The following is a 461373-nucleotide window of genomic DNA, read 5'->3' on the forward strand; positions in this document are numbered from 1 at the left end:
CCCCGGGGGCTCGCCACCCACGACCCCGCCAGTGCTGCACACGACACCGGCCGACCCGCTCAGGGCCCGGCCGTACAGCCGCCCGCCGCTGCATCGGTGCAGCCCACCGACGTCGAGCCGGTCGACCACTCCGGGGCGCGCCGGCCCGTCTCCACCACCTGGGACGACGGCTCCCCGATCCCCGAGCCTCCGCCCGAGGATGACTGGGGTGCCGATCCCTACGCCGAGGACGCCGGGTATGTCACTGCCGATGAACCGAGCGGTCCTGCTGCGCACCACGTGACGCCGGCCGCCGTCGCCCAGGAGACCGCGACCTCACCCGAGCCGCAGCCGGCCCAGGCCGGCGTCGATCCCGCCGCCCCCACCGAGTTCCAGGCGGTCTCCCCGGCATCCCCGGCCGCCTCCGCGTCCCCAGCGCCGACCGCCGCTCCCATGGCGTCGCAGGCATTCCCCGCTGCCGCGAACCCCTCCGATCCCGACGACGGCTGGGGGCCCGTCGCCATCCCCGGCGGGGGCTCGGCCCCGGCCCCGGTCTCCGCGCCCGCCGGCGGCGGCACCGACCCGGACGACGGCTGGGGCCCGGTCGCCGTCCCCGGCGGCGGAACCGTGCCCGCCCAGTCGGCATCCGCCTCCGCGCCCTCCTCAGGCGCAGGCTCAGGATTGCCTGCGTCCCCCGCGTCCACCGGCCCCCAGGCCGCTCCGGCCCCCACCTCGGCCCCAGCTGCCTCCGCCTCACCGGCCCAGTCCCGCTCCGCCCCCGCCGCGCAGGCGCCCAATGAGGCGCCCCTGGCCACCGTCCACCGTCTGCGCGCCCTGCCGGAGATTCCCGGCGGGGCCGCGTCCGCTCCGGCGGCCTCCCAGTCCTTCCAGCAGACGCCCTCCTCCCCGTCCCCGCAGGCGCCCGGAGCTGGCAGCGCACCACGCGCCCCCGGCGCCCCGGAGACCACCGCCGGATCCCCCGGCCTGGCCCCCGTCACCTGGGAGGGGACGGCGTCGAGCCCCTTCAGCCCGGGCCCGCCCCCCGAGGAACTCAGCGCCTCGAGCGCACCACCCGAGGACGAGTCCACCTGGGCGCCGTCGGGCATCGCCGGCTCGCGGCTGGCCGCCGCTATGGCCGCGGCCCGCGCCGCCGCCCAGGAGGCCGACACCGACTCCCTGGCCGACGACACCCCCAGCGAGGACGATCCTGACGCCGAGGACGCCGGCGTCGTCGGGCTCGAGGTCGTCAAACGAATCCTCGGCGCCCAGGTCATCGAAGAGGTCACCGTGACCCAGGAAGGACGCTGACATGCCCGCCGTCTACGAAGGCGCCGTCCAGGACCTCATCGACGAGTTCGGCGAGCTGCCTGGCATCGGCCCCAAGTCCGCCCAGCGCATGGCCTTCCACGTGCTCGCCGCCGACGCGGCCGCCGTCGAGCGCCTCATCGAGGCCCTGCGCGCCGTCAAGGCCAAGGTCCGCTTCTGCGAGACCTGCGGCAACATCGCCGAGGCCCCCCAGTGCGCCATCTGCCGCGACCCCCGCCGCGACCAGCGCGTCATCTGCGTCGTCGAGGAGCCCAAGGACGTCGTCGCTATCGAACGCACCCGCGAGTACCGGGGGCTCTACCACGTGCTCGGCGGCGCCATCGACCCCATCAACGGCGTTGGCCCCGACGACCTGCGCGTGCGCGAGCTCTTCAGCCGCCTGGGGGACGGTGAGGTCGAGGAGGTCATCCTGGCCACCGACCCCGACGTCGTCGGCGAGGCGACCGCCGCCTACCTCACCCGCATGCTGCGCACCATGGCCGTGCCCGTCTCCCGGCTCGCCTCCGGCCTGCCCGTGGGCGCCGACCTGGAGTACGCCGACGAGGTCACCCTCGGGCGGGCCTTCGAGGGCCGACGCCGCGTCGAGGACTGACCGGCCCGGTCAGGGGAGGGGCAGGCCCACCACACTTCGACCGAAACTTCAGAAACGACGCGGCTCCGGGGCGATTGTGAAGATTCTGTCGAAGTGTGGGCCGGCGATGGGGTGTAAGTCGCGGGGTGTGGGGCGGCGCTGCGGTCCGCGGACTGGGCGCTGGGGACCGCGTGATGTGTCGGCAACACGGCACGCCGTATGCTTGCCCCAGCCACGTCGTCGTGGGCGCCGCACGGCGACGGCTCCGCCCCCGGAAGCCCCTGCCAGGACGCCCGCACCGGCGCGGAGCACCTGATGCTAGACACGCACTGATTCCAGGACCCGAGGAGCGCCTTATGGCACTGGTCGTCCAGAAGTACGGCGGCTCGTCCGTCAGCGACGTCGACGCGATGCGACGCGTCGCCCGGCGCATCGTCGCCACCCGCGAGGCCGGTAACACGGTCGTCGTTGTCGTCTCCGCGATGGGGGACACGACCGACGAGCTCCTCGACCAGGCCGCCGCCCTGACCACGGATGCCCCCGCCCGCGAGATGGACATCCTGCTGTCCGCCGGTGAGCGCATCTCCGTGGCCCTGCTCGCCATGGCCGTCTCCGAGCTCGGCGTCCCGGCGCGCGCCTACACCGGCGCCCAGGCCGGGGTCCTCACCGACTCCAAGTACGGCAAGGCCTCCATCGTCGGCGTGCTGCCCGAGCGCGTGGCCCGCTCCATCCAGACCGGCTCGGTCGCCATCGTCGCCGGCTTCCAGGGCATCAACGAGGTCGAGGACACCACCACCCTGGGGCGTGGCGGTTCCGACACGACCGCCGTCGCCCTGGCCGCGGCCCTCAACGCCGACGTCTGCGAGATCTACACCGACGTCGACGGCCTGTTCACCGCCGACCCCCGCATCGTCCCCACCGCCAAGCGCATCGAGTCCCTCTCCAGTGAGGAGACCCTGGAGCTGGCCGCCCATGGCGCCAAGATCCTCCACCTGCGTGCCGTGGAGTACGCCCGCCGCTTCGGGGTGCCGCTGCACGTGCGCTCCTCCTTCTCCGACAAGACCGGGACCTGGATTTACGACGGCCGCCGCGAGGGCGCCTTCGTGCCCTCGGTCGTGGCCGCCCAGCTCGACGACGTCGTCGCCGCCGACACTGACAGCTCGCCCAGCGCTCCCAGTGCCCCGAGCGCCTCAAGCCCGGCCGCCCCGCAGTCCGCCGATGAGGCCCGGGGAGCCGCCCCGGCCGCCCCGGCCTCGCCCTCAGACCCCGCCGGGCTCGACGAGGGGCCCTCGGCCTCCGTCGTCGACACCGCGCACCGCAATGCCATCGCCGCGCGGGCCCAGGCCCGCCCCCGCCCGTCTGCCAAGGAGGACCACGTGGAAGCCCCCGTCATCTCCGGAATCGCCCACGACCGCAGCCAGGACAAGATCACGCTCGTGGGCGTGCCCGATGTCCCCGGCGCCGCCGCCCGCATCTTCGCGATCGTGGCCGGCACCGACGCCAACATCGACATGATCGTCCAGGACGTCTCCGCCGAGGGGACCGGCCTGACCAACATCTCCTTCACCTGCCCCGACGGCGACTCCGCCGCCGCCCGCGAGGCCCTCGAGGCCGCCCGCGAGGAGCTGGGCTTCCGGAGCCTGCACTTCAACCCCGACATCGGCATCCTGTCCCTGGTGGGGGCCGGCATGCGCTCCAACCCGGGGGTCTCGGCGCGCCTGTTCGGCTCGCTGAGCGAGGCCGGGGTCAACATCCACATGATCTCCACCTCCGAGATCCGCATCTCGGTGGTGGTCGACGACGCCGTACTCGACGAGGCCGTGCGCGCCGTCCACTCCGCCTTCGGCCTCGACGCCCAGGCCGCCGAGGCGGTCGTCTACGGAGGGACCGGACGATGAGCAATCCCGTGAACACCTACACCGGAGTGGCCGACGGCGTCAGCGTCGCCGTCGTAGGGGCCACCGGCCAGGTCGGCCGCGTCATGCGCGCCATGCTGGCCGAGCGCGACTTCCCCGCCCGCTCGGTGCGCTTCTTCTCCTCGGCCCGCAGCGCCGGGACCGTCGTGGACTTCCGCGGCGCCCAGGTCGAGGTCGAGGACGTCGCCACCGCGGACCTGAGCGGCATCGACGTCGCCATCTTCTCCGCCGGGGGCGCGGCCTCGCGCGAGCACGCCCCCCGCTTCGCCGCCGCCGGGGCCGTCGTCGTCGACAACTCCTCGGCCTGGCGTAAGGACCCCGAGGTGCCGCTCGTGGTCAGTGAGGTCAACCCGCACGCGCTGCGCGAGCGCCCCAAGGGCATCATCGCCAACCCCAACTGCACCACCATGGCGGCCATGCCCGCCCTCAAGGTGCTGCACGAGGAGGCCGGGCTCATCCGCCTCATCGTCTCCACCTACCAGGCCGTCTCCGGCTCGGGTCGGGCCGGGGTGGCCGAGCTGGCCGGGCAGGTGCGCGCCGTCGTGAACGAGGACATGGAGGGCCTGGCCCTGGACGGGCGGGCCGTCGAGTTCCCCGCGCCGGAGGTCTACGTCGACACCATCGCCTTCAACGCCGTGGCCTGGGCCGGGAACGATGCCGGTGACGGCTCCGGTGAGACCGACGAGGAGCAGAAGCTGCGCAACGAGTCCCGCAAGATCCTGGGGATCCCGGACCTGCTGGTCTCCGGCACCTGCGTGCGCATCCCGGTGTTCTCCGGCCACGGGCTCAGCGTCAACGCCGAGTTCGAGCGCGAGATCAGCGTCGAGCGCGCTCGCGAGCTGCTGGAGGCGGCGCCCGGCGTCACCTACGAGGACGTGCCCAGCCCCCTGAAGGGCGCCGGCCGCGACGGCACCTTCGTGGGGCGCCTGCGCGCCGACCAGGCCTTCGCACCGGGCCACGGCCTGCAGTTCTTCGCCGTCGGGGACAACCTGCGCAAGGGCGCGGCCCTCAACGCCGTCGAGTTGGCTGAGCTGGTCGCCGCCGAGCTGCGGGACTGACTGGGTTATTCCTTTTCCGCCGAGCCGGGCACTTTTCGCGTGAGGCGACCGTTCTTCGGTCGGGCCGCGCGAGAAGTGCCCGGCTCGCTTACTGCTCGGTGGACGACGGCGTCGCCGCGCTCCGGAAGATGCTGAAGAAGTGAGCCGTCACTGCGGTGGCGACGATCGGTACGGGGACGACTGTGACGGAGTAGCGCACAGCGCCCTTAAGGCCGTCCCAGACGAAGAAGCCGATGAGCACGGAGACGAGGCAGGTGAGGGGAACGATCGGAGAGATCGCGGCGAGCAGGGTGATGACGGCGCCGCAGAGGAAGTAGACAGCTGCGTCGAGGAGGAATCCCGCGCGAAGGGAGGTGAATGCCGCGGGTTGTGACACGAGCGGCAGGGAGATCGCGATCCCGAGCAGAAGGCCGAGAACGGACGTGGTGGCCAGGGATGTTGTGGGGGCCTCGCGGTGAATGAGGCGCCGGTACCAGCCTCCTTGAACCAGGCATGTGGCGGCGGCGGTGCCGAACATGATCCCGGACAGTGCCCACAGAGTTGGTGCGGCTTGGGAGAGGTGGATGTCGGCGTCCTCGACGGTCTCAGGCAGGCCTGCTGCTGCGGTGGCGATGACAGCGAAGACGGCGCCGGATAGTCCTTGAGCGCGGCACGACCCCCGTGAGAGGACCCCGAGGAGCGCGGCTGATATGGCGATGACCGTCAGCATGAGCCCGATCGTGTCAGTGTCGTGCTGACCCGCGTCCCGGGCATCCAGCAGGCTGAGGACGATAGCCGTGGATGCGAGGGGCGCCGCCGGCGTGCGCAGCTGCTGAAAAGAGATCTCATTCTTCATGGGTGTCCTTGTGCTGTGGTGAGATCTGGGATTCTGTGGGTTGGCTCAACGTGATTGGTCGTGGCTTCTTGTAGTGATACATGGTGAGAAGCCCGGCTGTGGTGGAGATGGCGAGAAGAGGGATGGGGAGAATATCGGCCAGGTAGATCCTTGCCGCCTCCTCGTTGTCGAAGGTGTAGTAGCGGACAAGGGTGATGACCAGATAGATCGGGGGAATGAAGGGTGATAGTCCGGCAAATGCAGTCATTACGAAACCGCAGAGGAATGTGATGACAGACATGCTGGTCTGTCCGGGGGTCGCCCATAAGCGAGGGGGTGAGGTGCTCACGAGTGGTGCGGACGCCAGGAGGCTGGCAAGTATTGCGACTGCCATTCTCCCGAGGAACTGGTCCGTGATGCTGAGAGTTGAGTGATGCTTGCTCGTGCGGCTGATGGTGGTGCATGTTGCTGCGGCCGATCCGCACATGATTCCAGCCAGGAGCCACAGGATTGGAGAGATCTCCGAGAGAGCGCTCCGTCCTTGTTCACTGTCTGCTGGCATGATCTCACCCATGAGGGCGGCGACAGTGAATACTGCACTTGTAGCCCCTTGTGCTTGCGGGGAATTGTAGGTGGCCACTCCTGCGGAGACTATCCAGAAAACAATTGCGGATAATGTGTTGAATGAGTCGATTGAAAATGAGGTGGAGTCGGGGTCGAGGCTATGCAGTTCCGTGAGTGCGATGATGGCGAAGGCGCTAAGGGCAACTGCTATCGGCGCCTGCAGTGGCCGGAACGGTTTGATCTCATTCATGTGGCGATGCTGCTCTTCTCAAGGGGTGGGAGGTGCCCGGCGTGTTGTCGGGGTGCTGCGGCGCCGTGGCTCGATCTGGGTGGTGCGTCGTCGGGAAGTGTAGTGAAGAAAATTGTCCGTGTCGGCGGTTGGAGTCCGCCGAATAGTGAATGTGGTGATGTCAGGCCGGTTGCCTGTGCCGGCGCACGAGGGGGCTGGGCCCGGTGGTGTGGCGGCAGACGTCGCAGGGCCGGTGGGTATCTCCTGCCCATGGGACCACTTGCCCCGAGTGGGGACGTTCGACGTCGTCGGGGACATTTCTGTGCGGTCGGGGGCGTTCGACGCCGTCGGGGACCGGAATCCTGTCCCCGGACGCGCAGGATGTCCCCCTTCGGGGCCGCGTGCACCCGGCTGCGTGGAATGTCCCCGTCCGTAAGGGGTAGAAGGATGGACGGTGCCGGCAGAAGTGTGGGCGTCAGCGTTAGGTGATGGGTGCACTTCCCATGCGAGGTGGGTCTTTCCCGTGGGGTGGTTGTGGTCAGGGTCTTCGTTCTGATGTGGCGACCGGTGAGCCTGTTTCGGCTCAGGCTCGGAGGTCGCCGCGGGGACCTCCTCCGGCTCGGGTGGGTGCGCACCAGCTGGGCGGCATGCCAGACCTCGTCGAGCCGTGAGGGCGTCACCGTCAGACTGAACCGTGAGAGGAGAACTGGCCTACCTGGCTCGGATGCTGCGAGACGGACGGCGACGGCCCGAGGGGTGGGGCGTGTCCTCACCGATCCGAGGCGTGTACCTCCAGAAGGCGGTCGATGCGCTCGCTCAGCTCGCTGACCTGCGCCTGCAAGGCTGCCACCTGCGCCTGCGTGGCAGCCTCCTGCTCGGCGTTCTCCTCCTCGACCAGTGAGACGATCCACGAGGCCAGGGTCGCCGTGACGACGCCGGCCAGTGCCACCCCACCGATCATGAGCAGCGTCGCGATGAAACGCCCCTGCGTGGAGACCGGGACGGAGTCGCCGTAGCCGACGGTGCTGAACGTCGTCAGCGCCCACCACAGAGCCTGGCCGAAGGACCGGATCGAGGTGCCCGGCTCATGACGCTCCGCCTCCCGCACGGCCAGTGCCGAGGTGAAGATGAGCAGGGCGGCGCTGCCGACCGCGTACAGGGAGATGCGCCCCCGCAGCGCGGTGCCGGCGCTGCGTTGCATGATGCTCACGAGCGTCACCAGACGCAGGAGCCTGAGCGGCCGCAGGATTGGCAGAACGATGATCGCCAGGTCGGGCAGGTGGCGGAGAAACCAGCGGCCCCGACTTGGCGCCAGTACCAGGCGGACAAGATAGTCGACGCCGAACAGTGCCCACACGGCGCCGATCACCAGCTCGGCCGTCTCCTTGGCCGTGCCTTGCGCGTTGGTGAGTATCTCCCAGGCGTAGACGCCCAGGAAGATGACGGCGGCGCCGGTCAGTGGCCACTCCGTGGCTCGTTCCCACGCCCGCAGCCGAGTACCCGGGATGATTTCTGACGGCATGGACCGATGGTAGACGGCGCTGGGGACAGAACTGTGTTGCCCTCACCGGTGGGGACGGTCGACGCTGTTGGGGACATTTCTGTGCGGCTGGGGGCGTTCGACGCCGTCGGGGACCGAAGTCCTGTCCCTGGACGCGCAGGATGTCCCCGTCTGGAACGGCGCGCACCTGGCCGCGCGGAATGTCCCCGGCCGCACTGTGCAGGGCTGGGTCAGGTGGTGGAGCCGCGACTCGTGGGAGGGGTGTCGTCTGTCTGGGGCTGGTCGTGGTCAGGGTCTTCGTTCTGATGTGGTGGCTGGTGAGGTGGATTCGGCTCGGCCTCCGAGGGCGGTGCGTCGGCCGTCTCCTCCTGCTCGATTGAGGTTCGCACCAGCTGTGCGGCCCGCCAGACCTCGTCGAGCTGGGCCTCGACCCGGGTGCGGGCGTCGTCGAGCCGGGAGGGTCTCACCGTCAGACTGAGTCGCGGGATGACGACCGGTCGCCCCGGGTCGGCACCACCGGTGGGTGGGGCGTAGACGGCTTGGACCTTCACGCGCCCCCAGTGTGCCGGGACCTCCTGAACCCCGAGCTCGTCGCGGCTGGAAGGCAGGGTGAGGCTGGGGGATTCCTGGCTCACGACTGACATGGCTCGCGGGGTCATGCGCACCGCGATCGAGCGGCGGCGTACGGCGGCATACACCAGTGCCACGAAGAGCACCATGAGCAGAAGGGACACGCCCCAGGTGGCCTCTTCGACCAGCTCTTGGGTGGATTCGCTGTAGATCAGGGGATGTGGGACGGCTATCACGAGGAACGGGGAAGCCACTAGCAGCGTGCCCGCGAGTATCGCCCACGCCATCCCCATGCCACGCCTGTTCGGGCTCTGGGAGATATGAAGGAACTGTGCCGACGCGATATCGCGATGGGTCACCGTCGCGTCCTTGGCGAGCCACCGGTCAGTGCCGATGAAGCAGAAGGTCGCCCCGAAGCTGAAGCCGGTCAGCACGAAGCTGTAGATGAGCGTTGCCATGACTGCCTGAGCCACGGCGTCGCCCGCTGCGCTGCTGCCGTCCGGATAGGCCATGGCTTCATCCAGGGAAGCCAGGGCGTAGGCGGCGATGAAGAAGGCGGCCGGGTAGAGGGCAGCGATGCCGATGGTGGCTAGGTATCCCAGACATCCGAGTGCGTAGGTTCCGGTGGTGGGGCGAGTGCGGATGTAGATCGCCATGGGCGCCCTCCTGAAACTGTCGGCAGGTTGGTTGTGTCTGGCGAGTCAAGTCTGGGGGTGGTAGGCGCCTCCCGCCCATGGGGACTGTTCACCTCGGGTGGCATTCGACGCCGTCGGGGACGTTTCGGTGCGGTCGGGGGCGTTCGACGCCGTCGGGGACCGGAATCCTGTCCCCGGACGCGCAGGGTGTCCCCGCCCGGAGCGGTGTGCACCCTGCCGCGTGGAATGTCCCCGGCCGCAGGAGGCTCGAGGTCGAGTGGTGCCGGCAAGAGTGTGGACGGTGGTGACCGGAGGGGGCTGCGGTGCGCCCCGGCCGCGTGGAATGTCCTCGGCCAGGAGAGGCGGCGATGCTGATACCAGGAATAGGTTGGGCCCCGGCCGTGTTGGCCGCAGTGGAACCCATCTGTCTCCACAGTCTTGAAAGGAACACTCATGGCCACCAAGAACATCACCGGCCCCGAGTTCAAGGACACCATCCACGGCGAGGGCATCACCATCGTCGACTTCTGGGCCTCCTGGTGCGGCCCGTGCATGCGCTTCGCCCCCATCTACGAGAAGGCTTCCGAGGCCAACCCGGACATCACCTTCGCCAAGGTCGACACCGAGGCCGAGCAGGAGCTGGCCGGGGCCCTGGGCATCTCCTCGATCCCCACGCTCATGGTCTTCCGCGACAACGTGCTGGTCTACCGCGAGGCCGGCGCCCTGCCCGCCCCCGCGCTGGACTCCCTCATCACGCAGGTGCGCGAGCTCGACATGGACGAGCTCAAGGCCAAGATCGCCGAGGAGGAGGCTACCTCCGGCGCTCAGGCCTGATCCGTCAGGTACCGCGGGGCCGCCTCTCGGCCCCTGCAGCCGTCCGACGTCGCCCGGGAACCCGCCGTTTCCGGGCGACGTCGTCGTCTGTTGCCCGGCTCGCCCACCCAAGGGCAGAACATTACGTTTTGATATCCTATGATGGCCCGCGTGAAGTTGGAGTCCCACGTCAGCCACGCTGTCAGAGCCCGATGGGCAGTCCCCGTCGGTGCCTCGGGCCGCGATGCGCTGGTGCGCCACCTCGTCTACGCCTTCCTGCGTTCTGACCCCGAGGGTGCCACGGACTGGATCGACTCGACGGTCCCCACCGACCCCGACGAGCTGCGCACCATGCTCGACTTCCTCCTCACCGCCCGCCCCCCGGCCCCCTTGCCCGAGGACATCGCCGCCGACCTCGACACCCTCCTGGAGGCCGAGGCCGCCGAGCGCGGCATGGTCGACGCCACCGAGATTCCGCCCCTGGCCATCACCGACCACGTGCCCGGCCTGCTGGGCCGCAACGTGGCCTTCTGGCGCGGCGACCTCACCCGGCTGCGCGCCGGCGCCGTCCTCAACGCTGCGAACTCCGGGATGCTCGGCTGCTTCGCTCCCGGGCACCGCTGCATCGACAACATCATCCACGCCGTCGCCGGCCCGGCCCTGCGCGCCGAGTGCGCCCGCTACATGACCTGGGCGGAGACCTTCGACCCCACCCGCCGCCAGGGCGGGGAGCCCGCCGGCCGAGCCGTCTTCACCGGCGGCTACCACCTGCCGGCCCAGCACGTCATCCACTCGGTGGGACCCGTCATCGAGGACGGGCGCAAGCCGACCCTGCGCGACCGGCGCCTGCTGTCCTCGTGCTACACGAGCGTCCTCAACGTCGCGCACGCCGCGGGGCTGGGCAGCGTCGGCCTGTGCTCGCTGTCCACGGGCGTCTTCGGCTACCCCAAGCGGCAGGCCGCCCTGGTGACCTTGGAGACGATCGGTCGCTGGCTGGCGGCCCACCCCGACTCCCGGATGCGCATCGTCATCAGCCTCAACGCCGACGTCGACGTCGCCGCCTACGAAGCCGCCCTCGCCCCGCCGCCCTGGAGGCCGTGAGAGGTTACGAGAGGCCTGAGCCCTCAATGCGCCCGAGGCGGCGTACTGCACGAGGGTCGGGTGCCACTGGCCGACAGGTGGGTGTACTCCACGCGGTGCGGGGGTTCGTGCAGTACGGACAACCTCCGGCCAGTACGTCCCAGACTTCGTGCAGTGCGTGCGGCTCTGGGCGCCGACTTTGGACCAGATCCACTGAGGGCGGTCAGTTCGCCTGGGCCCGGGCCGCGGCGCGGGCGGCCGCCGGGGCCGCGGTCGCAATCGTCTCCAGCTCCGCCTCGCCGTGCGCGGCCGACACGAACCAGGCCTCGAAGACCGACGGCGGCAGGCCCACCCCCGCCTCGAGGAAGGCGTGGAAGAAGGGCCCGTAGCGCCAGGTCTCCTGAGCGCGGGCGGCTTCATAGTCGCTCACGCCCTGCTCGGCGGCCCGCTGCCCGAACATGAAGGAGAACAGCGAGCCCGCCCGCTGCACGCGGTGGGGCACGCCCTGCTCGGTCAGGGCTGCCGAGACCACCTCGCTGATGGCCTGGGCGCGGGCGGCAACCGAGGCGTAGACGGCGTCGTCGGCTAGCTGGAGGGTGGCCAGGCCGGCCACCGTGGCCAGCGGATTCCCCGAGAGCGTGCCCGCCTGGTAGACGGGGCCGTCCGGCGCCAGCAGGTCCATGACCTCCGCGCGCCCGCCGACGGCGGCCAGCGGCATCCCGCCGCCCACGACCTTCCCGAAGGTCACCAGGTCCGGCACCCAGGCGGCGCGCTCGCGCCAGTCGGCGCCCGGCCAGGAGGGGGCTGCGACGTCGGCGGGCTCAGTGGCCAGGCCCGGCAGGTCCGAGGTCCAGCCGTCGACGGCCTCCAGGCCCCACCAGCCGGCCGGGCCCACGCGGAAGCCGGTGAGGACCTCATCGAGGATCATGAGCGCGCCGTGCTCGGCGGTCACCCGGCGGATCGCGGCGTTGAAGCCGGGCGCCGGCGGCACGATTCCCATGTTGGCCGGGGCGCCCTCGGTGATGACTGCGGCGATCTCGGTGCCCCGCTCGGCGAAGCAGGCCTCCAGGGCGGCGACGTCGTTATAGGGCAGGACGATCGTCTGCGCGGCCACCGCCGCGGGCACGCCGGCGCTGCCCGGCAGGCCGCCGGTCGCCAGGCCCGAGCCGGCCGCCGCGAGCAGGCCGTCGCTGTGCCCGTGGTAGCAGCCCGCGAACTTCACCACCAGGTCGCGGCCCGTGGCACCGCGAGCCAGGCGCACGGCCGTCATCGTCGCCTCGGTGCCGGTGGACACGAAGCGCACCTTCTGCGCGGCCGGCACCCGGCGGCGCACCTCCTCGGCCAGGAGCGTCTCCGTGGCGGTGGGGGCGCCGAAGGACAGGCCCCGGGCGGCGGCCGCTTGGACCGCGGCGACGACCTCCGGGTGGGCATGCCCCAGCAGCGCCGGACCCCACGAGCCCACCAGGTCCACGTAGCTGCGGCCCTCGACGTCGGTGACGTGGGCGCCGCTCGCCGAGGCGATGAACCGCGGCGTGCCGCCTACCGAGCCGAAGGCGCGCACGGGGGAGTCGACGCCCCCGGGGATGACGGCGCGAGCCGCCTCGAACAGGGCGGTGTTGGTCGAAGCGGTGGCGCTGGAGGGCCGGCCTGCGGGCTGCGATTGCTGAGTCACGGTGATCCTGTCGATGAACTGGTCAGGGCCGGTTCGGGCCGGTGAGCCGTACCGGGCGGGACTGCCTGACAAACTACCGGATCAGCGCGCCGCTCGAGCCGTGTCGAAAAACGGGTACCCAGGCATCGTGGACGCACCGTAGGTCCCGGGGGCTGGCGTCGCAGGTACAGTCTGCGGTTGATCGTTCGACCTACCGCAGGGCCGGGTTCTCGGCGATCTCTCGAGCCCAGTAGGTCAGGACCATGTCCGCCCCCGCGCGCACGATCCCCAGCACCGACTCGGCGATGACGCGCTCGCGGTCGATCCACCCGCGCTGTGCGGCCGCCTCCACCATTGCGTACTCGCCGCTGACCTGGTAAGCGGCCACCGGCACCGGGGAGGCGGCGGCGACGTCGGCGAGCACATCCAGGTAGGGGCCGGCCGGCTTGACCATAACGATGTCCGCCCCCTCGGCGACGTCGAGCATCACCTCGCGCATGCCCTCGCGGCGGTTGGCGGGATCCTGCTGGTAGGCGCGCCGGTCCCCGGTGAGCGTGGAGCCCACGGCCTCCCGGAACGGCCCGAAATAGGCCGAGGCGTACTTCGCCGAGTAGGCCAGGATCGCGACGTCGTCGTGGCCGGTGGCGTCCAGGGCGGCGCGGATCGCGGCGACCTGCCCGTCCATCATCCCCGACGGCGAGACCATGTGGGCCCCGGCCTCCGCCTGGGAGACGGCCATGGCCTGGTAGGTGGCCAGGGTGGCGTCGTTGTCGACCTCGCCGGCGCGTGGGCCGTCGGGGCGGATGAGGCCGCAGTGGCCGTGGCTGGTGAACTCATCCAGGCAGGTGTCCGCGCACACGACGACCTCGTCCCCGACCTCCGCGCGCACGGCCGCGATCCCGCGGTTGAGGATGCCGTCCTCGGCCCAGGCCGCCGTGCCGGCCTCGTCCCGGGTGGCGGGAACGCCGAACAGGTCGATGGCGCCGATGCCGGCCTTGGCACAGGCGGCGGCCTCGCGACGCAGCGAATCCAGCGTGTGCTGGACGACCCCCGGCATCGCCTCCACGGGGCGGGGGTCGTCAATGTCCTCGCGCACGAACACCGGCAGGATGAGGGCGGATGGGTCCACGACGTGCTCGCGCGCCAGGCGTCGCATCGCGGGGGTGGTGCGCAGGCGCCGGGGGCGGACCGTGGGGGCCTGCGGGTCGGGGACGGAGCGGCGCGACAGGAAGTCGGCGGCCGGTCGGAGGGCGTCGGTCATGAGGTGCTCCTAAGTGGGGGAGTGGTGGATAGCGTTGGGTCCAACGTCGTGACGTCGATAGTGGCTTGGAGGACCCCCTCGGGCGTGGGGGAGGGGGCGACGGCAGCGACTGTCAGACCGAGCTTGCGGGTGGCCGCCGCCGTGGTGGCGCCAATGGCCACCAACCCAGTTCCCTGCGGCGGTGGGCCGAGCAATTCCAGGACGGCCCGCGTTGTGGATGGGGCGGTGAGCACGACCGCGTCCACACCTCCGGCGGCCCAGGTGCGATCCAGGTCCGGGGGCAGGTCGTGGGCTTCTGCTGTGACGGTCGTGTAGGCGGCCACCTGCTCCACCTCCCAGCCCGCTCGACGCAGGCCCTCCGCCAGTGCCGGGTCGGCCAGAGCCGAGGCCGGCAGCAGCACCCGCCGTGCCGCCTCCGGAGCGCCGTGAGGGGAATCGGGAGCATCGCTGAAGGCGCGGGCTCTCCCGTCGGAGTCATGAGAGCCGGCGGCATTGGGGAAGCCATGGGGGCCTATGCCTGAACCCGGGTCCGGGTCTCGGGTGGGGGATGGGGTGGCTTCTGGGCCGCCGGCGAGCGCGGGCTCCTTCAGGAGGGCGGCGGCCGAGCCTCGGGCCACCAAGTTGGGGGCGGTCCCGGTGAGCTCGGTCCAGGCGCGCGCGGTTGCCGGCCCGACGACCGCCACCCGCAGCGATGGGGTGATCGGGGTGTGGGGAGGCACGGAGCCGTTGTGGGGGCCGGAAGTGCCGGGTTCCTGATGGAGGGCCTGGTCTCCGGTCGCCAAGCCTGCTTCGGCGAGCAGGTACGGCGCCAGTGCCTCCACGGTTCGGGCCGAGGTGAGCACTAGCCAGGTCGCCTCGCCCGCCAAGATCCTGCGCGCAGTCGCCTCCAGCGCCGTCGCCTCACCCGGAACCGTCCGCGTCACGGCCGCGCGCAGCACCCGAGCCCCGGCCCGCTCCAGCGCCGAGGCGATACGGTCGCGCTCCTTGAGGCGCGGCAGCAGAACCGCCCGCCCCGACAGCGGCGCCCCGCTGCCCTCCCAGGGGCGGCCTCGCTGGCTCCCGGCCGAGTCAGTGCGTGAGGTGGACTGCGCCATGGCCTCAGTCCCGCCGGGGCTTGTTGGCGTGCAGGTCGACGATCTGGTCGGCGCCGTCCTCCAGCAGGACCTCGGCCGCCCTGACCCCCAGCGCCTCGGCCGCCCGAACCGCCGCCGTGTCCCCGGGGGCCCCCGGCCCGCCGGAGGCCTCGGGCAGCTCAGTGCTCAGCTCGCAGCCGACCTCCTGACCGCCATCGAGTGAGGTGATCACCGCTCGCAGCACGAGCACCCGCGGCGAGCGGCGCGAGACCGCCGAACCGCGCGGCACCACCGGTCCGGCGGCCTCCGTCTTCCCGCACCCATCGGCCCGATCCGTGGCGCCGACTGGCCGCGGGCCGCCGCTCGCCGACCCGGCATCCTGCCCAGTCCCGGCTCCCTGGCTGGTCCTGGTCTCGGCGGTGTCATTGTCGCGGAAGCCCTTGTTCCAGCCGGTTCCGTGCTCGGCGTGCTCCTCCCATGGCTCCCGGCTGTCTTCCCGCAGGTACGCCCAGGCCCCCACCGGCGCCGCGCACCCCGCCCCGAGCCGGGCCATGAGCGCCCGCTCGGCCGTCACCGCCAGGCGCGTGGGCTCGTCGTCGAGCGCCGCCACCGCCCGGGCCAGTTCCGCGCAGTCCTCGCCGGCACGCGCCTCCACGGCCAGAGCCCCCTGAGCCGGCGCGGGCAGCATCGTCTCCAGGTCCAGGACCTCGCTTGCGCAGTGCTCCAGCCCCAGGCGCCGCAGCCCCGACAGGGCCAGGATCACCGCGTCCAGGTCACCGGCGGTATCGGCCCGGCTCGGCGCCACCGGCTCATCGGTCCCGACGCCGACCACCTCCAGGCCCCGCACCCGCGCCAGGCGCGTGGGCACGTTACCGCGCAGGTCCACCACCTCCAGGTCGGGGCGGGCGGCCAGCAGCTGGGCGGCCCGGCGCGGCGAGCCGGTGCCCACGCGGGCCCCCTCGGGCAGGTCGGCCAGGGTCAGGCTGTCGCGGGCGCACAGGGCGTCGCGCGGGTCCTCGCGCGCTGGCACGCAGATGACCTTCAGCCCCTCGACCGGCTGCGTGGGCAGGTCCTTGAAGGAGTGGACCACCAGGTCCACCTCGCCATCCAGGAGTGCGTGGCGCAGCCGGGCCGCGAAGACCCCCACCCCGCCGAGCTGTCGCAGGGGAGTGCGGTCGCCGTCGCCGTCCGTGCGCACGGTGACCAGGTCGATGCTCAGGCCGCCGGAGCCCTCGCTGGCCTCGCCGGCCGCGGTGGCCGCACCGCCCCCACCGGCCGCCATCAGCGCGTCAGCGACCTGCCCGGACTGGGTCAGCGCCAGGCGCGAGCCGCGCGTGCCCAGGCGAAGCCGCCGGGAGTCAGTCCCCGTCGTGGTCATGCATCCCCTCCTCGTGCGCGGTTCTCAGTCGTCGCGTTCGTACCGTAGGGCTCGCCTTCGTACCTTGGGGGTACGAACTCGCGACCTAATTGTACTGATCGGGAGGGTTGGTTGAGGGGGTGTGATCTGAGTCTTTGAGGTGAGGAGAGCGCCTTGGGCTGGTTGAGTGGAGGTGTTGCAGTTCCCCATCAGCCAGACACGAAAGGTGCTCTCCTCATGTCCCACGCTAACGCAGCCCTGACCCCGCGTGCTCGTTTGAGGGTCGCCCGTCTGGTGGTTGAGGAGGGCTGGCCCGTCAGCGAGGTTGCTGCCCGGTTCCAGTGCTCATGGCCCACCGTCAAGCGCTGGGCCGACAGGTACAGGGCCGGCCAGCCCATGACCGACCGCTCCAGCCGCCCACGCTCGTGCCCTCACCGCACACCCAAGGCAGTGGTCAAACGGATCGTCTCGCTGCGCATGCGCCTGCGTGAGGGCCCCGTCCAGCTCGCTGCCCGCACCGGGGTCGCGGCCTCGACCGTCCACCGCATCCTGCGAGCCGCCCACCTCAACCGCCTGTCGTACACCGACCGGGCCACCGGTCAGGTCGTGCGCCGCTACGAGCACCCCTACCCCGGATCTCTTGTCCACGTCGACGTCAAGAAGATCGGCAACATCCCCGACGGTGGTGGATGGCGCTACGTCGGTGCGCGCCAGGGCGCGCGCAACCGCGCCTCCACCCCCGGCAAGGCCCGTAGCCAGGCCAGCCGCAGACCGGTGATGGGCTACGCCTGCGTGCACTCGGTGATTGATGACTACTCCCGCGTGGTCTACAGCGAGATCCACGACGATGAGAAGGCCGATACCGCCGTCGGAGTGCTCCAGCGCGCGGTGTCATGGTTCAGCGCCCGAGGAGTCAAGGTGGAGCGAGTCCTGTCCGACAACGGTTCTGCCTACCGTTCCCACGCCTGGCAAGCCGCCTGTCAGCAGCTGAGCATCAAGGCCAAGCACACCCGCCCCTACCGCCCCCAGACCAACGGCAAGATCGAACGCTTCCACCGCACCCTGGCCGACGGCTGGGCCTACGCCCGCCACTACACCTCCGAGACCCAACGCCGCCAGGCCCTACCCGCATGGCTGCACCTCTACAATCACCACCGACCCCACACCGCCACCCAAGGCCACCCACCCATCACCCGCCTAACCAACCTCCCCGATCAGTACACCTAATATACGAACGCGCCGCCCGCCTCCGTCCCGGCGCGGCGCTTCATACGCCATGGGAACCCACCAGGCGCCCGGCCGCGGTGCGTGCGTGCTCGACGACGGCCGCGATCCCGGTCCCCGCCACCCACGCTCCGGTGACCTCCAGTCCTGTCACCGGTGCCAGCTGCTCCTCCAGGAGCCTCGTGCGCTCCCGGTAGGCGGGCGTCACCGGCGGCAGCGTCCCGTCCCAGCGCACCAGCATGTGGTCGATGACCGCCTCCGGCTCGATCCGCACCCCGGTCAGGGCCGCCACGTCATCGAGCGCCACCTGCAGATCCACCTGCGGGCGCGGCTGCCCGGGCCGACCGTAGGACAGGCGCAGCGCGTGGACGTCCGGGCCGTGCAGCGCCCGCAGCTCGGCGCCGACCCACGGCCACTTGGCACTCAGGTGCGACAGCGCCTTGGCCCGCACCGGGCAGGCCGTCGGGCTGGCAGACCCCCCACCGGGATCCGTCCCATGAGAGACCGGCATAGAGGCCACGACGCCGGCCGACGACGCCGCGGCAGCGGGCTCAGCAACGCCGGTGGGCGCCACGAGCAGCCCCGAGCCCACCGGCTCGCCACTGAGCTCCGGCGCCCGCGCCACCAGCGTGAAGCGGGCGATCGGCGCCCCCACCGGCACGGTCAGCTCCGTCGCGCTCGCAGGCAGCCCGGGAATCCCCCGCAGCAGCCGCAGCGCGGCCCCCGCCGAGCAGGCCACGACGACGCGGTCGGTGGCCACGACCTCCTGCGCGCCATCGGGCACCGGCTCGTCCGACGGCGTCGGCCCCCGGCGCGTCGGGGCGATCCCCACCCGCCAGGCGGTCGGCGCCTGTCCGTCCGCGCAGTCCTGGCCTCCGCCGGGCCGCAGCCACTGGGCGCCGGTACGGGTGCGCACGTTCCCGCCGCCTGCCTCAATGGCCTCGCGCAGCGCGTCGGTGAGCCGGAACAGCCCGCCCTCGACGGCCGCGTCCACGCTCCGACCACCCGCCCCGTCCTTCCGGGCCCGACGCCGCTCCAGCACCGCTGCCACCGCGGCACTGAGCGACCCCAGCTCCGCCGTCGCCCGCCGCAGCCCGGGCATGACGACGTCGGCCGCCAGGTCCGCCGGGTCGGCCGAGTGGATGCCTGCGACGATGGGCCGCACGAGGCGCTCCAGGACGCCGGCCCCCATCCGCGCGGTCACGAAGGAGGCCAGGTCGTCCGGATCCTCAGGACTGGTGCCCACCGCACCGGGAAGGTCGGCGTCCTGCGCGGCCCGGCGCGCGGCCTCCTGCCCGATGATGGCGACGACGTCAGCCGCCAGCGGGTCCGCCGGGATCCCCAGGTAGGCGTGGTCAGGAAACCGGTGCAGCCCCCACTGGGACGGCCCGGCGCCGGCGCCCGGCGCGAGGGGCGGCAGGAAGAGCCGGGGCCGGCCGTGCGGGGCGGCGGTGCGCAGCCCCAGCTCGGCGAGCATCGAGGTGGCCGCCTGGCCGCGCACGACGAAGCCCTCGGCGCCCAAGTCCATGCGCGCCCCGCCGATGCTCCCGGCCGCGACGAGCCCGCCGGTGTAGCCGCGCGCCTCAATGAGCAGCGGCCGCAGCCCGGCGCGCACCAGATCCCAGGCGGCCGTCAGGCCCGCGATTCCGCCGCCGATGACGAGCGCGTCCCACCGCCGCTCCTCGACGGTCTCCCCGCTCATGCCTCCCACCCGGCCAGGGCCACGGACTCCCAGGCGGCCGAGCCGTGCACCCGCGCCACGATCCGGGTGAGGACATTCGCGTCGGTGGCCGGCGGCACCCCGTGCCCCAGGTTGACCACGTGCCCCGGCGCCGCGCGCCCGGCGGCCAGCACCGCGTCGAGCTCTTCAGCCAGGATCGGCCACGGCGCCGCCAGCAGCGCCGGGTCGAGGTTGCCCTGGACCGGGCAGGCCCCCGCCTGCGGGTCGGCCTCGGCCAGTGTCTCAATGGCCTCACCCAGCTCGATGCGTTCGTCCACGCCGACGGCGTCGGCCCCCGCCTGCCGCATGAGCGCCAGCAGCCGGGCGGTCCCGGTCCCGAAGTGGATGAGCGGCGCCGCCTTACCGGTGGTGGGGGAGACGGCCTGACGGGCGACATCCAGCGCGAGCGCCGAGTAGGGGGCCACGCGCTCGCGGTAGGCGCGCGGGGACAGCGAGCCCGCCCAGGAGTCGAAGAGCTGGGCCGCGGCCGCCCCGGCACGCACCTGGGTGGCGATGAACTCGCCGGTCAGGCGCGCGCACCACGTCATGAGCCGGTCCCAGGAGTCGGGGTCGGCGCGCATGAGTCTGCGCGCCGCCAGGTGGTCGCGACTGGGCCGGCCCTCCACGAGGTAGGCCGCCAGCGTGAAGGGTGCCCCGCCGAAGGCGAGCACTGGCGTCCACCCCGCCGACCCGGCACTGTGCCCCAGCCCGGTCCGCGCCCGCTCGCTCAGCCCCTCGCGCACGCCCGCCGCCTGCGGGCTGCCCAGCTCGACGACGACGCGCCGCACCGCCTCCTCGATCGCCCCGACCCCCTCGACGTCGGGGCCGTCACCGAAGCGGCGGGCCACCAGCTCGCTCACCTCGCGGCCGCTGCGCACCGGGGCGTCGAGGACCGGCCCGACGCCCTCCTCGATCCGCACCCCGACGCCCGCCAGGCGCAGCGGCACCATGATGTCGGAGAAGAAGACGGCGGCGTCGACGCCGTGGCGCCGCACCGGCTGCAGCGTCACCTCCGCCGCCAGCGCAGGATCCAGGCAGGCATCCAGCATCGGCACGCCGGCGCGCGCCCGCAGCGCCCGGTACTCCGGCAGCGACCGTCCCGCCTGGCGCATGAACCACACCGGTGTGCGCGCGGGCCTCCGCCCCGCCAGCGCCTCCAGGAGCGCCGGCGACGGAGCCGGTCCCGTCGTGGTCCCGGCAGGCCCCGCCGCCTCGGCAGCGTGCGCCGCCAGCTCGGAAGTCATTGAATCATTGTGTGAACTGCCGGTGACGAAATCGCCGTTATCGGGCGAAGAATGCTGACGCCGCGTGCTTTCCCTGCGATAAGGGAACTGAATGCGAGACATATCCGACTGCCTCCTGTCAGCAGTGGTCAGAGGGGGTTTATTGCGCGTAATGGTGCGGCGTTCCAGACGTCCGTCGGGTCCTGACAAGGTGTCAGAAATATGGTGATGACGCATTGTCATGATGTCGGGTGTGTGTCGCCACGCCGCTATTGTGCCCGCTCCCCACGGTGATGTTTCAATAGCCCACGTTGTGACTACTCATCTTCTCTCCGCAGACCATCGACTGCCGGGCCTCGACGTCGTTGCCCGGCTCGGTGCGGTCGCCCCGGGGCTGGGGCCGGACCTCCTGGAAGCGGTCCCCGCGCTACGCGGGGTCCTGGTGCTGTCCACCTGCAACCGCCTGACCCTGCTCATCGATGCCGACTCCTGGGCGGACACCGGCTGCCCGGCGGCCCTGCACCCGGACCTCTCTCCGGCGGACGCGAGTCAGTCGGCCGCGGCGTCGGACCTGGGGGAGACCATCACCGCCTTCCTGGCCGAGCGCGCCGGGCTCCCCCCGAGCGGACTCCTGCTGACCCACCTGGTTGGGGCGGCCGCCCGCCGGGAGATGCTCGCCATCGCTGCGGGCCTGAGCTCGATGGTGGTCGGCGAGGCCCAGATCGTCGGCCAGGTCCGCCGCGCCGCCGAGACCGCCGCCGCCGAGGGCACGCTCAGCCCCGAGCTCGTGCGGGTCGTCGAGCGCGCCTCGGCCACCGCCCGCCGGGTGGCCCACGAGACCGAGCTGTCCGGTCAGGGGCGCAGCGTCGTCGCCGTCGGCGTGGATCAGGCATCCGGCCACCTGCCGCCGCTGGAGGACTGCCGCGCCCTCATCGTCGGCACCGGCTCCTACGCTGGCGCCACCGTCGCCGACCTGCGAGCCCGAGGCCTGACCGACATCGCCGTCTACTCCGCCTCCAACCGCGCCGAGGCATTCGCCGCCGGCCACGGCCTGCATGCCGTCCCCACCGGCGCCCTGAGCCAGGCCATGAGCCGCGCCGACCTCGTGGTCACCTGCCGCGGCACTGGCGGGCCGATCCTCACCGCCGACGTCGTAGCCCCCGTCGCCGCAGAACGCGCCGGCTCGGCCGGGGGAGCCGGCCGCCCGCTCGTCATCCTCGACCTGGCCCTGACCCGCGATGTCGATGAGGCCGTCGGTGCCCTGCCCGGCGTCGTCCACCTCGACCTGGCCCGCGTGCGCGACGCCGTGCCCGACGCCGAGGCCCAGCAGGTGACCGCCGCCCGCGCCATCGTCGAGTCCGAGGCCGCCGACTTCGAGCGCACCCTGGCCGGTCGGGCCATGGACCCCCTCATCACCGCCCTGCGCGCCCAGGTGGGCCGCGTCGTCGCCGAGGAGACCGCCCGCCTGCGCCCCCAGCCAGCCCGCCGGCTCGCCCTGGCCGTCCCGGCCGTCGACGGGCGCGCCGGAACCGGCGTCAGCGGAGTCAACAGTGCCGACGCCGCCGCAGGGGCCTGCCCCCACCATCACCTCGCTGCCGAGCCCGGCTTCGAGGCCGCCAGCGAGATCGACGGCGAGCCCATGGTGCCCCTGGCGCAGGCCGAGCGGGCCCTGCACCACCTGGCCGCCCGCCTCCTCCACCAGCCCACCGTCATGGCCCGCCGCGCCGGCCAGGAGGGCCGCGAGGAGGCCTACCGTCAGGCCCTCGAGCTCGTCTGGGGCCTGGAAAGCACAGGAGAGAACCATGACTGACACCGCCGCGCCCGTGCCCGGGCCCACCCAGGAGGTTCCCGCGCGCCTGGACGCACGCCCGGCTGCCCGTCCGGACACCCTCCCGGGCGCCGACCTCGCCGGAGCCCCAGCCACTGTCCCGGCCCTCGACCCGCTGGCTCCCTACGACGCCATCCTCCTGCAGTCCTACGGCGGGCCCCGCCGCCCCGAGGACGTCCTGCCTTTCATGCGCAACGCCACCGCCGGTCGCGGCGTGCCCGACTCTCGCCTCGTGGAGGTTTCCGGCCACTACCAGAGCGTCGGCGGCGCCTCCCCGATCAACGCGCGCAACGCCGAGCTGCGCGACGCCCTCCAGGCCCGCCTGGCCGAGCGCGGCTCGACGCTGCCGATCGTCGTCGGCAACCGCAACTGGCACCCCTTCGTCAGTCAGGCCCTGCGCGAGCTGGCCGACGCCGGGGCCCGCCGCGTCCTGGCCCTGCCCACCGCGGCCTTCGGCTCCTACTCCGGGTGCCGCCAGTACCGTGAGGACCTGGCCGGTGCCGTCTCCCTGCTCGCCGACGGCGCGGACGGCTCCACCGGTGAGGGATTCGAGGCCGACGCCGCCGCCCGGGTCGGCGGGGACGGGGGCGGTCCGGTGGAGCTCACCGTGGACAAGACGCGTCCCTACTACAACACCCCCGGCCTGCTGCAGGCCAACATTGACTCCATCGTCGAGGCCTACGGGGCGCTGGCCGAGCAGGGAGTGGCGGCCGCGGACGCGCGCCTCGTGCTCGTCACCCACTCCATCCCCCTGGGTATGGAGGCCGGCTCCGCCCCGGGGGCGGGGCCCGAGAGCGCACCCGGGGCCTCCGGCGCTTCTGACGCGCACGGTCCGACTGAGACCGGGCGGCGAGAGCCGGGTGTGGCCGCCGACCTGTCCACGGAGGTGTCCTACGTCGCCCAGCACGAGGCGCTCGCCGCCGTGCTCGTGCCCGAGGTCGCCCGCCGCCTCGGCCTGGAGACGGTCGAGGCCGACCTCGTCTACTGCTCGCGCTCCGGCCCGCCGCAGGCCCGCTGGCTCGAACCGGACGTCAACGACCACCTTGAGGCCCTGGCCTCCGGGCACCTGACCGACGGCCAGCCCGTGGAGCGACCCGGGGGCGTCGTCGTGGCCCCCTTCGGCTTCATCTCCGACCACATGGAGGTCGTCTTCGACCTCGACACCGAGGCCGCTCAGACCGCCCGCGACCTGGGGATGCCGTATGCGCGCGCCGCCACCGTCGGCACCCACCCGGCCTTCGTCGACTCCCTCGTCGACATCCTCTTCGAGCGGGCCGCCGCCGCCCGCGGCGAGGACGTCCGGCCCGACTCGACCACCGGCGTCGGCCCCTTCCACACGGTCTGCCCGGACTCCTGCTGCCGGAACGGGGCCAGCCACCCCGGCCGGCCTACTCACCGCGGGACCGACGGCGCCGACCCCCGATAGTCCCCATCCCAGTAGCTCCGATAAGAACCAGGAGAAGAGAATGAGCACCGACACCCACGGCCAGCACGGACATCCCGGCGGTCACCCCGGTGAGGGGGGCCTGCACCGCTTCGAGGACGAGGAGCGCCGCCCCCACCGCGATCCGCGCGACGCCACCGACGTCGACCTGGAGGCCATCAACAACCAGTACCACTACACGCTCTACTCGGTCTTCCGCCTGACCCGCCCGCTGCCCGCCTCCCAGCCCGAGCGCGAGCAGCTCCTGGGGGAGAGCGCCAACTTCGTCGAGGCCGGCGGCGTGACGACGCGCGGCTGGTACGACGTCGGGGGCCTGCGCGCCGACGCCGACCTGCTCGTGTGGTGGCTCGACGACGACCCCGAGATCCTGCAGGACGCCTACCACCGCCTGCGCGGCAGTGCGCTGGGCCGCTACCTGGAGCCGGTGTGGTCCTGCATGGGGTTGCACACGCCCGCCGAGTTCAACCCCCGCCACGTGCCGGCCTGCCTGGCCGGGGTGGCGCCGCGCGACTGGGTCATGGTCTACCCCTTCGTGCGCTCCTACGAGTGGTACCTGCTCGAGCCCGAGGAGCGCTCGCGCATGATGGCCCAGCACGGGCGCCACGGCTTCTCCAAGTACCCCGATGTCAAGGGCTCGACCCTGTCCACCTTCGGCCTGAGCGACTACGAGTGGATCCTCGGCTTCGAGGCCGACAGCCTCGACCGGCTCGAGGGGGTCCTGCACCACCAGCGCTACACGGAGGCGCGCATGCACGTGCGCGTGGACACGCCCTTCTACACCGGGCGCCGCGTCAGCCCACAGGAGTGGGCTCAGCGCCAGCCCTGGGCCTGAACGGGCCGGGGACATTCGACGCCGTCGGGGACGTCCTGCGCGTTGGGGGACAGCATTCCTGTCCCCCAACGCGCAAACAGTCCCCGTCGTAGCAACGGGGTCGACGAAGGTCGAGACATGTTCGTGATCTTCGCGGTACTGTCGACGGGTTGGTTTCCGCCGGGTTGATTCCGGCCGACAGTCAGGAGCCCCCGTGGCACATGCCGAGAACCGCCCCGTGAGTCGAGCCGGGGCTCGCCGTCGAGCCGCCGCACTGGGCTGCCTGCTGCTCGCCGGCTCGCTGGCCCTGACCGGCTGCTCCTCCAAGGACTCCAAACCCGACGCCAAGGCGCCCGCCAGCAGGGTCGGCTCTACGGGGAAGCCGACGTCGGCCCCCTCGGCTTCCGCTACGGCGTCGGGCACTGCCGGCACCGTCACCGCGGCCTCCCTGTCCGACGCCCAGCTCGGGTACACCGTCACCGCGATCCCCGCCGGCCTCGACGTCAAGCGGGTCGCGATCCTCCAGGACTTCGTGGCCTACGACCAGATGTCCTGGAAGCTGTGGGTCGGCGGCGGGCAGGACACCAGCAAGGTCCCCACCGTCACCACCGGCAACCTCCAGCAGCAGCTCATCAACGACGCCGCTACCTTGCAGAACACGGGGCAGAAGGCCAAGACCCCGGTCAAGGTCGCGATCTCCGAGGTCGCCATGAGCGCCGACGGCCAGAGCGCCACCGTCTCCTACTGCGTGGACATGACGCAGGTGACCTACGTCGACGCACAGGGCAAGGACGTCACCGAACCATCCAACAAGGTGCGCATCCCGGCGAAGAACACCATGGTGTCCGGTAGTAACGGGCACTGGCTCGCCTCCGAGGAGGAGGAGACCGGCGAGCCGAACACCTGCAAGGTCGGCTGAGTGGATCGCCAGAGAAGCTCGTCTGGGCAGGTAAGCCTTGGTTTCGGGTGAGGCATGGCTTGCCTGTGAATCATAAGTAACACCCACAGGGGTTGGCGATGTAGTAAAGTGATGGCCATGAACGCAGACACCATGACAACACCGTCCATCAACCTCTCCTTCACCGCTTCCGCCGCCCTGAGCGACAACCTCCAGCGCGTCCTGACCGACCTCATCGCCCTCGAGCTGGTCGGCAAGCAGATCCACTGGAACATCGTCGGCCCGAACTTCCGCGACGTCCACCTCAACCTCGACGAGGTCGTCGACATCGCCCGCGAGGGCTCCGACGAGGTCGCCGAGCGCATGCGCGCCATCAACGCCGTCCCCGACGGCCGCCCGGCCACCGTCTCCCCCGCCACCACCGTGCCGGCCGCCCCCGAGGGCGAGATCCTCACCAGCGAGGGCGTCGCCTACATCGTCTCCGCCATCGAGGCCGTCGTCGCCACCCTGCGCGGCGTGGACGAGGACGTCGACTCCGAGGACCCCACCTCCTCCGGCATCGTCGAGGACCTCATCGGCAAGCTCGAGCAGCAGGCCTGGTTCCTCTCCGCCGAGGTCCGCAAGCCCGTCCGCTGAGCCTGAGGCTCGCGCTGGCGCGCTGACTCCATCACGTGGGGCCCACCTCCTTGAGAGGTGGGCCCCACGTTCGTGTCTGCGGGCCGGACTGCCGACTCCGGGGTGTCATTCGCTGGGGCGGTCCCAGCTCTCATGTCCGCCAGTCGCCCAGCGCCCCCTCCAGGCAGCCCAGCGCCGCGTCAACCAGGCTGTGGCGCTGGTCGTCGGGGCAGCCGGCGTGCACCCAGCGCAGGCAGGCGTCGTCGAGGAATCCCAGGTAACCCCACAGGGCGAAGTCGTCGCGGTGACCCCGGTTGCCGCCGACCACCTTGGCCAGGGCCACCACTGCCGCCTCGCGCGCCGCCTGGCGCACCTGGGTCGCCTCACCCGGCTCGCGACCGGCCAGGATCTGATAGGCCATCCAGCCGGGGGAGCGCTCCGCGATGAAGTCCAGGTAGGTCAGGATCGAGGTGCGCACTCGGTCGCGTGCCGAGGAGTTCGGGGGCAGGGCGTCGTCGGCCCTCCGGGTGCGCTCGGCCAACTCGTCAGCGGCACGCCGGAGCACCTCAGCGTAAAGGCCGGCTTTCCCGGCGAAGTACTTGTGCACCAGCGCCTCGGAGGCATGAGCCTCCGCGGCGACCTCGACCAGCGAGACCTCCTCGTACGGGCGGCTCGCAAAGGCCCGCCTCGCCGCGGACAGGATCAGTTCGCGGCGCTCGGCAGGATCCATGCGCAGGCGGGGGCGCCTGTCGGTACGGGATGGCACCTTGACATGCTAACGGGCGCGGCGCACCCTGGGGCACATGATTAGTGAGTCGCCTGGAATAAGCCGTCCCGCAACCCCCGCCTGGATCGACCACGCCATCTGGTGGCAGGTCTACCCCCTCGGCGCCACCGGCGCCCCCATCCGCCCCGAACCGGGAACGCCGTTGACTGAGCCCGGCGCCCCCGCGCGCTTGGACCGCCTGGAGCCCTGGCTCGACTACGCCGTCGAGCTCGGCGCCAACGGCCTGTCGCTCGGGCCGATCTTCGCCTCCTCCACTCACGGCTACGACACCACCGACCACCTGCACATCGACCCCCGCCTGGGTGACGACGCCGCCTTCGATCGTCTCGCCGAGGCCTGCCGCACCCGGGGCCTGGCCCTCATGCTCGACGGCGTCCTCGGGCACGTCGGCACTGAGCACCCCCTCTTCCGGGCCGCCCGCGCCGGGGGAGAGGAGCGCAGCCTCTTCCGCTTCGATGACGCCACCAGTGGGGGCAGCGCCGTCGGGAACGATGCCGGGCAGGCCGGCCCCGGCTACGCCACCTTCGAGGGGCACGAGTCCCTGGCCGCCCTCAATCACGACTCCGCCGAGGTGCGCGACCTGGCCGTGCGGGTGCTCACCCACTGGCTCGACCGCGGTGCGAGCGCCTGGCGCCTGGACGCCGCCTACGCCGTCGACCCCGCCTTCTGGGCGAGCGTCCTGCCCGCCGTGCGCGAGCGCCACCCCGACGCCTGGTTCATGGGCGAGGTCATCCACGGCGACTACGCCGGCTTCGTGGAGGCCTCCACCGTGGACACCGTCACCCAGTACGAGCTGTGGAAGGCCACCTGGAGCTCGCTGGCCGACGTCAACTTCTACGAGCTCGACTGGTGCCTCAAGCGCCACAACGAGCTGCTGGACCGGTTCGTCCCGGCCACCTTCGTCGGCAACCACGATGTCACCCGCATCGCCAGCAAGGTCGGGGCCGGCGGGGCGGCGCTCGCCGTAGTCCTGCTCATGACCGTGGGTGGCGTGCCCAGCGTCTACTACGGGGACGAGCAGGCCTTCCGTGGGGTGAAGACCGAGACCCTCGGCGGCGACGACGAGGTCCGCCCCGCCCTGCCGGCCACGCCATCCGGGCTCGCGCCGCAGGGGGCTTGGATGCTGCGGCTCCATCAGGACCTCATCGGGCTGCGGCGCCGCCACCCCTGGCTCGTGCGCGCCTGCACCGAGGTCACCGAGCTGGACAACCCGCGACTGTCCTACGACGCCGTCGGCCAGGAGGGCCAGCGGCTGCACGTGAGTCTGGCCCTGGAGCCGGCACCCCGTGCCGAGGTGCGTGCGCCAGGAGAGGAGCCGCTCGTCGTCGAGCCGCCCGCGGAGTGAGGGGGCGCGCGCTGGCGGGGGTGGCCGTGCCGGCGTCCTAGCCAGTCGAGGTGCAGACAGCCCCTCGCACTGACGGGGACATTCGACGCCGTCGGGGACACTTTGCTGCCGACGGGTGCCATCGACGCGTACGGGGACAGGAATCCCGTCCCGTACGCGCAGGTTGTCCCCGGCCGGAAGAGACGGCACCCCGCCTCGCAGAATGTCCACGGCCGCGGGGCCAACAGCAACGCGGATCACCTTGACCCTCACGTAGCGTGAGGGATGAGGCTGCCCCACATGAGTACCTTCAACGCATTCGAGATGAGCCCTGTGCCCGCGCCCAGCGAGGACGCCCAACCGCCCGAGCCCTTCCACGGCATCTACGGTATGCCGATGTTCGTCACCGTCCCGACGTCGGACCTGGACGCCTCGGTCGACTTCTGGACCGAGGCGCTGGGCTTCTTCACTCTGTTCAGCATTCCCGGCCAGCTGGTGCACCTGCGCCGCTGGGCCTTCCAGGACGTCCTCCTGGTGCCGACGCCGCAGGCGCCCGCCCCTGCCGACGGCCCCTCGATGAGCGTCAGCTTCTCCTGCGTCCTGTCCCAGATCGACGAGATCGCCGCGGCCTGCGAGCAGCGCCGGCCGGGCAGCGTCACCGGACCGCGCATCACCCCGTGGAACTCCCGAGAGGTCGAGGTCGTCACCCCCGAGGGTGTGCGCGTCATCCTCACCGCCGCCAGGCCCTTGGATCCGAACAGCGCGCAGGCCGAGGGCCTCCGGCGCATCGGCATCGAGGCTCCCGAGGCCTGACCGCAACTGCCGTACCCCTCGTACGGCCGGGGGCATACCGTCACGGCCGGGGGCATTCGACGCCGTCGGGGACAGCAATCCTGTTCCCGTACGCGCACACTGTCCCCGGCCGGAAGAGACGGCACCCCGCCGCGCGGAATGTCCTCGTCGGCGTCCCCGGATGTCCCGGATATCCCCGTCGGCGTACCCGGCCGAGCGAAGGCAGCCGGTCTCAGGGCGCCGGGTGGAAACGTGCGCCCGACGTCGGGTCGGCCAGCCAGGCCAGGGCCGCCTCAATGCGTCCGGGGGTCGAGCTCAGCAGCGGCTCGGGCAGTGCATCCGGCGCGAACCAGCCCACCTGTGTGGACTCGTCGTCGGCCACGTGGGCGCGATCCGCGCTGCCGGGCCTCGCCCGCCCCACGAAGTTGATGTCCATGAACACGCAGTTGTCCCCGTTGGGGAAGGCGAAGGGTTCGCCCGCGGTTACGCCCGTGAGCGCCAGCACCTCCACGTCCACGCCGGTCTCCTCCAGGCACTCGCGCCGGATCGCCACCGCGGGCTGCTCGCCGGGCTCGGGGATGCCGGAGACCACCGCCCAGCGCCCGTTGTCGGCGCGCCGCCCAAGCAGGAGCCGGCCGGCCTCGTCGACGACGACGATGCTCACCCCCGGTAGCCACAGCATGTCGTGCCCGATCTTCTGTCGCAGGGAGACGATGAACTCCGGAGTCGCCATGCCGCGAGCCTAGACGATCACCCGCTGAGCGGGTGGAGTGGGAGGCGACCGCGAGGGCTGGCGGCTGCCAAGTGCCGGCACTCGCCTAACACTTCGACCGAATCTTCAAAACAGACCCGGAGCCGCGTCGTTTATGAAGATTCGGTCGAAGTGTGGGGAGAGAGAGGTGGTGTGTGGGTAGGGGGTGTGCAGGGGCGAGGGGTGCGTGGAGGGCGGCGGGCGCACCCCGTGCAGGCACGCCCCGCACCCCGCCTATAAGAGCATGGCGACGATGACCCTCGTGAGGGCCGCCATGACCCACGCCGTGACGAACATGTAGGTGTAGGCAATGGCCGGCCACTTCCAGGTGCCGGTCTCCCGGCGCATTGCCGCAGCCGTGGCCATGCACTGCAGGGCGTAAACGAAGAACACCAGGATCGCCGCGATCGTGGCCGGGTTGAACAGCTGGTCGCCGGCCTTGTTGGTGAGCGTGTCCTTCTGGTACGTCATGGTGGCCAGGTGCGCGCTGGGTTCCTCGGGGTCCTCGGCGGCGGCGATCTGGCCGAGGGTGGCCACGAAGGTCTCGCGCGCCGCCAGCGAGGACAGGATCGCCACGTTGACGCGCCACTCGAAGCCCAGGGGCTCGAAGACCGGCTGCACCGTCTTGCCGATGGCGGCCGCCCATGAGTTGTCCATCGTGTAGGAGGTCTTCTGCGCATCCAGCAGCTTGCCGAGCTCCTCGGGGTCGGTGATGACCTGTCCGTCATCGTCCTTGATGGTCGACGACGCCGGGTCCTCCACCGCCGCGGACACGGCCGCGCACTCGGCGCTGGCGGAGCAGTGGGCGTTGAACTGCTCGTCGGAGCGCATCGGCACGTTGAGCAGCACCCACAGGATGAGCGTGGTCAGGGCGATGACGGTCCCGGCCTTCTTCACGAAGCCCTTGCAGGCGTCCCACACCATGATGAGGACGGTGCGCGGCCGCGGCAGCCGGTAGGGCGGCATCTCCATGTAGAAGGGCAGCAGCACCCCGCCGCGGTCAGTGAGGCGCTTGACCACCCAGGCGGCCGTCATCGCTGAGACCGCCCCCAGCAGGTAGAGGGCGAACATGACGGTGCCGCGCGCGCTCAGCGGCCCGATCTTCGCGTCGGAGGGCACCATGATGGAGGTGAGCAGGACGTAGACGGGCAACCGCGCCGAGCAGGTCATGAGCGGGGCGGCCAGCATCGTGGCCACCCGGTCCTTGGCGCTGGGCAGCGTGCGAGTCGCCATGATCCCGGGGATCGCACAGGCGAAGGACGACAGCAGGGCCACGAAGGCCCGCCCCTCCAGTCCGGCCCGGCTCATGATCCGGTCCATGAGGAAGGCGGCACGCGACATGTACCCCACGCCTTCGAGGAAGGCGATGATGAGGAACATGATGATGATCTGGGGGACGAAGGTGAGCACCGAGCCCACACCCCCGATAAGACCGTCCCCCAGGAGCCCGGCCAGCAGCGGGTGGGACTCGTCGAGCCAGCCGTGCACCAGCTGCCCCAGGGCCCCGAAGCCTCCTTCGACGGCGTCCTGGAAGGGGGCCGCCCAGGTGAAGATCGCCTGGAAGAAGACGTACATGATGGCGAAGAACACCAGGGACCCCAGGACGGGGTTGAGCAGGACCTTATCGACGGCGGTCGTGATGCGGTCCTGCTGAGGCGCCTGGTAGTCGGCGGCCTCCAGGATGGAGTCGGCCCAGGAGGCCACCTCGGTGGGCTCCGTCGGTGCGGGCAGCGGCGGGCGCTGCCAGGAGGGGATGTCGGTGAGGTGCTCGCGCAGCTCGGGGATTCCGATGCCGCGGTTGCCGACCACCCGCACGGCCGGGATCCCCAGGGCCTGCCCGAGGGCCGCCACGTCCAGGCGCCCGGCGCGCCGCGTGAGCTCGTCGGTCATGGTGACCACCAGGCAGGTGGGAAGCTCCAGGGCGAGGGCCTCGGCGACGAAGTTCAGCCCTCGCCGGAGCGTCGTGGCGTCGACGACGACCACGAGGGCGTCGGGCACGGTGATGCTCTGTGAGGCGTCGGTGAGGACGTCACGCACCACCTGCTCGTCGGGGCTGATCGGGTTCAGGGAGTAGGCGCCCGGCAGGTCCTCGATGGTCAGGCTGGTCTCGCCGATCCGGCAGGTCCCCAGCGACCGTGCCACGGTGACGCCGGGGTAGTTGCCGGTCTTGGCGTGCAGACCGGTCAGGGCGTTGTAGATGGAGGTCTTGCCTGCGTTGGGGGCCCCGGCCAGAGCGACCCTCAGGGCGCCGGCCACCAGGGTCTTGGAGCTGGAGGACCCGCAGTGACAGTCGGGAGCGCCGGGGACCTCGGAGGCTGCGCAGTGGTCACTCATGGGTGCTGCTCCTCACGCTCGGTGGTGCCGGCCCGTTGCCCGGTGAGGGGCTCGACGACGTCGGCCTCGGTGAGGACCTCGACGTGAACCATGTGGGCCTCATGGCGGCGCAGGCACAGCTCGTAGTCGGCGACGCGGTAGACCACCGGGTCGCCCAGCGGAGCGCGGCGCAGCGACGTCACGATCCGGCCGGGCACGAAGCCCAGGTTGCTCAGCCGCTTGGCGATGGGATCGTCGGCCGTGTCCTCCTGTAGCCCGATGACCCGGGCATTGGTCCCCAGACGCAGATCGGACAAGGATGTGTGCGTCGACGGCGGGGCGGCTCCGGTGCCGGCCGGCGTCGTTGTGCTGTGATGTGAGACTGCAGTCGCCATGTTGCTCTCGGAGCTCCTCGGATCCTAAGTCTGTGATTGGTCATGATGCGGGAGTACACATCGACCATGACATTCTAAGGTGAGGCTTAACTATCGTCACGACTTTGGGACGGCACCGACACAGATCAGGGGTGGGCCCACGTCTCGCAACGCGTCGAGCCGGGCACTTCTCGCACAGCCGGGCGGAAAACTGGCGGGACTGTGCGAGAAGCGCCCGGCTCGGTGGCGGGCTGCTCGGGGGTGGGTCTACTCGTCGATCCGGCGGACCTCGACCAGCCAGGGGCAGCGGCGCCGCAGCAGGTGCTCGAAGCGCGCGTGCATCGTGATCTCCGCGGCCGGGCAGTGGTCGCAGGCGCCCTCCATGGCGATCTCGACGACGCCGTCGTGCACCGAGTGCACCACGAGCGCGCCCCCGTGGCTGTTGACGAAGGTCCCCAGGGAACCGTCGGCGATCTGCCGGGCGGCGGCCTCCAGCGCGTCGTCGGGACCGGAGGCGTGGGCGGTGGCGGCGCCCTTCCACGACTTCGGGGCGCCCAGGGCGTCTACCAGCGCGGATCGCACGCGGGCCCCCTCCGTGCGCCAGTCGTGGCCGGTGCCCAGAAGGGTGAGCACCCCGCCGCCGTCGACCCTCACTGAGCGCAGGGTTCCGTCATCCAGGAGCTGCTGGAGAAGCGCCGGGGCGTGGGCGACCTCCCCGGAGAAGGCCAGCAGGCCGTCGGGAATGACCCACCGCAGCACGTCCGGGTCCGGCGTGGTTGTCGGGTGCGTGGGAACGACGGGCACGGCTGCCTCACTCCTCCTGATGTCCGGGGTGCCCCCGCCGTCGCGGGGGCACCGTCCTGGTCACTGCTTCGTTGTGCTCCAGCTACATGAACGCTGCCACGAGTGCGCGGCTGAGGGCCGCCATGACCCAGGCCATGACGAACATGTAGGTGAAGGCGATGATCGGCCACTTCCAGGTGCCGGTCTCGCGGCGCATCGCACCGGCCGTGGCCATGCACTGCAGGGCGTAGACGAAGAACACGAGGATCGCGATGACGGTGGCCGGGTTGAACAGCTGGTCGCCGGCCTTGTTGGTCAGGGTGTCCTTCTGGTAGGTCATCGTGGCCAGGTGGGCGCCGGGGTCCTCGGGGTCCTCGGCGGCGGCGATCTGGCCGAGGGTGGCCACGAAGGTCTCACGGGCCGCCAGTGAGGACAGGGTGGCGACGTTGATGCGCCAGTCGAAGCCCAGGGGCTCGAAGACCGGCTGGACCGCCTTGCCCCCCTTGGCCGCCCAGGAGTTGTCCATCGTGTAGGAGGTCTTCTGGGCATCCAGCAGCTTGCCGAGCTCCTCGGCGTCGGTGATGACCTGCCCGTCATCGCCCTTGACGGTGGACGACTCTGGCTTCTCCACGGCCGCCGCGATGGCGGCGCACTGCTTGTCGGAGGCGCAGAAGGCCTCGAACTGGGCGTCCGAGCGCATGGGGACGTTGAGCAGCACCCACAGGATGACGGTGGTCATGGTGATGATCGTGCCGGCCTTCTTCAAGAAGCCCTTGCAGGCGTCCCACACCATGATGAGGACGGTGCGCAGGCGGGGCATGCGGTAGGGCGGCATCTCCATGTAGAAGGGCAGCAGCACCCCGCCGCGGTCGGTGAGCTGCTTGACCACCCAGGCGGCCGCCATCGCGGAGACCGCGCCCAACAGGTAGAGGGCGAACATGACCACGCCGCGTGTCCCGAAGGGGCCGACCTTGGCGTCGCCGTCGACCGTCAAGGAGATCATGATGACGTAGACGGGCAGACGGGCCGAGCAGGTCATGAGGGGGGCGGCCAGCATTGTGGCCACCCGGTCCTTCGTGGAGGGCAGTGTGCGAGTCGCCATGATCCCGGGGATAGCGCAGGCCAGTGAGGACAGTAGCGCCACGAAGGCCCGCCCCTCCAGCCCGGCGATACTCATGACCTTGTCCATGAGGAAGGCGGCGCGCGACATGTACCCCACGCCCTCCAGGACGGCGATGATGAGGAACATGATGATGATCTGGGGGATGAAGGTGAGCACCGATCCCACGCCCCCGATGAGGCCGTCGCCCAGGAGTCCGGCGATGAGCGGATGGGACTCGTCGAGCCAGCCGTGCACCAGCTGCCCCAGGTACCCGAAGCCTCCTTCGACGGCGTCCTGGAAGGGAGCCGCCCAGGTGAAGATCGCCTGGAAGAAGAGGAACATGATCGTGAAGAACACGATGGTGCCGGGGACGGGGCGCAGCAGGACCTTGTCGACCGCGGAGGTGATCTGGTCGTTCTGGGGCGCCTGGTAGTCCGCCGCGGCCAGCACCGAGTCGGCCCAGGAGGTGATCTCGTCGGGGTCGGTGGGCGGCGGCAGCGGGGTGCGCTGCCAGTTCTCGACCTGGGCGAGCTGGGCGCGCAGGTCGGGCATGCCGACGCCGCGGTGCCCGATGACTCGCACGGCCGGGATCCCCAGGGCCTGCCCGAGGGCCGCAACGTTGAGCCGGCCCGTGCGGCGGCTGAGCTCGTCGGTCATGGTGACCACCAGGCAGGTGGGCAGCCCCAGGGCGAGGGCCTCAGCGATGAAGTTCATGCCGCGCTGCAGGGTCGTGGCGTCGACGACGATGACCAGGGCGTCCGGGGCGCTGACCGTGGTCGAGGTCCCGGTGAGGACGTCGTGGACGATCTGCTCGTCGGGGCTGATCGGGTCCAGGGAGTAGGCGCCCGGCAGGTCCTCGATGGTCAGGGTCTTGCCGCCGACCTTGCAGGTTCCCATCGATCGCTGGACGGTGACGCCGGGGTAGTTGCCGGTCTTGGCGTGCAGGCCGGTCAGGGCGTTGTAGATGGAGGTCTTGCCGGCGTTGGGGGCGCCGGCCAGGGCAATGCGGGGAGCGCCGGCCACCAGGGTCTTGGAGCTTCCTGAGCCGCAGTGGCAGTCGGCGCCGTCATAGGGCTGCTCGCAGTGCTGCGACTGCCCGGTGGCGTGCCGCGTGGTGTCGTGGGTGCTCACAGAGTCTCTCCCGTGTTCGGTGCTTCGGGGTCGTCGGCCGCGTGCCGTCCGGCAGGCCGGGGTTGGAGGATGATGCGGTTCTCGGCCTCCACAGTGGTGACATGGATGAGCCTGGCCTCCTGGCGGCGCAGGCACAGCTCATAGTCGGAGACGCGGTAGACCACCGGGTCCCCCATCGGGGCACGGCGCAGCGGCGTGGCGATCCGGCCGGGGACGAAGCCCAGGTTGCGCAGGCGCTTGACCAGGACGCCGCCGACGCCGTCGTCGGCCAGGCCGGTGATACGTCCGCTGGTGCCGGGGCTCAGGTCCGATAGTGCGAAGGTGGCTGCACCCGGTTCGGGAAGGTATGAGGTGCCTTCGGTGGCACGGTGTCGTGGAACAGCAAAATCCATGGTGTCCTCAGATCGACATGAAGAGGGCTTCGTCGATATGAGTCTAAGGCAATGCTTCTCAACCTCGCAGCAGGTCAGGAGGCCTTCTGCTGTGTTGAGACGCATCTGCGCGGAGAGGTGGTGGGAAGGGGATCCGATTCCTTAGTGAAACCTGGGAGTGGAAACTAAGGTTGCCCTGAGCTGAGTGGGGCTCGGCGGCGGGGTCATCCCATAAAAAATATGCTGAGACCACTTCCTGCCTCCGAAGATAGATATTCTTGCGGAAGCAGGAAGTGGTTGGTCGATAAGATGTCGGGATGGTTGGTTGGGGATATTTCTACCTGAAGTCGAGAGCTGTTTCCCTGCGCTCTGCGGCCTCGGGAATCATTGAGTGGGGTCGAGGTTTCCGGTGAGGTGAGGGCGGGTCAGTGGGCGGAAGGGTCGGGCATGTTCTGGGCGCCCAGGTAGTACACGTAGCCGAGCGGCACCACAAAGAAGAAGAAGGCGGCGCGGACCAGCCAGGCATTGACGTTCCATTTGTTGGCCAGGCCTCCGCAGACGCCGAGCCAGATCTTGTCAGCGGAACGGGCGGGCCAATCGAAACCAGTAGAATTCTGTGCTGTCATGGCGCATATTCTGCAATGCCTGATGCGCCGATGTCACGCCGGGGTCACGGCCTGAATAAATGAGTGTCCAACAGGGGGTGACCGGGTGGTGAATATGTCTGGCGTGGGGCTTGCGCGCACTGAGGGGGCAAGATGCGGGAGGATTTCCTCCCACTTCCATGGGATGAACCTTGGAAAATACTTGATATCCAATAAGAGTGACGTGAATCTCTCCATGAGTCTCTCTTATTTGGTTCGATATCTCTTGTGAAAATAAGGGAGGTGTGACGACGGGCCTGTGTCAGGAGAGCTTCTACTCCCCGGACACAGGCCCGTCGTCACACCTCGGTGCTGAGCGTTCAGCGGGGCCGGTTCATGGCCACGGCTCGGGCACGCTCGGCCCAGGAGTCGTCGAGCGGCTCGGGCTCCCAAGTGGCGCCGGCGTGCTCGGCGGCGCGGGCCAGCAGCCAGTCGGCCACGGTCGGGTTCTTGGGCAGCAGGGAGCCGTGCAGGTAGGTGCCGATGACGTGGTGGACGCGCCCACCCTCGGTGGAGTCCTTGCCGTTGTTGCCGTCGCCCATCTTCACAGTGCCGAAGGGGCGCGCGCCCGGCCCCAGGGTGGTCAGGCCGGAGTGGTTCTCATAGCCGACGACCGCGCCGAACTCCTCGGTGTCCAGGGTGATGTTGCCGATGAGGCGGGTATCGCCGGCCACCGTATGGGCGTCCATGAGGCCGATACCGGGGATCTCCTGGCCCTTGGCGGTGGTGAAGCCGTGCCCGAAGAGCTGGTAGAGGCCGCAGATCGCCAGCATCGGGACGCCGTCGGCCGCCCACGCCTTGAGGGTGGGGCCGACCTTGACCAGGTCCTCCTTGATGCGGTCCTGACCGGAGTCCTGGCCGCCGCCGCCCACGAGGATGTCGACGTCGCCCGGCAGCTCGTCGCCCGGGTCGTAGGAGAGCAGCTCGACGTCGTAGCCCTGCCACTGGGCGCGCCGCGCCAGCACGAGCGTGTTGCCCCAGTCGCCGTAGATGTTCATGTCCCGCGGGTAGAGCTGGAGCAGGCGCAGGTGCCCGCGGGCGGGGCCGTCAGTGGTGTGCTCGTAGCGCGCGGTCATGACATGACCTCCTCAACGTCCGTCATCTCGCCCAGGATCGATCGCAGGGCCAGCATCGCGGTATAGGTGGTGAAGATCCGCATGGGGCGGTCGGTGTCGGCGGCCACCCGGCGCATGAGGGCCACGGCCCGGCGCAGGTCGGGCTCGACCTCGGCGACCTCGACCTCGTCGTAGCGCAGTCGCAGGGCCATGTCCCAGGCCCGCACCCCGGTGACGACGGCGACCCCGCCGGCGCGCAGGGCCGAGAAGTCCACGTCCCACAGCCAGGACATGTCCCGGCCGTCGGCGTACTCGTCGTTGATGGCCACGACCACCACCTCGCCGTCCTGAGCCTGGGAGGCCGCCGAGAGCAGCCCCATGCGGAAGCCGGCCGGGTTCTTGACCAAGGAGAGCTGGACGGGGCGGCCGTCCAGGGTGAGGACCTCGCCGCGGCCGAAGGCGGCCTGCACGGTGCCCAGGGTGGTCAGCAGTCCGGGCAGGTCGGCGTCCTCGCCCAGCACCTCCAGCACCACCCCGAGGGCGGCGCAGGCGTTGAGCAGATTGTGGACGCCGGGGATGGCGAAGCTGACCTCGTGGGAGACCCCGTCCACGCGCACGGTGGCGCGCTGGCCGTCAATGGCCTCCAGGGTGACGCGCGGGCCGGGGGCCTGGCCGGCCTGACGGGGGCTGACCAGACCGGTGCGCAGGTCGTCGTCGGACAGGAACAGGGAGCGCAGGTCCTCCCCGGCGCCGAAGGAGACGACGCGGGCGCTGACGCCCTCCAGGAAGGCGGGGGCGGCCAGGCGCGGGTCGTCGCCGTTGAGGACGACGACGTCACTGGTGGCCTGGGCGATCGAGTGCAGCAGGGAGGCGGTGTAGTCGATCTCGCCGAAGCGGTCGAGCTGGTCGCGCATGACGTTGAGCAGGAGGCAGGCGCGTGGGCGGACCCGGGCCACGAAGTGCACGGCGTGGGCCTCGTCGAGCTCGAGGACGGCGATGTCGGCGTCCAGGTTGCCGGCGGCGTCGACCTCGGTGAGCAGGGAGGCGAGTACGCCGCGCACGAAGTTCGAGCCGGTCCGGTTGGTGAAGACCTTCAGGCCCTGCTCGCGCAGGAGCTGGACGACCATCTTGGTGGTCGTGGTCTTGCCGTTGGTGCCCGAGACGACGATGACGCCGCGGGGCAGGCGGCCGAGGGTGCGCTCCAGGAAACCGGGGTCGGTGCGCTCCATGACCAGGCCGGGGAAGGCGGTGCCGCCGCTGCCGCCGCCGCGCACGCGGGCGGCCAGGCGCGCTGTGCGGCCGAGGGCGACCGTAAGACGAGAACGCATGGAACTCCTGCTGGCTGAAGAGGGGCGCGCCGACGAAGTGATCGGGGCGCGGGTGCCCGTATGGGGGCTGTTGGTACCCAATTGGGCACCAACTGGGCGTCAGTCTAGGGCAGCGGGGCCGGTCACGGATGCGTCACGATGCTCACGTGGCAGGCCCGGTTCGCGGGGGACGGAAGTGCTCGCCGGGGCGGCTCACTGGGGGACGACGACGTGCAGGGCGCCGTCCTCGACCTCGGCTCGCAGGGTGCGGGTGGAGCCGGCCGTGTCGCCGTCGAGCTCGAAGGGGACGGGACGGTCGGCCTCGATGAGGACCTTCCGGGCGCGGGTGAGCGTGAAGCCCTCCATCTCCTGGCCGGTGAGGATCTGCGCCCCCAGGCGGGCCCAGTCCACGACCTTGCCGGGGCTGGCCAGGAGCAGGTCGACCAGACCGTCGGAGGGGGTGGCCCGCGGGAAGAGCGTCATGCCGCCGGTGATGGTGCCGACGTTACCCATGAGGGCCATGACCATCCGACGGTGCACCGGGGGAGCATCGTCGAGGGTGATGGTGGCGGTGAAGGGGTCGGGGACCGCGTTCTGGACGGCGGCCACCGCGTAGGCGCCCGAGCGGATGACCTTCTTCAGGCCCAGGTCGGTGGACTCCATGATCTGGGCGTCCAGGCCCATACCGGCCATGACGACGAAGCGCTCCTGGCCGTCGTCGAAGGCGCAGGTGACCATGTCGATGGCCTGGAGGCGGCCGTGCAGGGCCAGGCGGATGGCGGCGTCGGTGTCCAGGGGGATGGACAGGTTGCGGGCCAGGAGGTTGCCGGTGCCGGCGGGGATGAGGGCCATGGGCATCTCGGTGCCGGCCAGCTCAGAGGAGACGGCGCGCACGGTGCCGTCTCCGCCGGCCACCATGACTAGGTCGACGCCGGCCTCCAGGGCGCGGTGGGCCATGGAGCGGCCGGGGTCGTCGGGGGTGGTCTCCAGCCAGACGGTGGGCAGCCAGCCGGCGGCGCGCACCTCGGCGGCGACCCGACGGCGCAGAAGCGAGAGGTCGTCGAACTTGGTGGGGTTGTAGATGACGGCGGCGCGCTTCTCGCTGCTGGCGCGTGACAGACGGCGATTGACCCAGCTGGTGAGGATCGCGTCGATGCCGCCGACCCGCAGGGCCAGGTTCGCGAAGGCGGCGCCCAGGAGGAAGCCGCCGACGAGGTCGCTGAGCGCGGCCAGGCCCATGTACCACTGGCTGACAGCGGTCACGGCGACGGCCGCGTAGCCCAGGACGGTGCCGGCGGCGACCATGGTGCTGCGGTGGTGGGCGCGCGCGAGAGTCACCAGGACCCAGGAGGCCAGGGTCATCGCCGTGATGTGCGCGTTGGGGTAGGAGTACTCGAAGGCCGCGATGGAGTCGGCGAAGGTGGAGCCCGGGGCGGGGCGGGCCAGGTACAGAGCGATGAGGTACTGCGTGGGGATGCCGGCGGCGGCGATGGCCAGTGAGACGCTCAGGCGGCGCATGCGGGCCGTGTAGGCGTAGGCGACCCCGGCCACGATGAGCCCGAGGATGAGGAAGGGGTGGGTGAGGGTTGCAAAGGCCTCGGCCAGCTGGCCGGCGGCCGACCTCAGCTGGGCGTCGGGGGTCGGCAGGAGGGCATCGATGGCCGGAGAGCGGCGCGTGGCGTCGGGGGCAAGTGGTCCCGGGGCGCTCAGGTAGGTCCATATGAGGAAGGCCAAGGCGAAGCCGATGCACAAGACGGCCTCGACGTACTTCAGGCGTCGTGGGGCTCGGGGGGAGGAGGTGGCGGTGGGGGCAGCGGAGTCGCATGGAGGCTCGGTCACGCGCGCTCGTCCTTTCCCCGGGTGAATTTCCGGGAGCCAGCCTAGCCGGTGCGGCTGTGGGCGGCATATGTCCCGGCTGTGGGTGGCGAAGAGGGCGGGCGGCGTGAGTGCGTCGGCGTCGAGTAACCCGGCCGTCTGGAGCGCCGCGGCTACGCGTTGTGGCCTTGGGTGTCTGAGCGGCCTGTGAGTGCCTGGTGGCCCTCGCACCCCAGGCCGCGGGCGCGGTGGGCCTCGAGCGCCTGGGCGCCAAGGCGCTCACTTCCCAGGACCTCTCCGACGATGCGGACGGCCTCGTCGCCGTCGATCGGTTCGGGCAGGTAGGCCTCGTCCAGTGCGGGAAAGTCCTCCGCCAGCTCAGTGCGGGCACCTTGGCCCAGGGAGGGGATGTCACCCCGGGCCCGGGAGAGCACCCCATTGATGACCCCGTTCAGCGCGAGCCGCCGTCGGCCGGCGATGCCGTGCTCCGCCAGGAAGGCCAGGTAGGGCTCCTCCTGCCGGTACTGGACCGCGAGCGACAGTGTGTGGAGGGCGTCTTGGAGCTCATCGATTCGTTGGGACTGCTCCTCAACCCGGCGATGCAGTTCCTCGAGCTCGGTGCTGGGATCCGGCATACGTGGCCTCCTTCCCGGTGGTTTCCTCACCTCGGGGTAGAGCGTGCGGCCGGTGGCCTCGTCCCGGGCTCCTACTGCACGAGGGTCGGGAGGTACTGGCCGTGGGTTGTGCGTACTGCACGAACCTCCGACCCCCATGCAGTACACCCGAGGTTCGTGCAGTGCGGGCGGTCGGGCGTGACTGTGAAGCGAGCGGCCGCGCGATCGAACACCCGCGACGTGGGCAGGCTCGACGGTTGGGCAAAGGCCCGCGAGTGAACTCGCAGGCCTTCTCATCGTCTCGCCGTCGGGGTGCTTAGGCCTTCGGCCTGTCGACCCCTACGCGTCAGAAGCCTCATGAGCAAGCTCATGGGTCTTCTCATCGTCGGGGTGGCGGGATTTGAACCCACGACCTCTTCGTCCCGAACGAAGCGCGCTACCAAACTGCGCCACACCCCGTGTGCAGCAGGCGACAGCATAGCCTCCACCCACCGTGGGGAGGAAATCGGATCGGCTGAGTCCTCCGTCACGTCGGCGTTCGCTCCCCGTGGGAACCCGGTTGGCCCGAGGTGACCACCGTGCCAGGCTGCTTATGGCCGGCCACCTGCTGGCCCGCGCCTCGGAGCGCCCTGAGCGGCCTGGGCCCCTCGTCGTCGGACCCCAACAGGCCCGAAAGGCGCAAGAACTGACAAGACCCGAGAACACCTGCCGAGCACCCTCTGCAGACAAGGAGCTCCCATGCGCATTGAGGCCGTCGTCGGTGACATCACCACCGAGAAGGTCGACGCCATCGTCAACGCCGCCAACAGCACCCTCCTGGGTGGAAGAGGAGTCGACGGCGCCATCCACCGTGCCGCCGGCCCCCGCCTGCTCGATGCCTGCCAGAAGGTGCGCGACACCGAGCTGCCCGACGGCCTGCCGGTCGGCCGCGCCGTGGCCACCCCCGGCTTCGACCTGCCGGCCGCCTGGGTCATCCACACCGTGGGCCCCAACCTTCACGCCGGTGAGGACGACCCCGCCCTGCTGCGCGCCTGCTTCGACAGCTCCCTGGAGCTCGCCATCCAGCTCGGCTGCACCGGCATCGCCCTGCCGGCCGTCTCCGCGGGAGTCTACGGCTGGCCGATCGCCCGGGTCGCCGAGATCGCCGTGGCGGCGGCCCGCGCCGTCGATCAGGTCTCCCACAGCGATCCCGACGCCGTCGGCAGCCTGGAACTCATCCGCTTCGTCCTGTCCTCGAAAGGCAACCACGAGGCCTTCGCCCGCGAGCTCGCGCGCACCGAGCACTGAGGCGCCGACCTGCCCGGGTCTTGCCTCTGCCATCTCCTCTTTCCCCTCTCACCTCTTCCCTCTCCTCCGCCGAACCGACGGGGACATTCCATCGCGGCCGGGGACCACCCAGGACGGCCAGGGACACCTGACGCGGCGGGGGACCGGAATCCTGTCCCCGGACGCGCGCACTGTCCCCGCCCGGAGGCGACGGCACCCGTCCGCGCGGACCGTCCTCCTACACTCGTCTGAATGACCAGCGACGCTCATCACGGACACCCCTCCACCACTCCGGGCGGCCCCAGCAGCGCCACCGGACCTATCAGCCCGGCCGGCCGCGACCCCCTGCCCTTGGCGGGGCGTACGGTCCTGGTCACGGGAGTCAGCCGCCGCATCGGTATCGGTCACGCCATCGCCTGCCGCGCCGCCGACTACGGGGCGAGCATCGTCGCCCACCACTACCGCCCGCATGACGCCTCCCAGCCCTGGGGCGCCGACGACATCGACGCCGTCATGGACTCCATCCGCACCCACCTGGTCGGACCCGCCCGGCTCATCGACATCCCCGCCGACCTGGCCGTCCCCGGGGAACCGGCCCGCATCGTCGAGCAGGCCGCGGCCGCCGCCGGTCACCTCGACGCCCTCGTGTGCAACCAGGCCATGAGCAGTCCCGACGGGTCGCTCAGCGAGATGACCGAGGCCGTCCTGGACGCCCACTGGGCGGTTGACGCCCGCGCCTCCATCCTCCTGGCGCAGGCCTTCGCCGCCCAGGAGGGCTTCGCCGCCTCCGCCCCCGCCGGTTCCGTGCGCCGCCGCGGGGCCATCGTCTTCCTCACCTCGGGTCAGGGCCTGGGCCCTCTGCCCGGGGAGATCGCCTACGCCGCCGCCAAGGCCGCCATCGCCGGCCTCACCCCGACGATCTCCGAGGAGCTCATCGACGCCGGCATCACTGTCAACACGGTCAACCCCGGCCCCGTCGACACCGGCTATGTCACCGAGGCGGACCGCGAGGCGACCGCCGTCATGTTCCCCCAGGGGCGCTGGGGCGAGCCCGACGACGCCGCCCGCCTCATCGCCTGGCTGCTCACTGATGAGGCCCGCTGGATCACCGGGCAGGTCATCAATTCCGAGGGCGGTTTCGCCCGCTGGCGCCGCTGACTGCCGCGCCCAGGCGCCGGCGTACCTGTGCGCTCTGCATGCCCCGTCCCGCTGCGCCCCGTGACCCCCACACACTTCGACTGAAACTTCATAGAAGACGCGGCTCAGCGTCGATTGTGAAGATTCTGTCGAAGTGTTAGCGGGGCACTGGTCGAAGTGTTGCGTGGGAAGGGTGCTGGGGGGGGAGGTGCGGCTTGGTCGAAGTGTTGCGAGGTGCGCCGTCTCAGGCCGGCAGCAGGCGCAGCAGCGTGGCCTCGGGTCGGCAGGCCAGGCGCACGGGCGTGTAGGGGCTGGTGCCGAGCCCGGCGGAGACGTGCAGGTACATGTGGTCGGCGGCCCGGGGGTCCCCGAGCCGACCCGGCCACTGCGACAGTCCCGAGGCGCGCCCCGGGTCGAGGTCGCAGTTGGTCACCAGTGCCCCCATCCCGGGCACGCACAGCTGCCCGCCGTGGGTGTGCCCGGCCAGCACCAGGTCGACGTCGTCGGCCGACATCGCCTCCAGGACCCGCCGGTAGGGGGCGTGCGTGAGCCCCAGCCGCAGAGCCCGGCCCTCGTGGTCACGGATCGCAGGCAGGGAGGTGGCTGACTCCGCCGAGTCGGCGGCCTCGGGGACGGGCAGGACGTCGCGGTTGGCGTGCGGGTCGTCGACGCCGACCAGCTCGATGCGCCGCCCGCGCACGGTCAGCGAGCCACGCCGGTTGGTCAGGTCCATCCAGCCGCCGGAGGCCTGCAGGTCACGGACCTCCTCCCAGGGCAGGGCCTCGATGTCCTCGTCGCGCACGCGGCTGGAGGCCTTGCGCGGGTCCCGGTGCAGGTAGCGCGTCGGCAGGCGGAAGATGGTGGAGCGGTAGTCGTGGTCGCCCATGACGAAGGCCCCGGGCAGCCCCGTCAGTGGTTCGAGTGCCCGCCGCAGCGGCTCCAGCCCGGATGCCAGGGAGAGGTTGTCGCCGGTGTTGACGACGACGTCGGGCTGCAGCTGCGCCAGCCGGCGCACCCAGGCGACCCGCGCCTCGGTGTGGCCCGTCAGGTGAAGGTCGGCCAGGTGCAGCACCGTGAGGGGCTCCTCGTCGGCGGCGAGCACCGGCACGTCGATGCGCCGCAGCACGGGGCACCTGGCCTCAATGAGGCTGTAGGCCAGCGTGGCCGCCCCCAGGGCAGCGGTGGTGCCGATGACGGTCAGGGCCGCGCGGCCGGCAGGGCAGGGCGTCATGGGGAGTCGGATCCTGTTCTGTGCAGTTGTCGTTCTCGCGGGCAGAGTCGCTCACCCGTGGGAGGGAATGGGCAGGGCAGGATCGTTCGCCACGGCCTGGGTCATGTAGTCACGCCACATCGGCACGGCCAGGTCACTACCGTAAATCTTCGGGAAGTACACCCCTCCGATCGTCCTGCCAACAAGGCTCCTGCCGCTCTCCGTGGCGTCACCGATCCAGACCGCGGTGGACAGCTGCGGGGTGAATCCCACGAACCAGGTGTTCTCAGCCTCCTCCGTGGTTCCGGTCTTGCCCGCGATCGGTCGGCCGAAGACGGCGTCCTTAGCGGTACCTCCTGGTTCGGATGTGGCCCGGAGCGTTTTTGCGGTCTCGTCCGCGGCACCCTGGTCCATGACCTGGGTGCAGTCAGCGCTGGGTACGGCCATCGAGGTGCCGCTGGCGTCCAGGATCTGGTCGATGGCGATGGGCTTGCAGTACTTGCCGCCGGAGGCGAAGGTCGCGTAGGCGTTGGCCATGCTGAGCGGTGGGACGGGTGCGCTTCCCAGGGCGATGGAGGGGTCAGGATCCAACTGGCTCCCGTCCGCCTTGGTGATGCCCATGGAGGCGGCGAGCTTCGTGACCTCACAGACATCGAGGTCCCTGAGCATCTCGGTGAAGCCCGTGTTGATGGACTGCTTCGTGGCTTCTCTGACGGTCATCATGCCGGCGTTGGTTCCGGCGACGTTGTTGACGGGCCAGGGACTGGCCGCACGCTCGGGATCGCAGGAAACTGTGAACGTATTGGGCCCGTAGTTCTTCGGCGCGGACGCGTTCAGCATCTGGTAGGGCGTGTGGCCGGTTTTGAGCCATTCGGCCAGGATGATTGCCTTGAAGGTCGACCCCGGCTGGAAGCCGACGTTTCCGCCGGGGAGCTCGATTCCACCGTGCTTGGCGTCCGCTGCGAAGACGAGCTGGGAGTCCTCGTAATTGGTGTTCTGAGCCAGCGCCTGGATTCGTCCTGTGCCGGGCTCGATCGAGACGATGGTGGAGTTGGCTCCGTCGGAGCCCCCGATCGGAGTTCTGGCCTGAATGACGGAGTCGGCGGCACTCTGACGCTCGAGGTTCAAGGTGGTGGTGATCTTCAGGCCACCGCGCGTCAGGAGCTGACGGCGGGCGGCGACATTGGGTCCGAAGTTCTCCGAGCCGAGGATCTCATTGACCACATAGGTGCAGAAGTAGGCGTAGCTGCCCGCGGCCCCACAACCCGCGGGCGAGTCCTGAATATCGAGCTTGATCTCGGAGTTGACGGCCTCGTCGTACTGCTGCTTGGTAATGAACTTCTCTTCCAGCATCTTGGCCAGCACCCAGTCCCGACGGTTCTTGGCCAGTTCCGGCTGGGACTTGGGGTCGTAGGCGCTGGGTGCGTTGGTGGTTCCGGCCAGCAGGGCGGCCTCGGCCACCGTCAGATCCTTGGCGTGCTTATTGAAGTAGTGCAGCGAGGAGGCCTCCACCCCGTAGGTGGAGGGACTGAAGGCGGCGATGTTGAGGTAGCCCTCGAGGATCTGCTGCTTGGAGTACTTCTGCTCCAAGCTGAGGGCGAACTTCATCTCCCGCAGCTTGCGGGCCACGGTGCTCTCGGTGGCGTCCCGGATGAGCTTGTGGTCGTCGTTCTTCAGGCCGGTCTCGATGAGGGTGTTGCGCACGTACTGCTGGGTCAGCGTGGAGGCGCCCTGACGCGAGCCGCCGGCGTTGTTGGACACCAGGGCTCGCACCATGCCGGTGGGGTCGACGCCCTGGTGCTGGTAGAAGCGCTGGTCCTCGACGGCGACGATCGCGTTCTGCATGTTGACCGAGATCGAGCTCAGGGGCACCACGATGCGGTTCTCCGCGTAGAACTTGGTGATCTCGGAGCCGTCGGACGCCAGGAGGGTGGAGATCTGGCTGGGCGGCTGAACGTTGAAGTCGCTGGGGAGCTCCTCGAAGAGTTCGGCGGATGCCTTGGTCAGCGCTGCCGTGGCGCCCACGAAGGGAGCGGCGAAGCCCGCGGACAGGACCCCGCCGACGCACGAGAGAGTCAGGAAGACCACGAGCATCGAGACGACCTGGGGTGGTGTCAGGGAGCGCCCGCGCGCAGAGGTTTTCGCCATGGCGTCAGCCTACGTGGAATCGCTTGGAGGTTGCAGTGGCGTAGACCCTCTTCGGGCTGGGAAGACCCTTGGAGACCGGTTCGGTGCTCTCCGTCCGGCGGGGTTGCGGGGGATTCGACGACGCGGCGCGCGCTCGGAGACAGGGTGGTCCGGTCACATAGCGAGACGGCTCCGACGTACAGATAATTCTTAGAAATTCTCCAGGTGAGAGTCACGGCGACATCACGATCTCTTGGGGAGGGGTGAGGTTCGGAGGTGGCCTGCCGCCCGTGAGAACTGGAATCCCCAGCCGTGGGAAAGGCTCGGGGCGCAGCGTTCTCTATGTCCGGCAATCGGCTCGCTATCAGAGAACTCTCCTTGTTGGCGCTGATCCTCGGTGTGCTGTCGGGGATCTGCGGGCATCGCATTGCCCGGGTCACGGGGGGAGGATTTGGTGAGAGACACTCGATTGCCATACGGTAACGACTGTGACGTGACCGACAACGGCGTCGGCCGTTGAATGGATCGGGAGTGAGCATGTTTCAAGACGACCAGACCTGGGCGGCCCAAGCGGCCTGCGCCACCGTCGAGCCGGACCAGCTCTTCGGCAAGGGTGCTGAGCAGCGCGACGCACGATCACTGTGCTTCTCATGTCCGGTTCGTATGGAGTGCCTGGCCGAGGCGCTCAACTCCGAGTCCAGCTTCGGCGTCTGGGGCGGACTGACCGAGCGGGAGAGGCGGGCGCTGCTGCGGCGCTTCCCCGAGGTCGACGACTGGGGCCTGTGGCTCGAGCGTGAGGATGACGAGCTCGTCGCCGAGATCCACGCCCGTCGCGCCCCACGCATCCTGGCCCGGGTGCGCTGCGCCTCCTGAGGGCCCTGCGTTGCCGGCTTCCGGCGCCTGGCGGCGGGCTCTAGGCTGGGCCCTATGACTGCATCATCTGAGCCCGTATCCGCTGCGCCCACTACCTGGGAGTACGTCACCGTCCCCCTCATCACTCACGCCACCAAGCAGATCCTCGACCAGTGGGGTGCTGATGGCTGGGAGCTCGTCCAGGTCGTGCCCGGCCCCTCCGGCACGGATAACCTCATCGCCTACCTCAAGCGCCCCCGGTCCTGACGGACCATCCGGCGAGACCGGCGCGAACGACGCCGCGCCTGCGGTCCGGTACCTTCCGGCTGCAGGCGCGGCGTCGTCTATGCGGTTGATGCGGGTGTCAGCGCCCGGCGGCTTCTCCGGTGCGCTGCGCTGAGGGCTCGCGACCCGAGACGGGACCTCAGCGGGCGCGACGGCGCAGGCGGTCGACGTCGAGCAGCGTGACGGCCCGGCCCTCCAGGCGGATCCAGCCGCGGGAGACGAACTCGGCCAGCGACTTGTTGACCGTCTCGCGCGAGGCGCCCACCAGCTGGGCGAGCTCCTCCTGGGTGAGGTCGTGGGGGACGTGGACGCCGTCGTCGGTGGGCGAGCCGAAGCGGTCGGCCAGGTCCAGCAGGGCCTTGGCCACGCGGCCGGGCACGTCGGAGAAGACCAGGTCCGCCAGCGCGGTGTTCGTGCGGCGCAGGCGCTGGGCCAGGGCGCGCAGCATGTCCTTGGCCAGCTGCGGGTGGGACTCCACGAAGGTCATGAGCTGGTTGTGGTCCAGCGTCAGCAGTTCGGTGGGGGCCACGGCGGTGGCGGTGGTGGAGCGCGGGCCCGGGTCGAACAGGGTCAGCTCGCCGACGATCTCGCCGGGGCCGAGCACCGCGAGCAGGTTCTCGCGGCCGTCGGCGCTGGCGTGGCCGAGCTTCACCTTCCCGGAGAGGAGAATGTAGAGGCGGTCGCCTGAGTCGCCCTCGTTGAAGAGGGTCTCGCCACGGCGCAGAGTCGTCTGCGTCATCATGGCGCGCAGTTCCTCCTGCTCCTCCGGGCTCAGGCCCTCGAAGAGCGGGATCCTGGAGATAATGCTGTCTTCCACGGAGATCCTCCTGGTGGTTAGGGGGCTGGCATCCCGCATGCGGGAGCCCTCGGGTCTATCCTGCCACGGCTTGTGACCTGTGGCACGCCGTCGAGCATTGTAGCCCCCGTGTGTTGCAGGTCAAAGGGGAGTGAGCAACATCGGGTGCGTCGTGCGACACGGTCCCAGCCGTGAGCTTGCGGGCCGGCGGCGGGATCGACTGCAATGGCGGTTTGCGGAGGAAGACCCGCTCAGAGGCGGACCGGGGCTCGCAGGAGGACCCCTCCGGTGTGGGCGGCACTGATGGTGTCGGTGGTGCTGACGCCGCCGCCGATGAGATCGCGGAGAGAGGACACAGTGCGTAGGGCAGCGAGTAGCGAGACCGCTGGGGCCGAGGCGGCGGGGGAGGTCGGGACCGGACCCGAGGTTGCTGAGGCGGCGTTGACGACTGAGCCGGCCGGGCGCGCGGGCGCCGTCGACGACGAGCTCATGAGGCTCTACCCCGACGCCGCCTGCGCCCTGGACCACGACGGCCCCTTCCAGCTGCTCGTGGCCACCGTCCTGTCGGCCCAGACCACTGATGCGCGCGTCAACACCGTCACCCCCGAGCTCTTCGAGCGCTACCCCGACGCCGCCGCCCTGGGAGCCGCCCGGCGCGAGGACCTCGAGGCGATCCTGCGGCCCCTGGGCTTCCAGCGCGCCAAGGCCGGCCACCTGCTCGGCATCGGACAGGCCCTCACCGAGCGCTTCGAGGGGCGGGTGCCGCACAGCCGCGAGGAGCTCGTGGCCCTGCCGGGCGTGGGGCGCAAGACCGCCAACGTCGTGCTCGGCAACGCCTTCGGCCAGCCGGCCATCACCGTGGACACCCACGTGGGCAGGCTCTCGCGCCGTCTGGGGTGGACGACGTCGAAGGACCCGCTGCGCGTGGAGAAGGACATCGCGGCCCTGTGGGAGCCGTGGCGCTGGACCGATGGCTGTCACCGGCTCATCGAGCACGGGCGCCAGGTGTGCTCGGCCCGCTCGCCCCGCTGCGGCCAGTGCACGCTGCTCGAGGCCGGGCTGTGCCCGCAGGTGGGGGTCTGAGCCCGGTCTGAGGGCCGGCAGGAGGCCGGCGCCGAGACAGCGCTGAGTTGACGCTGAGCCGACGTCGGGCCGGGCGGATGCCGTGTCGCCCCACTGCGGTTCTGTAGGGCTACGCGAAGAATGCCTGGCTCGAGGATGCCAGACGTCGGGCGGAGGCATCCGGGGCCGGTGTCGGGCTAGCCCCACCCCCGATTCGCCAGATGGCCGGATGGGCTGGGAGAGACGGCGCCGTCAGGCTGGAGGCATGACTGCTCACTCGCCCCTGGCCCCCTCCGACCCGACCGCCGCCCTCGCCTCATCCCTGCCGTCCACTACTCCGCCCGCCGGGCCGGGCTCGACGTCGCCCATCGCCATCCGGCTGCGCGGCCTGACCCGTGTCTACGAGGTCCCCGGACGCCAGGATGCCCGGGTCACTGCCCTGGATCACGTCGACGCCGACCTGCCCGAGGGCAGCTTCACCGCCGTCGTCGGGGCCTCCGGGTCGGGCAAGTCCACGCTGCTGCACTGCATGGCCGGTCTCGATGAACCCACCAGCGGACAGGTAACCATGCTCGGCGCCCTCACCTCCGGGATGCGGGCCGCCGAGAGGGCCCGGTTCCGTGCCCGCCACGTCGGCTTCGTCTTCCAGGAGTACAACCTCATCGCCTCGCTGAGCGCCGCCGACAACATCTCCATGCCCTCGCGCCTGGCCGGGCGGCCCCTGAACGGCGCCCAGACCCGGGAGGCCCTCGACGCCGTCGGGCTCGCTCACCGCGCCGGCCTCAAGCCACACCAGCTCTCCGGCGGGGAGCGCCAGCGCGTGGCCATCGCCCGTGTCATGGCCAGCCGGCCCCGGATCGTCTTCGCCGACGAGCCCACCGGCGCCCTCGACCTGGACTCCGCCGCCCTCGTCCTGGACTGGCTGCGCCGGCTCGCCGAGCAGGGCACCACCGTGGTCATGGTGACCCACGACGTCGAGGCCGCTGCCGGAGCAGACGCGGTCGCCGTCATGAGTCAGGGGCACCTGGTGCAGTGGACCGACTGCCGTGACGCCCGCCAGATCGCCGAGCTCGTCCACTCGGCGCGAGCCACGCGTGCCGCCTGACCGGGACAGGAGCAGGAGAGGATCGGAGAAGATCATGGTCACACTCATCTGGAACGACCTGCGCCACCACGCCCGCCAGTGGCTGTGGTCGCTGCTCGTCGCCACCGTCGGCGGCGCCATCATCGGCGTCATCATCACCACCTGGTACAGCGCCCTGAGCTGGGCCCAGGCCCAGGGCTCGGCCGAGCTCGTGAACGCCTCCCACATCATCAGCTCCAGCCTTGTCTCCTACGTGGGGCTGGCCACCGCCGTCATCCTGTCCACGACCCTGGGCCTGACCGTCTCGGCCCAGCAGCGCTCCCACGCTCTGTGGAAGGTCCTGGGCATCCCCGGCAGCCGCATCCGCCGCATCATCCTGGCGCAGGTCGGGGTGATCGGGCTGCTCGGAGGCGTCATTGGGGCGGTGGCCAGCCTGCCGTTGGTCCGCGTCTACCTGCTCACCTGGCGGGAGTTCGATGTGTTTCCTCAGAATCTGCCCATCATCATGCCGGGCTTCGGGGTGCCGTTGACCATCGCCGTGACGACGCTGTTCTGCATCCTGGGCGCGATGGGGCCGGCCCGACGGGCGGCGTCGGTCCCCGAGATGCAGGCGCTGCGGGAGGCCACGGCCCCGCAGACCCGGACCCGGTGGTGGCAGTGGGTGGTCGTCGGCATCATGCTCCTGGGGCTGGTCATGACCCCCTTCGAGAGCTCTCTACCCATGAGTGACGCGGAGAGGGCGGAGATGGCCACGTCCGGTATGAACCTCAACGACCCGGGGGAGCGCGCGATGGCCGGCGCCTCCATGGGGCTCCTCGCCGCGATCGCGGGCCTGTGCGTGCCCAACTGGACGCTGCGGCCGCTGCTGACCTGGTGGACCGCCCTCATCCCGGGCCGCAGCCCCGCCTGGTTCGCCGCCCGCGCCAACGCCCGCCACCGCGCCTCCCTGTCGATGACGACGATCGTCCCCTTCGCCATCGCCGTGGCCCTGACCGGCACCGTCTACGCCACCGTCGGGGCCGGCCAGGCCACCGGCGCGCAGGGCTCGGTCAACGGCTTCCTCTCCGTCGGGGTTCCAACCTTCTTCATTTCCGGCGTCGGCGGGATCGCCAATATCGCCATGGTGGGGCGGGCCCGACGCCAGGAGGGCGCGCTGCTGGGGGTCATCGGGGCGCGCACCGGCACCGTCCTGGCCTCCACCGCGCTGGAGGGGGTCATCTATGCCGTCACCGGCATCATCTTCGGGCTGGCGGCCACCGCCGTCAGCGCCGTCTACGCCGCGCTGTACTCCGGGGGTGGGACGGCGGTCCTGGTCGCCTCGGTCCCGGTGGGGCTGCTGGCCCTCGTCAGCGGGATCTCGCTGGCGCTCGCGGTGGCGACCACCTGGCTGCCCGCCCAGCTCGACCGACGCTCCATCATGGACAACCTGCGTCAGCCGGTGTGAGCCGGCGTCGTACCGCAACCGCCGAGCCGGGTGGCGGGTGGCGGCGTCGGGCTGACCGCACCGCACCCGTCGAGCTGGGCACTTCTTGTGCAGACCTACGGAAGAACGGCGGGGCTGCGCGATAAGTGCTCGGCTCGCGGCCTCAGGCGGGGGCGGGTGGTGCGACGTCGGCCAGGAAGGGCAGCAGGGCCCGGACGAACCCGGCAGGGGTCTCCTCCTGGGGGAAGTGGCCGGAGCGGTGGATTGTCACCTGACGCAGATTGCCAGCCACGCGGTGGGTGTCGCGGGCGTAGGCCTGGGCGGGCTGGACCGGGTCGAGCTCGCCCTGCACCGACAGGACGGGCACTGTCACCGGCTTGTCCAGGGCCGCCGTCTCCGCCCGGGACAGCACGAGGTTGCGCAGCGGCTCCAGGGCGCTGTGGGCGGCGCCGGGTCGGGACAGGAGCTCGGCGTAGTAGGGGGCCTCCTCGGCCAGTGCCTCGCGCGTGTGCGGCCCGGCCCAGGAGCGCAGCAGGCCCTCCAGGGCACTGCGGCTGCGCAGGCGGCGCTCGGCCAGGCCCGGGATCCGCAGACTCACGTACTGCAGCGCCGGCCCCGACAGGGCCCGGGCCCGCAGCGAGCGCAGCGCGAGCGGGTGGGGGGCGCCGACCGGGACGATCGCCGTCGTCAGGTCCGGGGCCAGGCTCGGCAGCGCCCAGGCGACCTGGCCGCCGAGCCCCGCACCGACGACCACGGCCCGCTCGTGCCCCAGGGAGCGGACCACGGCGGCCAGGTCCTGGGCGAGCGTCACCAGGTCGTATCCCGATGGCGGCCGATCCGATCCGCCGAAGCCACGCAGATCGAGGGCCGCCACGCGGTGCCCGGCCTGCGCCAGGGCGGGGATGACGTGACGCCAGGTCCACCAGCACTCGGGGAAGCCGTGCACCAGGAGGGTGAGGGGGCCGGCTCCGGCCGGGGACTCGGGGCCCGCCAGCGCGACATGGAAACGAGTGCCGCGGGCGGTGAGGTTGCGGTGGGTCCAGGGGCCGGGGCGATTGACGTCAACAGGCACGTCCGCAGCCTACTGGTCGGCGCCCCGTACCGGCGACGGGGCCGTCCGGCACCGTCCACGTCGTCCTGCACCGCCTGAGGGGCAGCAGGTCCCACTCGTGGGCCGTCCGCCGGGGACATTCTGCACGGCTGGGTGCGTGTTGTTCCGGGCGGGGACAGGGGGCGCGTTCGGGGACTGGAATTCGGTCCCCGGCGGCGTCGATTGTCCCCGGCGGTACTGGAATGTCCCCGCGGGTGCAGGTGTGTCCCCGTCGGCGCAGAATGTCCCTATATCCCTGTCCACGGCAGGAAGGAGAAGGCATGACTGCCCAGCGCCACCATGACTCGGCTGATGGTTCTGCCAACGACCTCGCCGAGGGGATCCGCACTGATTCGTGCGGCTGTGCGCATGCGGATGTCGGGGCCTCAGGCCCGGCTACTGACCCGGCCCCCGAGGAGGGGGCGGCCGCTGGGGCCGGCGGCGCTCAAGGGGAGGAGGAGTCGGCGCCCGTCTCCCCCGGACGCCTGGAGGCCTTCAGCGACGGGGTTATCGCCATCGCGATCACCCTGCTGAGCCTGGAGATCAAGCTGCCCGACGGCGGCGGGAGCCTCCTGCACTCCCTGGCCTCCCTGTGGCCCAGCTACGTGGGCTTCGTCCTCAGCTTCCTCCTGGTGGGGCAGGTCTGGCTCAACCATCATGCCATCTTCGTGCGGGTGCGCAGCGTCGACCAGTGGATGCTCATCTGCAACCTCTTCCTCCTGCTCGACGTCGCCTTCCTGCCCTTCGCCACCTCGATCCTCACCCGGTCCCTGGAGTCCGGCCACGACGAGCGCACTGGCGCCGTCTTTTACGGGATGGTCATGGTGGTCGGTGGGTTGTTCTTCAACGCCCTGTGGCGGGCCTCCATCCGGGACCGCGGCCGCCTGCGAGCAGGGGTCTCCGAGGCGGAGGTGCGCTCCATGACCCGGCGCTTCGCGATGGGGCCGTGGCTCTACTCACTGGCCGCGCTGCTGGGGTTGGTCAGCGCCTGGCTGAGCGTGGTCACCTACGTGGCTCTCATCGTCTTCTACATGGTCGGCCACCGGCCGCGGCGGGTCAGCCCAGCAGGAGGCTGAGGGCGACGTACACGCCGGTGCCGCCAATGAGTGACAGCCCGATGGAGCGCCGCCACAGGTGCAGGCCCGCCGTCGCCCCGATCCCGCCGGCGGCCGGCAGCCAGCTCGACGGCGACAGGCTCACCCCACCCAGCGTGTAGGCCACCAGGACGATCATGACCCCCAGTGGCATTGCCCGGGACAGGAAGGCCAGCAGCGCACTGTCCTGATGCCCGCGCAGCAGCGCGAAGGGCACGATCCGGCACACGAAGGTGATGACGGCGACGACCACGACGGCGACCGCGATCTGCGAGTTGGTCAGCATCAGCTATCCCTCCGCCCGGGCTCCGGCGCGCTCGCCCCGGGGCGGTGGCCGCGCCAGGCGTACAGCCCCACCAGGCCGACGGCGAGGATCACCAGCGCGGTCAGCAGCGCCGCCGAACCGCCGATCGCCAGGCCGACCCCGCCGGCCACCAGCCCCACGCACAGCACCCCGATGTCGGGGTGATTGCGCCAGTTCTCGATGGCCAGGACCACGAACAGGGACGTGAGCACGAAGCCGAGCAGCTCGATGCGCTCACCCACCGCGGAGGCCAGGGCGGTACCGGCCAGTGCCCCGACGGTCGTGCCCGACACCCAGGAGGCGTGGCTGATCGCCTCCACACCCACCAGGTAGCGCCCGCTCATGGCCCGCCGGTCGCGCGCCGCCAGCAGCGCGTAGACCTCGTCGGTGATTGCGTGGACGGCGTAGAGGCGCGTGAGCGCCCTGCCCCGCACCCGCTCCAGGGGGAAGCCCAGACCGTAGAAGACGTGCCGGCCCGAGACGAAACCGGTGGACAGGGCGATGGCCGCCAGCGGCTCGCCGCCACCGGCCAGCGGCACCAGCAGCATCTGCATGGTCCCGGAGTAGATGACCAGGCTCCACACCGGCGCCCACCACCAGGCCAGGCCCTCGGCGACCAGCAGCATCCCGGCCGCCAGCCCCAGCGTCACGTATCCGACGACGATGGGCACCGCGTCCCGGGCCGCATCGGCGAGGGTCTGCATCCGCCTAGCCGACGGCGCGCCTGCCTCGTCGGCTCCGGAAGGCGTCGGGGTGGTGCCGGGCTCAGTCACGCGGGCCGCGGCCCTCGTCCTGCGTGCGCTGCCCCGCACGACGCGCCAGGTGACCGACGACGGCGACCGTGATCGTGAGCACGCCCATGAGGATGAAGCGGCCCGAGAGGCCGTCGTCCATGACGTAGGTGGACAGGGCCTTACCCAGGTCGGAGTGGGCCTGGAGCCGATCGACCGTGGGCCCCAGGATCGACTTGGTGAGCCCCGGCATGAGGATGAAGGGCAGGCCGATGACCGTGCTGAGGGCGCCGACGACGAAGGCCCCCAGCGAGGAGCGCGAGATCATGAACAGGGCGGCGGCGCAGGCCGCGGTCCCGCCCAGAATCTCCAGCGCACCCATCGGGGAGGCCGCCGAGGGCCAGGCCGAGGGGTTGCCGCCGGTCAGGGTGGCGGCGCCGTCGTGCACGAGGAACCAGGCCAGAGGGAACAGGACGATGGCGACGAGCACCCCGGCCCAGTGGGTCTCGACTCGCGAGCTCGGGGCGCTCAGTGCGCTGGCGCCCTTGAGGAGGATCGCGTCGTCATCCTCCCCGGCACCGGTCATGGCCATGGCGGCCTGCCGGGCACGCGAGCGGCCGCGCTCCTCCGGATCGTCACTCTGCCCGGCGTCGGCGCTCGCGGACAGCCCCCGGGCGGCGGGGGCGGCTGCGAACCAGTCGGGTGTCTGCTGCGGGGAGGGGGCCGACGGCGAGGCTGCCGGCGTCGGGCGGTAGTCCGGGGCGCTGGTGGCGGTGGCGGCAGGCTGGGTGGAGGGGGTCGCCTGGGTTGAGGGGGCTCGCTCGGGCTGCGGCGCCGCCTGCGCCGGGGCGGGGGTCGGTGTGCTGGCAGGCGCCTGGGGGCGGTCACCGGAGTGCTCGATGTACGGGGACGAGGCGGCCCGGGGCGCTGCGCCCATCCCTTCCGTCGAGGCGGTGGGGGCCGGGGTGCCGGAGGAGAAGGCGGGGTGGGCGGAGGGCGCCGACCCGGTGGAACGTGCCGAGGGGGCGCTGGCGGCGGAGCCAGTCCGGGCCAGCTGAGCCGCGGGGGTCGCCGGCCAGGACGGGGCCGAGGGGCGGTTGTCCGCCGCAGCGTTCACCGGCGCTGCCGCCTCCGGCTCGGCCGGTGACGTCGATGCGGGCACTGATGGCGCCGAGGTCGCCGACGGCGCCGACGCCGGCTCCTGCGGCTCGGCCTCGGGCCGGCTCAGTGAGGAGGGCTCCGGCGAGTCCGCTGACGGGGCGGCCGGTGTCGTCACGGTCGTCGACTGCGCGGAGGGGGCCGCGAAGGCCGCCGAGACGGCGGGGGCCTCGATGGGCGCGAAGCCGTCATCGGTGTCATCGACGTCCTCAACGGCGGCTGCGTCGGCTGCAGCGGTCGTGTCGGCGGGCGTCTGGGAGCCGGAGGTCGGCGGGACCGGCCTCCAGGGCTGCGCGGTGGGGGCTGTCGAGAAGGGCGCCGATGCGGGTGCGGAGGCAGTGGCCGGCTGTGCGGCCTCCTCGGCAACGTTCTCGGCAACGTTCTCGGCAGGTTTCTCGGCACTGTCCTCGGACGCCTCGTCGGTACCGGACACCTGCTCGGCCTCGCCAGCCTTGCTGACCTCGCCGGCCTCGCCGGGTCCAGCGTCGACCTCGCCGTTGAAGCCATCGATGTCGTCGACGTCGGTGTTGTCAGTGTCGTCCACGCTGACGGCGGCATCCGTGGTGCCGGTTGCGGTGGAGGGGGTCGGCGGGGTGGCCTCCGCGGTCCCGTTCGAGGCTCGGGCCGCCCCTGTGGCCACTGAGACGGGTACGGCCCTCACGGCCGGGGAGCCAGACACGGGGGTGGGGATCGCCGGAGTCTCGGGGGTGCGGTCGTCGTCCACGTCCGGGCCGTCGAGGTCATCGTCCTCGGCGGAGTCCTTGACGCTCTCGCCGTCATCAAGGTCGTCGACGTCGTCGAACGCCTCGAAGTTCTCAACCTCGATGCGGCCCTCCGGCACTGTGGCGGTTTCGGCGGTCTCGGTCACGGAGGCGGGTCCCTGCGCGACCGCGGCCTCTGTGGTCGCAGACGCGGTAGCGGCTGCTGTGGTCGGTCGGTCGGCCGGCCGGCTGAGGGTCTCGGCACTGACCGTCGGGGCCGGCGCCCCGGCCTCGTCATCGACGTCGTCCACCGGGGCGGGCGACGACGTCTCCGGGGCGGTGACAGCCGAGCCGGCGGAGACTGTGGAACCGGTGAGGACTGCGGCGGGCTCAGGAGCCGTGGGCGTCGTGGCCTGTGCGGCGCCGGCCTCAACTGTCTCAGTAAGGGCCTGTGAAGTACCGGCGACCGCGGGGGCCGCCTGTTCATCGTCCACCTCGCCGGGCTCCGACGACGGCGGAATCGACGGCGGCATCCCGGTGGCCTCAGCGGTCCTGGCCGTCGCCGGCGCGCCGGCCTCGTCGCCGCGCGTCACGGTCTCGGACGGCGTTGGAGCTTCCTGAGCGCCCGCGGCAGCGGTCTTGGTGGTCTCAGCGGACTCAGCGGCCGCGGCGGCTTGGTTCCCGGCCACGGGGAAGGACGCCTGCTCGCGGAGGTTGAGGGTGTCGCCCCCGTCGTCAGTGGCCTCGGCCCCCTTCTCACCGGCCCCGTCGTAGGCTGCGTCATCGACCGTATCGGCAGTATCGGCATCGTCGGTGCCGGTAGCGGCATCGGCGCCGGCCGCAGCGACATCTCCGTCCTGCGCGGCCGTTGCCTGAGGCGCCGGGGAGGAGGGCTGGGAGACCCGGTTGGCCTTGCCGATGAAGCTCGCGAGGGAGGACGGGGCGGCGTCGTCGGAGGCGAGGGGCGCCTGCGGTGCGGTGCGGTCTGTGTTGTCGGTGCTCACGAGGTCTCCTTACGCATGCACACGGTAGTAGGAGGGGGATGCCGGATGGGGCCGGTCATCTCCAGGACACGAATTCGGGCATGGGCCCCTCAGACGCCGGAACGCAGCCTGGCCAGCGCGTTGGCACGGCCCTGCCGGCGAGCCACATGTGCTCCCCAGCCGATCGCCATGAGCTCGATGCCGATGGCGGCGAGCACGACGGCGTTTGGGCCGTGCGGCAGGAGCCTGGAGACCAGGTGGCCGCCAGGGATCATACCGTTACTGAGCGCGGGCACCGCCGCAAGCACGAGAACCGGTCCGATGACGCGCGCACCGAGGGTGGAGCGGGCCGTCGAGGCGCCGGCCGCGGCCAGGGCCAGCAGGGAGACGAGGACGGCTGCGACCAGCAGCGGCCCGGTTTGGACACCGGGGGCGACTGCCCGCAGGTAGGTGCGGGGCAGCAGGAAGGCCGCCAGCGCCAGCCCGGCGATGACCCAGGGCAGGGACAGGAGGTGGTCGCGGCGGCGCGAGGGCGGCGGCGTCGGAGTGGAACCCACGGTCCGGTCGGCCTCGGTGAGGCGGAAGGCGGCGTGCCCCTGGGCCTGGCCGGCGCGGCGGGCCAGGCGCATCCCCCAGGAACCGCCCAGCCACAGGCCCGCCAGGGCGAGCATGAAACCGGTGCTGACGAGCCGCTGCAGCCAGGGCTCAGTCAAGGAGGCCGCGTGAATGGGGGCCAGGAAGACCATCGATTGGGCAGTCAGCGCGGTCAGCCCGGTGATGAGCGCGCCCAGCGAGGAGCGGCTGGCGAACAGCACGGCGGCGGCCGCGGACAGCAGCAGGAGGGCCCCGAGCAGCAGGCCGGTGCGCAGGATCGAGGTCTGGTCGGCGGCCAGGCCCAGCAGGACCGAGGCACCCAGGGAGAAGAGGACTCCGACGACAGCGGTGAGCACGTAGTCGGGTCGGCGACTGCGCGGTGGCTGACCCGATGCGCCAGGGGTCGCGGGCGGCGGGCCGGAGCCCGGGGCGTCATGGGAGGGGGAGTCACTCACCTGATCGAGTCTAGGGGGTGCGCCCGCCTCGTGCTGGTTTCCTCGGGATACGGGGCCTGGGGGCGCCTGAGGGCGTCTGTGGCCGGCGGTGGTTGCGGTGTGCCACAGTGGGGGCGTGGTGCGAATGTCTGTGGGGATCAGTTCGTCGGAGCCCAGGGGACCCAGGAGGCCCGGGAGGCCCGTGGCGCGGGGCGTGACGGGCCGACCCGGTATGCCGGCCGAGGGGTTGAGTATCGGTGGGGTCGGCGCAGGTGGGCGGGCCGAGGCGTCCACCGACGGCGCCCCCTCGCCCGAGGATCCCGCGCTGGAGGCGCTCAGGGCCGTGGCCGCCGACGAGCGGGTGCGCGCCGCCGAGGCCGCGGTGCGTGAGGCCTGCTCCGAGCTGCGCTGGAACGAGGCCCTGCGGCGCCGGTGGCGCGAGGCCCGCGCCGAGGCCGCGATCCGGGGCGCCATCGCCTCGGGGGGCGTCGAGGGCGCGGTGGTCTCCGCCGAGGTATTGCGCGAGCAGGTGGCCGCCGGCTCCCTCACCCAGGCCGCCACCGGAGACCCGGGCCTGGACGCCGTGGCCGGGCTGTGGCGCGCCGGGACCCGTCTGGTGGGTTGGATGCCGGACCTGGTGGGGCGGGGGCGGCCGGTGGCGCCCTCGGCGCGCTCGGCGCTGGCGGCGCTGCACCGCGACGTCGTCGGCCCCCTGGCGGCCGGCGGCCGGGTGGGCCTGGGGGAGGTCGGAGTGCCGCGCGCCCGGCAGGTGCGTGCCCGCGAGGGCGGTCCTGGGGTCGCGCCGCAGGGCGAGGAGCTGGTGGCGAGGCTGGCGGGGCTGGTCGATCTCATCGAGGCGCCGCAGGCGCCGGCGCTGGTGCGGGCGGCCATCGTGCACGCCGAGATGCTGGCGGCCCGCCCCTTCACCGCCGGGAACGCCGCGGTGGGGCGCCTGCTTGTGCGTCACCTCCTGGTGCGTGACGGGCTCGAGCCGACCGGCACGGCCGTCACCGACCTCTACCCCGGTCGGGTTCCGGCGGCCTACGCCGAGGCCGCCGGGGCCTACGCCTCAGGCACCATGGACGGGGTGGTGGCCTGGGTGGTGTGGCAGGCCGAGGCGGTGCTCGCGGGCGTTCAGGAGGCCCAGCGCCTGTGCCGGGCGGTGCAGGCCGGCACCTGGCGGGCCGGGTGAGTCCAGGCCGGGTGAGCCGGGGTGACCCCCGCTTGAGCCCGGCCGGAGGACTCAGAGGCCGCGGGCGCCGCGCGGGCGGTGTCGGGCCGTGAGCCAGGCGGCGGTGCCCCCGACGGCCAGCACACCGGCCACGTGGGCGATGACCGAGGCCCGGGTCGACAGGCTCGGCGGCTCCCAGCGCGGCCGCAGCCGCACCGGGCGGGCGAAGTCGCGCACCGGCCAGTCCCGCTCCTGCGCCAGGCGCCGCAGGTCCCTGTCGGGGTTGACGGCGACCGGATGGCCGACGGCGCTGAGCATCGGCTCATCGGAGATGGAGTCGGAGTAGGCCCAGCACCGGGCCGGGTCGATGCCGTGGGCGGCGGCGTCCTCGCGCAGCGCCACCACCTTCTCCGAGTGCAGCATGGAGCGGGAGATGCGCCCGGTGAACAGGCCGTCCTCGCCGACCTCCATGTGGGTGGCCACGGCCCGGTCGGCCCCGACGAGGCGGGCGATGGGGGTGACCATCTCGGAGATGGAGGCCGAGACCACCACGACGTCGTGCCCGGCCCGGCGGTGGCCCTCAATGAGGTCGAGGGCCTCGGCGTAGACGGCCGGCTCGATCGCCGTGGTCAGGGCGCCCTCGACGACCTCCATCAGGTCCCGGCGGCTGATACCGGCCGACATGAGGGCCAGGTGCTCCATGAGGCTGCTGGAGCGCTGGGTGCCGGCGCCCACCAGGAGGTAGGGGATCTGGGCGATGAGCCCGTAGGCCAGGGCGCGGGAGGAGATGAGGCCGCTGCGCCGCATCGGGGTGCCCAACGCCCAGGTCGACGACGTCGCCAGGATCGTCTTGTCCAGGTCGAAGTAGGCCGCCGCACGGTGCCCGGTGGGGGACGGACCGGCAGGGGAGCGCGCCGGCGCAGCCGGTGGGGCGGTCGGTGCCGTCACCGGTGACGTCGCCGGCAGTCGGGAGGGGGCGCTTGCGCGGTCCTGCGCGCTCATGGGCCCATCTCATCACGAGGGGAGCTCCGGTGTCAGGCGTGTGAGCCCCTCGGTTGCCTGCGTCGTCGCTGGGGCTGCCGCGCTGGGCGGCCCCGGGCCACGGTGAGGCGCGGTGGGGCGCGGCGGGCGCGGGGCCACAGGCGCGCTTTTGCGCCCCTCCTCCACAGGGCCGACGACGTCGCTGGGCGCAGCCGCGGGCGGGCCCGCACCCTGGTGGAGAGCCGCCGGCGGCGGCGCCGCAGTACCGCCGTACCACTCGTGCGGGGTACCGGCCGGGGAGCCGGGAGACGGCTGTGGCAACGGTCGTGGCAACGGCCGGCCGTGGGCAGGACCGGGGAGACAGTGAGGGAACCGAAAGGAGAGGGCGATGCCGGTGGAGATGCCTGTGAGGCAGACGCCTGATCCAGCGGGGCACCGCAGAGGACAGCCGGGCCAGTGGGAGCAGTCGGAGGAGACGCTGACCATCCCGGCAGTGGCGGCGTCCGGGGGCTCGGCGGCTCCAGAGCCGGAGGAGAAGGACCCGACGTCGGAGGCCACGGAAGGATCCAGGGCGAGGCAGGCGGCCCGGGTCAGACCGGCGACGGGGCGCAGGCCGGTGTGGGACGGCCGAGACGTCTCCTTCCCTCCCCTGAGGCCCTCCGCCGGCCGGCCTGTGCATCCCGGTGATAAGACACAGACGGGGGAGAGGAGAAGGAGCCCGGGGGCGGCGCGCTCGGGGTGCCCCGCCCAGGTCCTGGCCGTCACCGGCGCCCGCGGGGGCCTGGGGGCCAGCGTCCTGTTGCTGCACTTGGCATGGGCGCTGGGCCGCGCGGGCAGACGGGTGGCGATGATGGACCTCGACCCCACCGGCGGCCTGGACCTCCTGTGCGGGCAGAGCGTCCTGACCGGGCTGCGCTGGGCGGACCTGCCGGCCGAGGAGTCGGCCTTCCGGCCCGGTCGCCTCGTCGGAGCCCTGCCCGCGTGGCACGCCATGCCGGTCCTCACCGGGGATGTGCGCGGAGGCCCCCTGCCGTGTGCGGAGGCGGTCCTGGAGGCGATGCGGGCCGAGCACGACGTCGTGCTGGTGGACCTGCCCCGCGGGGCTCCCCCGCCGCCGGGCGCCGGGGTCCTCATCGTCACCGGGCTCGACCTGCGCTCGGCCGTCGCCGCCGAGAGCATCGCCTTGCGGCTGCGGGGCCCGGCGCCCGGCGGTTGCGAGGTCGCTGTCGCCGATGCTGAAACCGCCGCGGCCGCCGACGCCGCTGCTGGGGTGCCGGTCTGGCTCGTGGCGCGCCAGGTGGGCGAGGACGTCCTCGCCGAGGACCTCGAGCTCATCACCGGCTGCCCGGTCCTGGGGCAGGTCCCCACCGACCGGGTCCTGGCCAAGCGGCTGGCCCTCGGAGAGGACCCGGTGCGGGCCCGCTCAGCCTTCCGGCGCGCCGCGAGCGCCCTGGCCCGCGAGCTGCTGCCCCGGCTCGCCGACGCCGCAGCACCGGAGACCCGCACAACGAACCAGTTGGCGAATCAGTCGGCGAGCCGGCCAACGAGCCAGTCAGTGAATCAGTCAGGCGATCAGTCCAGGAGGCAGTCATGGTCCCGGTGAGTCCCGGTCAGCCGGGTGCCCTCGGCGGGGGCGGGGCAGACGGCCCCGAGCTCGCCCGCGTCCGCAGCGCCCTGGCCCGCGGCGTGGGCCTGGAGGAGGCCCTCAACGATGCCGCCGCCCCCGCCACCGGACAGGTGGGGATGGCGCGCCTGGGCCAGAGGGTGCGCGCCGACGTCGACGGCGCCGGGCCGATCCTCCAGCCCCTCATCGAGACCGAGGGCGTCACCGACGTCCTCGTCAGCGACGGGCGCACCTGGATCGACCGGGGACACGGCCTCGAACCGGTCCCCGCAGCCGCCATGGATGAGCCCGAGGTGCGGGCCCTGGCCGTGCGCATGGCCGCCTCCGCGCACAAGCGCCTCGACGACGCCTGCCCCGTCGTCGATGCCACCCTGCCCGACGGCACCCGACTCAACGCGATGCTGCCGCCCCTGAGTGCCGACGGCACTCTCATCAGTCTGCGCACCAAGCGCCGCCGCGGCTTCACCCTGGACGAGCTCACCGCCGCCGGCACGATCGCCCCCGGCCTGGACGAGGTCCTGGCCGCCCTCGTGACCGGCCGCGCCAGCTGTCTGGTCACCGGCGCCACCGGCACCGGCAAGACCACCCTCCTGGCCGCCCTGCTCTCACTCGTCCCGGCCACCGAGCGCATCGTGTGCATCGAGGAGGCCAGCGAGCTGCGCCCCCGCCACCCCCACGTCGTCCACCTCCAGGAGCGCGGCGCCAACGTCCAGGGCGTCGGGGCGGTCGCCATGACCTCCCTGGTGCGTACCGCCCTGCGCATGCGGCCCGACCGGATCGTGCTGGGAGAGTGCCGCGGCCCCGAGGTGCGCGATGTCCTCACCGCCCTCAACACCGGCCACGAGGGCGGCTGGGCCACCCTCCACGCCAACTCTCCCGCCGACGTCCCCGCCCGCCTGACCGCCCTGGGGGCCCTCGCGGGACTCGACGAGGCGGCTGTCGCCGCCCAGGCGGCCAGCGCCCTCGACGCCGTCGTCCACCTGCGCCGGCAGGCCGGCACCACCGGGGCACGCCGGTACGTCGCCTCCATCGGAGTGCTGCGGCGCGGGACGAGCCCGGCCGGAGCGGTTCTCCTCTGCGAGGAGGCCCTGCACGTGACGGGCGACGGCCGACTCAGACCCGGCCCGGCCGTATCAGCGTTGCGGGAGCGGATCGGCCCGCAGGCCCTGGCCCGCACCGGCCTTGACGGACTGCCCGGGGCGGGGGAGAGGAGACCGGTATGACGGGCGTGACCAGCTGGGTGGGTATGGCCTGTGTGACGGGCACGGCCGCGATCCCACCCCCGGCAGCCCGCCTGGCCGGGCTGGTGGGTGGGACGGCGGGAGGCCCGGTGCCGGGCGCCTGGATCGCGGCGGTCCTGGTCGCCCTGGCCGCCGCCGTGCTCCTGCTGCCGGCCCGACGCGACCTGCCCCGCGGCTGGACCACGGGCGTCCCCGAGGCCCAGGTGCGCCCGACGATGCGGCAGGCGGCGCTCGACGCGCTGCGCTCCCGACGCACCGGGGCACCAGAACCGGATCTCGGCCTGCTGCTCACCGAGGTCGCCAGCCTCCTGCGCGCCGGCGCGACGCCGCAGCGGGCCTGGACGCGCGCCTGCGGGCGTGCCGGTCTCGCCGAGGGCGCCGAGCCCGACGAGGACGGCGTCCCACCCGTGCTGCGCGCGCTCGCGGACCTTCAGCACGACTCGTGGCTGCCCCGATGGAGCAAGGGGCGCCTGCGCTGGCACCCGCCCCCGCGCGGCCGGCGGGCCCGGCAGAGGCGGGCCACCGCCGCCGGGGTGCCGGGCGCCGTCGCCTCCTGCCGCCTGTCGACCGCCCTGGGGGCGCCCCTGGCCGACATCCTCCAGACCGTGGCCGGCGGGGTGGCCGAGTCCGGTCGCGCCGAGGCCTCCCGCCGGGCCGCCCTGGCCGGCCCCCGCAGCACCGCCCGGCTCCTGGCCTGCCTGCCCGTGGTCGGCCTGGGGCTGGGGATGCTCGTGGGCGCCGATCCTGCCTCCCTCCTGCTCGACGGCGGTCTTGGCAGCGCCGTGGGGGCGCTGGGCATCGGGCTCATGGTCGTGGGGCACCTGGTGACCAGGCGCCTCATCCGCGCCGCGACGGCGGAGGGTGACGTCGTTGACGAGGCCCTGGTCCTGGACCTGGCCTCCGCCGCCCTGAGCGCCGGGGCCTCAGTACCCGGGGTACTGACCGCCTTAGGTGAGGCCCTGGAAGAGGAGGGGGCCAGCGTCGTGGGGCGGGCCCTGCTGCTGGGCGCCCCGTGGGAGGAGGCCTGGCAGGCTCCCGAGGACGAGCAGTGGAGGGCACGGCGATCCCGCCTGGAGTCCTGCCTGCGCCCCGGCTGGGAGGACGGGGCCTCACCTGCCGCCCTCCTGGCGGCGACGGCGGCGAGCCTGCGCGCAGGGAGGCACGCCCGCGACGAGGAGGCCGCCGAGCGCCTCGCGGTGCGCCTGGTCCTGCCGCTGGGCGCCTGCCACCTGCCAGCCTTCGTCATCCTGGGGATCGCGCCGGTCGTCGCCTCGGTCGGCATGAGCATGCTCAGCGGGTGAAGGCACCCCGTCCGAGGCAGGCTCAAGCGGGTACTCCTGCCCTCTTGGGTGCGCGGGCCCCGGCGGCCTGGCACGATGGGGGCATGGCACTGTCGAAGAAGCTGCTGAGCCGCGACGAAGTCGTGGTGCGGCACATGCACACCCACATCAAGGTCCTCCTGTGGCGGTTCGTCGTCGAGATCCTCCTGCTCGTGGTCGGCGTCGTCGCCTCGGTCATGGCCCCCACCACCTGGCAGCCCTGGGGCATCCTGGCAATCTGGGTGGCGATCCTCGTCGTGAGCGTCCCCCTGCTGCTCCTGCCCTGGCTGCAGTGGTACATGCGCACCTACACCATCACCACCAAGCGCATCATCACCCGCTCCGGCATCGTCAGCCGCGTCGGCCACGACCTGCCCCTGACCCGGATCTCCGACATCCAGCTGGACAAGGACGTCGCCGACCGTTTCTTCGGCTGCGGCACGCTGGCCCTGCAGACCTCCGCCGATGACCCGCTCCTGCTGCACGACGTCCCCCACGTGGAGACGGTCCAGGTGGAGATCTCCAACCTGATCTTCAACGACACCCAGGGCGCCATCGACGCCGACCCCCGCAGCTGAGCGGCACCGAGGCGCAGATACGGGGCGTAGATACGCAAACAAGACGGCGGCCGCCGGTCTCCCAGTGAGGGAGCCGGCGGCCGCCGTCTGAATCGTGGTGATCGGGTCAGTCGAGGGTCTCGACGACGCCGACCGCCTGGGCCACACCGGTCAGGGTGGCGGCGATGCGCACGGCCTCCCAGACCTGCTCGGTGCTCAGGCCCTCGCCGCGCACCGTGGCCTCGTGGGCGGTCACGCACTTCTCGCAGCCGTTGATGGTGGACACGGCCAGGCTCCACAGCTCGAAGTCGACCTTCTCCACGCCACCGGAGGTGCCGATGATGTTCATGCGCAGGCCCATGCGCTCGTTCTCGTAGGCCGAGCCCAGGAAGTGGCGCGTGCGGTAGGCGACGTTGTTCATCGCCATGATGGAGGCGGCGCCCAGGGCGGCGCTGATGGCCTCCTCGGACAGGTGGGTGCGGGCGTCCTCCATGACCTGGACCAGCACGGACTCGTTGCGGGTCGCGGCGGCCGCGGCCACGAAGGTGCCCCACTGCTGCTGCTCGGTCAGCGAGGAGGAGCGGGACAGGGTGGACAGGTTCAGGGAGAGGTCCTTGGCCCACTCGGGCAGGGCGGAGCGCAGGTTGTCGATGCTCATGGGTTCTCGTTTCGTCGTCGTTCAGGTGGTGAGGTCAGGGGACGGGGTGGTGGCCCGTCAGCCCATCTGGCCCAGGGCGTCGATGGTGGCGGCGCCGGCCTGCCAGTTGCAGGCGCACAGCTCGTCGGACTGGAGGGCGTCGAGCTGGCGCAGGACCTCCTCGGTGTTGCGGCCCACGGAGTCGGCGGTCACGGAGACCGACTGGATGACGTTGTGGGGGTCGATGATGAAGGTGGCGCGGTCGGCCTCACCGGTGGCGCGCTTGATGCCCAGGGCCTCGGTGAGCTCGCGGTTGAGGTCGCTGGCCATGGGGAAGGGCAGGTCCTGGAGCTTGTCGTGGCTGCGGCGCCAGGCGTAGTGGGTGTACTCGTTGTCCACCGAGACGCCCACGACCTCGCAGTCGCGGTCCTTGAAGTCCTGGTAGAGGTCGCCGAAGGCGGCGATCTCGGTGGGGCACACGAAGGTGAAGTCCTTGGGCCAGAAGAAGACGACGCGCCAGGTGCCGGCGGGGACCTGGGAGGAGACGGTGGTGAAGTAGTCCTCGGGCTTGCTGGCCTCAACCTCCTTGAGGTTGCCGGGGACGACGGCGGTGAGCTCGTAGGCGGGGAACTGGTCTCCGATGGAGAGAACGGCCATGGGTGCCTCCTGAATGATGCGAATCGCGGTGCGAGTTGGTGCGAGTTGGTGCGGGTCTGCGCTGGCCTGCACCGGCCCGGGTGGGGCCGGTGCGGGGCGGCTCCGTCGGTCCTACCGTAAGGCGCCAGCCTCATAGGCGCAACTAAACCGTATCTTATTTTTAAGAAGGTTTACCTTATCTGGTGACGTCGTGGTGACATGCTGCGGTGACCCGGCCGGAGCCCGGCTGCTCCGCCCGCTCGGTTGGAATGAGTCGCCGTCCCGCGGTGTTGCCCCACTGTCGCCGCACCCTCGCGCAACCAGGTCAGGAGAAGCCATGAGTCCTCGTCTCAGCCGGATCAGCGTCCTCGAGCAGGTTCCTCTCTTCGAAGGAGGAGACGTTCGCCAGACCCTGGGGGACCTCGTCCGCCTGGGGCGCGGCCTGGAGGAGTCCGGCTACCACCGCCTCTGGCTGGCCGAGCACCACAGCACCGGCTCCTTCCTGTCCTCGGCGCCCGACCTGCTCATGATGCACATCCTGGACGCCACCGACCGTATCCGGGTGGGCTCGGGCGGCGTCATGGCCATGCACTACGGCTCGCTCCAGATGGCCGAGCGCTTCGCCACCCTGGCCACCCTCCACCCCGGCCGCGTCGATATGGGCCTGGGTCGCGCCCCCGGTGGGGACATGCGTGCGGCCGCCGCCCTCAACCAGGGTCGCGTCATCGACCCCGACGCCATCAACGCCCTCATCGAGGAGACGGTCGCCCTCCTGCGCGACGAGCTTCCCGCCACCCACCCCTACGCCTCTGTCGAGGTCCGTCCCCTCCCGGACCAGATGCCGGAGGTCTGGCTCCTGGGCTCCTCGGGCCAGTCGGCCGCCTGGGCCGGCGTCCACGACCTCAACTACGCCTACGCCCAGTTCTTCACCGGTCGTCAGCAGGTCGAGATCATGAACCACTACCGCGCCCACCTCCCCGAGGGTCCCGGGCGCGGATCCATCCACGGTGGCCAGACCCTCTCCGCCCTGTGCGTCAGCGCCGCCGCCACCCGCGAGGAGGCCCGCGAGCAGGCCCTCGTGGCCGCCGACGCCCGATTCAGCCTGCGTACCGGCCGCCCCATGCGCTTCCGCGACCCGGCCACCCTCGACGCCGCCTACCGCGCCGAGGTCGAGCGCTACCTCGAGCGCGACACCGCCATCATTGTGGGCACCTACGACGAGGTCGCCCAGGCCCTGTCCTCCTTCGCCGAGAACCACGGTACCGAGGAGGTCATGCTCATCAGCTACATCGACGACGTCGAGATCAAGAACCGCCAGTACGCCGAGCTCGCCGCCCGCCTCCTGTGAGCCGGCGGGGAGCCCTGGGCACCCCGGCGCCCTCCCGCGCGGCGGGGCGCCAAAGATGAGCGGCACCCCGCGTTACGGTCGGTTCCATGAGCCCTGCGAGCGCCCGGTCCGCTTCTGAGTCCTCCTCCTTCCCGCCTCCGGCGGCCACGCCCGAGCAGGCGGCGAGCCTGCGGGCGGACCTGGCCGACTCCGGCTGGGGCGTGGAGGCGGTGGCCGCCCTCCTGGGCGAGGTCGCCGACGCCGCTCTGCGCCGCGAGATCCGCCTGCCCGCCCTGCGAGCCGTGCGCGCCGCCCTGGCTGCCGGGTCCGCCCCCTCGCCCGTGGCCGTCCTGACCGCCCTGTTCATGCTCGGTGAGCCGGTCCCCGCCACCGCCCTCGGTGCCGCCCTGCCCCGCACGACAGCGGCGGGCGCCGCCGCCGTCGGCCTGGTCAATGGGCCCGACGAGTCCGGGTGCGTCCGTGCCCTGGTCGACCTGCGCCCCCACGAGGCCGTCGACGACGCAGGCGAGGTCCGCTGGTGGGTGGCCTCCGACCTGGGCGAGCTCGTCACCGGCCGGGCCCTGGCCCCCGATCACGTCCTGGGCGTCGGCGGCGCCGGCCTCACCCTGGCGGGCCTGACTCCGCGCACGCGGGTGGGCACCGCCCTGGACCTGGGCTGCGGCTGCGGCATCCAGACCCTCTACCTGCTGCGTCACGCCGAGCACGTGGTGGCCACCGACATCTCCGCACGCGCCCTGGCCTTCACCGCCTTCAACGCGGCCCTGGCCGGCGTGAGCATCACCGGCGCCCCGGGCGCTCTCGACGTCGCCCCCGGCTCCGACCTCGACTCAGAGGCCGACGCCGCCTCCGAATCCGGCTCCGGTACCGGCACCGGCCGCCTGGAGCTCCTGCGCGGCTCCCTCCTGGAGCCGGTGGCCGGTCGCCGCTTCGACCTCATCGCCTCCAACCCGCCCTTCGTCCTCACCCCGCCCGCGGTGCGCGAGGCCGGCCTGCCCCTCATGGAGTACCGCGACGCCGGCGGCCCCATCCTGCCGGGGCTCGTCGCCGGACTCGCCGAGCACCTCGAGCCCGGCGCCACCGCCGTCATGCTCGGCAACTGGGAGCACCGTGGCACCGGCTCGTGGCGCGACACAGTGGCCGCCTGGCTCCCCGAGGGGCTCGACGCCTGGATCCTTGAGCGCGAGCTCCAGGACCCGGTGGAGTACGCCACCATGTGGCTGCGCGACGGCGGCCTGACCCCCGAGCGCGACCCTGAGGCCTTCGATGCCGCCCTGGAGGCGTGGATCGACGACTTCGAGGCCCGCGACGTGCGGGGCGTCGGCTTCGGCTACCTCATCGTCCACCGTCCCCGCCGCCCCCGCGAGCCCTGGCGCCTCCTGGAGGAGGTGACCACCTCCGGTCAGGGGGTCCTGGGCCCCCACGTTGCCGAGGTGCTGGAGGTGCGCGAGCGCCTCGCCGGCCTCGACGACGCCGCCGTCGCCGACCTCCGCCCGCTCCTGGCCCCCGACGTCACCGAGGAGCGTCACCTCATTCCGGGTGCCGCCGAGCCCACGGTCATCCTGCTGCGTCAGGGCGGAGGGCTGGGACGCACCCTGCAGGCCTCCACGGCGGTGGCCGCCCTGGCCGGGGTGGCCGACGGCGAGCTGAGCGTCGGGCAGGTCGCCTCCGCGGTCGCCGCCCTCAGTGAGCTGAACGCTGCCGATGCGGCCGCACTGCGCGCGGAGATGGTCGAGGCGACCCGTCATCTCCTGACCACGGGATTCCTGCACCCAGGAAAGTGACAATGGGCTGAATGGGGCTGTGAGGGAAACGGATGACGGCGAACGTCCGGTGGGTATGAATCCGTTCTGAGATATTCGCCGGTTTGTTGTTGTCTTTCCTCTATTGTCGTGACGCCTCCGTCATCAATGAGATACAACTGAAACCCGCGCTGTTCCGCGTCATTTCAAGGGAAAGTGTCTGCGGTGTGCAATGATGCGCGATTGTTGCCCCGTGAGCCGATTCTGAGGTGTTGAGGAAGAGGTCGGATGACCTACATTCCTCGGCAGTCATAGTTGTCGTGCGCTCCCCGCGCACCCATCCCTCATGATCGGAATCCATCGGCATGTCCCAGTCATCACGTCGCCCGCAGTGCGGGCGTGAAGGACTACTGCGCAGATTCTGTGCGGTGGTCGGTTCTCTTGCGGTCGTCCTGGTGACCATGGTGTCGCTGCCGTGGACGGCGCCTCCCGCGGATGCCTCCACCGGTGACCTCACCATTCCCCTGGGGGACACCTCGGTGCAGATCTCCTATGTGCGCACCATTGACACTGTTGATCGTGTGTACGACACGGTGAACGGGTACGGCTACAACTCCTACCCGTGGGAGTGGGCCTACTCGCGTGCCTGCACCCGCTACTCGCCGGGGTCCAATAACTACTGGACTGACTATGTTCGCGGCAGCTCCGGTCAGTACGCGGCGGTCGGCTATGGGCGCAAGGTGGATGAGGGTGCCTGCCCCACCTCCTACCAAGGTGAGCCGGGGGATGTGCAGACCTCGCTGGGTTTCCAGCCCTCCAACACCACGAGCGTCAAGGCCGGAAACGTCTTTCTCGTGGGACGGATGCGCCACGTCAACAGCCCGATCTACTCCGACAACAGCTCCGTGACCAACCCCTCCCAGGGTAAGGGCACCACCTACTACGGCAGTTTCAACATCAACACCGCTCAGACGATTCAGGCCGACTTCCCGTGGAGTGAGTTCGACACGATCAACACGTGCACCGGCAAGCTCGACTCGAACGGCAAGCTCATCATCGGCGACTACGGCACTGAAAATCAGACGGTCAGGACGCAGTACGCCTACGACCAGTACGGGAGAGTCGGCTACTACGACGGGTCCACCTACACCTACATGTACCAGAACGGCTCCCTGGTCTGGTTCAACGGTGTCATGACCCAGGACTTCACCGACAAGATCGGACACAGCTGCGCCGACGACATCCTCGACATCAAGTCTGACCGCTCCGACACCGCTTGGACGGACCCCAACACCGGCATCAAGTACAAGCTCAAGCTGTGGGGATTCGTCAACAACGGAAACAACCAGGAGTGCCGACCTGACCTGGAGAAGGCAGAGACCTCCAACCTGGAGGAGCGCTTCATCACCCGTGAGCGGGCCGTCTCCTACGGCTGCCTCTACGGCTCCATCGAGCAGGAGCGCCCGGTGACCTTCGCCAAGGACGTCAAGGCGGACTCATCGGTTCAAGGATCGTTGACGATCCCCACCTTCAACTACATCAACGCCTCACCGGAAGGAACCTTCGGCGCAAGGACCTGGGGGACCCCCAAGTCCCTGACCCCCTCCTGGAACGCTGAGGACGTCGACCCCAAGAGCTACACCCTGCTGGCTCCCAACGACGCCGCCACGGTTCAGGAGGCGGGCACCACTCCGCAGGCCTCCGTTGACCGCAGGACCGGTGACGTCTGGTCCACCGGCTGGTTCCTGCGCGACGTCAGCTGCACGGTGGGGAACGGCAGTGCCCCGCTGCTGCGCCGTGACGGAACCACCCGCCTGGACAAGTCCGACTCCGTGAACCTCGAGCAGCGCACCATCCGCCTCGATGAGACCCAGCTGGCCGAGCGCCAGGAAGAGGTCGCCGTCAAGTGCGTCTGGCACAACGAGTACGTCGTCGGCCGTGGGCGCGTCACCCTCGTCAACATTGTCGACGGCGGCAGCGCCAGGCCCGAGCAATGGACCCTGACCGCCAAGCCCGCCACCGATGGGCTCTTCGGGCAGAAGACCATCACCGGCGCCAGCGGCACGCCCGCCGTCAGCAAGGTCTACACCGCCGGCGGCACCTACGGCCTGTCCGCGGGCAACGGCCCCGAGGGCTACTCGCAGAACGGCCCCTGGGTCTGCACCAACGACGACGGCAGTAACGTGCCCGTCAGCGCGGACAACAAGTTCGTGCTGGGGGAGGGCAAGAACGTCACCTGCGTCGTGCACCAGAAGCCTCAGCAGACCCCCGTCAGCGCGGTCAAGAGCGTTGAGGGCGCCTCCGACGCCGCCACGGCCGGCTCCTACTCCCTGAGCTACACCTGCACCCCGGGTCCCGACGGCAAGGGCTCCTCCACCGGCAAGATCACCGTGGACGCCCAGGGCAATGCCGCGAACCTGCCCGCCCAGCGCGTGGGTGCCACCTGCACCGTCACCGAGGATGCTCGTGACGCCAGGGGACTCAAGCAGCCCGGAACCGCCGCCGGCGGAAGCGTCAGCTGGAAGGACCCGGCCGCCTTCAAGGTGGTCACCAACCCGGGCAACCAGGAGAGGGAACTCGCCTCCACCGCCGTGGCCCCGACCAACGGCAACGCAGGCGGTGTCACCTTCACCGTGCCCGACTCCACGCAGGGAGCCGTGCGGGTCAAGGTCGTCAACTCCGTCGTCCCGCACGCCGGTATCGACAAGACCTTCAGCAAGGTCACCAAGAGCACCGAGAAGGTCAACGGTCGCACCACCTTCGACCAGACCTACACCATCACGGTGACCAACCCCTCCGCCAGGGCGGGCCTCACCTACGACCTCAACGACGCCTGGCAGGTCCCCACCGGGGTCACCGTCCACAAGGTCAGCATCTCAGGTGGCGCCATCAACGGCACCGAGACGCCTCAGGCCGGAGTGCCCTACGTCAAGACCGGCATCTCCCTGCCCGCGGGCCAGAAGCACACCTACACGGTGGTGCTCAACGTCTCCGGTCCCGACGCCGGACTGCCCGGCATCCAGGGAACCTGCACCCCGGGCGCCGTCGGTCAGGGCAAGGCCATCTACAACAAGGCCTCAGTGACCACCAAGGGCGACGGGCAGCCCAAGGAGGCCGCGGCCTGCGGCACCCTGCCCGCCAACCCCCAGTTCAAGGCCTCCAAGAGCCCGCTCGACGTGGTCCGCAACAGTGATGGCACCTTCACCTCCAGCTACACGGTGACGGTCACCAACACCTCCCTGGTCGCCAGCCCGGTGGCCGCCGACCTCACCGACACCCCGCAGATGCCCACCGGCACCCGCCTGAGCCGGATCAAGGTCCTGGAGAAGGGAGTCGACGCCCAGGGCGTCACCCTGCCCGCCATTAACCCTGCCAACGGAACCCTCAACGGCTCGATCACCCTCATCAAGGGCGGAACCGGCGAGCGCCTCGCTGCCGCTCCCCGGGCCGGGGCCGACGGAGGCAGCCGCACCTTCACGATGCAGATGACCTTCACGGTCCGTGAGAACACCCCGGGCTTCAATGAGGCCGACTTCCAGTGCGGTCACCAGCGCGCCGACGGCAAGCCCTCCGGCCTGGTCAACACCATCGCCATGGAAGGTGACACCGACGGTGACGGGAACAACCACGGTTGCCTCTCCACCGACGGCAAGCTGAAGTTCTCCAAGGAGGTCACCACCCAGCCCGGCAACGGCTCGACCTTCGACGTCGTCTACACCGTGAGCGTGGTCAACGAGGGATCGCTGTCGGTGTCCACCGGACCCATCAACGACAAGCCCTCCTTCGCCCCCGGGCTCAACCCGACCCTGGTCAAGGTGCAGCGCGAGATGGGACCGACCCGGACGGTCAACGCCCAGGCCGACGGCTCCTACCGCCTGTCCGACAACGAGACCCTCTACTCGGGCCTGACGATCCGCTACACCGTCACCTTCACGGTGAAGATCGACCCGTCGGTCACCGGATACCGCGATGAGCTGCTGTCCTGCACCACGGACAAGGGGCGCCTCGTTCCCGGCCATGGCCTCTACAACAAGGTCGTGCCTCAGACGGGCAAGGACTCCGACACCCGGCCCGACCACGACGTGGCCTGCGCCAACGTCTCGCCCAATGCCGGCAAGCGCATCCTGTCGATCGTCAAGACCGGCAGCCAGGGCCCCCTGGACGACGCGGCCTTCGACATCTACCCGATGGACCCCTCCACCCCGGGTGCCAAGCCCCTCACCAACGGTGTGACCTTCACCGGTGGCAAGGGAACCGGAACCTTCACCACCACGGGACTGGCCATCAACCGCGAGTACTGGCTGGTGGAGACCAAGGCTCCCGCCGGGCACCAGCTCATGGCCAAGCCGGCCCGCTTCAAGGTGACCGACACGGGCATCGAGCTCATCACCGCCACTCCCGGCGGCTCGGCCCTGACGGTCTCGCGCAGCGGTGCCAGCAAGTCCGACGACACCATCACCGTCCGAGACCTCCAGATCGGCACCCTGCCGCTGTCCGGTGGACGCGGAATCGGCATGAACATCGCCGTCGGAATCGCGGCCATCACCGGCGCCGGCCTGCTGGCGCTGCGGCAACGAAAGACTTCCTCGTTCGGGCGCTCCGCCTGATCGCGAGAAGAACCCACGACTCCGCTCCGTCGCGCGCGGGTCACCCCTTCTATCCCTCATTCATCCCAACAACACAGGAGAGAACAGCAATGCACTCCCTCAACACGCGCCGGGGCCTCGGCCTCGCCGCTGCGATGACGCTCGCCGCCGGCGCGCTCGTCGCCCCGACCGGCGCGGCGGCACCCGCTGACCCGAACGGCTCCACCATCGACCCCGACGCGGCCACCACGCTGACCGTCCACAAGTGCGAGCAGACCGACACCAACGGCGTCAAGGAGGGGACCGGTAACGAGGACCCCCAGGCCGAGTGCAAGCCCGTCTCCGACGTCGAGTTCACCATCACCAAGCTGAACGTGGACCTGACGACCTACGACGGCTGGAAGACCCTCGCGGACCTCAAGGGTGACGTGGTCAAGGCCGGTGCCCTCAAGAGCACCACCGTCCAGAAGATCACCACCGGTGCCAACGGTCTGGCCTCCTTCACCGACGCCCAGACCGAGGTCGGTGCCTACCTCGTCAGCGAGACGCGCACCCCCGACAAGGTCATCCCGGCCGAGGACTTCGTCGTCACCCTGCCGATGACCAACCCGCAGGACACCGCCAAGTGGAACTACAACGTCCACGTCTACCCCAAGAACACCCTCTCCGGTGTGGACAAGCAGGTGACGGACAAGCCGGCCCCCGGCTCCGGGCGCGACATCACCTATACCATCACCACCTCCATCCCGAAGGTGGACTACCCCGGCGGTGCGCGCATCAAGCGCTACGAGGTCGTTGACCGCCTTGACAAGCGCATCAAGAAGGACGCTCTGACCCCGGTCGTCAAGATCGTCGGTCAGAACGAGGTGACCCTGGCGGACACCACCGACTACACCCTCATCACTGCCGAGGGTAAGGACCACAACTGGGCCACCATCCAGCTCACCGAGGAGGGTCGCCGCAAGGCCTCCGAGGCGCGCTACAACGGCAACGGCGAGACCAAGCTCCAGGTGACCCTGACCGCCAAGTTCGACGCCGCCGTCAACCTCGAGGGTGACCTGTCCAACACCGCGGGCCTCATCCCCAACGACAGCCCCAACTTCACCTGGGACCCGAACAACCCCGGCACCACCACGGACATCCCCGGCATTCCCACCACCCCCGTGCTCTCCAAGTACGGCAAGGTGGTTCTCACCAAGACCGGTACGGACCAGCTGGCCGACAAGACCAAGTACAACGGCGCCCAGTTCCAGGTCTACGAGTGCACCAAGACCGCCAGCGGTGCCACGCTGCGTGACTCCGACCCCAGCACCCAGACCGTCGACCCGCTGACCATCGGTGGAGAGAAGACCTTCACCACCGCCGGCCAGGGCACCGTGGAGATCAACTACCTGCGCGCCAACGACTACGTCAACGGCGCGAAGAAGGACCAGCTGACCGACGAGGACTACTACTGCCTCGTGGAGACCAAGGCCCCCGAGGGCTACAGCCTCCAGGCCGACCCGCTCCCCTTCCGGGTCCTGGCTGAGAAGGCCGAGAAGAAGGCTGCGACCGAGGTCACCGTCACCGACATCCCGAAGAACGCGGGCTTCCGCCTGCCGCTGACCGGTGCCAACGGCGTCATCTTCCTGACCGTTGCCGGCGCCCTGCTGGTGGCCGGTGGCGCGGTGGTCGCCTACGCCAACAAGCGCCGTCACGTTGCCAAGCACTGACAGCCGCTGGCAGCCACTGAGGTGACCGGCCCCAGCCGGCCGTCATCACGCTGACTGCTTCCTTGTGGGGGAGGCGGGAGAACCCGTCTCCCCCACACGGGCGTCGCAGGGATCCTCCCTGCCAATCGTTAAAGCCACAACTGATCCCCACCCGTCTTTCGCAGCGAGCTCCGCAGACAACCCGACGCAGGAAGGCACGGTTCTCCGTGACAGCGCTACTCCCATCACTTCGCGACCGCATCTCCCAGTCCCGCACCAGCCAGGCCCAGAGGGAGCCCGACTCCGCGGCCCCGCAGCCCGGCCCGGACGGCCCCGCCTCCCCGGCGACCGACCCGAAGAAGGCGGCCCGCCGCAAGATCCTGCGTGAGCGCTTTCTGACCTGGCTGCCGCTGGTCCTGGTCCTGGTCGGCGTCGCTGTCCTCCTGTACCCGGTCATGGCGACCCAGCACAACAATGACGAGCAGCAGCGTCTGGCCAAGATGTACACCGCCACCGTGAACTCGGCCGGACCGGAGACCATCGCCAAGGAGCGCGTCTCCGCCGAGACCTACAACAACAACCTGGAGAGCGCGCCGATCCTCGACCCCTGGCTCGAGTCGCAGCGCCCCGACACCCCCCAGTACCAGGCCTACCTCCACGAGATGGACATCGACCCGGTCATGGCCCGGATCGTCATCCCCTCCATCCACGTGAGCCTGCCCATCTATCACGGCACCGACAGCCGCACCCTGACGGAAGGCGTCGGGCACCTGTTCGGCACGAGCCTGCCGATCGGCGGCCCCTCCACCCACGCAGTCCTCACCGGCCACACCGGGCTGTCCACCGCGACCATGTTCGACAACCTCAACCAGCTCAAGAAGGGCGACGTCTTCTACGTCTCCTCCCTGGGGCAGACCCTCAAGTACGAGGTCAACGACATCACCGTCGTCAAGCCCGAGGAGACCGACTCCCTGCGCAAGGTTCCCGGACGCGACCTGGTCACCCTCATCACCTGCACGCCCTACGGCGTCAACTCCCACCGCCTCCTGGTCACCGGCGAGCGCGTCCCCATGGACCCCACGGCCGCCGCGGCCGAAGAGGCCAAGGCCCTGCCCGCCCCCATGCAGACCTGGATGAAGGCCATCATCGTGGCCGTCGTCATCATCCTGGCCGTCGTCGTCGGAATCCTCGTGCGCCTGTGGTGGACGCGTCGTCGCCGCTCCCGGGGTGCCGGCCGGCAGGCCGTCGAAGGCTCAGCCGCCCGCGAGGCAGGCCGCAGTGACGACCGCAGTGATGCCCTCAGCGAGGGCCGCGGTGATGATGCGGCCGACGACGTCGGCGCGCCGGAGCGCTGGCCCGGACGCCCCCTGCAGGACGTCGTCGGCGCCGCCGGGGCCGCCGGGGCCGATACGCAGTTCACCGACGAGACCAGTGAGCTTGAGATCATCAGCCCATCGGGTGCCGCGGAGGCCGGCGTCCCCGAAGCCGCTGAGGCCCGCGACGCCGCTCCCGTCGAGCAGCCGGCCCCCAGGACGGCCTCCCCCTACGGGCCGATCACCCAGGCCGCAGACGGCCAGGGGGAGGACCCCTTCAGCGACCTGAAGGCACGTGAGTCGTGAGCAGTCCCGCACAGGAATCGCTGCTGACTTCCTATTGGTTGGTGCGTTCAAGAACCTACGATCGGCCGGTGGCCTCCTTCCAGTCGCAGACCTCCCGCTCCCTGGGACAGCTGCGCCTGCGCGGGGGTCTGCTGGCGCTGTCCTGCCTGGCGGCGACGCTGGGCCTGTGGGGGCTGTTCGTGTTCACCCACACCGGCCAGACCCTCGACGCCATGGCCCTGGAGGGCTCGGAGATCGGCTCGCACTACGTGAGCGCCCACGCCCGCAGGCTCCTGTCGGTGGTGTCCATGCCGGCGGCCGTCGTCCTGGTGGTGACGATCCTCGTCATCGGTCTGCTGCGGCGCAGCCACCGGCGCGCGGTGTGGGCCGTCGTCGCCGTGGTCGGGGCCAACCTGACCACCCAGATCCTCAAGTACCAGTTCCTGTGGCGGCCCGACTTCAACATCACCGAGCGTTGGGACAACGCCAACACCCTCCCCTCGGGGCACACCACCATGGCGGCCTCGGCCGCGGTCGCCCTCATCCTGCTGTCCGGGCGGCGCTGGCGGCCGCTGGCGGCCTGGGCCGGGGGACTGTTCACCATCGCCATGGGCTACTCCACCCTCGTGTGCCAGTGGCACCGCCCCTCCGACGTCCTGGCCGGGATCTTCGTGCCCGTGGCCTGGGGCGCCCTCGCCGTGGCCGGTGGGGCCTGGCGCGCCCCCTGGTCCCTGCGCGAGGGGACCGGGGAGGAGAGCTCCGGTGAGGTGCCCGGGCTGACCACCGTGGGGACGATCCCGGTGACGGCAGCCGGGCCGCGCCTGTGGCACCAGCTCGTCGGCAACGTTCTCATGGCGGCCGCCGGCATCGTGTGCACCCTGGGGGCGCTCGGCCTGGGGGCCTGGGTGTGGTGGCACCTGGACGGCCCGGAGACGCGCTGGCAGCTCTTCGGCGCTTACGCCACCGGGTCGGTGGCCGTCGTCGGCGTCACCTGCCTGGCCATGTCCGCGCTCGTCTCGCTGACCGACTGGGGCCGCACCCGCCGCAAGCACAAGGCCCGCCACCGCGACTGACGCCTACCCGGCGCCGTCGGCGACGAGCCCACTGAGGGGGGTTCGCCGCTCACTCCACGAGGGTGGGGTGCTACTGAACGAGGGTTGGGGGTACTGGAGGTAGGTGGGGCCTTCGTGCAGTACGCACAACCCTTGGTCAGTGGATCCCGACCCTCGTGCAGTGTCCTGCCCCTACTCCTCGACGACGGCGGCCGGGAGCCTGACGCTGAAGGTGGTGCCGTGGTCCTCGGGCGCGGTGGAGGAGTCGACGTCGATGCTCCCGCCGTGGGACTGGACGATGGCCAGAGCGATCGACATGCCCAGACCCGTGGAGCCGGTGCGCCGCTCACGTGAGGAGTCCCCCCGGGCGAAGCGCTCAAAGAGGCGGTCGCGCACCTCGGGGGCGATCCCCGGGCCGTCGTCGTGGATGCGCACGATGAGCGTGTCCCCCTCGCGGGCCAGCGTCGTGGTCACGTGGCTGCCGGCCGGCGTGTGCACCCGGGCGTTGGCCAGGAGGTTGACGACGACCTGGCGCAGGCGGGCCTCATCGCCGATGACCAGCGGAGGCTCGGGCAGGAAGTCCTCGGCCTCCTCCGGCGTGGCGTCGGCCGGCGGCTCCAGGACGGCCAGATCCAGCTGCCACTCGTGGTCGGGGCCGGCCGCGCGGGCGTCGGCCACCGTGTCCACCAGGAGGCCGACCAGGTCCACCTCCTCTCGGCGCAGCTCGCGCCCGGCGTCCAGGCGGGCCAGCAGCAGCAGGTCCTCGACGAGCGCCGTCATTCGCACCGACTCGGAGTGCACGCGCTCCAGGGCGTAGGTGGCCTCCTCCGGCAGGTCGGCGTCGGCCCCCTCTCGGCGGATGAGCTCGGTGTAGCCGCGGATCGAGGCCAGCGGCGTGCGCAGCTCGTGAGAGGCGTCGGCCACGAACTGGCGCACCTGCGTCTCCGAGCGCTGGCGCGCGGTCAGGGCGGACTCCACGTGCCCCAGCAGCGTGTTAAGGGCGCCGCCGACCTGACCGACCTCCGCTGAGGAGTCCAGGTCCGCCTGGTCCACGCGGTCCTCGATGCTCACCTCGCCGCGCTCCAGCGGCTGGGAGGCCACGCGGTGCGCGGTGCGGGCGACCCGCTCCAGGGGCGCCAGCGAGGAACGCACCATGGTCCGCCCGGCCAGGGCCACCACGAGGGCGCCCACCAGGGCCACCGCCAGCTCGATGAGCAGCTGGGTGCGGATGAGCCCCTTGTCCCCCTCCAGGGAGAGCCCGGTGATGACCGTGCTGCCCGAGGCCTCGTCGCGCGTGGCCACCACCCGGTAGCTGCCCAGGTGGTGCAGGTCCACGGTGATGGGGTGGTCCTCCGTGGCCTGGGACAGCAGCAGCCGGCAGTCCTCCTTGGAGATGGACGCGTAGTGGCCGTTCTTGTCGATATAGGCGGCTGTCTCACTGGCCTCGTTGTCGGAGGACGAGGTCTGGGCGGTGATGAGCGTCAGCGTGCCGGTCGACTGCCCGGCGGCGTCCAGGCCGGGAGGGACTCCGTGCTTGCCGGGGCCTCCGTCGGCCCCGTCGTCGCCACCGGCCGCGTCGGGCTGGTCGCCCTGGTTCTTCGTGTCCTCCTGGGCCGCCTCATCGGAGGCCTTCCTGGCCTCCTGGGTCAGGTCGTGGCGCTTGTCGGCGGCGCGCTGGGCGGCCGCCATCAGCTGGCTGTCCGTGCGTGCCATCAGCGTGTGGCGCAGGCTGACGGTGGAGAAGGCGCTCATGACCGCCGCCATGACCAGGACCAGCCCGAGCACCCCGACCACCAGCCGGGTGCGCAGACTACGAGGAGGTGTGAGCAGTGAGCCGGGCCGCCATGAGCGCAGGCTCATCCGCCGCCCGGTCCGTTCCGGCTGCTGGGACATCCGCGGGCGCTCAGCTGCGCTCATCGGTGCCGGCGGCCGGCTTGAGGACGTATCCGACGCCGCGCATCGTGTGGATCATGGGCTCGCGGCCCTTGTCGATCTTGCGGCGCAGGTAGGAGATGTAGAGCTCGACGATATTGGCCTGCCCGCCGAAGTCGTAGTTCCACACCCGGTCCAGGATCTGCGGCTTGGACAGGACCCGGCGGGGGTTGCGCATGAGGTAGCGCAGCAGCTCGAACTCGGTGGCGGTCAGCTGGATCTCGTCCTCGCCCCGCCAGACCTCGTGGGAGTCCTCGTCCATGCGCAGGTCCCCGACCTCCAGGATGGAGGCCGGCTTCTCCTCGCTGGCCCCGGAGCGGCGCAGCAGGGCGCGCAGCCGGGCCACGACCTCCTCCAGGGAGAAGGGCTTGGTGACGTAGTCGTCGCCGCCTGCGGTCAGCCCGGCCACGCGGTCCTCGACGGCGTCCTTGGCCGTCAGGAACAGGACTGGCACGTTCGGGCGGTGGCCGCGCACTCGGCGCATGACCTCCAGGCCGTCGAAGTCGGGCAGCATGATGTCCAGGACGATGACGTCGGGATCGATCTCCTGGGCGGAGCGCACGGCTGCAATTCCGGTTCCGGCAGTGGTGACCTCCCATCCCTCGTAACGCAGGGCGGAGGCGAGCAGGTCGGCGAGCATCTGCTCGTCGTCGACGACCAGGACGCGTAAGGGGGAGCCGTCGGCACGGGTGAGGTTCTCGGTGAGGGCGTTAGTCACGTCATCTATTCAACAGGAAGGCGCTGTGCTCGACCACAGCGCGACCTGTGTCTCGACTGTGTTACCGATCTGAGACCGAACGGAGACACAGTGGCGCGAACGCTGTGACATGCTTAAGCGGGTATGCGTCTTGGTTGTTGATCTCCACATTCGCGTGCACCGGAACGTTACTTCGTAACGTAGCCCCCGAGAGAGCGGCCAAGTGTATCTCTGTCGTCGCTCATCCAGCGCGTCGCCGTCGGTGAACCGACGTCGACCTCATTTCCCTCATACATCCCTCAGACAGCAACAGCAGGAGAGACATGGAATACGTCGATGGCAACGAGCGCCGCTTCGGTGCCGAGGACCTGTTCTTCTCAACGACGGATACCAAGGGTGTCATTCGCCGGACCAACCGGGTCTTTGATTCGCTGTCCCGTTACAGTTCCGAGGAGCTCGTCGGCTCTCCGCACAACATCATCCGGCACGATGACATGCCCGCCGGCGCCTTCAAGCTCATGTGGGACGAGCTCGGACAGGGCCGCTCCTCCTGCGTCTACGTGGTCAACCGGGCCAAGGATGGGCTGGACTACTGGGTCTTCGCCACGATCGCTCCGCTGGCCGACGGCTACCTGTCCGTGCGCGTGCGCCCGACCAACCACGCCATGTTCACTCCCGTCAAGGAGATCTACGCCCGCGTGCGGGCTGCCGAGCGCGCCTACGCCGAGGAGGGCCACGGACGCCGGGAGGTCGCCGAGCACGGGGCAGCGCTGCTGACCGAGGAGCTGGCGAAGCTTCAGTACCACGACCTGCACAACTTCGCCCGGGCCGCCCTGCCGCGCGAGCTGGCCCTGCTGGTCGTCGAGGGCGTGCGGGTGCCGCCGCGCGCCGAGTCGGACAACCCCATGTCCGCCGTCCTGCAGGCCGTCGCCGCCATCGAGCGGGACACCGACGAGCTCATCTACCAGCTCGGCGAGTACCAGGAGCTCATCAACGGCCTGGGCTCCTGGGCCGGAGGGGTGCGCTCGGTCATTGACCGGGCCGACCGTGTGGGCTCCCTCATGGAGGAGGTGACCAGTCCCGACGCCGAGTCCTCGGTGCCCACCGTCTCCGAGCGCGTCAAGGAGCGCGGGGCTCAGGCCGTTGAGGTGCTGGGTCAGCTCAACTCCTCCCTCGTGGCGCTCTATGAAGCGGCCTCCGAGGTGCGCTTCCGCAGCTCGATGATGCGTCTGCACACCCTCATGGCCGGCATCTTCGCCGCCGCCGTCCTGGACGGCCAGGAGGGGGAGTCCGGCGACGCCATCGGCGACCTCGCCGAGGCGATGCTCTCCGATCTGGAGGAGCTCGTGCCCTCCTGCCAGGAGGCGGCGAACCTGGCCGAGCGTCTGGAGGGCGACCTTCGTTCCGTGGTCAGCAACCTCGACCGCGTCAAGCGGCCCTTCCAGCGCTGGATCCGCGCTCTTCAGGACGAGGGGACCCAGGCGCTCGTCGAGGGTGTCGACGCCGAGGCGGTCCTGAGTGAGGCCGTCGCCGTGGGCGAGCAGGGCTTCCCGGAGACGGCCTCGCTGGCCGAGCTGGCTGCCAAGGCCCGCGGTGTCGTTGTGACTTTGGACGAACCCGTCATCCGTCAGCGGGTGGCAACGGTTCGCGAGACCTTGAGCCACCTGGGGGAGTAATTGTCGATAATCTACAAGATAGGTCCCACCTTATTGGTGACAATGTCATAAATTGTCTTCCGCGGGCACGTACGTTTCATTACCTTCTTCCCGGCACTGTGTGAGGAACTGAAGGAATAGTCCTCCGGCGAGGTGCTCCCGCGAATTATTCACCCTGAAGGAAAGCACCATGGAGTCGCAGGTCGGTTACGAGCGTTTGTTCGATCCGCAGGACATTTTCTTTTCCACCACGGATCTCAAAGGCGTTATCCAGAACACGAACCGGACGTTCGATACGCTGTCGCGTTACTCGCGTGAGCGTCTCATCGGGGCTCCGCACAACATCATTCGTCACCTGGACATGCCGGCGGGTCTGTTCCGCCTCATCTGGGACGATCTACAGACCCGGCGCCCGGCCTGCGGCTACATCACCAACCGTGCCGTGGACGGCCTGGACTACCGGGTCTTCGCCACCATCGTGCCGTTGCGCCAGGGGTACCTGTCGGTGCGGATCAAGCCGATGGACGGGGCGACCAGGGATCGGGTCGAGGAGACCTACCGCCGGGTGCGCGCCAAGGAGCGCGACCTTCAGGCCCGGGGCGCCTCACGTCACCAGCTCGGCGAGTTCGGCGGCCGTGAGCTGGCCGCGGAGCTGGCGGCCCTGGGCTTCCCCTCTCTGCATGACATGACCTTGGTGACCCTGCCGCGTGAGGTGGCCGCCCTGGTCACCGCCGGGGTGCGCGTCCCGGCGGCAGCCCCCGAGGGGCTGGGGGCCGTGGCCCGGATCCTCAACGCGGTGGCCGCCATGGAGAAGGACACCGACGCCCTGGTCTACGAGCTCGATGAGTACCTGCGGCTCATCACCACCATGGAGGCCACCCACGACTCGGCCCGGGCGGTGGAGGCGCGGGTGGGGCGCATCGGCCAGCTGGTCTCCCACGACGTCGGCGACAGCGCCCAGACCAAGGTGCTCATGCTCAGCGAGCGCATCGCCGAGCTCACCGGCGTCGCGGGCGCCGAGCTGAACGCACTGCCATCGCGGCTCAAGGTCCTGCACCAGTCGGTCACCGAGCTGCGCTTCTCCGTGGCTCTCATGCGCCTGCTCACCCTCATGGTGGGACGCTTCGCCCAGTCCATCCTCGATGGCACTGAGGTGGACGCCGTGCACTCCCTGACGGACCTGTGCGAGGCGCTGGAGTCCGGCTTCCGCGGTCTGGGGCCGGTGCTGCAGGCCGTGAGCACCCAGGTCGCCCAGCTCAACGACGCCCTGCGCACCGTGACCTCCAGCCTGGACCGCGCGGCCCGGCGCCTGGGGCAGTGGGTGGACCTGCGCGGCGGCGGGGCCGGCTCCTCGGGCTCGCCGATCATCGACGAGGTCGCCCAGCTCACCTCCCGAGGCTTCCCCGAGGTCCGCTCCCTGGCCGAGCTGGCCGCCGAGTGCCGCGGGCTGCACCTGCCCTACGACGAGAACGTCGCCGCTCAGCGCCTGGCGGCTGTGCGCAGCGCCTTGGCCGAGCTCATCTGAGACGAAAGTCGTTCTTCCGGACACGGCCTGGTTGGAAAAGGTGGGTGGTGCGTTACAGTCGGCTGGGAGCCGGCACGCGCCGACTCCCCACCGTCCCCCTTCGTCGGAGCCTCGGATCGCCCGGATCGTCACGATCCCGCGGTGATCTCTGGGGCCCGGCGACAACCGCCCGCAGACCCGCCAGCCGCGGCCAGCCGCGCACCACCCGTGAGGAAGGCTTTACGTGTCCACCAAGCTCGTCATCGTGGAGTCCCCCAACAAGGTGCGCTCCATCGCCGGCTACCTGGGTCCGGAGTTCGACGTCGAGGCCTCCGTGGGGCACATCCGCGACCTGCCGCAGCCCTCCGAGCTGCCCGCCACCATGAAGAAGGGCCCCTACGGGAAGTTCGCGGTCGACGTCGAGGACGCCTTCACGCCCTACTACGTCGTCAACCCAGACAAGAAGAAGACGGTCGCCCAGCTCAAGAAGGCCCTCAAGGAGGCCGACGAGCTCTACCTGGCCACCGATGACGACCGCGAGGGCGAGGCCATCGCCTGGCACCTCCAGCAGGTCCTCAAGCCCAAGGTGCCGGTACGCCGCATGGTCTTCACCGAGATCACCCGCGAGGCCGTCACCCGGGCCCTGGACAACACCCGCGAGCTGGACATCCACCTCGTCGACGCCCAGGAGACCCGCCGCATCCTGGACCGCCTCGTGGGCTACGAGGTCAGCCCGGTCCTGTGGCGCAAGGTCCGCGCCGGCCTGTCCGCCGGGCGCGTGCAGTCAGTGGCCACTCGCCTCGTCGTCGAGCGCGAGCGTGAGCGCATGGCCTTCCGCTCCGCCTCCTACTGGGGGGTGGAGGCCACCTTCTCCACCGTCCTGTCCCCCGTGGACGTCACCGCCCGCCAGGAAGACTCCTTCACCGCCCGGCTCGTCACCCTCGACGGGCGGCGCGTGGCCACCGGCCGCGACTTCAACGACGACGGTCAGCTGCGCCCCGCCGCGCTCAAGGCCTCCGCCGTCCACCTCCACCAGGTGGGGGCCACCGCCGTGGCCGAGGCCATCGGCCGGGGAGAGCCGCGCGTGGTCGGCGTGGAGGACAAGCCCTACAAGCGCCGCCCGGCCGCCCCCTTCACCACCTCCACCCTCCAGCAGGAGGCCTCCCGCAAGCTGCGCATGAACCCGCGCGAGACCATGCGCGTGGCGCAGGGCCTCTACGAGAACGGCTTTATCACCTACATGCGTACCGACTCCACGGTCCTGTCCGGTCAGGCCGTGGCCGCGGCCCGCTCGCAGGTGGCCGAGCTCTACGGGGCCGAGTACGTCCCCGAGCGCCCCCGCGTCTACGCCTCCAAGTCCAAGGGCGCCCAGGAGGCCCACGAGGCGATCCGCCCCGCCGGTGACCACTTCCGTACCCCGGCCCAGGTCTCCGGTAAGCTCAGCGGCGCCCAGTTCCGCCTCTACGAGCTCATCTGGAAGCGGACCGTGGCCTCCCAGATGGCAGACGCCGTCGGCTCGACCGCCACCGTCACCGTCGAGGTGCCGCTGACGCCGGTGGCCGGCGAGTCGCGCGACTCCGGCCCCACCTTCTCCACGGCCGGCCTGACGGCGTCGGGCACCGTCATCACCTTCCGGGGCTTCCTGGCCGCCTATGAGGAGGGGCGCGACGCCGAGCGCTACCAGGACGACGCCGGCGCCGCCGCCAAGGACTCCAAGGACGTGCGCCTGCCCGCGATGATCTCCGGTCAGGAGCTGGCCGCCCTGGACGCCGAGGCCTCCGGTCACGAGACCACGCCGCCGCCGCGCTACACCGAGGCTTCCCTGGTCAAGGCCCTTGAGGAGCGGGAGATCGGCCGTCCCTCAACCTACGCGGCCACCATGTCCACCATCTCCGACCGCGGCTATGTTGACCACCGCGGGCAGGCTCTGGTGCCGACCTGGCTCGCCTTCGCCGTCACTCGGCTGCTGGAGGAGAACTTCGCCGAGCTCGTCGACTACGACTTCACCGCCTCCATGGAGCGCGACCTGGACCGGATCGCCGCCGGCGAGGAGGACCGGGTCGCCTGGCTGCGGCGCTTCTACAACGGGCAGGGCGGCGCCGGCGCCGAGCAGGCCGCCCAGGACGCCTCGGGTGAGCTCGAGGCCGCGGCCGCCGCGCTGCGCGCCCAGGGGCTCAAGGGCCTGGTGGATAACCTCGGCGAGATCGACGCCCGCGCCGTCAACTCCATTGAGATCGGCGAGGGCATCACCCTGAGGGTTGGCCGCTACGGCCCCTACCTGGAGGACGCCGAGGGCAAGCGCGCCAACGTGCCGGCCGACCTCGCCCCCGACGAGCTGACCGTGGACAAGGCCCGTGAGCTCTTCACCCGCGCCGCCGACGACGGCCGCGAGCTCGGCGTCGACCCGGTCAGCGGACACGTCATCATCGCCAAGGACGGCCGCTACGGCCCCTACGTCACCGAGGTCCTGCCCGAGCCCGAGGAGACGGCCGAGGCGGAGGCGACCAAGACTGCGAAGACGGCAAAATCGGCGAAGGCGAAGAAGACCGCGAAGGCTGCCAAGCCCAAGCCTCGCACCGCCAGCCTCCTGCGCTCCATGGACCTGTCCACCGTGACGCTTGAGCAGGCCCTGGACCTGCTGAGCCTGCCTCGCGTCGTCGGGCAGGACCCGGAGTCGGGGGAGGACATCACCGCCCAGAACGGCCGCTACGGCCCCTACCTCAAGAAGGGCACGGACTCGCGCTCCCTGGAGACCGAGGAGCAGATCTTCACCGTCACCCTGGAGCAGGCCCTGGAGATCTTCGCCCAGCCCAAGCGGCGTCGAGGACAGGCGGCCGCCCGCGGGCCGCTGCGCGAGCTGGGGCAGGACCCGGCCACTGAGAAGCCGGTGGTCATCAAGGACGGTCGCTTCGGCCCCTACATCACCGACGGGCAGACCAACGTCACCGTGCCCCGCAGCGAGGACCCGGCCACCATCAGCGCCGAGCGGGCCTTCGAGCTGCTGGCGGACAAGCGCGCCAAGGGCCCGGCCAAGAAGCGCACCACCAAGAAGACCACCGCCAAGAAGGCCACGACGAAGAAGGCCACCACCAAGAAGGCTGCCGCCAAGAAGACCACCGCCAAGACGACGTCGAGCAAAGCGGCCGCCTCGAAGGAGGACTGAGGGGGCGCGGTGGTGCGGGCCTGCGGCGGCGCTGTGGACGTGCGGCGTCGGTGCGGGCTCTGGCACTGCTGCCGCCGTCGCCGGCCACTGCCGCCGGCCGCCGTCGCGGGTCGCTGCTGCTGGCCGCCGTCGTAAGCCTTGGCCGGGGACATTCCACGCGGATGGGTGCGCACCGTGCCGCACGGGGACAGTCCGCGCGTCCGGGGACCGGATTCCTGTCTCCGACGGCGTCGAGTGCCACCGCCTGCGAGCAAAGGTCCCCGACGGCGTCGATTGTCCCCGTACGCGAGAAAGAGTCCCCGTCCGCGCAATCCCAGTGCCCCCGTGAGCATCATCGTGGCCCGTGTCGCAGTTCTGCGACAGCACTGCGACGAGGAGGGGACAATCGGCCGGTATTGTATTCCGTGTACAACTCCCCACATGATTCCTGAGAGGACCTCATCATGCGTCTGCCCAAGATCGTTCTCGCCGGTACCGCCGCCCTGGCCCTGTCCCTGAGCCTGGGGGCCTGCTCCATGTCCGTCAACGGCTCCGGCTCCGGGGACTCCGGCTCGCCGACCGCCCAGTCCGAGCAGAAGGACACTCAGGGCGCCGACTCCAAGGGCTCGGCCAAGACCGATGCCAAGGGGGCCGCCACGGCTGACTCCCAGTCCTCCTCCGGCGGCTCGGCCCAGACCACGGCCGCCCCCGGCACGAAGGATGACGACAAGGATGACGACAAGGACGGCGACGACGCCCCCATCACGGACCCCACCTGGAAGGACATCCAGAGCACCGGTCAGCGCACCGAGGTCTCCGGTGCATACACCGTCCAGGGAGCTGGGACGACCGTCAACCTGGTCGGTGACCTCGACGCGCTGACGGTCCAGGGCTCCGACGTCAAGATTTCCGCGGAGGACGTCGACACCCTCACCGTTCAGGGCTCCAACGTCACCGTCTACGCCCGCGACATCGACCACCTCAACATTCAGGGCTCGAACGTCACCGTCCACTGGCTGGGCGACGACCCGACGATCCAGGACGGTGGTGCCAACAACACCACCGGGAAGCTCTCCCAGTGAGCCTGTCGTGACCCAGCCCGCCGCACCGGCTCCATCCGCCACTGTCCTGCTCGTCGACGACGAGGCCCCCATCCGCCGCTCCCTGGGCCCTTACCTGGAGCGCGGCGGGTACCGGGTCCTGCTCGCCTCGGACGGGGCGGAGGCCATGGATATCCTGGCCTCCTACCAGGTGGACATCATCGTCTCCGACGTCCTCATGCCCAGGATGGATGGGCGCGAGCTGGTGCGGCGGGTCAGGGCCGGTGGGGCCTGGACCCCCATCATCCTGCTGACCCAGGTGGACGCCTCCTACGAGCGGGTCTCAGCCCTCGACGACGGTGCCGACGACTACCTGTCCAAGCCCTTCGACCCCGCCGAGCTCGCCTCCCGGATCCGCGCGGTGCTGCGCCGCACCCGTGGCGTGGCCCAGCCGCTGACCTCCGCCTCCCAGCTCGTGGCCGGTGAGCTGCTCCTGGAACGGACCTCGCGGCGGGTGACCCTGTCGGGGCGCGAGGTGACGCTCACTCCGAAGGCCACGATGCTCCTGGACTACCTCATGAGCCATCCCGGTGAGCTCCACACCCGGGACGCCCTGCTGGCCTCCCTGTGGGGCATCGACTTCGCCACCTCCACGCGCGCCGTCGACCACCGCATCCGCGAGATCCGCCAGGCCCTGGGCGACGACGCCGCTCACCCCACCTACATCGAGACGGTCCCCTCCGTCGGCTATCGCTTCCGGGCCGAGGTCCGGGCATGAGCCGCTCGTCGATCCCGCCGCAGCTGCCGCCCTCGGTTCCGCCGCGTCCGGCGCCCGCGCAGGACGGCCGTACCCGCTACATGGAGCCGGCAGTGGACATGGGCGGGCCGCGCACCGTGCCGGTCACCAGGCCCGGGGTGCCGGCTGCGCAGCTGGACAGCCCCCCGATGGCGGGCGACCCGGGGAGCCGTCCGCAGTCGGCCGACCTCCATCCGCCGCAGGCCGACCCGCAGCGGCCGACGGCAGAGCCCCAGAGCGTCGAGGCCTTGGCCGGGGCTGCCGCCGAAGCCGCCCCAACACCTCTGGACCCCGCCACGCAGAAGCCCCGGCGGTCCGGCTGGATCGGATGGGCGCTGGCGGTGGTGGTCGTGGTCGTCGCGGCGGCCGTCTCCTATGTGGCCTTCGGGTTGGCTCCGGTGGTGATCTCCACGGCGGTGCCGCTGGTGGTGGCGGAGGTCGGGATCGTTGTGCTGCTGCTTGCCCTGGCCGCGACCGTGATCCGTCGCAGGCTGCGCCTGGCGGTGCAGAAAGGTCGAGGCCAGGCTCAGGAGGAGGCGTGGTCCCGTCACCAGCAGTTCCTGCGCCGGCTGGACCACGAGCTGAAGAACCCGCTGACGGCGGTGCGGGCCGCCGTCGCCGACCTGCCGCAGGCCCCGCCCCACGAGCTGCAGGCCCGGGTCGACGTCGTCGACGCCCAGGCCCGCCGCATGGGGCGCTTGGTGACGGACCTGCGCAAGCTGGCCGACCTGGAGACCGCCGCGCTCTCATTGGAGGACGTCGATATCGCCGAGACCGTCCACGACGCCGCCCAGGCGGTCGGTGAGGAGGGGGCGGCGCGTGGCGGCGGACCCAGAATCCGCCTGGACCTGCCGCAGGTGCCGTGGCCGCTGTCGCATGTGCGCGGCGACGGCGACCTGCTGTACTCGGCCGTCTACAACGTCATCTCCAACGCCTCGAAGTACACCTCGCCCGGCGGGACCGTGGAGGTGCGCGGTCGGGAGGAGTCCGGAACCGTCACCATCGAGGTGGCAGACACCGGAATCGGGGTGCCGCAGGCCGACCTGCCGGCTGTGTGGAGCGAGCTGGCCCGGGCCGGCAACGCCCGGGGTCTGCCGGGTTCGGGGCTGGGGCTGGCGCTGGTGTCCACGATCGTGCGCCGCCACGGCGGCAGCGTGCGCATGGCCTCCCGCGAGGGCGTGGGGACCCGGGTATGGCTGAGCCTGCCCGTCGCAGGTCCAGCGGATACGCCGTGACCGCATGGTGCGCCGGCGGTCGCGGCTGAAGACCCGTTACCTTGTTGGTGGTCCCGGGTCGTCCGGGGCTGGGCCAGCTGCTGTGGGCATGATGTCTTGCCCCTGTCCTTAGATGATCCGGGGGGTGTTGTCACCCGCAGCAGCCGGGCACTGGTGACCGCTGATAAGGGGAACGACCCATCGAGTGTGAGGTCTTTCGTAACGTGGGTGCGGAACCGGTCGTCCACCGGCTGGCCCCACACCCATGCAGCGAGAGGCGGCACGAAGATGAATACCGAGGACATCGAGGTCTTCATCGGCATCGACGTCGGTAAGAGCGAGCACTGGGCTACGGCCCTGAGCCGGGAAGGGCGGAAGGTCTTCGACAAGGCCCTGCCCAACGACGAGGAGCGCCTGCGTGCTCTCTACAAGAAGCTGGCCGATCACGGACACCTGCTGGTGGTAGTAGACCAGCCCGCCACCATCGGGGCCCTGGCCGTGGCAGTGGCTCAGGACATGGGCATCACCGTGGGCTATCTGCCCGGACTGTCGATGCGGCGCATCGCCGACCTGACACCGGGCAGCGCCAAGACCGACGCCAAGGACGCGGCCGTCATCGCCGGCGCGGCCAGGAGCATGCCCCACACCCTGAGAGCCATCAACGCCTCGGACGAGGACGCGGCCGCCTTGTCGATGCTCACGGGATTCGACCTGGACCTGGCCCGCCAGGTCAACCAGAGCGCTAACCGGATCCGGGGCCTGTACACCCAGATCCACCCCACCCTCGAGCAGGTGCTGGGGCCCTGGCTGGAGCACGACGCCGTCCTGGAGGTCATCGCCGCCTGGCCCACCCCAGCCGACCTGAAGCGAGCGGGCAAGGCAAGGATCGACGCCAGGCTCAAGAAGCACGGGTGCAGGCGGCACGCCACCTGGGCCGGCCAGATCGTCTCGGCCTTGGAGCACCAGAGCGTGGTGGTCGCCGGCACCGACGCCGCCGCAGTGGTGCTTCCTCACCTGGCCAGGCAGCTCATCTCCCTGCACGCTCAGCGGGCCGATGTCGCCGCCCAGGTCGAGGCCCTAGTGGAGGCCCACCCTCTTTATGAGGTCCTGATCTCCATGCCCGGGATCGGGGTCAGGACCGCCGCCGTCTTCCTGGCCGAGACCCTGGGCAAGACCTTCGACACCGGCGCCCAGCTGGCCTCCTACGCCGGGCTCGCTCCCGTCACACGCCGCTCCGGCTCATCGATCCGTGGCGAGCACGTCTCCCACGGCGGCAACAAGAGGCTCAAGCGCGCCATGTTCCTGTCCGCCTTCGCCTCCCTGCGCTCCGACCCCGTCTCCCGGGCCTACTACCAGCGCAAACGAGACCAAGGCAAACCGCCTTGGGCCAGGCCGTCCTCGCCCTGGCCCACCGCCGCATCCTGACCCTGCACGCCATGATCCGAGATGGAGCCCTCTACGACCCACAACCAGCCACGAAACTACCCGCCGCCGCTTGACACACCACATAGGGGCACCCCCCCGTCACCCCGCCGCACCCCTGTCGCAGTCCTGCGACAGGGCGGGAACCGGGCGGCGACAACGATTCAGTAACGTTCAGGTCATGACGAAAGCACTCATCTCCCTGCCCTCCCTCGCCCTCATCACCACCCTCGCGCTGAGTGGCTGCTCCCTGTCCATCGGAGGCGGCTCGTCCTCGCAGGCTCAGGGTCAGCAGGCCCAGGCCAGTCAGGCCGGCTCGGACTCCGCCGGCTCCGCGGGGAGCGCCCAGGGCGCCGCCTCCGCCTCGGCGTCGGGAACGGCCGCCTCCACGGGCCAGGCCGTCGCCGGCTACGAACCCGGACAGATCCCCCCGATCCCCATGATCTCCCTGCCCGATCTCAGCCTGCTCACCCAGTCCACGGGCGCCTTCACCCCGGACCTCACCCGCTCCATCACCTCCCAGCCCGGCATCACAGTCAGGCCCGCCCGCTGCGATGCGAGCGGATCGCTCGTCTCCGGCTCCACGGTCCTGGGCGGGGACGGTTCGCTGACCACGAGTTCAGGAGCCACAGCGGTCACCAACAATGGGGACGGCTCGGGCACCTACAGCGACGGCAAGGTCTCCATCACCAACAACGGGGACGGTTCAGGCACCTACTCCGACGGCAAGGTCGCCATCACGATCAACGGTGACGGCTCGGGCACCTACAGCGACGACCACCTCTCCGTCACCGTCAATGGTGACGGCTCGGGCACCTACAGCGACTCCGCCACGGGGGAGGCCATCACCCTCGATGGCAAGGGCTCGGGCACCTACAGCCGCGGCGGGGTCTCGATCACCAACAACGGTGACGGCTCGGGTAGCTACAGCGACGGCACGATCTCGATCACCAACCTCGGTGACGGCAGCGCCATCGTCAACGACGCCACGGTCTCGGCCAAGCCCGTCCCCAAGGCCGGCAAGGTCGGCACCTTCCCCTCCATCGACGCAGCCAAGCCCGTGCAGTCCTGCGGCACCGTCATCACCCTGGAGGACAGCGTCCTGTTCGACTTCGGCTCATCGGAGCTGCGCGACCAGGCCTCGACCACGCTCACCAACCTGGCCACCGTCATCAAGGACTCCAAGGCCCCCAAGGTTCAGGTCCAGGGCCACACCGACTCCGTCTCCGACGACGCCTTCAACCAGAAGCTCTCCGAGCAGCGGGCACAGGCCGTCTCAAACGCCCTGAAGTCCGACGGCGTGGCCGCCGACCTGGAAGCCGTCGGCTACGGCGAGACCAAGCCGGTGGCCCCCAACGAGAACCCCGACGGCTCCGACAACCCCGCCGGTCGCCGCCTCAACCGCCGCGTCGAGGTCTTCGTCCCGGCCTTCTGAACCGCCGCCCGGCCATCGGACCGCACGTGCATGATGCCCACCCGACCGCCCTCACCACATCTGAATACCGGAGAAGAACCATGTCCCCGACCACTCGTCCCCTCCGTCCCCGCCGCGCAGCCGCTGTCGTCCTCGTGGCCCTGTCCCTGACCGGCATCAGCGCCTGCTCCATCTCCGTTGGCGGAGGCTCGACCGACCAGGGAACCGCCGCAGCGGCGGGCCAGGAGGACTCGGCCCCGGAGCAGTCGGCTGCGTCGTCGCCGTCAACGGCTGCGACGACCGCCTCTCAGGCGCCCCGATCGCAGACCGCTGCGCCCAGTACCCCGGAACAGGCCTCGCCTGCCGCCGTCGGCTCCAGCGCTCCCGAGGCAGGCGCCCGGCCTGCGAGTGGTGAGCGCCCCGGCGCTCGGGCGACCATCACCGACAGCGACTGGCTGAGCGACCTGGAGTTCGTGGAGAAGACGGTCTCGGCGAGCCCGACCATGCTCCTGGACAAGTCCGGCGACGACATCCGTATCGAGGGGGAGGTGAACAGTCTCAGTGTCACCGCCAACAACACGAAGGTCTTCGCCGACTACGTCAGCCTGTTGACCATCTCCGGCAACAACGTCACCGTCTACGTCAAGGACGTCGACCGCGTCGTCATCAAGGGAACCAACGCGGAGGTGGTCTGGGCCGGCAACAGCCCGAAGGTGGAGGACTTCGGCCACAACACTGAGACCCACCAGCAGGGACACGGGGACTGAGTCCCGCCTCGCCGCGCCTTCCCCGTCCGGTTGCCATCGCGGCAGTCGACGGCGCGCAGCGGCGACGTCTGAAGGGCGCGGCGACCCGACCTGTTCCTGAATTCCGGCGACTGGGCCTGCTTCTGGGCCCAGTCGCCGGGGTCGTCTCTGCTCCGAGGCGCCCGTGAGAGCCGATGTCCCACACCGTATGCGGTGGAACAGCACTTGACTCCCCCGTGCACATACTGTCTATAGTGTGTATGTACAGAAGGAGTTGCCATGCCGCTCTCGGTCGTCCTGTCCAACACGGCAGGAGTTCCCATCTACGAGCAGATCGCCCAGCAGGTCAGGGACGCGATCCTGACCGGCCAGGTGGAGGCCGACGAGATGCTGCCCTCGATCCGGGCTCTGGCCCGTGACCTGCGCGTCAGCGTCATCACCACCACCCGCGCCTACTCCGACCTCGTCGCCGAAGGCTTCCTGGCCAACGTTCCCGGCAAGGGCTACTTCGTCCTGCCCCGGGACTCCGAGCTGGTGCGCGAGCAGGTGCTGCGGGAGGTCGAGGAGCACCTCGACCGCGCCGTGGAGCGCGCGCGCCTGGCCCAGCTCAGCGACGAGGAGCTCCACACCATGCTGCAGACCATCATCGCCACCTCCGCCACCCCCGCCACCTCCAAGGAGAAGCAGTGAACCCCGTCGAGATCTCCCACCTGACCAAGCACTACCCGGACTTCAGCCTCAACGACGTCACCTTCTCCGTCCCCGCCGGCTACGTGACGGGCTTCGTCGGGGCCAACGGCTCGGGGAAGACCACCACCATCAAGGCCGCCTTGGGAATGATCCACCCGGATTCCGGCTCGGCCACCACTGTGGGACACGAGCGCATCGGCGTCGTCTTCGACGCCCCGCCCTACAACCCCGAGTGGCGCCTGAAGGACCTGGGCCGCGGCATCGGGCACTTCTTCCCCACCTGGTCCCAGGAGCGCTACGACGCCGAGCTCCAGGCTGCGGGCCTGGCCCCCACCAAGAAGGTCAAGGAGCTCAGCCGAGGCATGGGCATGCGCCTGCAGATGGCGGTGGCCCTGGCCCACGATCCCGAGCTGCTCATCCTCGATGAGCCCACCGGCGGGCTGGACCCCTTGGCCCGCAGCGAGATGGTGGACATGCTCGCCCAGTTCATGGTGGAGGAGGGCCGCACCATCCTGTTCTCCACCCACATCACCTCCGACCTCGATCGGCTGGCCGACTACCTGGTCATCCTCAGTCGGGGCAGGGTCGTGGCCAACGGCACCGCTGAGGAGATCCTCGGCTCCTTCCGGCTTGTGCGCGGCACCCCCGAGCACCTGACCGACGCCGTGCGCGAGGCCGGCCTCGGTCTGCGCAGCACGTCGCTGGGCTGGGAGGCCATGATGCCGGCCGACGCCGCTGAGGCGCTGGCCGACCGCGTTGTCGTCGAGACCCCCACCATTGAGGACCTTGCCGTGCACATCGCCAAGGAGGCGGGCCGTGAATGACCTCATGACCGCAGATCGACGCGAGCACCCCGTCGAGGCGGCCGCAGCGGCCGAGGTGCCGGACAATGCGGCGATGAGGGGCGCCGCGGGCCGACCCGGACGGGTCGGTCGGGTGCTCTCACTGGTGCGGTTGCACTTCCTGAGCCTGCGGGGGCCTCTGCCCTCCCTCCTCGGCCTTCTCCTCATTGTCGGCGCCGCCGGCATCGTCTCCGGAAGTATCGCCCTGGTCAGTGGGTTCCTTGCGGGGACCGCCCTGGTCGGGGGCCTCTCGGGAGTGATGGCCGAGCGCTCCGGTATCAACCGTCTGCTGGCCTCCCTGCCCGTCTCCCGGGCCGACGTCGTCAACTCCTACTGGGTGGCTGCGGTGCTGCATCTCCTGGCCGCCTCGGCCCTTTATGCGGCCATAGGCCTGCCTCTGGGCGTACGTCCGGGGAAGCTGCTCGTTCTTCCCCTCATCCTCATCACGGGGCAGGCGCTGGGAATTCCCGTGTTCCTTCACTTCGGGCCTGGACGCGGTCTGCTCGTCTGGGCGGTTTCGATCCTTGTCGTTTCGATTCTTGCCATCGGGGCTCTGGGCCTGCTGGTATCCAGCTTCGGGCCGATCCGGGATCTCGCTGCGGGGACGGCGGGAGGCGGCCTGCTCCTGGCCCTGGGGGCCGGTGTCCTCCTCGGCCTGTGGGTGCTGAGCCACCGCCTCTACCTCAAGCAGGACCAGTGAGCGCCGCGATGATGGGGACGACGACGGGGGCGGCACCCGATAGCAGCCGGGGCATCGGAGCGACCGCGGCGACTGGGGCGGCAGGCCCTGAGGGCAGCGGCGAGATGGCGCTTGCCGGGGTGCGGGCGGTGCTGCGACTCGACCTCATCGTGCTGCGCCGTCGTGGTCCGCTGCTCCTCCTGCCTCTGGCACTGGCGCTGTTCATCACCATGGACGCCCTGGCCGGCCGTTTGCAGACGACGGTGATGGCGGGGGTCGCCCTGGGACTGTGCGCCCAGTACGCCCAGGGGGCCGTCGAGTCCGCTCACCACATGGAGCGCCTCTACGGGGCGCTGCCGCTGCGGCGCGGCGAGCTGGTCGGTGCCCGCTGGGTCGAGGGGGTCGCCCTGGCGCTCCTCTCCGGCCTGGTCTGCGTACCGGTGGCCGCTCTCACCGGTGACTGGGGCGGCCTCATGGCCGGCCTGCTCGTCATCTGCCTGTCCGCGGCCCTCGGGCTGCCCCTGTTCCTGTGCCTGGCCCCCGAGCGGGCCCTGTGGGTGTGGGGGCTGTGCCTCGGGGCGGGAGTCGGGGCCCTCTACGGCGGTACTCCACTGCTGGCAGGACCCGCGGCCGAGGTGCTGGGTGAGCCGGTGCCCGCCGTCCTGGCCGCCCTGGCATGCCCCGCCCTCCTGGGCGCCTCCCTGGTGGTGGCCCTCCGCTGGTACGGGCGTCAGGACCACTGAGGCCCGGCCGAGGAAGAAGCAAGAAGAAGTGAGGAGATCGACCATGTCCGAGTCCATCGTGTCTGCTGCGCGGGCCGCAGTCACCCTGCCCGCTGCCGCCGAGTCCCACGGCACTCAGGCTCCCACTGCTCCTGCGGTGGTGCGGGGGCCGGGCGCCCTGACCCGGTGGGAGACGGTGCGCGCCGTCATGCGCCTGGAGCTGGTTGCCTGGAATCAGGTGTACCTGACGACGATGATCGGGCTGATCCTCATCGCGCAGGCCGGTCTCGTCGCGCATCGCTGGCTGGGGGTGGTGCTCCCGCTTCCGCTGGTGCTCGTCCTGGCGATCTTCCCGCCCTTCCTCCTCCTGACCTTGTGCGGGGTGGTGTGCCTGACCCTGTGGGATCCTTCGCGCTCCTCAGGGGCCCTGCGGCTCTACGGTGCGCTGCCCGTGACCCGCGCCGAGGTGCTTGCCGGCCACTACCTGCTCAGCCTGGCCTACGGGGGTGCCTCAGTCCTCCTAGCCGTCATCCATCTCCTCGGGGCCCTCGGCGCCGCCGATCCCCTGGTCTGGGCAATCGCGCTGGCGTGGGTGGTGGCAGTGCTGGGGATCTGCGCAGTGATGTTCCCGGTGCTCGCCAGGTATCGCAGCCCCCTCACGGGGATCGTGGTCATGATGCTGGTGATCGCAGTCCTGGGCCTGCTCGGCGGGTTCGTCAAGGGCTCCGAGGCGGTATCTCTGACCGCCGTCTCCCAGTCCGGGATGCTCCTGACCCTGACAGCCCTGCTCCTTGTGCTCGTCCCAGTGGGGCTGGGCGTCTCTTGGATGATCTGCCGCCGCATCTACACCCGTCAGGACCACTGAGGCCCGGCCGAGGAAGAAGCAAGAAGAACTGAGGAGATCGACCATGTCCGAGTCAGTGCCCATGCCCGAGTCCATCGTGTCTGCTGCGCGGGCCGCAGCCACCCTGCCCGCTGCCGCCGAGTCCCACGGCACTCAGGCTCCCACTGCTCCTGCGGTGGTGCGGGGGCCGGGCGCCCTGACCCGGTGGGAGACGGTGCGCGCCGTCATGCGCCTGGAGCTGCTCATCGCGTGGAGACGACGGGACACCGCAGCGCTGCTGGGGCTGTACGCACTCGGTGCCCTGGGGGCGGCCGTGCCCGGGCTGAGGGGCTGGCTGGGACTCTTCTCCCCGGAGAATCTGGTGTACTACCTTCCAGCCGCGGTGCTGATGGTGGTTCTGGATCTATGGCGGCCCTCCCGTGAGGCCCGGATGCGTCAGCTCTACGCGGCGCTGCCCGTCACGCGTGTCGATGTCCTGGCTGCCCGCTATCTCCTGCTCGCGGCTGGCTGGGTGACGCTGTTCGTCGGTGGAACCGCAGTGCTCCTGGCCGTGGGTGGGTTATCGAACGACGCCGTGGGCCGGCACCTGACGTATCTGTTCTTCTTCGGGGTGATCGCCGCGGTGGAGCCGCTCCTGCTCGCCGCATATGGCGGGACCACCTCCCTGCCCGTGCTCGCCATATGGGGCCTCGCCATCGGCTTCTGCATCGAGATGCCCGTGGTCTTCGGGGTGCAGATCGCATTGGAGTCCATGCCCCAGCAGGTGGTGCTGGCCGGCGGGCTCGGGATCATTGCCGTGCTCTGCGCAGTGGGACTGGGCGCCTCCTGGCGGATCTGCTGCCGTATCTACCTCCGGCAGGACCACTGAGAGCATCGCCTGAGAGCACGAGTGGCGGTGGCCGGTGACGACGCCATTTCACGCACCAGGGCGCCGCCTCACCCCGTGCGCCCGCCGCCGATCGGCCGGCGCTCCCGGGGCCGTCCCCACGGACCGTTACCCTGGAACCGTGACCACCGCCGCCCCTCCCGCTGCTTCCGGCGCCCCCGTCCAGCCCACGCCCGGCCCCGGTCTGTTCATCTCCTTCGAAGGAGGCGACGGCGTCGGCAAGACGACGCAGATCCGCATCCTCGCCGACCTTCTGATCGCGGCGGACGTGGACCACGTCCTCACCCGCGAACCGGGCGGCACGGAACTCGGCATCGAGATCCGCCGCCTCCTCCTGCACGGTGGGCACGTCGCCCCGCGCGCCGAGGCCCTCCTGTACGCCGCCGACCGCGCCCACCACATCGCCACCCGCGTGCGGCCCGCCCTCGAGCGCGGCGCCGTCGTCCTGGCCGACCGCTACCTCGACTCCTCCGTCGCCTACCAGGGTGCGGCCCGCTCGCTCGGCCCCCAGGAGGTCCGCGACCTCTCCCTGTGGGCCACCGAGGGCCTCCTGCCGGACCTGACCGTCCTGCTCGACGGCGACCCCGACCTGGCCGAACGACGCACCATCGGCCGCGGCGCCAAGGACCGCCTTGAGCAGGAGGGGGACGCCTTCCGTGTGGCCCTGCGCGAGCAGTTCCTCACCCTGGCCCAGGCCGAGCCCGAGCGCTTCGTCGTCGTCGACGCCGACCGGCCCGTCGACCAGGTGGCCGACGACGTCATCGAGGCCGTTGTCGCCGCCGTGCGCCGCCACGGCGCGCAGCTCACCCACGGCGGGGCCCACCAGGGCGTGCTCCTGGGGCTGGAGGCCTTCGTGGAGGCCGCCGCCCGCCGCAGCGCCGCAGGGTCGGATCAGGAGCCGCGCTCATGAGCGTGTGGGAGGACGTCGTCGGCCAGGAAAGCGCCGTGGCCGCCTTCACCGCCGCAGCCCAGGCCGCCCGAGAAGCAGCTGAGCAGCGAGAGGCACAGGCCGCTGCCGGTCTTGCCCCCGAGGGGGCGCGAGACGGGGGAGCAGGTTCCGCGGCGGCCGGGCTCGCCATGACCCACGCCTGGCTCGTGACCGGACCGCCCGGGTCGGGCCGCTCCAATGCCGCCCGCGCCTTCGCCGCCGCCCTGCAGTGCACCGGCCCCGTACCCGGCTGCGGGCAGTGCAAGCCCTGCCGTGACGTCATGGCCGGCTCCCACCCCGACGTCGTGCGCCTGGCCACCGAGAAGCTCATCATCACCATGGAGGAGGTCAAGACCCTCATCGGTGAGGCCCAGCGACGCCCCTGGACCGGGCGCTGGCGCGTCATCCTCGTCGAGGACGCCGACCGCATGGCCGAGCGCACCACCAACGTCCTGCTCAAGTCCATTGAGGAGCCTCCGCCCCAGACCGTCTGGCTGCTGTGCACCCCCAGCGCCGACGACGTCCTGCCCACCATCCGCTCCCGCTGCCGCCTGGTGACGCTGCGGATCCCGCCGGCCGACGCCGTCGCCGAGCTCCTCGTGCGCCGCGACGGAGCCGACCCCGAGCTGGCCGCCCGGGCCGCCCGGGCCAGCCAGTCGCATATCGGACTCGCCCGCCACCTGGCCACCGATGCCGACGCTTGGGACCGGCGCCGCCGCCTCCTGCTGGCCCCCGTCTCCCTGCGCAGCGTCGGCGACGCCGTCCTGGCCGCCGCCTCCCTGGTGGAGGCCGCTGAGTCCGAGGCCAAGGAGGCCACCGCCGAGCGCGACGCCCGCGAGAAGGCCGAGCTCACCCGCGCCCTCGGCCTGGAGAGCGACGGGAAGATCCCGGCGGCCCTGCGCGCCCAGATCCGCCAGCTCGAGGAGGACCAGAAGCGCCGCGCCAAGCGCGCCCGCACCGACGTGCTGGACCGGGCCATGATCGACCTGCTGTCCTTCTACCGCGACGTCCTGACCACCCAGATGGGCAGCGACGTCGAGCGCGTCAACCTTGACCTGTCCGACGCCGTCGACCAGGCCGCCCGCACGACGAGCCCCGAGCAGTCCCTGGCCCGTATCGCGGCCATCGAGGAGTGCCGCAGCCGCCTGCGCTCCAACGCCGCCCCCCTGCTGGCCGTCGAGGCGCTCATGGTGCAGCTGCGCCCCCAGGCCGAAGGACGGTGAGCGCCATGCCCCATCCGGCCTGGGGCGGGGCATGAGGTCGCCGTAGCACCCGAGCCGCCGTCGACGCGCCTGTCAAAACCAGGACGGCCACGGCCCGGTGTGGAAGAGTCGTGACATGACCGTTATACAGCCAGGGGGCGAGGACGGCGGCCACGCCGCTGGGTTCGAGCCGATCATCCGCAGGTCGAGCCCGCAGGAGCGAGTCATCGCCTGGGGGCTGACCGCCGTCGGCCTCCTGGGTCTGGCCATCGGGCTGGCGATCATGGCCTCCGGGCAGTACCGGGGAATGCTCGCCTGCTTCGCGGCGGCAGCACTGTGTCTCCTCATGGGCTACTTGACCCTGCGGCCGCGAACCGTCTTCGACCGGAGTGGCATCCACAGCAGGACGCTGCTGCGCTCCTACGACCTCGCCTGGCCCGGCTCCCGGGACGACTTCGACATCGCCCGACAACCCCGATCCGCTCTGCGTGTCCGCGAGGCAGGCCCGAGCGTGCAGGCGACAGTGCGCGGTGAGGCGGGCACGGTGGTACTGGGAGGAATGAGTACTCGAGCACTCACCGAGCCCAGGGCCCGCTACCTCATGGAGGAGGAGCTCGATCGGCTCTGGGCGTGGGCCGCCTCCTGGGCGCTGGTGCCCGCCGAGAACCCGGAAGGCACTGGGACTCGCGGCCGAGAGGGCAACGGCTCGTCTCATCCCTGAGAGGGAGCGTGCACCGGCTGGTCGGTTCATATGATGGTGCTCATGGAAACGAGAATGAAGCATCCTCCCCAGAATCGACCTGCTCGGTCCTTGTCCACGGGTGTGAGCGACGCACGAGGTTCCGGTGGCCTTCGACGCCGTCGGGTGTCTGCCGGGGCGCTGGCGGCTGTGGCGGGCGTGTGCCTGGGGGTGGGGGCCGGTGTGGTCCCCGCTGCTGCGGTGCCCGCTGTGGGGTCGGCTCCGGCTGCGTCGTCCAAGGCGGCGGTGCCCAAGGGGCTGGAGTCCTTCTACGGTCAGAAGGTTGAGTGGTACGACTGTGTGGCCACTGCCGGAGTGGAGAAGTCTGCTGACAAGACGGGTTTTCAGTGCGCCAAGGTCAAGGTGCCGCTGGACTACTCCAAGCCCGACGGGCAGACCATTGAGATCGCGATGAAGAAGCACTCGGCCACCGGCTCGGTGCGCCAGGGCACCCTCTTCATGAACCCCGGCGGCCCCGGCGGATCCGGGGTGGACGACGTCGGCGGGATGGTGACCTCGACCTTCGCCGGCGTGCAGAAGTCCTACGACATCATCGGATTCGACCCCCGCGGCGTCGGCTCCTCCACCGCCGTGAACTGCACCTCCGACACCGAGCTGGAGGCGAAGACGGAAGACGCTCCGGTCAATGCCGGAGAGGCCGCCACGACGTTCGAGCAGCGGGCTGCCGTCATCTCCGCACAGTTCAAGCAGTTCGAGGCCAGCTGTGCGGCGGGCACCAAGCCTGCCGAGCTGCTCGACCATGTGGACACCGTCTCGGTGGCCCGAGATCTCGACGTGCTGCGGGCGCTGTCCGGGGACCAGAAGCTCAACTACGCGGGCTTCTCCTACGGCACCTACCTGGGGGCTCACTACGCCGAGCTCTTCCCCGCCAACACCGGCCGCATGGTCCTCGACGGCGCCCTCGACCCCAGCCTGAGCCTCAGCGAGCACATTAGGGGGCAGGCCCGAGGCTTCGAGCGGGCGCTGCGCAACTATGTCACCTGGTGCCAGTCGGGGCAGAACTGCCCCTTCTCCGGTGACGCCGACGCGGGCGTCAAGCAGATCGGGGACATCTTCAACTCGGCCGACCAGTCACCCGTGCCCTCCTCGGACGCGAACCGTCCGGTGACGGGTGCCGACATGAAGCAGGTCGTGTCGGTCATGCTCTATTCTACGGAAACCTCCTGGAGCGTCCTGAATGAGGCATTCGGGCAGGTCGTGAACCAGAATGACGCCTCGGCCTTCAGGTCTATCGCGGACCAGCTTGACGCTCAGCCCCCGGTCAACACCGGTGCGAACATCGCCATCAACTGCCGGGACTACCAGGTCGAGGGCGACATGGCCACCTGGAAGGCGCAGAGTGAGGCGCTGCAGAAGATCTCACCTCGCTTCGCGTCCACTTTCGATGGAGCCGAACTGGGATGCCAGGCCTGGGGGCACACCGGCACCCAGCCGTCCAAGAAGCTCCACGCCAAGGGAGCCGCGCCGATCCTCGTGATCGGGACGACCGGTGACCCGGCCACTCCGTACGAGGACGCCGTGTCCCTGGCCGATCAGCTGGACTCCGGCCAGCTCCTCACCTGGGAGGGCAACGGGCACACGGCTTACGCCAGCTCCGGGCGTGGCCCCTGTGTCATCAAGGCGGTCGACACCTACTTGCTCACCGGCACCATGCCCAAGAAGGGGCTGACGTGCCACGGCACGGAGTGAGCACGCGAGGAAACGCCACCCTCCCGCCGGCTGTCCGCTGAGGATCGTCAGGGAGCGTTGCGGGTACGCATCACCGTGGTTGGGGCGCCGGCGACAGGCGCCCCAACCACGGCTCTTTTCTTCTCTCGGATGCCTGCCCATGACGCGGACACGTCCGTTTACTGTTTGTAATATAACGGTTATGAAAAATAGCGTGATTGAGTTCTCCGGTCCGCGACGAGTCGCCCCGGGGCGCCGTCGGGTGTCTGCTGGGGTGCTGGCGGCTGTGGCGGGCGTGTGCCTGGGGGTGGGGGCCGGTGTGGTTCCTGCTGCTGCGGTGCCCGCGGTGGGGTCGGCTGCGGCTGTGGCTGCGTCGTCCAAGGCGGCGGTGCCCCAGGGGCTGGAGTCCTTCTACGGTCAGAAGGTCGAGTGGTACGACTGCGTGGCCACCGGAGGGATGGAGAAATCGGCCGAGAAGACCGGTTTTCGGTGCGCCAAGGTCAAGGTGCCGCTGGACTACTCCAAGCCCGACGGGCAGACCATTGAGATCGCGATGAAGAAGCACCTGGCCACCGGCTCGACGCGCCAAGGCACCCTCTTCGTCAACCCCGGCGGCCCCGGCTACTCCGGGGTGGAGATGGTGGAGAATAACGAGACCGAGTTCTCTCCCACCCTCAACCAGGCCTACGACATCATCGGCTTCGACCCCCGCGGCGTCGGCGCCTCCACCCCCATCACCTGCGGTGACGGCGCGGGCCAGCAGCCCGCCAACGCCGCCCAGGGGAGCATGGGCGTCAACGACTCCCAGCCAGGATCCCTCGTCGCCGACGTCGCCGGGGACGACCCCACCCCCTTCCGGGACGCTGAGAATCCTGCCGCCGACGGCGGAGCGGAGGCCAACGTCGGCTTTCCGGCCCTGATCGAGGAGATCACCAAGGACTTCAAGCAGGAGGAGGCCAACTGCGCCGCCCACACCAAGCCGGCCGGGCTGCTCGACCATGTGGACACCGTCTCGGTGGCTCGGGATCTTGATGTCCTGCGGGCGCTGTCCGGGGACCAGAAGCTCAACTTCCTGGGCTTCTCCTACGGCACCTACCTGGGGGCCACCTATGCCGAGCTGTTCCCCGCCAACACCGGGCGGCTGGTCCTCGACGGCGCCGTCGACCCCTCCCTGTCACTGGGGGACCGGGCCTCCGGGCAGGCCCAGGGCTTCGAGACCGCACTGCGCACCTACGTCCAGCAGTGCCAGTCCGGCCAGGCCGTCCAGGAGGGCCAGAGCTGCCCCCTGACCGGTGACGCCGACGCCGGAGTCCAGCAGGTTCGCACCCTCATCTCCTCGGCTGACCAGACGCCGCTGAAGACCTCAGACCCGAACGTCACCGTGGACGGCAGCACGATCCGCAGCGTCGTTCGCCGATTCCTGTACACCTCCGAGTACTGGTCCTTCCTCACCTACGCTCTCGACCAGGCCATCACCCAGAAGGACGGCTCCTACATCCAGGTGCTCTACGGCAAGGTGACGGCCGGAGGCAGCGCCCCGACCTTCTACGCCGTCAACTGCCTGGACATCCCCGTCCAGGGCGACATGACCAGCTGGGAGAAGGAGTACCAGCAGATCCTTCAGAGCTCGCCCACCTTCGGCGCCTCCCTGGGCAACCAGGATGCGCGCTGCCAGGCCTGGGGGCACAACGGGACCCGCAAGCCCGCACCCATCCACGCCAAGGGGGCCGCCCCCATCCTGGTTGTGGGCACCACCGGTGACCCGGCCACGCCCTATGCCTGGTCCCAGGCCCTGGCCGATCAGCTCGAGTCCGGCCGGCTCCTGACCTGGGAGGGCAACGGGCACACCGCCTACGGGCGCGCGGGGGCTTGCGTCCAGAAGGCCATCGACACCTACCTCATCAGCGGGACCGTGCCCAAGGAGGGGCTGACCTGCAAGAACGGACAGTGAAGCCGGACCGTCCCCGCCCCGGGGGCCTTGACGGGAACTTCTCCCCACTCCGTCTCCAGGAGGAGGCCCCCGGCGGCACGGCAGCATATGGTTCACGTCGTGACTACTGCGACCTCGCCTCGGCCTCGTATCAAGCCTCTGCTCGTGGCGCTCTCCGCGCTTCTGGTGTGCGGGGGCCTGACCGCCTGCCAGGACGACACCGATATCAAGGCAACGCCGGCAACGGCGTCGGCCTCGGCAGCGATTCCGGCCGGACTGGAGAGCTTCTACAACCAGAAGGTCTCCTGGTATGCCTGTGACAAGAAGGGGATGGGCGAGGCGAAGTCGGGGAAGGACACCGGCTTCACCTGCGCCAAGGTCAAGGTGCCGCTGGACTACGACAACCCGGGCGGCGAGACGATCGAGATCGCGGTGAAGAAGCGGGCCGCTAGCGAGGACTCCGTCGGCTCGCTGTTCGTCAACCCGGGTGGGCCGGGAGGGTCGGGCATCGAGCTGGTTGAGAGCGCTGGTTCCTACTTCTCCAAGAGCCTCACCGGCTCCTACGACGTCGTCGGCTTCGACCCGCGTGGCGTGGGCGCCTCCACGGCGGTCGACTGCCTGACCGACGCCGAGCTCGACGCCGAACGAGCCGGGGCGAACGACCCGGCGACCCCCTCGGCCGCCGCCACCCAGGAGCGGGCGCAGAAGATGGGGGAGGCCTGCGCGTCGAAGACCAGCCCCGCGGGGCTCCTGGACCACATCGACACCATCAGTGCCGCCAAGGACCTCGACATCCTGCGGGCGGTTGACGGCCAGCAGGCGCTGACCTACCTGGGCTTCTCCTACGGCACCTACCTGGGGGCCACCTATGCCGAGCTGTTCCCCGCCAACACCGGGCGGCTGGTCCTCGACGGCGCCGTCGACCCCTCACTGAGCGCCGCGGACCTGGCCTTGGGGCAGGCCAAGGGCTTCGAGGCCTCGCTGCGGGCCTACGTGCAGAACTGCCAGAGCTCCAAGCTGGGCTGCCCCCTGAGTGGGGACGTCGACTCCGGAGTCTCCCAGGTCCGCGAGTTCCTCGAGTCCACGAAGGCGGCGCCGCTGCCGACCTCCGACGACAAGCGGCCGCTGACCTACGACCTGGCCGTCTACGGGGTGCTGGGCTCGATGTACCAGACCCAGCTGTGGCCCTCCCTCACCCTGGCGCTGTCCCAGGCGATGGGCAAGGTGGGCAGTCCGGACGGAAGCGCGCTGCTGGCCATCGCCGACGCCGTCTCCTCCCGCCAGAGTGACGGCAGCTACTCCGGTAACGGTGCTGAGGCCCTCATGGCGGTCAACTGCCTGGACTACCCGGTCCAGGGGGACAACTCCTCCTGGGAGGAGGAGGCCAAGGCCGTCAACGAGGCCTCGCCCACCTTCGGCTCCCAGCTGCTCTACCCCGACGCCTACTGCCAGGGCTGGGGCCACACCTCGAACCGTAAGCGCGAGAAGATCACGGCCTCCGGTGCTGCGCCGATCCTCGTGGTGGGCACCACCGGTGACCCGGCCACGCCCTACGCCTGGTCCGAGGCATTGGCCGATCAGCTCGAGTCCGGTCAGCTCATGACCTGGAAGGGCAACGGGCACACCGCCTATGGGCGCTCCAACGACTGTGTCAAGAAGGCCGTGGACACCTACCTGCTCAACGGGACGATGCCGGCCAAGGGACTCACCTGCTGACCACTGCCGGGCAGGCCGGTCTGACCGGTTTCTGCAGGCCATGAGATCGGCCCCGGACGACATTCACGTCGTCCGGGGCCGATTCCTCAGCGGGCAGTGGGGGCCTGGAGGGCCCGGTGCCGCCGGGCTTCCGGGTCGCTCGCCTCACTGGCTCAGTTCACCGGCGATGGACCGTCCCATCCAGCCGGCCAGGTCGTCTCCCGCCAGTCCCTGTGAGAGCAGGAACTGGACCTTGGCGTAGGCGGCCTCCAGGGTCATGTCGCGGCTGCCGACGGCTCCGCTGCGGGCCAGTGCGTCCCCGGCCTCGTAGTGCCCCAGGAGGACCTCGGACTCGTGGCACTGGGAGGTGACGATGACGGGCGTTCCGGCATCGATCACCCGCTCGACGACGTCGGTCAGCCCTGGCTCCTGGGACGGCACGTTGCCAACCCCGAAGGCCCGCAGGATCACGGCCTCGGGCAGCGGTGTCAGCAGCGCCTCCAGGCGGGCCGCGGTGATGCCCGGGACCAGGTCGACCACGACGACGTCGTGACGGGCGTAGGGGGCGGCGTCCTTCCAGCCGATGCCCGACGACGCGCTCTGCGCCCACTGCCACGGGGCGCCAGTGGTGGCCAGAGGAGCCGCATTGGGGGACTCGAAACCGGTGAAGGCCCACGAGGAGGACTTCGTCACCCGGTTCCCGGCCAGGAGCCGATGTCCGAAGAACAGCGCCACCCCGCTCAGGCGTCCGGAGGTGGCGGCCTTGAGCGCCCCGGTGACGTTCGCGGCGGCGTCGGTTCCCAGCTCTCCGAGGGGGAGCTGGGAACCGGTGACGACGACCGGAACGCTCAGATCCGTCAGCGCATAGGACAGGGCGGCACTGGTGTAGGCCATGGTGTCGGTCCCGTGCAGGATGACGAAGGCGGTCTGCGGGTCGGCCGCGGCGTGGGCGCGCAGGTCGTCCACGATCGCCTGCCAGGACAGCGGGGTGGCGTTCGAGGAGTCGATGAGCGGGGCCAGCGAGGTCACGGACACCGAGCGTGCCAGGGGCGTGCCCGCCAGCAGCGAGTCGAGCCACGCCTCCAGATCCGCACCGGGAACGAGGCCGTGAGGGGAGTCCACCATCCCGATGGTGCCCCCGGTGTAGGTGATGTGAACGTGCATGGGCTCAGCCTCCTGCCGCTTAGCCATCGTGCGACGGGGTGGATGCGGCTTCGTCCACCTCGTCGGCGAGGACCTCGTCGAGCAGGTCGCCCCGGATGCGTCCCCGCACCGCGTACCAGCCTGCCACCATCATGACGGCGACGATGGCGAACAGGGCCAGGGTCCAGCGTCCCGCCGGGTCGGCCACGTTCGAGACGACGACGATGGTGAAGAAGGCCAGGGCCGCGTAGTTGGACCAGGGGGCCCAGGGCATCCGGTAGGCCGGGCGCACCTCCTTGCCCTCCTGCACCCGCCGCAGGAAGGCGAGGTGGGTGACGAGGATGGCGCCCCAGGTCCCGGCGATACCGATGCCGGCCAGGTTCATGACGATGTCGAAGGCGTCACCGGGCAGGTAGGCGTTGAGGACGACGCCGAGCAGCCCCAGGGCGGAGGTGATGATGATGCCCCCGGCAGGAACCTGGTGCTTGTTGAGCCCGGCCGCTACCCGAGGAGCCTCGCCGGCCACCGCCATGGAGCGCAGGGTGCGTCCGGTGGCGTACAGGCCGGCGTTGAGGGAGGACAGTGCGGCGGTGAGAACCACGACCTGGATGATGTCACCGGCATAGGGCACACCGATGCCGGAGAAGAAGGTGACGAAGGGCGACTCGGTCTTGGAGTAGGACGTGTAGGGCAGGACCAGAGCCAGCAGCATGACCGAGCCGACGTAGAAGACGAAGATACGCAGAATCATCGAGTTGATCGCCTTGGGCAGGATTTTCTCTGCGTCCTTCGCCTCACCGGCCGCCACGCCCACCATCTCCGTGCCACCGAAGGCGAAGACCACACCGAGGGTCAGGGCGAAGACGATTGGGAATCCCTCGGGGAAGAAACCACCGTTTCCGAGGATGTTGTGAGCCCCGGCGGTGATCGCACCTCCGTGGGGGTCCGTTCCGGTGTGAAGCCCGAGAACAATGGCGACGATGGCCACCACCATGAAGGACACGATGGCGGCGACCTTGATGAGAGCGAACCAGAACTCCGCCTCACCGAACATCTTGACGTTCAGCATGTTGAGGATGAAGACCAGGACGAGTGCGATGAGCGCGAAGACCCACTGCGGGACAACCTTCAGAGCCGTCCAGTAGTGGAGGTAGAGGGCCACGGCCGTGATGTCGGCCATGACGGTGACCGACCAGTCCAGGAAGAAGAACCAGCCGGTGATGTAGGCGCCCTTCTCACCGAGGAACTCACGGGCGTAGGAGACGAATGCTCCGGAGGAGGGTCTGCGGATGGCGAGCTCGCCCAGAGCGCGCACCATGAGGAAGGCGAAGATTCCGCAGACGGCATAGGCGAACATCAGTCCCGCCCCTCCGTCCTTGAGTCGCCCGCCGGCACCCATGAAAAGACCCGTGCCGATGGAGCCGCCAATGGCGATCATCTGCAGGTGACGGTTCTTCAGTGACTTGTTGTACCCGGCGTCGCCGCGGTCCCGGATCTGGTCGTGCTGGGAAGCTCGGGAGGGTGAAGGTGAAGCACCCGGCTGTGGTGATGGAGAGGTGGGGGAGTGGCTGGACGGAGACTCGCTCATGGGGATCCTTACGGAGAGGGAGACCTGTTGAATGACGTGCGGAGAATACCGGGCTCGGGTGGTGCGGGTGATGCGGGGCGGCTGTTGAGGTCAGCCGCGCTTCTGTGCGGGATGGGCCACGACGTCGTCATGATCCAGCGCTGAGTCGGGGAATCCGGGGAGGTTTGGGGGCTAGGAGGGGTCTTTGTCCTCGACGGTGGTGCCGGTGCGGCGAGGTGAGAGGTTGATTGTGTCGAGGAACACGGCTCTCCCTGCGGTACTGGATTGCGGTGGCGGCCGCGGGGCCGGTATGTTCGGCTCTGCTGCTTGTGCCAGCGCCGCCTTAGCTCAGTCGGCAGAGCGATTCACTCGTAATGAATAGGTCGTGGGTTCGATTCCCACAGGCGGCTCGATCGGCTCCGGGAGGTAATGCCTCCCGGGGCTTTTGGGTTCCCAGTGCCCTGCCCGCAGCCGCTCGGTGTGCCGTCCGGCACATTCGGTGGCCGCAGTGGTCCTTCCTGGCCCGTGTTTTGGGGATGACCGCATGGCCGAAATCCTTCGCCGTCGAGCGGCAAGGGGAGTGTCGCTGCTTGAATGAGGAGGATTCTCCTGGGGTGACGTGATGTTCCTCAGGGCAAGAGTCGTGGCGCTACGGGCATTGTCTTCCGGCTGAGAGAATCCCCCACCGCTATCTGAGAGTCATCTGGGAGATTGGCTGCCTCGGATTGACTGGTCGTTGGATACCTCTATGCGGCTGGAGGGGGTGGGGTGTCGTGCCTGGATTGTTCCGCCGAGTCTCGTGGGGATCTCCAAACAGGACCTCAGTGCTTTCACAGTTTTCGTCTCAGTCATCAAGACCTCCGGGGTGGTATGGCTTCGCACATCACTGTGTGATTGGAGGGTGGGGCGGTTGGTAATGAGGGCGACGAATAGCCGTGTTGCATTGAGAGCAACTATTGTTTAATCTAACGTTGTCCGCAGCGGGATACATCCTTCGGGCCCGCTCCCTCCACTCAGAATGAGGAATCATGGCACAGAAGACTCAAGTCATCCTCGTCGACGATGTCGACGGGTCCGAGGCCAATCAGACCGTCACCTTCGCCCTTGATGGCGTCTCCTACGAGATCGACCTGAACGACGAGCATGCAGCCGCTCTTCGTGAGTCCCTTGAGGAATGGATTGGAAAGGCTCGTCGCACCGGCGGCCGCCGTAGTTCCGGTCGTCGTCGTTCCAGCGGTCCCTCTGACACTCAGAAGATTCGCGAGTGGGCCCGTGAGCAGGGCCTTGAGGTTTCTGACCGCGGCCGCGTCTCCGCTGAGGTGCGCAAGGCCTACTACGAGGTCAACCCCGGCAACTGAGGGAACGTGGGGCGCCCGGCTCACATGCGGCCGGCACCCCGCATCGAGTCATTCTCGAGCTGACTGCCACCTCGCACCACGACTCTGGTTGTGCGCTCAGGCGCATTACCAGGGTCGTTGTGTTTTCAATACGTGAATTCGCTCCGTGAGCGGGCGGTATCACTGCGAGTAGTGCCTTCGAGTCGATGCGCCGGTACCCCACCGTGGAGGCTCCCTCCTGGGCCTCTTGGGCCTCGCGCCATGCCCGTGATCCTGGCAGGATAGGGCCATGGCTTACACCCTCGTACTGCTCCGCCACGGCGAGAGCGAATGGAACGCGAAGAACCTCTTCACCGGCTGGGTCGATGTCCCGCTGTCAGACAAGGGCCGCGCCGAGGCCGTCCACGGTGGTGAGCTGCTCAAGGAGGCCGGCGTCCTCCCTGAGAAGCTCTTCACCTCGATGCTGCGCCGCGCCATCATGACCGCCAACCTGTCCCTGGACGCCGCGGACCGCCACTGGATCCCGGTGGAGCGCAACTGGCGCCTCAACGAGCGCCACTACGGCGCCTTGCAGGGCAAGAACAAGAAGGAGATCCGGGACGAGTACGGGGAGGAGCAGTTCATGCAGTGGCGCCGCTCCTACGACGTGCCGCCGCCGCCCATCGAGGCAGGCTCAGAGTTCTCCCAGGACGCCGACCCCCGCTACGCTGGTGAGCCCATCCCGGCCACCGAGTGCCTCAAGGACGTCCTCGAGCGCCTCCTGCCCTACTGGGAGGGCACTATCGTCCCCGAGATCAAGACCGGCAAGACCGTCATGATCGCCGCCCACGGCAACTCGCTGCGCGCCATCGTCAAGCACCTCGACGACATCTCCGACGACGACATCGCCGGCGTCAACATCCCCACCGGGATCCCGCTGGTCTACGAGCTCGACGAGGAGACCCTCAAGCCCCTCAAGAAGGGCGGCCGCTACCTCGACCCCGAGGCCGAGGCCAAGATCGCGGCGGTGGCCAACCAGGGCAAGTGAGCCCCGGCGGCCTACCGCACCCTCAATGACGCGGGCGGCGTCGAACCTCAAGGAAGGTTCGACGCCGCCCGCGTCATTGGCTCTGGGCGCTCAGTGGAGCGCGTCGGCGTCCTCGGCGTCATGCGTCTCCGGCATAGAGGCGCCCGAGACGAGGTAGGCCACGCGGCTGGCCACCGACGTGGAGTGGTCTCCGAAGCGCTCCAGGAAGCGGCCCATGAGGACGGCGTCGATGACCTGCTGGCGGCTCAGGTCGTGAGCCGGGTCCAGGATCATCTGGAAGGAGCGACGGTGCAGGGCATCGAGCTCGGCGTCGTTGGTCTGAATGATGGAGGCCAGCTCCAGGTCCCGCGTCGAGATGAGGCGGGCGACGTCCTTGCCGGCGCGCACCGCCAGGTCCGCCATCTCCAGGATGAGCCCCAGGACCGGCTCGGGCAGCGGCGGCTCGGGGTAGCGGCCGCGAGCGATGGCCGCCACATGGCGGGCCAGGTCGCCCTGGCGCTCCAGGGTCTGGGCCATGCGCAGCGCGGACAGGACATTGCGCAAGTCCCCGGCCACCGGCTGCTGACGGGCCAGGAGCATGACGCACAGGTCGTCGATGTCGCGCTGGAGGTCGTTGATGCGCTCGTCGGCGTCGATCACCTGCTCGGCGATGACGATGTCCCCCTGGCGCAGGGACTCCGCGGCCCGCTCGATCGCGGTGGCGACCTGGTTGGCCATGGACTCGAGGTCGGAGCCCAGCTGCTTGAGCTCCTGGTTGAAGATGGCGCGCATGAGGCTGCTCCTGTTCGGGGCGAGGACCGATGGTTCGGGCCGGTCGGTGAGGTGGCTCGGTGGTGCTGCTCGACGATCCCGCCGAGGCCGCCGCCAAGGATGTTGTCCCCAAGCACAGCAGCCCCGCGACTCCGCCGCAAGCGGCACGCCCACAGGCGGGGCCGGCCGGTGGGGGCTCTGAGGTCTCAACTACCCTTAAGGCGTGGGTCTGACCGTCACCGTTCTCCTCCTTGCCGCCGCCGGACTCCTGTTCCTGGGGGTGGGGATCGGTGTCGCGCTGTCCCGGCGTGAGCGCAGGGCGGCCACGAGCGCCGCCGACCTGGCTGGCCTGGCCGGGACCGATACGGCCGTCCCGGTGCTGGCGGCGCTGCGCTCGACTGTCGTCGTCCTCGATGACGACGACGAGGTCCTGCGGGCCTCGGCATCGGCCTACACCTTCAACATTGTGCGCGACGACGCCGTCATCGAGCCGACCGTGGTGGCGATGGTGGGGCGCGTGCGCGCTTCGGGCCAGGCACAGGACGCGGCCGTCACCGTCGCCCGGGGGAGGGTGCCCGGTGCGGGCCAGTTCCACCTGCAGGTGCGCGTGGCTGGCATTGGCCAGGGGCGCGTCCTCATCCTCATTGAGGACCACACCGCCGCGCGTCGGGTGGAGGCCATGCGCCGCGACTTCGTCGCCAACGTCTCCCACGAGCTCAAGACCCCGGTCGGCGCGATCCAGCTGCTGGCCGAGACCGTCGAGGCCGGCGCCGACGACCCCGACTTCGTGCGCGACTACTCCGGGCGCATGCGCAAGGAGGCCCGCCGCCTGGGCGTCCTGGTCCAGGAGATCATCGAGCTCACCCGCCTCCAGGAGGGCGACGCTCTGGCCGAGCCCGAGGTCGTCGACATCGACGACGTCGTCGCCGAGGCCGTGGACCGGGTGCGCGTCGAGGCCGACGGCCGCCAGATCGCCCTCGTGGCCGGCGGCACCAAGGGGCTGCGGGTGCGCGGCGACGCCGCCCTCATCACCACCGCCGTGCGCAACCTGCTGGACAACGCCATCCGCTACTCCGAGCCGCGCACCCGGGTCTCGGTGGGCGTCTCGCTGGACGCGGAGGACCCCGACATCGTGCGCATCGCCGTGGTCGACCAGGGCATCGGCATCCCCAAGGAGGAGCAGGAGCGCGTCTTCGAGCGCTTCTACCGCGTGGACAAGGCCCGCTCGCGCGCTACCGGGGGCACCGGCCTGGGCCTGAGCATCGTCAAGCACGTGGCCGCGGACCATGGCGGCACCGTCGAGCTGTGGTCCGCCCCGGGGCGCGGCTCCACCTTCACCCTCGTGCTGCCGCGCCTGGGCGAGGGCGAACCGGTGGAGGGTGAGTCGGTCGGGGACGGTTCGGCCCAGGACGAGCCCTCCGACGCCGCCGTGGAGCACACCCCCGGGAGCGGGTCATGAGCCCGGCGGAGCGCTCCGCGGGGGCGGGCGCAGGGCCGGCGGGGGCGTCTGCGTCCTCCGGCGCACTGGCCGCGGCGTCGACGACGCCGGTGGGCGGCCCGACCCGAATCCTCCTGGTCGAGGACGAGGAGAACTTCCGAGACCCGCTCGCCTACGGGCTGCGGCGCGACGGCTTCGAGGTGATCGAGGCCGAGGACGGCCAGCGCGCCGTCGAGATCTTCGAGGCCTCCCGGCGCCCCGGCGGGGTTGGCCCCATCGATCTGGTCCTGCTGGACCTCATGCTGCCCCGCCTGGACGGGACCGAGGTGTGCACCCGGATCCGACGCTCATCCTCCGTGCCGGTCATCATGCTCACCGCCAAGGACACCGAGCTGGACAAGATCGTCGGCCTGGAGATCGGGGCCGACGACTACGTCACCAAGCCCTACTCCTACCGGGAGCTCCTGGCGCGCCTCAAGGCGGTCCTGCGCCGTAGCCGCGCCGCTGCCCCGGAACCCGAGCCGGTGCTGTCCGCCGGCGGGGTGCGGATGGACGTCGAGCGCCACGAGGTCAGGGTCGACGGCGAGGTGGTCGCCATGCCGCTGCGGGAGTTCGAGCTCCTGGAGCTGTTTCTGCGTCACCCCGGCCGCGTGCTCACCCGCAGCCAGATCCTGGAGCGCCTGTGGGGGCCTGATTACGAGGGCGACACGAAAACTCTGGACGTCCATGTCAAACGGCTCCGGGGTCGGATTGAGGCCGACGCCTCCAAACCGGTTCTCATCACCACGGTCAGGGGTCTCGGCTATCGCCTGGACGGGGATTCCGAGCACTGATTCTCCATTGCGGATGGCACCGCAGTTCTTGCCCGGTCCCGGGGCGGGCCCGCCGTGACCTCTGTGAGATACGTCCCCGATCTTTGCGCGGAATGACCTGATAAACTAGAGGTCCGCAATCCAGTCTGGAGAGTCATCCTTATGACCTATGAAGTCGGTGAGACTGTCGTCTACCCGCACCACGGGGCCGCCCGGATCATTGACATCCGGCAGCGCAAGGTACGCGGTGAGGAGAAGACGTATCTGCAGCTCGAGGTGGCCCAGGGTGACCTGACCATCCTGGTTCCCGCCGAAAGCGTTGAGCTCATCGGCGTCCGTGACGTGGTCGATGAGACCGGTTTGGAAAAGGTCTTCGAGGTGCTGCGGGCGCCGCTGACCGAGGAGCCCACGAACTGGTCTCGCCGTTTCAAGGCCAACCAGGAGAAGATCGCCTCCGGGGACGTCATCAAGGTCGCCGAGGTCGTGCGGGACCTCTCCCGTCGTGACACGGACCGCGGCCTGTCCGCCGGCGAGAAGCGCATGCTCGCCAAGGCCCGCCAGATTCTTGTCTCCGAGCTGGCCCTGGCTCAGAAGACCCCTGAGGAGGAGGCCGAGTCCCGCCTGGACGAGGTCCTCGCCTCCTAGCGCAGCGCTCGTGCTCAGGTCGTCGGGGACGCGGTAGCGTCCTGCCCGTGAGTACCAGCCCTTCATCCCAAGCATCCGCCCCGTCCGAGTCCGCTCCGGGTGGGGCGGTCGCCGTTCTCACCGCGGCGGGCTCCGGCTCCCGCCTGGGCGCCGGGGTCCCCAAGGCCCTCGTCCCGGTGGGCGGCGTCAGCCTCCTGCGACGGGCGGCGGCCGGGCTCATCGCCTCGGGCGCCGTCAGTCACGTCGTCGTCACCGCCCCCGCTGAGGAGGTCGACCGGTTCCGCGCCGAGCTCGCGGGCCTACCGGACGGATCGGTTGGGGCCTCGGCGGGCCGATGCGGCGGGATCGAGGTTGTTGCCGGTTCGCCCCGCTCCAGGCAGGCCTCTGTGGCCCTTGGGCTCGCAGCGGCCCTGGCCGCCGTGCCGCAGGCCGACGTCGTCATCGTCCACGACGCCGCGCGGGCGCTGACGCCGCCGGAGGTGACGCAGCGGGTGGTCGCGGCCGTACGGGCCGGACACGAGGCCGTGGTCCCGGCGCTGCCCGTGACCGATACCGTCAAGGAGGTCGAGGCTCGCCCGGCGGGGGAGCCCGAGCCCGTCGTCGGCACCCCCCGACGCGACCGGCTCCGGGCGGTCCAGACCCCCCAGGGATTCTCGACCCCCGTGCTCGTCGCCGCCCACCGCGCCGGCGCCGAGCGGGCCGGGGACGAGGCGCTCGCCGCCTCCGACGACGCCGGCCTCGTTGAGGCCTGCGGCGGCAGCGTCGTCGTCGTTGCCGGTGACGAGCGCGCGATGAAGGTGACCACGCCGATGGATCTGGCCCTGGCCGAGCTGCTCCTGGAGCGGCAGTCCGCTCAGGGGGAGCGCCCTGCCGGGACCGGTGGGGAGAACTGACGATCAGGTCTGTTTCCCTTTCGGTACCGCCGCCGGCCCCGATGGCTCTATCGTCTCTTCCATGAGCACGACAGTGACTGCTCCGACGCAGGCCGGCTCCCGCACCCGGCTCCTGTCCTGGCCCGTCATCGCCTGGGGCCTGTGGGACTGGGGGTCGGCGGCCTTCAACGCGGTCATCACCACCTTCGTCTTCACCGTCTACCTGGTCAGCGACTCCTTCGGGGCCAAGGCGGACAACGAGTCAGCGCTGTCCCTCGGCTGGCCATCGCCGGCCTATTCATCGCCCTGCTGGCGCCGGTGACCGGGCAGCGCTCGGATCGGGGCGGGCGGACCGTCTTCTGGCTCGGCGGCTACACCGCGGTGGTGGTGGCGGTCTCGGCGGCCCTGTTCCTGGTGCGGCCTGAGCCCGGCTACCTGTGGCTCGGCATCGTCCTGCTGGGGATCGGCAACATCTTCTTCGAGTTGGCCTCGGTCAACTACAACGCCATCCTCAACCACCTGGCCTCCAAGGACCGCATCGGTGCCGTCAGCGGCCTGGGGTGGGGGATGGGCTACCTCGGCGGCATCGTCCTGCTGCTCATCCTCTACGTCGCCCTCGTGGGGCCGAGCCCCCTGGTCTCCTTCCCTACTGGCAGCGACATGGGGGTGCGCGTCGCCATGCTGGTGTCGGCGGCCTGGTTCGGCCTGTCCGCCCTCCCCGTTCTTATCAACCGCTCCCGCAGGCTCGGGCGCTCCCGCGCCGAGGACGTCGCGGAGGTCAGTGAGGGGATGACGACTGCCGAACCGGGACGCGACCGGGCCGCCATGGAGGCAGAGCCGGTGGAGGCCGTCTCCCACCAGGGCAGGCGCAAGGAGTCGATCCTGACCTCCTACAAGCTGCTGTGGCGCACCCTGCTCTACCTGCACAACTTCCAGCCGCGCCTGCTGTGGTTCCTGCTGGCCGCCGCCGTCTTCAGGGACGGGCTGGCCGGGGTCTTCACCTACGGTGGCATCATCGCCCAGAACACCTTCGGCTTCTCATCGGGCGACGTCATCATCTTCGCCATCGTGGCCAACATCGTGGCCGGCATCGCCACCATCTGGGCCGGGCGGCTCGATGACCGCTTCGGGCCGCGCAACGTCATCATGGCCAGCCTCATCATCCTGGTGGTGGCCGGGCTGCTGGTGTTCTTCCTGCACTCCGCCGGGACCGTGGCCTTCTGGGTGCTGGGCCTGCTGCTGTCGGCCTGCGTGGGACCGGCCCAGTCGGCCGCCCGATCCTTCCTGGCCCGGCTCATCCCCGAGGGACAGGAGGGCGAGATCTTCGGGCTCTACGCGACCACCGGGCGGGCGGTGTCCTTCATGGCGCCCGCGATGTACGGCATCTTCATCTACCTGGGGACGCGCATTGTCGGACCGGGGGCGAACTACTGGGGGATCCTCGGGATCGTCGCCGTGCTGGCCACGGGTCTGCTCCTCATGCTGCGTGTGGGCAACCCCGTCGCCGAGCAGGAGTCGGCCGCGTAGACCACGTAGGCCGCGTAGACCGCCGTCGCGGTCGTGCCCTATGCCTCGCGATCGAGGGGTAAGGGTACGATCTCGCGACCTAAGGTACGACCGAGCGGCGCTTCATCACGACGAGGCCTGGCGGGCCTCGCGCTCGGCGCGCATGCGCTCAAGATCCTCCGGTGTCAGCGGCCCCTGGGTGGTCCCGGGGGCCCCGTCCTGACGGATCCAGCTCACGACGAGCCCCTCCTTGGCGCCGAAGCGGGCCAAGTGGATTCCAGTGACCTGCTCGAGGCGCTCGAGGTGCGCATCGTCGGCGGCCAGGTCGAGCTGGAGGAAGCCGTCGCGGCAGGAGAGCTCGACGACGCCGGTGACTTCCCCCTCGCGGTCAAAGGACAGCGAGCCGGTCTGGGCGGCCTCATCCCAAGCGGTGGTGATCTTGCGGCCCATGTGAGAAGCCAGCTGCTTGCCGTAGCGGGAGGGGCGGTCCGTGCTCACCCGAGCAGTGGAGCGACGGGAGAAGACGGGCTGTGCTGAGCCGGCGGAGTTAGTCATGCCTTTATCCTGACGCGCTTGGTCGGCCGCGGTCCCCACGAGTTCTCTGAGAGCGCGAGAGCGGGACGGGAAGCAGACGGGGCATACCCGACGGGGCCGAGAAAGGACTCGGCCCGCGGTTCGGAAGTCCGAACCGCGGGCCCAAGCCTCGCGAGGTCCCACCTGCGACCCGGGGTCCCATGCACCCGAGGAGGCGGTTCCTCCTTCGCCGGAACGATGATGCCAGGCTCCCTATGACCCGACTCCATCTCAGAGGAGCGACCTGTCATCGGGCTCCCCAACCCTCGAGACCGTCCCTGTCCGGCGGTGACTACTATGTAACGCCCTTACCCTGTGAGGACGAGGGACAGATCCCTGGGAAAAATCTGGGAAATTCGCGGGCGGGTGGTTTCGGTGACTCAAGCCTTCCCCTGAGAGGGGGTTGGGACTCAGTTTCGCTCAGGAGACGGGGGAGAACCGCACCGCGGTGCCTGAGGCAGTCACCATGAGCATGCCGTTGTCCGTCCCCAGCGTCTCGTAGTCGAGGTCGACGCCGACGACGCCTTCAGCGCCGAGCTCCTGGGCGCGCTGCACCATTTCCGCCAGGGCCGTCTCCCGGGCCTGAATCAGCTCTTCCTCGTAGGACTGGGAACGGCCTCCCACGAAGTTTCGGAACCCTGCGGCCATGTCCTTGAGGAAGTTGACTCCTGCGACGGTCTCGCCGCACACGACTCGCAGGTACTGGGTGACGGGGTATCCCTCGACGGTGGGGGTGGTGGTGACGATCATGAGCTGCTCCTTCACGGGGTGGCGGGCGATGGTGGTGGTCAGGACGATAGTGTCCTGGAGGGGCCAGCGGGATCGTCCGGTGGTTGGATATGAGCCAGCCTCAGGCGGCGGCTGTAGCGCTCGCTGATCCGATCGTGGGGGACGGGCTCGCCGTCGAGACTCCACGCCAGGAGGTGCTCCAGGCTGAATCGAGGGGCGCAGCGCGAGCACGAGACGGGTGAGGCCGGACGGCGCATGCGGTCTACCTCGTGGCCCGCCGGGCACCTGCCCACCCAGCGTCCCCGGAGCCGCGGAGCCTGAGCGTCAATGAGCCTGCGGCCCGTCGCCCCCAACCGGGTCGCCTCGGCGGCCCAGACGGCGTCGTGCCCGTGGCGGGGGCCGACGCGGGCGTGGGCGATCTCGTGCAGGATCGTCTCGCGGACCTGGGCCTCGTCGTACAGGCTCATGAGGTGGCGGCTGAGCGTGATCCGACGTCGAGCATGATCCGTCTGGCCGGCCCGCCGGCGCGCCCGGTCGAAGGCCAGGTCCCAGTCGCCGACGTCGGCCTCCTTCATGAGGGAGCGCGCCAGGCTCAGGACATCGGGCAGATTCACGGCCCCACGGTATGCGACGGCGGACTCACCCGGCCGACGGCGGCGCTGTGGGGCGCATCGCCTCCCGCCAGATCCTGATCGGATACTCGCCGCGGGAGGCCCGGGCCGCTTCGGGCCGTGCGTCGGCCCGTGATGTGACACGATGGCGCCGATGTCCCACCATCCCTCCGGCCGACGTCCGCGGCCCCAACGAAGCACCGCAGGAACCGGCTCGCCCCAGCCCGCACGAGCTCCGCGCAGCGCCCGCCCAGCCGCGCAGCGCGGCACTGACCGCGCCCGGCGGGAGGATGCGAGTCAACGCCCCAGGAAGGCGAAGGGGAGTCGAGGTGGCCGTGGGCGCCTCGGGCTCCTGCGCGCCGGTGCCGGACGGGGGCGGGGGCGCAGCGGTTCCCTTCAGTCCTTCCTGAAAAGCCCGATCGGCGTCGTCCTGGCCGCCTTCCTGGTCACGCTCCTGGTGGGACTCATCGTGCTGCGTGCCACCGGCTCCTCGCTCGGCGGCCTCGCGCTGGGGTGGGACAAGGCCACTGATACCGGCACACCTTCTGCGCCCGCGCCCCTGGTGCCCGACGCCAGCGGCTTCAACGCCGCCCGCATCATCGATGACGAGGTCTTCTACGACTCCCAGGCCATGACACGCGAGGAGATCGCCGCCTTTCTTACCCGCGTCAACGCCGGCTGCCAGCCGGGCAGCGACGGCACCGAGTGCCTGGCCGGCGCCACCTTCTCCGTGCCGGCCCGCCAGGCCAGCACCTTCTGTCCCGGAGGTATCGAGGCCGCCTCCGGCGCCAGCGCGGCCGATGTCATCTGGGAGGTCTCCCAGGCCTGCGACATCAACCCCCAGGTGCTCCTGGTCCTCATTCACAAGGAGCAGGGGCTGCTCACCGCCTCCGGTGCGAGCCTGAGCGCACGCGACTACGAGGCCGCTGCCGGCTACGCCTGTCCCGACCACGGGGCCTGCGACCCCCAGTGGGCCGGCTTCCCCTCCCAGCTCTACGGGGCGGCCTCCCAGTTCCATCGCTATCGTCTCGACCCGAGCAGCTACGACGTTGTGGCCCAGCGGCCCACACGGATCGCCTACTCGCCCGACGGGCAGTGCGGCAGCGGTGAGGTGACGGTGGCCAACCAGGCGACAGCGGGCCTGTACAACTACACGCCCTTCCAACCCAATGAGGCCGCCGCCCACGGCGGGGACCAGTGCACCTCGTGGGGCAACTGGAACTTCTACGGCTACTTCAAGACCCTCTTCGGCGCTCCGACGTCGGCCTGAGGGCGCCCACGCGCAGGGGCGGATTCCGCAGTATTTCAAGGGATGCGAGGGAGGCTGCCAGTGCGCCCGGAAAGCCGTGACCATATCGTCATCAAGCGTCATCATTTAGATGCGCGATTTCCAGGCTTCTCTCAGACAGCATCGGCAGAGTCATAGTCACCGCTGAACGGTGGCGACCGTGAGGTACTGGGGAGTACCACTGACCGGCCACCACTGAGTCTGGGCCACAGCCAAGGGAATGTGCTCGGGCGTTTCGGTGAAGGAGGACCCGCTGCCGAATGGGAACCGGTAAGCGACCTCGTTGCGAAGGGCCCGACCCGGTGGTGAACCGGGGCGGGCCTTCGCAGTGCCTGGGCGTAGGACCATCCGGTCCGCGCCCAGGCGTTTTTGCGGGGACCAGTCGGCGGGCATGACATGATGCGAGCATGACGCTGCCGCCGGTACTGGCGACCACCTGGGTCGTCATCGAGTACCTCATCAAGATCGCTGCGCTGGGCACGGTTCCGGAGAACCGCCGCCCGTCGTCGTCGACCGCCTGGCTGCTGCTCATCTTCCTGCTGCCCCTCGTGGGACTCCCGCTCTACCTGCTCATCGGCAGCCCGTGGGTCCACGGCACGCGTCGCCGCCAGCAGCACACCGTCAACGAGATCACCCTCGACTACACCCGCTCCATGCCCGACCTGCCCAAGGGTGCCCGGCCCTCGACCTACCTGGCCGGGGCGCTGCGCATGAACCGCCGGCTCACCGGCCTGCCCTGCGTCAGCGGCGAAGTGGTGGCCGTCCACGCCGATCCCCGCAGCACCTACGAGGCCATGGCCCGAGCCATTGACTCCGCCACTGACCACGTCCACGTCGAGTTCTACATCATGAGCTGGGACGAGGTCACCGACGTCTTCTTCGCCGCCCTGGAGCGCGCGGTGGCCCGCGGTGTCACGGTGCGCCTCCTCCTGGACCACCTGGGCAGCCGCAAGTACCCCGGCTGGAAGCAGTTCTGCCAGCGCATGACCGACGCCGGCATCCACTGGCGCCTCATGATGCCGCTGCTGCCGCTCAAGCGCCGCTGGCGCCGCCCGGACCTGCGCAACCACCGCAAGATCCTGGTCATCGACGGTGAGAGAGGCTTCATCGGGAGTCACAACGTCATCGACCCCTCCTACCGGACCCGGCGCAATGTGCGGGCCGGGCGCCGCTGGGAGGACCTGTCGGTGGAGGTCACCGGAGAGATCGTCCTGGAGGCCCAGGCCATCTTCGCCATGGACTGGTTCTTCGAGGCCGGTGAGCAGCTCGAGGCCTTCGACCTGGCGCTGGGGACGCCGGCTGAGACCCTGCCGGAGATGGCGGGACTGCCGGGAATCCCGGTGGGCACGCCGGCCCCCAGGCCCGGGCGTCCGGGCGCCGTCGTCAACGCCATGCAGCTCGTTCCCTCCGGGCCGGGATACCCCACCGAGCCGAACCTGCGGATGTTCCTGGCCCTCATCCACGGGGCCAAGCGGCACGTGTCCATCACCAGCCCCTACTTCATCCCCGACGAGGCGCTGCTGGCGGCGATGACGTCGGCCGCCTACCGGGGGGTGGAGGTCGAGCTGTTCGTGGGCAAGGAGTCCGACCAGTTCATCGTCAGTCACGCCCAGCGCTCCTACTACTCGGCGCTCCTGGCGGCGGGGGTGCGGATCTACCTCTACCCCTCGCCGATCGTCCTGCACTCGAAGTACATGACGGTCGACGACGAGGTGGGGGTCATCGGCTCGTCCAACATGGACTTCCGCTCCTTCGCCCTCAACTACGAGGTCATGCTGCTGGCCTTCGGAGGGGATCTCGACGACCTGCTCCGCAACAACGACGCCGCCTACCGGGCCGCCTGCACCGAGCTGACTCCCGAGCTGTGGGCCACCGAGCCCTGGTACAACCGCTACGTGGACAACGTCTGCCGCCTCATGTCCGCCGTGCTGTAGCGGGGGCGAGGCTGGGTGCTTCGACGAGCAAAGCGCCGGGACAAAATGTGCAGGCGGTCATATCATGGTGCCTGAGAAGCCTTGGCATGGCGACCGGCTGTCGGGAAGGGGATGCGCCGTGGATATCCCGCAGTGGATGTGGGGCATGTTGCTCATGTGGGTCAGCATCGCGTTTGGAACGGGGGTCCGTCTGTACCGAACCAGACGCTCCTGGATGCGCAAGTACCGGGAGGACCAGCCTCGGCGCTGAACGATCCGGGCTGCCAGTGCGTTGTCTCATGGCGTCTGGGGGTTTCGAATGTCGTGACGTCTCGAGACGCCGGTTGGGTGGGTTTACCAAACGGGAGAGGTGCTGTCTGCCCTGTTGGAAGGGGCTATTTTGGCTGCTCGCAGTCGCCCTGGTGGCGCCTGGCGTTGTCTGGACGCAATGCACGAGGTTGGGGTGCTACTGGGGGAGGGTTGGGGGTACTCCGGGTATGTGGGGACTTCGTGCAGTACGGACAACCCTCGACTAGTGGATCCCCACCCTCGTGCGGTATGGAGCTCACAAGATAGAATTGCATGCTCGATCTGCTTATATGAGCAGATCGGAGATGGTGAGAGCTCCTTTGAAGTGGCGGCCTTATATAAAAGGCGTGATAGGTCGGCCCAGGTGGGACTCAGGCCTCAGTGAATTTGCTTTTCAGGGCGGTGTCCTAGGGGTGTTTTCGATGGCGCAACAAGCAGTCGTTTCGTCCGAGGAGGTGATTTTGTGGGTATCCCTGCGTGGGTGTGGGCGCTAGCAGTTGGCTGGAGTGGAGTTCTGGTGGGGACGGGGGCTCGTCTGTATCGGACCAGGCACTCTTGGATGCGCAAGTACCGAGACGAGCAGACCCAGCGCTGAACGATCCGGGCTGTCCGCATGGACGTCGTCGGCCCCCGCACCGGGAGAGGGTGCGGGGGCCGACTGTGTGGAACCGGAGAAAGGGTCTGATGGGACGCGTGAGCCGGTGGCTCAGGCGTCGCGGCGGGTGAAGACGACCGCGGCGATCGCCAGCGGGACGATGGCCCAGGCGGCGAAGACGGCGACGGCCTGCCAGTGCTGGAGGAAGGCGGCGGTATCGGCCTGTCCCCACTGGTGAGCCAGGCTGAAGGGGTCGGAGACGGCGGTGGACAGGGTGTCCGGCAGGAGTCCCAGGACCTTGTTCGCCCACTTCCAGTGGCCGGCCATCATCTGGAATGGAAGGGGGACGACGAACAGCACCGAGACCACTACGGTGATGGCGCCCGCCGTCGAGCGAGTGAGGTGGCCGACCCCCTGGGCCATGAGTGCGATGATCGCGAAGGACAAGCCGGTGCCCCAGAACAGCCCCAGGTAGTGGGTATCAGTGAGAGAACCGGCGTGGCCCTTCATGAACGGGTAGGAGGCGGCGTAGGCCAGCGCCACGCTGAGGACCCCGAGGACGAAGGAGAAGGCCGATCCGACGAGCGCCTTCGCCGCGAACAGATGCCCGCGGCGAGGAACGGCCATCATCGAGGAGCGGATCTGTCCCGAGGCGTACTCGCCGGTCATCATCAGGGCCCCTAGGACGGCGACGACGATCATGCCCAGTACCGAGCCCGCGGCGATCATGGTCTTGGCCTGGTCGGCCCGATCGGGGGAGCCGGCGTAGCCGATGGCCAGGCCCGCGCCGAACAGGACCGTGATGACGATCGTGATGGCCGACGTGACCCAGGTGGAGGTCAGGGTGCGCAGCTTGATCCACTCGGCTCGCACCGCGCCGGCGAAGGACTGCCGACCAGCCACGCGGGGGCGACTGGGGCGGCCAGCGGTCTCCAGGGCCCGATGCCGCCTGGTGTGGGATGGCCGAGAGACGGGGGTGGTCTTCTGGAGGGCCTCGAAACGGTGGACGCCCATGGCTGGGCCGGCTGCGGCGTCGATAGTGGTGGTCATAGTGCGTCAGTCCTCGGGATGCTCGTGGCCTTCGTTCTTCCTGAACTGATTCCAGGTTAGGAGGGCGGGGCTCCGGTGTGATCGTCCCGGTGGCTGAACGCAGTAGGGGCGGTCTCCTCCCCCTGAGGGAGGAGGGGTCCTCTGCGGGGACGATGAGTCGTTGCCTGGACCGAGAGATGACCGCTGGCCGTGGGACGAGGGGCTGGGGGCCGCTGGCCTGAGCGCAGAGGTGAAGGTGGGGTGGTGGGGTGTCTAGAGTTCGGCGGCTTTGTTGAGGATGGCGGCTTCGTCTTGGCCTCTTGTGCTTTCGTGTGTGGGTGTCCAGGTGCCGTTGTTGCAGGTGAAGGTCAGCCAGGGGTCGGCGACGTCGGATGTGGTGTTCAGTGCCCAGTTGTTGAGTTGGAGTGTGGTCAGTCCTGCGGCTTGGCAGTCGGCGACGGTGTGGATGACGGGTGCTGCTGCCTCGGGTGTGAGGCCTTTGTTCTCGTCGGTGACTAGGCCGGTGACGGACAGGGTGGTGCCGTCGAGGTCGATGGTGCCTGCGGGGCTGGCCTGTTTGGTGGCGGTGATGAGCTGGTCAAAGGGTGGGTTGCTGAACTGGCCGTCAGTTTTGGGGGTGGAGGTGACCTTCCAGCCGTTCATGGTGAAGGTCTTGGAGGATTTCTTGACGTTTGGTTGGGTCAGGTTGGTGGGGGTTGTGGTGACTTCTCCGTAGTCGATTGTCGGTCCCTGATACTCGTCGATGTTGCCGGTGAAGGTCTTCGCTTCTCCGACGGGGGTGAGTGCGCGCTTGACGTCGGTCCGGATTGCCTCGGGGTCTTGTTGACAGGAGACGTCGACGTCGATGGTGCTGCCCTTGGCGTTCCAGGACACCGAGATGATGAACTCGCCTGAGTAGTCGGGCTCCTCCTGGAGTGTCTTCTGCCGAGTTGACGCCAGCAGGTTGGCGGCCGCCTCCGCACTGGTGTTGTCCTTGAGGCGCACGTCCAGTCGGACGTCGTTGCCGCCGAGGTCGGCTGAGGCCTCAGTGGTCTTGGCGGAGATGACGTCAGGACTGCTGGAGAGGTGCTTGGAGGCTGTACTGGCAACGTGCCGGACTTGGAAGCCATCCGGGCCGATGTCAGGGTGCAGGTTGACATAGAGTAAGCAACCGTAACCACCAATGATCAAAACAAGTACGACCAGTACGAACCGGACCAGCCACCACTCAAACGATCTGCCAGACAGCGCTACTCTCCAGCCGGTAGAGGCTCCGCTGCTCGAGTCGACGGTTGGGGCTTCTTCTGACCCTGCGTCTCCTCTGTGCTCAGGCGTGGTCTGCTCGTCCGGCATCGGCTGCTCCCTTATTGACTGACTGGAAGCATTCTTCCCGATCGGTCGCAACGGTGGGGGCTTTCAGTCCGACAGTGCGGCGGTGAGGGCGGGGCCCGGCTCGATGAATGAGGTCATGACACTGATGCCGTGCGATGAGAGGCGACAGCCGAGAGGCAAGGCGCCGGTGCCGGGTCAGATGCCGCTGACGAGCTTGGTGATGCGCTGGAGGCTCACCTTGCGGCTCGTGCCCAGAGTCTGGGCGAACAGACTCACCCGCAGCTCCTCCACCATCCAGCGCGCCTCCTCCAGGAGGGCCTCGCGCTGCGGGTCGGCCGGCAGCGAGGCCGCCTTGGCGCGGGCCTTGTCCACCACCTCCTGGGCCTGGGAGACCTGGAAGGCCAGGGCCGCGTCCTGCGAGGCGGCCGACGGCGAGGAGGCCGCCTTCTCCACCCGCATCACCAGGGCCCGCAGGTAGCGCTTCAGATGCGCCAGGTGCTCCGGCGGGGTGGCGGTGATGAATCCGTCCGGAACCAGGGCGGCCGCGTGCTCGCGCACCTCCTGCAGCGTGTTCAGCAGCGTCAGGGAGGTGTGCTCACCCACCACGCGCTCCACCTCCCGAGCCGCCTTGAGCGCCGCGGCCGCATACCGGGCCACCCGGTAGACCTCATCCTCGAGCTCACTGCGCATGACACCGACCAGCGCCTCGAAGACCTCCCGCCTGCGCACCTCCGCCAGCGCGCAGCCGGAGGCCGACGCCGCCCAGCGCCCGGCCACGATCCGTGCCGCGGCCGCCTGCACGTCCTCCACGAGGGCTTCTGTGCTCCGGTAGGGACTGGCCGCCAGGATGAGTGACTCCTGGGCACTCCACCGGCTCGTCACCCGGGCCGTCGGCAAGGCCGTGCGAGCCAGGGCCAGCGCCGTCACCCCGGAGCCATGAGCACCCAGCTGGGCGGCGGCGTCGGGCAGGATCCTCAAGTCCGCGCTCCTGGCCCCGTTCGCCACCAGAGCGGGGTAGCCGCGCACCACCAGGCCGGCCCGGCCCGCCGACTCCACCGAGGCCGGGATCGTCGAGGCATCCGGGTCACCCAGGCCTGGCACGCCCCGAGGCCAGTCGGTCAGGCCCCGGCGCTCCTCCAGGCCGGCTCCAGCAGCGGCACCTGCGCCTCCTGCGGTTCCAGCGGCGACGCCCGGCTGCTGGGCGGCTGCAGGCCGCCCGCCCTTCTTCTTACGGCCCTCGCGGCCGGACTTCCCGCCCTGCGCGCCCTGGCGCTCCTGGGCCTCGGCCATCGCCTGGGCCAGTGCGCCGCGCACCACCGAGCGCACGGCGGCCTCCGTCTTGCCCGACAGCCGCTGCTGGAGCGCAACCAGGTCCCGGCCACGACCAATGACCCGGCCCCGCGCATCCAGGGCCGCGAAGCCCATCGCCAGGTGATCCGGCAGCCGCTCGGCGGCCTCGGCCCAGTCCTCCTCCGTGATCTCCACGCCCTTGAGGCGGAGCACCACCCGGCTGAAGGCCTCCTCGAAAGGCACCTCGGGGCAGCTCGCACCCGGCGGCGTCGGGAACTCCTGGGCGATCTGCGCCCACACCTGGGCGCCCACGTCCGGGGCCGGCACCAGCTGGCGGCGCACCCGCTTGGGCAGCGCCCGGATCGTGGCCACGCACAGCTCAGCCCGCATCCCCGGCACCAGCCAGTCGAAGCCCTCCGGGGCCAGGCGCCCCAGCACCTCCACCGGCACCTGGACACTGACCCCGTCCTCGGGGTGGCCCGGCTCGAACACGTAGTCCAGGCCCAGGGTCAGGTCCCCCTGCACCCACGTGTCCGGGAGGCCGCTCGCGTCGCCCCCGCCGGGCAGCAGCAGCTCCCGGGTGAAGTCCAGCAGGTCCGGGGTGGTGCGCCGCTGCTCCTTCCACCAGGCGTCGAAGGCCGCCGCGGAGGTCACCTCCTCGGGGATCCGGTCGTCGTAGAAGTCGAACAGGGCGGCGTCGTCGGCCAGCAGGCCGTGCTCGCGCCGACGCCGCTCCACGTCCTGCAGTTCCTCGATGAGCTCCCGGTTGCGCTCCACGAAGCCGTGGCGGGCGTGCCAGCCGCCCTCCACCAGGCCCGAGCGGATGAACATCTCCCGGGCGACCTGGCGGGCCGAGTCCGTCCCCACGCTCGCCAGCGTCGCCGGCCGGTCCGCCACCAGTGTCATCCCGTAGAGCAGCACCTTCTCGTGAACCATGGCCGCGCCCTGGCGGGTCGACCAGTAGGGCTCACCGAAGACGTGGCGGGTCAGGCCCGCCCGGTCCGCCACCTGCTCGATCCACCGCGAGTCCACCTTGGCCACCGTGCGTGCGAAGAGCCGGGAGGTCTCCACCAGCTCGGCGGTCATCACCCAGTCGTAGGTCTTGCGGCGCAGGCCCGAGCCCGGCCAGATCGTGAAACGGGTCCCGCGCGCGCCGGCGTACTCCCGACGACGCTCATCCCAGTTCCCCACATTGGACAGCAGTCCCACCAGCAGCGAGCGGTGGATCGCATCGGCGTCGGGCGTGTCCGCGCTGCGCCCCAGGGCCACGACGGCGGCCGCCACGCCCCCGTTGGCGATCTGGGCGGCGTGGCTGCCCGGCTCCAGGGCCTCGGTGGCCGCCCGGATCGAACGGGCCGTCGGCAGCTCCACCGGGGCCGCGTCCAGGCCCAGGGGGCGTGCCAGTTGGCGCAGCTGGGCGTGGACGTCCTGCCACTCGCGCACCCGCAGGTAGTGCAGGAACTCGGCCCGGCACATGCGCCGGAAGGCCGAGCCGGACAGCTCGCGGCTCTGCGTGCGCAGGTAGCGCCACAGGTTCAGGTAGGTCAGGAAGTCACTCGTCGGGTCCGCGAAGCGCCGGTGCAGGGCGTCGGAGGCCTCCTGCTTGTCCGCCGGGCGCTCGCGCACGTCCTGGATGGACAGGGCCGCCACGATGACCATGACCTCCCCGACGCAGCCCAGCTCACCGGCCTCCAGGAGCATGCGCCCCAGGCGCGGGTCGATGGGCAGTCGCGCCAGGCGCCGCCCGATCTCCGTCAGGCGCGGCCCGCGCCGGCCCCGGTCGGGGGCGTCGTCGGAGCGGGTCGAGGCGGCCCCGGCCGGCTCGATGGCGCCGATCTCCGTGAGCAGCTGCAGGCCGGAGCGGACCTGGCGGGAGTCGGGGGCGTCCAGGAAGGGGAAGTCCTCCACCGCCCCCAGCCCCAGGGCCGCCATCTGCAGGATGACGCTGGCAAGTGAGGTGCGCAGGATCTCCGGCTCGGTGTACTCCGGGCGCGCCTCGAAGTCGGCCTGCGAGTAAAGGCGGATGGCGATGCCGTCGGCCACGCGCCCGCAGCGGCCCGCCCGCTGGTTGGCGCTGGCCCGGCTGACCGGCTCGATCGGCAGGCGCTGAACCTTGGTGCGGTTGGAGTAGCGGGAGATGCGCGCCAGGCCCGGGTCGATGACGTAACGGATTCCGGGAACCGTCAGGGAGGTCTCGGCCACGTTCGTGGCCAGGACGATGCGGCGCACCTGGTGGGCCTCGAAGACCCGGTGCTGCTTGGCGGCGCTCAGGCGCGAGTACAGGGGGACGACCTCGATGGCCCCCGGCGTGCGCGGGCGGCCGTCGGGCGTGTAGCGCGCCCCCAGGTGGTCGATGAGGGCCGCCTCGGTGTCGCGGATATCGCGCTCGCCGGCCAGGAAGATGAGGATGTCGCCGCTGGGCTCCCCCAGGAGCTCGTCGACGGCGTCGAGGATCCCGGTCACCTGATCCTTGGGCTCCCCGGACTCGGTGGTCGTTGAGCCGGCCCGACCCCGGCCCTTGCCGCGAGCCCCCTGGTTGCGGGGCGTGAGCGCGGCGGGGCCGGCGCCGGAGCGGATGGCCTCGCGGCGGGCCCGGGCCGCGGCGCGCACCGCCGGGTCGGGCGAGGTCAGGGCCTCCAGCTCGGCCTCGCTCAGCTCGCCGGGTCCCGCCGGGCCGGGCTGAGGGGTGGCGTCCGCGCCGCTGGCCGGCTCACTACCGGCGTCGTCGGAGGCGAGCGGGGCGTCGTCGGGAGCCAGCGGGCGGTAGCGCACCTCAACGGGGTAGGTGCGTCCGGAGACCTCGATGATCGGGGCGGGAACGGTGAAGGGCTGCCCGCGGTCGCCGATCTGCTCGCGGCCGAAGTGCTCGGCGAAGCGCTCGGAGTCGATGGTGGCCGAGGTGATGATGACCTTGAGGTCGGGGCGCTGGGGCAGCAGACGTGCCAGGTAGCCCAGGATGAAGTCGATGTTGAGGCTGCGCTCGTGGGCCTCGTCCACGATGATCGTGTCGTAGCGGCGCAGCTGGGGGTCGGACTGGATCTCCGCCAGCAGGATGCCGTCAGTCATGAGCTTGACCAGGGTGTTTTCGCCGACCTCCTCGGTGAAACGCACCTGGTAGCCGACGACGCCGTTGCGCCCGATCGGGGTCCCCAGCTCTGAGGCGATGCGCTCGGCCACGCTGCGCGCGGCAATGCGCCGCGGCTGGGTATGGCCGATCATCCCGGTCACGCCCCGGCCCAGCTCCAGGCAGATCTTGGGCAGCTGGGTGGTCTTACCGCTGCCGGTCTCACCGGCGACGATGACGACCTGGTGCTCGCCGATGGCGGCGGCGATCTCCTCGCGGCGAGCGGAGACCGGCAGCTCCTCGGGGTAGACGATCGCCGGGACGGCGGCGGCACGGGCGGCGAGCTGCTCGGGGGAGTAGCCCTTCCAGGCGTTGCGGCGCCTGCCCTCGGTGCGGCCCGAGCGTCGGCCCCGACGCCTGCCGCCACCGCGCGGGGCGTGCTGCCTCTGCTGGTCCGATGCGCCGCCTCGTGCGGGGCCGGCGGCGTCCCCGGCCGGCCCGTCAGCGGGCGCCTGGGTGCTCTCGGTGCTGCGCGCGCCGAGGTCGCTGTCCTGCTGGCCGCGGTGGCCACCGGCGTCATCGTCGCCCTGGTTCTGCGTGAGGTGCTCGCCCTGTTCCATAGGTGGCCCATTGTCCCCCATGCGCGCCCCTCCTCCCGATCACCCCGCGACAGGACCTCCGGTCAAAGGCCGAGCCGGTGGGGACCCTGCGTGAAATACTCACCGACATGACGGATACTCCCCAGTGGCCGGGCCACTCCGCGGGGCCCTTCCCGCACGGTGCTGGCGGGCCTCAGCCTCCCTACGGACCTCAAGCCACTCAGGCCATCCCGGCCCCCGACGGCGTTCAGGGCGGGGTGGGTTGGCAGAATCCGCCTGGGGTGGGCGGCCTTCCCGGCCAGTCGGTCATGCAGCAGCCGGCCCAGGCTCCCTACCTCCCGGCAGGGGCGCCGGCGTCGTACCAGGCAGGTCCGGTCTACCCGGGCGCCCCCGACGGCGGGGCACCCAAGCGCAGGCGGCGCACCGCCGTCATCGTGGCGGTCGTGGTCGTGCTGGTCCTCGCGGTTGCCGGAGGGGGAGCGGCCTACTGGTGGCTGCATGGCCGAGGCGGGGCTCGGGCTGACCTGACGAAGCCGACATCGGGCTGGACCAAGGCCTGGGCCAAGGGCTACGAGGAGGTATGGGCTCTCGATGCCCCCAAGAACGAGCCCGGCCGTGAGGGGCGTGTGTCGGTCGAGCACGTCGGCGACTATGTCATCCGGGCGGTCTCCGAAGACAGCCAAGTGCATGTCGAGGTGTTCTCACTGACGAGCAAGACCCCCAAGCTCCTGTGGGAGGAGGACTTCGAGTCAGAGGCCGAGTCGTACTCCCTCGACGTATGGAACGGAAAGCTGGTCGAGGCAGGCAAGCTCGTCGACCTCGGCTCCCAGAAGCATGAGGATGCCCCCTGGGAGGCGGGGGCCTCGGTCGCCATCAACGCAGACAAGGCGATCTCCTGCGAAGGCGCAACCTGCACCATGTGGTCCTCCTCGAAGCAGCGCCTCTGGAAGAAGAAGCTCCCCTTCGACGACCCCGGCTCCGCGAACGCCACCATCTCGCCCCGCTTCGACCACTACGCGATAGCGAGCATCTTCTGGGGGAGGGAGACGCAGTACCTGCATGTCGACCTCAACACCGGTCAGGCCTCCCCGATTGAGGGCGCCTCGAGGGCCACCTCGCCCACTGCCTTGCAGAACGGCTGGATGCTCTTCGACCTCCAGCCCCCATCCTCGGGGCGGCCCGATACCGTGACCCTCATCAACCCCGATGGCTCGGTCAAGGAGACCTTTGATGTAGGCGTTCCTGAGGACTTCACCGACTACCCGTGGTCGCCCCAGGACTTCACCCTCGACCAGGCGCGCGCCTGGCTCAAGAACGGCGACACCTCCTGGGCGCCGTCGACCTACTCGATCAACAAGGATGACAAGGAGTGCACGTCCATCACGGTGGCGGGCAAGAGAATCGACCTCGGTGAGGACAACTCACTGTCCGTGAAGTTCCCCGGCGGAGGCTGTCAGGGCGTGCCCATCCAGGGTGTCCACCACTCCGGAGACGGGGAGATCGGCGTCTTCTTCGAGCACAAGAGCGAGGCTGAAACAGATCTGCACCTCGTCGACATGTCCACCGGTGAGAGCCCCATACCGCTTCCGCTGGGGAACTGGGCCGGCTACCGTCCCGAAGGCGACCTCCTCATCGCCTTCGAGGAGAACGGTGCCGTCAAGGCCTACCGTCCGTCCTGATCCGCCCCGGCCCTCCTCGCGCGTGCCGACGGCGATGCCGCCGCCTGGTGCAAGGAGCCGGGCGACTGTTCAGCGCAGGCGGCGCTGCGCCCACTCCACGCTCAAGCGGGCGACCTCCTCCTGGGCCTGCTCCAGGGTCTCGGCGTGGACATGGACCATCTGGCTGGAATCGGGCAGAAGCGGGAAACCCTCGGCGGTGGCCTCAGCGGTGTCGGGCAGCTCGTTGGACAGCACCCCGTGCACCATGAGCACCGGCCAGGGCAGGTCCGCCAGGGTGTGCTGCGGATCCTGCATGGAGAAGTCCGCCAGCGTCTCCTTGGACAGGACATTCCACTCGCGGGAGTTGGGGTTGTCATCCACCAGGCGCGTCAGCCCGTGCTGGGCGAGCTCATCGAGCTGTTCGGGGGAGAAGATCTCCTCCCACAGGATCGACTGCGGCCCCACGATGGCGCCCACGAGCACCGCCGTGCGCACATGCTCGGGCCTCGCCAGGAGCGCCGCCGTCGCCCCGAAACCGTTGGCGTGGATCATCTGCCGGGTGAAGCCCAGGCCGGCCAGCCAGCTGGAGGCCGCCCGCAGGTCCTCGGCCTCGCCCGCCAGCGTGATGACGTCGTCGTCGGACTCGCCCAGACCCGAGAAGTCCAGATTGAGCGTGGCCAGACCCGCCTCGCGGTAGCGGGCACCGATCCAGTCCAGGCGCCCGCCCTGGCCGTGACGGTCGGTGAGGAAGTCGTGCGCCAGCAGGACCACGCCCTCAGGTCGCGCCTGTGGGGGCTGGGTGTCCTCCGACGTCGTAGAAACCTCCAGATCGATAGGGGCGGCTCCGGCCGGCAGCTGGAGGGTGCCGGCCAGGGTGATACCGCGTGGGGTATCGATGCGGACGTCGTTCATGGGGTCAACCTAAGACAGAAAATAGGGGTGAGCATGGGGGATGCATCGGTAGTTCTTCCGATTGCGCTTCGAGCGTGACGGAGGCGTCGAGACCTTCGGTCGCTCACTGGGCTGTAGATATCTACGAACCGTGAGGATTCTCCAGCAACTCACGACCCCGGACCGGGGACCAAGGGCCGAGGAGGGTGACAAGGGTGCCAGGCCGGGTGTGCACCCGGAGTCGCCAGGGATGCGCATCCGGCCTCAGCGCCGCCGTCGGGCGGGATGGAGGCAGGGACGGGCGGGGCTGCCGAGCTACGCGGGAAGCGGCACCGCGCGGACCGTCTCGACGGCGCGGCGCACCAGGGCCTCATCGGTGCGCTGGGGCTCGTCGGGGGTCAGTCCCTCGCGGGGGCAGCGCATGTGGACCTCACGTACGCCGGTGGACTCCACCAGGTCGACCAGGCCATCGGGGCGCACGGCCCCGGCGGCGACCACGGTCGGCCCGCCACTGGCCACCAGCCCGGCGATCACCGAGGCGCCGTCGGCCGCGGTCTGGGCCGCCCCACTGGTCAGGACGTAGCGCACGCCGAGTCCCTCCAGGTCCCCGTAGGCCTCGACGGTGTCGCGGCACTGATCGAAGGCCCGGTGGAAGGTGACGGGGGCGCCATTGGCCATGTCGACCAGCAGGCGCACGAGGCCGCGATCAATGGTGCCGTCCTCGGTCAGGGCGCCGACGACGAAGCCCAGGTCCACCGCCGGCGGCAGCGTCGTGCGTCCCCCGCCCGTGGCCTGGGGGCGGGTGAACTCGGCCATCTCCAGGGCCAGGGTGGCGATGCGCCGCACGTCGGCGATCATCGCCCGGCCCTCATCGGCGTTGTAGACGAAGGACCCGCCCCGGGGACGGATGAGGATCCGCAGGCCGAAGGGGGCGGCGGCCTCGGGCTTCTCCGCCCAGTGGGCGCCGGCCTGAGCTCGGCGCTGCTCGACCTGCTCGGCAGCGGCGAAGATGGCGGCCTCGATGGTGCCGATCGAGGGCGTGGTGCCGGCGGCGGTGAGGTTCGCGCCCAGCTCGGCCCGGTCAGCCCCGACCCGGGCGGAGATCCTCACACCCTCGACGTCCTCAACGCAGGTCTCCAGGACGACGTGGCTGGGGTGACGCCAGGCAGGGACGGGGGCGGTGATCGTGTGCTGGCGCAGCGACGGTGCTGAGCCGGTGAGCCTCATTGCATTCATGGGGCTGAGTCTGACATGTCCGCACGATGATGGAAACCGACTTGACCTGGGAGTTCTTCACATGTCCTCCAGATCCTCGTAGGACTTGGGATCCTCAATGGGCTCCAGGTGCGCCGAGATGCGCAGGCTGGTGTCGGCCTCGATGAGCTCGTCGATGACCTGCTCAGTGAAGTCGTGCCCCTTCTTGACGCTCCAGACCGCCGGAACCAGTACGTGCAGCTCCATGAAGCGTCGGTTGCCGGCCTCGCGCACCCGCACCGCGTGGAAGTCGATCATGCCCACCTGGCGGTGGCGGGCCAGGACCTCCTCCACGCGCTGGAGCACCTCAGCGGACGGGGCGATGTCCATGAGACCGCCCACCGAGTCGCGAATGAGCGTGAAGCCGGTCCACATGATGTTGAGCCCGGCCCCCAGGGCGACGACGGCGTCGAGCACGGCCGAGCCGAAGACGGCCACCAGCGCCACCCCGACCAGGACCGCGGCGGAGGTGACGACGTCGGTGGCCAGGTGCTTGGCGTCGGCCACCAGGGTCATGGAGCGCTCGCGGCGCCCGGCCCGGTAGAGCACCCACGCCACCGCGCCGTTGAGGAGCGAGGCGATGACCGACACCGCCAGGCCCATCCCCAGCTGCTCGGGCATCTGCGGGTGGATGAGGCGCTCGATGGCGGAGATGATGATGACGGCGGCGGCCACGAAGATCATGACGCCCTCGACGACGGCCGAGAAGTACTCGGCCTTGGAATGCCCGAACTGGTGGTCGGCGTCGGCCGGCTTGGCCGCGATCTTCAGCACGATGAGGGCGACGACGGCGGCGATGAGGTTGACCACGGACTCGGCGGCATCGGAGAGCAGACCCACGGAGCCGGTCAGCCAGGCCGCGGCCCCCTTGAGCGCGATCGTGGCCAGTGCGACACCGATGGACAGCCACGCGTAGCGGCTCAGGTCCTTGGGAGGTGAGTAGCGGGAGGACACGCCCCGATCATGGCGCGGGCCGCAGCGCCCTGACCACCTGAGGTTTCGCATCGCCGCAACGCGCGTTCCGCGGCGGCCGGGTGTCCGCCCCGCGCTTCGCCGTGGGCTAAGGTGCCCGGTAGCGGCGGGCTGCCGGTCCGACACCGGGATCGACGGCAGGACGCCACCATGACAGGAGCGAAAGGCGGGCAACCGGGGTGCTGGACCTCTCTTCCCTCACGCTTCACATGCCGGCGTCCCTGACCGACACCTTCCGGTTGCTGGACCTGTGCGGGGTCATGCTCAACGGGATCCTGGGCGGGCTCATCGCCCGACGCAAGAACTTCGACCTGGTGGGCTTCGTCGTCCTGGCCATGCTCACGGCCACTGCCGGCGGCATCCTGCGCGACGTCATGATCCAGGCCGGCCCGCCCTTCGCCCTGACCGACCCCTACTACCTCTACACGGCCTGCCTGGGGGCGACAGTGGCCTGGTTCGTGCCGCTGACCTCGCGGCCCACCCGGCGCCTGCTCGTGGTGGCCGACGCCGTCATCCTGGGCTGCTGGGCCGCCACCGGGGCCTCGAAGGCCCTCACCTACGGGCTCGGCGTCATGCCGGCGCTCCTGCTGGGCTGCCTCACCGCCATTGGCGGCTCCATGATCCGCGACGTCGCGGTGGGGGAGACCCCGGCCGTCTTCGGGGGCAACAAGCTCTACGCGATCCCGGCGCTCATCGCCGCCGGCACCCAGGTCGTGGCCGTCAAGGCGGGGGTGGCCGACGCTCACGCCATGCTCGTGTCCACCGTGGTCGGTGCGGGCCTGTGCGTGCTCGCCTACTGGCGCTCCTGGCAGCTGCCGGTCATCTCCGACCGGGAACGGCGCCGGGCCGGGCGGCGCGCGGCGAACGGCGCGCTCGTGGGCTGGCGCCGGGGGCTCATGATGGGACCGCTCAAGGCCCCCTCCTGGCGCGGCCGCGGCGGGCAGACGGCGCAGGAGGGCACCTCCTCCCAGCAGCCCGAGCAGAGCTAGGGGCGGACTGCGGGGTTAGCCGGGCCGTTAGCCGGGCTCAGGAACTCTCGCCGACCGGGCGCACGCTGGCCTGACCGGCGTCGACGGGCTGGGACTGGGCGCCGCCCTTGCTCGAGGGCGCCCCGAAGAGCCGCTCCTTGACGGCGTCGGCGACCTTCTCGGTGACGGCCTCGCCCTGGGTGCGCACGGCCTGCTTGACGTGGCTGGAGGCGGCGTCGACCCGGGTGCGCACGAAGGGCTGCTCGGCGACCTTGGAGGCCGCGGTCTTGATGCGCTCGTACTGGGCGCGCCCCGCGCGGGTCCCGAGCACGTATCCCGCGCCGAGTCCGAGGATGAAGGGGATCTTGCCGGCCATATCGTCTCCTGAGCTTGAGGGAAGCACTGCTGGATGCGCCATCACCATACCGGCCGGGGGCCGGGGCGACTGACGTGAAGGGGGCGCGGGGGCCGCGTGATCGCCCACAGCGTCACGTGCGGGGCGGCCGCGGGTGCCTGGGCGGCCCTCACCCTGGAATCACATGGTTTTCTCCGAGGAGTTGCCGGTGGAGGGGATCGAGCCCGCCGCGGGGTTCTGGACGCTGGTGCCGTGGGCGCTCGGCTGGGAGGCGATCAGGCCGTCCGGCGTGACGGTGGTGATGTAGGAGCGGCCGCCCAGGATGACGCCGAGCGTCACCAGCAGCCCGGTGCCCATGAGGGTGGCCACCTGCAGCAGGTTGAGGTCGGCCAGGATCGCGTGGCGGCGCAGCGAGGCGGCCGTCGAGGTAGCGGAGCTGGTGGGGCCGTTCGGGCCGGTGGGCTCTGCCGGGCCGGTGGAGTCTGTGGAGAAGGGGGACATGTGGTTCCTCCTGTTCGCTGGGGATGGGAACGGGGGCTTCTGCCCCGGTGAACCCAGGTAACCGCCGGGGCCTGTCGTCCGTGTAGGGCGGGCCTGTGCCGTCCCTGTGAACCGGGCAGGCTGCGGGCCGATCCGCATGCTGGCGGGGATCGACGTCGGTGGAGGGGACTGCGTGAGACATGCCGCATGGGGACACCGGCCGAGAATCGCCCCGTTGTCGGTGGTGGTCGCCGTGAGGCCGTCAGCGGCGCGGGGCGGCCTCCAGCAGCTCGCGGGGCAGGAGGCGGGCCAGCTCGTAGCCGTCGGCGCCCACGACGACGGGCACGTCGGCCTCGGCCAGGGTCCGGGCCTCCGGCCCGATGCCCATGGGGTGGGCGGTCAGCCCTCCGGCGAGCACCTGCTGGGTGGCGGTCAGACGGCGGATGGCGACGGCGGCGATCCGGTCGGCGTGGTGGCGGGCGGCCTCGCCGTAGATGTGTGGGTCGTGCTGGCCGTCGTCGCCGAAGAGGATCCAGGTGATCTGGGGCAGGTCGATCATGAGCCGGCGCAGCTCGGTGCGCTTGTGCTCGATGCCCGAGCGGAACCAGCCGGTATTGGTCGGCCCCCAGTCGGTCATGAGCGCGGGCCCCGAGGGGAAGCCGTGGCGGGAGAAGAAGGAGCGCAGCGTGGGGACCACGTTCCAGGCGCCGGTGGACAGGTACATCATCGGGGTGCCCGGGTGGGCGGCCTGGATGCGCGAGTAGAGTTCGGCCATCCCGGGGACGGGCTCGCGCGCCGAGGAGTACTTGACGAGCTGGTTCCAGGCGGCCACGAGCACGCGGGGGACGTGCGTGACCATGGCGGTGTCGTCGATGTCGGAGATGATGCCCAAACGCGGGCCCTCGGGGATGATGAGGACCTTGGCGGCGACCGCGTGCGCCCCCATCGCTTCGATCCTGGCCTCGTGCCATCCGGGCTCCAGGCCGTGGTCGCGCACGACGACGTCGATGTAGCCGCTGCGGTCGGCCCGGGTGCGCACGCTGGCCCGGCCCACGTGGACCGTCACCGGCAGGAAGGCTACCGGCACCTCGATGAATAGGCGCCAGCCGCGCTGGGCATCGCTCAGCCCGGTCATGGCGAAGCTGCGGGCCTGGGCGGCGCTGACGGGAAGGGCGTCGGGCAGGGAGCGGAACAGGGGCCCCTCGGCGGGGGCGTCCTGGGGCCGCATCACCATGCGGGCCAGGACCCGCGCCATGGGGGTGGGCCGGGAGGGCTGAGTGGGCTGGGAGGAGGCCCCGCGGGAGGCTGAGGCGGGGCGCCGGCGGGCTCCGGCCGCGCTGCGCAGGGGCACAGTGTCCTGGTGCTGCTCCTGGTGCCGCGGCGCCGTCGGGCCGGGCTGAGCCGGGGCGCTGGTGCCGTAGCCGTCGTAGGGAATGACGCGGGGGCGCCAGCCCTGACGCTTGAGGACCGGGACGGTGTCGCGATGGAACCGGTCCTCGACGGCGCGGGCGATGTCGGAGAGGGGCACCCCTGGATCCTAGACGACTCAGTGGTTCCAATCGTTGCGTTCGTCGGGTGGATCGCGCGTTCGTAGGGTAGGTCGCGAGGTCGTGCCCCTAACCCTCGACAGCGCGACCTACGGTACGACCGCGAGCGCCTGGCAGCGGCTCTCAGCGCCTCTCAGTGGTGCAGGGCCTTGAGCCGCCGGCCGCTCGCCCACCACAGAACGGCCCCGCAGCCCAGGGCCCACCAGGTGTAGCTCGAGCCGACGGCCTTGGCCCAGGCGGGCCAGTTCTGTTCCACGTGGTTCTGCTCGGGGAACCACCACTGCATCGCCAGGACGAAGACGAGGAACCCGGCGGCGCCGGCCACACCGAGCGCGGTCGAGCGCCAGCGCCAGGCCGCCGCCGCGACCGACATGAGCACGGGCAGGCACCACACCCAGTGGTGCGACCAGGAGATGGGGGAGATGAGCAGGCCGAGCACCATGACCACGCTGATCTGGAGGGACAGGACCAGGCCGTCGTCCTGGCCGGTACCCCCAGCCGCTCGGCCGGCTCCCCGCAGCCGGTCCAGCCGGCGGCACAGGAACCAGGCCGCCACGACGGCGAGCAGGGAGCACACCGCCCAGGTGAGGTTCCAGGCGGCCTCCGGCAGCCCTCGGGCGATCGCGCCCTTGAGGTTCTGATTGCCCGAGTAGTCGGCGAAACCGGCGCGCCCCGGATCCCACATGGCCGAGGTGAAGAACTCCCAGGACTCGGCGGGGGCCGCCAGGGCAGCTAGAAGTGTCAGTCCGACGGCGCTGCCCGCCATAGTGGCCGCCGCCCGCCACTCCCGGCGCGCCAGGAGCACCAGGATCGCGACCGCCGGCGTCAGCTTGATCGCGGCGGCCAGGCCGCTGAGAACTCCGCGCCAGCGCGAGCGCTCAGGAACCAGGAACAGGTCCACGGCCACCAGCGCCATGAGAATGGCGTTGACCTGCGCGTACTCCATGGTCTTGGGGAAGGGCTCCAGGGCGATGACCCCGATGAGCGCCAGCCACGGCGCCAGGCCGCGCGCCATCCGGGGCGCGACAGCCAGCCGCCTGAGAACCGCGTAGGCGGTCACGGCTGCGCACAGCGGCGTGGCCACGATCAGCAGCACGGTGGCCTGCTGGTACGACATCCAGGTCAGGGGCGAGATCACCCAGGCCGCCAGGGGCGTGTAGGTGAAGGGCCACAGGTGCTGGCCCGGATTGGCGTACCAGCTGTAGAGGTCCCCGCCGTCGAGCCACTGACGGACAGCCTCGTAGTAGACGAAGGAATCCAGCTTGAACAGCCACTGGCCGCGCTCATCCACCAGGGACCAGTAGGCGGGCACCAGCAGGGCCAGCCATCCCAAAGCGGCGACGACGGGCGATGAGACGACGGCGCGCGCGGCCGCCACCAGCCGCGGGGGTCGGGCGGCAGGCATCCCGCTCCCACGTCCGGGGTGCCCCGCGGGGCCAGTGCCCGACTGGGAGGGAAGGGGGGCGTGTTGTGGATTTCCTGCGATCGGCATCGTACTGAGTGTAGAAGAGTCACCAAGAACGCTGGGAACTGAGCCGCCCGCCGAGGATGCTCAGTGACCGCCCAGAGAGCCGCTGGTCCGCGCTCGCCTGAGCGCGGGCAGCCCCAGGACACCAACCACGACGGCGCCCCAGGCAAAGGCGGCCACCGCCAGGTACCCGGCGCGCGAGCCACCGGCGTCGGTGGCCTGCCCCGCCAGCAGGGACCCGATCGAGACCCCGATGTTGAGGGCAGTGCTCACCCAGGCCAGGCCCTCGGTCAGCTGGGAGGGGGCCACCGTCACCTGCACGATGTTGTTGCCGCTGGTCAGGGTGGGGGCGATGGCCAGCCCTGTCAGGAGCGCCAGGACGGACAGCACCACCAGGCTCGGTGCGAAACCGAAGGTCGAGGCCCCCACCGCGAGCCCCACCAGCCCGGCCATGAGCTGCTTCCACAGCGGCCAGCCCCACGTGCGCGAGCCGTAGAGGAGGGCCGCGCCGAAGGAGCCCACGCCCCACACCGCCAGGACCAGGCCCGAGGCCGACTTGTGCCCGGCCTCGGTGGCGAAGGCGACCGCGGCGACGTCGTTGGCCCCGAACAGGGCCCCCAGGATGAGGAAGACGATGGCGATGGACACCATCGCGCCGTAGCGCATTACCGGTGGGTGTGCCACGGCCTGATCTGACTGCTCGGTGGCCTCAGCGGTGCGTCGCGGCTGAGTCGGGTGCGGCGTGGGCTCGGTGGCGCGCTGGCCGAGGAACCACAGTCCCCCGAACAGCTGCATCACCACGCAGCACACCCAGCCCGAGGTCACCGGCAGGAACGGCGTCGTGCACAGGCCCGTGGCCAGCACCGGCCCGAGAATGAAGGCCACCTCGTCCAGGGCCGCCTCCAGAGAAAAGGCCGCGTGAACCTCCTCGGGGCGGGTGAGCATCGCCGTCCAGCGCGCCCGCACCAGTGAGCCCATGGAACCGGCCAGGCCGCCGGCCAGGGCCGACAGGGCGGCCAGGATCCCCAGGTGCGCGTGCACGGCGGCGGCGCCGGCCAGCCCCACCAGGCTCAAGGACGACACGAGCACCGCGGGCAGCATGACCCGCGACTGGCCGTAGCGGTCGACGCAGCGGGCCAGGATCGGCGCCCCGATGGCCATGGCCACGAAGTTCGCAGCGCTGACCAGGCCCGCGGCCGTGTAGGAGCCGTAGAGCTCCTCGACCGCCAGGATCGTGGAGATTCCCACCATGGACATGGGGAAACGGGCGATGAGCCCGGCACTCGTGAAGGAGCGGGCGCCGGGGTGAATGAGGATCGTTCGGTAGGAGGTGGCCATATCGGACGTCGTGCGTTGTTGGAAGGTGGGGCTCAGAGGAGGTTAAGAGGAAATAGGACGGGTCGGAGCCCCGGCGGGCGGGGCTCCGACCTCGGGTGAAACGGATCAGTTGCTGTGGTGGGTGGTGGGGGTCACGCTCTCGCGGCTGAGGATGAAGCCCTGACCGGTGACCTGGCTCCAGCACTGCATGCCGGAGTCTGCCGACTCACAGGCGAAGGTGGAGTTCTTGGCGGCGGAGCCGTAGCTGAGGCTGACGCCCTTGGTGGAGAAGGTGGACCCGCAACTCTGGCTGGACTTCCCATCCGTGCCGATCGTGACCGTCAGCGGCTTCGAGGACGGGCAGGAAGCGGTCGAGGCGTGCTCGTTGATGACGCAGGTGAGGTTGTTGTCTTTCAGGGTGCAGCTGATGTTGCCGCTGGGGGCGTCGAAGGCCGACAGCTCCTGAGCGTTGGCGGGCGCCGGTGCCTTGAGCGTGGGTGTCGCCGAGGCACTCGGGGTGGCCGATGCCGAGGGGGAGGCCGACTGGGTGGCCGGGGAGGAGCCGTCTTGAGCCGCGGCCTGACCGGAGTCGGCCGTGGCCTCGGTGCCCGAGTCGGCGGCCGAGCCCTTGTCACTGCCCCCGGAGAGGTACCAGGTCGCCAGGAAGACCAGGACGGTGGCCACCAGGAGCGCCAGGATGAGCAGGATGCGGTTGGAAGTCAGGAAGGAGGAGGGGGGCTCGGAGTCGTCGTCCTCAGTGCCGACGCCGAAGACGCCGTCGTCGCCGGCCACTGCGGGGGCCTGCTGTACGGCGGCCGGAATGACCGGGCTCTGCGCCTGAGAGACATTCGCGGACTGCTGGAAGGTCTGCTGCAGGGCGGGCTGAACCGGCCGGGCCGGTGACTGGGAGGCCATCGCCTGGGCGGGGTGGGACGTGGGCACCGAGACGGTCGGGTCGCCTGCGGCCTGGAAGTTGTCGACCTGCGTGTTCGCGCCGGCCGCGTTGAAGGCGCTCGGTGCGCTCGCGGCGCTCCTCGAGCTGGTGGCGGAGACCGCAGAGGCGCCGGAGACCGCGCTGCCGGGCTGGAGTGAACGAGGCAGGGTCACCTGCGTGGGGGCCTCGGAGGACCTGGCCGACGGAGCGCTGTGCTGGGCGCCGGGGGGCGAGACCACCGCCAGCTGCGGCGATGACTGCGCCGACTGCGCCGACGGCGCTGACTGGGGCTGGCTGTTGCGAGAGGCCAGGGCTGCGTCGACCGCAGGGTCACCCAGGGTTCCCAGCCACTCCAGGAGGGCGGGATAGGTGCGTGGGTTGGCGGCGATGTAGGGGCGCAGGCCGGGGTAGTTCTGCGCCAGCTGGTGGAGGGTCTCCAACTCTGCATTGGGATCCTGCGCTCGCGCGACAAGCTCGTCCTTGGCCTGAGACATGCTGGGTCCTTCGAGGGTCGGGAAAACGACGTCGGTCCAGGTCGTGACCGGCACCTGGGGCCGTCGCGGGTCGGGTGTCGGGCCGCCCGTGATACCGAGTCAGGGAACGCAGTACCACCTCGGCGGCATAGGGGTCGGTCAGCCGGCCACGTTGGAAGACTACCTGAGGACATCGTGAATCCGACTGCCTGACGGGTCACGGCCGCAGCTCGTCAGTGTCCGACGACGGCGGATCGTCGCCGATGGCGGCGGTGAGGCAGGCCCGTTCGGCGGGTGCAGCGGGAACCGGCGCCGCCGGCCTCCGACAGGGTGTGGGCTCCCACATGGTGGAATCGGGGCGGTGGCACGGTGGTTCCGGACGGGGTGCTGGGGTTTACTAGGGGAGTGCACGCGACGCAAGTGAAAGGGAGACGATGACCGAGCACGTTCGTGCTGATGCCGATGCCATCGTGATCCGCGGTGAGGACGGCATCAGGGCCTCGGAGGTCGTTGTCGGTGCGGCCACTGACGTGGGGCGTCTGCGGACGATCAACGAGGACGGCTACCTCGCCATCGCTCCGGCCTTCGTCGTCGTCGACGGCATGGGCGGGCACGCCGCCGGCCGTATGGCCACGCAGGTGGCCCTTGACTCCCTGTACTCACTGGCCGGGGCGACCATCACCGACGTCGACACGGTGGTTCGCGCGGTGGTGGCCGCGCAGGAGGCGATCATCGCCATCCCGTCCCACGCCGCCTACCTGCCCGGCGCGACGATCGCCGGCGTCATCCTGACCTGGATTCCGGACGAGCAGGGGGTCACGCGTCCGACCTGGGTCATCTTCAACATCGGGGACGCCCGGGTCTACTTGCTGCGCGGTGACATGCTCTCCCAGGTCACCCGCGACCACTCCCGGGTCCAGATTCTCATCGAGACCGGTGAGCTCACCCCCGAGCAGGCGCGCCGCGACTCCCGCCGCAACATCGTCACCCGGGCGCTGGGCGGTGGCATCGCCGACTCCGGCGTCCCGGACCTCTACAGCGTTCCGGTGGCCGCCGGGGATCGGCTCCTCATCTGCTCCGACGGACTCAGTGACGAGCTCGACGACGAGGCCATCGCCACCGTGCTGGCGGCCGGGTACACGGCGCAGCGCACGGCCGAGCTCCTCGTGGCCGCCTCCCTGGAGGGCGGAGGGCATGACAACACCACCGCTGTCGTCGTCGACGCCCTCCAGGTGCCGGATCTTCCGCCGACGGCGCACACGTCCCGCCCCGGTGGCGCGAGCAGTCAGGGGGCGCAGTGACGATCTCCCCGGTTCCCTCCCCATCCCTGCCACGCGAGCGGGTTCCGCTGCCCGAGGGGCTGACGCGCCTGTCGGATGGTGCTCTGCGGGTCGACGGCGTTGACGGGACCGCCGTCATCAACCCGGCTGCCGGCTCGCAGGCCGGCGGAGTCTCCGTGGAGACGGGCCTGCGGGTCCTGCAGGCCCTGGGCGGCACCTACCTGCCGACGGTGGGGCCGGCGGCCCCCGCGACCCCGGCTGCCCTGAGCGCGCCCTCCCCCCAGGAAGCCGCGCCCTCGCGGGCCGCAGCGCTGCGGCGCTCGGACCTGCGGTCCATGGCTCCGGAGCCCAGCGGGATCGTCCCGGCCGAGCCCAGTGACGAGACCACGCTGCTCAGACCGATCACCCCGATCTCCGGCTCGCCTCAGGAGGCGGCCCCGGAGCTGGAGCTGGCGCCGCAGCCGGGGTCGGAGCAAGTGCAGGAGCCGGCGCCCCTGGAGGTGCCTTCTCCCGCCGCGGCCGATTCTTCTGCCGAGGTCGCTTCCTCCGACCCGGCCCCTCCGTCCGCCGAGGCTGCGTCTCCTGCCGAGGTCGCTTCCTCCGACCCGGCCCCTCCCTCCGCCGAGACTGTGTCTTCTGCCGAATCCGACAGCTCCACGGACTCGGCTCCCGAGCTGCTGGAGACGGGCGTCTGGGAGGACCCCGACGACCCCATCGAGCCGCCGCAGGAGCTCTCGCAGACCACCGAGGCCGCTGCGGAGGGCCTGGAGACCGGCGACGTGAGCCCGTTCCCGGACTACCCCGAGCCGGAGCCCGGCTCGGGGCGTCGGCGCCGCGGCGCCCACCGGGCCCCGACCGCTCCCTCGGCGAGCTCGGGCGGCAGCCCGACGGCCAACACCCCCACGGCGCCGGACAACTCCAAGAGCAAGCAGCCCCAGCCCGTCCGCGAGCCCCAGCCCTTGGAGGCCCTGCCCAACACGGAGGTCGTCTCCGCCTCCGAGGCGGCGCTGATCGCGGCGCCCCCCGTGCGGGCCTCGATCTGTCCCCAGGGGCACCCCAATCCTCCCGAGCTCCGGGAGTGCCTGATCTGCGCCCAGCCCCTGACGGGAGTCTTCTCCTACGTGCGCCGGCCGGCTCTGGCCACGCTGACCCTGTCGACCGGCGCCGCCATCGAGGTCGCCGGCGACGTCGTCATCGGACGGGCCCCCCAGGTGCAGGCCGGGGGCGATCCGCACATCGTGGCCCTGGTCCCGGTGGCCAGCCCGCAGCACATGGTCTCGCGCTCCCACCTCATGCTCACGACCTCGGGGTGGAGCGTCCTGGCTCAGGACCTGGGCTCGTCCAACGGCACGGTCCTGGCCCGCCCCGGTGCGACGCCGGTCCTGCTGGGATCGGGAATGCCGACGCCGGTCTTCATGGGGGACCTCATGGATGTCGGCGACGGGGTGACGCTCCGTATCGATCCGCCGTCGTGGCTGAGGCTCCGCAGTGGCTGAGGTCACTGTCCGAGTGGTCGTGCTTGGCCGGTGCGGTTGCGGCTTCTCAGCGAGACTGGACCCGGGTGCCGATCATGAGCCGGGACCGTGGAAGGAGAATTCATGAGCGACCTGACGTGGACGGAGATGCCGGAGGTCGATCCTGAGCAGCCCGACGAGCTCGTCCTGGACTTCTCCGGAGAGATTCACCGGGTCGCTCCGGCCGACACCTTCGTCATCGGCCGAGGCGGAGACCTCGATATTGACGACAACCCCTACCTCCACCGCCGTTTCCTGGTCTTCGCCCACTCCGAGAACCTCTGGTGGATCGCCAATGAGGGCTCGCGGTTGTCGGCCACCCTGACTGACGGCGAGGGGTTGGTCCAGTCCCGGCTGGCCCCGGGGGCCCGCATGCCCCTGGTCTTCCCGCGGGTCATCCTCACCTTCTCCGCAGGACCCACCACCTACGAGATCAACCTCATCACCTCCGGGGAGGACCGTTTCTCCGGGATCGACGGCGTGCGTCAGTCCTCCGGACAGACCACCATCGGGGTGACTCCGATGACCCGCTCCCAGCTGCTGCTCGTTCTGGCGCTGTCCGAGCCGGTGCTCAAACGGGCCGGGACCGGGGCCGCCGAGATCCCCTCCTCCGCGGCGGCCGCCGCGCGCCTGGGCTGGCCGCTGACCAAGTTCAACCGCAAGCTCGACAACGTCTGCGAGAAGCTCGACCGGGTGGGGGTGCGTGGGCTGCGCGGCGGCCGGGTGGCCGGAGCCGCCTCCAACCGGCGTACCGCCCTGGTGGAGCACGCGGTGTCCACCCTCATGGTCACCGCCGAGGACCTCTACATGCTTGACGAGGAGCGGGCCGCCAACCAGGCCCCCGCCGACCAGACGGCCGAGCGTTCGGTGAGCACTGCTCCGGTGGCTCAGAGCTCGCCGTCGGCGCCGAGGCGATGACGTGACACGAGGAGCGATGAGTCACCACAGTGACGCGGACTCGCCTCGGGTGCAGGCGGACGTGACCGAGGAGGAGGTCTCCGATCGGGCACTCCTCGATGAGGTCCTGGCGGACGATCCCGAGGAGGACGACCTCCTGCAGGAGAACTCCTTCGAGGATGACATCCCCCGCCCTGCCAGACGACGTCGCGCTCGACGGTGGGTGGCGGTCCTGGTGGTGCTCGTCGTCATCCTGAGCGCCGGGGCCGTCGGGGCGGAGTACCTCGTGCGCGGGCAGGTCGACTCCGCCGTGCGCTCGGCCCTGCCGGGGCTCAGCCCGGACGCCCGGATCGCCACGAAGGGAATCGTTCTGAGTCAGGTCGTCGGCGGCTCACTGGACAGTCTGAGCGTGGACTCCCCGAGCCTGACGATCACCTCCAAGGGGCAGAGCAATGCCTCGGTCACGCTCAGCGACGTCGACGTCGATCTGAGTCACATCAGCCTGCACAAGCCCTATCAGACCGACACGGTGGCGGCCTCGGGCACCGTCAGCTGGCAGCAGGTGGCCACGCTCGCCGCCGCATCGCACCCCAAGCTCAAGGGCATCACCCTTCAAGCCAAGCGCACCGGGACGAGCGCCCAGGATCCGGGGGTCATCCAGGCCTCGATGTCCGTGCTCGGTCTGAGTGGTCAGGCCGAGATCACCCCGTCGCTGGGTGCCGACGGCAGCCTGATCCTGACCATCACCTCCACCCGGATGAGCGGGAACACCCTCGGCGTCGACGTCGGCACGGGGCAGGACAGCATGCTCAGCTATGTCGGGCTGGACTCCCCGCAGATCACGATCCCCGCGAACTCCCTGCCGCCGGGGCTGCGCCCGACCAGCGCCATCGTCACCAATGACGGGCTCCGGCTGAGCCTGGCCGGAAGCCGGGTGAACCTCGGCCAGCTCTGATCCCGGGGCGACCACCCCATGACGACTCGTCTCACATTTCCTTCAAAGTGGCGCGGATCCAGTGAAAAGTGGAGACTCTCCGGCGCTGTGGGGAGGACTTCCCCGTCGCTCGCGCCACAGGTGGCCCCGGCTCGTATAGCCTGCCAATGCGTCGCCTATCCAGGCGCGAGCACGTGGCGCGAGGAATCAAGCCAGAACTGAGCGAGGAGAACCATGAGCATGCAGCCCGAGCACCGCGCCCAACCCGGCAGTCAGCCGGGTGGCTGGGGCAGTGGCCAGCAGTACGGTCAGCCTGCCGGGCAGCCGGCGGCCCGAGCGGCCAGCCGGCCCGACGGCTCCTCCGCGGGGCAGGGGACGGCGGCCTCGGCGCAGCAGCCGCCCTCGGTCCCACCTCAGGTCGACCCGCAGACCGCTGGGGCCGGCTCCGTGCCGACCACGTCGCCGACCACGTCATCCAGGATGACGGTTCCCGGCTACCCCTCCGGACCGGCGGCGCCGGCCGAGGAGAAGGTCGACACCGGCCCCCTGCCCTCCCGTGAGACGCTGCGCCGCGAGGCCCGGGCCGCCTCCAGCCGTCGAGGCGCCGGGGACGCCGACGTGGAGCGCGCCGGCGAGCTGCTCAAGTCCGTGGCCAACATCTTCTCCCAGCGCGTCGTCGGTCAGGAGCAGCTGCGCAGGGCCCTGGTGACCGCCCTCATGTCCAGTGGTCACATCCTGCTGGAGTCCGTGCCGGGCCTGGCCAAGACCACCGCCGCCCAGACGCTGGCCTCGGCGGTCTCCGGCTCCTTCCGGCGCATCCAGTGCACGCCCGACCTCATGCCCAACGACATCGTGGGCACCCAGATCCTCAACTCCTCCACCGGCGAGATGACCACCCAGCTGGGGCCGGTCCACGCCAACATCGTCCTGCTCGACGAGATCAACCGCTCCAGCGCCAAGACCCAGTCGGCCATGCTCGAGGCCATGCAGGAGCGCCAGACCTCCATCGGCGGCGTCGTCTACCCCCTGCCCCACCCCTTCATGGTCCTGGCCACCCAGAACCCCATCGAGGAGGAGGGCACCTACGTCCTGCCTGAGGCGCAGATGGACCGCTTCCTCATGAAGGAGGTGCTCACCTACCCGCGGCCCTCGGAGGAGGCCGACGTCCTGGACCGCATCTCCAACGGGACCTTCGACCAGCCCGTGACCGGTCGGCCCATCTCCACCGACGACGTCGAGTGGCTGCAGCGGGCCGCCGAGCGGGTCTATGTCGATCCCGTCATCAAGCAGTACATCGTCGCCCTCATCAACACCTCCCGTGGCGGGGGGCCGCGGCCCGTGCCCGGCCTGGACCGGCAGGTGCGCGTGGGGGCCTCCCCCCGTGGAGGCATCGCACTCATGAAGGTGGCCCAGGCGGTCGCCCTCCAGGAGGGGCGCACCTACGTCATCCCCGACGACGTCCGCCTGCTGCGTCACGGGGTGCTGCGCCACCGGCTGGTGCTCACCTATGACGCCCTGGCCGACGGAGTCGCGCCCGAGGCGATCATCGACGCCATCTTCGCGGCCGTCCCCACGCCCTGAGCCCGGTGGGGACCAGCACAGCGATGAGCACGGAGGTACACGGCGCTCCCGGGGCGCCCGAGTCCGATTCCGGCGAGGGCCGGCGCGGTTCGCGGATCGAGCGTCTGCGCGCGGCTCTGAGCCTGCCGACCCTGCGCCGCGCCACGGGGCTGCTCGACGGGCGCCACAAGTCGGTGTTCGTCGGACGCGGGCAGGACTTCGACGACATGTCCTTCTACCGGCCCGGCGACGACATCTCCGACATCGACTGGAAGTCCTCGGCCCGCCTGGGGCAGCCGGTCATCAAGCGCTACCAGCGCGAGTCCATGATGCCCATGGTGTTGGCCGTGGACACGGGCCGGACCATGGCGGCGATGACCCCCTCGGGTGAGGACAAGCGCGACCTGGCCCTGGGAGTGGCGGAGGTCTTCGCCTACCTGGCCCGGATGCGGGGGGACTCGGTGGCGCTCGTGGCCGGTGACGCCGGTCGGATGATCTCGCGTCCGGCCCGTTCCGGGGCCAAGCACGTGGAGACCCTGCTGGCGCTGCTGGCGCGCACCTTCGAGGACCTCGACGCTCCCGTCGAGGGGGCGCCCGGCGTCTTCGAGCTGGCCCCCGGGGCCCCTCCCTCCAGCCTGCCTCGCCTCATGGAGCGTGTGAGCACCTGGCACCGCCGCCGCAGCCTGGTCATCCTCATCACCGACACCGCTCACCCCGGCCCCGACGCCGCGACCTGGCTGCGGCGCCTGTCGATCCAGCACGAGATGATCGTCGTCCAGATCGAGGACGACGACCCGCTGCGCCCGGACGGCGGCCGCGGGCGGGACATCGACCTCCCCTTCGAGATCCCCGCCTTCCTGCGCGCGGACTCCTACCTGGCCGCTCAGGCGGCCGTGGTGCGCGAGCAGTGGCGCACCAGCGTCGAGCAGGTGCTCGACGCCCGGCACCTGGAGTACGGTGTCGTCTCCTCCGAGGAGACGCTCATCGACTCCATCGCCGAGCTCCTCCAGCGCGAGCGCGCCGCCGTGGCCAGAGGGAGGCGGTGACCCATGCAGATCATGCCCCCGGTCCTCATGCCGATTTGGATGGTCATCGTCATGGTCGTCGGCCTCCTGCTGGTGACCGCCTGGCTGCTGCGGACCTTCCTGGTGACCCGCCGCGACATCTCCCAGGAGGTCGGAGACATCCCCATGGCTCCCCGTGAGCGCCGCCAGTGGGGTGAGCGTCTCAGCGAGATCTCCCAGCGCTGGGACGCCGGTGATCTGGACCTGCGCGAGCTGCACCTGGAGCTGGCCGCGCTGCTGCGCGGCTTCGCCGAGGCCCGCAGCGGGGAGGAGATCACCACCGCCACGGTCTCGGAGATCCTCGACATGGCCGCGACCGCCGGGCCGAGCTCGGTGGAGGAGCGCCGGCGCAGCGTGCGCGCGGCGGGCCGTCCCCTGGATATCAACCCGCTGGGGCACGTCGGAGAGCTGCTGGCCGTGTGGGAGCAGCCCTCCTTCGACCGTGAGCCGCAGGCCGCCGCGCAGGAGGCCCTGACCCACGCCAGGGAGGTGGTCACCCGATGGTGATGCTCTGGTTGTTCATTGTTCTTGTCGTCATCGCCGTCGCGGCGATCATCGCGGTGTTCATCATCGACCGCCGCTCCGGCCTGGGCCCCTCCACCGGGGCGCCCAAGCGCTCCAGGCTGTCCTGGAGCCGGCGGGGGAGCGAGCAGGTCGTCGAACTGCCCCGCCGTCTGGCCAACTCGGCGAGCCTGTTCCAGCTGCCGGCGGTGCGCAAGCGCATCCGGGCTCAGCGCTGGCTCCACGCGCTCCTGGCGGTCCTGCTGGTCTCGGGCCTGGTGAGCGCCGCCGCCATCGCCGGTCGGCCCGTGCGTGTCACCGAGCGCTCCGACGCCCTGGCCAACCGTGACATCGTCCTATGCCTGGACGTGTCGACGTCGATGGTCAGGATCGACTCCTCGGTCCTGACGACCTTCTCCGAGATCCTGGAGGACTTCGACGGCGAGCGGGTGGGGATCGTGGCCTGGAACTCGGCCGCGCAGACCATCGTGCCGCTCACGGACGACTACGAGCTGCTGCGTGACCAGCTCAGCGAGCTGGGCGACGTGCTGGACATCGACCCGGAGAACGTCACCTACAAGCAGCAGCTCGCCTACCAGGAGGCCTTCGGCGGCACGGTGAACTCCAGCATCAACGGCTCCTCCCTGGCCGGCGACGGGCTCGCCTCCTGCGCCCAGGCCTTCGACAACCAGGGGCTGGAGCGCTCCCGCTCCATCATCCTGGCCACCGACAACCAGGTCATCGACCCCGACAACGAGCAGATCTATCCCCTGCCCGACGCCGCCAAGCTCCTGGCCGAGCGCAAGATCCGCCTGTTCTCCATCTACGGTGCCGACGAGGACCAGCCTTACCAGAACCTGCTCGACAAGACTCCTGAGGAGTCCCGCGAGGAGCTCAAGACCGTCACCGAGGAGCAGGGCAAGGGGCGCTTCTACGACGTCGAGGACTCCGGCACCGGGGGCCAGATCGTCAAGGAGCTGGAGAAGACCGAGGTCTCCGCGCTCGGGGGCCGCAAGCAGACCCGTCGCACCGACGTCCCCCAGCGGCTCGTCATCACGCTCTCACTGGTGCTTCTGGGCTACCTGGGACTGACTACCTGGAGGCGAGCATGAAGCCGGTTCCGATCATCGGGGACTTCGCGTTCATCCCGGTCACCTGGTGGATCCTCGTCCTCCTCGTGGCGGCCGCCCTGACGGGGCTGCTCATCGTGGCCCGACGCCGCCTGGTCCGTGACGATGCCGAGCCGGCCGCCCGCCGGGCCTGGTGGAGGCGCCTGGCCATCGTCGTCGTCATTGTGCTGGCGCTGGCGGGGCCGGCGATCCGCGGCAGCGAGACCATCAGCGTCTCCAACGTGGAGATCTACATGGTGGTGGACCGCACTGGATCCATGGCCGCGGAGGACTACCAGGGCAAGGGGCCCGACGGCGTCGACCAGTCGGCCTCCACCAGGCTCGACGGCGTGCGCGCCGACATGCGGGCCGTCCGCGAGGCCTTCCCGGACTCGCGCTTCTCCATCATCGCCCTGGACAACACGGCGGCCCGGGAGCTGCCGCTGACTCACGACACCAACGCCGTCGACGCCTGGATCGGCTCCTTCAAGCAGGAGGTCACGGGCCACTCCGTCGGCTCCTCGCTGGAGGTGGCGCTTCCGGTGCTGGGGCAGACGCTGACGCAGGCCCGCCAGTCCGACCCCAAGGACATCCGCCTCGTCTACATCTTCTCCGACGGCGAGGCCACCGACGAGGGCCGCGGCACTCAGACGGCCGACAATGCCGGCATCTCCTGGCAGTCCCTGGCCGGTCTCATCGACGGCGGCGCAGTGCTGGGCTACGGCTCGACCGAGGGCGGCAAGATGCGCAGCTACGACGGTTCGCCGTCCACCGGCGAGCACACCCAGTCCGACTACATCACCGACGGCCAGGGCGGGCAGCCCGGGGTGTCGAAGATCGACGCCGAGGAGCTCCAGAAGGTGGCCAAGGACCTGGGGCTGCCCTACTACCACCGCACCGGCGGCTCGGGGGATGACCCGACGAGCAAGTTCACCAACCTCGACATCGAGGCCGTCACCTCCGACGGACGGGCCAAGACCAACGCCCGGGTGTACCTGACCTGGCCACTGGGACTCATCGCCTTCGGTCTGCTGCTGTGGGAGATCCTCGACCTCATGCGAGCCGACCGTCGCCTGCGTCTTCTCATGGGAAGGGGACGATGATGACGACAGAACACACCCCCGGCGAGGTCCCCGGGCAGGTCGGCGACGGGACGCAGCCCGGAGCCGCCCAGGCCGCCCAGGCGGCGCAGGGCGCGGTCAGTGGCGCCCCGGAGCAGGTGCCCGACTACCTGCAGGAGGCGGACCCGAATGACGGGGCCTCCTCACCGGACCCCTCGGCCCCCGAGGACCCCCGGCGGCGCGAGGCCCGCCTCAAGCGGCGTCGTCGGCTCCTGATGATCGGTGGGGTGCCCGCGGCTCTGGTCACCATCATCTCCCTGTGGCTCGGCTCGATCTTCCTCATCTCCCTGACCGGAAACCGCGCCGCGGCAGCCGGCCACTACGACACGGCCCTGTCGCGCTACCGCACGGTTGCCGCGATCAATCCGTGGCTGGAGCAGTGGCGCGTCCACTTCAACCTGGGCACCGGTCAGCTCGCCGCGAAGGACCCGACCTCCGCGGTGACGACCCTCAAACAGGCTCTCAGCGAGGCACCCAAGGCCAAGGTCGACCCGGAGAGCAAGGTGAAGGAGGCCGGCTCCCCGGAGTGCATGGTGCGCACCAACCTGTACGTCGCCCACCTCACCCTGGCGACCCAGGCCCAGGAGAGCGGAAGCTCCGCGGCGGTCACTGAGCACATCGAGGCGGCCAAGAAGGCGGCCGATACCTGCGAGGTGCCGCCCCCGCCCGAGCAGAACCCCTCCCCGAGCCCGAACCCCTCGGCCACGCCCAGCAGCGACCCGAGCTCGACCCCCTCCTCTCAGCCGAGCAGTGACCCGAGTTCGACCCCGTCGGCCACGCCCAGCAGCGACCCGAGCTCGAGTGCCTCCTCGCAGCCCAGCAGCGATCCGAGCGCGAGCCCGTCGTCGTCGAGCTCGCCGGGTGAGACCTCCTCCAGCACCCCGAGCGCCAAGCCGACCCCGACCCCGGTCGATGACCGGGCCAAGCGCCTGCGGGACCGCAACAACGGCAGCCCGGGAACCACTGCGGAGCCCGGCGGCGGCGAAGGAGGGGGAAAGCCCTGGTGAGCGACTCCGATACGGGGCGGGCCTCCCGCCTCGTCGTGGCGGCCGCGGTCCTGGACAACCTGGAGCATCCGACCACCCTGCTGTGCGCGGCCCGCTCCTACCCGCCTGAGCACGCCGGTCAGTTCGAGCTGCCCGGTGGCAAGGTCGAACCCGCCGAGAGGCCCGAGCAGGCCCTGGCCCGCGAGCTGGACGAGGAGATCGGTCTGAGCGCCCGCCTGGGGCCCGAGCTCGTCGTCCCCCGACAGCTGGCGGTTGCGGCGCCACCGAACAGCGGTCCCGGCGACGACGCCCCGGCCTGGCCGGCCATGCACGGCTTCAGGATGCGGGTGTGGCTGGCCGAGCCCGCCCACCCCGGGGAGCGGGGCAGGGCCGGAGGCGACCACCAACGCCTGGAGTGGGTACGCCTGGATCCGCCCGACCAGCTGCGCCGGCTGCCGTGGCTGGAGGCGGACCTGCCGATCATCGACGCGCTCGTGGGCGCCCTGGGGCGCTGATGGACACCGGGGCGACGGCGGGGCGCAGACGGACGGCCCTCCCCGGGGCCGCGGGCCCGAGGACACCAACTGCCCCACGGTGCCGGCCTGTCCCAGTTTCTGACACTTCTATCGTCCGCGTCATCTCCTAAGTTAGGGTTGCCTCATGCCGAAGATCCTGGGTTCCTCACTGGCCGAGCATCGAGAGCGCACGCGCACCGCCCTGTTCCAGGCGCTGTCCGAGCTCATGAGCCAGCGCAGCTTCGACAAGATCACCCTGTCCGACGTCGCCAACCACGCGGGCGTGGGGCGCACGGCCGTCTACAACCATTTCGCGGACAAGGAGGACCTCCTCCTGGCCTTCATGGAGCACGAGGCCGGCCGCTACGCCGAGGAGCTCTCCCGGGCGCTGGCCGGCACCCAGGACCCGATCGACCGCCTGCGCATCTATGTGCGCCAGCAGGCCCTCATCGCCCGGCACTTCCACTTCCCGACCTCGGGGCCCCTGTCCGGGGCGGTCTCGCGCGGGACCGCCGGCCGCCTCAAGGCCCACGGGGCGCTCGTGGCCCAGATGCTCTCCTCGATCCTCACCGACGCCATGGACCAGGGGCTCATCCCCGCCCAGGAGCCCGAGCAGGTCATCCCCCTCATCCACGCCACCGTCATGGGTGGGCGCCCGACCCCCACGGATCCGGAGCAGCGCCGGGCCTACCTGGAGAGCCTGGACGCCTTCGTGCTGCGGGCGGTGGGGGCGCGCCAGCCCGCCCACGAGGTTCCGAGCATCCCTCAGCCCCACGCCACCGAGCCCCTGGAGGGCGCCGAGGCCCCCGGTTCGCTTCGTCACAGCGCGGTCGGCTGACAGCGTGAGCCACGGCCTGCCGTGCACACAGGCGGGCCTGGCAGACTTCCGCTCGTGAACCTGAGCTGGACTGACACCTGGAACGACCTGCTGGCCCGCGCCTCGAGCGTCGTCGGCCTGGATCCCGGCGTGCTGTGGCCGGCGCTGGCGATCCTTCTCATCGTCCTGGCCTGGGCACCGGCCCGCCGCTGGGGACGCACCCTGGTGACGATCGTCCACGAGGCCGGGCACGCCGCCGTCGGCCTCATGGTGGGACGGCGCTTCCTCGGATTCGTGGTGAGTCGGGACCTGTCCGGGCACGCCGTCACCGCCGGCAAGCCCACCGGCCCCGGCCGGGTGGCCACCTCCTGGGCCGGCTACCCAGCCCCCGCCGTCCTGGGCGCCGTTGTCGTGCTCCTGGCCCTCAAGGGCTGGGCGAGCACGGTCCTGCTGCTGGGGCTGGTCCTCCTGGCGGTCCTGCTGGTCATGTCCCGCTCCGTGCGCACGGTCCTGCTGGTCCTGCTCGTGGCCGCCTTGACCGGGGCCCTGTGGTGGTGGGGCGGGCAGTGGCGCGACGGCGTCGTCGCCGGGACCGGGCTGGCCCTGCTGGTAGGGGCCTGGGACTCCCTGCGCGACGTCGCCGCCTCACGCGACCCGAGCCAGGACCACCGCACCCTGGCCCACCTGACCCGGGTGCCCGCTGGGGTGTGGCTGGCCAGCTGGTTCCTCGTGGACGCGGCGGCCACCGGCGTCGTCGTGCTGGCCCTGCGCGATCTCCTGTGAGGTGAGGGCGGGGGCGGGCTCGAGTCCGAGCTCGCCGCCCACATGGCCTACGCTTCCTCCTGGCGACGCGGGGCCCACAGTGCCCTCCCGCCGTCCCCGCCCGACGTCGCACATCGCGAGCCCACAGGCGCCGTCGCGGCCCCGGGCTCATCCCGCTCCCGGGCACTCCGGGATTCCCTCTAGGAGAACACATGATGCTCACCCGCAGGACGTTCGCCCTGACCTCTCTGGGGCTGGCCGCCGCGGCCACCCTCGCCGCCTGCTCGTCGAAGTCGAAGGACGAGGCCACCGAGGAGGGCAAGATGGCGCTCATCGTCCCCGACGCGGGCGAGGCCGCCGCGGAGGCGCTGTCCAAGGCGGTGGAGGCATTCACCAAGGAGACCAAGGTGGAGGTGGACATCAAGCCCGTCTCTGACGTCTCCCAGGAGCTGGCCCGCGGGATCACGGCCGAGCCGAGCATCGACGTCGTCGTCCTCAACCCGGCCCAGCTGTCCAGCTACGCCGGTGCCCTGCACTCCTGGGACAAGGGGGCGGCCGCCGTCAAGGACGCGAACCCCGCGCTGCTGACCAGCGCCACCCGGCAGGACAAGATCGCCGCGGCGCCCCGGGACGTCTCCACGCTCGCCCTGTACGTCAACACCTCGCTGTGGTCGGCCGCGGGCCTGAGCGAGTCGGACTACCCGACCACCTGGGAGCAGCTGGACCAGGTGGCCGCCAAGCTCACCTCCGGTGGCGTCGTCGGCCTGACCCTGGATGCCTCCTACGCGCGCGTGGGCGCCTTCCTCATCCAGGGCGGTGGGGGACTGACCAGCGCCGACGGCACGAAGGCGACGGCCTCCTCCGAGGGCTCGGTGGCGGGCCTGACCCAGGTCAAGACGCTCCTGTCCTCCGGGTCGGCCGGCTGGGGCGCCGACCTGCCCGCCGGGTCCGCCGCCGACGCCTTCGGCCAGGGGCAGGCCGCCATGGTGATCGAGACCGAGGCCCTGGCCAAGACTCTGGCGGACACCTACTCGGGTATCTCCTACAAGGTGGTCGAGCTGCCGGCCGGCAGCGGCGGCAAGGGGACCCTGCAGTTCCCCACCTTCTACGGAGTCGTGGAGGCCTCCAAGCACAAGGCCGACGCCATCAAGCTCGTGGAGTACCTCACCGCCGCCGAGCGGCAGGTGGCCCTGGCCGGCGCGGCGGGCACGGTTCCCGCCGGCAAGTCCGCCGGTGAGACCTGGAAGGGCAAGCATGCCGACCAGGCGGCCTTCCTGGCCGGCGTCGAGTACTCCCAGCCCGTGCCCTCCGCCTCGGGCACCTCGGACGTCATCGCCACCTTCGACAACGAGCTGCCCGGGCTGGCCGGAGGTGACCCGGCCGCCATTCTGGGCAGCGCCCAGGTGAACCTGCAGGCCGTCCTGTCCTGACTCCTGGCGGGGCCACTCCGCGCGGTCGGGGACTTTCTCTTCCGGGTGGGGACATGTCACGCGTGCGGGGACGGGAATCCTGTCCCCGAGGGCGTCGAATGCCCCCGGCCGCGCAACAACGAGGGCCCGAACCGTGACGGTCCGGGCCCTCGGGCTGGAGCGGGTGACGGGAATCGAACCCGCGCTGTCAGCTTGGGAAGCTGAAGTTCTACCATTGAACTACACCCGCGTGGCACCAGTAGACGTGCGTCCCAGGTGCGTGCGGAAGTCTAACCCAGACTCCGGCCGTCTACGCAAATCGACCTGCGGCGGGGCATCGCGAACCACGTCGGCCACGCCTTCGCCCACTACACTCGCCAACGGATTCCCTGACGTCTTCATAGGTGTGGTGAGCGCATGACTGATCCCTTCAACCCTCACGAGGCCACTGATCCGACTGGGCTCACTGCGAGTCCCCGCCCGGACGTGCCAGCGCTGCCCGCGGGGTCCGCCCCCACGGACTACCCGTCAGGCGGGTACCCGCCCTATGGCGGCCCTTACGACTCCGGAGCCCAACCGGGGTATGACCCGCAGGGGGCCTACGCACCTCCTCCCGGTTACGGCATGCCTCCTGGGTACAGTGCGCCTCCCGGCTATGGCCCCGTTCCCGCTTACGGTCCTCCCGGCTACCCGAGCAAGTCCAAGGTGGCCGCAGGCATCCTGGCGCTGTTCCTCGGCACCTTCGGGATCCACAACTTCTACCTGGGCTACACGGGCAAGGCGCTCTTCCAGCTCCTGGGCACGCTCTTGAGCTGCGGGTTCCTGGCGCTTCCGATTGCCATCTGGGCCTTCATCGAGGGCATCCTCATTCTGGTGGCCCGCCCCGGCGAGGCGCCGTGGGGCGTTGACGCCTCCGGCATGCCGCTGAGCAGCTGAGGCGCGCTCCGGTCCTCCCGGATCCCCCAGGGCCGGAATCCGTGTGACGCCTCCGGGAGGACCTGGCACAATCGGGCCCGTGCTGCTCTCAGACCGCGATATCCGCACCGAGCTCGACGCCGGACGGGTCGTCCTCGACCCCTACGACCCCGAGATGATTCAGCCGGCCTCCATCGATGTGCGCCTGGACCGCTGGTTCCGTCTCTTCGACAACCACCGCTACCCGGTCATCGACCCGGCCGCCGACCAGGAGGGGCTGACCCACCTCGTCGACGTCGGGGCCGACGAGCCCTTCGTCCTGCACCCCGGGGAGTTCGTCCTGGGCGCCACCTACGAGCGCATCACCCTGCCCGACGACGTCGCCGCCCGCCTGGAGGGCAAGTCGAGCCTGGGGCGCCTGGGGCTGCTGACCCACTCCACCGCCGGATTCATCGACCCGGGCTTCACGGGGCACGTCACCCTGGAGCTGTCCAACACCGCCACCATGCCCATCAAGCTCTGGCCGGGGATGAAGGTGGGGCAGCTGTGCTTCTTCCGCCTGTCCAGCCCCGCCCAGGCCCCCTACGGCTCGGGCGCCACCGGCTCGCGCTACCAGGGCCAGCGCGGACCGACGGCCTCCCGCTCCCACCAGTCCTTCCACCGCACCCGCATCCCCGACACCCCGGCGGCCCCCGCCGACGGCGCCGCTCCCATCTCCCAGGAGAAGCACCTATGAGCGACTCGACCGACTTCGCCGTCTCCCTGCCCACCGACACCGGCACCTTCACCGCCGCCTCCATGCTGCCGGTTGGGCTGCTGGACACCAACCACGTCCTGCTTCTGGCCGACGACGTCGCCCCCGACGAGGTTGAGGCCCTGGCCCTGTCACAGGACATCCAGTCCGGCTGGGTGGGGGTCTCCAGCCTCCAGCTCTTCCCCGGGGTCTCCCTGCTGGGGCCCTGGAAGGTCGACGCCGAGATGCGCGGCCTCCTGGGGGCGCCGGAGTGGACCACGCAGCTGATGATCCTGGACTGCCCCCGCATCCGTGCTGGCGCCCTGCCGGCTGAGCTTGCCGGCCTGGACCCGCTCTCCGACGCCTTCCCCCACGCCCAGCCCACGGGGGCCGAGCTGGTGGCCCTCACCCGACTGCGCGCCATCGCCCGACGCCTGGCCGGGGCCCTGCGGCTCATTCCCGGAGGGGACAACGAGGACCCGGTGCTGGTCGAGCCCAGCCCGGAGGTCTCGGCCTCCCTGACCGTCTACGCCCCGGTGTGGCTCGGCCCGGAGGACCTGGTGGCCGTCCTGCAGCCCGTGGCCCCCGAAGTGAGCGCCGCGCTGGAGGCCGTTCAGCCCCGCGGCGCCGTCGGGCTGGACGCCATCGACCCCGAGCAGCTGGAGAGTCTCGTCGAGCGCATCGGCCCGGACGTCTTCGAGAAGGCTTGGCGCGGCTCGGAGAAGGTCCGCCAGGACACGATGCGCCAGGAGATCGTCGCCGCTGCCACCGGCAACGTCATCGAGGAGGTGCGTGACGGCTACGCGGTCGTCACCCCGGTCGACCCCGAGCACGAGGGCTGGGGGCGCATCGAGGTGCGTGCCGGCGCCACCGACGGGCTGCCGCTGGCCGTGCGCGGCGAGCCGTGGGCGCGCGGGGCGGTCCTGTCCTACGACCTGCGCTGGATCCCCCAGGACCAGGCTGACGCCTACGCCGAAGTGGTCTCCCGCTCCCGGCGCCGCGAGCGTCAGACCGCCCGGGACCTGGTGGAGGAGCTCGCCACCGTCCTGGTGACCGCCGTCTCCGGGGTGGCCGTGGACGACGACGGATTCCTCGTCTCCCTGGGTGAGGAATCCGCGGAGGCCTAAGTCTCGGACCGAGGCCTCTCGGCACCGGGTGTGGTGCGCGCCGTGAGACGCTCGACGCCGGCCCGAGCCCTTGCCGCGTCCCAGTGCCAGCCGGCGAAGCGGCGAGCCTCAACGAGCGAGCGGGCCCAGGCCACCGGCTCCTCGCCCCGCTGAGCCCCCACCGCCAGGTAGTGGCGCAGCAGGCCGGCAGCGGCCAGCGCATCGTCGAGCGCGTTGTGGTGGCGGCCTATCTCCACCCCGGCCACCTCGCAGCAGGTGGTCAGCCGGCGCGATGGCGTCGTCATGAAATGGCGCGCCCACTCCATCGTGCACACCCGCGGCACCCGCGCGCCCCGGTCGAGCAGCCCCCGCGTCCCCAGCGCCTGGGTGAGGAATCCGACGTCGAAGCGGGCGTTGTGGGCCACGACCGCCCGCCCGGCCAGGTCGGCCACCAGCAGGTCGGCGACCTCATCGAAGCCGGGCGCCCCGATGAGCTCCTCGGCGACAAGACCGTGGATGTGGGTGGGGCCCACGTCCACGCCCGCGCCGGGGTCGATGAGCGTGGACCAGCTGCGCTCGACGCGCCCGGCGGCGTCGGTCAGTACGAGCGCGACCTCCAGGATCGAGTCTGTCGTGGGGGACAGGCCGGTGGTCTCCAGGTCGACGACGGCGTAGCCGACCCCGGCGGCCTCGGCCAGCTCCGTGGGTGTGGGAGTGGCGGCCGCCTGGCCGAGGGCCATGGGGGAGCGGGGGCGCAGCGGGCCGCGGTCGGCGGGTGGGCGGTGGTAGAAGGGCATTGCCCCGATCCTCTCGCGAGCCAGCAGGTTTCGCCCAGTCACGGCGCGCCGGGTCGCCGGCTGGGGTGGTCCGGGCCGGCGCTCGCGGCTGTGCCCTACGGTTCGCAGACGGAAGCGGGGGTCGGCCCCCGGGCGTAAGGTACGGTCGCGAGTGCGCTCGGCCGGCCGTGTCGAGCGCCGATCCAGGTGAGGAGGAGCGATGACCACCCCGGACACCCCTCAGGTGCCGGCCCCTGCCCTGCCGGCGCTTGCCGCCTTCCCCTTCCCGACCGCCCTCGTCGTGACCGGCAGGTCCACCTCCGGCGACGGCGTGCTCCTCGAGGCCGGGGACGTCGATGAGGTCTTCCCCTTCGCCTCGGTGACCAAGCCGATCGTCGCCTGGGCGGCCCTGGTCGCCGTCGACCGGGGACTGCTGGATCTGGAGGCCCCCGCCGGTTCGCCCGCGCCCGACGGTGCGACCATCGAGAACCTGCTGTCCCACTCCTCGGGGATCGCGGCCGACTCCGACGAGCGGCTGGCGGCCCCGGGCACGCGCCGCATCTACTCCAACCGCGGCATCGAGATCCTGGGGGAGCGGCTTGAGGAGGCCACCGGCACGCCCCTGGAGACCTGGGTGGAGACCACCGTGCTCGAGCCCCTGGGGATGGCCAGCGTCCTCATCCCCGGATCCCCCGCCCACTCCGGGGAGGGCAGCGCCCGCGACCTGTCCCTGTTCGCCCGCGAGCTGGCCGCGCCCAGGCTCGTCTCGCCAGCGCTCGCGCAGCGAGCCCGCACGCCGGTCCTGCCCGGCCTCGACGGCGTCCTACCCGGGTACGGGCGACAGACCCCCAACCCCTTCGGGCTGGGGGTGGAGGTGCGCGGAGCCAAGTCCCCGCACTGGACCGGGGCCGGCAACAGTGAGCAGACCTTCGGGCACTTCGGCCAGTCGGGCTCCTTCATCTGGGTGGATCCGGTCGCCGAGCGCCAGGCCGTCTTCCTGGGGGCCGAGCCCTTCGGGGCGGTTCACCGGCGGACCTGGTCCGAACTCGGCGACCAGATCCTGGCCTTGTAGGCCCTGCCGTTTGTGGTGGGCAGGCGCGCCGGCGACGGCGGCCTGCCGATCATCACTCGGCCTTGACGTTGAGGATGACGCCGATAGTGCTGTCGTCGATCTGCGGCATCTCCTGCTTCTGGTCGAGAGCCTTGAAGGTGATCTTCAGTGCGTTGACGTTCGCGGCCTTGACCTCGAAGGCGTGGGCGTCGTTGAAGGGGACGTCGACTGTCTCGATCTCCTTGCCGTCGGCGAAGATCGCGACCCTCACAATGAGGTCGGAGCTCCGGGAGTCATTGGCCTGGCCGGCGGTGAAGGTGACCTTCTGGAACTTGTTGGCCAGACGCAGCTCGATCTCGTCGTCGTTCTGCCAGTCGAGCTTGGTGCCGATGCCCATGGTGTTGGTGATGGAGGCGACGTCGTAGCGCTTCTCCTGCCAGCCACTCGTCACCGGCGGCTCCTGGAAGTCGGAGAGCCTGAGCTCGCGGCCCTTGCTGTTCTCGGGGGTGAGCCCGTTGGTGGTGGCCTCAGCCGAGGCGGAGGGGTCCTCCGAGGCGGTGGCTGACTCCATATCGGTGGCACTGGCAGTGGCCGATGCCGATGCCGACGGAGTAGGAGCGGGTGCGGAGGACGGGGCGGCGGCGCTCGTCTCTGTGGCAGGGGATGCGTCCTGGGAGGCGAAGGGCAGGCTGCCGCAGGCGGCCAGGGACAGGGCGGTGATGGGAAGAAGGGCGGCGGCGATTCGACGCGCGGGGGAGAGTTTCGAGTAGTTCATGGCGCGAGAATAGCGGTGCTGAGATATGGGCTTCGGTGTGATTCTGAAAACCGATATGGGAAGAAGATAGGAACTGCAGGTTTCGACCATATGGGCGAATAGTATTGATGAGTGTGTGACGCTGCGAAATCCCGATGGAATTGGAGATCTGGGGTGGATTGTTCTGCTTCGCAGAGGCCTGCTTCCCGAGTATATTCCTTGGGTTGGGAGGTGTCCGCTGGGCCTTTGGCCTTATTTGTCTGGATTGTCCGGCTGGGCTTTCCGGTTGGTGAGCGTATGGTCAGTTCTGTTTGATGGGGAGAGCGGCGTTCTCAAGATTGAGGCGGAGGTGAGGGGGTCGAGAGCCGGTCGCTCTTTCCGTCCTTGGAAATCTCAGTTCTGACGGTGGGTCGGATGGTTCTGAATTACGATTCAGTCTGGTGCTGAAATTGAGCGTGTGGAACCGATTCCCCAGTCGGAGTTCGGCCTCGACGCCGTCACTGCCCCTTAAATGCGCCACGATCCTTTTCTTGCTGATGGTGGCTACGTTATAGAGGCTGCCTTTCAGGGGGTGAGGGCGAACAGGTCACCTCGACTGAGCCGTGGCCCTCGGCCTCAGTCGAGTTCGACGATGACGGGGACGTGGTCGGAGGCGCCCTTGCCCTTGCGCTCGTCGCGGTCGATGGCGGCGCCGGTGACGCGGCCCGCCAGGGCCGGCGAGGCGTAGACGAAGTCAATGCGCATGCCCTCGTTCCTCGGGAAGCGCAGCTTCTGATAGTCCCAGTACGTGTAGTTGGTGACCCGCTCGCGCGTGACCTCACTCATGCCCGCCTCGGCGAAGGCCGCAAAGGCCTCGCGCTCCGGCTCCGAGACGTGGGTGGCGCCCTCGAAGACGCTCATGTCCCACACGTCCTCGTCGCGAGGCGCCACGTTCCAGTCGCCCACCAGCGCCAGCGGCAGGTCGGGGTCGGCCTCAAGCCAGTCGGCGACGTCGTCCCGCAGCACCCGCAGCCAGTCGAGCTTGTACGTGTAGTGCGGGTGGGTGAGCTCGCGGCCGTTGGGCACGTACAGGCTCCACAGGCGCACCGGCGCCGCATCCGCGGCCGCGCCCACCGTCGCCCCCAGCGCCCGGGCCTCGACGACCGGCTCAGCCTCGGGCTTGGCCGCCCAGGCGGGCTGGCCTGGGAAGGAAGTGGCGACGTCGTCGAGGCCCACGCGTGAGGCGATCGCCACCCCGTTCCACTGGTTGAGCCCGTGGATGGCCAGCTCGTAGCCCGCGGCTTCGAAGGGTTCGACCGGGAACTGGTCGGGGCGGCACTTGATCTCCTGCATCGCCAGGGCGTCGATGTCCTCACGCTCCAGGAAGGCCAGGACGCGGTCGATGCGGGTGCGGATGGAGTTGACGTTCCAGGTGGCCAGGCGCATGGCAGCAGACTAACCGGTGCCCGACTCCCATCAAGCACTCACCAATCGCTCGTAGTCTGCGGCCATGGGAACAGCACTTGTCACCGGGGCCACGAGCGGCCTCGGCCTGGAGATCGCCTGGCAGCTCGCCCAGGCCCGTCATGACCTCGTCCTCGTGGCGCGCACCCCCGAGCGACTGCGGCAGGTGGCCGAGGAGATGCGCCAGTTTGCAGGTGTCCAGGTGGAGACCCTGCAGGCCGATCTGTCCAAGCGCGACGAGCTCGAGCTCGTCGCCGAGCGCCTGTGGGAGACGAGCAAGCCCATCGGGCTCCTGGTCAACAACGCCGGCTTCGGGCTGGGGCAGCGCTTCGTCGGGGGAGACCGGGCCCGCGAGGAGGATGCCCTCAACGTCATGGTCCGAGCGGTCATGGTGGCCTCCCACGCGGCGGCCGGCGCCATGGTGGAGCGCGGCCGCGGCGCCATTCTCAACGTCTCCTCCATGACCGCGCACACCGCCATGGGCACCTATGCCGCCCACAAGGCCTGGGTGCTGCGCTTCACCGAGGGGCTGGCCGCCGAGCTCGCTGGCACCGGGGTGAGTGCCACGGCGCTGTGCCCGGGGCTGGTGCACACCGGTTTCCACGCCGCGGCCGGCATCGACGAGACCCAGTGGAAGGCGCCGCTGTGGCTGGACGCCGAGCGAGTGGCCATCGACGGCCTGGCGGCGGTGCGGCGCGGCCAGGTCATCTGCACCCCGAGCCTGCGCTACCGCAGCGCCAACGCCGTGCTGCGGTTGGCGCCCCGCTGGTTCGTGCGCCGGGTGGTCGGGCCGGAACGCTCCGGCCAAGGGCGCGACTGAGGCCGTCAGGGCTCGCCGGTGGCGCAAAGTGTCACAGATGACGACTATTCGGGGGCAATCACTGTTGCTGCCAACCTTCCCAAGGTGCTGACCAGCGCAGATACGGCAAGGTAGGCGGGAACTGCCTCCTAAAAGTCGCCAATCGTGACAGATCCGGGCGCGCGCACCGGCTTGCGGCCCGATCCCACCGCGGAATCGCCCAGGGCTGAGCGTTCCCGCTAGCCAGGGGCGCCGTGACCTGCAACGATCGCACCATGGCTTCCATTACCTTCCACGGAGACCCCGTCAGCACCGTCGGCGAGCTGCCCGCTGTGGGCTCGGCCGCGCCCGCCTTCGACCTCGTGGGCGCCGACCTCGCCCCGGTCACCAGCCAGTCCCTGGCCGGCCGCCGCGTGGTCCTCAACATCTTCCCCTCGGTGGACACCGGGGTGTGCGCCGCCTCCGTGCGCCAGTTCAACAAGCTGGCCTCCGAGCTGGACAACACGACCGTGGTCTGCGTCTCCGCCGACCTGCCCTTCGCCGGCGCTCGCTTCTGCGGCGCCGAGGGCCTCACCGACGTGGTCACCGGCTCGACCTTCCGCTCCACCTTCGGTGCCGACTACGGCGTCACCCTGGCCGACGGCCCGCTGGCCGGCCTGCTGTCGCGCGCTGTCGTGGTCCTCGACGAGTCCGGCAAGGTTATCTACACCGAGCAGGTCCCCGAGGTCGGCCAGGAGCCCGACTACGACGCCGCCGTGGCCGCCCTGTCCTGACCCCTCCCTTCCGCTGAGCCGCCAGGAGCCCGCCCCGTCCGCACCACGCGGGCGAGGGCGGGCTCCTGTCCGCAGCGGGTGTCTACCCGGCGCGCAGCCCCCGAGTCCCACTACCATCGGAACCGTGAGCACTAACGACTCCCACATCACCCGCCTGGCCGAGCTCGTCAACGAGCTGTCCGTCGTCCGCGGCAAGGTCACCCTCGCCTCCGGCCTCGAGTCCGACTTCTACGTGGACATGCGCCGCGCCACCCTCCACCACGAGGCCGCCCCCCTCATCGGCCACGTCATGCTCGACATGCTCGAGGAGGCGGGCCTGGGCACCGACGAGATCGACGCGGTCGGCGGCCTGACCATGGGGGCCGACCCCGTGGCCGCCGCCATGCTGCACGCCGCGGCCTCGCGCGGCCTGGACCTGGACGCCTTCGTCGTGCGCAAGGCTGCCAAGGACCACGGCATGCGCCGCCGCATCGAGGGGCCCGACGTCGCCGGGCGCTCCGTGGTGGTCCTGGAGGACACCTCAACCACCGGCGGCTCGCCCCTGGAGGCCGTCGAGGCCCTGCGCGAGGCGGGCGCCGACGTGCGGGCTGTGGCCGTCATCGTGGACCGGGCCACCGGCGCGCGCGAGCGCATCGAGGCCGCCGGCCTGCCCTACTACGCAGCGCTCGGTCTGGCCGACCTCGGCCTGGAGTGAGCACCCGACGGCGCCCGCAGACGGTCGGGGCGGAGCCGGCGGCTCCCGCCGACCTGCCTGAGGGGGAGTACCTGCCCGCGGCGCCCCCAGCAGATTCTGTGGCGGGCCCGGAGGAGGACCGGCCGGCCGATGTCCGCCAGGTCGGCGTCGGCCCCTGGCCTGGCGGCCCCGAGGCCTGGCCCACCGACCCCCGCTACGACCGAGAGCTGCTCGCCGCCGGTGACCGGCGCAATGTCGTCGACCGCTACCGCTACTGGACCATTGCGGCCATCCGCGCCGACCTGGCCGCCCGCGCCCACCTGCTGCACATCGCCATCGAGAACGTCAGCCAGGATCTCAACATCGGCTCCATCGTGCGCAGTGCCAACGCCTTCAACGTGGCCGGCGTCCACATCATCGGCCGACGCCGCTGGAACAAGCGCGGCGCCATGGTCACCAACCGCTACCTGGACGTGCGCCACCACCCCGAACCCGGTGAGCTGCTCGCCTGGGCACAGGCCGAGGGCTACGAGGTCATCGGCATCGACAACGGCCCCGGGGCCCAGCCCCTGGAGTCCGCCGACCTGCCCGAGCGCTGCCTCATGGTCTTCGGCTCCGAGGGGGAGGGCATCAGCCCCGAGCTGAGCGCCGGCTGCTCCCGGCTGCTGCGCATCGGCCAGTACGGCTCCACCCGCTCCATCAACGTGGCGGCCGCCGCGGCCGTGGCCATGCATACCTGGATCCTCCAGCACGCTGGGCCGGCGCCTGACTGACCCGGGGCCGTCGCGGCCCGCTGCGTCGGCCCGCCCCGTGGGAGGCGGGGCCAAACCGCCCCTGAACAGAGGGCATGCTGCCGGACTGCTGCCTGACCGGCGCCCGACCTGGGACCATGATCCGGTTCACCTGGCCTCCAATTCGTGGAACAATCGGCCCCGCACCACTGACTCATACAGACATCAGGAGGCACCCAGTGGCCATTGCAACCCCGGAGTCCTACGCCGACATGCTTGACCGCGCGAAGGCCGGCAAGTACGCCATCCCCGCGATCAACGTCACCTCGTCCCAGACTCTGTCCGCGGCCCTCAAGGGCTTCGCCGACGCCGAGTCCGACGGCATCGTCCAGATCTCCAACGGTGGTGCCGCCTACTGGTCCGGTTCCTCGCGCCTCGACCGCGTCAAGGGCTCGATCGCCTTCGCCGCCTACGCCCGCGCCGTGGGTGACCTCTACCCCGTCACCATTGGTCTGCACACCGACCACTGCCCCAAGAAGCTCCTGGCCGACTGGATCCACCCGCTCCTGGAGATCGAGGCCGAGCAGGTCAAGAACGGTGAGCTGCCGATGTTCAACTCCCACATGTGGGACGGCTCCGCCGAGGCTCTCGACGACAACATCGAGATCGCCGTCGACATGCTCAAGCGCGCCAAGGCCGCCAACGTCGTCCTCGAGATCGAGATCGGTGCCGTGGGTGGCGAGGAAGACGGCATCAAGGGTGAGGAGAACGCCAACCTCTACACCACCGCCGACGACGCCTGGAAGGCCATCGAGGCCCTCGGCCTGGGTGAGAACGGCCGCTACATCACCGCTCTGACCTTCGGCAACGTGCACGGCTCCTACAAGCCCGGCCACGTCAAGCTCCGCCCGGAGATCCTCGGCGAGATCCAGGAGGACGTGGCCAAGCGCCTCGGCGACCGCCTCTCCTCTAAGGTCGGCGACAAGAGCTCGCCCTTCGACCTGGTCATGCACGGCGGCTCCGGCTCCACCGACGAGGAGATCGCCACCGCGGTGCGCAACGGCGTCATCAAGATGAACGTCGACACCGACACCCAGTACGCCTTCACCCGCCCGGTCGCCGGCTGGATGTACACCAACTACGAGGGTGTCCTCAAGGTCGACGGCGAGGTCGGCAACAAGAAGCAGTACGACCCGCGCGCCTGGGGCAAGGCCGCCGAGGAGGGCATGGCCGCCCGCGTCGTCGAGGCCTGCGAGCGCCTCGGCTCCGTCGGCTCCGCCCGCAAGTGAGCCCTCACCCCGCCCAGGGGTGAACGGCGACTGATCGCCGTACGTGGCCCCGGCACCCATGGGTGTCGGGGCCACGTCGTGCTCGCGCAGGGAGCGGTGAGAAGGTTCTCGACGACGAACTGACCGATCGTTGCATAGTTGCAGAGGGTGTCGGCGAAGGAAGCGCCTATCGCAGTGAAGGGTGGAATACTTGTTATGCCAAGGAAAACAGGGTGTCGCACAAACGTTCCCAAACCGAGACCCAGGCCACTGATTGCAAACCTTGCAGCAATGCGGGCGGAAATGTGCCATGATAGGTCGTCGCCGTTGAACCGACGGCTCCGCCGCCGGCGACACGGCAGTCGCGCCTTGCGGACGCCTCTGTCCGCGCCTGTCCTATGCGTCCAAAGGAGGACCCCAATGCGACTCATCTCCCGCCGCTCCATGCTCGGTGGAACTGCTGCGATCGCCGTCGCCGCGACCCTGGCGGCCTGCTCGAAGGGCTCGTCGGGCTCCGACGGCGCCGGAGGCGTCTACTTCCTCAACTTCAAGCCCGAGTCGGAGCAGGCCTTCAAGGACATCGCGGCCGCCTACACCAAGAAGACCGGTGTGAACGTCAAGGTCGTCACCGCCGCTTCCGGCACCTACGAGCAGACCCTGAAGTCCGAGGTCGCCAAGTCCAACCCGCCCACGCTGTTCAACCTCAACGGCCCCGTGGGCTACGGCAACTGGAAGGACTACGCCTCCGACCTGTCCGACGCCGACTTCACCAAGCAGCTGACGGATGAGTCCGTGGCCCTCAAGGGCGACGAGGGCAAGATCGTGGGCGTCCCGCTGGCCATCGAGGGCTACGGCATCATCTACAACGCCGCCATCCTCAAGAAGTACTTCGGTATGGAGGGCGCCAAGGCCACTTCCGTCGACCAGATCAAGGGCTTCGACAAGCTCAAGGAGGTCGTCGAGGACATGCAGGCCAAGAAGGCCGACCTCGGTATCGAGGGCGTCTTCGCCGCGACCTCGCTGTCCCCCGGTGAGGACTGGCGCTGGCAGACCCACCTGGCCAACTACCCCGTCTACTACGAGTACCGCGACGCCAAGGTCGACGACCTCGACGAGGTCAAGCTGACCTACTCGGACAACTACAAGAAGATCTTCGACCTCTACCTCAACAACTCCACGATCAAGCCCACAGAGGCCAGCGCCAAGACGGTCACCGACTCCATGGCCGACTTCGCCCTGGGCAAGGCCGCCATGGTCCAGAACGGCAACTGGGGCTGGTCGCAGATCTCCGAGGTCTCCGGTAACACGGTCAAGGCCGAGGACGTCCACTTCATGCCGATCTACGTCGGCGTCTCCGGCGAGGACAAGTCCAACATCGCCATCGGCACCGAGAACTACCTGACGATCAACTCCCAGGCCGCCGAGGGCGACCAGAAGGCCACCAAGGACTTCCTCACCTGGCTGTTCACCGATGCCGAGGGTTCCAAGATGGCCGCCGAGAAGCTCAGCATCATCGCGCCCTACAAGGCATACGCCGAGCTGGCCCCCTCCGACCCGCTGGGCAAGGAGGTCTCCGCGGCCATCAACAACAAGGACCTCACGCCCGTCAAGTGGGTCTTCCCGACCTTCCCGAGCCAGGATTTCAAGGACCAGCTCGGCCAGCACCTGGCGCAGTACGCCTCCGGCAGTGAGGACTGGGCGAAGGTCAAGGACTTCTTCGTGACCACCTGGGCCTCGGAGAAGAAGGCGTCCAAGGAGGGCTGACATCTAGGAGTCGCTCGAGCCCACCGCCGAGGGTGCTGCTCCAGCGGGCATCGCGACGGCGACTCATCTCCCCATCCCCTCTCCTACCGGGGCGGCACGTTCGAGCCGTTCGTCTCGCGCGCTGCCGCCCCGGTGGGAGCTCTCTGGTACCCGCCCACTTGGCGGGTGCCGGTCGCACCTCGAGGCAGATATGACCAAGGCACTGAAAAAGTTCTTCCCAGTTTTTGCGGGGCCAACCCTGTTGGCCTTCATGATCGCGTTCATCGTCCCCTTCTTCATGGGGCTCTATCTCTCCTTCACCAAGTTCAGCACCCTCACCAATGCGCGGTTCGTGGGTACTGACAACTACGCCAGGGCCCTGGGGGAGCGCAGCGACTTCCCGCAGGCTCTCCTCTTCACCGCTGTCGTCTCGATCATCTCGATCATCACGGTGAACCTGGGGGCCTTCGCCCTGGCCTACTTCCTGACCCGCAAGCTGCGCGGTACCAACTTCTTCCGTGCCGTCTTCTTCATGCCCAACCTCATCGGCGGCATCGTCTTGGGCTACACCTGGCAGGTGATGCTCAATGCGCTCCTGCAGCGCTGGGGCCAGACGATCGTCAACGACTGGCGACTGGGCCTGGCCGGACTGGTCATGCTCGTCAACTGGCAGCTCATGGGCTACATGATGGTCATCTACATCGCCGGTCTGCAGAATGTGCCGCCCGAGCTCATCGAGGCCTCGCAGATCGACGGTGCCAGCAGGTGGCAGACGCTGCGCAACGTGACGCTGCCGATGATTATGCCCTCGATCACCATCTGCCTGTTCCTCACTCTGGCCAACACCTTCAAGATGTACGACCAGAACCTCGCGCTGACCAACGGTGCGCCCGCTAAGCAGACTCAGATGGCCGCGCTCAGCATCGTCAACACGATGTACAAGAAGATCGGCCAGGAGGGCGTCGCCCAGGCCGAGGCCGTCATCTTCTTCCTCATCGTCGCCGCCATCGCGCTCATCCAGCTGAGCGCCACTCGTTCCAAGGAGGTCGACGCGTGAGCACCGCCGTCAAGACTCAGTCCCCCGCTTCCGCCGCCCCTACCGGTCAGAAGGTCGCTCCGCAGACGACGGGGCAGAAGACACTCGTGGGGCTGCTGGCCGTCCTGGCCTTCGTGTGGGTCATTCCGCTGGCCTTCATCGTCATCAACTCCTTCAAGGGCAAGTTCTACATCTCCGACAGCCCCTTCGCCCTGCCGACGGCGAAGACCTTCGCCGGCCTGGACAACTACGCCACCGGCCTGGCCCTGTCGGGCTTCGCCAGCGCCATGGGCTGGTCGCTGTTCATCACTGTGGGCTCCGTCGTCGTCATCGTGTTCCTCACGGCGATGACCGCCTACTACATCACCCGCATCAAGACGTGGTGGACCTCCATGATCTACTACGCCTTCGCCTTCTCCATGATCGCTCCCTTCCAGATGGTCATGTTCCCCACCGTCAAGGTGGCCGACCAGCTCGGCCTGGCAACGCCCTGGGGCATGATCGTCCTCTACCTCGGTTTCGGTGGGGGGCTGTCGGTGTTCCTGTTCGCCGGTTTCATCAAGTCGATCCCCATGGAGATCGAGGAGGCCGCCTACATGGACGGCTGCTCGCCCCTGCAGACCTACTTCAAGGTGGTCATGCCGCTGCTCAAGCCGACGGCGGTCACGGTGGCGATCCTCAACGCCATGTGGGTGTGGAACGACTTCCTCCTGCCCAACCTCGTCATCGGCCAGGACGAGCGCTACAAGACGGTTCCGATCGTCATCCAGTCCCTCGTCGGCTCCAACGGCAACCGGGACATGGGTGCCCAGATGGCCATGCTCGTCTTCGCCATCGTCCCGATCGTCGCCTTCTACCTCTTCGGTCAGAAGCACATCATCGAGGGTGTGGCCGCGGGGGCGGTCAAGGGCTGATACGCCTACTTGCGTCCTGATACGGGCGGTTCTCCAGGCCCCGCGTCCGGCCTGAAGAACCGCCCGTATCATGTCCACCTGTTACTGCCCGAGTCCCCACGAAGGAGCCCCTGTGGCGCTGTTCCCCGGCCCTGACAGCCCGGCCTACCGGGCCTGGTCCGCAGCGGCGGATGTCGTCATCCTCAACGTCCTCACCCTGGCGGGCTGCCTGCCGGTGGTGACGGCGGGAGCCTCCCTGGCGGCCTGCGCCCGGGTCGCCGGTGAGATGGTGGCCGACGACGATCCGGCAGTCATGAGCACTTGGTGGCGCTCCTTCCGTCTCAATCTGCGCCAGTCCCTGGCCTGGTGGCTGCCAGTACTCGTCCTGGTGGCGCTGAGCGCCTGGGAGTACCTGATCCTGTCCGACTCCTCCCTGGGGGAACAGAACGGTGGTATGAGCGGTTCATTGTCCGGGCTGGTGCTGGCCGGGGCAGTGCTCCTGGCCGCGATCCTCGTGTGGCTGCTGCCGCTGGCCGCCTTCTTCGACGCCCCGGTCCACCGCCACCTGTCCAATGCGCTTCGTCTCGCGGTGGGGCGTCTTGGAGTCACCGTGCTCGCTCTGGTGATCGTGGCGGCGCCTGCGATCGTCCTCTGGGGGCTGGCGGCCTCGCGGGCCGCGGTCGCCTGGTTCATGGTTCTGATCGGGCCGGCTTTCCAGGCCTACCTCATCGCCCTGCTGCAGCGCTCCACCATGGTGGCGCTCCGCGGTGCTTCGACGTCGGAGTCCTGAATGATGCGAGCGCGCTCTCGGTGAGTGCGGCGTCATCACGCAGCGTCATGGCCCCGGAATCGACTGATTCCGGGGCCATGCGTCTGGGGCAGCTCGTCAGAACCGCGGGCCGGGCTGGCCCGGCTGGTTGTTGTAGGACTGCTGGTAGGGCTGGGCGGCTGGGTCGGCGTGGCCGGGCTGGAAGGGCTGCTGGCCCGGCTGTCCCTGCTGGTAGAGCTGCGGTGTCGGTTGGCCCGGCTGGTAGGGCTCGGCATAGCCGGGCTGGTAGGGCTGGGCCTGCTGGTAGGGCTGGGCCTGCTGGTAGGGCTGAGTAGCGGGGTCGGTGTAGCCGGGCTGGTAGGGCTGGGCCTGCTGGTAGGGCTGAGTAGCGGGGTCGGTGTAGCCGGGCTGGTAGGGCTGCGGCGTTGGTTGGCCCGGCTGGTAGGGCTCGGCATAGCCGGGCTGGTAGGGCTGCTGGCCCGGCTGGCCGAGGGGTGCCTGGTTGGGGTCGTAGAACTGAGCAGCAGCAGCGTAGGCAACGAGCTGGGACTGCCTCTTCTTCCTCTGGTTCATGACAAGCACGCCCACAACGCCGCCCACGATGGCCACGGCAAGCGAACCGATCAGGCTCCAGATCCACACGGGAGTGGAGCTGCTGTCCTCCTCTGCCGCTGCGCTCTTGGCGGGCTTGTCCTTCCCCTTGACCTCATGCTTGTCGTTGTCCTTGAAGGCGACCTTGGTGCCCTCGACCGTGCCGCCGTCGGCCTCGGTGACTTTACCCGGGAACGTCACCGACTGAGAGATCTCGGTGACGTCCTCGTCGCTGATGCTGTCGAAATTCAGCGTCTGAACGATGTACTCGTCGCCCTCGTGCTTGATGTTCTTCGAGGACGTGGAGATGGAGCCGCCGGTCCCCTCCATCGTGCATGTGCGGGTGCCGTCCTTCTCCACGAACTTCACCTTGAGATCTTCATAGGGCGAATCCTTGACAGTGGATGAGTTCTTGTTGCACGTGCTCTTGCTGAGCACCGGGATGGTGCCGCTCTCCGACATCGTGAGCTTCACGGAGTACGTGTTGTCCTCTCTGATGACCACATCGCTGGAAATGTGGAGGTTCGTGTCGTCATCAGCCGTGGGGAGGGAGGATGCCGGAGTACCGATCAGGGCCAGGACGGTGAATACGGTCAGGGCGACGAGGCCCGCCAGCGCAGGGCGCTGCGTGGAGCTGCGGTGGACGGTGACATGAGGCATGTCCCCACCGTATCGCCTCCTGTTTCTGTTGGTGGGGGACACTGGTGGGGACCTCTCCACCCGGCTCCGGTAGGCTAGAGGACGGTGTGTCCACCGGCACGCCGTCACTGAAGTCAGGGAGCAGCCATGCCAGCCGTTGTCGTCGTCGGGACCCAGTGGGGAGACGAGGGAAAGGGCAAGGCGACTGACCAGCTCGGTCAGGACGTCGACTACGTCGTGAAGTTCAACGGCGGCAACAACGCCGGACACACCGTCGTCATCGACGGCGAGAAGTTCGCCTTCCACCTCCTGCCGGCCGGTGTGCTCACCCCCGGGGTCACCCCCATCATCGGTAACGGCGTCGTCGTCGACCTGGAGGTCCTCTTCAACGAGATCGCTGAGATCACCTCCCGCGGCAAGGACGCCTCCAGCCTCCTCATCAGCGCCAACGCCCACATCATCCCCTCCTACAACCGGGTTCTGGACCGCACCACCGAGCGTTTCCTGGGTGCGCGTCAGCTGGGTACCACCGGCCGTGGGATCGGACCGACGTACGCGGACAAGATGAACCGCGTGGGCATCCGCGTCCAGGACCTCTTCGACGAGTCGATCCTGCGTCAGAAGGTGCACTCCGCCCTGGACCAGAAGAACAGCCTCTTCCTCAAGGTCTTCAACCGGGCCGCCATCGATGCCGACGTCGTTGCCGACGAGCTGCTCTCCTACGCAGACCGGGTCCGGCCCATGGTCGTCGACTGCTCCCTGGTGCTCAACCACGCCCTCGATCAGGGCAAGACCGTCCTGTTCGAGGCCGGCCAGGCCACGATGCTCGACATCGACCACGGCACCTACCCCTTCGTCACCTCCTCCAACCCCACTGCAGGCGGCGCCTGCACGGGTACCGGCGTGGGGCCCACCCGGATCGACTCGGTCGTTGGTGTCGTCAAGGCCTACACGACCCGCGTGGGGGAAGGGCCCTTCCCCACCGAGCTGCTCGACGACATGGGGGAGCGTCTTCGCACCGAGGGCGGTGAGTACGGGGTCACCACCGGCAGGCCGCGGCGCTGCGGCTGGCACGACGCCGTCGTCACCCGCTACGCGGCACGCGTCAACGGGCTGACCGACCTGGTGATGACCAAGCTCGACGTCCTCACCGGGCACGAGACCATTCCGGTGTGCGTCGCCTACGACATCGACGGCACCGTCACCCAGGAGATGCCGCTGACCCAGTCCGGCTTCCACCACGCCGTCCCCGTCTACGAGGAGCTGCCCGGCTGGAGCGAGGACATCAGCAAGGTCCGCCGCTTCGCCGACCTGCCTCAGGTCGCCCAGGACTATGTGCTGCGCATTGAGGAGCTGGCCCGCTGCCGCATCTCGGCCATCGGCGTCGGGCCGGGTCGCGAGGCCACGATCTCCCGTCACTCGCTCATCGGGTGACTGAAGGCCGCAGCGTCAGTGATAGCGGCTTGGTCGACGGCGCCGCACCCAGGACGTGGAGGAGAGGACTTACGGGAGTCCGCCTACCGTGGGTCGGCCGCGGTGCTGCCAGCACAATGACCATGGTGAGGCGTGCCGGGAACCTCAGGAGCGATGACCCTTTCCAGGTCCGATCCTTCTCCAATGTCCTCGTCGTGAGCTGCGTCGATCCAGTCCTACCATCAGGGAGTCATCATGCGAGCGGATCGACATCTACCCGAGTCTGAGCCTCAGTAGCCGCTGTAACCGTTGTGGTTCGGTGGAAACTGCGGAGCGGGAGCCGGTCCCTGAGAATGCGGCGGTTGATACTGCTGAGGGGCAGGCGAGTAGCCGGGCTGGGCGGGAGGTGGGCCTGCCTGCGCTTGAGAGGAGAAGGCGACTGGGTGAGAGGCGGAGATAGGAGCGCTGGCTTGAAGCGACTGCTGCCCCAGCGCATCCAGGTACTTCTTCTCCCGGCTCTTCTTGAGCGTGTTGCTGACGATGGCGACAACTCCTCCGACCACAGCAATCACGATGAGTGTCACGACAATAACTCCCCTCCCTCCAGATGACTGCGACGAGGACGTAGAACTGGGGGTGGCCGTCGAACCGGATGAGGATGCCGAGCTGGATGTGGGCGTCGAACTGGGAGAGGGTGTCGAGCTGGGCTGAGACGCCGCCTGGGCGGTGTCCTTGCCACGGGCCTTCTGATTGTAGAAGCTGCCGAAGGAGACCTTGTTCTGTTGATCTCCTTCGATCTTCCCCCCTCCGGATTCCGTCACCTTACCGGGGAAGACGACTGTGAGGGAGAATGTGTCGGCGCTGCCGTCCTTGGGTGCGGAGTCATCGTGGGTGTCGACGACGTACTCGTCTCCGTCATGGGTCACGTAGTTATTCCTGGATATGGGGGTGGTGTACGTGGCCTTGCAGGTCGGAGTCCCGTTGTCGGTGGTGAAAGTAATGTCGGGTGGGGTAGCGGCCTGTGAGAACGTCTCTTGGACACAGTCCTCCTTCAGGCTCTTTTCTCTAGAGGCCGGTGACGTGATCGTGATGGTGGTCGTCAGCTCTTCATCGGACTTGATGGCGAGCTCAAAGTTGATCTTCTCCTGGCTCGTGAGCTGTGCAGGTAGCGCGGCGCTGGCGGGGGCTGCCGCTGCTGCCAGGAAGAGCGAGGCGGCCAGGCAGAGCATCCCGGCGAGACTCGTCGTGGGGTTGTGTCTCAGGGCGAGATAACGCATGTACAGCCTTCGAATGGTGTGGGTCGGGTGACTGCGGGGCGGCGCGGAGGTCGTCACTCGGTGCGACGAACTCCGCGCCGCCGTCGGAGCTCAGCCCCGAGTGGAGGGCGGGGGCGCTGACGGGTAGCCAGGGGGAGGCGGTACGGCCCCCGGAGGCATCGTGCTGCCCGGTCCGGGCTGGTTGTCGCCCTGGGCGACGAAGCCGGAGGGAGGCGGAGGCATGGCGCCGGGAGCCTGCATCTGGCCAGGAGTTGGCATCTGGCCAGGGGCGTAGGCCTGCTGCTGCGGTGCGTATCCCGGGGCGCTGACCGCGTAGGCCTGCTGCTGCGCGGTCTTCTTGCGCTTGAGGAACCAGAAGAGGCCGCCGCCGATCGCTCCGACCACCACAACCCCCACGATCACCCATACCCAGGGGAAGGCGGGAGTGTCCTTGCCGCTGACCTGGTACCTTCCCGGCTCGGTGAAGGTCACCGTGGTCCCGCTGACCTTGCCGCCGTCGGCATCCGTGACCTGGCCCGGGAACGTGACGGAGAGCGTGTACTCACTGTCGAGTCCGGAAGAAGAGGAGGGAAGGTTCCCCTTCTTGGTGTCGAGGACATACTCGCCGTCCTTGTGCTCGATGAACCCATCGACCTCAGAGATGTCGATCGACTTGCCTGAGAGTGTGCAGGTGGGGAAGCCGTCGCGCTCGGAGTAGGAGGCCTTCAGGTCTTTGAACGGCCCTCCGCCGTCAGAAGAGTTGCAACCATCCTTCAAGTTCCGCTTGGCGGACGAGGACTTGCTCTTGACTTGCCCGACGACGGTCATGTCGTAGGTGTCATCCTGGTTGATGACGATCCGCACGGAAATCGAGGGGTCGGAATCGTCACTCGCGGCGGAGGTGACGGCGTGACTTGGAGGGATCAGGAGTGTCAGAGATAAGAGAAATGCTAGAAAGACGGGCGTTCTCACGGAGCGGTGTTTGGGGACGGTCACGGCCATAGTTCTCACCCTAGTTGGTCGGTGTTGATGGGATCTCCGCATGGGGAATGATGACGCGAAGAAAGATGTTGTGGCCCCGGGATCGTCAGATCTGAGGGCCACAACAGCGGGAGGGGTAATGGGTCAGTAGGAGCCTTGGCCGGGAGCGCCGTAGCCGGTCTGCTGACCGGGCTGAGACTGGGGGGCGCCATAGCCCGGCTGCTGGTCGGGAGCGCCATAACCGGGCTGGGCCTGGGGGGCGCCGTAGCCCGCCTGCTGGCCGGGCTGAGCCGGGAAGGCCTGGTTCGGGTCATAGCCCTGGACGGGCGTTCCGTAAGGAGCCTGGGGCTTGTTCTTCTTGCTGCGGATGACGAGGAAGGCGACCAGGCCGCCGATCAGTGCCAGGGCGCCGACTCCGACGATGATCCAGACCCACATGGGGATGGAGCCGTCCTTGCCCGTCACCGTGTGAGACGAGCCGTCGGCGAAGGAGACCTTATTGCCCTTGACCTCGCCGCCGTCGGCCTTGGTGACCTTGCCGGGGAAAGTCACCGACTGAGAGAATTTGACATCATCGCCGGCGGCGTCAGTTCCGAAATCAGGGGTCTCGACGGTGTACTCGCCATTCTTGTGGGTCACCAGTCCCTTGGCGTCGGCGATCTTCTGACTTCCCTCTGCGGTGCAGGTGGCGGTGTCGCCGTCCTCTTTATAGTTCACCTTCACGTTCTTGACATCCTTGGTGCCAGGAGTCTTGAAGGCTTCTTCAGTGCACGACTTCTTCAGCTGGAACTCGGTGCGGGTGGTCATCACGAACTTGGCGGTGTACGTCTCATCGGAGTTGAGCACGATGTCGAACGAGCCTTCAATGCCGACGGAGCTCTCGTCCTCAGCGGGGGCGGCGTGTCCCGGGGCGCCGATCAGTGCGAGGGGTGCGGACAGGGCGAGCGCCGCAAGGGCCGTCAAGACGGACAGGGGCCTAGGGATGCGGTGGGCGATGGCAGGTGTCATGCCCACACAGTAGCGGTTCAGATGCCCGGTTGTAACCGGATCGTCATGGGTATCGTTCCCCGCTCCGGGCAGACCGTCACTGGGGCTGCTGAGACGGGGGCTGGAAGTCGGTGTGACTGTGCCCCTCCTGGTAGGGCATCTGCGTGTATCCCGGTCCGGGCGACTGGGGTCCTCCCTGCTGGGCACCGTAGGTGCTGAAGACGCCGGCGCCTCCAGGGGAGTGAGGTGGAGGGAGAACGCTGGTGTCCTGGCCCGGGTCGACGTAGGGGGCGTAGCCGTCGCGAAGGTTGGTGACGGGATAGGGGTGGGTCGATCCCGGCATCGGCTGCAAGGGGCTCGGGGGCGACTGGTACGGGCCGCCGGTATAGACCTCCGGAGGCATGGTGCTGGTCGCCTCGGCCCCCTGAAAGGCCTGACCGTAAGCCTGGCCGTAGGGCTGACCGTAGGGCAGTGCCGGAGCCAGCCGCCTGGCCCGACGAGTCCTCAGGAGGTACACCACGACCCCAACAATGATGAGGAGGACGACGGCGCCGGCCGTCGCGATCATCCACCACTGCAGATGGAACCTGCCGTCCCCGCCCTCGGCGTGGAGAGCCTCAGAGCTCTCCATCACGTTGTCCCAGGTGACCTTGTTGTCGTCATTCCTCCCGTTGGACTTCGTCACTTCTTCGGGAAAGGTCACGGATACTGAGATCTTCATTCCTCCCGAGGTGCCCGGGGAAGTGGGGAGGGAGTCGTCCTTGCCGAGCTTGCTCAGCGCCTCGGGGGACAGGTCGAAGACGTACTTCCCGCCCTGGTGCTTGATCGTCCAGATGTCGGTCTGCAGGTTGTTGAGGGGAACCGACTTGGCTGTGACCTGGCACGCCGGCTGGCCGTTGTGGGACGTGAAGGTGTAGTTCGCCTTGACGCCCTTGGGCAGGGGGGTGGATTTCTCGAGCTTCGCCTGGGTGCAGCTCTCCCTGCTGATGAGTGACAGCCCCGATGAGTCCCACATGACGTAGGACAGGTCGGCGGTCTCGTTGTCATGAATGACGAAGTCGTAGTGAGCCCCGCATCCGGCCAGCAGCAGTGCGAGGCCGGTCAGTACCGCCACGGCCACTCGTCGCCTGACAATGCGGGAGTCATGATTCATGTGTCGAGTCTAATTCGGTGCTGTGACAACGTGGAGTAGTCGGAATGCTCAGTGTCGCTCCGGCGCCGCCTTGCGGGGTGCGCGCCCGCTGCTGCGCCGTCGTAGGACGGCCACTGTCAGGATGCCGCCGAGCAGGGCCAGCCCCGCGGTCAGCCAGATGCGGGAACGAGTCCACCATGACACCCCCCGCGAGTCCTGGGCGTAGCCCGAGGCGCTCACGCCCTTGGCCACCGTGTCTGGGTCGTCCCAGGTGACCGTGGTGCCCGAGACCTTCCCCCCACCGGACTGCGTCACCGCGCCGGGAAAGGTGACGGAGACCTTGGTGTCGACCAGTCCCTTGAAGGACGTGCTGCTCGGTTGGGCTCCGCCTGGGCCACCCGAGTCGGCCGACGGCGCGGCAGGGGCCTGAGATGCGCTGCCCTGCGCGCCTGCGGCCCCGTTGGCGTCCTGGGAGGGGTCGGAGGGGAAGGGCTGGATCGTCACCTTGTAGACATCGCCGTCGCGCACGACGATCGTGTTCGGCTCGGCCTGTGAGGCCCGGGGGACCTTGACCCCGCTGATGCTGACCTGGCAGCCGATTCCGTCGTCGCCGGTGATCGGGGTGGCCTTGACCGTGGTGCCCGCGGGCACGCCCAGGGCGGTGGGGTCGGAGTAGGTCGAGCAGTCGGGAGCCTTTCCCTTCGGGAAGACGGTTCCGCTGGTATCGCGCATCTCGAGGGCGACGTCGTAGCTGCCCTGGGAGCGGATGGTCATGTCCATGTGGGCGGTGCAGGCCGACAGTGCCAGGCAGGCGGCGGTCGCCACGACGGCCGGTCGAAGCGCCCGGAGTGCCGGCGGGCGGGACGGAGTGTGCGAGACGGGGCTCGTGTGACTGGACGCGGAGGACGGCGCGACGGACATGCGGGCACGTTACACGCTCGCACTGGACCTTCACTGAGGGCGGAACGATGCCGTTTCAAAGGCGGTAAAAGCCGCCATCCTCCCAAATGTGGCCTATCGCATGCCGGTCTGGGCGGGGAGAGACGTCCAGTTGGGACCTTCGGCGATGTGACCTGGGGCGCCCGGTGGGGGAGGATTGCTCTCGACCGAGCGAGTCGGCAACGGCGCGCTCACCGGATCAACATACCCAAGGAAGGGACTCGTATGACTGTGTCTGAGCAGGACGTTCGCGCCGCCGCGCCGGCTAACGCCCCTGAGGATGTCATCGAATTCGTCACGCGCATCGCCGAGCTGGCCAAGCCCGAGAACGTCTACTTCGCGGACGGTTCACAGGAGGAGTGGGACCGCCTCACCACTGAGATGGTGGAGTCCGGCGTGTTCACCCGCCTCAACCCCGACAAGCGCCCCAACTCCTTCCTCGCGCGCTCCCTGCCCAGCGACGTCGCCCGTGTGGAGTCCAGGACCTTCATCTGCTCCGAGAAGGAGGAGGATGCCGGCCCGACCAACAACTGGTACGACCCGGCCGAGATGAAGAAGATCCTCCACGAGAAGTTCGACGGCGCCATGCGCGGCCGGACCCTCTACGTGATCCCCTTCTCCATGGGCCCCCTGGGCGGCCCCATCTCCCAGCTCGGCATCGAGCTGACCGACTCCCCCTACGTGGTGGTCAACATGCGGATCATGACCCGTATGGGTGCGGCCGCCATGGACCTCATCGCTGAGGGACGTCCCTGGGTCCCGGCCGTCCACTCCGTCGGCGCCCCGCTGGCCGAGCACGAGAAGGACACCACCTGGCCCTGCAACGACGAGAAGTACATCACCCACTTCCCGGAGACCAACGAGATCTGGTCCTTCGGCTCCGGCTACGGCGGCAACGCCCTGCTGGGCAAGAAGTGCTACGCGCTGCGCATCGCCTCGACCATGGCCCGCCGCGACGGCTGGATGGCCGAGCACATGCTCATCCTGCGCCTGACCGACGAGAAGAGCGGCAAGCAGTACCACGTCACCGCCGCCTTCCCGAGCGCCTGCGGCAAGACCAACCTCGCCATGCTCCAGCCCACCATCCCGGGCTACAAGGTCGAGACCGTCGGTGACGACATCGCCTGGATGCGCCCCGGCCCCGACGGCCGCCTGCGCGCCATCAACCCCGAGGCCGGCTTCTTCGGCGTCGCCCCCGGCACCTCCTACGACACCAACCCGATGGCCATGGACACCATGAAGGCCAACACCATCTTCACCAACGTCGCCCTGACCGACGACGGTGACGTGTGGTGGGAGGGCATCGACGCCCCGATGCCGGAGCACCTCATCGACTGGCAGGGCAACGACTTCACCCCGGCCGACGCCGCCGAGGGCAAGAAGGCCGCTCACCCCAACAGCCGCTTCACCACCCCGGCCTCGCAGTGCCCGATCATCTGCCCCGACTGGGAGGCTCCCGAGGGCGTGGCCATCGACGCCATCCTCTTTGGCGGTCGCCGCGCCACCAACGTGCCGCTGGTCGCCGAGCAGTACGAGAACGCCCACGGCGTGTTCATCGGCTCCGCCGTGGCCTCTGAGGTCACCGCTGCCGCCCTGGACGCCAAGGTCGGCTCCCTGCGCCACGACCCCATGGCCATGCTGCCCTTCTGCGGCTACCACATGGCCGACTACTGGTCGCACTGGCTGGAGATGCAGGAGAAGCTGGGCGACAAGTTCCCCAAGGTCTACCAGGTCAACTGGTTCCGCAAGGACGAGAACGGCAAGTTCATCTGGCCCGGCTACGGCGACAACTCCCGCGTGCTCGACTGGATCGTGCGCCGCGCCTCCGGTGAGGTCGAGGCCGTCGACGGTGTCACCGGCCGCTACCCCAAGTTCGAGGACTTCAACCTCGAGGGCCTCGACCTGGGCGAGGAGGAGTGGGCCAAGATGTACGACATCGACCCCGAGGCCTGGGCCGCCGAGATGGACGACACCGAGGAGTACTACAAGCAGTTCGGTGACAAGCTGCCCGAGGCCATCAAGGAGCAGCTCGCCAAGTTCCGTGCGCGCATCGATGAGGCCAAGAAGGCCTGATCTCAGCTGAGGTCCTTCCCTGAGGAGGACTGAGACGGGGGCTCCGACCGGTTCGCCGGTCGGAGCCCCCGCTGGTTGCCGCTGGTTGCGGCCCTCGCCGCCCCAGCTTGCCGCCTGCGCTGGGGCCTGGACGCTACGACTCGACGCCGGCTCTGCCGTGAGTCTCGCCTCGAGTCGGCCTGCTCCACGAGGGTCGGGATCTACTGGCCAAGGGTTGTGCGTACTGCACGAAGGCCCCACCTACCCAAAGTGCACCCAACCCTCGTCCAGTAGCACCCCACCCCTCGTGCAGTGCAGCCAGACGACGACGGCAGCCACCACAGTGACCGGGCCAGCCCCCTCCAGCAGGCTGAAGTAGCAGCTCTCCCCATCCGGCAGACCCACCCAGCGGCGTCTTGAGAAGTCATGACATCCGAAACTCTCAGAAGTCATGAGGCAGTACATGAGCGCCGGGGGCGTAGTCCTCGGACCGTATGGTGCGTCCACGCGGGACGACGTCGCAGACGGGATGGTGAATGGTGCCCGTCGGAGAACGCGAATCGGTGCCGCGCCCGCTACTACAGTGACGAGGGGTCGTTGGTGGGAGCTTGGATTGCTTTCTCAGCGTGCCGGCGACCTGCAGCGGCGTGGAAGGGGCGGAGCATGGAATGGCGGGACAACGACCGCGGTGGCGGTCGGGGAGACCTGTTCGATGAGACGCTGGGGAAGTCGATGCGGTGGTGGGCGACGGAGACGGCTGATGGGCGCCTGATCCTGCGCCGCTCGGTGATGATCCGCTGCTGTGCTCTGCTGGTGCTCGCGGTGGGAGTGCCCGGTATGGTCCGCAAGGCTCTGCTGCTGATGAGCCCCTACATCACCGAGTATGAAGCCAATGACGCCATGATCGTGGTGAGCATCATCGGCATTCCGGTGGTCTGGGCGATCAATACCCTGCGGCGTCGGACGGTGCTGAGTAAGGACGGCATCACCATGCGACGCCTGCTGTTCACCGAGCGTCGTCCTTGGGAGTCGGTGGGCTCGAGGTTCACGCTGCCGACGCTCAACCTGACTGACGGGCCGTCGTCGTACGGCGGATTCATTGAGCGCACTCGGATCGCCATCGAGAACGGCGACGGCGATGATGCCATTCGGCTTCCCGGATGCGTCATCGGGATGACCTGGGGGAGCTCGGAGGACCGCGCCTCTGCGGCTGTGGGGGACTTGCAGTACTACATCTATGCGAGGGGGTGGGGTGTCTCGGAGGAGGCCGCAGTCAGCGAGGACCCTCATCTTGCGGCGGCCAGGATCCGGCATGGGGCGGAGAAGATGCTGCAGCGCAGCCGTCTGGTGTTCTGCACCCCGCTCTGGCGCAGAGTCAAGGAGCACCTGTGCAACGGCGGGCTCTTCCTCATCGCCATGGGGGTGCTGTTCCTGGTGATGGGTGGTCAACAGCTGTTCTTCGAGACCAAGCCGCTCAGCGGTTCGGATATCGCCTTCGCGGTGTTCTGTCTTCTGCTCGGACCGGTGACCATGGCGTATCCGCTCTACAAGATCTACGAATGCTTCCCGCGAGTGATCGTGGATGAACAGGGGATTCGCGTGGGAAGACGCTCGTGCGTCTGGCCGGAGTCCCGCTCCGGGCTGTTCGTTGCTGGGGATCGGATCTTCGTCGTCTACGGCAAGGGGAGGCACCTGGCCCTGGATGGCGCCGGTGTCACGTGGGGGAGCTTTCGGCGCCGGCAGGAGCAGCTGGTCGCCAGGTGTGAGGCGATCTGGCTCTGGGGGGTCGCCCATGGCGCGACCCGGGAGACCGGCCGTTATGTTCCCCTCGCGGATGCAGGCATGCAGGAGGAGCGGGAGATTCTCGAACGTGGGATCGGTTTAGCGGTTCCTCGCCGGGGTCAGCTCGCTTGATTCTGGGCGGCCACGGCCCGGTGGCGCCAGATCAGCAGGATGGTGGCAAAGATCCAGCAGGCCGCCCCGGCGGCCAGGCCGGCGACGAGGGGCACCGCGAACTTGCTGAACGTGACGGTGGGGCCTACGAGGATCGCGTCGGTGTCATCCAGGCCCTCGCATGAGACCCGGTAGTCTCCCGACTTGTCGGCCTTGAACGTGAGAACCGAGCTGAAATCGCCGTCGTTGTTGGAGATGTTCATCCCGCCGCCGGGGGAGGTGCGGACCTCCTTGCCGTCAGGGTCCACAACGGTGCAGTTGTTGGCGGCGGCGGTTCTCGATACGTATAGAGCACGTTCGTCGTTGCTGCTCAGGCTGACCTGCTGCCCGTTGGTGACGACGTCACCGCTGGTGGCGATGCTGGCGACGGCGATGACCGACCCGATGCCCCAGATGGCCAGTCCCATCAATGGGCCGATGACGAACAGGATGATCGCCACGACCAGCTTTCCGACGTGCGTCTGGCGGGGGCGCTGCTGCCCATAGGGAGGCACGGCCTGATACTGGGGCTGGTATGGCGGCTGGTACGGGGGCTGATTCTGGGGAGCTGACATCGGTCCGTCTTCTGGGTGTGCTTCGACTGCCGTTGTAGCGTAGCAAGTCAGGTATTCGGTGACCCGGCCTGTTTCAGGGCCTCAGCCGGCGGTTCCTTCGACGAAGGAGACTCCGCGCTCTTCGGCGGCGCGGAGCAGTCTCTTGTCGCGTGTCCACAGGCGGGCTCCAGGGACCAGCATGGCAGAGCCGAGCAGGTGCGCATCGACTGGGCTGAGTCCCCGGCCCCACAGCGCATGGGCTGCGACCAGGGTCAGTAGCTCGTCATGTGAGAGGACCGGGAACTGGCGAAGGTGCGCTAAGTGCTTGAGGACGTCATTCCTGGCCCTGAGTGATCCCATCGCCAGCTCCTCCGTCACGAGTGGATGGGATCCGATCTCGTCCTCGTGCAGCAGGCTGACGAGTACTGGGTCCGAGTGGTGGAAGTGATCGATCCATACCGAGGTGTCGACAAGGATCACTGGCTGGCCGTCCGACGTCGTGGAGCGGCGCTCGCCGTCCGATCAGAGCCGCCGAGAGCTGCAAGGCGACGTGCGCTCTCCACTCTGACCAGGGTCTCCAGGCCGGCCCGCAGCAGCTCGGTGCGCTCAGTGATGCCCGTGAGTTCCTGAGCGTTGGCAATGAGGTCATCACTGAGTGTCACGGTGGTTCGCACGATACCTCCTTGCACCAGAATCATCATCAGATGATGTAGATTCTAGTGCATCTGTCATGTGATGGCCAGTGGTCGGTCATCAGCTGACTGATCTCGCTCGGCGGAGCGGGCAACCACTTCGGGCCGGTGCCGATGCCGGACAGTGGGTTGGAGATGAATAGGAAGAGATGGGCCCTCGTTCTGGAGGTCACCGCTGTGTAACGTGTTGTCATGCGCCAGCACCCACCTGACGGACTCATGTCGCTGGGGTCGGCCCACTCGGTTCCAGCCGTCGACGGCGCACAGACGGGTCAGCTGCTCGACGAGACCGCCGCTGACCTGGCGCTGCGAGCCACCCAGTATCTGCGCACCCGTTTCCGTGAACGTGTCACCGTCGGGGACCTTTCCGAGCACCTCGCCTACAGCCCCTCCCACCTCACCCGGGTCTTCACGTCCGTCGTCGGCACCTCGCCCATGGACTACCTGGCCGCCTGGAGACTGCACGAGGCCAAGCACCTCCTCATCACCTACCGCTTGGGCGTGGCCGAGACTTGCCACGAGGTCGGCTACACCTCGGTGGGCACCTTCAGCCGCCGCTTCCTGCGCGACGTCGGAACCCCACCCGGTTCTCTGCGTCGCATCGCCGACCGGGTCGCCGAGCGCACCCAACCGGCCGTGAGCCTCCTGGTCCCGGCGGCTGGAAGAATCCGCATCCGCCTTGATATCCCCGAAAAGATGCGCCGCACGCTCGGGCCGGCCCCCTATCAGTGGGTTGGCACCTTTCCCCGTCCCGTCCCCAGTGGGCTGCCGACCAGCGGCACACTGCGCCGACACATCGACGAGGTGGAGCTGCCCATGGTCCCAGGCTCTCCCTGGATCCTCGCCACCATCTTTCCCGACGGCGCCAACGTCCACGAACAGCTTGCCCCCACTAACCCCCTTGTCGCGCGGACGCGTGTCCCCGAGGAGCCCGTCCCCGCCCCCGTCACCCTGCCGGTGCGCGCCGCTCTCCCATGGGATCCGGCGGTTCTCGTGGCCCTGGCGGCGATGGTGGTCTGACGGTCGGCTGAGATGGCCTGAAAAGGGCGCCGCTCAAGAGAGCAGGATCGGAGTCGTCCGCTGTGTGCCGGTCGGTCTACCGTCATGGAAAGTCAGGACGTCCTTCGACATGCAGCTGGATACGCAAAGGAGCCACCGATGACCGACACCAACGCCCTGCCTACTACCGAGCGCCTTGCCGGCTTTCCCTGCTGGATCGAGCTGTACACACCGGACATCGATACCTCGGCCGCCTTCTACCGGGACCTTCTCGGCTGGGAGATCACCCGTGCCGAGCCGGGTGAGCCACTCACCACTGAAGTGCATCACGACGGTCGGCTCATTGGCTCCTTCGAGCCCGCCGACGCGGCGCCCGGGGACCCCGGCTGGCAGGTGAGTTTCATGGTCGACGACGTCCGCACCGCAGCCGCAGGCGCTGAGAGGAGCGGCGGGAGCGTCGTTGTGGAGCCCACCGGCGTCACGGAGACCATGGCCTACGCCCTCGCCGCCGACCCCGACGGCAACGTCGTCGGACTCCTGGAGGACGAGGACTGCGAGGGGCCCTACCCCTACCAGGCCGGGATGCCAGTGTGGTTCGACGTCCTGGCCAGTGACCTGGAGCCGGCCGAGCGCTTCTACCGGGAGGTCGCCGGGTGGCCCACCCGCCGGCTGACCATCGCCGACCAGGAGCAGGACTTCTACACGAGCGTCGTCGGGGGCAGGTCCGTGAGCGGCGTCGGTCGGGCCGGCTACTTCGGTGAGGAGGTCCCCTCGCGCTGGCGCATCTACTTCGGGGTGGAGGACACCGACGCCGCAGCCCGGCGCGTGCGCGAGCTGAGAGGAACTGTCATCGTCGAGCCCTTCGACTTCACGTTCGGGCGCATGGTGGAGGTGGCAGACCCGCACGGTGCGCGCTTCCTGCTCACCACCTTCTGATCCTCACGCACTAGTCGGGCGGGGCCACTGGTGGTCCCGCCCGACTGCGTCCGATCGTTGACAAATGAAACTCGCGATACCGCGCCGATAGGTATGGGGTGATCCTGGCGTATTGTTTGAGTTTCTGTTTCCTGACAAAAATCAGGTTGGCGCAAGCTGTATCGGCGGTAATCCGGGTGACTCCAGCAGGGTGCTGTTGACTTTCGTGTGAGTTGACTGTAACAATTTAGCATGCGAGATCTACTAGGTGATGATTTAGGGCGCGGTGGACTTCCTAAAGTTGGCGGATGGGTGTTTCTAGTTTTCCTTCCGTTGGTTGTTGCTTTCGTTCTAGCGGCGATGGTGGTGCCCTTAGGATCGGGTGGTAGGCGAGTGTTCTCTATTGTTTTGCAGATCGCGAGCGCGAGGTCTGAACTACTTCCCATTCTGGCTGGTTCCCAGCTTGGGGTGTCGGCGTTGGTCGTCGCTATGGCGCAGTTTCAGCCTGAGCGGTGGCGCAAAACTCCGAAGGAGTTGGGTGACTGCTGGCTGACTGAAGTAAGGCTGGTTGCATCTCAAGAAAACCGTTATTACGCATCTACGATCGGGTTGATCGGTATTTCGGGAGTTATTGTGTTTGGGGCTGCCGCTTGTGTTTTCCAGCGGCTAGATGCGGGAGGAATCTTGCTTCTGGTGGTTGTCTGGGGGATTCATGCCGTTTCCTCTGCTGCGTTAATCATGGTGCCTGCGACAGGGGTTGCTACTGTCGATGATTACTGGAGGTCGCTGGCTCGATTGTTTTATATTGCCGAAAATTGGCCAGAAGACATAAGAAATGCCGGGAGTGAGTCTGAGGTGAAGCGACTTCCTTTGATTTTCGGGGCGAGGAGATTGAGGGTTGTTATTTCATTGCTGTTATTAGTGCTGATCTTGGTGATAACGGCTGTTTTGGAAAAATACTGCTCCGGTAACCACTTGGGGTTGCGTCGACAGTGTGTTGCGGGTTGTTTGGTAGTGATTGCGACACTGGGGGCAATCGGGAGTGGATACTATCGTTGGAGGAGTGGAATTATTTCCTCTGTCCCGCTCTATTTTTCGGCTCTCCTTGTGCTTGTACAAGGTTTTTTGGTGGAGGTTGAATCCATTGTGGTTGTGACGAGTTCTTCAATGTGGAGAAATTTAGGTTTCGCTTTTGCTGTGATCGCGACATTATTTTTGGTTGTTTTGCTGTCGGTGGTTGCGTCAGGTGCTCGATTCTTGTGGGAGAGGTTCGACTGTCTTAAATCAATCCTGGCTCCGATTTGGGTTCATGAATTAAAGCTCCAGAGTCGATATGGTGATAAGTGTTCTGTTGATGAGCGGAGGGCCATTGAGAGATCCTTCGTGAAGTTTGCGAAGAAAAGAAAGAAAGGCCTGGCTAGAACTGTTAAAGAGTCGGTCCTGTTGCCCTTTGTTTCCAAGTGACGACGTGGTGAGCAAGAGGAGGATGCTGAATCGGGCGGGGCCACTGGTGGTCCCACCCGACTGCGTCCGGGAAGCGAAGGCGCTGAGAGAAATGTGAAGGTAGAAGGAAGCACCCTCATGGCCGGACATGGCCCAGGTTACTCCGTCTGCCGGCCCGCCTCGCCCCCGTCCGCGTCGGGATTCCCTTCCATCGCGACCTCCGCGGGGCCCAGCAGCGCCAGGATCCGCTCGGTCTGCCACGGCAGGATCCCGCCCTCACCGAAGACCAGCTGGGCCTCATCCGGGTCCTCGACGACGACGTCGGCCAGGAGCCCCAGCAGGTGCGCCAGCGGCATGCGCCGCCCCTCCAGCAGGTCGAGCAGGTGCGCCAGGACCCGGTTGCTGCTGCGATCCAGGTTCGCCACCTGGTGCTCGCCCACCCCCACGGGCAGGTCCCACCAGATGAGGCGGCGCTCAGCGAGGTCGATGACGAACGGGGTCGCGTTGAACGTGGGCGAGACCAGGTCGAGGCGCTGCATGACGGTGGAGGCCTCGAAGACCTCGCCGCTCTGCGGGTGCGCGCCGCGGGCCATCGCCCCCGCCCAGCACTCGGGTACCTCACTGAGCCGGTGATGGGAGAAGGAGTGGACCGTCATGACGACGTAGCGCCACCCCTGCCGCAGCGCCTCGGCCAGGGTGACGTCGATGAACTCGGCCGCCCCGTCGGGCGCCGAGGTGAGGTCGCCGGAGTGCACGGCCGCCGTCGAGCGCAGGTTGTAGTAGGCGATCTGCTCAGTGCGCGTGAAGTCCTCGGAGACGAAGAAGGCCGACAGGTCCAGATCCACCCGGGTATCCCTGTCCTCGGCTGCGGCAGGTCCGGCAGGCCCCGAGGCCTCGGCTGGGGTCTCGGGCAGGTCGCGCCAGTGCAGGAAGAAGCGGATTGTCTCGCCCTCGGGCAGCGGCAGGCGGGTGCCGCGCCCCGCCGTGCGCAGACCAGGTGAGGCCGAGCGCAGACCCACCGGAGCCGTGTAGCCCTCGTACATCCCCTGCTCGACGGCGATCCGCCCCAGGCGCTTCCGCTGCCGTAGGGCTTCCTCGACGGCGCGAACCACCGCGGCGTCGGTCGGGCCGGGACGACGAGTGGAGGGGATGAGCGTCGTCTTGGTGCCCGTGGCCGCCTTGATGGCGACGACCCGCCACGGCAGGGCATCTGGCCCGGGGGAGGAGAAGTACTCCCACAGACGTACCAGGACGGGTAGGGAGACCTCGGGCGCGACCCGCGCGAACTCAGCGACCACGCGCTCGCGGGCGGCGTCATCGACGCACAGCTGCAGCAGGTGGTTGAGTCGGCGGGCGAATACCCCGGGACGGGTGGTCAGCAGGCGGAGGGCTCCTTCGACATCGCGGCGCGCCAGCGCCTCCTCCAGACGGGAGGTGAAACCTGCTTCGGCGTCCCCGGAGGCGACCTGGTGCAGGAGCGCGGCGGCGCGCGGGAAGCGACGCGCGTAGTCGCCGGGGCGCAGATGGCGGGCCAGCCGCTTCCACCGCTCACAGCGCCGAGCCATCTCCTCGGCGCTGTCGCGGCCGTCCTGGACATGCCCGACGGCGTCAAGCAGCCCCAGTAGCCGACGCCGCTGCGCACGGGAGAAGGAGGGGAACCGGCACGGTTCGGCCAGGGAGACATCGCCGCCCGCCATGGCGACCGCCAGGCGCAGCACGTCGGTGACGGTGCGGTAGGAGGCGGAGAAGTCCAGGTCGGAGAAGGTGACGGTGAGGACGGCGAGGTTCTCCTTGACCGCCACGCGTGGCGCCGCCTCGGGGCCGAAGTCGCGCAGGGCCGTCAAGTCCGCGCGGTCCTGGGCGCTGAAGGGGGTCGCCTGGGCGGCGAGGTCGGCCACGATCCGCTCCAGGTCCTGCGCCGTGGCCAGGCCCAGCTCGGTGACGGCGTCGTCGTCTCCCGGTAGGGGCTCGCGGGGACTGGGCCGGTAGTCCGGCAGGATTCGGACCCCGACGACGTCGCCCAGGTAGTGCAGGGCGGCATTGACCAGCAGCGCGGCTCCGGAGGCGCTGCGTACCTGGACGGGGAAGTCGGGGTAGAAGGGCCGGTACTCGGCGGACGGGGAACCAGAACTGAGGCAGGCGGCGGCATTGACCAGTGCCCAGGCCTGCTCGGGAGAGGTGATGGCCTCCCGGGCCGGGTCGGAGAGCCGGTAGCCCAGGGCGCGCAGCGTGGTCAGAGCCGTTTCGACACCCGCGTCGGTGCCCCGCTGCGGCGTGGACTGCGCCTCCTGCGGTGAGGCGAAGCACGACGGCGCCGGCCCACCGGTGGCCGACGGGATATAGACGGCCCCGAGTCGGCGGATCGTCACCACGTTGAGCTCCGCGGTCGCCTCAGCACCGGAGACAGGGGCGACCACTATGCCGGCTCCTGTGTCGGTCGCCGTCGTCGCAGAGGACTGATTGACTGCCACGGGACCTCCTGACACCTCGCTGTCCGGGGACTCCGTTCCCCGGAACCGGCTTGAGCCTAGCGGAGGCGGGGGAGCCGGGAGCGGCTGGCTGCTTCAGAAACGTCCGTAGGAGTGCTCCAGGAGCGTCTTGAGGGAGTCGATCTCCACCTCCACCGAGCTGAAGCCGCCGGTCACCTTGACACCATGGTCCCCGACCTGGAACAGACGCATGAAGAACCCGTCGTTCGTGGTGCGTATCCCGTAGGGGAAGCCGTAGCGCTGCTCCAGTGCCTGGGCGATGCGCCAGGCGTAGTCGGCGACGTGGCGCTTGTCGAAGCACAGCCGCTCCTCCGCTTCCCGTTCGGAGTGAGTGACCACCTCGATGCTCCAGGTGCCGGAGAATCGCGATCGCTCTGCGGCCCAGCCGTCTCCGCGCAGGATGGGTTCGTCCCACCTGATATCGGGGCGTCCGCCGAACCTCTTGAGCACGCTCTCGACGGCTGCTCCGCTGAGGACCTGCTCGACGACGGAGAGGATCTGGGGAATGGACAGCCCGATCCGTATCGGGATGACCCGCCAGTTCACCGGAGGCCGGTCAGGACCGGTGGGTGTGGGTGTCGAGGCGGCCAGCCTACGAAGCTCGTCTATCGTCATCGCCGGTCCGGGTGAGTCCTTCCCCCGATCCTCCAGAAGGAACTTGATATCGCCCTTCGCCAACTTATCCTCGTCCCCGCTGGGGCTGGCGGCAAAGACTCCGTAGTCGCCGAAGCCCTCGGAGCCGGCGAAGCGAATATCGATGAGAGGACGCCCTCCGGCCAGGCCGGCGACGACGTCGCGCATACTGATCTGGCTTCGTTCGCTGCTGAGGAGATCGCGGGGTATGAGGATCTCCTCCCCGGTGGACTCGGCGGTGACCTTCAGGCCATTGATCGTGCCGGTGAAGGAGACCAGGCCGAGCCCGGATTCCCCCATGTCCCAACGGAAGGTGAAGGGGCGGCGCCACTGCGGCGGCATGAGGGCCATGTCATTGGGCAAGCCACCGAGGGTCTTCGCCGTGGTCTCCTCGAACAGGTCCCAGTTGACGATGTAGGCCTCTCCAGGCCCCCACCAGTCGTTCACCTCGCCACCGAGGTCCACCTTCCACAGATAGGGGTACAGCTCGGCATCGCCGTATTTGTAAGTCAGGCGCTCCTGGGTGTCGATGGGGAACCCGCGGTTGTAGGAGTCCACGGTTAAGGAGTACTTCTCGCCCCACGGGTGATAGTCCGGTTCGATCTCGATGACTCGTTCCCCGAGCTGCCAGCGGAAGAACACATTGGGCCCATACATGGACAGGGACTCGGTTCCCAGGAGATCGGCGGCCTCGAGCAGGAACCGGTGCACGTCGGCCTCGGTCAAGGTGGTTCCCATGAGTGCAGCCACGCGATTGGACATCTCCACCTCAGGGTTCGCTGCACCGTTCACAGTGCTGATCGCCACGCTGCTCACAAGATCTCTCCGTTCAACGTCGTCAGCCCCTGTGTGCTGAATGCGTACTCCTCAGCATATTTTGTCGTGCTGATGATTTCTTGTGTGTGCTCTTCGTGGTGGGAGGCGTCATCCCGGAGAGACCGGACCGTGGTCGTCCGCCGATCGGAGATATCCTCCGGGCGGGGGCGCGCGGGGCCCGCGATTCCGGGCCTTAGGCGGCCTCCATCATCTAGGCTGTCGCCGTGAAGATCCTGCTCCTCGGCTCCGGCGCGCGCGAGCACGCCCTGGCCCGTGCCCTCGCCCGTGATCCGCAGACCTCCGAGCTCATCGTCGCTCCGGGAAACCCCGGCACCTCGGCCATTGCCACGAACCTCAACATCGACCCCAGCGTCCCCGAGGAGGTCGTGGCCCTGGCCACGCAGATGAAGGCGGACCTCGTCGTCGTCGGCCCCGAGGCGCCCTTGGTCGCCGGTGTCGCCGACGCCGTGCGCGACGCCGGGATCCCCTGCTTCGGCCCCGGCGCGGAGGCCGCCCGCCTGGAGGGCTCGAAGGCCTTCGCCAAGGAGATCATGACCGCAGCGGGCGTCCCCACCGCCGAGGCCGCCGTGTGCACCACCGAGGCCGAGCTGTCCGCCGCCCTGGACCGCTTCGGGGCCCCCTACGTCGTCAAGGAGGACGGCCTGGCCGCCGGCAAGGGCGTCGTCGTCACTGACGAGCGCCCTGTCGCCCTGGCCCACGGCCACGCCTGCCTGACCCGCGGCAGCGGCCGCGTCGTCGTCGAGGACTACCTCGACGGCCCCGAGGCCTCCGTGTTCTGCGTGTGCGACGGCGCCACCGTCCGCCCCCTGGCCCCCGCCCAGGACTTCAAGCGCCTCCTCAACGACGACGCCGGCCCCAACACTGGCGGCATGGGCGCCTACTCGCCCCTGTCCTGGGCCCCGGCGGACCTCACCGAGCAGGTGGTGCGCGAGGTCGCCCAACCCGTCGTCGACGAGATGGCCCGCCGCGGCACCAGCTTCATCGGCCTGCTCTACTGCGGCCTGGCCCTGACCAGCCGCGGCCTGCGCGTGGTCGAGTTCAACGTGCGCTTCGGCGACCCCGAGACCCAGGCCGTCCTGGCCCGCCTGACCTCCTCCCTGCCCGAGCTGCTCCACGCCGCCGCCACCGGTCGCCTCGCCGAGGCCTCCGAGCCCACCTGGTCCGAGCAGTGCGCTGTCGACGTCGTCATCGCCGCCCCCGGCTACCCCGGAACTGTCACCACCGGCGGCACCATCACCGGGATCGAGACCGCCGAGGAGCTCGACGACGTCCACGTGCTGCACGCCGGCACCGGCACCACCGAGCGCGGGGAGCTGATCGCCGTCGGAGGGCGGGTCCTGTCCGTCGTCGCCCTGGGAGCAACTCTCGAGGCGGCGCGGGAACGCGCCTACGAGGCCGTCGAGCGCATCAACCTTGAGGGCGCCCAGTACCGCACCGACATCGCCCAGGCGGCCAGTGAAGGCAGTGTCGGCAGTGTCGGTAGCGCTGCCAGTGCCGACGGGGCCGAGTAGAGCTCCTCGCCGTCGCAACCACGGCGCGCGGCTCGCCCTGCGCTGAACCTAGGAAGACCGCGCCAACAGACCCGGCCGCTGGAGGCGGTGCGCGTGACGCATGCACTTCTTCCGAGACCAAACGCACACTGCACCGCTCTTTCCTGAGGGAGGCCCGTGCCCCCTCGCCGGATGGGAGGGGCGGGTTCCGGCGCCGGTGTTGACCCACGTCAGCCCCTTGTCCGGCCGACCGGAGCGGGTGAAAGGTGAGAGCCGTTCCCATCCCGTCGGTGGGATTTACTCCGGTAGCTCCCTGACTCCCGCTGACAACTCGACCCGGACAAATGCCTGCAATGGCGCGGTATTTGGATGATCCTCCAAGGGTGAACCCTGCGGGCGCCTCCGCGGCCCGGGACCGGACACAGGGTGCCCGCCGATGGCAGGATGGGGGCATGACTCAGTCCGCGAGTTCCGCCTCAGTCGGTTCCAGTGCCTCAGCAGCCGGCTCCCTGCCCCCCACCGTCCCCGGGTGGGAGCACCGCTCCAGCGGCAAGGTCCGGGACGTCTACGCCCCCACCTCCGACGGCCCGTGGGGTGGGCAGGACGTGCTCCTCGTGGTCGCCTCGGACCGCATCAGCGCCTACGACCACATCCTGGCGACCCCGATCCCGGACAAGGGCAAGGTCCTCACCGCCCTGAGCGCCTGGTGGTTCGAGCAGCTCGCGGGTGTCGTCCCGAACCACCTCGTCTCCCTCGACGTTCCCGCCCAGGTCGCCGGACGCGCCATGATCTGCCGGCGGCTGGAGATGTACCCGGTGGAGTGCGTGGCCCGCGGCTACCTCACCGGCTCCGGCCTGGTCGAGTACCGGCAGAGCCGCTCCGTGTGCGGCGTCGTCCTGCCCGAGGGCCTGACCGAGGCCTCCCGCCTGCCCGAGCCGATCTTCACCCCCGCCGCCAAGGCCGAGCTCGGGGAGCACGACGAGAACGTCACCTTCGAGCGTGTCGTCCAGATGGTGGGGGAGGGGCCCGCCACCGCCCTGCGCGAGACCACCCTGGCCCTCTACTCCCGGGCCGCCGAGATCGCCCGGGACCGCGGCATCATCCTGGCCGACACCAAGTTCGAGCTCGGCACCGACGCCGACGGCGACCTGGTCCTGGGCGACGAGGTCCTCACCCCCGACTCCTCCCGCTTCTGGCCCGCCGACGCCTGGGAGCCCGGCCGGGTCACGCCCTCCTTCGACAAGCAGTACGTGCGCGACTGGCTCACCTCCCCGGCCTCCGGCTGGGACCGGGACGGCGGCCAGGAGCCCCCGGCCCTGCCCGACGACGTCGTCGAACGGACCCGAGCCCGCTACCTCGAGGCCTACCAGCGGCTCACCGGCCACCCCCTGGAGCTGTCATGACCACGACCTCACCCGCATCGGAGCTTCCCGATACCGGGAGCACCGCCCGCTCCTTCAAGCCCGGGCCGGGCTTCTACATCCTGGTCGGCCTCATCGTCCTGACGGTCGTGCTGGCACTGTCGGCCGCCATCACCTCCGCCCTCGGGGCGGCCGGGACCTCCCGGGTCCTGGGCGGCATCGCCCTGGTCCTCGTGGGGCTGGGCATGCTCGCCTCCTTGAGGCTCTCCGCCCGCTCCCTGGTGGTCAACGCCCCCCGCCTGCGGCTGGAGCGCAACCGGGTCCGGGCGGCCCGGGCCCGGCAGGGCGACGAGTCCTCCAAGAAGGGAAGCAGCGCCAAGAGCGCCCGCGGCAAGGGGTCCAAGGGCTCCCAGTCCTCCCAGCGGGGCTCGGGAACCGACGGCGCAGCCCTTCCCGGCACCGATCTGGCAACGCTCACCGTGCCGGGAACCAAGGTGCTCGTGCCCGAGTCAACCGGTCGGCGTGAGCTGACCACCCTCGACGTGGTCTCCGGCCCCCTCACCACCGCGCTGGCTGCGACATCATTCGGGCGTGCGGCCGACGAGCGCCTGGCCGGGACCTCCACCGGCGAGACCCTCATCCGTGTCGGCCAGCTCCTGCTCGGCGCCACCGGCTTCGTGCTCGTGGCCCTGGGGCTCGCCTCCATCCTGGGACAGGTGATCTCATGACCCCTCGTGACCGACGCCCCGACAACGAGCAGGGGCCCGTCAACTGGGGCATCATGCCCAAGCGGACCCCACGGCCGAAGAGCGCCTCCGCCCGGCCCGGTGGCAACGGGCTGCTGGAGGTCGTCCGCTCCGGCAACAACCCGGCCCCCACCGGCTCGTCCGCCTCGGCTACCTCATCCGCCTCGGGAGTCTCCGCGGCCTCCGCCGCCGGCTCCGCCGGCGCCCATGATGCGAGCGGTGCGGCAGTCATGACGGAGGAGGACCTGCGCTCGGCCGCGGCCCAGGCCATCGCCTCAGGAACCGCTGACGCCGTCGACGCCGCCATCGCCATCGACCTGGCCGACGTGTCCGACGAGCCCACCGGCTGGGCCGGCTCCGCCCTGTCCGCCGGTTCGCCCGCCTCCCCGGTCGCCCTGCGCGCCGTCGGCGGACCTGCTGACACCCCCGGGGGCCACGGTGCGTCCGTCCCGACGGGCGACCCGGACTCGCTCCCCGCCAGCGCCGCCGGCACCGCTGGCACCCCCTCCTCTCCGGCCCCCCAGCAGCAGCGGACTGCGGCCGCCAACGGCGCCGAGAGCCGCTCACCGCGACCCGTCGTGCGCCCCACCGCCGTCGACGGGCCCGGCAGCGCACCCCAGACGGGAACCACCACCACCCGCGTCTTCACCATCTCCCAGGGCAAGCCCGAGGCCGTGCCCAGCAGTGCCTCCACGGCATCCGCGGCATCTGCGGCCTCTGTGGCGGCTGCGCCGCCGCCGGTCGCAACATCGGCCGCACCCGCACCCGCACCAGCGGCACCGGCCGTCTCGGCCCCCAGCGCCGCAGCCCCCTCCGCCCGCGGCCGCGGCTACCAGACACGCCCCAGTGCCGCCACCGCCTCCCCCGCCGCGCCCACGAGCCCTGCGGCCCAGCCCGAGGTCGAGGAGGACGCCGGCATCCTGGCCGAGTCCAGTGCTTGGGAGGCGGCCACCAACGCTCTGGATGCCGAGGAGATCAAAGCCCAGGGAGGCACTGACTGGGGGGTGGGGCGCGGCCCCGCCAAGGGACGCGGCACCCGCCGCCCCTCCTCGGGCACCGACTGGGGCGTGGGGCGCGGAAGCGCCAAGGGCTCAGCCGCCCGGACCCGCTCCCCGTGGCCGGCGGCCGTGCGCCGCCAGCGCCTGGCCGGCGTGGCCTTCGCCCTGCTCGGCCTGATCCTGGCCACCGCCTCGGCCATGAACCTGGCCCGTAACGCCGAGGCCGGACACCCCTGGATCCCGCCGTGGCTCGTCGCAGTCCTCGGCGGTGCCGGGCTGGTGGCCGCCGCCGGGTACCTGGCCTGGGCCGGAGGCACGCCTGTGCGCCGTGAGGCCGAGCGCTGGAAGCCCGGTGTGCTCGACGCCGCCGCCGGCCTGACCACCGGGTCCGTCAAGGTCCACGACCCCGCCCGGCTGGTGGCCCGCGCTCGCGGACCGCTCCTTCCGGGCACCTCCGGGCGCGGCGACGAGACGGCCCCCACCGTGGACTCCGGTCCCACACCGGTCATGGGCACCTCCACCGTCGACCAGTCCCTTCACGCCCCCGCCGGTGTTGCCGGCGCCGTGGGCGGGTTCATGCTCGCCAGCGCCGTGGTCTGCGCCGTCGTCGCCCTCATCCTGGGCCCCAGCTGGCTCATCGCCACTGCCGCCCTCACCCTGGGCGGAGTCGTGGCGATTCGGCTGGCCGGCGAGTGGCTCGGCCAGGTCTGAGCCACGTCGAGACGGCAGGCAGTGTCCTGGGCTGCTTGCGGGTAGTCTTGGGCTGCGCACTCATCCCGCCTGATCCGAGGAGCACCCATGGGACGCATCGTCGTCGAGGTCATGCCCAAGCCCGAGATTCTTGACCCCCAGGGCAAGGCTGTCGTCGGAAGCCTTCCCCGCCTCGGATTCGAGCAGTTCACCGGGGTGCGGCAGGGCCGCCGCTTCGAGCTGACCGTGGACGGCCCCGTCACCGAGGAGCATCTGGCCGCCGCCCGCGAGGCCGCCGACACCCTCCTGTCCAACCCGATCATCGAGGACGTCGTCTCCGTCGCCGCCGACGAGGAGGCCTGAGCCGTGAGTGAGTCGCTCAGCAGCTCCCCCGCCGCCCGTATCGGCGTCATCACCTTCCCCGGGACGCTCGACGACGTCGATGCCGCCCGCGCCGTGCGCCTGGCCGGGGCCGAACCAGTGAGCCTGTGGCACAAGGACGCCGACCTGCGCAGGGTCGACGCCGTCGTCGTGCCCGGAGGCTTCTCCTACGGCGACTACCTGCGCTGCGGCGCCATCGCCCGCTTCGCCCCCGTCATGGAGGAGGTCGTGGCCGCCGCCGAGCGCGGCATGCCGGTGCTCGGCATCTGCAACGGCTTCCAGATCCTCGCCGAGGCCCACCTCCTGCCCGGCGCCCTCCTGCGCAACGCGAACCAGCGCTTCATCTGCGTCGAGCAGCGCCTGCGCGTGGAGAACACGCAGACCGCCTGGACCAACCGGTACGCGGACGGGGAGGAGATCGTCGTTCCCATGAAGAACGGCGAGGGCAACTTCATCGCCTCCCCCGAGGAGCTCGACCGCCTCGAGGGGGAAGGGCTCGTCGTCTTCCGCTACGTGGGCAACCCCAACGGCTCAGCACGCGACATCGCCGGCGTGCGCAACGAGCGCGGCAACGTCGTCGGACTCATGCCCCACCCCGAGCACGCCGTGGAGCCAGGTTTCGGACCCGGCTCGCAGGCCGGTCCGCGCACCGGGACCGACGGCCTGGGAGTCTTCCGCTCCGCCATCGACTCGCTGCTGGCCGTCTGACGACCCCGTATTCGGCACCCACCCCTGACAACCGGCAGGGGTGGGTGCCGAATCATTTCCCGTCACGTTATCCACAGATCCGCCTCGAGCCTGTGCAGAACTGTGGAGAAGACGGGGTGGCCACTCGCTCGGCTGACCTGGTCGTGACCGCGCTCAAGTTGCATGGCGATGAGGAATGTGCTGTGGCAGCTGTCGGGGCTCCGCCTTGGGATAACCGAGAGGGCGAGCGCGACTGATTGGATGATTGTCCCGGATTTTCAGCCAAAACTCGGTGTCCAGGGATGCCGTGTCAAGGTGTGTGGCGGCCTGTGTGGAGAGTCGCCGGCAGGGGTGCTCGCCCGGGGCGCTGGTGCTGAGCGGGTGTTGTGCACAGGTGGAATGGCGACATCCCACAAACCCCCACAGCCATACACAAGCCTGTGGACACGGCCTGTGGATAACTCGGCCCGCGATGTGATGAAGTCCCTTGAGCTGCCCCTCCAGCACGCGACTGCCGTCCGCTCCCCCGATCAGCGATCGTGGGGTGAGGCGTTCTCGTCGGGACCGGCCTCGAGAAGAACTGCCGTCAGTCCTGGCAAGCCCCTCGTGATCTCTTGCCTGCCGATTACCCGCCGGTGACGACGCGGTTGTGGCGCATGGCGATGTCAACCCAGAAGGCGAGGCGGTCGTCGTCGGTGATGGCCTCGGGAGTGACGGTGACCCAACCGGGTTCCATGACTCGCCCGGCCCCCATCTGGGCCTGCTCGGCCCCCGGCTCTCTCAGGAGAGTTTCGTGCCGGTCCGCGGCGACACGCACCAGCAGGTCACCGCTCCTTCCGGCGCTGACGATCATCTTGTCGTTGACCATGATCGCTCGGCCTCCGAACATGGAGACCTCGCGCACATCCGGTTCGTCATCGACCAGCGCGCGGACGCGCTCAACGAGGTGGTGCTGCTCGGGTGTCATGGATGCCATCGCTTCGTCTCCCGTTGGCGGTCAGTCGGTCAAGGGCTGCCAGTGGTCCGGGCCGGCGTCCCCACCAGCACCGGCAACCTTGAGGCGGGGCATGAAGTGGGCCCAGCCGTGCGTGTGCCCGGGGACCGCGGGCTCCGGCAGGTCGAGATGGTGCAGGTCCACGCGCGTGCCGCCAGTGATCGGCGTCAGGATGAACTCGACCCTGGAGGTTCCGGCGGGCAGCTCCTCACTGCCTGCGAATCCCCACGAGACCACTACACGCTGGAAGGGCTCGACCACGAGGTACTCACCCCGCACAGGGGAGCCGGCGATATCGACCGCGAACTGTCCACCCGGAGTCGGATCGAGATCGGCGTACTGCCCCATCCACGCCGTCATGCCCTCGTTCGTGGTGAGGTACTTGAAGACCGCCTGCGGGGGTGCCTCGATCTCGATGGAGTCCTGAAACTCAGCCATGCTGTTTCTCCTCTCGCTGCTCGACGGCGGACTTGAGGGCCGTCAGCCTCTCGGGCCAGAAGTCGTCGAGGTAGGAGCGCACGGCCGCAAGCCCGTCCGTGTTGAGTGCGTACAGGCGGCGCGTGTGATCGGTGGTGACGGTCGCCAGTCCCGCTTTCTGAAGAGTCCGGAGATGGTGCGAGGCAGTCTGCTGTGACAGTCCAACTGCCTGTGCGACGGCGCCCACGGGCTGCGGCCCTGAACGGATGACGCGCAGGATCGCCCGACGGTTGCCGTCAGCCAGCGCCCGTAGCGTCATGTCGACGTCGATCGCCTCTGGTGCTCCCACGCGCTCCTCCTCGGTTGACGTCCCCACCCTAACACAAATGAATATTTGTACTTATGAGTGCTTGTGTGTCGGTGTGGGTCGCCGCGGCCGCTGGTCGGTTCTTCTGGGGCGCCTCAGACGACGGCGGTCGGCCGCCCCCTCGGGGCGGCCGACCGCCGAGTGTCTCGTTGTCGGATCGTCAGCCCACCAGGTCGGCCACGATCTGCAGGAGGTCCTGCAGGTGCCGGTTGGACAGGAACTCCCGGCGCACGGACTCGTGGGCGACCAGCCCCATCTCCTGGGCCCGTTCGGGGAAGAGCAGCAGGTCGCGCACGGCTTCCGCCCAGGCGAGACCATCGGCCGGGTCGACCAGGACGCCGTCGACGCCGTCGTCGATCTGATCGCGGATGCCGCCCACCGCGGAGGCGACCACCGGGGCCTTCTTCCACATCGCCTCGGCCACGGTCAGTCCGAAGGCCTCGATGAGGGAGCGCTGGGTGACCACCGAGCTGACTCGCTGGACGGCGTTGACGACGGTGGCGTTGACCTCCCGGTCCTCCATGCTCACCGCGGCCACGTGGATCCGCGAGGCGACCGATTCCGGCAGCACCGAGCAGCGCTCCACGATCTGGGTGAGGGTGGCCTGCGACTCGGGCCCGTCAGGGGTCGGGCCGACCAGCAGCAGGTGGGCGTCCTCGGGCAGCACGGTGATGTTCTCGGCGAAGGCCTCCACCAGCTCCAGGCCGCCCTTGAGGCGGTCCCAGCGGTTGACCTGAGTGACGACCCGGGCACCCAGCGGCACCGGTCCACCGGCCAGCACCGGGTCATCGGCCAGGCCGCGGAAGGCGTCGGCGCGCCCGTCGTGGCGCATGAAGGGCACGGCCTCGAAGGGCGGCTCGCCGGCGAAAATCCCGGACAGGCGCGCCACCGACCAGGCCTCGTCCAGGTCCAGGACCCGGTTCTTGGGGGAGTCGGCGTCGATGGAGGGAGCCAGGACCGCGCAGCGCTCGGCCTCGATGTAGGGCGGGCGGTACTCGGGGCGGGAGACGATGACGAGGTCCACGTCTTCCAGGTAGCGGTCCAGGAAGGCCCAGGCGTAGTCGGCGGCCTCGCCCGCGCCCTCGGCCCCGGCGTGGCAGCGCCAGATGACTGTGGCGCCCGCCGCCTTGAGGGCCTTGGCCAGGCCCGCGGTGGGCGGGTCATGCAGGATGACGACGTCGTCGGGGCGGACCTCCTCAACGATGTTCTCCGCGTTGGAGGCCAGGACGTGCTCGTAGATGTCGCGCTGCTTGTCCCCGAGCTTGCCGCCGTCGCCGTGGTCTCCGTGGATGCCGGCGTGCAGGCGGGCCGCGATCTGGGTGAACTCCTCGGGGGCGTCCAGGGTCAGCCAGCGCACATTGAGGCCGGCGCCCAGGGAGTAGCCCACGAGGGGGGCAACCGTCTCCGCCGGTCCCGAGCCGGCGGCTGCCGACGGCGTGACCGTCCACACGGTGCGCCCCTCCAGCAGGGCCTCGGCCCCGGTCAGGCTGGTGTGCAGTCGTTTGATGGCCACCTCGTCCAGGTGGCTCTCCAAATGCGACAGGGGCAGCGGGGCGACGTCGATGTCTCTCATGCCATGATCTTCCCCCGAAATCTTGTGAGGCGCAGCACTTTGGGCTTGGGCGTGGCGTCTTGTTGCTGTTTCGGCATTCTTCTGGCTGGATTCCGCAGAGCGCCGATCGGGCTCGCGTGGAGTGTGCGGAGTGCGCGGGGCGCGGTCCCGCGAGGGTCGTGGTGTGAGGTGCCGTGGGGCGTGGGTAGGCTTGGTCCGGCCGCACTCCCTCGTCAACCAGGAGCCCCCATGGCGTCCGAGCCCGTGATCCCAGCCGCCCACCCCGACACCGTCGCCGACGCCGCCGCGACGCCCGAACGCGAGATGCCCTGGAAGGAGCTGGGCCTCAAGGCCGACGAGTACGAGTCCATCCGCGAGCTGCTGGGGCGCCGCCCCACCAACGCCGAGCTGGCCATGTACTCGGTCATGTGGTCCGAGCACTGCTCCTATAAGTCTTCCAAGATCCACCTGCGCCAGTTCGGCGCCAAGACCACCCCCGAGATGCGCGAGCACCTCCTGGTCGGGATGGGGGAGAACGCCGGCGTCGTCGACATCGGTGACGGCTGGGCCGTGACCTACAAGGTCGAGTCCCACAACCACCCCAGCTACGTCGAGCCCTACCAGGGCGCCGCCACCGGTGTGGGCGGCATCGTGCGCGACATCATCTCGATGGGCGCGCGGCCCGTGGCCGTCATGGACCAGCTGCGCTTCGGCGCCGTCGACCACCCCGACACCGCGCGCGTCGTCCACGGCGTCGTGGCCGGCGTGGGCACCTACGGCAACTCCCTGGGCCTGCCCAACATCGGCGGCGAGACCGAGTTCGACTCCTCCTACCAGGAGAACCCGCTGGTCAACGCCCTGTGCGTGGGCGTGCTGCGCCACGAGGACATCCACCTGGCCAACGCCACCGGCGCCGGCAACAAGGTGGTGCTCTTCGGGGCCCGCACCGGCGGGGACGGCATCGGCGGGGCCTCCATCCTGGCCTCGGAGTCCTTCGAGGACGGCATGCCCGCCAAGCGCCCCAGCGTCCAGGTGGGCGACCCCTTCATGGAGAAGGTCCTCATCGAGTGCTGCCTGGACCTGTTCGGCGCTGGGCTCGTGCTCGGCATCCAGGACCTGGGCGCCGCCGGCATCTCCTGCGCCACCTCCGAGCTGGCCTCCAACGGCGACGGCGGCATGCACGTGGACCTGGAGAAGGTGCTGCTGCGCGACCCCACCCTGACCGCCGGGGAGATCCTCATGAGCGAGTCCCAGGAGCGCATGATGGCCGTCGTCGCGCCCGACAAGCTCGAGGAGTTCATGGCCGTCATCGACAAGTGGGACGTCGAGGCCGCCGTCATCGGGGAGGTCAACGGCTCGGGCCGCCTGACCATCGACCACTTCGGGGAGCGGATCGTCGACGTCGACCCGCGCACCGTGGCCCACGAGGGTCCCACCTACGAGCGCCCCTACGCCCGCCCAGCCTGGCAGGACGCGCTCAATGCCGACACCACCGAGCGCCTGGCCCGCCCCGAGTCCGCCACCGAGCTCGCCGAGCAGGTGCGCGCCGTCGTCACCAGTCCCAACCAGGCTTCCACCGCCTGGGTCACCAACCAGTACGACCGCTTCGTGCGTGGCGACACCGCCCTGTGTCAGCCCGACGACGCCGGCGTCATCCGCGTCGATGAGGCCACCGGCCGCGGCGTGGCCATCTCCACCGATGCCAACGGCCGCTTCACCAAGCTCGACCCCGCCACCGGCGCCGCCCAGGCCCTGGCCGAGTCCTACCGCAACGTGTGCACCGTGGGCGCCCGGCCCCTGGCCGTCACCGACTGCCTCAACTTCGGCTCGCCGGAGGACCCCGACGCCATGTGGCAGCTTGTCGAGGCCATCACCGGCCTGGCCGACGCCTGCGCCGTCATGGGGGTGCCGGTCACCGGCGGCAACGTCTCCCTCTACAACTCCCACGGCAAGGTCAAGGGACAGATCGACTCCTCGATCAACCCCACGCCCGTCGTCGGCGTCCTGGGCGTCATGGACGATGTGCGCCGTGCCAACCCCTCGGGCTGGCACGAGGAGGGCCTGGCCATCATGGCCCTGGGCACCACCGCCGACGAGCTCGACGGCTCGGCCTGGTCCCGCGTGGTCCACGATCACCTCGGCGGGCTGCCCCCGCGCGTCGACCTCGAGGCGGAGATGGCGCTCGGGCGGGTGCTGCTGGCCCTGAGCGAGGCGGAGGGCCCCGGCGGCGAGCCGCTGGTGCGTGCCGCCCACGACTGCTCGACCGGCGGCCTCATCCAGACCCTCGTGGACTCCTGCCTGCGCTGCGGCGTCGGCGCCAGCGTGGACCTGACCGCCATCCAGGAGGAGGGCGTGGACGACTTCACCGCCCTGTTCTCCGAGTCCGGGGCCCGCGCGATCGTTGCCGTGCGCGAGGAGCTCGTGCCCGCCGTCACCGCGGCCGCCGAGGCCGAGGACGTCGCCGTGGCGCGTTTGGGGACCACCGGCGGTGACCTGCTCGTTGTGGCCGGCAGTGACCTGCTCTCCGACGGCGGTGCCGGGCGTCCCCTCGTTCTGGACCTGGCCGAGCTCGGGGCCGACGTCGAGGGCGTCCTGCCGGCGCTGTTCTGAGTCGCGTTCGCCGACGGGGACTTCCCCTCGCGGCCGGGGACATTCCTGTGCGGCGGGGGACCTTCGACGCCGTCGGGGACGGGAATCCTGTCCCCGAACGCGCAGGATGGCCCCGGCCGGGGCGACACGCACCCGGCCGCGTGGAGTGTCCCCGTCGGTCAGCCCCGGTGAGCCGGCGACCTGCCTCCTGACTGCCTTACTGCGCCATCTCAGGTGTCGATGTGTGGTGGTGGAGTGTTGCTGCGGAAACAAGCAGCACCACTGCCGGTAGGACGTTCACGAGGTAGATCCAGGCGCTCGGGTTGGACGTCTCTGCCGTGACGAGGCAACCGATGGTCAGTGAGACGGACAGACAGATGCCGGCCAGTGCCACGCTGAGGACTGCCCCGCCCATCTTGTTGTCGGCCGCGACGACATAGAACGCGGTGATGAAACCAATGACGGCCAGAATCAGGATGACGCTGTTCATCGTCCGCACGAGACTCACGAGGTTGAGGCCAGCGTCGGGTGACGAGCTGTCCGTGAAACTCGGCGGCACGAGCGTGGAGGCGTCGAGGACGTGGTTGGACACGATGACGCTCACCACCTGGGCGCCCCAAGCGATGATGGTGATGATGGACTCGATGTCGGCTGATCGTGTGGGGCGTGAGGAGGGGACTGCGGAAGATGTCATGGCTGGAGCCTGTCAATGCGCCCGCCTTGTATCAACCAGTGGGTAGCCTGGAGGCATGATCGATCATGCCTCTGTGAGTGTCAGTGATCCGGCGGCCTCGAAGGCCTTCTACGAGGCGGCGCTCGCGCCGCTGGGCTACCGCGTCGTCATGGAGTTCGGGCCCGTCACCGGACTGGGTGGGCCGACGCCCGGTGCGCCGGAGGACGCCCCGGTCCACGCGGACCTGTGGCTGGCCCCGGCGGAGAACCCGACTCCGTGCCACATCGCCGTCACGGCGTCGTCGACGGCGCAGGTGGACGCCTTCCACGAGGCGGCCCTCGCGGCGGGCGGCACCGACAATGGAGGTCCCGGCGAGCGCCCGCACTACCACCCCGGCTACTACGGGGCCTTCGTGCTCGACCCCGACGGCAACAACCTCGAGGCCGTCTTCCACGGCGCCGGCGACTGAGTGCCGCCTGCGCGCCTCACCTCCGCTGCGTGAGCCCGCCGTCGGGGACTTTTCCTCGCGGCCGGGGACACTTCTGTACGGCGGGGGACGTTCGACGCCGTCGGGGACGGGAATCCTGTCCCCGGACGCGCAGGATGCCCCCGGCCGGAAGGGCGCGCACCCGGCCGCGTGGAATGTCCCCGTCAATGTTGATGGTGGGGCAGGAGGCGGTGGGGAAACAACGACGCGGCGGTGAGACGGCGGTGTCGGCTCACGCAGTACCTGAATCGACATCGAGGCCGCCTCGGAGACAATGCCCGACAAATCCCCGGGAGTCTCAGGAAGATATCGAAGCGGCGGGCGAGGCGGTCGCGACCGATGGTGCAATGCCCTCCCGCGCCCGCCCGAACGGGGCGCGGTGGTGCGGAAGGCGGCGTCTCAGCGTGTCGTGCACCCGGCGTGGCGCCCTCTCAGCCCCGGATTTGCCAGATATCACTCAGGTAACTGCTCGCAATCGGCTCAAGATGCCGCAGATACCTCGCAGAGATCTCTAGACTTCAACCATGACTGTGCCTTCAGAGACCTCGACGACGATCGACCCTCGTGAGGTGTCACTGTATGCCGGCCACTTCGACGCGCTGTGGGGTGTGGCCTGGAGCCCGGATGGCACGCGGCTCCTGTCCGGATCGCACGACGGCACGGCCCGCGTCTGGGACGCGAACCGCGGTACCGAGCTGTTCGCGCTGGCCGGCCCCAGCCTGTCCATCAGCGCGGTGGCCTGGAGCCCCGATGGCACGCGGCTCCTCACTGCGGCGGAGGACCACAGCGTGCGCGTCTGGGACGCGACCACCGGCGCCGACCTGCTGACCCTGGGGGTCGGCGGCTCCGGCGTGGGCGGGGCGGTGGCCTGGAGCCCCGACTCCACCCGCATCCTCACCAGCTTCGACGACGCCTCGGCCCGCATCTGGGACGCCTCCAGCGGTCAGGTGGTGCGCACCCTGTCGGGGCACACCGAGCACCTCACTGCGGTGTCGTGGAGCCCGGACGGGACCCGCGTGGCCACCGCCTCCGACGACGGCACCGCCCGGGTCTGGGATGTCACCACCGGCACCGAGCTGCTGCGCGTGGGCCCCATGGCCTTCGTGGGGCGCGGTGCCACCATGGGCCCCGACGGCAGGCCGACCCACGTCGGCCCGATCGAGCCGATGACCGGCCTGTCATGGAGCCCGGACTCGCGTCGCATCATCACCGCCTTCGACTCGGCCGAGCCCCGGGTCTGGGACGCCGCCACCGGCGAGGAGGTCCTCAGCCTCCACGGCCGCGAGCGCCGCTGGGTCAGCGTCGTCTCCTGGAGCCCCGACGGCAGCCGCATCATCACTGACGACATCTCCGGTACCACCGCCCACATCTGGGACGCCGCCACCGGCGAGGAGCTGCTCAGCCTGCGCGGCCACAACCAGTGGGCCTGCGCCCTGGCCTGGAGCCCGGACTCGAGTCGCGTGGCCACCGGCTCGCACGATGACACCGTGCGCGTCTGGGACGCCGCCACTGGCCAGACCCAGCTCGTCCTGGGGGCCGGTAACTCCGTGGAGACCGTCTCCTGGAGCCCCGACGGCACCAGGCTCAGCATCGGCGCCAAGATTGGCGGCAACCGCGTCTGGGACGCCGCCACTGGCCAGCCACGCCTCACGGTCGACAACGGCGCCCGGGAGCTGAGCGAGGTCGTCTGGAGCCCGGACGGCACCCGCCTGGCCACCTCCTCCTACCTCTCGCCCCGCGTCCTCATCCTGGATGCCTCCACCGGCGACGTCGTCCAGGCCCTGACCGCCGGGGAGGACGACGTCAACGACATCGCCTGGAGCCCGGACAGCGAGCGCATCCTCACCGGACTGGGAGACGACCGCGCCGCGATCTGGGACGCCGCCCGCGGCGAGCGCCTCCTGACCCTCGAGGGCCACAGCGACATGATTACCTCGGTCGCCTGGAGCCCCAACGGCCAGCGCGCCCTGACCGGCTCCCAGGACGGGACGGCCCGCATCTGGGACGCCGCCACCGGCGAGGTCATCCACACCTACACCGGCAACTGGGTGCGCGACGTCGTGTGGACTCAAGGGGGCCCGCGCGTCGTCACCGGCAGCGCCGACGGCGCCGCCCACGTCTGGGACGTCATCACCTCCGGCGAGCTCGTGACGCTGCGCGACGACGCCGCCATGGTCCGCTCCTATGCCTGGAGCCCCGACGGCACCAAGGTGCTGGCCGGCTTCGACGACGGCGTCGTGCGCGTGTGGGACGAGGTCTCCGGCAAGGTCGTCCTGTCCCTGGCCGGCCACCGTTTCGGCGTCACCGACGCGCAGTGGAGCCCCGACGGCACCCGGATCCTCACCGGCTCCGAGGACGGCACCGTGCGCCTGTGGGACGCCACCACCGGCGAGATGACCGGGCTGTTCCTGTGCTTCCTGCCCGACGGCGGGGTCGCCATCCTCGACGCCCCCTCCCTGAGCCTGCGTTCGGGCCCCGGGGAGGTCTGGGACTACCTCGGCCGCCCCGAGATCCTCGCCGGCCAGCTCACCCGCGTGGGTGTGGAACGGCGCCAGTACCTCAACTCCGACCCGCTGCCCGAGGTCGTCGCGGAGCCGTCCCCGGCCGAGGCCGCTGACGAGGACCCGACGGCGCCCGAGCCGGTTGAGGAGCCCCAGGTTCCCGAGGAGTCTCCGGCTCCCGAGGCCACCGAGCCCTCCGAGGTGCCGGAGGTGCCGGAAGGCGACTCGCTCGGCGAGCCCGCCGACGCCCCCTCCGTCTTCGCTCCACCCACGCAGCAGGAGACCGAGCCGGCCCCGGCCCAGTCCGGTGCCGACGTCGAGCAACCCGCCGCTTCCCAGTCCCCTGAGGACGCCCCCGCCCAGGCCCCGGAGCCGCCGTCCCCCGCTGGTGATCCCCTCATCGAGGAGGCCCCCGCCGAGGCGCAGGCCCCGCAGGTCGAGGAGCCCGGCTCCACTGAGGCCGAGGGCTCCGAGATCTCCGCACCGGTCCCCGCCCCGGAGGCGGCGGATCCGGCCGCAGCTCACCAGGCCCGGCACGCGGCGGTGACCGCCCACACGCCGGCCGAGGCCGCTGAGACCCCTGAGGCCCTCGGGCAGCCGGTCGCGCCGGCTGAGACCGAACCGGTCGCTGCGCCGACGGGGGAGACCCTCCTCGTCCAGCCCTTCCCCATGGATCAGGGCCTCGTGGACGGTGAGGTGAGCGCCCCGGCTGTGACGCCGCCTGCGATGGTTGAGATGCCGCAGACCCTGACCGCTCCCGCGGAGGAGCAGCAGCAGTCCGAGGCACAGCCTCTGCTGAGCACCCCGGAGGCCATTCAGGAGGCCGACGCCGAGGCCGGTGCCGACGCGCTCGTCGTCCCGGCTCCCGCCACGGAGCCCGCCGACAACGCGCGCCGGGCCCGGCACGCCGCCGGCACTGCTCAGACCCCGGCCGACGCCGCCCCGGAGCGCGTCGTCGAGGACGGCGCAGCGGCCGTGCCCGCTGAGTCAGAGCTGGCTCTGCCGACCGAGGTGGCCCAGTCCTCCGGGACGGCCGAGTCCGACTATGAGCCGGTGGCGATCCCCGCCGTCGAGCATGCCGGTGGCGAGACCGTGGCCGCGCCCACCGGTGAGACCGTCGCCCCCGACCAGCTCGAGCTCTCCCTGACCCCGGCCGACACCACCGGCCGCGAGGGGGATGAGGTCACCCTTGACCTCTCCGAGGAGGCCGGTGGGCCGGCGCCAAAGCCGGCCCCCGAGGTCGCAGCCCCTGTCGAGACGACGGTGCCGCCCGTTGCGGACACCGCTGAGACGGCGCGCGCCGCCGGCCCGGTGGACGTCACCGACGTCGCCGATGCGGCGGCCCCCGAGGTGCCGGTGCCCTCCGGCGCTGAGGCCACCTCCGCGCCGACCGCCTCAACGCCTGAGAGCGAGCCCGAGGACCAGGCGGTGCCGGAGGCCCCGGCCGAGCAGGCCCCCGCCGAGCGCCCGCAGGGCCAGGAGAACCCGGACAGGCCGCTCGAGCCTGCGGACACTGAGGCCGCTCAGACTGCCCAGGCCGAGGCTGCCGCCGAGGACCGGCCGAGCGCCGAGGAGGAGCTGACCGAGCCGACTGACCCCTCCGAGCCCGCTGAGCCTGCAGAGCCCACTGAGGCGGCCGAGCCGAGTGAGCCGGCCCCGGCGCCCTGGGGGAGTGCGGACCTGCGCCAGCGGATCTACACCGAGGTCCAGGAGTTCGTCGCCGCCATCGCGCGCCGTGACGTCAACGAGCTGGCGAGCCGCTACGGCATGGCCGGCAACGACCTGGCCGGCCTCGATGAGCAGCTGGCTGACCTGTCGAGCCCCGCGTCGGACCTGACCCTCTACCCCCTGGAGCTGGCCGACGACTACGTCGACGGCCACCACCGCCTCGACCTCAGCGAGCTGGAGGGCGGCGGCGTCGTCATCAGCAGCGAGCTGTGGGCCCACGATCGGGCCTGCGGCGCGCGCCTCATCGCCCACTGGAACCCCATGGGGATCTACCCCTTCGACTTCCGCAACGTGAGCATGTGAGTCATCTCCCGAGCGCCTCTCCGGCGCCCGGCAGCTCGAGTGCGCCCCCGACCGGCAGGTACGGGGGCGCACTCGGTTCTCGGGCGGTGAGAGGGAGACGGGGATCGCTCAGGAGCAGCGCCGGGGGATAGGTGCCGGGGCTGTGAACCGCATAGACTTCCCGCCGTCAGTGTTATCCACCGAGAGGGGACGTCTGTGTCGACGGCGCAGTACCCGGCACGGGCCCGTGTCGCCGCCTGGGCAGTGCACATCTTGACCATGTCGGGACTGGTGTGGGCCAGCCTGGCCATGCTCGCCACCATCCACCCCCGCCGGGAGTTCACATGGATGTGGGTCTGGCTGCTCGTCGCCCTCGTCGTCGACGGCGTTGACGGCACCCTGGCCCGGCGCGCCCGGGTCTCCGAGATCATCCCCTGGTTCGACGGCGGCATTGTCGACATCGTCGTCGACTACCTCACCTGGACCTTCATCCCGGCGGTCTTCATGTACGTGGCCCTGCCAATGGGCCCCAGGCCGCTGGCGGGACTGCTCATGGCCCTTGTCCTGAGCTCGTCGATGTTCTGCTACGCCAACAAGCAGTGGAAGTCCACCGACTACTACTTCGTGGGCTTCCCGGCCGCCTGGAACATCGTGGCCCTCATGTTCTACGTGCTCCAGACCCCGGGGGTCTTCAACATCATCGTCACCCTCATCTTCGTGGTGCTGACCCTGGTGCCCACGCACTACGCGCACCCGGCCCGCGTCAAGCGCTTCCGCGCCCTCAACATCGGTGCGGTGGCCGTATGGTTCCTGGCCACCTGCTGGCTGGTGGCGATCTACCCCCACCGGCCGCTCAGCGCGGTCGCCGTCCTCATCGTCTCGGGCGGGTGGTTCCTGCTCGCCGGAGTGCTGCGCTCGATCCGCGGGGAGGAATCCACTGCGGCAGCGGCGTAGGCCAGACTAGCCGTCGCCCGGGGCGCGCAGCCCCCGGGCGACCACCACATCACGCAGCCAACGGCCGCCCTCCAGCAGGAAGGTGGCCAGCACCAGGCCGATGACCACCATGATGACCCAGCCGGGGTACTGGTTGCCGTGCCCGTCGTCGCCCGCCAGGAAGAAGTACACGTAGGGCGCCACGAAGGTGATGAGGGTGACGAGGAACCCGGCGAAGCGGATGCGGCGTCGCTTGCCCGCCACCATGGCGATGATCCCCCAGGTGTAGGGCACTGCGGTGATGATGTCGATGGCCCACAGCACCCAGGGGTTGCCGCGGAAGCCGGGGGCGTAGACGGCCGGGAGCGCCCGCAGCGAGGAGTAGATGAACACCGTCGCGTAGGCCAGGAAGCGGGGGTTGTGCAGCAGGCGGACGATGCCGGCACGCGGCACCAGGTCCACCTTCGCCTCCTGCAGGGCGGCCAGGGTGTGCCGGGACACGCGCAGCGGGTCCGTCCCCTCCAGCACAGTGCGCAGGTAGCGGATCTGCTCAGGCGTCCCGGTGGCCCACTCGTCCAGGAGCCGGCGCGGGCTCACGGCGACGACGACGCCGCCCTCGCCCTGACCGGACCCGTCGCTCCGAGGGGCCTCGACGCCGTCGGGCGCCTCCAGGGACGCAATGTGCACGAGGTGCTCGCCCAAGACGCTCCGCAGCAGCCCCAGTCGCTTCGAGGGAACCTCACTCAGCCACAGGCGCTGCCCGTGCTCCACGGCCAGGGACAGCGCGTGCCCCAGCGCCCAACCGCGCTCGTCGGGCGCCAGAAGCTCCTCGGGGGCGGAGAGCTGAGCCAGTTCAGGCACCTCGGCGACGTTGAAGCGCGTCAGGTCGCCGACCCGGTCCACGGCCGCCACCGTCCGCAGAACCTCGGGGTCCAGGACATGGCGCCGAGTGACGGGAAGCTCCGTGACAGAGCGCAAAGCCATCAGATCCATCACGGAGGAGCGGGAAGCGGGAGTGTGTTCGGGCATTGGGAAGAGCCTAAAGGAGTTGGTGCCCGTTGTGTGCATCCTGTACATCCTGTGAACCGATCCGGCTCACTCCTGGCCAGAACAGAGGGGAAACCCGCCTCCCCTCGCGCCCGTCGGTAGGGGCGCGGCCGGGACCGGGGCCCACGGGGCGGCCGAGCGCCTAGGGTGAGTTCATGAGTACTCACGCCATCCCCTCAAGGCAATCCAGCCGGCGCGGCGACCCGGGGCTGCTCGTCGTGGCCGGAGCGGGCCTCATCGGATCCCGCCTGGCGGACCTGGCCCAGGACAGCGGCTGGAGGATCCGAATCCTCCACCGCAGCGCAGCGGGCCAGGAGCCACGGGAGGGCATCGAGGTCGACGTCACTGGCAGGGAGCACGCCTGGTGGGCACCCGCCGAGCGCCTCCTGCCGCCCAGCGCCCTGGAGGGCGCCAGGGCCGTGGTCTGCCTGTCGGGCGCCCCGATCGCGCCACGCCCCTGGACACCGGCGCGCCGTCGCGAGCTGGCGGCCTCACGCCTGTCCACCACCGCCCTCATCGCCCGGGTCGCCGCGGCCCTGCCCCCGGCCGGGCGACCCGAGGTCCTGCTGAGCGGATCGGCCACCGGCTTCTACGGGGACCGGGGCGACGAGATCCTCACCGAGGCCAGCGGCCCAGGCCAGGGATTCCTGTCCGAGCTGTGCCGACGCTGGGAGTCCGTTGCGGGCCCGGCGGCAAGAGCCGGGCTGCGCACGGTCCAGTCCCGCACGGGCCTGGTGGTCAGCTCCTCGGGCGGGCTGGGGAGGATCCTCGGCGCCGCCTACCGGGTCGGGGCGGGGGCTCGGCTGGGCCGCGGTGACCAGTGGCAGCCGTGGATCGCCCTGGAGGATGCCGCGGCCGGGCTCCTGTGGGCCATCGAGCACGACGACGTCCACGGGCCGGTCAACCTGACCGCTCCCGAGCCGGCGCGCAACCGCGACCTCCACCGGCTGCTGTCCCACGCCGGCGGCCCGCCCTCGATAGCAGTCGTGCCCCAGATCCTGCTGGACCGAGCGGGCAGGGCCGGGGCGGCCGGCGGTACCGGAAGCATCGGCGGGATGCTCGCCGAGCTGCTCGGCGCCTCCCAGCGAGCGGTCCCCCAGGCGCTGCTCGCCTCCGGCTTCCGCTTCACCGCTCCGGACGCGGCCTCGATCTGGGCACTGGGCGCCTGACTCCCGCCCGGTGCCGGTCGATCCCGTGCACCCGCACTCAGACGCGGGCCAGGACCTCACCGTGCACGACGACGAACCAGGCGTCCTCGCTGGCGCCCCACTGCCGCCACGCCTGGGCCATCGTCTCCAGGTCGGACCCGTCCGCCAGCCCCAGCTCGACGGCCTGGGGTCCGAAGGAGGTCAGGCACCGCTGCGCCCAGGTCTGCGACTGCCAGGCCCGGTCGGTGGGCGTGGCGTAGCACCAGGTGGAGGCCGAGGCGGTCACGTCGACGAAACCCGCCTCCCGGGCCCAGGACAGCAGCCGGCTGCCGGCGTCGGGCTCGCCGCCGTTGGCGCGGGCGGTGGCCATGTAGACCGAGCGCCACTGCTCCATGCCCGCGGGCTCGGGGAACCAGGTCATGGCGGAGTAGACGGCGTCGCGCACGGCCACGATCCCGCCGGGGCGGGTGACGCGGCGCATCTCGGCCAGGGCACCCACCGGGTCCGCGAGGTGCTGAAGGACCTGGTGGGCGTGGACGACGTCGAAGGAGGCGTCCTCGAAGGGCAGGGCCATGATGTCCCCGCAGGTCAGCTCCACCTGCTCGGACAGACCCCGTTCGCGAAGCGTCGCCCGAGCCGCCTCCAGGGCGCCGGCCGCGGCATCGAGGCCCACGACCCGCCCCGGGGCGACGCGCTCAGCGAGATCCGCGGTGATGGACGCCGGTCCGCAGCCGACGTCGAGCAGGTCCATTCCCGCACGCAGGTGGGCAAGCAGGTAGGCGGCCGAGTCCGCCGCGCCGCGCCGCGAGTGCGCGCTGAGCACCGCCGCACTGTGACCGTGGGTGTAGCGGGCCGTCTCGCCTGAACCGTCTGGAAGCTGTTCACTATTCATGCCTCCAGATCCTCCAGGAATGTGATCTGTGTTGCGCGAACGTCCGGAATGCGGCCTTTGCGACGGCTATGTTTCCTCCGGATCGCGAGATGTTTCGTCTCAGTGAACGTCTCGGTGGAAGTCTTCTCGCGGCGCCGCGGCGACCAGCCAGGTGCTGAGCTTATTCCGCTAGGCGAAGGAGTCCCCCATGCAGGACGTTGTCGAAAAGGTCTATGAGCAGGTTGTGGCTCGCAACCGTGGAGAGGTCGAGTTCCATCAGGCCGTCCACGAGGTGCTCGAGTCCCTCGATCCCGTCATCGCCAAGCACCCCCACTACGCCGAGGGCGCCCTCCTGGAGCGTATCGTCGAGCCCGAGCGCCAGATCATGTTCCGGGTCCCGTGGGTCGACGACGCCGGCCAGGTCCACGTCAACCGCGGCTTCCGCATCGAGTTCAACTCCGCGCTGGGCCCCTACAAGGGCGGCCTGCGCTTCCACCCCTCGGTCAACGCCGGCATCATCAAGTTCCTCGGCTTCGAGCAGATCTTCAAGAACGCCCTGACCGCCCAGGGCATCGGCGGCGGCAAGGGCGGCTCCGACTTCGACCCGCACGGCCGCTCCGACGCCGAGGTCATGCGCTTCTGCCAGTCCTTCATGACTGAGCTGGCCCGCCACATCGGCCCCTCCACCGACGTGCCCGCCGGCGACATCGGCGTGGGCGGCCGCGAGATCGGCTACATGTTCGGCCAGTACAAGCGCCTGCGGAACTCCTACGACGCCGGCGTCCTCACCGGCAAGGGCCTGGCCTGGGGCGGCTCCCTCGTGCGCACCGAGGCCACCGGCTACGGCACCGTGCTCTTCGCCCAGTCCATGCTCGCCACCAAGGGCGAGTCCCTCGAGGGCAAGAAGGTCCTCGTCTCCGGAGCCGGGAACGTGGCGATCTACGCCATCGAGAAGGCCCAGCAGCTCGGCGCCACCCCCATCACCTTCTCCGACTCCTCCGGCTACGTCGTCGACGAGGCCGGGGTGGACCTCGAGCTGCTCAAGCAGATCAAGGAGGTCGAGCGCGGTCGCGTGGCCGACTACGTCGAGCGCCGCCCCGGTGCCCGCCTCGTGACCGGCGGCTCCGTCTGGGACGTCCCCGGCGACGTCGCCCTGCCCTGCGCCACCCAGAACGAGCTCGACGGCGACGCCGCGAACACCCTGCTTCGGGGCGGCTGCGGCGTGGTCTCCGAGGGCGCCAACATGCCCTCCACCCCGGAGGCTGTCGAGGCCTTCCAGAAGGCCGGCATCCTCTTCGGCCCCGGTAAGGCCGCCAACGCCGGTGGCGTGGCGACCTCCGCCCTCGAGATGGAGCAGAACGCCGGCCGCACCCGCTGGGACTTCGCCACCGCCGAGGCCAAGCTGACCGACATCATGGCCGACATCCACGACTCCTGCGTCGCCGCGGCCGAGGAGTACGGCCGCCCCGGCGACTACGTGCTCGGTGCCAACGCGGCCGGTTTCACCCGCGTTGCCGACGTCATGATCGCCCACGGCATCGTCTGATACCTGGCTGATCCGGGCTCGCGCCCACAGCGACGGCGTCCGTCACCTCTTCTCCGAGGCGGCGGACGCCGTCGTTGTTGCGTGGGACGGGGCGTGGGCATGAAAGGGGAGTGGGATCGACGCTCATGGCAACCATCCGCGCGGCTCGTTCCTCGCCTCGCTCCCGCTGTGGAGGCATGGCCCGACGGCGTGGACGGGCACCCGGGGGAGGCGGGTACGAGCGCCGTCTGATGAATGTCAGTGAGTGCCACGAAAAATAATGCCCCGTATCGCAGGGGCGCATACGGTGACCCATGTTCCTCTCCTCACCTTCTCCCGGGTCACCATCCCTCCGCCTGACAAGGAACGACATGCGACTGCGCCCCACGCGGGCCGTCAGGGTCAGCGCCGTCATGTGCGCGCTGACTCTGACAGCCCTCAGTCCCTTCCCGCTCAACCCTCCTGCCGGTGCTGACGAGCCGGCCGCCCCGGCCGCCCCGGCCGACTCTCCAGCCGCCGGCGCCACCACCATCGACCTGCTGGGCATCACCGACCTGCACGGCCACATCTCCCGAACCACTCAGACGGACAGCGCCACCGGACAGACATCCGTTGAGGACCCCGGTGCTGTCACGCTGGCCTGCGAGGTCTCCGCCGCCCGCGCCGCCAACCCCAACACGCTGTTCGTCTCCGCCGGAGACTCCGTGGGCGGATCGGCCTACGTCTCCTCCATCCTCCAGGACCGCCCCACCATGGAGGCGCTCAACGCGATGTCCCTGGATGTCTCCGCCCTGGGCAACCACGAGCTCGACCAGGGCCTGACCGACCTGGAGACCCGCATCCTGCCCGCCTCGAACTTCCCGATCCTGGCCGCCAACGTCTCCGGCTCGACTCCCTTGAGCGCCGAGGGCGGCGGCAAGGGGACCTTCATCAAGGAGGTCGGCGGTGTGCGTGTCGGCTTCGTCGGCGTCGTCACCGATGAGCTTCCCACCCTCGTGTCACCCTCTGCCCTGTCCACCCTCACTCTGAGCCCAGCGGTCGCCGCCGCCAACGCCCGTGCCGCCGAGCTCAAGGACGGCGACCCCGCCAACGGTGAGGCCGACGTCGTCGTCGTGCTCAGCCATGAGGACGCGGCCTCCACGGCCACGAGCTTCTCCAAGAACGTCGACGCCGTCTTCTCCGGGCACACCCACGTGCCCTTCGCCAAGACCGTCACCGGCGCAGAGGGCAACCAGATCGCCGTCGTCCAGGCCGACCACTACGGCTGGGCACTGGGCCGCATCCGCCTGAGCTATGACCCCGCCAGCCGGAAGACCTCAGTGGTCAGTGCTGACAACAAGGACCTGCGCAGCTCGAGCTGCACCACCGACGCCTACGGCGTCGCCGGAATCGTCTCCCAGGCCGAGAAGGACTCCGCCGCCGAGGGCGGCAAGCCGCTGGCCAAGATCGGCTCGGACTTCCTGCGCGGCTCGGACGGCTCCGGCCCCGGCGCCAACCGCGGCACTGAATCCACCGCCTCCAACCTCATCGCCGAGTCCTTCCGCAGCTGGCTCGCCACTGACATCCAGCCGACCGGCTCCACCCGCTACGTGGGCATCATGAACCCCGGTGGCGTGCGCGCCGACCTGCTCTACGCCGCCTCCGGCTCGGAGGGCGATGGGGTCCTGACCTCGGGGGAGGCCTACACCGTCCAGCCCTTCGGCAACGAGATGGCCTACACGACCCTCACCGGCGCCGAGCTCAAGGCTCTGCTGTCCCAGCAGTGGCAGCCCGGCTCCAGCCGCCCCGTGCTCACCCTGGGGCTGTCCAGGAACGTCGACGTCCTCACCGAGGCCACCACCGATCCCGCATACGGAGGCGAGGCCGGAGCCGCCCCCGCGATCCGCGAGATCCTCGTCGACGGCAAGCCGCTGGCCGACGGCGACAGCGTCGTCGTCGCCTCCAACTCCTTCCTGCTGGCGGGAGGTGACGGCTACACCGTCCTGAAGGACAAGCCCGCGACCAACACCGGCGTCCTCGACCGCGACGTCACCTCCGCCTACCTGGCCTCCTTCGGCGACAAGCCCGTCACAGCCGACTACTCCAAGCGGCAGACCGCGATGACTGTGGGGCCCGTGTACATCAGCTCAGGTGGCGCGCGCAGCACCGACACGGTCTCCGTGACCCTGGACTCCCTGGCCTACACCAACCCCACCGAGCAGGCCGCCGGCGCCCGGCGCGTGCGCGCGAGCGCGGGGGATCAGGAGATCCTGACCAAGGACCTCGACCTCACCGTCAACCCCACCGGCCCGACCACCGGCCGGGTCGACTTCAACCTCACCTTCCCGGCCGACGCCCCCACGCGCGCCTGCCGCACGGTCCAGGCCACCACCTGCCGCTGGGCAACCGTCGAGACCCTCGACGCCGCAGGCGCGGTTCTCAACCGCTTCTCGGTCGAGATCGAGGATGAGGGTTCGGCCGACCCCGGAGCGGACTCTGGCGACAGCACGGCGACGGGCGCTGACGCTGCGGCGGACGGGGCCGGCGGCAAGGCGGCGTCCACCCCGCAGGGCGGCCCTGGTGCTGGTGAGACCTCCGTGGGCGGCGGCACCGAGCCGTCTGCTGGTAGCGGCGCGCAGCCCGCAGCCACCGCCGCTCCGGCCGCGTCCGGAGCGCCCGCCCAGGCGGCCGGACCCGAGCGCCCGAACAAGGCGGCCAGTGATAGTCCTCTGGCCCACACCGGCGCCTCGCTCGGCGCGGGGGTGCTCGCCCTCGCCCTGCTCGTCGTCGGCGGCTACCTCATCCTGCGCCGCAGACAGCAGGTCGCCTGATGCCGCCTGACGCCGGCTGACTCGGCTGATGCCGGCTGCCCCAGGCTGACTCGCAGCGATATGCGGATCGAGACTCGTGCCCGTCATCCCCACTCGGGGAGGCGGGCACGAGTGCTGGGTGGCAGGCTCGGTGGAGTCGCCCGCGGGGCGGGCACTGTTCTCAAAACAACCTATGGATTGTATTGTGAGTCACAAAGGGGTGGACGTGAATGTCTGAACGGGCATAATCTTGTGTCTGTTCAGACATTCAGAGTCGAGTTGATGCCCGAACGGGCGTACTGGGCTGACGGCACCGACCTTCCAGGAGGTGAACATGCGCATCGAGGATAGGCACCGCCAGATCGTGGAGCAGGTGCGCGGTGCAGGGCGGGTTCTCGTCACCGAGCTCGCCGAGCACTTCGACGTCACCCCTGAGACGATCCGCCGCGACCTGACCGCCCTGGACCGCAACGGCGCCCTGCGCAAGGTCCACGGCGGCGCCATCCCCGCCCCCGCCCTGCCGGAGACCGGCGTGACCCAACGCGAGCAGGTCAACCCCACCGCCAAGCAGGCCATCGCCCGAGCCGCCCTGGCGCGGCTCGCACCGAAGCCCGGCACCACGCTCCTCATCGACGCCGGAACCACCACCGGCTCGCTCGCCCGCCTCCTGCCGGGCGACACCGACCTGACCGTCATCACCAACTCCGTCCTGACCGCCGCCTGCCTGGCCGGCGCCGGACGCACCTGGGTGCGGATCCTCGGCGGCCAGCTGCGCGGACTGACCCAGGCCGCCGTCGGCCCCGAAGCCGTCGAGGCCCTGTCCACCTTGAGGGTCGACGTCGCCGTCCTGGGAGCCAATGGCCTGAGTGCAGCCCACGGGCTGTCCACGCCCGACCCCGACGAGGCCACCGTCAAACGCGCCATGGTGCGCAGCGCCCGCCAGGTGGTGGCCCTGGTCGACTCCACCAAGATCGGCCAGGAGCACCTGGTCTCCTTCGCCTCCCTCGACGACATCGACCTCCTGGTCACCGACGTCGAGCTCCCGCCCACACTCATCGACCAGCTCACCGCCACCGAAACCGAGGTACTTGTCGCATGATCCTGACCCTCACACCCAACCCGTCCCTCGACCGCACCGTCACCCTGCCCGGACCCCTCCAGCGCGGCGCCGTCCAGCGCCTGACCGGCGTCGTCATGGAACCGGGAGGCAAGGGCGTCAACGTCGCCCGCGTCCTGTCCAACGCCGGGCGCGCCGCCACCGCCGTCCTGCCCGCCGCAGAGAACGACCCCATCCTCACCGCCCTGGGCGCCCTCGAACTGCCCGGCCTCACTGTGCGATCCGTGCCCGTGGCCGGACCCGCCCGCATCAACACCGCCGTCACCGAGCCCGACGGCACCACCACCAAGCTCAACGAGCTGGGGGCGGGCCTGAGCGAGGAGGAGATCGACGCCGTCGAGCAGGCCCTCCTGGAGACCCTGGCGCTCACGGGGGTGTCGGCCGGCCCCGACCCCCACCACTGGGTGGTCCTGTCGGGTTCCCTGCCGCCGGGCGCACCGGCCAGGTGGTACGCCCGCCTGGTGGGGCTCCTGCGCGAGGTGGCCCCGGGGCTGCGCATCGCCGTCGACACCTCCGACGAGCCCCTGGCCGCCCTGGCCGCCGAGCTGCCCGGATCGGCCCCCGACCTCATCAAGCCCAACGGTGAGGAGCTCGGCCAGCTCGCCGGCCTGCCCGCCGAGCGCGCCATGGCCCTCGAGGAGGGTGCCGTCCAGGGGGACTACGGCCCCGTCGTCGACGCCGCCCGCCTCCTGGTGGGTCTGGGGCTGGGTGCCGTCATGGTGACCCTCGGCCCCGCCGGCGCCGTCCTGGTGACCGCCGACGGCGCCTGGCACGCCACCGCCCCCGAGGTCCCGGTGGTCTCCACTGTCGGAGCCGGGGACTCCTCGGTGGCCGGCTACATCCTGGCCGACGTCAACGGCGGTGACGAGGCCGAGCGCCTGCGCACCGCCATGGCCTACGGCTCGGCCGCCGCCTCCCTGCCCGGAACCACCCTGCCCACGCCCGCCGACCTGCCCGAGCAGGAGGCCGTCGTCACCCGGCTCTCCTGAGCCGGGGCGCCCGCAGTTGCCGGGGGAGCGGACCCGCGAGCCGCGGGTCCCCGCATACGCCGGCGGCTGCCAGCCGGCGGCTACCGGCCGCCGAGCCGGCTCCGCCACTGACCGCCCACCGACTGTTCACCACCTGCCCACTGATCCGCCAGATGACCACCACCGACCGCATGATCGCCGCCCACCACCCTTGACCACTAGTGACCCGCCGCAGCCCACCGGGCGACGGCACCTCGGACACCAAGGAAGACCATGACCGAGAACAAGCCCCTCATCATCCCCGAGCTGGTCGCGCTCGACGCCGACGCCGGCCCGGGCAAGGAAGACGTCATCGAGTTCCTGGCCGCCACCGTGGCCGGCGCCGGCCGGGCCTCCAGCCCCGACGGCCTGGCCGCCGACGCCAAGAAGCGCGAGTCCACCGCCCCCACCGGGATCCCCGGCGGCATCGCCATCCCGCACTGCCGCAGCCCCCACGTCCTGGCCCCCAGCCTCGGCTTCGCCCGCCTGGCGCAGCCGGTCGACTTCGGGGCCGCCGACGGGCAGGCCGCCGACCTCATCTTCATGATCGCCGCCCCCGACGGCGCCGACGACTTCCACCTCCAGCTCCTGGCCAAGCTCGCCCGCGGACTCATGCAGACCGAGTTCACCGACGCCCTGCGCCAGGCCGCCGACGCCGAGGAGATCACCCGGATCGTCACGCAGCAGGTTCAGCCCGAGCTGCTCGACGGCGGGGAGGAGAGCGAGGCCAGCGCGGCCAGTGAGGCCGGAAGCGCCGCGGACTCAGCCGCAGGGGTTGGTGCCGCGCAGACCAAGGCCGCTGCGGCGTCGTCGGCCCCGGCGGAGGGTGAGACCGTCATCGTGGGGGTCTCCTCGTGCCCCACCGGCATTGCCCACACCTTCATGGCTGCCGAGGCGCTGGAGCAGGCCGGCAAGGACCGCGGCATCACCGTGGCCATCGAGGGTCAGGGCTCGGGCAAGATCGACGCCCTCGACCCCGAGCTCATCAAGCGGGCCAGCGCTGTCATCTTCGCCCACGACCTGCCCGTCAAGGGCCGCGAGCGCTTCGCCGGCAAGCCCGTCATCGACGTCGGCGTCAAGGCCGCCGTCAACGACGCCGGCTCCCTGGTGGACAAGGCCCTGGCCGCCGTCGATGACCCGAGCGCCGCCCGAGTGCCGGCCGGCGGTGAGTCCGCCGAGGAGAGTGAGGAGGGCTCCGAGCACTGGGCCCGGCGCCTGCAGAGGTCCGTCATGACCGGGGTGTCCTACATGATCCCCTTCGTGGCCGCCGGCGGCCTGCTCATCGCCCTGGGCTTCCTCCTGGCCGGGTACGACGTGGCTAACCTCTACGAGAAGATCTCCATCAGCGACTACTCCCTGTGGAACCTGCCCGGCAACGAGTTCGTTCACGAGATCAAGAACTCGGCCGGCGACGTCGTCGGCACTGAGACGATCACCGTCTCGCAGTCCGGGCTGCTGCTGTACATCGGGTGGACGCTGTTCCTGCTGGGGCAGGCGGCCATGAGCTTCCTCGTCCCGGCGCTGGCCGGATACATCTCCTTCGGGCTGGCCGGCAGACCCGGGATCGCGCCCGGGTTCGTCATGGGGGTCGTCGCGGTCGAGGTCGGGGCCGGGTTCATCGGTGGCCTGGTCGGCGGCATTCTCGCGGGCTACTTCGCGGCCTGGCTCGTCGGGCTCAGTGTGCCGGCCTGGCTGCGGGGGCTCATGCCCGTGGTCATCATCCCGTTGGGCACCACGCTGGTGGTCGGCGCCGTCATGTATCTGGTCCTCGGGCTGCCGCTGGCCGGCCTCATGAACGCGCTGCAGGACGGGCTGACCTCCATGTCCGGGGGCGGGTCGGCCGTGTTCCTGGGGATCATCCTCGGGCTCATGATGTGCTTCGACCTGGGTGGGCCGGTCAACAAGGCCGCCTACCTGTTCGGCACCGCGGGCCTGTCCGCGGCCAGCGCCAGCAACACCGCCCCCTACGAGATCATGGCCACCGTCATGGCCGCCGGCATGGTGCCGCCGCTGGCGATGTCCGCCGCGACCTTCCTGCGCTCGCGGCTGTTCACCAAGGCCGAGGTGGAGAACGGGCGCAGCGCCTGGCTGCTGGGGCTGTCCTTCATCTCCGAGGGAGCCATCCCCTTCGCCGCCGCCGACCCGCTGCGCGTCATCCCGGCCACCATGGCCGGCGGCGCGATCACCGGTGCGATGACCATGGCGATGCACGTCGGCTCCCGTGCGCCCCACGGCGGCGTGTTCGTCGCCTTCGCCATCACCAACTTCGGTGGCTTCCTCCTGGCGATCCTGGCCGGGACGGTGGTGAGCACCGCGCTGGTCATCGTCCTCAAGGGGCTGGGGCGCAACGCGGACGGCACGAAGGGCGTTGAGGCGCAGGCCGCGGCTGCCGCCTGATCCGGCAAGCCTCATTGCCGCGTCGTGCGGGGTCCCGCCAGGTGTGGGGCCCCGCACGACGTGTGTGAGGACCTCAGGGGCTGAGTTCGTGGGGCTCAGTGTCCTTGTCCTTCGGCGGGGACACTTCACGCGGCCGGGGACTTCTTCTCGCTTACGGGTGCAGTCTGCGCGCACGGGGACACTCCGCTCCGACCGGGGACACTCCGCGCGTGCGGGGGCGGGAATCCTGTCCCCGACGGCGTCGAATGCCCCTGGCCGTGCGGGAATGTCTCCGGCGGCGCAGGATGTCCCCGGCCGGGACGGCACGCACCCGCTCGCGCAAGATGTCCCCGACGGCGTCGAATGTTCCTGTGGACCGGGCCTCCCCGGATCGAGGACGTACTTTTCGATCGAGGACTGCGTTCTGCTACAGAAGGTGACGGCCCGAGCGCAGTCGTTTGGGGGAGAAGTACGTCCTGGGCGCAGAACGCAGTCCTCGATGTTCCAGGACGGCTGTGCGGCGCCGTCGTCGGTGCCGGTCAGAGCCGGATGCGAGCGTGTCGGTCCGTTTTGCCGATATGGGGGTGCGCCGTCCGACGGGCCGGGCCTGCCGCGCGGCGCCGTTATCGAGACCAGTCAGAGCCTGCCTGCGCAACCTCGTGGTGGTCTTCGCCGCGAGTACGGGTGCTCGTCGCCCACGATGGATTCGCCTGCCAGTCTCGGGCTGCTCCGGCATAGGCTTCGCGCCATGGCTGCAAGACGACGTATCGACCCCGACGCCGGCGCTCAGGCCCTGCGCCAGTGGGCCCAGGAGCAGGGCACGTCCGACGACGAACCGGCCGGAGCTGGGAGCGGTGCCGGCCCTGACTCCGCCAGTCCCACTGACCGGGCCGCCCGACGTCGGATGACCGCCACTGCCGTGCGCTACACCCTCGAGGAGCTTGCCGCCTGCGCGCCCGGGCGCTCGGTCGAGGTGCGGGTCCCGCCCTTCGGCGTCACCCAAGCCGTCGCCGGCACTGTTCACCGCCGGGGCACCCCGCCCAGCGTCGTCGAGACCGACGCCGCCACCTGGCTGGCCCTCGCCACCGGCCGACTCGCCTGGCAGGACGCCTTGGCCGATGGCGCTCTGCACGCCTCCGGTGAGCGCTGCGACCTGTCCGCCTACCTGCCTCTGGTCCGGCTCCCCGGGTAAACATCAACATTTTCTTCAAAATCGACCCGGAGCCGCGTCGATTCTGAAGTTTTGGTCGATGTGTGGGGGTGGGTTGGGGGCTGTGCGCGCCCGTTGGGCACTGCACTGAGGGCCTGCGCCGGTAGGTTCGTCCCATGAGTCGCACGCGCCTGAGCACCTACACCGCCCCGCCCGCCGAGGTCGCCCGGACCTTGGACGCGTTGCGCGCGCACTACGAGGTCCCCACTACTTTCCCGGCCGAGGCCCTCGCCGAGGCGGAGGCCGCCGCCGGCGCCTGGGCCCAGGACGGCCCCGCCCGGCTCCTGGCCGACGGCGCCCGGGACGCCCGTGACCTGGAGTTGGTCACCATCGACCCGCCCGGCTCCATGGACCTCGACCAGGCGGTGCTCCTGGAGCGCCTGTCCGCACAGGCGGACCATGCTGACCAGACCGGCACGGCTGCTGGGGAGGTTGGGGACGCCCCCGAGCCGTCGGCCACCTACCGAGTCCACTACGCCATTGCCTCCCTGGTCACCTTCGTCACCCCCGGCGGTGCCCTGGATGCCGAGCTGCGCCGCCGCGGCGAGACCATCTACGCCCCCGACGCCGCCACGCCCCTGCACCCGGAGGTCCTCTCCCATGGCGCCGCCTCCCTGCTTCAGGACGCCGAGCGCCCGGCCTGCCTGTGGACCATCGACCTCGACGAGCGCGGCGAGGTCGTCTCCGCCCGTGTCGAGCGGGCCCTTGTGCGTTCGCGGGCGCGCCTCAGCTACGCCCAGGTCCAGGCCGCCATCGATGGACAGGGTGCCCTGCCCCAGGAGGCGCCGGACGACCTGCCCGAGCTCCTGGCTGAGATCGGCCGCCTGCGCCTGGAGCGCGAGGCCGCCCGCGGCGGGATCAGCATGACCACGCCCGAGCAGGTGGTCGAGGTGACCGAGGCAGCAGAAGCAACAGAGGTGCCAGGGGCGGTGTCGCCGGCGGCGGACCCGGACTCCGCCGAGAGCCCCGGCCCCGCCGGCTACCGGCTCGCCTACCGCGTGCCCGTGCCCGCCGAGCAGTACAACGCCCAGATCTCCCTGCTCACCGGCATGTGCGCCGCCCGGATCATGGTCGAGTGCGGCGTCGGCATCCTGCGGACCCTGCCGCCGGCGCGCCCCGAGGACTACGCCCGCCTGCGGCGCGTCGCCGCGGCCCTGGGCATCGACTGGCCGGCTGCCCAGTCCTACCCCGAGCTCGTGCGCGGCCTGGACCACGCCATCCCCGCCCACGCGGCCTTCCTGGAGCAGGCCATGTCCCTCTTCCGCGGATCGGGCTACCTCGCCTTCGGGGTGGGCGGGGTCGGCGTCCCGGCCGACGACGAGGCCTCCGACTCCGAGGAGGCCGTCCACTCCGCGATCGCCGCCCGCTACGCCCACGTCACCGCGCCGCTGCGCCGACTCGTGGACCGCTACGGCGAGGAGGTCTGCATCGCGGCCTGCGCCCAGGCGCCCGTGCCCGAGTGGGTGCTCCAGGCGCTGCCCGACCTGCCGGGCGTCATGGAGCAGACCGGCAAGCGCGCCCGCGCCATCGGCCGCGGGGCCCTGACCGCCCTGGAGGCCCTGGTCCTGCGCGGACACGAGGGCGAGGTCTTCGACGGCGTCATCACCTCCGAGCGCGACGGCCGCGGCGAGCTCGTCCTGGCCGAGCCCGCCGTCGTCACCGAGATCCGCGCCGGCAAGAGGGCCTCCGACGGCGGCCTCCCGGTGGGGGAGCGCGTGCGGGTCCGCCTCCTGTCCGCCGACCCCGCCTCCGGCATCCGCTTCCAGCTCCTGCGGCCGGAGCACCCCTGAGACGGACCGGCTCCGGCGGACGCAATGGTCAGACGGCGCCCGACCATGACAGACTGTGCGTGTGCGCACCGGTGAGAACCCCTCGCAGATCACCTTCGACCATCCCGACGGCGCCCGCCCCACACCGCGGGCCGACTCCTCCGAGCCCCTGGGGCGGACCAGCCACCCGAGCCCGCCCGACCCGGCGGCTCCTGAGTCCCCCGGGGCTCCGGCGGTTCCCGCAGTGCCCGCCGGTGTCCCCGGCCTGACGGCTCTGCCCGACGACCACTCCGACGAGCTCGAGCCCCAGCCGCGCGAGGAGTGCGGCGTCTTCGGCGTCTGGGCCCCCGGCGAGGAGGTCTCCCGCCTGACCTACTTCGGCCTGTATGCCCTCCAGCACCGCGGCCAGGAGTCAGCCGGCATCGCCACCTCCAACGGCTCCCAGATCCTCGTCTACAAGGACCTCGGCCTGGTCTCCCAGGTCTTCGACGACCAGGCCCTGTCCAACCTCACCGGCCACATCGCCGTCGGCCACGTCCGCTACGCCACCCAGGGTGCCACCACCTGGGAGAACGCCCAGCCGATGCTCGGCCCGGCGGCCGGCTCCACCCTCGCCCTGGCCCACAACGGCAACCTCACCAACACCCGTGAGCTCATGGACGCCGTGCACGCCACCTCCGGGGAGGACCTCAGCGGCGAGCTCGGCCGCGGCTCCTCCACCGACACCGCCGTCCTGGCCGCCCTGCTCAACCTCGTCTCCGAGCGCGGCGCCCTGGAGGGCTGGGACTCGGCCGCCGACATCCTCACCTCCGGCATCACCGACGACGCCGAGCTCGAGGCCGCCTACTCCGCGCCGCCGCCCTTGAGCGTCCACCAGGCCGCCCGCAGGGTCCTGCCCATGCTGCGCGGCGCCTTCTCCCTGGTCTTCATGGACGAGCGCACCCTCTACGCCGCCCGCGACCCCCACGGGGTGCGTCCCCTGGTGCTGGGGCGCCTGGGCAACGGGTGGGCCGTGGCCTCCGAGACCGCCGCCCTGGACATCGTCGGCGCCACCTTCGTGCGCGAGATCGAGCCCGGCGAGCTCATCGAGATCGACGAGGACGGCGTGCGCTCCTCGCGCTTCGCCACCGCCCGCCGGGCCGGCTGCGTCTTCGAGTACGTCTACCTGGCCCGCCCCGATACTCGCATCGCCGGGCGCAGCGTCATCACCTCACGCAACGAGATGGGGGCGGCCCTGGCCCGTGAGCACCCGGTGGAGGCCGACCTCGTCATCGCCACGCCCGAGTCGGGTACCCCGGCCGCCATCGGCTACGCCCAGGCCTCCGGCATCCCCTACGGGCAGGGCCTGGTGAAGAACGCCTACGTGGGGCGCACCTTCATCCAGCCCACCCAGACCCTGCGCCAGCTCGGCATCCGCCTCAAGCTCAACCCCCTGCGCGAGGTCATCGAGGGCAAGCGCCTCGTCGTCGTCGACGACTCCATCGTGCGCGGCAACACCCAGCGGGCCCTGGTGCGGATGCTGCGCGAGGCCGGCGCCGCTGAGGTCCACGTGCGCATCTCCTCCCCTCCGGTCATGTGGCCCTGCTTCTACGGCATCGACTTCGCCACCCGCGCCGAGCTCATCGCCACCGGGATGAGCGTGGAGGAGATCGGTCGGTCCATCGGCGCCGACTCCCTGGGCTTCCTGTCCGTGGAGGGCATGGTGGCCGCCAGCGGCCAGAAGGCCGACGAGCTGTGCCTGGCCTGCTTCACCGGCGACTACCCGATCCCGCCGCCCGTGCGCAGCCTGACGGGCGCCGCCATCCCGGTGCGCCGCGTCCCCACCGCCTACCGTGGTCGGCGCCGCGATCAGGCCGACGACGCCGAGCGCACCGTGCCGCCGGGCAGCATCACCCGCCCGGACCTGGCCTCCGGCAGCCCTCTGGGATCGACGACCTAGTCCGGTGCCCGGAGCCCGCCGCGCCCCGGCCTGCAGGCTCTGTCCGCCGGAGTCCGCCCGTGCCGCCGTCGGCGATGCGCACCGGCCCCCGCTGTTCCCTCGCCCCTTTCCGCCCGCCACCGCACCTTCGACCCGAGTCCACAAGGAGCCCCCACATGACCCAGCAGCCCGAGCAGCCTGAGCAGCCCGCCCCCGCCATCACCTACGCCGACGCCGGCGTGGACACCGCCGCCGGGGACCGGGCCGTCGCGCTCATGAAGGACGCCGTGGCCTCCACCATGACCCCGGCCGTCGTCGGCGGCGTCGGGGGCTTCGCCGGGCTCGTGGACGTCTCCACCCTGCGCGACTACCGCCGCCCCCTGCTGGCCACCTCCACCGACGGGGTGGGCACCAAGGTCGCCATCGCCCAGGCCCTCGACATCCACGACACCATCGGCCAGGACCTGGTGGGCATGGTCGTTGACGACATCGTCGTGGTCGGGGCCCGCCCCTTGCTCATGACCGACTACATCGCCTGCGGGCACGTCGTCCCTGAGCGGATCGCCGACATCGTGCGCGGCATCGCCCAGGCCTGCGCCGCCATCGGCACCCCGCTGCTGGGCGGGGAGACCGCCGAGCACCCCGGCCTCATGGCCCCCGACGAGTACGACGTCGCCGGGGCCGCCACCGGCGTCGTCGAGGCCGACCGGATGCTCGGCGCCGAGAAGGTGCGCGCCGGCGACGTCCTGGTCGCTCTGGGCGCCTCCGGGCTGCACTCCAACGGCTACTCCCTGGTGCGCCGCGTCATTGAGCACGCCGGCTGGGGCCTGGAGCGCGAGGTGCCCGAGTTCGGCCACACCCTGGGACAGGAGCTGCTCGAGCCCACGCGCCTGTACACCCGCGTGTGCCTGGCCATGCTGGAGACCCTGTCCTCGCCAGCTGCCCCGGCGCCGATCCACGCCCTGTCCCACATCACTGGTGGGGGGCTGGCCGCCAACGTCGCCCGGGTCCTGCCGGACGGACTCATCGCCGACGTCGACCGCTCCTCCTGGACGGTGCCGCCGGTGTTCTCCACCGTGCGCGAGCTCGGCTCGGTGCCGTGGGAGGACCTCGAGGGCACCCTCAACCTGGGCGTGGGGATGGTCGCCGTTGTCGAGCCTGGCGTGGTCGACGCCGTCCTGCGGGTCGCCGAGGGCTCGGAGATTCCCGCCTGGGTGCTGGGCGAGGTGCATGAGGCCGGCAAGTATGAGGCCCAGGGCCGGGTGGTTTCCGGAACGAAGGGCGTCGACGGGGGCGCGGTCGACATCCACGGCACTTACCGGACCGCCTGAACCGCGGACGCCTCGCTGGACCAGCGGGGCGTCCGAGTCGCGAGGTGTCACGGATGGCGACTATTCACACCCCGCCGGGCCGGTTCTGGATCAACGGGGCAGGGCAGCACCGCCCTGACCTGGGTCGATGCGACACAGGTGGTTCGGGTGGGGAGTGAAAAGTCGCCGAGAGTGACACGGATGGCCGCCTGACGGCCTCAACGTGCGCGTTCGTAGGCGCGAGGAAGGGCCGGCAGGTGCTTTCCTCCGGCCCTCCTCGACTGGGGTGGGGCTACTTGCCGGCCTCGTCCCAGTCGTCGTCGTCGACGGCATACTTGGCGGCCAGCTCCTCGTAGTCGATCTCGTCGTCAGGCTCGGATCCCGAGGACGCTGAGACGAGCTCCCGCTCCAGAGCCTTGTAATCAGTCTCCGGGCTGAAGTACTTGAGCTTACGGGCAACCTTGGTTGCCTTGGCCTTCTGACGGCCGCGCCCCATAGGCTCGACCCCCTCCAACGTGTCACGGCGCGCACGTGGGCGCGCTCTTCCTGGTCAAATATGTCGTGGGGCAACCGTACAACGTCAACGGTCACGAGCACCATTCGGACACCGGGGGAGAGTCGTGGTGACGCACACCCCACATGTTGGACAGGGAGTCCAAGAGTCCCATAGGGATTGCCCAGAGGGTCTTCGGTAGGCCCTCAGCGAGCCTGCGGATGCCGCCCAATGTCGCCCCGACGTTCCTCAAGAAAGAATGGATTCTCAGGGGTGCGGGGGTGCTGGCTCGGGGATTCCTGCGCAGGGGACAGGGGAGGGCTGCCCGGCGGGCGGCGCCGGTGCTTCGCCGGGGGCGTACGCGGAGAGCCTGACATGTGCGGGGTGGTGCCCCTGACGGACACGTGTGTGCGGGAGGCGGCCTGGATAGGCTGAACCGCGAGGACACACCCTTGGGGCTGAGGACTGGTCCTGGGGATGCGGTCCGCAGGCCTGATGGTGCGTCCTCGGCGTGCCGGGCATGTTGCTCGGGGTGTTCTCGAGGCCGGTGTCCTCGGCTGGCGGGGAGGTGCCTGGGGTGTGCGCTGGGTTCTGTGGCGGGGACGTACTTGGTGACCGAGGACTGCGTTCTCCTCCAGGTCACTGAGGTTTGACCGCAGTCATCTGGGGGAGAAGTACGTTCCCGGCGGACATCGCAGTTCCCGATGCGGACCAGCTGGCTCCTGACGCTGGAGTACGGCGGAGCGCCGCTGCGAAGCGAGGACGCACCCTAGGGGCTGAGGACTGATCCCAGGGGTGCAGTCCGCGAGCCCGATGGTGCGTCCTCGACGGGTGAGTGGTGTGGTTGATGGAGAGGCTGCGTGTTCTCGGTGTGCGGTGCTGGTGTCAGCGGCGGGTGAGGCGGGTCAGGACGATGCTGGCGGTCACCACGCCTCCGGCGACGGCGGCCGCCTTGGCGAGTCGGGAGGACGCCTCGGAGTCACCCTGCTTGGCGCGCTCCCAGGTCTCCTCCGCCTGCTCGGCCCAGCGGCGGGCCCCCTCGCGCAGTCGGCCGGCGCCGGCCTCCGCCTGCTCACGCAAACGGCCGGCCCCGGCCGCGGCCTGCTCACGCAGGTGGTCGGCCTTGGCGCTCGCCTGCTCACGCAGGTGCTCCCCGGCCTCCTTGGCCTGTGTGCGCGGGTCGATCCGGGAGGCGAACTCATCGACGCTCGCCGCCAGGGCCTCGCGCTGGGCACGCAGCCGCTCCTCGATCTGCTCGGGGCTCAGCGACCCGGCCCCAGCGGCCCCGGCACTCTCGGCGCCGGAGGCGCCGGCCTGCTGAGCGCTGGTCATGCCCGACCCGCCCGGGTGCGCAAGGCCTTGACCGCGGCGACGGTCGCCGTCACGCTCAGGCCCGCCAGGGCCAGCCCCGCAACCGTGACGATTCCCAGAGAGGCGGGGTCGCCGTCGCGGGCGTCGTCGAACAGGCGAGAGACGCGCTGGCCGAAGCTCAGCGTGCTGGGGTCATAGGTGTCGACCCCGCCCTCGGGGTCGGTGCCGCCGCCGGCCAGGGAGGCCAGGCGGGTCTTGACCTGCCCGGCCGTCTCCTGGGCCTTGCTGACGGCCTGGCTGCGCAGCTCCTGGACCTTCTCGCGAGCCTTGAGCTTGGCGACCTTGGCCAGGTTGTTCGGGGCCAGGCGCGCGGCGAGCTCGTCGACGTCGGCGGCCAGCGCCAGGCGCCGGGCCGCCAGGTCGGACAGGACGGCATCAGCCGACGGCGCCGCCTGCGCGGCCTCCACGGCGGGCGCGGCCGGCGCTGCGGGGACGGGCGTGGGTGCGGCGTTGGTGCTCACTGGGCGTTCCCCCTCTGCAGGCCGGAGGTCACGGCCCCCTTGACGGCGTTGACGGACTCCTTCAGCCCCTCCTGCGGCGTCGGCGTGTCGGCCTTGGCGGCCTTGAGTCGCTTGATGCCGATCAGGGCCATCGGCACGGCAATGAGGGTGAGGATCAGCGCCACCACGAGGAAGGCGGCCCACAGCGGCATGACGTGGGACAGCCCGGTCGTCAGGGCTCCCAGCACCAGCCCGAAGATGAACAGGGCCAGCACCCCGGCGGCGGCGAGCAGCCCGGCCCCCAGCCCCATCTCCTTGGCCATGCGCTGGCCCTTGGCCTTGGCCAGGTCGATCTCGCCGCGCACCAACGCGGAGATGTTCTCCGAGATGCGGGCGATGAGCTCCCCGAGCGTGGGCTGGGCGCTGCCGGCGGCCCTGCGAGGAGGCGTGGTGGAGGCCGACGGCGTCGCCTGCGACGGCGGGAGAGGTGGCTGGTTGTTGGGCATGAACGAACCTTCTTGTGTGAGGCACGGCGTTGGACGCAGTCAGCTGACTGCGAGGCGGCGGGATCGCGACAGTGGGACGACTCGCCGCCCTAAGAATCTCACAGCCTGCGCCCTCGTGGAACAACGCAGGCCCGAGCGGGTTTGTAGGTTTGGGCGATAGGGGCCGGCTTTCGCCACCGGCGATCTGTGAAGGGCCGCCATCGTCGCCCAGATCGGCAGCGCGTCCCTAACCGTGCCGACGGCGCGGACCGGCCGGGTGCCCGACGGCGGCACGGCCGACTCACGGGTCTCCCCACCGCACCGCCGCTCGGCTACTCCTGGTTCCAGGCCTGCCAGAGGCTCGCGTACTCCCCGCCGAGGGCCACGAGCTCGTCGTGGGTGCCGAGCTCCACGATCCGCCCGTCCATGACGACGGCGACCCGGTCGGCGTCAGCGGCCGTGTAGAGGCGGTGGGCCACCTCGATGACGGTGCGCCCGGCCAGCGCCGTGGACAGGGTCCGCTCCAGGGTGCGGGCAGCGCGCGGGTCCAGCAGCGAGGTGGCCTCATCCAGGATGAGCGTGTGCGGGTCCAGCAGCACCAGCCGGGCCAGCGCCACCTCCTGGGCCTGGGCGGGGCTCAGCTCGAGGTGCCCCGAGCCGACCATCGTGTTCATCCCATCCGGCAGCGCGTCCACCCAGGCATCGGCCCCGATGGCCTCAATGGCCTCGCGGATCGTCTCATCGGAGGCGCTCGGCCGCCCCAGGCGCACGTTGTCCGCCACGGTGCCGACGAACACGTGGTGCTCCTGGGTCACCAGGGCCACATGGCGGCGCAGCTCGTCCTCGGTCAGGTCCGTCAGCGACACCCCTCCCACGGTGACGCTCCCGGAGGTGGGTGGGTTGATACCCGCCAGCATCCGCCCCAGCGTGGACTTGCCCGACCCCGAGGGCCCGACGACGGCCAGCCGCTCCCCGGGCACAAGCTCCAGGTCGATCCCGTGAAGCACCTCGACGCCCTCCCGGTAGGAGAAGCGCACGTCGTCAAGCACGATCCGCGTGCCCTCGGGCTCCTGGCCGGTGGGGGTGCGGTCGTCGGGAACCTCCTCCACCCCCAGAATGCGGGACAGGGAGGCCTGGGCGATCTGGACCTGGTCGACCCAGAACATGAGCTGGCCCACCGGCTTGCGCAGCTCCATGGAGTACAGGGCGACCGTGGTGATCGCCCCCAGGGTCGCGTAGCCGCGGCCGGCCAGGAACCCGCCCCACAGAAGGACGGCGACGACGGGCGCCCGCCAGGCGACGTCGAGCACCATGAACAGGCGCACCCGCAGCGCCGCCGTGTAGCGCTCCAGGGACCAGGCCTCCTTGATGGAGGCCATGATGGCCCGCTCGCGGCGCGCCCCGATGCCCAGGGCGTCCACGGTCTCGGCGTGCTCGACCGTCTCGGAGACCGCCCCGTTGAGGCGGGCCTGGGCGGCCGACTCGGCCCGGTAGGCGGGGATGGAGATCGGCAGGTACCAGCGCATCATCGACCACACGGGCGGGGCGATGACGAGCAGCCCGAGCGCCAGGAGGGGGTCGGCGACGGCGGCGGCCAGGAGGGTGAAGACGATCGTCACCACGCACACGAGGATCTGCGGGATCCCCACCCGCACGAGGAACTCGATGCGGGAGACGTCGGTGGTGGTGCGCCCCACGAGGTCGCCGGTGCCGGCGGTCTCCACGGCGCTCAGCGGCAGGTGCACCACCCGGTTCATCATGCGCTCGCGCAGCTCGGCGAAGACCGACTCGCCCAGGGTGCGGGCGTGCTTCTGGGCGAAGCGGTTGATGAGCGCCCCCACGAGCGTGACCGCGATGATGGTCAGCACGACCCGGTCCACGTAGCCGGCGTCGGCCTGCCCGGCCGAGACCCGCCCGACCAGCCGCCCCAGCAGCTGGGGGGCCACGAGCGTGGACAGGACCGCCGTGATCTGGAGGGCCAGGACGACGGCGAAGCGCCACCGGTAGGAGGCCATGATGCGGAAGGTCTTGCGCAGGGCGACGGGCCCGGGCGCGACGGGAAGCGCCATCAGCAGCTCGCCTCCTCATCCTCACCCATGGCCCGTGAGACGACGGCGCGGTAGTCGGCCGCCTGCGCGTGGCCGTCGCGGGCCAGCGCCATGAGCTCGCGGTGCGTGGAGCGCAGCAGCTCGGTCCCGCTGGAGTCCAGGAGGACGACCTCGTCGCAGGCCTCCAGGACCAGCGGCGAGGCGGTCACGACGACGGTCGTGCGCCCGGCGCGGGCCCGGTGCACCTGGGCGGCCACCCGGGCCTCGGTGTGGGAGTCCAGGGCGGAGGTCGGCTCGATGAGCACGAGCGTGGGCGCCTCGGTCAGCAGCGCCCGGGCCAGGGCCACGCGTTGCCGCTGCCCGCCGGACAGGGACCGGCCCTTCTCCGTAATCATTCCGGCCAGGCCCTCGCTCAGGGAGGTCAGGACATCACCGGCGTCGGCGATCCCGATGGCCTCGATGAGCCGGTCGTCGCCGGGGGCCTCGCGCTCCTGGGGGCGGACCTGCTGGTCGACGTCGGCCCCGGTGGTGCGCTCGGTCTCGGCGCGCACGAGGTCCTCCAGTCCCGCCGGCTGCGGGTCGGGGCCGCCGCGCACGTCGAGAGCCTCACGCAGGGTCCCGGTGAACAGCTGGGCGGTGGCGCCGGAGACGACGACGCTGGCGCGCACCTGCTCCAGGGGCATGGTGGTCAGTGGCCGGCCCGCCAGGGTCACGGTGGGGCCGGCGTCGGTGAAGCGCCCCAGGCGCGTGGCCAGGTCGGCGGAGACCTGCGGGTCGGGGCACACGAGGGCCGTCATGCGGCCCTCCTCCAGGCGCAGGCCGCTGCCGGTGTCCACCAGGTCGCCGCTGACGGGGTGGGCGGCGGCCGGGTCCAGGTTGAGGCGCTCCACGAGGCTGCCGGCGGCCGGCGCCACCTCCAGCAGGCGGCTCAGGCGTCGGGCTCCGACGACGGCCCGGGTGTAGTCCTGTACGGAGCTGGTGAACACCCACAGCGGCCAGGACAGGTAGGCGGTGTAGCCGTAGAAGGTGATGAGCCCGCCGGGGGTGAGGCTGCCGGCCACGGCCATGCGCGCCGCCACCCACACGACGATCGCGGCGAAGAGCCCGGGCAGCAGCACCTGGAGGGTCATGAGGGTGGCCTGGGAGGAGGCCACCTCGACGCCGCGGCGCCGCAGCTCCTGGGAGGCGTCCCGGTAGCGGCGGGCGAAGACGTCCTCCCCGCCGATGCCCCGCAGGATCCGCAGCCCCGCCACCGTGTCCGTGGTGATCGTGGTGACCGCGGACTGGGCCTCGCGCTGGACGGCCTGCCGCTTCTGCAGGGGGCGGATGACCAGGGTGACGATGGCCGCCACCAGCGGCATACCCAGGATGACGATGAGCCCCAGGCTCACCGAGGTGCGCAGCATGAGGACGGCCACGACGAGGAAGCTGGCCGCCGCCCCCAGCAGGGCCGGCAGGTGCTCGATGAGCTTGCCCAGGTAGTCGGCGTCGGAGGCGATGATGGTGGCGACCTCACCGGTGGAGACCTGCCGGGACAGGTCTTTGCCGGTGGCGGAGATCTGCCGGCCCACGAGCCGGTCGACGTCGAAGGCGGTGCGCATCCAGGCCGTCACCCCGAAGTAGGACAGCATCGTGTCCCCGACGGCGTAGACGACGAACAGCACCAGCAGCAGCGCGCCGATGCCCCAGACACGGCCGTTGAGACCGTTCTCGATGCCGGCGTCCAGGGCCTGGCCCAGGAAGGCCGGCACGATCGCCTGGATGATGTTGGAGGTGCAGGCCGCCAGAGTCGCAAGGGTGACCGGGACGGCGGCGCGGCGCAGCAGCCAGCGCAGAAGCGCCCCGGCCCCCAGGGACGGGGGATGGGGCAGCGGGGCGTCGGGGGTCATGGACTGTGCAGTCAGGGCGGACAGCGCGGTCGGGACGGTCGGGAACGACCGGGAGGACGATTCGGGCATGATCGCATGAGGCTATCGGAGGGGAAGCCGGCTCGGCAGAGGCAGAGGCGGTGACAAGGAAGATACCGGGCGCGGGAATACCCGCCGGGCGCGACTCGGGCGGCTGCCGGTCGGGCCGCGCAGACGTGCCGGCGCCCCGGCCCACCCCCTCTCCGGGGTCGGCCGGGGCGCCGGGCTTGCTCGGCGAACGCCGCTTACTCGGTGGCGATGGCGTCCAGGACGGGAATCCGGGAGGCGCGCAGCGCCGGCCACAGGGCCGCGATGACGCCGACCACCACGGAGAGCACGAGCATGCCCACCATCTGGCCCCAGGGGATGCTGAGGCTCGTCAGCCCCTGATCCTCCAGGACCTCCTTGAGGGCGGCGGCCAGGACCACCCCGGTCGCCCCGCCCAGCACGGTGCCGTACAGGGAGGTGAGGACCGACTCGGTGATGATCTCCCCGGACAGCTGGGCCTTGCCCAGGCCGACGGCGCGCATGAGCCCGATCTCCCGGGTGCGCTCCGAGACCGAGAGCACCAGGGTGTTGACGATGCCCAGGATGGCGATGGCGATGCTCAGTCCCAGCAGGCCGTAGAGGACGGCGAGCATCCGGTTGATCTGCTGACCGACCTGGTCGGAGATCTCGCTGGCGTCGCGCACCGCGTACTGGTAGGTGTCGGCCACGATGTCGCGGGCCTTGCCCCGCACCGTGTCGAGGTCGGTGCCCTCCTTGAGGGTCAGGAGCATGCCCTGCGGCGAGTCCAGGACGTGGGCCGGGTCCGTGGTGGTGCCCGGGGAGTTCCAGGAGCCCACCGCGGCCGCCAGCTCGGGGGCGATGTAGTAGTTTCCGCCGGTTCCCTTCGGGTCGACGACGGCGCTGACCGTGGCCTCAACCGACCCGGTGGGGCCGGTGACGGAGACCTTGTCCCCGAGCTTGAGGCCCTCGTCCTTCTTCGCGGCCACGTGGGTGGCGTCCAGATCCTTCATGGACCCGGCGCTCGCGGAGACGTCGTAGGCCTTGGAGTAGGTGCCGGGGTCGATGACGATGACGGTGGCGGTGGCGTTCTGGCTGCCGTCGGGCTTGGTGACGGAGTCGGCGTAGATGGAGTAGGAGGAGGTCTCCTTGACCCCGTCAATGGCGGCGATCTCCTTGGCCTTGTCGGCCGAGAGCCGGGTGCTCAGGCTGCCGATGGTGGCGGGCTGGACCACGAGGTCGGCCTTGAGGGACTTGTCGATCTCATCGGAGGTTGAGGACTGGAAGGAGGCGGCCAGCGTGGCGCCGGCGCACACCAGGGCCATGCCCACCATGAGGGCGCCGGAGGTGTTGGCCGTGCGGCGCGGGTTGTGGACGATGTTGCGTACCGCCAGGCGGCCGGCGGGCCGCAGCAGCCGGAAGGGCAGCCCCAGCACCGCCACCACCGGGCGGGCCAGGGTCGGGGAGACGATGAGCAGCCCCAGGACCGTGCCGCCCGCGCCCAGCCCCATGATGAGACCGCGCTGCGTCAGGTCCGCGTTCACCCACGCGGCGGCGATAGCGGCCGCTCCGGCCGCCAGCAGCAGCCCGCCCAGGATCGTGCGCAGCACCAGGGACTTCTCCCGGGAGCCCGACACGCCGCGCATGGCCTCGACCGGGTGGGTCAGGGCGGCCTCCCGAGCCGGCAGCAGAGCGCCGACGACGGTGACGGCCAGCCCCACCGCCAGCGAGATCGCGATGATGGGCCCGCTCAGGCCCGTACCCTCCAGCAGCGGCATGCCGGCGGCGTCGAGCAGCGCGGACAGTCCGGCCAGCAGCCCCGCGCCCGCGGCCACGCCCAGGGCGGAGCCGACGACGCCGATGACGACCGCCTGCAGGAACACCACGCCGAACACGGAGGCCGGCGAGGCCCCGACCGCCCGCAGCAGGGCGAACTCCTTGACCCGCTGACGCACGCTCATCGCGAAGGAGTTCATGATGATGAAGGAGCCCACGAACATCGCGACAACGACGAAGACCAGCAGGAAGACCTGAACGAAGCCCAGCTGCTTCTCAATGGTCTGGTTCTGCTCCTTGATGACCTCGGCGCGGGGCTGGACCTGGGCGCCGTCGGGAAGGATCTTGGTGATCTCGGACTTGACGGTGTTCACCGAGGAGCCCTGAGCGACGTCGACGGCGATGGTCGTCACCTTCCCGTCCGGGGCGGCGATGGGCATGAGCCAGCTCGGATCCACGCCTATGACCGTCGCGCTGGCCATGGAGGACTCGTAGTGGAACTCGCCAACCACGGTGACCTCGGTGGGTGAGCCCTGCACCACGATGTGCGTCTTGTCCCCGACCTTGAGGCCGGAGTTCTTCAGGGCGCCGGACTCCAGGGTGATCTCACCGGCCCCTTGAGGCTTGTGGCCCTGGACCCAGGTCAGGCCCTTCTCGTTGTCGTACAGCGGTACGAAGAGCGTGGGGGCGCCGGTGGTGGTGACGGGGGCGTCGTTGGAGCCGACGAGGACCCCGACCATCTGGACGCTGGGGTTGGCGGCCTCGACTCCGTCGATCTGCTTGATCTGCTCGGTCAGGGAGCTGTCAATGGGCTTGGTCTGCGTCGAGTTGGAGGAGCCGCTGCTGCCACTGTTGTTGTCGGAGGCGATCTTGGGGCCCTGGACATACAGGTCCGAGGTGGCGGTGGAGGAGATTAGCTTGGAGAAGGTCTCCGACAGGGAGGCATGCAGGGCGAGCGTGCCCGACAGGAACGCCACCCCGAGCATGACGGCGAAGGTGGTCAGGAAGAACTGTTTGGCGTGGGCGCGCACGGAGCGCCAGGCGACTCGTCTCATGGCTCAGGCCCCCTCGACGGCCGAGCCGGTGAACGGGGCGGCGGCTGCGGGGGCGGGCTCGGTCTCGCTCAGCTCGCGCAGGGCGTCCAGGACCCGGTCGCGGTCGGGGTCGTCCAGCTGGGCGACGACGTGCCCGTCGCGCAGGAAGATGACGGTGTCGGCCCAGGCGGCCGCCTCCGGCTCGTGGGTCACCATGACCACCGACTGCCCCAGGTCGTCGACGCTGCGGCGCAGGATGTCCAGGACCTGGTCGGTGGAGACGGAGTCCAGGTTGCCGGTGGGCTCGTCGGCGAAGACGACCGCCGGCTCGCCCACGAGCGCCCGGGCACAGGCCACGCGCTGAACCTGACCGCCGGAGAGCTCGGCGGGCCGGTGCGATAGGCGCTCCCTGAGGCCGACGGCGTCGATCACCTGGTCGAAGCGCTGCGGGTTGACCTTCTTACGGGCGATATCCAGGGGCAGGGTGATGTTCTCCGCCGCCGTGAGGGTGGGGACCAGGTTGAAGGACTGGAAGATGAAGCCGATGCGCTCGCGGCGCAGGCGGGTGAGGCGACGCTGGTTCATGGAGGAGACCATGTCGCCGTCGAGCATGATCTCCCCGGAGGTGATCGAGTCCAGGCCGGCCAGGCAGTGCATGAGCGTGGACTTGCCGGAGCCGGACGGCCCCATGATGGCGGTGAAGCGGGCGCGGGCGATGTCGACGTTGACGGAGTCGAGCGCTGTGACGGCGCCCGATCCACGGCCGTAGACCTTGGTGAGGTTGCGTGCGGAGACCACGGGGTCATCCACCGGATGGTGAGGTGTGAGGACGGAGGACGCGGCGACGGGGGTGGAACTACTCATAGGTTCAGTATGACAGTGGCATGACTTCCTCAAATCCTCCTGGCGGAGGACCAGCCCCTGACCTCTTGACCAGTCCCCGCCCTGACCTTCGGTAGGGGATGACCCTGAGACGAGGGGTGGACGGGGCGTATGGAGGATGCGGGCGTTCGTCGAGATAGAGTCCGTTTTGTAACTTCTCCGACGAATCGTGATTACCATCGGGGATGATCGGAGCCTGGTGAAGGACCCGGGATGGGTTGGCTGCGCGCCCGATCAGTCGAGGTCACCCATACGTTCTCCCGGAAAGGCTCTGCATGGATCCGGTTCAGCTCATGATGGCGGCGCATCAGGCCGATGCGACGGTTGCCGCTCAGACTCCGGACCAGGCCCTGCAGGCCGCCATCGCACAGAGCCGCCCCGACCTGTGGGCGCCGCTGTCGACTAACCCGGCCGCCTATCCCGACCTGCTCGGCTGGCTGGCCAGTACCGGGAACGTCGAGGTCCTCGCCAATCTCCGTGCGCGCGGCTACCTGACCGACGACGCGGCCGCCAATGCTGCCGACAGCGCGGGTGCCGCGGGGGCTGTGGCTGCGGATGCCGCCGAAGAGGGCGCGGATGCCGCCGACTCTGGCGAGGCCGGTGACGAACAGAGGACGGACGAGCCTGAGGATGCCGAGGTTGAAAGCCCGGATCCGGAGGACCCGCACGCCGAGGACGCCGCCGTTGACGAGTCTGCCGATGAGCGCGGCGCGGAGTCCGCTGAAGCGGCCGAGGAACCGGGGACTGAAGAGCCTGCCGAGGACTCCGGGGACTCTGACGCGGCTGAGGCTGCCACCGAGCCCGATGCGGAGGACTCCGCGGAGGAGGCCACGGATGCCGACGGCTCTGGCGAGGCCGGCGACGAGCAGGACGCAGACGAGCCTGCCGAGGACTCCAACGCGGCTGAGACTGCGGCCGAGCCCGATGCAGACTCGGAAGACGCCGCTGGCGAAGCTCAGGAGCCGCGCCCCGATGACTCGGGTGACGAGGCAGAGGGCGGCGCTGAGGATGCCGGCTCTGGCGAAGCCGGTGTCGAGCCGGAGACAGAGGAACCTGCTGAGGATTCCGAGGACTCCGGAGACGTTGAGGGCGACGAGGCTGAGAGCCCGGATTCGGAGGATCCGCACGTCGAGGACGCCGCCGTTGACGAGTCTGCCGATGAGCGCGGCGCGGAGTCCGCTGAAGCGGCCGAGGAACCGGGGACTGACGAGTCGGCCGAGGACTCCGGGGACTCCGACGCGGCTGAGACCGCCGTCGATCCTGGTGCAGAGACCGCAACCGATGAGGCTGCGGACTCCGACAACAACGACACGACCGTCCTCGCCACCGCCTCGCAGCGGCACGAGGTCGACTCGGCTGACACGACTGATTTCACGGCTTCAGCCCAGTCCGCGGCTGTGACCTCCGGCTGGACAGCGGGCTCGGCCGCTCCCGCCGCGGGCTCGGCCGAGTCGGTGGCCTTCCCCGTGCCTCCGCCGCCGTCGGCCGAGGACATCGCCGCCTGGGCCGAGACCCCCAGTGGGGCGCCGTCGGGCTTCTCCGCCGCTCAGCCGGCCGTGGAGCTGGACATGTTCGGCCCCCAGATGATGGCCCAGATGCCGCCTCCCCAGCAGAAGCAGCCGGCGAAATCCAACAGCGGTCGCCTGATCGCGATCATCGTGGTCCTCCTGCTCGTCATCGTCGGCGGAGGCGGCCTGTGGGCCGGTAGCCACTTCGCCAACAAGGACAAGAGTGAGGACACCTCCCAGAACAAGGCCGACAGCGACGGAGGCGAGGACGGCAAGCAGAACGGTCAGGCCGACGCCGCGGCCACGTCGACCGCTGCGGCCCTGCCCTCGGGCGCGGTCAAGGCCTGCTCCAGCATGCCGACCTTCACGATCACCTCGGTGGAGGATGGCCAGGGCGAGCTCAAGGTCCACGGCAACATGGCGACCTCCTGCGCCGAGGGCGACTTCCTGGCCGGATCGTCCAGCCAGGTCCTCGTCTACAGCTCCACCAGCCCCACCGGCGGCGCCGACGTCGACCACCTTGTGGCCTCGGGAACCTTTGACCTCTCCAGCGACCCGCTCATCATCCCCAACGGCGGGCGGGCGGTGACGCTGCGCTTCGGCGAGCAGCACTACTTCCGCACCGCCAAGGACCTCGACCTCAAGGGCCTGACGGTCCGGCCCTCCTTCGACCGCGGCAGCTCATCGACCGCCACCGCGAAGAGCTCGACGAACTCCGCGATGACCATCGCCTCCTCCGCGAGCTCCAACGCCAACCAGGAGGCGCAGGACGAGCAGGCCGCCGGAGACGCCATCCAGTGGCAGATCAAGCACGACTACCCCATCGTCATGAACAGCTTGCGGGGCAAGTGGACCCCGCAGCTGTCCTCCAAGCAGGTGGGGCTCGTGGTCGACGGGCAGACCTGGACCAAGCGCTTGATCCTCGCCGAGTACCTCAAGACGCAGCAGGCCAACCCGAAGGCCGTCATCATCGACACCAGCCAGTGGCCGGTCTACGACACCGCCGGCTGGTGGGTGACCCTGCAGGGTGATTCCTACTCCGACGGCGACCAGGCCAACGCCTGGTGCGACGCCCAGGGCTACGACTCCGACCACTGCCTGGCCAAGCGCATCGAGTCCAACGGAACATCGCAGGGCACAACCAAGCTTCGCTGAGACCTGAGCCGGCTCGCCCGATAACGTGATCGGCCCGCCTCGAGCCACTGGCTCGAGGCGGGCCGATGCGCATCTCGGCGCGCGTCAGGACTGCAGGCTCTTCTTCAGGTTCAGCACCCGCGTGGCCGACTCGTCCACCCGCGCCGCGAAGGCCGGATCGGACCGGGCGGTGGCGATGAGGGCCTTGACCATGTCCGCGGCCACCGTCGGGTCCGCCGAGGCCAGCACGAGGTCGCAGCCGGCCCGGATCGCCCGCACGGCCCGATCTCCCGCGCTCACGTCCTGGACCTGGACGGCGGCGGAGACGTCGTCGGTGATGACCACCCCGGAGAAGCCCATCTGCGTGCGCAGCATGTCGGTGACGATCGTCGAGGAGAAGACCGCCGGGGCCGAAGGGTCGATGAGGGAGTACGTCGCCGAGGAGACCATGATGACCTGCGCACCGGCCGCGATGGCGTTGGAGAAGACGCCGACGGCGGCGTCGGGCAGGCGGTTCGTGGCGGAGTCGACGACGCCCGCTGAGGTGTCCGTGTTGTCCTTCACCCGCCCCAGGCCCGGGAAGTGCTTGTAGGTGGGGATGACCTTCGAGGCCTGCATCCCCTCGGCGAAGGCGCCGGCCTGGGAGGAGACCGTGGCGGCGTCGTGCCCGTACTCCCGCCCCCAGCGGCCGATGGGCTCGTTGGAGGCCGGCCGGGCGATGTCGACCAGGTCGGCGACTGGGGCCAGGTTCATGTTGACGCCGACGTCGGCCAGCTCCTTGCCCCAGGTGCGCGCCGAGGCCACCAGCTGGTCGCGCGGCTGGGCCGACTGGTCCAGCGCCGAGGGGATGTCGGAGAAGCCCGATCCGGCCAGGACCTGGACCTCGCCGCCCTCCTGGTCGGTGGCCACGAGCATCGGGGTGGCGTGGGTCGTGCCCGGGCCGACCTTGGAGGTGAAGGAGCTGATGACCTTCTGGGTCGCCTGGCTGCCCGCGGTGGTGCGCCCGGCGATGAAGATATTGCCGACATGGTGAGTGTCAACGGCCTCGTTGGAGGACTGCTTGGGGGCCTGGGCGTCCACCCCGACCATCATGAGCTGGCCGACCTTCTCCTCCAGGCTCCAGCCGGCCAGTGGTCCGTCGGCGGCCGTCGCGGTCGCCGTGGCCGACGGCGATGCGCTCGCGGCCGCGGTGGGCGAGGGGGCGGCGCTTGACGCCGCGGGCTCCGGGACCTTGGGCTTCGCGCTGGGGGAGGAGCCGGCCGACGAGGAGCCGGGGATGAGGGAGCATCCCGCCAGGGACCCGGCGCCCACCAGGGCCGCCAGGAGCACCGGTCGTCGACTCATGTGGTGCTGCGAGGACGTGCTCGGGTCGGCGGGGGCGGGAGTCTCCCCGGCATCCGGAGCTGCAGGCCGATGACGGTCGTTCATGCCGGCCACACTAAGACAGGTCCCTGGGTGCTCGCGAGGTAATGACCCTGACGGTCTGTTCACGCACTGCGCGCGGCGCTACTCCCAGCCCAGCTCGTGGAGGCGCTCGTCGGGGATGCCGAAGTGGTGAGCCACCTCGTGAATGACAGTCACGGTGATCTCCTCCTCCAGCTCCTCGTGACTCGTGCACCAGCGCTCCAACGGCCCGCGGAAGATGAGGATGCGGTCGGGCAGCACCATGGACCAGCCCTCGTCACGCTCGGTCAGGGGGACGCCGTCGTACAGCCCCAGGAGCGTGGGCAGGCCGGCGTCGTCATAGTCCTCCTCGGTGAGCATCTCCGGATCGGGCTCGTCCTGAACGAGGACGACGACGTTATCCATCACCTCGGCCAGGTCCGCCGGGATCCGGTCGAGAGCGTCGCCGACGACGTCCTCGAAGTCCTGCTGCGACATCCTGACCGGCTGCGGCTCCCGGGGCCGGTCAGGCTCCTGCTGGTGCTGGTGGCTCACGGGACCAGCCTGCCAGACCGCCCGGCTCCGGCTCGGCAGTCCTCGCGGGCCGCAATCCCGCCGAAAACCGAGCGGTGAGGAGGGTCACGCTCCTGGGATTTGCGCTGCGGAAGACTGTCCCCTTAGTGTTCATCCCGGTTCGAGGCGCGACGACGTCGAAGGCCCCTGGCCCCCATCGTCTAGCGGCCTAGGACCCCGCCCTTTCACGGCGGTAGCACGGGTTCGAATCCCGTTGGGGGTACGGATTCGCACAAGTGAATACACAAGTGAATAACACAGTGAATTCACACTGGCCTCGTGGCGCAGTTGGTTAGCGCGCCGCCCTGTCACGGCGGAGGTCGCGGGTTCAAGTCCCGTCGAGGTCGCGGAACGGTCGGTCCGATCAGAAATGGTCGGGCCGATTCCATCCCAAGGCTCTGTAGCTCAGTTGGTAGAGCGTTCGACTGAAAATCGAAAGGTCACCGGATCGACGCCGGTCGGAGCCACTGCGAAAGGCCCGGAACCCACAAGGTTCCGGGCCTTCGCTCATGCCGGGTGAGCCCCGCGCCGGGGCGGAGGGACTCACTGGCGATCGCGCCGGTAGTTGCGCACGGAGGCGAAGATGGCGAAGGCGACGGCGGCCACCGGCCAGAGGATCCAGGAGATGTCCCAGGCGTCGAAGATGAAGCTCCACAGCAGGTAGATGACCACTGCGGCCGGCCAGTAGATCCCGGCCACGAGGTTGGTGAAGGGGTCGTCGTCCTGATTGCCGTCCCAGGAGGCCTGCTGGCTGACGGGTGCGGGGCCGGCGGGACGGCTGGGCTCAGAGGCCACCGGAGCGCCCGCGGGAGCCGTCTGCGGAGCGCCGCCGGGCTGGATGTCTTGAGCGATCCCGAGGACCGGGGCCAGCTCGTGAAGGTTGCCGAAGTCGGTGATGACCTGCCCGACCGCCTCATTGTGGGTCTTGCCCTGGGCGATGGCGTCGTTGTAGGCGTCCTCCATCATGGCGCGCAGCTCGGAGCGGGCCTCGATCAGGCGAGGGGTGGCGGGGTAGGGGGCGAACATGTTGTCGAGGAAGGTCTCGATGGTGTCCATCAGTGGGCTCCTTTCGCGAAGCGGTCGACGAGGGTCTTGGTGTCCTCCCACTCGGCGACCTTGGCGGTCAGCTGGGCGGTGCCTTCGGAGGTGAGGCGGTAGTAGGTGCGGGACTTGCCGGAGTCGGACACTCCCGAGTAGGAGGCCGTCAGGCCGGTGGACTCCAGGCGTTTGAGGGCTGTGTAGAGGGTGGTCTGCTTGATGGTGTACTCGCCGTCGGAGACCTCGGTGATGGTCTTGGCCAGGTCGTAGGCGTAGGACGGCTGACGCTTGAGCAGGGACAGGACGATGAGGTCGATGTAGCCGCGAATGGCGTCTGCGCTAATCATGTGAACCCTCCTTCCTTGGTTCGTGGTGGCGGGGCCCTGAGGTCCTTGTGTGCATCTAACGTACTACGGCACACGTAGTACGTCAAGCGGGTGTTGGGAGGGGGTGGCTCCCACTGGCGGCCATACGTCACAGCCCAGGCACAGCCGGCCTGCTTAAGGTGGCGTCATGCTCGTCGCAGCCACCACCCCTCCCGCGACCCCCAGCGCAGATCCCAGTGCGAGTGCCTCGACCACGCCCACTCCCACGGGTGTGCCCGAGGTCAACGTCGACGAGACCGTCAAGGCGGTGACCAAGACGACCAACGACCTGGTCACCATCGCCTGGCAGGCCGGCGTGGGGGTCGTCATCGGCCTCGTCATCGCCTTCGTGGTGGTGGCGATCCTGACGTTTATGGGCCGGCGGCGCCTCCTGTACCACGAGATCGTGGACTTCGGGCGCCGGCCGATGGTCGCCGTTGGCGCCATGACCGGAGCCTTCCTGGGCACCCAGCTCGCCCTGACCGGGCTGCGGCACACCAAGAGCGACTCCACGACGATGGTCGTCATCGAACGCGGGGTCACCATCGCCCTCATCGTCTCGGTGACCTGGCTCGTCGTCGCCTTCGCCAAGGCCATCGAGTCCACCGTCGTCAAAGGGGCGCAGGCCGGCGGGGACCAGGGGCGCGCCAACCGGGTGACCACCCAGAGCCAGATCCTGCGGCGCGTCGCCCAGGTCATCATCGTCATCGCCGGGCTGGTCAGCGCCATCATGACCTTCCCCAGCGTCCAGTTCGCCATGGGCTCGCTGCTCGCCTCGGCCGGTCTGGCCTCCGTCATCGCCGGTATGGCCGCCCGCTCCATGCTCGGCAACGTCTTCGCCGGCCTCCAGCTGGCCACCACCGACGCCATCCGCGTGGACGACATCGTCGTCGTCGACGATGAGCAGGGCACCATCGAGGAGATCACCCTGACCTACGTGGTCATGCGCACCTGGGACGACCGGCGCCTCATCCTGCCCTCGACCCACTTCACCGAGAACCCCTTCGCCAACTGGACGCGTGGAGGCTCCCAGGCAACCGGCTACTTCACCCTCGACCTGGACTGGCGCGTGCCCATCGCCTCGCTGCGCGCCGAGCTGGCCCGCCTCGTGGCCGCCTCGTCGGTGTGGGACGGGCGCCAGGCCTCCCTGGAGGTCTTCGACGCCGTCGGCGGCCACGTCACCGTGCGCATCGTCCTGACCGGGGACGACCCCGGCGACGTCGGCGCCCTCAAGTCCTACGTGCGCGAGGAGCTGGTCGCCTGGCTGCAGCGCGAGGCCCCCTACGCCCTGCCGCGCACGCGGGTGGAGGTCGAGCAGGTCGAGGTCACCCAGGACCTCGGCCCCGAGGAGGTGGCCCGCGCCGCCGAGCAGGTCGTCGCCAAGCAGAAGGCCGGCCCCTCCGGCGCCACCACGGCCGCTCCAGACCACGGAGGCGATACCGCCGCGACCACGGAGGCCGAGGGGGAGAGCGCCGCCCACGGGCTGGGGGCCCGGCGGGCCGTCACCCTGGGGCGGGCCATGGGGCGCTCCCTGCTGCACCGCGCCCGGCGCGGGGGACTGGGACCCAGGTGAGCCGGGCCGCTACGTGGCCGACGCTCCAGCGGATGGGTGAGTTTTCGCTGCGTGAACGCATCTCGCCCGGCGCCGTCGGGCGGGTGACGATGAGCCCATGACTATGAACGCCAGCAGCGACCCCTCCGTGACGCCCACCTCCGAGCCCTCTGGCCCGGCCGTCGATGGCCCGGCCCTTGACCTGGAGGCCGCGGCGCGCACCGACGCCCAGTGGCGCGCCGCCCTGAGCCCCATGGAGTACCACGTGCTGCGCGAGGCCGGCACCGAGCGCCCCTTCACCGGGGCCCTGCTCAACGAGCACCGCGAGGGCGTCTACCGCTGCCGCGGCTGCGGTGCCGAGCTGTTCCGCTCCACCACCAAGTTCGACTCCCACTGCGGCTGGCCCTCCTTCTACGACCCCTCCGACTCCGAGGCGGTCACCCTGAGCACCGACACCTCCCACGGCATGGTGCGCACCGAGGTCCGCTGCGCCACCTGCCACAGCCACCTGGGACACGTCTTCGACGACGCCCCTCAGACCCCCACCGGCCAGCGCTACTGTATGAACTCCGTGAGCCTGACCTTCGAGGAGGAGCAAGCATGATCCGGGTCCTGAGCCTCAACCTCCAGCACGGTCTGCCCGGCGCCGGGGCCGGTGACGGCAGCGCCTCCACCGGCTCGCTGGCCGGCGCCGACATCTCCGACCCCGCCACCGCCCGCGCCGTCATGCGGGCCACGGCCGAGCAGATCGCCGAGCTGGCCCCCGACATCATCGCCCTCCAGGAGGTCGACCTGGGTCAGGCCCGCTCCGGTCGCCTCCACCAGGCGGCCTTCCTGGCCGAAGAGCTGGGCATGCCGACCTGCCGCTTCTCCGCCAGCTACGCCGGGCCGGTGGTGGGGCTGCGCCGTCGGCCCCTGCGCACCGCGCTGAGCTCGCCGACCGATGACGTCCTGGGGCTGCTGCGCGCCGCCGTCGGGGCCGGGCCGATCGGCTACGGCAACGCCCTCCTGTCGCGCTTCCCGGTCTCCGGCTGGCACGTCAAGCGCCTGGGGCGCGGGGCCTCCAGCGTGGAGAAGCGCGGCGAGCCGGCCTGGGATCCGCGCTCCTACCACGTGTCCACCGCCTCCCAGCGCGTCATGGTGGCCGCCACTCTCGAGGTGCCCGAAGGCGCCGGCGGGCCGATCCGCCAGCTGTCGGTCGCCTCCACCCACCTGGCGACCCGCGAGTCCATGGCGGCGCGCCAGCTCGCCGCCGCCTGGGGGGCGCTCGCCGGGCTGCCCGGGCCGCACCTGCTCGTGGGCGACTACAACCTCTCCGCCGAGCAGGTCGACGTCCTGGGGCTCGGGCGGACCGTGGGGGAGGGGCTCACCTTCCCGGCAGCCGACCCCAAGCGGCGCATCGACCACGTGCTGACCGACCTGTGGCCCACCGGCCCCGACGGCCTGCCGCTGACCGATGAGGCCGTCGCGGGCGGCGGGAGCCCGCTGCTGCGCGCCGTGGAATGGGGCACGACCTCCTTCATCATCTCCGACCACGTCGGCACCTGGGTGGACCTCGAGCCGGTCGGCTGAGGGGCGCCGCTCAGCCCTTTGGCCACGTGGTCGTGCTGCCCGGCGTCGTTGTCGGGTCCCCTCCGCAGCCCTGCCTGCGAGGTCGTACCGTAGGTCGCGCGTTCGAGGGTTCAAGGGTGCGACCGCGCGGGCTACCCTACGAACTCGGTGCGGCGGGGCCTATGAGAGGGGGGAGACCATGGCCGACGTGGTGGCTGGGCTGGCAGTCTTCGGGGCGGTCATCGCCGTCGGCTGGCTGCTGGTGCGCACCCGGGCTGTGCCCGCTGACGCCGACGGGGTCCTCACCCGCGTCTGCTTTTTCGCCGCCACCCCGGCCCTGCTCGTGACCACGCTGAGCCGCGCCGACCTGACGGCGGTCCTCTCCCGCTCCACCGCGGTGGCTGTGGCCGCCGAGCTCGCGGCCATCGTCTCGGCCGGGTGCCTCCACCGCCTCGTACTGCGCCGCCCCACCGCCGAGGCCACCATCGGCGCGCTCGCCTCCGGCTACGTCAACGCCGCGAACCTGGGGATCCCGGTGGCCGTCCTCGTCCTGGGGGACGCGGCCGCCATCGCCCCGATCCTCCTGCTCCAGCTCCTCGTGCTCACCCCGGCCACCTTCACCGTGCTCGACGCCGTCACCCGCCGCGGCAACCCGTCCCGCCTGGCGACCCTGACCGTCCCGCTGCGCAACCCGCTCCTGTGGGGAGTCGTGGCCGGGACCGCGGCGAACCTGGGTGGAGTGGACCTCAAGGAGTGGGGTGGTGGCTATCCGGCCCAGGGGTTGGAGATGCTCGGGCGCGTCGCGGTGCCGCTCATGATGCTGGCCCTGGGGATGAGCCTGGCCGGGGCGCCCCGGCCCCTGCGCAATCCCGCGCCGGAGGAGGCGTCCTCCTTCCCGCAGGACTCGCCGGCCCAGTCAGCCCGTCAGGGTCAGGAGCCGCCGGCGGCGGAGGCCGGATCGGAGGCGCACGCGATCGACACCGCGGGAGGCCGACCGCCCCGGGTGAAGGAGGAGCCGGCGCACGGGGCGACGTCGACGACTCATCGTGGCGCGGATCGGCGCAGCGGCCTGTGGTTGGCGGTGGGCTGGAAGCTCGCCGTCATGCCGGGGCTGGCCGTCGTCGTCGGACTGGCGGCGGGACTCAGCGGAGCACAGCTGCTCGCTCCGGTCGTCACCGCCGCCCTGCCCACGGCGCAGAACGTCTTCATGTACGCCTCGCGCTACGGAGCGGCCAAGGACCTGGCTCGCGACGCCGTCCTGCTGACGACGGCCGGATTCGTGCCCGTGGTCCTGCTGGCCGCCGCGCTCCTGCACTGAGCCCGCGCGGTCGCACTGCCCGTGCAGGCGCTTCGCTCCCCCGCGCAGTCGTCCCTGAGGTCGCGCTGTCGAGGGTTCAGGGTGCGACGTCGCGGGTTAACCTACGACCTCGTCGCGCCGGGGCCGCTCAGGGAAGCTCGTCGCGAGTGGGCGGGTTGGCTCCGGCCCGTGAGACCGTGATGTCGGCGATGGCCGCGGCGTGGCGCATGATCCGCTCCAGGGTCGCGGCGTCCACGGCGCGCAGCGCCTCGCGCCGGTCCGCGCCCACGAGGTCCTCACTCCACAGGGCGTCCTCCAGGCCGCCCATGAAGGAGTCACCGGCGCCCACCGTGTCCGCCACCACGACGCTCGGGTCGGCGGGCACCTCCAGACGCACCCCCGAGGCGGACAGGGCCAGGGCCCCTTCCTTACCGCGCGTGACCACCACGACGGCCACGCCCGTGTCCAACCAGGAGCGCAGTACCGTCTCCAGGTCCGCGTCCCGGCCGTAGAGCCAGGCGATGTCCTCATCGGAGCACTTGACCAGGTCCGACAGGCCTACCAGGCGCTCGACGATCTGGCGGGCGTCCTTCGGGTCACCCATGAGCTGAGGGCGGGCATTGGGGTCGTAGGCGATGGTGGAGGTGGCGCGCGTCTCGCGCAGTACCTGCTCCACGGTGGTGGCGCCGGGGGCCAGGATCGCGGCGATCGAGCCGGTGTGTACCAGTAGTGGCGCCTGCCCGTCGGGCAGTGTCGGGCGCGGCGGGTTCCAGTCCAGGTCGAAGACGTAGCTGGCGGCGCGGTCCTCCCCGATGGTGGCCTGTGCCGTGGAGGTGCGCGCCGCGCCGTCGGCGCCCGGAGCCAGGCGGACCCCGGAGGCCTCCAGGTGGGAGCGCACGGCCTTGCCGCGCTCGTCGGTGCCGATCCAGCAGTGCAGCTCGACGTCGCGACCCAGGCGCGCCAGCCCCAGGGCGACGTTGGCGGGTGCGCCGCCGGGGATGTCCACGGGCTCCTGCCCGGGGTGGATGACGACATCAACCAGGGCCTCGCCGATGACGAGGGCGGATCCTGGGCGGCCGGGTGCGGTCATGGGTGACTCCTTCGTGCAGGACCGGGGTCCGGTGGTGGTGAGCTGAGACGTGGGAGGGACGGAGGGCTGACCGGAGTGGTGGACCGGGAGATAAGAAGAGGCGGTGAGGGGACTCGGGCGGATGAGGAACGCGGCGGCGCCACACTGCCCGGAAGTGGCCGGCGCGCTGGTCGATGCGCGCGGCCGGGGGTGAATGCTTACAGACTACCGATCCGGCGCCGCCCACAGGGCTCGTCTCGCCCAAGAATGTCCAAATCGGATACAAAGGGCTTTCAGTGCACAGGCGGCATGAATGAAAACCTTGGAATCATGCGGTTGTGCTTCGTCCGGATGAGAGTGGCCCAAGCCTTTGTGTCCGATTTGGACATCCATGGCTCCTTCCGGGCTCCTGCTCTGGCTGCCGGAGGTGCTCGATGGGGGCACTATTGCCAGCCGGAGCCCTGGGCAACTCGGTCAGTCCGCCGCGCAGGTGGGTTCGACTGCGGCCCCGGGTCTATGGCCACGCCCCCACGACGGTCGATTCGTTGCGTGCTGGCATGCGCCCGGTCTGGAGCCGCAGCCCCGGGGCGGGTCATGCCTGGTCAGCCCCAGGTCGCGTCAGTCCTCAGGGTCCTCCTGCGCGACCGCGGCCAGGCGGGCACGGGCCTCATCGAGCCAGGTCTGGCAGCGCTGGGCCAGGGCCTCGCCGCGCTCCCACAGCGCCAGGGAGTCCTCCAGGGGAACGGAGCCCGCCTCAAGACGCTGCACGACGGCCACCAGCTCCTCACGGGCCCGCTCATAGCTGAGCGATGCGACGTCCTCATTGGCACCGGACGCCCCGCCTGCGGCAGGGGCCGAGGACGCTGAAGACCCTGACGATCCTGAGGACGCCGAGTAGGGGCTGTTCTGGGGTGAGTACTCGTCTGGGTACTGGTCGGAGTACGGGCCGGGGTTCATCTCGGAGCTCACGCCCCGATTCTCGCACGGACCGGCACACGGGCAGAGAGGACGAGGCGGGCCCAGATGATGTCCTCGGCGCGAGAAAGTGCCCAGACCGACGCCTCAGACTGCACCTTTACCCTGCTGCGTCGTTGGAGGTCGTCTCGTCGAGGAGTGTCAGCACGTCCGCCAAACCTGCTTGCGCCAGTGCCTCGCGGCCGGCCGCCGTGACCTTGACGGCCCGGGTCCGCCCGATGCGCGTGATCCAGGCCCGATCAAAGAACGCCTGCGTCAGTGCAGTCCCCAGCGGTCCGCCGAGGTGGAACTGCCGTTCAGTGGAGTCCATGCACGCCTCCCCACGGGCACGACGCGGCTTTTCCAGCCCCCAGGTGGCCAGCAGGTCCCCTCCGGAATCGGTCAGTCGCCAGGAGGGATCCAGGTGGCCGCGCTCCTGGAGGTGCTTGGCCAGACTCACGCCGAGTCGCCCCGCCAGGTGGCGGTAGCAGGTACGGGCGGTCAGCAGCCGCTTGTTGGCGGTCCACGCACTGAGGCTGTGTGCCGTGGGCAGTACTGATGCTGACATCGCCCCCAGGGCCTCGACGACTCGAGCCGTCTCAGGGCCGGAGATTGTGATGTAGCAGTGCCGCCCCTGACGGACCCTCGTGATGAGACCGTGTGCTTCCAGCACGTCGACATGCTCGCTGGCGGTCGACCGCGCGACCCCGGCGTATGAGCCGAGTTCGCCCACAGTCCAGGCGCGGCCGTCCATGAGTGCCGCGCACATGGCGGCCCGCGACCGGTCGGCGAGCGCCGCAGCCGTGCCGGCGACGTCGGGAACCGCCTCGGGGAAGAAACGGTCGGGAGTCCGTGACATGCGGCCAGTATGCGCCGGCGCCGGTTCGGTTCGCGCCGAACAATTGCGGCTCTAGCCTGCCGGTGACCGGCATCAGCAGTCAGGCAGGGGCCGGGCCAGAAGGACAAGGAGACCACTCATGAGCGGATACCGACGGCGCGGCGCCCTCATCGCGGCGCTGCTCGGGTTCTTCATCGTCATGCTCGACACGACGGTCGTCAACGTGGCGCTGGCGCGGATCGGCGGGGACCTGGGTGCCCCGGTCGCCTCCCTGCAGTGGGTCGTCGACGCCTACGCCCTCACCTTTGCAGCCCTGCAGCTGTCGGCAGGGGCGGCCTGTGACCGACTGGGCGCAAGAAGCGTCCACCTGCTCGGCCTGGTGGTCTTCGGCCTGCTGTCGGCGGCCTGTGCCCTGGCCCCTGCCGGCGGCGCGCTCATCGCCTTCCGCGCGTTGCAGGGCGTCGGCGCCGCCGCGATCGTCCCGTCCTCCCTGGCAATACTCTCCCTCATCCATGATCGCCCCGCCGACCGGGCCCGAGCCATCGGCCTGTGGGGAGGAGCCGGTGGTGTCGCCGCCGCCGTCGGCCCAGTGGCCGGGGGACTGCTCGTGACCTTCACCGGCTGGCGGTTCGTGTTCTGGGTGAACCTGCCCCTCGTCGCAGCTGCCCTGTGGCTCACCGCCTGCCGCCTGCCCGCGCCGGAGACGCGGTCGCTGCGACGACGCGAAGGCGGCGACCTGCCCGGGCAGGTCCTCTCCGTCGCCGGGCTCGCGGCCACCACTTACGGGATCATCGCCGCGGGTGAGCACGGGTGGAGTCCACCCGTTGTCGCCTCAACCCTCGCCGGACTGAGCCTGTTGGTGATCTTCGTCCTGGTTGAACGGACCGCGAGCAGGCCGATGCTACCGACAGCGGTCTTCTCCCGACCGCGTTTCGCCGTGGCCGCCGCGGTCGGGTTCGCGCTCAATACCGGCTTCTTCGGCCAGCTCTTCGTCCTGGCTCTGTTCCTGCAGCGCTACCTGGGCTATGAGCCATGGCTCGCCGGTCTGGCCCTGGCGCCGCAGGCGTGCAGCGCCGTCGTCGCCTCCCCGATGGGAGGCAGGATGACCGCCAGAACAGGGGCGTTCCCCACGATGCTGACGGGCCTACTCACCGGTGCAGCCGGGTTCGCGGGGCTCGCTGCCGTCACGGCCTCGACGCCGTACCCGCTGGTGGCGGCCCTGACCTTCCTGAGCGGTTTCGGCACGGCACTGACCATGCCCGCCGCGACCTCGGCCGCCGTCGCCTCCGCGCCGGTGGGCTACACCGGCATCGCCGGCAGCGTTATCAACGCGGCCCGGCAGACCGGCAGCGTCGTCGGTGTGGCTGTCCTTGGCGTCCTGATTGCTTCAGGCGACTTCCTGGCCGGCTTCCATAGGGCAGTCGTCGGGGCGTCGGCCGTCTTCGCGGTGGCCGCGATCCCCGTCGCCGTCGTCGTCCTCAGGGCTACCGGCCGCCGGAAGCGCGAGGACGCACCATAGGTCTCGACGACTGACGCCACGGTGCCGCCCGCGAGCTCTCGGGTACGTCCGCGGGAGTCCTGCGAGGCCATCAGTGTGCGCCGCTCCGGGACCTCGCCGGCGTTCAGTCGATGTTGGCGGGCCGGGGCTTGGTGGCGCCGACGACCTGGGCGACGAGCCGCCCCGAAGCCAGGACCCCCTCGATGAGGTCACCCTTCTTGACATCCTCGGCGCTGGTGATGACCTTGCCGCCGGGAGTGCGCAGAATCGTGTAGCCGCGATCCAGGACCCCCTGCGGCGACAGCGCCGTCAGCCGGGCACGGTCGGCGCGCAGATCCGCGGCCGCCAGCGACAGGCGATGCTCCACGGCCCGGCGCATCCTGTCGCGGGCCTGACTCAGCTCGATGACCCGGTCGCGCACGATCGAGGTGGGGTCGGCCATGACCGGCCGGGCTCGCAGCTGGTCCAGGGCCGCCTGCTCGGCGTCCAGCCGTGAGGCGAGCACGCTGCGCAGGCGCTCGCGGGCCGAGTCCAGGCCCACGGTCTCCTGGGCGAGGTCGGGGACGATCCGGCGGGCGGCGTCGGTGGGGGTGGAGGCCCGGTAGTCGGCCACCAGGTCCAGCAGGGGGCAGTCGGTCTCGTGGCCGATCGCCGAGACCAGCGGCGTGCGGCAGGCGGCCGCGGCGCGCACGAGCCCCTCGTCGGAGAAGGACAGCAGGTCCTCGACGGCGCCGCCCCCGCGGGCCACGACGATGACGTCGATCTGCGCATCGGCGTCGAGCTCCTGGATGGCCCGGGTGACCTCGCCGACGGCGCGCGCCCCCTGGACGGCGACCTCGCGCACCTCGAAGGGCAGGCCGGGCCAGCGCAGGCGGGCGTTGACCAGCACGTCGTCCTTGGCCTTGGCCTGGCGTCCGCACACGAGGCCCACCTTGCGCGGCAGGAAGGGCAGGGGCCGCTTGCGCTCGGCGTCGAACAGACCCTCGGCGGCCAGGATGCGGCGCAGCTGCTCGATGCGGGCCAGCAGGTCGCCGACGCCGACAGGCCGGATGTCGTCGGCCTGCAGCTGGAGCGAGCCCCGCTTGGCCCAGAAAGTGGGCTTGGCGCGCACCACCACGCGGGCGCCCTCGCCGAGCTCGGCGCCGGTGCGGGCCAGGACGGCGTCGAGGATCCGGGCGTAGATGGACACCGACATGGAGATATCGGCATCCGTGTCCCGCAGGGTGAGGAAGGCCATGCCGGCGCCGGGGCGGCGGTTGAGCTGGATGACCTGCCCCTCCACCCACACCTGGCTCATGCGGGCCACGTACTGGTCGATCTTGGAGGACAGCAGCCGCAGCGGCCACGGGTTCTCCGCGGTGGTGAGGTTCGCTCGCGGCGCCAGCTCCCGGGGGCCGTCGGGGCTGCCGGAGTTGTCGGGGCCGGACGCGCGGCCGGCACCGGGGGAGGACTGCGGGCTGGGCTGGGAGGGGCTCTGGCCTGTCACATGCACCACTGTGCCACGTCCACCACTGGGGACCTGAGTCCCACTGTGGCACAGTGGTGACCGTGACGACCATCGAGCTCGCCAGTGAGCACACCGACGCCGCGGCCCCCTCTCCCAAGGGCGGCAAGCGAATCCTCATGGCCGCCCCGCGCGGCTACTGCGCCGGCGTGGACCGCGCGGTCGACGCCGTCGAGCAGGCCCTGGACCACTACGGGGCGCCGATCTACGTGCGCAAGGAGATCGTCCACAACAAGTACGTCGTGGAGACCCTCTCCAAGCGCGGCGCCATCTTCGTCTCCGAGACCGACGAGGTGCCGATGGGCGCCCGCGTCGTCTTCTCCGCCCACGGCGTCTCCCCGGCCGTCCACGCCGAGGCCGCCGAGCGCCGGCTGGACACGATTGACGCGACCTGCCCGCTGGTGACCAAGGTGCACAAGCAGGCGGTGCGTTTCGCGGACAAGGACTACGACATTATCCTCGTGGGCCACACCGGCCACGAGGAGGTCGAGGGCACCCAGGGTGAGGCCCCCGACCACATCCAGGTCGTCAACGGCCCCCACGAGGTGGACCAGGTCGAGGTGCGCGACCCCTCCAAGGTCGTGTGGATCAGCCAGACCACCCTGAGCGTCGACGAGACCATGGAGACGGTGCGCCTGCTGCGCGAGCGCTTCCCGGAGATGATCGACCCGCCCGGCGAGGACATCTGCTACGCCACCCAGAACCGTCAGGCCGCGGTCAAGAAGATCGCCCCGAAGGTGGACCTCATGATCGTGGTCGGCTCCGGCAACTCCTCGAACTCGGTGCGCCTCAAGGAGGTGGCCCTCGAGGCCGGTGCGGGCGCCGCCCACCGGGTGGACTTCGCCAGCGAGGTCGACCCGTCCTGGTTCGACGGCGTCGAGACGGTCGGCCTGACCTCGGGCGCCTCGGTGCCGGAGATCCTGGTGCGCGAGGTGGTCGAGCGCCTGGCCGAGCTCGGCTTCGACGACGTCGAGGAGGTGCGCACCACCACGGAGAAGATCTCCTTCTCCCTGCCCAAGAACTTGCGCGCCGACCTCATGGCGGCCCAGGGAGCCGCTTCGGCGCACAAGCGCCGCGAGCCGGCCGCCGACCACACCTGCTGAGGCCGCGCCGCCCACCCCTTCCGCCCCGGCCGCAGGGCTGGCCATAGGGTCATCTGCAGGGCCGTCCGTGAGCGTCAGCACACGCACGGCTGCGTGAGACAGGCCGAAGGTGAACGCCGGGTTGCATAGGTGACCATTACCCTCGGTCGGGTGACACATTCTCATGACGAGTCGGCCCCCAGTGGCCCTGCCCCCGCCGCGTCGGACGGGCGGTCCGCTGCCGACGGCGCCGGCAGCTCCGACAGTGCTGACCCTGTGACCTCCGCAGACCCCGTGGGCGCGGGGGGCTCCGGCACCCCCGGCCAGGTCTCCAACGAGGCCCTGGAGGAGGACGGCGGGCTGCACCGGAGCCTGACCAACAGGCACATGCAGATGATCGCCATCGGTGGCGCCATCGGCACGGGGCTGTTCGTGGCCTCGGGCGCCACGGTCTCCACGGCCGGCCCGGGCGGCGCCCTGGTGGCCTACGCGGCCATCGGCCTCATGGTGCTGCTGCTCATGCAGTCCCTGGGCGAGATGACGGCGCACATGCCGGTGGCCGGCTCCTTCCAGACCTACGCCACCCGGTTCGTCAGCCCCTCCTTCGGCTTTGCCATGGGCTGGAACTACTGGTTCAACTGGGCGATCACGGTGGCGGCCGAGCTGGTGGCCGCCGGAATCGTCATGGGCTACTGGCTGCCGGGGGTGCCCTCATGGATCTGGGCGGCACTGTTCCTGACCCTGCTGACGACGCTCAACGCCCTGTCGGCCCGAGCCTTCGGGGAGGGCGAGTTCTGGCTGTCGGCCATCAAGGTGGTCACGGTCATCGTCTTCCTCGTGGCGGGCCTGGCCATGATCGCCGGCATCATCGGCGGGACGTCCCCGGGCTTCAGCAACTGGGTCGTCAAGGACGCGCCCTTCCACGGCGGCATGCTGGCCATCGTGTCGGTGTTCATGGTGGCCGGGTTCTCCTTCCAGGGCACCGAGCTGGTGGGCGTGGCGGCCGGTGAGGCCCGCAACCCGCGCCGGGACGTGCCCAAGGCGATCCACACAGTGTTCTGGCGAATCATGATCTTCTACATCGGGGCGATCACGGTCATCGGCTTCCTCATCGCCTTCAACGACAGCCGGCTGCTGCACACCGAGACTGAGGACGTGGCCTACTCGCCCTTCACCCTGGTCTTCGAGCGGGCGGGGATCGGGATCGCGGCGGCCCTCATGAACGCCGTCATCCTCACCGCGGTGCTCAGTGCCGGCAACTCCGGCCTGTACGCCTCGACCCGCATGCTGCACTCAATGGCCCTGCAGGGGCAGGCGCCGGCCTGGTTCTCCTACGTCAACCGCCACGGGGTCCCGGTGCGTGCCCTGGGGGCGACGGCGCTGGTAGGGGCGGCCGGCTTCCTGACCGCCGTGGTGGGACAGAACACCGCCTACGCCTGGCTGGTCAACGTCTCGGCCCTGTGCGGGTTCATCGTGTGGCTGGGGATCGCCGCGTGCCACTTCCGCTTCCGGCGCGCCTACGTGCTCCAGGGCAACGACCCGGCCGACCTGCCCTACCAGGCGCCCTGGTTCCCGCTGGGGCCGGTCCTGGCCTTCACCCTGTGCGCCCTGGTGATCCTGGGCCAGAACTACGAGGCGATCTTCAAGGGCCAGCTGGTGGAGGTGCTCTCCTCCTACATCGGCCTGCCGGTCTTCGGGGCCATCTGGCTGGGGCACCGCCTGGTGACCGGGTCGCGCATGGTCCGCCTGGAGGAGGCCGACGTCTCCGGCGCCGTCGTTCGCGAGCACAGCTGAGCCTGGCTGAGCCTCGCTGTACCCCATGACCGACGTCGGGGCACCGATCATCTGACCGGTGCCCCGACGTCGTCTCGTGCTGGAACCTGCACGAGGCTGGTGCTGCTGTGGGCTGGGCGCCTACAGCAGGGACTGGACCCGTACCGTGACCTGAGGCGCGCTCTGCTCCCCGACGTCGGAGGAGGCGGAGCCCTCCCGGGCCTCGGAGGGGGTGCCGGACTCGCTCGCCTGGGACAGGGAGCGGATGACGGCCTCCTGGACGTCGCGCACGATGTCCTTGACGGGCCGCGAGCCGTCGATACCGATCTCGACGACGGCCCGGCTCGAGCCCTCCTCGACGATCACTCCGAAACGGGACTGCTGAGGATCCTGCTGGCGCATGTGGCTGCCGAGCGCCCTCAACGTGCTGCCGATCCCCGGCTCGATTGCTCGGACGCCGGGGACAGCAGTGACCAGGTGGGCCAACTCGGCCGCTGAGAGGTTAGTCGTCATCGTGGAGATCCTCGATGTGGACGTTGACGGTTGGGGACACCCCAAGGTTCTCACGGCAGGCGGCCCGAACGGCGTCGCGCACCTGCTGGCCGAGCTGCGGCAGGCTGTCCACGCTGAGGTCGGCGGAGATCCGGCAGGAGATGGTCTGCGGAACCCCCAGGCCGCGGTGACCCTCGCTCGAGGGTGCGTGCTCGCAGGTCGAGCGCAGGGCGCGGGCCCCGGGCACGCCGTCCACGGTGCGTCGGATGAGCGCCCGCAGCGAGAACTCGGACATGCTGTACGGCCCCAGGTCGGTGGCGGGCATCTCCACCTGCGCGCCATGACGGGTCTCGGCGAGGATGGCATCCATCAGGTGGCGCTTGGGCATGACCGAGGTGCTTGCCTGAGACTCCAGCCGGTCCCACTCCTCGTGCAGGGAGGCGATCAGACGCTGGTACTCGCGCGTGTCGGCGTCGTCCTGCTCATGAGACCGGGCGAAGGACTTGGTGGCCGACGCCGTCGCGCGTCGGACGCTGTGTGAGAGCTGGTTGACGGTGCTCATGCCCACTCCTTCATCTGGCGCATGACGAGAGAGCGGGCACGTGCCAGCCTCCCTCGGACGGTGGACTCGGTCAGGTTCAGGGCCTGGGCGATCTCCTCGTAGGACATGTCGTCGACCTCTCGGAGCACCCAGACGATGCGCAGCTCGGGCTGCACGGAGGCCAACAGGTCGGCCAGCGCCTCGATCTGGGCGTTGACCTCACTGGACTCGGCCGGGTCGGCGGTGCTGCTCGACGTCGTCTCCGCCATGGCGCTCACGGTCTCCAGGCCCTCGGCGTCGTAGGCGTCGGTGGCTCGGCGCTGACGCTTGCGTGCCATGCTGGTGGCCTTGTTGGTGCAGATCCGCATGAGCCAGCCCCGGAAGGCGGCGGGCTCCCTGACGAGGTGAAGACTGCGCCAGGCCTGGATGAGAGTGTCCTGGACGATGTCCTCACTGTCATGACGGTTGCGCACGATCATGTAGGCGGTGCGGAACAGGCGGCCCTGGTAACGCTCGACGAGCTGCTCGAAGGCGTTGATGTCCCCGTCCTGGGCGCGCAGGACCAGGCAGCGGTCCTTGTCGGGCGACGCGCCGGACGAGGCGCTCGGTTGTGCGGCGTGGTCTGGACGCGGGCGAGGCGCCGCCGCGGCCTCGTCCCGCGTCTCATGCGTCATCGCCGTTCCCGGTGATCTCGGGCGAGTGCTGACCTGTGACGGTCTGCGAGACGCTGCGCTTGCTCACGGAGCGCTCCAGCCGCACCAGGACGTCGACCTGCCGGGGGCGCGTGCCCAGGGACGTGGTCACGTCATCCTCGAGCCGGCCCCTGAGCTCCGCCACGGCCCACTCGACCTCGCAGTCCTGGGACACGGTGGCGTCCGCCTGGACCCACAGGCTGCTCGGGGAACCGGTGACCCACACGGTGCACTGCTCCACCCCGGGGACGTCCTCGGCCCGCTCGGACAGGGCCTGTGACAGGACCTCGGGGGCAACGGTGGCCATGAGGACTCCCCCGGAGTCGCTGAACCTCAGGGGAGAGGCGGCCGCCTTGCGGGGGATCTGCATGGAGAGCAGGACCAGTCCGGCGATGACGGCGAGCACGGAGACCAGCGCGGCCACCGGCAGGAGCCAGTGCGCCTGGGGCGCGATGAGGCTGCCGACTCGGTCCTGCGCTGTGGCCAGGTAGGGGGCGGCGTCGGGCCAGGACCGACCGGCACTAAGGCCGGAGGCCAGGACCCAGGATGAGGCTGCTGCGATGAGAAGCCCGCAGCCGGCCAGGGCCGTCCGGTTGAGGACACCAGAAACTGAACGCATGGTCGTATCTCCTTCAGCTCGTGCGCTTGATCCGCACGCGGCTGCGCGTGATGCCCGCGGGCTGGAGTGTTTCCAGGGCCTCGTCGGTCGTCTTACGGGCGGCTTCCTGCACCGGCTCGAGGTCGTCCAGGACACTGAGGACGACGACGTCGACCCGGGAGCGACGGGTGGTGACGGTGGCGGAGTGGACGCCACCGATCTGCTCGACCCGGGTCCTCACCAGGGCGGCCAGGTCACGGCGCCTCACCGCGGTCTGGCCCGGGACAGTGTCGGGGAGGAGCGCGACGCGCTCGGGCAGTCCCGGCCACAGGGCCGCGAGGATCATGGCCAGGGCGCAGGCTGCGGCGATCCCGGCGGCGACGAGCACCGCGACGGAGCCGAGGGCGGTAGAGCCAATGGTGTCGAGCGTGGTGACGGTGCGGTCCGGCCAGGTGCCGGTGACGATCCGGTGCCCCGTCAGCCAGGCCCCCAGGCCTCCGGCCGTGAGCAGCAGCAGTGCCAGGAGGACACTGGGCGTGCTGCGAGAGGGGCGACGAATGAGTTTCGGGACGGGTGTTCTCATTTCAGGCTCTTCCTGACGTGGCTGCTCGGATTGAGCCAGGAGATCTCGATGGTGATCTTGCCGACGCTCAGCCCGGTGAGGTGCTCGACGCGGCCGCGCACGTGGGCGCGCAGATCGTCAATGGTGGAGGACAGTGGCGTGGGAAAGACCAGGCCAAGGTCCAGGTGGAGGACGGCGACCCGCCCGTAGAGCTCGCACTGGGCCTCGGGCCGGGAGGCGAAGTTGCGGCGGGCGCCAATTCCCAGGAGCCCCCCGGCGTTGGAGCCGACGTTGCCGGTCTCATAGGCGGCCTGGGCGGCGATCTGGGCGACGACCTTGGCCGGAATGGTGGTGGTGCCGCGCTGCTCCCAGGAGGAGGGCTCGTCCTGGGCGGGCCCCGGCTGTGTGATGGCGGGCTGGGTGGCGGTCGCCATCGTCACTTCTTTCGCCGATCCAGGATGCTGTGGACATCGACCCGGCCCTCCAGGTAGAGGCCCACCCCCAGTCCGGCCGCGCCGCACAGGGCCACCAGGACGAAGTCGGCGAAGGAGCCGAAGGCGAGAATGGTGCCAAGGAACAGGCCCACCAGGAGGGCCAGGTACGTTGTCTTCATTGAGAGCTCCTCAGATCAGGGCGTCGGGACGGGTCACTTGAGGTCGGCGGCCTCGGAGTTGTCGGAGTCGTCGTCGGGCAGGTGGACGTCGGTGACGTTGATGTTGACCTCGACGACCTCCAGGCCGGTGGTGCCCTCGATCTGCTCGATGATGTTGCGGCGGATGGCGTCGGAGACCTCGACGATGGAGACGCCGTACTCAACGACCACGGTGACCTCGACGGCGGCCTGGGTCTCGCCCTTCTGGACGCTGATGCCGCCGGCGACGTTGGTCTGGGCGTTGGGGATGCGGTCGGTCACGGCGCTGAAGGCGCGGCGAACGGCGTTGCCCATGTCGTAGACGCCGGGCACCTCACGAGCAGCCATGCCGGCGATCTTGGCGACGACGTTCTCCTCGATGGTGGTCACGCCGTGCGAGGTCTGGAGGGGGCCGCGGGGGGTCTTGTCCTCTTCGGCCTGCTCGTTGCGCTCGCGCTGCTGACCGGTCTGGGGGATGGCGTTGTTGCTCATTGGAGCCTCTTTCGTTGATCCGTGAATGGATGGTGACGGGATGTGTGGTGCGCGGCCCAGCAGCTGGTCCGTCATGGCGCCGTAGTGGCTGCCGTGGCCGGCTCGTATGAGTGGCCGACGTGACTGACTGGTGTTGCTGCCCGTCTTGATTGCCGCGCTGTAGGTAGGACGCCGCAGGCCGGGGAATCCTCACGGCCCCAACCCATGGCTTGTGTCACAAAAGGTGAAGCGGGTTCTGTGGAGGCGGTGGCTGCCTCCGCAGAACCCGCTTCAGGGCGCTGAAGGGTTACTTGCGGCCGGTGACGGCCAGGTAGACGGAGATCGCGACGATGGCGGCGACGAGGGACAGGGCCCAACGGATCCAGTCGACCCCGTCGGTGTGGGCGACGCCGAAGAGGCTGGCGACTGCGCCGCCAACGAGTGCGCCCACGGCGCCCAGCACGATGGTCCACAGGACCGAGATGTTCTGCTCGCCACGCATGACGAGTCGGGCGAGGGCGCCGAGCACGGCGCCGGCGATGATCATTCCGATGAATGAAAGCATGGTGTCTTCCTCCGAGAAGGTCCGATGAGGGGTCATCCGCCCATCGGGTTTGGAAACGTTCTGGCAGCGTGTCAGCCAGTCATGAGACAGCAGGCAACGCTGTCTGATAGACGCCATGGAAGCGTCAATCGTCACGGACTGAGAGTGTGGCATGCGTTACGCCGTGGTGGAGGCCGGGTGCCCGTCGGTGGTGAGTTCGGGCGCTGTGAAGGTGCGTACCTGGGCGGCGTCGGCACTGATGAGCGTGGGGGAGTCCACCTGCTCCCCGAGAGTCTCCAAGGACCGGGCGGTCACCAGGAGACGGTTCTCCATGGAGCCGACCGCCTTGTTGTAGGCGGTGACGCTGCGCCGCAGGGCCCCGCCCAGGGCGTCGAGGTGACCGGCGACGGTCCCCAGGCGCTCGTAGAGGGTGCGACCGAGCTCCAGCAGCTCGCGGGCGTCGTCGTTGACGGCGGTGCGGGCCCAGGCCGTGGCGCAGGTGCGCAGCAGGGTCAGCAGCGACACGGGTGAGGCCAGGGCGACGCCGCGCCCCAGCGCGTGCTCCAGGAGCGCGGGGTCCGCCTCCAGGGCGGCCGAGAGCACCGCCTCCGCCGGGACGAAGAGGACCACGAGCTCGGGGGAGTCCCCCAGGGCCCGGTCGTAACGGCGCGCGGCGAGCTGATCGACGTGTCCGCGCAGCGCCCTGGCGTGAGCCTCCAGAAGCTGCCCGCGCCGCTCCTCGTCCTCGGGGCCGGAGCCCTGGACGGCGGTGGCCGCCAGGTAGGAGTCCATGGGCGCCTTCGCGTCCACGGCCAGGTAGCCCTCCCCGGGCAGATGGACGACGACGTCGGGCCGGGAGCGGCCGGCAGCCCCCTCACCGGAGGCTGAGCCCACTGAGCCCACTGCGCCCGGTGGGCCGGCCGAGCCACCGCGCCGCTGGACCAGAGCCCCGATGGTGCGCTGCTCGGAGAAGTCCACGTGCCGCATCATCCCGGAGGCCTCCAGGACCCGGGCCAGCTCGACCTCACCCCACATGCCGCGCGCCGAGCGTGAGCGCAGCGCCCCCTCCAAGGATGCCGTGGAGCGGGCCAGGTCCTGCTCGCGCAGGGCGGTGGCCCGCAGCTGCTCGGCCAGGGCCGCGTGCTGCTCGGCCCGCTGCTTCTCCAAGGACTCCACCCGGGCCCCCACCTGCTCCAGCTGGCTGCGCACGGGTGCGAGCGCCCGCAGCACGGAGCCGTCCCGTTCGGCGCGCTCCTCGGCCACCTGGGTGCGCGAGGACAGCTCCTCGGCCCGGGCCTGCCACTGGGCGGCCTGCGCCCGCAGCTCGGCCACCTGCTCACCGTCCGACTGGTGCGCGGTGGTGCGCCGGGTGAGCGCACCGAGATAGCCGATGACCGCTCCGATCGCCAGGCCGACGAGGAGCAGCAGGATGGGAAGAAGGACCGCTGAGGAGCTCATGAACCGATGGTGCCCCAGAGGTGCGACATCTATTCGGCGCCCTTAAGCCCCACGGAGCCACGCCTGCGCAGATCGCCCCGCCTGGCTGGTTCGGCCGGCCCGTCCGTCCGTCGAACGGACCGGCACGACCCCGCCTCGCCGATCCGGCTCCGCCCTGACCCGCCGATCCGGCCCACCCGCCTGCTCGCCGATCCGGCCCACCGGCCCGCTGCTGCGGCGTCGTCGGACATATTTCTCCCGGGCATGTACCAACCGACCATTCGGACCTGGGGCAACAGTCCTGGGGCCTGCCCGATCCTGCCTACGGCGGAGGAGAGGAGACCAAGAGCACGGTCCTTCTACGACTCCTGGATGATGGGTATTTGGGTAGGTGGTGCCATGCTTATCGGACGTGAGCCTCTTGCGCAGCATCCCGCTGACCAGCCTCCGAACGATCGCAGTCGTGCTGGTCCTTGCCGTTCTGACCACCATCGTCGCCGCGGTCCTTCTGCCGCGAACTGTTCCGGCCACCACGCGCGCCAGCAGCGCGGACAGTCCCACCCGACTCGCCCGCCCCACGCTGCGCACGGCGCTGCGGGCCGTGGGCCGCTACACGGCGCGCACCGTCATGGTGAGTGTGCCGGTGGTGCTCGTCATCGTGCTTGGGGGCCTGCTCATCAACCGGCCCATGCACTACGTGCGCAACGTCGGCGACGTCGTCAAAGCCCTGACCCCTCGCACCCAGGTCACCTCGCGCATCGCGCCCCTGCCGCAGGCATCCGCCTACGATGCCGTCCCGGCCGCGACCTGGAAGGCTTCCTTCCACGACGTCGGCGACGGCTCGAAGGAGGCCACCTGGACCGGCCCGGTCAGCGGCATCAAGCTGCCGGTGCGCGTCGTCCTGCCGGCGGGCTACCGGCCCGACGACGGCCGCACCTACAACGTCCTCGAGGGGCTCCACGGCTGGGTCGGCTCCCCGCAGTCCATGGTGACGGGCATCGCCTCACCTCAGCGGCTCCAGGAGGCGATCGACGCCGGCCGCATCCCGCCGTCGATCCTGGTGTTCCCCTCGCTCAACGTGGACGGCGGCCAGCCCGACTGCGTCAACATCGCCGGTCGCCCGGCCGTGGGGACCTGGACCGCGGAGGAGATTCCCCGCATGATCCAGGCGACCTTCCCCAACGTCACCACACAGCGGGCCGGCTGGATGATTATGGGGATCTCTGCGGGAGCCTACTGCGCGGCCCGCACCGCCTACGACGTCCCGCAGCGCTTCGGCGCGGTGGGGGTCATGTCCTCCTACGACCTGCCCGGTGAGGGCTCGCTGGCGCACAGCGGCAAGACGCTCCAGGCGCAGAACGGGCTGTCCACCATGCTGGGGAAGCGCAAGCCCGACGGCATGCGCTTCTACGTCCTGGGGGCGCAGGACGACTCCTCCGGTGCGGCCCGGGCCGCCTGGCTCATGGATGACGCGGTGCGCAAGCCGGACTCGTTGACGGTGGACACCCCGGCCTCGGGCGGGCACTCCTGGACCCTGTGGAACAACTACTTCCCGTCGCTGCTGACATGGTGGGGCTCGGACCCGGCCGTGTTCAAGGCGGCCGGCGTGACGGCGCCCCAGGGCGATACCTGGGCCAAGGCCACCGCCGCCGGCGTGAAGCCCCTGTCGGAGACGCCCAAGGACCAGCGCGTGGTGGGGTCGGTCTCGCCGGTGCGCGCCATGCCTTTCGAGATCAACGGTCTGGGCACGATCATCGTGGCCGTGGTCGCCTCGCTGGGGGCGCTGGGGGTGGTCATGTTCTGGTCGCCTCGCTGGGGCCGACGGCGCGAGGGCGGCAAGCGGTCGGTGGCGCGGCTGGGCGGCGCTATCCTGGGGCGCGTCGTGGTGATCCTGGTGGCTGCGGGTCTGGTCGCGGTGACGGCCGGGATCGGGGCCAACGCCAGCGGGGGCTTCTACACCTCGTGGCGTGACCTGCGGGCCTCGGTCCGGGTGAACGAGAGAGCCGGTAAGTAAGCGGGGTGCCGACGGCGTGCCCCGGCCTCGGGGGCGCCGTCGGGGCGCACAGTGTCACAGGGGCCGTCTAAACTCTGCTGCGTGGCACTTACCATCGGAATCGTCGGACTGCCCAACGTCGGCAAGTCCACCCTGTTCAATGCTCTGACCCGCGCGACCGTCCTGGCCGCCAACTACCCGTTCGCGACCATTGAGCCGAACGTGGGGGTTGTGCCCCTGCCGGATGCGCGCCTGGACAAGCTCGCCGAGCTGTTCCACTCCGCGAGGGTGGTGCCGGCGACGGTCTCCTTCGTGGACATCGCCGGGATCGTGCGCGGCGCCAGCGAGGGGGAAGGGCTGGGCAACCAGTTCCTGGCCAACATCCGCGAGGCGGACGCCATCTGCATGGTGACGCGCGCCTTCGAGGACCCGGACGTGGTCCACGTGGATGGGAAGGTGGAGCCTGCCGGGGACATCGAGACGATCAGCACCGAGCTGGTGCTGGCGGACATGCAGACCCTGGAGAAGGCGATCCCGCGCCTGGAGAAGGAGGTGCGGGGCAAGAAGACGGAGCCGGTGGTGCTGGAGACGGCGCAGGCGGCCCTCAAGGTCCTGGAGGAGGGGACGCTGTTGTCCGCCGGGGCGGAGGCGGCCGGGATTGATGCGGAGGTGCTCAAGACCTTCCAGCTCATGACCACCAAGCCGTTCATCTACGTGTTCAACATGGACGACGCCGGAATGAGCGACGAGGCCCGCCAGGCCGAGCTGCGCGAGCTGGTGGCGCCGGCGGAGGCGATCTTCCTGGACGCCCAGTTCGAGGCCGAGCTCGTGGAGCTGGAGCCCGAGGAGGCGGCGGAGATGCTGCACGACAATGGGCAGGAGGAGTCCGGCCTGGACAAGCTGGCCCGGGTCGGGTTCGACACCCTGGGGCTGCAGACGTACCTGACGGTGGGGGAGAAGGAGTCCCGCGCGTGGACGATCCGCAAGGGCGCGACGGCGCCCCAGGCAGCCGGTGTCATCCACACGGACTTCGAGCGAGGCTTTATCAAGGCCGAGATCGTGAGTTACGATGACCTGGTCCAGTACGGCAGCGTTGCCGAAGCCCGCGCTCACGGCCGAGTGCGCATGGAAGGAAAGGACTACGTTATGGCTGACGGTGATGTCGTGGAGTTTAGGTTTAATGTGTAATGAGTAGGTCGTCTTCGACCTTGATTGTGAAGTTCAAATGTTTTGGATTTCTGTGCATCCAAAAGTTAAGTCGACAGTACTTTTAGTGAGATTTAGAATGGAAGGTGTGACTTGAGTGAACTTACTCCCATCGAAATTCAAGTGATCGATAAAGATCTCTGGTATTATTCGATGCAGAAGGTTGACAATTTTGGACTCTCATCGGAAATCAAAGGGGGAGGCTTTTCCATTGCGGGTTCCGGGGGATCCAGGGAATCCGGCAAAAAAAGCGAAAGGGAGCGTCTCACTGATGTTGGAAATTTCCTATTAAAGAATAACTCACTATACACTCAGGAACTGCCTGCTGTCGGCAAGTATCTGCTTATTCGCACTAGCGCAACGTTTGGAAACATGTGGCGTTTCGGCATCGTTGACGAAGATCCGATTCGGAATGTCGTTTGGTGGGTTGGAGATGAGACCGAGAGTATTCGGATATTCGCTTATGGTGATAGAAGAAACTTTCGCAAACAAGGCGGCATCCCAGAAAAGAGGGCATATAAAAGCACGTGGTGGCCGTCAGATTACGGTGCGTACTCCAGTATACTTTCCAGCATTGCTGCTTCGGTAGGGGCGGAGGAGACTGTGATTTTGAATAATTCGAAAGTTAGCGGATTGCTCAGATACTGTTTTAACGACGGAGTTCTTAGAGGGCAGGGACTCCGAAGTACTTGGGATATTTTAATGCATGTTCACTATGTTGAAGTTCAGAATAATGAAGCGCCTTTAGTCTGCGGAAGTCCAGTTTGGGTTTCACTAGACTAGCGTAGATTGATTGATGTCACCCGCGTAGGTATTTTCGAAAGTTGCCGCTAACGAACGCATGAGGCACACAGTGAATCACCGCCGTTGAATGGTGTTCATATAAATGTAGCTAGATACTAGAATCACGATAGAGGAGCATGAGAATAACGCGCTTTAAAATAATGGCTTGCGAGAGAAGTAAAGTGATTTCGAAGCAAATCGGTAAATTTTCCGAAAGATTAAGCGGTAGACTACCCGCCCTCTTTAATTCAATAGCGCCAAAAGGATGGAGTGAAGGGGTCGATGTAAGTAGATTTCGCAAGTTCTTTAGTAATCCGCTCCTATTAATCTATCTAACGGCATTCTTATCAGTTAGCATCTTAGTGCTGCTAGTACTTCCATATGCGCTATTGGTGGATCCCTTGACGGCGGAAATAGTAACGGCCGTCCTTGGGTTTATTTCGGTCGTCTCTTTGTCTTCAATTGTAGCTCCTTTAGGGGTGCTGCTTGTATGTTTTCTTGCGCTTCGAATAACAAGAGTAATTACATGGAGAATTGACATTAAATCCATCTTAGTGCATCTGAGCAACTATGTAGGAGTCGGTGGGGTGATTGGTTCTTTGTCTGCCTCGATGGCTCCGTTGGTGTTTAGCCTTGCTCGTCCAACAAACGAGTTCTCGTCATCGATAATGTTTGATGGAAGTGTCCTGTTAAAGCTTCCCGCCTCTTTTGGTGTTGCAGGATTATTGCTGGGATTGTGCACAGCTTCGTGTCATGCTGTAAAAGGAATAGAAAATGTCTTCTATAAGAGTGTCATGCCAGTTCTGCTGTTCGACATACTGGCCGCAATTTTTGCTCTTGAACTGCATGTAGATCCATTTAGTTTATGTGCCAAACTGAGTGAAAGGTACTTGCTCGATAATTCTCTTCTTGTGTCGCAAATGGATTCTATATCGGATGCTAGCGCGCCTGGTTTTGTCCGAGACCACCTCCCCCTCGTTGCTGCACGAGCATTCACTACGTTGGATTTGAACACTACATCTGTTCGTATATGGTATGTTGGTGCGGTAATAGCTGTGTCCACGATTGGGATGTCATGGAATATTCGAAAATCAGCTCATGTGAAAAGAGATGCTGGACATACTGTGAAGTCTGTATTCACGGAAAATGAAGCCGGTCGAAAATGCTACGGTGACGAATTTAGCTGCGTCGGAAACGAATATGGATCTCTAGGCGGTTTGGGTTGATTGTCTAGAAAGCTGATCGGCCTGATTGGGCGTCTTAACTGATATACAGTTCTGCTGCATAGTTTGTGTGCAAATCGGTTCGTGTCCAGAAGTTCGACATGGACGATGACGATATTATAGTCGTTTGTAACGCGGGGAAAATTGTCTTCTTAAGGTATGCATCTGAGTCTTTATGTAGTTGTATTGGGGTAAGCTCTGAGGTTTTATGGTGAGCGAAATTACGATTTTGTTTGGCTGTGGGCCTGATTGCTGATAAGGATCGTATTAACCTACCTCGGGGGTTTGATGTTTTTGTAACTTCGGCTGAGTGATGAAGTCCTAGTTGAAGATATCTTCCATTTGCATGGAAGGGTTGTGGAAGTGTATGTGAGGCAATGAGAGGGTTGTACTCCTCAAGGTTGTGCACTGTTCGTATCGGGGGGTGTATATATTGGTCTTGTTGATGGGAGTCGGGGTTAAGTCGGCCTCTGCTGTCCAGGCGTGAATGCGAATTCCGGTGAGTTGAATCGTTGGGAGATTGCGTCGGTCCCCTTCTGAAGTTAGGTGTAGATCTTGATCTCAGTTTTGGGTTCAGTTGGGTTCTCGATATCATGCAGATTCCGCTCGATTCTCCGTCCTGCTTATCTGAACGCATTTACCATTCAGAACTCGGCAGGTAGTCGCGTGCGTTGTTCTTCCGGTGATTAGACAGAGGGTAAGTCGAGAACTTCACGATCGTCGTATTCGTCCCGGCCGCTATTTTCTCGCCTTGTGGTGAAGTGGAGTTGGGGTTTCGGATCTCAGGGAGTTGTCGTCCGGTCCGTAGACCTAGCGTAAGGATCAGTGGGCCCGCCTGCCCCCGAATAGTCGTGTACACCGCAGATTTGCCTGTGGGGATGGGGTTGAGGTTGAGTTGAGTCCAAGGTAATGCTATAAACTCACTCAAGTATTTTATCAATTGCGGTATATATATTACAGCAATCAAAAGATGTATATTTGTGTCTTTGGGGTGCCGAGATGTCGTTTGGTAATGTCCGTGTTCAAAGCGAGCTGGGTTTCCAGTGATCATTATTCTCAGTGAGGCGACAACATGGGTATGGAGATGGCTTCGGTGGCTACGTGGACCTTCTTGGCTGAGGTTCCGATTCCTCAGGACGTCCTCGGCGTTCTTGTTCAAGGGGAGCAGCCGTACGCTGCGTTCAAGACGATGCGCGACTCAGCTGTGTTCACCTCGAAGCGGTTGATTGTCCGTGATGCTCAAGGCCTGACCGGTCGGAAGGTGGAGATCTACTCGCTGCCCTACAGTGCTATCAACATGTGGTCGACCGAGAACGCGGGAACATTCGACGTGAACTCTGAAGTCGAACTGTGGACGCGGGCGGGTCACATCAAGATCAAGCTTGGGGCTCAGATCGATGTCCGCAAGATCGATAGGCTTATCTCGGCCTGCGTTCTCATGTCTCACTGAGCATCGGCGACTGTGGCGCCAGCACTATGGGAAGCCCTCACCTCGTCTTTGCGGCGGCAGGCCGCCAGTGCGTGCGGGAGTCGAGCACGCTGAACTGCATGAAGAACGTCGGGCGGAGAGTTAGGCTGCGTCAGCCGACCTTGCAGACGGTATCGGCGGATCGGCGTGCCGATCGCCGGCAGTTCTGCATTCACCGCGTAGTCGTAGTTGATCGCGCGGTTGCGGGTAGCCGCGACCCGCTGCGGTTGCCTCTTGCTCAGGATGAGGTCACGACCGGCTGGCCATCGGCGGGCTGGATCTCTGTGGAGGTCGGGCCGCGGAAGGCTTGCTGAAAGGACTCGCCCGAGTTGCGGCCAATGAGGGGACACCTCGAAGCCGCTCTTGAGCCGAGGCTGCAGGTTCGTCGGCTGGCAGATCGCCGCCTTGTGGGGCAGCGAAGGTCGACCGCTGGTAGTAGCTCAGAAGCGTCCGCGGGCTGGCAGAGCGCGGGGTCGTTGTCTGGCTCGGTGGTGGCGACTGGCTGTTGAGTATTGCGGTAGAGAGGAAGACTCTGCGACCGAGTTTCGTATACGATATTGCCATGGGTGAGCACCTTCTCCACGGACGTCGCGTGAGTGACGAGCAGATCCAGGCCTGGGCGGACGAGGCTGAAGCCGGCTACGACCTTCAGCAGCTGCCCCGTCCTACTCCCGGGCGCCCGCCAATCGGGCGGGGGTCTGGCGCGGTTGTGACTGTCCGACTCGACGAGGAGCTTCTTGCTGCGTTGCTGAAGCGTGCCGCTGATGAGGGGATTGCGAACCGTTCGGAGGCCGTGCGGGCCGCTGTCAAACAATGGGCTCATGCCGCAGCCTGATATCCATCGGTCTGCCCGCAAGCACTATGTGAAGGACCATCTCGGCGATGAGGATCTGTGGCACGCTTACGGTCATGTGTTGAACTCGCGCCCTCTGGACGATGAGGATGATCCGCGTCGATGGCTTGTTCTTGGCGTCGATGAGTCCGGAAGAGTGCTGGAGCTCGTGGTCCTTGTTTTCGACGACGGCTATGAACTGCTGATTCATGCTATGAAGGCTCGAAAGCAGTTCATGCGTGAGATTCGGCCAGGTGGAGCCGACTCCTCTGTGGTCTGACCGATTCGGGTCGGCTTCTCGTTGCTGATCGCACGGCTACCGGAGCCGTCTGCTCCGTCGTCGTCGCCTCGTTCAGGACCAGGTCATTGCCGGCTAGCCTTCGCTGGGCTGGGCCGCCATGCCCTGCCCCTGAACTGCGAGGTTGAACAACCCGCCAGCGAGCGGCCCAGGCGTCCGGGGAACGATCTTCAGTTGCCGCAACCGTTGTCCACCCCAAGTTCGCTGAACCATATGACGAGCAACATCGCCACAACTCTCAGTTCGGGCTACTATGGTCGCCATAGTGAACGGAGAGACATGTCGGGCTACAGGATCAACCGTCAGGTGACGGAGTTCGGAGAGCACGTGCGGGGGTGGCGCATGGTGCTCGGCCTGACAGCGCAGCAGGTCTCCGAGCGAGCGGGTATCACTCGTGACACTCTGCGCAAGATCGAGTCGGGCAACCCCAACGTCAGCTTCAACAGCGTCACCCAGGTGCTGCGCGCCCTGGGCATCCTCGACCAGCTTGTCGACGCGGCCGATCCCCTGGCCAGCGACATTGGCCGCCTCCGCGCCGGCCGCCTCACTAGAAAGCGCGCCCGATGACCACTATCGAGGTCGTCTCCGATGCCCATGGCTCCCACCGTCTGGTCGGCCAAGCGCACTTCACCCGATCGCGCGGCCAGGTCTCCACCACCTTTCTCTACGACCCCACCTACCTCGCCGGATGTGAACAGAGGTCACACACGCGAATCGAGTATCCCCAGGGGCACCGAAGGAAGCGTCTGTAGGCTGCGCGCGGTTTGGACTCCGGCCCAGGCCCAGCCGGGCGCAGTCCTGACCCGGACCTGACACAGGCCTGGCCCCGAGCTCGGCTGACTGCGCCCCTCTTTCGGGCCGACCGCAGCCCGCCCGCCACACTCATCCCAGGAAGGGAACCCGGCAGCCTCATGACAATCGAGATGATCGTCGCCCTCATCGGCGCCTCTGTTGTCGCCTACGCGATCGCCAACAGGTTCCGCCTCATCGCACCAGTACTTCTCATCGCCGCCGGCGTGGGCGTCGCCCTGCTCCCGGTGGGGGAGGAGATGTCCCTGCCCAGCACCGTGGTGCTCACGATCTTCCTGCCGATCCTCCTGTACTGGGAGTCACTGTCTGTCTCCCTCAACCGCATGCGGCGAAGCTTGCGCGGCATCATCCTCAGCGCCACGGTCCTTGTCGCCATCACGGCTGCCCTCATCACCCTCATCGGCGTCCTCACGGGGCTGAGCGTGGGAGCCGCTCTCCTCATCGGAGCCTGCCTCGGCCCCACCGACGCCACCGCCGTCTCCAGCCTGGGACGAGGCATCAACCCCAACGGCCGCACCGTCCTCCAAGCCGAGTCACTCCTCAACGACGGCACCGCCCTGGTCATCTTCGCCATCGCCCTCCAAGCTGCGCAGGACTCCTCCGGCGTCACCTTCGGTCTCGTCACACAGCAGCTCCTCCTGTCCTTCGGGGGAGGCATCGGTGCAGGAGTCCTCGTCGGTGCGGCAGTCACGAAGATCGGTATCCGGGTCCGCACCATCACCGACGACCCCATGCTGGCGACGATCACCGCCCTGGCCACGCCGTTCCTCACCTTCTTCGTCGCCGAGGAGATCGGCGGCTCGGGTGTGCTGGCCGTCGTCACCTGCGGCATCGTCATCTCCCGCTTCGCTGCCCCGCACATGTCCCTGGGTTCCCGAGTCCTCGGCATCCCCTTCTGGACGATCCTCACCCACATCCTCAACACCATCCTCTTCGTCATGGTGGGGGTGGCACTCCCCGGCATCGTTGCCGAGCTCCCTCGCGCCGACCTCGTGCGCGGCCTCATCCTCATCCCCATCATCTACATCGCCATGGTCGCGGGAAGGTTCGCAGGCCAGCACCTCATCATCTACTCCATCCGCGCCCTCGACCGCCGCCCCGAGCAGCGCCTGCGCCGCACCAACATCCGCGGCCGCATCGTCTCCACGGTCGCCGGCTTCCGCGGCGCGATCTCACTGGCGATGGCACTGTCCATCCCGACCTCCTTCGACGGCGCTGCCTACGCCGAGCGCAACCTCATCATCCTCGTCGTGGCCGGCGCGACCCTCCTGTCCCTCCTCATCCAGGGCCTCGCCCTGCCCTACGTGGTCCGCTGGGCCAACGCCAGGCCCTCGGCCGGCACACAGACCGCCGAGTCAGCCGAGTCGCAGGAGACCGAGGCCCTCGCTGACATCCTCGCCGACACCATCAACCAGCTCGATGCCATCGCCGAACGCGCGGGCGTCGACGACGACACAGCCATCGAGGCGGTGCGCGCCGACTACGTACGTCGTCACGACTCCGTGAGCAACGCCAGCGCGGAGGAGGAGGCACGCATCTACGGTGACCAGGAGAGCGCCCTGCGGCTCGCTGTCATCGAGCACCTGCGCGAGCGTGTACACAGCCTGCGCTTCGCCGGTCGCATCGACGACTCCACCGCCTCGCGAGTCAACCGGCGCTTCGACGCCGAGACCCTCCACATCAACGGCCCCCTCGACGTCGAGTGAGCGGGCAAGGGTGAAGAACGACAAGGAGGGGGTGGGGTGCCGGCGCACCCCACCCCCTTCATTGACCGGCTAGTCCATGGAGCGGACCTGCAGGTAGTCGATGTCGAACTGCGCTTCCTTGAAGTTCCTGGTGTCCAGCTGCCCCCAGTAGTGGCTCCCCGTCTGCGTGATGAGAAGGAGGTGGTAGGGGGTGTTGGCGCCGAAGCAGCGATCGAAGGCCTGCTGGTCGTTGGACCGCAGTACCTCGTGGAATCGCTGGTTGTCGAAGAAGAACGTGATGCGTTCCGGAGTCTTCTCCATCCGGTAGGTGTGCCAGGCGCTCAAGTTCGGCTTGTTGCTGATGCCCTTGCCGCTCTTGTTCTTCCCGGACTGGTCGAAGTGGACCGTCGACTCGGCGACTCCTTTGGCTCGGCCGCCCCCGTAGGTCTCGACGATGTCGATCTCTCCGCCGTTCGCGGCCCCGTCCGGCCTCAGCCAGATTCCGGCCCACAGGCCGAGGTGGCTCTGAGGGAAGCGCGCCCGTACCTCGACGGAGCCATACACGAAGGAGAAGAGCCCTTCGGAGGTCAGCGATGCCTCGTTGACGTGACGAACGGTTCTGCCCGTGTCGTGCTTGTTCTGCCAGCCGGTCTTGGGAGTTGAGCGCTTGCGCCAGAACAGGTGGCCCGCTCCACCACTCACGCTGTGGGTGTCATGCGTGATGACGCCCCAGTCGTAGTCCACGTAGGTGTCGCCCTTAGGTTCCTTCTCCCGCCACCGTGCGGCGCTGAAGTCTGAGCCTTCCGTGAACTGCTCATCGAAGACAAGGGTGCTGAAGGAACGCGATGGAGTGCTTGCGAACGCCGTGGTGGGTGCGAGTAGGCCTGCGGCTGTGGCTCCGGCGCCCAGTCCGAGGGTGGTGATCAGTGAACGTCGTGTCAAAGGGCTCATTGTTCTCCTTCTACAAGTTACACGAATGGTATTCCCGGTGACTGTCTGGTTTATTCTCGGCGTCACCTCCTGCTCTGCCAGCGAGTATGTGCCATGTGAGCGCTCGCCCGGCGTGGTCGTGTCATCACGCAGAAGTTGACCTGCGATTGTTGTTATCCTACAAGACGATTAATAGCCCGTCTCGTGAACGGGATATGGGTTGTGAGGAATCTGAGGACGGACTCTCGGTGTGAAGGCGCGCAGTGAGGGGGTGGGACGCGCCGACGTCCCACCCCCTCAGTCAGTGCTCAGAGCCGAATGGCCGGCTCGTTGTGTGTTCAGTTCTTCGGGCGGCGCCCGCAGTAGCAGGTACCCGCTCGCCGAGTATGAGCCTCGGTCACGTATGCCGTTTGCGGTGTCTGCGCCCCCGACTGCAGCGGCACGATGCTGTCCAGCTGCTCGCGCAGGGCCCGGTGCTCAAGCCTGAGCTCGTAGTGGCTCTGCAGGTTCATCCAGAACTCGGCAGATGTGCCGAAGTGCTTGGCCAGTCGTACAGCGGTGTCCGCGGTGATGCCGCGCTTGCGGTGCACGATCTCGTTGATGCGGCTCGGGGGTGCGCCGATGGTCGTGGAGAGCTTGTTCTGGGGGAGCCCGAACCCCTCGATGAAGTCCTCCATAATGACCTCGCCCAGGTGAATCGGGTCGATCTGGTCGGTGTCGGTGGCAGTCGACGAGCTCTACATCATTCGCACCTCCTCAGTGATAGCTCCTCGCAGGAAGTGTCCCGGTGACTGCTCCTGAGGCCGTTGAGGTGCAGTAGGTGGCTGCTCGGACCGTGTGAGGGAGTAAGAGAGCCTACAGCGTATCGTCTCAGGTGGTACCGTATTCTGGTACGACTGAGGGGGGAGGTGCTCTGATGTCTATCAGTGCAAGCGAGGCGCGCAAGACGTTGTACCCGCTCATCGAGCGAGTCAACGCCGATCATGACGCCGTTGAGATTGTTTCACGTAAGGGCAGTGCTGTTCTTATGCCCGCCGACGAGTACGCTGCTTGGCAGGAGACCGCCTACCTGTTCCGATCACCTGAGAACGCGCGACGCCTTCTTGATGCGTATGACCGGGCTCGTGCGGGCCACACGGAGATGCATGACCTCGACCAGGAGGACTGATGCGTCTCGTATGGGACCCGTATGCTTGGGAGGACTATACGCACTGGCAGAAGGCGGACCGCCGGATCCTCAAACGGGTCAACACGCTCATCGATGCGGCCCTTCGCGATCCCTTCGGAGGTATCGGTAAACCTGGGCGGCTCAAGTACGGCGCCTCGGGTGCGTGGTCGCGAAGGATCACTGACGAGCATCGCCTCGTGTACCTCGTTGCTGGTGATGACCTGGTGATTCTCCAAGTTCGCTACCACTACTGATAGTGAAGGCGGTCGTGTCGTCTCGAACAACGGCCGAGCGGTTCTCATGTCGGCCGAGGAGTACGCGAGCCGGCAGGAGACCGCCCTCCTCTTCTGCTCGCCCAAGACGCCCGGCGTCTGCTCGACGCATACGAACAGGCTCTCACGGACTCTCGCGCCCGAACTTGACCGCATTGCAGGGGCGCTGGAGGGCGTCGGTGTCCAAATCGGATACAAAGGAGCCCCGATGTCGCCGGCCCGGGAAACAGAACGTTGGAATCATGCGGTTTCTTCGCGCCGGTTCCGTCCCGTTCTGGGCCTTTGTATCCGATTTGGACATCGTTGGGCGTTCTGCACCTGAGGAAGGCCAGGCCGCGCTGCAGATGCGGTCAGCTCCGCCGCCCAGGACAGCACTGAGGGGTGGGGCGCGCCGGCGTCCCACCCCTCAGTCAGCGCTCAGAGCCGGATGACCGGCTCATCGAGTGTTCAGTTCTTCGAGCGACGAGCCCGCAGCAGCAGGTACCCGCCGACAACCGCGACACCCGCAAGGCCCAGGACCAGCAGCGCGTTGGTCCCCGTGCGAGACAGCCTGCTGCCGGCCTTCGCCGCCTGCGTCGGCACGGCGCTCGGCGTGCTGGCACCACCGGTCGGCTGGGCCATGGCGCCGTCAGACGGCCGATCGATCTCATCGGGCTCCATGCCCGGCTTCGACGGTGCCGCCGCGCTCCGGCTCGGTGCCGGGTTCGCGCTCGACGACGGCTTCCCAGGCTGTGTCGCCGCCGCGGTCGCCTTCGGGTTCGCCACCGACGGCGCCTGACTCGTCGCACCCGGCTTGGGGGCCGAGCTCGGCTGCGCCCCCGGCTTCTCCGACGGCGCGGCGCTGGGCTGCGCACCCGGAGCCTGCGTGGGCTCAGCAGAAGGCGCCACCGTCGGGGCCTGCGTCGGCTCAGCAGCCGGAGCAGACGAGGCCTCCGGTGCGGGCGCAGCGGTCGACCCGTCGGTCTGCTCAGGTGCGGAACTCGGTGCCGGGGCCGGCGTGGGCTCCGTACTCGGAGCGGTTGTGGGCTCCGGAGCCGGGGTGCTGCTTGGCTCGGGCGCAGCGCTCGGCTCAGGCGCGGAGGACGGTGCCGGGGCCTGCGTGGGCTCGATGCTCGGCGCGGCCGACGGGGCGGGCTTCTCCGACGGTGCCGCCGACGGTGCCGCCGTCGGCGACGGCGCCGGGCTCGGCTCTGCCGGCTTCTGGCCGCACTGCTCGCCGAGCCAGTTCATCGTGAAGTTGCGGTACCAGATACCGCCGTAGTTGGCGCCGTCATGGGCATCCTCGCTGAGCAGCCCGATGCTGCCGTCGGACTGCACTGCGATTGTCGTGTAGCCGACGAAGGGCTCGTGGAAGACCTTGCTGGTCGTCCAGGAGGCGCCGTCGTCGCAGGACATCGAGATGGTGCCGCGGTCACGCGACCACGGCCGCGGGTTCGGCGAGTGGCTCAGCAGCAGCACCTTGGCGCGCGGGTCGTCCGGGGCAGCGTTCGGGAAGGCCCGGATGATCTGGGCGTTGTCCACCGAGTCAGGCAGGTTCTTGTCGGAGACGGGCTCGCTCCAGGTCTGCCCGCCGTCGGTGGAGTGGGCCACCTTGCGGAAGCCGGAGCTGTCCGAGGCGCGTGAGTTGAGCATGAGGGAGCCGTCGGAGAGCTCAACGACCTTGTTCTCATCCATGCCGGTCCCGATCGGCGTGCCGGCCTGCCACGTCTGCCCGTGGTCGTCGGAGTAGACCGAGACAGCCTGCACCGCGCCGCCGGCGGTCCTGATCGTGTACTGCTGCACCAGGCGCCCGGCGTGGGGGCCGTGCTGAATCTGGATGCCCTGGCCCGAGGCCGCGAAGCGCGCGGTCCACGGGTTGTCCTTCGTGATGTCCGCGGTGATCGTGCGGTGCGTCCAGGTCCAGCCGTTGTCCGTGGAGGTCGACACCTCCGCCTGGATGATGCCCCGGTTGTCCGGGTCGGTGCCGGCCTGCGAGTTGCCCCAGCCCTGGTCGTAGGACTTGACGTGGAAGTTGAAGATCGTGCCCGTCTGGTGGTCGACGACGTAGCTCGGGTCGGAGTAGCCGACCTTCTTGCCGGTCTCCGTGCCCTGGTGGATGTAGGTGGGTGCCGACCAGGTCTTGCCGCCGTCGGTGGAGCGGCGCTGGACGATGTGGTTCGGGTTGGGGGCGTCGCTGCCGCCGTTGCCGTTGTCCTTCGGGCGCTCGTCGTAGGAGATGAGCAGGTCCCCGTTGGGGGCGGTGGTGATCGCCGGGATGCGGTAGTTGTCGGTGGCAGTGTTGGGGGCCAGGTGCTGGGCCTGGCTCATCGAGGCCGGCAGCTCGGTGCTCGCGTCGGGCGCCGGGGCGGGCGTGGCCTGCGGGTGGTCGCCGACGACGTTGATCGGGTTGCCGGTGGCGGTGAGCGTCTGGAGGGCGGCGCCGTCGGTTCCGGTGGCCGTCAGGGTGATCGACGGCGTCCAGCGGCCGGCGTCGACGTCGGCCTGCGTGATCGTGTGGGTGAGCGGCTTGCAGTTGTAGACGGCGCCCTTGCCCGGCTTGAGGCCGCCCCAGTGGCACTGGCGGCCCAGGTCGTCGAAGGAGGACTCGGTGGCGGCGACGTTGATCGTCTTGTCCGACACCGAGCGCACGCGCACCGTGTAGGTGACGGTGTCGCCCAGCTTGTAGTTCTCCTGGCTCGACGACGGCGTGATCGACTCGACCCGCAGCGAGGTGGCCTTGACCGGGCTCGTCGCGCCCTTGATCGTCTCCGGGGTGCTCAGAGCCTTCCCGGCGTACTCCACGGCCTTGACCTCGTAGGCGATCTGCGGGGTGAAGCCGCCGGCCTTGAGGTCCTCGGCGGTCACCGTGTGCGTGGCCAGGCCGGTGCAGTCGGTCTTGGTCGTCCCGGCGGGGACGTTGCGCCACCGGCACTTGGAGACGTTCCCAGACAGGTTCGTCGAGGCCGGGGCGTAGGAGTGGGCCTCACCGCTGGTGTTGGTGAGGGTGATGTTGAAGGTCATGACGTCGCCGACGGAGTAGAGGCCGTCCGCGGGCGCGTTCACCTGCGTGATGGTGACGTCGGCCAGACCGTCAGACGTGGGGACGGCGTGCGCCGGGGGCGCGGCGGCGATCAGGCCGGTAGCGGCCAGTGGCAGGGAGCCCAGGAGGGCCGGCAGGCGCCTCCGGGAAAAAGGACTGTGCGATGTCATAGGTGTTCCGTTCTAGGGTGCCGAGGCGGCCTTGCCTTCAACAGGAGACGTAGACGGTAGATGTCAGACGTCTCACGATAAGGTAACGGAATATCTCGATTCTGCAAAGCCGGGCGAGTCGCCGACGGCCGACCGCTCGGCCTCTGACGGCGCGGCGCGTGCCACACACTTCGACAAACCGACAAAAACTTCAGAATCGACCCGGAGCCGCGTCGTTTCTGAAGTTTTTGTCGGTGTCTATGCGTCGGCCAGGAAGTCGCGCAGGATCGTGTCCATCTGCTCGGCCTCGATGAGGAAGCCGTCGTGCCCGTGCAGGGAGCTGATGGTCTCGCGCCTCGCGCTGGGGATGCCTCCGGCCAGCTCCTCGGCCTGGGCGGGCAGGAAGAGCCGGTCGGAGTCCACATCCACCACGAGCGTGCGCGCCAGCACCCTCGCCAGCGCCGCCTCGATGCCGCCGCGCCCCGTGCCGACGTCGTGCACCATCATCGAGTGGGTGACGATGAGGTAGGTGTTGGCGTCGAAGCGCGCCAGCAGCTTGCCGGCGTGGTAGTCCAGGTAGGACTCCACCTGGTAGCGCCCGCCTACCGCCGGGTCCTCCTCGCCCTGGTGGCGCCGCCCGAAGCGCTCGTCCAGCTCGGCGGCACTGCGGTAGGTCGTGTGGGCCAGCGCCCGCGCCAGGCCCAGCCCCCGCACCGGCCCGACCGAGTGGGAGTAGTAGTCGCCGTCGAAGAAGAAGGGGTCGGCCACGATCGCCAGCTCCTGCAGGTGGCACCAGGCCAGCTGGTCGGCGGTCGTTGAGGCGCCGGTGGCCACCAGCGCCAGGTTGCGCACCCGCTGCGGGTGGGTGACCCCCCACTCGATGGCCCGGTGCCCGCCCAGCGAGGCCCCGATGACCAGGTGGAAGACCTCGATCCCCAGGGTGTCGGCCAGGCGCGCCTCAGCCTCGACGGCGTCGCGCGTGGTCAGCCACGGGAAGCGCGACCCCCAGGGGCGCCCGTCCGGCGCCGTCGACGACGGCCCCGTCGAGCCCTGGCAGCCGCCCAGGATGTTGGCGGCCACGACGAAGTAGCGCTCGGTGTCGATGGCCCGCCCGGGCCCCACCAGGTCCGACCACCAGCCCGGCGTCGGGTGCCCGGGCCCTGCCTCACCGGTGACGTGGGAGTCGCCGGTCAGGGCATGCAGTACGAGGACTGCGTTGTCGCGCTGCGGACTGAGCTCCCCCCAGGTCTCGAAGGCCAGGACCGTGTTGGGCAGGACCTCCCCGGACTCCAGGGGCAGGTCCCCGATCTCCAGGAACCGGCGATGCCCCGGCTCGTCGCCGGGCCGCCAGGCGCCCGTGGGGGAGCCGGCCATGCGGTCCACCAGCTTGGAGGAGGCCGTCCCGACGCCGTAGGCGGCCGGCTCAGTCTCGGCGCTGCCGCTGGAGACGGGGTAGGAGGAGGACGTGGTCGCACTCATGACAGACCGCCTCAGGCCCCGGCCGCCGCGCTCGGCTCGCCTGCCCCGACGGCCCGGGCCGCCGCCAGGCCGCGCTCGAGGTCGGCCAGGATGTCGTCGATGTGCTCGATCCCCACGCTCAGGCGCACGGTCCCGGCGGTGATCCCGGCCGCGGCCAGGCCGGCGTCGTCGAGCTGGGAGTGTGTCGTGGTGGCCGGGTGGATCGCCAGGGAGCGCACGTCCCCGATGTTGGCCAGGTTGGAGAACAGGCTCAGGGCGTCGATGAAGGCCGCCCCCGCCTCGCGCCCGCCGGCCAGGTCGAAGGTGAGGATCGAGCCCGCCCCGCGCGGACAGTACTTGCGGTGCCGCTCGTAGTAGGGGCTGGAGGCCAGCCCCGAGTAGCGCACCGAGGCGACGTCGTCGCGCCCCTCCAGCCAGGTGGCCACCGCCAGGGCGTTGTCCACGTGCCGCTCCATGCGCAGCGAGAGCGTCTCGATGCCCTGGGCGATGAGGAAGGCCGAGTGCGGTGCTAGCGCGAAGCCGAGGTCGCGCTGGCCCTCGGCGCGCGCCTTGAGGATGAAGGCCAGGTTCGCGCCCAGCGGGCTGCCCACGCCCAGGTCCCTGGCGTAGACCAGGCCGTGGTAGGACTCGTCGGGCGTGTTGAAGCCCGGGAAGCGCTCGGGCTGGGCGGCGAAGTCGAAGCTGCCGGAGTCCACGATCACGCCCGCCACGGAGGAGCCGTGCCCGCCCAGGAACTTCGTTGCCGAGGCCACCACGATGTCGGCGCCCCACTCGAAGGGGCGGGTCAGGAAGGGTGAGGCCACCGTGTTGTCCACGACCAGTGGGATGCCCAGTTCGTGCGCGGCCGCCGCGATCGCCTCGATGTCCAGGATGTCGCCGCGCGGGTTGGGGATCGACTCCCCGAAGAAGGCGACGGTGCGCTCATCGGCCAGCGCTGCCCAGGCCGCCGGGTCGCCCGTGTTGTCCACGAAGCGCGTCTCGATGCCCAGGCGCGGCAGGGTGTGGGTGAGCAGGTTCGTGGTGCCGCCGTACAGGGAGGGTGAGGCCACGATGTTGTCCCCGGCCCCGCCCAGCGTCAGGAGGGCCAGGGTCGTGGCCGCCTGACCCGACGACGTCAGCAGCGCCCCGACGCCGCCCTCCAGCGCTGCGATCCGCTGCTCGACGATGTCATTGGTGGGGTTGTTCAGGCGCGTGTAGATCGGGCCGAGGTCACTCAGGGCAAAGCGGGCGGCCGCCTGCTCGGCCGACTCGAAGACGTATGAGGAGGTCTGGTAGATCGGGATGGCCCGGGCGTGGGCGGGCTCGGCCAGGGGGTCGTGCCCGGCCTGGACCTGCTTGGTCTCGAAGCGCCAGCCCGCCGGGCTGGTGGGGGAGGGGATCGGCTCCGCGCTCTGGGGGGCGGCCTCGGGGGCGGGGTGCTGGTCGGTCATGAGGGCTCCTTGGTGATTCCCAGTGACCGGCGGCGATGTCAGCGTCACGAGTGGTGCCTGCCTCGCGCCGGCGGTTGCGGCGCGCTGGTGGCGGCTGCCCGGGGTCCGCTGGGGCCGGCGTCGGAGCCGGCCCGGCAGCAGGAGGGGGCGAGGCGTCGTGGTGCTGAGTCGTCCGCCGTCACCGTGCTGCAACTTCTGTGATGGTGCGGGTGAGGGCGGGGACGCGCACGTGGGCCGACGGCGGCGTGCGCGTCAGCTGCGCATTCGCCCCGTGGTGGGGTTGTCCGGCCGAAGGGCCTCAGGACGACGGAACATGCTCCGACTTTAGCGGTTTCCTCCGCAGGTGGTCCAAACGGGCGTCCGCCATGCGGCTGCGGTGAGGGCTCGGCGCGGGTGTGGCGTCGGTGTGGCGCCTTTGCGACGCCCCCGTGCCGCGGGGAGGTGACGGCGCGGTCGACCGCCTTTCCTAAGCGACGATCCGGCCGATTAAACCCGCACTGACCTGCACAAACGGTCATTTGTGCCGGATGCCATATCGGTCACAGACATATGACGTCGGCCGCAAGTCCCGTCAATGCAGGCACAACCTGCTAACTACAGGGACGTAAGTTACGATTGCGAATAGTGTGAATTCTGTTTTCAGATGGGACCAAAGCGACTAGTGTGGCTTTGTCGCATCCGGGCTGACGCTGCCTGCCGTCTTCGTCCCCTGATCCGCTCCGCGCCCCCTGATTCCGTGGAACGGATCCCGACGGCGGACCGGCGTCGGTCCCCGGGTGAGGCGTCATCCTCACGTTCAGCCCCATCACGACGGAGAACCCCTGTGAGCCCGATCCCCTCAAGACGGCACGGACACGGTGTCGTCGCCACCGCAGTGGTGGCCCTGGCATGCACCCTGGCGCCGTCGGTGCTGGCCGACCCCGTGGACCAGAGCGACATCGATCGCTCCAAGGCCTCCGAGCGCTCGACCTCCACCTCCATCGCCTCCCTGGAGGCCCGGCTCGCCCAGGAGAGCAGCAACCTGGAGGAGGCCCAGATCAAGGCTCAGTCCGCCAATGAGGACTACCTGGCCGCCGTCGACGAGCTCAACAAGGCCACCAAGGACGCCCAGACCGCCCAGGCCAATGCCGACTCCGCCGCCTCCAGCACTACGTCGGCCCGCTCCGACCTCGGCTCGATCGTCGTGCAGACCTATCAGGAGAGCGGCAACCCGCTCGACCCGCTCACCCCGTACCTGACCAGCGAGTCGCTGGCGGACCTGGCCGACGCCGACGTCGCCCTGACCCGGGCCGGGGAGAAGAACAACGCCAAGGTCCAGAACGTCGAGGCCCTCGAGGCGGTGGCCACGAGCATGCAGACCATCGCCGACCAGAAGGTCAAGGCCAAGGAGACCGCCAAGACCTCCGCCGAGACCGCCAAGACCGACGCCGAGACCGCCGCCAACGAGGCCCAGAGCGCCGTCACCACCACCCGCACCAACCGCCAGAACCTCATCACCCAGCTGGCCGCGCAGCGCAACACCACCGTCGATCTGGAGACGAAGTACCAGAACCAGGTCGAGGCCGAGCGCAAGGCCCGCGAGGAGGCCGCCGCCCAGGCCGCAGCCAAGGCAGCCTCGGAGAAGGCCGCCGCCGACCTCGCCCAGAAGCAGGCCGAGCAGGCCGCCGCCCAGCCTCAGGAGTCGGCCCCCGCTCCACAGGAGCAGGCGAGCCGGCTCAGCCCGGGCCAGCAGTCCTCGGCCCAGGAACCCGCCACCACCTCCCAGCCGGAGCCCGAGGCGGCCGAAGAGGACACCGCACCTGCACCCGCTCCGGCACCCGCTCCGGCCCCGGAGCCTGCGCCCGCGCCGTCGCGCTCCGGCAGCGCCGCCTCCACCGCCATCAACGCGGCCATGGGCTACCTCGGCACCCCCTACGTGTGGGCCGGGGAGTCCGCCGCGGGCCTGGACTGCTCCGGGCTGACGATGGTCTCCTACGCGGCCGCCGGCGTGGAGCTCACGCACTCCTCACGCGTGCAGTACGGGGAGGGCTCCCTGGTCCCGCTCGACGCCGCCCAGCCCGGGGACCTCGTCTTCTGGTCCTCCGACGGCAGCCAGTCCGGCATCTACCACGTGGCCATCTACCTGGGCGACGACACGATGATCGAGGCGCCGACCTTCGGCATGACCGTGCGCGTCACCTCCATGCGCTACTCCGGCATCATGCCCTACGCGGTGCGCCTCTAAAACGGGGGCGGGGCGGAGCGCGTATGACGCCCCGCCCCGCCCCGTGCGGTTGGTGCGCGTCAGTGGCCCTCGCGGGCGACCCGGTCGGCCTCGCGCTGGAAGGACTGACGGATCTCCTCCTCGGCCTCCTCGCGGCCCACCCAGTGGGCGCCCTCGACGGACTTGCCGGGCTCGAGGTCCTTGTAGACCTCGAAGAAGTGCTGAATTTCCAGGCGGTGGAACTCCGAGACATCCTCGATGTCGGTACGCCAGGAGGCGCGCTGGTCGGCGCTGGGCACGCACAGGACCTTGTCGTCGCCGCCCTTCTCGTCGCGCATGCGGAACATGCCCAGCGCGCGGCAGCGGATGACGCAGCCGGGGAAGGTCGGCTCCTCCAGCAGGACCAGCGCGTCCAGGGGGTCGCCGTCCTCGCCGAGGGTCCCGTCGATGTAGCCGTAGTCGTCGGGGTAGCGCGTCGAGGTGAAGAGCATGCGGTCCAGGCGGATTCGGCCGGTCTCGTGGTCGATCTCGTACTTGTTGCGGTTGCCCTTGGGGATCTCAATCGTGACGTCGAACTCCACGGGGAGCCTCCTTCGCTCGTGTCTTCAGCTCGTTGGGCGCTGGAGCGGCACCTGGTGGTCGGCGTCGATCCGGCGGGGCGGGTATTGATGGCACTAGTGTGGCGCACGACAGCGCCTGAGGCCGGTAAACGCGTACTCTGCACGTCGGTGCACGGGTGGCAGTAACCTCCTGGGCGCCCCACCCACTTGATATACAGGCCATCCCAGCCTGTCCACAACCCAGTCCGGAGGACGTATGCGCAAGGTCCAGACCGCTGCCCTGACGGCGGCGAGCCTGCTGGTTTTCTGCGGCTACTACAGCCTGGGCGATGCTCTCGACCTGTTGCCCGGCCCGGTGACGGTCGCCTACGCCGACGTCGCCCCCCGGCCCTTCCCGACGCCGGCCGCCCCCAGCGCCAAGACCACCGCCCCCTCCGGCCTGGACCAGGGGGCTCCCACGCCCTCCAAGGCTGCCCTGAACGGCTACATCCAGGGCGTGGTCTCCGACGCCGCCCTGACCGGGGGGAACGTGACGGCCTCCGTCGTCGATATCGCCACCGGCGAGGAGCTGCTGGACCGCTCGGCCGCCTCCGGGGTGACGCCGGCCTCCACCAACAAGGTGCTCACCGCCTGGGCCGCCCTGTCCTCTATGGGGCCGGGCCACACTCTCCAGACCAAGGCCGTCCTGGAGGGGCAGACCCTGACCCTCGTGGGCGGCGGTGACGTGCTGCTGGCCGAGAATGAGGGCGACCCGAACGCCACGGCCGGCCACGCGGGCCTGGGCGACCTCGCCCGAGCCACCGCCGAGAAGCTCAAGTCGCAGGGGGTGACGTCGGTCTCCCTGCGCCTGGACGACACCCTGTTCACCGGCCCCCAGTGGAACGAGAAGTGGGAGGCCGGAAACGAGCAATACGTGGCCAAGATCCAGCCGATCATGGTGAATGTCTCGGCCACCCAGAACCAGGGCTACCCGGAGGACCCGGCCATGGAGGCCGCCCAGGCCTTCGCCAAGCACCTGAGCGAGGCCGGCATCACGGTCGACGGCGAGCCGACGCGCGCCGCAGCCTCCGGCAGCGCCCGGGAGGTGGCCTCGGTCTCCTCCGCCCCGCTGTCCGACATCCTCTCTGTGTCGCTCAAGACCTCTGACAACACGATGACCGAGGTCGAGGGGCGGCTCGTGGCCGCGCACGCCAAGGAGACCACCGACTTCGCCGGGGCCTCCAAGGCCGTGCTCGCCCAGCTGAGCAAGGACGGCTTCGACACCTCCGGGGTGACGCTCCTGGACTCCTCCGGGCTGGCCAAGGGCAACAAGGTCCCCGCCAGGCTCCTGACCCAGATCATGACCAAGGCCGCCGGAGGCGAGGGCGGCTCGGCCGGGCGCACCCTCATCGCCGACCTGCCCGTCGGCGCCCTGGACGGCACCCTGGGCAAACGCCTGCACGACACCGCCGCGGCCGGGACGGTGCGCGCCAAGACCGGCTCGCTGGAGCAGACCGCCTCCCTGGCCGGGGTCGTCACGACCGCCGACGGGCGCCAGCTGGCCTTCGCGATCCTGGCCAATAATATCCCCGCCGGCACCAGCGAGACGGTCGCAGCCGCGATGGACAACCACTTTGTGGCGCCCCTGGCCTCCTGCGGCTGCTCGTGAGGGGTGCGGCGGCGTGTTCAGCGCAGCGGCGACAGGCAGGGGCTCGGGCAGCCCGGTGAACTCGGCGAGAAAGGTGTCACGGTGACGACCCATGGCACAGCGGCGGGACTCGTCGACTGGCGGACGGTGGAGCGCCTGACCGCGCTCATCCCGGCGGGCCCCAGCGCCTCGCGCTCAGCGCGCGCCAGCTCGGTGGCGGTGCTGCGTCGCTCCGCCCAGGAGGCACCGGCCTGGGTCGCCAGGATCACCGGCCTGAACCGGGCGGCCCAGCAGGTCGCCGAGACCACGCGGGTCAGCGTCGTCGACCGGGCCGGGCTCGTGCGCGCCTCCAGTCGGGCACTGCGCGGCCTCATGGAGCAGGTGCCCGCCCCGCCGGCCTCGGAGGCGATCCAGCTCGTCGGGGCCGCCGAGGTCGCCGGGGCGATGAGCCTGCTGGCCACCCGGCTCCTGGGGCAGGTGGTGCCCGCGGCCCCGAGCGGAACCCGCGGTCACGGGGCCGGTAGCGCCGGCCCGGCTCACCCCTCCGGTGAGGGGGACGGTGAGGGGGACGGCGTCGTGACCCCCGGCACTGGCCCGGCCCGCGAGGCGACCACGGACGCAGATGGGGAGGGGGTGGCCCCGCCGCACCTGCTGCTCGTGGCCCCCAACGTGCTGGCGGTGCGCCGCCAGATGGACCTGGACATGCTCGACCTGCCCGCCTGGGTCTGCCTGCACGAGATGACCCACGCCGTCCAGCTGGCCGCCGCGCCCTGGCTCGGCCCCTACCTGTCGGACTCCATGCGCATGGTGATCGGCGCCGTCGTCGAGGCCGCATACGGCAGTGCCGACGGTGCCCGAAGCGCCGGCGGCGGGAGCCGGCAGGAGCGGGGGAGTCGGTCGCGGCGAGGCCGGGCGGTGCGCCTTGCGGCGCGCGCAGGCCGAGGGCGGGTGCTCGAGGGTCTGATGAACGTCACGGACCGCTCCGAGGTCGCCTCCCTGGCGGCCGCGCTCACCTTCCTGGAGGGGCACGCCGAGGTGGTCCTCGATGACGTGCACCCCAACCGGATGCCCTCGGTCCACCGGCTCCGGGCCGTGCTCTCGCGCAGCCGCGCGGCCGACGGCGGCATCGGCCCCGGTCCCGGACTGGGCTCGCTCCTGCTGCACCGGCTCATGGGCCTGGAGGCCAAGGAGGCCCAGTACGCCGACGGCGCCGCCTTCGTGCGCAGCGTTGTCACCCGTATTGGGCACGAGGGGCTCAACGCCGTGTGGGCCGATCCCGAGCTGCTGCCCACGCCGGCTGAGCTCGCCCGACCCGACGTGTGGGTACGCCGCGTCAGCTGACGTGTCAGGCCGGGGCCCGTTGTGGCAGGCTTATGGCGTCGGCGCGGACCGGTGGCCTCCCCGGCCCCGGTGAGCCCGCGCAGCCATGACGACACATGAGGAAGGCAGGGCGTATGGACGCCACGGACATGGGATCGGACCTTCAGCAGGTTCTCATCACCGAGGAGCAGATCGGGCAGCGCCTCGATGAGATGGCCGCGCAGATCGACGCGGACTACGCCGGCCGTGACCCACTGCTCGTCGGCGTGCTCAAGGGGGCCGTCTACGTCATGGCGGACCTGTCGCGCCGGCTGCACATGAGTGCGCCGATGGACTGGATGGCGGTGTCCTCATACGGCTCGGGCACCAAGTCCTCCGGCGTGGTGCGCATCCTCAAGGACCTGGACACCGACGTCACCGACCGGCACATCCTCATCGTTGAGGACGTCATCGACTCCGGCCTGACCCTGTCCTGGCTGGTGGGCAACCTGTCCTCCCGCGGCGCGGCCTCGGTGGAGATCGCCACGCTTCTGCGCAAGCCCGACGCCGCCAAGGTTGAGGTGGACGTCAAGTACGTCGGCTTCGATATTCCTACGGAGTTCGTCGTCGGCTACGGGTTGGACTACGCCGAGCGGTACCGCAACCTGCCGTTCATCGGTACGCTGCGCCCTGAGGTCTACGGGGGCTGACTGATCCAGGTCAACCTTGACGTAACCTGAGGGTCAGACGGAAAAATAACGGGATGTGGCGCCTGAGCGCCGCCGTCGGGCGGGGCTCAAGGGCCCCCGGAACTGCGACGTACCCCCTTTTCAAGGTGGTCGGAGTCGCGTACGTTACGTTAAGATAACAAGTGTAGGTCGCCGGTGGATGTCCCCTCCCGGCGGGTGATGTGGAAGGACTGTTGGTAACAGTGAAGAAGGCTGTGCGTCGACGCGCTCCGAGGCTAGTCGGCCTCGCCGGTGCGGTGGTGCTGTCGTCCTCGCTGAGCATCCCCATGATGGCTCCGGTGTCCGCGGAGCCGACCTCCGGCGACACATTTAATACGGTTGCTGAGATGGCGCAGGTCAGCGGTGCTTCGGGCACCCTGACCACCCTCGGTGACGAGGCGCCCGGTGATGGCGGCGGCCTGACCTACGACGTGCAGAGCACGAGCCCCGAGGGTGCGCTGGGCGCCGTCTCGGTCATGCTCGCCGATGGCCAGTGGGCCGTGCCGCAGGGTCTCCCCGCCTCTCCGGCCGTTGGCGCGGACGGTACCGCCGCCAACGACGTCGTGGCCCGTACCCAGTCCTTCGTCAACGCCGGCGGGTCCCTGGTCTCGGACGCGTCACGGCCCACGCCGCTGTCGGGCGCGAACGCCCACGCCAGCGGCCCCGCCCCGTACGCGATCACCTCCTCGGCCCTGGTGGGCATGGTCCTCTCCGGCTGGGACTACTCGCACACCACGTATGCGGCAGACCAGAACACCCAGGTCGGCTACCGGGCCGACGTCGGCCAGGACCTCTCCGGGAGCTGGAAGCCGGACGACCTGGCCGGCTGGTTCCACTCCCAGGGGCGTCTGTGGCTGAACACGGACGGCTCCATCAGCCCCGGGGACATCGTTTTCTTCTCCAACCCCCTGACCGGGGAGTCAGGCGATTCCGGTTCGGCTCCCGCCCAGTCCACGGTGTTCGGGAATGTCTACGACGTCGGCATCTACGTGGGTAACAACCAGGTGGTGCGGGCCTCGATGGGTACCGCCCAGGCGCAGACCCTGGACGCACAGACGATGGCCGAAGTGGCTCTCGTGGCTCGCCCGCAGTGGTCCGCCCCTGCCGGTGGTGCGCCTGCGCCTTCGGATCAGCAGCGCGCCGGTGCTGGCGGCGGTGCGGGTGCCGGGAGCACTGCGACGCCGGGCCCGGAGGCTTCGGCGTCGGCCTCGGCTCAGGCGAAGGCTCAGCAGGGCCCGGCCGCGGGGGCCCCGTCCTCCAAAGGCGGCTCGGTGCCGGACGGCTCGAGCGCCGGCTCGAAGTCCTCGGGCGGCGCTGGGGGCGGTGACCACAACGAGGTCGTGGTGGGTGCCGCCGGTAGCAGCCAGGACGCGAAGGGCGTCACGAGTGTCGCTAAGCGGCCCGCCGCCCAGAGTGTTCGGGAGCGGTGGCTGCCGGTGACGGGTGTGGCGATCGGCGTGCTGTCCGTGGCCGCGATCCTGCTGTCTGCCGGCCTCATCGTCCTGCGCCTGCGCCGCGCCTGAAGCAGGGGCGGTGCGCGGGGCGGCTTGGCCGGGCTGTTCTCGGCCCAGCCGCTGATCGCCTGACTGCCTGCCCGCTTGTGGGCGGGCGAGGAATGAGTGGCGAGTGGGCGGCTGCCGATTTTCTCGGGGCCGCCCGCTTTTGTGTGCGTCCGCTTGGCCAGCTCCTGCGGTAGAGGCGTTTCGGCTGCGTGACGTTTCCTGGAATCGCGCGAGCTCACCTCGCATGAATCCCGCTGGCGTGTATGTCTTGAGGATTACTCACAAGCGTCTCGCCTGTTCGCGCTTGCTCAGGTCGGCGGCAGCTCGCTTGGCTCCGGGAACGAGTTTTGTTGAGGGTGTCGAGGAGGACTGTGTCCGTGGTGGGCAGGATTGGCCCAGGTCGGCTTGGAGGGCCTGTTCAAGGGAGTGGAGATCCGGCTGACTGATCTTCTGAGGTGGTGTGAGTGGCTTGTTGTCTTCACGGTGAGCATGGATTGTTGCCTCTGCCGTCGGAGGGAAGGCCTGGGAGTCTGTGGTTCTTTCGATTCTTCCGAAATCTCGGCAGTGTCTATGTCGCTGCGCGGGTGTTGTGCCATCAATTCCCATCCCTGTCAGCAACTGTTGTGGAGCTGACTGTCGTCCTTGCTGGATTGGTGATTGAGGGATGCTCTCGATAGTGGAGATTCTGCTTCTGCTGCCGGTGGACCTTGTCCGCCTACTCCTGCTCCGTAGGGGAGTGTTGGGGGTGCTGCAGGCCCCGGGTGGTCAGTGGGGGCGCCCAAGCGACCTGGCACCCCGGAGGTTGACGCGAGGCTGGTCGAATGTCCTGGTATAGCAACGATTCCTGCCTGTAGGTGGCCCTCCGATCCGGTGGCCTCCTCGCCCCGGACACCATGTATGTGGGCGGTCCGCCAGGATCGTCGTCTGAAGCTAGTCCGTGTTCCAGCGCGGAGGAGAGGATCCATCATGACCAAGACAACCAATCGACGCGATCGCCTGAACCGAGCAATCAGAAGCAAGTGGGGACACTTTGCCTGGCTCTCTGTGGGCCTGCTCATGGTGCCGCTTATTGTGTCTCTGACCAAACTTACGTTGTTTCAGATGGTGGGGGTGTTCGGGCCGTCTTTCATTGTGTCGCTTCTGCAGATTTTCTGCGCCTGCTCTAAGCGGCCTTGTCTGTTTGATCTCAAGGTCAATGAGGAAGCAAGTAAGTTTGTGAGTGACCACATCGTGGCGCCCATGATATTGCTCTTCCTGGTGGGTGCTGCAACTCTGGTGTGCAGTGAAGGAATGAATAAACTTTTGGGTGGCCAGAAAGGAACTCTCCAAGGTTTGATTGCTGTTTACCCTTGGCTTGCTCTCATCTGTGCGGCTCTTGCGGTGCTCCGGACGAAGAAGAGTGCTGAGAAGGCCGGTGCACCTGTAGTTAATGCTGCCGATGCGAGTACTTCTGCGGCAGCAACAATTACTGTATCTGTCGCAGCGTGCGGTAGTGAGGACCATTCTGACGTTACTGTGATGGTTGAGCGCAGTCGGGCAGGTGAGGAAGGCGCAGATGCTGCGAAGCAGCTGTTGGTCAAGAACGCTCAGAAGCAGCAGTCGCTGCCAACAGCCGTGGTGATTGGCGCGGTGTCCTGTGTCCTGATTGTTCGCTACCTGCGTCGCCGTACCTGATGTAGTCGGTGGCGATCCTCGCGTCGTCGGGATGCACCCTGGGGTCCGAGGACTGCCTTCTGGGGCTGAGTCCTCGGGCCCGAAGGTACGTCCTCGGGGCAGTGTCGGGGAGGCGGCTAGGTGAGTCCACGTGGGTGTAGGCAGACGGTGTGGGAGGGTGGGCAAGGCTGGTGACATGGGGGGCGCGTCGTCGTGGTGCGCCCACTCGGCCGGATCTTCCCGGCCACGCCCGGCGCGAACGTGAGCAAGCGCAATGGGACCTTTGCCGTGCTATCCGCTAACGTCTGAGGAATCAGTATGTTGAAGGGACCTACCGCACGATGAAAGATTCTGGGCGCGAGCCCGGCCGCAAGGACTCGGGGAAGCCGGGCAAGGCCGGTAAGAACGACCGCAACAAGCGCGACCGCAAGCTCCGCGACACCCTGGGCAACCCGTTCCTGTGGCTGGTGCCCTTCCTTCTGGTCGTCATCCTCGGCTGGGCCGTCTTCTCCTCGATGTTCGGCTACCGCACCATCGACACCTCCGACGGCCTGACGCTCCTGCGGGACAAGCCGGACACGATCAAGTCGATCACCGTCGTCGACGGCAACCAGCGTGTCGAGCTGGACCTCACCACCACCTACGTCCAGCCCAAGAAGAAGGGCATCGAGTCCCGCCCGGTGGGCAAGAAGGTCGAGTTCTCCTACACCGACGCTCAGGCCGAGCAGGTCGACCGCCTCGTGCAGGCCGCCGCTCCCAAGGAGGGCTTCAACTCCGTGGTGCCCACCACCAGTTGGTGGTCCTCCCTCGTCCAGCTGCTCGTCCCCGCCCTGCTGCTGGGCGGCATCATGTGGTGGCTCATCGGTCGCATGGGCGGCGGGCGCGGTGGCGCCATGGGCTTCGGCCGCTCCAAGGCGAAAGTCGGCTCCAAGGAGATGCCCGACGTCACCTTCGCCGACGTCGCCGGCGAGGACGAGGCCGTTGAGGAGCTCGAGGAGATCCGCGAGTTCCTCTCCGAGCCGGAGAAGTTCCGCGCCGTCGGCGCCAAGATCCCCAAGGGCGTCCTCCTCTACGGCCCGCCCGGAACCGGTAAGACCCTCCTGGCCAAGGCCGTCGCTGGCGAGGCCGGCGTGCCCTTCTTCTCCATGGCCGCCTCCGAGTTCGTCGAGATGTTCGTCGGCGTGGGCGCCTCGCGCGTGCGCGACCTGTTCGACCAGGCCAAGGAGAACGCCCCCGCCATCATCTTCGTCGACGAGATCGACGCCGTTGGCCGCCACCGTGGCTCCGGCACCGGCGGCGGGCACGACGAGCGCGAGCAGACCCTCAACCAGCTCCTCGTCGAGATGGACGGCTTCGACGCCAACACCAACGTCATCCTCATCGCCGCCACCAACCGCCCCGACGTCCTGGACCCGGCCCTCCTGCGCCCGGGCCGCTTCGACCGGCAGGTCAGCGTCGAGGCCCCCGACATGGCCGGGCGCGCCGCCATCCTCAAGGTCCACGCCAAGGGCAAGCCCCTCAACGACGACGTCGACCTCGACCTCGTGGCCAAGCGGACCCCCGGCTTCACCGGTGCTGACCTGGCCAACGTCCTCAACGAGGCCGCCCTGCTCACCGCCCGCTCCAACGCCCACCTCATCGACAACCGAGCCCTGGATGAGGCCATCGACCGCGTCATCGCCGGCCCGCAGAAGCGCACCCGCGTCATGCGCGACCACGAGAAGCGCGTCACCGCCTACCACGAGGCCGGCCACGCCCTGTGCGCGGCCGCCGGCGCCTACTCCGACCCGGTCACCAAGGTGACGATCCTGCCGCGCGGGCGCGCCCTGGGCTACACGCAGGTCATGCCCCAGGACGACAAGTACTCCACCACCCGCAACGAACTGCTCGACCAGCTCGTCTACGCCATGGGCGGGCGGGCCGCCGAGGAGATCATCTTCCGCGACCCCACCACCGGTGCGTCCAACGACATTGAGAAGGCCACCGCCACGGCCCGCAAGATGGTCACCGACTACGGCATGACCAGCGCGGTCGGGGCCGTCAAGCTCGGCACCACCGAGAGCGAGACGGTCCTGGGGCTCAACGCCACTAGCCGCGACTTCTCCGAGCAGGTCGCCGCCACCGTCGATGCCGAGGTCCGCAACCTGCTGGACACCGCCCACAGGGAGGCCTGGGAAATCCTCACCCGCAACCGTGCCGTGCTCGACCAGCTGGCCGAGGAACTCCTCAGCCGTGAGACGCTCCTGGAGAAGGACCTGGAGAGGATCTTCAAGGGCGTCATCAAGCAGCCCGAGCGGCCCCTGTGGCGCAGCGACGAGTCGCTGCCCGTCGTCGAGGCCGCCCCCGCCAGTGACGAAGCCGGCGGTGAGTCCGATGACTCCCATGGCAGCGACGACTTCTGGGGCTACAACCATTAAGCCGGCCCGGGCCCGGCGGCCCGGCAGGTGCGGAGAGACAAGAGACAGAGGCTGACCATGAGCTATGACGCCGAGGGCGTGCGGCGGGCGGTGCGCGACCTGCTCGTCGCCATCGGGGAGGACCCCGAGCGCGACGGGCTGCGCGACACCCCCGAGCGCATGGCGCGCGCCTACGCGGAGATGTTCGCCGGCCTCGACCAGGACCCGGCCGAGCACGTCGAGAGGGTCTTCGACGTCGGGCACGAGGAGATGGTTCTCGTGCGCGACATCCCCATGTACTCGGTGTGCGAGCACCACCTGCTGCCCTTCCACGGGTCGGCGCACGTGGGCTACATCCCCGGCGAGGACGGGCGTGTCACCGGTTTGTCCAAGGTGGCGCGCCTCGTGGACGGCTACGCCCGGCGCCCTCAGGTCCAGGAGCGGCTCACCCGGCAGATCGCCGATGCGCTCGTCGAGCGCCTGCAGTGCCGGGGGGTGCTGGTGGTCGTTGAGGCCGAGCACCTGTGCATGTCGATGCGGGGTGTGCGCAAGCCCGGTTCCAACACGGTCACCTCCGCTGTGCGCGGCATCATGCGCAACGCCGCCACCCGCTCCGAGGCCATGAGCCTGGTCCTGGGCCGGCGGTCCTGAGGTCTGGTCAGGCCTCGACACCGGGGAGGGCCGGTGAAATAGTGGGGAGATGAGTCCCACGTACAAGAGGCTGCTGGTGGCCGTCGATGCCGGACTGCTGCTCTACTGGGCGGCCGTCTTCCTCAACCTCATTCCCGAGCACCTGCGTTTCAAGGACTACTCCAACCAGGTCATCCAGGCCTGGAACTGGTCCTTCTTCCCACTCGACGTGGCCGCCGCACTGACCGTCTTCCTCGGCGCCCATCTGACGCGCGTGGGGAGCAGGATCGGGGACCTGGTGCTGACGGTCGGGCTCATGCTCACCTTCTGCGCCGGGTTCATGGCGATCTCCTTCTGGTCCTTCTACCGTGACTTCGACCCGCTGTGGTGGGGGCCCAATGCCCTGCTCATGATCGTCCCGGCACTCGCCTTCGGCTCCATGGTCTGCCGGCGCCTCGAGACCGCGGAGAACCGCGCGTGACGGTCAGGGACGTGCTCTGCCCGTCGATGTGGGGGAGCGTGTGCCGCCCGGGCGCGCCCACAGGCCGGATGGTGCTTGGTGCGCGGAAGGAGTGTCCGGGGGCGACGGGCCACGGCGTGTGCGCCTGGCCGGCGCTCGGAGGCGCCATCATCTCCGAGGTGTCGGCGACCCTCGCCCTGCGCCAGGCCCTCAACCAGCCGGGCTTCTACGTCATGGTTGGGATCGGGTACGCGCTGGCCTTCATCCTCCTGTCGCTGACCCTCAAGGCCGGCATGCCGCTCGGCGTCGCCTACGGGCTCTGGGGTGCCCTGGGCGTGGCGCTGACCGCCGTGCTGTCCATGCTTGTCTTCGGTGAGCCGATCACGGTGCTCGTCGCCCTCGGTATCGCGCTCATCATGGCCGGGGTGCTCCTCGTCGAGGTCGGGGCGCAGCGAGCAGGCACGCAGGACAAGGAGGGCGAGGCGTCATGAGCGGGCTCTACCTGGTGGCAGCCATCGCCTCCGAGACCACCGGCACGCTCTCGCTCAAGCTCGCCTCCGACGGCAGAGGACTGCGATGGTACGGCCTCGTCATGGCCGGCTACCTGGGGGCCTTCGCCCTGTTGACTCTGGCTCTCAAGGAGGGCCTGGCGCTCGGTGTCGCCTACGGGATCTGGTCGGCCGGGGGAGTGGCCGTCACGGCAATCGCCTCCAGGCTTCTCTTCAGTGAGCCGCTGACCCGCACCATGGTGGCCGGCATTGCGCTCATCATGGCCGGGGTACTCCTCGTCGAGCTCGGCAGCGCACACTGACAACGCGCCGGAGGCGATCGCGGGCCAGAATGTCCAAAACGGTGACAAAGGACCGCCAGCGCTCCTTGGCCGTCCATATGAACCGCGGAATCATGCCGTTTTCTTTCGTCAGTATGTGTCCGTTCCGAGCCTTTGTATCCGATGTGGACACGATCCCGCTCATTTCCTCCGTGGATGGACCGGCCGAGCGGCCCTCGTGAGGGACGTGGCGTGGCAGAAGGCCCTCTCGGCCGGGGACATTCGACATCGACGGGTGCAGTTCACGCGTTCGGGGACAGCCATCCTGTCCCCGAACGCGTGAACTGCACCCGGCTGGAGTGGTTGGCACCCGGCCGCGCGGAGTGTCTCCGCCCGGACATCATGGTTGCGACGACACATCCGGCCGCGACGCCGGGAGGGCCGTATGTCCGGGCCGCGACTCCGGCAGGGTCTTGTGTCAGGCTGCGACGCCGGGCGGGCCTTTCAGGAGACCGCCTGGAAGGGGACGCTGAAAACCGTGGTCCAGCGGCCTTCGCCCTGGCGCACGCTCAGGCTGCCGCCCAGGGCCTCCACGCGGCGTCGCGCCCCCTCCAGGCCCAGGCCCGAGGAGAAGGCGTCATAGCCCGGTACGCCACTACCCGGCGCGCCGGCGCCCGCCCACACGCCGCCGACCTGCCCCGGGAGGCCGACGTCATTACTTGCCATCGCCTCCAGGGAGCGCCCGTCGGACTCGATGACCAGCCGCGCCCGTCCCTGCGGAGCCGTGTACTTGGACATGTTCGACACCAGCTCGCCCAGCACCCGCAGCAGTTGGAGGCGCACGCCCGGAGGAATCACGGGGATCCCGAGCAGCTCCAGGCCCTCGACCTCCAGGTGCGCCCCCCGCTGTCCCAGGATGGCCGCGGCATCGGAGATGACCACCTCCAGGGGGCGCGGAGCGGAGGTCGCCTCGATATCCAGCCGCTCGCCCCCGCGGATGTCACTCATGGCGCGCAGCGCGTGCCGCATCTGCTCCACCGCCGCGCGCACCGCCGCCGTCATCGCGTCCAGCTCGGGCGCCAGCGCCGCGTCCTGGGGATGCGCGAGTCGGGCCTGCTCGGCCGTCATGACCGCGTGGGTCAGGTCCCGCACCACCGTGTCATGCAGCTCGGTGACCACCAGGAGGCGCTGGCGCTCCATGCTCTCGCGGTAGGTGTGCAAGGAGCGCTCGGCCTGGTCGCGCGGGCTGCGGATGAGCTCGGCCACAGTGATGGCCCCGCCCCCGATAAAGAGCGAGACCTGCATCAGCGAGAACCAGGCCGGGCTCGCTCCGTTCCACTGGATATCGGCGATGAGGATCACCAGCGAGAAGACCACCAGGCTGTAGGCGGGCATACGCGAGAAGCCGCGGGCCACGAGGATCGCCGTGCACAGCCAAGGGATGATTCCCGGAGAGAAGGGAACGTCGGTCAGCACCACGGTGGCGGTCCACGCCGACGCGCTGCCCAGCAGGGCCCCGGGCCACGGGAAGCGGCTACTCAGCGCCAGCGCCAGCCCCCCGATGATCTCGGAGAGGACCGCGATGGAGGACATTGGCCAGGTCGCCGCGATCGAGAACAGAGTAATCAGCGCGGCCAGGGAGGCGTGCGCCAGGTGCAGCCGCCAGGTCGGCCGCCACGTCGTGTACCGCGTGGGCTGCATCAGATTCGCTGCAACAGCGGACACCGTCTCACCACCTTCCCCTGAGCTGATCCGGATAATATCCCTCCATGACGGTTCCCAACGTGACTGATGCTCCGGCTGCTCCCTCGCAGGTCCTGCGCGTCGCCATCGTCGATGACGACCCCTTCGTCCTGCAGGCACTGCGGGCCTACCTCAGCTCCGACGAGCGCATCGAGGTGACCAGCACCTTCTCCCGCGCCGCCGACGCTCTGGCCTTCCTCCACAAGATCCGGGTGGACGTCCTGCTCACCGACGTGCGCATGCCCGAGATGGACGGCCTGGAGCTGCTCACCCGGGTGCGCCGCCAGTGGCCCCGCACGGCCGTCGTCGTACTGACCTCCTTCGACGACGACGAGGCGATGGTGGCTGCGCTGGCCCAGCACGCCAATGGCTTCCTCCTCAAGGACGCCTCGCCCGAGGAGATCATCCGCGCCGTCATCGCCGCCAGCGCGGGCGGGACCACGATCTCCCCGGCCGCCACCTCCCGGCTCGTCACCCGCCACCTGCGCTCCCCGCAGACGGCCCAGGCCCCCGACGTCACCGAGGCCGAGCAGGCGGTCCTCACCCTCCTGTGCGAGGGCTACTCCAATGCCGAGATCGCCGAGCAGCTCGTCGTCGCCGAGTCTACGGTCAAGACCCACGTCTCCCATCTCATGAAGAAGTACGACGTCCCGTCCCGACTCAAGCTCGTCGTCGCCGTCCACAAGACCCAGGGGGCCTGAGTCCGCCGTCCCGGTCACTGGAGCAACCCTCACCGCCGGTCTCCTTACTCCTCGGACAAGGCCCTGACCGGCGGCACCGAGGCGGCCCGGCCGGCCGGGCGTAGCGAGGCCGCCAGGCCCACGGCCAGCGTCACGGCGAACATGCCGATCAGTGCGAAGTAGGGGACGTGCGCCGTCATGCCCTCGGCGGACTTGGCCATCGCGAGCGTTTCGGAGACACCCAGTGCCGTCCCGACGAGGAGCCCCAGGCCCCCACCCACGGCCGCCACGAGGACCCCCTCGGTGACGATGAGGCGGCGGATTTCCTTGCGGGAGCTGCCGGTGGCGCGCAGCACCCCGATCTCGCGGACCCGCTCCAGGACCGAGACGTCCGTGATGTTGGCCAGCCCGGACAGGGCGATGACCAGGGCGGCCCCCAGAACCAGGCAGACGATGAGGGCCATCTTCATGATCTGGGCCGACATCAGCTCGACACCGGCGGCATTCCCGCTCACCATGAGCTCCTGGCCCCGGACCGCGGCATGGAGGGCGTGCTCGGTGGCCGGCGTCATGGTACTGCCGGTGGAGCGCACCCACATGGTGGTGTCGGTGGGAGTGTCCCCGTTGAGGCGCTGCGCCGTCGCCGGGGTGATGACACCGCCCCAGCCCTCGCGAACGCGGGCCGTCAGCTCGACACTGCCGGCGGCGCCGGTCAGGGTCACCTTGGAACCGTCCGGAATGTCGTAGAGCTCGCCCACGATGAGGGTACCGTCATCAAGGTCCTCCAGGCCGCTCGTCGTGCGCACTATGGGGGCGATGGCCTTGGTGTCGATGACGTCGACGACGATGCTCTTGGTCTGTCCGTCAACGGCCTGAGTCAACTCGAGCGTCGGGACGTAGGTGACGTCCTGGACGCCGTCGACCGCCTTGATCTGCTGCGTCAGGCGCGTGGTATCGGTCTGCGGTGTGACCCCGAAGACTCGGGCGTCCACGGGGGAGCTGTGGCCGAGGATGCTCTCGAAGGAGGCGTTCAGGGAGGACAGGCCCACGAAGAGCGCCGACCCCACCAGGACGCAGACGAAGAGCGTGGCGGCGGCCGCGGCGGATCGGCCGGAGTTGCGGGCCAGGTTGCGCGTGGCCAGGTGCAGCACCGGCAGCCGCGTGCCGCTGCTGACACGGCCGATGAGGCTGATGATGGCGGTCACCAGAGCCGGCAGACCGAGGACCGTGCCGAGGACGACGACGGCGCTGCCGCCGGCGGTGACGTAGATGTCGGAGATCTGAATGCCGAGGGCGATCACGGCCGCGCCGGCGCCGGCGACGACGACCCCGGCGACGGCCGCCCACACCCTGGCGCGGCCGGCCTGCTTGACGCTGGCCACCTGCCCGGTCAGGGCCACGAGCGGGGAGATGCGGGTGGCCTTGCGGGCCGGGCGCAGGACCGCGATGAGGGTGACTAGCGTCCCCAAGGCGACGGTGAGCCCGAGCGACACCGGGGAGATGGTCAGCTGATCGGCCTCGAGGTCCGCGAAGCGCCCCGAGGAGATGACGGCGGAGGCGATCCCGGTTCCCGCGGCCGTGCCCAGGACGGACCCGAGCAGGCCGGTGATGAGCCCGGTGCGCAGCACGGCGAGCATCACCTGACGGCGGGTTGTGCCGATGCAGCGCATGAGCCCGATCGTGCGCGTCTGGCGCGCCACGAGGGTGCTGAAGGTGGTGGCGATGACGATGACGGCGACCATCGCGCACACCGGTGCCAGGATGTTGAGGATGGCGGCGATCATCGTGCCGCCCTGCTGGTTCTCGGAGCGCTGGGAGATAACGGTCTCCCTGTCCTGAACCAAGGCGTGGGGCTGGACGGCGTGGGCCGTCTGCTCCACCGCGGACGTCAAGGCGGCGGTGTCGGTTCCCGGCTTCGCGGTGACATAGAGCTGGTGGTAGCTGGTGTTGGCTCCCATCGCCTTGAGCTGGTCGGTGGTGGCGTAGACCGCTCCGATTCCCTCCACCTCGGTGTCGGGACCGGGGGAGACGATGCCGACGACCGTGGGTGCGCTGTGCGGAGCCTCGGCGTTGTCATCGGCGTCGTTCGTGGTGAGGCGGATCGTGTTGCCGACGCTGAGGCCCTGCTGCTCGGCCAGTAGCGTGCTGATGGCGACCTCACCGGAGGTGGTGGGCAGGCGGCCGCTGCTCAGCGTGGTGAACCGGCTGAGGGTCGGAACGTCCTGCGCGCTGACGGCGATGTGGGTGGCATTGCGCAGCTGCTTGGGCAGATCGAGGACGAGGACGCTCCAGTGGCGGCCCCGCACGGAGGCGACCCCGTCGAGGGCGGAGATCTTCTTGACAAGGGAGTCGTCCAGAGGGCCTTCCGTGCTGTTCGCCCGACGACCTTCCTGTACGACGACGCTCGCGTCCCCCACGGACAGGCGCGCGCCGGTCTGCATCTGGGTGCGGGCGGAGTCGGAGATGATGAAGGCGAAGGCGATGAGGGCGGCGCTCATAGCCACGGCCACGAGGGCGGCGGCGGTTCGCCGCAGATCGAGCAGCGAGGGCATCAGCGGGCCTCCGTCCGGGGAGTCGGGCAAGTGGTGGTGGGGCCGGGCACCGAACCGGAAGCCGGAGCCGGACCGGAAGCGGGGGAGGGGCCCGCGGCGCGACGGACACCGGGCGCGGCGGCCGGGGCCGCTGCGGAGGCCGGGGCGGCGTGGCCGCCGGTCGGGCGGCGCACGGCCTCGACCCCGGTGATGCGCCCGTCGCGCAGGCGGATGATGCGGTTGGTAGTGGCCGCTGCCTGCTCGTCGTGGGTGACCATGACAACCGTCTGACCCAGGCGCTCGCACATGCCGGCCAGGGTCTCCAGCAGGGCGGCGGCCGAGGCGGTGTCCAGCGCCCCGGTGGGCTCGTCGGCGAAGACCACCTCGGGGCGGCCCACGAGGGCGCGGGCCACGGCCACGCGCTGCTGCTGGCCGCCGGAGAGCTCGTAGGGGCGGTGGGACAGGCGGTCGCCGATGCCCAGGGTGGAGATGACGGCGTCGTACCAGTCCCGGTCCGGCTTGCGGTGGGCCAGGCGCTGGGGCAGGAGGATGTTCTCCTCGGCGCTCAGGGTGGGCAGCAGGTTGAAGGACTGGAAGATGAAGCCGAGGCGGTCGCGGCGCACGGCGGTGAGCTGCTTGTCCTTCATGCCGGACAGGTCCTGTCCGGCGATGAGGACGCTCCCGGAGGTGGGGGTGTCCAGGCCTGCCAGGCAGTGCAGGAGGGTGGACTTGCCTGACCCTGAGGGGCCCATGATGGCCACGAACTCGCCGCGTCCCACCACCAGGCTCGCCGAGTCCAGGGCGACGACCCGGGCCTCGCCCTCGCCGTAGACCTTGGTCAGACCGCGGGCCTCGACGACCCGCATCGGTGCGGAGGCGGCAGGAGTGGTGGGCGCCGTCGGCGCTCCCGGGGCGGCCGGTGTCGCCTGGGGGCTCGGCGCGGGATGGGCGGGGTGGCCGAAGGCCTGCGGCTGGGGTGGATACGTCATCTCATGACCCTTCTCGGTGGCTGACTCGAGTGGCGGATGGAGCCGGTCGCTGGCATCGCGCTGCGTCCCGCACCGCCCTGGTGACATGAAAAAGCCTAGAAACGGCGCCATTGCGCCGGAATGCGTCGAAGGGACGGACTGCGGCCGGCGTCTCCGCCTTTTGGGTGACGGTGACCGCTCAGCCGTACTTCGAACGTTGTCCCCACTCACTTCGACCAAAACTTCATCATCGACCCGGCTCCGTGTCTTCTATGAAGTTTTGGTCGAAGTGAGGCGCCCTGACCCTGCCGGATCGTGTCTCGGCTCTCAGTGTGAGGTGGGCTGAAGATGTTTCGGTCCTCCCGCTGCGGCGGGCCAACCGTTAGCCTGACCCCGTGACGAATCTTCCCGCCGCCGCCCCGGCCCCCCTGCCGGGGTTCGTGCCCCGCGATCGGACGCTCCTCATGGGCGTCCTCAACGTCACCCCCGACTCCTTCTCCGACGGCGGCCGCTGGGTCGACCCCGAGGCGGCCGTCGCCCATGCTCGCGAGCTCATCGCCCAGGGCGCCGACATCATCGACGTCGGCGGGGAGTCCACCCGCCCCGGCGCCCAGAGGGTCGACGTCGACACCGAGATCTCCCGGGTCCTGCCCGTGGTGCGCGCCCTCCTCGCCGACGGGGTAGGCAGTGCCGACGGGGCCGGCGCCTCCGGCAGCGCCATGGTCTCAGTGGACACCATCCACGCCGCCACCGCCGAGGCCGCCATCGACGCCGGCGCCCACATCATCAACGACGTCTCCGGGGGCCTGGCCGACCCCGCCATGCACAGCCTCATCGCCCGCACCGGCGTCGTCTACGTCTGCCAGCACTGGCGCGGCGACCCCGAGACCATGGACCGGCTCACCGACTACCCCGGCGGCGTCGTCGCCGGAGTCGAGGCCGAGCTGCGCGAGCGCCTGGCCGAGCTGGACGCCGCCGGGGTGGAGCGCTCGCAGGTGGTCCTGGACCCCGGCCTCGGCTTCGCCAAGACCCACGCCCAGTCCTGGGAGCTGCTGGCGGCCACCTCCCGCCTCATCGCCGACCTGGGCCGGCCCCTTCTGGTCGGCTCCTCCCGCAAGCGCTTTCTCGCCCAGGCCGCCGAGGCCGAGGCCACCCCCGTCCAGCGCGACGCCGTCACCGCCGCCACCACCGCCCTGGCCGCCGCCGCCGGCGCCTGGGCCGTCAGAGTCCACGAGGTCCCGGTCAACCGGGCCGCTGTCCGCACCGCCTCCCTCTGGAAGGAACACCAGTGAGCACCACCGTCTCCGCGACCACCGACCGGATCAGCCTCATCGGCCTGTCCGCCCGCGGCCACCACGGCGTCCTGCCCTTCGAACGCGAGGAGGGCCAGCTCTTCACGGTCGACGTCATCCTCGACCTGGGGCAGCGCGGCACCGCCGTGGCCGCCGTCACCGACTCGGTGACCGACGCCGTCGACTACTCCCGCGTGGCCAACGGCATCGTGAGCATCATCGAGGGGGAGCCGGTCAACCTCATTGAGTCCCTGGCGGACCGGATTGCCGAGCGGGTCCTGTCCTTCCCCCGCGTCGTGGCCGCCGAGGTCACCGTGCACAAGCCCGAGGCTCCCCTCGACGTCGCCTTCGAGGACGTCTCGGTGACCATCCACCGGGTGGCCGACGCCGCAGCGGGCCACGACGGCGCCCCCGCCACCAGCCAGGCCGCCTGGGCCGCACAGGCCGAGGCGCCGGTGGCCGTCTCCGCCCAGCCCTACGCCTCCCCCTCCTCGGCCTCCCCGGCGGCGCCCGCCTACGAGCCGCCCGCCGCCCCTGCCGCCCCCGCGGCCCCCGTCGTCTCGGAGGTCCCCGACTTCTCGGGCGCCTCCTTCACGGGCGGCGACACCGCTCCGGCCGCGCTGGCCTCCGAGGCCCCCATCACCCCGACGCCCTCGCCTGCCTCGCCGATGGAGGCGCCGGCCCGCTCGTCCTTCGCGGCCGCAGCGCCCTCGGTCCCCACGCCGATGCCGACCGAGCCCGGTACTCCCGGTGGGGGCGCCGAGTCGACCCAGCCGTGGGTGCCGGACTGGGCCACCGAGAGTGCGGACTCCTCCGTCTCATCATCGGCCCCCGCCTGGGCCCCGGAGACTCCCGAGGCCCCGGAGGCCCCCGGCCTGCCCTCCAGCGAGGCTGCCGGTTCCTACTCCGCGTCGAGCGCGCTGGATGCCCCCTCGACCAGCGCCCCCACCGCGGCCTCCGCCGGCAGGACCGCCGGCGCCGACGGGTTCGTGAGCCTGGCGGCCGAGGCGCTGGGCGCGGCGTCCGCCCCCAGCGAGCCGGAGCCCAGTGTCCTCAGCTATGCCGAGGAGGTGGCTGCTGACGCCTCCGCAGCGGCTTCGTCCGAACCGACCCCCGCCGCCGGTAACCTCGCTGTCCAGCTGCCCCATGAGGGCCGCCATGTGGCCTCCTCCGAGGAGGGCGAGGACCAGTCCGCTCCCGCCGTCGAGGGCTCCGCGGACCTCCTGGGCGGGCCCGTCGCCTTCGACGAGTCCGGCTCCTACAGCGGGGCCGCCTCCAGCCAGACCGGTCATGCCGGGGACGCCGCCCCCGAGGCGGCGGGCGCCGACGCGTCCGGCTTCGCCCTCCCCGCACTGGGCGGTGACGCCGCCTCTGGGACCGCCGGCGCCGACGGCCTCATGGACGCCTCCTCCGTCCCGGCCTCCCAGCCCCTGGGCGAGCCCGGGCCCAGCCCCTTCGCCGTCCCCGGTGAGCTCCCCGGGGCCGCGGGCCAGGAAGGCGTCGCACCGGCCTACTCCGAGCCCTCCTACTCCCAGCCCTCTGTCTCTGAGGACTTCTCTCAGCCCGCTGAGGGCTCGTACGCCGCGCCGTCGGCGCAGCCCGACGTCCTGGGCGCCCCCGGCGCAGCACCGGCTCCCGCCGCACCTGGGGCCCCGGCGGCTCCCGCCGCTCCGGTCGACCCGCTCTCCGAGCGGCCCACCCGTCCCGTGGGCGTCGTCTTCGGCCTGGGCGCCAACGTCGGTGGAGTCGTGGACTCCCTGCGCACGGCCGTCCAGAGCCTCAAGGCCACCGAGGGCATCGAGGTCACGCAGGTGGCGCCGCTGGCCCGCACGATCGCCGTCGTCGCCGAGGGCGCCGAGCCCCAGCCCGACTACCTCAACACGGTGGTCACGGCCATGACGACCCTCGCTCCGCGCGAGCTGCTCGAGGTCTGCCAGACCCTGGAGATCGCGGCCGGGCGTGTGCGCACCGAGCCGTGGGGTGTGCGCACCCTGGATGTCGACCTCATCGAGGTCGAGGGCGTCACCTCCTCCGACCCGGCCCTGTCGCTGCCGCACCCGCGTGCCGCCGAGCGCGCCTTCGTCCTCGTGCCGTGGAGCCAGGCCGACCCCTTCGCCGAGCTGGCCGGGCGCTCCGTGTCCGAGCTCGCCGAGAACGCCCCCGACCGCGGTGGCCTGCGCTGGCTGGCCTTCGACTGGCTCGACTCCGAGTCCCTGCCGGACAAGCCCACCGGCCCCTACGTGGAGCCGCCGGTGGAGCAGGACGCCGCGGGCTCCGAGCCCGGCCTGGTCTACGACGCCACCCGGGATGAGTCCTCCGTGGCCGACGCCTCCCTGGCCGCCGACTACGCCGGCAGCATCGCCGAGGCCTCATCGGCCGCCCCGGAGCCGGCCCCCGCGCAGCCCCTCGGTGACCAGGGGCAGGTCGAGTCCTCCCCCTTCGGGCAGATGCCTTTCGACACCTCCAACGAGGCGGGCTCCTGGACCGAGCAGGCCCCGCAGGTCGACTCGCCCTACCAGGCTGCCTCGGCCCCCGAGGCGGCCGGCCCGCAGGGCTCCTACGCCCCCGGTCTCTCGGCCGGGTCGGACGGGTTCTCCCAGAGTCAGCAGGATGTCGGCAGCTACGCGAACTACGCCTCCAGCCAGCAGGAACAGGCCGATGCTCCGGCCTCGCAGCAGCAGAATGACGCCGCCGGGGACGCCTGGAAGTCCCCGCTCCAGTGGAATGACGTCATCGGTGGTGGCGCCCAGGGGACAGGTCCCCGTCAGGACATCTGATGCGGCGCACCCGCTGGACCAGCGCCGTCACCTGGTTCATCGCCGCTGCGGTGACCTCCTGGGTGACCGGTGACCTCCTGCTGCGCCACGTCGGCTGGGTCCCGGTCCTCTCCCCATGGGGGGCGGTGACCGCGCTGGTCATTGCGGGCGTCGTCCTGGTGGCCGGTCTGGCGGTCAGGCGCCTGCGGGCGCGCGAGCGCACCTGGATCACCCCGACCGGTGCCGCCACCACGGCGGCCGCCGCCCAGGCCTCAGCCATCGTGGGGGCGGTGCTCGGCGGCGTCTATGGCGGCGGGATCATCCTGGCGCTGGTGACGCCGCGCTCGCCGGCCATGACCCACCTGGCCTGGACCTCGACCGGCTGCCTGATCGCCTGCCTCGTGTGGTGCGTCGTCGGCTTCGTCGTCGAGCAGTGGTGCTCCATCTCCGGTGACGGCGACGACGACGGCTCGGCCGGTCCCGCCGGGCGGGCCCCCGAAGGACCAGGCGCCCCCGCATGACCAGTCCTGGACCAGGTCTCGGCGCGATGCCCGGTACCAGCCCCGCCGCACCTGCTGCACCCGCCGGCCCAGCCTCGGCCCCCGGCCGCGCCGGTGAGCCGGATGCGCGGCCATCAGCCGGCGCCGACCCCTTCGCCCCCGACGGCGTCGTCTTCCACCCGGTCTCCCACCGCCTCATCACCGCCCGCATCCTGGGGGTCGGTCTCCTCTGCGCCATCGTCATCATCGGTTTCGCCATCCCCGGGGCGCTCGTCTCCTCCGGATACTTCATCCCCGCGGGGGTCTTCGCAGCGCTGTTCCTCTGGCAGCTCTGGCTCATTCCGCGTCAGGTGCGGGCCATGGGCTACGCCTTGGCCGACAACCACCTCCTGTGGCGCCACGGCGTCATGTTCCGCTCCATCACCGTCACCCCCTACGGGCGCATGCAGTTCGTGGACACCTCCCAGGGGCCGTTGGCCCGATGGCTGGGCATCGCCGAGGTCAGGCTCCACACGGCCTCGGCCAGCACCGACGCCACGATCAACGGGCTGCCGGTGGCCGAGGCCGAGCGCCTGCGCCAGGTCCTGTCCCAGCGCGGTGAGGAGAGGATGGCCGGGCTGTGAGCCCCAGCTGGGAGAGCCGGCTGGAGGCCGCCCGCAAGGCGAGGACGGACGCCGCGAGGGAGAGCGGGTCCGCCGCCTCCCGGGATCTGCCCCTGCCCGCGAACGTCACCTGGCACCGGGTCAGCCTCGTCACGCCGGTGCTGGAGGGCTGGAAGATCGTCACCGGTGTCCTCGCCTTCGTCACGGTCCAGAACCTCGACGACCTCGTGCGCGCCTACCGCTTCATCAGTGAGCACGGCTTCTCCCTGGGCGGTCAGATCGGCTACTACCTGCTCGGCCTGGTCGCGCTCATCGCCCTGTGGGTGGGGCTCGGGCTGCTCAGCTGGTGGCGGCGCGCCTACGCCGTGGATGCCGACGGCGTCTACCTGCGCTCGGGCATCCTCAGCCGCAAGCTGCGTACGGCCCGCCTGCCGCGCATCCAGTCGGTCGACGTCGTTCACCCCCTGCTCGGGCGCATCTTCGGTCTGGGGCAGCTGACCGTCGAGGTCGCCGGGGGCCGGAACTCGCGGGTCGTCATCGGATTCCTCACCACCTCCGAGCTTCAGACCCTGCGCGACCGCATCCTCGACCTGGCCGCCGGACAGATCGACCTGCCCGGAGCGGCGTCGGAGGACGGTGCCGTCCACGCGAGTGGAACGGGCCACGACACCGGTGGTATCAACGACCTCGCCTCCACCGCCCACCCCGAGGGCCTCACGCCGGAGGAAGCAACTGGCTCGGAAGCCGCCTCCGCCCCCGCGCCGCGCACCTCGCAGCTGCGGGCCTCCCACTTCCAGGAGCACCCGCTCTACAGCGTCGACAGCGCCACGCTCCTCGGCTCCCTGCTGCGCCACCCCATGACCTACACGCTTCTACTGGCGATAGTCGGCACGCTCGTGGTGGGAATCCTCATCATCGTCACGGACTCCATGACCGGCAGTGAGGCGCTGACGATCATCTCCTCCTACATCACGATGGTCATCGCGTTGGCGACCATGGTGTGGAACCAGTTCAACAGTGCCTGGAACTTCCACGCCGCCGCCACCCCCAGCGGCATCCGCATGAGCTACGGCCTCACCGCCGAGACCTCCCGGACGCTGCCGCCCGGGCGGGTCCACGGCGTCGGGCTCACCGGGCCGATCCTGTGGCGCCGCAAGGACTGGTGGAAGGTGGACGTCACCGTGGCCGGCCGCGACGAGCGCCCCCACGACGGCCAGACGCGGGAGATCGGCAACCTGCTCCTGCCCGTAGGGAGTCGGGACACCGCCCTGCGCGCGCTGTGGCTCGTGGTCCCCGACCTGGGCGTGTCCGACCCCGACAGGCTGCTCGCCCAGGCCCTCACCGGCCGCGACGATGACGGCGTCGGCGACCCACAGGCCCCGGCGGGCTCGGCCGAGCGCGGCTTCGTGCGCATCAGCCGCCGCGGACGGATCTTCCGCCCCCTGACCTGGCGGCGTGCAGCCGTCATCCTCACCGACACCTGCGTCATCATCCGCCACGGCCGCTGGCGGCGGCGAGTGGCCGTCTTCCCCTACGAGCGCATCCAGTCCCTGCGTGTGCGCCAGGGGCCACTGGCGCGCCGGCGCAGCCTGGCCTCCCTCCGACTCGACATGGTCGCCCAGGAGGTCCCTGCCTCGATCACCAACCTCGATGCCGCCGACGCCAAGGCCCTCGCGGCGCGGATCAGCCGGCGGGCGCTGCAACGCGCCCATGCCGAGCAGCTCGACCGATGGCTCGCGCGCGCCGTCGCCGCCACGCAGCCTGCCGGGCCCTCAGTGCGCTAGATCCTGTTGCCTATGTTCGGGCGGAGGCCGGTTCTCGCCAGTGGCCGACGTCGCGGTCGTATCTTAGGGCTCGTGTTCGAGGGGTAGAGGGTACGAATGCGCGCCCTAAGGTACGAACACGCGGACGCGTCACCCCACTTTCGCAACAGGCCCTAGCTGCGCAGGGTGTCGCGCAGGTGCAGGGCCTGCTCGGCGGTCAGGCGCCCGGTGGCCTCGCAGCGCTCGGTGGCGGCCGCGGCCAGCTGCCGGTAGGAGGCGACCACGTCGTCGAGGCCCCGTCCCTCGCTGTCACGCAGCGCGGAGAGCGCCTCCAGGTGGGAGGCCACCGTCCCGACGTCACCCCTCGAGACCGGGCCGGTCAGGCCCGCCTCGCCCTCGTGCAGGGCCCGGTCCAGGGCCGCCGTGAGCAGGGGGCCGAGCGTGGCCGCACCGTCCTCGACCCCGGCGGCCGCCAGCACCCGCACGGCCTGCGTCACCACGGTCAGCAGGTGGTTGGCGCCGTGGGCGAGGGCCGCGTGGTAGGCAGGGCGCGCCGACTCCTCCAGGACGAAGGGCTCCCCGCCGAGCTCGACCACCAGCGCCTGCGCGATCGGCAGCACCGCCGCGGGCGCAGTCACAGCCATCGGGCAGCCGACGAGCCGGGCCACATCCGTGGAGAACCCGGAGAAGGTCATCGCCGGGTGGATCGCCAGCGGGATCGCCCCGCAGCGCTGAGCCGGGGCGAGCACGGCGGCCCCGTAACGACCCGAGGTGTGGGCCACCAGCTGGCCCGGCTGCCAGCGCCCCAGGTCCGCCAGGCCCTGGACGAGCGGCTCGAGGGCGTCGTCGGGGACCGCCAGCAGCACCAGCTCGGCGCGCTCGACGATCTCCTCGACCTCCAGGACCGGCACACCGGGCAGCAGCATCTCGGTGCGCTCGCGCGACTCCTCCGAGACCGCGTGGACGCCGACGACCTGGTGCTCCACCGCCCGCAGCGCGCAGCCCAGCACCGCCCCGACGCGGCCGGCGGAGATGATGCCGACGCCCAGCCGGCCCGGCCTGCTCGGGCCGGCAGGGGCGGCCGGAACCCGGCCCGCGTGCTCGCTGCCTGTGCCTGGGCCCGTGCCATCGATGTCGCTCATGCCCCGATGCTCTCATGCCTGCCGCCTGCCCCGGCCTGGAGTGCGCCATCAGGGCGATTCTGTCCAGTTTGGCGACTTATCCGCCGGCCGCAGGCGGCCCGCGTTCAAGCCGACCCCTGTGATCTGCGGAAACGTGAATCGAGATGGCCTGGTTGCTCGGATTCGGCTCGGAAAAGTCGCCACCGTGGACACTTTCACCTTCCTGCGCGGGTCATCGGCCCGGGCGGGGCGACTAGCGTGGGGCACGTGAGCACTGAACCCGCACCGACGCCCGTTCCCGACCCCCGATCCGCCGGCGCCGCAACCGTCCTGGCCCGCAGCCGCGCCGACCTCGCCGCCGCCCTGGCCGAGTCCCCGGACCCCCGGGCGGTCGTCATGACGATGGGCGCCCTCCACGAGGGCCACTTCGACCTCGTGCGCGAGGCCGCCCGGCGCGTCGGGTCGACCGGCACCGTCGTGGTCACCATCTTTGTCAACCCCCTGCAGTTCGCCCCTACTGAGGATCTCGACGCCTACCCGCGCGACCTCGAGGGCGACCTGGCCGGATTGGCCCGCACCCTCACCGGCGCCGACGGCACTCTCGGTGTGGGACGGCTCATCGTCTTCGCCCCCACCCCGGAGGTCATCTACCCCTGCGGGCAGCCTGCGGTACGCATTGACCCCGGTCCCATTGCCACCGTCCTGGAGGGGCGCACCCGCCCCACCCACTTCGCCGGCGTGTGCCAGGTGGTACTCACCCTCATGCACCTGATCGCCCCGCGCTGGGCGCTGTTCGGCCGCAAGGACGCCCAACAGCTGGCGATCATCGAGTCCATGGTGCGCGACCTCGCCGTCCCGCTGGAGATCGTGCCGGTCGACATCCGCCGCGAGAACGACGGCCTGGCCATGAGCTCACGCAACGCCTACCTCAGCCCCGAGCAGCGCCACCAGGCCCTGGCCCTGTCCCGCGCGCTCCAGGCCGGCCGGGACGCCGCCGCGCAGGCCACCGGCTCCCAGCCCGACCCCGTCGCCATCCGCCAGGCCGCACTGGCCTCCCTGGAGGCGGCCGACGGCGTCGAGGTCGACTATGTGGCTCTTGTCGCCCCGGAAAGCTTCGAGGACCTGGCGGGCGCCGGCCTCGGCCTGCCGCGCAGCGAGCCCGTGGGGGAGGACAAGGAGGAGGGGCTGCCCGCGGTGGGCCTGCTGGCCGTCGCCGCGCGTGTGGGCACCACTCGCCTCATCGACAACACGCTCATCGACCTGCGCCCCTGAGCACCGTTCCGGCCCGCCCGAGTACCTGCGAGGGGCCGGGCGCCGCAAGCCGCGCCGCCCCGCGCGAGGACGCACACGAGTCCCCGAGGACGCACCCTCGAGCGACAGACCCGGCGCCCTATGCTGCGTTCTCCGGAACCGTCGGGCCGGAGCTTGCCCCGCTCAGGTCCGACCGTTCCTGTCAGGTCGCTCACCCTGTGCCGCACCGTACAGTGCGCCGGGCCCTGCGCCGTCTACGCTGTGCGGCGATGAGTTCCCGCACCCGGACGATGATGACGTCCAAGATCCACCGCGCTACCGTGACCCAGGCCGACCTCGACTACGTCGGCTCCATCACGGTGGACATCGACCTGCTCGAGGCCGCCGACCTCCTGCCCGGCGAGCGCGTCGACATCTGCAACTGCACCAACGGCAACCGCCTGTCCACCTACGTCATCCCCGGCGAGCGCGGCGCCGGAGAAATCTGCGTCAACGGCGCCGCCGCCCACCTGGTCAGCCCCGGAGACGTCGTCATCCTCATCGCCTACTCCCAGATGTCCGACGCCGAGGCCCGCACCTACCTGCCCCGGGTCGTCTTCGTCGACGAGGCCAACCGGATCGTGGAGCGGGGCACCGACCCCGGCCAGATCCCGGCCGACTCCGACGTCGCCCGCCTCCAGGGCCTGCGGCCCACCGGCATCCCCCTGGCCGAGGCCCGCGCCTGACCGCTCCGCAGGCCGGCTGCCCGGTGTGACCAGGATCGGAGGTGGATCGGGCATCGTCGGGACCCAGGGGGCGGCCAAGGAGGGTCGGCGCCGTTAGACTCCTTCACGTGACAGACGAGAGCACCCCCAGCCCCGACCCGACCGCCACCGACGCCGCCGGCACCCAGTCGCCGAAGTCTGCAGACGATTCATCGGCCCAGCCCAAGCAGCCCAAGGCCGACCCGGGCCCGGGCGAGCAGTTCGAGGTTCGCGCCGGCAAGCGCGAGCGCCTGCGCAGCGAGGGCTGGGACCCCTACCCGGTCTCCGTGCCCGTCACCACCACCATCGCCGCCGTGCGCGAGGGCTACGCCCACCTCGAGGCCGGGGAAGAGACCGACGACGTCGTCGGCGTGGCCGGCCGCGTCGTCTTCCTGCGCAATACCGGCCGCTTGTGCTTCGTCACCCTCCAGGACGGGGCCGGCACCACCCTGCAGGCCATGCTCTCGGCCAAGGCCCTGCCCGCCGAGGGCCACACCGCGCTCGCGGCCTTCAAGGCCGACGTCGACCTGGGCGACCACCTCTTCGTCCACGGCCGCGTCATCTCCTCGCGCCGCGGCGAGCTGTCCGTCATGGCCGAGCCGGTCTTGCGCGAGGGCGCCGAGGCCGCCTCCGCCGGGGATGACGACGTCGAGGTCCCCGCCTGGCGGATCGCCTCCAAGGCGCTGCGCCCCCTGCCCAAGACCTGGACCAACGAGGCCGGCGAGGCGGTGACGCTCTCGGAGGAGCAGCGCGTGCGCCGTCGTGAGCTCGACCTGCTCACCCGGCCCGCCGCCCGCGACATGGTGCGCACCCGCGCCGCCGTCGTGCGCTCCATCCGCGAGAACTTCTTCCGCCGCGACTACCTGGAGCTGGAGACGCCCATGCTGCAGGTCATTCACGGCGGGGCGGCCGCGCGCCCGTTCATCACCCACATGAACGCCTTCGACATGGATCTCTACCTGCGCATCGCCACGGAGATCTACCTCAAGCGCGCTGTGGTCGGCGGCGTCGACCGCGTCTTCGAGATCAACCGCAACTTCCGCAACGAGGGCGCCGACTCCTCCCACTCCCCGGAGTTCACGGCCCTGGAGGCCTACGAGGCCTACTCCGACTACGACGGCATGGCCGAGCTGACCCGCAACCTCGTCCAGCAGGCGGCCCGCGACGCCTTCGACCTGCCCGAGGGCGGCGAGGTCGTCACGCTGGCCGACGGCACCGAGTACGACCTGTCGGGCGAGTGGGACAAGATCGACCTCTACACCTCCGTCTCCGAGGCCCTCGGTGAGGAGATCACCGTGGAGACCCCGCGCGAGCAGCTGGTCGCCCACGCCGAGAAGATCGGCCTGGAGATCGACGACTACGCCGTGGCCGGCAAGGTCGTGGAGGACATCTTCGAAGAGCTCGTCGGCAACAAGCTGTGGGCGCCCACCTTCGTCTACGACTTCCCCGAGGACACCTCGCCGCTGACCCGCTACCACCGCAGCAAGCCGGGCCTGACCGAGAAGTGGGACCTCTACGTGCGCGGCTTCGAGACTGCCACCGCATACTCCGAGCTCGCCGACCCCGTGGTCCAGCGCGAGCGCTTCGAGGCCCAGGCCCTGGCGGCCGCCAAGGGCGACCCCGAGGCTATGATCCTGGACGAGGACTTCCTGGTGGCCATGGAGCAGGGCTTCCCGCCCAGCGGCGGCATGGGCATGGGCATCGACCGCCTCCTCATGGTGCTCACCGGCCAGGGCATCCGCGAGACCATCACCTTCCCGCTGGTCAAGCGGGGCTGAGCCCTCGAGCCGTTACTCGGGACCGCGAAACGTCTTTCGATAGGCGCTGGGCGTGGTGCCCACGTGTCTGAGAAAGTGACGACGCAAGGTGCTGGCCGTTCCTAGGCCCGTGCGTGTGGCGATGGCCTCCAGAGGCAGGCCGGTCGTCTCAAGCAGATCCATGGCGGCCAGCACACGCTGGTGGAGAAGCCACTGCAGCGGACTCTGGCCTGTCTCGGCGACGAACCTGCGTGCCAGCTGCCGTTCAGACAGGTGCGCACGGCGAGCAAGATCCGCGACGCCCACTGGGCGATCGAGGTGCGCCACGACCCAGGTGGTCAGCTCCGCCAATCTGTTCTCCGGATGACGGGGGCGGGCTGCCGGCGCGACGTACTGGGCCTGGCCTCCTGCGCGGTGGGGTGGGACGACCATTCGCCGTGCGATGCGATTGGCTGTTGCGGCCCCATGGTCACGGCGCACCAGGTGCAGGCACAGGTCGATTCCGGCGGCGACCCCGGCGCTGCTGGCTACGTGCTCGTGGTCGATGTACAGGACATCGGGTGTGACGTCCACGGCCGGGTAGGCTGCGCGTAGTTCCTCGGCGTCCTGCCAGTGGGTCGTGGCTGACAGGCCGTCCAGAAGCCCCGTTGGGGCGAGTGCGAAGGCCCCGGTGCATATGGAGACGACTCGGGTGCCGCGGGAGTGCGCTGATCGCAGTGCCTCGAGTACGTCATCACTGGGCGTGGTATGGGGGCTGTACCCGGGAATGACGATGGTGTCGGCCTGGCGCAGAGAGGAAGGATCGCCTACTCCTGCGATCTGGAATCCGGTGGACGATGGCACCTGGCGGCCATCAGATGTCACCACCTCGAAGGAGTACTCCTCCTCCTCAGGGTGGCCGAAGACCTGAGCGGCCGTGGACAGGTCGAAGGCGACGACGCCTGGCAGGGCCAGAGCGACAACGGCATGTGTCATGCGCACATGATGGCAGGAATTGCGCGCAGCGTGTCGTTCCTGCCACTCGTGCTCGCCCCTCGTGACGACCAAACTGCGGTGATGAGTCGACGTGTTGTCGTCAACCTGTTCGAGTGGGGCGCGTGGCTGAGCATCGCCTCGAGCTCTCTGGCGTCACTTGAACAGACAGGTATCGAGAGAAAGACAGGTGCGCAATGAAGATCGTTACTGCTGGTGATGTCACACTCGACCGGGCGTGGGCCGCTGTTGACCTGGCCCGCATCGCGGATGCCACGGTACGGCTTCACTGGACTGACGAACCCTATGTCTGGCACACCAACGACGGCGTCGAGGTCTTCGTTGTTCTCGATGGAGCAGTTGACATGCACTATCGTGACGAGGCCGGGACCCACGTGACTCGGCTGGAGCCCGGACGCATCTTCGTCGCCGAGGATGGCGACGAACATGTTGCCCACCCTGTGGGGACGGCCCGGATCCTCGTCATCGAGCAGGCGGGATCCATCTGACCGCACTGTTGTCCGCGGAGGGGACTCCCAGGACGACGCACCATGTGTGTGGTGCGGATGGCCGGACAGGCCGCTGCGGGCGGTTAGGCGCCGAACATCTCCAGGCGGCGCTGGGCGGCCTCGAGCTCGGCGCGCAGATAGGCGTTCTCCTGCTGAAGCTGGGCGATGTACTGGTCCCGCTGGGCGATCGCCTGACTACTGGACGACTCGGTGCCGCTCGGCGCGGAGTATGACGCACTGCCGTACGTGTTGACTCCGGTGCTCCATGAGCTGCCGCCCCACTGCGATTCGTATCCCGAGGTCTGCGTGGCGCCATGTGCTTCCAGGTACCTCATCGTCTCCACGACGTGGTCGAGGAACCTGTCGACCTCGTCCTGCTCGTAGCCTTCCCGGAGCCTGGTGGCTGCGAACCTCACGTTCTGCACGTCATCGACCGTGAGCACCTGGACATGGGTGGAGTCGGACGCGTACCCGGAGGAATCTGCTCTCTCCTGAAGAACCTTCAGCGTGATGGCGATCTTCTCAAGGAAGCTGTCGACCTCGCTCTGGCTGTAGCCCTCTCGGAACTGGGTGGCTGTGAACTTCACGTTGTCCACGTCATGGTTCGTCAGGATCGTCATGCGATCTGCTCCTTGCTGTGACTGCTTGGTGGTTGAAAAGGGTGGCTGGGCCTAGGACCCGGTCGTCCCCAGGCGGCGCTGGGCGGACTCGAGCTCGGCGCGCAAGTAGGCGATCTCCTGCTGGAGCTGGGCGATGTACTGGTCCCGCTGGGCGATCACCTCGGTGTACTGGGAGCCGCCGGCTTCGGCGGTGCCCGGGGCGTACCCGGCCTGGGCCGGGCTCATGCCGTAGGTTCCGCCGCCGTAGGCACCGCCGGCTCCGGCGACGGGCTGGCCGGCGAATGCGTTGGTGCGCAGCTGCGCCTCAAGGGCCTCCATGGTCGCGAGCACCTGGACGAGGAAGGCATCAACCTGGTCGATGCGGTAGCCCGACCACCGGGTGGTCGAGAACCGGATGTTTCTGACGCCCTCGGAGGTCAGGAGAATCTCGGCCTTCCGGTGTGAGGGGCTCGAGGATTCCTGTGACGTGCCGAGCCGCTCCTCGAACTCCCGCATCGTGGTCGTCACGTCATCGAGGAAGACGTCGACCTCATCCTGGTTGTAGCCCTCCTTGAATGAGGAGACGTCGAACTTCACGGTGAGAACGTCGTCGGCTGTCAGCAGCGTCATGCTCGTCTGCTCCTTGTTGTCACATTCTGTACGTGATCCTGATCCGTGACCCGCAGCCCCAGGTGCTGCGCCAGCAGCGGCGCGAGCTCGCTGAGCTGCCCGCTGCTGACGGTCGCCCCGGCCAGGGAGCCGACCCCGCTGACTGTTCTCATCTCCAGTCCGCGCAGGTCAACGTCTCTCAGGCTCCCGCCGTGCAGGCGCAGCGTGCCCACCCGGCAGTCCTCGAAGTGGACCCGCTGGGCGTCGATGCCGCTCAGGTCCAGCTCGTCGATCCGGGTGGCCCGGATGAGGAGGTCGCGCACAGTGGTTCCGGCGAGGTTCGTGAAGCCCAGGCGGCAGTCCTCAATGAGGAGTGACTCGACATCGGCGTCGTAGAGCTCCCAGGCCCCGATACGGGAGTCGATCAGCTCCACCGTGCGCCAGGTGGAGCGCGGGCTGTGAAGGTAGGTGGCGCTCAGACGCTCCAGGCGGCAGTCGACCAGCCGCGCCGCGGCCAGGTCGGTGTCATTGGCGAAAACCTCCGAGAACCGGCAGCTGAGCAGCGTGAGCGCCGACAGGTCGCCGCCGCTCAGGTCCGCCTCGACCAGATCCAGGTCCTCGACCATCTCACCGGCGGTGAGCTCATCGGCCTCGCCGTCGCGCAGGCGGCCGAGGTCCGGTGCCGTGAGGACCGGCGGCCTCGGGGAGGCCGGGGCGGCGGAGCCTGAGGCCGTGTCGGTCCGTCCTGCGGTCATGGTCCTGTTCTATCGCAGATCAGCTCCGGGCACCGGGGGTTGTTCTCCCCGGTGCCCGGGCTCGCAGGAGGGGTAGGTGTCCATATCGGACACAAAGGAGCTCGCAGGCCGTCACTCCGTCGAGAAGAACCGCGGAATCATGCGGTTTCCTTTTCTGCGACTGAGGCTGATCGCGGCCTTTGTCACCGATATGGACACTGTGGGCCGCTTCTACTCGAATCGGACGGTGGTGCCGGCCAGCATGCGCCGGCCGTAGCGGGCACTGGCCAGGGCCGCCACCACCACCAGCGCCAGGCACGCCCCCAGCGCCAGCCAGTAACCGCCGCCCGGCCAGCTGATGCGGCGCCCCGATACCCCGCCGACCAGAGCCCATGCGGTCAGCCAGCCCAGACCGATGCTCATGGCCAGGGCGGTGACCGCCGGCAGCATCGTCTCGTAGGACACCATGGAGCGCAGCGTCGCCGCCGGCATGCCGACCAGCCGTAGCAGACCGAGGACCCGCCGGCGCCCCAGTAGCGCCGCCACCGTTGAGACCCCCAGCGAGACCGCGGAGATGCCCGCGGCGATGAGGATGCCGATGTAGCCCAGCTGGGCGAACTGGTTCTCCATGGCGGTGTCCTGGAGGGCCTGGATCGAGCTGGGTGAGGTTGGGGCGGTCCCCAGGGCCAGGCCGGAGGTGGCCAGGGCGGTGCGGGCTCGCTCGACGGCCCCGGGGCTGGCCGGATCGGTGCCCACCAGGACGATGGGCGCGCAGTGCTCACGGGCACTCGCCAGCTCCTCGGCGCTGACCGGCGACGGCGAGGCCGCCGCGTTCTCGTACAGCCAGCGGGTACTGATGCTCACCGCGCCATCCGGGGACGCCACGTGCGGCGCCCCGAGGGCCTCGGCCTTGTCGGCCTCGAGGATGACCCGGCTGTCCTGCTTGCCGTCCCCGCTGATCCTCCCCACGGCGACCGTCGTCACCCCGGGCACGGCGGCGAGCCGGCCGACGGCGCTGTTCAGGGCGCCCTCGTCGCTGACCGCCGGCGTCGCCTCGAGCGACGTAGGGCTCAGATGCCCACCACCCTGGGTGACGTCACGGGTCCCGGCGGCCACCGTGATGGCGACGGCGAACACCGTCATGGCGTAGACGGCGACGACCACGCCCGCCACCGCCCGGAAGACCGCCCGGGGGTGCTGTGTGATCCGGTTGAAGCCGATGACCTGTGCCGCGGAACGGGCCAGGGCCCTGCCGCCTCGCGCCACCCACCAGGTCAGGACCGGCCCGGCCCACAGCAGCCCCAGCATCGCGCACAGGAAGGAGACCGGGAGCAGGTAGATAGTCAGATCGGAGTTCTGGTGGGCCACCGTCGGGGTGCTGATCAGCCCCGCCGTCCCCAGGATCACGGGTGCCAGCGAGATGAGGCGGGGGCGGCGCTCGGTGCGCTCACGGGAGCCGCCCAGCGGCCCGAGGTCGGCCCGTCGCGTGCGCCACCAGGCCACGGCCGCCGCTCCCGCCGTGGTCACGACGACGGCGATGACCGCGTTGACCGGTGAGCGCAGCAGGTCGGAGTAGTAGAAGCGACTCGACTTCAGTGTGATCTGCGCGGCCAGCGGGATCAGGGCCAGGTAGAGGGCCACGCCCGCCAGGGCGCCGACGAAGGTGGTCGCCCCGATCTCGAGGGCCGCGGTGCGGGCGACCTGCTGGGGCGTGGCCCCGATGAGGCGCAGCGTGGCGAAGCGCTCGGCCCGCTGCGCCGCCCCCAGATCCGTGACGATCCCGACGAGCAGCAGCGCGGGCACGAGCACCGCGATGGCACCGACGATCGTGGCGATCCGATACGCCTCGTTCTCGTAGGGGATGCCCTGGAAGGAGGTGACCACCTGGGGCGGGATGTAGAAGTTGGAGGTCGCCACGGTCCCCAGGTCCGTCCCGACGACGGCCACCAGCGAGTCCGGGCCCTCGACGGCCTCGGGTGACAGGACCCCTACCTGCTTGCCGTAGCGGTTGCCGAGCTGGTCGGCGGGTAGGGATGCGATGCGCTTGGCCAGGGTGGGGGAGGCCAGGTACTCGCCCGGCTTGGGGACGGTGTCGGAGCCCGGGATCCTCACCGAGGTGGTGCCCGACTTCGGCAGGGCCACCCTCAGCACGGTGATCGTCTGGTTGCCGACGACGTCGACGTTGGTGGCGACGGCCAGCTCGCCGGCGGTGAGGGCATGGTCGGGCCGGAGGTCGGTGTGGTTCGACTGCCCGGGGAGGCCGGGCATGAGGGCGGTGGACGCCCAGCTCGAGCGCATGCTGCGTTCGGGGAAGGCCTGGGCGGCGGCCAGCAGCATGAGGAACAGGGTCACCCCCACCATGACGCCGGCGACGATCCCGGCCAGGCGGCGCCGGGCGGAGCGGTCGTTGGCGACGAGCAGCCGGGTCAGGGCGATGCGGCTCATGACCGGCTCCTCTCACTGCCCGGGCTTCCCGGCTCTGCGTTCCCCGGCCGGCTCGGGCCGGCTGCGGTGTGCGTGGCCCCGGGGCCGATGCGACCGTCGCGCACGGTGACCTCTCGGTCGGCGTAGGCTGCGACGCGCGCGTCATGGGTGATGATGACCAGGGCGGCGCCTCGGGAACGCACCGAGTTCAGGAGCACCTCCATGGTCCGTTCGGCGGCCAGGGAGTCCAGGGAGCCGGTGGGTTCGTCGGCGAAGAGCAGACGCGGGTTGGTCACCAGCGCCCGCGCGACGGCGGCCCGCTGCGCCTGGCCGCCCGAGAGTTGGGTGGGGCGCTTGTCCAGGTGCTCGCTCAGCCCCAGCTCGCCCAGGGTCTCGCGGGCCTGGGCCAGCGCCCGCCGGCGCGGGGTGCCCGCCAGGAGCAAGGGGATGGTGACGTTGTCCAGGGCGGAGAGGTCCGGCAGGAGCTGGCCGAACTGGAAGATGAAGCCGAACTCTTTCAGGCGCAGGCGGCTGCGGGCGGCCTCGTCGAGGGCCGCGATGTCCTGGGTCGTGTCGCCTCCGTGGTAGTCGACGCGCCCGGCGTCGGGCACGAGGACCCCGGCCATGACGTGCAGGAGCGTGGACTTCCCCGAGCCTGACGGGCCGGTGACGGCCAGGACCTCACCGGCTGCGACATCCAGGTCGACGCCGCGCAGCGCGTCGGTCTGCCCGAAGCTCATCTCCAGGCCGTGGGCGCGCATGATGACCTCGCCCGGCAGATCAGTCGCGCCCCGACCGGGAGGGGGCGTGACTCCGGCGGTCGTGACGCCGGCGGTAACGGCGGTGGTGACGGGGGTGGCGTTCATGAGCGCACCTCCTCGCGCAGCTCGCTCAGGCGGGCCGCGGTGGTCTCCATCCAGCGCAGGTCGGCCTCGATGTGGAACAGGGCGTGGTCGGCCAGCAGCACCGTGCGCAGGTCTCCGTCCTGCTTGAGGCGGGTCAGCTCGCGCATACGCGCCATGTGCTCGGCGCGCTGGAGGTCGAGGAGGCGTCCGGCGTCGTCGTCGAGCATGAGGGCGATGACGGTCTTGGCGAAGATGTCGGCCTGGACGTCGCCGGCCGGGGTGACCGGGGTCAGCAGCCACTGCTCGACGCTCTGGCGCCCGGCGTCGGTGACCTCGTAGCGCTTGCGCTCCGGGCCGGCGCCGGGCTCGGTCTCGATCTGAGTGATGAGCCCGTCGCGCACCAGGCGGGCGAGCGTGGCGTAGACCTGGCCGTAGGCCAGCGGCTTGGAGGCGGCGAACCAGTGGTCCCAGGAGCGTTTGAGGTCGTATCCGTGCCCGGGCCCGGCGCTGAGCAGCCCAAGAAGAGTGAGTCTGGATTCCATGTCCATCACTATGCACTGAGTGCATACGCGCACGACATACTCCGTGAGGAGGATATGCACGAGCATGTCCGTGCTGTTGGGTGGGGGTAATACGGTGAATAAACCAACAGGCCAGCCTGTGTTTGACAGACTCTGGCTGACATCTTAGGTTAGGTTGACCTTTGTACTTCAGGTGTGGGGAGAGTAGATGCCGATTAGGGTCCTCGGGGCCGTTCTCACCCCCGTTCTCAGGCAGTGGCGGAGGTGAGTGCTCGCGTGATCGCACGCCGCCCGGCCATTCTCCTGACCGCGGCCATCCTGCTGGCCCTGTGCGTCCTGGCCTCCCTGTTCGTCGGCTCCTCCAAGATCCCCGCCGGCCAGGTCGCCCACTACCTGCTCCACCCCGACGCCTCCAACATCTCCTACAACATCAACGTCCTGCGCGTGCAGCGCACCATCATGGGCGTGCTCGTCGGGACCGCCCTGGCGGTGGCCGGCGCGGTGATGCAGACCGTCACCCGCAACCCCCTGGCCGAGCCTGGACTGCTCGGTGTCAACGCCGGGGCATCGCTGGGCATCGTCCTGGGAACCGCCGCGCTCGGCGTGCTCCCGATCTCCAACCAGCTGGCCCTGGCCGCGGGCGGAGCGCTGGTGGCGACCGCACTGGTCCAGGTCATCGGCATGATCGGCGCCTCGAGCTCCTCGCCGGTGCGCCTGGTGCTCATCGGTGTCGCCTTCTCGGCCTTCGCCGGGGCGGTCATCCGGGGTGTCGTGCTGACGATGCCGAACCTGTTCCGCACCTTCATCGACTGGGAGGTCGGCTCCCTGACCCGCACCGACATCCCCCTGCTGCCCGTGGCCGCCCTCGTGGTGGCGGGGACCGGCGCGGCCATCCTGCTGGCCGGCGCCCTGGACAACATCGCCCTGGGCGACGACGTCGCCGCCGCGCTGGGCACCCGGGTCGCCCTCGTGCGGGGCCTGAGCCTGGTGGTCGTCACGCTCCTGTGCGCCACCGCCACCACGGTGGCCGGCCCCATCGGGTTCGTCGGACTCATGGCGCCGCTGACGGCCTCCTGGCTCATGGGACCCCACCGGGGCTGGATCGTGGCCCTGTGTGCGTTGGGCGGCCCCGTCGTCGTCCTGGCCGCCGATGTCCTGGGCCGCGTCCTGGCCCGTCCTGGTGAGATGCAGGTCGGTCTGCTGACGGCCTTCGTCGGCTCACCCGTCCTGCTGCTCATGGTCCTGCGGATGAAGGACCGGGCCTCATGAGGGGAATCAGGCCGGTCCGGGCCGCCGCTCCGGTGCGTCCTGCCGCCGGCATCGGCCCGCGGCGCAGCCTCCACGTGGGGGCCGACGCCGGACGCCTGTGGATCGTCGTCGGCCGCTGGTCGGTGCTCATCGCCCCGAGCCATGTCATCGTCGGCCTCATGCTGCTGGTGCTCAGCCTCGCAGTGGCGGTGGTCTCTCTGCGTCTGGGGAAGTTCCCCGTCTCCACCCAGGAGGTCATCGACGCGCTCCAGGGGCAGGGGCGCAAGATCGTCCAGGTCGTCGTGGTGAAGTGGAAGCTGCCCCGGATCGTGCTGGGGCTCGTGGCGGGCCTGGCCCTGGGCGTGGCCGGCGCCCTCTTCCAGACCATCACCCGCAACCCCTTGGGCTCACCCGACCTCATCGGTTTCAGCACGGGTGCGCAGACCGGGATCCTCGTCAGCATCCTCCTCCTGCCCGGCTCCATGCTCTCGGCCTCCCTGGCCTCCTTCATCGGCGGGGCCGCCGTCGGAACGGTGACCTACCTCGTCTCCCTGCGCGGCGGATTCACCGGTCTGCGCTTCATCCTCGTGGGGATCGCCATCAGCTCCATGCTCGTCTCCGTCAACCGCTGGCTGCTGGTGCGGGTCGACGACGACGAGGGCCTGGGCGCCCTCAAGGCCATCACCGGCACCCTCGGGGCCGCCCGGTGGCCGGTGGTGGCCCCGACCTGCCTGGCCATCGGGGTCACCGTCGCCCTCATCCTCCTGGCCTCCCGCCACCTGCAGGTCCTGGCCTTGGGGGAGCAGGTGGCCACCATCCTGGGCAGCCCCACCCGCCGCGCCAGCGCCGTTCTCATCCTGCTGGGCACCGTGCTGGTGGCGGTGGTGACGATGGCGGCCGGCCCCATCGGCTTCGTGGCCCTCGTGGCCCCTCACCTGGCCCGTCTCCTCACCGGCTCCCCGCAGTCCCCGCTGCTCGTGAGCGGCCTGACCGGGAGCCTTCTGATGGTGGGTGCCGACCTGCTCAGCCAGCTCGTACTCGAGTCGATGCCCGTGAGCGTGGTGACCAACGCCGTCGGCGGCCTCTACCTCATGGTGGCGCTGACCGTGGCGGCGCGCGGAAGGAGAACCCTGTGACCGACCTGCCCTCGACCGAGTCGAACACCGCCGCCGGACCGGCCGCCCCCGGGGCTCGCCTGGCCGCCCGGGGCGCGACCATCGCCTACGAGCGCCACGTGGTCTCCCACAACCTCGACGTCGATATCCCCGCCGGTGTCTTCACCGCCATCGTGGGGCCCAACGCCTGCGGGAAGTCCACGTTGCTGCGTGCCCTGGCCCGGTTGCACCGGCCCGCCCGAGGAGCGGTACTCCTCGACGGCGCCGACATCGTTCGCCTGGGCACCAAGGAGGTCGCCCGTCGGGTCGGCCTGCTGCCCCAGAGCGCCACCGTGCCCGGCGGCATGCTGGTGCGCGATCTCGTGGCCCGCGGTCGCTTCCCCCACCAGGGCCTGTTCCGCCAGTGGTCGCGGCAGGACAGGCAGGCCGTTGAGGAGGCCATGGAGATGGTGGGGGTCACCGAGCTGGCCGCCCGCCCCGTCGACGAGCTCAGTGGCGGCCAGCGCCAGCGCGTGTGGATCGCCCTGGCCCTGGCTCAGGGCACCGAGACGATCCTGCTCGATGAGCCCACCACCTTCCTCGACCTGGCCCACCAGGTCGACATCCTCCAGCTGTGCCGCCGCCTCAACGCCGACGGCCGCACGGTGGTGGCCGTCCTGCACGACCTCAACCAGGCGGCGCGCTGCGCCGAGCACATGATCGTCATGCACGAGGGCCGGGTCCGCACCACCGGCTCCCCGCGCGCGATCCTCACCGAGGACCTCGTTGAGGAGGTCTTCGGCCTGGCGGCCGTCATCGCCCCTGACCCGGTGGCCGGCACCCCCATGGTGGTGCCCCGTCATCTGGGCGCGAATGCGCCGGCCGGCCCTGACTCTGCCGCGACCCGCGCCGCTCCCACCGACTCCACCGGAGGTCCGGCCCCGCAGCCCTCTGCCGATCCCGCCTCGGCAGGAACCAGCCCGACTGCTCGTTCCCAGCAGGACGGACAAGAAAGGAACACAGATAGATGAACGCATCCTCGCGGCGCTCCAGCCGCCTGAGGCAGGGCCTCCTCGCCGTGGCAGCCATGGTGCTGAGCACCGGCCTGGTGGCCTGCGGCTCCTCCAGCTCAACCTCCACCTCCACCGCCGCCGGCTCCGCAGGGGCCTCCGGAGCGGCCTCAGCCGGAGCCTCCGGTGCCGCCTCGGCCGAGGCCTCCACCAAGGTCACCTGGCCGGTCACCATCAAGGGGGACGACGGCGTCGACGTCGAGATCAAGGCCGAGCCCAAGAGCATCGTGTCCACCTCCGTGACCCTGACCGGATCGCTGCTGGCCCTCGACGCCCCGGTGGTCGCCTCGACGCCGGCCAAGAAGAAGGATGAGAAGACCGACGACAACGGCTTCTTCACCCAGTGGTCCAAGCAGGCCACCGACAAGGGCGTCAAGGCCATCGACGGCACCGAGGACAACCTCGCCCAGACGGTCGCGGGCAGCAACCCCGACCTCATCATCGTGGCCAAGACCGGACAGGACTCGGCCGCCAAGGTCGTCGAGAGCCTGCGCCAGCTCGAGGTGCCCGTCCTCGTCATCGATTACGGTTCGCACTCCTGGCAGGACGTCACCAAGACCCTGGGGCAGGCCACCGGCCGCCAGGCCAAGGCCGACGCCGTCGTCAAGGACTACACCACCAAGGCTGAGAAGGCCAAGAGCGCCATCTCCGTCCCGAAGGGGGCGACCTCGGTCTTCACCGTCCCCGGGGACGGCACCAAGGGCGCCAACGCCTTCACCGAGGAGGCCCCGCAGGCCCAGCTCCTCAAGGACCTGGGCTTCACCATTGCCGCCGTCCCCGACAGCGTCAAGGGCGACCAGTCCATGGGCGATCGCAAGGACATCGTCCAGCTCTCGCCGGAGAACGTCCAGGCGGGACTGACCGGTGAGAACTGGGTGGTCATCGCCGCTGACGAGACCGCGAAGAACGCCGTCACCACCAACGAGACCTTCAGCTCGGCGGCCCCGGTGACCGGTGGCAAGGTGCAGTACATGCCGCCCTCGTCCTTCCGACTGGACTACTACTCGGCCCTCGAGATGCTCGAGGCCGTCCAGAAGGCCTACCCCAAGGCCTCCTGAACCGCTGACGACCTGAGCGTCAACGTGCTGGTGCCCCGGGCTCTCGGCCCGGGGCACCAACACATATCGATGGCATCGACTCCCGCAGCCGAGCACTGCTGGGGAGCAGACCCCTCAGCTCCAGGCGACCGAGTAGTACTGAGTCTCCTGGAACTCGCGGATCCCCTCACGCGCGCCCTCACGCCCGATGCCGGACTGCTTGACGCCGCCGAAGGGGGCGGCGGGATCGGATACGAGCCCACGGTTGATGCCGACCATTCCGACCTCCATGCGCTCGGCCAGGCGCAGCGCCCACCCGAGGTCACGGGAGAAGACATAGCCTGACAGCCCGTAGTCGGTGTCGTTGATCCACGTCAGCAGCTCGTCCTCATCGTCCCAGGTGATGATCGGGGCGACGGGGCCGAAGATCTCAGTGCGCACGATCTCGGCGTCGGGGGCGACATTCGTGAGCACCCGCACCGGTATGAACGCCCCCGCAGACTCCTGGGGCCAGGAGGACTCGGCGTAGACGACGGCGCCTCCGGCCACCGCCCCGTCCACCAGGGCGTTGATCTTGTCGCGGGCAGCCGTTGTCACCAGGGGGCCGATCTGGTTCGCCTCGTCCGCCAGAGCCGGCCCGACCCTCAGGTTGCGGACGACGGCGGAGAACTTCTCGGTGAACTCCTGGGCGACGTCCTGGTGGACGTAGAAGCGGTTGGCGGCGGTGCAGGCCTCGCCACCACCCCTGAGCTTGGCCTGAACAGCGCCCGTCACCGCGGCGTCGACATCGGCATCGGCCGCCACCACGAAGGGCGCGTTGCCCCCGAGCTCCATGGACGACACCAGCACCTTCTCCGCCGCCTGCTTCATGAGCACACGGCCGACCTGAGTGGACCCGGTGAAGGAGACCGCTCGGACCCGGGGGTCCTCCAGCCACGTCGTCGACACCTCCGCGGAACGGCTCGAGGGCACGATGTTCACCACGCCCGCGGGCACGCCGGCCTGCAGGATCAGATGGCTCAGCGCCACCGCTGTCAGAGGTGTGAGGGACGCCGGGCGGAGTACCACCGTGCACCCGGCGGCCAGGGCCGGGGCGATCTTGCGGGTCCCCATCGCCGCAGGGAAGTTCCAGGGGGTGATCATGGCGACCACCCCGATCGGCCGGTGCGTGACGATCGTTCGGGTGCCGCCCGCCGGGGAGGTGCCGAAACCGCCCTCGGTGCGCACCGCCTCCTCGGAGAACCATCGGAAGAACTCCGCCGCGTAGAGAACCTCCGCCCTGGCGTCATCCAGGGACTTACCGTTCTCAGCGCTGATGAGCACCGCGAGCTCCTCGACCTGGCCCACCATGAGGTCGAATAGGGTCCGCAGCAGCTCCGCGCGCTGCCGGGGCGGGGTGGCGCTCCATGCCGGCAGCGCCTCGGAGGCGGCGTCGACGGCGCGTGCGGCGTCCTCCGTCGTCGCATCCGTGCAGCGTGCGAATACGGCGTTACTGGCAGGATCGACGACGTCGAAGGTCCCGCCGTCGGACGCTGCCGTCATCCGCCCGCCCAGGAGCATCCCCTCCTCAGGGCGGATCCTGCGCAGGTAGTCGGCCAGAGCCGGGTGGGCTCCGAGAGTCGTGTACGCCGCCGCCGTGCCAGCCGCCGCGCCGGGTCTTGTGTCAGCCATGGTTGTGCTCCCTGAGTATCGACTGTCGCCTGCCACGCATCACGGGTAGAGCCCGCGGGCGACGTGGGCCTCGGCGACGCGCTTGACGGCCATCGTCGTCGCCGCGGTGCGCAGCGAGAGGCCGTGATCCTTGGAGAAGTCCGTGACCTCCTCCCAGGCTCGGTCCATCCTGGTACGAAGACGCTCATTGACCTCGGCCTCGGTCCACCAGTAGGACTGGTTGGCCTGCACCCACTCGAAGTAGGACACGATGACGCCTCCGGCGTTGGCGAGGATATCCGGCACGACCAGGATCCCCTTGTCCGCCAGGATCGCGTCGGCCGCGGGCGTCGTCGGCCCGTTGGCGCCCTCGACGACCAGCTTGGCATCGATCATCGGCGCCGTCTGCTCGGTGATGACCCCCTCGATCGCCGCAGGAACGACGACGTCGCAGGCGACGGCGAACAGCTCGCTCGCAGGCATCGGGTCCGCACCGGGGAATCCGTCGACGGTACCGGTCTCATCCACGAAGGCCTCGAGCGCGGGGATGTCGATACCCTTGTCGTTGCGAATCGTGCTGTAGACGTCCGCCACGGCCAGGACCTTCACGCCCGCCTCGTGGAGGAAGCGAGCAGCGCCGCGACCGACTTTGCCGAAGCCCTGAACGACCGCGGTGGCCTGCGAGGGATTCACCCCGATGCTCTCCATCGCGTTGAGGACGGAGTAGACGACGCCGCGGGAGGTGGCGGCGGCCCGCCCCTGTGAGCCGCCGAGGTCAACAGGCTTGCCCGTGACGGTTCCCAGCACGGTGTGCCCGGTGGCCACCGAGTAGGTGTCCATCATCCACGCCATGGTCTTCTCATCGGTCCCCATATCGGGAGCGGGGATGTCCTTGTCGGGGCCGATCAGGGGGATCAGCTCCGAGGTGTAGCGCCGGGTCAGACGCTCGAGCTCTCGTTCCGAGTGGGCCCGTGGATCGACCTGGACACCGCCCTTCGCGCCGCCGTAGGGCAGGTTGAGAAGAGCGCACTTCCACGTCATCCACATGGCCAGCGCCCGGACCTCGTCAAGGTCCACGTTGGGGGAGTATCGGATTCCTCCCTTCGCTGGGCCTCGAGAGATGTTGTGCTGGACGCGGTGCCCGATATACAGGTCCATCGTGCCGTCGTCGCGTCGCAGCGGGATGGAGACTGTCACCTCCTTCCGGGCGGTTTCGAGCATGCGGCGCATTCCTTCGTCGAAGCCGAGGAACTGGATCGCCTCGGCGAGCTGTGTCCGAGCGTCGGCGAGGGGGTTCTGGGTCGAGGGCATAGAGCTGTCTCCTGGACTGGTCGGGTGGAGGAACGTGAGCTGAGGCCGGTACGGCCTCGAGAAGTGGGTGGGGTGTCAGGACTGGTCTCGGAGTGCCTGCTCAAGAATCCCCATGCCCTCGACGAACAGCTCGTCTGGCATGGTGACCGGCGGTAGCAGGCGGATGACGTTGCCGTAGGTGCCGCAGGTGAGCAGGATCAGACCGCGTGCGCGCGCGGCCTGTGCGACGGCGGCGGTCAGAGCGGCATCGGGCTTCTGTGAGACGGGGTCGACGAGCTCGAGAGCCATCATGGCGCCCTTGCCCCGGACCTCGCCGATGCGAGGATCCTTCGCCTGCCACTGCTCCATCAGGCGGATGCCGGCCTCGCCGATCGCGCGAGCCCGTTCAAGGAGATCGTGCTCCTCGATCATGTCCAGGGCCGCCAGGGCGGCGGCGCAGGCCAGGGGGTTGCCGCAGTAGGTTCCTCCGAGGGCGCCCGGTTCGGCGGAGTCCATGATCTCGGCCGAACCGGTGACTGCCGACAGCGGCATGCCCCCGGCCAGGCCCTTCGCGGTCGTCACCAGGTCGGGAACGACTCCCTCGTGGTCACAGGCGAACCACGCCCCGGTGCGAGCGATTCCCGACTGAATCTCGTCGGCGATGAAGACGGCGCCGTTGTCACGGCACCAGCGCTGGAGCGCGCTGAGGAAGCCTGGCGCCGGAACGATGAACCCGCCTTCGCCCTGAATGGGCTCGATGATGACAGCGGCGACGGAGGAGGCCCCCACCTGCTTCTCGATCTGACTGATCGTGCGCTCGGCGGCGGCCTCGCCGTCCAACCCGTCTCGGTAGGGGTAGGAGCCGGGGACCCGGTAGAGCTCCGGGGCGAAGGGACCGAAGCCGCCCTTGTAGGGGGCGACTTTGGCCGTCAGTCCCATGGTCAGGGAGGTGCGTCCGTGGAAGGCGTGGTCGAAGCAGACCACTGCCTGGCGGCCGGTGTACCTCCGGGCGAGCTTGATGGCGTTCTCGACGGCCTCCGCCCCGGAGTTGAACAACGCGGTCTTCTTCGGGAAGCTGCCCGGAGTCAGTGCGTTCAGGCGTTCGGCGACCTCGATGTACCCGGCGTACCTCGTGACGGCGAAGGAGGTGTGTGTCAGATTCTCGGCCTGCTTCTGGATCGCAGCGACGACGGGCGCCGCCGCTCCGCCCACGGTCGTCACCGCGATGCCTGATCCGAAGTCGATGAGACGGTTGCCGTCCACGTCCTCCAGGACACCGCGGTCCGTGCGCCGTGCGAAGGTCGGCATGGCTGCGGTCAGGGCGCGTGGTAGTGCGGTGCCGGCGCGTTCGTCAAGGGTACGGGCCTCGGGGCCGGGCAGTGGAGTGGCGAGATGAATGGTCTGGGGCAGCGTTGCCATGTGGACCTCACAGTGTGTCGTGACGGGCGGAGAGCTGCAGTGGAACAGAGCGCTCCGGGGATGTCGTAGAAACGAGCTCGGCTATGAGTTCTGCTTCAGGCTAAGCCTGTGCCTAGGGCAGAGCACCTAAGCGTGCTGCACAAGATTTCACGAATCCTGTGCAGCACGCACAGAACAGTGTTTGAATCCAGGCATGGTGCTGGTGTCGGATCTCGTGGATCGAGCGGAACTGGGGGTTCGCGCGGTGCTCCTGCCCGCACCGAGCGCCGCAGTCACCTGGGTCGTCGCGACCGAGCTCCTGCAACCGGCTTCCTACCTCGAGGGTGGTGAGTTGGTTCTCACCACGGGCCTCGTCATGGCCGACACCGAGGCGGGCACATGGCGGCAGTACGTGGCATCACTGGTCGAGGCAGGAGTCGCCGCGCTCGGGCTAGGAACCGGCATTGCCTTCGACGCCGTGCCCGACGACCTGCGCGAGGCCTGCCGTGTCGGAGGACTCAATCTCCTCGAGGTCCCCCTCGATGTCTCCTTCGCCTCCATCAGCCGTGATGTGGGGGCCATGCTTCAGGCGGCCGGGCCTGCGGTCGGCGCTGAGGGGGCGGGCGACGAGGAGATCCTGGTCCTGCAGCAGCTGACGCGCGCGGCCGCCAAGGACAACCAGAGCGCGATCATGCGCGCCCTGGCCTCGATCCTGCGAGGGGAGGTGTCCTTACGGGACGCCGCGGGCCGCACAGTGGTCGGTCCCTTCGGTCCGGCAGCCCCGCAGATCGACGACGAGGTCGCCGAGTGCATCGCCAGGATCCGTCCGGGAGGGATGCGAGGAGCCGGGGCGGTCGACCTTGGCGACATGCGGCTGGTTGTCCGTCCTGTCGGCATGACCGGGGAGCCCGAGAGCTACCTGGCGACCGTGCAGTGGGAGACGCTCACGCGCGCCCAGGCCCTGGGAGTCGATCTCGCCTGGTCATTCCTGAATCTCATCGCTGAGTCCTCCAAGGCGTTCACCGGATGGCTCCTCCAGCTCGTGGGGGCATCAACCGGGCATCTCCTGGCAGGTGAGGTCGCGCAGGGGATGGCTCTGGCCGATCAGGCCCGGGTTCTCGTCCTCACACGCCTTCCGTCTCCGCCGCGGCGGTCGATGATCGGACCCGACGGCGGCCATCAATGGCGCGTCATCTGCCTCGAGGGCGATAGTGCCGCTGTCGCCGGGCTCTCGACGGCGTTGGCCCGGCTGCTTGTCGAGGAGAGGGGGGCTCCGGTGGGGGAGCGTCTCCTGTGGCGCACGGACCGGAGTGGGGGCCGCCTGACGGTTCTTGGTGAGGCCGAACGCGTTCTCGGGCTTCTCAAGGACAGTCGTGTCACGCCATGGGCGGGGCGGATGCGGATCGGCGTCAGCGGCCGTGCCGGTGTCGCCGACCTGCCGCGGGCCGCACAGCAGGCGCTGTCCGTCTGCACTGGCGCTCGGCGGCTCGGGCAAGCGGTGCGCTGGGAGGCCTCGGGACTGCCGTCGGTCACGGATCTCCTGGACGAGGATCGGGCCCGCGCCTTCGCGCGCACTCGTTTGGGGAGCGTCGTGGATCGGCCCGACCTGCTCGAGCTGCTGGAGGTCTACCTCAGCGAGGCCGGGGCGGTGCAGCGCATCGCGGAGCGCCTGGGGGTGCATCGCAACTCCGTCCCCGCGCGCCTTGTGCGCCTGAGGAGGGCGCTCGGCGTCGACATCGAGGACGCCGAACAGCGGGCGAATCTGTGGTTTGCGTTACATTTTTTGACGAAGTAACGGCCAGGTGCCTTGCGCGGGGGCGACCTTTCCCCGTGTTTCTGCGGTTCCTTGAAGCGTGAAACGTGACGTTCGACATACTTGGTTGTGTGTGTTTACGATACTGGCGTCACCTAGGACCTTAGCCCGCGCTGTAGTCGCGCAACGCGTGTCGCACCGGGCTCCAGCGGCGATGTGGCCTGCGCCGGTCCGGCGTGAGCTTGGGCAGCAGATGCCTGAGCCGTCTCATTTTTTCGACTCTCGACACCTCTCGTCTCGACTCTCATCTCGACACCGACGTCCCGCCAAAGCCAAGAAGCAGAGTGATTCACATGAGCCTTCCTCTCCTCCAGAATTTTATTGACGGACGATTTGTTCCGGCAACCACCGATGCCACGTTCGACGTCGTGGATCCTCGAACGGAACAAGTCGTGGCGCAGTGCCCGGTCTCAGGGGCCGCCGATGTCGACGCCGCCTACGACGCCGCCCTCAAGGCCTTTGAGAGCTGGCGGCTGACAACGCCGGCGGACCGGCAGCTGCTCCTGCTTCGACTCGCCGATGCCCTGGAGGCCAATGCCGACCGCCTTGTTGAGGCTCAGCGCCGCAACACCGGTCAGCTCGCCGAGATGATCCGGGCGGAGGAAGTCCTGACAGGGGCCTCTCAGCTGCGGTTCTTCGCCGGAGCCGCACGACTCCAGTCGGGTGTCGCCTCGGGCGAGTACGCCGAGGGCCTGAACTCGCAGATTCGCCGTGAGCCCATCGGCGTCGTCGGGCAGATCGTCCCGTGGAACTACCCCTTCATGATGCTCATCTGGAAGGTCGGGCCCGCTCTGGCGGCGGGCAACACGGTGGTGCTCAAGCCGAGTGCCAACACGCCCGAGAGCGCCATCGTCTTTGCTGAGATCGCCGGCGAGATCCTCCCGCCCGGGGTCTTCAACCTGGTGCTCGGCACCGGAGAGACCGGGCGCCTCATGAGCGCCCACCCGGTGCCCGGGCTGGTCGCGCTCACAGGTTCAGTGCGCGCCGGCTCGGATCTCGCTGAACAGGCGGCCGGAAACGTGACTCGTGTTCACCTCGAGCTGGGAGGCAAGGCCCCTGCCGTCGTCTTCGCCGATGCCGACATCGAGGCGGCTGCCGAGGGCATCGCCGCCGCAGGGACGTTCAACGCCGGGCAGGACTGCACCGCCGCCACCCGCGTGCTGGTCGAGGCCTCGGTGGCCAAGGAGTTCACCGATGCGCTGGTGCGTCACGTCGAGTCCTTGCGGACCGGTCCGATTCCGGAGGAGGAGGCGTTCTACGGCCCCCTGAACAACGCCCGTCACTTCGCCTCCGTGCAGAAGATCGTTGAGGAGCGGCCCGCACACTCCCACCTGCTGACCGGTGGCCACCGCGTCGGCGAGAGCGGGTACTACTACGCGCCCACTGTCATCTCGGGGCTCAAGCAGGACGACGCACTCGTGCAGCAGGAGGTCTTCGGGCCGGTCCTGACCGTTCAGGAGTTCTCCTCCGACGACGAGGCCCTGGCCCTGGCCAACGGTGTGGACTACGCCCTGTCCTCGTCCATCTGGACGACCGACCACCAGCGTGTCCTGCGATTCAGCAGGGACCTGGACTTCGGGTGCGTCTGGGTGAACTCCCACATCCCCCTCGTCGCGGAGATGCCGCACGGCGGATTCAAGAAGTCTGGTTACGGCAAGGACCTCTCCATCTACGGCGTGGAGGACTACACGCGTATCAAGCACGTCATGAGTGCTCTGTGACCTCCTGGAAGCTAACAGGAGATCACCCCCATGCGCATTCTGACGGCTTTCACCAATTCGCTCGGCGGCAGAGACTCCTACCACCTGGGGGTATCTCTCGCTGAAGCGTTCTCGTGCCCACTCGATCTCGTCACCGTCGTCAAGGGCGGCGGAGGGCGCTACGTCCTTGATGTCACCGATCACGCCTTCCAGGACGTCGTTGCCACGCAGGTCGACGACTGGATGTCGGAGATCATGGAGGAGCATCGGCCCCGTGTGCCGGTGAGCAAGTACCTGCGGTACAGCCTCTCCTTCCCCGAGGGCATCATTGCCTCGGCCGAGGAGCTCAAAGCCGACCTGCTCGTAGCCGGCGGGGGCCGTCACGGGGTCCTGGGACGAGTGTCCCTCGGCTCCGTGGGGCAGACCCTGCTCAACTCCTCGACAGTTCCGGTCGCCCTGTCCCCGCGCGGCATGAGGCACGCCCCTCTTGATGGACTCTCACGCATCACGGTCATGCTGGGGGAGTCCGGCAGGTGGAGGGGGGTGCTCAGCAAGGCCAGGACCTTCGCTGACAGAGCCGGTGTCCCGTTGCGTCTCATCACGGTGGCCACCGGCGACTCGCAGAACACCGCGGAGATCGGGGAGAGGACCGAGGCCCTGCTCGCCGAGGTACGCCTGGATCTCAAGGGGCTGGATGACCAGCGTGTCCAGATCGTCCACGCTCACAGTATGAGCGCCGCCGTGCTGGCCATGGAGTGGAACAGGAATGAGCTGGCCTTCCTGGGATCGGCGCGACTGGCCCAGAGCGGGCGCCTGTTCCTGGGGCCGGACGCCAACAAGATCCTGCGTGTCCTGCCCGTGCCTCTGGTCGCGGTCCCAGCCGACGCGGCCGACGTCGGGGGTGCAACATGAGCGCGGCTACCACGAGCTCCGGAGGCGGGCTGTCGAAGAAGGGACTGGCCGAGGGCTCTGTTGGTCTGCTCGGCGCCATCATCATCGGGGTGTCCTGCATCGCGCCCCCGTACACCCTCACCGGCGCGCTGGGGCCGACCGCCTCAGAGGTGGGCGAGCAGGTACCGGCGATCTTCCTCGTCGGATTCATCCCGATGCTCCTGGTCGCCTTCGGGTACCGAGAGCTCAATGCGGCGATGCCCGACTCGGGCACATCCTTCACCTGGGGGACGCGTGCCTTCGGTCCGTGGATCGGGTGGATGAACGGATGGGGGCTGATTGTGGCGACCGTCGTCGTCCTGTCGAACCTTGCGGCCATCGCCGTCGACTTCTTCTATCTGTTGCTCGCACAGGTGACTCGCAATTCCGCCATTGCGGATCTCTCCGACAACGTATGGGTCAATACCCTCACCTGCCTGGTCTTCATCACGCTGGCGACCTGGATCGCGTACCGCGATATGCAGACCACCCAGAAGCTCCAGTACTGGTTGGTGGGGTTTCAGCTGACGGTGTTCCTCGGCTTCGGCGCGGTGGCCATTTACCGCTACTTCACCGGAACCGCCGTCAACCCGACACCCGTGAAGCTCGAATGGTTCAATCCGTTCGCCGTCGACTCGCTGGGGACTTTCGTGGCGGGCGTGTCCCTGTCCTTGTTCATCTACTGGGGCTGGGACGTGTCGCTGACGGTCAATGAGGAGGCCGACGACGCCAGTTCCACTCCAGGGCGCGCCGCCGTGCTCACTGTCATGACAATTGTCTCGGTGTACATGTTCGTCACGATTGGATCCATGATGTTCGCCGGCCTGGGGGAGGACGGGATAGGGCTGGGCAATCCTGCGATCCAGGACAATGTCTTCTTCGCCTTGGCCAGACCGGTTCTGGGGCCGTTCGCGATCCTCCTGTCGACGGCGGTGCTGGTCTCGTCCGCGGCGTCCTTGCAGTCCACCTTCGTCTCTCCCGCCCGCACCTTGCTGTCGATGGGATACTACGGGGCGATGCCGGAGAAGCTCGGCGAGATCTCTCCGCGCTTCCTCACCCCTGGTCGCGCAACAGTCGTCTCGGCGGTCGCCGCCTCGACCTTTTATACCCTGCTGCGATTCGTATCCACCTCCGTCCTGTGGGACACGGTTCAGACCCTGGGGGCGATGATCGCCTTCTATTACGGTCTCACCGCCTTCGCCGCGGTATGGTACTTTCGAGGGAAATGGTTCTCCTCAGTGAGGAACTTCTTCTTCACGCTGGTCTCGCCGGGACTGGGAGGTCTTATCCTCTTCTTGCTGCTCGGCCTGACCCTGAAGGACTCCCTCAACCCCGAGTACGGGTCGGGATCGCAGGTCTTCGGCGTCGGTCTCGTCTTCGTCCTCACCCTCGCCCTCATTCTCCTGGGCGTGGTGCTGATGCTCGTACAGTACGTCCGAGCACCGGCCTTCTTCCGCGGGGAGGTGATCGCACGATCCGACGCTGTCACCGAGGAGTTGAAGGTGGCAACTGTCTTAGAGGAGGACGATGGTGAAGCCTCCCAGCTCCGTGCTGCGTCATAGATGCAGTGAACCGGAGCGAACACACACATGAAAACAGCTCACTCCGCGCCAGGCCGGCGGAAGGAGCTGAGAGGAATCACATTGTCATCGTATCGACGGCCACAGCTGATCGATGCGCCGGTAATCAAACGCACGATATGTGGACGCCAGGCCGGACCACGAAGGAGTGACCAATGAGCATCAACATGGAGCGAGTCGCTGAGCTGACGGAGATCGAGTCCAAGCGCCTCAATGAACGGACCAAGGGGTCCGGCGACATGTACAACCGCGCGAGAAACAGCCTTTCCGGCGGTGTCGCCTCCTCGTACCAGCTGCGCGAGCCCTGGCCCATTTACCTTGAACGGGGGCAGGGGCCGAAGGTCTGGGATGTTGACGGCAACGAGATGTGGGACTTCCACAACGGCTTCGGATCGATGCTTCAGGGGCATGCCCACCCGGTGATCGGAGAAGCCATTCAGGAGCGGTACGGCAAGGGCACCCACTTCGCCGCCCCGACCGAGGACGCCCTGGCGGTGGCGGAGAACCTCTCGAGCAGGTGGGGGCTGCCGAAGTGGCGCTACACGAACTCGGGCTCGGAGTCCACGATGGACGCGATCCGTATTGCACGCGCCTACACCGGTCGCGACACGGTCATGAAGATCTTCGGCTCCTACCACGGGCACCACGACACCGTCATGGTCTCGATCGGCGTCGAGTACGACAAGATCGGTGACCGTGACAACCTGGCCTCGCTGCCCTACGGAGGTGGCATTCCCGACGCCACCGTCCAGATGACGGTGCCGGTTCCCTTCAACGATGCCGAGGCCATGGAGCGCCGCATCATCCGGCTGACCGATGAGGGGCGTAAGCCCGCCTGCGTCATCATGGAGCCGGCCATGATGAACCTGGGCGTCGTGCTGCCGGAACCGGGATATCTGGAGCAGGTCCGCGAGATCACCCGGCGACACGGCGTCGTCCTGATCTTCGATGAGGTCAAGACCGGCCTGTGCATCGGTCCGGGCGGCGCCACCCAGCGCTTCGGAGTGACTCCCGACCTGGTGACCATGGCCAAGGCCCTGGGTGGCGGTCTGCCCTCGGGCGCCATCGGAGGCACCGAGGAAGTCATGTCCGTGGTGGAGGACCACACCGTCTTCCAGGTCGGCACCTACAACGGCAACCCCCTGGTGATGGCCGCAGTGCGGGCCAACCTCGAGAAGGTCCTCAACCCGGAGGCATACGCCCACCTCGATCACCTCAATGAGCGCATTCTCGCGGGCTGCACAGAGGTCATCGAGCGCTACAACCTTCCGGGCTACGCGGTGGGCGTTGGTGGAAAGGGGTGTGTCACCTTCTCCCCCAAGAAGGTCGTCGACTACGAGTCCTTCAAGGAGCACCAGAACGCGGAGCTGTCCGAGCTCGCCTGGCTGTTCAACATGAACCGGGGAATCTTCATGACCCCGGGCCGCGAGGAGGAGTGGACCCTGTCGGTGACCCACACGGACGAGGCGATCGACGACTACGTCAGCTGCTTCGAGGAGCTCGCCAAGGCGATCACCACCAAGTGATGTGACAAGTGACGTGAGTACTCCCTGATCTCATGGGGGCCACCGACGGCGTCGGTGGCCCCCATGAATCGTGTCCTACCCGCGGTGGCGCTCGGTGGCATTCAGTGGCGTTTCCAGGCGCGGATCCTCGTGCGGAAGGAGGTGAAGGGCGCCACCGTGTTGATGTGCACTCACGTGGCCACCGGCCAGGCCGACGGCGTCGAGGAGGCCCACGCCTGCTGCCCGGAGGTGAAGAGCTGGTCCCGGTCCAGCAGCAGATCCATCCACCCCAGCTGGTGGGCGAGCATCTGCGCCGGCGTGCGGTCCACCCCGTCCTTGAGCGTGTGGAGCCCGGAGGCGGGGACGTCGTCGAACTCGGCGACGAACAGCTCGGCGCGCCTGCGGATCTCCGCGATGAGCTCCTTCGTCATGACATCTCAGGACACCGGTGGGGTGGGTCTACCAGGTGGGGGAGCTGCTTCGGCCTGTTGGAGGGGGCAGGCCCGGTCGCCGTGGTGGCTGCCGTCGTCGTCTGGGTGCACTGCACGAGAGTGGGGTGCTACTGGACGAGGGTTGGGGGTACTGGAGGTAGGTGGGGCCTTCGTGCAGTACGCACAACCCTTGGCCAGTAGATCCCGACCCTCGTGGAGCAGGCCGACTCGAGACGAGACTCAAGGCGGAGCCGGCCTCGAGTCATAGCCTCCAGGCCCTCTGCGCAGACGGCGAGCAGGGGACGGTGGGGGCGGACCTGTGACGGAGGCGCCGGGCTGTGCCGTGAGGACCCCGGACTCACTCCTGCGAGGCCCGGTGTCCACAGTGCTGACATCAACGGGCCCAACGTCAGTGCGCTCAGCGGAGATCATTGGAATCCTGCGGCTCTTCTTCGGTGTGCAGCGCCGATGCGCTTGTGATGTCAGCACCGTGGACACTGACACCCCGCCAGAGCTCTTCCCTTCCAGGGCCACCAGCCTGCCCCGGGGTCCCGCCCGAGCGAGTGTCTCAGACGTCATGACACCCACCTGTCTCAGAAGTGAGGAGACAGGTGGGTGCCCTAAACCTACGAACGCCCGGCGTTTCAACTGCGCCTAGTTCTGCGCGATGACCCCGACGTCGGCCATCTTCCGCTCCGTCCACGGGGCGACGATGAACAGGATGATGGCCACGGCGACCGTCACAGCCCCCAGGCCGTAGTAGTAGGTGGAGTTCGCGATGTTCTCCGTCCTGGAGATGATGAAGCCGGCCAGCCCCTGACCGGTGGCCGTCGTCAGCAGCCACAGGCTCATCGTCTGGGAGGCGAAGTTCTTGGGTGCCAGCGCCGACGTCGTGGACAGGCCCACCGGGGACAGGAAGAGCTCGGCGACGGTCTGGATGATGAAGACCACCGCCAGGAACCACCAGGGGGACAGCTTTGCGCCGCCTGGCCAGATCTGGAAGCCGTAGCCCAGGATGAAGGCCGATCCCCCGATGATGAGTACCGAGATCGCGAACTTCATGATGGTGGAGGGAAACCTGCCCGCCCGCCGGGTGAAGAGCCAACCGATGAATGGTGCCAAGATGACGATCGTGGCCGGGTTGATGGACTGGTAGGTCTCGGGTGTGATGGCCCAGCCGAGCCACGGGATAGTGCCGTCGGTGTTGTCCTTGGCGAAGGTGGCCATCTTGCCGGCCGCCTGCTCGGAGATCATGAAGAACAGGACCGCGCCGATCCACAGGGGGATGTAGGCGCGCAGGTGGGTGCGCTCGCGGGCCGTGACCTTGGGGGAGCGGAACATGAGGACGAAGTAGCCCAGGGCGGCACCTGCCGGGATGATGAGCATGGTCGCGGAGATGGCGTCGAGTAGGCTGCCGGTCAGGACGTTGAGGACCGAGACGAGTGCGGCCGCGGCCACCACGGTCAGGAGCGAGGCGAGTATGAAGCTCCGGCGTTCCTGGGGGCGGATGGGGTTGGGGACGGTGAAGGCGAAGGCCGAGAGCTTGTGTCGGCCGTAGATGAAGGCGATCAGGGCCACCCCCATGCCGACGGCGGCCGAGAAGAAGCCGGCGTGGTAGCCGTAGTGCTCACGCAGCCAGCCGGTTACCAGCGGAGACGCCAGTGATCCGAGGTTGACCGACATGTAGAACAGCTGGAAGCCGGCGTCGCGCCGCGGGTCGTCGTCATCGTAGAGACCCCCGACGATCGTGGACAGGTTCGGCTTGATGAAGCCGGTGCCCACGGCCACCAGCACGATCCCCGTCCAGGCGAGGGCGGGCGCGGGAATGGACAGGCAGATGTGGCCCGCCATGATGACGACGCCGCCGTAGAGGGTGGACAGCCACGGTCCGATGATGCGGTCGGCGAAGATGCCCCCGGGGATGGCCAGCAGGTAGACGGCCGCACTATAGGAGGCCAGGATGACCTGCCCGGAGTTGGCGCTCAGGCCCAGGCCGCCGCGGGCCACGGTGTCGGTGATGAAGTAGAGCAGGATGGCGCGCATGCCGTAGTAGGAGAAGCGCTCCCACATCTCCACGTTGAGCATCCAGGGCAGTCCGCGGGGGTGACCGAACAGCCCCCGGTCCTGCTTCGACGGCGTCGTGCGCAGGGTGGCGGGGCGCCACCGACTGGCGATCATCCGACCAGTATCGAGATCGTCCTCGACGGGAGTCGGGGTCGTTGACATGAGACTCTCCCTTCCTGTGGTCAGGTGAGGCGTGCCGCCGGACCGTCAGTGTCCGGCACGAACCACAGGTACTCATGCACCCTACCCCGACCGTGAGGTAATTTCGGGAGAACGTGACGATGGCTGTCCGAAAGTGGCCATGAGGTCGGCGAGTCCGGGACGCCGCTCGTTGCCCCCTCTGGGATCCATCGTCGGCAGCCGGACCTTGCGGTCGTAGGGTAGGTTGCGAGGTCGTGCCCTGAACCTACTGTGCCCTGAACCTACGAACCCGAGACTCAACCGAACTCGCGGCGCTTCAGATGCGGCTTGTCCAGGCGCTCCTAGTCCTGCGCGGCGACCTCGACGTCGGCCATCTGTCGCTGCGTCCACGGGGCGACGGCGAACAGCACCAGAGCCATGAGCAGCGTGGCCACACCCAGGCCGTAGTAGTAGGCGGCGTCGGAGGCATCCTCGGTCTGGGCGATGACGAAGCCGGCCACGCCCTGCCCGGTGGCGACGCTGAGCCACCACAGCCCCATTGCCTGAGAGGCGAAGCTCTTGGGGGCCAGGGCGGTCGTCGTGGCCAGGCCGACCGGGGTCAGGAACAGCTCGGCGACGGTCTGGATGACGTAGACCAGCGCCAGAAACCACCAGGGGGACAGGTCCTGCCCACCCGGCCAGATCTGGAAGCCGTAACCCAGGATGAGCGCCGAGAGTCCCACGATGACCACCGCGATGACGAACTTCATGATGGTGGAGGGGAACCGGCCCGCCCTCCGGGTGAAGAGCATGCCGATCAGCGGAGCCAGGATCACGATCGCCGCGGGGTTGACCGACTGATAGGCCTCCGCAGTGATCGACCAGCCGAACAGGGGCAGCCGCAGATCCGTGTTGGAGTCGGCGAAGGTGGCCATCTTGCCGGCCGCCTGCTCGGTAATCATGAAGAACAGGACTGCCCCGATCCACAGGGGAATGTAGGCGCGCAGGTGCGTGCGCTCGGGGGCGGTGACCTTCGGGGAGCGGAACATGACCACGAAGTAGGCCACGGCCGCACCGACCGGCACGAGCAGGCCCGCCGTGGCGACGGTGGTCACCAGGTTTCCGATGATCGCCTGGAGAACGGCCACGACGGCGCCGACGGCCACCAGGACGCCGAGGGAGCCCAGCAGCAGCCGCCGGCGCTCCTGGGGGCGGATGGGGCTCGGGACGGTGAAGGCGAAGGCGGAGAGTTTGTGGCGGCCGTAGATGAAGGCGCCCAGGGCGAAGGCCATGCCGATGGCGGCCGAGGAGAAGCCGGCGTGGTAGCCGTAGTGCTCGCGCAGCCAGCCGGTCAGCAGGGGAGAGGCTAAGGCACCGACGTTGATGGACATGTAGAACAGCTGGAAGCCTGCGTCGCGCCGGATGTCATCGTCGTCGTAGAGGCCGCCGACGATGGTCGTCAGGTTCGGCTTGATGAAGCCGGTTCCGACGGCCACCAGTACGATCCCCGTCCAGGACGTCACGGCGCTGGGGATGGTCAGGCAGATGTGGCCCGCCATGATGACGACGCCGCCGTAGAGGGTGGACAGCCAGGGCCCGATGATGCGGTCGGCGAAGATGCCCCCGGGAATGGCCAGGAAGTAGACGGCCATCCCGTAGAGCGCGATGACGACCTGTCCGCTGGTCTCGCTCAGGCCCAGGCCGCCGCGGGCCACGGTGTCGGTGATGAAGTAGAGAAGGATGGCGCGCATGCCGTAGTAGGAGAAGCGCTCCCACATCTCCACGTTGAGCATCCAGGGAAGCCCCCGAGGGTGGCCGAACAGTCCCCGGTCCTGCCTCGACGGCGTCGTGCGCAGGCTGCGGGGCCGCCACCGGCTGGAGATGAGACGGCCGGGCTCGGCGAGCCGGCCCTCTCGCTCGTCGACCGCCGTCGCGGCGGCTGACATCAGGCCTGACGTCGAGTCGAACGTTGAGCTGGACTCGGTCTGTGCCATGGCGGTGTCCCTTTCTCGGGGCGGTGGCCGCTCGAGGCCGGCCGCAGGGGTGATCCAGGGCGCCGGGTGCTCCGTCTGACGTGAGGGGCACAGACCTGTCGCCGAGGTCAGAAGTGATGGTGCCCAGACCATAGCGCCCGGCCTGTTTCCGGCATGCTTCCGGTTCTTGGCCAGACGACGGCGGCCCCGGAGAGGACCGCAGGGGGGGGCTCTTCTCCGGGGCCACCGGGTACCGCCGCGCCGGGCGGATGACGGGGACTCCTCTAACGACGCGCGGAGGGGTAGGTCGGTAGGACTATGCGGACCGGGGTCCTCAGCGGGCCAGGGCGTCGGCCGCGGCCTTGACCTGCGGGCGCACCGGGGTCAGGCGGGTCAGCTGGGTGACGTGGCGCGGCTCGAGCTCGTTCAGGCTGGAGACCCCCAGGAGCTTCATGGTGCGGATGACCTCGTCGGAGAGGATCTCGATCATGCGGTCCACGCCCTCGCGCCCGCCGGCCATGAGCCCGTAGAGGTAGGCGCGGCCCACGAGCCCGAACTTGGCGCCCAGGGCGACGGCGGCCACGACGTCGGCGCCGTTCATGATGCCGGTGTCCACCATGATCGTGGCGTCCTTGCCGACCTCACGGACCACCTCGGGCAGGAGGCGGAAGGGGACGGGGGCGCGGTCGAGCTGGCGCCCGCCGTGGTTGGACAGCAGGACGCCGTCGACGCCCAGGTCGATGAGGCGCTTGGAGTCCTCTACCGTCTGGACACCCTTGATAACGATCTTGCCTGGCCACATGGAGCGGATGACCTTGAGGTCCTCGTCGCTGATGGTGGGGTCCATGGCGTTGTCGAGCAGCTCGCCCACGGTGCCGCCGGTGGACTTCAGGGAGGCGAACTCCAGCTTGGGCGTGGTCAGGAAGTCGAACCACCACCACGGGCGGGGGATCGCGTTGAGAACGGTGCCGGCCGTGATCTGGGGCGGGATGGAGAAGCCGTTGCGCTTGTCGCGCAGGCGGGCCCCGGCCACGGGGGTGTCCACGGTGAACATGAGGGTGTCGAATCCGGCGGCCGCAGCACGCTCGACCAGCCCGTAGGAGATCTCGCGCTGGCGCATGACGTAGAGCTGGAACCAGTTGCGCCCGTGGGGGTTGGCGGCCTTGACGTCCTCGATGGATGTGGTGCCCAGCGTGGACAGGGTGAAGGGGATTCCGGCGGCGCCGGCGGCCCCGGCCCCGGCGACCTCACCCTCGGTCTGCATGAGGCGGGTGAAGCCGGTGGGTGCGATGCCGAAGGGCATGGACGAGCGTCCGCCCAGGATCTCGCAGGAGGTGTCGACGTCGATGGCCGGGCGCAGGATGTCGGGGTGGAACTCGATGTCGCGGAAGGCCTGGCGGGCGCGGCGCAGGGAGACCTCGCCCTCGGCGGCGCCGTCGGTGTAGTCGAAGGCCGCGGCCGGAGTGCGGCGCTTGGCGATCTTGCGCAGGTCCCAGGTGGTCAGCGCGGCGTCGAGGCGGCGACGCCTGGGGTTGAGCTCGGGCGTCTTGAAGTGGAGCAGCTCGAAGATCTCGCTCGGGTTGGGCAGCTGGCGCTTGACCATAGGAACCTCATCGGTGAGTCGGATTCTGGACGCTCCGCGCGGCGCGGAGTGCTCGTGGGAGGCGACCGGCCCCCGTGGCCGGCACTGAGGTCCACGAACCACCTCATGCTATGGGACAAAGGTCACCGAAGCAAGGTTAGCCTAAGCAATCCGTCTAACGGGAAGGGGAGATTCGCAATGTCTGCGAGGCGCCAGTCTCCGGTGCGGTGGCGCCTGCTCGACGGCCGGGGATGACGAGCGCAGGACAACGACAGGGACGACAGCCCGGGCTAGGCCGCCCGGGTGTGGCCGGCCAGAGCGCGCAGACGCGCCCGCGCCCCCTGGCGTCGCAGGGCCTCGAGCTCCTCGACGAAGGTGCGTCGGAAGCGCTCGTTGGTCGCCAGGTCCCCGAAGACGCCCTCGTGGGAGATGAAGGCCGTCTCGTGGCCGGACTTCTGCGCGGCGGCCAGGAGCAGCAGCTCGTCGGCCAGCGGGTCGTCGATGGCGATCGTCTTGCCGTTCTCGGCGACGCCCTCATCGCCCAGCGCCCAGGCCGCCACCATCGCGGTCCCCAGACGGATTGGCCCACCGGCGGTGAGGTTGTCGCGCACCGTGCCCAGGACGAACTTCGGCATCCGGCTGGAGGCGTCCTGTGCCAGGCGGAAGAGTGTGTCTGCGATCGCCTCGTTGGTGAAGCGCCTGAAGAGCGTGCTGATGTAGTCGTCCAGATCGATCCCCGGCACCGAGCGCAGGGTGGCCCGCGCCTCGCGCTCAAGATAGGCCCTCACCCAGGCGGCGATATCCGTATCTGCCGCGGCCTCGTGCGCGTACTCGATCCCCAGCAGCCGCCCCCAGTGGGCCAGCCCCTGGTGGGAGGCGTTGAGAAGACGCAGCTTCATGAGCTCGTAGGGCACGACGTCGTCGACCATCTGCACCCCGACCTCCTCCCACGGGGGCCGCCCGGCGGGGAAGTCGTCCTCGATCACCCACTGGGTGAAGGGCTCGCAGACCACCGGCCAGGCATCCTCCACACCGAGTGCCCGCCGCAGCTCGGCGACGTCGGCCCGCGTGGTGCGCGGGGTGATGCGGTCCACCATGCAGCTGGGGAAGGCGACATTCCCGTCGATCCAGTCCGCCAGCTCGGGGTCGCTCATCGCGGCCTGGCAGACCACCGCCGTGCGGGCCACCTTCCCGTTGCCGGGCAGGTTGTCGCAGCTCATGACCGTCAGCGGCGCGATCCCCGCCTCCCGGCGACGCCTCAGCGCCTCAACGATGTAGCCGAAGGCGGTCGTCGGCTCGCCGGGGTGCTCGGCGTCGTGGACGGCTCTAGGTGCCTCAGTGCGGAACGCGGCGGTGGCGTCGTCAACGTTGTAGCCGCCCTCGGTGACCGTCAGCGAGACGATCCGGGTGGTCGGTGCGCTCAGGAGGGCCAGGACGGCCTCGGGGTCGTCGGGGGCGAAGAGGTAGTCGTGGATCGAGCCGATGACCGCTGGATCGCGCAGCCCACCGGGATGCTTGAGCAGCAGGGTGTAGAGGTGGTCCTGAGCCGCCAGCACGTCACGCATCCGGGCGTCCCCGGGCAACAGGCCGACGCCGCAGATCCCCCACTCCAGGCAGGATCCGCCCGGTGCGGCGGGTGCTCCTCCGCCGGGGCCGGGCCCGGCGCGCCGGCGCATGAGCCGGTCGAGGTAGGCGGCCTCGTGGGCGCGGTGGAAGCCGCCCACACCGATGTGGACGATCCCGGTGGTCATGGCGGAGCGGTCGTAGTCGGGGGCCAGGGGTGACTCAGTCAGTGAGGTGGTCAAGAAGAGGTCCTTTCCGCGCTGCCAACAGTCATCTCCAGTCAACTCCGCCTTCATGGAAAACTGATGTGCGTCCGCCTTGAGCGGCTTCACTCGGCCGTCCCGCTGCCCGCTTCAGCTCGCTGACATCCTTGCGGGAGCAGGGAAGAGACGACAAGACTCCGCGCCGCCCGAGCAGTGAGCAATCGGGCGACGCGGAGTGTAGGCGGTCTTGATGAACCTCAGTGGGCGATGACGACGCGCAGGTTGCGCGGGCCGTGCACGCCGTTGACACGTACCAGCTCGATGTCGCTGGTGGCCGAGCCGCCGGCGATCCACGTCATCGGGCGCGTGGGGTGCTCTCCCAGGACGTCGACGGCCTGCGGCACCGTCGGCATGATCGTCTCGCGCTCCAGAACCACGACGTGCTTGTCCGGCACCAGCGAGATGGCCCGGCGGCCCTGGTCCGGCTCGCCGTCGAGGACGATCGTCCCCGAGATCGAGATGCCCACACGCGAGCAGGTCAGCACGGCGTCGATCTCATTGAGGTCGAGGGTGGCGATGGCCTCCTCGCGGGAGTCCTCCACCACGGTGCGGCCGTTGCGGGCCGCCGCCTTCTTGTAGTCCTCGGGCAGCCCGGCGGGGACGACGACGGAGCGAGCCTCACCGAGCAGCTCGTCGATGGCGTCCAGGATCGCCGCGTCCTTGGGAGCGACAATGACCTCGGCCGAGTAGTCCTCGAGCTTCTCGATCATCTCGTCAACCACGGGCTTGGAGCCGGGGGGATTCTCCCCGGAGCGGATGTAGTTGCGCGGGATCGGCCCCACCGGTCGGGTCTGGGACCGGGAGATCGCGTCGCGGGCGCGGGCCAGGATCGCGGACTTCGCATCCATCACAGCTCCTCCTCGCTGGTCGAGCCGGCCGGGGCCTGGGTGGCGGATGCCTCCGGGGCGATCGGCTCAGGGTTGTTGATGGCCGAGCGTGCGTCCAGCGCGGCCGGGGTGGGCTCGCCGTCGGCGCTCGCGCTGCCGGACACCGGCTTGCCAGGAGGCGGGGGCGGGTCGGCGGGGAAGCCGTCCGCGTGACCGTGGCCGCTCTGGGCGTCGGCGACCTGGCTCAGCGGAGTCTCGCCCTCGGGGTGAGTGCGCTTCCACCACTGGCGGAAGGTCTCCGAGGGGGCCACCGGCAGGTCGCGCGCTCCGGTCCACAGGGAGGCAGGGAAGGGCAGGGCGCCGATCTTGCCGTCCTTGCCGCCCAGCAGCGCTGAGGCCTTGACCGTCTGCGAGGCGGCCGCCCACAGCGAGCTCTTCGACATCACCGGGGCCGAGACGTTCATGGCCACGTCCCACACGTCCGGCACCGCGCGGCGCTTGACGTCCACGGAGCGGGCCCGCAGGTGGATGAGGATCGTGGGGATGTCGATCTTGACCGGGCACACCTCGCCGCAGGCCCCGCACAGGGAGGAGGCGAAGGGCAGGGTGTGGACCGGGTCGTCGTCGGCCAGCCCCTGAGTGAGCTGGGGCGTGATGATCGAGCCGATCGGGCCGGGGTAGACCGAGCCGTAGGCGTGCCCACCGGTGTGCTGGTAGACGGGGCAGATGTTCATGCACGACCCGCAGCGGATGCAGGCCAGGGCCTGGCGGCCCACCGGGTCGGCCAGGGTCTTGGTGCGCCCGTTGTCCATGAGCACCAGGTGGAACTCCTTGGGGCCGTCGCCCTCGGTGACACCGGTCCACATGGAGGTGTAGGGGTTCATGCGCTCACCGGTGGCCGAGCGCGGCAGGAGCTGGGAGAAGATCTCCACGTCCTGGAAACGGGGCACCAGCTTCTCGATGCCCATGAGGGTGATGAGCGTGTCCGGCAGGGTCAGGCACATGCGCCCGTTGCCCTCGGACTCGTAGATCGAGACCGTGCCGGTCTCGGCCACGCCCATGTTCGTGCCGGAGACGGCCACCGAGGCGTGCAGGAACTTGTTGCGCAGGTGCGAGCGGGCCGCGGCCGTCAGCTCCTTGGGGTCGTCGGAGAGGTCCTCCGGGGCGTCCTCCATACGGTCCAGGAAGATGCCGCGCACCTCGGAGCGGTTGCGGTGGATCGCGGGCACCACGATGTGCGAGGGCATGTCGTCGGCCAGCTGGACGATCATCTCGGCCAGGTCCGTCTCGTGGGCGGTGATGCCCCGATCGGCCAGGTACTCGTTGAGGTTCGTCTCCTGGGTGGCCATCGACTTGACCTTGACGATGTCGTCGACGCCCTTGGAGGCGATGATGTCGGTGATGATCCGGTTGGCCTCGGCGGCGTCACGCGCCCAGTGGACGATGCCGCCGCGGGCGGTCACGTTGGCCTCGAACTGCTCCAGCAGCTCGGGCAGGCGCGAGGCCACCTCGAACTTGACGGCCTCGGCGGCGTTGCGCAGGTCCTCCCAGTCGGGCATCTCGGCGACGCGGTCGGCGCGCTTGGAGCGGATGGTGCGCGTGGCGTGACCCAGGTTGCGGCGCATCTGGGTGTTGGCCAGCGTCTTGTGCGCGCCCTCGGGGAAGGTGGGTCCCCAGCGCAGCGTGTCCTCGGGCTGCTCGACCTCGGTGCGCCACCCGCCCGTGTGGGGCATACCGAGAAATACCTGTGTCATCGTGCCACCGCCTGTGTGTGCTGAGAGTTACCGGTGTGCTGGACGTGCTTGGGGGCGAAGGAGATGTTGCCCTCGAAGGGAGCGTCCTTGGTGGAGGCCAGGATCTCGGCCAGGTGCATGATGCGCACCCCGGAGTTGACGCGGGACAGGCCGCCGCCGATGTGCATGAGGCAGGAGTAGTCGCCGGCGCACAGGACCTCGGCGCGCGTGGACATCACGTTGCTCATCTTGTCGGCGAGCATCGCGGTGGAGGTCTCGGAGTTCTTCATGGAGAAGGTACCGCCGAACCCGCAGCAGACCTCGGCGTCGGGCAGGTCGATGAGGGTGAGGGCCTCGACGGCCTTGAGGAGGCGGTAGGGGCGGTCGGCGACCTTGGCGACGCGCAGCGAGTGGCAGGTGGGGTGGTAGGTGACCGTGTGCGGGAAGTAGGCGCCCACGTCCTCGGTGCCCAGGACATCGATGAGCAGCTCGGTCAGGTCGTAGGTGTGCGCGGCGATCTGCTCGACCCGCTTGGCCAGGGCCGTGTCGCCCACGTGCTCGGCCACGAGACCCTGCTCGTGGCGGGCTGCGCCGGTGCACGAGCCCGAGGGGATGACGATGGCGTCCCACTCGCCGTCGAGCACGGGGGAGAAGGTCTCCACGTGGTTGCGGGTGATCTTGGCGGCCTGCTTGAAGTAGCCGGTGTTGGCGTGCATCTGGCCGCAGCAAACCTGTCCCTCGGGGAAGCAGACCTGGTGACCGAGGCGCTCCAGGATGGTGACGGTTGCCTGCGCTGCCTGCGGGAACATGGTGTCCGCAAGACAGGTGGCGAAAAGGGCGATTCGCACGATATGCCTCCACGACGTCGTAACTGAGACTGTCACGAGGACCGCCCGGACTCACCTGCTTCGAAGCGGGATGTGATGCGGCCTCGGCTGTATCTCAGGCTACGGCCCGGTGGTGGTGCTCATCTGACGACGACGGACTCCCGGTCGGTTGGTTCCGCTCTCTGAGACAGGTTTTCCGTTGAGGTGGTGCGATTCTGTGAGGGATGAAGGTGGGTTGAGCAGAGGGTGTCTGCGGCGTGTGGGAGGTAAGTCCTAGAGGTGGATTGCGTCATGCATTACTGCCCTTATCTGCGATGGGCTTCGAGGGGGCCTCGGCGGGAGCGCGGCCGACGCCGTCGAGAACGCACTTTTGCGGCGGGGACGTACTTTCGCGGCGAGGACTACGTTTGCCGCCAGAATGCGAGTGCCGGGGCGCAGTCGCCGGTGGGAGAACGCAGTCCTCGGCTGGGAAGTAAGTCCCCGATCGGTGCGGCTAACCCAACAGGCCCAGGGCGCCTGCGCTGCGTCCGGCAAGGTGGAGACCGAGGATCGCCGCGACCCACAGGAGGGTGACCTTGGCCTCGTACTCCAGTCGCGGAGCGATCCTGACCAGTTTGGGTAGAAAGCGCTGCCCCAGCGTATCGGCCAGGATGAGCAGAACGAGAGCGGGTGCGATCATGATCAGGCAGTACAGGGTCAAGGTGACAATCCGTACCGGCCAAGCCTCTGGTGAGGAGGCGATGATCCCGGTCGCCGCGATGTAGGGAACCATGGTGGCGGCTTCGACCAGTGACGCTCCCAGTCCCAGAACGACCATCGCCCCGGCTGAGGCGGGAGTGGGACGGCTCCCCAGAGAATCCGTTCCGGGCTCGGGTTTGGGTGGGTTGGGGCTGAGGATGCCGAAACCCGCCAGCGCCACTCCGATGACGAGGGTCGCCCACTGTGCCGTCTCGGTGTGGGCCAGGCGTGCCGCGGCGGTACTGATGAGGTCGAAGCCGGCCACGAGGGCGATCCCGAGGCTGAGATACGCCAGGCACACGGTGGTCAGGTAGATGGCCATCGGCCCGCGGTCCACGCGACGGCTGCGCACGACGAGAGCGATCGGGATGACCAGCGTGCCCAGGCTGGTGGAGTCCAGCAGGGCGAGTCCTGCCAGTGTTGCGGCGTGTTCCATGGGGTGCCTCGATCGTTGAACGGCTGTTGTCGTACGACCGTACGACAGTTCGCATACGATCGTACGAGGGATACTCTGGTGAGGCAACCGCTCTTGAGCGCCCGAGAAGTCGGTGGGATGAACGACGGCGGATGGCGCTGGCGAAGGAACTGAGACGGACAACCGCGGAGGGCAGCGTCATGGACCAGGAATCGGGCCGGCGATCGGTCCTCGACATCCTGATGTCACCGGCCGTGAGCATGACCGCTGACGCCACCATCTCGATCATTGCCGAGGAGGGCTTCGACCGGGTTAGTGTTCGCAGCGTGGCCGCCCGGCTCGGCGTCGCCCCGGGCACCGTCCAATACCGCTCGCCGAGCCGGCGAACCCTACTGACCGACGCCCTTATCCGCTCCGTCCAGCGCCAGGCCGGCCGCGTGGTCTCTCACGAGGTCGCCCCCGCGCAGCCGGAGACCTTCGTGAGGGCTCTTGCCGAGCTTCTGCCGACCGGGACTGTGCAGCGCGAGGACGCGGCCGCCTGGGTCGCCTTCGGTGCTGCCGCATCCACCAGGCCCTGGCTGGCCGATCCCTACTGGGAGGCGCTCCAGATCATGCGTACCTGGGTCGAGGGTGTTCTGGCGGATGCGCGGAAGGCCGGTCGTATGCGCGCGGACCTGTCACCCGCCGAGGGGGCGCGCCTGGTGACCGCCCTCGTCAATGGGCTGGCCCTCGACCTGCTCAACGCCCCGCCAACGGAGTCTGACGAGGTGATCGGCCAGCTGCGCTCGGGGCTGGGCCTGATCCTGCGAGGCCTGTGAGACCCGCGGAGCCTACGACGGTGTCCGTCGGCCGTGAGTGCCGTCAAGGACGCACGTCGAGGTTTGAGGGACGTGATCCGGGCATCCGTCCTCGAGCCCCAAGGTGCGTCTTCGCGGAAGCATCGGGCTCAGCCGGCGGGGCAGGCCCCGACCTCGAGCTGGCCGTGACTGTTGGAGCCAGTGGCCACGACGCCGCCGTCGGCGCGTAGGCCCACGGTGTGGGTCGCGCCCGCCGCAATGGCCACGATGTCGTGCCAACGGCCCACATCGCACTGACCGGCCTCCGATCTGCCCGCTGCGACGACCGTCCCGTCGGCCCTCAGTCCGACGCTGTGATAGCTGCCCGCCGCCACGGCGGTGATATCGGTCCAGCTCTCGATCCCCGACCAGAACTCCGGGCGCCCGGCCGCGCGAACAGTGCCGTTGTCCAGCAGGCCGAGGGTATGGAGGTAGCCCGTGGAGACCGCGCGTACTCGGCGCCAGTCGTGAACCTCGCACTGGCCCGCGGTGTTGTTGCCTGCTGCGCAGACGCTCCCGTCGGCACGAACGGCCACCGTGTGCCAGTCGCCGCAGCTGACACCCGTGAGCTCGCGCCAGTGGCCCACCTGCCGTTGCCCCTCGACGTCGCGGCCGGTGGTCATCAGCGTCCCGTCGCCTCGCAGTCCTGCGCTGAATCTCCATCCTGCGGCGATGGCGACGACGTCCCACCACTCCTGGACATCGCACTGCCCCTGCGCGTTCCAGCCGCAGGCCAGCACCGTTCCGTCGTTGCTTAGGCCCAACGTGTGGGACCGGCCGGTGTTGGCGGCCACGTGGACGCTGCCCGCCGCCACGGAGGCGACGCCTCGCCACTGCGAGACCTGGCACTCTCCGGCACCGTCCGCTCCGACGGCGACCACCTTCCCGTCGGGGAGGCACCGGACGGTGTGCCGACGTCCAGCGGCCAGGGGAGCATGAGTCATCACGGGGCCTCCTTCGTGCCCATCCCAGCAGAATCGCGTCGCTCTAGCCAGTGAAGCCGCCGCGGGGACGTACTTTCGTGGCGAGGACTGCGCTTGCGGCCAGAATGTGCGTGCCGGGGCGCAGTCGCCGGTGGGAGAACGCAGTCCTCGGCCGGGAAGTACGTCCCCGATCCGACGCCGTAGGCGCGAGTACGCGCACGGCGCCCCCGGAACCGCGAAGGAACCGAGGGCGCCGTGCGTAGGAGTCAGGCTCTGGCGGCCTCAGACACCCAGCCCCACCTGGGAGGCCAGGAACACCAGGGTGCCCAGCACCAGCAGCAGCCCGATGGAGTAGGGTGCCGCCTTCTTGAGAATCTCGGCGTCCGTGCCGGGGGCATCCACCGCGGTCGAGGCGATGGCCAGGTTCTGCGGGGAGACGATCTTGCCCAGCCCGCCACCGATGGTGTTGGCGGCCAGCAGGATCTTCGGGTCGAGCCCGGCCCCCTGGGCGGCGGTGGCCTGCAGGTTGGCGAACAGGGCGCCCGCGCTCGTCGCCGAGCCGGCCACGGCGGTCCCCACCCAGCCCAGGGCCGGGGAGAGGAAGGCGTAGGCGGCGCCCGTGGCGGCCAAGGCCGCACCGATCGCGGAAGTCTGGCCGGAGAAGTTCATGACGTAGGCCAGGGCCATGACGGCCGCGATCGTCAGGATCGCCATGCGCAGCGTGTAGCAGGTCTTGGCCAGCGTGGCGAAGCCCTTGCCCACGCTCATCTCGAACTTGCCCGGCACCGAGCGCGCCGCGTAGATGAAGGTCACGATGATGGCGGTCAGGAAGATCCAGGTGCCCGGGTTGGACAGGGTCTGAAGGTTGTAGATGGCGCTCTTGGAGGCCTCGCCCTTGGCGTTGAGGAGCTGGCCGTACACGCCGGGCCACTTCAGCGGCAGGTCGGTGGCCTTGAAGGCCTTGTCGAGGTTGATGCCCAGGGTCCACAGCTTGGTCGTGGCGATGATGACCACCACCAGGATGTAGGGCAGCAGGGCCAGGATGACGCGCTCGCGGTCGGGGGCGTCGTCGGCGGCCACCTGGGAGCGGTACTCCTCAGGGGTCGTGGGGGTCCACACCAGCAGGAAGACGTAGGAGGCGGCCAGACCCAGCAGGGAGGCCAGCACGGCGGTGAGCTCGTAGGAGATCGAGGGGGTGAAGAAGTGACCCACCCCGGTGGCCAGCCCCGCCACGATCGCCAGCGGCCACAGCTGCTTGACGCCGCGCGCGCCGTCGAGGATGAACAGCAGCAGGAGCGGGATGAAGGCGCAGAACACCCAGGTCAGGTGCCCCATGGCGGTGGCGACGCTCACCGGCTCCTGGCCGCCGAGCTTGCCGGCCGTCGTGGTGGGAATGGCCATGGCGCCGAAGCCCACGTTGATGGCGTTACCGACCATGACGACGACGGCCGCCTTGAGCTTGGGCAGGCCCAGGGTCGCCACCATGGCGGCGGCGATGGCCACCGGGGCGCCGAAGCCGGCCAGTCCCTCGAGCAGGCCGCAGAAGGAGAAGGCCACGATGAGGGCCTGGGCGCGCATGTCGCCCTTGCCGATCACGTTGAACACGGCCTTGAGGTCCTTGGAGCGACCCGAGACGTCAGTGAGGTTGTAGAGCCACACGGCCGCGATGATGATGTAGATGATCGGGACGAATCCCAGCGCCATGCCCTGGGTGGCGCTCATGACCGTCATGCCCACCGGCATGTGGAACAGGGTGATCGCGGTGGCGGCGGCGATCACCAGGGAGATGATGGCGCACCAGTGGGTGGCCACCTTGAACACGCCCATGAGGACGAAGAACACCACCAGCGGTAGCAGCCCCACCGCAGCGGTGAGGTAGACGTTGCCGCCCACGGCGGTGGTCGACGGCGTGAAGGCGGCGGGCAGTCCCGCCAAGGCTGGGACGAGCGGTGCCGGATGCATCGGCAGGGCTGACAGGACGGCTGGCGTCATGGCTACTCCACTGTGAGTACTGATGGGTCGTCCAGGTCGTCAGCGGGGCTGAGTGAGCAGCCGCGCTGCTGCGTCCTGGGTACTAAGGCCCAACGATCATGCCATGGAGATGGTGGGTTGTGCACCATATGAGACGGCCGCGTGCCATCTTCTCCCGTCCTTCCAGGTGAAAGTGGGGCCCGGGGCGCGGCGGTCGAGGCGGCCCGGAGCTCATGGCGCCCAGTGCCAGGCCCTCAAGACGTGGGTGCTGCGGCCTGTGTCGGTGGGTGTCGGTGGGCGGACGGCTCAGCGCCTGCGGGTACGTCGGGGCACCAGTCGGGCCGAGTTGAGGATGAAGGCCGATTCGGAGACGACGTGCACGAGGGCCGCGGCCACCGGCCCCAGCAGCTCCAGCCCGGCGGCGATCATGCCGACGACGTCGACCACCACCGTGCCCACGAAGTTCACCATGATGATGCGCCGGGCCCGGCGGGCCACCCGCACGGTCTCGACCAGGTCGGCCGGGGCGGAGCCCACGAGCACGACGTCGCCGGCCTCGCGGGCCACGTCCGTGCCGGTGCCCATGGCGATGCCGACGTCGGCGGCGCCCAGAGCGGGGGCGTCGTTGACGCCGTCGCCCACCATGGCCACCCGCCTGCCCGCCCGACGTAGCGAGTCGACGACCTCCTCCTTGTCGGTGGGCAGCAGGTCGGCGCGCACCTGCTCCTGGGTCAGGCCGAGCAGGCCGGCCACGTGGTGCGCGGAGGCGGCCGAGTCGCCGGTGAGCATGAGGACCTCCAGTCCCATGTCACCCAGATCCCGCACGGCGGCGGCCGCTCCCTGACGCAGCCGGTCGGCCAGGGCGATGGTGCCCAGGAGCTGTCCATCGGCCCGCACTTCCACCACCGAGGTGGCCGACGGCGCCTCCGGGTCGGACTCGGTGTTCGCGGCGGCCGCGTCCTCGCAGTCGTCAGTGTCCCGCTCCGGTTGGTGCCCCTGCCCCCGGCAGCGCCCCACGGTGATCTGGCGTCCTTCGACGTGGGCGCTCACGCCGGCTCCGGGGGAGTAGGCGACGTCGCCGGGCACCGGCACCGTCAGGTCGCGCACGGCGGCCTCGGTGTAGATGGCCCGGCCGATGGGGTGCTCGGAGTTCCACTCCGCCGCGGCCGCCAGTGCCAGCACCTCGTCCTCCCCGGCGGCGGCCTCGGTGGGGCGGACACTCACGACCTGGGGCTCGCCGACGGTGAGGGTCCCGGTCTTGTCCACCACCACCGTGTCCACCGCGGAGAGCTGCTCCAGGTGGGTGCCGTCTTTGACGAAGGCCCCGCAGCGGGCTGCGCGGGCGATGGCCGCCAGAACCGCCAGGGGAGTGCCCGCGGCCACCCCGCAGGCCCCGGCCACGATGATGACCGAGATGGTGGCGCGTACGTCCCGGGTGACCAGGAAGGTGACCAGGGCCGCCGCCAGCGCCAGGTAGACGATGCGGGCCGCCAGCCGGTCGGCCAGGCGCTGGACCGGTGCGCGCGATGACTGGGCATGGCGCACCGCGGCCACGATCCGCCCGTAGGAGGACTCCTCTCCGACCCGCTCGACCTCGAGCTCCAGGGCGCCGCGGGTGATGGAGCCGGCCGGCACCCGGTCACCCGGCCCGACCTGCACGGGCAGCGCCTCCCCGGTGATCCGGGACTGGTCGACGTCGGCCCTACCGGTGCGCACGACGCCGTCGACCGGCACCCGGCCCCCGGGACTCAGGGCGATGACCTGCCCCGGGCGCACCTCATCCAGAGGGACCTCAGTGACCCCGGAGGACTGCGAGGACTCGGCGGCCTTGGCGGACTCAGTGGCCACCGGGGTCCCCACCACCCGCGCGGTCTGCGGCAGGAAGGACATGAGGTCGGTCAGGGCGTCGCGGCCCCGATCCATCGACAGCTCCTCGAGGACCTCGGCGCACAGCGCGAAGACCGTCACGGCCAGGGCGGTCACCCACTCGCCAATGACGGCGGCCGCCACGATGGCCAGGAGCATCGACAGCTCCATGCTCATGCGCCGCTCGCGCAGGTCACCGGCCGCCTCGACCAGGAGCGGCCAGCAGCCCACCGCCAGCACCACCGCCCCGACGGCGCCCACGGCCCAGCCGGGAGTGCTGGTCGCCTCCGCGATCCAGGCGCCCAGTGCCGCCAGGCCCACCACCGCGATGCGCACGACGTCGGCCCACTCGATCCGCTCGAGGATCCCCTCGCCCGTGCGGGCACCGGCTGAGCCGGTGGCGGCGCCGGTACCGGAGAACTCGTCGGGCTCGTCGACGGGCAGTGCCGGCGTCGAGGCCGACGGGGTCGAGGCGGGCGGGGACACGTGGGCAGCGGGTGGGTGAGCTGTCATGCAGGGACTCCTCGCAAGGGGGACAGGAAGTACTCCCCGGTCGGGCCGGGGAGCGCCACCCAGGAATCTACCGACCATTCACGGGCCTCGATAGTGTATGAGAGGACTAGTAGTGCATGAGGACGCCGCCAACGGGCCCGTGGGGAGACGGGAACCGTCGGCGGCGTCCGGGGCAGTGGGCGCTCAGGCGGTGCCGGCGAGCGTCGCCTGAGTACTGTCGGACATCGGCCCTACTCGACGACGTCCTCGTCGACCCAGTCCAGCGTGCGCTGGACGGCCTTGTTCCAGTTGCGGAAGAGCCGCTCGCGCTCGGCCTCCTCCATGGTCGGCTCCCAGCGTTTGTCCTCGGCCCAGTTGTCGATGACGTCCTGGGTACCCGACCAGAAGCCGACCGCGATACCGGAGGCGTAGGCGGCCCCCAGCGCCGTGGTCTCGGCGACCTTCGGGCGCACCACGGGCACACCCACCTGGTCGGACTGGAACTGCATGAGCAGCTCGTCGCGGGTCATGCCGCCGTCGACCTTGAGCTCGGTCAGGGCCTGCCCCGAGTCGGCGTTCATGGCCTCGAGGACCTCGCGGGTCTGGTAGGCGGTGGACTCCTCCACGGCCCGGGCGATGTGCGCCTTGTTGACGTAGCGGGTCAGACCCACCAGGGCGCCGCGGGCATCGGGGCGCCAGTGCGGGGCGAACAGCCCGGAGAAGGCCGGCACGAAGTAGGCCCCGCCGTTGTCCTCGACGCTGGAGGCCAGGGCCTCGATGTCCTTGGAGTCGGCGATGATGCCCAGGTTGTCGCGCAGCCACTGCACCAGCGAGCCGGCCACGGCGATCGAGCCCTCCAGGGCGTAGACGGCCGGCTCGTCACCGATCTGGTAGCACACGGTGGTCAGCAGTCCGTTCTCACTGCGCACCGGGGTGGTGCCGGTGTTCATGAGCATGAAGCAGCCGGTGCCGTAGGTGTTCTTGGCCTGGCCCTTCTCGAAGCAGGCCTGCCCGAAGGTGGCCGCCTGCTGGTCGCCCAGGATGCCGCTGATGGGGGTGTCCACCAGCAGGCCGTTCTTGCGGCCGTAGCCGAAGACGCCCGAGGAGGGGCGGATCTCGGGGAGCATGGAGACGGGGATGCCCATGTCCGCGCAGATCTCCGGGTTCCAGTCCAGGGTGTCGATGTTCATGAGCATCGTGCGCGAGGCGTTGGTGACGTCAGTGGCGTGCACACCTCCGTTGACCCCGCCGGTGAGGTTCCACAGCGTCCAGGTGTCCATGGTGCCCATGAGGAGGTCGCCGGCCTCGGCGCGCTCGCGGGCGCCCGCCACGTTCTCCAGGATCCAGGCCACCTTGGGGCCGGCGAAGTAGGTGGCCAGCCCCAGGCCCACGCGGTCCTTGTACTTGTCCGGGCCGTCCTCGCCGGCCAGGCGGTCGCAGATCTTCTGGGTGCGGGTGTCCTGCCAGACGATGACGTTGTAGACGGGCTCGCCGGTGTTCTTGTCCCACACGACGGCGCTCTCGCGCTGGTTGGTGATGCCCACCGAGGCGATCTCGTGGCGGTTGATCTGCGCCTTGGCCAGCACCCCTCCGACGACGAAGCGGATGTTGTCCCAGATCTCGTTCGCGTCGTGCTCGACCCAGCCGGCGCGCGGGAAGATCTGCTCGTGCTCCTTCTGGTCGACGGCGACGATCTCGCCGTCGTGGTTGAACAGGATGGCGCGTGAGGAGGTCGTACCCTGGTCGATGGCCAGGACGTACTTCTTCTCAGTGCTGTTGGGGCTCAAAGGAATGTCCTTTCACTGCGTTGTGAGGGGGCGGTGGTGAGGGCTGCGCTGGGCAGCGATGGTGTCGATGCGGTCAAGGGTCGTGCGGGCTCAGAACAGCCCGGCGAAGTGGGGGACGATGAGCCCGGCGGCGACGGCGCCGATGAGCGGGCCGACGATCGGGACCCAGGAGTAGGCCCAGTCCGAGCCTCCCTTGCCGGGGATCGGCAGGAGGGCGTGGGTGATGCGCGGGCCCAGGTCACGGGCCGGGTTGATGGCGTAGCCGGTGGGGCCGCCCAGGCTCATGCCGATGACGACGACGACCATGGCTACGGCCAGTGGGCCCAGGCCGGAGGGGGTCTTGCCCGAGGCGATGATCCAGGCCAGCAGGACGAAGGTGCCCACGGCCTCGGTCACGACGTTCCAGCCGTAGGAGCGCACCGCCGGGCCGGTGGCGAACACGCCGAGCTTGGAGGCGGCGTCGGCCTCCTGGTCGAACTGCTTCTTGTAGGACAGCCACACGGTGGCGGCGCCCGCCATGGCGCCCACCATCTGGGCGGCGCAGTAGACGAGGATGTTGACCGGCGTGGCCGAGATTCCCTCGGCCAAGGGGCGTCCGGCGACCGCCAGACCGATGGTCACCGCCGGGTTGAGGTGTGCGCCGGTCTTGTAGGCGGCGTAGACACCCACAAAGACCGCCAGACCCCACGCCATGGTGATGACGATCCAGCCGCTGTCCTTGGCCTTGGAGGTGGGCAGCACGACACCGGCGACGACGCCGCAGCCCAGAAGAATGAGAAGGAATGTCCCCAGAGCCTCCGAGGCGAAGATCTGGGTCAGGGTCGCAGACATGTGCGGCTCTCTTTCTGCACGACGGTGTGCGGGTGTACTCGGGACGGCGAGGTCCGGGTGTGGGTGGTGGGTGGTCGCGGTGCCCGCCTCTACGGGAACTGACGGGCGCCACGGGGAGCCTGCTGGCCGAGCGGTACCGGCAGCGGTCCGCTCGGCAAGCAGGGGACTAGATCGGCTCGGTGATGTGCGCCACCGCGGCGGCGTCAGTCAGCTCGGACTCGGCCGCGGCGATCTGGGCCACGCGCTGGGCGTAGGCCTCCTTCTGGGCGGCGACGTCCTTCTCGGACCAGTTCAGCAGCGGCGCCATGATCGCCAGGATCTCGTCGGCGGCGGCCAGGCCCCGGTCACGGCGCGAGAGGTCCAGGCGCACCCGACGCAGCAGGACGTCGTCGAGGCTCTCGGCGCCCTCGTGGGTGACGGCCCAGACGACCTCGGCGCGCAGGTAGGTGGGGGCCTCCGCCAGCGGCTCGCCCAGGCGCTCCTCGGGGCCGGCGGCGTCGATGGCCTCCAACAGGGCCGGGGTCTCATCACCGTAGCGGTCCAGCAGGTGGGTGACCCGCTCCAGGGTCCAGCCGCGCTCACCGGCGATCCGCCCGGCCCGCTTGGCCAGGGCGTGGTAGCCGGCCGCACCCACCAGGGGCAGCTCCTGCGTGGCGCAGGGGTGGGCGTGGGACAGGGCCTCGCCCAGGGCGTGGTCGACGGCGTCGGAGGCCATGACCCGGTAGGTGGTCAGCTTGCCGCCGGCGATGGCGGTCAGCCCCGGGGCGATCCGGGTGACCGTGTGCTCACGGGAGACCTTCGTGGAGGCAGCCTCGGCGCCCGGCTTGAGCTTGGGCTGGAGCAGGGGGCGCAGGCCCGCGTAGACGCCGATGATGTCGGCGCGAGTGATGGGCCGCGACAGCACGGAGTTGGCGTGCTCGAGGATGTAGTCCACGTCGGCGGCGGTGGCCACGGGCTTGGAGACGTCCAGGTCCCAGGGGGTGTCGGTGGTGCCGATGACCCAGTACTCGGGCCAGGGGATGATGAACAGGACGGACTTCTCGGTGCGCAGGAAGACCCCGGTCTCGGCGTCGATGGCCTCCTTGGGGACCACGATGTGGATGCCCTTGGAGGCCAGGACCTTCAGGCCTCCGGCGTCGGTGGCCAGGTCCTGGACGGCCTCGGTCCACACGCCGGCAGCATTGATGGTGCGCTTGGCCCGGATCTCGTGGTCGGTGCCGGTGGCCAGGTCGGTGACGCGGGCGCCGTGGACATGGCCGCGCTCGTCGGTGAGGAAGCCGGTGACCTTCGTGCGGTTGGCGGCCAGCGCCCCCAGGCCGACGGCGGTGCGCACCAGGTCGATGACCAGGCGGGCGTCGTCGACGCGGGCGTCGAAGAAGCGGATGGAGCCGGCCAGGCCGCTGGTGTCCAGGGAGGGGGCTAGGGCGGAGGTGCCCTTGCGGCCCAGGTGGCGTTGGATCGGCACGGTCTTGCGGCCGCGGGAACCGGCCAGGGCCAGGGCGTCGTACATGCCCACGCCGACGGCGGAGTAGGAGCGCTCATAGTGGTGCTTGAGCGGCCACAGGAAGGGCTGGGCCTTGACCAGGTGCGGCGCGGTGGTGCTCAGCAGGCGGCCGCGCTCGGTGAGGGCCTCGTGCACGAGGGCGAAGTTGAGCTGGTAGAGGTAGCGCAGGCCGCCGTGGACAAGCTTGGAGGACCACGAGGAGGTGCCCGAGGCCCAGTCGCCCATCTCCACGATGCCGGTGCGTAGACCGCGGGCCGCGGCGTCCAGGGCGATGCCGGCACCGGTGACGCCTCCACCGACGACCAGCACGTCCAGGCCCTCGGCGGACGACATCTCCTCCAGGGCGCGCTCGCGCTGGGCGGCGTTGAGCGCGGTGTCCTGGATGGGTGCGGGGTAGGAGGGGCCAGCCGGGCCGGAGCTGCGGGGGGTCTTCTTGGACGAGGGCTTGCGGGTGGAGGTCATGGCTCCTGGGCTCCTACGTGTCGTGAGATCGAAACTGGTGGGGCTGTGCGGGGCCGGTCGGCGTTGACCGGGGTGCCGAATGGAAGGCAGGTCGGGTCCCGGCTTCCGGTGCCCGCCGTGTCCCGTCGCGCTCGCACGGCCCCTGTGAGGTGGCAGACAACACTGTCCGCCGTGCGTGGGAGAATGCGCAAGGGCTGTGCACGAATGTGCACAAGGCTTTCGAGGTATCCACAAGAATGTCCGCGCATCTGTGTGGACGGTTCTCCTGAACAGGACATCCGACGCTGCAGGCGGCAGGATCGTTCCCTCCCGCGGTGCGCAGCAGCCGTGTGGAACGGCCCCGTCGTCGGAGGATGGAGCCGGGTGGAGCAAGGAGGAAGACGTGACTGGCAGAACCGCTGCTGACGCGGCCGGGGGCGCGGTGAGTGCTGCCGACCCCGGCGGCCTCCTGCGCGCCTATGAGGCGGCCTCCATGTACTACGTCCAGGGCGAGACGATGGAGGTGATCGCCCACCACCTGGGGGTGTCGCGCTCGACCGTCTCCCGGCTCCTGGCGCGTGCCCGCCAGGAGGGTGTCGTACGGGTCAGCCTCGTCCAGCCCGGGGGTGCCGGTTCCCTGGAGGGGCGGATGGCCCAGGTCTTCGGGGTCCGCACTCATATCGTCCCGGTGCGCGAGGGCACCACGGAGATCCACCGCCTCCAGCAGGTCGCCTCCGTCGCCGCCGCGCACATGGTCGATCTCATCGAGGCCCTGGCCGAGCAGGGCCGGGGCCGAGGTGCCGGTGCGCCTGAGTCCGGTGGTCCCGAGGATGACAAGCCCGCCGCGGCCGGCGAGCCCGCCGGAGCGGGCCGGGATGCTGACGCAGGAGGCGTCGTCGTCGGCGTCGCCTGGGGCACCACCATGTCGGAGGTCAGCGCCGCCCTGCCCTCGAGGTCCGTTCCGGGACTGACTGTCGTCCAGCTCAACGGCGCCTCGGATCCGGTGCGTGAGGGGCCCAGCGCCGGCGAGGTGCTCTCCCGGATGCGCCTGTCGCTGGGGGCGCGCACGATCTCCTTCCCGGTGCCGGCCTTCTTCGACCATGTGGCCACCCGCGAGGCCATGTGGTCGGAGCGCTCGGTCAAGCGGGTCCTGTCGGTGGTGCGGCGCGCGAGTCTGGCCGTCTTCGGCGTCGGCGCCCTCGACGCCCTCAACGGGGCCCTGCCCTCCCAGGTCTACGAGGGCGGCCACCTCACGGCGCGGGACCAGGCCGTCCTGCGCCGCCAGAACGTGGTGGGGGACGTGTGCACCGTCCTGCTGCGCACCGACGGCTCCTGGCGCGACGTCGCCCTCAATGCTCGGGCCACCGGCCCGACTCCCGCCCAGCTCGCCCGGATTCCGCGCCGCCTGTGCGTGGCGGCGGGAACCGGCAAGGCCCGCGCCCTGCTGGCCGCACTGCGTGCCCGGACCGCCACGGATCTCGTCGTCGACGACGCCACCGCCCGCGCCGTCCTGGAGCTCGCCGAGGTCCGCGGGCAGACCGGAGGCGGTTCTCGATGAGTTGTGAACGTGGCAGGATGTGGCCCCGGATCGCGCTGCGGTCTGCTCGCGGCTCCGACATCGCCGGTGGTGCGCCGGCTCGCGGGACCCACGACCAGAACTGAGCCCTACTGAATACGGACGACGATGAACAGCACTGCGCTCAGGACAGATGAACACCTGCCCACCGGCCGGGCAACTCGCCGGGCCGAGGTCTACGGGGTCGACGGCTCCCGCCGTGTCCTGCGGCCGGCCCGCCCGGCGGACGTGCGTGCCATCGCCGAGCTGGTGCGGCCCTACGCCGAGCGCCGCGTCCTCATCGCCAAGGACCTCATCTCCTACTTCGAGGACATCCAGGAGTTCATTGTCGCCGAGGAGATCCCCGGCGTCGTCGGGCCCGGCGGGGCAGACGGCGGGGATACACCGGCCGCTCCCAGGATCGTGGGCTGCGGGGCTCTGCACGTCATGTGGGACGACATTGCCGAGGTGCGCACTCTGGCCGTCCACCCCGATGCCCTGGGGACCGGGCTCGGTTCGGCCATCCTGCGCGAGCTCATCGCGCAGGCCCGGGAGATGGGGCTCAAGCGGGTGTTCTGCATGACCTTCGAGGAGCAGTTCTTCGGCGCCCACGGTTTCGAGCCCATCGAGGGCACCCCGGTAGGCGCGGACGTCTTCGCCGAGATGCTGCGCTCGCATGACGACGGCCTGGCTGAGTTCCTCGACCTGGCCCGCGTCAAACCCAACACCCTGGGCAACGCCCGCATGCTCCTGCACCTGTGAGTCGATGAGGCTGAGCGGACCGGGCGCGGTTCGCTGCGGCGGGCCGCGGTCCTGTGCGACCTCGTGGTCAGGTGCGATCCTGTCGGACAAGCGGCCGACAGCTGTGTGACAGTCAGGAGACAACGGTGGAGGAGCACCCATGATTCGCAATGTTCACGAACGCGTCATCAACGCCCCTATCGAGGCCCTCGGCGCCCTGCTCGACGGGCTGGGGCAGAAGGACGATCGCCTCTGGCCCTCGCAGTCCTGGACGCCGATGGTCCTGGACCGCCCCCTGGCGGTGGGAGCCGACGGCGGCCACGGCGTCATCCGCTACTACGTCAGCGAGTATGAACCCGGCCGGCGAGTGCGGTTCACCTTCCGTCCGCGAACAGGGATCGTCGGTGCCCACGAGCTGAGCCTTGACGCCCTGGACGATGAGCACACCCGCATCCGCCACGTCCTCATCGGCCGTGCCCGCGGCGCCATGCGACTCATGTTCTCGGCCGTGGTCGAGCCCTTGCACGACGCCGTCATCGAGGACCTTCTCGACAACGCCGAGCGGGAGGCGACCGGTTCGGTGGCCCGGCCCGCGTCCTGGAGTCCACGGGTACGCGTGCTGCGCCGCCTCACCGGCGACAGGTAGCTGGCAAGCGCGGGCTGGACTGATGGGGAGTTCTACCAAAAGCCGGCACAGAGCCAGGGCGATAGGCTGATAAAGCGTCGTCAGCCCCATAAATCCGAAGAACCCCTCGAGGAAAATACTCATGAGTCAGCCGCCGGTCAACGATTCCCATGGTTGGCCCGCCCAGTGGAATCCGGGACGGCGTCATCGGGTGCCGCCGATCTCGCCGGTCACGGAGAAGCTGGTGCGTAGAACCGCATTCACCGGCTCCGGCTGGATCGTGTTCATTTTCTGTGGCATCCCAGGGCTGTACCTGCTGAACATCGCGCGACTCTTCGTGGGGGAATGGGGTGGTGCTTTTTTCACGGCTTTGATACTCGGACTGTTGCTCCTCGTCCCTGTCGCGGTGGCGGCCTCGAGGAGAACGCAGTTCGATGCGGATGGGATCCATGTGCGGGGGCTGTGGAGCGCGCACGACGTCCCGTGGCCCCGCTCCCGCAGCGGGCTGGTCGTCCAGCGGCCGGCTAAGAACCCGGTCCTGGGGCTCCTCATCATGGCCTTCGCCGGACTCTTCATCGTGGTTCTGGTATTCCTGAGCGATGGGAACCTGACCCCGGATGAGTTCCCCGGCATGAGTCTGGCCGCTCGGACCTACGTCCTCGACGCCGAGGGAGAGGCCGTCTGGCTTGCAGGAATGTCGCGCCGAGGATTGTCCAGGTCCGGCACGGAGCGCAGAAGCTCGGCGGAGCTGGATCGGATCTGGAACTGGGCCATCGCGCGCGGCTACACCTGGGAGACCGATACGTACGTGAGTCCTGAGCGCCTCCGCGCTGAATGAGAAAGGACCACGGGGACTATGAGTATCGCTGCGGCCCACCTCGTCGCCGGGGGTGCGATGGGGAGCCCTGCCTGAGGCTGCCGTGCGACTGTCTCGGTATCCTGTCCAGGTCCGATCAGGACTCCGCGCACGTGAAGAACCGTCGAGGAAAGTGCTCATGAGCCAGCCACCGGTCAACGGCCCCTACAGTCAGCCCGGCCAGCCCGGCCAGTACAGCGCCCCCGCCCAGCAGAACCCCTACGGCCAAGCCGGCGTCCCCGGACCTCAGGCCCAGTACGGCCAGGCGAGTCAGGCCGCTGCCGCGCAGTGCGGTCACCCCGGACCTCAGGCCCAGTACGGTCAGCAGGCCGGACAGCCCGCAGGGACTCAGCCGGCTTCCTACGGCGTCGCGGGCGCGCAGCAGTCCTCCTCGGCCCCGCAGCACGAGTACCAGCCCTCCCGGCTCGGCCCCATCCCCGTGGAACGGGACAGGCTGGTCCTCAAGCCCACGGCGACGACAGCCAGCCGCATTCAGTTTCTCGTGGGTGGCGGCTTTGGGCTGGTGTGCCTGGTTGCGGCGGTCAAGGAGCTTCTTTCCAATGGGCCGACGGTCAGCTTCGTCGTCTTGCTGCTCCTCGGGTTGGTTCTGCTGCTCGGCGTCCTGTTCCTCATGTCGGTGCGCACGGTGTTCGACGCCACGGGCATCCACATCGGGGCCGGAGGAAGGGGCCGCGATATTCCCTGGCCGCGGTCGCGCACGGGGCTGTTCGTCAAGGTCTCCGGTGCGCCGGCGGCCCTGGGCGTCGCCGCCGGCAAGGTCCAGATCCGTCATGCCGAGGGGCACGTCGTCGACCCCGCCGGCAAGGCATTCACACTGGCTGGTCTGACCTGGTCCGGAGTCAGTGCCCAGGCGCTGGAGGCGAAAGGCACCGCCGAGCTGGACCGCATCTGGGAGTGGGCGGTCGCGCGCGGATACACCCAGGAGACGGGCGAGTACGTCGAACTCAACGGCGTGCTCGGTGTCCAGCAGGGACTCCGAGCGAGGCAGGAGCGCCGTCAGGGCCTGAACCGTCCCTGACTCGGGGAGCACACGGCGGACGCCGACGCGCAGCCTCCTCCAGCGTTCTCGGTCCAGGGGGAGGACTGAGCCCTTGGAGGCGGTGTGGTCGCGGCCGGTGGGGCGCCGTCGGGCTGCTGGTCCTGGCGTCCAGGGTGCTGACATTAAAGGCCCGCCGGAGCCGCACGCCGAAGAAGAACCGCAGGATTCCAATGATCCCCGCTGGGAACATTGACGTTGGGCCCGTTAATGTCAACGCTGTGGACACCAGGCCGCGCAGGAGTGAGTCCGGGGCCCTCACGGCATGGACCGGCGCCTCCGTCACAGGTTCTACTCCACCGTTCCCTGCCCGCCGCCTGCGCTGGGGTCCGGTGGTCATGGTTCGACTCTGGCCCCGCCCAGAGTTGGCCCGAGTCTTACCTCGAGTCGGCCTGCTCCACGAGGGTCGGGATCCACTGGCCAAGGGTTGTGCGTACTGCACGAAGGCCCCACCTACCTCCAGTACCCCCAACCCTCGTCCAGTAGCACCCCGCCCTCGTGCAGTGCACCCAGACGACGACGGCAGCCACCACAGTGACCGGGGCAGCATCTCCGACAGGTCGAAGCAGCAGCTCTCCCATCTGGCAGACGCACCCCACCGGTGTCTCAGATGTCATGACATCCGAAACTTTCAGAAGTCATGAGACAACGCAGTAGGGCAAAGGGTACGAACCGGGGGCCTACCCTACGACCGCGAGGAGTGCGACGAATCTCAGCCGGCTGGTGACGACGGTATCCGGCCTCGCCCAAGCCGTTGCCGCTACGGTGTCCCCCGTGCCCGACCGCCCCACCCCTGACGACACGCTCACTGCTGCGACCTCGGTCGAACCGGTGACGCCGCCAGCCGATCCGGCTGAGCCCTCGGCGCAGGACGTCATGACCTGGTACGACGCCCACGCCCGTGACCTGCCGTGGCGCCGGCCCGGTACGACCCCGTGGGAGGTCCTCGTCTCGGAGGTCATGAGCCAGCAGACCCCGGTGGCCCGCGTCGTCCCCGCCTGGCAGGAATGGATGCGGCGCTGGCCCGGCCCCGCCGAGCTCGCCCAGGCCCCCACCGCTGCGGTGCTGCGGGTCTGGGGTCGTCTGGGCTACCCGCGCCGGGCCCTGCGGCTCATCGAGTGCGCCCGCAGCGTCGTCGAGCAGCACGGCGGCGTCCTGCCCGACGACCTGGACGCCCTCCTGGCCCTGCCTGGGGTGGGCGAGTACACGGCCGGCGCGGTCCTGGCCTTCGCCCATGGCCGGCGCGCCCTCGTGCTGGACACGAATGTCAGACGGGTCCTGGCCCGCGCCGTCGGCGGTCAGGCCCTTCCCGCCCCCAGCCTCAACCGGGCCGAGCGCGAGCGGGCACTGGGCCTGCTGCCCGACGACGACGCTACCGCCGCCCACTGGTCAGTGGCCGTTATGGAGCTCGGCGCCCTGGTGTGCACCGCCCGCGAGCCGGACTGCGGGGCCTGCCCGTGGCAGGCCGGCTGCGCCTGGCTGGCGGCGGGCCGCCCCGCGGACGTCCACGCGGGCCGGCGCCGCACCCAGGCCTGGCACGGCACCGACCGCCAGGCCCGGGGGCTGGTGATGGCCCGCCTGCGCACGGCTCCCGACGGGCAGTGCGTCGAGGCCGCTGAGCTCAGGGCCTGCGCCGCCAGGGCGGGGTCGCGAGCCTCCGGTGGTGCTCGCGACCCCGAGCAGCCGGTGCGTGCCCTGGCCACCCTCCTGGCCGATGGGCTCATCGTCACCGACGACGACGGCGCCACCTACCGGCTTCCCTAGCCGCCCACCGATCCGCGGACCGCCCCGGTAGCCGGCCGGGGACGCGCTTGGGGCCTGTGCGGACAACGACGAAGGTCTCATCGGCCTCGCGCATCGCCGGGGCGGGGCGCTCACGGGCCTGGGGCCGTGGCGCCGGTAGAGTCGTGACCATGGCCAAAGGACGCGGACGCAACCATGGGGAAAGCGCAGGACGACGAGGCTCGGCCCGTCGCGGCGCAGGATCCTCATCGGGGCGTTCCTCCTCGGGCTCCCAGTCCCGGCCCCACCGGCAGAGCGCTTCCGGCGGCGGGCCGCGGTCCGGAGCTGGACAGTCCTCCTCAGCCCGCTCCAGCGGGACGCCCCGATCCTCCCAGGCCAGGGGACGCGGCGGCCGCGCCTCGGGCACCAAGTCGACCGGACGCCCCCTGCACTCGGGGCAGACAGGCCGGCCCGCCGCCGGACAGTCGGGCACGCCGGCCCGGGGCGGCAAGAACCGCCGGTCCTCCCAGGGCGGCCAGGGGGCCTCGACACCCCGCTCACGGCAGGCCGCTCCGGGAACCGCTCGCTCCTCCCGGACAAGCTCGACTCAGGCCGCGCGCTCCGATCGTCGTCGACACAACTGGGGTGCGGGCCTCCAGTGGACCCACATCGGCGGCGGGCGGCTGACCGGAGCCCCTGACTCGATCCCGCAGGGCCCGGACCAGCCCCGCAGCGGGCGCCTGCGCAAGCCGGTCCCGCCCCAGCCCCGCTACGGTCTGCGCCGTGCCCTGGTTCTGGGCGGGGTCGTGCTGGTCCTCCTGCTGCTCATCGTGACTTTCGTCGTCGGCTACCTCTGGGTCCGCAACACCATCCGCACCCAGGATGAGGAACGCGCCGCCGCCCAGGTGCACACCGTCTACCCCACGCCGGGGAAGTGCGACCCCTCAACCTTGAAGAGCACGGTGCAGGGGCCCGAGTCCGTCAGTGTCGGTGCCGGGGCGACCTTCTCCATCTCCCTGGTCAACAGCGGCCAGGCACCCTGCCTGGTCGACGTCGGCAGCCAGGCCCTGGGGGTGCGGGTCTCCTCGGGCTCTCAGCAGGTGTGGGACTCTGTCACCTGCCCCGTGGGCCAGACCGAGAAGGCCCTCCTCCTGCCTGCGGGGAAGGGTGCCGATGTCAACGTGACCTGGAACGGCAACGCGGCCACCTCCGACTGCGCGGCGGCCAACGCGGCACCGGCCTCCCCGGCCGGCGCATCGGCCTCCTCGACACCCAGTGCCACCGCCTCCTCCTCCGCAAGCCCCTCGGCGGGTCAGGCGCAGACCGCCCCCGGCAGCGCCGCGGGCGCGGGAACCTACCGTTTCCGCTTCGTCATGGGGGACAAGGACCTCACCGAGGACCGGGTCTTCGTCGTCGGCTGACGGCCTTCTGCAGGCGGACTCCGGGGCGGCCGGCGAATACGACTGGCGACCGACGAGCTCAGGAGTAGCGCTCGACGACGGAGATCTCCGCCAGCCGCGACAGCCCGTCGCGCAGGGTCCGGGCCCGCTGGGCGCCCACGCCCTCGACGGCCTCGAGCTCCTCGATGGTGGCCCCGAGGACCCCCTGCAGGGACCCCCACTGCTCGACGACGGCGCGCGCCGTCACCACGGGCAGGCGCGGGATCTTGGACAGGATCCGCAGGCCGCGCGGGGAGACCTGGGCGTCCAGGTCCTGGCCGTCGATGCCGCCCAGTCCCATGGAGCGCGCCACCATCGCCAGGTCCAGGAGGGCGGGGGAGCCCACCCACTTCAGGCGTGCATCGACGGTGGTCGTGTCCAGGCCCTCTGGCAGGTAGTCCTCCAGGAGGAAGCCGTGCTCGGCGAGCAGGCCCCGGGTGAGCTCTTCGACCTGGAGGGCCAGGAGGCGCCCGTCGGTGCCGAGCTCCAGGACGTAGGAGTCGATGTCGGCGGAGATGCGGCGGACCATCTCCATGAGCTGGAGCACCGAGGTGACGTCACGGACGGTGACGAGGTCCTCGATCTCCAGGGAGTCCAGGCCGGCGGAGGTCTGGTCGAGGCGGGCCTTGTAGCGCTCCAGGGCGGACAGGGCCTGGTTGGCGCTGGCCAGGATCGACTCGCTGGGCTCCAGGACGTGGCGCTTGCCGTCCACGTACAGGGAGATGATCCGCATCGACTGGCTCACGGAGATGACCGGGTACCCGGTCTGGCGGGCCACGCGCTCGGCGGTGCGGTGACGCATGCCCGTCTCCGAGGTCTGGATCGAGGCGTTGGGCAGCAGCTGGACGTTGGCACGTCGGATCCGGGCGGTGTCCATGTCGACGACGACGCCGCCGTCCATCTTGGCCAGCTCACGCAGGCGGGCGGCGGAGAGCTCGACGTCGAGGTGGAAGCCGCCCGAGGAGATGGCCTCCACCACCGGGTCGAAGCCCAGCACGATGATCGCCCCGGTACGTCCGCGCAGGATCCGCTCCAGTCCGTCACGAAGGACAGTGCCGGGAGCGACGAGCGCAAGCGTCTCGTGCAGCTGGCCAGCGGCCTCGATCATCATCTCTCCTGATCTCGCGGTGTCCTGGGGAAGGGATCGCACAGTGTGCCTGCCGGGGCATGGGCCGCGCTCGGGACTCTCCGGTCTCGCGGCATCCAGGTGAGCGCACGCCCCGGTGCTCACGCTCCCATGGTATCGGCAGGCGGGCCGACCTTCGGCGAGGGCCTTCCCACACTGGACCAGTCGGTCTGTTGGCGGCGCCCGGTCGATCCATGGCTGTTGCGTCACCTGTTCGGCTGCCGTGACCGCTCCTCGCCCCGGCGTTGTCTGCGTTTGCCAGTGCGGCCCATAGTGGCCGTGCTGTCCTGTCAGCCGCGCGGGAGTGCCGCCCCCATGGCCTCACCCACGTGTGCGACCGGCAGGACCTGCATCCCGGCGACCTCGCGCAGCTCGGCCGAACCCGCCAGCGGCACGATCGCCCGGTCGAAGCCAAGACGGGAGGCCTCCGCCAGGCGCCGCTGGATACCGACGGTGGCCCGCACCTCGCCGGTGAGCCCCACCTCGCCGAAGGCCACGAGGCCAGCAGGTGTGGGCAGGTTGCGCGCGGCCGAGACCACGGAGATGGCCACGGCCAGGTCCGTGGCCGGCTCGACGGCGCGGGCCCCGCCCACGGTGGAGACGTAGACGTCCGCGCTGGAGGTGTCCACCCGCAGTCGGGCGCTGAGAACGGCCAGCGCCATGGCGGTACGTGAGTGGTCCACTCCGGAGGTGGTGCGCCGCGGGGAGCCGGCGTTGGTGGGGGCCACCAGCGCCTGGATCTCCACCGGCATGGGGCGGCGCCCCTCCAGGGTCACAGTGGCGCAGGTGCCCGGCACCTCGGAGCGGGCGGCGGACAGGAACAGGCCCGAGGGGTCTGCCAGCCCCACGATGCCCCGCTCGCCCAGGTCGAAGCAGCCGACCTCATCGGTGGGGCCGTAGCGGTTCTTGACGGCCCGCAGCAGCCGCAGACGGGCGTGGCGGTCCCCCTCGAACTGGGTGACGACGTCGACCAGGTGCTCCAGGACCCGGGGCCCGGCGATTCCGCCGTCCTTGGTCACGTGACCCACGAGCAGCACCGGGATGTTGCGCTCCTTGGCCACCGCAATGAGTGCGCCGGCCACGGCCCGCACTTGGGTGACGCCCCCGGCACTGCCCTCGACCTGCGCTGAGGCGATGGTCTGAACCGAGTCCACTACCAGCAGGGAGGGACCGGCCGCCTCCACGTGTCCTAGAAGGGCTCCCAGCTCGGTCTCCGCGGCCAGGAGCAGCCCCGGATCCAGGGCGTCGATGCGCTCGGCCCGCAGCCGCACCTGCGAGGCCGACTCCTCACCGGTGACGTAGAGGACCGGCCCGTCCCCGCGCTCGCGAGCCACGGCGGCGGTCTTCGCGGCGACGTCGAGCAGCAGCGTGGACTTGCCGACTCCGGGCTCGCCGGCCAGCAGTACGACGGCACCCGGCACGATCCCGCCGCCCAGGACCCGGTCCAGCTCACCCACCCCGGTGGGGCGGGCCCTGGCCTCCGTGGCGCTGACCTCCCCGATGGGGCGGGCGGCCACGGTCGGTCGCACGGCGCCGGCAGCGCCCAGGGCGCCGCCGGCGCCCCCACCCGGGGAGTCAGCGGCCCGGGTCTCCTCCAGGGTTCCCCACTCGCGGCACTCCCGGCACTGTCCCATCCACTTGGGGCTGGACCAGCCGCACTCAGTGCAGCAGTAGGAGACCTTGGGGGCCTTGGGACTCTTCGATGCGGGCATGACCGGAGAGTATCGGGCCCCACCGACATCTATTCAGACCTCGACATGGGTGCCCTGCGGGCCTCAGTAGCCGACCGAGCCGTTCTGCCCAGGCTGTCCTGCCTGACCGTGGGGCTGCTGGTTCTGAGAATCCTGACCGTACTGGCCCGACGGCGGCACCTGGCCCGGCTGCTGAGGCTGGCCGTGCGGGGCCTGCTGCGGAGCGCTCTGAGCTGCCTGCTGGCCGGGCGCCTGGCCGTAGCCGGCGCTCTGCGGCGCCATCGGCTGGGCGGCCGGCTGTCCGTACTGGGGCTGTCCGTACTGGCCTTGCTGCGGGACCTGCCCTCCCTGGAAGTACGGGGCCGCGTAACCGGGCACCAGGTGGGGAGACTTCTTGGCCAGGGCCGCGTCGGCGAACCTGCCGACCGCCAGAGCACCGACAACGGGAAGGATGAAGACTAGGTAGGGGATGCGCACCCTCCCCTCGGCGTTCGTGATGATCCCGATGAAGATCGCGATGTCGATGACGACGCCGATCACGACCATGATGGTCATGATGAGGTAGTAGTAGCGCGTGCGCAGGGGCTGGTCCTTACCGGAGTCGTCGCTGTCAGGGATCTGGGGGTCGTTCTGGGCGGGTTGCTGTGCGCTCATGAGAGACGGCCTTTTCTGTATTCGGGGATTGGTGTCGCAGTGCGCCAGGAGGCGCGACCGGGTCCCAGCCTGCCCACATTTGACCGTCAGGTCACCCCCTCACTCATGGGGAGGGGTACCCCCGTGACATGTGCTTTCTCACGCCGAGCCGGGCACCTCTCGCGTGGCCCTACAGAAAAACCGTAGGACGACTCGAAAGATGCCCGGCTCGGTGGCGGTGAGGCCGGTGGGCGTCAGCCGCGGGTGCGAGCCAGGGCCCGGCGAGCCCGCTCGGCGACGTTGTCCCCGGTGAAGCCGTACTCCTCGAACAGGGCGGTGCCGGAGGCGGAGGAACCGTAGTGGTCGATGGAGACGATCTCGCCGGCGTCGCCGACGATCTCGCGCCAGCCCAGGGCGATGCCCGCCTCGATGGCGACCTTGGCGGTGCCGGCCGGCAGCACCCGGTCCCGGTAGGCGGCGTCCTGCTGGGCGAACCACTCCAGGCAGGGGGCGGAGACCACCCGGGTGGGGGTGCCCTCCTCCTGGAGGATCTCCCTGGCGGCCACGGCCACGCCGACCTCGGAGCCGGTGGCGATCAGGACGACCTCGGGGGCCGTCTGGTGCCCATCAGCGTCGGTGGCCTCGGCCAGGACGTAGGCGCCGCGACGCACGCCCTCGGCGGCGGCCTCGGCGGAGGCGCTCACGGTGAGGTTCTGACGCGACAGGGCGATGCCGGCCGGCTCATCGTGACGGCGCAGGATCTCCGCCCAGGCCGCGGCGGTCTCGTTGGCGTCCCCGGGGCGCACCACGGACAGGCCGGGGATGGCGCGCAGCGCCGCCAGGTGCTCGACGGGCTGGTGCGTGGGGCCGTCCTCGCCGACCCCGATGGAGTCGTGGGACCACACGAAGACCGGGCCGATCCCCATGAGTGCCGCCAGGCGCACGGCCGGGCGCATGTAGTCGGAGAACACCATGAAGGTGCCCCCGTAGGGGCGGGTGAGCCCGTCCAGCGCGATCCCGTTGAGGATCGATCCCATGGCGTGCTCGCGCACACCGAAGTGGAGGGTGCGCCCGAAGGGTCCGTCGCCCTCGGACTGCGCCAGGGTGGCGGGCAGGAAGGAGGGCTCCCCGGCCATGGTCGTGTTGTTCGAGCCGGCCAGGTCCGCCGACCCGCCCCACAGCTCGGGCACCACGCCGGCCAGGGCGGAGAGCACCTTGCCCGACGCCGCACGGGTGGCCAGCGACTCATCCACCTCCCAGGTCGGCAGGGCCTCCTCAAGGCCCTCGGGCAGGCGGTGGGCCTCAAGGCGCTCCAGCAGCGCGGCACCGGCGGGTTTGGCCTGCTGCCAGGTCGCGAAGCGCGCGTCCCAGTCGGCTCGGGCGGCCCGGGCGTTGTCGGCGGCCTGCTTGCGGGCGTGGGAGACGACGTCCTCGGGCAGGATGAAGCTCTGCTCGGGGTCCAGGCCCAGAGCCCGCTTGAGCCCGGCGACCTCCTCGGCCCCGAGCTTGGAGCCATGGGAGGACTCCTGGCCCTGCTTGGTCGGGGAGGGCCAGGCGATGACCGTGTGCAGGCGGATCAGCGACGGGCGCGCGCTCTCGGCGCGGGCCGCCACGATGGCCTCGTGCAGCGCCTGGAGGTTCTCCGCGTAGCCGTCGGGGCCGGTGCGCCAGTCGACGTCGAGCACCTGCCAGCCGTAGGCCTCGAAGCGGGCCGAGACGTCCTCGGTGAAGGCGATGTCCGTGTTGCCCTCGATGGAGATGTCGTTGTCGTCGTAGATGGCGATGAGGTTGCCCAGCTGCTGAGTACCGGCCAGGGAGGCGGCCTCCGAGGACACGCCCTCCTGCATGCAGCCGTCGCCCAGGACCGTGTAGACGAAGTGGTCGAAGACCGACTCGCCCAGCGGGGTGCCGGCGTCGAGCAGCCCGTGCTCGCGGCGCGCCGCCATGGCCAGGCCCACCGCGTTGGCGAAGCCAGCCCCCAGCGGGCCCGTGGTGGTCTCCACCCCGGGAACCTCGCCGAACTCGGGGTGGCCCGGCAGGCCGGCTGGAGAGCGGAAGGCCGTGAAGCCCTCCAGATCGATGTCGTATCCGGCCAGGAACAGCTGGATGTACTGCACCAGCGAGGCGTGCCCGATGGACAGGACGAACCGGTCCCGTCCCAGCCAACCCGGATCCGCCGGGTCGTGGACCATCTCACGCTGGTAGAGCAGCCACGCCACCCCGGCCAGGGAGATCGGCGTACCGGGGTGGCCCGACCCGGCCTTCTCCACGGCGTCGGCGGCCAGGGCCTTGGACACCGCGATGGTCTGACGGTCAAGGTCGGTGAGCAGCGGCTCAGTGCTCATAACTGAGGACTCCTTGTGCATGAGGGTGCGTCTTGCTCGCGGCCACGGGCGCCGTGACGGTGGTGCATCGCGGTGCATCCGCGGGCGGTCATCAAGGGTGATCCTTCCCGCTTCCGTGGGGGCGGGCAAGTACAGGCACGAGTGCGTGTGTCTTTCACACTCCGGGCTTGTTCCCGGAGGCGGGCTCCTTTGCCCGTAGATTGGGCCGCATATGGGTACAGCAATGGGACGCGCAGCGCCGCCGGCAGGGCGCGGGAGCGCTTTGGAGCAGATCGACTCCCGGCCCCTGACGGGCCATCAGCGAAGCATCATCGCTCTGGCCGTCGTCGCCAACATCTCTGAGTTCTTCGACATGTTCCTCATCGGCTTCGCCGTCGTCCAGCTTCAGAAGGAATGGAGCCTGGGCGGCTTCGAGACCGGTGTCATCCTGGCCTGCTCGGGGCTCGGGACAGTGCTCGGAGCGGTCCTGTGGGGCTGGGCCGCCGACCGGATGGGCCGACGACGCACCTTCTTCTGGTGCGTCCTGCTCTTCACCGTCTTCACCCTGGCCTCAGTGTTCACCCCCACCGGCTGGTGGATGATGCTGGCCCTGCTGCGGGTACTGGTCGGAGTGGGCGTCGGGGGCCTCAACATCGTCTCCATCCCCTACGTCCAGGAGTTCGTGCCCACCAGGCAGCGCGGTCTGCTGGCCGGACTGGGCTCGGTGTTCATCCCGCTGGGGCTCTTCCTGGGCTCCCTGGCGCAGCGGCTCCTGCACGACAACTGGCGCGGCCTCATCGCGCTGGGGGTCGTCCCGATCCTCCTGCTGGCCTGGATCCGGATCGTCCCCGAGTCGCCCCGCTTCCTGCTCTCCCACGGCCGCGAGCGCGAGGCCCGCGAGTCCATCGCCTGGGCCCTGGAGCTGAGCCCCGACGCCGTCGGAGCCCTGCCGCCGGTGCGGACCGGGCCGCGCATCGCCTACGGCGAGCTGCTGCGCAAGCACCTGCGGCCCCTGCTCATCGTCTCGGTGGGCTCCTTCTGCTTCATCCTGGGCTCCTTCACCGTGCAGTCCTGGGGACAGACGCTCCTGGAGGTCGGCTTCACCGACATCGGCGCCGACGCCGTGGGGACACTGTTCATGGGGGTCTCCCTGGTGGATCTGCTCGGCCGCCTGGCCTCGGCCTGGCTTGCCGACCGGATCGGGCGGCGCTGGACCGTGTTCTCCTTCGGTCTCATCGGGGCGCTCGGAGCGGTCATCGTGGCCCTCTCCGCCCACTGGGAGACCTCGTGGATCGTCTTCTTCACCGGCATCTGCCTCACGATGGGCTTCGGCGACGGCGCCTTCGGGATCCTCAACGCCTTCGGCGGTGAGCAGTTCCCCAACAGTGCCCGGGGCACGGGGCTGGGCCTGGGCTACGGCATCGGCGCGAGCGCCAAGGTCATCGGGCCCCTGCTCATGGGGGTGATGATCGGCTCCGGCAGCCTTCAGGATCTGGCGCACCCGCTGGCGGCCGTCTTCCCGGCCTTCCTCTTCTTCGCGGTCATGCTGGTCCTGGGCGGCTTCATCTACCTGCTGGCCCGCGAGACCAAGGGCGAGAGCCTCGAGGACATCTGAGTGCCCAAGCGCTTCGAGGGCGTCAGCGGCGGCGGGCTCAGGACTTCCAGGCGGTGGCCGGGTAGAAGGCGCTCTCGTTGCAGAACCCGTAGGGCGTCACCGTCACTATCTCGTGCTGGCCGCCGGTTCTGGACTGTGAGATCACCTCACCGGTGTCCAGGTCGATGAGGTGCAGGCGGCCGCCACTGAGGGTGAGGTAGAGGATGGAGCCGTAGATCGCCGCACTCTGGTAGGACTCCTCCTCGGTGGACTCCCGGGTCAGCAGCGCGGTCGCTGAGCCGTTCTTGCGGACCTGGATGTGGTCGGTCCTCCTGATGACGTACCCGTTGCTCGCGGTCAGGGTGGGGTGCGTGTCCTCCTTGTCGACCGGCAGGTCCGTCAGCTCGGTGCGCTCACCGGTGGCGAGGTTGATGCTCAGCTCGGGGTAGGGCGGCTCCTTCGTGCGGCTGTCGATCGCGTAGAGGTAGCCCCGGTGCACGAGCTGTGCGCTCAGGTTCTCGATGGGGTGGGTGAGGCCGTCGGCGAGCGTGACGATGGCCGTCTGGACCTTCGCGTCGTCACCGAGCAGGGCCACCGCCTCGCCGCCAGCCACCGCGCAGAAGCTCTGGGAGGTGGCGGAGGCCAGGTCGAACTGCACGGACAGGTCCTTCGCAGACAGCCGCAGGGCCCGGTGCGGGACGCTGGTGGTGACCAGGAGGCCCGCGCCGTCGGAGGTCAGCGTGATCGAGGAGCCGGCGCGGTAGGTCGACTCCCTCGCCTTGAGGGCGAGATTCTCCCCGAGCAGCGCGCTGGCGACGATGCGGCGGTCGGCCAGACGGATCTTGAGCAGACTGACCCGTCCCCGGTTCTCGGGGCGCTCGTCGAGGACGTCCTCGCGGCCGGTGATGAGGTAGGCGAACTCGTCGTCGCAGGTAGCGGCGCAGGTGAACTGCTCGGTGACGAGTGTGCCGGGGCTGGGGGCGATGGGGTTGCCTGTGGGAACGCCGCCGACGGGGGGAGCAGTCATCGACTCGATGCGATACCCGTGCTCGGAGTCCTCCGGCACGATGCCGTAGGTCGTCGGCCCCTTCAGGTCAACGATGATGGGGCGGTCGCCGGACAGGCCGGTGGTCTCGTCATCGCTGTTGACGTCATAGGCGATGAGAAAGGAGCCGTGGACGGTCTCGATCATCGCGTTGGTGGGCCAGGGATGGTTCTGATTCTCCTTGACGCGCAGAGGCCATACCGCCTCACCGCCGAAGTCGGTCGGGATGGAAGGGGCCTTCGGGGGCGTGGACAGTGACGCGTGAAGGACGGTGGGGGGCTGAGGGGTCAGGGTGCGTGCGATGCGCTGGCGGACGTCCGCGCAGCCGCTCAGGGACAGGGCACCGGCGCCCGCGGTGGCGCCGAGAGCGGCGGTGAGAAAGACGCGACGACGCATGATGACCTGCCCGGTACTGACTGTGCGGAATAACGGGGACATGCTACGTGGCCGGGTGCGGTTGATCGGAGATATTCCGCACCCGGCCACGTGGATGATCTCGATTTGTTTCAGACCTACCGGTTGTCAGTGCTCCGGGTGCTCGACGACGGCGGCCGGGGCTGCGCCGTCGTGGTTAGCGGAACCGGCATGGTCGGCGGAGGCATCCGAGCCCGGCAGGTGGCTGCCCACCATGTCGGTCAGTCCGGTGCCCACGAGGCTGCGCAGGATGAGATCGAGCTGCTCGACGTTGTTGGCCACCGCCTTGGGCAGGGCGGAGGCGCCCTCGGTGGAGATGATCGACAGGTCGCGCACGCTGGCCAGCGGCTCGCTCAGGGCCCTGGCGATCTCGGGGGCCTTGTCCAGCAGCATCTGGCGGGTGGCGGCCTCGCCGTACTTGGCCAGGGCGTCCGCCTTGTCGCTCATGGCCTTGGCCTCGGCCTCACCGGCGGCGCGGATCGTGTCGGCCTCGGCCTGGCCGCGGGCCGCGATCGCGTCGGCCTCGGCGCGGGCCCGGGCGGCGGTCGCCTTGGCCTCGGCCTCGGCGCGGGCCACGGTGGCCTGGGCCTGGGCCTCGGCGTCCAGGCGGGTGCGCTCGGCGTCGGCCTGGGCCCGCAGCAGCGCCTCGGTCTTGGATGCCTGAGCCTCCTGCTCGCGCTGGTAGCGGGCGGCGTCGGCGGGCTTGCGCACCGTGGAGTCCAGCTCGCGCTCGGTCAGGGCGGCCTTGGCCTCGGCCGCCTCCTGCCCGATGATGGCGATCTCGCGCTCCTTGGCGGCGCGGGCGATCGGGCCGGCGGAGTCGGCGTCGGCCTGGGCCTTGTCCGTCTCGGCCTTGAGCTGGGCCTGACGCAGGGACAGGTCGCGCTCGCGCTCGGCGATCTGCTGGCGGGAGGTGACCTCGGCGTCGCGGGCCTCGCGCTCGGCGTTGGCCCGCGCGATGCGGGCGTCCTTCTCGACGCGCTGCTGCTCGGGCACGCCCAGGGACTCGATGTAACCGCCGGCATCGGTGATCTCGGAGACCTGGAGCATGTCGATCTCCAGACCCATGTTGGCCATGATGCTCTTGGCGTCGTCGAAGACGTTGCGCTGCAGGGCGTCGCGGTCGGAGATGAGGTCGGTGACCGTCATGTGGCCGATGATCGAGCGCAGGGAACCGATGAGCGCCTCCCGTGCGGAGTCGGCGATGGCCTGGTCCGTGTTGGGCTTGCCCAGGAAGCGCTTGGCGGCGGCCCGCACCTGCTCGTCGGAGTCGCCCACCTTGACGGCGGCCACGGCGGCGACGTTGACGTTGATCTTGTTCTCGTCCTCGGCGGTGACCTTGAAGCCGATCGTGGTCTGAGTGAAGGGCAGGTACTGGATGGTCTGGATGACCGGCAGGACGAAGTCGCGTCCACCGGGGTGGACGATCTTGACCGTGCCCCGGTTCGATCCGGAGATCAGACCGGTGAGGTTGGAGGGGACGACGACGATGCGGCTGAACAGGTAGGCGACCGCCGCCAGCACGATGATGGCGACGACGGCGATCAGGCCGATGAGTGATACACCCATGCGGGTTCCTTTCTATGCGGGAAGGTGGGATGAAGGAGGACGGTGGGCAGACGGCGCTGCAACGGGTGGGGTGCGGTCCGTCAGCGGCTCCCGGTGGGCTCAGTCGCTGATCTACTCCCAGGGGACGATGGCCAGGGTGGAGTCGACGGCGTCGAGCACCCAGGCGCTCTGCCCTGAGCGCAGTGGCTGCTCGGATTGTGCTGGCAAGGTGAGCTGGTGGCCACGCGTGACGGCACGAACCTCACCGCTGCCGTCCTTCCACCACAGGACGGTGACCTTCTCGCCGACCAGCTCGGCGGGGGTGGGTGGAGCCGTGTCCAACGGCATGGAGCGCCTGAGCCGGTTCCACAGCCAGCGCATGAGCGCACCGGATCCGAGGGCCGCTGCGGTGGGAACGCCCCACAGCACCGCCGCCGGTACCTGCGCGGCGGCCGAGCCCGTCGTCGCCGTCACCCCCATACCGATGGCGCCGAACACGGCCACCGGCAGAGCGAGAATCGGCACGAGCCCGTCGGGCAGGAGGGCGTCCAGCAGTCCGTCGAACAGGATGCCGGCCACCAGGACGGTGCAGCCGATGATCGCGCACCAGGCGAAGACGCCCACACCAGCTCCCTTCCGCGCAGGCCCCTCGACCTCCGACACCTGGATTCTGCCACGCAGGCCGGTACGTCAAGTGGGGGTTGGGATGGGAAGAACAACCCAGTTGGACTCAGGCGCCGCGGGCGCGCGGCAGCTGACCGGAGTCCTGCAGGGGCTGCGCAGCCGAGGACCAGGACGTCGCCGTCGGGATGGCTGTCGCAGCAGAGGGGTTGGCGGGAATGGTCATGGTCTCCTGCATAGCCGGATCGGTCCTCTGCTCAGGGCTGGCCGGGGCGGCGGTGCCGGCGGTCCTACCTGTGCCGGCTGTGCTGCCCGTACTGGCTGTGCCAGTCATGGCCGCTGCCTTCCGGTGGGATCCGACGGCGTCGGCGGGGACGGCACCGGCGGCCGCCACTGCCGAGGACTGCTCGGCCTGCTGGGAGGCGGTCAGGATGGGCGGGCCCGACGGGTCGGAGACGGGATGGCCGGCGCTCCCGGGGGCCTGGGCAGAGGCCTGGGGCCCTCCTTGGGGCGGGAGGAGTCCGTAGCCGGCCGCCGTCGTCGGGCCGGCGGCCGCGGCCGGGACCGCAACGGCCGCCGTGGCTGAGGAGGACTGGGGTCCGGTGGTCCCGGTGGTCCCGGTGGCCACGGTGACGGTCTGCGCAGATACAGCCACGGCCCTCACCGGTGACCCGACCTGGCGCTCGGCCGGCGGGCCCGCCTGGGTGCCGGTGTGCTGGGGACGCGGCTGGGCCGGCTGGGGCCTTGCCGGTGGGGAGGCGGACGCGGCCGCTGCGATCGGTGAGGCGGGCGCCTCGGTGGCGTGGCGCCCGGTCTGCGTCCCGGGGGGAGTCGAGGCCAGAACCGGCTCGGTCTCCTCGGTGTTGGCTGAGGCCGTCGACGCTCCCGAGGTCACCGCCACGGAGGCGGACAGGGGCGATGTCGTCACCGTCCCCGTGACCGTGATCGCGTCAGGGGCCGCGGTCGCCTGCATGGATGAACCAGACAGGGCGGCCTGGGTCCGTCGACGCCGGGAGATGCGACTGGGGGTCGGGTCCTCGAAGACTCTCCTGGGCACCTGGGGCTCTCGGTGATTTCTCGGACCTGCGGAGGAGTGCTGGGGCTGGACCTCAGGTGCGGAGGTCTGCTCCGGTGGCGCCGACTGGACGCCGGCGGCCTGTGGCGGGGCCTCGGGCAGAGAGGCGGTGGACGGCCCTGAGGGCGCGTCGGTCCGCGGCTCCGGGAGGGAGGCGGCAGCCGCTGGGGCCGACGGCTCCGCGCCGCCGGGGCGCTCACCCAGGACGGAGACCGACGAGGCTGGCGCGGCCACCGGCGCATGCGAGCCGGTGGCGGTCGTCGTCGCGGGCGCCGCTGGCACCACCGTCCGGGCCGGCTCGGGAATGGTCATGGAGCGTGCCGGAGCCGCTGCCCGCCCGCCTCGGGGCCCGGGGGTGATCGGAGGCCAGACGACATCGGCGTTGGACACTGGGGTCGCGGCCGGCCTGGAGGGCGCTTCCGAGGTCCTCCGCTCCACCCGGCTGCGCGCCCGCCGTGAGCGCCGCCGGGGCTCGGAGCCGGAGGCGTTGGCGCCGTCCGCGGCGGGTACGGCCCTCGTGGTTCCAGTGACCCCACTGGCCCGTGTGGCCCCTGCGGGGGAGGCGGGACTCGGGTAGTCGGCGAACTTGGCGATGTGGTCCAGGTCGTAGTGGGTCGGGTCCTGCCCGGCGTTGCGCAGCACGTCCTCCAGAGGACTGAGTAGGGCCAGCCGGAAGGCGGGGTCGACGCAACGGGCGTTGACCGCGCCCCAGATCTGGTCGGCGGTCAGGGACTCCTCGGAGGATCCCAGGTCGTTGCGGATCGCGGTGACCAGGTCCGACTCCAGGCGCGCGTAGGCCATGGCGTAGGCACTCGGCCACGGGGCCTCGGGCCGCTGAGTGCGCAGGAGGGCGAAGTTCCGCATGGCGCGCAGCACCTCGTCCGAGCCACCCACCAGGGCCCCCACCCGCAGGCGGTCCAGCGCCTCGTTCTTCATCGTCCCGGTGCCCTCGGGGCCCAGCAGGTGCTTGGAGTCCTCGACGACCTCACGCAGGAAGACCCGGTAGGCCGCGACGCTGTCAGGGGTCGTGCGCTCCTTGGTCATCGAGCGCAGCCGCTCGGCGGCGTGACGCGCCGCCAGGCGGGCCGAGCTGGCCTCGGACTGGACCTCGTTGATCCGCGAGATGCTCGCCCGGGAGATCCGTGAGGCCTCTTTAAGGGCCAGGTCCGCATGCGCCGTCGAGCGCCGTGCGGCGAAGACGGCGGCAACGGCGACCAGGATGGAGACACCGGCTGCGATAGTGGCCACGACGGCGACGACGGACAGATCCATACCCCTATCCTGCCCGTAATCGACTCGGTGGTGCCGCGAAAAAAGGACCTCCCCAGATAGTCCCCAGAATCTCTGCGGGTGACGCCCAGGCCGGACGGTGGCCGCGCTCACGCTGAGGAGGGCGGCAGGAGGACGCCGCCAGGGCGGTGCGTCGGGAGGGGGCGCCGGTCGCTTCGGCGCGCATCCGCTCCGGCAAGGCCGCGGCAACCTGCACCGATATGCACAGGGTGAGACCCTCGGTGCCCGAGGCGCCCCACTCGGGCCCGTGGCGCGGTAGCGTCAGCACCATGAAGAAACTCATCAACGCCGTTGACAACGTGGTCACGGACGCCCTGCGGGGCATGGCCGCAGCCCACCCCCATGAGCTCGACATCGACCTCGACCAGCACATCGTCTACCGCCGCCTGCCCAAGGAGCAGGGCAAGGTCGCCATCATCTCCGGGGGAGGCAGCGGGCACGAGCCCCTCCACGGCGGCTTCGTGGGCACCGGCATGCTCGATGCCGCCTGCGCCGGAGAGATCTTCACCTCCCCGGTCCCCGACCAGGTGGTGGCCGCCACCAGCGCCGTCGACCGCGGAGCCGGCGTGCTGCACATCGTCAAGAACTACACCGGCGACGTCATGAACTTCGAGATGGCCGCCGAGATCGTCGACGCCGAGTCCGGCATCCAGGTCGCCAGCGTCGTCACCAACGACGACGTCGCCGTCGAGGACTCCCTCTACACCGCCGGACGTCGCGGCGTGGGCGTGACCGTCATGGTGGAGAAGATCGCCGGCGCCGCCGCCGAGCAGGGACGCCCGCTGGACGAGGTCGCCGGTATCGCCGCACGCGTCAACGCCGCCGGCAGGTCCATGGGCATGGCCCTGACCTCCTGCACCGTCCCGGCCAACGGCAAGCCCTCCTTCGACCTGCCCGAGGGCGAGATGGAGATCGGCATCGGCATCCACGGCGAGCCCGGACGCCACCGCGAGAAGATCGCCCCCGCCGCCGAGATCGCCGAGCGCCTCGTCACCCCCATCCTCGCCGAGCTCACCGAGCTGTACAGTGCCGGCGCCGACGAAGGCGTCATCGCCATGGTCAACGGCATGGGCGCCACCCCGCTGCTCGAGCTCTACCTCATGTATGGGGAGATCGCCAGACTCCTTCAGGACGCCGGGATCACCGTGGCCCGCAACCTCGTGGGCAACTACATCACCAGCCTCGACATGGCCGGCTGCTCCCTGACCCTGGTGCGCGCCGACGCCGAGCTGCTGAGCCTGTGGGACGCCCCCGTCAACACGCCCGGCCTGCGCTGGGGAGCGTGAGGACCTGACACAATCGGGGTGCCCGATCGCCTGCGGGCACCCCAAGGAGACTGTAAGGAGAAGCGACATGACCGCAGAGGTGGGAGCCGCCCGCCACTCGCTGAGCGTGGCGGACCTGGCGACCTGGGTGCGCCGCAGCGCCGCACTCATCGCCGAGCACGCCGAGGAGCTCACCGACCTGGACGCCGCCATCGGCGACGCCGACCACGGCACCAACATGAAGCGCGGCCTGGCCGCCGCCGCCGAGGCGGTGCAGGCCGGCAGCTTCGCCAGCGCCGACACCCTGCTCAAGAAGGTCGGCACCACCCTGGTCTCCACCGTCGGGGGTGCCTCCGGGCCCCTGTACGGCACCTTCTTCCTGCGCGCCGGGGGCGCCGTGGCCGGCCTGGAGGTGCTCGACGCCCAGGCGCTCGCGGGCGCCCTGGAGGCCGGGGTCGGCGGTCTCGCCGCACGGGGGCGGGCCACCACGGGGGAGAAGACCATGCTCGACGCCTGGAGTCCGGCCCTGGAGGCTCTGCGCGCCCATCCCGGCGACCTCGCCGCCGGCGTCGCGGCCGCCGTGCAGGCCGCCGCCGAGGGGCGCGAGGCCACCAAGCCCATGGTGGCCACCAAGGGGCGGGCCTCCTACCTGGGGGAGCGCTCGGTGGGGCACATCGACCCCGGTGCCGCCTCCACCGTCCTGCTGCTGACAGCCCTCGACGACGTCGTGGCCGGAAGGGTGTCGTGATCCCGGTGAGTCCTGACAGTTCCGCAAACCTTCCCCAGTCCCCAGCGGTCCCCGAGTCGGAGCGGCCGAGCGGTGGCGCCGTGAGCGTCGGCATCGTCCTGGTCTCCCACTCCCGGGCCCTGGCCGAGGCCGCCCTGGACCTGGCGCGCCGGCTCATCGTGGCCGTCGACGTCCCCGTCGAGCTGGCCGCGGGCCTGGCCGACGGCGGGTTGGGCACCGACCCGGGGGCCGTCGTCGAGGCCGTGGAGCGCCTCGCCGAGCGCTGCGAGGGCGTCCTGGTCCTGGCCGACCTGGGCAGCGGGATCATGAGCGCCGAGATGGCCCTGGAGATGCTCGATCCGGCCCTCGCCGAGCGGACGCGCCTGTCGGCGGCGCCCTTCGTCGAAGGGCTGCTCGGTGCCTACGGCGCGGCCGGCATCGGCAAGGACCTTCAGGCCGTGGCCGCTGAGACCGACGGCGCCGCCGAGGCCAAGCGATCCCAGGTGGCCGCCTTCTGACGTGACGGCTGACGCGCGTCGTCGCATCAGCCGTCACGTCAGGGGCCGCCGGGCCGGTTCACGCGCGGTTGGCGAAGCGCTCCAGGAGGGCGGCGTCCCCGCCGACGACGAGCACGTCCTCGGCTGAGACCAGGGTGTCCGGGGTGGCGTACTCGAAGGGCTCGCCCGGGCTCATGAGACCGAAGACGGTCACCCCGTAGCGCGAGCGCACCTTGGACTGTCCGATGGTGAATCCGTGCAGCTCCGTGGGCGGACGCATCTTGACGATGGTGAAGCCGCCCTTCTCCATCTCGATGTAGTCGAGCATCCGGCCCGAGACGAGGTGGGCGGCACGCTGACCGGCGTCGAACTCGGGGTAGACGACGTGCTGGGCTCCGATGCGGCGCAGGATGCGGCCGTGGGCGCGGGAGATGGCCTTGGCCCAGATCTGGGGGGTCTCGAGGTCCACGAGGTTACCGGTGATGAGGACGGAGGCCTCCAGGGAGGTCGCCACCCCCACGACCGCGGTGCCGAACTCGGTGGCGCCCAGCTGCTCGAGGGCCTCCACGTCCGTGGCGTCGGCCTCCACCAGGGGGATGCGGCCGGTCCACTGGCGCACGGTCGCAGGATTGGCTTCCACGGCCAGTACCTCGCGCCCCAGCCGGTCCAGGGTGGCGGCCACGGCCGAGCCGAAGCGTCCCAGCCCGATGACGAGCGTGGAGTCGGTGCGCGAGAGCGGGGCAGGCATGAGGTCTCCTGAGGTCGGCCGTGAGGCAGTGGCCCCTACGCTACCGCCTGCGGCGACGTCGGAGGCTCAGGCCGATCCCGCAGGCCACCAGGACCGTCGCCGCCCCGGCCAGGATCCACGTCATCATCGTGAAGCCGCCGGAGTAGGCCTCGATCTGCGCGCGGTCGACGAGCTGGGCCTTGAGGGTCTCGATGATCTGCTTGCCCGCGGGCGACTGCGGCAGGGCCTGAGCGCGCATCATCGCCTCCATGGCTTCCGCCCTGACCTGCGCGGCATGGTCGGTCACGTAGTCCTGGGCGTGCTGGGTGGCGTAGGAGGTCATGAGTGCCACTCCGAAGGAGCCACCGATCTGCTGCGCGGCGCTCAGGATCGCCGAGGCCAGTCCGGTCCGCTTCGCGTCCACCCCGCGAGTGCCGGAGTTGAAGGTGACCGGCATCGTCAACCCCAGGCCCATCCCGAAGACGATGAGGCCGGGCAGTGCCACGTGCTCGTAAGTCGATTCCGTGGTCATGCGGGAGAAGATGAGGAAGGAGCCCGTCAATACTGCCAGCCCCAGTGGCAGGGTGCCGCGCGCCCCGAGCCTGGGCACGATGATGCGCCCGGCCGGGATTGCGGTGGCGATCAACGCAAGGACCATCGGGAGGAAGACGACCCCGCTCTTGAAGGGCGAGTAGCCGAAGTGGTTCTGCATGTAGTAGGTCAGGTAGATGATCGCCCCCATCTGGGCGGCGCCGGCGACGAACTGCGTGGCGTAGGAGGCCGCCCGCACGGGCAGTGCCATCATCGACAGGGGCAGCACCGGGCGGCTCGCGAAGCGCTCGCGGACCACGAACAGCACCGCGGCGATGCCGCCGAGAGCAAGCCAGCTGACGGTGGACGTGGATGTCCAGGAGGTCTGCTGGGCCCGGTCGAGCCCGTAGACGGCGCTGAAGCAGGCCCCGCATCCCAGGACCAGGCCGCTCAGGTCGTCAGTGATGCGTGAGGCGCGGTCGCGCTGGTCGGCCGGCGGGAGGCTGCGCTGCCCGATGAGCAGGGAGGCGGCGGCCAGGAGAATGTTGATGTAGAGGGCCCAGCGCCAGCTGAACCAGTCGGTCAGCGCCCCGCCGACAAGTAGTCCGACGGCCGCTCCCAGGCCGCCAGTGGCGCCGAAGATCGCGAAGACCCGCTCGCGCTCAGTGCGCTCGGTGAAGGTGACATTGAGCAGTGACTGCGAGGTGGGGGCCAGTAGGGCGCCGAAACAGCCCTGGGCCACGCGGGCCGCCAGCAGGACTGGGAAGGAGGTCGCCATCCCGGCTGCGAGGCTGGCGATCCCGAATCCGATCAGACCGACCTGGTAGGAGCGGCGGATGCCGACCACGGCGCAGAGCCTTCCCCCGAAGAGCACGAGGCCGCCGAAGGCCAGGCTGTAGCCGGTGACCGTCCACGGGCTCTGGGACACGGTCATTCTCAGGTCCTCCTGCATGTGCGGCAGAGCGATGGCGATGATCGTCAGATCCAGGACGATCATCAGCTGGGTGAGGACGGCGCTGACCATGACCGCACGTCGATTGGGCCGCTGCGCGGCCGCGGGAGTCTCCTCCTGTGTCGTCTCCTGTGCTGGCTCGGTCTGCTTGAGAGTGGATGTCGCTGTGAGTGTCATCGCGAACTCCATATCAAAACTATCGTTTTCGTTTGCGTTTGGGAGTCTAGGCTTCCTGCGACACCTAGTCAACAACGATCGTTTCGATTTGTGATGTCTGGGGTCACCTATGCTGGGGGTATGCCACGAGTGACCGCCGCCTACCGGGAGCGTCAGACCGACCGGATCCTGCAGGCCGCCGAGGAGTGCTTCGCGCGCAACGGCTTCCAGGCCACCTCCATGGACGAGGTCATCGCCGCGGCCGGAATGTCGTCGTCGACCGTCTACCGCTACTTCCCCGAGGGCAAGCGCTCCCTCATTCGGGCGGTCTTGACCAGGCGCATGGGGCCGCTCGTCGAGCGGATCAAGCGGATCGCCGAGTCCGAGGAGCCGCTCGACTTCGAACGGGACTTCATAGAGGCGCTGACCCTGCTCAACTATCAGCGGCACGGCGCGGCAGCCGGCTCAGAGGCGGACCGGCAGGATGACGCCCATGAGGCTCCTGGCGACGTCGGTCTGAGCTCCTGGGCGCCTCTGGCCTACCATGCCTGGGGGGAGCTGACCCGTGATCCTGAGATGAGCGTCCTGGTCCAGGAGAGCTACCGGGACATCCACGGCGGTCTTATCCGCCTGTGCCGCAACGGGCAGAGGGTGGGAACGATCTCCTGCCGTCTGAGTCCCGATCAGCTGGCCTCCCTCATCCAGAGCGTCTCCTTCGGCCTCATCGTCGAGCAGCTCATCACCGGCCGTGCTGATGTGGAGAGTGCCGCCGCCACTCTCAGGCAGCTGCTCGCTCCAGAAGGGGCCTGATCCAGACAGTTCCCGACGGCGTTCACCGGTTCCTGGAAACAGGGGCCGTCCGACGTCAGTGGGGTTGCCGCCCCGGTCAGCCGATCATCGGGCTGGCCTCGGGCATCCGGATGACACGGCGCCGCTCGCGCAGCGCCAGGGCGCTGGCCGCCGTCATGGTGCCCACGCGGCCGACGAACATGAGCGCCACGATGACGTACTTGGCCCCGTCTGGCAGGGAGGGCGTGATGCCCGTGGACAGGCCCACGGTCGCGAAGGCGCTGATGACCTCGAAGAGGATCCGGTCCAGGGACAGGTTGGTCATCTGCAGCAGCAGGAGTGTGGCCAGCCCGATGATGCTGGAGCCGATGAAGGCCACCGCCACGCTCAGGCGCACGGTTGAGGGGGTGATGCGCCGCCCGAAGGCCTCGATGTCCTGGTCACCGCGGGCCTCGGCGAGGATCGCCAGCAGCAGGACCGCGAAGGTCGTCACCTTGATGCCGCCGGCCGTCGAGGCCGAGCCGCCCCCGACGAACATGAGGGCGTCCTGAAGGAACCAGGTCGCCTCGTGCATGTGCTCGGGCGGGATCGTGGACAGCCCCGAGGAGCGGGCGTTGACGCCGTTGACGAGCGCGGTCATGATCTTCCCGCTCGTGGGCAGGGAGCCGTAGGTGAGTGGGTTGTTCCACTCGAAGGTGGCGATGGCGATGGTCGAGGCGACCGTGAGGGCCAGGTAGGTCGTCAGGGTCAGCTTGGTGTGCAGGCTCCACGTGCGGGGGCGGCGGCGTCGGCCCATGATGTCCAGGATGACGGGGAAGCCGACGGCGCCCATGAAGGTCCCCAGGATGATCGGCAGGCCGATCCACCAGTCGGTGGAGTAGGCCTCCAGGCCCTCGGGCATGATGACGAAGCCGGCGTTGTTGAAGATCGACAGCGCCATGAAGACCGCGTACCACAGGGCGTGGCCCACATCGAGGCCGTGACTGAGGAAGGGCGGCAGCAGCATGAGCGTCAGGAGGAGCTCGCAGCCGGCGGCCGTGTAGATGACGGCGCGCAGCAGCCGCCCCACCTCACCCAGGCGCGACTGGTTCTCCGAGGCCGCCAGCATCCGCTGAGTCAGTCCCACGTGCCGGGACACCGCCAGGGACAGCAGGGAGGCCAGGGTCATGACTCCCAGACCGCCCACGGCCGCGGCCAGGATGATGACGACGTGTCCGAAGGTGGACCAGTAGATCGCCGTGTCCACCGTGCTCAGGCCGGTGACGCACACGGCCGAGGTGGCGGTGAACAGGGCGTCGAGGAAGTCGGCGTGCTCCCCGCTGGTCGTGGCGATGGGGAGGCTGAGGAGGCCGGTCACCACCACGATGATGGCCGCGAAGACGATGACGGCCAGCCGGGCCGGGTAGAAGCGGGCTGCCCTCGCGATCTGGCCGAGGGGCTCGATGTGCCTGAGCAGACGGCGAATCCCAGTGGGCTCCGTGCCTGGTAGTGGGGGGCGGGGCAGCGGCTCCTCGAGGGGGCCGGCTCCCTCTGCGGAGCTCGGGTGCTTCTTGTGGCGCTTCCACGCATGGCCGACGACGCCCACGAGTGGGGCGTGCCAGTGGGCCTGACGTCGCCGGCCGGCCTGGGAGGCGCCGCGCTTCCCGGTCGGGGTCTCGCCGCGGGATCTGCGGCCGGGCTCCGGCTCCTGGGCGGTGTCTGTCTGGGGCACGGTCGCCATTGTGGTCCCGCTGGTGGGGCTTCGTCACGTTTCCCGGTGTCGTGGGTCGGGTGTGTTCGGGTGGGGCCGGTGAGCGGGCTCCGGTACTCGCTGTTCTGACGGCCGGATCAGGGGTGGGTCAGCGAGGTTGCGGCAGCGACGATTGGTGACCGAGTGTGAAATGCGACGCCTGTGGCGAATGGTGCCCGAGAATCCCTGTGCGAAGGCTGGTGCGGAGATATATTGGCTGTGTTCCTGCCCCGACGGGGCCACCCGCGACGAACGGACCTCAAGCTCATGGCACCGGGCCTTCCCACATCCCCCAGCGCCTCCGGCGCCCCCTCGTTCCTCACCGTGGCTGAGGTGGCGGCGATGCTGCGCGTGTCCAAGATGACCGTCTACCGGATGGTGCACTCCGGCGATCTGCCTGCGATGCAGGTCGGACGCTCCTTCCGCGTCCCCGAGCGCGCCGTTCACGACTACCTGTCCGCAGGTCTGGGTGACTGGGGCCACGACGCGTCAGAGGCATCAGGGTCCTAGGAGCCGCTACACTCAGGCGGTCACCTGCGTGGTCGGCCGCTGAGCCTCACGCGCCGACCAACCGCCCCATGGCATAACCCTCGCCGGCCTGCCTCGGCCCGCAGGGAGGGTCTGCGGGCACTACAAGCGAACTGCGAGGAGATCTCATGGGATCCGTCATCAAGAAGCGCCGCAAGCGCATGGCCAAGAAGAAGCACCGCAAGCTGCTTCGCAAGACGCGTCACCAGCGTCGCAACAAGAAGTGAGACGAGCGGCCCGTCCGCGTCTCGGGGCTCCGTGCACACTACTGGTGTGAGCGGGGCCCTGCTTGTCTCACGAGGAACCGATCAGGAAGAGCGGAGACCTCCGTTGACCACCACCCCAGATGACCGCGCCCCCATCGATCCGTCAGCTGCACCGCGGGCTGCGACGTCGACCGAGCCGTCGATCGATCCGCGCCTGGCGGAGGGTGACTGCACCGTCCCGCTGAGTGCCGACGTCGACCCCTCGGCCTGGCCCGAACCCGTCCAGGCCCTGGCGCACACGCCCGACTCCGGCGCTCGGCCGACCAGCCTGGCCGAGCTGACCACGCTCCGCGTGGGCGGCCCGGTGGGCAGCTACGTCGAGGCCACCACGCAGAGCGAGCTGACCGAGGCGATCCGCGAGGCCGATGCCGCCGGAACGCCCGTCCTCGTCATCGGCGGCGGCTCCAACATCTTGGCCTCCGACGCCGGCTTCGACGGTCTCGTCATCCGGGACGCCCGCGCCGAGGTCTCACTCGTCTCGGATTCGGTGTGCGGCGGCGTCGAGGTCACCGCCACCGCCGGCACCACCTGGGACGACCTGGTGCGCGAGGCCATCGCCAGCCAGTGGGCCGGGTTCGCACCCCTGTCCGGGATCCCCGGCACGGTGGGCGCCGCCCCCGTGCAGAACATCGGGGCCTACGGCGCCGAGGTCGCCGAGCTCATCGCCAGCGTGCGCGCCTGGGACCGTCTGCGCAACCGGGTGGTCTGGCTGGCCCTGGGCGAGCTGGGGCTGGCCTACCGGGACTCGCGTCTCAAGCAGTCCCTCACCGACACGGAGGTGGGTGGCGGGCGCCTGTGGGGGCCGACCGGGCGCTGGGTGGTCCTCGACGCCACCTTCGCCGTGCGGCAGGGCTCCCTGTCCTCCCGGATCGCCTACTCCCAGCTGGCCGGGGCACTCGGAGTCGAGCTGGGTGAGCGCGTGCCCGAGCGCGAGCTGCGTGAGGCGGTTCTTGAGCTGCGCCGTTCCAAGGGGATGGTGCTGGACGGTGCCGACCACGACACCTGGTCGGCCGGCTCCTTCTTCACCAACCCGATCCTGACCACGGAGCAGGCCGAGCAGCTGCCCGAGGGCGCGCCGCGCTTCCCGGTCACCGACCACTCGCAGGTGGTGCTCGGTACCAAGGCCGCCCCCGTCATCGAGGGGCTGGTCAAGACCAGTGCCGCCTGGCTCATCGACCACGCCGGCTTCAGCAAGGGCTTCGCCGTGGAGGCCGGCGCACCGGCCGGGCTTTCCACCAAGCACGTGCTGGCCTTGACCAACCGGGGCGGTGCGACTGGGGCCGACCTGGCGCGCCTGCGCGACGCGGTGGTGGCCGGAGTGCGTGAGCGTTACGGGGTCACACTCGTGCCCGAGCCCGTCCAGGTCGGCTTCTAGGCCGCCTGTCCAAAGCCGTGGCGGCCCCGTGGTTCGCCGTGCGAAGATGTGGTCCGTTGTGGGCGCCCCCTGGCTCTGGGGAGTGGGCGTTGCTGGCACGGCCCCTGATCCTGGGGCGTGGTCCTGCGTCCCGGAATCCTTATCCGGGCGTGCTCACAGCCGGTTCTAGCCCCTATCGTGCGAGCGCGTCAGGGTCGAGGTCGCCGGCCTCCGGGCCGTCGGACTGCGCTCCCGGAGCCTGGTCGGGTGCCGCCAGCCAGGCGTCCACCTCGGCCAGCCAGGTCCGCTTGGCCGTCGGGGAGGCCAAGCAGGCGTGGATCGAGCCGCGGGCCAGTTCGGCCAGCTCGGCGTCGTCGCAGCCCAGGGCCCGGGCGATCTCGTACTGGTCGACGAGGCGGGACTGGAAGAGCAAGGGATCATCGGCGCTCAGGGCGATCTGCGCTCCGTGGCTCATGAGCGTGCGCAGAGGGACGTCGTCGGGGCTGTGATAGACGCCCAGGCTCACGTTGGAGGCGGGGCAGACCTCGAGGCTGATGCCAGAGGCGACGATCGCGTCCAGCAGCGCGGGGTCCTCACCGGCGCGTACCCCGTGGCCCAGGCGTGTGGGGCCGAGCGCGGAGACGACCTCGCGCAGGTGGTCGGGCCCTAAGAGCTCGCCTCCGTGCGGCATGGAGGCCAGGCCGCCCCGGCGGGCGATGGCGAAGGCCCGCTCCCAGGAGGAGGTCTGCCCGGCGCGCTCATCGTTGGACAGGCCGAAGCCGATCACCTCGCCCGGCTGGTCTCCGGCGTAGCGCACCGCCAGGCGCGCGAGCGTGCGGGCGTCCAGCGGGTGACGCATCCGGGAGGCCGCCACAATGACCGCCACCTCCACCCCGCTCAGGGTCGTGGCCTGCTTGGCGGCGTCGAGGATGATCTCCAGGGCCGGGGTGATCCCTCCGACGAAGGGGGCGTAGCTGGTCGGGTCGACCTGGATCTCCAAGCGGCGCGAGCCCTCGACGGCGTCATCCAGGGCGGCCTCCAGGACGATGCGGCGCATGACCTCCTCAGTACGCACCAGGGCCCGGGCCGTGTCATAGGCGCGCTGAAAGCGGAACCAGCCGCGCCGGTCAGCGGGCACGCGCAGCGGATCGCCGTCCAGGAAGTTCGAGGGCAGACGCGTGCGCGCGCTGGAGGCCAGCTCAATGAGGGTCTCCAGGCGCATCGACCCCGTGAAGTGCAGGTGCAGGTGCGCCTTGGGCAGGGTGGCGAGGTCTCGCATGGGTGGATTCTTCCACGTGTTCGCACTCCACCGGCAGCCCTCCCACGCGAGGCGGGAGGCACCGAAGTGTCACGATTGGCGACTTTTCCGGCAGGCTCCGACAGCCTGTGAGGGGAGAGGCGGGAGCGGACCAGCGCAGATAGTGGAGAGGCGCCTGGCCACTCCGCCTCGACTCGACCTAAAAGTCGCCTGGAGTGACAGATCTGTGCCCCTGCACGTCCTCCATCTGGACCACCCAGCGCGTCGTGCGGGGACGGACGGGCTTCCGCTGTTGTCGAACACCAGGGGCCGTTTTGGAGGCGAACCATCAGGTGGGTGGGGCAGACTAACTGCTATGAACCACTCGTCGGCGTCCCAGGAGCCCGAGGAGGTGGCCCTGCTGACGGGGCCGCGTGCCGCGTCCGTGCTCTCCGCCGCCCTCGCCCCGGCCGGCCAGCGTCTGGCCAGCTGGGAGGTCCACTCAGTCCACCATCGCCCTGGAGCGGGGGTGTCGGTGGGGTACACGGCCGTTGTCGTCGCGCCCAACGGGCGTTCCACCACCGAGTACCTGTGCGCCACGACGGCTCGCCTGTCCAACCCGCACGCACCGGGACTGACCCGGGTGGCCCCCACCGGCGGGGACGGCCCCGCGGTCCATGTGTGGCGCCACCCGGCCGACCCCGAGCTTCCCGGCCTGGTGGTGGCCTGCACGCCCTCGCTGCTCTCGGCCCGGATCGGCACGCAGGTCAAGGCCACAATGGTCGCCTACCGGCCCACGCGTCGAGCGGTCGTGCGCGCCACTTTCCCGGATGAGACCACCGCCTACGCCAAGGTCCTGCGCCCGAGCCAGGCCCCGTCCTTCGCTCAGCGCCACCGCCTGCTGACGGCCTCAGGCGTGCCCGCGCCCGAGGTTCTGCGGGAGGACCCCGACGGGCTCGTCCTGCTGTCCACCGGTCGGGGAGTGGCCCTGTCCGGTCTGCTGTCCCAGGGCATGAGCGTCTCGCGCAGTGAACGCGTCTTCAACGGTCTCATCTCACTGCTGGATGCCCTGCCGGCCAGCGCCATGCAGCTGCCGGCGCACGCCGCCTGGTCGGAGCGGGCCCGCCACTACGCGCACGCCGCCGCCACGGTCCTGCCCGAGCACGCCGCCCGCGCTCGGGCTGTGGCAGAGGGGGTCGAGCAGCTCATGGCCGCCTCCGACGCCGGTCGGCCGGTCCCGGTCCACGGCGACTTCTACGAGGCCAATGTCCTCATGGAGGGCGAGTCCGTCACCAGCCTGCTCGACGTGGACTCCCTGGGGCCCGGCTACCGGGTTGACGACCTGGCCTGCCTGCTGGGGCACGTCAGCGTGCTGGACCACCTGGCGCCCGCCTCCTACCCGAAGCTGCGCCCCATCCTGGAGACCTGGACCCGCATGGCCGAGCGGCAGGTGGATCCGGTCTCCCTGCGTGCCCGCTGCGCCGGCGTGGTCCTGTCCCTGGTGGCCGGCGCCCGCCGCGAGGACGGCGGTCCGTGGCGCCCCGACGCCGAGGGCCGCCTGGCCCGGGCCGAGACATGGCTGGCGCAGGGCCGCGAGATCCAGGCCCGCCGCGGCGCCCACTGACACTCCCGCCGGATGCTCGGCTCGAGGCCGTCAGAAGCGGATGAGTGACTTCCTGGAGATGGTGAATCCTCGTCCAGTGATCGTGTTCCAGCAGGTCATCCCCTTGGACTGCGAGGTGCAGGCGTAGTCGGAGAACATCGTGGTCTCCCCGTACTCGAGCGTGTGGAAGGTGTCCCCGGACTGTCCCAGGTACTCCTCTCCGCAGCGGACCTCGGTGCGACCGGCGAGCGCCACGATGGAGAACTCCCGATCGGGGCAGTCCTGCATCCCGGAGGAGGCGTAGTTCCTCTCCAGGATCGAGCAACCGACTCCCTCGTTGGAGAGGATGCAGGAGATGTTCTTCGACGGGGTGTCCACGTACTGGTAGGAGTACGTCGTTGTGGACGTGGGAAGGGCGGGGCCGCTGGGGAGTATCGGCCCGGCGGTGGGAGGTGCGGCCTGCTCTGCCGCAGTACCCGCGCTTGAGGAGGGGGCCGCAGTAGCGGCCGGGGCGGATGTCGTATCGGACTGTCGTCCACGGTTCGCCAGCAGCATGCCACCGAAGACTCCGGCCGCAGCGACGACGAGGATCAGAACGACAATCAGTGCGGTCATCAGCCCAGCATGAGAGTTGGAACGAGGCGCAGGACGGTCGAGGGACGGTGCCGGTGCCGCCGAGACTGTTGGGGCGCTGTCGGACATGGGTGGTGCTGTGGTCCCTGGGGCTGAAGCCGTTGCTGGCGCTGCCGACGAGGCTTCCAGCGCCATCGTCTGAGGAGCTGTCTCGACGGGGATCGCGGAGTACGTCGAGACGCTGCTTTAGTCCGCGGTTGATGCCGTGGGCAGGTACGCGGTTTCCGCGGTCCTCGGACGGTTCGTGTCTGATGCGTCCGTGGCGCTGGTGGGGGACGCGGGTGAGACGTTGGGGAGATCGTTCGCGCCCATCTGGAGAACATGCTCGCGCAGCACTGCGGGGATAGCGGGATTGGCGGCGACGACCGGTCGCAGATTGGGAAATGCCTTGGCGAGGTACTCCAGCACCTCGGGCTCAGTACTGGGGTCGGCGGCACGACGTTCATCGTCGGGAGTGTGGGCGGGCACAATTCGGATGATAGGTCTTTGAAGCATACAGAAGGCCCGTCCGCAACCACATTGGTATCAAACGCCGAGCCGGGCAGGTTTCGCGGCGCCCGACAGACTCTCTGTCGGCTGGCGCGAAACCTGCCCGGCTCGATGGCGGAGGCGGAGCCTCAGGCGCTACTCGACCTCGGCCAGCAGCTTCTGGACCCGGCCCACTCCCTCGACCAGGTCGTCGTCGCCCAGCGCGTAGGACAGCCGCACGAAGCCCGAGGGGCCGAATGCCTCACCGGGAACGATGGCGACCTCGGCGTGCTCGAGGATGAGCGCGGCCAGCGTGGCCGAGCTGTCGATCGTGGTGCCGCGCAGCGTGCGCCCCACGAGCCCCTCGATGCTGGGGTAGGCGTAGAAGGCGCCGCGGGGCACGGGCACGGTCAGTCCCTCGATCTGCGAGAGCATCTCCACCATCGTGCGCCGGCGCCGGTCGAAGGCGGTGCGCATCTGCTCGACGGCGGCCAGGTCGCCGCTGACGGCTGCCAGCGCCGCGCGCTGCGAGACGTTGGCGACGTTGGAGGTCAGGTGCGACTGGAAGTTCGTGGCCGCCTTGATGACGTCGCTGGGGGCGATCATCCAGCCCACGCGCCATCCGGTCATGGCGTAGGTCTTGGCCACGCCGTTGAGGACGATCGTCTGCTCAGCCAGCTCGGGAACCAGCTTGACGACGTGCGCGCTCTGGGCGCCGTCGTAGAGGAGGTGCTCGTAGATCTCATCGGTGATGACCCAGATCCCGTGCTCCAGGGCCCACTGGCCGATGGCGGTGAGCTCCTCGGGCGTGTAGACCGAGCCGGTCGGGTTGGACGGCGAACACAGCAGCAGCACCTTGGTGCGCTCGGTGCGGGCGGCCTCGAGCTGGTCGACGCTGACCTTGTAGTCCTGGTCGGCCCCGGCGAAGACCTCGACCGTCGTACCTCCGGCGAGGGCGACGGCCTCGGGGTAGGTGGTCCAGTAGGGCGCGGGCAGCAGGACCTCGTCGCCGGGGTCGACGAGTGCGGCGAAGGCCTGGAAGACGGCCTGCTTGCCGCCGTTGGTGACCAGGATGTCATCGGGGGAGACCTCGTAGCCGGAGTCGCGCAGCGTCTTGGCGGCGATGGCCTCGCGCAGGACTGGCAGTCCCTTGGCGGGGGAGTACTTGTGGTTGGCCGGGTCCTTCGCGGCGGCGACGGCGGCCTCAACGATGTAGTCGGGGGTGGGGAAGTCGGGCTCTCCGGCGCCGAAGCCGATGACGGGGCGGCCTGCGGCCTTGAGGGCCTTGGCCTTGGCGTCGACGGCCAGGGTGGCGGAGGGGGCGATGGCGGACAGTCGGGCGGAAACGCGGTGCGTGGGTGCAGGTGTCACCCGACCATGGTCCCACGACCAGCGACATCCGTGCGTCTGAAACACGTCTGATCCGCTGATGACGACGCCGGAGAACCTCCTAGGCGCCTCCAGGGCTCCTCCGGGGACGTGGCAAGGCGCTGCACCCCGGCCGGCCCCGGCGTGGCGCACCCCACGGCCTGCGGTTACCGCAAAGGCTTCCTCGTATGGCAGACTAGAGCACCGCTGAAGGGCAGTGGCGCAATTGGTAGCGCACCGGTCTCCAAAACCGGCGGTTGTGGGTTCGAGTCCCGCCTGCCCTGCTGAGAACGGCGGATCTGTCGGGAGATCCCGTCGGTTTCGTCTTCTCCCCGCTGTGCGGGAACTGACCTGACCGTCGACCCTGAGGACCCAGATTCATGAGCGAGAGCGCACGCGCTGCGACAGGCAAGTCGGCCACCAAGCGCGGCTTCTTCGGGCGCATCGCCCTGTTCATCCGCCAGGTCATTGACGAGCTGCGTAAGGTCGTCTGGCCCACCATGAACGAGCTGTGGACCTACTTCACGGTAGTGGTCGTCTTCATCATCGCCATCATGGCCTTCACCGGGGTACTGGACTTCGCCTTCAACCGGGCCGTCATGTGGCTCTTCGCCTGACCTCCCGGCCTCTGCGGCCGTACCCTCATTGGGGATGCGCGGTTGCGCCCCTGACCACGTCTACTCCCGACGCCGCTGCTGCTCGCGCGGCCCGTCGCATCCGCTCGTCTCACGCCACTGGAAAGCAGGTACACCATGTCTGAGGATGTCTCCTCGCAGACCACTCCCGACGACGTCGAGGCCCTGACCTCGCTCGCGACCGACGAGGCCGGTGACGCCGTCGAGCCGGTTGAGGCCGCCCAGGCCGATGCGACCGACGAGGCGGCCCAGGCGCAGGTCGACGACGCCGCTGAGCCGGCTGTGCCGGTAGAGGAGGCGCCCGTCGTCGACCCGCTGGCCGAGTTCCGCCGCCAGATGTCGGCCCTGCCGGGGCAGTGGTACGTGCTGCACACCTACTCCGGCTACGAGCGCCGCGTGGCCGCCGACATCATGGCCCGCGCCGAGAACTTCGAGGTCGAGGACTACATCTTCGACGCCACCGTCCCCATGGAGACGGTCATCGAGATCAAGAACGGCAACAAGAAGAAGGAAGTCTCCCGGGTGCGCATCCCCGGCTACGTGTTCGTGCGCATGGACCTGGATGACCCGGAGACCTCGGACAAGGTGTGGCGCACCATCAAGGACACCCCGGCGGTGACCGGCTTCGTGGGTGACCGCTACAACCCGGTGCCGCTGACCTTCGAGGAGGCCGTCGCCCAGCTCGGCCCCACGCCCGAGGAGCTCGCCGCCAAGGAGGCCGCCGCCGCGGAGGCCACGGCCCCCGAGTCCGGCTCCGGCACCCAGATCGCTACGGGTGGGCAGGTCTTCGAGGTCGCCTTCGAGGTCGGCGAGTCCGTCATCGTCACCGACGGCCCCTTCGAGTCCTTGCCGGCGACGATCGCCGAGATCCACCCCGAGACCCAGAAGCTCCAGGTGCTCATCTCCCTGTTCGGCCGCGACACTCCGGCCGAGCTCTCCTTCACCCAGGTCGCCAAGATCTGAGGCGGACCTGAGGACAGGCCCCGTCAGCCGTTGTGGCCCGACGACGCAAGCAGGCGTCGTCGGGCCACAACCGCCTGGGTCGCCCAGCGGCCACGGCACGGGAGCCGTGAATCACAGGCAGATCTCCTGTGATACCGCGCACCGGGCGCCCTGCTCGGCCCGGCAGAGGGCTACGATGAGCGCTTGTGTGTGCGCATGCACCCACGGCTGCACGGCAGGCGTGCAGCACATCCGGACAAGTAAGAAGGACCCATTCCTATGGCCCCCAAGAAGAAGGTCGCCGGGCTGATTAAGCTCCAGATCCAGGCCGGCCAGGCCAACCCCGCTCCGCCGATCGGCCCCGCCCTGGGTGCCCACGGCGTCAACATCATGGAGTTCTGCAAGGCGTACAACGCGGCGACCGAGTCGCAGCGCGGCAACGTCATCCCCGTGGAGATCACCGTCTACGAGGACCGCTCCTTCACCTTCATCACCAAGACCCCGCCGGCCGCCGAGCTCATCAAGAAGGCCGCGGGCGTCCCCAAGGGCTCCGCCACCCCCCACACCGTGAAGGTGGCCTCCCTGACCCAGGCTCAGGTGCGTGAGATCGCCGAGTCCAAGATGCCCGACCTCAACGCCAACGACGTCGAGGCCGCCGCCAAGATCATCGCCGGCACCGCCCGCTCCATGGGCATCACCGTCGAGGCCTGAGGCACTCGCCGGCTCACCGGCTCTCTCAACTCAATCCCCATACGAAACCGTGGAAGGGCCTCGCGCGGCCCGAACACCACGACTGCAAGGAGAAGCAGATGACCAAGCGCTCCAAGGCCTACCGCGCCGCGGCTGAGAAGATCCAGTCCGGAGTCCTCTACACCCCGGCCGAGGCCGTTCACCTGGCCAAGTCCACCTCGATCACCAAGTTCGACGCCACCGTGGACGTCGTCTTCCGCCTGGGGGTCGACCCCCGCAAGGCGGACCAGATGGTCCGCGGCACCGTGTCCCTGCCGCACGGTACCGGTAAGACCGCCCGCGTCGTCGTCTTCGCCCAGGGTGAGCGCGCCGAGCAGGCCCTCGCCGCCGGCGCGGACGAGGTCGGTGGCGACGAGCTCATCGAGAAGGTCGCCAAGGGCTACACGGACTTCGACGCCGCCGTGGCCACCCCGGACCTCATGGGCAAGGTCGGCCGCCTGGGCCGCGTCCTGGGCCCCCGTGGCCTCATGCCCAACCCCCGCACCGGCACCGTGACGATGGACGTGGCCAAGGCCGTCTCCGACATCAAGGGCGGCCGTATCGAGTTCCGCGTGGATCGCGCCTCCAACCTCCACTTCATCATCGGCAAGGCCTCCTTCACCGAGGAGCAGCTGACGGAGAACTTCCAGGCCGCCCTGGAGGAGATCCTGCGCCTCAAGCCCTCGACCTCGAAGGGCCGCTACATCCTCAAGGCCACCATGACCACCACCATGGGCCCCGGCATCCCGATGGATGTCACCAAGGCCTGAGGCTCTTTTTCTTCACGACGGCGTCGGCCGCCTCCTCATGCGGGAGGCGGCCGACGCCGTTCTTCGCCTGTGTGCGGGGTTTTCGTGCTGTCGGGGGGGTGCCCCTATGTGGTGTGTCAAGCGGCGGCGGGTAGTTTCGTGGCTGGTTGTGGGTCGTAGAGGGCTCCATCTCGGATCATGGCGTGCAGGGTCAGGATGCGGCGGTGGGCCAGGGCGAGGACGGCCTGGTTATGGCGTTTGCCTTGGTCTCGTTTGCGCTGGTAGTAGGCCCGGGAGACGGGGTCGGAGCGCAGGGAGGCGAAGGCGGACAGGAACATGGCGCGCTTGAGCCTCTTGTTGCCGCCGTGGGAGACGTGCTCGCCACGGATCGATGAGCCGGAGCGGCGTGTGACGGGAGCGAGCCCGGCGTAGGAGGCCAGCTGGGCGCCGGTGTCGAAGGTCTTGCCCAGGGTCTCGGCCAGGAAGACGGCGGCGGTCCTGACCCCGATCCCGGGCATGGAGATCAGGACCTCATAAAGAGGGTGGGCCTCCACTAGGGCCTCGACCTGGGCGGCGGCATCGGCCCGCTGAGCGTGCAGGGAGATGAGCTGCCTGGCCAGGTGAGGAAGCACCACTGCGGCGGCGTCGGTGCCGGCGACCACCACGCTCTGGTGCTCCAAGGCCGAGACGATCTGGCCGGCCCAGGTGGCGTGCCGCCTGCACCCGTGCTTCTTGAGCCTGGCGTCGATCCTTGCCTTGCCCGCTCGCTTCAGGTCGGCTGGGGTGGGCCAGGCGGCGATGACCTCCAGGACGGCGTCGTGCTCCAGCCAGGGCCCCAGCACCTGCTCGAGGGTGGGGTGGATCTGGGTGTACAGGCCCCGGATCCGGTTAGCGCTCTGGTTGACCTGGCGGGCCAGGTCCAGGTCGAATCCCGTGAGCATCGACAAGGCGGCCGCGTCCTCGTCCGAGGCGTTGATGGCTCTCAGGGTGTGGGGCATGCTCCTGGCCGCGCCGGCGATGACGGCCGCGTCCTTGGCGTCGGTCTTGGCGCTGCCCGGTGTCAGGTCGGCGATGCGCCGCATCGACAGTCCGGGCAGATAGCCCACGGTGATGCCCATGTCCTGAGCCACTGCCACGGCCAGGGCCCCGATGGTGGCGGGCTGGTCTACTACCACCAGCAGGTGTCCGTGATCGGCCAGCTTCTTGTAGAGAGCACGCAGGCGCTCCTCGTCGTTGGGCAGGGCCTTGTCGAAGACCTTCCGCCCTTCCCGGCTCAGGGCCGTAGCCCAGTGCTCGCTCTTACCGACGTCGATGCCGATGAAGACCTCGATGTCCTCGGTATTCATCTTCGTGCCGCCTCTCGCTGCATGGGTGTGGGGCCAGCCGGTGGACGACCGGTTCCGCACCCACGTTACGAAAGACCTCACACTCGATGGGTCGTTCCCCTTATCAGCGGTCACCAGTGCCCGGCTGCTGCGGGTGACAACACCCCCCGGATCATCTAAGGACAGGGGCAAGACATCATGCCCACAGCAGCTGGCCCAGCCCCGGACGACCCGGGACCACCAACAAGGTAACGGGCTGTCTGGGGCTGCACGAGGCCTCCACGGGGGCATCTGCCCATGGTCCGTGGGGTGCCGCGCTGACTACGGTGAAGGTGTCGGTGGCGCACCGGATGGGGGAGGGGAGAAGCCGGTTGTCCCCGTCCTTGTCTCTCCCTCTCGCAAGGACGGGGACGACCTCTCCGCCTTGAAGGAGGCCTGGATGGGCTTCAGTATCGGAACCGGCTACCTCGCGGAATTTGCAGTACAGTGGAACTCGATTGAGTTAGCCTGGTGTCATTTTCGACGTCGAATGATCCATCCTATAGTAGTTCCGAACAATGAGGTCAGGAGTCCGAGCGATATGACTTCGGAAACATATAGTTCGCGGTTGGGGATTCCGTAGGGGATCATGAAAGTCGATCCGATGCACAGAAGTGACGGGACGAGGAAAGAAAATGCGCAGCATGTCATGAATCTCTTGACCCACCAACGAGGGATGAGGAAGGTGCTGAAGAGCGCAGTGCTCGAAGGTACCATAAGTGCGAGAATGCCGGCACCGCTCACTCCTATGGAACTGATGATGGAGTCGTGTAGGGCCGAAAGGCCCAGGCACGACAAGAGGAAGTATCCGGCACTTAGTGTCCAGGTCAGCAATAGGGCGGGATATGGACTTCGTTTTTGTGGTGTGCTGTGAGTGCCAATCATGGTTAACCTCGATTCCGGATGCAAACGTCTTCAAAGGCTCTTCCGTGATCCTGGGACCCGTCAGGCTGATGATCGCAAGTTCCGGTTGTCCGTAAAATCTCGACGTCGCATAGCATCCTCTCTGTTGTGTGCGCTCCGCTGAGGTGCGGTCTCCAGTTCGTGGACAACCTCGCCTCCTTTGCTTCTTCAGCTGTTCTTGATGGGGATGTCGGTGAGGCGGTAGGCGGTGTTGGGGGTTGAGTACTTGCCCTCGGGGTGGTCGAGGGTGATGGTGTTGCCGCCGGGGTCGGGCCAGACGATGCAGATGGTGGTGGTGCCGGTCTTGAGGTGGTCGCTGAGGTTGAGCTCGGTCAGGGGGAGGTGGTGGTCGACGTCGGCGTCGTTGTAGTCGGCGGGGAAGATGCGTTCGCCGTTGCTCAGGAGGGTCAGGCCGTCGCTGGCGTAGAAGGTTGACAGGGCGCCGGATTCGGAGCGTTGGTTGGTCAGGGCGGTTTCGGGGTCGTCGAGCAGGGGGTGCAGTGGTGCGCCGGTGGAGCCGTTCTTGACGGTGCAGGTGACGGTGCCTAGGAGGTAGCCGCCTTTGCGGGTGACGTGGTCGAGGGTGATGGTGACCTCTCCGCTGGTGTCACCGCTCTTGGTGGTGAGGGTGACGCCCTCAGAGCCTTTGGCGACGGGGCCCTTCGGGTCGGGCAGCTTACCGCCACCACCGCTGCTGGTGGGGGTGGCGGTGCTGCTGCTGTTGGGGGTGGGGGTGTTCTTGGGGGTGGTGCCGCCGGTGGGGGTCAGGGTGATCTCGACGCGTCGGTTGGCGGCGCGGGCCTGGTCGGTGGTGTCCTTGATCTTGGGCTGGCTCTCGCCTTTGCCGGACACGCTGGTCTCCCACTTGTCGAGGCTGGTGAGCTGTTCGAGGCGGGTCTTGACGGCGTTGGCTCGTTTCTCGGACAGGGTTTGGTTGTAGGCGTCGTCCTGGATGTCGTCGGTGTGGCCCACAATGGTGAGTGTTCCGCCGTCGGGGTGCTGGTTCAGCTGGGTGGCGACTGTCTGGAGCTGGGCCTGGGCTCCGGGGGCGAGGTCGGCGGAGTCGGAGGCGAAGGTGACGTCTGATGCGAGGGTGACGGTGATGTCCTTGCCGCCGGCGTGGGTGCTGGTGGAGTCGTCCAGGGCCCGTGTGTAGCGCTCGATGGCGACGGGGTCGGCGAGCTCGGGGACGATGTGGGAGGACTGCTTGAGCGCTGCCTGGGCGATGGACAGGTCGATCTTGGCTTTCTTGGCGTCGTTGGCGTCCAGGACGGAGACGGTGGTGAAGCCGGCCATGGGGACCATGACGGTGACGGTGTCGGTGTCGACCTTGCCGAAGGACAGGTAGGAGGTCATGTCCTCGCCGGGGGCGAGCTCGAGGAACAGTCCGCTGCCGTCGGTGGCGCTCCACACGCGCCCCGAGGCGGTGTCAAGAAGCTTGACCAAGGAGGCTCCGGTAGCAGGGCGGGAGATTGACGGTACGCCCAGGTAGTTGGAGATGTTGAGCTTGTCGTCCCTGGAGGTGGAGGCATGGGCGTTGACGGCGTCGATGGAGGCGTCGTCGGACGCGCGGGTGAGCTTCACGGCGATGTACGAGGTCTTGTCGTCCTGGCGGACGACGGGGGAGACCTCCACACTCACCTTGTGGCCCATGACGTGACCGTCGAGCTTCTGCCACTCAGTGCTCCCCGCCTTAGCCGGAGCGCTGACCGAGGCAGAACCCTTAGCTGAGGCTGTGGAGCCCGACCGAGAGGCTGATCCACCCTTGTCCTTCGATGCTCCCGGCAGGTCACAACCCGCCAGCACCGGCAACCCGAGTCCCGCCAGGGCCGAGAGCGCCACAAAAGACCGACGAGACGGCGCCGAAGGAACACACGAAGAACCAGACGATACGGGAAACACAAGAACTCCTTCATGGGTCCGCTGAAATTTCTCAACGACCGAGAGTAATCATAACGTAATCATCCCAGCAAGAGGGGCTCCCCGGGTACTCCCCATCGCTTCCCGGGTACTCCCCATCGCTGTATGCGGAGTATGTGAGTCCCCTGGGGTCACCGTAGAGCACCGGGTACTGCACGTATTTTCCCCGTGGGAGTCTCCCCATTTCCCGAATGATGGGTGCTGCATAGAGTCTCGGTATTCCTCAGGTCAACGTGGCCTGATCGAGAGCAACGGAGGTTCCATGATGATGACTACTTCTAAGCGAATCCTGGCTGCCGTGAGCGCCATTGGTGTGGCGGCAACCCTGGCGTCCTGCCAACTGCCGGGAGGTTCGGGGGCGAACGGGGAGGGTGCGTCGGCGTCCGCGTCGAAATCGGCGCAGGCCGGGGGTGGTGGGCATGGTGCGGCCATTGAGTCCCATCCCACGACCGTTGACAGTAAACCCGGGACTGTCTCCCTGAACTCCGTGTCCGGTGCGGGAACCACGATCACCGTCATGTTCTCCGTGACGAATAATGACAAGAAGAACGATATGTGGATCTACGACTCATTCTCCGACGGAGACGACTCGGTGCCTCAGCCCAGTGGAAAGGCGAGCCCGGGAGGGAGTACGAACAACGCTGACGGTCTGACTCTCATTGAACCGTCCTCCTCAAGCATCTACCGCGTCTCCTACGACTCCCAGGGCGGCTGCCTGTGCTCCAGCGACCTCACGGAGTACATCAAACCCGGTCAGACGATCGCGCTTCAGGCGACCTTCACCGGTGTGCCGGCCGAGGCGAAGAACGTCACCATCACCATCCCGAATGGGGGGACCTTCAGCAACGTGGCGGTGACCCGATGAGACGGCAGATGAATGGGGGATGGGCAAGGGGCGCCACGTCTCGGTCCCGGTCCGGGGTGCTTGCCGCCGCGGTCGCCGTCGTGTGGGCAACATCGTGGTCGATGTCCGCCGAGGCTGCTGCCTTACCCGCAGCACCGCAAGCGGGACACCCGTTGGCGGCTGCGAACAACAGCGCTACAGCCGATCCGACGACGATCACCAAGCAACCGGAGAGCGCCGGGCCGGGCAACCCCCGGGTGGCTCAGACCGTGGATCGCGTCGTCACGCCGGTGTCGCGTTCGAGCAGCTCGGACAGCGCGGTCACCTATTCCTCGGACGGCCAGACCACGGTGGCCTCACTGTCCGGAGACGTCACCTTCGACGTCGACTCCACGGCCTTGACCGACCGCGCCAAGCAGGTGCTCGACGAGATCGTCAACCGCTGGAACGGTAAGCCGCCCGCCACGGTCACCGTGGTGGGGCACACGGATTCCGTCGCCGACGACGCTTACAACCAGACGCTCTCCGAGCAGCGAGCCAAGGCCGTTGCCGACTACCTGACCTCCAAGGTCCCCTCCCTGAACGTCCAGTCCTCTGGCAAGGGGGAGAGCGAGCCAGTGGCCTCCGAGACCAACGCGGACGGCAGTGTCAACGAGGCAGGCAAGGCCGCCAACCGCCACGTCGATGTGCGATGGGGGTGATGCCGAGATCGAGTACGTGTGTGATGGCGGTACCCTGGCGCACCTCGATGCGAGGGGCGCATCCCGTCCCGAATCGCCCATTTCCTGTGCAGACACGAGCACACCGCAGCGAAGGCGCCCTGCGAGGGCTATGCCAGTAGGGGGCACCATGAAGGGCGATCGCCCCTGGCTGGATGCTTGACTGGTGAAGGAGAATCTGCCGCAGCAGGATTGTTTGTGTTTTAGTAGAAGGGACTGGCATGCATTCATCATCCCGGTCGATTCGAGAACGTGGCCAGAGCTCGGCAGCCTACGCTGGTGTGATCGTGGTCGTCGTGGTAGTGGTGCTGGCACTATTAGCCTACGCTACACCCATCGGGCAACGTCTTGCTTGTGGAATTGCTACGTCCATTTCCAAGGTTTTTGGAAATGAAGGTGACGTCTGCGGTGCTGGCTCCAACCAGTCAGATCCATATAAGGTTGATGAGTCTACCATCGTGAAGGATGCGCACGAAGAAGGTCGCTCAACTGGTGCCGCCGTAAGAGTCGACGGGAAGGTTGGATATGCCTCGCTTGAGGCAACGGATGCCTCAATCTATAACGAGACCTCCTATATTAATGGACAAAAACTGCGAACTTTGGAGAATCGTCAACAAGTATCGCTCACCGGCGGATTCGGTACCGAAGTAAAACAGAACAACAACGCTTCCAGTGTAAGTGTCAATGTTGACGCTTCGGCCGCACTTAAAGTCACTCATGGTCAGAAGAGAGGTTGGTTCTGTGATGGACCGTCGGCATCACGCGAATGTGCATCCTGGGATGCCCAGAACGCTCAGAACATCGAAGAGCAGCAGAGGTACCTTGCGTTTGCGCGAGGGTTAAAGCACAAAGATATTAGCGATCGACCCGACCTTGACGTGGACGTCTGGCAAGCCGAGCTGGCGGTGAATGCAGGCGCCGGGGCGAACGCAGGTTATAGTGCATCCAAGGATGTCAAGGGTGAAGCCAAAGTTACGACCAAAGCGAATGCAGAGGCGAAGGCTGACATCAAAGGAAATGTTCTCTATAGGAAAGAGGAGATAAAGGACAACCGCAAGAAGGATGGTGAGAATAAGACGTTCTCACATACCTTCCAGTACTCGGGAGAGGCGCAAGCTAAAGTGGAAGTGGACGCCTCAGTCGATGTTGAAAAAAAGAATCCTAAAGGTGATGCTACCTTTGGGTTATCTGGTTCCGCCAACGCTGAGGCCTACGGTAAGTACACTGGCACATATAACTTTACTACCGACGAGAATGGTAATCTCAAAACCATTACTTTCATCGGATCTAAGGAAGGTCGAGCCTCTGCGGAGGCAGAGGCTAAAATTAAGGCCATGGGTCACGAGGCGTCGGTGAAGACAGACGGGGATAAGCCCATCGTCCGGTCGACCGTCACTTCGACCCTCGACGTTGACTCCTTAAGTCCTGAGGAACGAAAGGTCGCAGAGGAATACGTCCGATCATCCTGGTCCAATGGGGCGTTGATCGTCCCCCAATCGAGCCTCAATCCTGACAGGCCCTCGGATAATAAGTTCGACAATCTTCTACACGACAAGGCGAAGGTGCACAGAGTGCAGCAGGAAGTGAGAAAAGATGAGCGAGAAAACAAGGACTGGGGACCTTTTGCCCAGAATTTTGAGACATCGGAACGCAGTAAAACTGTGAATGTAGAGGAGCTGGGAAGACCTGGGGCGGACGGGGTTCGGTCATACCAGAACAAGGATGTTCATTGATGCTCGGCCATAAACGTGGGATCTATTTCGGTAGCATCCGGAATGTTGTAGCCGTCATGGCATGCCTTCTGTTGGCGTCGTGTGGCAGGGTCGGCGGTGCAGCCTCCAGCAGCGGGTCTTCCCATGCCGGCTCCACCTCTGCGACGTCCGCTACGGTGGGCAAGAGCGATACATCCGGAAGCAATAGCGGTGTTCTGATTGCAGAGTCGGCTCCGGGTGTGACCATCAACATCTCGTCAGCTGTTCGTACGTCGGATGTAAGAAACTATAAGGGCGGCGGGCAAACTATACGATACGATCTTGACGACGATGCGGCGCCGTATACCGTGATGGTGGACAACTATCATCTGTCGGATAAATCAGCGAGTGCGCTGGTCGGTGAAGAACAGGAAGCCTTCAAGCAAGGTGGAGCCGTTGTCGAATCCAAAGATGTCTCGGTTTCAGGAGGGAGCAACGCTCACCGTTTGGACTGGACCCAGCAGGCGCAGTCACCATGGCAACTGGACGACAAGGCGCCTTCGATATCGATTGCCTGTACCGCCGTAATTTTCGAAGGTCCTCAGAACTACACCTACGGCGTATATGTAATGGCAGATGCCTCCAAACCAGAGTCGTTGAAGTCAGTGCAGAAGATTATCGATTCAATCACGGTGAACTAGTTATGAAAATGGATCGACGCGAAGTTCTACTGCGTGCCCAGATTGTTTTGGCTGCGTCTGTGCTCGCTGCCTGCAGCAGGCCGAAGACTGGGGTGGCCTCAGGATCTTTGTCTCCTATTTCAAAAGTGAGTCAGCCGCCATCGCCGATGCCCGATCCAACGCAAGATCCGGCACAGTGGAAGGAGGCTCAGTCAGACCCGCTTAGTTTTCGGATACCTGCGTCGTTCTCAGGCCCTGAAGGAGTCACGAACTGGGGATTCTATACAACAAAATACGATCACGGCAGCAATGATGGCAGTGGAACTGTTGAACAGCGTTTAATTGTGGGCAGCATCAACGATGCACCTAGTGGGGAAACCGCCCGTAGGCAGGTGAATGACACTAACGCCCTGATTATCCAGAACTATGCGCCGGTCGACGTGATCAGCTGGGAACAAGATGATGTCACTGCTATTGATAGAATAACATTCACTTGGGGAGATGGTCAGAAGGCTTCGGGGGTGAGCTGGCTGACCGCCGATAAACAGGGACACCTAGTTGTAGCAACATTGTTTGGCGAGTCGATTGATGACGGAATGAGAAACGGGATGGAAAAATCTCTAACTCTCGTTCCCAAGGGGGCGTGATGAACAACGTTACGCGGCGTACTATGGTCCTAGGGTGTTCTGCAAGTGCCCTTTCAGTCTTAGTTGGATGTTCCCAGGTGGGTGGTAAATCTGGCTGGGATGATATTGAGGTCGACGGCCTTCATGCCGTGGTACCCTCTGGCTGGAAAAAAACGAAGTCCGATTCCGATATGTGGGTTGGGGCGTGGGAGAGTCCTAATAAGAAGAATAGGCTCCTAGCGGCCCCTCTCCTTCAGGCAGAAGACGTCTATGGCGCTTTGAGCTTGGCGATGTCTGCTGCTCGTGCGGCGACAAGAGGATTTCAAGTGCTCGGTGAACGAACCGCGGTGAGCGGCAGCGGAATGATTGTTATCCGTCAGGACTACAGTACGGATTGGCCCCTCGGAGGCAAAGGTACTTTCTGGGCCGTTCAGGTGAAAGAGCGTTGTGCCCTGATTAATTTTGCAGGTCCTGATATCGTTGACCAACAACGATCCGATGTGGGTAAGAAAATTACCCTCGATCCCTCCGTGCAGCCTAGTGGTGTCGCAACTGGAGGAGGTAATCAGCCGATGGCGTCTTATGCTCCTGGTGGCATGGTCCCAGTACGGGCAGGAGGAGTCTCGCTTGTCGCACCGCTAGGTTGGGTCGATACACATGGTATTAAAGATTCCAAACGCTGGACATCGGGGTGGGCGAAAATCGATGACTCAGTGGTTCAAGCCAGGATATTGGTTGCACCGGAGATGCCACAGAAGAGCGTCAAGGATGCTATTGCACAGATTGAAGTGGATCATGCAGGTGGAACGTTGTCTGGATACAAGATGCGTTCTCGGTCGCAGATTAGTGTTCAAGGAGCAAAGGAGGCTGTACGAACCGACTTCGTTTCAGGAAGCGGCGGCGACGAAGGTTGTCTTTGGGTCGTGAGTAATGGGTCCCGAGTCTCGGCGGTGCAATACAACGTTGTTGGTCAGCTCGACTCCTCCATCCGGGACTCGGTGGAAAAAAGTCTGACGGTCTCATCCTGATGAGCTGACGGTGTGGGTGATTCTGACCGCCATAACAAGGAGACGCAGGGCGCAATGGAGCGAAGTGCCTATATTTCAGTAGTGAATGTCGTTGTAGTAACCATGATTGGGATTTTCGGAGTTCTGGTCCTGCCGTATGGCCCTATACCGCGTTCGGGGAAGCTCTGGGTTGCGCCGTTCCTGGGTGTGCCTAACCGTGTCCTGCTTGAAGGCGCATGGGGGTTTCTTACAGGTAGATGTGGACTGCTCATGCTTGGAAGATTTGTCAAGAACTCAGATCGAGGCATGAAAATAGCTCACCTTGTTGCTTACGTAGCTCTCGTTCCGATGGGAATTGTCGTGACCTACGTATTTCTCGGAATCCCGGTGGATACTCCGATGCTGCAAGGCTTGTCTGGACTTGTTTTGGGGTTGTTGGTGCCTGCGCTCATGATCGGGTCGGCAACGACAGCTCGGGGTGGCCGTCGCTGGTTGGACCGCGGAGGCAGAATCGGTGATGGTCACCGCTACTAATCTCGAAGTGGACAACGAGATGGATGTCGGTGAAGTGCGATCGTCTTGGGGGCACTCGTCGGTCGAGAGCTTTGGCGATTAACGAGAACGTAGGTGATGCGTCAAGGTGTCGATCCTCTCGGTCGAACGGGGCTCGGCGACATCACGATTAGGTTACAGTTGACGTATCGTGCTCCCGAAGGGAGCAGCATACGTGTCGAACGTCACGTTCATACCATCGAAGACGCCTTGTGTTTGCGCAGGAAGGAGAGGGTTGATGATCTTTGTCTGCTCTGTGGAGGCTGGAGATCCCGCTCCGATGTATGTTCACACAATCTCTTCACTGGACGATGCGGTCAACGCTGTGTCAAGTTTCGAGGGCGATGCTCTCCTTGTAGCATCTCACGATGATGATGCCCGCCCGTCGCTGACAACTAGGGAGGTCCTGGCGCGCGATGACCTCGCGTCGGTGATACTCGGTGGCCCGGTTACCAGCAGGGCCCTTGCGTTACGCGCAATGACTATGCTCCCCCGCTCTTCCTTCGGAATGGCGCAGCGTGTAGCGGATGTCGTGCGTTCTCGTGTCCACACGCATGTTGCCTTGTCCTCGGTGGCTGGTCTTGCTCAACCTCGTCCGGGCATAGGACAGCATTTACGCAGCTTTCTTCCGAGAGCGTCGTTCGATGTCGATCTCGAGTCGGGAATAGTTCGAACTGCTTCAAGAATAACCTGGGACACCAGCGCGTCGAAGGAGGTCTGTTGGGCCTCTTCCCAGGATCAAGGATCGTTGAAGGTGACGCTGACCGGAGGAAATCCCACTATTGTCCTGCGTCCTCGAAGGGCATCGCCGTATGGAGCGCGGCGGTGGATTGAAGTGTCGCATATTGAGGACCTGCGCACCTTGGTCGGCGCGACGCTGAACGGCACCCGAATAGTGGCGTGTAGTGGATGCGGTAGAACTATTCCTGTCAGTGGTTGCCCCTTCTGTGGAACTTCAAATCTATCCGTGTCGGTACTCGACTCTTCGAACGTGACGTCTGAGAGGATTGCATCATGAACCCACGACAGCGACGAGGAGTTCTCTTACTTCTCGTAACTCTGCTCGGAGCGGCGTTGACCTTCGTTGGTGTTGCTGCGTATGTGAACTCGGTGTCTTCACAGGTTGGCCCAATGACGAAGGTTCTCCAGCTTACCACAGACATTAAGCCCATGCATAAGATTGAGGAGAAGGATGTCGAACTTGTTGAACTACCCAAACGGTGGGCCCCTTCGAAAGCAGTTTCATCGTTTGGGCAGATAGAGGGGTTGGTTAGCGGTGGAACTTTTACTGCGGGTTCTGTCATTCAGGAAGGTATGCTGATTGAACAGCCGGGACTGAAGGAAGGAAATCGCGAAATTTCCATCAAGGTTGACGCTGAAACGGGAGTTGCCGGACATGTTTCTCCAGGGGATCACGTAGATATAGTGGCTGCCACCGAAAGCAAAGAAGGCACCGACAATGAGGATCGCGTGGCGGAGATTGTTGTAGAGAATGCTCTTGTCACAGATGTTGGGGAAATTCAGGCTACGCGAGGCGAAGGTGCGTCCGGGGACTATTCAGAGGGAAAACAAGTCCCCATGACATTCTCGTTAACTCCTGAGCAAACCCTGAGAGTGACCTATGCTGAGGCATTCGCTAAAGAAGTGCGAATTTCACTGCGCGGGACTGGTGATTCCGGCGCACTGTCCCAGGAGCAAAAGACCTACAAAGGTCCTAACAGTAATGCGCAACAGGCCGCGGGTAGCGATGGCGCTTCTGGTGAGCAGCAGTCTGCCACACCGCCAAAGAACGGCCAGGAAGGAGCCGGTCAGCGATGAATAGGACTCTCCTTGTCAGTTCGGATATGGATTCTTCCGCCGCTGTGTCGGCAGTTTTGTCCGAACTGGATGGATTCAATGATCCGATGGTCCTGGCATCCGCCGCACAGGCTCGCCTCGAACTTCAGCGTCAGGATGTCGATATCGTCCTCGTAGACGAAGCGGTCGAGGGCGGGCAAGGACTTGCCGTCATGCGCGAGATAGCTGCTTTAGAACCGCTCATCCCCGTATGTCTGCTATCGCCCAGAACTGATAGCGAGGCCGTGCTTCGTGCAATCGATTCCGGAGCTCGTGCTGTCCTCCCTTTGCCGCCATCTGTGGAACGCTACGCAGAACGGCTACGATCTCTATCGGCCTGGGCCCGTGCTGCTAGTGGACAGATCCTGAGCGAGCGGGAGTCACTCAACCGTACCGTTGGGCGAATGGCTGCCGTGATTGGCTCGAAAGGTGGCGTCGGAACGTCGATGATCGCAATGAGTGCGGCCAAGGCCGCGGCTTCGCGGGGTCATACGGCGTTACTCGACCTCGATGTGCGCAACGGCGACCTGGCCTCCTACTGCGGGATACGTGTGCGTCACTCCGTGGCGGATCTTGTTGCGGTGGCCGCGGAAGTCGGAGGTAGGGAGCTGTCGGAAGTAGCCTATCCGGTGCGGTCGGGTATCGAACTCTTGCCGGCTCCCGAGCACGGCGAACTGGGTGAAGAAATGACGGAGGGCGCGACGCGACAGATTCTTCAAGCGATGCGTTACCAGTACAGACATATTATTGTCGACTGCGGCTCTCATCTTGATGATGCAACGGCAGCGGCACTTGATCTTGCTGACGTAATCATTATTGTTGCAACTCCTGAAGTCCCGTCACTGAGGGCGGTCCGCCGTCTGAAGGAGACGATGGACCGTTTGAGTCTGGGCCAGAATACGCCGATACGTATCGTCCTCAACCGGACATCGCGGCATAATGAGATTCAACCGGCTGGGGCGGCCAAGCTCGTCGACAGTCCGATATTAGGTGTACTCCCGGAAAACGGTCAACGTATCGAGGCCGCAGTTAATACGGGTTCTCTTCTGGAGCTGGATCTCTCTCCCCTGACGGCTATCGGTCGATCGATCGCGGAACTGATTCGACTTGGCGATTCAGAGCGGTCAGTGACTGAAGGAAGGCAGGAAGTTGGTTCTACTCAGTCTTATCGACGTCCCTCCAACCCCCCTGCGCGTCGAATGCAATCGCTACCTGCGTTCCCGAATCCGCACGAGAATAGACCTCAGTCGTCAGCCCGCGCAGTTCCGGCACCGGCGCCCGCTGCTCGCCCGATATCGGAGCCAACGCCCGCGCCACATCCAACGTCTCCGGCCAGATCGCAAAGTTACGAGGCCGTGATAACACCTCAGGAACCGGCTGTAGCACGCCGACAGGTTCCGGCACCGGCGCCTAGTGATGAAGTTGCTCCACTACCGGCGTCACCTGTGTCGGCACCTCTACCGCCTTCGCTTCCTCCGCGACGGGCCGCTTCCGAAGTGCCCGAGACCCAGATGCAGCAACCACGTCAACCTGCTAGTGGAGAGCGACGATCCCGGCGTGCTCTCTCTTGGAAACGGGAGACCGGCGGCTCAAACGAGCAGGGACAGACGGCTGTTGAGTTTGCCGGTGGCTTCGTCGTTGCGATGGGACTCTTCTTCCTGTGCCTTGAACTGCTGCTTCTGGGTGGGAGTTCTTTCGTCGCCCATAATGCGGCCCAGGAGGCTGCGCGCAATTTTGGCGTAGGAATGTCACACAGTCAGGTCGTGCATGCCGTCACCGAACGTATGCCGAGTTCTTGGGCGCCAAGGACGACCGTGACGTGGACCGGTTCGAACGAGGTTCGTGTCAGTATCGACCCCCCAGGCCTCATGCCCGGGCTGGGGCCGGCGAGTGCAACGGCCAGGGTCGACTGGGAAAGGTGATTCGTCATGGACATGTTCTTCCGGGTAGTTATTCATCGGTTCCGTAGGCGATCGGCGCACGGGCAGGCCGCAGTTGAGATGGCTGCATTTGCTCCCATCGTCGTTGTGGTTGTTCTGGTTCTCATGCAGGGAATTACTGCAGTGGTGGCCGCCTCACAGATCCGTGACGCGGCCCGTGACGGAGCTCGGGCTGCGGAACGAGGCGACTCAGTGAACCGCGCTGTTCACTCGTCTCTGCCAAGTTGGATCGACTTGGATTCGATCGGATCATGTGGGCGTGGTTGCGTAAGAGTTTCGGCTCAGATGCCGATCGGCATTCCTGGATACATGGAGGTTAGTCACGTCACCATCAGTGATACCGCTACCTTCCGCCTTCGAGGGGAGGCGGCATGGCACTGAGAGATCGGATGCTGCCAGAAGTGGCGAAGGATGAGAATAGCGAGCTCATCAAACGGTTTCGTGCGCGGCTCTTAGATGAGATCAACATCGAGGAGGTGTCTGCGCTTGACATGCCGCAGAAGCGCGCTCGTCTGGAGCGCGTACTCGCTCGTATTCTCTCGTTTGAGGGACCGGTTATGTCCACCCGTAGCCGTGCGAGGCTCATTCAGAGGATCGTTGACGACACGGTCGGTCTGGGAGTGCTGGAGCCTCTTATTGCGGATCAGAGCATCACTGAGATCATGGTTAACGGCGTTCATGATCTATTTGTCGAAAGGAACGGCAGGATCGAGCGGATCCCTTCAGCTTTCACGTCGGAGGACGAGCTTTATCAGACCATCGATAGAATTGTATCCACGGTTAATCGTCGAGTGGATGAGTCCAGTCCTATGGTCGACGCTCGACTCATTGGAGGAGAGCGCGTTAATGTTATTATCCCGCCGTTGGCTCTCGATGGTCCGACGATGACAATCCGCCGCTTCCCCAGGCCATTCCGAATGCACGATCTTGTGGCTAAGGCGTCGTTACCTCTGGAGGCAGCCGAATTACTGGGGGCAATGGTGCGTGCTCGGTTCAACATCCTCGTCTCAGGAGGTACGGGCACAGGTAAGACAACCTTCCTCAACGCACTTTCGGGTCTTATTCCGGATCATGAACGTATTATTACGATTGAGGATTCTGCTGAACTCTCGCTCCAGCAGAGCCATGTGGTGCGCTTAGAAGCGCGTCCAGCGAACTCAGAGGGTAAGGGGCAGGTTACTATTCGTGATCTTGTACGCAACTCCCTGCGTATGAGGCCAGACCGAATCGTTGTCGGTGAGGTTCGTGGTGGCGAGACGATGGACATGCTCCAAGCCATGAACACAGGGCACGAGGGATCGCTAACCACTGTTCACGCGAATTCTACGCGTGATGCAATGGGGCGCCTGGAGACGCTCGCCAGTATGTCGGACCTTAAACTTCCAGTTGATACGATTCGAGATCAGATCAATAGCGCCATTGACGTTATTGTTCAATTAGAACGAGACTCGGATGGTGTGCGTCGAGTGCGACAGATCGATGCGGTTACATCTGAGAGACGCGAAGGATACGCTACGGAACCTATTGTTGATCACGTCGAAACAGATGCCAAGACTTCCGGATTCCGCTTCTTCCCGCTTCCTGAGGTGACTGCAGCGCGCCTGAATCGCATGGGCCAACAGGTGTCGCTGTCTTTATCGGGGGGAGAGCGATGAGTATTACCGTGAGGTTGATCTTCTTGCTCCTACTCTTCACTCTCGCGTTCGGAGTGTGGGGCATCACTCTCCTCCTCGATGAGTCTGCTCGAAAGCGAGCATTGTGGGCTGAGGCTACAGGTGGCGCCGTTAGCGCAGCTGAGCGGATGAAGCGGATCGAAGGTAGGCTCACAGTCAAAGGGCCGTTTGCCGTTTTCGCGCGAAAACTGGTTTCCGCTGGATTATCGTGGTCACCTTTGGGTACTTTTTCTACGCTGGTGGCGGTGATGGTTCTTATCATCATTGCCGGTCAGGTTATTCTGGGGCGAGTCAGCAGCATCATTATTGCTGCCATGGTGCCACTTGCCTTCTTTCAATGGATTTCGCGACGTAGCGTTCAGCGCAAAGAAGGCTTCATCTCGCAGCTACCGGAGTTGGCGCGAATCATCGCTAATGGAAACGCCGCAGGGTTGTCTATTGGTCGGTGTCTGGCTATGGCCGGGCGTGAGATGCCTGAACCTGCTGGTCAGGAGATGCGCAGAGTATCTCGGGAACTCGATTTGGGATGGAGTGTGGATCAGGTCCTGACCGCCTTGTCTGAACGGCTACCGTCGCGTGAGGTTAACGTTCTTGTGCACACTATCGTCATTCAATCTCGTACCGGTGGGGCATTGAGTGATGCTCTGGCCGATATATCTCAAACGTTGGAGGATCGTAAGGAGCTTCGGCGTGAAGTTAGCACCGTTATTCTGGGATCTGCCGTAGCGGGTTACGCCGTTATAGGAATCGGCCTCGGCGCTGTTGTCCTGCTCAATTTCCTCCAGCCAGGTACTCTCGATTATATGGCAGGTTCTTGGGCCGGCAGGATCCTTCTCGTGATATCGGCGACCCTTTTCGTCATGGGAACGTTCCTCATGCGGATCGTCTCCCGGATAGAGGTATAGAGTCTTGGTTATTCCGATCCTATTTGGACTCTCTGCAGCGATAGTCATTCTTTTGGGGGCGCAAGGGATTCGCTTGATGCGAGGATCACTTGTGGATGACCTGCTTCAGGCGGAAAACAGTGGCATCCCTGATGCTGGGACCCGCGTAGGGCCGTTCACTCGCGTGGTGGATTTCTTCGGCCGTCTGACACAGCGATTCCTACTGAACATTTATGGCGCTGAACGGGTTCGGCGGCTGTCCTGGCAGTTGCGTGCCGCCGGACAACCCGCCGGGCTGACTGCTCAGGTGTTCATTCAGAGGGAGGCAGGATTTGCGACAGTCGGTTTGCTTGTCATGCTTCTTGCGGTACTGAATGGACAGACGCTGATCGGCGTGGCCGTGGGAGTGCTGTTTGTGGTGTGGATGCACTCCTGGTTGTATCTGACGGCTCGCCGGCGGCAGGAGATGATTGAACGCGACCTACCTGACTTCCTGGATGTTCTCGCTGTTACGGTGGCGGCCGGACTGCCTTTCCGAGTGGCACTCCAACGCGTCTCCGACCAGTACTCCGGGCCTCTGACCGAGGAGATGCGTCTGACGCTGAGGGAGATGCAGCTGGGAGTACCTCGCCGGGATGCTTTGGAGGGACTCAGAGAGCGGACCCGCTCAGACAGCACATCGGCATTCGTAACGGCGCTTCTTCAGTCGGAGGAGTTGGGAACTCCACTGGAGGAGGCGCTTAAGCAGATTGCACAGGAGGTGCGGCGGCAACGAGGCCAGCAGGTACGGCGAGCCGCTGCCAAGGCGCAGCCTAAAGTGTCGCTCGTGGTGACGATGTTCATCGTACCTGGAGCAATTATCCTCATCGTTGGTGGCATGCTTCTTAACAATATCAGCATGATTAAGGGGCTTTTCAATGGCTGAAGGCGCCCTCACGGAAGCTGCCTTGGCCCCGGTGGTTCGCTTGCTCAGTAACTTACGGCTCACCTTGATTCTGATTCTTATAATGTGGGACGTAGTAATTTCGCATGTCGACGCCCGATGGGTGGTTATGGTGTCCCTTTTTGCGTTACCTGCCAACTGCCTTCTTCTTTTTAGGTGGGGGCGTCCGGGTGCGGCGCTGGTTATCGGCTCGTACTTCACGACTTGGGATGCCGTTTCATCGATCGCGGTACTCATTGCTGATTTTGTATCGGAACGCTCCGCGCCGGCTCTTAGTGTGTCCTATCTTCTGCTTTCGGCGCTTCTCGTTGGTGTGATATCGGGGGATAAAGCGCTTTTCGCATGGTGTGTTCCTGTGACCGCCGGGGTTGGTGGCCTTGTTTATGCGTTCTCTAATGCTTCTACTCGGCTGCTCGTGTTGGTTCTATGTGGCGCTGCGGTTCTGGTGGTTCTAGGACGTCGTATGAGCAACCAAACAGCGCGCATCGAAGGGCTGGCTGCCGATGCGGCTGAGGCTCATTCGCTTCAAGTTGGCGCCGAAGAACGTCTTATTCTTGCCCGTGACCTGCATGACACTGTGGCTAAGTCGGCTGCAGGTGTGAGAATGCTGGCTGAAGTCCTCAGAGATTCTCTTGAGAAGACAGACTATGCGACGGAGGCGATAGCTCTTTTTGCAGCGGCCGATGCCCTCAGCTCAGAGTCTCGAGCGGTGCTTGATGAGCTTCGGTCTCTTCCGACGGACGACCTTCGTGTTCGTCTCGCACAGGATGCCGAGACGTGGGGACGACGCACCGGCGTCCCTGTGGGCGTTGAGTGTTTCGGTAACAGAATCTCTGGTGACGCCAGCATCACTTGGCAGGCTCAACGGGTTCTAGGGGAGCTGCTGTCCAATATCGAGAAGCATGCCAACGCATCTAAGGTGCTGGTCCGCATTGGCGGTGATTCGACTCTATGCATCCGGGTGGAGGATAACGGTATTGGTCTACCGCAACGTATTCTCGATGATTCCTCCAACTTGCGAGGCTCAGGGCATTACGGGCTCTGTGGTGTAGCTGAACGTCTCGATGCTCTTGGGGGCAGGCTCGGGCTCAGCAGCAGACCTGGCGGAGGCACGACAGTCTGCGTCAGTATCCCCTATTCACAGACATCCTCAGATACCACCGCGTCGGGCGGTTTCTCTGCACCAGGAAGGACGGCAGCATGAAGGTACTGATTGTTGACGACAACGCCATTGTGAGACTCGGCTTGGGGCGCATCTTGAACCGCATCCCGGATGTGGAAGCGGTGGCTGAGGCGGCCGACGGATCTGAGGCCATAGAGATAGCGCGTACCTTTGTTCCTGATATTATTCTCCTCGATGTTCGCATGCCACGTATGAACGGCTTGGAGGCTCTTCCGTACCTTACGGAGACTGCGGCGGTCATCATGCTCACCTCGGACGAGGACGCGGCCACCGTGTCTAAAGCCATGGACTGCGGCGCTCGTGGCTACTTGGTGCACGGCAGCCTTGGTGCTGAGCAGGTAGCGGGTGCCATAGAAACCTGTCGACAGGGCGGCCTGGTGCTCGGGCCAGAGGCCGCAGCGCATCTCACTCTTCAGGGAGCCGAGCGTGAACGTCGTGGCAACCCGCTTCTCGATCAGCTCACGGAGCGAGAGGCAGAGGTGCTGGAGGCGGCCGCTCGTGGCAAGAGCAACAAGGAGATCGCCGAGGAGCAGTTCCTAGCACCTCGTACGGTGAAGAACTACCTCAACGCCGCGTATGTCAAGCTCGGCGTGCACAACCGTGCTGAGGCGATCATCGCCTGGCGTGAGGCAGAGGCCTCATAGATCGTGTGGGACCTAGGGGCGTTGAAGAGGGCGCCCGCCCCTAGGGCTGCGGCAGGTCGGCTCGTTAACCTTGTGCACGTCAACGAGGTACAGGTCCTCGGTTCAATCGTGATTCTCGTTCGGAGGCAGTTTCCGGCTCGAGGATTCAACGCAGGAAGGAAAGTTGTCATGTCAAATTCGATCCTCGCCGCACAGGTCCGTGCTCGTGTCTGGATGATGGATATCGCTGATCGTCTCCGTAGTTCCGAGAAGGGGCAGGGTGCGACGGAGTACGCCGGTGCCATTGTCGTCGCGGTTGTTGTTGTGGTGGCGCTTATCGGGGCAGCCAAGGGATGGAATGTCGGCGAGAGGGTTAAGGAAAAGATCGATAAGATCTTCGAGTGATTAGACTTCAATCAGCGAGTTGGGGGCGTGCGTTTATCGCACGACCCCAACTCGCTATGTTTTGTGATGCGACGGGCGTGTGAACGGTGCCACCTAGGGCGCTGCCTCCGTCCTTGAGGCAGGATATAGTACGAGGATAACTACAAATGCTGTGTATCACTATCTGCTCGCCACCTGTTCGTGTGTCATCGTCAATGTGGTAGCTTCGGCAGTAGTTGTGTTTTGCCGCGAGGGAGGGGATTCATGTTTTTTCTCGAAATCGATCCTGGCTTGTTGTGCCGTCTGATGCGTAGGTTGCGTCGACACGCGTCCGACGATGAGGGATCTGTCAATGTGCTCCTTGTTGGCGTTCTTGTGGTACTCATCACTGTAGGGCTCGTCATTATGATCCCTCTAGGTGATGCTATCGCCGACAGACGTAACTCCAACACGGCCTCCGACTCGGCGGCCTTAGCGGCGGCGGGCTACTGTGCCGACAAATTGGAAGACGCATACGGCAAGGCGATCCGCGCTTCCGATGGCAAGGGCTTCTGGGAGCAGTTCGGTAAGCCGGTCTCGTTCTACTGTGAGGGAGCCTCTCAAGAGGCGGCCCGTTATGCGCAGGACAATGGAGCCACGCTCACTGCCCTCGTTGCACAGGCGCCGCTGCGCTACAGCGTTTCGGTCGAGATGAATGACGAAGTTGGTGACACTGGACTCCACTCTCCATCCAAGGCTTCAGCTGAGCTCAGTTTGACGAAGGGACTATGCCTCAAGAATAATAGAATTGGTGTTCGCGCCGAAGGTCGTTGCATGACGTCACCGGATGATCGACAGGATAAAGAAGAAAATCGGAAGGAGGGCGGAGAGGGTCGTCGTAAGGGCGATCAGAAGCGCAAAGATAATCCCCCTCGTCCTTCTGGATACGCTCAGAAGGCAGAAGTCGATACCAGGCTCATTGTGTCATGAAGATAGTTCACTGGATTTTAAGCGTACCTCGCCGTTCTTTCCGGCGTAACAGGCTACGTGCAGAGTCTGGTACTCGTGGATACCGCGGGATTATCGTGGTGATTGTTCTTATCGGGATGGTTGGCGTTATCGGGTTGACAGGTATTGCTCGTCATGGTATCTGTTTGTTAGATATCTCATTCTGTAGTTCGGCCTCTAGTGTCAAGTCCATTTCCAGTGCCATCGACCCGGGTGAGCTGCCTGCGCCGACAGATGAACGCGCTATCAACTCAGGTGCTGGCCTCGTGCCGCCAGGGCATCATAGGCGGGTTCAAGGTAAAAGGGCGGTTCTTCCCCCCGGCCCGCCATCGGAGTTGGGCAGTCTCTGGGCGGCTGGCCAAGATGAGCAAGAGCAGTCGGGCACGCAGAAGTCCTCACCGTGGAGCGCGTCTATCTTCCTTTCGCTGGACGCCTTGTCCTGTGGGACTACCACCACCTGTGATGCCCTTGATGCAGCACAAGGGCTGCCTAGTGATTCGACTGCTGGCCAGACTCAAGGAGCTTCGCGTCTTTCCTTGCTCGGTCTGGACCCGTTCGTCGGGAATGAACAAGCTCTGAATATCGTGGACCTGTCGCTACCTAAGGGTAATACCATCCTTGCTGCGCCAGGCAATGACCCTCTGCTCTACAGGCATTCCGAGCGGTTGCGTGATGGAATGACGATTGAGACATGGACTTGGAAGGATGCTGCGGATCTGAATCAGGTTCGTGTCGAACGAACGAGAGAGGGTATTCTGCGCGGGTTGACGATGGTTGGTGTCAGAACGTCTTCTGCGGGACAGACTAGGCGGACCACCGTTCAGATACCGGTGACTGATGCCAACCGTGACGCTCTCGACGTGTGGATCACCGGTTTCGCAGTCGATGGGCCTGTACTTCCCTCCGGTGTCTTCGAGCCCACCAAACCGGTTGGCGCTGACGGGGATGTGATTCTTCGCCTGACGTACTCCAAGGGGCAGGTCACTCGTGAAACGCTGACCATCCCCTCTGGCTCTGGTGGTCCGACCTCCCAGACTCTGCGAGACGATCCCGGGCTGCGTAGCATGCCTCCTGTGGCGTCAGAGACGCTCGGTGCCCCCGACAAATCGGGGAGGCGCACATTTTCGTCGGGGAACGGTTGATAATATTGGATATTGGGCAGCGACACCATCGATATAGCGATTCAGTAGTGAAATCTGGGAGAGGCAAGGGGGTGACACGTCGGTTTTTAATGCGGCTGCTTGCCCTGAATGCTGGAGTATCCCCACTCATATTATCTCTGGGATGCTCCGTTCTTGGGGGACGTTCGGCGCCCACTGTGGCCGGCACAGCGACTCATGGCATGCCCACTGTGAAGCGTTCAGTCAACGGGCTGGAGCTGGAGGTTCCCGCGGCATGGAAGGAACAGGTGCGCACGCCCGTTCCCGCCGGAACTGCGAGCGAGGAGGGCTCCAGCGGCTCAACTGGATCCGGTGATCCCTGGGTGCTCACGATGGTAGATCCGGGCGGCGACGACGCACCGATTCTTGCTGTGAGTAGTCCTCTTCCCGCGAACACGCAGGGGCAGGCATCGGAAGTCGCGGTGTCGTTGCTGTCCTCCTCCTTCCCAGGCTATCGCACTACGGGCTCGTTCTCGTTGACGGAACACACTGACTCTTCGACTCCCTCAGAAGGGCCCGCGCTGCCAGCCGCAACGGCAGCAAGCACCAATGGTGGGTCTGCTACGTCGGTAGCGACTGAGACGTCGTCGAGTAGTGGTGCCAATGCGACTACGGGAGTCGAGAGCATTACTCGACTGGCTTTCTCCTACTACCGTAACTATGAGGTGATGCAGGCCCGCGCGTGGGTCGTACGTACGCAGGGGTATGTTGTCGTCACGCTCCTCAAGCCTGACGACATGGTGGCCAGAGTACTTGAGACGTCGATGCTCGAGGCAGCGTCGTGAGTAGGGCGATCAAGCTGCGCCGAAGATCCGCCCTCGCTCTTGTCGGTGCCGTCCCGCTCGCGGTGGGCCTGAGCGCCTGCTCGGCGATATCCCCGGTCGCGTCGCGCGGCTGGAGCAAGGTGCTGGCCGCCGGCACCTACCTCCCTGTACGTACCGACTGGAAGCACTCCGCTGCTTCCGAGGCGATAGCAGTCTTCTCCGACATGTGGGCTCAGACCTCGGGTGCGCCCTATCGTATGGTTGTTGGAATCCCGTCAGCACTCTCCAGTGCGGATGCAATGATGGCAGAGGCTGATTCTGCTCTACGTGCAGCGCTGCCCGGTTACCGTGTGACTACTGAGGAAGGAGAAGCTGAACGTAGCAAGATGACAGTTCACTTCAAGGACTTCGCAACCGACGCTGAGTTCGCCAGGACGGGACGGCTGTGGATTCTGCATAATGGAGTGAGCGCTGCGGCTGTGGCGCTCATGGCGTCGGATCTTAGTGAGTCGTACCGTTCAGTCGTTGATGAGGGCCTATCGCTACTGGATCCGCAGGGTGTTCCTGCAGTCCCGGATGGCTGGGGCAGAGTGGGGCGAGACGGTACTGCGCTTGCGGTCCCCAGCACTTGGTCGATCGTCGGTGCGGTAGCAGGCTCGAAACGATGGCGGGAGAGTTGGGTCGACGCCGATCTTGACGGTGCTACTCGGACTCGGGTCCTGCTGGCCCCTAACACCGGTAAATCCAGTGCTACTGATGCCCTTGCCCAGATCGAGGCCGACTCGATCGCAGGCTCATTGAAAGGGTATACGCGTCGTGGAGCGCCGCAGCCGCTGAAGTTAGGACAGGATGGTGTATCGGGGGTCCGGGTTGATTTTACTTATGGATCGTCGGCGGCAGAGGGAACTTTGTGGGTTGTCCAGGCGAAAGAGCGTGTCAGTGCGATTCAGATAGCTTTCTCAGGAAGAACTGACAATGATATCGTGGCGAGGATGGAGAAAAGTATATGGGTGACCGACATGAAATAATTGTGTCGCGCCGTCCTCTACTTCTTCTGGTGGCAGGGGTTGTGTTTCCAGTCGCAGCTTGCGGGCGCTCGGACAGCGCTGGTCACGATGCGCAGGAGGTGGAGGCTCGGCCGACCACTGACGGAGACTCATCCACCCTAGAGGCCCCCGATGCCGCAGCGGCGCCTCTAGCGGTAGCAGGACGAAAGGTCAATCCAGTCAGTGGCATACGGTTGAGTCTTCCAGGTGAGGCCTCTGCACTGGCGCCTGAAAAGTTGGGAGACAAGCGGCTATCGGTTGTCTACGTGTGGCCCACTGACGATTCATGGGGATATCTTGCTGTTGAAGGGCCTGCTTCCTTTCAGGTCGGTGCCGATATTGACGCCGCCAGAGCTGCCGCAGAGGCCGAGCGAGAGCGGCTCGTGTCTGCTCTCGTCAACCCTTCCGAGGTCAAGGCGTCTCAATGGGATGGGTTCTCCCAGTGCGTTCAGCTCACTTGGAGTCAACGGACCATTCCTCCGGGCTGGTCCGAGGAGACGTCTGTGGACGCAATCGCGTTGTTCCTTGTGGACGGGGTATCACGCTCGTACACCCTTGTGGCCTATGTAGCAAGGGGGAAGTTGGATTCCCAGTCCCCGGCCTTCAAAGCGATGTGCAGCCTGGGCTCGGGCTGAGCGGAGATTGAAGGTACATATGTGGGCCCGAACATCACTGATGCGTTGTTGCAAGTCAGGATTGCTTCGTGTGGTTCACGGATCGCTGCGCTATTGAGGGGCAGAGGACACGATACTCCCTCTTTCCAGTCCAAGCCTCTGTGCAACCCCTGCGGTCAGTTCAACTACTGCGCTTGCCCGAAATCGAGGGGCACCAAGCCTGTTGGGCGGAGTGTGAACCACGGATAGTACTAGTCCCTTTCGACTGACATACACCGCGTCGATGGCGTATCGCATCCCAAAAGTATGGATCATGTTGCAGTGCCGGATCCATAATGCGCCGGCGAGGTTATCCGTGCCCAGAAGGCCGGTATTCCGTTCATGGCGTGTACGTGCCGTCCATAGGGGCATGTTCGTTACCCGGCCGTCAATGACCAGTACGTCGGACACATCCTTGCCCGGCGCCCAAGTGGGAACTGTAATCCCCAGGGGGTTGTTAGGGCCCTCCGGGGCGTGTGGGTTCATGCCACCGCGAGCATCCACGTCAACCACCCTCCTGCGGCGAGATAAGGGCCGAAGGCAATCAGTGTCTTCCTGCTTGCGATGCGTGTGACCATTAAGATGATGGCGGCTACCCCCCCGATGAAGAATCCAAGAATGATTCCCAGCGCAGCGTACTCGGTGTTGAAGTATCCCAGCCAGAGCCCCAAGACAGTGCAGAGCTTCGCGTCTCCGAGACCCATTCCTGACCAGGGGATCAGTGCAATCATTGCTACTATCACTAAACCTGCGCACAGGGCGCACAGAATAGTTCTTGCTGCAATCCACGCTGCGTTGGACAACGGAGTCCCTGCTGCAACGTGCAGAATGAGGAGAGTAAGTGTTGCGGCACCTGTCCACGTTGCCGTGGGCCAAAGAAGTCGATCAGGTAAACGGTGACACACGGCATCGACGCTGCAAGTGGCCCCCAGAAGCGCCACAATCGGTAGGGCGACGACTGTTTCCGCCCAGGCTCCCCAGCTCGCGCCCCATACGAGGGTCAGTCCGCACAGAACAGCTGCAAGGACGGTCTGCGGCATGGGGAGCAGCAACCATCGAACACGTATGGTCGTTCTGTCGGACGAGCTACTGCTGCCTCTGAGAGATGACTCCGAGTCGCAAGCCGCTGGCTCAGCGCCGGGTGATGGTGGTCGATCCTCTTCATCCTTGTCGGAATGAGAAGCGGCCTCCTCGGCGTCGGCCAGTTCCAGGTCGTATACGTACTGCCGAGCAAAGGCGGACACCGGTCGTGCTACGACCATGATGGCCGTACCTCCGACGGCGAAGGCGCTCAGCGCTGCTAGGACACTCACCGTCATACCCTTGCACAACTGAGGCCTGCCCGCTTGAGACGAACGCCCTGAGTCCTGCGGCGATGCGTCGGCCGCGGTAGATTCGGGAACTTTGTTCTGTTCATGTCAGGGCCTTGTGCGGCAGTCGATGGGGCTGTGGGTGTGGGTGACCTGTGTTCTATGCTTCAGTGACCGGGATGTCGGTGAGTCGAGCGTTGAGGGGAGGGGCAGGGTTGCTGTTGCCTCCGTGAGGCAGATCGAGTGTGACCGTATCCTCGCCGGTGTCGGGCCAGACTGCTGGCAGTCGCATGGCCTCTCCGGCCTTAATGTCGTTGACGACGCTGTTGGCGATCGGGAATCGGTCGCCGTCTCGGGAGGCGTGGTCGGCCTCCAGATAGCGCGTCCCGCCGCTGAGGAGTGTGAAGTTGTAGACCCCGTGAACCAAGGAAGGCCATCGCAGCTCCTGAAACTTGTAGGGCAAGGCGAATACTCCCGGCTTAACTGGGACGTCCTGGTCCGCCTTGAGCAGTACAGTGCCGGCCAGGTACTTGCCCACACGTATCACATGATCGATCGAGAGATGGACCTTCTTATCATCTATGGTCACATCCACCCCTTCTGAGCCCTTGCCTGTCGGCACTGCGGCCTGGGACGCTTCGGCTGACGGCGCGGCCGATGATGACGTACCGGCGGCGTTCGCCTCGTCGGGGTTCGACGGTGTCAGCGTGATCTCCACGCGGCGGTTGATCTGTCGATGCTCGTCGGAGTCATTGCTGACCCGCGGTGCGGATTCTCCCTTGCCCGACACCGACTGCTTCCACTTCGACAGATCCGTCAGTGCCTTCAGTCGTGCGGCCACGGACTGGGCGCGCCGTTCCGATAGGCCCTGATTGTAGGCGTCGTCCTGGACGTCGTCGGTGTGGCCCACCACCGACATCTGACCACCGGAGGGGTATCTCTTGATCTGATCAACCACATTGGACAGCACGCTGTCAGCCTGAGCCGAGAGCTGATCGGAGTCGACCGCGAAGGTCACATCCCCAGATACTGTCACTGTCGTCGACTTCTCGTCCTTCTTGGTGTCCGCGGAGCCGTCGGCCGAGATGGTCGCCGTCTCGATGCGGAATGGGCCGGTGGCATCACTATCGAGTTTGGCGCCCGCCAGGGCCTCGTCGACCTTGAAGTCGGCGTCGGTCTCCTTGACTACTGGGACGTTGGTGACTACGCCCATGCTGGGTAGGAACATCTCCACGGTTTTGACGGTGTCGCTGGTCGCGGCAAACACCGCGAATAGTTTCAATGGTTTACCCTTTCTCACTCCATCGATAAGTCCTTCGGTGCTCTGATTGAGTTGACGGAACGCCAGGCCCTGGTTCAGTGACAGCATTTGGATTGTTGACATCGAGTACGGGTCGAACAATGTGCTGAATGGTCGTTCCATGCTTATCTTCTCTTCAGAATTTGTCGAGAGATTCAAAGGCACCACTGTATGCTTCTCTTTGACTACTGCGGGACCAACCTCGACCGAGAGCGTCTTTCCCTCCCAAGCGGTCTCCAGCGCTGCTCCGCCATGAGACCCCGTTGCTCGGGCGGCTGTGTCCGTGCTTCCGGTCCGAGGTGGTCTCGCTGAGTTGGAGCCGCTTCCGTTGGCGGAGTGGGCTTTCCTGATATCGCACCCGGCTAGCGCGCCACCCGCAGCGGCCAATACGGGTAGTATCAAGGTGTGGCGACGCGTTATCCGCTTGTGAGATTCTGCTGGCGACTGCGCGAAGAGTGGCATAGTGAATCCTATCGTCGTCCTTATCCTTCAAGAAATCCTGTCTAACACGCTACACCTCACACTCTGTGTCTACGATGGGTACCTACCCATGTCGACCTGGGTACTCCCCTACGCTCCACGGGGAGGTTGGGGGAGTGGTGAGTGTCGTCATCCGATCGTGTCCAGCACCACGCACTCACCTCTCCCTCCGCCCTGGCGCCCCGACACGGCGAACGGGTAGCCTGGCCGACGGTGCCCGCAGACGGGTCACCGCATCTCCATTCCGTTCCCAGCGACGTCGGCTTCGCCCAGGCCTCAGGCTTGCTCGGCTCAGGTGCGACATCGTGACGCGGGTCTGCCGCGGCGGGAACCGACGGGCCCCTGACTGCGGGGCTCCGGACGTCGTTATCGGGCCCGCCCCGATCCCGGCGGGCCGGCCCTCTCCGCGGTGGCGTGCGCCGTCGAGCCACCAGTGGGGGAGCGGCCCGGCACGCAGGCAGCAGCCAGATACAGACTCACGTCCCAATGGAGAATCAGTAGTGCCTACCATTCAGCAGCTGGTCCGCAAGGGCCGCTCGACGAAGCGCTCCGCGTCCAAGACGCCGGCGCTCAAGGCCAGTCCGCAGCGCCGTGGCGTGTGCACCCGCGTGTACACCACGACCCCTAAGAAGCCGAACTCCGCCCTTCGTAAGGTCGCCCGTGTGCGCCTGTCCACCGGTATCGAGGTCACGGCCTACATCCCCGGTGAGGGCCACAACCTCCAGGAGCACTCCATCGTGCTCGTGCGCGGTGGTCGTGTGAAGGACCTTCCCGGTGTCCGCTACCACATCGTGCGCGGTGCCCTCGACACCCAGGGTGTCAAGGGCCGCCAGCAGGCACGTTCCAAGTACGGCGCCAAGAAGGAGAAGAAGTAATGCCTCGTAAGGGTCCCGCACCCAAGCGTCCGCTCGTCGTCGACCCCGTCTACGGCTCGCCGGTCGTCACCCAGCTCGTCAACCGCGTTCTGCTGGACGGCAAGAAGTCCACTGCCGAGCGGATCGTCTACGGCGCCCTGGAGGGCGTGCGCTCCAAGACGGACCAGGACCCGGTCTCGGTCCTCAAGCGCGCTCTGGACAACATCCGCCCCGCCCTGGAGGTTCGCTCCCGTCGCGTCGGTGGCGCCACCTACCAGGTGCCCGTCGAGGTCCGCCCCGGCCGCGCCACCACCCTGGCGCTGCGCTGGCTCGTGGACTTCTCCCGCCAGCGCCGCGAGAACACCATGACCGAGCGTCTCATGAACGAGATTCTCGACGCCTCCAACGGCCTGGGCGCCGCGGTCAAGCGCCGTGAGGACATGCACCGCATGGCCGAGTCCAACAAGGCCTTCGCCCACTACCGCTGGTAGTGCCGGAATCAGCTCCGTACCCCACACGAACGAAGGACACCACCAGTGGCACTTGACGTGCTGACAGACCTCACCAAGGTCCGCAACATCGGCATCATGGCCCACATCGATGCCGGTAAGACCACCGTGACAGAGCGCATCCTGTTCTACACGGGCATCAACTACAAGATCGGCGAGACGCACGACGGCGCCTCGACGATGGACTGGATGGAGCAGGAGCAGGAGCGCGGTATCACCATTACCTCCGCGGCCACCACCTGCTTCTGGAAGAACAACCAGATCAACATCATCGACACCCCCGGACACGTGGACTTCACGGTCGAGGTCGAGCGCTCCCTGCGCGTGCTCGACGGCGCCGTGGCGGTCTTCGACGGCAAGGAGGGTGTGGAGCCGCAGTCGGAGACGGTGTGGCGCCAGGCGGACAAGTACAACGTCCCGCGCATCTGCTACATCAACAAGATGGACAAGCTGGGCGCGGACTTCGACTTCTCCGTCCAGACCATCCGCGACCGCCTCCACGCCACCCCGATCGTCCTCAACTTCCCGATCGGCGCCGAGAACGACTTCTCCGGCCTTGTCGACGTCCTGGAGATGCGGGCCATCCGCTTCCCCGAGAAGGACGCCGATGGCAAGGAGACCCGCGGCTCCGTCGTCGAGTACGAGGAGATCCCCTCCGAGCTGGTCGCCAAGGCCGAGGAGCTGCGCGCCCAGCTGGTCGAGACGGTCGCCGAGGCCGACGACGCGCTCATGGAGAAGTACCTCGAGGGCGAGGAGCTCAGCATCGCCGAGCTCAAGGCCGGGATCCGCAAGCTCACCGTGGCCGGCGAGGCCTTCCCGGTCCTGGCCGGGTCCGCCTTCAAGAACAAGGGCATCCAGCCCGTGCTCGACGCCGTCCTGGACTACCTGCCCTCCCCGCTCGACGTCCCCGACGTCGAAGGTCACGCCGTCGGTAACGAGGAGGAGGTGCTCACCCGTCCGGCCGACGAGAAGGCTCCCTTCTCCGCCCTGGCCTTCAAGGTGGCCACCCACCCCTTCTACGGCAAGCTCGTTTACGTGCGCGTCTACTCCGGCAAGGTCTCCCAGGGCGAGATGGTCCTCAACGCCACCAAGGGCAAGAAGGAGCGCATCGGCAAGCTCTTCCAGATGCACTCCAACAAGGAGAACCCGGTGGAGGAGGCCCACGCCGGCCACATCTACGCCTTCATCGGCCTCAAGGACGTCACCACCGGTGACACCCTGTGCGCCCAGGGCTCCCCGATCGTCCTGGAGTCCATGACCTTCCCGGCCCCGGTCATCCACGTGGCCATCGAGCCCAAGACCAAGGGCGACCAGGAGAAGCTGGGTGTGGCCATCCAGAAGCTCTCCGAGGAGGACCCCACCTTCACCGTCTCCCTCGACGAGGAGACCGGCCAGACCGTCATCGGCGGTATGGGCGAGCTCCACCTGGACGTGTTCGTGGACCGCATGCGCCGCGAGTTCAAGGTCGAGGCCAACGTGGGTGCTCCGCAGGTCGCCTACCGCGAGACCATCCGCAAGAAGGTGGACAAGGTCGAGTACACCCACAAGAAGCAGACGGGTGGTTCCGGCCAGTTCGCCAAGGTGCAGATGAGCTTCGAGCCGCTCGTGGCCGAGGAGGCCGCCGAGACCGCCGATGGCGAGAAGGCGCACTACGAGTTCGCCAACGCCGTCACCGGTGGTCGCGTGCCCCGCGAGTACATCCCCAGCGTGGACGCCGGGGTCCAGGACGCCATGCTCACCGGTGTCCTGGCCGGCTACCCGATGGTGGACATCAAGGCCACCCTCATCGACGGCGCCTACCACGAGGTCGACTCCTCCGAGATGGCCTTCAAGATCGCCGGTTCCATGGCGTTCAAGGAGGGTGCCAAGAAGGCCTCGCCGGTCCTCCTCGAGCCCGTCATGGCCGTCGAGGTCCGTACTCCCGAGGAGTACATGGGCGACGTCATCGGTGACCTCAACTCCCGTCGCGGCATGATCGCCTCGATGGAGGACGCCGTCGGCGTCAAGGTCATCCGCGCCAACGTGCCCCTGTCGGAGATGTTCGGCTACGTCGGTGACTTGCGCTCCAAGACGCAGGGACGTGCCGTGTACTCCATGACCTTCGACTCGTACGCCGAGGTTCCCAAGAACGTCGCCGACGAGATCATCGCCAAGGTCAAGGGCGCCTGACGCCCTGCCTCCGGGGTCCGCACCGGCTGCACGCAACCGCGGCGGGCCCCGGCCCGACGGCGCCCCTCGGGTGCCGACCGGGACCCAGTTCAGTAAGATTTCCAACATCCACCAGTAGAGACTCTCGACGCCCGGGCGGCTAGCATGTGTGCTAGTCGAATCCCGACGAAGAGAACTACCCGAGTCCCAGGAGGACACCAGTGGCCAAGGCCAAGTTCGAGCGGACCAAGCCGCACGTCAACATCGGAACGATCGGTCACGTCGACCACGGTAAGACGACGCTGACCGCTGCGATCTCCAAGGTTCTGCACGACGAGTACCCCGAGCTGAACCCCTTCACCCCCTTCGACGAGATCGACAAGGCTCCTGAGGAGCGTCAGCGCGGTATCACCATCAACATCGCGCACGTCGAGTACGAGACCGACAAGCGCCACTACGCGCACGTCGACGCCCCCGGGCACGCCGACTACATCAAGAACATGATTACCGGTGCCGCCCAGATGGATGGCGCGATCCTCGTGGTCGCCGCCACCGATGGCCCGATGGCCCAGACCCGCGAGCACGTCCTGCTCGCCCGCCAGGTGGGCGTCCCCGCCCTCCTCGTGGCCCTCAACAAGTCCGACATGGTGGACGACGAGGAGCTCCTCGACCTGGTTGAGATGGAGGTGCGCGAGCTGCTGTCCTCCCAGGACTACGACGGCGACGAGGCTCCCGTCATCCGCGTCTCCGCTCTCAAGGCCCTCGAGGGCGACGCCGAGTGGGCCGGCAAGATCAAGGAGCTCATGGACGCGGTGGATGACTTCATCCCCACCCCCGAGCGTGACATGGACAAGCCCTTCCTCATGCCCATCGAGGACGTCTTCACCATCACCGGTCGCGGTACCGTCGTCACCGGTCGTGTGGAGCGCGGCAAGCTCCCGATCAACTCCGAGGTCGAGATCCTCGGTATCCGCGAGGCCCAGAAGACCACGGTCACCGGTATCGAGATGTTCCACAAGCAGATGGACGAGGCCTGGGCCGGCGAGAACTGCGGTCTGCTCCTGCGCGGCACCCGTCGCGAGGACGTCGAGCGCGGTCAGGTCGTCTGCAAGCCCGGCTCCATCACCCCGCACACCGAGTTCGAGGGCCACGTCTACATCCTCACCAAGGACGAGGGCGGCCGCCACAACCCCTTCTACTCGAACTACCGTCCGCAGTTCTACTTCCGTACCACGGACGTCACCGGTGTCATCACCCTCCCCGAGGGCACCGAGATGGTCATGCCCGGCGACACCACCGAGATGACCGTCCAGCTCATCCAGCCCATCGCCATGGAGGAGGGCCTCGGCTTCGCCATCCGTGAGGGTGGCCGCACCGTCGGCTCCGGCCGCGTCACCAAGGTCATCAAGTGACCCACTGACGCTCCGCGCCTCCGCGTAGCACCAGACCTCCCCGGTCAGAGCAGCTGCTCTGACCGGGGAGGTCTTTTTCGTGTCCCATCACGGGAGGTGACGCAGCCGACCGTCAACATGAATAGAGATATGAATGACACTGTTTTCTTGTCATTGTGACGCTGGCGTAATCAATGGTGTCGCAATGCCATAACGGCTGATTTCAGATCTGTCACCGATCCCGTATTGCCCAATTGTGTCAACTAAGTTAATCCCTGTTGCCAAGGGCATGGAGTCGACGCCTATGAGAAGGCGATCCCAGCGCTGTTGGTCTCTCATGAATTGGAGTGTTCCCTTTGCTGTCTCGTCGTGCCATCAAGCCGCGCCTGCGCAAGCTCATCGCCGGCGCTGCGGCACTCACCTGCGTCGGTGCGGCGCTCGTGGGCACTGAGCAGCCTGCTGCCGGGGCGGCCCCGAACGGGCTCCCCGCCGACGCGCTTCCGGCGGTCTTCGCCCAGGGCGGCACCAGCTGGTACCGGGACACCATCCAGTGGCTCCAGTGGGCGGACTACGACCAGAACTTCGCCGGCCAGACCAAGCCGAATGTTCCCGTGCTCGACTACGGGCAGCGAAAGACCTTCACCAACTACCGAGACCTGGGTGAGGCCGGATATCTGGTCACCACCTGCAATCTGTCCAATCTCAAGCACCTTGGTCACCAGAAGGGCTTTCCCGACGATCTTGCCCGCGGCCCGCTGGTCGCCACGATTCCGGGTACCTGGGCCGGTGACATCCTCGACAACCTCTACAACACCGGTGGCGCCGGGGGCTGGAGTGACGGCAGCTCGGAGTGGCACAACGGCCTGAAGTACCCGGACAACTACACCAACCACAACCGGATGGTCATCGGACTGGCCAACGGATACGCCTACAACGGTGACAAGACCTGGGACGGCAGGGACAAGAACGACCGTTGGGCCAACCGCACGCCCACGGGCGGATACTCACGCATCAGCTTCGATGTCTCCTGCTCTGCGGCCGTCCAGGCCCCCGACGGCAGCTCCACACCGGTGGCCCTCAACGGCCTGGTCTTCGCCGACGCCGAGGCCTCCAACCCCGGCAGCACCAATGACCCTTTCGACGGCGAGTGGATCCAGGCCGAGGTGCCCAGCAACCAGCGAGTCACCTGGCGCCTCCTCGACGGTGGGCGCTCCAGTAACTGTACGGACACCAGGGGAGGTACCGGGCGGCCGGTCACGACCCGGGCGACCTTCTCCAACGGGAACCGCACCCTGAGGCTGGACAACACGGCGCAGGAGTGCGTCTACCAGAACGGTGGAGGCTACTCCAAGCCCAACGGTATCGGTGGGCCCGCGGTCTCCATGTTCATGGAAGGGGCTACCAGCGCCACCATCACCATGCAGGGGTCGGGCTACTCGGCCGTCGCCCTGGGACTGGTCCTGGTCACCGACTTCGGTGACGCGCCGGTCTCCTACGGCAGTGCCTCCGCCCTCCTGCAGCCCAGGTGGGACGGTGGTGAGGTCACGAACCGCAACGGCTACGACCTGTTCGGCGGCCGCCTCATCAACACCACCCGCATGCAGCCCACCGGGCCCTACCTGGGCTCGGGTACTGACGCCGAGTCCCAGCAGCGCTTCAGCGACGGGGCCGACGGCGACGACAACGACGGCTGGTACGGCAACGACGAGGACGGTGTCTCCATCCCCGACGCAGGCATTGCAACAGCCCCGGGACAGCAGTACACCACCAATGTCCGCTGCGGAGGCAGAGGAGCGGTGGCCGGCTGGATCGACTGGAACCACAACGGGGTCTTCGACGCCACCGAGAAGAGCGCTCAAACGACGTGTGACAGCTGGGGCAACGCCCCGCTGCGGTGGACCGTGCCCGAGGACGTCGTGCGCAGCATCGACGGGGAGGCCGGTTCCCAGCCCCACACCTACCTGCGGGTGAGGACGGCTGAGGCAGGAGTGAACCTCAAGCCCACCGGCAGCACGATGGGCGGCGAGGTCGAGGACTATCGGATCGCGGTGCGCGTCCCTACCATCCGGCTTGTCAAGGACGTCCAGGCCCCCTACCGCGGGCAGGTCAGGGCCCTCGGGGCCGACCAGTGGACCCTCAAGGCCCAGCAGAGCAACGGTGGGGCGGCGTCCCAGCAGGTGACTGGGGCAGTCGACACCGGGATCAAGGCGGTGCATCAGGGACAGTACGCGCTCAGCGAGTCCTCCACGAACCCCCAGGCGCCGGGGTACGAGGCGAGCGCATGGCGCTGCGCCCAGACCCCCGGGACTCGCGGCAGCTGGGCCGGTTCGAGCCTGGCGGGCTCCACCATCCAGGTGCGGGGTACCGATCGCCTCACCTGCTCGGTCACCAACACGACCAAGCCCGGGGCGCTGTCCTGGACCAAGGTCGACCAGGACGGTCAGACACCCCTGGGCGGTACCAGCTGGACCCTGACCGGTCCCGGCGTCCCCGCCGGCACCGTCGTCGAGGACTGCCAGGCGGCCGGCTGCCGCGGCGGCGCCTACCGGGACACCAACCCGGCTCCGGGTGTCTTCGAGGTCAGCGGACTGGCATGGGGGAGCTACTCCGTCACCGAGAGAACCGCCCCCAGCGGATACCAGCGCCTGGACAAGGCACTGGCCTTCAACGACGTCTCCGGCGCCAACCTCAAGGCGGGACTCAAGGACACCACCGGTGTCACCAGAGGGGCCGTGACCAACCAGCGGCTGACCGGAGCCGTGTCCTGGAAGAAGCAGGACACGAGCGGACACGCCCTGGGCGGCTCGGAATGGACGCTCAGCGGCCCCGGAGTCCCGGCCAGGACCACCGTCACCGACTGCGTCATCGCCGGTGGTAGGGGACGGTGCCCGGGCGGCCCCTACGCCGACACGGACCCCGCGGCCGGTTCCTTCACCGTGACCGGCCTGCCCTGGGACACGCGCTCCTACTCCCTGGTGGAGAAGCGGGCTCCCACGGGATACCGGCTTGACACGACGAGCCGCAGCTTCGCCATCAAGCCCAATGCCCTCCAGTACTCCTTCTCGAAGGCCTTCACCAACGAGAAGGCGGCCACCCCCCGCCTGCCCCTGACAGGCGGACGCGGTGCGCACATTTTCCTGATCGCAGGAGCGGTCGTCTCCGCTCTGGCGATCTCCACCGGACTCCTCAGGAGGCGCCGTCACTGCAACCTCGACTGATCCGCCCGCCGACCCACGCATGAAAGGTCGGAGGCGCCGGTGACGCCGTCGGACAAGACGGAGCCGTCCACCGGAGAAAAACTCCCTATCCATACCTCTGCCACGCGTTCGCATCTCCCCGCGGCGCACAGTGAAAGGAAATCCCAACCCATGAAGCACAACGCCAGCACGCTGGGGCGTCGGGCTGCTGCCGCAGCCGGTGTCCTCACCCTGGCCTTCCTCGGCCTGGCCCCTTCGGCCGTGGCTACGGAAACGCCTAACTACGGCAACATCAAGACTGAGGTGAAGGGCTCCCTGGCCATCCACAAGCACCTCACCGGCGGCGGCAAGGACATCGGTACCCCCACCGGTACTGAGCAGAACGCCGATGACAAGGGCCCGGCCGTCGAGGGCGTCGTCTTCACCGCCTACCCGATCACCGACATCAACCTAAAGGACCCCGCCGGGTGGGACACGATCAGCAACCTGGCCAGGACCGGCGTGCCGGACAGTGCCTGCACCAACCCCGCCGCGCCCACGCTCGGAGCGCACACGTTTGGTAAGGGCATGGCCTCCCCGGCCACCAACAGCGAGGGCCTCGCCACGATCACGGAGATGCCGGTTCAGGCCTACCTCGTGTGCGAGACCACGACCCCAGGTGACATCGTCCAGAAGGCCAAGCCCTTCGTGGTGACGATTCCTCACCCGAACACCGCTGCGGGTGCTGACGGCCAGTGGATCTACGACGTCAACGTCTACCCCAAGAACGAGGCCATTGACGTCGACAAGACCATTCAGGCGCAGAAGCTCAACGGCTACGGTGTCGGCTCCCTCATCAAGTTCCCGGTCAGCTCGACGGCGCCGACTCTCGACGCCAAGTCCTTCTACAAGTACTTCCAGCTCAAGGACACCCTGGACGAGCGCCTGTCGGAGGTGACCGCCACCGAGGTCTCCCTCGAGGGCACGACCCTGCAGCCCACCGACTACCAGGTGGCGACCAATGGGCAGACCGTGACCGTCACCTTCACCGCCGAGGGTCTGAAGAAGATCAAGGCCGCCCCCGGCAAGAAGGTGTCCGCCGTCTTCCAGGGCAAGGTGACCAAGGCCGGCAGCAATGGCACCATCACGAACCGGGCTCAGGTCATCAGTGACACCCTCTACGCCGAGCAGCCCCCGACTCCTGAGACGCCCCCGACGAACCCCGACAACCCGCCGACCTCCGACGAGGTGACCTCGAACTGGGGCGACCTGAGCATCAAGAAGGTGGACACCCACCAGCAGGGCCAGACCAAGGCCGGCCTCCAGGGCGCGCAGTTCCAGCTGTACAAGGCCAAGGACGCCTACGCCAACACCTGCTCCAAGGTGAAGGACGGCGACCCCATCGCCATCAACGGCCAGACCACGCTGACCACGGACGCCCAGGGTGCCATTGACATCAAGGGCCTGTTCATCTCCGACTCCATCGACGGTGCAGACCGTGACAACCAGAAGGATGCCACCGAGCGCTGCTACGTCCTGGTTGAGACCAAGGCTCCCGCCGGCTACGTCCTGCCCGCCGGTGACGCCGCCGTGACCGCTGTCAAGGTCAAGGTCGGTGAGGTGGCCACGGACAACGTCACCGTTGAGAACACCAAGCAGTCGGTTCCGGGCCTGCCCCTGACCGGTGCCAACGGCATGCTCATCCTGACCGCCTCCGGTGCGTCCCTGCTGATGATCGCCGTCGGCTCCGTCCTCGTGGCCCGCTACCGCGAGCGCAAGCAGAACGCGAACCTCGCGCTCTGACGACACCGGCTGTCGGCCGGGGGCGTGAGCCCCGGCCGACAGCCAGGACCGCAAGCGCACTGCCTCACCCACGTCGTGATCGGGTTCCGAACCCGTGTCGATCGTGAGGTGGTGGCCTGAGCGGCACCGGTGCAGGCACTCGACGGACCCCGATCCGTCGAGCGCCTGCACCGCCATGTGCGAACCCGCACCATCCCCACCCCGTCCACCGACCCTGGAAGCGCACGAGGCCCCATGATCTCCCGCAAAGCACGCACACCCCGCACCGCCCGGACTCCGCGCACCCGCGCCTCGAGCCTCCAGAAGCACCGCCGCCCCCGCGCCTGGCGCCTGTCGGTCTCTGCCCTGGTCACCTCCATCATGGCGCTGGTGGGTATGGGCCTGCTGACCTATCCGACGGCGGCCTCCTGGGTCGCCCAGTACAACCAGTCGAAGGTGACTGCCGACTACTCCGCCCAGGTCGATGGGGCCCGTCCCGATGCCAAGACCCAGGTCGAGCAGGCGCACGCCTACAACGACGCGCTCTCGGCCGGGGCGGTCCTGGAGGCCAACAACCACGTCCCCACCGGTGCCGGCTCCAGCAAGGACAGCTCTCTGAACTACGCCAACATCCTCAAGGCCAACAACGAGGGACTCATGGCCCGGCTGAAGATCCCCTCCATCTCCCTGGACCTGCCCGTCTACCACGGCACTGCCGATGACACCCTGCTCAAGGGCCTGGGGCACCTGGAGGGCACCTCGTTGCCGGTCGGGGGAGAGGGGACCCGCTCAGTCATCACCGGGCACCGCGGCCTGGCCGAGGCCACCATGTTCACCAACCTGGACAAGGTCAAGACCGGTGATAGCCTCATCGTCGAGGTCTTCGGAGAGGTCCTCACCTACCGGGTCACCAGCACCAAGGTCGTCGAGCCCGAGGAGACCGAGGCTCTGCGCGTCGAGGAGGGCAAGGACCTGCTCACCTTGGTGACCTGCACGCCCCTGGGCATCAACACCCACCGCATCCTGCTGACCGGCGAGCGCATCTACCCGACCCCGGCCAAGGACCTCGCGGCGGCGGGCAAGCGCCCCGACGTTCCCCACTTCCCCTGGTGGGCCGTCGGCCTGGCGGCGGGGCTCATCGTCATTGGGCTGTACCTGTGGCGCTCGGGCTACGCGGCGGCGCGGGCCAAGGAGCGGGCCCTGGCCAGGGCCCGTGCCGCGCAGGAGGATCCGCGCCCCCAGACCTGGGCGGAGCAGATGCGGATCTGGATGGATGACGACGCCGGCGTCGAGCCCCAACGGTGGTTCACCGACCTTCCGGTCCCTCCCCAGCCCTCCGAGATGGAGAACCTGGCGCTCCTGGAGGAGATCGCGTCGCTGTCGGCGCCGTCGGGACAATCAGATAACCAGGAGCTCATCGACACCGCGGAGATCCCTGTGCTGGACGCGACACGCCCGAGCGCGGGGGCCAGTGGGCGGACTCACAGCCTCTAGGCCCGATCCTGGGTTCCGCTGCCTGCGCGAGCCCTGATAACGTAATCCGGCCGGCCAAGGGCGCGCGCATGCGTGCCCCTGGTTGTGCCGCCCCGGGATCACCCCGGGATTCATTCTGACGGACCCGTTCCTCCTGAACGGGTTTCCGTGTGTCCAGACCGGTTCACCGCCTCCCACCACGGGAGCGGCGCGCGTCCTGAAGCGACACGCCCGAGCGCGTGGACCGGCCAGAAGCAAGTACAAGAGAGGTTAGGCGCCATGGCGGGACAGAAGATCCGCATCCGGCTCAAGTCCTACGACCACGAGGTCATTGACTCCTCGGCGCGCAAGATCGTCGACGTCGTGACCCGCGCTGGCGCGACGGTCGTGGGCCCGGTGCCGCTGCCGACCGAGAAGAACGTGTTCTGCGTGATCCGGTCGCCGCACAAGTACAAGGACAGCCGCGAGCACTTCGAGATGCGCACGCACAAGCGGCTGATCGACATCGTCGACCCGACGCCCAAGGCCGTCGACTCGCTCATGCGTCTCGACCTGCCCGCTGACGTCAACATCGAGATCAAGCTCTGAGGACTGCCATGACAACGCTTAACACGCCGGCTGCCGCCGCGCCTGCCAAGGCGCTGCTCGGCACCAAGCTCGGCATGACGCAGATCTGGGACGAGAACGGGGTCCTGCGCCCTGTGACCGTCGTCCGGGTCGACACCAACGTCGTGACCCAGGTCCGCACCATCGAGACCGATGGCTACGAGGCCGTTCAGCTCGCCTTCGGCGACATCGACGCCAGCAAGGTCACCAAGCCGCTCGCCGGTCACTTCGCCAAGGCCGGGGTCGAGCCCCGCCGCCACGTGGCGGAGATCCGCACCTCCCTGGCGTCGGAGTTCACCCCCGGCCAGGAGCTGACCGCTGACACCTTCGAGGTCGGCCAGCTGGTCGACGTCACCGGAACCTCCAAGGGTAAGGGTTTCGCCGGTGTCATGAAGCGCCACGGCTTCGCCGGTGTGGGCGCCTCCCACGGTGCTCACCGCAACCACCGCAAGCCCGGCTCCATCGGCGCCTGCGCCACCCCCGGGCGCATCTTCAAGGGTCTGCGCATGGCCGGTCGTATGGGCCACGCGCGCCGCACCGTCCAGAACCTCAAGATCCGCGGCATCGACGTTGACAAGGGCGTTCTGCTCGTCAACGGCGCGATCCCCGGCCCCAAGGGCTCGGTCGTCGTCGTCCGCACCGCCGTGAAGGGAGCCTGAGACCATGACTGAGGCACTCACCGTCGACGTCGTCGACTCCGCGGGCAAGAAGACCGGCAGCGTCGAGCTGCCCGCCGAGGTCTTCGACGCCCCCCTCAACATTCCGCTCATGCACCAGGTGGTCGTCGGCCAGCTGGCCGCGGCCCGCCAGGGCACCCACGCCACCAAGACCCGCGGCGACGTCCGCGGCGGTGGCCGCAAGCCCTACCGCCAGAAGGGCACCGGCCGCGCCCGCCAGGGCTCGACCCGCGCCCCGCAGTTCGTCGGTGGTGGCACCGTCCACGGCCCGCAGCCGCGCGACTACACCCAGCGGACCCCCAAGAAGATGAAGGCCGCCGCCCTGCGCAGCGCCCTGTCCGACCGCGCCCGCAACGGCCGCGTCCACGTCATCACCGAGTTCGTCACCACCACGGTGCCCTCCACCAAGAACGCCCTGGTCGCGCTGCGCAACCTCACCGACCGCAAGGCCCTGGTGATTGTGGACCGTCAGGACGATCTGTCCAGGCTCAGCCTGCGCAACGCCCCCGAGGCGCACGTCCTGTGGGCCGACCAGCTCAACACCTACGACGTCCTCAAGTCCGACGACGTCGTCTTCACGGCCTCTGGCCTGGACGCGTTCCTGGGCAAGGGTGAGGAGGAGTCCAAGTGAGCCTCGAGAAGTCCAAGAACCCCCGCGACGTCATCATCGCGCCGGTGGTCTCCGAGAAGTCCTACGCCTGCATGGACCGTGGCCAGTACACGTTCATCGTGGCGCCGGGTTCCAACAAGACCGAGATCAAGCAGGCCGTCGAGGCCATCTTCGATGTCAAGGTCTCCTCGGTGAACACCATCAACCGCAAGGGCAAGACGCACCGCACCCGCACCGGGATCGGCAAGTCCAAGGACACCCGCCGTGCGATCGTCACCCTGCGCGAGGGGACCATCGACATCTTCGGTGATGTGGCCTAGTGCGCCACGGAAGGTAAAGGATCGATATGGGAATCCGTAAGTACAAGCCCACGACCCCGGGTCGTCGCGGCTCCTCCGTGGCCGACTTCGTGGAGATCACGCGTAGCACGCCCGAGAAGTCGCTGGTGCGCCCGCTGAGCAAGTCCGGTGGCCGCAACTCCTCCGGCCGTATCACCACCCGCCACAAGGGTGGTGGCCACAAGCGCGCCTACCGTCTCATCGACTTCCGTCGTCATGACAAGGACGGCGTGCCCGCGAAGGTCGCTCACATCGAGTACGACCCCAACCGCACCGCGCGCATCGCCCTGCTGCACTACATGGACGGCGAGAAGCGCTACATCATCGCCCCGAACAAGCTCCGTCAGGGCGACGTCGTCGAGGCCGGCCCCAGCGCCGACATCAAGCCCGGCAACAACCTGCAGCTGCGTCACATCCCCACCGGTACGGTCGTCCACGCGGTCGAGCTGCGTCCCGGTGGCGGGGCCAAGATCGCTCGCAGCGCCGGCACCTCCGTCCAGCTGGTCGCCAAGGAGGGCAAGTACGCGCAGCTGCGCATGCCCTCCGGGGAGATCCGCAACGTGGAGGCCGCCTGCCGCGCCACCATCGGCGAGGTCGGCAACGCCGAGCAGTCCAACATCAACTGGGGTAAGGCCGGCCGTATGCGCTGGAAGGGCGTGCGCCCGACCGTCCGCGGTGTCGTCATGAACCCGGTGGACCACCCGCACGGTGGTGGTGAGGGCAAGACCTCCGGTGGTCGTCACCCCGTCTCGCCGTGGGGCAAGCCCGAGGGCCGCACCCGCCGTCCCAACAAGTCCAGCGACCGCCTCATCGTGCGTCGTCGTCGGACCGGCAAGAAGCGCTGATAGGAGCCTGAATCATGCCGCGTAGTCTGAAGAAGGGTCCCTTCGTCGACGACCACCTGATCAAGAAGGTGGACGCTCAGAACGAGAAGGGCACCAAGAACGTCATTAAGACCTGGTCCCGCCGTTCGGTCATCACGCCGGACTTCCTGGGGCACACCTTCGCCGTCCACGACGGTCGCAAGCACGTGCCGGTCTTCGTTACCGAGTCCATGGTGGGCCACAAGCTCGGTGAGTTCGCTCCGACCCGCACCTTCCGCGGGCACGTCAAGGACGACCGCAAGTCGCGTCGCTGACGGACGTCGGAAAGTTTGAGAGGCAGAGAACATGGAAGCCAAGGCGCAGGCCAAGTACGTGCGCTGCACGCCGATGAAGGCGCGCCGGGTCGTGGACGTCGTCCGCGGCAAGCGCGCCGTCGAGGCCGTCAACGTGCTCCGATTCGCCCCGCAGGCCGCTGCGGTGCCGGTGCGCAAGGTCCTCGAGTCCGCAATCGCCAACGCCCGGTTCAAGGCTGAGCGTGACGGCGAGCGTTTCGACGAGAACGACCTGTTCATCATCGAGGCGTTCGCCGATGAGGGTCCCACCCTGAAGCGGTTCCGTCCCCGTGCGCAGGGCCGGGCCAGCAGGATCCTCAAGCGGACCAGCCACATCACCGTCATCGTCGGGGACAAGTCCGACGCCGCAACGAAGGAAGGAGCCCGGTAATGGGGCAGAAGGTCAACCCGACCGGGTTCCGCCTGGGCATCACCACGGACCACCGTTCGCGCTGGTTCGCCGACTCCACCAAGCCCGGTCAGCGTTACCGCGACTTCGTGGAGGAGGATGTCAAGATCCGCCGCCTCATGGAGGACGGCATGGAGCGGGCCGGTATCTCCAAGGTCGACATCGAGCGCACCCGTGACCGCGTGCGCGTCGACCTGCACACCGCCCGTCCCGGCATCGTCATCGGTCGCCGTGGGGCCGAGGCCGAGCGCCTGCGAGGTCAGCTCGAGAAGCTGACCGGCAAGCAGGTCCAGCTCAACATCCTCGAGGTCAAGAGCCCCGACCTGGACGCCCAGCTGGTCGCCCAGGGGATCGCCGAGCAGCTCGCCTCCCGCGTGTCCTTCCGTCGCGCCATGCGCAAGGGCATGCAGTCCGCGATGCGCGCCGGCGCCAAGGGCATCCGGGTGCAGTGCTCCGGCCGCCTGGGCGGCGCCGAGATGAGCCGCAGCGAGTTCTACCGCGAGGGGCGCGTGCCGCTGCACACCCTGCGCGCGAACATCGACTACGGCTTCTACGAGGCCAAGACCACCTTCGGCCGCCTCGGCGTCAAGGTGTGGATCTACAAGGGCGACATCACCGAGCGTGAGTTCGCCCGCCAGCAGGCCGAGTCCGGCTCCCGTGGCCGGGGCCGGGGCGAGCGCCGCGGCGGCCGTCGTGGCGACCGCGGTGAGCGCGGTTCGCGTCAGAACACCGAGCAGCAGCAGGCAGCCGAGCAGACGCCGGCCGCCGAGACCGCTGCCGCAGACCAGGGAACGGAGGCCTGAGCCGTGCTCATCCCCCGCCGGACCAAGTTCCGCAAGCAGCACCGCCCGCACCGCACGGGCCTTTCCAAGGGCGGCAACCAGATCGCCTTCGGTGAGTACGGCATCCAGGCCCTCGAGCCCGCCTACATCACCAACCGCCAGATCGAGGCGGCCCGTATCGCCATGACCCGCCACATCAAGCGTGGCGGCAAGGTGTGGATCAACATCTTCCCGGACCGCCCCCTGACCAAGAAGCCCGCCGAGACCCGTATGGGTTCCGGTAAGGGTGCACCCGAGTGGTGGATCGCCAACGTCAAGCCCGGACGCATCCTGTTCGAGCTCGGCGGTGTCGACGAGGCCCTCGCCCGCGAGGCCATGCGCCGCGCACAGCACAAGCTTCCGATGAAGACCCGTTTCGTGACTCGTGAGGGTGGTGACGTCTGATGGCAATCGGTTCCAAGGGCCTGACCCCCGCCGACCTCGACGGCATGGACAACGAGCGCCTCTCCGAGGAGCTCTCCAAGGCCAAGGCCGAGCTGTTCAACCTCCGGTTCGCTTCGGCGACCGGCCAGCTCGAGGACCACGGACGTCTCAAGGCTGTGCGTCGCGACATCGCCCGTATCTACACGATCGTGCGCGAGCGTGAGCTCGGTATTCGCACCGCCCCGAGCACGGAGGAGTCCAAGTGAGCGAGCAGACCAGCACTGAGAACGTCGAGCAGTCCACCGAGCGCCCCCAGCGCAAGGTGCGTCGCGGCTACGTCGTCTCCGACAAGATGGACAAGACGGTGGTCGTCCTCGTCGAGGAGCGCTACAAGCACTCCCTGTACGGCAAGGTCCTCCGTCGCTCCAAGAAGGTCAAGGTCCACGACGAGAACAACGAGGCCGGTGTCGGCGATCTCGTCTCCATCATGGAGACCCGCCCGCTGAGCGCCACCAAGCACTTCCGCCTCCTGGAGATCCTCGAGCGCGCCAAGTGATCCTCGGCTGAACGCCGCCCTCGACGCCGTCGAGCCGGCCCCCGACGCCGCAGCATCCCACCCGGGAGGCTGCGGCGTCGGCGTTGTTAGCCGCCAGCCGTTACATCTGACAGTGGGTGCTGCTCACCAGAAATGTTGCATACCAGTCAACACCGCGGTCCACAGTGCGTTGCCGGATGCTGCTCCTAGAGCATTCACGAGTGTGTCCTGTCCGAGTTCCCGTAGGCCTTGAGCTGTACTGTGCTTGTCCTTCTGTTCAACAGCTACGCGGATTCGCTCAACGATTGCGCGGTCTGTCAACTGGGTGACCTTCTCGGCAAGACGATCAACGAGATCGGCGATCCGTTACTCTTGCCCGTCGATCTGTAACATGAGGTCGCCGTTAACTATTACGATGACGGAATCGGTTTGATTAAGTTTGTCCTGCTGCAATTCGGTGTGCTCAGCTCTGGATGCATTGGCGTAGGATCTTGCTGCTTTGGACCATCTTTCGTCGCGCCGTAGAGGCTTTTTTTCAACAAGGCCGAGTCGCCGTGCCATGCGTAGGTCCTCTTCTGATGCTCTGCTCAACCAACTGTCATCCAGTTCCGCCGCCGCGTCGAGCACTCGGTGTATTGCCTCATCCTCCTCTGGGGACTGCTGGCGCGGCTCAACTCCGATTGGCTCAAGGATCAGTGTTGTGTCGTCAGGTCCATAGATTATAGGATTCTGACAACCTGCAAGGATCACTTCTTCCTGAGGCGAGGCGTCACGAACGGAGTTTCTGTGAAGGACGGGGAATGCATTTGGGAATAGTTTAATCTCCTTGGAGGGGACTATAAGGTCGTTGGGTTGAAGGTCGAGAACTCTGCGGCCCTCAACTTCGGAGGGGATGAGCTTTGTGGTTATTGCGATTGCGGTCGCTAGAGCTAACAGAATAGCCAAGCCCCAAGAGAACCAAGCGGGCATTGTGAGGCTGTAGATCCGTGCGGCAATGAATACGAAAATCGGTGATATGATTCTCAGTGCTGTGAACGCTCTATGTGGAACGAGCGTCCCGCCAGACCGGCGAGCTAGTGCGGTGTCGTTGAATGTGGGACGGTACTTACGCATCAGGTCCTCCTGTGTCGGTAGGTCGTTCTGATGGAATTGATGGTAGAGCGTGGCTGTGACATCTATGAGAGACGGTTAGTGAGAGGTTGATTGAATCGTCGCGCATGGTTGCCCTGCTATACGGACTTTGGGTACCAATGGTGGACGCAACGGCCTAGTCGATGAACGGCCAGTGTTCTGTGTTGTCTCATGACTTCTGAGACCCTCGGATGTTCGGTCATTCGAGACGCCAGTGGGGTGGGCGTCGAGTCTGGAGGTGCTGATGATCCGTCCGTGTGGAAGGTACTTCAGGTAGGTCGGGACTTCGTGCGGTGCGTGCCCTCTGGCCAGTAGAACCTGGCCCTCGTGGGATCGGGTGGCGCTGAGAAGGGCTGGGCCGGGGCTAGCGTCGAACCTCGAACGCTGTGCCTCGCATGGGATCCCGAGGAGCTGGGGGTGCGTCCAAACCATGCCCAGCAGCTCTCGGCTCCTGAAGTAGCTGTGAGTCTGGCTTGCAGATAGGTATTCCTTCATGGCGGGCAGTGTCTTGAGGCGGGATGTCCAGGTGGTGGCGTCGTCGGGTGCATACCGCGGGTACCGAACCTGGTGCAGGTCGCATCTGACCGGAGCTGGCTGCGGATCACAGCTGACCGTCAGGCGGATCGGGGACTGCGGTGTGCGACGGGGACGTCCCTGACCTCCAGAAGGTGACGGTCGCGTCCCAGTGGCCTGGAGGACAACGCAGTCCTCGGCGGGCAGGTACGTCGTCGACCTGGGGCCGGTGGGCCGGCCGGGTGCTTCGGGACGTCAGTGCAGGAGACCCGGGAAAAGCCGGTGAGCAAAGGCACAGGCCCTGGTCGTCATCTCAGGTTCCGCGCGATGTGGCGGCTGGACTAGGCTAATGGAGTTGCGCGCGCCCTCGGTGCGTCCGGCAGAGACCTCGTGCAGTCTGCGCCTGTGTCTGTCGGGACAACGTACCGCGGGAATCCCCTATCCCTGGGTCAGCCTCGTGCGGCCTGCGGCCGGGGGAGACGTGTGCAAGACCAGAAGAACGTTCGGCCAGGCTCAGGAGCTTCCTGAGAACCGGCTCGACGACAGGAGAACACTCAATGATCCAGCAGGAGTCGCGACTGAAGGTCGCCGACAACACCGGTGCCAAGGAGATCCTTTGCATCCGTGTTCTCGGTGGATCGGGTCGGCGCTATGCGGGTATCGGCGACACGATCGTCGCCACCGTCAAGGACGCCATTCCCGGCGGCAACGTGAAGAAGGGCGAGGTCGTCAAGGCCGTCGTCGTGCGTGCCCGCAAGGAGCGTCGTCGTCCCGACGGCTCATACATCCGCTTCGACGAGAACGCCGCCGTCATCCTCAAGAACGATGGGGAGCCGCGCGGTACGCGCATCTTCGGCCCCGTCGGCCGTGAGCTTCGCGAGAAGAAGTTCATGCGCATCGTCTCGCTCGCCCCGGAGGTGATCTGAACATGGCACGCATCAAGAAGGGCGACCAGGTCATCGTCATCGCCGGTAAGGACAAGGGCAAGACCGGCCGCGTTCTGGAGGTCCTCAAGGGCACTGACCGTGTCATCGTCGAGGGCGTCCAGCGCGTGACCAAGCACACCAAGGTGGGGCAGTCCCAGCAGGGCGCCCGCACCGGCGGCATCGAGACCGTTGAGGCGCCCATCCACGCCTCCAACGTCATGCTCGTCGACCCCAAGACGAAGAAGCGCACCCGCGTGGGCTTCCGCGTCGAGGAGGGCGTGCGTCCCGACGGCCGCAAGCGCACCGTCCGCGTGCGTTACGCCAAGAAGAGCGGGGAGGACCTGTGACCATGGCTGAGAAGACCACCCCCCGTCTCAAGACGAAGTACACCGAGGAGGTGCGCCCCGCCCTGCTCAAGGAGTTCCAGCACGGCAACGTGATGGAGGTCGGGCGCGTCGTCAAGGTCGTCGTCAACATGGGTGTGGGCGAGGCCGCCCACGACTCCAAGATGATCGAGGGCGCCGTGCGCGACCTCGCCGCCATCACCGGCCAGAAGCCGCAGGTCACCCGGGCCCGGAAGTCCATCGCGCAGTTCAAGCTGCGTGAGGGCATGCCGATCGGCGCGCACTCCACCCTGCGCGGCGACCGCATGTGGGAGTTCCTGGACCGCCTGGTCTCGATCTCGCTGCCCCGTATCCGCGACTTCCGTGGTCTGAGCCCCAAGCAGTTCGACGGGAACGGCAACTACACCTTCGGTCTGACCGAGCAGGCTGTCTTCCACGAGATCGACCAGGACCAGATCGACCGCGTCCGCGGCATGGACATCACCGTGGTGACCACGGCCAAGACCGACGAGGAGGCCCGCTCGCTGCTCAAGCAGCTCGGCTTCCCCTTCAAGGAGAAGTGAGATGGCGAAGACCGCACTGATTGAGAAGGCGAACCGTAAGCCCAAGTTCGGTGTCCGTGCCTACACGCGCTGCCGGCGCTGCGGACGTCCGCACTCGGTCTACCGCAAGTTCGGCCTGTGCCGTATCTGCCTGCGTGAGATGGCCCTTCGCGGCGAGCTCCCGGGCGTGAGCAAGTCCAGCTGGTAAGAACTTACGTCGCAGGTCCGCTGAGGAAACCACGACGAGGAAGGGCTAAGGCCCACTCATGACAATGACAGACCCCATCGCAGACATGCTGACCCGTCTGCGTAACGCAAACAGCGCCTACCACGACACCGTGTCGATGCCGTCGAGCAAGCTCAAGGTGAACATCGCTGAGATGCTCAAGGCCGAGGGCTACATCGCCGGCTACGAGGTCACGGACGCCGAGGTCGGCAAGACGCTCACGCTGAGCCTCAAGTACGGAGCCAACCGCCAGCGGGCCATCCAGGGCCTGCGCCGGATCTCCAAGCCCGGCCTGCGCGTCTACGCCAAGTCCACCAACCTGCCCAAGGTCCTCGGCGGCCTGGGAGTGGCGATCCTGTCCACCTCCTCCGGCCTCCTGACCGACAAGCAGGCCGAGTCGCGTGGCGTGGGCGGCGAAGTCCTCGCCTACGTCTGGTAAGAGAAGGAACGGAGGAAAACCATGTCTCGTATTGGACGGCTCCCCGTTCCGGTTCCTGCCGGAGTGGACGTCACCATCGACGGCCAGGACGTGACGGTCAAGGGCCCCAAGGGCACCCTGTCCCGCACGATCAGCGAGCCCCTGAGCGTCACCCGCCAGGAGGACGGCTCCATCCTGGTCACGCGCCCCGACGACGAGCGCCGCTCGCGCTCGCTGCACGGACTGTCGCGCACCCTCATCAACAACATGGTGATCGGCGTCACCGAGGGCTACTCCAAGCAGCTCGAGATCGTCGGCACCGGTTACCGCGTCGCCGCCAAGGGCCAGGGCATCGAGCTCTCCCTCGGCTTCTCCCACACCGTGACCGTTGAGCCCCCCGAGGGCATCACCTTCACGGTCGACGGCAACCTGAAGATCACCGTCTCCGGTATCTCCAAGGAGCAGGTCGGCGAGGTCGCGGCGAACATTCGCAAGATCCGTCCGCCGGAGCCCTACAAGGGCAAGGGCGTGCGCTACGCCGGCGAGAACGTGCGCCGCAAGGTCGGAAAGGCTGGTAAGTGACCATGGCTTACTCGATCAAGAGGGGCAAGGGCAACCCCCGCGCCATCGCCCGCAAGATCCGTCACCAGCGCGTGCGCAAGCACATCTCCGGCACGCCCGAGCGTCCCCGCCTGGTGGTCACCCGGTCCAACCGCCACATGGTGGCTCAGGTCGTGGACGACACCATCGGCCACACCCTGTGCGCCGCCTCCACCCTGGAGGAGGCCGCCAAGGGCGTCGAGGGCCACAAGGTGGGCGCCGCCCACAAGGTCGGCGAGCTTATCGCCGAGCGGGCCAAGGCGCTGGGCATCGAGGCAGTCGTGTTCGACCGCGGCGGCAACAAGTACCACGGCCGTGTCGCGGCCGTCGCCGAGGGCGCCCGCGAGGGCGGCCTGAAGCTGTGAGCACTAAGACGACGAGAAAGCAGAGGAACATCTGATGGCTGCACCGCAGCGAGACAGGTCCGCGTCGTCCGACGGCTCGGCCCAGCGCGAGAACGACGAGCGCCGGGGCGAGGGCCGCGGCCGCCGCGACCGCAACAACGACCGCCGCGACCGTGGTCGCGGCAACGACGACAAGTACATCGAGCGCGTCGTCACCATCAACCGCGTGTCCAAGGTCGTCAAGGGCGGCCGCCGCTTCACCTTCACGGCCCTCGTGGTCGTCGGTGACGGTGAGGGCACCGTCGGCGTGGGCTACGGCAAGGCGAAGGAAGTTCCCTCCGCCATTGCCAAGGCCGTCGAGATCGCGAAGAAGAACTTCTTCCACGTCCCGATGATCCGCCGCACCATCCCGCACCTGGTCCAGGGCGAGGACTCCGCCGGAGTCGTTCTCCTGCGCCCGGCGTCCCCCGGTACCGGTGTTATCGCCGGTGGTCCGGTGCGCGCCGTGCTGGACTGCGCCGGTGTCCACGACATCCTGTCCAAGTCGCTGGGCTCGTCCAACGCGATCAACATCGTGCACGCCACGGTGGACGCCCTTAAGCAGCTGGAGCAGCCCGAGGCCGTCGCGGCCCGCCGTGGCCTGCCCCTGGAGGACGTCGCCCCGCAGTCCATGCTGCGGGCCCGCGCCGAGGGCGAGGCCGACAAGCGCGCTCAGGCTGAGAAGCAGGAGGCCGAGAAGGCCGCTGAAGGAGTGGGTGCGTGATGGCTGAGTCCGCATCGAAGCAGATGACCAAGCAGCTCAAGGTCACTCAGGTCCGCTCTGGCATCGGGGGCACCCACCGCCAGCGCGAGTCCCTCAAGACCCTGGGTCTGCGCAAGATCCGCCAGTCCGTCGTGCGTGAGGACAGCCCCAGCGTGCGCGGCCTGATTGCCACGGTGCACCACCTGGTCACCGTTGAGGAGGTCTGAGATGGCTGACACCGAGAACACGCAGGAGGAGAAGGTGCGCGTCGTCAAGCTGCACCACCTGCGTCCCGCCCCCGGCGCCAAGAAGGCCAAGACCCGCGTGGGTCGTGGTGAGGCGTCCAAGGGTAAGACCGCCGGTCGCGGTACCAAGGGCACCAAGGCTCGTTACCAGGTCCGTCCTGGTTTCGAGGGTGGCCAGATGCCGCTGCACATGCGTCTTCCCAAGCTGCGCGGCTTCCGCAACCCCAACCGGGTCGAGTTCCAGCCCGTGAACGTCGGCCGCATCGCCGAGCTGTTCCCCGAGGGCGGCACGGTGACCGTGGAGGACCTCGTCGCCAAGGGTGCGGTTCGCAAGAACCAGCTCGTCAAGGTTCTCGGCGGCGGCGACGTCACCGTGGCCCTGACGCTCACGGTCGACGCCTGGTCCGGCTCCGCCAAGGAGAAGATCGAGGCCGCCGGCGGCAGCATCGCCACGCGCTGAACGCCGTCGGGCCGAGCCCGGCACGGGTGACAACCCCGAAGGAGCGGCCCTGACGAGAAGCGACATCACAGACCCCGGCGGTCCAGGGAAACCTGGGCCGCCGGGGTTCGTCGTGCGCGGGCGCCACACCGCAGGACGGCTCCGGCGCATCGGTAGCGAGGTGCCTTGGATCACCCCGGGCAACGGCACCGGGACGAGACGTGAGAAAACCCGCACCTCAGCCACGTTGCAAGCCCATCTCAGCGCCCAGGTGACGAGCTCAGCGGGGTAGTCTGGGCCGGGCGCAGTTCCCCTGCGCTCCGCCTTGCTGCCCGCAAGGCCGAACCCACCCCCGAGTCCACAGGAGATCGAGTGCTCAGCGCGTTCACTCAGGCGTTCAGAACGCCAGACCTCAGGGCGAAGCTGCTCTTCACCCTCGGCATCATGGCCCTGTTCCGGCTCGGGTCGATCCTGCCGGCGCCCGGCGTCAACCTGGCTAACGCCAAGTACTGCATCGGTGAGGCCGGCAAGGACCAGAACCTCCTCAGCCTGGTCAACGTCTTCTCCGGTGGCGCGCTGCTCCAGCTGAGCGTCTTCGCGCTGGGCATCATGCCCTACATCACGGCCTCCATCATCATCCAACTGCTGCGGGTCGTCATCCCCCGCTTCGAGGAGCTCCACAAGGAGGGCCAGGCGGGCACCGCCAAGCTCACCGAGTACACCCGCTACCTCACCATCGGCCTGGGGCTGCTCCAGTCCAGCACCATCGTGGCCACGGCCAAGAGCGGTCAGCTCTTCCAGGGCTGCGCCAGGGCCCAGCACATCGTCGCCGGCGACTCGATCGTCACCCCGCTGCTCATCATCATCACCATGACCGCCGGCACCGGCCTCATCATGTGGCTGGGTGAGCTCATCACCGAGCGCGGCATCGGCAACGGCATGTCGCTGCTCATCTTCACCTCCATCGTGGCCCAGTTCCCCTCCAACATGTTCTCCATCGCCGGAGGCAACAACGGGGCGGCCAACTTCGCCATCATCGTGGCCGTCGTCCTCCTGGCGACCCTCGCGGTCGTGTACATCGAGCAGGCCCAGCGGCGCATCCCCGTGCAGTACGCCAAACGGATGATCGGGCGCCGCCAGTACGGCGGCTCGACCACCTACATCCCGGTCAAGATCAACACCGCCGGCGTCATCCCCGTCATCTTCGCCTCCTCGATCCTGGCCATGCCCCAGCTCATCGCCGGCTTCGGCAACCAGACGAGCAAGTGGGTGCAGTGGATCATGACGAACCTGCAGCAGACGAGCCCGATCTACCTGACCGCCTACGGCGTCCTCATCCTGTTCTTCGCCTTCTTCTACACGGCCATCACCTTCGACGCCGAGGAGATCGCGGACAACATGAAGCGGTACGGCGGCTTCATCCCCGGCATCCGCGCCGGTGAGCCCACTGTGCGCTACCTGTCCTACGTCATCAACCGCATCACGACGGCCGGCTCCATCTACCTGGTGGTCCTCGCCCTCATCCCGACGCTCGCCGTCATCTGGCTGGACCTGGCTCAGCACCTGCCCTTCGGCGGAACCACTATCCTCATCATGGTGGGTGTGGGCCTCCAGACCGTTAAGGAAGTCAACTCCCAGCTGCAGCAGCGTCACTACGAAGGGTTCTTGTCATGAGCGCACGCATGGTTCTTCTCGGTCCCCCCGGAGCGGGCAAGGGCACCCAGGCCGCCCGGATCGCCGAGCGCCTGGGCATCCCGGCCATCTCCACCGGAGACATCTTCCGCGCCAACGTCGCCGGCGCCACCGAGCTCGGCACTCAGGCCAAGGCCTACATGGACAAGGGCGAGTACGTCCCCGACTCCATCACCAACGCCATGGTGGCCGACCGCATCGCCCAGGCCGACTGCGAGAACGGATTCCTCCTGGACGGCTACCCGCGCACCACAGCGCAGGTCGGTGAGCTCGACTCCATGCTGAAGGCCTCAGGTCTGGCCCTCGACGTCGTCGTCGAGATCACCGCCGACGCCGAGGCCGTTGTCGCCCGCCTGCTCAAACGGGCCGGTGAGCAGGGGCGCGCCGACGACACCGAGCCCGTCATCCGCCGCCGCCTCGAGGTCTACGCCGAGTCCACGGCGCCGCTGGCCGGGCTCTACGCCGAGCGCGACCTGCTCGTCCAGGTCGACGGCATGGGCGAGATCGACATCGTCACCGGCCGCATCATGGAGGCCCTCGTCTCCCGCGGCATCACCGGCTCCTGAAGCCCACGCTCACCGGCGGGTCGTCTGCTCACGCGGACGACCCGCCTGCGCATGCTCCGGCCCGTCCCCGTCCCTGACGGGGGAGCCGGAACCGCCCCAGGCCCAGCCCGCTCCACACGACCCCAGGAGGCACCCGTGCTCTCACGCGAACAGATCCAGATCAAGACGCCGGAGCAGGTCCGCCTCATGCGCCGGGCCGGGCTCGTCGTCGCCGACATCCACGCCGCCCTGCGCGAGGCGGTGCGCGCCGGGATCACCACCGCCGAGCTCGACGCCGTCTCGGCCGGGGTCATCGAGGCCGCCGGTGCCCACTCCAACTTCCTGGGCTACTACGACTACCCGGCCACCGTGTGCATCTCGGTCAACGACGAGGTCGTGCACGGCATCCCCGGTGAGCGGGTCCTGGCCGACGGCGACCTGGTCACCTTCGACTGCGGCGCCTATATCCTCGACGAGGACGGCACCCAGTGGCACGGCGATGCCGCCTTCACCACCGTCGTCGGCGGGACGTACCTGAGCGAGACCGACCGGCTCGTGGACACCACCACCCGGCAGGCCCTGTGGGAGGCCATCGCCGCCGTCGCCCGCGCCGCAGCGGGGGAGGGGCGTGGGCGTCAGCTGTGCCTCAACGCGATTGGCGACGCCGTCGAGACCGTCGTCGCGGACGTGGCCGAGCGGGAGGGCCACGAGCTGGGGATCCTTCAGGAGTACGTCGGCCACGGCATCGGCACGAGCATGCACATGGCCCCCGACGTCCTCAACTACTCCGTCAAACGGCGCGGCCCCCGCCTGCGCCCCGGCATGGTGCTGGCCATTGAGCCTATGCTCACCGCCGGCAGCCCGGCCACGCGCGAGCTCGACGACGGCTGGACCGTCGTCACCCGAGACGGCTCCCACGCCGCCCAGTGGGAGCACACCGTGGCCATCGTCCCTGGAGGAGTCTGGGTTCTCACCGCGCCCGACGGCGGCGCCGAGGGCCTGGCCCCCTACGGCATCGAGCCCAAGGCGCTGGGCTGAGACGCTGAGGCGGGGACTGCTGCGAGGGGGGGTGCCCCTATGTGGTGTGTCAAGCGGCGGCGGGTAGTTTCGTGGCTGGTTGTGGGTCGTAGAGGGCTCCATCTCGGATCATGGCGTGCAGGGTCAGGATGCGGCGGTGGGCCAGGGCGAGGACGGCCTGGTTATGGCGTTTGCCTTGGTCTCGTTTGCGCTGGTAGTAGGCCCGGGAGACGGGGTCGGAGCGCAGGGAGGCGAAGGCGGACAGGAACATGGCGCGCTTGAGCCTCTTGTTGCCGCCGTGGGAGACGTGCTCGCCACGGATCGATGAGCCGGAGCGGCGTGTGACGGGAGCGAGCCCGGCGTAGGAGGCCAGCTGGGCGCCGGTGTCGAAGGTCTTGCCCAGGGTCTCGGCCAGGAAGACGGCGGCGGTCCTGACCCCGATCCCGGGCATGGAGATCAGGACCTCATAAAGAGGGTGGGCCTCCACTAGGGCCTCGACCTGGGCGGCGACATCGGCCCGCTGAGCGTGCAGGGAGATGAGCTGCCTGGCCAGGTGAGGAAGCACCACTGCGGCGGCGTCGGTGCCGGCGACCACCACGCTCTGGTGCTCCAAGGCCGAGACGATCTGGCCGGCCCAGGTGGCGTGCCGCCTGCACCCGTGCTTCTTGAGCCTGGCGTCGATCCTTGCCTTGCCCGCTCGCTTCAGGTCGGCTGGGGTGGGCCAGGCGGCGATGACCTCCAGGACGGCGTCGTGCTCCAGCCAGGGCCCCAGCACCTGCTCGAGGGTGGGGTGGATCTGGGTGTACAGGCCCCGGATCCGGTTAGCGCTCTGGTTGACCTGGCGGGCCAGGTCCAGGTCGAATCCCGTGAGCATCGACAAGGCGGCCGCGTCCTCGTCCGAGGCGTTGATGGCTCTCAGGGTGTGGGGCATGCTCCTGGCCGCGCCGGCGATGACGGCCGCGTCCTTGGCGTCGGTCTTGGCGCTGCCCGGTGTCAGGTCGGCGATGCGCCGCATCGACAGTCCGGGCAGATAGCCCACGGTGATGCCCATGTCCTGAGCCACTGCCACGGCCAGGGCCCCGATGGTGGCGGGCTGGTCTACTACCACCAGCAGGTGTCCGTGATCGGCCAGCTTCTTGTAGAGAGCACGCAGGCGCTCCTCGTCGTTGGGCAGGGCCTTGTCGAAGACCTTCCGCCCTTCCCGGCTCAGGGCCGTAGCCCAGTGCTCGCTCTTACCGACGTCGATGCCGATGAAGACCTCGATGTCCTCGGTATTCATCTTCGTGCCGCCTCTCGCTGCATGGGTGTGGGGCCAGCCGGTGGACGACCGGTTCCGCACCCACGTTACGAAAGACCTCACACTCGATGGGTCGTTCCCCTTATCAGCGGTCACCAGTGCCCGGCTGCTGCGGGTGACAACACCCCCCGGATCATCTAAGGACAGGGGCAAGACATCATGCCCACAGCAGCTGGCCCAGCCCCGGACGACCCGGGACCACCAACAAGGTAACGGGCCGGCGGATGCCGAGAACGCGCCCACGGGCCCGTGGATTGTGACTGGGACGTGCGTCGTCGTCGGCGGGGGTGCGTCCTCGACGACGCACACACCTGCGGTGTGTCAGGAAACACCGCGTGATCGCGCCATCTGGCATGGTGAAGCCCGGGCCGTCTGCCGTAAAGTTATCCGCTGGACGCGCGTCCGTCGATGACGCTTGCCCTCATGCCGCATTCATGACCCTGGCAACAGGGACCCGCCTGCGGTGGGCCTGCGCAACGGCGACCGCGGCTGCCCGGCGGCGACGTCGTCGGGGTGAACTCGAGCGAGAAAGCACCGATGGAGGAACATGGCTAAGAAGGACGGAGTCATCGAGGTCGAGGGATCGGTCGTCGAGGCCCTTCCGAACGCGATGTTCCGGGTGGAGCTGAGCAACGGGCACGTCGTGCTCGCGCACATCTCCGGAAAGATGCGGCAGCACTACATCCGCATCCTCCCCGAGGACCGGGTGGTCGTGGAGTTGAGCCCCTACGACCTGTCCCGCGGCCGAATCGTCTACCGGTACAAGTGACATGTCGGCTCCCAGAGCCGGCGGAGGAACATCATGAAGGTCAAGCCGAGCGTCAAGAAGATCTGTGACAGCTGCAAGGTGATTCGTCGCCACGGCCGCGTCATGGTCATCTGCGAGAACCCGCGGCACAAGCAGCGTCAGGGCTGAGTTCCCGGCGCCGGGCCGCCCAGAGAGCTGGACGGCCCTTTCCAGCACCCATCCCAGCGCACCCGCACCGCGGGTCCGCAACCCCCGGTTCTCGGAGGCCGGGGCCACCAGGCGAGGTGGGGGAGATGGGTGACGACCTCCGGGAGCACACAGGAGAACCACACCGTGGCACGCATTTCCGGTGTCGACCTGCCTCGCGAGAAGCGAGTCGAGATCGCACTCACCTACATCTTCGGGATCGGACGCACCCGCGCGGACGAGACCCTGAAGGCGACGGGCGTCAACCCCGACACCCGCGTCAAGGACCTCACCGAGGAGGAGCTGGTCAAGCTCCGCACCCACATCGACGGCAACTACCAGGTTGAGGGTGACCTGCGTCGTGAGGTTCAGGCGGACATCCGCCGCAAGATCGAGATCGGCTGCTACCAGGGCCTGCGCCACCGCCGCCACCTGCCGGTGCACGGTCAGCGCACCAAGACCAACGCGCGCACCCGCAAGGGCCCCAAGCGCACCGTGGCCGGTAAGAAGAAGGCCAAGTAAGCAGCAGCTCGCGCCCCGCCCAGCGCAGGGCGCAGTGACGACCTCATCACGAAGAAGGAAGAATGCCTCCCAAGACCCGCGCCGCCGCGCGCAAGACGCGCCGCAAGGACCGCAAGAACGTTACCCACGGTCACGCCTACATCAAGTCCACCTTCAACAACACCATCGTCTCGCTGACGGACCCGCAGGGCGCCGTCATCGCCTGGTGCTCCTCCGGCCAGGTCGGCTTCAAGGGCTCGCGCAAGTCGACCCCCTACGCCGCCCAGCTCGCCGCCGAGGCCGCCGCCCGGCGCGCCCAGGAGCACGGCATGAAGAAGGTTGACGTCTTCGTCAAGGGCCCCGGCTCCGGCCGCGAGACCGCGATCCGCTCCCTCCAGGCCGCCGGCCTCGAGGTCGGCTCGATCACCGACGTCACCCCTCAGG

396 protein-coding genes, 7 tRNA genes and 4 pseudogenes (2 of these 407 running past the window's edge) are annotated in these 461373 nt (G+C 68.9%); 248 read left to right on the forward strand and 159 right to left on the reverse strand.

Annotated features, from left to right (window positions below; genetic code table 11):
- The 4 genes from HW274_RS12715 to HW274_RS00950 form a co-directional block, all read left to right on the forward strand.
- Positions 1 to 1287, forward strand: partial view of a DNA polymerase III subunit gamma and tau gene (locus HW274_RS12715; protein WP_260679132.1) — the end only. It extends 2442 nt beyond the left edge of the window; 1287 of the gene's 3729 nt are visible here — the last part of the coding sequence; the start codon falls outside the window, past its left edge; the stop codon is at positions 1285 to 1287.
- A gap of 1 nt (position 1288) precedes the next feature.
- Complete coding sequence (recR, locus tag HW274_RS00940; RefSeq protein ID WP_003788101.1) at positions 1289 to 1897, forward strand: recombination mediator RecR; 609 nt, start codon at positions 1289 to 1291, stop codon at positions 1895 to 1897.
- Between the two features lie 335 nt (positions 1898 to 2232).
- The gene (locus HW274_RS00945; RefSeq protein WP_185989004.1) at positions 2233 to 3774 is read left to right on the forward strand and encodes an aspartate kinase; all 1542 of its coding nucleotides are present in this window, start codon (positions 2233 to 2235) and stop codon (positions 3772 to 3774) included.
- On the forward strand, positions 3771 to 4850 hold the full coding sequence (locus HW274_RS00950; protein WP_185989005.1) for an aspartate-semialdehyde dehydrogenase: 1080 nt from the start codon (positions 3771 to 3773) through the stop codon (positions 4848 to 4850). Before HW274_RS00945 ends, HW274_RS00950 begins: the two co-directional genes overlap by 4 nt.
- 88 nt (positions 4851 to 4938) lie before the next feature.
- Here the strand turns inward: HW274_RS00950 and HW274_RS00955 are convergent, their stop codons facing one another.
- From HW274_RS00955 to HW274_RS00970, 4 genes are all read right to left on the reverse strand, one after another.
- Entirely contained in the window at positions 4939 to 5685 is a 747-nt protein-coding gene (locus tag HW274_RS00955; protein ID WP_185989006.1) for a hypothetical protein, read from the reverse strand.
- The gene (locus HW274_RS00960) at positions 5675 to 6478 is read right to left on the reverse strand and encodes a hypothetical protein (RefSeq protein ID WP_185989007.1); all 804 of its coding nucleotides are present in this window, start codon (positions 6476 to 6478) and stop codon (positions 5675 to 5677) included. Before HW274_RS00960 ends, HW274_RS00955 begins: the two co-directional genes overlap by 11 nt.
- Before the next feature lie 748 nt (positions 6479 to 7226).
- Positions 7227 to 7979 (reverse strand): potassium channel family protein, encoded by a 753-nt coding sequence (locus HW274_RS00965; protein WP_185989008.1) that lies wholly within the window; start codon positions 7977 to 7979, stop codon positions 7227 to 7229.
- A gap of 209 nt (positions 7980 to 8188) precedes the next feature.
- Entirely contained in the window at positions 8189 to 9184 is a 996-nt protein-coding gene (locus tag HW274_RS00970) for a hypothetical protein (RefSeq protein ID WP_185989009.1), read from the reverse strand.
- 432 nt (positions 9185 to 9616) lie between these two features.
- Here HW274_RS00970 and HW274_RS00975 point away from each other — a divergent pair, with 432 nt between their 5' ends.
- The gene (locus tag HW274_RS00975; RefSeq protein ID WP_075254422.1) at positions 9617 to 9997 is read left to right on the forward strand and encodes a co-chaperone YbbN; all 381 of its coding nucleotides are present in this window, start codon (positions 9617 to 9619) and stop codon (positions 9995 to 9997) included.
- Between the two features lie 138 nt (positions 9998 to 10135).
- The gene (locus tag HW274_RS00980; protein WP_020992009.1) at positions 10136 to 11077 is read left to right on the forward strand and encodes a macro domain-containing protein; all 942 of its coding nucleotides are present in this window, start codon (positions 10136 to 10138) and stop codon (positions 11075 to 11077) included.
- A 202-nt stretch (positions 11078 to 11279) separates the two neighbouring features.
- On the opposite strand, the gene HW274_RS00985 is transcribed toward HW274_RS00980, so the two are convergent.
- From HW274_RS00985 to HW274_RS01000, 4 genes are all read right to left on the reverse strand, one after another.
- Positions 11280 to 12665, reverse strand: coding sequence for a glutamate-1-semialdehyde 2,1-aminomutase (locus tag HW274_RS00985; RefSeq protein WP_260679219.1), 1386 nt, complete (start codon positions 12663 to 12665; stop codon positions 11280 to 11282).
- A 253-nt stretch (positions 12666 to 12918) separates the two neighbouring features.
- Positions 12919 to 13968 (reverse strand): porphobilinogen synthase, encoded by a 1050-nt coding sequence (gene hemB / locus HW274_RS00990; RefSeq protein ID WP_003788068.1) that lies wholly within the window; start codon positions 13966 to 13968, stop codon positions 12919 to 12921.
- Positions 13965 to 15062, reverse strand: coding sequence for a uroporphyrinogen-III synthase (locus tag HW274_RS00995; RefSeq protein ID WP_075254420.1), 1098 nt, complete (start codon positions 15060 to 15062; stop codon positions 13965 to 13967). The genes hemB and HW274_RS00995 overlap by 4 nt, the downstream gene beginning before the upstream one ends.
- A gap of 4 nt (positions 15063 to 15066) precedes the next feature.
- Positions 15067 to 16419, reverse strand: a complete 1353-nt coding sequence (locus HW274_RS01000; protein WP_075254419.1) for a hydroxymethylbilane synthase — start codon at positions 16417 to 16419, stop codon at positions 15067 to 15069.
- 216 nt (positions 16420 to 16635) lie between these two features.
- Here HW274_RS01000 and HW274_RS01005 point away from each other — a divergent pair, with 216 nt between their 5' ends.
- A complete protein-coding gene (locus tag HW274_RS01005; protein WP_185989010.1) occupies positions 16636 to 17625 on the forward strand; it encodes an IS481 family transposase in 990 nt (329 codons plus the stop codon).
- Between the two features lie 40 nt (positions 17626 to 17665).
- Here the strand turns inward: HW274_RS01005 and HW274_RS01010 are convergent, their stop codons facing one another.
- Together HW274_RS01010 and HW274_RS01015 are read right to left on the reverse strand one after the other, a co-directional pair.
- Positions 17666 to 19324: an NAD(P)/FAD-dependent oxidoreductase gene (locus tag HW274_RS01010; protein WP_185989011.1), complete on the reverse strand. Its 1659-nt coding sequence runs from the start codon at positions 19322 to 19324 to the stop codon at positions 17666 to 17668.
- A complete protein-coding gene (locus HW274_RS01015; RefSeq protein ID WP_396027379.1) occupies positions 19321 to 20586 on the reverse strand; it encodes a uroporphyrinogen decarboxylase in 1266 nt (421 codons plus the stop codon). The genes HW274_RS01010 and HW274_RS01015 overlap by 4 nt, the downstream gene beginning before the upstream one ends.
- A gap of 292 nt (positions 20587 to 20878) precedes the next feature.
- Between HW274_RS01015 and HW274_RS01020 the strand changes: the two genes are divergently transcribed.
- The 5 genes from HW274_RS01020 to HW274_RS01040 all read left to right on the forward strand — a co-directional run bounded on the left by HW274_RS01020 (position 20879) and on the right by HW274_RS01040 (position 26182).
- The gene (locus HW274_RS01020; protein WP_075254417.1) at positions 20879 to 22375 is read left to right on the forward strand and encodes a glutamyl-tRNA reductase; all 1497 of its coding nucleotides are present in this window, start codon (positions 20879 to 20881) and stop codon (positions 22373 to 22375) included.
- Entirely contained in the window at positions 22368 to 23819 is a 1452-nt protein-coding gene (locus tag HW274_RS01025) for a ferrochelatase (protein WP_081376244.1), read from the forward strand. The genes HW274_RS01020 and HW274_RS01025 overlap by 8 nt, the downstream gene beginning before the upstream one ends.
- 40 nt (positions 23820 to 23859) lie before the next feature.
- Entirely contained in the window at positions 23860 to 24669 is an 810-nt protein-coding gene (hemQ, locus tag HW274_RS01030) for a hydrogen peroxide-dependent heme synthase (protein WP_075254416.1), read from the forward strand.
- 193 nt (positions 24670 to 24862) lie between these two features.
- A complete protein-coding gene (locus tag HW274_RS01035; protein WP_075254415.1) occupies positions 24863 to 25567 on the forward strand; it encodes a hypothetical protein in 705 nt (234 codons plus the stop codon).
- 117 nt (positions 25568 to 25684) lie between these two features.
- Positions 25685 to 26182, forward strand: a complete 498-nt coding sequence (locus HW274_RS01040) for a Dps family protein (protein WP_185989012.1) — start codon at positions 25685 to 25687, stop codon at positions 26180 to 26182.
- Between the two features lie 130 nt (positions 26183 to 26312).
- Here HW274_RS01040 and HW274_RS01045 read toward each other — a convergent pair whose 3' ends face one another.
- Positions 26313 to 26927, reverse strand: coding sequence for a TetR/AcrR family transcriptional regulator (locus HW274_RS01045; protein ID WP_075254414.1), 615 nt, complete (start codon positions 26925 to 26927; stop codon positions 26313 to 26315).
- A 37-nt stretch (positions 26928 to 26964) separates the two neighbouring features.
- On the opposite strand from HW274_RS01045, the gene HW274_RS01050 reads away from it, so the two are divergent.
- Together HW274_RS01050 and HW274_RS01055 are read left to right on the forward strand one after the other, a co-directional pair.
- On the forward strand, positions 26965 to 28293 hold the full coding sequence (locus tag HW274_RS01050) for an alpha-amylase family protein (RefSeq protein WP_075254413.1): 1329 nt from the start codon (positions 26965 to 26967) through the stop codon (positions 28291 to 28293).
- Between the two features lie 279 nt (positions 28294 to 28572).
- Positions 28573 to 29085, forward strand: a complete 513-nt coding sequence (locus HW274_RS01055) for a VOC family protein (protein ID WP_075254412.1) — start codon at positions 28573 to 28575, stop codon at positions 29083 to 29085.
- 211 nt (positions 29086 to 29296) lie between these two features.
- On the opposite strand, the gene HW274_RS01060 is transcribed toward HW274_RS01055, so the two are convergent.
- From HW274_RS01060 to HW274_RS01115, 12 genes are all read right to left on the reverse strand, one after another.
- Entirely contained in the window at positions 29297 to 29797 is a 501-nt protein-coding gene (locus HW274_RS01060) for an NUDIX domain-containing protein (protein WP_075254411.1), read from the reverse strand.
- A 252-nt stretch (positions 29798 to 30049) separates the two neighbouring features.
- Complete coding sequence (locus HW274_RS01065; RefSeq protein WP_075254410.1) at positions 30050 to 32149, reverse strand: ferrous iron transporter B; 2100 nt, start codon at positions 32147 to 32149, stop codon at positions 30050 to 30052.
- Positions 32146 to 32523, reverse strand: a complete 378-nt coding sequence (locus HW274_RS01070) for a FeoA family protein (RefSeq protein WP_075254409.1) — start codon at positions 32521 to 32523, stop codon at positions 32146 to 32148. The genes HW274_RS01065 and HW274_RS01070 overlap by 4 nt, the downstream gene beginning before the upstream one ends.
- A 246-nt stretch (positions 32524 to 32769) precedes the next feature.
- Complete coding sequence (locus HW274_RS01075; protein WP_075254408.1) at positions 32770 to 33306, reverse strand: NifU family protein; 537 nt, start codon at positions 33304 to 33306, stop codon at positions 32770 to 32772.
- An 82-nt stretch (positions 33307 to 33388) separates the two neighbouring features.
- The gene (locus tag HW274_RS01080) at positions 33389 to 35518 is read right to left on the reverse strand and encodes a ferrous iron transporter B (protein WP_185989013.1); all 2130 of its coding nucleotides are present in this window, start codon (positions 35516 to 35518) and stop codon (positions 33389 to 33391) included.
- The gene (locus tag HW274_RS01085) at positions 35515 to 35910 is read right to left on the reverse strand and encodes a FeoA family protein (RefSeq protein ID WP_185989014.1); all 396 of its coding nucleotides are present in this window, start codon (positions 35908 to 35910) and stop codon (positions 35515 to 35517) included. The genes HW274_RS01080 and HW274_RS01085 overlap by 4 nt, the downstream gene beginning before the upstream one ends.
- A gap of 404 nt (positions 35911 to 36314) precedes the next feature.
- A complete protein-coding gene (locus HW274_RS01090; RefSeq protein WP_075254405.1) occupies positions 36315 to 36515 on the reverse strand; it encodes a PspC domain-containing protein in 201 nt (66 codons plus the stop codon).
- Between the two features lie 338 nt (positions 36516 to 36853).
- Positions 36854 to 37609, reverse strand: a complete 756-nt coding sequence (locus HW274_RS01095; protein WP_185989015.1) for a type 1 glutamine amidotransferase — start codon at positions 37607 to 37609, stop codon at positions 36854 to 36856.
- Complete coding sequence (locus HW274_RS01100) at positions 37606 to 38916, reverse strand: Mur ligase family protein (protein WP_070659314.1); 1311 nt, start codon at positions 38914 to 38916, stop codon at positions 37606 to 37608. The genes HW274_RS01095 and HW274_RS01100 overlap by 4 nt, the downstream gene beginning before the upstream one ends.
- A 192-nt stretch (positions 38917 to 39108) precedes the next feature.
- Entirely contained in the window at positions 39109 to 40734 is a 1626-nt protein-coding gene (locus HW274_RS01105) for a diacylglycerol kinase family protein (protein WP_075254403.1), read from the reverse strand.
- A 149-nt stretch (positions 40735 to 40883) separates the two neighbouring features.
- On the reverse strand, positions 40884 to 41345 hold the full coding sequence (locus HW274_RS01110) for a hypothetical protein (protein ID WP_075254402.1): 462 nt from the start codon (positions 41343 to 41345) through the stop codon (positions 40884 to 40886).
- A 364-nt stretch (positions 41346 to 41709) separates the two neighbouring features.
- Positions 41710 to 41783: transfer RNA gene (locus tag HW274_RS01115), tRNA-Pro, on the reverse strand.
- Between the two features lie 279 nt (positions 41784 to 42062).
- Between HW274_RS01115 and HW274_RS01120 the strand changes: the two genes are divergently transcribed.
- Together HW274_RS01120 and HW274_RS01125 are read left to right on the forward strand one after the other, a co-directional pair.
- Positions 42063 to 42611: an O-acetyl-ADP-ribose deacetylase gene (locus tag HW274_RS01120; protein ID WP_075254401.1), complete on the forward strand. Its 549-nt coding sequence runs from the start codon at positions 42063 to 42065 to the stop codon at positions 42609 to 42611.
- A gap of 231 nt (positions 42612 to 42842) precedes the next feature.
- Positions 42843 to 43748, forward strand: coding sequence for an SDR family oxidoreductase (locus tag HW274_RS01125; protein WP_075254400.1), 906 nt, complete (start codon positions 42843 to 42845; stop codon positions 43746 to 43748).
- Between the two features lie 223 nt (positions 43749 to 43971).
- Here the strand turns inward: HW274_RS01125 and HW274_RS01130 are convergent, their stop codons facing one another.
- Together HW274_RS01130 and HW274_RS01135 are read right to left on the reverse strand one after the other, a co-directional pair.
- A complete protein-coding gene (locus HW274_RS01130) occupies positions 43972 to 44958 on the reverse strand; it encodes a metallophosphoesterase (protein ID WP_075254399.1) in 987 nt (328 codons plus the stop codon).
- Between the two features lie 51 nt (positions 44959 to 45009).
- Positions 45010 to 47085: a transglycosylase domain-containing protein gene (locus HW274_RS01135; RefSeq protein WP_075254398.1), complete on the reverse strand. Its 2076-nt coding sequence runs from the start codon at positions 47083 to 47085 to the stop codon at positions 45010 to 45012.
- A gap of 516 nt (positions 47086 to 47601) precedes the next feature.
- Here HW274_RS01135 and HW274_RS01140 point away from each other — a divergent pair.
- Entirely contained in the window at positions 47602 to 47937 is a 336-nt protein-coding gene (locus HW274_RS01140) for a WhiB family transcriptional regulator (protein ID WP_075254397.1), read from the forward strand.
- A gap of 54 nt (positions 47938 to 47991) precedes the next feature.
- Positions 47992 to 48183, forward strand: coding sequence for a DUF4177 domain-containing protein (locus HW274_RS01145; RefSeq protein ID WP_003787945.1), 192 nt, complete (start codon positions 47992 to 47994; stop codon positions 48181 to 48183).
- Positions 48184 to 48340: 157 nt separating this feature from the next.
- On the opposite strand, the gene HW274_RS01150 is transcribed toward HW274_RS01145, so the two are convergent.
- Complete coding sequence (locus tag HW274_RS01150) at positions 48341 to 49018, reverse strand: Crp/Fnr family transcriptional regulator (protein ID WP_003787943.1); 678 nt, start codon at positions 49016 to 49018, stop codon at positions 48341 to 48343.
- A gap of 312 nt (positions 49019 to 49330) precedes the next feature.
- Between HW274_RS01150 and nth the strand changes: the two genes are divergently transcribed.
- From nth to HW274_RS01165, 3 genes are all read left to right on the forward strand, one after another.
- Positions 49331 to 50080 carry an endonuclease III gene (nth, locus tag HW274_RS01155; protein ID WP_256692490.1) on the forward strand — a complete coding sequence of 250 codons (750 nt, stop codon included), beginning with the start codon at positions 49331 to 49333 and terminating at the stop codon, positions 50078 to 50080.
- Between the two features lie 244 nt (positions 50081 to 50324).
- Positions 50325 to 51164, forward strand: coding sequence for an ABC transporter ATP-binding protein (locus HW274_RS01160; protein ID WP_185989016.1), 840 nt, complete (start codon positions 50325 to 50327; stop codon positions 51162 to 51164).
- Between the two features lie 34 nt (positions 51165 to 51198).
- A complete protein-coding gene (locus tag HW274_RS01165; protein WP_185989017.1) occupies positions 51199 to 52587 on the forward strand; it encodes an ABC transporter permease in 1389 nt (462 codons plus the stop codon).
- A gap of 142 nt (positions 52588 to 52729) precedes the next feature.
- Here the strand turns inward: HW274_RS01165 and HW274_RS01170 are convergent, their stop codons facing one another.
- Entirely contained in the window at positions 52730 to 53638 is a 909-nt protein-coding gene (locus HW274_RS01170) for an alpha/beta fold hydrolase (RefSeq protein ID WP_075254395.1), read from the reverse strand.
- A gap of 299 nt (positions 53639 to 53937) precedes the next feature.
- Between HW274_RS01170 and HW274_RS01175 the strand changes: the two genes are divergently transcribed.
- Complete coding sequence (locus HW274_RS01175; RefSeq protein ID WP_185989018.1) at positions 53938 to 54732, forward strand: TMEM175 family protein; 795 nt, start codon at positions 53938 to 53940, stop codon at positions 54730 to 54732.
- On the opposite strand, the gene HW274_RS01180 is transcribed toward HW274_RS01175, so the two are convergent.
- The 4 genes from HW274_RS01180 to HW274_RS01195 all read right to left on the reverse strand — a co-directional run bounded on the left by HW274_RS01180 (position 54713) and on the right by HW274_RS01195 (position 59676).
- Positions 54713 to 55036: a branched-chain amino acid transporter permease gene (locus tag HW274_RS01180; protein ID WP_075254393.1), complete on the reverse strand. Its 324-nt coding sequence runs from the start codon at positions 55034 to 55036 to the stop codon at positions 54713 to 54715. The genes HW274_RS01175 and HW274_RS01180 overlap by 20 nt on opposite strands.
- Positions 55036 to 55758, reverse strand: coding sequence for an AzlC family ABC transporter permease (locus HW274_RS01185; protein ID WP_075254392.1), 723 nt, complete (start codon positions 55756 to 55758; stop codon positions 55036 to 55038). Before HW274_RS01185 ends, HW274_RS01180 begins: the two co-directional genes overlap by 1 nt.
- 61 nt (positions 55759 to 55819) lie before the next feature.
- Positions 55820 to 58648 carry a hypothetical protein gene (locus HW274_RS12720; RefSeq protein ID WP_260679136.1) on the reverse strand — a complete coding sequence of 943 codons (2829 nt, stop codon included), beginning with the start codon at positions 58646 to 58648 and terminating at the stop codon, positions 55820 to 55822.
- An 89-nt stretch (positions 58649 to 58737) separates the two neighbouring features.
- Positions 58738 to 59676, reverse strand: coding sequence for a hypothetical protein (locus HW274_RS01195; RefSeq protein ID WP_256692488.1), 939 nt, complete (start codon positions 59674 to 59676; stop codon positions 58738 to 58740).
- Positions 59677 to 59887: 211 nt separating this feature from the next.
- Here HW274_RS01195 and HW274_RS01200 point away from each other — a divergent pair, with 211 nt between their 5' ends.
- Positions 59888 to 60847 (forward strand): Fic family protein, encoded by a 960-nt coding sequence (locus HW274_RS01200; protein ID WP_075254390.1) that lies wholly within the window; start codon positions 59888 to 59890, stop codon positions 60845 to 60847.
- A 51-nt stretch (positions 60848 to 60898) separates the two neighbouring features.
- Here HW274_RS01200 and HW274_RS01205 read toward each other — a convergent pair whose 3' ends face one another.
- Positions 60899 to 61828 (reverse strand): HAD family phosphatase, encoded by a 930-nt coding sequence (locus tag HW274_RS01205; RefSeq protein ID WP_075254389.1) that lies wholly within the window; start codon positions 61826 to 61828, stop codon positions 60899 to 60901.
- 379 nt (positions 61829 to 62207) lie between these two features.
- On the opposite strand from HW274_RS01205, the gene HW274_RS01210 reads away from it, so the two are divergent.
- From HW274_RS01210 to HW274_RS01225, 4 genes are all read left to right on the forward strand, one after another.
- On the forward strand, positions 62208 to 63410 hold the full coding sequence (locus HW274_RS01210) for a cellulose synthase operon protein YhjQ/BcsQ (RefSeq protein WP_260679221.1): 1203 nt from the start codon (positions 62208 to 62210) through the stop codon (positions 63408 to 63410).
- On the forward strand, positions 63398 to 64654 hold the full coding sequence (locus HW274_RS01215; RefSeq protein WP_185989020.1) for a TadA family conjugal transfer-associated ATPase: 1257 nt from the start codon (positions 63398 to 63400) through the stop codon (positions 64652 to 64654). The genes HW274_RS01210 and HW274_RS01215 overlap by 13 nt, the downstream gene beginning before the upstream one ends.
- A complete protein-coding gene (locus HW274_RS12725; protein ID WP_260679137.1) occupies positions 64651 to 65973 on the forward strand; it encodes a type II secretion system F family protein in 1323 nt (440 codons plus the stop codon). The genes HW274_RS01215 and HW274_RS12725 overlap by 4 nt, the downstream gene beginning before the upstream one ends.
- A gap of 83 nt (positions 65974 to 66056) precedes the next feature.
- On the forward strand, positions 66057 to 66569 hold the full coding sequence (locus HW274_RS01225) for a PH domain-containing protein (protein WP_075254385.1): 513 nt from the start codon (positions 66057 to 66059) through the stop codon (positions 66567 to 66569).
- 106 nt (positions 66570 to 66675) lie between these two features.
- Here the strand turns inward: HW274_RS01225 and HW274_RS01230 are convergent, their stop codons facing one another.
- Complete coding sequence (locus tag HW274_RS01230) at positions 66676 to 67206, reverse strand: carboxymuconolactone decarboxylase family protein (protein WP_003787906.1); 531 nt, start codon at positions 67204 to 67206, stop codon at positions 66676 to 66678.
- A gap of 57 nt (positions 67207 to 67263) precedes the next feature.
- Positions 67264 to 67842 (reverse strand): peroxiredoxin, encoded by a 579-nt coding sequence (locus tag HW274_RS01235; RefSeq protein WP_075254384.1) that lies wholly within the window; start codon positions 67840 to 67842, stop codon positions 67264 to 67266.
- A gap of 316 nt (positions 67843 to 68158) precedes the next feature.
- Here HW274_RS01235 and HW274_RS01240 point away from each other — a divergent pair, with 316 nt between their 5' ends.
- From HW274_RS01240 to HW274_RS01265, 6 genes are all read left to right on the forward strand, one after another.
- Positions 68159 to 69169: an MsnO8 family LLM class oxidoreductase gene (locus HW274_RS01240; protein WP_185989021.1), complete on the forward strand. Its 1011-nt coding sequence runs from the start codon at positions 68159 to 68161 to the stop codon at positions 69167 to 69169.
- Between the two features lie 86 nt (positions 69170 to 69255).
- Positions 69256 to 70950: a methyltransferase gene (locus tag HW274_RS01245; protein WP_075255228.1), complete on the forward strand. Its 1695-nt coding sequence runs from the start codon at positions 69256 to 69258 to the stop codon at positions 70948 to 70950.
- 386 nt (positions 70951 to 71336) lie between these two features.
- Positions 71337 to 75515, forward strand: a complete 4179-nt coding sequence (locus HW274_RS01250; protein ID WP_260679138.1) for a SpaA isopeptide-forming pilin-related protein — start codon at positions 71337 to 71339, stop codon at positions 75513 to 75515.
- A gap of 89 nt (positions 75516 to 75604) precedes the next feature.
- Complete coding sequence (locus HW274_RS01255; protein ID WP_185989023.1) at positions 75605 to 77206, forward strand: SpaH/EbpB family LPXTG-anchored major pilin; 1602 nt, start codon at positions 75605 to 75607, stop codon at positions 77204 to 77206.
- A gap of 206 nt (positions 77207 to 77412) precedes the next feature.
- A complete protein-coding gene (locus tag HW274_RS01260; RefSeq protein ID WP_185989024.1) occupies positions 77413 to 78804 on the forward strand; it encodes a class C sortase in 1392 nt (463 codons plus the stop codon).
- A gap of 68 nt (positions 78805 to 78872) precedes the next feature.
- Positions 78873 to 79856, forward strand: coding sequence for a phosphatase PAP2 family protein (locus HW274_RS01265; protein ID WP_075255232.1), 984 nt, complete (start codon positions 78873 to 78875; stop codon positions 79854 to 79856).
- A 171-nt stretch (positions 79857 to 80027) separates the two neighbouring features.
- Here the strand turns inward: HW274_RS01265 and HW274_RS01270 are convergent, their stop codons facing one another.
- Positions 80028 to 81695 carry a cell wall metabolism sensor histidine kinase WalK gene (locus HW274_RS01270; protein ID WP_075255024.1) on the reverse strand — a complete coding sequence of 556 codons (1668 nt, stop codon included), beginning with the start codon at positions 81693 to 81695 and terminating at the stop codon, positions 80028 to 80030.
- A gap of 43 nt (positions 81696 to 81738) precedes the next feature.
- Entirely contained in the window at positions 81739 to 82485 is a 747-nt protein-coding gene (locus HW274_RS01275) for a response regulator transcription factor (protein ID WP_075255023.1), read from the reverse strand.
- 302 nt (positions 82486 to 82787) lie between these two features.
- Between HW274_RS01275 and HW274_RS01280 the strand changes: the two genes are divergently transcribed.
- From HW274_RS01280 to HW274_RS01380, 21 genes and pseudogenes are all read left to right on the forward strand, one after another.
- Positions 82788 to 84140, forward strand: coding sequence for a PAS domain S-box protein (locus HW274_RS01280; protein ID WP_075255022.1), 1353 nt, complete (start codon positions 82788 to 82790; stop codon positions 84138 to 84140).
- Positions 84141 to 84309: 169 nt separating this feature from the next.
- On the forward strand, positions 84310 to 85644 hold the full coding sequence (locus HW274_RS01285; RefSeq protein WP_075255021.1) for a diguanylate cyclase: 1335 nt from the start codon (positions 84310 to 84312) through the stop codon (positions 85642 to 85644).
- 223 nt (positions 85645 to 85867) lie between these two features.
- Positions 85868 to 88786, forward strand: a complete 2919-nt coding sequence (topA, locus tag HW274_RS01290) for a type I DNA topoisomerase (RefSeq protein WP_185989025.1) — start codon at positions 85868 to 85870, stop codon at positions 88784 to 88786.
- 443 nt (positions 88787 to 89229) lie between these two features.
- Entirely contained in the window at positions 89230 to 89847 is a 618-nt protein-coding gene (locus tag HW274_RS01295; protein WP_185989026.1) for a DUF3060 domain-containing protein, read from the forward strand.
- A gap of 7 nt (positions 89848 to 89854) precedes the next feature.
- Positions 89855 to 90583, forward strand: a complete 729-nt coding sequence (locus HW274_RS01300) for a response regulator transcription factor (RefSeq protein ID WP_185989027.1) — start codon at positions 89855 to 89857, stop codon at positions 90581 to 90583.
- Entirely contained in the window at positions 90580 to 91836 is a 1257-nt protein-coding gene (locus HW274_RS01305) for a sensor histidine kinase KdpD (protein ID WP_185989028.1), read from the forward strand. The genes HW274_RS01300 and HW274_RS01305 overlap by 4 nt, the downstream gene beginning before the upstream one ends.
- A 267-nt stretch (positions 91837 to 92103) precedes the next feature.
- Positions 92104 to 93314, forward strand: a pseudogene (locus HW274_RS01310) (IS110 family transposase).
- Between the two features lie 104 nt (positions 93315 to 93418).
- Positions 93419 to 94672, forward strand: a complete 1254-nt coding sequence (locus HW274_RS01315) for an OmpA family protein (RefSeq protein WP_185989029.1) — start codon at positions 93419 to 93421, stop codon at positions 94670 to 94672.
- Between the two features lie 80 nt (positions 94673 to 94752).
- On the forward strand, positions 94753 to 95418 hold the full coding sequence (locus tag HW274_RS01320; RefSeq protein ID WP_185989030.1) for a DUF3060 domain-containing protein: 666 nt from the start codon (positions 94753 to 94755) through the stop codon (positions 95416 to 95418).
- Between the two features lie 258 nt (positions 95419 to 95676).
- Complete coding sequence (locus tag HW274_RS01325; RefSeq protein ID WP_003787881.1) at positions 95677 to 96087, forward strand: GntR family transcriptional regulator; 411 nt, start codon at positions 95677 to 95679, stop codon at positions 96085 to 96087.
- Positions 96084 to 96911, forward strand: coding sequence for an ABC transporter ATP-binding protein (locus tag HW274_RS01330; protein WP_185989031.1), 828 nt, complete (start codon positions 96084 to 96086; stop codon positions 96909 to 96911). The genes HW274_RS01325 and HW274_RS01330 overlap by 4 nt, the downstream gene beginning before the upstream one ends.
- Positions 96904 to 97629 carry an ABC-2 transporter permease gene (locus HW274_RS01335; protein WP_185989032.1) on the forward strand — a complete coding sequence of 242 codons (726 nt, stop codon included), beginning with the start codon at positions 96904 to 96906 and terminating at the stop codon, positions 97627 to 97629. Before HW274_RS01330 ends, HW274_RS01335 begins: the two co-directional genes overlap by 8 nt.
- A complete protein-coding gene (locus tag HW274_RS01340; protein ID WP_185989033.1) occupies positions 97626 to 98351 on the forward strand; it encodes a hypothetical protein in 726 nt (241 codons plus the stop codon). The genes HW274_RS01335 and HW274_RS01340 overlap by 4 nt, the downstream gene beginning before the upstream one ends.
- A 43-nt stretch (positions 98352 to 98394) precedes the next feature.
- Positions 98395 to 99195, forward strand: a complete 801-nt coding sequence (locus HW274_RS01345) for an ABC-2 transporter permease (RefSeq protein ID WP_260679139.1) — start codon at positions 98395 to 98397, stop codon at positions 99193 to 99195.
- 43 nt (positions 99196 to 99238) lie between these two features.
- Positions 99239 to 100042: an ABC-2 transporter permease gene (locus HW274_RS01350; protein WP_185989035.1), complete on the forward strand. Its 804-nt coding sequence runs from the start codon at positions 99239 to 99241 to the stop codon at positions 100040 to 100042.
- Positions 100043 to 100181: 139 nt separating this feature from the next.
- The gene (gene tmk / locus HW274_RS01355; RefSeq protein WP_185989036.1) at positions 100182 to 100970 is read left to right on the forward strand and encodes a dTMP kinase; all 789 of its coding nucleotides are present in this window, start codon (positions 100182 to 100184) and stop codon (positions 100968 to 100970) included.
- Positions 100967 to 102211, forward strand: a complete 1245-nt coding sequence (locus HW274_RS01360; protein ID WP_185989037.1) for a DNA polymerase III subunit delta' — start codon at positions 100967 to 100969, stop codon at positions 102209 to 102211. The genes tmk and HW274_RS01360 overlap by 4 nt, the downstream gene beginning before the upstream one ends.
- Before the next feature lie 115 nt (positions 102212 to 102326).
- Positions 102327 to 102911 (forward strand): hypothetical protein, encoded by a 585-nt coding sequence (locus tag HW274_RS01365; RefSeq protein WP_185989038.1) that lies wholly within the window; start codon positions 102327 to 102329, stop codon positions 102909 to 102911.
- A gap of 42 nt (positions 102912 to 102953) precedes the next feature.
- The gene (locus HW274_RS01370) at positions 102954 to 104639 is read left to right on the forward strand and encodes an alpha/beta hydrolase (protein ID WP_185989039.1); all 1686 of its coding nucleotides are present in this window, start codon (positions 102954 to 102956) and stop codon (positions 104637 to 104639) included.
- Between the two features lie 181 nt (positions 104640 to 104820).
- On the forward strand, positions 104821 to 106569 hold the full coding sequence (locus HW274_RS01375) for an alpha/beta hydrolase (RefSeq protein ID WP_260679140.1): 1749 nt from the start codon (positions 104821 to 104823) through the stop codon (positions 106567 to 106569).
- An 87-nt stretch (positions 106570 to 106656) separates the two neighbouring features.
- Positions 106657 to 108264, forward strand: a complete 1608-nt coding sequence (locus tag HW274_RS01380) for an alpha/beta hydrolase (protein ID WP_185989040.1) — start codon at positions 106657 to 106659, stop codon at positions 108262 to 108264.
- Between the two features lie 144 nt (positions 108265 to 108408).
- Here the strand turns inward: HW274_RS01380 and HW274_RS01385 are convergent, their stop codons facing one another.
- Both HW274_RS01385 and HW274_RS01390 read right to left on the reverse strand, forming a co-directional pair.
- Positions 108409 to 109407 (reverse strand): asparaginase, encoded by a 999-nt coding sequence (locus HW274_RS01385; RefSeq protein ID WP_185989041.1) that lies wholly within the window; start codon positions 109405 to 109407, stop codon positions 108409 to 108411.
- A gap of 19 nt (positions 109408 to 109426) precedes the next feature.
- Positions 109427 to 110974, reverse strand: a complete 1548-nt coding sequence (locus HW274_RS01390; RefSeq protein ID WP_075253630.1) for an amino acid permease — start codon at positions 110972 to 110974, stop codon at positions 109427 to 109429.
- 316 nt (positions 110975 to 111290) lie between these two features.
- On the opposite strand from HW274_RS01390, the gene HW274_RS01395 reads away from it, so the two are divergent.
- The 3 genes from HW274_RS01395 to HW274_RS01405 all read left to right on the forward strand — a co-directional run bounded on the left by HW274_RS01395 (position 111291) and on the right by HW274_RS01405 (position 113317).
- A tRNA-Thr gene (locus tag HW274_RS01395) sits at positions 111291 to 111363 on the forward strand.
- Between the two features lie 618 nt (positions 111364 to 111981).
- Positions 111982 to 112311, forward strand: coding sequence for an Lsr2 family protein (locus HW274_RS01400; RefSeq protein ID WP_009406140.1), 330 nt, complete (start codon positions 111982 to 111984; stop codon positions 112309 to 112311).
- Between the two features lie 268 nt (positions 112312 to 112579).
- Positions 112580 to 113317 (forward strand): phosphoglyceromutase, encoded by a 738-nt coding sequence (locus HW274_RS01405; RefSeq protein ID WP_075253629.1) that lies wholly within the window; start codon positions 112580 to 112582, stop codon positions 113315 to 113317.
- Between the two features lie 90 nt (positions 113318 to 113407).
- Here the strand turns inward: HW274_RS01405 and phoU are convergent, their stop codons facing one another.
- Positions 113408 to 114088, reverse strand: coding sequence for a phosphate signaling complex protein PhoU (gene phoU, locus HW274_RS01410; RefSeq protein WP_075404787.1), 681 nt, complete (start codon positions 114086 to 114088; stop codon positions 113408 to 113410).
- Between the two features lie 202 nt (positions 114089 to 114290).
- Between phoU and HW274_RS01415 the strand changes: the two genes are divergently transcribed.
- The 5 genes and pseudogenes from HW274_RS01415 to HW274_RS01435 all read left to right on the forward strand — a co-directional run bounded on the left by HW274_RS01415 (position 114291) and on the right by HW274_RS01435 (position 119361).
- On the forward strand, positions 114291 to 115526 hold the full coding sequence (locus tag HW274_RS01415; protein WP_075253627.1) for a cell wall metabolism sensor histidine kinase WalK: 1236 nt from the start codon (positions 114291 to 114293) through the stop codon (positions 115524 to 115526).
- Positions 115523 to 116338, forward strand: a complete 816-nt coding sequence (locus HW274_RS01420) for a response regulator transcription factor (protein ID WP_256692419.1) — start codon at positions 115523 to 115525, stop codon at positions 116336 to 116338. The genes HW274_RS01415 and HW274_RS01420 overlap by 4 nt, the downstream gene beginning before the upstream one ends.
- Before the next feature lie 141 nt (positions 116339 to 116479).
- On the forward strand, positions 116480 to 116962 hold the full coding sequence (locus tag HW274_RS01425) for a CarD family transcriptional regulator (protein WP_003779424.1): 483 nt from the start codon (positions 116480 to 116482) through the stop codon (positions 116960 to 116962).
- A gap of 47 nt (positions 116963 to 117009) precedes the next feature.
- The gene (locus HW274_RS01430; RefSeq protein WP_185989042.1) at positions 117010 to 117855 is read left to right on the forward strand and encodes a 2-C-methyl-D-erythritol 4-phosphate cytidylyltransferase; all 846 of its coding nucleotides are present in this window, start codon (positions 117010 to 117012) and stop codon (positions 117853 to 117855) included.
- A 61-nt stretch (positions 117856 to 117916) separates the two neighbouring features.
- Positions 117917 to 119361 (forward strand): annotated as a pseudogene (locus HW274_RS01435) (MFS transporter).
- A 105-nt stretch (positions 119362 to 119466) separates the two neighbouring features.
- Here the strand turns inward: HW274_RS01435 and HW274_RS01440 are convergent.
- From HW274_RS01440 to HW274_RS01450, 3 genes are all read right to left on the reverse strand, one after another.
- The gene (locus tag HW274_RS01440) at positions 119467 to 119895 is read right to left on the reverse strand and encodes a DUF2218 domain-containing protein (RefSeq protein ID WP_185989043.1); all 429 of its coding nucleotides are present in this window, start codon (positions 119893 to 119895) and stop codon (positions 119467 to 119469) included.
- Between the two features lie 438 nt (positions 119896 to 120333).
- Entirely contained in the window at positions 120334 to 120663 is a 330-nt protein-coding gene (locus HW274_RS01445) for a heavy metal-binding domain-containing protein (protein ID WP_003787857.1), read from the reverse strand.
- A 38-nt stretch (positions 120664 to 120701) separates the two neighbouring features.
- Positions 120702 to 121256 (reverse strand): SprT-like domain-containing protein, encoded by a 555-nt coding sequence (locus HW274_RS01450; protein ID WP_185989044.1) that lies wholly within the window; start codon positions 121254 to 121256, stop codon positions 120702 to 120704.
- Positions 121257 to 121407: 151 nt separating this feature from the next.
- Here HW274_RS01450 and HW274_RS01455 point away from each other — a divergent pair, with 151 nt between their 5' ends.
- A complete protein-coding gene (locus HW274_RS01455; RefSeq protein WP_260679141.1) occupies positions 121408 to 122523 on the forward strand; it encodes a hemagglutinin in 1116 nt (371 codons plus the stop codon).
- A gap of 425 nt (positions 122524 to 122948) precedes the next feature.
- Complete coding sequence (locus HW274_RS01460) at positions 122949 to 124475, forward strand: phospholipase D-like domain-containing protein (RefSeq protein WP_075253621.1); 1527 nt, start codon at positions 122949 to 122951, stop codon at positions 124473 to 124475.
- A 994-nt stretch (positions 124476 to 125469) separates the two neighbouring features.
- Here HW274_RS01460 and HW274_RS01465 read toward each other — a convergent pair.
- From HW274_RS01465 to HW274_RS01475, 3 genes are all read right to left on the reverse strand, one after another.
- Positions 125470 to 126408: an ABC transporter permease subunit gene (locus HW274_RS01465; protein ID WP_081376172.1), complete on the reverse strand. Its 939-nt coding sequence runs from the start codon at positions 126406 to 126408 to the stop codon at positions 125470 to 125472.
- 252 nt (positions 126409 to 126660) lie between these two features.
- The gene (locus HW274_RS01470) at positions 126661 to 127740 is read right to left on the reverse strand and encodes a hypothetical protein (RefSeq protein ID WP_075253619.1); all 1080 of its coding nucleotides are present in this window, start codon (positions 127738 to 127740) and stop codon (positions 126661 to 126663) included.
- Positions 127741 to 127914: 174 nt separating this feature from the next.
- A complete protein-coding gene (locus HW274_RS01475) occupies positions 127915 to 132693 on the reverse strand; it encodes a DUF3418 domain-containing protein (protein ID WP_185989045.1) in 4779 nt (1592 codons plus the stop codon).
- A 107-nt stretch (positions 132694 to 132800) separates the two neighbouring features.
- On the opposite strand from HW274_RS01475, the gene HW274_RS01480 reads away from it, so the two are divergent.
- On the forward strand, positions 132801 to 134351 hold the full coding sequence (locus tag HW274_RS01480) for a hypothetical protein (RefSeq protein WP_260679142.1): 1551 nt from the start codon (positions 132801 to 132803) through the stop codon (positions 134349 to 134351).
- 69 nt (positions 134352 to 134420) lie between these two features.
- On the opposite strand, the gene HW274_RS01485 is transcribed toward HW274_RS01480, so the two are convergent.
- From HW274_RS01485 to HW274_RS01495, 3 genes are all read right to left on the reverse strand, one after another.
- A complete protein-coding gene (locus tag HW274_RS01485) occupies positions 134421 to 135242 on the reverse strand; it encodes a S9 family peptidase (protein ID WP_185989046.1) in 822 nt (273 codons plus the stop codon).
- A gap of 294 nt (positions 135243 to 135536) precedes the next feature.
- Complete coding sequence (locus HW274_RS01490; RefSeq protein WP_003787819.1) at positions 135537 to 136448, reverse strand: copper homeostasis protein CutC; 912 nt, start codon at positions 136446 to 136448, stop codon at positions 135537 to 135539.
- A 66-nt stretch (positions 136449 to 136514) separates the two neighbouring features.
- Entirely contained in the window at positions 136515 to 137429 is a 915-nt protein-coding gene (locus HW274_RS01495; protein ID WP_185989047.1) for a cation diffusion facilitator family transporter, read from the reverse strand.
- Between the two features lie 227 nt (positions 137430 to 137656).
- Between HW274_RS01495 and HW274_RS01500 the strand changes: the two genes are divergently transcribed.
- Positions 137657 to 138436, forward strand: a complete 780-nt coding sequence (locus HW274_RS01500; protein WP_185989544.1) for a trimeric intracellular cation channel family protein — start codon at positions 137657 to 137659, stop codon at positions 138434 to 138436.
- Positions 138437 to 138473: 37 nt separating this feature from the next.
- Here the strand turns inward: HW274_RS01500 and HW274_RS01505 are convergent, their stop codons facing one another.
- From HW274_RS01505 to HW274_RS01530, 6 genes are all read right to left on the reverse strand, one after another.
- Entirely contained in the window at positions 138474 to 138791 is a 318-nt protein-coding gene (locus HW274_RS01505; protein ID WP_009406192.1) for a hypothetical protein, read from the reverse strand.
- A gap of 159 nt (positions 138792 to 138950) precedes the next feature.
- Positions 138951 to 139271 (reverse strand): hypothetical protein, encoded by a 321-nt coding sequence (locus tag HW274_RS01510; RefSeq protein ID WP_185989048.1) that lies wholly within the window; start codon positions 139269 to 139271, stop codon positions 138951 to 138953.
- A 241-nt stretch (positions 139272 to 139512) separates the two neighbouring features.
- Positions 139513 to 140778 carry an App1 family protein gene (locus HW274_RS01515; protein WP_185989049.1) on the reverse strand — a complete coding sequence of 422 codons (1266 nt, stop codon included), beginning with the start codon at positions 140776 to 140778 and terminating at the stop codon, positions 139513 to 139515.
- 152 nt (positions 140779 to 140930) lie between these two features.
- Positions 140931 to 142202 carry a glycosyltransferase 87 family protein gene (locus HW274_RS01520; RefSeq protein WP_185989050.1) on the reverse strand — a complete coding sequence of 424 codons (1272 nt, stop codon included), beginning with the start codon at positions 142200 to 142202 and terminating at the stop codon, positions 140931 to 140933.
- A gap of 147 nt (positions 142203 to 142349) precedes the next feature.
- Positions 142350 to 143603 (reverse strand): MFS transporter, encoded by a 1254-nt coding sequence (locus tag HW274_RS01525; RefSeq protein ID WP_185989051.1) that lies wholly within the window; start codon positions 143601 to 143603, stop codon positions 142350 to 142352.
- 105 nt (positions 143604 to 143708) lie between these two features.
- A complete protein-coding gene (locus HW274_RS01530; protein ID WP_185989052.1) occupies positions 143709 to 145010 on the reverse strand; it encodes a hypothetical protein in 1302 nt (433 codons plus the stop codon).
- Positions 145011 to 145423: 413 nt separating this feature from the next.
- Between HW274_RS01530 and HW274_RS01535 the strand changes: the two genes are divergently transcribed.
- The 14 genes from HW274_RS01535 to HW274_RS01600 all read left to right on the forward strand — a co-directional run bounded on the left by HW274_RS01535 (position 145424) and on the right by HW274_RS01600 (position 159479).
- Positions 145424 to 146290, forward strand: a complete 867-nt coding sequence (locus HW274_RS01535; protein ID WP_075253610.1) for a PP2C family serine/threonine-protein phosphatase — start codon at positions 145424 to 145426, stop codon at positions 146288 to 146290.
- Positions 146287 to 147765: a hypothetical protein gene (locus tag HW274_RS01540; RefSeq protein WP_185989053.1), complete on the forward strand. Its 1479-nt coding sequence runs from the start codon at positions 146287 to 146289 to the stop codon at positions 147763 to 147765. The genes HW274_RS01535 and HW274_RS01540 overlap by 4 nt, the downstream gene beginning before the upstream one ends.
- A gap of 102 nt (positions 147766 to 147867) precedes the next feature.
- Positions 147868 to 148701, forward strand: a complete 834-nt coding sequence (locus HW274_RS01545; protein ID WP_020991959.1) for a hypothetical protein — start codon at positions 147868 to 147870, stop codon at positions 148699 to 148701.
- 16 nt (positions 148702 to 148717) lie between these two features.
- Positions 148718 to 149635 carry a DUF2993 domain-containing protein gene (locus tag HW274_RS01550; RefSeq protein ID WP_185989054.1) on the forward strand — a complete coding sequence of 306 codons (918 nt, stop codon included), beginning with the start codon at positions 148718 to 148720 and terminating at the stop codon, positions 149633 to 149635.
- A gap of 213 nt (positions 149636 to 149848) precedes the next feature.
- A complete protein-coding gene (locus HW274_RS01555; RefSeq protein WP_185989055.1) occupies positions 149849 to 151195 on the forward strand; it encodes a MoxR family ATPase in 1347 nt (448 codons plus the stop codon).
- A gap of 23 nt (positions 151196 to 151218) precedes the next feature.
- Positions 151219 to 152220 (forward strand): DUF58 domain-containing protein, encoded by a 1002-nt coding sequence (locus HW274_RS01560; protein ID WP_075253605.1) that lies wholly within the window; start codon positions 151219 to 151221, stop codon positions 152218 to 152220.
- A 3-nt stretch (positions 152221 to 152223) separates the two neighbouring features.
- The gene (locus HW274_RS01565) at positions 152224 to 152745 is read left to right on the forward strand and encodes a hypothetical protein (protein ID WP_009405425.1); all 522 of its coding nucleotides are present in this window, start codon (positions 152224 to 152226) and stop codon (positions 152743 to 152745) included.
- Positions 152739 to 153851, forward strand: a complete 1113-nt coding sequence (locus tag HW274_RS01570; RefSeq protein WP_075253604.1) for a VWA domain-containing protein — start codon at positions 152739 to 152741, stop codon at positions 153849 to 153851. The genes HW274_RS01565 and HW274_RS01570 overlap by 7 nt, the downstream gene beginning before the upstream one ends.
- Positions 153848 to 154951 (forward strand): BatA and WFA domain-containing protein, encoded by a 1104-nt coding sequence (locus tag HW274_RS01575; protein WP_075253603.1) that lies wholly within the window; start codon positions 153848 to 153850, stop codon positions 154949 to 154951. The genes HW274_RS01570 and HW274_RS01575 overlap by 4 nt, the downstream gene beginning before the upstream one ends.
- Positions 154951 to 155976 (forward strand): hypothetical protein, encoded by a 1026-nt coding sequence (locus HW274_RS01580; RefSeq protein WP_396027380.1) that lies wholly within the window; start codon positions 154951 to 154953, stop codon positions 155974 to 155976. The genes HW274_RS01575 and HW274_RS01580 overlap by 1 nt, the downstream gene beginning before the upstream one ends.
- Complete coding sequence (locus HW274_RS01585; protein ID WP_075253601.1) at positions 155973 to 156470, forward strand: NUDIX domain-containing protein; 498 nt, start codon at positions 155973 to 155975, stop codon at positions 156468 to 156470. Before HW274_RS01580 ends, HW274_RS01585 begins: the two co-directional genes overlap by 4 nt.
- A gap of 145 nt (positions 156471 to 156615) precedes the next feature.
- On the forward strand, positions 156616 to 157308 hold the full coding sequence (locus tag HW274_RS01590; RefSeq protein WP_075253600.1) for a TetR/AcrR family transcriptional regulator: 693 nt from the start codon (positions 156616 to 156618) through the stop codon (positions 157306 to 157308).
- A 54-nt stretch (positions 157309 to 157362) separates the two neighbouring features.
- A complete protein-coding gene (locus HW274_RS01595) occupies positions 157363 to 158070 on the forward strand; it encodes a M50 family metallopeptidase (RefSeq protein WP_075253599.1) in 708 nt (235 codons plus the stop codon).
- Between the two features lie 191 nt (positions 158071 to 158261).
- Complete coding sequence (locus HW274_RS01600) at positions 158262 to 159479, forward strand: extracellular solute-binding protein (RefSeq protein ID WP_185989056.1); 1218 nt, start codon at positions 158262 to 158264, stop codon at positions 159477 to 159479.
- A gap of 155 nt (positions 159480 to 159634) precedes the next feature.
- Here the strand turns inward: HW274_RS01600 and HW274_RS01605 are convergent.
- Positions 159635 to 159708 (reverse strand) — tRNA-Gly (locus tag HW274_RS01605).
- Positions 159709 to 159875: 167 nt separating this feature from the next.
- On the opposite strand from HW274_RS01605, the gene HW274_RS12730 reads away from it, so the two are divergent.
- From HW274_RS12730 to HW274_RS01620, 3 genes are all read left to right on the forward strand, one after another.
- Positions 159876 to 160394: a TM2 domain-containing protein gene (locus tag HW274_RS12730; RefSeq protein WP_260679143.1), complete on the forward strand. Its 519-nt coding sequence runs from the start codon at positions 159876 to 159878 to the stop codon at positions 160392 to 160394.
- A gap of 79 nt (positions 160395 to 160473) precedes the next feature.
- Positions 160474 to 161109, forward strand: a complete 636-nt coding sequence (gene dcd / locus HW274_RS01615; RefSeq protein WP_009406034.1) for a dCTP deaminase — start codon at positions 160474 to 160476, stop codon at positions 161107 to 161109.
- Positions 161106 to 162233, forward strand: a complete 1128-nt coding sequence (locus HW274_RS01620) for a hypothetical protein (protein ID WP_075405217.1) — start codon at positions 161106 to 161108, stop codon at positions 162231 to 162233. Before dcd ends, HW274_RS01620 begins: the two co-directional genes overlap by 4 nt.
- Here the strand turns inward: HW274_RS01620 and HW274_RS01625 are convergent.
- Positions 162230 to 163009, reverse strand: a complete 780-nt coding sequence (locus HW274_RS01625; RefSeq protein WP_185989057.1) for a 3'-5' exonuclease — start codon at positions 163007 to 163009, stop codon at positions 162230 to 162232. The two genes, HW274_RS01620 and HW274_RS01625, sit on opposite strands and share 4 nt — an antisense overlap.
- Positions 163010 to 163208: 199 nt before the next feature.
- Here HW274_RS01625 and HW274_RS01630 point away from each other — a divergent pair, with 199 nt between their 5' ends.
- Positions 163209 to 164060 carry a serine hydrolase gene (locus tag HW274_RS01630; RefSeq protein WP_185989058.1) on the forward strand — a complete coding sequence of 284 codons (852 nt, stop codon included), beginning with the start codon at positions 163209 to 163211 and terminating at the stop codon, positions 164058 to 164060.
- A gap of 52 nt (positions 164061 to 164112) precedes the next feature.
- Here HW274_RS01630 and HW274_RS01635 read toward each other — a convergent pair whose 3' ends face one another.
- Entirely contained in the window at positions 164113 to 164814 is a 702-nt protein-coding gene (locus tag HW274_RS01635; protein ID WP_075253593.1) for a hypothetical protein, read from the reverse strand.
- A 594-nt stretch (positions 164815 to 165408) separates the two neighbouring features.
- Positions 165409 to 166218, reverse strand: a complete 810-nt coding sequence (locus tag HW274_RS01640; RefSeq protein WP_185989059.1) for an exodeoxyribonuclease III — start codon at positions 166216 to 166218, stop codon at positions 165409 to 165411.
- A gap of 64 nt (positions 166219 to 166282) precedes the next feature.
- Here HW274_RS01640 and HW274_RS01645 point away from each other — a divergent pair, with 64 nt between their 5' ends.
- From HW274_RS01645 to HW274_RS01685, 9 genes are all read left to right on the forward strand, one after another.
- Positions 166283 to 167056, forward strand: coding sequence for an SDR family oxidoreductase (locus HW274_RS01645; protein ID WP_185989060.1), 774 nt, complete (start codon positions 166283 to 166285; stop codon positions 167054 to 167056).
- Positions 167057 to 167310: 254 nt separating this feature from the next.
- Positions 167311 to 167808: a thiol peroxidase gene (gene tpx / locus HW274_RS01650; RefSeq protein ID WP_075405210.1), complete on the forward strand. Its 498-nt coding sequence runs from the start codon at positions 167311 to 167313 to the stop codon at positions 167806 to 167808.
- Positions 167809 to 167932: 124 nt separating this feature from the next.
- The gene (pyrE, locus tag HW274_RS01655; RefSeq protein WP_003787761.1) at positions 167933 to 168502 is read left to right on the forward strand and encodes an orotate phosphoribosyltransferase; all 570 of its coding nucleotides are present in this window, start codon (positions 167933 to 167935) and stop codon (positions 168500 to 168502) included.
- Complete coding sequence (locus HW274_RS01660; RefSeq protein ID WP_396027381.1) at positions 168499 to 169254, forward strand: TrmH family RNA methyltransferase; 756 nt, start codon at positions 168499 to 168501, stop codon at positions 169252 to 169254. Before pyrE ends, HW274_RS01660 begins: the two co-directional genes overlap by 4 nt.
- Before the next feature lie 197 nt (positions 169255 to 169451).
- Positions 169452 to 170501: a class II fructose-bisphosphate aldolase gene (fbaA, locus tag HW274_RS01665; RefSeq protein ID WP_075253590.1), complete on the forward strand. Its 1050-nt coding sequence runs from the start codon at positions 169452 to 169454 to the stop codon at positions 170499 to 170501.
- Between the two features lie 399 nt (positions 170502 to 170900).
- Positions 170901 to 172244 (forward strand): ABC transporter substrate-binding protein, encoded by a 1344-nt coding sequence (locus tag HW274_RS01670; protein WP_185989061.1) that lies wholly within the window; start codon positions 170901 to 170903, stop codon positions 172242 to 172244.
- A gap of 190 nt (positions 172245 to 172434) precedes the next feature.
- Positions 172435 to 173280 carry a carbohydrate ABC transporter permease gene (locus HW274_RS01675; RefSeq protein WP_003787752.1) on the forward strand — a complete coding sequence of 282 codons (846 nt, stop codon included), beginning with the start codon at positions 172435 to 172437 and terminating at the stop codon, positions 173278 to 173280.
- Complete coding sequence (locus tag HW274_RS01680; protein WP_075253588.1) at positions 173277 to 174173, forward strand: carbohydrate ABC transporter permease; 897 nt, start codon at positions 173277 to 173279, stop codon at positions 174171 to 174173. The genes HW274_RS01675 and HW274_RS01680 overlap by 4 nt, the downstream gene beginning before the upstream one ends.
- Before the next feature lie 112 nt (positions 174174 to 174285).
- Entirely contained in the window at positions 174286 to 174942 is a 657-nt protein-coding gene (locus HW274_RS01685; RefSeq protein WP_075253587.1) for a DUF624 domain-containing protein, read from the forward strand.
- 96 nt (positions 174943 to 175038) lie between these two features.
- Here HW274_RS01685 and HW274_RS01690 read toward each other — a convergent pair whose 3' ends face one another.
- Positions 175039 to 176172 carry an LppM family (lipo)protein gene (locus HW274_RS01690; RefSeq protein ID WP_185989062.1) on the reverse strand — a complete coding sequence of 378 codons (1134 nt, stop codon included), beginning with the start codon at positions 176170 to 176172 and terminating at the stop codon, positions 175039 to 175041.
- A gap of 126 nt (positions 176173 to 176298) precedes the next feature.
- On the opposite strand from HW274_RS01690, the gene HW274_RS01695 reads away from it, so the two are divergent.
- Complete coding sequence (locus HW274_RS01695; RefSeq protein ID WP_185989063.1) at positions 176299 to 177585, forward strand: adenylosuccinate synthase; 1287 nt, start codon at positions 176299 to 176301, stop codon at positions 177583 to 177585.
- 269 nt (positions 177586 to 177854) lie between these two features.
- Here HW274_RS01695 and HW274_RS01700 read toward each other — a convergent pair whose 3' ends face one another.
- From HW274_RS01700 to HW274_RS01720, 5 genes are all read right to left on the reverse strand, one after another.
- Positions 177855 to 178841 carry a hypothetical protein gene (locus tag HW274_RS01700; RefSeq protein ID WP_075253585.1) on the reverse strand — a complete coding sequence of 329 codons (987 nt, stop codon included), beginning with the start codon at positions 178839 to 178841 and terminating at the stop codon, positions 177855 to 177857.
- A 90-nt stretch (positions 178842 to 178931) separates the two neighbouring features.
- Positions 178932 to 179684: an LppM family (lipo)protein gene (locus HW274_RS01705; protein WP_185989064.1), complete on the reverse strand. Its 753-nt coding sequence runs from the start codon at positions 179682 to 179684 to the stop codon at positions 178932 to 178934.
- Between the two features lie 261 nt (positions 179685 to 179945).
- Positions 179946 to 180809: a hypothetical protein gene (locus HW274_RS01710; protein ID WP_075253583.1), complete on the reverse strand. Its 864-nt coding sequence runs from the start codon at positions 180807 to 180809 to the stop codon at positions 179946 to 179948.
- A 76-nt stretch (positions 180810 to 180885) separates the two neighbouring features.
- Positions 180886 to 181941, reverse strand: a complete 1056-nt coding sequence (locus HW274_RS01715; RefSeq protein ID WP_185989065.1) for an LppM family (lipo)protein — start codon at positions 181939 to 181941, stop codon at positions 180886 to 180888.
- Between the two features lie 48 nt (positions 181942 to 181989).
- A complete protein-coding gene (locus tag HW274_RS01720) occupies positions 181990 to 182841 on the reverse strand; it encodes an LppM family (lipo)protein (RefSeq protein WP_185989066.1) in 852 nt (283 codons plus the stop codon).
- A 243-nt stretch (positions 182842 to 183084) separates the two neighbouring features.
- On the opposite strand from HW274_RS01720, the gene HW274_RS01725 reads away from it, so the two are divergent.
- Positions 183085 to 184932, forward strand: a complete 1848-nt coding sequence (locus HW274_RS01725) for a phosphoenolpyruvate carboxykinase (GTP) (RefSeq protein WP_185989067.1) — start codon at positions 183085 to 183087, stop codon at positions 184930 to 184932.
- Between the two features lie 642 nt (positions 184933 to 185574).
- The gene (locus tag HW274_RS01730; protein WP_185989068.1) at positions 185575 to 186825 is read left to right on the forward strand and encodes a hypothetical protein; all 1251 of its coding nucleotides are present in this window, start codon (positions 185575 to 185577) and stop codon (positions 186823 to 186825) included.
- Here HW274_RS01730 and HW274_RS01735 read toward each other — a convergent pair.
- The 3 genes from HW274_RS01735 to HW274_RS01745 form a co-directional block, all read right to left on the reverse strand.
- Positions 186813 to 187358 carry a hypothetical protein gene (locus HW274_RS01735; protein ID WP_260679144.1) on the reverse strand — a complete coding sequence of 182 codons (546 nt, stop codon included), beginning with the start codon at positions 187356 to 187358 and terminating at the stop codon, positions 186813 to 186815. The genes HW274_RS01730 and HW274_RS01735 overlap by 13 nt on opposite strands.
- A 141-nt stretch (positions 187359 to 187499) precedes the next feature.
- Positions 187500 to 187877 (reverse strand): type II toxin-antitoxin system VapC family toxin, encoded by a 378-nt coding sequence (locus tag HW274_RS01740; protein ID WP_185989070.1) that lies wholly within the window; start codon positions 187875 to 187877, stop codon positions 187500 to 187502.
- Complete coding sequence (locus HW274_RS01745) at positions 187874 to 188071, reverse strand: type II toxin-antitoxin system VapB family antitoxin (protein ID WP_185989071.1); 198 nt, start codon at positions 188069 to 188071, stop codon at positions 187874 to 187876. The genes HW274_RS01740 and HW274_RS01745 overlap by 4 nt, the downstream gene beginning before the upstream one ends.
- A 210-nt stretch (positions 188072 to 188281) precedes the next feature.
- On the opposite strand from HW274_RS01745, the gene HW274_RS01750 reads away from it, so the two are divergent.
- The 3 genes from HW274_RS01750 to HW274_RS01760 all read left to right on the forward strand — a co-directional run bounded on the left by HW274_RS01750 (position 188282) and on the right by HW274_RS01760 (position 191467).
- Complete coding sequence (locus tag HW274_RS01750; protein ID WP_185989072.1) at positions 188282 to 189109, forward strand: AraC family transcriptional regulator; 828 nt, start codon at positions 188282 to 188284, stop codon at positions 189107 to 189109.
- A 138-nt stretch (positions 189110 to 189247) separates the two neighbouring features.
- Entirely contained in the window at positions 189248 to 190024 is a 777-nt protein-coding gene (locus tag HW274_RS01755) for a VOC family protein (RefSeq protein ID WP_185989073.1), read from the forward strand.
- Positions 190025 to 190255: 231 nt separating this feature from the next.
- On the forward strand, positions 190256 to 191467 hold the full coding sequence (locus HW274_RS01760) for a hypothetical protein (protein WP_185989074.1): 1212 nt from the start codon (positions 190256 to 190258) through the stop codon (positions 191465 to 191467).
- A gap of 137 nt (positions 191468 to 191604) precedes the next feature.
- Here the strand turns inward: HW274_RS01760 and HW274_RS01765 are convergent, their stop codons facing one another.
- Together HW274_RS01765 and HW274_RS01770 are read right to left on the reverse strand one after the other, a co-directional pair.
- Positions 191605 to 193917, reverse strand: a complete 2313-nt coding sequence (locus tag HW274_RS01765) for a TerD family protein (protein ID WP_185989075.1) — start codon at positions 193915 to 193917, stop codon at positions 191605 to 191607.
- 93 nt (positions 193918 to 194010) lie between these two features.
- Entirely contained in the window at positions 194011 to 195330 is a 1320-nt protein-coding gene (locus tag HW274_RS01770; protein ID WP_260679145.1) for a hypothetical protein, read from the reverse strand.
- 278 nt (positions 195331 to 195608) lie between these two features.
- On the opposite strand from HW274_RS01770, the gene purD reads away from it, so the two are divergent.
- The 6 genes from purD (at position 195609) to purQ (ending at position 201779) form a co-directional block, all read left to right on the forward strand.
- A complete protein-coding gene (gene purD, locus HW274_RS01775) occupies positions 195609 to 196916 on the forward strand; it encodes a phosphoribosylamine--glycine ligase (RefSeq protein ID WP_075253572.1) in 1308 nt (435 codons plus the stop codon).
- A 431-nt stretch (positions 196917 to 197347) separates the two neighbouring features.
- A complete protein-coding gene (locus tag HW274_RS01780) occupies positions 197348 to 198298 on the forward strand; it encodes a phosphoribosylaminoimidazolesuccinocarboxamide synthase (protein ID WP_075253571.1) in 951 nt (316 codons plus the stop codon).
- Positions 198295 to 198984, forward strand: a complete 690-nt coding sequence (locus HW274_RS01785) for a hypothetical protein (RefSeq protein ID WP_075253570.1) — start codon at positions 198295 to 198297, stop codon at positions 198982 to 198984. Before HW274_RS01780 ends, HW274_RS01785 begins: the two co-directional genes overlap by 4 nt.
- Positions 198981 to 200711, forward strand: a complete 1731-nt coding sequence (locus HW274_RS01790) for a hypothetical protein (RefSeq protein WP_075253569.1) — start codon at positions 198981 to 198983, stop codon at positions 200709 to 200711. The genes HW274_RS01785 and HW274_RS01790 overlap by 4 nt, the downstream gene beginning before the upstream one ends.
- A gap of 87 nt (positions 200712 to 200798) precedes the next feature.
- Complete coding sequence (gene purS / locus HW274_RS01795; RefSeq protein ID WP_003787688.1) at positions 200799 to 201053, forward strand: phosphoribosylformylglycinamidine synthase subunit PurS; 255 nt, start codon at positions 200799 to 200801, stop codon at positions 201051 to 201053.
- Positions 201054 to 201056: 3 nt separating this feature from the next.
- Positions 201057 to 201779 (forward strand): phosphoribosylformylglycinamidine synthase subunit PurQ, encoded by a 723-nt coding sequence (gene purQ, locus HW274_RS01800; RefSeq protein WP_075253568.1) that lies wholly within the window; start codon positions 201057 to 201059, stop codon positions 201777 to 201779.
- 604 nt (positions 201780 to 202383) lie between these two features.
- Here purQ and HW274_RS01805 read toward each other — a convergent pair.
- From HW274_RS01805 to HW274_RS01820, 4 genes are all read right to left on the reverse strand, one after another.
- Positions 202384 to 202734: a TfoX/Sxy family protein gene (locus HW274_RS01805; RefSeq protein WP_185989076.1), complete on the reverse strand. Its 351-nt coding sequence runs from the start codon at positions 202732 to 202734 to the stop codon at positions 202384 to 202386.
- 21 nt (positions 202735 to 202755) lie between these two features.
- A complete protein-coding gene (locus tag HW274_RS01810; protein WP_075253566.1) occupies positions 202756 to 203190 on the reverse strand; it encodes an SRPBCC domain-containing protein in 435 nt (144 codons plus the stop codon).
- Positions 203183 to 203518 carry a helix-turn-helix transcriptional regulator gene (locus HW274_RS01815; RefSeq protein ID WP_075253565.1) on the reverse strand — a complete coding sequence of 112 codons (336 nt, stop codon included), beginning with the start codon at positions 203516 to 203518 and terminating at the stop codon, positions 203183 to 203185. Before HW274_RS01815 ends, HW274_RS01810 begins: the two co-directional genes overlap by 8 nt.
- 178 nt (positions 203519 to 203696) lie before the next feature.
- Positions 203697 to 205109, reverse strand: coding sequence for a glycosyltransferase (locus HW274_RS01820; RefSeq protein ID WP_075253564.1), 1413 nt, complete (start codon positions 205107 to 205109; stop codon positions 203697 to 203699).
- Positions 205110 to 205337: 228 nt separating this feature from the next.
- On the opposite strand from HW274_RS01820, the gene purL reads away from it, so the two are divergent.
- Positions 205338 to 207698: a phosphoribosylformylglycinamidine synthase subunit PurL gene (gene purL / locus HW274_RS01825; RefSeq protein ID WP_075253563.1), complete on the forward strand. Its 2361-nt coding sequence runs from the start codon at positions 205338 to 205340 to the stop codon at positions 207696 to 207698.
- A gap of 196 nt (positions 207699 to 207894) precedes the next feature.
- On the opposite strand, the gene HW274_RS01830 is transcribed toward purL, so the two are convergent.
- On the reverse strand, positions 207895 to 208371 hold the full coding sequence (locus tag HW274_RS01830) for a hypothetical protein (protein WP_075253562.1): 477 nt from the start codon (positions 208369 to 208371) through the stop codon (positions 207895 to 207897).
- Positions 208372 to 208426: 55 nt separating this feature from the next.
- On the opposite strand from HW274_RS01830, the gene HW274_RS01835 reads away from it, so the two are divergent.
- The 3 genes from HW274_RS01835 (at position 208427) to HW274_RS01845 (ending at position 214302) form a co-directional block, all read left to right on the forward strand.
- Positions 208427 to 208819 carry a VOC family protein gene (locus HW274_RS01835; RefSeq protein ID WP_075253561.1) on the forward strand — a complete coding sequence of 131 codons (393 nt, stop codon included), beginning with the start codon at positions 208427 to 208429 and terminating at the stop codon, positions 208817 to 208819.
- A 542-nt stretch (positions 208820 to 209361) separates the two neighbouring features.
- Positions 209362 to 213369 carry a WD40 repeat domain-containing protein gene (locus tag HW274_RS01840; RefSeq protein ID WP_185989077.1) on the forward strand — a complete coding sequence of 1336 codons (4008 nt, stop codon included), beginning with the start codon at positions 209362 to 209364 and terminating at the stop codon, positions 213367 to 213369.
- Between the two features lie 195 nt (positions 213370 to 213564).
- Positions 213565 to 214302, forward strand: a complete 738-nt coding sequence (locus tag HW274_RS01845; protein WP_075253559.1) for a phosphatidylcholine/phosphatidylserine synthase — start codon at positions 213565 to 213567, stop codon at positions 214300 to 214302.
- 6 nt (positions 214303 to 214308) lie between these two features.
- Here the strand turns inward: HW274_RS01845 and HW274_RS01850 are convergent, their stop codons facing one another.
- Positions 214309 to 215310, reverse strand: coding sequence for a hypothetical protein (locus HW274_RS01850; RefSeq protein ID WP_075253558.1), 1002 nt, complete (start codon positions 215308 to 215310; stop codon positions 214309 to 214311).
- Between the two features lie 173 nt (positions 215311 to 215483).
- Here HW274_RS01850 and HW274_RS01855 point away from each other — a divergent pair, with 173 nt between their 5' ends.
- Entirely contained in the window at positions 215484 to 216497 is a 1014-nt protein-coding gene (locus tag HW274_RS01855; protein WP_185989078.1) for a TIGR01777 family oxidoreductase, read from the forward strand.
- 37 nt (positions 216498 to 216534) lie between these two features.
- Here the strand turns inward: HW274_RS01855 and HW274_RS01860 are convergent, their stop codons facing one another.
- Positions 216535 to 217368 carry a class I SAM-dependent methyltransferase gene (locus tag HW274_RS01860; RefSeq protein WP_075253556.1) on the reverse strand — a complete coding sequence of 278 codons (834 nt, stop codon included), beginning with the start codon at positions 217366 to 217368 and terminating at the stop codon, positions 216535 to 216537.
- A gap of 187 nt (positions 217369 to 217555) precedes the next feature.
- On the opposite strand from HW274_RS01860, the gene gdhA reads away from it, so the two are divergent.
- The 9 genes from gdhA (at position 217556) to purM (ending at position 232389) form a co-directional block, all read left to right on the forward strand.
- Entirely contained in the window at positions 217556 to 218893 is a 1338-nt protein-coding gene (gene gdhA / locus HW274_RS01865; protein WP_075253555.1) for an NADP-specific glutamate dehydrogenase, read from the forward strand.
- Positions 218894 to 219243: 350 nt separating this feature from the next.
- Positions 219244 to 221682: a bifunctional UDP-sugar hydrolase/5'-nucleotidase gene (locus HW274_RS01870; protein ID WP_075253554.1), complete on the forward strand. Its 2439-nt coding sequence runs from the start codon at positions 219244 to 219246 to the stop codon at positions 221680 to 221682.
- Between the two features lie 313 nt (positions 221683 to 221995).
- Entirely contained in the window at positions 221996 to 222760 is a 765-nt protein-coding gene (locus HW274_RS01875; protein WP_075253553.1) for a DeoR/GlpR family DNA-binding transcription regulator, read from the forward strand.
- Positions 222757 to 223767, forward strand: a complete 1011-nt coding sequence (locus tag HW274_RS01880; protein ID WP_075253552.1) for a 1-phosphofructokinase family hexose kinase — start codon at positions 222757 to 222759, stop codon at positions 223765 to 223767. The genes HW274_RS01875 and HW274_RS01880 overlap by 4 nt, the downstream gene beginning before the upstream one ends.
- 252 nt (positions 223768 to 224019) lie before the next feature.
- Positions 224020 to 226182, forward strand: a complete 2163-nt coding sequence (locus HW274_RS01885; RefSeq protein WP_185989079.1) for a fructose-specific PTS transporter subunit EIIC — start codon at positions 224020 to 224022, stop codon at positions 226180 to 226182.
- A gap of 727 nt (positions 226183 to 226909) precedes the next feature.
- Positions 226910 to 227353 carry a sterol carrier family protein gene (locus HW274_RS01890; RefSeq protein WP_075253550.1) on the forward strand — a complete coding sequence of 148 codons (444 nt, stop codon included), beginning with the start codon at positions 226910 to 226912 and terminating at the stop codon, positions 227351 to 227353.
- 134 nt (positions 227354 to 227487) lie between these two features.
- The gene (locus HW274_RS01895; RefSeq protein WP_075253549.1) at positions 227488 to 229161 is read left to right on the forward strand and encodes an RNB domain-containing ribonuclease; all 1674 of its coding nucleotides are present in this window, start codon (positions 227488 to 227490) and stop codon (positions 229159 to 229161) included.
- 244 nt (positions 229162 to 229405) lie between these two features.
- Positions 229406 to 231079, forward strand: a complete 1674-nt coding sequence (gene purF / locus HW274_RS01900; protein WP_081376174.1) for an amidophosphoribosyltransferase — start codon at positions 229406 to 229408, stop codon at positions 231077 to 231079.
- A 155-nt stretch (positions 231080 to 231234) separates the two neighbouring features.
- Positions 231235 to 232389, forward strand: coding sequence for a phosphoribosylformylglycinamidine cyclo-ligase (gene purM, locus HW274_RS01905; protein ID WP_075253548.1), 1155 nt, complete (start codon positions 231235 to 231237; stop codon positions 232387 to 232389).
- 271 nt (positions 232390 to 232660) lie between these two features.
- Here the strand turns inward: purM and HW274_RS01910 are convergent, their stop codons facing one another.
- From HW274_RS01910 to HW274_RS01945, 8 genes are all read right to left on the reverse strand, one after another.
- Positions 232661 to 232864: a DUF3073 domain-containing protein gene (locus tag HW274_RS01910; RefSeq protein ID WP_075253547.1), complete on the reverse strand. Its 204-nt coding sequence runs from the start codon at positions 232862 to 232864 to the stop codon at positions 232661 to 232663.
- 882 nt (positions 232865 to 233746) lie between these two features.
- The gene (locus HW274_RS01915) at positions 233747 to 234193 is read right to left on the reverse strand and encodes a DUF3618 domain-containing protein (RefSeq protein WP_185989080.1); all 447 of its coding nucleotides are present in this window, start codon (positions 234191 to 234193) and stop codon (positions 233747 to 233749) included.
- A complete protein-coding gene (locus HW274_RS01920; protein ID WP_185989081.1) occupies positions 234190 to 234693 on the reverse strand; it encodes a DUF3618 domain-containing protein in 504 nt (167 codons plus the stop codon). Before HW274_RS01920 ends, HW274_RS01915 begins: the two co-directional genes overlap by 4 nt.
- Positions 234690 to 235178, reverse strand: coding sequence for a phage holin family protein (locus HW274_RS01925; protein ID WP_185989082.1), 489 nt, complete (start codon positions 235176 to 235178; stop codon positions 234690 to 234692). Before HW274_RS01925 ends, HW274_RS01920 begins: the two co-directional genes overlap by 4 nt.
- Positions 235179 to 235489: 311 nt before the next feature.
- Entirely contained in the window at positions 235490 to 237226 is a 1737-nt protein-coding gene (locus HW274_RS01930) for an ABC transporter ATP-binding protein (RefSeq protein WP_185989083.1), read from the reverse strand.
- The gene (locus tag HW274_RS01935; RefSeq protein ID WP_075253542.1) at positions 237226 to 239094 is read right to left on the reverse strand and encodes an ABC transporter ATP-binding protein; all 1869 of its coding nucleotides are present in this window, start codon (positions 239092 to 239094) and stop codon (positions 237226 to 237228) included. Before HW274_RS01935 ends, HW274_RS01930 begins: the two co-directional genes overlap by 1 nt.
- Positions 239095 to 239357: 263 nt before the next feature.
- Complete coding sequence (locus tag HW274_RS01940; RefSeq protein WP_075253541.1) at positions 239358 to 241949, reverse strand: ABC transporter permease; 2592 nt, start codon at positions 241947 to 241949, stop codon at positions 239358 to 239360.
- 3 nt (positions 241950 to 241952) lie between these two features.
- Positions 241953 to 242792 (reverse strand): ABC transporter ATP-binding protein, encoded by an 840-nt coding sequence (locus HW274_RS01945; RefSeq protein ID WP_075253540.1) that lies wholly within the window; start codon positions 242790 to 242792, stop codon positions 241953 to 241955.
- 293 nt (positions 242793 to 243085) lie between these two features.
- Here HW274_RS01945 and HW274_RS01950 point away from each other — a divergent pair, with 293 nt between their 5' ends.
- A complete protein-coding gene (locus tag HW274_RS01950) occupies positions 243086 to 245473 on the forward strand; it encodes a hypothetical protein (RefSeq protein ID WP_075253539.1) in 2388 nt (795 codons plus the stop codon).
- Between the two features lie 84 nt (positions 245474 to 245557).
- On the opposite strand, the gene HW274_RS01955 is transcribed toward HW274_RS01950, so the two are convergent.
- Both HW274_RS01955 and HW274_RS01960 read right to left on the reverse strand, forming a co-directional pair.
- Positions 245558 to 246889, reverse strand: a complete 1332-nt coding sequence (locus HW274_RS01955; protein WP_075253538.1) for a glycoside hydrolase family 3 N-terminal domain-containing protein — start codon at positions 246887 to 246889, stop codon at positions 245558 to 245560.
- 69 nt (positions 246890 to 246958) lie between these two features.
- Entirely contained in the window at positions 246959 to 247390 is a 432-nt protein-coding gene (locus HW274_RS01960) for a metallopeptidase family protein (protein ID WP_075253537.1), read from the reverse strand.
- A 168-nt stretch (positions 247391 to 247558) separates the two neighbouring features.
- Here HW274_RS01960 and HW274_RS01965 point away from each other — a divergent pair.
- From HW274_RS01965 to HW274_RS01975, 3 genes are all read left to right on the forward strand, one after another.
- Positions 247559 to 247631 (forward strand) — tRNA-Glu (locus HW274_RS01965).
- 50 nt (positions 247632 to 247681) lie between these two features.
- A tRNA-Asp gene (locus tag HW274_RS01970) sits at positions 247682 to 247755 on the forward strand.
- Between the two features lie 47 nt (positions 247756 to 247802).
- Positions 247803 to 247875 (forward strand) — tRNA-Phe (locus tag HW274_RS01975).
- Between the two features lie 76 nt (positions 247876 to 247951).
- Here the strand turns inward: HW274_RS01975 and HW274_RS01980 are convergent.
- Both HW274_RS01980 and HW274_RS01985 read right to left on the reverse strand, forming a co-directional pair.
- Positions 247952 to 248464, reverse strand: a complete 513-nt coding sequence (locus HW274_RS01980) for a permease prefix domain 1-containing protein (RefSeq protein ID WP_075253536.1) — start codon at positions 248462 to 248464, stop codon at positions 247952 to 247954.
- A complete protein-coding gene (locus HW274_RS01985) occupies positions 248464 to 248793 on the reverse strand; it encodes a PadR family transcriptional regulator (RefSeq protein ID WP_075253535.1) in 330 nt (109 codons plus the stop codon). Before HW274_RS01985 ends, HW274_RS01980 begins: the two co-directional genes overlap by 1 nt.
- A gap of 166 nt (positions 248794 to 248959) precedes the next feature.
- Here HW274_RS01985 and HW274_RS01990 point away from each other — a divergent pair, with 166 nt between their 5' ends.
- The 4 genes from HW274_RS01990 (at position 248960) to HW274_RS02005 (ending at position 253232) form a co-directional block, all read left to right on the forward strand.
- Complete coding sequence (locus HW274_RS01990; protein WP_185989084.1) at positions 248960 to 250384, forward strand: mechanosensitive ion channel family protein; 1425 nt, start codon at positions 248960 to 248962, stop codon at positions 250382 to 250384.
- Between the two features lie 97 nt (positions 250385 to 250481).
- Positions 250482 to 250967, forward strand: coding sequence for a peptide-methionine (R)-S-oxide reductase MsrB (gene msrB / locus HW274_RS01995; RefSeq protein ID WP_185989085.1), 486 nt, complete (start codon positions 250482 to 250484; stop codon positions 250965 to 250967).
- Positions 250964 to 251935 (forward strand): endonuclease/exonuclease/phosphatase family protein, encoded by a 972-nt coding sequence (locus HW274_RS02000; protein WP_185989086.1) that lies wholly within the window; start codon positions 250964 to 250966, stop codon positions 251933 to 251935. Before msrB ends, HW274_RS02000 begins: the two co-directional genes overlap by 4 nt.
- A gap of 178 nt (positions 251936 to 252113) precedes the next feature.
- On the forward strand, positions 252114 to 253232 hold the full coding sequence (locus tag HW274_RS02005; RefSeq protein ID WP_185989087.1) for an AEC family transporter: 1119 nt from the start codon (positions 252114 to 252116) through the stop codon (positions 253230 to 253232).
- Between the two features lie 127 nt (positions 253233 to 253359).
- Here HW274_RS02005 and HW274_RS02010 read toward each other — a convergent pair whose 3' ends face one another.
- The 3 genes from HW274_RS02010 to HW274_RS02020 form a co-directional block, all read right to left on the reverse strand.
- Positions 253360 to 254301, reverse strand: coding sequence for a carbohydrate kinase (locus HW274_RS02010; protein ID WP_075253530.1), 942 nt, complete (start codon positions 254299 to 254301; stop codon positions 253360 to 253362).
- A gap of 597 nt (positions 254302 to 254898) precedes the next feature.
- On the reverse strand, positions 254899 to 255249 hold the full coding sequence (locus tag HW274_RS02015) for an exodeoxyribonuclease VII small subunit (RefSeq protein ID WP_232211336.1): 351 nt from the start codon (positions 255247 to 255249) through the stop codon (positions 254899 to 254901).
- Between the two features lie 106 nt (positions 255250 to 255355).
- Positions 255356 to 256093, reverse strand: a complete 738-nt coding sequence (locus HW274_RS02020; protein ID WP_185989088.1) for a helix-turn-helix transcriptional regulator — start codon at positions 256091 to 256093, stop codon at positions 255356 to 255358.
- A gap of 118 nt (positions 256094 to 256211) precedes the next feature.
- On the opposite strand from HW274_RS02020, the gene HW274_RS02025 reads away from it, so the two are divergent.
- Positions 256212 to 257591 carry an MFS transporter gene (locus HW274_RS02025; RefSeq protein ID WP_075404136.1) on the forward strand — a complete coding sequence of 460 codons (1380 nt, stop codon included), beginning with the start codon at positions 256212 to 256214 and terminating at the stop codon, positions 257589 to 257591.
- Between the two features lie 103 nt (positions 257592 to 257694).
- Here the strand turns inward: HW274_RS02025 and xseA are convergent, their stop codons facing one another.
- Positions 257695 to 259065 carry an exodeoxyribonuclease VII large subunit gene (xseA, locus tag HW274_RS02030; RefSeq protein ID WP_185989089.1) on the reverse strand — a complete coding sequence of 457 codons (1371 nt, stop codon included), beginning with the start codon at positions 259063 to 259065 and terminating at the stop codon, positions 257695 to 257697.
- 44 nt (positions 259066 to 259109) lie between these two features.
- Here xseA and HW274_RS02035 point away from each other — a divergent pair, with 44 nt between their 5' ends.
- Positions 259110 to 260177 (forward strand): 4-hydroxy-3-methylbut-2-enyl diphosphate reductase, encoded by a 1068-nt coding sequence (locus tag HW274_RS02035; RefSeq protein ID WP_185989090.1) that lies wholly within the window; start codon positions 259110 to 259112, stop codon positions 260175 to 260177.
- A 150-nt stretch (positions 260178 to 260327) separates the two neighbouring features.
- Positions 260328 to 261950 (forward strand): amino acid permease, encoded by a 1623-nt coding sequence (locus tag HW274_RS02040; RefSeq protein ID WP_313902165.1) that lies wholly within the window; start codon positions 260328 to 260330, stop codon positions 261948 to 261950.
- Between the two features lie 120 nt (positions 261951 to 262070).
- Here HW274_RS02040 and HW274_RS02045 read toward each other — a convergent pair whose 3' ends face one another.
- The 10 genes from HW274_RS02045 to HW274_RS02090 form a co-directional block, all read right to left on the reverse strand.
- Positions 262071 to 262442, reverse strand: coding sequence for a transcriptional regulator (locus HW274_RS02045; protein WP_075253524.1), 372 nt, complete (start codon positions 262440 to 262442; stop codon positions 262071 to 262073).
- Positions 262432 to 262983 carry an Asp23/Gls24 family envelope stress response protein gene (locus HW274_RS02050; RefSeq protein ID WP_075253523.1) on the reverse strand — a complete coding sequence of 184 codons (552 nt, stop codon included), beginning with the start codon at positions 262981 to 262983 and terminating at the stop codon, positions 262432 to 262434. The genes HW274_RS02045 and HW274_RS02050 overlap by 11 nt, the downstream gene beginning before the upstream one ends.
- Positions 262980 to 263636, reverse strand: coding sequence for an RNA polymerase sigma factor (locus tag HW274_RS02055; RefSeq protein ID WP_075253522.1), 657 nt, complete (start codon positions 263634 to 263636; stop codon positions 262980 to 262982). The genes HW274_RS02050 and HW274_RS02055 overlap by 4 nt, the downstream gene beginning before the upstream one ends.
- Positions 263626 to 264273 (reverse strand): hypothetical protein, encoded by a 648-nt coding sequence (locus tag HW274_RS02060; RefSeq protein ID WP_075253521.1) that lies wholly within the window; start codon positions 264271 to 264273, stop codon positions 263626 to 263628. The genes HW274_RS02055 and HW274_RS02060 overlap by 11 nt, the downstream gene beginning before the upstream one ends.
- A gap of 13 nt (positions 264274 to 264286) precedes the next feature.
- Complete coding sequence (locus HW274_RS02065) at positions 264287 to 264835, reverse strand: DUF6286 domain-containing protein (protein WP_075253520.1); 549 nt, start codon at positions 264833 to 264835, stop codon at positions 264287 to 264289.
- The gene (locus HW274_RS02070; RefSeq protein ID WP_075253519.1) at positions 264832 to 265248 is read right to left on the reverse strand and encodes a hypothetical protein; all 417 of its coding nucleotides are present in this window, start codon (positions 265246 to 265248) and stop codon (positions 264832 to 264834) included. Before HW274_RS02070 ends, HW274_RS02065 begins: the two co-directional genes overlap by 4 nt.
- Positions 265249 to 265250: 2 nt before the next feature.
- Positions 265251 to 265427 carry a hypothetical protein gene (locus tag HW274_RS02075; protein WP_003789010.1) on the reverse strand — a complete coding sequence of 59 codons (177 nt, stop codon included), beginning with the start codon at positions 265425 to 265427 and terminating at the stop codon, positions 265251 to 265253.
- Between the two features lie 33 nt (positions 265428 to 265460).
- Entirely contained in the window at positions 265461 to 265937 is a 477-nt protein-coding gene (locus HW274_RS02080) for an Asp23/Gls24 family envelope stress response protein (RefSeq protein WP_075253518.1), read from the reverse strand.
- Positions 265938 to 266223: 286 nt separating this feature from the next.
- On the reverse strand, positions 266224 to 266481 hold the full coding sequence (locus HW274_RS02085) for a GlsB/YeaQ/YmgE family stress response membrane protein (RefSeq protein ID WP_075253517.1): 258 nt from the start codon (positions 266479 to 266481) through the stop codon (positions 266224 to 266226).
- Positions 266482 to 266637: 156 nt separating this feature from the next.
- Positions 266638 to 267918, reverse strand: a complete 1281-nt coding sequence (locus tag HW274_RS02090; RefSeq protein WP_075253516.1) for a DNA recombination protein RmuC — start codon at positions 267916 to 267918, stop codon at positions 266638 to 266640.
- A 442-nt stretch (positions 267919 to 268360) separates the two neighbouring features.
- Here HW274_RS02090 and HW274_RS02095 point away from each other — a divergent pair, with 442 nt between their 5' ends.
- From HW274_RS02095 to HW274_RS02135, 9 genes are all read left to right on the forward strand, one after another.
- Complete coding sequence (locus tag HW274_RS02095; RefSeq protein WP_070512802.1) at positions 268361 to 269911, forward strand: esterase family protein; 1551 nt, start codon at positions 268361 to 268363, stop codon at positions 269909 to 269911.
- 81 nt (positions 269912 to 269992) lie between these two features.
- Positions 269993 to 271078, forward strand: a complete 1086-nt coding sequence (gene ychF / locus HW274_RS02100) for a redox-regulated ATPase YchF (RefSeq protein WP_185989091.1) — start codon at positions 269993 to 269995, stop codon at positions 271076 to 271078.
- A gap of 111 nt (positions 271079 to 271189) precedes the next feature.
- Positions 271190 to 271879 (forward strand): hypothetical protein, encoded by a 690-nt coding sequence (locus HW274_RS02105; protein ID WP_185989092.1) that lies wholly within the window; start codon positions 271190 to 271192, stop codon positions 271877 to 271879.
- A gap of 182 nt (positions 271880 to 272061) precedes the next feature.
- Entirely contained in the window at positions 272062 to 273105 is a 1044-nt protein-coding gene (locus HW274_RS02110; protein WP_185989093.1) for a hypothetical protein, read from the forward strand.
- A 1075-nt stretch (positions 273106 to 274180) separates the two neighbouring features.
- Positions 274181 to 274552: a PH domain-containing protein gene (locus HW274_RS02115; RefSeq protein ID WP_185989547.1), complete on the forward strand. Its 372-nt coding sequence runs from the start codon at positions 274181 to 274183 to the stop codon at positions 274550 to 274552.
- Between the two features lie 580 nt (positions 274553 to 275132).
- A complete protein-coding gene (locus tag HW274_RS02120; RefSeq protein ID WP_185989094.1) occupies positions 275133 to 275405 on the forward strand; it encodes a ribbon-helix-helix protein, CopG family in 273 nt (90 codons plus the stop codon).
- Positions 275392 to 275682: a toxin gene (locus HW274_RS02125; RefSeq protein WP_185989095.1), complete on the forward strand. Its 291-nt coding sequence runs from the start codon at positions 275392 to 275394 to the stop codon at positions 275680 to 275682. Before HW274_RS02120 ends, HW274_RS02125 begins: the two co-directional genes overlap by 14 nt.
- 297 nt (positions 275683 to 275979) lie before the next feature.
- Positions 275980 to 276267 carry a helix-turn-helix domain-containing protein gene (locus HW274_RS02130; RefSeq protein WP_009395767.1) on the forward strand — a complete coding sequence of 96 codons (288 nt, stop codon included), beginning with the start codon at positions 275980 to 275982 and terminating at the stop codon, positions 276265 to 276267.
- Between the two features lie 344 nt (positions 276268 to 276611).
- Entirely contained in the window at positions 276612 to 278216 is a 1605-nt protein-coding gene (locus HW274_RS02135; RefSeq protein ID WP_185989096.1) for a Na+/H+ antiporter, read from the forward strand.
- A 69-nt stretch (positions 278217 to 278285) separates the two neighbouring features.
- Here the strand turns inward: HW274_RS02135 and HW274_RS02140 are convergent, their stop codons facing one another.
- Both HW274_RS02140 and HW274_RS12735 read right to left on the reverse strand, forming a co-directional pair.
- Positions 278286 to 279146 carry a family 16 glycosylhydrolase gene (locus HW274_RS02140; RefSeq protein WP_185989097.1) on the reverse strand — a complete coding sequence of 287 codons (861 nt, stop codon included), beginning with the start codon at positions 279144 to 279146 and terminating at the stop codon, positions 278286 to 278288.
- A 401-nt stretch (positions 279147 to 279547) separates the two neighbouring features.
- Positions 279548 to 279832: pseudogene (locus tag HW274_RS12735) on the reverse strand (HigA family addiction module antitoxin); the annotation flags it as partial.
- Positions 279833 to 280041: 209 nt separating this feature from the next.
- Here HW274_RS12735 and HW274_RS02150 point away from each other — a divergent pair.
- Together HW274_RS02150 and HW274_RS02155 are read left to right on the forward strand one after the other, a co-directional pair.
- Positions 280042 to 280293, forward strand: a complete 252-nt coding sequence (locus tag HW274_RS02150; protein ID WP_075253512.1) for a type II toxin-antitoxin system Phd/YefM family antitoxin — start codon at positions 280042 to 280044, stop codon at positions 280291 to 280293.
- Positions 280293 to 280547, forward strand: coding sequence for a Txe/YoeB family addiction module toxin (locus HW274_RS02155; RefSeq protein WP_075253511.1), 255 nt, complete (start codon positions 280293 to 280295; stop codon positions 280545 to 280547). Before HW274_RS02150 ends, HW274_RS02155 begins: the two co-directional genes overlap by 1 nt.
- A gap of 465 nt (positions 280548 to 281012) precedes the next feature.
- On the opposite strand, the gene HW274_RS02160 is transcribed toward HW274_RS02155, so the two are convergent.
- The 3 genes from HW274_RS02160 to HW274_RS02170 form a co-directional block, all read right to left on the reverse strand.
- On the reverse strand, positions 281013 to 283754 hold the full coding sequence (locus HW274_RS02160) for a sialidase family protein (RefSeq protein WP_075253510.1): 2742 nt from the start codon (positions 283752 to 283754) through the stop codon (positions 281013 to 281015).
- Between the two features lie 237 nt (positions 283755 to 283991).
- Positions 283992 to 285212 carry a homoserine O-acetyltransferase gene (locus tag HW274_RS02165; protein WP_075253509.1) on the reverse strand — a complete coding sequence of 407 codons (1221 nt, stop codon included), beginning with the start codon at positions 285210 to 285212 and terminating at the stop codon, positions 283992 to 283994.
- Positions 285213 to 285223: 11 nt separating this feature from the next.
- A complete protein-coding gene (locus tag HW274_RS02170; RefSeq protein WP_075253508.1) occupies positions 285224 to 286642 on the reverse strand; it encodes an O-acetylhomoserine aminocarboxypropyltransferase/cysteine synthase family protein in 1419 nt (472 codons plus the stop codon).
- An 823-nt stretch (positions 286643 to 287465) separates the two neighbouring features.
- On the opposite strand from HW274_RS02170, the gene HW274_RS02175 reads away from it, so the two are divergent.
- The gene (locus HW274_RS02175) at positions 287466 to 288866 is read left to right on the forward strand and encodes an NlpC/P60 family protein (RefSeq protein ID WP_260679149.1); all 1401 of its coding nucleotides are present in this window, start codon (positions 287466 to 287468) and stop codon (positions 288864 to 288866) included.
- A gap of 59 nt (positions 288867 to 288925) precedes the next feature.
- On the opposite strand, the gene HW274_RS02180 is transcribed toward HW274_RS02175, so the two are convergent.
- Positions 288926 to 289426 (reverse strand): inorganic diphosphatase, encoded by a 501-nt coding sequence (locus HW274_RS02180; RefSeq protein ID WP_010614423.1) that lies wholly within the window; start codon positions 289424 to 289426, stop codon positions 288926 to 288928.
- Between the two features lie 235 nt (positions 289427 to 289661).
- Between HW274_RS02180 and dacB the strand changes: the two genes are divergently transcribed.
- From dacB to HW274_RS02230, 10 genes are all read left to right on the forward strand, one after another.
- Positions 289662 to 291053: a D-alanyl-D-alanine carboxypeptidase/D-alanyl-D-alanine-endopeptidase gene (dacB, locus tag HW274_RS02185; RefSeq protein ID WP_075253507.1), complete on the forward strand. Its 1392-nt coding sequence runs from the start codon at positions 289662 to 289664 to the stop codon at positions 291051 to 291053.
- An 81-nt stretch (positions 291054 to 291134) separates the two neighbouring features.
- Positions 291135 to 292373, forward strand: a complete 1239-nt coding sequence (locus HW274_RS02190; protein ID WP_075253506.1) for a zinc-dependent metalloprotease — start codon at positions 291135 to 291137, stop codon at positions 292371 to 292373.
- 113 nt (positions 292374 to 292486) lie between these two features.
- A complete protein-coding gene (gene hpt, locus HW274_RS02195) occupies positions 292487 to 293041 on the forward strand; it encodes a hypoxanthine phosphoribosyltransferase (RefSeq protein ID WP_003789094.1) in 555 nt (184 codons plus the stop codon).
- 365 nt (positions 293042 to 293406) lie between these two features.
- Positions 293407 to 294582: a hypothetical protein gene (locus HW274_RS02200; RefSeq protein WP_256692411.1), complete on the forward strand. Its 1176-nt coding sequence runs from the start codon at positions 293407 to 293409 to the stop codon at positions 294580 to 294582.
- 945 nt (positions 294583 to 295527) lie between these two features.
- On the forward strand, positions 295528 to 296235 hold the full coding sequence (locus HW274_RS02205) for a hypothetical protein (protein WP_144020785.1): 708 nt from the start codon (positions 295528 to 295530) through the stop codon (positions 296233 to 296235).
- Between the two features lie 320 nt (positions 296236 to 296555).
- Positions 296556 to 298631: an ATP-dependent zinc metalloprotease FtsH gene (gene ftsH, locus HW274_RS02210; protein WP_185989098.1), complete on the forward strand. Its 2076-nt coding sequence runs from the start codon at positions 296556 to 296558 to the stop codon at positions 298629 to 298631.
- A gap of 57 nt (positions 298632 to 298688) precedes the next feature.
- Positions 298689 to 299261: a GTP cyclohydrolase I FolE gene (gene folE, locus HW274_RS02215; protein ID WP_185989099.1), complete on the forward strand. Its 573-nt coding sequence runs from the start codon at positions 298689 to 298691 to the stop codon at positions 299259 to 299261.
- A 49-nt stretch (positions 299262 to 299310) separates the two neighbouring features.
- Positions 299311 to 299721, forward strand: a complete 411-nt coding sequence (locus HW274_RS02220) for a YvaD family protein (RefSeq protein ID WP_065361972.1) — start codon at positions 299311 to 299313, stop codon at positions 299719 to 299721.
- A 116-nt stretch (positions 299722 to 299837) separates the two neighbouring features.
- On the forward strand, positions 299838 to 300191 hold the full coding sequence (locus HW274_RS02225) for a multidrug efflux SMR transporter (protein ID WP_060956740.1): 354 nt from the start codon (positions 299838 to 299840) through the stop codon (positions 300189 to 300191).
- On the forward strand, positions 300188 to 300511 hold the full coding sequence (locus tag HW274_RS02230; RefSeq protein WP_075253502.1) for a multidrug efflux SMR transporter: 324 nt from the start codon (positions 300188 to 300190) through the stop codon (positions 300509 to 300511). Before HW274_RS02225 ends, HW274_RS02230 begins: the two co-directional genes overlap by 4 nt.
- 462 nt (positions 300512 to 300973) lie before the next feature.
- On the opposite strand, the gene HW274_RS02235 is transcribed toward HW274_RS02230, so the two are convergent.
- Entirely contained in the window at positions 300974 to 302194 is a 1221-nt protein-coding gene (locus tag HW274_RS02235) for a sensor histidine kinase (protein ID WP_075254997.1), read from the reverse strand.
- 44 nt (positions 302195 to 302238) lie between these two features.
- Here HW274_RS02235 and HW274_RS02240 point away from each other — a divergent pair, with 44 nt between their 5' ends.
- The gene (locus HW274_RS02240; protein WP_003789125.1) at positions 302239 to 302913 is read left to right on the forward strand and encodes a response regulator transcription factor; all 675 of its coding nucleotides are present in this window, start codon (positions 302239 to 302241) and stop codon (positions 302911 to 302913) included.
- 44 nt (positions 302914 to 302957) lie between these two features.
- Here HW274_RS02240 and HW274_RS02245 read toward each other — a convergent pair whose 3' ends face one another.
- Both HW274_RS02245 and HW274_RS02250 read right to left on the reverse strand, forming a co-directional pair.
- Positions 302958 to 305444, reverse strand: a complete 2487-nt coding sequence (locus HW274_RS02245; protein ID WP_075254996.1) for an FtsX-like permease family protein — start codon at positions 305442 to 305444, stop codon at positions 302958 to 302960.
- Complete coding sequence (locus HW274_RS02250) at positions 305444 to 306289, reverse strand: ABC transporter ATP-binding protein (RefSeq protein ID WP_075254995.1); 846 nt, start codon at positions 306287 to 306289, stop codon at positions 305444 to 305446. Before HW274_RS02250 ends, HW274_RS02245 begins: the two co-directional genes overlap by 1 nt.
- A 497-nt stretch (positions 306290 to 306786) precedes the next feature.
- Here HW274_RS02250 and folP point away from each other — a divergent pair, with 497 nt between their 5' ends.
- Genes folP through HW274_RS02275 form a run of 5 tightly spaced genes read left to right on the forward strand, consistent with a single transcriptional unit; the run spans position 306787 to position 313325 of the window.
- Positions 306787 to 307683, forward strand: a complete 897-nt coding sequence (gene folP / locus HW274_RS02255) for a dihydropteroate synthase (protein ID WP_075254994.1) — start codon at positions 306787 to 306789, stop codon at positions 307681 to 307683.
- Complete coding sequence (gene folK / locus HW274_RS02260) at positions 307680 to 310460, forward strand: 2-amino-4-hydroxy-6-hydroxymethyldihydropteridine diphosphokinase (protein ID WP_185989100.1); 2781 nt, start codon at positions 307680 to 307682, stop codon at positions 310458 to 310460. The genes folP and folK overlap by 4 nt, the downstream gene beginning before the upstream one ends.
- Positions 310460 to 310960, forward strand: a complete 501-nt coding sequence (locus HW274_RS02265) for a DUF3180 family protein (RefSeq protein ID WP_075254991.1) — start codon at positions 310460 to 310462, stop codon at positions 310958 to 310960. The genes folK and HW274_RS02265 overlap by 1 nt, the downstream gene beginning before the upstream one ends.
- A gap of 26 nt (positions 310961 to 310986) precedes the next feature.
- Positions 310987 to 311562: a PH domain-containing protein gene (locus HW274_RS02270; RefSeq protein ID WP_144020848.1), complete on the forward strand. Its 576-nt coding sequence runs from the start codon at positions 310987 to 310989 to the stop codon at positions 311560 to 311562.
- Positions 311559 to 313325, forward strand: coding sequence for a PH domain-containing protein (locus HW274_RS02275; protein WP_075254989.1), 1767 nt, complete (start codon positions 311559 to 311561; stop codon positions 313323 to 313325). The genes HW274_RS02270 and HW274_RS02275 overlap by 4 nt, the downstream gene beginning before the upstream one ends.
- 152 nt (positions 313326 to 313477) lie before the next feature.
- On the opposite strand, the gene HW274_RS02280 is transcribed toward HW274_RS02275, so the two are convergent.
- A complete protein-coding gene (locus tag HW274_RS02280) occupies positions 313478 to 314446 on the reverse strand; it encodes a Rossmann-like and DUF2520 domain-containing protein (RefSeq protein ID WP_075254988.1) in 969 nt (322 codons plus the stop codon).
- 237 nt (positions 314447 to 314683) lie between these two features.
- On the opposite strand from HW274_RS02280, the gene panC reads away from it, so the two are divergent.
- The 3 genes from panC (at position 314684) to lysS (ending at position 318197) form a co-directional block, all read left to right on the forward strand.
- Positions 314684 to 315697: a pantoate--beta-alanine ligase gene (gene panC, locus HW274_RS02285; protein WP_075254987.1), complete on the forward strand. Its 1014-nt coding sequence runs from the start codon at positions 314684 to 314686 to the stop codon at positions 315695 to 315697.
- Positions 315698 to 315945: 248 nt separating this feature from the next.
- Entirely contained in the window at positions 315946 to 316401 is a 456-nt protein-coding gene (panD, locus tag HW274_RS02290; protein WP_003789149.1) for an aspartate 1-decarboxylase, read from the forward strand.
- Positions 316402 to 316508: 107 nt separating this feature from the next.
- Complete coding sequence (lysS, locus tag HW274_RS02295; RefSeq protein ID WP_185989101.1) at positions 316509 to 318197, forward strand: lysine--tRNA ligase; 1689 nt, start codon at positions 316509 to 316511, stop codon at positions 318195 to 318197.
- Between the two features lie 12 nt (positions 318198 to 318209).
- Here lysS and HW274_RS02300 read toward each other — a convergent pair whose 3' ends face one another.
- Entirely contained in the window at positions 318210 to 319151 is a 942-nt protein-coding gene (locus tag HW274_RS02300) for a GlxA family transcriptional regulator (RefSeq protein ID WP_185989102.1), read from the reverse strand.
- Between the two features lie 6 nt (positions 319152 to 319157).
- Between HW274_RS02300 and HW274_RS02305 the strand changes: the two genes are divergently transcribed.
- Both HW274_RS02305 and HW274_RS02310 read left to right on the forward strand, forming a co-directional pair.
- A complete protein-coding gene (locus HW274_RS02305; protein ID WP_144020846.1) occupies positions 319158 to 319349 on the forward strand; it encodes a hypothetical protein in 192 nt (63 codons plus the stop codon).
- Positions 319346 to 319657, forward strand: a complete 312-nt coding sequence (locus tag HW274_RS02310) for a cupin (protein ID WP_010614451.1) — start codon at positions 319346 to 319348, stop codon at positions 319655 to 319657. Before HW274_RS02305 ends, HW274_RS02310 begins: the two co-directional genes overlap by 4 nt.
- 83 nt (positions 319658 to 319740) lie before the next feature.
- Here the strand turns inward: HW274_RS02310 and HW274_RS02315 are convergent, their stop codons facing one another.
- The 6 genes from HW274_RS02315 to HW274_RS02340 form a co-directional block, all read right to left on the reverse strand.
- Positions 319741 to 320277, reverse strand: coding sequence for a DivIVA domain-containing protein (locus HW274_RS02315; RefSeq protein ID WP_075254985.1), 537 nt, complete (start codon positions 320275 to 320277; stop codon positions 319741 to 319743).
- 51 nt (positions 320278 to 320328) lie between these two features.
- On the reverse strand, positions 320329 to 320886 hold the full coding sequence (locus HW274_RS02320; protein WP_185989103.1) for a DivIVA domain-containing protein: 558 nt from the start codon (positions 320884 to 320886) through the stop codon (positions 320329 to 320331).
- Entirely contained in the window at positions 320883 to 321620 is a 738-nt protein-coding gene (locus HW274_RS02325; RefSeq protein ID WP_075254983.1) for a pentapeptide repeat-containing protein, read from the reverse strand. The genes HW274_RS02320 and HW274_RS02325 overlap by 4 nt, the downstream gene beginning before the upstream one ends.
- A gap of 210 nt (positions 321621 to 321830) precedes the next feature.
- A complete protein-coding gene (locus HW274_RS02330) occupies positions 321831 to 324044 on the reverse strand; it encodes an FtsX-like permease family protein (protein WP_185989104.1) in 2214 nt (737 codons plus the stop codon).
- A complete protein-coding gene (locus HW274_RS02335; RefSeq protein WP_185989105.1) occupies positions 324041 to 324889 on the reverse strand; it encodes an ABC transporter ATP-binding protein in 849 nt (282 codons plus the stop codon). The genes HW274_RS02330 and HW274_RS02335 overlap by 4 nt, the downstream gene beginning before the upstream one ends.
- Positions 324886 to 325410 carry a PadR family transcriptional regulator gene (locus HW274_RS02340; protein WP_075254998.1) on the reverse strand — a complete coding sequence of 175 codons (525 nt, stop codon included), beginning with the start codon at positions 325408 to 325410 and terminating at the stop codon, positions 324886 to 324888. The genes HW274_RS02335 and HW274_RS02340 overlap by 4 nt, the downstream gene beginning before the upstream one ends.
- Before the next feature lie 255 nt (positions 325411 to 325665).
- Between HW274_RS02340 and HW274_RS02345 the strand changes: the two genes are divergently transcribed.
- From HW274_RS02345 to fepB, 4 genes are read left to right on the forward strand one after another with little or no spacing between them, the layout of a single operon-like run.
- Positions 325666 to 326658: an iron ABC transporter permease gene (locus HW274_RS02345; protein WP_260679151.1), complete on the forward strand. Its 993-nt coding sequence runs from the start codon at positions 325666 to 325668 to the stop codon at positions 326656 to 326658.
- Positions 326655 to 327773 carry an iron chelate uptake ABC transporter family permease subunit gene (locus HW274_RS02350; protein ID WP_185989107.1) on the forward strand — a complete coding sequence of 373 codons (1119 nt, stop codon included), beginning with the start codon at positions 326655 to 326657 and terminating at the stop codon, positions 327771 to 327773. The genes HW274_RS02345 and HW274_RS02350 overlap by 4 nt, the downstream gene beginning before the upstream one ends.
- Positions 327770 to 328762: an ABC transporter ATP-binding protein gene (locus HW274_RS02355; RefSeq protein WP_185989108.1), complete on the forward strand. Its 993-nt coding sequence runs from the start codon at positions 327770 to 327772 to the stop codon at positions 328760 to 328762. Before HW274_RS02350 ends, HW274_RS02355 begins: the two co-directional genes overlap by 4 nt.
- Positions 328759 to 329859 carry a Fe2+-enterobactin ABC transporter substrate-binding protein gene (fepB, locus tag HW274_RS02360; protein ID WP_075404861.1) on the forward strand — a complete coding sequence of 367 codons (1101 nt, stop codon included), beginning with the start codon at positions 328759 to 328761 and terminating at the stop codon, positions 329857 to 329859. Before HW274_RS02355 ends, fepB begins: the two co-directional genes overlap by 4 nt.
- Positions 329860 to 329973: 114 nt before the next feature.
- Here the strand turns inward: fepB and HW274_RS02365 are convergent, their stop codons facing one another.
- The 3 genes from HW274_RS02365 to gabT all read right to left on the reverse strand — a co-directional run bounded on the left by HW274_RS02365 (position 329974) and on the right by gabT (position 334197).
- On the reverse strand, positions 329974 to 331509 hold the full coding sequence (locus tag HW274_RS02365) for an NAD-dependent succinate-semialdehyde dehydrogenase (protein WP_185989109.1): 1536 nt from the start codon (positions 331507 to 331509) through the stop codon (positions 329974 to 329976).
- Between the two features lie 39 nt (positions 331510 to 331548).
- Positions 331549 to 332799, reverse strand: a complete 1251-nt coding sequence (locus HW274_RS02370; RefSeq protein ID WP_075254975.1) for a Glu/Leu/Phe/Val dehydrogenase — start codon at positions 332797 to 332799, stop codon at positions 331549 to 331551.
- A gap of 75 nt (positions 332800 to 332874) precedes the next feature.
- Positions 332875 to 334197 (reverse strand): 4-aminobutyrate--2-oxoglutarate transaminase, encoded by a 1323-nt coding sequence (gene gabT / locus HW274_RS02375; protein WP_185989110.1) that lies wholly within the window; start codon positions 334195 to 334197, stop codon positions 332875 to 332877.
- Between the two features lie 193 nt (positions 334198 to 334390).
- Here gabT and HW274_RS02380 point away from each other — a divergent pair, with 193 nt between their 5' ends.
- The 5 genes from HW274_RS02380 to HW274_RS02400 all read left to right on the forward strand — a co-directional run bounded on the left by HW274_RS02380 (position 334391) and on the right by HW274_RS02400 (position 341725).
- Positions 334391 to 335971, forward strand: coding sequence for a PucR family transcriptional regulator (locus tag HW274_RS02380; protein ID WP_185989111.1), 1581 nt, complete (start codon positions 334391 to 334393; stop codon positions 335969 to 335971).
- A gap of 311 nt (positions 335972 to 336282) precedes the next feature.
- Positions 336283 to 337710 (forward strand): aminobutyraldehyde dehydrogenase, encoded by a 1428-nt coding sequence (locus HW274_RS02385; protein WP_075254972.1) that lies wholly within the window; start codon positions 336283 to 336285, stop codon positions 337708 to 337710.
- Positions 337711 to 337740: 30 nt separating this feature from the next.
- Positions 337741 to 338601 (forward strand): universal stress protein, encoded by an 861-nt coding sequence (locus HW274_RS02390; protein WP_075404855.1) that lies wholly within the window; start codon positions 337741 to 337743, stop codon positions 338599 to 338601.
- Positions 338598 to 340181, forward strand: coding sequence for an APC family permease (locus HW274_RS02395; protein ID WP_075254970.1), 1584 nt, complete (start codon positions 338598 to 338600; stop codon positions 340179 to 340181). Before HW274_RS02390 ends, HW274_RS02395 begins: the two co-directional genes overlap by 4 nt.
- Before the next feature lie 173 nt (positions 340182 to 340354).
- Positions 340355 to 341725, forward strand: coding sequence for an aspartate aminotransferase family protein (locus HW274_RS02400; RefSeq protein WP_185989112.1), 1371 nt, complete (start codon positions 340355 to 340357; stop codon positions 341723 to 341725).
- A gap of 101 nt (positions 341726 to 341826) precedes the next feature.
- Here the strand turns inward: HW274_RS02400 and HW274_RS02405 are convergent.
- The 9 genes and pseudogenes from HW274_RS02405 to HW274_RS02445 all read right to left on the reverse strand — a co-directional run bounded on the left by HW274_RS02405 (position 341827) and on the right by HW274_RS02445 (position 354261).
- Positions 341827 to 342135: pseudogene (locus tag HW274_RS02405) on the reverse strand (ClbS/DfsB family four-helix bundle protein).
- A gap of 654 nt (positions 342136 to 342789) precedes the next feature.
- Positions 342790 to 344361: a peptide MFS transporter gene (locus HW274_RS02410; RefSeq protein WP_185989113.1), complete on the reverse strand. Its 1572-nt coding sequence runs from the start codon at positions 344359 to 344361 to the stop codon at positions 342790 to 342792.
- 320 nt (positions 344362 to 344681) lie between these two features.
- Positions 344682 to 346265 (reverse strand): peptide MFS transporter, encoded by a 1584-nt coding sequence (locus HW274_RS02415; protein ID WP_185989549.1) that lies wholly within the window; start codon positions 346263 to 346265, stop codon positions 344682 to 344684.
- 361 nt (positions 346266 to 346626) lie between these two features.
- Positions 346627 to 347895: an alpha-hydroxy acid oxidase gene (locus HW274_RS02420; RefSeq protein ID WP_075255235.1), complete on the reverse strand. Its 1269-nt coding sequence runs from the start codon at positions 347893 to 347895 to the stop codon at positions 346627 to 346629.
- Between the two features lie 269 nt (positions 347896 to 348164).
- The gene (locus HW274_RS02425; protein ID WP_075255248.1) at positions 348165 to 349733 is read right to left on the reverse strand and encodes a mannitol dehydrogenase family protein; all 1569 of its coding nucleotides are present in this window, start codon (positions 349731 to 349733) and stop codon (positions 348165 to 348167) included.
- A gap of 164 nt (positions 349734 to 349897) precedes the next feature.
- Positions 349898 to 350548, reverse strand: coding sequence for a lactate utilization protein C (locus HW274_RS02430; protein ID WP_060956706.1), 651 nt, complete (start codon positions 350546 to 350548; stop codon positions 349898 to 349900).
- On the reverse strand, positions 350548 to 352281 hold the full coding sequence (locus tag HW274_RS02435) for a LutB/LldF family L-lactate oxidation iron-sulfur protein (RefSeq protein WP_075255236.1): 1734 nt from the start codon (positions 352279 to 352281) through the stop codon (positions 350548 to 350550). The genes HW274_RS02430 and HW274_RS02435 overlap by 1 nt, the downstream gene beginning before the upstream one ends.
- Positions 352278 to 353108 carry a (Fe-S)-binding protein gene (locus HW274_RS02440; RefSeq protein ID WP_003789184.1) on the reverse strand — a complete coding sequence of 277 codons (831 nt, stop codon included), beginning with the start codon at positions 353106 to 353108 and terminating at the stop codon, positions 352278 to 352280. The genes HW274_RS02435 and HW274_RS02440 overlap by 4 nt, the downstream gene beginning before the upstream one ends.
- A gap of 472 nt (positions 353109 to 353580) precedes the next feature.
- Entirely contained in the window at positions 353581 to 354261 is a 681-nt protein-coding gene (locus HW274_RS02445; RefSeq protein ID WP_075255237.1) for a GAP family protein, read from the reverse strand.
- A 239-nt stretch (positions 354262 to 354500) separates the two neighbouring features.
- Between HW274_RS02445 and HW274_RS02450 the strand changes: the two genes are divergently transcribed.
- Entirely contained in the window at positions 354501 to 355058 is a 558-nt protein-coding gene (locus HW274_RS02450) for a TetR/AcrR family transcriptional regulator (RefSeq protein WP_239653297.1), read from the forward strand.
- A gap of 128 nt (positions 355059 to 355186) precedes the next feature.
- On the opposite strand, the gene HW274_RS02455 is transcribed toward HW274_RS02450, so the two are convergent.
- The 6 genes from HW274_RS02455 to HW274_RS02480 form a co-directional block, all read right to left on the reverse strand.
- Positions 355187 to 356020 carry a chromosome condensation regulator gene (locus HW274_RS02455; RefSeq protein WP_075255239.1) on the reverse strand — a complete coding sequence of 278 codons (834 nt, stop codon included), beginning with the start codon at positions 356018 to 356020 and terminating at the stop codon, positions 355187 to 355189.
- A gap of 261 nt (positions 356021 to 356281) precedes the next feature.
- Complete coding sequence (locus HW274_RS02460; protein ID WP_075255240.1) at positions 356282 to 357991, reverse strand: L-lactate permease; 1710 nt, start codon at positions 357989 to 357991, stop codon at positions 356282 to 356284.
- A gap of 285 nt (positions 357992 to 358276) precedes the next feature.
- On the reverse strand, positions 358277 to 360349 hold the full coding sequence (locus HW274_RS02465; protein ID WP_081376306.1) for a cation-translocating P-type ATPase: 2073 nt from the start codon (positions 360347 to 360349) through the stop codon (positions 358277 to 358279).
- Between the two features lie 230 nt (positions 360350 to 360579).
- Positions 360580 to 362115 (reverse strand): glycerol kinase GlpK, encoded by a 1536-nt coding sequence (gene glpK, locus HW274_RS02470; RefSeq protein ID WP_075255241.1) that lies wholly within the window; start codon positions 362113 to 362115, stop codon positions 360580 to 360582.
- 90 nt (positions 362116 to 362205) lie between these two features.
- Complete coding sequence (locus tag HW274_RS02475; RefSeq protein WP_075255242.1) at positions 362206 to 362946, reverse strand: MIP/aquaporin family protein; 741 nt, start codon at positions 362944 to 362946, stop codon at positions 362206 to 362208.
- A gap of 166 nt (positions 362947 to 363112) precedes the next feature.
- Complete coding sequence (locus HW274_RS02480) at positions 363113 to 364912, reverse strand: glycerol-3-phosphate dehydrogenase/oxidase (RefSeq protein ID WP_185989114.1); 1800 nt, start codon at positions 364910 to 364912, stop codon at positions 363113 to 363115.
- A gap of 382 nt (positions 364913 to 365294) precedes the next feature.
- Here HW274_RS02480 and HW274_RS02485 point away from each other — a divergent pair, with 382 nt between their 5' ends.
- The 7 genes from HW274_RS02485 (at position 365295) to HW274_RS12740 (ending at position 372868) form a co-directional block, all read left to right on the forward strand.
- Positions 365295 to 366449 carry a sugar-binding transcriptional regulator gene (locus HW274_RS02485; protein ID WP_185989115.1) on the forward strand — a complete coding sequence of 385 codons (1155 nt, stop codon included), beginning with the start codon at positions 365295 to 365297 and terminating at the stop codon, positions 366447 to 366449.
- 126 nt (positions 366450 to 366575) lie between these two features.
- Entirely contained in the window at positions 366576 to 367208 is a 633-nt protein-coding gene (locus tag HW274_RS02490; protein ID WP_185989116.1) for an amino-acid N-acetyltransferase, read from the forward strand.
- A 139-nt stretch (positions 367209 to 367347) separates the two neighbouring features.
- Positions 367348 to 367833 (forward strand): hypothetical protein, encoded by a 486-nt coding sequence (locus HW274_RS02495; protein ID WP_075255246.1) that lies wholly within the window; start codon positions 367348 to 367350, stop codon positions 367831 to 367833.
- A gap of 190 nt (positions 367834 to 368023) precedes the next feature.
- Positions 368024 to 368650 carry a hypothetical protein gene (locus HW274_RS02500; RefSeq protein WP_185989117.1) on the forward strand — a complete coding sequence of 209 codons (627 nt, stop codon included), beginning with the start codon at positions 368024 to 368026 and terminating at the stop codon, positions 368648 to 368650.
- A 157-nt stretch (positions 368651 to 368807) separates the two neighbouring features.
- The gene (locus HW274_RS02505; RefSeq protein ID WP_185989118.1) at positions 368808 to 369707 is read left to right on the forward strand and encodes a hypothetical protein; all 900 of its coding nucleotides are present in this window, start codon (positions 368808 to 368810) and stop codon (positions 369705 to 369707) included.
- A gap of 792 nt (positions 369708 to 370499) precedes the next feature.
- A complete protein-coding gene (locus HW274_RS02510) occupies positions 370500 to 371489 on the forward strand; it encodes an A/G-specific adenine glycosylase (protein ID WP_081376295.1) in 990 nt (329 codons plus the stop codon).
- A 149-nt stretch (positions 371490 to 371638) separates the two neighbouring features.
- Positions 371639 to 372868, forward strand: coding sequence for a hypothetical protein (locus HW274_RS12740; RefSeq protein WP_256692543.1), 1230 nt, complete (start codon positions 371639 to 371641; stop codon positions 372866 to 372868).
- A gap of 58 nt (positions 372869 to 372926) precedes the next feature.
- Here HW274_RS12740 and disA read toward each other — a convergent pair whose 3' ends face one another.
- The 4 genes from disA to tkt all read right to left on the reverse strand — a co-directional run bounded on the left by disA (position 372927) and on the right by tkt (position 378681).
- Entirely contained in the window at positions 372927 to 373997 is a 1071-nt protein-coding gene (gene disA, locus HW274_RS02520) for a DNA integrity scanning diadenylate cyclase DisA (RefSeq protein ID WP_101559851.1), read from the reverse strand.
- A 305-nt stretch (positions 373998 to 374302) separates the two neighbouring features.
- Positions 374303 to 375724, reverse strand: a complete 1422-nt coding sequence (gene radA / locus HW274_RS02525; protein WP_075255014.1) for a DNA repair protein RadA — start codon at positions 375722 to 375724, stop codon at positions 374303 to 374305.
- A 63-nt stretch (positions 375725 to 375787) separates the two neighbouring features.
- Complete coding sequence (locus HW274_RS02530) at positions 375788 to 376357, reverse strand: hypothetical protein (protein ID WP_075255013.1); 570 nt, start codon at positions 376355 to 376357, stop codon at positions 375788 to 375790.
- Positions 376358 to 376590: 233 nt separating this feature from the next.
- Positions 376591 to 378681: a transketolase gene (gene tkt, locus HW274_RS02535; RefSeq protein ID WP_178385045.1), complete on the reverse strand. Its 2091-nt coding sequence runs from the start codon at positions 378679 to 378681 to the stop codon at positions 376591 to 376593.
- 223 nt (positions 378682 to 378904) lie between these two features.
- On the opposite strand from tkt, the gene HW274_RS02540 reads away from it, so the two are divergent.
- A complete protein-coding gene (locus HW274_RS02540; RefSeq protein ID WP_075255011.1) occupies positions 378905 to 380275 on the forward strand; it encodes an MFS transporter in 1371 nt (456 codons plus the stop codon).
- A 37-nt stretch (positions 380276 to 380312) separates the two neighbouring features.
- On the opposite strand, the gene HW274_RS02545 is transcribed toward HW274_RS02540, so the two are convergent.
- From HW274_RS02545 to HW274_RS12745, 4 genes are all read right to left on the reverse strand, one after another.
- Entirely contained in the window at positions 380313 to 381737 is a 1425-nt protein-coding gene (locus HW274_RS02545) for a hypothetical protein (RefSeq protein ID WP_185989119.1), read from the reverse strand.
- Between the two features lie 84 nt (positions 381738 to 381821).
- Positions 381822 to 383282, reverse strand: a complete 1461-nt coding sequence (locus tag HW274_RS02550; RefSeq protein WP_075255010.1) for a flotillin family protein — start codon at positions 383280 to 383282, stop codon at positions 381822 to 381824.
- Between the two features lie 111 nt (positions 383283 to 383393).
- Positions 383394 to 383885: a nodulation protein NfeD gene (locus HW274_RS02555; RefSeq protein WP_075255009.1), complete on the reverse strand. Its 492-nt coding sequence runs from the start codon at positions 383883 to 383885 to the stop codon at positions 383394 to 383396.
- A 106-nt stretch (positions 383886 to 383991) separates the two neighbouring features.
- Entirely contained in the window at positions 383992 to 386229 is a 2238-nt protein-coding gene (locus HW274_RS12745; protein ID WP_256692540.1) for a hypothetical protein, read from the reverse strand.
- 287 nt (positions 386230 to 386516) lie between these two features.
- Between HW274_RS12745 and dhaK the strand changes: the two genes are divergently transcribed.
- The 3 genes from dhaK (at position 386517) to dhaM (ending at position 388757) form a co-directional block, all read left to right on the forward strand.
- Positions 386517 to 387533 carry a dihydroxyacetone kinase subunit DhaK gene (gene dhaK, locus HW274_RS02565; RefSeq protein ID WP_075255015.1) on the forward strand — a complete coding sequence of 339 codons (1017 nt, stop codon included), beginning with the start codon at positions 386517 to 386519 and terminating at the stop codon, positions 387531 to 387533.
- A gap of 67 nt (positions 387534 to 387600) precedes the next feature.
- A complete protein-coding gene (gene dhaL / locus HW274_RS02570) occupies positions 387601 to 388260 on the forward strand; it encodes a dihydroxyacetone kinase subunit DhaL (protein ID WP_075255008.1) in 660 nt (219 codons plus the stop codon).
- Positions 388261 to 388340: 80 nt separating this feature from the next.
- Complete coding sequence (gene dhaM, locus HW274_RS02575; RefSeq protein ID WP_075255007.1) at positions 388341 to 388757, forward strand: dihydroxyacetone kinase phosphoryl donor subunit DhaM; 417 nt, start codon at positions 388341 to 388343, stop codon at positions 388755 to 388757.
- 58 nt (positions 388758 to 388815) lie between these two features.
- Here dhaM and HW274_RS02580 read toward each other — a convergent pair whose 3' ends face one another.
- A complete protein-coding gene (locus tag HW274_RS02580) occupies positions 388816 to 389484 on the reverse strand; it encodes a TrkA family potassium uptake protein (protein ID WP_009394109.1) in 669 nt (222 codons plus the stop codon).
- A gap of 40 nt (positions 389485 to 389524) precedes the next feature.
- The gene (locus HW274_RS02585; protein WP_075255006.1) at positions 389525 to 391123 is read right to left on the reverse strand and encodes an MFS transporter; all 1599 of its coding nucleotides are present in this window, start codon (positions 391121 to 391123) and stop codon (positions 389525 to 389527) included.
- 120 nt (positions 391124 to 391243) lie between these two features.
- Here HW274_RS02585 and HW274_RS02590 point away from each other — a divergent pair, with 120 nt between their 5' ends.
- The gene (locus HW274_RS02590) at positions 391244 to 391912 is read left to right on the forward strand and encodes a helix-turn-helix domain-containing protein (RefSeq protein WP_075255005.1); all 669 of its coding nucleotides are present in this window, start codon (positions 391244 to 391246) and stop codon (positions 391910 to 391912) included.
- A 76-nt stretch (positions 391913 to 391988) separates the two neighbouring features.
- Here the strand turns inward: HW274_RS02590 and HW274_RS02595 are convergent, their stop codons facing one another.
- The gene (locus HW274_RS02595; RefSeq protein ID WP_075255004.1) at positions 391989 to 393611 is read right to left on the reverse strand and encodes a TrkH family potassium uptake protein; all 1623 of its coding nucleotides are present in this window, start codon (positions 393609 to 393611) and stop codon (positions 391989 to 391991) included.
- Positions 393612 to 393887: 276 nt separating this feature from the next.
- On the opposite strand from HW274_RS02595, the gene HW274_RS02600 reads away from it, so the two are divergent.
- From HW274_RS02600 to HW274_RS02610, 3 genes are all read left to right on the forward strand, one after another.
- Entirely contained in the window at positions 393888 to 394130 is a 243-nt protein-coding gene (locus HW274_RS02600; protein ID WP_003789249.1) for a helix-turn-helix domain-containing protein, read from the forward strand.
- A 146-nt stretch (positions 394131 to 394276) separates the two neighbouring features.
- Positions 394277 to 394375: a 30S ribosomal protein bS22 gene (locus HW274_RS02605; RefSeq protein WP_003792170.1), complete on the forward strand. Its 99-nt coding sequence runs from the start codon at positions 394277 to 394279 to the stop codon at positions 394373 to 394375.
- A 103-nt stretch (positions 394376 to 394478) separates the two neighbouring features.
- Positions 394479 to 395789 (forward strand): UDP-N-acetylmuramate dehydrogenase, encoded by a 1311-nt coding sequence (locus HW274_RS02610; RefSeq protein ID WP_075255003.1) that lies wholly within the window; start codon positions 394479 to 394481, stop codon positions 395787 to 395789.
- 172 nt (positions 395790 to 395961) lie between these two features.
- On the opposite strand, the gene HW274_RS02615 is transcribed toward HW274_RS02610, so the two are convergent.
- Complete coding sequence (locus HW274_RS02615; RefSeq protein WP_075255002.1) at positions 395962 to 397047, reverse strand: adenosine deaminase; 1086 nt, start codon at positions 397045 to 397047, stop codon at positions 395962 to 395964.
- A gap of 334 nt (positions 397048 to 397381) precedes the next feature.
- Here HW274_RS02615 and HW274_RS02620 point away from each other — a divergent pair, with 334 nt between their 5' ends.
- Entirely contained in the window at positions 397382 to 398629 is a 1248-nt protein-coding gene (locus tag HW274_RS02620; RefSeq protein WP_003789258.1) for a phosphotransferase, read from the forward strand.
- 30 nt (positions 398630 to 398659) lie between these two features.
- Here HW274_RS02620 and HW274_RS12750 read toward each other — a convergent pair whose 3' ends face one another.
- From HW274_RS12750 to HW274_RS02630, 3 genes are all read right to left on the reverse strand, one after another.
- Positions 398660 to 399223 (reverse strand): hypothetical protein, encoded by a 564-nt coding sequence (locus HW274_RS12750; protein ID WP_256692398.1) that lies wholly within the window; start codon positions 399221 to 399223, stop codon positions 398660 to 398662.
- Between the two features lie 204 nt (positions 399224 to 399427).
- Positions 399428 to 399709 (reverse strand): hypothetical protein, encoded by a 282-nt coding sequence (locus HW274_RS12755; protein WP_256692399.1) that lies wholly within the window; start codon positions 399707 to 399709, stop codon positions 399428 to 399430.
- A gap of 156 nt (positions 399710 to 399865) precedes the next feature.
- The gene (locus HW274_RS02630) at positions 399866 to 401080 is read right to left on the reverse strand and encodes a pyridoxal phosphate-dependent aminotransferase (protein ID WP_075253440.1); all 1215 of its coding nucleotides are present in this window, start codon (positions 401078 to 401080) and stop codon (positions 399866 to 399868) included.
- A 208-nt stretch (positions 401081 to 401288) separates the two neighbouring features.
- On the opposite strand from HW274_RS02630, the gene HW274_RS02635 reads away from it, so the two are divergent.
- From HW274_RS02635 to rplA, 5 genes are all read left to right on the forward strand, one after another.
- A tRNA-Trp gene (locus tag HW274_RS02635) sits at positions 401289 to 401361 on the forward strand.
- A gap of 96 nt (positions 401362 to 401457) precedes the next feature.
- The gene (gene secE, locus HW274_RS02640; RefSeq protein ID WP_003789264.1) at positions 401458 to 401694 is read left to right on the forward strand and encodes a preprotein translocase subunit SecE; all 237 of its coding nucleotides are present in this window, start codon (positions 401458 to 401460) and stop codon (positions 401692 to 401694) included.
- A gap of 135 nt (positions 401695 to 401829) precedes the next feature.
- Positions 401830 to 402675 carry a transcription termination/antitermination protein NusG gene (gene nusG / locus HW274_RS02645; protein ID WP_075253441.1) on the forward strand — a complete coding sequence of 282 codons (846 nt, stop codon included), beginning with the start codon at positions 401830 to 401832 and terminating at the stop codon, positions 402673 to 402675.
- A gap of 258 nt (positions 402676 to 402933) precedes the next feature.
- A complete protein-coding gene (gene rplK / locus HW274_RS02650; RefSeq protein WP_009233246.1) occupies positions 402934 to 403365 on the forward strand; it encodes a 50S ribosomal protein L11 in 432 nt (143 codons plus the stop codon).
- A gap of 98 nt (positions 403366 to 403463) precedes the next feature.
- Positions 403464 to 404153 carry a 50S ribosomal protein L1 gene (gene rplA, locus HW274_RS02655; protein ID WP_075253443.1) on the forward strand — a complete coding sequence of 230 codons (690 nt, stop codon included), beginning with the start codon at positions 403464 to 403466 and terminating at the stop codon, positions 404151 to 404153.
- A gap of 116 nt (positions 404154 to 404269) precedes the next feature.
- On the opposite strand, the gene HW274_RS02660 is transcribed toward rplA, so the two are convergent.
- On the reverse strand, positions 404270 to 405478 hold the full coding sequence (locus HW274_RS02660) for an IS110 family transposase (RefSeq protein ID WP_185989120.1): 1209 nt from the start codon (positions 405476 to 405478) through the stop codon (positions 404270 to 404272).
- 1089 nt (positions 405479 to 406567) lie between these two features.
- Complete coding sequence (locus HW274_RS02665; protein ID WP_260679154.1) at positions 406568 to 408052, reverse strand: OmpA family protein; 1485 nt, start codon at positions 408050 to 408052, stop codon at positions 406568 to 406570.
- 784 nt (positions 408053 to 408836) lie between these two features.
- On the opposite strand from HW274_RS02665, the gene HW274_RS02670 reads away from it, so the two are divergent.
- The 19 genes from HW274_RS02670 to HW274_RS02760 all read left to right on the forward strand — a co-directional run bounded on the left by HW274_RS02670 (position 408837) and on the right by HW274_RS02760 (position 427843).
- Positions 408837 to 409184 (forward strand): hypothetical protein, encoded by a 348-nt coding sequence (locus tag HW274_RS02670; protein WP_040321789.1) that lies wholly within the window; start codon positions 408837 to 408839, stop codon positions 409182 to 409184.
- 152 nt (positions 409185 to 409336) lie between these two features.
- A complete protein-coding gene (locus HW274_RS02675; protein WP_396027382.1) occupies positions 409337 to 409864 on the forward strand; it encodes an OmpA family protein in 528 nt (175 codons plus the stop codon).
- A gap of 299 nt (positions 409865 to 410163) precedes the next feature.
- Positions 410164 to 411615, forward strand: a complete 1452-nt coding sequence (locus HW274_RS02680; protein ID WP_185989122.1) for a hypothetical protein — start codon at positions 410164 to 410166, stop codon at positions 411613 to 411615.
- A gap of 218 nt (positions 411616 to 411833) precedes the next feature.
- Positions 411834 to 412274, forward strand: coding sequence for a hypothetical protein (locus tag HW274_RS02685; RefSeq protein ID WP_143223796.1), 441 nt, complete (start codon positions 411834 to 411836; stop codon positions 412272 to 412274).
- 125 nt (positions 412275 to 412399) lie between these two features.
- Positions 412400 to 412900: a hypothetical protein gene (locus HW274_RS02690; RefSeq protein WP_144020779.1), complete on the forward strand. Its 501-nt coding sequence runs from the start codon at positions 412400 to 412402 to the stop codon at positions 412898 to 412900.
- A complete protein-coding gene (locus HW274_RS02695; protein WP_144020780.1) occupies positions 412900 to 413907 on the forward strand; it encodes a hypothetical protein in 1008 nt (335 codons plus the stop codon). The genes HW274_RS02690 and HW274_RS02695 overlap by 1 nt, the downstream gene beginning before the upstream one ends.
- Before the next feature lie 1545 nt (positions 413908 to 415452).
- Entirely contained in the window at positions 415453 to 416256 is an 804-nt protein-coding gene (gene cpaB / locus HW274_RS02700) for a Flp pilus assembly protein CpaB (protein WP_075253446.1), read from the forward strand.
- A 26-nt stretch (positions 416257 to 416282) separates the two neighbouring features.
- Positions 416283 to 418196 carry a CpaE family protein gene (locus tag HW274_RS02705; RefSeq protein ID WP_178384969.1) on the forward strand — a complete coding sequence of 638 codons (1914 nt, stop codon included), beginning with the start codon at positions 416283 to 416285 and terminating at the stop codon, positions 418194 to 418196.
- Positions 418197 to 418208: 12 nt separating this feature from the next.
- Entirely contained in the window at positions 418209 to 418595 is a 387-nt protein-coding gene (locus HW274_RS12945) for a TadE/TadG family type IV pilus assembly protein (RefSeq protein WP_075253492.1), read from the forward strand.
- Entirely contained in the window at positions 418586 to 419869 is a 1284-nt protein-coding gene (locus HW274_RS02715; RefSeq protein WP_075253448.1) for a CpaF family protein, read from the forward strand. Before HW274_RS12945 ends, HW274_RS02715 begins: the two co-directional genes overlap by 10 nt.
- Positions 419866 to 420792 carry a type II secretion system F family protein gene (locus tag HW274_RS02720; protein WP_260679157.1) on the forward strand — a complete coding sequence of 309 codons (927 nt, stop codon included), beginning with the start codon at positions 419866 to 419868 and terminating at the stop codon, positions 420790 to 420792. Before HW274_RS02715 ends, HW274_RS02720 begins: the two co-directional genes overlap by 4 nt.
- Positions 420793 to 420796: 4 nt before the next feature.
- On the forward strand, positions 420797 to 421696 hold the full coding sequence (locus HW274_RS02725; RefSeq protein WP_256692402.1) for a type II secretion system F family protein: 900 nt from the start codon (positions 420797 to 420799) through the stop codon (positions 421694 to 421696).
- Positions 421689 to 422918 (forward strand): sensor histidine kinase, encoded by a 1230-nt coding sequence (locus tag HW274_RS02730; RefSeq protein WP_081376161.1) that lies wholly within the window; start codon positions 421689 to 421691, stop codon positions 422916 to 422918. The genes HW274_RS02725 and HW274_RS02730 overlap by 8 nt, the downstream gene beginning before the upstream one ends.
- The gene (locus HW274_RS02735; protein ID WP_075253451.1) at positions 422915 to 423541 is read left to right on the forward strand and encodes a response regulator transcription factor; all 627 of its coding nucleotides are present in this window, start codon (positions 422915 to 422917) and stop codon (positions 423539 to 423541) included. Before HW274_RS02730 ends, HW274_RS02735 begins: the two co-directional genes overlap by 4 nt.
- Before the next feature lie 168 nt (positions 423542 to 423709).
- Positions 423710 to 423925, forward strand: coding sequence for a hypothetical protein (locus HW274_RS02740; protein ID WP_075253452.1), 216 nt, complete (start codon positions 423710 to 423712; stop codon positions 423923 to 423925).
- A 243-nt stretch (positions 423926 to 424168) separates the two neighbouring features.
- Entirely contained in the window at positions 424169 to 424873 is a 705-nt protein-coding gene (locus HW274_RS02745; RefSeq protein WP_144020781.1) for a pilus assembly protein TadG-related protein, read from the forward strand.
- A 98-nt stretch (positions 424874 to 424971) separates the two neighbouring features.
- Positions 424972 to 426033: a hypothetical protein gene (locus HW274_RS02750; RefSeq protein WP_185989123.1), complete on the forward strand. Its 1062-nt coding sequence runs from the start codon at positions 424972 to 424974 to the stop codon at positions 426031 to 426033.
- A gap of 209 nt (positions 426034 to 426242) precedes the next feature.
- Positions 426243 to 426836 carry a hypothetical protein gene (locus HW274_RS02755; protein ID WP_185989124.1) on the forward strand — a complete coding sequence of 198 codons (594 nt, stop codon included), beginning with the start codon at positions 426243 to 426245 and terminating at the stop codon, positions 426834 to 426836.
- Positions 426833 to 427843: a hypothetical protein gene (locus HW274_RS02760; protein ID WP_144020783.1), complete on the forward strand. Its 1011-nt coding sequence runs from the start codon at positions 426833 to 426835 to the stop codon at positions 427841 to 427843. The genes HW274_RS02755 and HW274_RS02760 overlap by 4 nt, the downstream gene beginning before the upstream one ends.
- Before the next feature lie 743 nt (positions 427844 to 428586).
- Here HW274_RS02760 and HW274_RS02765 read toward each other — a convergent pair.
- From HW274_RS02765 to HW274_RS02775, 3 genes are all read right to left on the reverse strand, one after another.
- Positions 428587 to 429000 (reverse strand): DUF192 domain-containing protein, encoded by a 414-nt coding sequence (locus tag HW274_RS02765; protein WP_081376162.1) that lies wholly within the window; start codon positions 428998 to 429000, stop codon positions 428587 to 428589.
- A complete protein-coding gene (locus HW274_RS12950; protein ID WP_343283685.1) occupies positions 428997 to 429245 on the reverse strand; it encodes a hypothetical protein in 249 nt (82 codons plus the stop codon). The genes HW274_RS02765 and HW274_RS12950 overlap by 4 nt, the downstream gene beginning before the upstream one ends.
- 739 nt (positions 429246 to 429984) lie before the next feature.
- Positions 429985 to 431289 carry an OmpA family protein gene (locus HW274_RS02775; protein WP_260679158.1) on the reverse strand — a complete coding sequence of 435 codons (1305 nt, stop codon included), beginning with the start codon at positions 431287 to 431289 and terminating at the stop codon, positions 429985 to 429987.
- Positions 431290 to 432104: 815 nt separating this feature from the next.
- On the opposite strand from HW274_RS02775, the gene rpsL reads away from it, so the two are divergent.
- The 18 genes from rpsL to rpsQ all read left to right on the forward strand — a co-directional run bounded on the left by rpsL (position 432105) and on the right by rpsQ (position 448494).
- Positions 432105 to 432479 carry a 30S ribosomal protein S12 gene (gene rpsL, locus HW274_RS02780; RefSeq protein WP_003786082.1) on the forward strand — a complete coding sequence of 125 codons (375 nt, stop codon included), beginning with the start codon at positions 432105 to 432107 and terminating at the stop codon, positions 432477 to 432479.
- Positions 432479 to 432949, forward strand: a complete 471-nt coding sequence (gene rpsG / locus HW274_RS02785) for a 30S ribosomal protein S7 (RefSeq protein ID WP_003786052.1) — start codon at positions 432479 to 432481, stop codon at positions 432947 to 432949. Before rpsL ends, rpsG begins: the two co-directional genes overlap by 1 nt.
- 45 nt (positions 432950 to 432994) lie before the next feature.
- Positions 432995 to 435136, forward strand: a complete 2142-nt coding sequence (gene fusA, locus HW274_RS02790; protein ID WP_185989127.1) for an elongation factor G — start codon at positions 432995 to 432997, stop codon at positions 435134 to 435136.
- Positions 435137 to 435336: 200 nt separating this feature from the next.
- A complete protein-coding gene (gene tuf / locus HW274_RS02795; RefSeq protein ID WP_003789287.1) occupies positions 435337 to 436527 on the forward strand; it encodes an elongation factor Tu in 1191 nt (396 codons plus the stop codon).
- A gap of 326 nt (positions 436528 to 436853) precedes the next feature.
- Entirely contained in the window at positions 436854 to 439724 is a 2871-nt protein-coding gene (locus HW274_RS02800) for a CshA/CshB family fibrillar adhesin-related protein (protein ID WP_256692405.1), read from the forward strand.
- A gap of 150 nt (positions 439725 to 439874) precedes the next feature.
- Entirely contained in the window at positions 439875 to 441485 is a 1611-nt protein-coding gene (locus tag HW274_RS02805) for a SpaH/EbpB family LPXTG-anchored major pilin (RefSeq protein WP_075253456.1), read from the forward strand.
- Between the two features lie 234 nt (positions 441486 to 441719).
- On the forward strand, positions 441720 to 442958 hold the full coding sequence (locus tag HW274_RS02810; RefSeq protein ID WP_185989128.1) for a class C sortase: 1239 nt from the start codon (positions 441720 to 441722) through the stop codon (positions 442956 to 442958).
- A gap of 258 nt (positions 442959 to 443216) precedes the next feature.
- Positions 443217 to 443525 (forward strand): 30S ribosomal protein S10, encoded by a 309-nt coding sequence (gene rpsJ, locus HW274_RS02815; RefSeq protein ID WP_003786051.1) that lies wholly within the window; start codon positions 443217 to 443219, stop codon positions 443523 to 443525.
- A gap of 8 nt (positions 443526 to 443533) precedes the next feature.
- Positions 443534 to 444202 (forward strand): 50S ribosomal protein L3, encoded by a 669-nt coding sequence (rplC, locus tag HW274_RS02820; RefSeq protein WP_075253458.1) that lies wholly within the window; start codon positions 443534 to 443536, stop codon positions 444200 to 444202.
- Positions 444203 to 444206: 4 nt separating this feature from the next.
- Positions 444207 to 444851, forward strand: coding sequence for a 50S ribosomal protein L4 (gene rplD / locus HW274_RS02825; protein WP_009403568.1), 645 nt, complete (start codon positions 444207 to 444209; stop codon positions 444849 to 444851).
- The gene (rplW, locus tag HW274_RS02830; RefSeq protein ID WP_003786064.1) at positions 444848 to 445150 is read left to right on the forward strand and encodes a 50S ribosomal protein L23; all 303 of its coding nucleotides are present in this window, start codon (positions 444848 to 444850) and stop codon (positions 445148 to 445150) included. The genes rplD and rplW overlap by 4 nt, the downstream gene beginning before the upstream one ends.
- A gap of 26 nt (positions 445151 to 445176) precedes the next feature.
- Positions 445177 to 446013, forward strand: a complete 837-nt coding sequence (gene rplB / locus HW274_RS02835; RefSeq protein ID WP_009747234.1) for a 50S ribosomal protein L2 — start codon at positions 445177 to 445179, stop codon at positions 446011 to 446013.
- A gap of 14 nt (positions 446014 to 446027) precedes the next feature.
- Positions 446028 to 446306 (forward strand): 30S ribosomal protein S19, encoded by a 279-nt coding sequence (rpsS, locus tag HW274_RS02840; protein WP_009397490.1) that lies wholly within the window; start codon positions 446028 to 446030, stop codon positions 446304 to 446306.
- A 31-nt stretch (positions 446307 to 446337) separates the two neighbouring features.
- Positions 446338 to 446715 carry a 50S ribosomal protein L22 gene (rplV, locus tag HW274_RS02845; RefSeq protein WP_003789298.1) on the forward strand — a complete coding sequence of 126 codons (378 nt, stop codon included), beginning with the start codon at positions 446338 to 446340 and terminating at the stop codon, positions 446713 to 446715.
- Positions 446715 to 447536 (forward strand): 30S ribosomal protein S3, encoded by an 822-nt coding sequence (rpsC, locus tag HW274_RS02850; RefSeq protein WP_003789299.1) that lies wholly within the window; start codon positions 446715 to 446717, stop codon positions 447534 to 447536. The genes rplV and rpsC overlap by 1 nt, the downstream gene beginning before the upstream one ends.
- A gap of 3 nt (positions 447537 to 447539) precedes the next feature.
- Positions 447540 to 447959, forward strand: coding sequence for a 50S ribosomal protein L16 (gene rplP / locus HW274_RS02855; RefSeq protein ID WP_003781881.1), 420 nt, complete (start codon positions 447540 to 447542; stop codon positions 447957 to 447959).
- Complete coding sequence (gene rpmC / locus HW274_RS02860) at positions 447959 to 448204, forward strand: 50S ribosomal protein L29 (RefSeq protein WP_009403578.1); 246 nt, start codon at positions 447959 to 447961, stop codon at positions 448202 to 448204. The genes rplP and rpmC overlap by 1 nt, the downstream gene beginning before the upstream one ends.
- Positions 448201 to 448494: a 30S ribosomal protein S17 gene (gene rpsQ, locus HW274_RS02865; protein ID WP_003789301.1), complete on the forward strand. Its 294-nt coding sequence runs from the start codon at positions 448201 to 448203 to the stop codon at positions 448492 to 448494. The genes rpmC and rpsQ overlap by 4 nt, the downstream gene beginning before the upstream one ends.
- Positions 448495 to 448839: 345 nt before the next feature.
- Here rpsQ and HW274_RS02870 read toward each other — a convergent pair whose 3' ends face one another.
- A complete protein-coding gene (locus tag HW274_RS02870; RefSeq protein ID WP_185989129.1) occupies positions 448840 to 449586 on the reverse strand; it encodes a hypothetical protein in 747 nt (248 codons plus the stop codon).
- Between the two features lie 1088 nt (positions 449587 to 450674).
- Here HW274_RS02870 and rplN point away from each other — a divergent pair.
- The 13 genes from rplN to map all read left to right on the forward strand — a co-directional run bounded on the left by rplN (position 450675) and on the right by map (position 458218).
- Positions 450675 to 451043, forward strand: coding sequence for a 50S ribosomal protein L14 (rplN, locus tag HW274_RS02875; protein ID WP_003781898.1), 369 nt, complete (start codon positions 450675 to 450677; stop codon positions 451041 to 451043).
- Positions 451044 to 451045: 2 nt separating this feature from the next.
- Positions 451046 to 451390 carry a 50S ribosomal protein L24 gene (gene rplX / locus HW274_RS02880; RefSeq protein ID WP_003781892.1) on the forward strand — a complete coding sequence of 115 codons (345 nt, stop codon included), beginning with the start codon at positions 451046 to 451048 and terminating at the stop codon, positions 451388 to 451390.
- 2 nt (positions 451391 to 451392) lie between these two features.
- The gene (gene rplE / locus HW274_RS02885; protein WP_009396382.1) at positions 451393 to 451950 is read left to right on the forward strand and encodes a 50S ribosomal protein L5; all 558 of its coding nucleotides are present in this window, start codon (positions 451393 to 451395) and stop codon (positions 451948 to 451950) included.
- A 1-nt stretch (position 451951) separates the two neighbouring features.
- On the forward strand, positions 451952 to 452137 hold the full coding sequence (locus HW274_RS02890) for a type Z 30S ribosomal protein S14 (RefSeq protein WP_075253459.1): 186 nt from the start codon (positions 451952 to 451954) through the stop codon (positions 452135 to 452137).
- Between the two features lie 58 nt (positions 452138 to 452195).
- A complete protein-coding gene (gene rpsH, locus HW274_RS02895; RefSeq protein WP_003789305.1) occupies positions 452196 to 452594 on the forward strand; it encodes a 30S ribosomal protein S8 in 399 nt (132 codons plus the stop codon).
- Between the two features lie 21 nt (positions 452595 to 452615).
- Complete coding sequence (gene rplF, locus HW274_RS02900; RefSeq protein ID WP_003781878.1) at positions 452616 to 453155, forward strand: 50S ribosomal protein L6; 540 nt, start codon at positions 452616 to 452618, stop codon at positions 453153 to 453155.
- A gap of 2 nt (positions 453156 to 453157) precedes the next feature.
- A complete protein-coding gene (rplR, locus tag HW274_RS02905) occupies positions 453158 to 453538 on the forward strand; it encodes a 50S ribosomal protein L18 (protein WP_003789309.1) in 381 nt (126 codons plus the stop codon).
- A gap of 34 nt (positions 453539 to 453572) precedes the next feature.
- Positions 453573 to 454280, forward strand: coding sequence for a 30S ribosomal protein S5 (gene rpsE, locus HW274_RS02910; RefSeq protein WP_003789310.1), 708 nt, complete (start codon positions 453573 to 453575; stop codon positions 454278 to 454280).
- The gene (gene rpmD / locus HW274_RS02915; RefSeq protein ID WP_009396392.1) at positions 454280 to 454486 is read left to right on the forward strand and encodes a 50S ribosomal protein L30; all 207 of its coding nucleotides are present in this window, start codon (positions 454280 to 454282) and stop codon (positions 454484 to 454486) included. Before rpsE ends, rpmD begins: the two co-directional genes overlap by 1 nt.
- 1 nt (position 454487) lies before the next feature.
- On the forward strand, positions 454488 to 454964 hold the full coding sequence (gene rplO / locus HW274_RS02920; protein WP_010614537.1) for a 50S ribosomal protein L15: 477 nt from the start codon (positions 454488 to 454490) through the stop codon (positions 454962 to 454964).
- Between the two features lie 351 nt (positions 454965 to 455315).
- Positions 455316 to 456617, forward strand: coding sequence for a preprotein translocase subunit SecY (secY, locus tag HW274_RS02925; RefSeq protein ID WP_075253460.1), 1302 nt, complete (start codon positions 455316 to 455318; stop codon positions 456615 to 456617).
- Complete coding sequence (locus HW274_RS02930) at positions 456614 to 457201, forward strand: adenylate kinase (protein WP_178384970.1); 588 nt, start codon at positions 456614 to 456616, stop codon at positions 457199 to 457201. The genes secY and HW274_RS02930 overlap by 4 nt, the downstream gene beginning before the upstream one ends.
- 135 nt (positions 457202 to 457336) lie before the next feature.
- A complete protein-coding gene (gene map, locus HW274_RS02935; RefSeq protein ID WP_075253462.1) occupies positions 457337 to 458218 on the forward strand; it encodes a type I methionyl aminopeptidase in 882 nt (293 codons plus the stop codon).
- Positions 458219 to 458267: 49 nt separating this feature from the next.
- Here map and HW274_RS02940 read toward each other — a convergent pair whose 3' ends face one another.
- Entirely contained in the window at positions 458268 to 459476 is a 1209-nt protein-coding gene (locus tag HW274_RS02940) for an IS110 family transposase (RefSeq protein ID WP_185988432.1), read from the reverse strand.
- Between the two features lie 565 nt (positions 459477 to 460041).
- On the opposite strand from HW274_RS02940, the gene infA reads away from it, so the two are divergent.
- The 4 genes from infA to rpsK form a co-directional block, all read left to right on the forward strand.
- Positions 460042 to 460263, forward strand: coding sequence for a translation initiation factor IF-1 (gene infA / locus HW274_RS02945; RefSeq protein WP_003781847.1), 222 nt, complete (start codon positions 460042 to 460044; stop codon positions 460261 to 460263).
- A gap of 33 nt (positions 460264 to 460296) precedes the next feature.
- Positions 460297 to 460410, forward strand: a complete 114-nt coding sequence (gene rpmJ, locus HW274_RS02950; RefSeq protein ID WP_003781903.1) for a 50S ribosomal protein L36 — start codon at positions 460297 to 460299, stop codon at positions 460408 to 460410.
- A gap of 165 nt (positions 460411 to 460575) precedes the next feature.
- A complete protein-coding gene (gene rpsM, locus HW274_RS02955; RefSeq protein ID WP_010614542.1) occupies positions 460576 to 460950 on the forward strand; it encodes a 30S ribosomal protein S13 in 375 nt (124 codons plus the stop codon).
- Between the two features lie 62 nt (positions 460951 to 461012).
- Positions 461013 to 461373: the 5' portion of a 30S ribosomal protein S11 gene (gene rpsK, locus HW274_RS02960; RefSeq protein ID WP_003781888.1), read on the forward strand. 41 nt of this gene lie beyond the right edge of the window; 361 of the gene's 402 nt are visible here — the first part of the coding sequence; the start codon lies at positions 461013 to 461015; its stop codon lies beyond the right edge, outside the window.

It is taken from the genome of Actinomyces sp. oral taxon 169 (assembly GCF_013394715.1).
Classification (GTDB): Bacteria; Actinomycetota; Actinomycetes; order Actinomycetales; family Actinomycetaceae; genus Actinomyces.

Excerpts from the sequence above, each read along its gene's own strand:
- recR (WP_003788101.1), top strand. The coding sequence starts at position 1,289 with ATGCCCGCCGTCTACGAAGGCGCCGTCCAGGACCTCATCGACGAGTTC.
- HW274_RS00945 (WP_185989004.1), top strand. The coding sequence starts at position 2,233 with ATGGCACTGGTCGTCCAGAAGTACGGCGGCTCGTCCGTCAGCGACGTC.
- HW274_RS00950 (WP_185989005.1), top strand. The coding sequence starts at position 3,771 with ATGAGCAATCCCGTGAACACCTACACCGGAGTGGCCGACGGCGTCAGC.
- HW274_RS00955 (WP_185989006.1), bottom strand. The coding sequence starts at position 5,685 with ATGAAGAATGAGATCTCTTTTCAGCAGCTGCGCACGCCGGCGGCGCCC.
- HW274_RS00960 (WP_185989007.1), bottom strand. The coding sequence starts at position 6,478 with ATGAATGAGATCAAACCGTTCCGGCCACTGCAGGCGCCGATAGCAGTT.
- HW274_RS00965 (WP_185989008.1), bottom strand. The coding sequence starts at position 7,979 with ATGCCGTCAGAAATCATCCCGGGTACTCGGCTGCGGGCGTGGGAACGA.
- HW274_RS00970 (WP_185989009.1), bottom strand. The coding sequence starts at position 9,184 with ATGGCGATCTACATCCGCACTCGCCCCACCACCGGAACCTACGCACTC.
- HW274_RS00975 (WP_075254422.1), top strand. The coding sequence starts at position 9,617 with ATGGCCACCAAGAACATCACCGGCCCCGAGTTCAAGGACACCATCCAC.
- HW274_RS00980 (WP_020992009.1), top strand. The coding sequence starts at position 10,136 with ATGATGGCCCGCGTGAAGTTGGAGTCCCACGTCAGCCACGCTGTCAGA.
- hemB (WP_003788068.1), bottom strand. The coding sequence starts at position 13,968 with ATGACCGACGCCCTCCGACCGGCCGCCGACTTCCTGTCGCGCCGCTCC.
- HW274_RS00995 (WP_075254420.1), bottom strand. The coding sequence starts at position 15,062 with ATGGCGCAGTCCACCTCACGCACTGACTCGGCCGGGAGCCAGCGAGGC.
- HW274_RS01000 (WP_075254419.1), bottom strand. The coding sequence starts at position 16,419 with ATGACCACGACGGGGACTGACTCCCGGCGGCTTCGCCTGGGCACGCGC.
- HW274_RS01005 (WP_185989010.1), top strand. The coding sequence starts at position 16,636 with ATGTCCCACGCTAACGCAGCCCTGACCCCGCGTGCTCGTTTGAGGGTC.
- HW274_RS01010 (WP_185989011.1), bottom strand. The coding sequence starts at position 19,324 with ATGAGCGGGGAGACCGTCGAGGAGCGGCGGTGGGACGCGCTCGTCATC.
- HW274_RS01015 (WP_396027379.1), bottom strand. The coding sequence starts at position 20,586 with ATGACTTCCGAGCTGGCGGCGCACGCTGCCGAGGCGGCGGGGCCTGCC.
- HW274_RS01025 (WP_081376244.1), top strand. The coding sequence starts at position 22,368 with ATGACTGACACCGCCGCGCCCGTGCCCGGGCCCACCCAGGAGGTTCCC.
- hemQ (WP_075254416.1), top strand. The coding sequence starts at position 23,860 with ATGAGCACCGACACCCACGGCCAGCACGGACATCCCGGCGGTCACCCC.
- HW274_RS01040 (WP_185989012.1), top strand. The coding sequence starts at position 25,685 with ATGAACGCAGACACCATGACAACACCGTCCATCAACCTCTCCTTCACC.
- HW274_RS01050 (WP_075254413.1), top strand. The coding sequence starts at position 26,965 with ATGATTAGTGAGTCGCCTGGAATAAGCCGTCCCGCAACCCCCGCCTGG.
- HW274_RS01055 (WP_075254412.1), top strand. The coding sequence starts at position 28,573 with ATGAGTACCTTCAACGCATTCGAGATGAGCCCTGTGCCCGCGCCCAGC.
- HW274_RS01060 (WP_075254411.1), bottom strand. The coding sequence starts at position 29,797 with ATGGCGACTCCGGAGTTCATCGTCTCCCTGCGACAGAAGATCGGGCAC.
- HW274_RS01065 (WP_075254410.1), bottom strand. The coding sequence starts at position 32,149 with ATGAGTGACCACTGCGCAGCCTCCGAGGTCCCCGGCGCTCCCGACTGT.
- HW274_RS01070 (WP_075254409.1), bottom strand. The coding sequence starts at position 32,523 with ATGGCGACTGCAGTCTCACATCACAGCACAACGACGCCGGCCGGCACC.
- HW274_RS01085 (WP_185989014.1), bottom strand. The coding sequence starts at position 35,910 with ATGGATTTTGCTGTTCCACGACACCGTGCCACCGAAGGCACCTCATAC.
- HW274_RS01090 (WP_075254405.1), bottom strand. The coding sequence starts at position 36,515 with ATGACAGCACAGAATTCTACTGGTTTCGATTGGCCCGCCCGTTCCGCT.
- HW274_RS01095 (WP_185989015.1), bottom strand. The coding sequence starts at position 37,609 with ATGACCGCGCGCTACGAGCACACCACTGACGGCCCCGCCCGCGGGCAC.
- HW274_RS01100 (WP_070659314.1), bottom strand. The coding sequence starts at position 38,916 with ATGCGTTCTCGTCTTACGGTCGCCCTCGGCCGCACAGCGCGCCTGGCC.
- HW274_RS01110 (WP_075254402.1), bottom strand. The coding sequence starts at position 41,345 with ATGCCGGATCCCAGCACCGAGCTCGAGGAACTGCATCGCCGGGTTGAG.
- HW274_RS01120 (WP_075254401.1), top strand. The coding sequence starts at position 42,063 with ATGCGCATTGAGGCCGTCGTCGGTGACATCACCACCGAGAAGGTCGAC.
- HW274_RS01125 (WP_075254400.1), top strand. The coding sequence starts at position 42,843 with ATGACCAGCGACGCTCATCACGGACACCCCTCCACCACTCCGGGCGGC.
- HW274_RS01130 (WP_075254399.1), bottom strand. The coding sequence starts at position 44,958 with ATGACGCCCTGCCCTGCCGGCCGCGCGGCCCTGACCGTCATCGGCACC.
- HW274_RS01135 (WP_075254398.1), bottom strand. The coding sequence starts at position 47,085 with ATGGCGAAAACCTCTGCGCGCGGGCGCTCCCTGACACCACCCCAGGTC.
- HW274_RS01140 (WP_075254397.1), top strand. The coding sequence starts at position 47,602 with ATGTTTCAAGACGACCAGACCTGGGCGGCCCAAGCGGCCTGCGCCACC.
- HW274_RS01145 (WP_003787945.1), top strand. The coding sequence starts at position 47,992 with ATGACTGCATCATCTGAGCCCGTATCCGCTGCGCCCACTACCTGGGAG.
- nth (WP_256692490.1), top strand. The coding sequence starts at position 49,331 with ATGAGATCGCGGAGAGAGGACACAGTGCGTAGGGCAGCGAGTAGCGAG.
- HW274_RS01160 (WP_185989016.1), top strand. The coding sequence starts at position 50,325 with ATGACTGCTCACTCGCCCCTGGCCCCCTCCGACCCGACCGCCGCCCTC.
- HW274_RS01165 (WP_185989017.1), top strand. The coding sequence starts at position 51,199 with ATGGTCACACTCATCTGGAACGACCTGCGCCACCACGCCCGCCAGTGG.
- HW274_RS01175 (WP_185989018.1), top strand. The coding sequence starts at position 53,938 with ATGACTGCCCAGCGCCACCATGACTCGGCTGATGGTTCTGCCAACGAC.
- HW274_RS01180 (WP_075254393.1), bottom strand. The coding sequence starts at position 55,036 with ATGCTGACCAACTCGCAGATCGCGGTCGCCGTCGTGGTCGTCGCCGTC.
- HW274_RS01185 (WP_075254392.1), bottom strand. The coding sequence starts at position 55,758 with ATGCAGACCCTCGCCGATGCGGCCCGGGACGCGGTGCCCATCGTCGTC.
- HW274_RS01200 (WP_075254390.1), top strand. The coding sequence starts at position 59,888 with ATGCCGGCCGAGGGGTTGAGTATCGGTGGGGTCGGCGCAGGTGGGCGG.
- HW274_RS01205 (WP_075254389.1), bottom strand. The coding sequence starts at position 61,828 with ATGAGCGCGCAGGACCGCGCAAGCGCCCCCTCCCGACTGCCGGCGACG.
- HW274_RS01210 (WP_260679221.1), top strand. The coding sequence starts at position 62,208 with ATGCCTGTGAGGCAGACGCCTGATCCAGCGGGGCACCGCAGAGGACAG.
- HW274_RS01215 (WP_185989020.1), top strand. The coding sequence starts at position 63,398 with ATGGTCCCGGTGAGTCCCGGTCAGCCGGGTGCCCTCGGCGGGGGCGGG.
- HW274_RS12725 (WP_260679137.1), top strand. The coding sequence starts at position 64,651 with ATGACGGGCGTGACCAGCTGGGTGGGTATGGCCTGTGTGACGGGCACG.
- HW274_RS01225 (WP_075254385.1), top strand. The coding sequence starts at position 66,057 with ATGGCACTGTCGAAGAAGCTGCTGAGCCGCGACGAAGTCGTGGTGCGG.
- HW274_RS01230 (WP_003787906.1), bottom strand. The coding sequence starts at position 67,206 with ATGAGCATCGACAACCTGCGCTCCGCCCTGCCCGAGTGGGCCAAGGAC.
- HW274_RS01235 (WP_075254384.1), bottom strand. The coding sequence starts at position 67,842 with ATGGCCGTTCTCTCCATCGGAGACCAGTTCCCCGCCTACGAGCTCACC.
- HW274_RS01240 (WP_185989021.1), top strand. The coding sequence starts at position 68,159 with ATGAGTCCTCGTCTCAGCCGGATCAGCGTCCTCGAGCAGGTTCCTCTC.
- HW274_RS01245 (WP_075255228.1), top strand. The coding sequence starts at position 69,256 with ATGAGCCCTGCGAGCGCCCGGTCCGCTTCTGAGTCCTCCTCCTTCCCG.
- HW274_RS01255 (WP_185989023.1), top strand. The coding sequence starts at position 75,605 with ATGCACTCCCTCAACACGCGCCGGGGCCTCGGCCTCGCCGCTGCGATG.
- HW274_RS01270 (WP_075255024.1), bottom strand. The coding sequence starts at position 81,695 with ATGAGCCTGCGCTCATGGCGGCCCGGCTCACTGCTCACACCTCCTCGT.
- HW274_RS01280 (WP_075255022.1), top strand. The coding sequence starts at position 82,788 with ATGGAATACGTCGATGGCAACGAGCGCCGCTTCGGTGCCGAGGACCTG.
- HW274_RS01285 (WP_075255021.1), top strand. The coding sequence starts at position 84,310 with ATGGAGTCGCAGGTCGGTTACGAGCGTTTGTTCGATCCGCAGGACATT.
- HW274_RS01295 (WP_185989026.1), top strand. The coding sequence starts at position 89,230 with ATGCGTCTGCCCAAGATCGTTCTCGCCGGTACCGCCGCCCTGGCCCTG.
- HW274_RS01305 (WP_185989028.1), top strand. The coding sequence starts at position 90,580 with ATGAGCCGCTCGTCGATCCCGCCGCAGCTGCCGCCCTCGGTTCCGCCG.
- HW274_RS01315 (WP_185989029.1), top strand. The coding sequence starts at position 93,419 with ATGACGAAAGCACTCATCTCCCTGCCCTCCCTCGCCCTCATCACCACC.
- HW274_RS01320 (WP_185989030.1), top strand. The coding sequence starts at position 94,753 with ATGTCCCCGACCACTCGTCCCCTCCGTCCCCGCCGCGCAGCCGCTGTC.
- HW274_RS01325 (WP_003787881.1), top strand. The coding sequence starts at position 95,677 with ATGCCGCTCTCGGTCGTCCTGTCCAACACGGCAGGAGTTCCCATCTAC.
- HW274_RS01345 (WP_260679139.1), top strand. The coding sequence starts at position 98,395 with ATGTCCGAGTCCATCGTGTCTGCTGCGCGGGCCGCAGTCACCCTGCCC.
- HW274_RS01350 (WP_185989035.1), top strand. The coding sequence starts at position 99,239 with ATGTCCGAGTCAGTGCCCATGCCCGAGTCCATCGTGTCTGCTGCGCGG.
- HW274_RS01360 (WP_185989037.1), top strand. The coding sequence starts at position 100,967 with ATGAGCGTGTGGGAGGACGTCGTCGGCCAGGAAAGCGCCGTGGCCGCC.
- HW274_RS01365 (WP_185989038.1), top strand. The coding sequence starts at position 102,327 with ATGACCGTTATACAGCCAGGGGGCGAGGACGGCGGCCACGCCGCTGGG.
- HW274_RS01370 (WP_185989039.1), top strand. The coding sequence starts at position 102,954 with ATGGAAACGAGAATGAAGCATCCTCCCCAGAATCGACCTGCTCGGTCC.
- HW274_RS01375 (WP_260679140.1), top strand. The coding sequence starts at position 104,821 with ATGAAAAATAGCGTGATTGAGTTCTCCGGTCCGCGACGAGTCGCCCCG.
- HW274_RS01380 (WP_185989040.1), top strand. The coding sequence starts at position 106,657 with ATGGTTCACGTCGTGACTACTGCGACCTCGCCTCGGCCTCGTATCAAG.
- HW274_RS01385 (WP_185989041.1), bottom strand. The coding sequence starts at position 109,407 with ATGCACGTTCACATCACCTACACCGGGGGCACCATCGGGATGGTGGAC.
- HW274_RS01390 (WP_075253630.1), bottom strand. The coding sequence starts at position 110,974 with ATGAGCGAGTCTCCGTCCAGCCACTCCCCCACCTCTCCATCACCACAG.
- HW274_RS01400 (WP_009406140.1), top strand. The coding sequence starts at position 111,982 with ATGGCACAGAAGACTCAAGTCATCCTCGTCGACGATGTCGACGGGTCC.
- HW274_RS01405 (WP_075253629.1), top strand. The coding sequence starts at position 112,580 with ATGGCTTACACCCTCGTACTGCTCCGCCACGGCGAGAGCGAATGGAAC.
- phoU (WP_075404787.1), bottom strand. The coding sequence starts at position 114,088 with ATGCGCGCCATCTTCAACCAGGAGCTCAAGCAGCTGGGCTCCGACCTC.
- HW274_RS01420 (WP_256692419.1), top strand. The coding sequence starts at position 115,523 with ATGAGCCCGGCGGAGCGCTCCGCGGGGGCGGGCGCAGGGCCGGCGGGG.
- HW274_RS01425 (WP_003779424.1), top strand. The coding sequence starts at position 116,480 with ATGACCTATGAAGTCGGTGAGACTGTCGTCTACCCGCACCACGGGGCC.
- HW274_RS01440 (WP_185989043.1), bottom strand. The coding sequence starts at position 119,895 with ATGACTAACTCCGCCGGCTCAGCACAGCCCGTCTTCTCCCGTCGCTCC.
- HW274_RS01445 (WP_003787857.1), bottom strand. The coding sequence starts at position 120,663 with ATGATCGTCACCACCACCCCCACCGTCGAGGGATACCCCGTCACCCAG.
- HW274_RS01455 (WP_260679141.1), top strand. The coding sequence starts at position 121,408 with ATGTCCCACCATCCCTCCGGCCGACGTCCGCGGCCCCAACGAAGCACC.
- HW274_RS01460 (WP_075253621.1), top strand. The coding sequence starts at position 122,949 with ATGACGCTGCCGCCGGTACTGGCGACCACCTGGGTCGTCATCGAGTAC.
- HW274_RS01465 (WP_081376172.1), bottom strand. The coding sequence starts at position 126,408 with ATGACCACCACTATCGACGCCGCAGCCGGCCCAGCCATGGGCGTCCAC.
- HW274_RS01470 (WP_075253619.1), bottom strand. The coding sequence starts at position 127,740 with ATGCCGGACGAGCAGACCACGCCTGAGCACAGAGGAGACGCAGGGTCA.
- HW274_RS01475 (WP_185989045.1), bottom strand. The coding sequence starts at position 132,693 with ATGGAACAGGGCGAGCACCTCACGCAGAACCAGGGCGACGATGACGCC.
- HW274_RS01480 (WP_260679142.1), top strand. The coding sequence starts at position 132,801 with ATGACGGATACTCCCCAGTGGCCGGGCCACTCCGCGGGGCCCTTCCCG.
- HW274_RS01485 (WP_185989046.1), bottom strand. The coding sequence starts at position 135,242 with ATGAACGACGTCCGCATCGATACCCCACGCGGTATCACCCTGGCCGGC.
- HW274_RS01490 (WP_003787819.1), bottom strand. The coding sequence starts at position 136,448 with ATGAGGCTCACCGGCTCAGCACCGTCGCTGCGCCAGCACACGATCACC.
- HW274_RS01500 (WP_185989544.1), top strand. The coding sequence starts at position 137,657 with ATGCCGGCGTCCCTGACCGACACCTTCCGGTTGCTGGACCTGTGCGGG.
- HW274_RS01505 (WP_009406192.1), bottom strand. The coding sequence starts at position 138,791 with ATGGCCGGCAAGATCCCCTTCATCCTCGGACTCGGCGCGGGATACGTG.
- HW274_RS01510 (WP_185989048.1), bottom strand. The coding sequence starts at position 139,271 with ATGTCCCCCTTCTCCACAGACTCCACCGGCCCGGCAGAGCCCACCGGC.
- HW274_RS01520 (WP_185989050.1), bottom strand. The coding sequence starts at position 142,202 with ATGCCTGCCGCCCGACCCCCGCGGCTGGTGGCGGCCGCGCGCGCCGTC.
- HW274_RS01525 (WP_185989051.1), bottom strand. The coding sequence starts at position 143,603 with ATGGCCACCTCCTACCGAACGATCCTCATTCACCCCGGCGCCCGCTCC.
- HW274_RS01530 (WP_185989052.1), bottom strand. The coding sequence starts at position 145,010 with ATGTCTCAGGCCAAGGACGAGCTTGTCGCGCGAGCGCAGGATCCCAAT.
- HW274_RS01535 (WP_075253610.1), top strand. The coding sequence starts at position 145,424 with ATGACCGAGCACGTTCGTGCTGATGCCGATGCCATCGTGATCCGCGGT.
- HW274_RS01545 (WP_020991959.1), top strand. The coding sequence starts at position 147,868 with ATGAGCGACCTGACGTGGACGGAGATGCCGGAGGTCGATCCTGAGCAG.
- HW274_RS01550 (WP_185989054.1), top strand. The coding sequence starts at position 148,718 with ATGAGTCACCACAGTGACGCGGACTCGCCTCGGGTGCAGGCGGACGTG.
- HW274_RS01555 (WP_185989055.1), top strand. The coding sequence starts at position 149,849 with ATGAGCATGCAGCCCGAGCACCGCGCCCAACCCGGCAGTCAGCCGGGT.
- HW274_RS01560 (WP_075253605.1), top strand. The coding sequence starts at position 151,219 with ATGAGCACGGAGGTACACGGCGCTCCCGGGGCGCCCGAGTCCGATTCC.
- HW274_RS01565 (WP_009405425.1), top strand. The coding sequence starts at position 152,224 with ATGCAGATCATGCCCCCGGTCCTCATGCCGATTTGGATGGTCATCGTC.
- HW274_RS01570 (WP_075253604.1), top strand. The coding sequence starts at position 152,739 with ATGGTGATGCTCTGGTTGTTCATTGTTCTTGTCGTCATCGCCGTCGCG.
- HW274_RS01575 (WP_075253603.1), top strand. The coding sequence starts at position 153,848 with ATGAAGCCGGTTCCGATCATCGGGGACTTCGCGTTCATCCCGGTCACC.
- HW274_RS01580 (WP_396027380.1), top strand. The coding sequence starts at position 154,951 with ATGACGACAGAACACACCCCCGGCGAGGTCCCCGGGCAGGTCGGCGAC.
- HW274_RS01590 (WP_075253600.1), top strand. The coding sequence starts at position 156,616 with ATGCCGAAGATCCTGGGTTCCTCACTGGCCGAGCATCGAGAGCGCACG.
- HW274_RS01600 (WP_185989056.1), top strand. The coding sequence starts at position 158,262 with ATGATGCTCACCCGCAGGACGTTCGCCCTGACCTCTCTGGGGCTGGCC.
- HW274_RS12730 (WP_260679143.1), top strand. The coding sequence starts at position 159,876 with ATGACTGATCCCTTCAACCCTCACGAGGCCACTGATCCGACTGGGCTC.
- HW274_RS01620 (WP_075405217.1), top strand. The coding sequence starts at position 161,106 with ATGAGCGACTCGACCGACTTCGCCGTCTCCCTGCCCACCGACACCGGC.
- HW274_RS01625 (WP_185989057.1), bottom strand. The coding sequence starts at position 163,009 with ATGCCCTTCTACCACCGCCCACCCGCCGACCGCGGCCCGCTGCGCCCC.
- HW274_RS01630 (WP_185989058.1), top strand. The coding sequence starts at position 163,209 with ATGACCACCCCGGACACCCCTCAGGTGCCGGCCCCTGCCCTGCCGGCG.
- HW274_RS01635 (WP_075253593.1), bottom strand. The coding sequence starts at position 164,814 with ATGAACTACTCGAAACTCTCCCCCGCGCGTCGAATCGCCGCCGCCCTT.
- HW274_RS01640 (WP_185989059.1), bottom strand. The coding sequence starts at position 166,218 with ATGCGCCTGGCCACCTGGAACGTCAACTCCATCCGCACCCGCATCGAC.
- HW274_RS01645 (WP_185989060.1), top strand. The coding sequence starts at position 166,283 with ATGGGAACAGCACTTGTCACCGGGGCCACGAGCGGCCTCGGCCTGGAG.
- tpx (WP_075405210.1), top strand. The coding sequence starts at position 167,311 with ATGGCTTCCATTACCTTCCACGGAGACCCCGTCAGCACCGTCGGCGAG.
- HW274_RS01670 (WP_185989061.1), top strand. The coding sequence starts at position 170,901 with ATGCGACTCATCTCCCGCCGCTCCATGCTCGGTGGAACTGCTGCGATC.
- HW274_RS01675 (WP_003787752.1), top strand. The coding sequence starts at position 172,435 with ATGACCAAGGCACTGAAAAAGTTCTTCCCAGTTTTTGCGGGGCCAACC.
- HW274_RS01690 (WP_185989062.1), bottom strand. The coding sequence starts at position 176,172 with ATGCCTCATGTCACCGTCCACCGCAGCTCCACGCAGCGCCCTGCGCTG.
- HW274_RS01695 (WP_185989063.1), top strand. The coding sequence starts at position 176,299 with ATGCCAGCCGTTGTCGTCGTCGGGACCCAGTGGGGAGACGAGGGAAAG.
- HW274_RS01700 (WP_075253585.1), bottom strand. The coding sequence starts at position 178,841 with ATGCGTTATCTCGCCCTGAGACACAACCCCACGACGAGTCTCGCCGGG.
- HW274_RS01710 (WP_075253583.1), bottom strand. The coding sequence starts at position 180,809 with ATGACACCTGCCATCGCCCACCGCATCCCTAGGCCCCTGTCCGTCTTG.
- HW274_RS01715 (WP_185989065.1), bottom strand. The coding sequence starts at position 181,941 with ATGAATCATGACTCCCGCATTGTCAGGCGACGAGTGGCCGTGGCGGTA.
- HW274_RS01720 (WP_185989066.1), bottom strand. The coding sequence starts at position 182,841 with ATGTCCGTCGCGCCGTCCTCCGCGTCCAGTCACACGAGCCCCGTCTCG.
- HW274_RS01725 (WP_185989067.1), top strand. The coding sequence starts at position 183,085 with ATGACTGTGTCTGAGCAGGACGTTCGCGCCGCCGCGCCGGCTAACGCC.
- HW274_RS01730 (WP_185989068.1), top strand. The coding sequence starts at position 185,575 with ATGGAATGGCGGGACAACGACCGCGGTGGCGGTCGGGGAGACCTGTTC.
- HW274_RS01750 (WP_185989072.1), top strand. The coding sequence starts at position 188,282 with ATGCGCCAGCACCCACCTGACGGACTCATGTCGCTGGGGTCGGCCCAC.
- HW274_RS01755 (WP_185989073.1), top strand. The coding sequence starts at position 189,248 with ATGACCGACACCAACGCCCTGCCTACTACCGAGCGCCTTGCCGGCTTT.
- HW274_RS01760 (WP_185989074.1), top strand. The coding sequence starts at position 190,256 with ATGCGAGATCTACTAGGTGATGATTTAGGGCGCGGTGGACTTCCTAAA.
- HW274_RS01770 (WP_260679145.1), bottom strand. The coding sequence starts at position 195,330 with ATGTCCAATCGCGTGGCTGCACTCATGGGAACCACCTTGACCGAGGCC.
- HW274_RS01780 (WP_075253571.1), top strand. The coding sequence starts at position 197,348 with ATGACTCAGTCCGCGAGTTCCGCCTCAGTCGGTTCCAGTGCCTCAGCA.
- HW274_RS01785 (WP_075253570.1), top strand. The coding sequence starts at position 198,295 with ATGACCACGACCTCACCCGCATCGGAGCTTCCCGATACCGGGAGCACC.
- HW274_RS01790 (WP_075253569.1), top strand. The coding sequence starts at position 198,981 with ATGACCCCTCGTGACCGACGCCCCGACAACGAGCAGGGGCCCGTCAAC.
- purS (WP_003787688.1), top strand. The coding sequence starts at position 200,799 with ATGGGACGCATCGTCGTCGAGGTCATGCCCAAGCCCGAGATTCTTGAC.
- HW274_RS01805 (WP_185989076.1), bottom strand. The coding sequence starts at position 202,734 with ATGGCATCCATGACACCCGAGCAGCACCACCTCGTTGAGCGCGTCCGC.
- HW274_RS01810 (WP_075253566.1), bottom strand. The coding sequence starts at position 203,190 with ATGGCTGAGTTTCAGGACTCCATCGAGATCGAGGCACCCCCGCAGGCG.
- HW274_RS01820 (WP_075253564.1), bottom strand. The coding sequence starts at position 205,109 with ATGAGAGACATCGACGTCGCCCCGCTGCCCCTGTCGCATTTGGAGAGC.
- purL (WP_075253563.1), top strand. The coding sequence starts at position 205,338 with ATGGCGTCCGAGCCCGTGATCCCAGCCGCCCACCCCGACACCGTCGCC.
- HW274_RS01830 (WP_075253562.1), bottom strand. The coding sequence starts at position 208,371 with ATGACATCTTCCGCAGTCCCCTCCTCACGCCCCACACGATCAGCCGAC.
- HW274_RS01835 (WP_075253561.1), top strand. The coding sequence starts at position 208,427 with ATGATCGATCATGCCTCTGTGAGTGTCAGTGATCCGGCGGCCTCGAAG.
- HW274_RS01840 (WP_185989077.1), top strand. The coding sequence starts at position 209,362 with ATGACTGTGCCTTCAGAGACCTCGACGACGATCGACCCTCGTGAGGTG.
- HW274_RS01850 (WP_075253558.1), bottom strand. The coding sequence starts at position 215,310 with ATGCCCGAACACACTCCCGCTTCCCGCTCCTCCGTGATGGATCTGATG.
- HW274_RS01855 (WP_185989078.1), top strand. The coding sequence starts at position 215,484 with ATGAGTACTCACGCCATCCCCTCAAGGCAATCCAGCCGGCGCGGCGAC.
- HW274_RS01860 (WP_075253556.1), bottom strand. The coding sequence starts at position 217,368 with ATGAATAGTGAACAGCTTCCAGACGGTTCAGGCGAGACGGCCCGCTAC.
- gdhA (WP_075253555.1), top strand. The coding sequence starts at position 217,556 with ATGCAGGACGTTGTCGAAAAGGTCTATGAGCAGGTTGTGGCTCGCAAC.
- HW274_RS01870 (WP_075253554.1), top strand. The coding sequence starts at position 219,244 with ATGCGACTGCGCCCCACGCGGGCCGTCAGGGTCAGCGCCGTCATGTGC.
- HW274_RS01875 (WP_075253553.1), top strand. The coding sequence starts at position 221,996 with ATGCGCATCGAGGATAGGCACCGCCAGATCGTGGAGCAGGTGCGCGGT.
- HW274_RS01880 (WP_075253552.1), top strand. The coding sequence starts at position 222,757 with ATGATCCTGACCCTCACACCCAACCCGTCCCTCGACCGCACCGTCACC.
- HW274_RS01885 (WP_185989079.1), top strand. The coding sequence starts at position 224,020 with ATGACCGAGAACAAGCCCCTCATCATCCCCGAGCTGGTCGCGCTCGAC.
- HW274_RS01890 (WP_075253550.1), top strand. The coding sequence starts at position 226,910 with ATGGCTGCAAGACGACGTATCGACCCCGACGCCGGCGCTCAGGCCCTG.
- HW274_RS01895 (WP_075253549.1), top strand. The coding sequence starts at position 227,488 with ATGAGTCGCACGCGCCTGAGCACCTACACCGCCCCGCCCGCCGAGGTC.
- purM (WP_075253548.1), top strand. The coding sequence starts at position 231,235 with ATGACCCAGCAGCCCGAGCAGCCTGAGCAGCCCGCCCCCGCCATCACC.
- HW274_RS01910 (WP_075253547.1), bottom strand. The coding sequence starts at position 232,864 with ATGGGGCGCGGCCGTCAGAAGGCCAAGGCAACCAAGGTTGCCCGTAAG.
- HW274_RS01915 (WP_185989080.1), bottom strand. The coding sequence starts at position 234,193 with ATGACCAGCGCTCAGCAGGCCGGCGCCTCCGGCGCCGAGAGTGCCGGG.
- HW274_RS01925 (WP_185989082.1), bottom strand. The coding sequence starts at position 235,178 with ATGCCCAACAACCAGCCACCTCTCCCGCCGTCGCAGGCGACGCCGTCG.
- HW274_RS01930 (WP_185989083.1), bottom strand. The coding sequence starts at position 237,226 with ATGGCGCTTCCCGTCGCGCCCGGGCCCGTCGCCCTGCGCAAGACCTTC.
- HW274_RS01935 (WP_075253542.1), bottom strand. The coding sequence starts at position 239,094 with ATGACCCCCGACGCCCCGCTGCCCCATCCCCCGTCCCTGGGGGCCGGG.
- HW274_RS01940 (WP_075253541.1), bottom strand. The coding sequence starts at position 241,949 with ATGAGACGAGTCGCCTGGCGCTCCGTGCGCGCCCACGCCAAACAGTTC.
- HW274_RS01945 (WP_075253540.1), bottom strand. The coding sequence starts at position 242,792 with ATGAGTAGTTCCACCCCCGTCGCCGCGTCCTCCGTCCTCACACCTCAC.
- HW274_RS01950 (WP_075253539.1), top strand. The coding sequence starts at position 243,086 with ATGGATCCGGTTCAGCTCATGATGGCGGCGCATCAGGCCGATGCGACG.
- HW274_RS01980 (WP_075253536.1), bottom strand. The coding sequence starts at position 248,464 with ATGGACACCATCGAGACCTTCCTCGACAACATGTTCGCCCCCTACCCC.
- HW274_RS01985 (WP_075253535.1), bottom strand. The coding sequence starts at position 248,793 with ATGATTAGCGCAGACGCCATTCGCGGCTACATCGACCTCATCGTCCTG.
- HW274_RS01990 (WP_185989084.1), top strand. The coding sequence starts at position 248,960 with ATGCTCGTCGCAGCCACCACCCCTCCCGCGACCCCCAGCGCAGATCCC.
- msrB (WP_185989085.1), top strand. The coding sequence starts at position 250,482 with ATGACTATGAACGCCAGCAGCGACCCCTCCGTGACGCCCACCTCCGAG.
- HW274_RS02000 (WP_185989086.1), top strand. The coding sequence starts at position 250,964 with ATGATCCGGGTCCTGAGCCTCAACCTCCAGCACGGTCTGCCCGGCGCC.
- HW274_RS02005 (WP_185989087.1), top strand. The coding sequence starts at position 252,114 with ATGGCCGACGTGGTGGCTGGGCTGGCAGTCTTCGGGGCGGTCATCGCC.
- HW274_RS02010 (WP_075253530.1), bottom strand. The coding sequence starts at position 254,301 with ATGACCGCACCCGGCCGCCCAGGATCCGCCCTCGTCATCGGCGAGGCC.
- HW274_RS02020 (WP_185989088.1), bottom strand. The coding sequence starts at position 256,093 with ATGTCACGGACTCCCGACCGTTTCTTCCCCGAGGCGGTTCCCGACGTC.
- HW274_RS02025 (WP_075404136.1), top strand. The coding sequence starts at position 256,212 with ATGAGCGGATACCGACGGCGCGGCGCCCTCATCGCGGCGCTGCTCGGG.
- HW274_RS02045 (WP_075253524.1), bottom strand. The coding sequence starts at position 262,442 with ATGACGACTAACCTCTCAGCGGCCGAGTTGGCCCACCTGGTCACTGCT.
- HW274_RS02050 (WP_075253523.1), bottom strand. The coding sequence starts at position 262,983 with ATGAGCACCGTCAACCAGCTCTCACACAGCGTCCGACGCGCGACGGCG.
- HW274_RS02055 (WP_075253522.1), bottom strand. The coding sequence starts at position 263,636 with ATGACGCATGAGACGCGGGACGAGGCCGCGGCGGCGCCTCGCCCGCGT.
- HW274_RS02060 (WP_075253521.1), bottom strand. The coding sequence starts at position 264,273 with ATGCGTTCAGTTTCTGGTGTCCTCAACCGGACGGCCCTGGCCGGCTGC.
- HW274_RS02065 (WP_075253520.1), bottom strand. The coding sequence starts at position 264,835 with ATGAGAACACCCGTCCCGAAACTCATTCGTCGCCCCTCTCGCAGCACG.
- HW274_RS02070 (WP_075253519.1), bottom strand. The coding sequence starts at position 265,248 with ATGGCGACCGCCACCCAGCCCGCCATCACACAGCCGGGGCCCGCCCAG.
- HW274_RS02075 (WP_003789010.1), bottom strand. The coding sequence starts at position 265,427 with ATGAAGACAACGTACCTGGCCCTCCTGGTGGGCCTGTTCCTTGGCACC.
- HW274_RS02080 (WP_075253518.1), bottom strand. The coding sequence starts at position 265,937 with ATGAGCAACAACGCCATCCCCCAGACCGGTCAGCAGCGCGAGCGCAAC.
- HW274_RS02085 (WP_075253517.1), bottom strand. The coding sequence starts at position 266,481 with ATGCTTTCATTCATCGGAATGATCATCGCCGGCGCCGTGCTCGGCGCC.
- HW274_RS02090 (WP_075253516.1), bottom strand. The coding sequence starts at position 267,918 with ATGAGCTCCTCAGCGGTCCTTCTTCCCATCCTGCTGCTCCTCGTCGGC.
- HW274_RS02115 (WP_185989547.1), top strand. The coding sequence starts at position 274,181 with ATGGAGATGGCTTCGGTGGCTACGTGGACCTTCTTGGCTGAGGTTCCG.
- HW274_RS02120 (WP_185989094.1), top strand. The coding sequence starts at position 275,133 with ATGGGTGAGCACCTTCTCCACGGACGTCGCGTGAGTGACGAGCAGATC.
- HW274_RS02125 (WP_185989095.1), top strand. The coding sequence starts at position 275,392 with ATGCCGCAGCCTGATATCCATCGGTCTGCCCGCAAGCACTATGTGAAG.
- HW274_RS02130 (WP_009395767.1), top strand. The coding sequence starts at position 275,980 with ATGTCGGGCTACAGGATCAACCGTCAGGTGACGGAGTTCGGAGAGCAC.
- HW274_RS02135 (WP_185989096.1), top strand. The coding sequence starts at position 276,612 with ATGACAATCGAGATGATCGTCGCCCTCATCGGCGCCTCTGTTGTCGCC.
- HW274_RS02140 (WP_185989097.1), bottom strand. The coding sequence starts at position 279,146 with ATGAGCCCTTTGACACGACGTTCACTGATCACCACCCTCGGACTGGGC.
- HW274_RS02150 (WP_075253512.1), top strand. The coding sequence starts at position 280,042 with ATGTCTATCAGTGCAAGCGAGGCGCGCAAGACGTTGTACCCGCTCATC.
- HW274_RS02155 (WP_075253511.1), top strand. The coding sequence starts at position 280,293 with ATGCGTCTCGTATGGGACCCGTATGCTTGGGAGGACTATACGCACTGG.
- HW274_RS02160 (WP_075253510.1), bottom strand. The coding sequence starts at position 283,754 with ATGACATCGCACAGTCCTTTTTCCCGGAGGCGCCTGCCGGCCCTCCTG.
- HW274_RS02165 (WP_075253509.1), bottom strand. The coding sequence starts at position 285,212 with ATGAGTGCGACCACGTCCTCCTCCTACCCCGTCTCCAGCGGCAGCGCC.
- HW274_RS02170 (WP_075253508.1), bottom strand. The coding sequence starts at position 286,642 with ATGACCGACCAGCACCCCGCCCCCGAGGCCGCCCCCCAGAGCGCGGAG.
- dacB (WP_075253507.1), top strand. The coding sequence starts at position 289,662 with ATGCGCAAGGTCCAGACCGCTGCCCTGACGGCGGCGAGCCTGCTGGTT.
- hpt (WP_003789094.1), top strand. The coding sequence starts at position 292,487 with ATGGACGCCACGGACATGGGATCGGACCTTCAGCAGGTTCTCATCACC.
- HW274_RS02200 (WP_256692411.1), top strand. The coding sequence starts at position 293,407 with ATGGCGCAGGTCAGCGGTGCTTCGGGCACCCTGACCACCCTCGGTGAC.
- HW274_RS02205 (WP_144020785.1), top strand. The coding sequence starts at position 295,528 with ATGACCAAGACAACCAATCGACGCGATCGCCTGAACCGAGCAATCAGA.
- ftsH (WP_185989098.1), top strand. The coding sequence starts at position 296,556 with ATGAAAGATTCTGGGCGCGAGCCCGGCCGCAAGGACTCGGGGAAGCCG.
- folE (WP_185989099.1), top strand. The coding sequence starts at position 298,689 with ATGAGCTATGACGCCGAGGGCGTGCGGCGGGCGGTGCGCGACCTGCTC.
- HW274_RS02220 (WP_065361972.1), top strand. The coding sequence starts at position 299,311 with ATGAGTCCCACGTACAAGAGGCTGCTGGTGGCCGTCGATGCCGGACTG.
- HW274_RS02230 (WP_075253502.1), top strand. The coding sequence starts at position 300,188 with ATGAGCGGGCTCTACCTGGTGGCAGCCATCGCCTCCGAGACCACCGGC.
- HW274_RS02240 (WP_003789125.1), top strand. The coding sequence starts at position 302,239 with ATGACGGTTCCCAACGTGACTGATGCTCCGGCTGCTCCCTCGCAGGTC.
- HW274_RS02245 (WP_075254996.1), bottom strand. The coding sequence starts at position 305,444 with ATGCCCTCGCTGCTCGATCTGCGGCGAACCGCCGCCGCCCTCGTGGCC.
- HW274_RS02250 (WP_075254995.1), bottom strand. The coding sequence starts at position 306,289 with ATGCGGGTCGTCGAGGCCCGCGGTCTGACCAAGGTCTACGGCGAGGGC.
- HW274_RS02265 (WP_075254991.1), top strand. The coding sequence starts at position 310,460 with ATGCGGCGCACCCGCTGGACCAGCGCCGTCACCTGGTTCATCGCCGCT.
- HW274_RS02270 (WP_144020848.1), top strand. The coding sequence starts at position 310,987 with ATGCCCGGTACCAGCCCCGCCGCACCTGCTGCACCCGCCGGCCCAGCC.
- HW274_RS02280 (WP_075254988.1), bottom strand. The coding sequence starts at position 314,446 with ATGAGCGACATCGATGGCACGGGCCCAGGCACAGGCAGCGAGCACGCG.
- panD (WP_003789149.1), top strand. The coding sequence starts at position 315,946 with ATGAGTTCCCGCACCCGGACGATGATGACGTCCAAGATCCACCGCGCT.
- HW274_RS02300 (WP_185989102.1), bottom strand. The coding sequence starts at position 319,151 with ATGACACATGCCGTTGTCGCTCTGGCCCTGCCAGGCGTCGTCGCCTTC.
- HW274_RS02305 (WP_144020846.1), top strand. The coding sequence starts at position 319,158 with ATGATGGCAGGAATTGCGCGCAGCGTGTCGTTCCTGCCACTCGTGCTC.
- HW274_RS02310 (WP_010614451.1), top strand. The coding sequence starts at position 319,346 with ATGAAGATCGTTACTGCTGGTGATGTCACACTCGACCGGGCGTGGGCC.
- HW274_RS02315 (WP_075254985.1), bottom strand. The coding sequence starts at position 320,277 with ATGACGATCCTGACGAACCATGACGTGGACAACGTGAAGTTCACAGCC.
- HW274_RS02320 (WP_185989103.1), bottom strand. The coding sequence starts at position 320,886 with ATGACGCTGCTGACAGCCGACGACGTTCTCACCGTGAAGTTCGACGTC.
- HW274_RS02325 (WP_075254983.1), bottom strand. The coding sequence starts at position 321,620 with ATGACCGCAGGACGGACCGACACGGCCTCAGGCTCCGCCGCCCCGGCC.
- HW274_RS02330 (WP_185989104.1), bottom strand. The coding sequence starts at position 324,044 with ATGAGCCGCATCGCCCTGACCCGGCTGCTCGTCGCCAACGACCGCTCC.
- HW274_RS02335 (WP_185989105.1), bottom strand. The coding sequence starts at position 324,889 with ATGAACGCCACCCCCGTCACCACCGCCGTTACCGCCGGCGTCACGACC.
- HW274_RS02340 (WP_075254998.1), bottom strand. The coding sequence starts at position 325,410 with ATGGAATCCAGACTCACTCTTCTTGGGCTGCTCAGCGCCGGGCCCGGG.
- HW274_RS02350 (WP_185989107.1), top strand. The coding sequence starts at position 326,655 with ATGAGGGGAATCAGGCCGGTCCGGGCCGCCGCTCCGGTGCGTCCTGCC.
- fepB (WP_075404861.1), top strand. The coding sequence starts at position 328,759 with ATGAACGCATCCTCGCGGCGCTCCAGCCGCCTGAGGCAGGGCCTCCTC.
- HW274_RS02365 (WP_185989109.1), bottom strand. The coding sequence starts at position 331,509 with ATGGCTGACACAAGACCCGGCGCGGCGGCTGGCACGGCGGCGGCGTAC.
- HW274_RS02370 (WP_075254975.1), bottom strand. The coding sequence starts at position 332,799 with ATGCCCTCGACCCAGAACCCCCTCGCCGACGCTCGGACACAGCTCGCC.
- gabT (WP_185989110.1), bottom strand. The coding sequence starts at position 334,197 with ATGGCAACGCTGCCCCAGACCATTCATCTCGCCACTCCACTGCCCGGC.
- HW274_RS02380 (WP_185989111.1), top strand. The coding sequence starts at position 334,391 with ATGGTGCTGGTGTCGGATCTCGTGGATCGAGCGGAACTGGGGGTTCGC.
- HW274_RS02385 (WP_075254972.1), top strand. The coding sequence starts at position 336,283 with ATGAGCCTTCCTCTCCTCCAGAATTTTATTGACGGACGATTTGTTCCG.
- HW274_RS02390 (WP_075404855.1), top strand. The coding sequence starts at position 337,741 with ATGCGCATTCTGACGGCTTTCACCAATTCGCTCGGCGGCAGAGACTCC.
- HW274_RS02395 (WP_075254970.1), top strand. The coding sequence starts at position 338,598 with ATGAGCGCGGCTACCACGAGCTCCGGAGGCGGGCTGTCGAAGAAGGGA.
- HW274_RS02400 (WP_185989112.1), top strand. The coding sequence starts at position 340,355 with ATGAGCATCAACATGGAGCGAGTCGCTGAGCTGACGGAGATCGAGTCC.
- HW274_RS02410 (WP_185989113.1), bottom strand. The coding sequence starts at position 344,361 with ATGTCAACGACCCCGACTCCCGTCGAGGACGATCTCGATACTGGTCGG.
- HW274_RS02415 (WP_185989549.1), bottom strand. The coding sequence starts at position 346,265 with ATGTCAGCCGCCGCGACGGCGGTCGACGAGCGAGAGGGCCGGCTCGCC.
- HW274_RS02420 (WP_075255235.1), bottom strand. The coding sequence starts at position 347,895 with ATGGTCAAGCGCCAGCTGCCCAACCCGAGCGAGATCTTCGAGCTGCTC.
- HW274_RS02425 (WP_075255248.1), bottom strand. The coding sequence starts at position 349,733 with ATGAAGGCGGAGTTGACTGGAGATGACTGTTGGCAGCGCGGAAAGGAC.
- HW274_RS02430 (WP_060956706.1), bottom strand. The coding sequence starts at position 350,548 with ATGGATGCGAAGTCCGCGATCCTGGCCCGCGCCCGCGACGCGATCTCC.
- HW274_RS02435 (WP_075255236.1), bottom strand. The coding sequence starts at position 352,281 with ATGACACAGGTATTTCTCGGTATGCCCCACACGGGCGGGTGGCGCACC.
- HW274_RS02445 (WP_075255237.1), bottom strand. The coding sequence starts at position 354,261 with ATGGAACACGCCGCAACACTGGCAGGACTCGCCCTGCTGGACTCCACC.
- HW274_RS02450 (WP_239653297.1), top strand. The coding sequence starts at position 354,501 with ATGACCGCTGACGCCACCATCTCGATCATTGCCGAGGAGGGCTTCGAC.
- HW274_RS02455 (WP_075255239.1), bottom strand. The coding sequence starts at position 356,020 with ATGACTCATGCTCCCCTGGCCGCTGGACGTCGGCACACCGTCCGGTGC.
- HW274_RS02460 (WP_075255240.1), bottom strand. The coding sequence starts at position 357,991 with ATGACGCCAGCCGTCCTGTCAGCCCTGCCGATGCATCCGGCACCGCTC.
- HW274_RS02465 (WP_081376306.1), bottom strand. The coding sequence starts at position 360,349 with ATGACAGCTCACCCACCCGCTGCCCACGTGTCCCCGCCCGCCTCGACC.
- HW274_RS02475 (WP_075255242.1), bottom strand. The coding sequence starts at position 362,946 with ATGTCTGCGACCCTGACCCAGATCTTCGCCTCGGAGGCTCTGGGGACA.
- HW274_RS02480 (WP_185989114.1), bottom strand. The coding sequence starts at position 364,912 with ATGACCTCCACCCGCAAGCCCTCGTCCAAGAAGACCCCCCGCAGCTCC.
- HW274_RS02490 (WP_185989116.1), top strand. The coding sequence starts at position 366,576 with ATGAACAGCACTGCGCTCAGGACAGATGAACACCTGCCCACCGGCCGG.
- HW274_RS02495 (WP_075255246.1), top strand. The coding sequence starts at position 367,348 with ATGATTCGCAATGTTCACGAACGCGTCATCAACGCCCCTATCGAGGCC.
- HW274_RS02505 (WP_185989118.1), top strand. The coding sequence starts at position 368,808 with ATGAGCCAGCCACCGGTCAACGGCCCCTACAGTCAGCCCGGCCAGCCC.
- HW274_RS12740 (WP_256692543.1), top strand. The coding sequence starts at position 371,639 with ATGGCCAAAGGACGCGGACGCAACCATGGGGAAAGCGCAGGACGACGA.
- disA (WP_101559851.1), bottom strand. The coding sequence starts at position 373,997 with ATGATGATCGAGGCCGCTGGCCAGCTGCACGAGACGCTTGCGCTCGTC.
- radA (WP_075255014.1), bottom strand. The coding sequence starts at position 375,724 with ATGCCCGCATCGAAGAGTCCCAAGGCCCCCAAGGTCTCCTACTGCTGC.
- HW274_RS02530 (WP_075255013.1), bottom strand. The coding sequence starts at position 376,357 with ATGAGCGCACAGCAACCCGCCCAGAACGACCCCCAGATCCCTGACAGC.
- tkt (WP_178385045.1), bottom strand. The coding sequence starts at position 378,681 with ATGAGCACTGAGCCGCTGCTCACCGACCTTGACCGTCAGACCATCGCG.
- HW274_RS02540 (WP_075255011.1), top strand. The coding sequence starts at position 378,905 with ATGGGACGCGCAGCGCCGCCGGCAGGGCGCGGGAGCGCTTTGGAGCAG.
- HW274_RS02545 (WP_185989119.1), bottom strand. The coding sequence starts at position 381,737 with ATGTCCCCGTTATTCCGCACAGTCAGTACCGGGCAGGTCATCATGCGT.
- HW274_RS02550 (WP_075255010.1), bottom strand. The coding sequence starts at position 383,282 with ATGGGTGTATCACTCATCGGCCTGATCGCCGTCGTCGCCATCATCGTG.
- HW274_RS12745 (WP_256692540.1), bottom strand. The coding sequence starts at position 386,229 with ATGGATCTGTCCGTCGTCGCCGTCGTGGCCACTATCGCAGCCGGTGTC.
- dhaK (WP_075255015.1), top strand. The coding sequence starts at position 386,517 with ATGAAGAAACTCATCAACGCCGTTGACAACGTGGTCACGGACGCCCTG.
- dhaL (WP_075255008.1), top strand. The coding sequence starts at position 387,601 with ATGACCGCAGAGGTGGGAGCCGCCCGCCACTCGCTGAGCGTGGCGGAC.
- HW274_RS02580 (WP_009394109.1), bottom strand. The coding sequence starts at position 389,484 with ATGCCTGCCCCGCTCTCGCGCACCGACTCCACGCTCGTCATCGGGCTG.
- HW274_RS02585 (WP_075255006.1), bottom strand. The coding sequence starts at position 391,123 with ATGACACTCACAGCGACATCCACTCTCAAGCAGACCGAGCCAGCACAG.
- HW274_RS02590 (WP_075255005.1), top strand. The coding sequence starts at position 391,244 with ATGCCACGAGTGACCGCCGCCTACCGGGAGCGTCAGACCGACCGGATC.
- HW274_RS02595 (WP_075255004.1), bottom strand. The coding sequence starts at position 393,611 with ATGGCGACCGTGCCCCAGACAGACACCGCCCAGGAGCCGGAGCCCGGC.
- HW274_RS02600 (WP_003789249.1), top strand. The coding sequence starts at position 393,888 with ATGGCACCGGGCCTTCCCACATCCCCCAGCGCCTCCGGCGCCCCCTCG.
- HW274_RS02605 (WP_003792170.1), top strand. The coding sequence starts at position 394,277 with ATGGGATCCGTCATCAAGAAGCGCCGCAAGCGCATGGCCAAGAAGAAG.
- HW274_RS02615 (WP_075255002.1), bottom strand. The coding sequence starts at position 397,047 with ATGCGAGACCTCGCCACCCTGCCCAAGGCGCACCTGCACCTGCACTTC.
- HW274_RS02620 (WP_003789258.1), top strand. The coding sequence starts at position 397,382 with ATGAACCACTCGTCGGCGTCCCAGGAGCCCGAGGAGGTGGCCCTGCTG.
- HW274_RS12750 (WP_256692398.1), bottom strand. The coding sequence starts at position 399,223 with ATGACCGCACTGATTGTCGTTCTGATCCTCGTCGTCGCTGCGGCCGGA.
- secE (WP_003789264.1), top strand. The coding sequence starts at position 401,458 with ATGAGCGAGAGCGCACGCGCTGCGACAGGCAAGTCGGCCACCAAGCGC.
- nusG (WP_075253441.1), top strand. The coding sequence starts at position 401,830 with ATGTCTGAGGATGTCTCCTCGCAGACCACTCCCGACGACGTCGAGGCC.
- rplK (WP_009233246.1), top strand. The coding sequence starts at position 402,934 with ATGGCCCCCAAGAAGAAGGTCGCCGGGCTGATTAAGCTCCAGATCCAG.
- rplA (WP_075253443.1), top strand. The coding sequence starts at position 403,464 with ATGACCAAGCGCTCCAAGGCCTACCGCGCCGCGGCTGAGAAGATCCAG.
- HW274_RS02660 (WP_185989120.1), bottom strand. The coding sequence starts at position 405,478 with ATGAATACCGAGGACATCGAGGTCTTCATCGGCATCGACGTCGGTAAG.
- HW274_RS02665 (WP_260679154.1), bottom strand. The coding sequence starts at position 408,052 with ATGGGCCACAAGGTGAGTGTGGAGGTCTCCCCCGTCGTCCGCCAGGAC.
- HW274_RS02670 (WP_040321789.1), top strand. The coding sequence starts at position 408,837 with ATGTTCTCCGTGACGAATAATGACAAGAAGAACGATATGTGGATCTAC.
- HW274_RS02695 (WP_144020780.1), top strand. The coding sequence starts at position 412,900 with ATGAACAACGTTACGCGGCGTACTATGGTCCTAGGGTGTTCTGCAAGT.
- cpaB (WP_075253446.1), top strand. The coding sequence starts at position 415,453 with ATGAACCCACGACAGCGACGAGGAGTTCTCTTACTTCTCGTAACTCTG.
- HW274_RS02705 (WP_178384969.1), top strand. The coding sequence starts at position 416,283 with ATGGATTCTTCCGCCGCTGTGTCGGCAGTTTTGTCCGAACTGGATGGA.
- HW274_RS12945 (WP_075253492.1), top strand. The coding sequence starts at position 418,209 with ATGTTCTTCCGGGTAGTTATTCATCGGTTCCGTAGGCGATCGGCGCAC.
- HW274_RS02715 (WP_075253448.1), top strand. The coding sequence starts at position 418,586 with ATGGCACTGAGAGATCGGATGCTGCCAGAAGTGGCGAAGGATGAGAAT.
- HW274_RS02720 (WP_260679157.1), top strand. The coding sequence starts at position 419,866 with ATGAGTATTACCGTGAGGTTGATCTTCTTGCTCCTACTCTTCACTCTC.
- HW274_RS02730 (WP_081376161.1), top strand. The coding sequence starts at position 421,689 with ATGGCTGAAGGCGCCCTCACGGAAGCTGCCTTGGCCCCGGTGGTTCGC.
- HW274_RS02735 (WP_075253451.1), top strand. The coding sequence starts at position 422,915 with ATGAAGGTACTGATTGTTGACGACAACGCCATTGTGAGACTCGGCTTG.
- HW274_RS02740 (WP_075253452.1), top strand. The coding sequence starts at position 423,710 with ATGTCAAATTCGATCCTCGCCGCACAGGTCCGTGCTCGTGTCTGGATG.
- HW274_RS02745 (WP_144020781.1), top strand. The coding sequence starts at position 424,169 with ATGTTTTTTCTCGAAATCGATCCTGGCTTGTTGTGCCGTCTGATGCGT.
- HW274_RS02765 (WP_081376162.1), bottom strand. The coding sequence starts at position 429,000 with ATGAACCCACACGCCCCGGAGGGCCCTAACAACCCCCTGGGGATTACA.
- HW274_RS12950 (WP_343283685.1), bottom strand. The coding sequence starts at position 429,245 with ATGATTGCACTGATCCCCTGGTCAGGAATGGGTCTCGGAGACGCGAAG.
- rpsG (WP_003786052.1), top strand. The coding sequence starts at position 432,479 with ATGCCTCGTAAGGGTCCCGCACCCAAGCGTCCGCTCGTCGTCGACCCC.
- HW274_RS02805 (WP_075253456.1), top strand. The coding sequence starts at position 439,875 with ATGAAGCACAACGCCAGCACGCTGGGGCGTCGGGCTGCTGCCGCAGCC.
- HW274_RS02810 (WP_185989128.1), top strand. The coding sequence starts at position 441,720 with ATGATCTCCCGCAAAGCACGCACACCCCGCACCGCCCGGACTCCGCGC.
- rpsJ (WP_003786051.1), top strand. The coding sequence starts at position 443,217 with ATGGCGGGACAGAAGATCCGCATCCGGCTCAAGTCCTACGACCACGAG.
- rplC (WP_075253458.1), top strand. The coding sequence starts at position 443,534 with ATGACAACGCTTAACACGCCGGCTGCCGCCGCGCCTGCCAAGGCGCTG.
- rplD (WP_009403568.1), top strand. The coding sequence starts at position 444,207 with ATGACTGAGGCACTCACCGTCGACGTCGTCGACTCCGCGGGCAAGAAG.
- rplB (WP_009747234.1), top strand. The coding sequence starts at position 445,177 with ATGGGAATCCGTAAGTACAAGCCCACGACCCCGGGTCGTCGCGGCTCC.
- rpsS (WP_009397490.1), top strand. The coding sequence starts at position 446,028 with ATGCCGCGTAGTCTGAAGAAGGGTCCCTTCGTCGACGACCACCTGATC.
- rplV (WP_003789298.1), top strand. The coding sequence starts at position 446,338 with ATGGAAGCCAAGGCGCAGGCCAAGTACGTGCGCTGCACGCCGATGAAG.
- rpsC (WP_003789299.1), top strand. The coding sequence starts at position 446,715 with ATGGGGCAGAAGGTCAACCCGACCGGGTTCCGCCTGGGCATCACCACG.
- rpmC (WP_009403578.1), top strand. The coding sequence starts at position 447,959 with ATGGCAATCGGTTCCAAGGGCCTGACCCCCGCCGACCTCGACGGCATG.
- HW274_RS02870 (WP_185989129.1), bottom strand. The coding sequence starts at position 449,586 with ATGCGTAAGTACCGTCCCACATTCAACGACACCGCACTAGCTCGCCGG.
- rplN (WP_003781898.1), top strand. The coding sequence starts at position 450,675 with ATGATCCAGCAGGAGTCGCGACTGAAGGTCGCCGACAACACCGGTGCC.
- rplX (WP_003781892.1), top strand. The coding sequence starts at position 451,046 with ATGGCACGCATCAAGAAGGGCGACCAGGTCATCGTCATCGCCGGTAAG.
- rplE (WP_009396382.1), top strand. The coding sequence starts at position 451,393 with ATGGCTGAGAAGACCACCCCCCGTCTCAAGACGAAGTACACCGAGGAG.
- HW274_RS02890 (WP_075253459.1), top strand. The coding sequence starts at position 451,952 with ATGGCGAAGACCGCACTGATTGAGAAGGCGAACCGTAAGCCCAAGTTC.
- rpsH (WP_003789305.1), top strand. The coding sequence starts at position 452,196 with ATGACAATGACAGACCCCATCGCAGACATGCTGACCCGTCTGCGTAAC.
- rplF (WP_003781878.1), top strand. The coding sequence starts at position 452,616 with ATGTCTCGTATTGGACGGCTCCCCGTTCCGGTTCCTGCCGGAGTGGAC.
- rplR (WP_003789309.1), top strand. The coding sequence starts at position 453,158 with ATGGCTTACTCGATCAAGAGGGGCAAGGGCAACCCCCGCGCCATCGCC.
- rpsE (WP_003789310.1), top strand. The coding sequence starts at position 453,573 with ATGGCTGCACCGCAGCGAGACAGGTCCGCGTCGTCCGACGGCTCGGCC.
- rpmD (WP_009396392.1), top strand. The coding sequence starts at position 454,280 with ATGGCTGAGTCCGCATCGAAGCAGATGACCAAGCAGCTCAAGGTCACT.
- rplO (WP_010614537.1), top strand. The coding sequence starts at position 454,488 with ATGGCTGACACCGAGAACACGCAGGAGGAGAAGGTGCGCGTCGTCAAG.
- HW274_RS02930 (WP_178384970.1), top strand. The coding sequence starts at position 456,614 with ATGAGCGCACGCATGGTTCTTCTCGGTCCCCCCGGAGCGGGCAAGGGC.
- HW274_RS02940 (WP_185988432.1), bottom strand. The coding sequence starts at position 459,476 with ATGAATACCGAGGACATCGAGGTCTTCATCGGCATCGACGTCGGTAAG.
- infA (WP_003781847.1), top strand. The coding sequence starts at position 460,042 with ATGGCTAAGAAGGACGGAGTCATCGAGGTCGAGGGATCGGTCGTCGAG.
- rpmJ (WP_003781903.1), top strand. The coding sequence starts at position 460,297 with ATGAAGGTCAAGCCGAGCGTCAAGAAGATCTGTGACAGCTGCAAGGTG.